The following is a 327731-nucleotide window of genomic DNA, read 5'->3' as shown; positions in this document are numbered from 1 at the left end:
TCGTCTGCGGCCACATCGCGGTCGACGACTTCATCGTCTGCGGCCACATCGCGGTCGACGACCTCATCGTCTCCCGTGGCTCCCGGCTGTCGTGTCACGAACCGCGACGGTACCGGCCTACCCGCCGGGGCGCTGAATCCGCCGCCCTGCTCAGCTGTCGGGCCAGGCGGTGCGGATCGACTCCCAGGCCTCCTCCAGCCCGACGGGCAACACGCGTGTCTCACCGGCGACGGACATGAAGTTGGCATCGCCCTGCCAGCGGGGCACCACATGCACATGCAGGTGGTCACTCTGTGACCCCCCGGCCACAGCTCCGAGGTTGAGTCCCACGTTGACGCCGTGACAGGCGAGCGCGGCCTTCACCGCGGCCACTCCGTCACGCACCAGCGACCACAGTTCGTGCTGCTCGTCGGGCGTCAGTTCCTCGAGATCCGCAGCAGCGCGGTTGGGCAACACCATCAGGTGGCCCGATGTGTACGGAAAGCGGTTCATCAGCACGAAGCAGGTCTCACCGCGGTACACGATCAGCGTCGCCGAGTCGGGCTCGCCCGACTGCAGGATCCGTTCGAAGAGCGAGCGACCATCGGCAGGTTCGCCGGTGGGCACCTCGGTTCGGCTGTCGTCGATTCCCCGGACGTAGTTGGACCGCCAGGTCGCCCAGAGCTGCTCGAGCGGCACCGGTCAGTTCCTCCCTGCGACGTCCACCGAGAGCCGCTGGGCGAACCCCGTGAGCGGCACGTTGCGCTCCACTTCCCCGCCGCGCGGGTTGACGCCAACGCTGCGGTGCGCCACGTCGTCGTCGCCGACCACGAGCACGTAGGGAAGCTTCTGCTCCTTGGCGCGCTTGATGCGCTTGCCGAGAGTGTCGTCCGCGCCCGTGACGTCGACACGGAAGCCGTGGCCACGCAGTTCAGCGGCCACCTCGTGCGCGTAGTCGAGGTGGGCATCGGCCACCGGGAGCACCTCCACCTGCACCGGAGCCAGCCAAGCCGGAAAGGCGCCCGCGTAGTGCTCGACCAGGACGCCGAAGAACCGCTCGACGGAGCCGAACAACGCCCGGTGGATCATGATCGGCCTGTGGCGCTGCCCGTCACTTCCGATGTACTCCAGACCGAAGCGCTGGGGCAGCTGGAAGTCGACCTGGATCGTCGACATCTGCCAGGTGCGCCCGATCGCATCGCGGGCCTGCACCGAGATCTTGGGCCCGTAGAAGGCGCCGCCGCCTTCGTCGAGCACGAGCTCCAGATCCATCGCCTCGGCCGCCGAACGAAGCGCGGCCGTGGCTTCGTCCCACTCCTCGTCGCTGCCGACCGCCTTGGCCTCCGGCTTGGTGGACAACTCCAGGTAGAAGTCGTCGAGCCCGTAGTCACGCAACAGGTCGAGCACGAACTCGAGCAGCGAGGCCAGCTCGTTGCCCATGTCCTCCTTGGTGGTGAAGATGTGGGCATCGTCCTGGGTCATGCCGCGCACGCGGGTGAGACCGTGCACCACACCCGACTTCTCGTATCGGTAGACGGAGCCGAACTCGAACATCCTCAACGGCAGCTCGCGGTATGACCGCTGGCGACTGCGGAAGATCAGGATGTGAAACGGGCAGTTCATCGGCTTGAGGTAGTACTTCGTGCCTTCACCGATGTCGTGTGGCTCCGCCGTGGACGCAGGCTCCGAGTCGTGATCGTGATCGTGGTCGTGCAGCTCCATCGGGGGGAACATCCCCTCGGCAAACCACTGAAGGTGCCCGGACGTCTCGAACAGGTTCGACTTGGAGATGTGCGGCGAATACACGAACTCGTAGCCGGCCTCCTCGTGGCGCCGCCGCGAGTAGTCCTCCATGAGGCGGCGGATGATCCCGCCCTTGGGGTGGAACACCGCGAGGCCGGATCCGACCTCGGCGGGGAAGCTGAACAGGTCGAGCTCGACGCCGAGCTTGCGGTGGTCCCGCTTGCGAGCCTCCTCGAGTCGCTCCAGGTGCTCCTCGAGGTCTGACTTGGACAACCAGGCCGTGCCGTAGATGCGCTGGAGCATCTCGTTGTCCTCGCTGCCCCTGAAGTAGGCACCCGCCACCCGCTGAAGGGCGAAGTGGCCGAGCTTGCCGGTGGTCGGCACATGGGGGCCCCGGCACATGTCCACGAAAGCCGGTGTGTTGCGGTAGAAGCTGATCATCCCGTCGGAGACGTCGGCCTCGGCCGCAGCCTCCGCGTCACCGGCCCCGCCGGCCAGGTCCATGAAGGCCCGCTTGTACGGGTGGTCGGCCATGAGTTCGCGCGCTTCGTCGAGGGGCAGTTCGAACCGCTCGAAGGGCTGGCCGGCAGAGATGATCGAGCGCATCTTGTCGGTGATGCGCTCGAGGTCGTCCTCGGAGAAGGTGGCGCCGCCGGGCAACTCGAAGTCGTAGTAGAAGCCGTCCTCGATCGGCGGACCACCGGCGAAAGTGGCGCCGGGCCACAGCTCCAGCACCGCCTGGGCCAGCACGTGGGCGGTCGAGTGCCGCAGGTGCTCGAGGGCGTCGTCGTCCTTGCGGGTGATGATCCGGACCTCGGAGCCATCTGGCAGGGGCGCGGCCAGGTCCGTGACTGTGCCGTCGTGTTCCACCACGAGCGCGTCCTTGGCGAGCCGCTTGCCGATCGAGGCGGCGAGGTCGGCCCCGGTCGCACCCTCGGGCAACGATCGCTGTGAGCCATCCGGAAGCGAAACTGTGATCTCGGACATCGTCGGAAGGCTACCGGTCGACCCCGCCGGCCCCGAACCGACAATCGCGACGCCTGCTGCGCGGGTTCAGTTCGCCGGGGCCACCCGGGCTGTCAGGCCCCTACGAGGGGCCGCGACTGCAGCACTGCGGTCGAGGACCGGCGCTCGACACCGTCGGCCTCCTCGGAGGTCGCCGCCATCGAGGCAGCCTCTTGCGGGCTGGGGTGCGCCACCGATGGGGCGAACGCCGCTGCGGGCTCCGCCACCTCGTCGCGGCGGCGACGGTGCTCGTCGAGGTCCACCACAGCGTCGAACTTGCCCGATCCCTCGAGTGCGGCTGCGGCCGGTTGCGGCTCGACCGCCGGGACGGCCACTTCGGGCACCTCTGGCTGCTCGACGACCTTCGGCTTGGTGGCGTAGGTGTCGACGTACTGCTGACCCGACAGCGCTGCGACCTCGAACATCACCTCGTCGGTGATCTGGCGCAGCGCGATGCGGTCATCGGAGCGGTGCGAGTAGCGCTCCGGGTCGATCGGCCGACCGAACCGTATGTGGGCGCGGCGGAAGGGTTTCGGCACCGGCGCATCCGGGGGCTGGATCTCCCTGGTGCCGATGATTCCCACCGGGATGATGGGACAACCGGTACGCATGGCGAGGCGGGCCACTCCGGTATGGCCCTTGTGCAGCAAGCCATCGCGCGCACGCGTGCCCTCCGGGTAGATGCCGAACAACTCGCCGGCGCCAAGAACATCGGCGGCGGTGTCGAGCGCGGCCTTGGCTGCATCACCACCACCGCGGTCGATGGGCACCATGCCCATGGCGGGGAACAGGTATCGGGTCTTCCAGCTGTCCATGTACTCGGCCTTGCCGACGTAGGTGATCCGTCGCGGCAGCACCAGCGGCACGAAGAACGAGTCGATCACCGAGATGTGGTTGGGCGCGATGATGGCACCCCCGGAGTCGGGCACGTTGTCGAGGCCCTCCACGCCGATGCGCCAGAAGTACCGGAATGGCGGCGTGAGGATGGCACGGAACACTCCCTGTGCCTTGCCTGCGCTGCGTTGCACCATTCACTCCCGCTTCTGGGCCCCGGCCGGACCCGCCGAACGGAGCGTATCGCCACCGGGGACCGGTCGTGCCGACTGTTTCGCTTGTTAACCGGGTGTTCTCACAGCCGCCTGCTACGGCGACGCGGTGGTCTTGACCGATGCCCGCCCCACCGGCGCACCGAACGGGTCTGGCGGGGCGACCGGTGAGGCCGACCAGTCGGGTCGCCGCGGGAACGCAGCTGAGCGGTCGCGGCTCGCCAGCACCTGGGAGATGCCTATGCGGCCGTCCTCGAAGCCGAGCGCCGAACCGGCCATGTACAGCCGCCAGATCCGCGCCCGGGCGAGGCCCACGTCGTCCACGCAGCGGTCCCAGTTGGCCTCGAGGTTGGCGACCCACTGGCGCAGGGTCAGCGCGTAGTGCCGGCGCAACGATTCCATGTGCTGTGCCTCGAATCCGGCCGACTGCATCGATGTGATGACCTCGCCGACCTCGACCAGCGCCGCGTCCGGGAACACGTAGCGGCTCATGAACGTGCGCCCGCCGATCGCCGAGGCGGAGCCTGGTGGCCGGGTGATGGCGTGGTTGAGGAGGCGGCCACCGGGCTCGAGCAGGCTGTGCAGCTTCAAGAAGTAGCCGGGCAGTTCGTCGGCCCCGACATGCTCGGACATGCCGATGCTGCTCACGGCATCGAATCGCTGCCCAGCCACCTCGCGGTAGTCCTGCACCCGCACCTCCACCCGGTCGGCCAGACCCTCGGCGCGGACCCTGGCGCGGGCCAACTCCGCCTGTTCGGTCGAGAGGGTCACCCCGACGGCCTCAACACCGTGATGCTTGGCCGCGTGGATCAACATCGACCCCCAGCCACATCCGACGTCCAGCAATCGCATGCCCGGGGCGAGCGCCAGCTTCGTGCTGATCAGCTCGAGCTTGGCCCACTGCGCCGCTTCCAGTGACGTGTCGTCGTCGGCGAACATGGCACACGAGTAGACCATCGCCGGGCCGAGCACCATCGAGTAGAAGTCGTTCGATACGTCGTAGTGGTGCGAGATGCTCTGTGCGTCGCGGCGAAGCGAATGCAGCCGACCCCGCTGGTGGGCCTCCTCGGGCGGTGGGCGCAGGGGACGCAACGCGGCCGGGCCTGCGACGCGAAGCGCCTTGGCCCACTGCTGGAGCGTGAGCTTCGGGCTCGGGATGCTGTGGCGCAGCTCGAGCGCCGCGTAGATGTCACCATCGATCTCGATGTCCCCGGCCACGTAGGCCCGGGCGAACCCCAGCTCACCGGGGGCTGTGAGGATGCGCGAGAGCGCGTCCGGCGAGCGCACGTCGATCGTTGCTGCGGGCTTAGGTGGGCCGATCCGCCCGCCGTCGTAGAAGCGCAGCGCGACGGGCGGATTCTTGCCGACCACCGACGCCACCACATCCGCCAACGGACTCGGGCGCATGGCGCTCGTGTCGTCTCGCGTTGCAGGCCCCACTGCATCATCCATTGTGTTTCCCCCTGGGTCCGGTCCCCCGAACGCATGCATAGAACATCGTCGCGCAACCGGGCACGCCCGGGAAGGACATTCGCACACCCGCCGTCAATCGGGCACGGCCAGATCAGTCGTGCTCAGGGACCGGATCGACCGGGCGGTCGGTGCGTACTCCCAGTAGCAGCGCTGCTTCGGATACGCCTTCACCCGCTGCCGCCGCCGCATCGATCGCGACCACTGCTGCGGGGGTGTCGAGGTCGTCGTCGAGCGCCTCGCGCACCTCTTGCAGCGCGCCCGGTCCTTCGCCCGCGGCGATCCATGCAGCCAGCCGCTCAGATGCGGCCGGCATGAGTGTGCCGCTCCACTCCCACGAGTCGCGGTAGTGGTGCGACACGCATGCGAGCCTCACCGCCCTTGGGTCCCACAGCATCGTCAGGTCGGACACGAACACGAGGTTGCCGAGCGACTTCGACATCTTCTCGCCGTCCATGCGAACCATCGCCTGGTGCATCCAGTGCCTCACGAACGGCTCGCCCGTCGCTGCCTCGGACTGTGCGAGCTCGCACTCGTGGTGGGGGAAGATCAGGTCCGAGCCGCCGCCGTGCAGGTCGATCGTCGTGGCGAGCTCGCGCATCGCCAGCGCGGAGCACTCGATGTGCCAACCGGGGCGTCCGGGCCCCCACAGCGACTCCCACGAGGGCTCACCGGGCAACGACGGCTGCCAGAGTACGAAGTCGAGTGGGTCGCGCTTGTTGGGGTCGTCGACGTTGCCGCCCCGCTCGGCTGCGTACTCCAGCATCTGTTCGCGGTCGTAGCCACTCAGCTCGCCGAACCGCGGGAACTTCGAGACCTCGAAATAGACCGCACCGCCGGCCTCGTAGGCGAACCCCCGGTCGAGCACCATGCCGATGAAGCCCCGGATGTCGGCGATCGCAGACGTGGCCCTCGGCTCCGACCATGCGGGCAGCATCTCGAGACGTTCCATGTCGGCGTCGAAGCGGGCGAGTTCGGCTGCGGCCAGGTCGAGGTAGTGAACGCCCAGCTCCCGGGCCTTCGGCAGGATCGAGTCGTCGACATCGGTGATGTTGCGCACGCACTTCGTGTCATGACCCATGTCGCGCAGGCGCCTCTGCAGCACGTCGTAGGTGAGGTAGGTGGCCGCGTGCCCCAGGTGCGTCGAGTCATAGGGCGTGATCCCGCACGTGTACATCGTCACAACGCGGTCGCGCGGCTCGAAGGGAACCACCGCGTCCAACTTCGTGTCGTACAGGCGCATCACGGGCCGCAGGCTAGCGGCGCCCGAAGTCCGATCAGGACTGCCCGCTACTGGGGCAGACCCGTGAAGCGGATCGCCACGCGCGTCTTGTACTTCACGTTGACCTGCAGCAGCACCGCGGCGAACGCCTCGATCGGTGCAGCGTTGGACAACTCGCCGGCGTCGACGCCGCGGAGGTCTGGCACCTTGGCGACGATCTCGAGGGTCGTCGCGGTGGCCTCGGGATGGTCGGAGCACACGAGGACGTCCGACTCGACCGGGTGGGCCAGGTCGCCGAGCTCCTTGGCAGGCACATGGTGGAAGGTGGCCGACACCAGCGACTTCGGCACCGCTGCCTGCACCGATGCCGCAACCGAGCCCCGCGGCGGCACCAGCGGCTGGAACTCGTGGCCCACCTTCGCGAGCGCGTTGGCCATCGAGATGACGACCTTGCCGGCGAGCTCCGCGGAGCATTCCTCGGCCGTGCTCGCAGCCGCATCCCAGGGTGTGGCGATGACGACCACGTCCCCCACCGCGGAGGCCTCGTGGTTGTCACCCGCCTCGATGTTCAGCTCCCTGTCGGGCCAAGCCTCGACCAGCCTGTCACGCACTTCCATCGCGCGGTACCTGGAGCGGGACCCCAACACCACCTCGAAACCCACAGATGCGAGACGAGCAGCCAGGCCGCTTCCCGCAGGACCAGTTGCACCCAAGACGCCGATCTTCATGCGTCCACTCTGCTACCGGTCGGTAACTTCCTGCAACACCGGCCGCGGGATCCAGGTCTCCATCCGCTCGAAGTCGCAGGCATCCGACCACCGGATGCGCTGCGGTGACTACCGCCCGTGCGCACGGGACGCAGTGCGTCCCGCTCCACCAGGCCCCGGTGTCGCAGCGCTAGGGCAGGGCGGGCACCCACACCCGCTCGGTGCGCCCCTGATCGCGGTCGAATCGCTGCCCGGACTCGAACTCCGCGTCGATCTGGCTGCGGTAGATGCGCCCCACCGAGCGCTGGGTGTCCGCCGAGATGGCCCCGGAGACCGACACAGCAGTGAGGTCCAGCCCAAGATCCGCAACCTGGGCCTCGATGCCCTCGAGATCGAGCCACGACGTGTAGGGACGCTCCTCGTAGAACGCGATGGACGAGGGGTCCGCAGCCGCCAGCCGGGCGCCGGCCGCGGCCACGATCTCATGGTCGACATGGCGGCCCACTCCCGCAGGCATCCAGAGAACGTCGGCCTCCGTGCGCCACTGCCAGAGCAACGCCTCGACGGCGCCCACGAGCGGATCCCCAGAAGCGCCGCCGCTGCGGAACTCCTCGGCGTCGAGCGTGCCCGTGCGCAGGATCGCCTCCTCCAAGGGCTCTGCACGAATCCGGTAGCCGAATCGGCGCGCCGCTACCGCCTCCTCAGCGCGACGCCAGGCCGTCACCACCCTTGCCCTGCGGCGGGTCGGATGGAGCTGCAGACACCAGTTGGTACGCCCGAACACCACCCTCACATCAACGCGTGACGCCGCGGCGAGTGAGCCGTCGAGCAAGCTCTGGCCGAGCGACAGGGGCACGTCGTCGAAGTGCGGCGACACGACCAGCACCGCCCGACCGGCGACGTCGCCAGCACCCGTGGCGCTCATGAGTCGCCTTCCCAGTAGCCGGGGTTGGACACGGCCAGCTTGTCCCGCACCATCTCGCGCACCGCGGTGAGGAGTCCGGAGGACAGCTCCTCGAAAGACGACCGCTGTATCCGTGAAACCAACTCGGCCTCGTCGCGCACTGCCAGTTCCGCCAACCGCCGGCTGTGCATGTCCGCCAACGTCGCGCTGAGCGCCATCTCCCGTCCGACGAGGGCGGCCACGTTCGAGCACACGCGCAGGTCAAAGGCGGTCGAACCGCTGGCCGCGCCGCGAAGGTCCTCGAGCTTCTCCCCGAGAGCCTCCAGCAGTTCCAGCGAATCGGGGCGGTCGTGCGGCCCGGCCAGCTGCTGGGCGTCGCCGGGTCGTGGTGGCTGGTAGTCGCTCGGGCCACAGATCAGCGCCAGCAGGTCCTCCTCGCATTCGGCCGCACGCCGGCCTATGGCCGCGAGCTCCACGGACCGGTGCAGGCCCCGCAGGTGAACCGATGCCTGCAACACGCAGATCAGGCCCCAGCGCAAGGTGGCATAGACCTCCCACCAACGCAGCTCCGCGTCCGCAACCGGTTCCCCGCCACCCTGCCGGTAGCCCTCCAGCAGGTCCTCAGCCGTGCCCACGCCGCCGGCGCGCAGGGGTGAACCGAACCGCCACGCCCGCGAGCAGAACCAGCCAAGGTCCTCGACCGGTGAGCCGATGTGGGCGAGCTCCCAGTCCAGCACCGCGGTGATTCCGCCTGGCGACACGAGCAGGTTTCCCATGCGGAAGTCGCCGTGCACAACGACGTGAGAGCGCTCGGCAGGCCGGTTCGCCTCGAGCCACGAGAGACCAACGGCGAATGCGGGGTGAGCCTCGCCGACCATCTCGGCGAGCGCGCTCATTGACTCCAGCGGATCGGCTTCGGGAAGTCCCCGGTGTGGCCCGGGGCTGATCTGGTGGATCCGGGCCAGCACCGAACCCGCCTCGCGCGCCAGGTCGGCGCGGGCATCAGCGAACTCCTCGCCGCGCAGGATCCGCCGCGCAACGGCCTCGCCCTCGAGCCAGTCGAGAACCACCCACCCGCTCCCAGCCTCGCCGCCATCACGGCGAACACGTGGCACCGGAACACCGCTGTCGGCCGCGTCGCGCAGCAATGCAACCTGCTGGTGCATCGGCAGGTTGGCTCCGACCGAGCCACTTCGCTCGGTCTGCACCGCGAAGTGCACCGAGCGGCCGTCGTGGCTCGGCTCGGCCGAGAACGTGTGACGCGACGCTCCGCCAGACAGGCGACGCACCGAGGAAAGGTCCACCTCACCGGGATCACAGCCCAGCTCGTCAGCCGCAACCTGCGCCACTCCCGCCGCCGCTGCATCACCCAGCAGGCCCGCGGCCCCCGCCGGGATCACCGGATCAGCCACGATGCCCCCCGGGGCCGGCCTGGCCGCCTCCGGCACCGTTGTCGCGGTCACTCTCGTCTCGGATGTCCCCCACGATCGCCTCCAGCAGGTCCTCCATGGTCACCAGCCCGAGTATCGGTCCGTCGTCGCCGTCGCCGTCGCCGCCGCCGCTCGACACGACCGCCACGTGGCGGCGCGCCCGGCGCATCCGGAACAGCACCTCGGAGATGGACTCGTCCGGGCCCACCCAGAGCCCGAGCCGCACCAGGCCGTCGGGCAGCAGCTCGCCCGGCAGTCCGTCGAGGTTCAGCAGGTCCTTGGCATGCAGGAATCCGTTGACACGGCTGCCGTCGGTCACGAGCACCCGGCTGTGCCCGGAATCCACCATCAGCTGCTCCGCCTCGGCGAGCGTGGCCGTGGACGGCACCGTCACCAGCTCCCGGGCCGGCGACATCACCTCGGCCACCCTGACACGAAGGAAGTCGAGCGCGCCGGACAACAGGCCGTAGTCGCCCGCATCGATCTCGCCTCCGGCGACCGAGGCGTCGAGCATCGCGGCCAGCTCCTCGGGTGTGTGCGCCTGTCCGAGTTCCTCGGCCGGCTCGACCTTCAGCATCCTGGTGCCGAGAATGCCGAGCGCGTTGAGTCCTACCACCACCGGCTTGAGCACGGCGGTGGCGGCCCTGTGGGCGGGGGCCAGCAACACGAGGGTCGACTCGGGTGCCGCAAGGGCCAGTGACTTGGGCACCATCTCCCCCGCGACCATGTGCACGAACGACACGAAGGTCAGTGCCAGGGCCACACCGATCGCGGTAGAGACCCCGTGCGGGAGTGACGTGCGACCCAACAGCTCCTCGAGCGCGCCACCGATCACCGGCTCGATCAGCCAACCGAGCATCAGCGACATGACGGTAATGCCGAGCTGGCAGGCGGCCAGCTGGAGGTTGAGTGACTGCATGCCCGCGAGTGCCGATGCTGCACCGGAGCGGCCTTCCTCGGCCCACTCCTCCACCTTCGGACGGCTGGCCGCGAGCAGGCTGAACTCGACGGCCACGAAGAACGCGTTGGCCACGATCAACAGCACCGCCACGAGCAGCAGCCACCAGTCACTCATCGCAGCGCCGCCTCGTCGGACACCGCTCCTGGCGGTGGCGAAACGACCCGCACCGTGGCCACGCGGTGACCATCCATCTCGGCCACGCTCAGCTGCCAACCGTCGTGAGCGAATCCTTCGCCGATATCGGGAATCCGCCCCAGTCGATCCAGCACGAAACCGGCGAGCGTCTCGTACTCGCCCTCGGGCACCTCGAACTCACAGGCGTCACGCACTTCGTCCGGGTGCAGACGGCCCGACAGCAGGTGGGCGCCTCGCCAAGCCTGTGCAGCCGGGATGGACGACTCCACGTCGTGCTCATCGGCGATGTCGCCGACGATCTCCTCCACGAGGTCCTCGACCGTGATGATCCCGGCCGTGCCGCCGTACTCGTCGAGTACCACCGCCAGGTGGGCGGCCGCGTCCTGCAGCTCATCGAGCAGTTCATCCAGCGGCTTGGTCTCAGGGACCATCGCCACCGGGCGCATCAGCACCGACAACGGCGCCGTTCGCCGCCGTTCGCGGGGCAGCCCCAGCACCTCCTTGATGTGCACGACCCCGAGCAGTGTGTCGAGATCACCGCCGTGCACCGGGAACCGCGAGATCCCGGTCTCCCCGGAGAGGTCCATCAGGTCCCCGACCTCGGAATCAAGGGGAAGAGCCTGCACATCCACCCTGGGGGTGAGCGCATCGGCCGCCGTCTTGTTGCCGAACCGGAAGCTCCGGTCGAGCAGCTCGGCTGTCTGCGACCGGATCGTCCCTCCCTCCCGGCTCGTGCGCACGAGACGCCGCAGCTCCTCGCGGCTGCGCACCTCGAGCAGTTCCTCGGTGGGCTCCACCCCGACCAGCCGCAGCAGGGCGTTGGCCGAGGAGTTGCACACCGCGATCACTGGTTTGAAAACCATCGCGTAGAGCCGGTATGGCGCGGCCACCTGCAGCGTCATGACCAACGGCCGTGCGACGGCGACCGACTTGGGGATCAGCTCTCCGATCACCATCTGCACGACCGTGGTGAGCAACAGGGCGATCACCACCGAGACGGCCAGCGCGCTGGCCTCCCCGACAACGCCCGCCACCAGCGGTTCGATCGCCTTGGCCACGACCGGCTGGGCGAGCAGGCCCAGGGCAAGGCTGGTGATGGTGATGCCGAGTTGGGCACCCGAAAGGTTGAACGAGAGCTTCGTGAGCAATCTCAGGGCCGTGCGCGCTGCACGCGAGCCCTCCTCGGCGCGCAGCTCCAGGCGCGTTCGGTCCACCGCCACGAAAGCGAACTCGGCCGCGACGAAGAAGGCGTTGGCAAGGATGAGGGCGAGGCCGACCAGCAGCCCGGGCAGCAAGCTCACGGAGGCATCAGGATACCGACCGGCCAGATGGCGAACCGACCGCAGGTGCGCGGTGGCGGCATGGTCAGTTCTTTCGACCTTCGAAGTATCGCGGTACGGTGCAGGACATGCCACCGGCCGGAACCCCCCGTGCACGTCGAGCCGACGCCGTTCGCGCAGCCGCCCGGCTCGCGCGTGTTGCCGGTGCGGCGCTGGCGGACGCCGACCTCACGCTCGCCCAGTACCGGGTCCTGGTCTTCCTCGAGGGAGGCGACCGGCTGGCATCCGATGTCGCGGCGCTTCTCGACGTGGTGCCCTCCACCGTCACATCGGTTGTCGATGGCCTCTGTGGGCGCGGACTCGTGGCGCGTGGCCAGGACCCGACTGACCGTCGCTGCGTCGTGCTCTCGCTCACCGCTGCCGGACGCACCCAGGTCACCGAAGGCGACCGCGTCGTGGCCGAGCGACTCGGCCGGCTGCTCGACCGGCTCCCCGACGACAAGGCCGAGGGCGCACTTGTCGGCCTGGAGAGCCTCAACACGGCCATGGAGGCCTACCTCACCGAGAAGTTTGGCGACCCGGGCGGTCAGAAGTGAGCGGACTCGGCGCCGTACCGGCAGACCCATCGATCGGCCCTGCACCGGGCGAGTCGGGCGGGCTCAAGATGGGCTGGATCCGCCGGCTGTGGCCCATCCTGCGACCGCACACCGGGGTGCTCGTGGTCTCGCTCGTCGTGGCCGTGGCCGCGCTCGTGCTGCAGGTAGCGGTGCCGGCGATTGTCGGCCGCACGGTCGACAAGGCGATCCAGACCACCGAGTCGGAGCTGGCACCGTTCCTCTGGGCGCTGGTTGTCATCGCGTTCGTGCGCGCAGCGCTGCAGGCTCTCTACCGCTACGGGCTGTACCGCATCGCCTACTCGATCGAAGCCGACCTCCGCACCACGCTCTACCGGCACTACACGCGCCTCAGCCATGCGTTCTTCGACCGGATGCAGACCGGCCAGCTCATCAGCCGTGCGCAGGCAGATGTGAGGTCGGTCCAGCTGTTCTTCGCGGTCGCACCCCTGATCGCAACCGCGATCCTGGGTTTCGTGGTCGCGATCGGGGTGATGCTCAGCATCAACGTCGGCCTCACACTCGTCGCGGTCCTGCCCCTGCCCTTCGTGTACGTCGTCGGCGTGATCATGCGAAACAAGCTGTTCCCGCTCTCCTGGATCATCCAGGGACGCCAGGCCGAGGTGGCCACGGTGACCGAGGAATCGATCGCAGGCGTACGCGTCGTGCAGTCCTTCGCCGCCGAGCAGGCACGTGTGGATGCGATGGCCACCGCTGCTCGGCGCCTGCGCTGGGCCAACGTGCAGCAGGGCCTGGTACGCGCCCGCCTCGCACCGCTGCTGGAGAACCTCCCACGCCTCGGTGCCCTGGCCATCCTCGTGTACGGCGGTTGGCTGGTGATCGAGGGGGACCTGGAAATCGGCGTGATCATCCAGTTCAACGCCTACATCGTGCTTCTGCAGATCCCGTTCCGGTTCCTCGGCTTCTTCCTGATCCTGGGCCAGCGGGCACGTGCATCCGCCGGACGCATCTACGAGGTCCTCGACGAGACCCCGGAGATCATCGAGCGCGAAGACCCCGAACCGCTCCGGCACTCCCATGGCGACATCGAATTCCGCGACGTGTACTTCGGCTACGGCAGCGGAGCCGACGTGCTGCGCGGGCTCGACCTCACGATCAACGCCGGCGAATCGGTGGCGATCGTGGGAGGCACCGGCAGCGGCAAGTCCACCGTGGCCCGGCTGCTGGCGCGCTTCTATGACCCGCGGCGCGGCCAGGTGATGCTCGACGGGCACGATGAGCGGAACCTCGCCCTCAGCGACCTGCGCCGCGCAGTGGTGGTCGCACCCGACGAACCGTTCCTGTTCTCGGTCCCAATCCGTGACAACCTCGCTTTCGGCAACCCGCATGTGGAGCAGGCCGAGATCGAGGCCGCGGCGCGGATCGCCGACGCACACGGCTTCATCAGCAACCTCGAAGAGGGATACGACTCGATCGTGGGCGAACGCGGCTACACGCTGTCGGGCGGCCAGCGTCAACGCCTGGCACTCGCGCGGGCACTGCTGGTGGACCCGGCAGTGCTGGTGCTCGATGACGCCACCAGTGCCATCGACGTGGAAGTCGAGGCCAGGATCCACGCTGCGCTCACCGCACGGCGCGAAGGTCGCACGACGATCCTCATAGCCCACAGGCTGTCGACCATCACGCTCGCGGACCGTGTCGTGTTCCTGGAAGACGGCCGCGTCTCCGCACAGGGCACACACGCCGAACTGCTGGCGACGGTGCCCGCCTATGCAGACGTGCTGGCACATGCCGACGACGAGGACGCCGACGACGTGCCCCAGCCGCTCGGAGGAGACCCGTCATGAGCATGGGACCTCCCCCGGGATCACCGCTGACCGGCCCGACCGGTTCGACACCATTCGCCGGCATCCCGCCCGAACTGGCGGAGAAGGCCCAGCGGATCCTGGACCGGGAACCGGAGCACCATCCCGAGGTCGAGGAATTCGACCGGCACCCCCCCGAGAGGGAGCGCTTCACCCTGCGGCGTTTCCTGATGCCGGCCCGCAACCAACTGCTCGTGGCATTCGTGCTCGTGGCCGCCGAGACTGCCGCCCTGCTGGCGGGCCCGCTGCTGGTGAAGGCCGGTGTCGACCATGGCATCACACCCCGCGACTTCCGCGCCCTGGCCTGGATCGGCGTCGCATACGCAGCCGTCATCGTCGCCAACGTGCTCCTCGGTTGGGCCCGCGGCTCGTGGACCGCCCGCCTCGGGGAGTCGCTGATGGAGCGACTGCGCATGCGCGTGTTCACCCACCTGCAACGCCTGTCGCTGTCCTTCTACGAGCGTGAGAAGGCCGGAGTAATCCTCACCCGCATGACCTCGGACGTGGAGAACCTCACCGCGTTGTTCCAGGAAGGACTCGTGCAAATGGTCGTGCAGGGCCTCACCATCGTGGCCATCGCAGCAATCATGCTGTTCTCACACGCACAGATGGCCCTCGTGATCCTCGGGGTCATCATGCCGATCCTGGTGGTCGCCACGATCCGATACCGCACCGTGTCGACAGCCGCCTACGACGACGTACGCGACCGCATCTCCAATGTGCTCGACGACCTGACCGAGACGCTGTCGGGCATCCGCACCGTCACCGCCCACGACCGAGCGGCACACAACATCGAGACCCACGAGGCCCTGGTCGGCGACTACCGCAAAGCAAACCTGGTGACCGCACGGATCGGAGCCCTCTTCGGTTCCGTCGGCGACACCCTGGGAGTGCTCGGCCAGGTGGTGGTGCTCGGTATGGGCGGCCTGCTCGTGCGCAACGGCAGCATGTCGGTTGGCACCTTGTTCATGTTCCTGCTGTTGCTCAACCTGCTCTTCGCACCGGTTCAGCAACTCGTCCAGCTCTACACCACGTACCAGCAGGGACAGTCCTCGGTGACGAAGCTCGCCGACCTGCTAGAGGTCCAGCCGAGCGTCGTCGAGGACTCCGACGCCGCGGAGTTGGCCCCGATCGAAGGACACATCGAGCTCGCATCCGTGGACTTCGACTACGGCGATGGCGTGGGTGAGCCCGGCCCGCCGGTGCTCACCGGCCTCGACCTCAGCGTCGATGCGGGAGAGACACTCGTGGTTGTCGGCCCGACCGGTGCCGGCAAGTCCACCGTCGCCAAGTTGGTCGCCAGGTTCTATGACCCGGTCGATGGCCGCGTGTGCATCGACGGCACCGACCTGCGCACGGTCACCATCGATTCACTGCGCAGCCAGCTCGGAGTAGTACCCCAGGAGCCCTTCCTCTTCCATGGCACGGTTCGCGACAACCTGGTCTTCGCCCGACCCGATGCCTCCGAGGAGGAGCTGGCCGAGGCATGCCGGGCCGTTGGCATCCAGGACCTGATCGAGCGGCTGCCAGAGGGCCTGGACACGCCTGTGCACGAGCGCGGAGTGTCGCTGAGCGCCGGCGAGCGCCAGCTGCTGAGCCTCACCCGTGCGTTCCTCGCCAGACCCCGGGTGCTGATCCTTGATGAGGCGACGTCGAACATCGACCCTGCCGCCGAGGCAAAGGTGGAATCGGCGCTGGATGTGCTGCTCGAAGGTCGCACGGCGGTGGTGATCGCGCACCGACTGGCGACAGCACAACGTGCAGACCGCATCGCGGTGGTGGACCGCCGAGCCGACGGGGAGGGCGCAGTGGTACTCGAGTTGGGAACCCACGCCGAACTGCTGGCGCTCGGAGGCCGCTACGCGGAGATGTTCGCCACATGGGAACGCCACCTGGAACAGACACATTGAGCACGAGCCCCGTTCTGCAGCTGCGGGGTGTGGGCTATGTGCGCGGCGGAACGCAGATCCTCGACGAGGTGGACTGGACCGTCGAGGAGACACAGAACTGGGTGGTGCTCGGACCCAACGGGTCCGGCAAGACCACCCTCGCGAGAGTCGCCACACTGTGGGAACACCCCTCCGCCGGCTCGGTACAGGTGCTCGGTGAGGAACTCGGCCACACGGACGTGCGGTCCACGCGCAAGCGCATCGGCTTCGTGAGTGCGGCCATGGCGGACTCGGTCAGACCGGCGCTGGCCGCCTCAGAGGTGGTCATGTGCGCTGCGAACGGGGCGCTCGAACCGTGGTGGCACCAATACGACGATGTCCAGCGGCGTCGTGCCCACGAGCTGCTGGCGGAGACAGGTCTGTCTGCTGTGGCCGACCGACCATTCGGCACCCTCTCATCGGGTGAACGCCAGCGTGTGCTGCTCGCCAGATCCCACATGGCCCACCCGGCGTTCGTGGTGCTCGACGAACCCAACGCCGGCCTCGACCTCACCGGCCGCGAGGAGCTGATTGACCGCCTCGATCGTCTGGCCAACGGCTCCGAACGCACGCCGACAGTGCTGGTCACCCACCATGTCGAGGAGATCCCGCCGTCGTTCAGCCACCTGATGGCACTACGCGACGGCCGGGTAGCCGCCGCCGGGCCGATCGCCGATGTGCTGGACGAAGCGCTGCTGGCCTCCGTGTTCGGGGTGGACGTGGAGCTGACCCGCCACAGCACCTCCACCGGGATCCGGTGGTCGGCGGCCAGGCGCTGACCGGCTCAGCGGGCGCTGTCGAGGCGGTCGAGCAGCCGCGGCTTGGATCGCTCGATTTCGTCACCGAGCAGCTTGTCGAGCAGCGGCACCCAGAGGCCGCCCCCGTAGTGCAGGCGCATCTCGAGACTCGCTCCAGCATTGGTGGGAGCCACGTCGGCGGTGAGCGACCAAGGGCTGTGCGAGCGACCATCGAGCTCGCGGCGCGTGAAGTGCACACGGTGCGGGGGGTTGTGCACGCGACGCACCATCCGCAGGCGCTTCGAGCGGCGCAGGGGGCCGAGCTGGCCACGCAGGTCCACCAGCCATGCGGGTCCGGGGTCGCCGGCCACCTTGTCGGTGGGCACGGCGCGGGTGACGATCTCGAGCCACTCCGGGTAGGCGCTCAGGTCCTCGAGTTCGCTGAACAGTTCCTCGGGGCGCACCCCGGTTGCCAGCTGGGCGGTGACATCCACCGGCCCATTGTGGCCGCTGTCAGCCCGCGGGTGGAGCGGATGGAGTCGTCGGGGTGGCAGCAGCAGCCGCAGGATCCGCCACGGTGCCGGCCGCGAGGCCGAGGACACCAGCGACGGGCTCGCCGGTGAGCGGGTCAATTGGCGCCGCGGCCGTCGGAGGCGGAGCCTCGACGACCTCGACCATGGGACGGCTGCCGTAAGTGGCCTTGAGCAGCGGGTACGGGTTGACCGGGTCACCACCGTTGGGGTGGACCTGGAAGTGCAGGTGCGGGGGCGTGCCCTTGGCATTTCCGGTGTCGCCCACGTATCCGACGACGTCGCCGGCGTTGACCCGGACCCCGTCGACCATCCCCTCGGCGAACGCGATCAGGTGTGCGTAGTAGTACTCGGTACCCGAGTCGCCACGGACCCAGAGGCGGTTGCCGCCGAGGCCGACCTGGCCCACCTTGAACACCTCGCCGCTCTCGGCGGCCACGAGCGGCGTACCCATCGGGGCGAATATGTCGGTGCCCTGGTGCCAGTGGGCCTGGGCAGTGCCGGTCATGCGCGGGTAGCCCCATGAGTCGATGAACTCGACCTCGCCCTGCACGGGGAACACGAAGCCCTTCACGTATACCTGTGCCCCAGCCTCATAGGCCTTGAGGGCGAGTGCCTGCGACACGGTGTCCTCGACCGTCTCGGCGAACCGGGCGCTCAGCTCGGCGTAGCGGTTCTGCGCCTCGGTGTACTCGGCGAGCAGCTTCTCCTGGCGGGCGTCGAGCCTCGCCTGCGCCTCTTCGTGGCGACGGATCAGCTCCTCATCGGAGTCGACGACGCTGCCGAGCAGCTCCCGCGCCACGCCCAGCTGCACCGGGTCGCCCGTGCGGACCATTGCCAGCTTCTCATCCGAGGAGCCGTTGACGAATGCATCAACGGTGTGTTCGCGCAGTGCCTTCTCGGCGGCCGCCGCTGCCGCGATGTTGGCCCTCGACTCCTCGTTGAGTTCTTCGAGCTCGGCAGTGAGCGAGTCCACTCGCTGGCCCAGCTCCGCGAGTGTCACCTGTATCTCGTCGAGCAGGCGCTGCTTGGAGAGCAGCTCTTCCTGCAGTTCGCGCACCTTGGCGTCGAGCACCTGGTTGCTGCCGGGATCGAACGGCCGCTGGAACAGGGGGGCTTCGAGGCCGTCACCAGGCGAAGGGTCGAACAGCAGCGGAGCACGCGGATCATCGGCCAGTTCGGGAGGAATCGTCACGACCGGGACCTGCGCAGTGGGATCACCTTCGGGGTCACCCCCGCCAGGAAGCGTGGTCGTCGGCGCCTCCGGGCCGCCGGATCCATCACCCGGAACCGTGGTGGATGTGGTCTCACCCGGACCCGCCGCGGGCGGCGGCGCGGTCGTGGCGGGCGGCAGCGTCGTGTCGCTGCTGCCCCCTTCACCTCCCTGCGGGAGGGTGGTGGAGACCGCGTCGTCCTGGGCCGCGGCCATCGGCACCGCTGCCACCGTTATCAGTACCGCTGCGCAGACTGCCGCGAACGACTTGGCTGTTGTCAACCCACACTCCCCTGCGCGGACACGGGTGGACCTGGGTCCGTCGAGCAATCCCCGCCCGGGGCAGTCGATCCCGCGTGAAGACAATATCGGCACACGCGGGTCTGACACCTAAGCGATAAATGCCACAATCCCGGGATCGGGAAGAATTGCCCTGTCCGGGCGGGCTCCTACACCTCGACACCGTCGCCGCCGGCGGAGCGGTCCACCACCCAGAGCAGCACGGCGCAGACGGCCGCCAGCAGGCAGGACAGGGCCATTGCCTGGCCCAGTCCTGCCTCACCCGGCCTCGACAGGAGGCGCTGGATCGCGACCGGCATGGTCGGGTCGGTCGTGCGAGCCACGAACACGGTCGCCCCGAACTCGCCGAGAGCAGCGATCACGGCGAGGCCTGCAGCGGCCGTGATGGCTGCCCTGGCCATGGGCAACTGCACCCGCCACCACAGCCGCCGGGGGCCTGCGCCCGCCAGACGGGCCGACTCGATCACGCTCTGCGACTGTGAACCGAAGGCCGGAGCCACCGCCCGAACGACGAGCGGGAGGGCCACGAGGGCCTGGGCGAACAGCACCAACCACACAGACCGCCGCAGGTCGAGTGGTGGGCGACCCGCCACCAACAGCAGGCCGAGGCCGACCGTGGTGGCCGAGATGGCCAGGGGGAGCAGCAGGATCCGAGACGCCGCGCCTCTCGGTCGGCGCGCCACGGCTGCGGCTGCGGGCACGCCGACCAGGACCGCGGCTGCCGCAGCCGGAAGCGCCGCCTGCAGCGAGGCAACTACGGAGTCGAGCGGGTCGACCGCCAGGTTGGTGCTGCCGGTCGCCGAGCCGAGGGAACGCCAGTGCCCCAGTCCGTAGCCCCCGGCCACGCGCAGCGACCGCTCGACGAGTGCCAGCAGCGGCGCCACGGCGAAGACGCACACCGCCCCCACGGCTGCACCGACACCGAGCCACTCCCCTGGCGTCGACGGTCGCTTTCTCGCCGAGCGACGCGAGCGGGCGGCGGTTCTGACCGTGGCCGGACCTGCCACGACGAGAGCCGCCACGACGGTGAGCGCCTGCAGGCCTGACAGCACAGCGGCTCCGGGCAGATCGAACTGCCGAGTGGCGCGGATCCACATCTCCACTTCGATCGTTGTGACCGATCCACCACCGAGCACCACGATCACGCCGAAGCTCGTGAGGCAGAACAGGAACACGATCACCCCCGCAGACCAGATCGCCGGAGCGACCACCCGAAGCGTCACCCGCGCCAGCACCCGGTGACTGCGCAGGCCGGCCAGCCTGGCGGCACCCTCGAGGTCTGGATCGACCGAGGCGACGGCGGCGCCGACGACACGCACGACAACAGCCAGGTTGAAGCACACGTGTGCGGCAAACACCGCCCACCACGTGCCTCGCAGGTCGGCGATTCCCGACGGGCCGAGCAGCGTGGAGAACGCTGCGCCGACCACCACCGACGGCAGGACGAACGGCACCATCGCGACCGAACGCACCAGGGAGCGGCCGCGGAATCGGCGTCGGGCGATCACCCATGCGACGGGAATCCCCACCAGCAAGGCCAACACGGCACTCACCGCAGCCTGGCCGACCGTGATCGCCAGAACCCGCCACGTCCGTGCCGAGGAAAGAACCCTCGTGACAGCGTCGAGCGTCAGCGACCCGTCGATGTAGACAGCGCGCCAGAGCACCGCCGCCAGCGGCGCCACCACGGCGACCAGCACCACGCCCACCGCCAGCGCATTGGCGCGCTGGCCCTTCGCCGTAGCGATCATCAGGGCCTGCTCACTCCATCGCTTCCCGCCAGCGCTCCACCCAGTCGTCGCGCGAGGTGGCCACGGCGTCCACATCGACGACCACCGGCTGCTCGGGCCGGGGCGCCCACCTGGCGAACTCCTCGGGCAGCTCCACATCGGTCACGGGGTAGACGAAGTTGGACAGCGGAAGGCCCCGTTGCCACTCCTCGGAAAGCATGAAGTCCAGTAGTTCGCGGGCCAGCTCGGGGTGCTCTGCGCCGGCGAGCACGCCCGCGTATTCGACCTGGGTCACACATGTGTCGTCCATGACCACCGAGGCCGGCTCGGTACGCTCTCCCTCGGAGAAGACCACCTCCGCGGGCGGGCTGCTGGCATAGGAGACGACCATGGGCCGGTCACCACCGCTCACCGTGTAGTCGCCGTAGTAGGCGTCGTCCCAGCTGGGCGACACCCGCACGTCGTTGGCGGCAAGCCGACCCCAGTAGTCGATCCAGCCGTCCTCGCCGTAGGTCTCGACCGTGCCCAGCAGGAAGGCCATTCCCGGCGAACTGCTGACGGGGCTCTGTACCGACAGCAACCCCGCGTACGAGGGGTCAGCCAGGTCGTCGAACGTCTCGGGCAGGTCCAGGTCGTTGTCGGCGAACCAGGAAGCATCGACGTTGACGCACACCTCGGAGGTGTCGATCGGCGTCAAGGAGTCCGCGACCACGCCAGGCGGGGCGAGCGCCACGTCCAGCGCCGATGCAGCCTCTGGGCGGTACTGCTCGAGCAACGGCTCCGAAGCTGCTTCCGCCGCTGTGGTGTTGTCGATCCCGAAGATCACGTCGCCTTCGGGGGCACCTGCGCTGAGAAGTGCTTTGGCCAGCATCGTGCCGCTGTCGCCGGTGGCCACCACCTCGACGGTTGCACCGGACTGTTCTTCGAACGCTTCCACTGCCTGCTCGGGCAGCGCGTAGGCGTCATAGGTGATCAGCCTCACGACCTCGCCGCTCGCGTCGCTCCCCTCGTCGGCATCGTCGCCCGATGAGGACTCCTCGGACGAGCACGCCGCTGCGGTGAGGAAGGCGGCGACGGCCACCGCGAGCGCGGCCCGCCTCCTTGCGGGCCCACGGGGTGGGGCACCCGGGAGGATCGAGCGGGTGGGTGTCGGGAACGGGTGGGGTTTCATTCAGCCTTCCAGTGCTGGGGTTCGGTCAGTGCGTGATCTGCGATCACAACCGTCACAGGCGTACCGGCGGTGCAAACCTCGACCGGCGGCGATTGCACGATGTTCGAGCAGCCACGGGACCGACCGGAGTCGAGAATCCCGTGCTCGAGCTCCCAACGCAGACCCTCGGTGCTCACGTCGGGCGCCGTGCCGTGCAGCGCCAGCAACGACAGGGTTGCGCCGGGATCCGCGTCGATCGTGCGGCGGTCATGCACCGGCACCACGCGGCTCACACCGAGCCAGGCGTCGATCTGCATCGCTGCGTACTGCGGGGCACCGAGCAGCGTGATCCCAGCGAGCAGGTGGTCCAGGCGCCCACCGCCGCTACCGATGACCACCAGCCGGTCAGTGGACTGCCCGCCCGCCAGGTCGAGTGCCAGCTCGAGGTCGGTCGCGTCCTTGTCACGCGGGTGCACCTCTATTCGCGCACCCTCCAGATCGGCCTGTCGGAGCTGGGCCGCCGGCACAGAGTCCATGTCTCCGATCACCACGTCCGGCGCCAGCCCGGCTTCGCGGCACGCCAGCAGGCCGCCGTCCGCGGCAATCACCAACTCGGGCCGCGTGTCGGCGCCGATGCGCGCATCCGACATGGCGCGGGCGAGGTTTCCGGGCTGTGTCGGGCCTCCGCTGAACACCACCGTGGTGGCCACAGTCTTCCTCCGCTGGCATTACCCAGATCAGGTCTGCGGGTCGGCGGCTCCAGCCGCCCTCTCAGCCCGTTGCACGAGCTCCCCGTGTGAACGCTGCGATATTAGCCCGACGAAGGGGTGGCCAACAGCAGGTCGACAGACAGGCCCCACATCGACAGGCGCCTGGTTGCGGTCACGTCATAGCCTGCCGCCACCAGGGCCGCCTGCGCATCGATGGGACGGCAGTCAACGAAGCTCGGGAAGTGCTCGTGTGACCATTCATAGAGCTCCTCCATGGCCTTCACACCGCCATGGCTCGACATGCAGGCGACGCACAGACGCCCCTCGGGGCGCAGCACCCGTGCCACTTCGGCCAGGACCACCGGCATCTGGTCATCCGGGAACAGCTCGAGCGTGAAGCTCATGAACGCTGCGTCGAAGTTGCCGTCGGGCCACGGCATGTCGGTCGCGGTGCCCCGCACCAGATGCGTGCGCGAGCCCAGACCCGCCTCGGCCATGCGCTTGCGGGCGTACTCGACCATGCCATCGGAGATGTCGATGCCACAGACACTGCCGGTCTCGCCGACCATCTCCGCGAGCGCCACCAGCGCCTGGCCGGTGCCGAAGCCGGGCTCGAGCACCACCTCACCCTCGGCCGGCCGCAGGAGCCCTTCGATCGCCTCGGCCACGAAACGCTTCTCGCTCGAGTCCGACAGCATTGCGTAGACGCGGCTCATCTTGTTGTAGCTGCCACGCGCAACCGCTTGCTGCTCGTGCTCGGAATCCTGCTGCGCCGCCGACGCCTGGCTGGTCGAATCAGGGGAGGCCATGGCGCCGACGGTAGCGGCGAGCGATCACAAACCGACGCCGGGCGGCCCACGACTTCGAGCGGGTCGGTCAGGTCTCGATGCCGTTCATGCGAGCGAGGGTGCGCAGCATCACCTCGTCGGCTCCGCCACCGATTGACCAGAGCCGTGCGTCACGGAAGAACCGCGCCGGCCACAGCTCCTCCACGTAGCCCATGCCGCCGTGGTACTGCACCACCATGTCGGCAACCTTGCGGCCCAGCCGGGCGGCGCAGAGCTTGGCCACCGTCGCCTCGCGGGTGAAGTCCTCACCCCGGTTGGCCTTGGCAACCGCGGCCCAGTTGTGGTGGCGGTTGAGGTCGACCTCGGCTGCGAGCTCGGCGAGCGTGTACTGCAGGTGCTGGTTGGCCAGCAACGGGGCTCCGAACGCCTGGCGTTGCCTGAGGTAGTCCACCGTGCGCTCCAGGGCGTACTCGGTGGCACCCACCATCTGGTACGCCGCGATCATGCGCTCGTCCTGGAACTGGTTCATCTGCTGTTGGAACCCGCGGCCGATCTCGCCGATCGTGTTCGACACCGGCACGCGGCAGTCGTCGAAGGACAACTCGGCGGTGTCCGACCCGCGCATTCCGAGCTTGTCGAGCTTGCGGCTGACGGAGAATCCCTCCGTCCCGGTCGGCACGATGATCTGGGACATGCCCGAGTAGCCGCCCTCATCGGATGTGCGGGCAAGCAGGCAGAGCCAGTCGGCCTGGGTGCCGTTGGTGATCCACATCTTGGTGCCGTTGATCACCCACTCGTCGCCGTCGCGTACCGCTCGCGTGCGGATGCCTGCCACGTCGGATCCGGCATCGGGCTCCGACACGGCGATGGAGGCCACCTGGTGCCCGGCGAGGGCCGGGCGCAGGTAGCGCTCCTTCAGCTCATCGGTGCCGAAACGATGCAACGCGGGCGTGGCCATGTCGGTCTGGACACCGATGGCCATGGCGACGCCGAGCGAAGCGCAGCGCCCGACCTCTTCGCCCATGATCATCGAGTAGGTGGTTTCGGCCCCGCCGCCGCCCCACTTCAGGTCGTAGGTGAGTCCGATGAGACCGAGGTCGCCCAGCTTCGTGAACAGCTCGCGCGCCGGGAACACACCGTCGGCTTCCCACTGGTCGGCATGCGGGTCGATCTCGCTCTGCACGAAGTCGCGCACCGTCGTGCGGAACATGTCGTGGTCGTCGGTGAAGTCAAGCACGTTGCCCCCCTTTTCTGGCAGCCCGAAGCTAGCGCCGGGCACGCTCAGTGGCGCGATGCGGCCCGTCGCCGGTCAGGTGGCGCGGGACGGGCCCGCCGCCTGTCATCGGCGGAGGTGGGCTGGCGCGGTTGCGTAGCCGTGATGTCGACATGGCCGTCGATCACGTGCAGGTGTGCGATCCGAAGGGCAGCGGCCTCGTCCTCCGGGCGGCTCGGGCGGTCGATGACCACCTGCTGGCCGAGCGCCGCTGCCACCCCGGCGATGGCCGCGAGCTTGGCCTGGCGAACGGAATCCCCGGCGAGGCCGTCGAGCATCTGACGGTCGAGCCACACCGCCTCGAACGGGTGCAGTTCGAGCACCGACAGTGCCGCGGCCTCGGCGCCGAACCGACCAACGGCTATGCGAGCTCCGGCACGGGCGATCTCGAGCAGGGCGTTGCGAACCACAGGACCCTCGTCGAGGTCGGCTTCCTGGATGACGAGCACGAGGTTCTCGAGCTGGACTCCCCGCTTGGCAGCCGCGTCGAGGAACCGGCCTGGTTGTGACATCAGCACGGCGCCCGGCATCTGCACCCAACGCCTCGGCACCGCACCCGGCAGCTGTGCGGCCGACTCGTCGCCGGCCACATGGCCGAGCAGCCAGCGGAACAGCGCCGGCGAGATGCCTCCTTCGGCGGCAACGGAGGCGGGCCGCCTGCCGGGAACCGTCGCGCCCATCAAGTCGGTGCGGCCCCATGACGCGCGGTACAGGTGACCCGTGACCGCAGATGACGACGCCTCGATGACCGGGGACACGTCGGCGTCGAGCAGGTCACGGCGCATGGCCTCGCCCAGCACGTCGATGGCGCTCTTGCGCTTGGCGACCGCCCGTTCCAGGTTCTGGTCGTAGCTGACGACGCGGGACTTGCCGCGGCGCTTGGCCACGTACAACGCCGAGTCGGCGCGCTGCAGGAGCTCGGCGTGGCCCTCGCCGACACGGTGTACTGCGAGGCCGACGCTCACACCGATGCTCAGGTTCTGGTCCTCGGCGCGGAACGGCTCGGAGAAGTACTCGACGATCCGGTCGGCGACCACCGACGCGAGGTCCTCGATGCAGTCGGGCTTGGAGCGGATCACAACGACGAACTCATCGCCGCCGAGGCGAACGAGGAGGTCCGATGACCGAACCGCACTGCTGAGCCGTGCTGCAGCGCCGCGAAGCACCTGGTCGCCCACGTGGTGACCGAGCTCGTCGTTGATCGCCTTGAATCGGTCGAGGTCGCAGTAGAGGACTGCAACGCCTGACTCGCCCGGCACCTCGATGAGCTTTGGCAGCGTGGCGGCGAGCGTCGCCCGGGTGGCGAGGCCGGTGAGCGGGTCCGCCCCTTCGCGCGGCGACTGCTCGGCGTTGCGTCGGTACACCGCCGAGTGCACCGCGTGCTCGAGACGTTCGATGCTCGCGTTGCGGAATCGGATGGCCTCCTCGGCTCCGGCCTCCAGTGCCCGGCGGGCCGAGTGATCCTCGCCTGAGTCGACGACCACGACCGGGATGTCGCGACACGTCGCGGTCACGTCGAGCAGATCGGGCAACTCCTCGGCACCGTTGCCCATGTGCACGACCACGGCCGCAACCTGGTGGTCACCGGCGCCGGGAAAACGCATGCCGGGTGTGAGCTCACTGCGGTCGACCACCTCGACGTCAAGCCTGCTGCGGCGCAGGCGTCGGCGCACGGAACTCCAGTGCTCGCCGCTGCCATCGACGAGCACCACTGGCAGACGTTTGTCCCTGGGGAACAGCCGGAGCTGCTGCATGGGGATCAGGTCGGACGTCCCCACGGGGAGTTGAGCGCTACACCAGTGAAATTCTCCGGATTCGAGAGAAGTTTGCGCGGACGCACCACAACATGTCGCTCTGCGTGACATGGCCCTGCGGCCCGCCACCCAGCGCGGGCGCGGCCTCCCTTGCCGCAGTGGGCGGGGTGGCCGAACGGGCCGGCGGGCGGAAGCCGTCGGACCCGGATCCCCGTCTGTCAACCGCCAGGGAGACCACGTGCGCCAGACCTACCGCTGTCTGCCGTCGTGGTCAGCTGGTTCTCGATCAGGGGTGCCGCTCCGTGGCGTTGGTGTCGAGCACCTGGTCGCACCACCGCGCATAGGCCTCGCTCTGGTCGGTGTACTCGACGCCGAGGTGCAGCCAGCCGTCCTCGAGGTCCGCACGCCTCACGAAGGCGCCGAAGGTGGCGTCGCCGACGAGCTGGACCCGCACCGACTGGCCCTCGGCCACCGGTTCGGTGCCGGCCACCAGCACCATCGCCCCGGTCACCGAGACATCACGCAGGTAGGCCATGCGCTGGAAATCGACTGGATCGCCGTGTGCTGACCAGCGCACCGCCATGTCGCCGGCCACATGTCGCAACCCGATGCGCTTGTTGTCCCAGCTGTTGGGTGCCATGGAGGGTTGATCGGCGCGATCGTCTTATGACTGTACAAACGCCCATTCCTGGCCCGGAACCACCGAGTCACCAAGTTGTGGGGCTCCCCACCGGATCAGCACGTTGGGACGCGGGCCGCACGGAGTGCTCAGCGCAGAGCTGCTTCTATGCATGCCGCATATGGTCCGAAGTCGTCGGGATGCACATCGTCGTCGCTCGACCCCCAGGTCGCCGCGCCGCAGTCGATCGCCGCAAGGTCGGCGACAATCCCGTCGTTGACCACGCCGATGGCGGGATGGATCCACCAGGGCTGGGTCACGAGCCGCACCGTGGTACCCGGGTAGGTGGAGGCCACGTCGGCAACCAGCCGGGCCATCTCGGTGACGACCTCGGCAGGCGTGGCGCCCCAGTGCACGAGGTCGTTGTGACCGCCGATCACGACCACGGTTTCGGGCCGGTCGACTACTGCGGCCAGCGCCCCCATGACGCGCGTGTGGATCGTGAAGCCCTGGCTGAACGTGGCCCCGCCCACTGCGATGTTGTAGACGTCGGTCATGGCTTCACCGGCGCCTTCCGCCAAGGAGTCGCCGGCCACCCAGACATCCGCCGACGGGTCCCCGGTGGTCGATTCAGGGGTGCCGACTGGCTGGGTGCAGGCCATGGCGATGGCCGAAACGGCAGCGACCACCGCGCCCACTGCGGTGCGGCCCAACGCTCGACCGAACCCTGACTCCATCTCAGTCCGACTCACATCTCTGTCCGACTCACCATTGCCCCCGACTTGATCGCCCTCATAGGGTAGGACGAAAGGCCTGTTCACACCTGTCAGCGATGGCTGCTGGGCGAATCCACCCCGTAATTCGTACAATTGGCCCGAGTGCACTGGACAGCTACGTCGGGGGGCGGTGAGCGATGACGACGACGGCAATGCCTGTGGTTGACAGCGGTCGTGCCGTCAACCTGTTCGGCGACACATACCCGGTCGTGCTTCCCTCGTTGCGCGACCCGCGCTCGCATGTGGCAGCTGTGCTGATCTCGGTGCAGGTGTTCGGCCAGACGGTCCTGCAGTTCAACCTGTCGATCGCCCAGATCCTGCTGTCCGTGCTGTTGTGCGCAGCGATCGAGATCCCGATGACGATGTGGGACCGCGGCACGCTCGCATGGCCGGCCAGCGCATTGCTCACCGGCAATGGCATCGCGCTGTTGCTGCGTACTCCCGGCACCGAGCACGGCGACTGGTGGTCACTCAACGGCTGGCCGGTGTTCGTCGCAGCGGCCTCGATCGCGGTGCTGTCCAAGTACGCGATACGGATCGGCCGCAGGCACGTCTTCAATCCGTCCAACCTCGGGCTCGTGGTCGTCTTCTTGGTGTTCGGCGCCAAATGGGCCGACCCCCAGGAACTCTGGTGGGGGCCATGGCGGCCGGGGCTGGTTGCCACCGTGCTGCTGATCCTGGCCGGGGGCATCACTCTCTCGCTGCGGGTGGGACTGCTCGACATCGTCGTGTCGTTCTGGGCCACCTTCGCTGCGGGCATCGCGGTGGTGGCGCTCGCGGGTCACGCCATGGTCGCCCGATGGAGCCTGACCCCGGTGGAAGGGCTCGACTACTGGTCGATCCTCGTCACGTCACCCGAGATCATCATCTTCGCCTTCTTCATGATCACGGATCCGCCCACCACGCCGGACTCGCGCAGGGCGCGCATCGTCTATTCGATCGGAATCGGGGCACTCGCGGCCCTGCTGTCCGCCACCCAGACGACCGAGTTCGGCACCAAGGTGTCGCTGCTCGCCGCGCTGACCGTGCTGTGCGCCCTGAGGCCGATGCTCGAGAGCCGACTGCCCGACCCCGTTGTGGGTGCAGACGGCAGGCGCACGCGATGGCCGAGACTGCTCCGCCCGGTGCCGCTCGCCGGGCTCACCGTGGCCTGGGTGGGGCTGATGGTGCTCTCCACCAACCTGGTCAGCGACACGCTGGAGCCGGGGGTCGATCAGGGCACAGTGGTGAGCTTCGACGCCGCCGGTGACCGGCCTGCGGTGGAAACGCCCGGCTCGCTGCCCACACCCGAGGTGCGCGACAACGTGGCGCGTGAAGCCAACGTCGACACGGCGGTCGCCACACGAGTGCTCGAGGACGTAGCGGCAGACCTCGCGATCCTCTCCGAGGCGCTTCGCAAGGGCGACCCCGAAATCGCCCGGACAGCTTCCTTCGGCACACACCTCACCTCGACCACGGAGCGCATCGACACCAATGCGGCGGCCGGGCGCAGCGAAGAGGTACTCCACACCTACGACTCAGCCGAGCTCGTGCTCCTGCGCGACCCGATCAGCCCGCAGTCCGTGCCGCAGCTGGGGCTGTTCCTGACCGGCACCCGCGAGGATGTCAGCTACTCGGATCCCTCCGGCGGGCAGATCGACTCGAGGTCGACCGGTGAGTTCGAGCAGGTGTTCCTGGTGACGGACGTGGATGGCCACTGGCTCATCGGTGACGAGATGGACCCGACCGACCCCATGGTCACGGCCTGAGCCGGCAGTCCGCCGTCAGGATCCGCGTCGGAGCTCGAGCAACTGGTTGACAGCAGGCCCCTCGACCACCTGCGGGTCCCGCGAGCCCGGCCAGAGGACGTCGACCGACTCCACCGTGACGCCCGGCCCGAGCCCGAAGTGGAGGTCATACGGGTCAGAGCCCTCATATGAGCTTCCGGCACGGACCTCGGCGGGTCTGGCCACGTCGGAATCGCTCGTGCGCACGAGCACCCGCGCTCCCACGGCGAACGGGTTGGGGCCGACGTCGCGCAACCGGACCGTCAGCCAATTGCCACCCGGGGGCGTGTCGTTGCGGTAGAGGATCGGTGGCTCGCTCGTGTTGGCCACGATGATGTCGAGGTCGCCGTCGGCGTCCATGTCGAAGGGAACGAGTGCCTTGCCGCTGGCAGTGTCACCGAAACCGACCTGTGCGCCCACCTCGGGCAATGGAGTCTCTTCCCGGCCCAGCCAGAGCAGGCTCGGGTCGGACACGAAGCGGGCGAACACCGGGTCGGACTCGCCACCTGACCCGGTGTTGGGGTCGTAGCCGTTGACCATCGCGATGTCCCGGAAGCCGTCGTTGTTGAAGTCCTGGGCCGCCGCACCCCACCCCCGGTAGCCGTCACGCAATCCGTATTGCGCCGTTGCGTCGCGAAACCCACCCCGGCCGTCGCCGAGGAACAGGCGGTTGCCGGTGCAGCCGATGGTGGATCCGTCGAACGGGCAAACGCCGTCGGCGGTCGGGTAGGCGATCGATGTCACGAACCAGTCGAGGTTGCCATCGCCGTCGATGTCCTCCACCACAGATCCCGTGCCGTTCTCGTCGGTGCCCACCCCCGACTCTGCGGTGACGTCCATGAATCCCCGTCCCGCGTCATTGCGGTAGATGCGCGACGTGCACAGGTCGCCGGTGATCAACAGGTCCTCCCAGCCGTCGCCATCGATGTCCGAGAAGAGCGGTGTGAACCCCACGATCTCCTCCATGTCGACGCCGGACTCGGCCGTGACGTCGGCGAAGGTCCCGTCGCCCTGGTTGCGGTACATAGCGGACCGGGTGACCAGTTCCGGGCCTGCCAGATCGCCGGCCCCGCCGGCGGCGCGTAAGGCTGCGGTGCGTTCACACATCCCCTCTGTGCCGACGGCGGCCTCCGCTGCCTGGCTGCCATCGAGGGGATCCACGAACCACTGGAGCACCGTGAGGTCGAGGTCGCCGTCGTGGTCCCAATCAGCAAAGGAGGCTCCGAACGACTGCGGCCGGGCGGCTTCGTCGGGAATCAGTTCGAGGCCACTGCCCGCCGTGGCGTCGGTGAAGGTGCCGTCGCCGTTGTTGAGCTTCAGGGCCCGGCCCCCCGTGGGATTGCCCGTGAGCAGCAGGTCGAGGTCGGAGTCGCCGTCGACATCGGCGAGCAGCGGCGTTCCCGAGCCGACAGGCGGCACGGGCTCCGCCACACCGGCAGCCGCTGCCTCGTCGGTGAACGTGCCCGAACCGTCGTTGCGGTACAGGAGGTTGGGCAGCCCGACCCTGGTCAGAACGAGGTCGATGTCGCCATCGCCGTCGTAGTCGCCGGCCGCAGCAGCACCGTTCATCACCTCGCCGCTCGTGAGCGGCCGGTCCGCGTGCGGCGCCGACAGCCCGGCCGCGGCAGTGACGTCACTGAATGACAGGCCGGCGAGGCTTGTGCCGCCCAACGGGACCGGTGCGGCCGTCGCCGGCGCAGGGAACGTCGTCGGGGCGCTGTCTTGGGGCGCCGTGGACCGGCCCTCGACGTCGTCGCCGGCCACGTCATCGTCACCTGCGCCGCTCGTGCCGACCACGTACATGGCAGCGGTGATGATCACCGCGGCTGAGCCGGCGAACGCCCGAATCCCCCAAGACTGCGCCAAATCAGGTGACCTCCCGCTGCCCGGAGGATACCGCTACGTCCCGCGCTGACGGGAATGCGCACTGTGCAAGAGTGAAGCCGCGCAGACTGGCTTGTGCACAGCAGACAGCGACCTGGAGGACGAGATGGGACAGACGGACATGGCGGACACGGGTGGCCAACTCGAGGCAAAGGTCGTCCTGGTGACCGGCGCCGCGAGCGGGATCGGCGCAGCGTGCGCAGATCGTGTCGAGGCGACGGGCGGCACAGCGGTTCGCACCGACATAGCCGAGGGAAGCGGAACTGCCGAGGTGCGCCACCTCGACGTGACCGACGAGGACGCGACCCGGGCGATGGTGGCCGGGATCGTCGCTGAGCACGGGCGCATCGATGGACTGGTCACGGCTGCGGGCATCGCGGGCGGCGGGCCGGTGCACGCGCTCGGCGACGACGAGTGGCAGAACGTGATCGACATCAACCTGACGGGCACCTACCTGGGTGTGAGACACGCAGTAGCAGCGATGCTGGATCAGGAGCCGATCGACGGCGAGCGCGGGTCGATCGTGACCATCGCGAGTGTCGAGGGGATCGAGGGCACTGCCGGCGGCAGCGCCTACAACGCGTCCAAGGGCGGCGTGATCCTGCTCACCAAGAACGTGGCCATCGACTACGGGTCGGTGGGCATTCGGGCCAACGCCTTGTGCCCGGGCTTCATCGAAACCCCTCTGCTCGATTCGGTGTGGGCACTTGAGGGCCTCGAGGAGCCGGCCGAGTTGATCCGCGCCGAGCACAAGCTCGGAAGGTTCGGGCGACCCGACGAGATAGCAAGCGCCGTGGGCTTCCTGCTCTCCGGGGATGCTTCGTTCGTCACCGGAACCAGCCTCGTGGTCGATGGCGGCTATTCGGCGGGCCGTGATCACGCGATCACGAAGATGTTCGGTCTGCCGGGCCCGCAGTGACCGCGCAGGCCGCCGCGTCTCCGGCGCTGGATGGGCTCGAGCTCACCGTCGTCGTCGACAACGAATCCGACACGCTGTCGAGCGTCGACCCCGGGTTGGACCAGGTGCCCTAGATGCTGTCGCTGCTCGGCAGGCTCCCGCAGTCGCGCGAGCACGAAGGGCAACCGGGTTTCTGCGTGTTCGACCAGTTGTGCGTTGCGTGCCATGGCTTCTCGGTGCTCGTGCGCGGTCGCCTCGGCACCCAGGCACACACAGTCCTGCTCGACGTGGGCCCCCTATGCAGATGTGTGGCCCGACAACTCCGAACGGATCGGAATCGACCTCGCTGCGATCGAGCTCGTCTTCCTCTCGCACTGGCATGCCGACCATTCCGGCGGGTTCCCCGAGGTGGTGGCAGCTATCGCCGCTGCACGCTCGAAGGCAGGCCTGGCGCCGCCAGTTGTGGATCTGCACCCGGATCGCCCGGACCAACGCGGAGTGCGCACTCCCGGCGGGGCGATGGTGCTGCTGCCACCGGAGCCCACGCTCGAGGCGATCGAGAGTGCCGGCGGTGAAGTGGTCCTCAACGCCGATGCGCACCTGGTCGCAGACCTGTTCGCTGGTAGCGGCCTCATAGAGCGCACCACGCAGTACGAGACCGGCCTCGATGGACACATCACCTTTCAGGGCGACGACTGCCACGACGACCCGATGATCCTCGATGAGCGCTTCCTGGCAGCCCAGGTGAAGGGGCGTGGCGTGTCGGTGCTCTCCGCGTGCTCCCATGCCGGGGTGGTCAACGCATGCCTCGGCGCACGTGCCCTCTTCGGCGGAGAGCGCATCGACACGGTGCTCGGCGGCTACCACCTCGCGGGTGGGGCCATGGAGGACCGCATCGAGCCCACGGTGCGCGATCTCGTGGAGGTGGTGGGCCCGCGCCTCGTGGCGCCGGGCCACTGCACCGGTTGGCGGGCGAAAGCTGCGCTGGCCGACACCTTTGCGCCGGGCAGCCACGGCCCGAGCGTGGTGGGGACCCGCTACACGCTCGCCGCTCGCGAATGAGCCACGTTGCGGGCTCAGGCTCACGTACCCGCAGGCTGCAACGACTCCCCGACGCCTGGCGCGCCGTCAGTCGGCGCTGACGACTCAGCTCGATTCGGGCCGGTGCTGTTCGACCCACTCCACGGCATCGTTGCGCGCGGCGCGCAGCGTGGCTCCCAGGAACTGGTCGGAGGGGTACAGGTTGTCGGTGCCGATGGTGACGAGCGCACCGGTGGCCTCGAGCTGGTCGACCACGCGTTCGCTCGCCGAGACAATGACCAGCTTGCTCCCGGTGGCACGCAGGTCGCTGGCGTAGCGGCCGAGCACTCCGGTGAACGTGGAGCCGAGGTCGTCGAATCCCCTGAGTCGGATGATCACGACGGATCCGGCGGTTTCGGGACCGATGGCCGGCAAGAGGGACTCGAACACCGGCGCTGACGCGAAGAACAGGCTGCCGTAGGGCTGAAGCACGACGACTTCGCCCTCGGGCACCTCGGCGGGTGGATCGACCTCCCGCAGGCGCCCCTTGGCATCCAGTTCCCAGCTCTTCACCACGACCGCATTGGACCGGCTGATGATGGTGAGGATCATCGAGATGCCGACGCCGACCAGCACTGCGTACTGCAGCGCGATCAACATCGTCAGCACGAAGGTGACCAGCAGCACTACCGCCGGGAATGCGCCCGTGTGCACCACGGCCATGATCCGGTCGACCTTGACCGTCCGGAAGCCGACGATGATCAGCAGCCCGGCCAGCGCCGGCATCGCGATCTGTTCCACCAGTCCGCCCAGGGTCAGCACGAGCAGCGCCATGACCGCTCCGGCCACGATGAGAGCCATCCGGCTACGGGCACCCGCCTCCTTGACAAGCGTGGTTGCAGACATCGATCCCCCGACCGGCATGCCCTGCAGGATTCCGGAAGCCACGTTGCCGACCCCTTGACCGACGAAGTCCCGCGACGCATCGGGGAAGGAGCCGTCGGGGTTCGGGAACGAACTCGAGATCCCTGCGCCCTGCACAAGCCCGACGAATGCCAACGAGACCGCCGGCACCAGCAGTTGGGGCAGCAGCGAGATGTCCGGGGCCTTCGGGAGCGGCAGGGCGTTCGGCACTTCCGCGATGTCGCCGAGCTGTGCGACATCGAGGTCGCCCAGCGACACCGACGCCGAAGTCACCACCACCGCCACGACCATGCCCAGCGAGCCGAGGGGTGACTTCTCGAGCAGGACGATCAGTGCGATGGTCGCAGCTCCGACGGCGAGGGTCGGCCAGTGGATGCGACCCGGGTGAATCAGGAGGTCGAACGTGCGAAGGATGCGATTGGCCCCCTCGGCTTCATAGCCGGTGAAATCATCCAGTTGGCCGAGGATGATGTTCACCCCCACCGCGCTCAGGAAACCCACCATCACCGCGTTGGACACGAATCGCACCAGTGACCCGAGCTTGAGCAAGCCGGCGGCGAGCATCACCACACCTGTCAGCACCGAAAGGGTGAACACCGCCCGAGCGGGGTCGTCCGCCGAGGCGATGGCCCCGACATCGGCAACGATGATCGACATCGCGCCGGTGGCCTGTACGGCCATGAACGCACTGCTGGTGGCCAGCGCCGCGAAGGCAGTGCCCACTATGTAGCCGTGCAGCCCGTACACGGGGTTGACCCCCGCAAGGAGGCCCTGGGCGAGTCCGTCGGGCACGCTTTCCACGCCGAGCACGAGGCCGGCCAGGCCATCACGCCTCCAGGGCCGTCGACGAAGCGACGACCATGAGGGACGTCGTTGCGGGGACCGGGTGGACATCAACGCATGGTTTCAGACCACGGCCCTCTCGAGGCCGAATTCACTGCCAAGGCTTCGGTCAACCACCGAGACGGTCAACCGCGACCGATCGGGCAGCCTTGTAGTCGGGCTTGCCGGCCGGCGAGCGCACCAGTTCGTCGACCAGCACGATCTCGCGCGGCGCCTTGTAGCCCGCCACCTTTGTGCGGGCTGCCGCAATCACTTCCTCGGCATCAGGTGTGGCGCCCTCGCGCGGCTGCACCACGCCCACCACCACCTCACCCCACTTGTCGTCGGGCACCCCGACGACGATCGCATCGAATACAGCGTCATGGGTCTTGAGCGCCGCCTCGACCTCCTCGGGAAACACCTTTTCGCCACCGGTGTTGATGCACACCGACCCCCGGCCGAACATGGTGATCGACCCGTCGGCCTCGATGGTGGCCTCGTCGCCCTGGAGAACCCAGCGGCGCCCGTCCACCTCCACGAATGTCTTCGCGGTCTTCACCTCGTCGCCGTAGTAACCGAGGGGGATGTGCCCGGATCGGGCGACATGGCCACGGTTCCCCGAGCCGGGCTCGACAGGTTGCAGGTTCTCGTCGAGCACCGTGTGGTCCTCGGACATGTGAAAACGCGGCAACCCCTCCTCATCGCCGCTGTCGGCAGTGAGCCCCACACCCTGGCTGCCGGTCTCGGATGATCCGTATGCGTCGACCAGCATCGCGTTGGGGAGCAGCTCGCGGTAGCGGGCCTTGACAGCGTCGGACCAGATCGCGCCCCCGGAGGCGACCGTGAACAGCGAGGAGACATCCGGACGCGGGTCCATGGCCTCGAAAGCCTCGATGAGCGGTCGGCCCATGGCATCGCCGACGATGCCCAGGCTGAACACCGATTCCGTCTCGACCAAGCGCCACATCGCCTCGGCCTCGAATCGCCGCTGGGTGTTGAGCACGAGGCGTTGGCCCATGAACAGCCCGATCAGGGTCGACCACTGGGCGGCCCCGTGCATGAGCGGGGGCAGCACGAGCATCGATAGTGAGTCGCCGGGCACGTACTCGGCTGCCAGTTCCTCAGGAGTCGAGACCGGGTCACCACCGGGCCTGCCACCGGAGAGTGCGGCGAAGAAGATGTCCTCGTGGCGCCACACGACACCCTTGGGCATGCCGGTCGTGCCACCTGTGTAGAGGATGTAGTGGTCATCGGCGGACCGGGGAGCGAAGTCCCGCTCAGGTGATGCGGCATCGACCTCTGTGTCGTAGTCCAGCGCCCCAAGGCCCTCACACGACTCACCGGAGTCGTCGTCGACCACCAACACTGTCCCGATGCCGTCGAGGGCATCGCCAAGCGCACTGAGCACTGGGCAGAACTCCCGGTCGGCGATGAGCGCCGCCAGGTCAGAGTCGCCGAACAGGTAGGCCAGCTCGTCAGCGACGTAGCGGTAGTTGACGTTGATGGGAACGGCGCGCAGCTTGAACGCGGCGAGGAAGGCCTCGACGTGCTGGCGGCTGTTGTACATGTACAGCCCGACGTGGTCGCCCGGCCCGATCCCTCGCTGGGCCAGCACATGAGCCAACCGGTTCGCCCCCTCGTCGAGCTGGCGGTAAGTCAGCCGTTCTTCGCCGGCAACGAGTGCCTCGCTGTCGGGAATGGCATCGACCACCGACTCGAACAGGTCTGCCAGGTTGAACTCGGTCATTTCAGCCATCCTCGGGTTGCTCGTCGGACCCGCCGGCGACAAGGTCGCGGAAAGCCCCCTTGCGCCGCCAGTTATCAGTCATCGAGTCAACCAGTTCCGGGGGAGCCAGTGCGAGCGGCACCACCAAGTCCCCGTCGACTGGCCAATCGGGCAGCAGCGACCAGACTGCCTCATTCGGACGCGACCGGACGGCACGGCCGCCGGGTCGTTGATCAGGTGCCCGGAGATTCGGCCGGGGACGCGAGCACCTGAACGAGCGGTCCGCGCGAACAGCCACCGCCGATCCGATCTAGGTTGCCGGTACAGCGCACGAACGCGAGGTGACCTTCATGAGCGCCGCACACTGGACATCAGCCGACATACCCGACCAGGAGGGCCGCGTCGCCGTGGTGACCGGCGCGAACACCGGCCTCGGACTCGAGACCGCGCGCGAGCTGGCAGCACACGGAGCGACCGTGGTGCTCGCGGTGCGCAACCTCGACAAGGGAAAGTTGGCTGCTGACGACATCGGCTCGGGTGCACCCAGTGCCACCGTCGAACTGCTCCAGCTCGATCTCGCGTCGCTGGATTCCGTTCGGTCAGCCACTGAGGAGCTGGGTGAGCGTCACTCGCGAATCGACCTGCTCATCAACAACGCAGGGGTCATGTACACGCCGCGCCAGGCAACCGCCGAGGGCTTCGAGATGCAGTTCGGCACCAACCACCTAGGCCACTTCGCCTGGACCGGGTTGCTCATCGACCGACTGATCGGAGTGAAGGGTTCGCGGGTTGTCACCGTGAGCAGCGTGGGGCACCGGATCCTGTCGAAGATCGACTTCGACGACCTGAACGCGGCGCGGCGCTACAACCGCGTGTCGGCATACGGCCGATCCAAGCTGTCGAACCTGTTGTTCACCTATGAACTACAACGCCGCCTCGCGGCCGCAGATGCGGACACGGTGGCGCTGGCCGCGCACCCGGGTGGTTCTGCCACTGAGCTCGGACGCCACATGCCGGGCGGCAAACTGCTGGAGCCACTCACGAACGCCGTCGCCCAGAGCGCGGCCATGGGAGCCCTGCCCACCCTGCGGGCAGCCACCGATCCGGATGCAGGCGGTGGCCAGTACTACGGCCCGAACGGCCCGTTCGAATCACGCGGCTATCCGGTGATCGTGCAGTCCAGCAGCGCCTCACACGACGTGGGCATCCAGCAGCGCCTGTGGTCCGCCTCCGAGGAACTCACTGGAGTGCAGTTTCCGGTCTAGGCCACGGGCGTGCTGTGCGGCAGATCGAGGCCGGGGGATCTCCGAGGGCCGCCACCGCGACCGTTCGTTCACCTACCGGCCGCGGGCGATGTCGCCCAGCGATGTAGCCGCCAGGTCGGCGAGCAGATGCTCGCGCGCCCTGGCCCAGGCATCGTGCAACGCGCACGGTCGGTCGGCACCACACCTGCGATCCGCCAGAACGCAGCGGGTCGCGTCCGTCTCCCCCTCCACCGCCTCAACGATGTCCAGCACCGACAGGTCCGAGACGCCGACCACCGCGGTGTAGCCACCCCTCGGGCCGGGTTCGGAGCGCACCCATCCCCGGTCCACCAGCGGTGTGAGCGCCTGGGCCAGGAATCCCGCCGATGCGTCCAATGCCTCGGCGAGGTCCGCTGCCTTCATCCGCTTCCCACCATCGGCAAGCAGGAGCAGGGCACGGGTGGCAAGGTCGGTGCGGCGCGTGACTTCGAGTCTCATGGGCAAGGACTCAGGGTTCGACTGGTTCTGTGGGCTGGTTGGCAAAGCGCTCGATCGGCTCTGCGTTCTGGCTGATGCCACAGGAGTACCCGAACGCGTCGTGGGCTTCGAGGTCGGTCAGCTCGAATTTGTCGCGATAGCCGATCTCGCTGGAGGTGAGCTCGATGTCGCCCACCTTCCCGTCGTAGGGGTCGGGGTCGACGCGCCCGAGGCGATCCTCGACGGTGACCGGGGTGGACCCAGCGGTGGACGATCCCACGGTCTCGGCGGGCCCTTCTCCGCCACACGCACCCATGACCGCCACCGATGCGATGACCACAACCATCGACACCGATCGACACCTCATAATCCCCTAGTCTACCACTATTGGATTCTGACCCAGCGGTCGCGTACCTGGCCACCGGCCCACAACGACCCCGCCCGCAAGGGGCATCGGCAGGACACGGGACCGCCCACTACCGTCGTAGCGCCGGCCGGACCGGCAATGACCCAACCATCCGAGACCTCCACACTCCGGGGCCGTTCCCTTGTTCGAGTCGTCTTCCGCACTGACCTCTGATGCCGAGCTCGAAGCCGTTGTGGGAGCGCGTCCCGGCGCAATCATGCTCAAGTCGATCCGATTCCTCGACGAGCACTGCGCCCAGTTCCTTGCGTGCTCCCCATTCGCGGTGATCGGCACGACGACCGGCGACGGTGCGCTCCAGACGATCCCGGTCGGTGGTGAGCCCGGGCTGGCAATTCCCCGATCCGACACGCTGCTGGAGCTCGAAGACGTGTCGGGCGAGGGCCTGATCGACGGTGCTCCGGCAGGCCTCATTGCGCTGGTACCCGGCTACGGCGAGACGCTGCGGATCAACGGCCGGCTCCGGGTCAGCGACGGCATCCTCGCCCTCGAAGTGCAAGAAGCCCTTCTGCATTGCGCAAAGGCGATCATGCGATCCGGATTGTGGACAGCACCGCAGACCCCGCAGCCGGCCCACGACGAGGCGATGCCGGCATTCGCGGAGTTCGTCGCCGGCGCCCCGTTCGCCTTGCTCGTCTCGACCGATGCCGATGGCCACATGGACGTGAGCCCCAGGGGTGACCCCCCGGGGCTGATCCGCACACTCGACGACTCAACGATCGCCATCGCGGACCGACCCGGGAATCGTCGAACCGACACCCTCCACAACCTGATGGGCGACCCGCGCATTGCTCTGCTCACGATGACGCCGGCAAGCCGCTACGTCGCCGAGATCCGCGGAACAGCCCGGGTGGGCACCGACAACGCCCTGCTCCAGTCGATGCGCCTTCGCAACCGGACTCCGAAGGCCGCTGTCGTGATCGACATCGAACACGCGGAGCTTCGAGACGCGCCGGCCCTGACCAATGCTCATCTCTGGGACCCCAGTCGGCACGTCGCTGACGGCACGCTCCCCAGCGCAGCCGCCATCTGGGCCGACCACGTTCGGCGCAACACTGACTCGACGACCAGAGCCAAGGTGGCGCGACGGCTCGTGAACAAGACGGCGCTCGCAGCCGGCCTCGCCTACGACTACCGAGCCAACCTCTGAACACCCGACCGCGCGGGCGTTCAGCGACCAACCAACGAGCGAACTCGGGCAGTGCGGCATCTGTGCGAGGCTTTCGCATGAGCACGGGTCGGGTTCTTGCGGCACTGGCAACCGTGCTGCTCGTAGTGCTCTACGCGTCCGGCTCCGGATGGTTGGTGAGTACAGGGGACTCGTGGTACCGGAGCCTCGAAGCCCCGCCGTGGCAGCCGCCCGACGCAGTGTTCGGCCTGATCTGGCCCTACAACTTCGTGGTGCTGATCGCGGCCGGCCTGGCGGTCGCGGCACATGGCACGCCCAATATCCGCGTCCTGTGGGTCGCCTGCCTCGCGGCGAGCATCACCGCCGCGCTGGCGTGGGCGTGGCTGTTCTACGAGAAGCACGAACTGCCCGCGGCAGCGATCGCGCTCAGTGTTGCCGCCGTCGCAACTGCACCGATCGTGTTCGCCGCGTTCCGGACCCGCACGTGGGCGGGCATCGTCCTCGTGCCGTACCAGGTGTGGGTTGCCCTGGCGGCATCCCTCTCGTTCGGGTACGCCCGCCTCAACTGATCGCTCCGCGATGGTCCGGCCGGACTAGTTTCCCGGGCTAACCGGGGGCATCCGGGATGGAGGGGCTGATCCCGGCCATCGCACAAACGGTGTCCCACAGCCGGGCACGCCGCTCTACAGTGTCGGCTTCCCTGGTCGACCGCAGCCGGTGGGTGCGTCGCACCCTACGGTCGAGCCAGAACAGGCCGCTCGAGTCGAGTGCAGCACTGTCGGCTGCGAGCCATACCAGTGTGTCCGCCCCCTCTTGCGGTGTGCGCAACAGGGGGCCCATGACCTTGCCGAAGGTGGGCAGCGCCGCGTCCACCCCGGGCGTGTCGGCCCAGCCCGGGTGCAGCGCGTGGAAGTGGATGCCCTGGTCTCCGAACTTCTCGGCCCAGAGCTCGTTGAGAGTGACCTGGGCCCGTTTGGCCAGCGAGTACTGCTTCGCGCCGCTGTACTCGCCGGGGCGCATCTGCAGGCCCTCGACGGTGAGACTGCTCGCGTACATCCCACCCGACGACATCGTCAGCACGCGGGATGGAGCCGATGCTGCCAGTTGACCGAGCAGCAGCCCTGTGAGCAGGAAGGGTCCGACGACCTGGGAGGCCACCGTGGCCTCGGTTCCATCGGGAGCCTCCTGTCGTTCGCCTGACAGGGCACCGGCGTTGTGGATCAGCACGTCGAGGCGGTCGTGATCCCCTACGAACCGCTCGGCAAGTGCCCGGACCTGCATGAGGTCACCCATGTCGGCGGGAATCTGGGTGATGCGGTCGTTGCCCGTGTCATGGCCGAGTTGCGCGACCGCGGCCGCATTGCGCTCCTCGCTGCGGCCGACCACCACAAGGTCGGCCCCACACCGCGCCAGCTGTGTTGCCGCAGCGAGGCCGAGACCCGAGGTCGCACCCGTCAACAGGACGACCCGGCCGGTCAGGTCGTAGTCGTCGAGGTCCTTCCAGCTTCCGAGGCCTCGGCGGGCAGCGAAGCCGATCCGCGTGAAGCTCGGCACGATCGGTGCCTCGAGCACGGCGTCGAGCACGTCGATTGGTGTCACGGGTCTGCGATGCCTGTGCGGTGGCCGATCGGTGCCGAGGCGGCGTTGGCATCCACAACCAGTTTGTCGGCTCTGTCCTCGCTCACCCGGCGAAGGCTACGACGCGCATGCCTGCGCCGCGGTTCATCATCCGACTGGTGTCGTCTCGACAACGGCTGTCGGCGTAACAGGACTCGAACCTGTGACCTCTGCTGTGCGAAGGCGATTGGCCGGGCGGCCGGAACCAGCCGAAACCGCCATTCGCCCAGGGATGCCAACGATCGGAGCCACGAGGAGTGATGGTCGTTTTTGGCCGTCCTCTACCCTCTGACGGGACAGAGACTGGACGGGCCGGCCGGCACGACTGAGCGTCAGGGCCGGGGCACAGCGGTGGATTCCATCAGGAACGCAGCTCAGTTGTCGCCGTCACCGCAGTCGTCGTTGCTGGGCTTCTGGGGCCAGACGCAGAGGTCGGCGAAGGTCTGCCCACCGGGACCACCGGCGGACAACACGAGGTAGCGGTCACCGTTGGTCGCGGTCAGACCCGCACCCCCTCCGTACTCGGAGCCTCCGCCACCGCTGCCGCTGACCGACCAGCCGGCGCCCGACAGCTGCGACTCGTAGCCCGACACGAAGTCAGTCGCGGATTGCGAGGCGGTGTAGTACACGTGCTCGCCTCCTTCGGAGATCGAGTCGCTGCTCTCCTGGGTGGCCCCGGTGGGGGCCGGAACGCCGTCCATCAGGCCCGAGCCGCCCGAGGCAGCCGTCGTGCTCGGCGCTGCCGTCGTCGACGGAGCGTCGGTGGTCGTCGAGTCCGTGGTCGTGGTGGTGTCATCCGAGGAGCTGCCGTCTCCCGATGCGCTGTCGTCGCCTGATGATCCGCACCCTGCAGCGAGAAGCGCCAGGATTGCTGCAACGGCTGCAACCCCCAGGCGAAGGGAGGCGCCTCCGCCGTGCAACGGGGCACGGGTTCGGGAAGCTCGAATCGGTGCGAACAGATGCTTGTCCATGGCCCTAGCCGTCGGCACGTCGATGCGAGAATTGAGGGCTCTGGTCGACCCCACCCACCCCCGGCACCGTACTTGGGCACCGGCCTCCGACACGCAGCAGCCTGCGGCCGAGAGCTCAGCGGCCGGGCGCATCCGCACGCTCGCCGGTGCTTTCGCCGCGCCCCTGCGGAAACTGGCATCTGCAGTAGTGGGCGTAACAGGACTCGAACCTGTGACCTCTGCCGTGTGAAGGCAGCGCTCTAGCCATCTGAGCCATACGCCCGTGAGGGGTCGACTCTAACAGCCGTGCCATCACGCTTCGAAGCCACGGGATCCACGCGCAGGCTGGCTCACCCCCCGAGAGGGATCGGGATGCAGAAGAACTCTGTGCCGACCTGCACGTAGCGGGTGGTGAGGGGGCAGTCGAGTGCCGCCTCCACGCGAGCGACCACTTCGCCGTCGTTGGGAAGCGCGCAGTCGACCAGGTAGCCGCTGCTCTGTTCCTCGAGCACGACGCACGCGCCCAGCGGCTCGGGAATCACGTCGGTCGTGTCGCCACCGCCGCCTGAGATGAATGCCGTGGCCACGAACAGCCCCACGAGCACCACGATGCCGGCGATCACAGGGCCCCTGCGCAGCAGGAAGAGGGTGCCCGGGCTGACCGCCTGCCCGTGCTCCTCGGCGGTGCGGGCGCCCCGCTCCGGTGCAAACGTCTGCTTCGGCGTGCCGCCGGGCTGCTTCCAGTACGCGCCGCGGCCGGGCGCCGACGTGCCAGGACGGGCCCCGGTTCCCCTTGGCCGGGTTCCTCCGGCCCGGGGGCTGGCCGGGCGCTGCTGGGCCGCCGAAGCGGAGCGGCTCGCGCCGGACGGGTTCGGCTTCTTGCGGGTGAAGTCGTAATTGGCCCGCCGCACGGGGTCGCGCAGCGTGTGCCATGCCTCGTTGATCTCGCGCATGCGCCGTTCTGCGAGCTTCTGCTCCGCCTGGGTCGCCTCCACATGGCGGTCCGGGTGCAGTGCCCTCACGAGCGTGCGGTGGGCGCGGCGGATCTCATCGGTGTCGGCACCTGGTGCCACACCGAGCACGCGGTAGAGATCTAGGTCGTCAGCCACTGCTGCCAAGGGTAGGTGCCCGTCGCCCCCCGGACCCCGGCGGGAACGAGTCTGACAGGCGGACACCCTCGGGTCTACGCTGGCTCCGTGGCATTGTTTCGATCCACGAAAGATTCGTCTAACGAACTTTCTGGCACCGTGAACGCGGGGGCTCCTCCGCCCGCCGGGCGCGCGCCGGGCTCGATGGCCGCTGCCCTGTCACACAAGCCCTTCCGTCGGGTGTTCGCCGGCACGATGTCGTCCAACATCGGCACGTGGATGCAGAACGTCATCCTCATCGCCCTCGCATATGACCTGACCGGCGGCGCGACCTTCATCGGCATCATCACCTTCGCCCAGCTCGGCCCGATGCTCTTCCTCTCCCCCATCGGAGGCGCCATCGCCGACCGGGTCAACCGCCGGGTGCTGATGGTGGGCATTGCGAGCGTGCAGGCAGTGCTCTCCCTGCTCCTGGCGCTGGTGGCCACCCAGCCTGACCCCAACAGGGCCGTACTGGTCGGCATCGTGTTCGGCATCGGCATCGCATCGTCGATCAACGCACCGGCCGCCAACGCCATCCTTCCGACCCTCGTAGGGCGAGAGGACCTCCGCGGGGCGGTGGCGCTCAGCTCGGCCTCGATGAACGCCAGTCGCGTGGTCGGCCCGATCCTCGGCGGCGCCGTGGCAGCCCTTGGCGGCGCATCGACTGTGTTCGTGGTCAACGCCGCCACATACGGCTTCGTGATCCTCGCCCTCATGACCGCCCATGCAGACTTCTCGCCCAAGGGCGCACCGGGCGAGTCCCCGCTCAAACAACTCGCCGGCGGCTTTCGCGAGGCACGCCGCGACAAGGTCATCGGCAGGGTGCTCATCACCATTGCCGTCTACTCGGTGTTCTGTCTCGTGTTCATCTACCAGATGCCCAAGATCGCAGCCGAACAGTTCGACCTCGAGGGTTGGCGGTACACGATTATGTTCTCCACCTTCGGGCTCGGCGCCTTCACGGGAGCGCTGTCGATGGGCTCATGGCTGTCCCGCTACGAACGGCCCCGCATCGTGCGGGTGGGCCTGGGCGTGTTCGCCCTGGCGCTGGCCGCCTTCACGATGTCAGCCACACCGCTGACCGGATTCCCCTCGGTGTTCCTGGCCGGAGCCAGCTACTTCGTGATCGTCACAGCGCTCATCACGATCCTGCAACTGCGCGTGCACGACGACGTGCGCGGCAGGGTCATGGGCCTGTGGATGATGGCCTGGGCGGGACTGGTCCCGGTCGGCGGGCTGATCGGCGGAGTCGTGATCGACTCGGTCGGCATGACGGCCGTGTTGCTCGCCGGGGCGGCAATGGCAGTCGTGCTGGCCGCCGTGGTCGACCTGCGCGAGCCCGACGCCCAGGCCACAGAGGTCGTCGGCGTCGCGCCGAGCACCTGAATCGAGCGAAGCACGACTCAGGGGAGACGCCGCATGAGCCGATGCGTCGCGCACCGGATGGACCCACGGCCCTTCGTGTGGTTACCGAACGGGACCCTGCGCACACCGATCAGCGTCGTTCCAGCTCAGCGACCGGGTGGGTCATTGTCGCCTCGTGGCGGCAATGGTGCGAGACCTGGAACCACCATCGCGAGCGCACCGCGCAGGGTGCCTCGCACGATGTCCAGGAAGTCAAAGGAGTCCCGCCAGAGCACGATCTTGCCGTCGACCACGTCAAAGCGGCCCCACACCCAGAACTGGGCGCGCAGCGGACCGGCGACCAGCACGTCGGTGCGCTCGGTCAGCACGGTCTTGCCGTCGGCTGAGATCGAGTGCATGTACACCTCGAAGTCCGAGGACGGTCGGTCGAGCAGGGCGAACACCTTGTCCATCTGCTCGCGGCCGCGCACTGCCGGCAGCCCCACGTTCACATAGAGGATGTCGTCATCGACCAGCGCCCTCGCCGTGTCGACGTCGTGGTCCGCCAGGGCGGCAAGGAACGCCTCGACGACCGCCTGAGGCTCGTTCGGCAGAGTCGACCGGTCAGCAGCGGTCGGTTGCAGTCCTATTGGCATCGCCGGATCATACGTTCCGGTCAGTGGACCCGGGAACCGCCCGCAACCGCCCGCGGATCTCAGTCGCCGTCAGGGGTCTCGAACAGGTCCCGGCGGGGATCGTCCACGAAGACCGGCGGGCGGCCCGAGTCGAAAGCGCGGATTGCCTCCGGGAGGTTGTCGGTGAAGCCGGCCATCAACTGGCTGCGATCCTCGAGGTCGATGGCGGCACGAAGACTGTTGACCTCGAGTTCGGAGCGCAGTGTCTGTTTAGTCAACTCGAGGCCGAAGTGCGAGTACTTCGCCATCGGCTCCGCCATCGAGCGGGCTTCGTCGAGCAACTCGTCGTCGGGCACGACCCGCGACACCAGACCCATCGCCATTGCCTCGGCGGCATCCACCTCCCGGCCCGTCAGCAGCAGGTCGTTGGCGTTGGCTCCTCCGATCAGGCGCGGCAGCAGCCAGCCGGCACCCATCTCCACCGAGGAGAGGCCATTCACGATCCCCGTGGCGTTGAATTCGGCGGACTCCGACGCGATCCGCAGGTCACAACCCAGCGCCAGGCACATGCCGCCGCCGAAGGCGACCCCATTCACCGCGGCGATCAAAGGCTGGGGGATCTCGCGCATCCTCAACACGAGGCCGGAGTACATGCGCATCGACCGCGTCGAGATCCTGTGCACGCTCAGGCCATCCACATTGGGGATCACCCCGTAGTCCTTGAGGTCGAGTCCGGAGGAGAAGGCCCTGCCCTCGCCGGTGAGGATTACCACGCGGCACTCGTTGTCGCGACCCACCTCTGCGAGCACCTCGTCGAGCTCCACCGCCAGGTCGATGGACATCGCATTCAGGCGGTCGGGCCTGTTGAGACGCACCACCCGGATTGCCGATCCCGGCTCGTCGACTTCGACCATTGCCATGAGTCCCCCTCGTGTCCGACTTTGGCACAACGGGCCCGTGTCGCTGGAGGGGCCCGCCGCGCCGTACCGTAGCTGCATGCCCGATGACAGCCCGCAGCCGAGCCACCCGGGCGCGGGCGCCTTCCTGTTGCGCGTCAGCGGAGCGGACCGGCCGGGCATCACCGCAGATCTGATGACCCTGCTCGAACTCGCGGGCTCGACGGTGCAGGACGTGGAGCAGGTGCTCGTACGAGGTCACCTCACCTTGGCGGTGGCGATTGACGCCCCCGCCGAAGGCCCCGACCGGATCCGGGACCTGCTCGAACACCTGGGATCGGAGCGCGACCTCACGGTGAGCCTCGAACCGGTGCCGCCCCCGACCGGCCATGCCGCCTCACTGGACGCGGTCACAGTGCTCGGTCACGAACTGGAGACCGAGCTGTCACCCAGCGAACTGGGTGCGATCGCGGGAGCGGTGGTCGCCGCGGGCGCCAACATCGAGCGCATCGTGCGCCTCGCCCGCTACCCGGTGTACGCATACGAATTCCTGGTGCGTGACGCCGACCGCACGGAGCTGCAGCGAGTGCTTGCACAGGCATCGGCCACGCACGGCCTCGACGTGGCGGTGCAGCCGGCAGGACTCGAACGGCGCGCCAAGCGACTCGTGGTGCTCGATGTCGACTCCACCCTCATCCAGGACGAGGTCATCGAACTGATCGCCGAAGAAGCCGGCTGCCACCAACAGGTGAGGGCCGTGACCGAGGAGGCCATGGCCGGCAACCTCGACTTCGAAGGGGCACTGCGCGAACGGGTCCGGCTCCTCGCCGGGCTGGAGGTCGAGGCACTCGAGCGCGCACGCAAGCGGATGCGACTCACGCCCGGGGCACGCACCTTCATTCGCACGCTCAAACGGCTGGGCTACACGGTCGGGATCGTGTCGGGCGGCTTCACGCACTTCACCGACCACCTCAAGGCCGATCTCGACCTCGACCATGCCGTTGCCAACGAGCTGGGTATCTCGAGCGGCAAGCTGACCGGCGAAGTAGAGGGCAAGGTCGTCGACCGGGCCCACAAGGCCGAGATGCTCGCCGAGTTCGCCAGGCGCGAGGGGATCCCGCTGTCACAGACCGTTGCTGTGGGCGACGGCGCCAACGACCTCGACATGCTTGCGACGGCCGGCCTCGGGGTGGCCTTCAACGCCAAGCCGGTCGTGCAGCAGGCAGCAGACACCACGGTCAACGTGCCGTTCCTCGACGCGGTGCTGTTCGTGCTCGGAATCAACCGCTCCGAGGTCGAAGACCTGCCCGGTAGCTGAAGCCCGCTGTCAGGCCGGGATGTCGACCGGCCCGACGAGCGAGCGCGCCGACGGGCCGCCGAATACGTCGGCTGACACCCGGCGGACATCATCGACGGTCACCGCTTCGATGCGTTCGAGGTGCTCTTGCACGGGCAGGACCTCGCCACGCATCACCTCACCCACGCCGAGGCGCGTCATGCGCGCCACAGGGCTCTCGAGGCCCATCAGCATCGAACCGCGCATGGCACCCTTGGCGCGCGCCAGGGCTTCCCTGTCGATGCCATGCTCCGCCAGGTCGGTGGTGATGCCCTCGATCACCTCGAGCAGCCTCGGAGCCTGTTCGGCCAACGTGGCGCAGTGCACGGTGAGCGCCCCGGCGTCGACATGCTGGGCGACTTCGGAGCCGATCGAGTACGTGAGCCCGCGACTCTCGCGCGCTTCCTGGAACAGCAGGCTGGAAGGGCCACCACCGAACACGTGGTTGAGCAGGGAAAGCGCGTAGCGGTCGTCACTTTGCACCGAAGGAGCGCGCCAGCCGATGCCAAGGTGTGCCAGTTCGGTCGGCCGCTCGTGGAATGCCCGGCTGACCACTTCACACTCGGGAGCCTGTCGCTCGGGCCTGGTGCCCGCCTTCTTGGCAGAGAACCGCGACGCAACCTCCTCGACCAGCAGGTCGTGGTCGATCGGGCCGGCGGCCGCAATGACCAGGTTGGCCGGCAAGTACCACGACTCGAAGAAGCCCCTGATGTCGTCACTCGAGATGCCCCTGATCGACTCGCCGGTTCCCAGGGTCTCCCGTCCGAGGGGGTGGCCGGGGAACAGCGACTCGAACAGGGTCACCGATGCGAGGTCGTCAGGGTCTTGCTGGGCCGCTGCCAGCTCGTCGAGGATCACGTGGCGCTCTGCATCGACTTCGCGGCTGGCGAGCAGCGGTTTGTCAAGCACATCGAGGAGGAGATCCACCGCTACGTGCGCGTCGTGCACCGGCACATTGGTGTAGAACGCCGTGTGCTCGCTCGCGGTGAAGGCATTCATCTCAGCGCCGATCGCGTCGATCGCCACAGCTATCGAGCGGGCGTCACGATCCGCCGTGCCCTTGAACAGCAGGTGTTCGAGGAAGTGCGACGCTCCGGACAGCTGCTCGGATTCGTCACGCGAGCCGACAGACACCCACGCGGCGACCGACAACATCGCCCTGTCGGGCTGTTCGTCGGTCACCACGCGCAGCCCGTTGTCGAGCAACGTGCGTCGGACGCGGTCGGTCGGTGCGCTCATAGCTCACCGACCAACCGGTCCGCGCAGGTCATCGTCGTCCGCGACCCCTGCCACCACGGCCACCACCGCGCCCGCCGGAGCGGGCGGATGACGGACCGAGGTCACCGTGCTTCTCGGCGAGCGTCTCGTCGTAGTTGGACGAGAAGCTTGCCTCGCGGCGGCGACCACCGGAGCCGTTGCCGCCACCGTTGGCGCCCTGTGAGGAGCTGCCACGGCCGGAGTCGTCGTTGCTGGAATCAGAGCCCTCGGCGTCACCGTCGGACTGGGCGGCGGCGCCGCCCTCAGTCGCTTTTGGGTCTGCGTCCGATGTGGGGGTCAGCGAGATCTTGCCGTTGGGGTCGATGTCGTCGACCTTCACCTCGATCTCATCGCCGAGAGCGAGCACATCCTCGACCTTGTTGATCCGCTTGCCGCCTCCGAGCTTGGAGATGTGCACCAGGCCGTCACGGCCCGGGAGGATGTTGACGAAGGCACCGAACTTGGTGATGTTGACCACCCGTCCGGCATAGGTCTCGCCCACGTCGGCCGTCGGCGGATCGAGGATCAGCTTGATCTGGCGCTCGGCCTCGTTGACCGCACCCATGTCGACCGCAGCGATGGCCACGACGCCGACCAGACCATCGTCGTCGACGCTGATGTCGGCGCCGGTTTCGCCCTGGATCGAGTTGATGACCTTGCCCTTCGGGCCGATGACCTCACCGATCTTGTCGGCGGGGATCTCGAAGCTGATGATCTTCGGGGCGGTCTCGGCGAGTTCCTCACGGGGACCCTCGAGCGCACCGGCCATCACGTCCAGGATCTGCAGGCGTGCGTCCTTGGCCTGGTTGAGCGCCGCTGCGAGAACATCGGCGGGGATGCCGTCGATCTTGGTGTCGAGCTGCAGTGCCGTGACGAAGTCACGCGTGCCGGCGACCTTGAAGTCCATGTCGCCGAAGGCATCCTCGGCGCCGAGGATGTCGGTGAGCGTCGTGTACTTGCCATCGGCGTAGACGAGGCCCATCGCGATGCCTGCCACCGGAGCCTTGATCGGCACACCGGCGTCCATCAGCGAGAGGCTGGAGGAGCAGACCGACGCCATCGAGGTGGAGCCGTTGGAGCTCAATACCTCGGAGACGAGGCGGACCGTGTAGGGGAACTCCTCGAGGGAGGGAACCACGGGGAACACCGCACGCTCGGCGAGCGCACCGTGGCCGATCTCGCGGCGCTTGGGGCCGCGCATGAAGCCCGGCTCGCCGGTGGAGAAGGGCGGGAAGTTGTAGTGATGCAGGTAACGCTTCTTGGTCTGCGGATCGATGCCGTCGACCATCTGGTCCATCTTCTGCATGCCGAGCGTGCAGAAGTTGAGCACCTGGGTCTCACCACGCTGGAACAGGCCGGTGCCGTGTGCGGTGGGGATGACGCCGACCTCGGCGGACAGGGCCCTGATGTCGGCCGGGCCACGGCCATCGATGCGCACGCCATCGTTGACGATGCGGCTGCGCACAGTCGCCTTCGTGAGGGACCGAACAGCTGCCTTGACCTGCTTGGTCGTGGCCTCCTCGTCACGCTCGTCGGTGACCAGGCCGCTCACCACCGAATCGACGACTTCGGCCTTGAGTGTGTCCTCGGCCTCGGAGCGCTCCGCCTTGTCGGCGATCGACTGCACGTCGACCATCTTCGAGCCCGCTGCCGACTCGACCGCGGCGAACACATCGTCGTCGTAGTCGGTCGAAACGCTGTAGGGAATGGCCTCGATCTGGCCGTACTCGGCCTCATAGGCGGACACGAGGTCCTTCTGGAGGGCGATCGCAGCCTTGATGTACTGCTTGCTCTCCTCGAGCGACGTGGCCAGGGCCTCTTCGTCGACCTTGGGAGCGCCCTCTTCGAAGTAGCTCCAAGACTTCTCGGTGCCACCGGCTTCGACCATCATCACGGCGACATCGCCGTTGTCGAGCTCGCGACCTGCGACGACGATCTCGAAGGTCGCAGCCTCGCTCTCCTGGTAGGTCGGGTGTGCCAGCCACTCACCATCGGTTGTGTACGCGAGGCGAACGGCACCGATCGGCCCGTCGAACGCAATGCCCGAGAGCATGAGCGCTGCAGATGCACCGTTGATCGAGGCGACGTCGTAGGGGTTCTCCTGGTCGGCGCCCATGACGGTGCCCACCACGTGGACCTCGTTGCGGAAGCCCTCGGGGAACGAGGGGCGAAGCGGACGGTCGATGAGGCGGCAGGTGAGGATCGCTGCCTCACCGGCGCGAGCCTCACGTCGGAAGAACGAGCCGGGGATCTTGCCCGCGGCGTACATGCGCTCCTCGATGTCGACGGTGAGCGGGAAGAAGTCGGCACCCGGACGAGGGGCACGCGCCGCTGTCGCGGTCACGAGCACCCGGGTCTCGCCGAGCCCGACCATCACGGATCCGTCGGCGAGACCGGCGTACTTGCCCGCCTCGAGGGTTAGCTTCTTGAATTCGTCGCCGGCTATGTCAGCCTCGACGCGGATGGGTTCGGCCATGATTGGCCCTCCTTGGGTCCCCTTTGGACCCTTCATGCGGCGGGCCAGTTGCCAGTGGTCGACCCCCGGGGAAAGCGCCTTTGCTCCCGTGCGACCCACTCCTGTGGAACCAGGGTGGCTACGGGCGGGGGCGGCCCGGACGTCGGCAACCGGTAACTGACCGGCTAGCCGCGGTTTTCGTTCTACTTAGAGTAGTCGATGACGCGCGGATACGCGAACGAACCGGCGCACCCCTCTCAGGGAACTGCCGGTTCGGTGTCGCTGCGGTGCTGGGCGGCCGTCGGTCCGAGCCCGTCAGCGGCGCAGGCCGAGCTCGGCGATGAGTTCGCGGTAGCGCTCCACGTCGTTGTCGCGCAGATAGTCGAGGAAACGGCGGCGCTTGCCCACGAGCATCAGCAGACCGCGGCGGCTGTGATGGTCCTTCTTGTGGGCCTTGAGGTGCTCGGTGAGGTGCTCGATGCGATCGGTGAGCAGTGCGATCTGGACCTCGGTGGATCCCGTGTCGGCGTCGCTCTTGCCGTACTTCGAGATCGTCGACTGCTTGTCGGCCAGGTTTGTGGCCTTGCGGTTGGTCATTGGTTCTCCTGGGTGTAGGACCCGGCCCCAATGGGCGTCGAAACGCACCATCGGAGCTGCCCGGCCGTTTGTCGGGCGTACCAATTGTACTCCCGCACACCTCTGCGGACCAGATCTGGATCCCTCAGGAATCACCCGGTTGTTCGAAGGTCCACGAATACCGTGGCTTGCGGTGCCGACCCACGACCTTGCGGGTCGGATCCTCCGCCACGAGGTCGAAAACCCTCGCGTCGCTCGCGTAGCAGACCTTCTCCACGTCCGCGAGGTCGGGCTTGCGCTTGCGGAGCCCGGCCGCGCGTAGCCCCTTGCGAATGCCGTCGCCGAGCGGGCCAGCCAGCAGTTCCGCCATGATCGCCGGCAATGACTCCGGATCACGCAGCAGCCACGAATGGCCGCCGCGGTTGACCGTGACCAGTGTGCCGTCGGTGCGCTCGACGGTGTCGCGAGCGGTGCGGTGCGGCACGGCCAGATCCATGGAGCCATGGATCGCCACGACCGGAACGCCGTGGCGGGCCAGTTCGTCGAGGGCGTAGCGGCTGGAACGGGTGCGCAGGATCGAGCGGATCGGCCCGAGCAGGCGCCACGGGCGCGTCGCGTGACCGACCAGCGTCGGCGCGACCAGGCGCATCAGCTTCACCGCCTGACCGGGATTCGAGAAGGTGGGAGCGATGGTCACCGAGTCGGCCAGCAGGACAAGGCCGATCGCGGCCAGCAACGGTGGGTTGACACGGAACAGATAGACCATGCGGTCCCAGGTGTCGCCCACGATTGCATCGATGAAGATCACGCCCAGGGTGCGGTCGGGCCATCGCGCACCCAGCCGGGCAACGAGCTGGCCGCCCATGGAGTGTCCCGCCAGCACGAAGCGCTCGATGCCGAGCTCGTCGATGGCACGGCCCAGCAGCTCGGCATAGTCGTTGATGTTGTGACCAGACAACGGAAGGCCCTGTGTGGCGCCATGGCCGGCTGTGTCGATCGCCACCACCCGGAAGCCCATCGCCACCAGGCGCGAGAGCGACTGGGCGTAGAGGAAGCCCTCGGCTGAGAACCCGTGCACCACCACCAGTGGCACGCCCTCGCCGGCAACGGTGACCCCCACGGTGTGGCCGTCGGACAGCAGGATCTCGTGGCGTGCGAGATGGGGCACCTCGACGGCACCTTCGGCAAGCGGCTGGTCGAGGACTGGTCCCTCGATCGGCTCAAGTACCTGAGACATCTGGCCCTTTCCGCCCCTGGACTCACACCGACTCGCCCTGAACGGTGTCAACACAAGTTACCGGCCCGAAGGGTGCATACGGAACCACTCCGCACGAAGCTACGGACAATTACCCACGGCCGCCCGCCCCCAGGGGTTCCTGCACACGCAGGGGCAGTCCCTCCCCCGCCCGTCCGCCGCCTGCTCCCCGCTGATGCGCTCCCAGCCCGGGTCAGCCCAACAGGCGCTCCGCTTCTCGGCAGTCCCGCTCCAGTTGCGCGGCCAGCGCGTCGACCGAGTCGAACTTCTCATCGGAGCGGATCCGGTTGCTGAACCGCACTGCGACCCGCTCACCGTAGAGGTCGCCCTCGAAGCCGAGTACGTGCACCTCGAGCAGCGTTGCGGCAGATTCGTCGTAGAACGTGGGGCGATGGCCCAGGTAGATCGCCGACGGAAGCACCTCGCCGCCGTCCTCGAGCACCAGGTGGCCCGCATATATGCCATCCGCGGGCATGAGCATTTCCTCGCCGATCGCCACGTTGGCGGTCGGAAAGCCGATTGTGCGGCCGCGCTTGTCGCCCTGCACCACCGGGCCGCGCATCTCGTGTGGCCGGCCCAGCATGCGCTCTGCGTCGTCCAGGCGGCCGTCATGCAGCGCCCGGCGGATCGCGGTGGAGCTCACCTGTGCATCGTCGCGGGCTGCCTCGCCGTCAGGTCCCACCAGGTGCATGCCGGAAACCTCGAAGCCCAGATCGGCGCCCATCTCGGTGAGAAGTGCCACGTTGCCGCCGCGGCGGTGTCCGAAGTGGAAGTCCTCCCCCACCACCACTTCTGCAGCGTTGAGACACCCCACGAGCACCTCGTTGACGAACTCCTCGGCCGTTTCCTTCGCCCGCTCCTCATCGAAGGTCAACACGACGACGATGTCGAGTCCGGTCTGCTCGAGCAGCTCGAGGCGCTGATCAAGGTCCGTCAGCAGCCGCGGAGCCGAATCCGGGCGGATGACCTGGGCCGGGTGGCGGTCAAAGGTGACCAAGGCACTACGGCGACCCGCCTCGGCCGCGCGGCGGCAGACATCGGAGATCACCGCACGGTGGCCCAGGTGCACGCCGTCGTACGCGCCGATGGTCACCACCGAACCCTGCTCGGGGCGTGGGCACTGAGACGAGTCCCTGACGATCTCCACGGCCAGAACGGTACTGCCCGCGGTCAGGTAGCCAGCACTACGGCGGGCTTCGCCGTGTCGCCGCGGTGCGACTCGTACACGGCCAACAGCTCACCGTCCGCGGTACTGACGGCCCAGGGGCCGCCGCCCGACCCGCGCAAACCAAGGTCCACGCGGGCAAGGACCCGGCCGTTGCGCACCAGCGCTGCAGTGGCTTCGTCCACCTCGACGGACTCCATGACCCTGGACACCTGGGAGGTCGGCGCCAGCGGTGCGGACTCCATCGGGGCGGCCTCGTCGATCCCCCACGGGCCCACAGCCGTGCGGCGCAGCCCCGACAGGTGAGCACCTCCGCCGAGCAGGTGCCCCAGGTCTGCGGCGAGCACCCGCACATAGGTGCCCGAGGAACAATCCACGCTCGCATCCCAAACCATCGGGTCGCCGGTCGAGCGCACATCGAATCGGGCCACCGTCACGGGCCGGGGCTCCCGCTCGACCTCCTTGCCCTCGCGCGCGAGCTGGTGGAGGCGCTTTCCACCGACCTTGATCGCAGAGACCATCGGCGGCACCTGCAGGATGTCGCCGGTCAGCTCGCCAGCAGCCGTGGCCACGGCGTCCACGGTCGGCGCAGCCATGTCGTGCGCGACGGTCACCTCGCCGTCTGCATCGAGCGAGTCGGTCTCGACGCCGAGGGTGATCCGCGCCTCATAGGTCTTGGGCAGGCCACTCAGGAACCGCAAGAGCTTGGTGCCCCGGCCGACTCCCAACACGAGCACGCCAGTGGCCGACGGGTCGAGGGTGCCCGAGTGGCCGACCTTCCGGGTGCCGAAGATGCCCCGGCACTTGGCGACCACATCGTGGCTGGTCCAGCCCGCCGGCTTGTCGATGACTGCGAGGCCCGACGGCCCCGCGCCGGCGGTCACTCCGCGCCGCCCCCCGGCTCGGGCGAGTCGGTCTCGTCTGAAGCGGGAGCCTGCGCCGCGATGTCGTTGAGGATTCCCTCGATCCGCATCGCCTCACTGAGCACTTCGTCGGGACTGAAGCGGATCTGCGGTGTGCGCCGCGCCCGAACCTGGCGGTTGACGACCTGTTGGATCGGCCAGCGCACCTCGTCGAGTGCCTCGACCACCTCGTCGAGGCGGTCGTCCTCCTCAGCCGCCATGGCCGAGTAGAAGACCTCGGCGGTGTCGAGGGAACCATCGACCTTCACCGCGGTGACCGTGACCAGCTCGAGTCGCTCGTCGCCGATGCGCTCGAGTTCGGAGGCAACGATCTCGCGCACCAGCTCACCGATGCGGTCGGTGCGCTGGTAGGGCCTGGGGTTACCTCGGCGTGCCATGGGGCCGCTCAGTCGCGGGGGATTTCTTCGAGGTCGTAGGTCTCGATGATGTCGCCCTGTTTGAGATCCTGGAAGTCCGAAAGGCCGATGCCGCATTCGAATCCTGCGGCCACCTCTCGAACGTCGTCCTTGAACCTGCGAAGCGAGGAGATCTCGCCCTTCCAGATGATCGTGCCCTCGCGCAGGAACCGCACCTTGGAACCGCGTGTGATCTGGCCGTTGGTGACCATGCAGCCGGCAACGGCACCGATCTTGGGCACACGGAAGATCTCGCGCACCTCGGCCTCGCCGGTGACCTGCTCTTTGAATTCGGGCTCGAGCATGCCGAGCATCGCCGACTCGATGTCCTCGAGCAGCTTGTAGATGATCTCGTAGGTGCGGATCTCAACGTCTTCGAGGTCAGCCAGCTCACGGGCCTGGCGGCTCGGGCGCACGTTGAAGCCGAGCACCGTGGCGCTGGACGTGGCGGCCAGCTGGATGTCGGACTCGGTGATGCCACCGACACCGCGGAGCACGAAGCCGACCTTCACCTCTGGCCGCTCGAGCTTGCGGAGCGACTCCGTCAGCGCCTCGAGGGAACCCTGTGCATCAGCCTTGACCACCAGGTTGAGCATCGCCTGCTCCCCGGCCTGGATCTGGGCGAAGATGTCCTCGAGCTTGGCGCCGGAGCTCATCACCGACGCGTCGCGGGCACGACCCGCCTCACGCTTCCAGCGATCGCGGGTCTCGGCCACCGAACGGGCCTTGCGCTCATCGGGGGCCACCACGAAGGCATCGCCGGCCTCGGCGACGTCGGACAGACCGAGGACCTCGACAGGAGTTGCGGGGCCCACGGACTTCACCTGTTTGCCATGGTCGTCCACCAGGGCCCTGATGCGACCCCACGCCGGGCCGGCCACCATCGGATCGCCCACGTTGAGGGTGCCGCGTTGCACCAGCACCGTGGCAACCGGGCCGCGGCCGACGTCGAGGTGCGCCTCGAGCACCACGCCCGATGCCCGGCCTTCCGGCGTGGCACGGAGGTCTTCGACCTCGGCAACGAGAAGGAGGTTGTCGAGCAGGTCGTCGACCCCGAGGCCCTCCAGGGCGGACACCTCGACCATGATCGTCTCGCCACCCCAGGCCTCGGGCACGAGGTCCTTCTCGGAGAGCTGCTGCATCACGCGGTTCGGGTCAGCGCCTTCGCGGTCGATCTTGTTGATCGCCACCACGATCGGCACCTCGGCAGCCTTCGCGTGGGCGATGGCCTCCTCGGTCTGGGGCATCACACCGTCGTCGGCCGCCACCACGAGGATCACGATGTCGGTCGCGTCTGCGCCGCGGGCGCGCATGGCCGTGAAGGCAGCGTGGCCCGGGGTATCGATGAAGGTCAGCCTCTTGCCGTTCTTCTCCACCTGGTAGGCGCCGATGTGCTGGGTGATGCCACCGGCCTCACCGGCCACGACGTTGGCGTCTCGGATGTAGTCGAGAAGCTTGGTCTTGCCGTGGTCGACGTGGCCCATGACCGTGATCACAGGCGGGCGGTCGGGAAGATCGGAGTCATCGTCGGACTCCTCGTCCGGCACCTCGAGAACCTTGCGGAGCTCGACTTCCTGTTCCTCACCGGGGTCCACGAGGGAGATCTCGGCGCCCACATCTGCGGCGAACAGCTCGATCATGTCGTCGGTGAGCGACTGGGTCGCGGTGACCATCTCACCCTGCTGCATGAGGAACCGCACGACATCGGCCGCGGTGCGATTCAGCTTGGGTCCGAGATCCTGGGGCGAGGAGGCACGCTCGACCACCGTGGTGCCCTCGGGCACCGGCGCCTCTGCGGGCGTGTACGTGGGCACGTCCATCGGCTGGAGCTCTTCGCGGTTGCGACGTCGCCTGCCTTTGCGCCGCGGCGGGCGTGGGCCGCCACCGGGGCGACCACGGCCAGGGGGGAACCCACCCGGACGGCCGCCGGGAGGACCACCTGGGCCAGCACCGGGACCTCCGCCGGGACCACCAGCGGGACCACGCCCGGGCGGCCCACCACCGCCGGGTCGGCCACCAGTGCGGGGCGGTGCTGCCTTGCGACCACCCAGACCGGGCGGAGGCGGGATCGGCTTGCCGGACGCGGAGCGCGGAGGGCTGGGCGGCGGCGGGATCGGTTTGCCGGAATCAGAGGTGGGTGGCGGCGCGGCCTCGTCGGGCGCCTGCTTGGCAGCCGGGTCCGCCGTGGTGGCGGAAGGCTCGGCAGCTGGCTCCACAGGGTCGACCTTTGCCGCCGGCGCAGCGGGCGCTTCCGCTGGTTTCGCGGCCGGCTTGGGCACGGGTGCCGCGGCCGGAGCGGGGGCTGCAGCCACCGGGGGCTCGATCGGGGGCCGTGGCTTGCCCGTGGCGGGCTTGGAGGAAACGACCTTGTGTGAAGCCGGGGCAACCTCTGCTGGCGGCTCGTCCGCCGCAACGGGCTCCACGACATCGGGCCCTGGCGCCGCAGCCGGGGCCGGGGGTTCGGGGGCCGGGGCCTGCTCAACCGGTGCCTCAGGAGCAGGATCGGGCTCGACCGGAGCCTCGGTTGCATCGCCGGCATCCTCGGCGGGCTCGTCCGGCGCGGGCTTCTTTGCCGCCGCCTTCTTCTTGGCAGGCGCCTTCTTCTTGGCGGGTGCCTTCTTCTTCGCCGCTGCCTTCTTCTTTGCGGGAGCCTTCTTCTTGGGCTCCTCGGGCTGCTCATCGCGCGTGCGGCCCTCCCGGATGGCCTTGCGGCGCACCTGGTCGGCATAGGCCTCGTCGAGCGAGGAGGAGTGGCTCTTGACCGCATACCCCATCTCGAGGCAGAGGTCGAGGCACTCCTTGTTGGTCATGCCGAGCTCTTTGGCGAGCTCGTACACGCGCATCTTTCCCTTGGCCAAGGTCTTCTTCCCGTTGATTCGTTGGGGGGTATGCCTGGGACGCGCGTCGCGCGGCCCTTGAGCGGCAGCCCTCTATCCTCGCATGTATCGCCACGGGTTACGAACCGTGTTGGCCGTGGGCGCAACGCACCGGGGCCCTGAAACGCGGATCTGTTGTGTCAGCCGGCCGATTCGTCCTCTGAGTCGGCTGCGGTCTCGGAGTCGCCTTCGGCCTCCGCCTCGACCTCGGCGGCCACGGCCTCGCCCGCTTCCACCTCGGCTGCCACCTCGGCCTCGTCGGCCGCCTCGTCGGCCGCCACCGCTTCCTCGCCGTCGGCCACGGCATCTGCGGTGTCGGAGTCCAGAGCTTCGGCTGTCTCGTCGTCCGTGGCTTGAGCATCAGCGGAGGCCTGCGAGGCTTCCCACTGCTCGTATGTGAGCGGGGCGCTGCCATCAGCCGGCTGCCACATCTGCTCGCCGGTGTCGGGGTGGGTGACCCACTCGCCATCGGCCCACGAGTCGCCGCTGTAGGCCTCTTCGTAGGCTTCCTGTTCGGCGATGTCGGTCTCGGAACGGATGTCGATGCGCAGCCCGGCAAGGCGGCTGGCGAGGCGAGCGTTCTGGCCCTCCTTGCCGATGGCGAGGGAAAGCTGCTGGTCGGGCACGATCACGTCGGCCTGAGCGGTTTCCTCGTCGATGCGCACTTCCTTGACCCTGGCGGGCTGGAGGGCTTTCATCACGAAGTCGTCGCGGTCCTCCGAGAAGGGCACGATGTCTATCTTCTCGCCTCGCAGCTCGTTGACCACCTGGCGCACCCGGGCGCCACGGGCACCCACGCAGGCGCCGACCGGGTCGATGTTGGCGTCGTTGGACCACACGGCGATCTTGGTGCGCTGGCCGGGCTCGCGGGCGCAGGCACGCATCTCGACGACACCGTCGGCGATCTCGGGCACCTCGAGCTCGAACAGGCGCTTCACCAGGCCCGGGTGGGTGCGCGACACGACGATCTGGGGGCCCTTGATGGTCTTGCGGACCTCAACGATGTAGGCCTTCACCCTCTCGCCGGGCTCGGGGCGCTCGAAGTTGACCTGCTCGGACTGCGGCAGGAGTGCCTCCACCCGGCCGAGGTCGAGCAGCGTGTAGCGAGCATCGCTCTGCTGGATGATGCCGGTCACGATGTCGCCCTCGCGGCCTGCGTACTCCTCGTACTTGAGCTCGCGCTCGGCCTCGCGGATGCGCTGGGTCATCACCTGGCGCACCGTCTGCGCTGCGATGCGGCCGAAGTCGTCAGGGGTGACGTCCAGTTCCGGCCCCTCGGGCTCGCCATCTTCATCGAGCTCCTGGGCGAACACCCGCATCTCACCGGTCTCGGTGTCGATGTTGACCCACGAGAACTCGTAGGCCTCGGGCTGCTTCTTGTAGGCAGCCTCGAGTGCCTCCGCGAGTGCTGCGAACAGCGTGTCCACGGAGATGCCGCGGTCAGCGGCAAGGGCGGTCAGGGCCTCCATCATCTCGGGATTCATTGGGTTTCCTCACTGGATTCTGTTGTTGATTCAGTTGTTGATTCAGTTGTGGTCACCCCGGCCTTGGCGGGGCGTGCTGCCTTGTTGGACCTGGCAGGCTTCTTCGGCTTGCCGGACCGGGCCGACTTGCCGGAGGACTTGTTGGACTTGCCCCGCGTGTCGGGTCCACCCGGACCCCACTCGAACACGGTGCGTGCGCTCGAGATGTCGTCGATCGAGACTTCCCGCTCCTCACCGCCTGACACGATCCTCACCGTGTTGCCATCGATGCCAGCCAGCTCGCCATCTGCACGACGTTCACCGTCGACGCCCGGCATCAGCTTCACCTTGACCCGCTCGCCGACCGCGGCTGCAAAGTGCTCCGGCCGACGCAGCGGCCGCTCGAGTCCGGGGCTCGACACCTCGAGGGTGTACGAGCCGGCGACCGGCTCGGCATCATCGAGCGCAGCGGAGATCTCGCGGGTGGCCTGGGTGAGTGTGTCGAGGTCGACGCCACCGTCGGCGTCGAGCAGGATGCGCAGTGTGCCGCCGGGCTGGTCGATGTCGTAGACGGTCAGGCCCAGGCGGCTAGCCACGGGGCCGACCACGCTGGAGACACGGTCGGTGGTTGCGCTCAACTGTGCCTCCTTCGTCGTGGTGGGCGGGTGCTCTTCGGTACCTGTGCGGATCCAAGCAAAAGGCGTGGGCAACGCCCACGCCCCCCGGAACCCGGAATTCGCCAGTATAGGACCGAAGGTGGCCTGCGGTCAGGCCGCAAGCGACGACAATCCGGGAGCCGGGTGCCGCGGGCTGCCGTACCGCCTCAGTAGGCCCGGGCCACGAGCGCGGTCACTCCGCTCGCGTCCTGGGACTCGGGCACCTCGCCGTCGGGCCCCTGCAGGCACCTGACCGTGATGGCCTGGCGGGCCAGCTCCTCCTCGCCGGCCTCTCCCAGGTCTGCCCAGGGGATTCGCGCGAAACCCGTTTCGGCCACCTCGAGCGCCTCGGCGACCGTGGACACCGGGTGCGTGTTGTCGTCGCGGAAGCTGGTGGCCTCCGCGAGCATGGCCGACTGCATCTCCTGGAGCAGGTCCGGAATCGTGCCGGCCACACCGGTCAGGCCATGGGTGACCTTCTCGGTGCCATCGCGGCGGGCGACCACCACATTGCCCTCCGCGAGGTCGCGGGGACCCAACTCGATGCGCAGCGGCACCCCCTTGAGTTCCCATTCCGTGGCTCGGCGACCAAACGCGGTGTCGGTCCGCGCGTCGAGGGATGCCCGCACACCGGTTGCCTGGAGTTCGCCCACCAGGGTTTCGGCCGCCCGGGAGACCGAGTGGTCGTCGTCGTCACGCACCACCAGCACCACTGCCTGGCGCGCCGCAAGCCTGGGCGGCACCCGCAGGCCGGCATCGTCGCCATGACCCATGATCAACCCGCCGATCATCCGCGTGGTCGTGCCCCACGAGGTGGTCCAGCACGTTTGCTGGTTGCCCTCGGAGTCGAGGTACTCCATGGAGAACGCCTTGGCGAAGTTCTGGCCCAGCTCGTGGCTGGTTCCCATCTGCAGCGCCTTGCCGTCGCGCATCATCGCCTCCAGGGCCAGCGTGTTGGTGGCACCGGCGAATCGTTCGGCCGCGGTCTTGCAGCCCACGAACACGGGCATGGCCAGCACCTCGACCATGAAGTCGCGGTACACGTCCTCGAGGATGCGGCGGGCATACGCGCCGGCCTCGGCCTCGGTTGCGTGCGCGGTGTGGCCCTCCTGCCACAGGAACTCCGAGGTGCGCAGGAACACCCTCGGGCGCAGCTCCCAGCGCACCACGTTGGCCCACTGGTTCAGCAGCAACGGCAGGTCGCGGTAGGACTGCACCCACTTGGCCATGTACTCGCCGATCACCGTCTCCGAGGTCGGCCGCACCACGGCGGGCTCCTCGAGGTCCTTGCCCCCTGCGTGGGTGACCACGGCCAGCTCGGGGCTGAAGCCTTCGACGTGCTCCGCCTCGCGCTGCAGGTAGCTCTCGGGGATGAGCAAGGGGAAGTACGCGTTCTCGGCGCCGGCGGCCTTGATGCGGTCGTCCATCTCGGAGACCATCCGCTCCCAGATCGCATAGGCGTAGGGCCGGATCACCATGGTTCCTCGAACCGGCCCGTTCTCGGCCAGTTCCGCCTTGGTCAGCAGGTCCTGGTACCACCGGGGGAAGTCCTCGGACTGGGGTGTGAGGATGGGGGCCTTTGCCATGGCCGCCGATCGTAGCGGTGCCCCCAGTTGCCCCGTTATTGCATTGCAGCCGCGGCGCGGTCCTGCGTGGATCGCGGGCCGCGTAGGTTGGGGGCATGGGTGCACCCAGGAAGCTGATGACCGCAGGCGCGATGGCCGCAGCGATGGCAACCGCCGGAGCCCTCGCCGTGAAGGCCCGGGGCAACAGCATCGCGGCCACGACCGACGACCGCCTCGATCCGTTGCTGAGCCCGCCCGAGGGCATCGAGCACCACCGGATCCCCACCTTCGACGGCGGCACGGTGCATGTCGCCGAACGAGGCAGCGGACCAGCGGTCGTGCTGCTGCACGGCGTCACGCTGCAGTGGGACGTCTGGTCGCCGCTGCTGGCGTTGCTCGGCGATGACCACCGCGTGCTCGCCTGGGACATGCGCGGCCACGGTGAGTCCCAGGCCGGGGATGAGGGCGTGTCCCTGCAGGCGGTCGGCACAGACCTCGTGACCGCGCTCTCCCACCTCGATGTCGACAGCGCCGTCGTCGTGGGCCATTCGATGGGCGGCATGGCCCTCGGCCGCACCTACGTGGACCACCGTGCCGCAGCCCAGCGGCGGATCGCGCACGGCATGTTCCTGGCCACCAGTGCAGCACCGATGCATCCGGTCGCACACGACCCGGACACGATCCGCCACGAAGCAGCCGTGCTCGTGGCCACCGGCGGAATGGGCAACCGGTTCCGCTACGGGTGGCCGGAGGGCAACCTGAGCCGGGTGATCCTGCGCAGGGCCTTCGGCGTTGACGCGACTGCAGCCGCCGTGGAACAGCTCCGCCAGATGATGGCCGACATGGCGCCCGACTCACTGACCGATGCATCGCATGCCATCGTCAAGCACGACATCCGCGACACCGTCGGTGCTAGCGGCATCGAGTCCTCGGTGGTCACCGGCACACTTGACCGCCTCACCCCACCCCGCCACGGCCGGATGCTGGCCGACAGCCTCGGAGCGCAAACCGAGCTGCACATCCTCGAGGGGATCGGCCATCAGGTCATGCAGGAAGACCCGTGGACGCTCGCGGACCTGATCCGCGAGCGCGCGGTCACTCCGAGCGGCGTCGGTTGATCAACTCCACACGCTGACTCGCGGCGTTGGCGTCATCGCCCTGCTCGTCGAGCAACGCCGCCCGGTCGCGTTCCGCTTCCCGGGCGGCCTTCTCGGTGTCAACGCGGGCCAGCGCAGCGTCGGTGCCATGCTCGGCTATGAACTCGGCCCACTCCACGAGAGTGTCGACCATTTCGGCCTCGGGCACCACGGCGACGTTCTGCCCCTTCACGAACAAGTGGCCGCGGGCGCGTCCGGCAGCGATACCGATGTCGGCATCGCGCGCCTCACCCGGCCCGTTGACCACACAGCCCATCACTGCCACCTGCAAGGGCAGCTCACGGTCAGCCAGCGCCGCGCGAGCCGATTCGGCCACTTCGATCACGTCGACTTCCGCCCGACCACACGACGGACATGCGATGAGGTCGACGTTGCTTCGCTCGCGCAAGCCGTAGGACTCGAGCAGCACCCTTCCGGCTCGGGCCTCCTCGACGGGATCGGCGGTCAGCGAGTAGCGGATCGTGTCGCCGATTCCCTCGGCAAGCAGTGAGGCGATTCCGGCGGTGGCCTTGATGTAGCCCTCGGGCAGCGGCCCGGCCTCGGTCACGCCGAGGTGCAGGGGCACGTCGGTGGCGTCCGCCAGCTGGCGGTAGGCCTCGATCATCAGCGGCACATTGGACGCCTTCACCGAGATCTTCACGAGGTCGAAGTCGACCTCTTCGAACATGGCCAGTTCGCCGAGGGCCGACTCGACCATCGCCTCCGGGGTGACCTTGTTGCCGTGGCGCTCGTACAGCGCCGGGTCGAGCGACCCGCCGTTGACGCCGATGCGGATCGGCACGTTGCGGTCGCGCGCCTCGCTCGCCACAGCCTTGATGTGCTCCGGCTTACGGATGTTGCCCGGGTTGAGGCGAAGGCCGTGTACGCCGGCATCCATCGCGGCCAGCGCCATCCGGTACTGGTGGTGAATGTCCGCGATCACCGGAATCGGGCTGCGCGGCACGATGTGGGCCAGGCCTTCGGCTGCCTCGATCTCGTTGCAGGTGCACCGCACGATGTCGCAACCCGCGGCGGCGAGCGCATAGATCTGCTGGAGCGTGCCGTCGACATCCGCCGTGCGGGTCGTGGTCATCGACTGCACCGTGACCGGTGCTCCCCCACCGACGGGTACGTCACCAACGGTTATCTGGCGCGTCTTGCGGCGCTCGAAGGTGATCGCTCCGGCTTCCATGACCGCAGACTACCGCCACCGCGTGCCGGCACCCCGACGGCGGCCGCCGGTCGCGTAGCTCAGAGCGACACGCCGCGGGTGACGTCGAGGTACACCGCGAGCAGACCCACGACTGCCAGGAGCATGACCACCGTGTAGGCGACCGGGATCATTCGGGTCACGTCCGCTATGTAGCGCTTCCTGGTGCGCTTGCGGAGCTCCTGGGCCTTCTCGTACACCGCGATCGCCACGTGGCCGCCGTCGAATGGCAACAGGGGCACGAGGTTGAACACGCCGATGAATATGTTGAGCCCGATCAGGAACCCGATCAGGTTCGACACGTTCTCTCCCGTGAGATCGGCTCCATAGGCGACCGCCCCGATGATCGACGTGGGCCGCCCGGCGTCGGTCGAGATCGCAACCTCCTCGGACGGAGTGGGTTCCGCGGTGACGTCCTTGTCGGTACCCGTGACCGTGTTGGAGAAGAAGCCCAGCAACTCGGGCGGATTGAACACGGTGGCGATCCCCACGACACTCGCGCCCACTCCGCGGCCGAACTCCACGAACGAACTCCCGACCGCACCCGTCACCGAGTCGGTGACCAGGAGTGGATCGCCGCTGACCCCGAGGAACGTGGCGGGCTCCGTGTGGCCGAGTTGGCTGCCCAGGTCGACCGTGGCGGTGGAAGTGCCGGCGCCCCCGCCGTCAGTCACCGTGAACTCGATCTCGCCGCCCTCGATGCTGCTGACGGCCGCAAGGAGATCGTCGACTCCACCGACTGACTCGCCGTTGACAGCCACGATCACCTGTCCGGTTTCGAGTCCCGCCCGCTCCGCCCGCCCGTTGGGCATCAGCGGACCCACGGTGAGCCCATCAGGCCCCTCCAGCACGTCGATGTCGCTGCCGACGGTGCCGATCACCTTGGCGCGCTGGATCAGCTCGACGTTGATCGTCTGCTCGACGCCATCGCGCTCGACGACCACCGGGACCGAGCCCGATGCGCCGGTGATCTGGTCCCGGAAGTCGCCGAAGGACGCGACCGGCTCACCTGCGAAGCTGATGATCCGATCCCCCTCGACGAGCCCTGCTGCCTGTGCGGCGCCGCCGTCGGTGAGCTCACCGACCAGCCAGCGGCTGTCGTCGGCACGGCCGATGAACGCGAACTGGACCACAAGCAACACCAGCGCGAGGGCGAAGTGCATGGCGGAGCCGGCCACTGCAACCGCCATGCGGTTGCGAAACGGTGCCTGGCGGTAGGTCTTCGCCTCGTCGGCGGGATCGACGTCCTCCAGGTTGTTCATTCCGATGATCTTGACGTAGGCCCCTGCCGGGATGGCCTTCAGGCCGAACTCGGTTTCGCCTCGACGAAACGACCACAGCCGCGTGCCGAAGCCGAGGAAGAACTCTGTGACCTTCATGCCCGACCAGCGAGCAGCCAGGTAGTGACCGAGTTCGTGCAGGAAGATCATCAGCACGACGGCACCGACCACCAGGAGCATCGGCAGCCCGCCGGTGAAGGCCAACCAGAGCACCAGTCCGAGCACGGCGCCGACGCGGGCCCACGAAGACTGCTGGGGCAGACCGGCCTCGGCGAACCCCATGGCAGCGAGCACCGGCACCAGCACGAGCACCGTGAACTGCCAACCGATTGCTCCTGTCACGACGCCGGCCAACACGAGTGCTGCGAACAGGGCGATCCCGCCCACCCGCGCGAGTCGGTTCTCGAACAGGCCGCGGCCGGTGTCCTCAGCGCCGGGAGCGCCGCCACCGTCGGCAACGGGAGTCGACGCGTCGTCGGGCCGGCGATCGGGACCTCCGCCGGCTGACCTCGTGTCCTGGTCGGTCATGCCTTCACTCCTGCCTCGAGCAGCTCCCTGGCCACCCTACGGCCGCCGGCATCGGCCTCCATCACGTCCTGCAGAGTGGCCGCGGCTACGCCCGGCCAGTGGTCCATCACCGAGGCAAGCACCGATGCGATGTCGATCCAGGCGATCCGACCCTCGAGGAACCCCTCCACCACCTCTTCGTTGGCGGCGGAGAGCCACGCCGGGGCGGTCCCTCCTTCGCGACCGGCGCGGTAGGCGAGGGAGAGGCACCCGAACGAGTTGCGGTCGGGTGGCTCGAAGTCGAGCGAGAACGCCTCGCCGAAGTCGATCTCACCGAATGGCGTGCCAGTGCGATCGGGGTACGCCAGCGCGTAGGCAATGGGCAGCCGCATGTCGGGCAGGGACAACTGGGCGATCGTGGCGCCGTCGGAAAAGGTGGCCATCGAGTGCACTATCGACTGCGGGTGCACGACCACATCGATGTCGTCGTAGCCGACCCCGAACAGCTCGTGGGCTTCGATCACCTCCAGGCCCTTGTTCATCAGGGTCGAGGAGTCGACCGTGATCTTCGGGCCCATCGACCATGTGGGGTGAGCCAACGCCTCCTGCACGGTGACCTGCTCGAGATCGGAACGGCTGCGACCGAGGAACGGCCCTCCCGAGGCCGTGAGCACGACCTTGTGGAGCCGGCGCGTCCCTTCACCTGCACGCAGACACATGTGCACCGCTGCGTGTTCGCTGTCCACCGGGATCAATTCCGCTCCCGGGGTCTCGCGCAGAGGCTGCACGATCGGACCCGCGGCGATCAGCGACTCCTTGTTGGCAAGCGCCAGACGCTTGCCAGCACGCAGCACTTCGAGGGTCACCGAAAGACCCGCGAAGCCGACGACGCCGTTCACGGCCACGTCGGCCACGACTGCGGCCTCGGCCATGGCGTCTGGCCCGACCAGCAGCTCCGTGCCGGCAGGGAGCTCGGAGCGCAACTCCGAAGCGCCTGACTCATCCGCGATCGCCACGACCTTCGGGCGCAGCTTGCGCGCCTGCGCCGCAAGTGGGCCGACGGAGGATCCGGCACCGATGGCGACGATCTCGAAGCGGTCCTCTTCGGCCGCCACGACATCAACCGCCTGGGTGCCGATCGACCCGGTTGATCCCAGCAGGGCGACAGTGGTCATCGGGCTACAACTGTACCGGTGGCCCCGTCGTGGCCCCCTGCGGGCTGTGGATCGACCCAGCCACGCCCGAACCGTCGGTGGAGCCGGCTCGTCGTTGGATCGTGGCGCTCAGGCGGTCCAGATGCCGAGCGGAATCGTGACGAGGTATGCCACCGGCAACACGAACAGCATCGAGTCGAACCGGTCGAGCACCCCACCGTGGCCCGGCAGCACGGATCCCATGTCCTTGATGCCGAGGTCGCGCTTCACGAACGACTCGCTGAGGTCTCCGACCGGCGCGGCGATGGCACAGAGCAGGGCGAACACCACGGTCTCGAAGAAGCTGTCACCTATCGGCGAAATGAAGCTCACGATGATCGTGGTGGCGACCACGGACACGACGAGCCCGCCCCCGAAGCCCTCCTGGGTCTTGTTGGGACTGGCCTCCGACAGCGGCGTACGGCCGAACTGGCGACCGATGAAGTAGCCGCCGATGTCGTATGACACCGCGGCGATCACCGCCGCGATCAGCACACCGATGCCCGGGTTGGTGTCGAGGCCGTTGCGGTCGGCCACCACGTCACCCAGGCCGAGGAACAGCCCCGCGAAGGAGCCGAGCATGCCTATCCACATCACGCCGAGCAACGTGATCGCCAGGTTGGGTACGGACCCCTCTCCGGGGGACACCAGCAGGTACCAGATGAGGCCCGACAGGACCGTGATCGCGAGCACCACCGGATACGCGGACAGCCCGAACAGTGCCGGGCCGATCATGAGCCCACCCAGGGCCACCAGGCCGACGAGGGTCGCGGGGTTGTAACCCACCTCGCGCACGGCGCTGAAGTACTCGAAGCCGGCCAGCCCGACGACCGCTGTCGCCAGCAACATGGTGGGGACCGTGCCGAGCGTGAAGCAGATGAGACCCAGGGCGACCAGGCCTACGCCGACAGCGATGGCGACGGGCAGGTTGCGGTCACCCGAGCCGCCACCGGAGCCACGTCCGGGCGGTGGCCCACCGGCGCCCGGGCCCGACTGGCGCCGGGGCCGCTCGCGCCTGCGGGACTCGGTGTCGACCGGCTCGTCACGCGGGCCGAATGCCGCGAGCGGATCGCGATCGGCCTCGCTGTCGAAGAACTCGTCCGCAGCGGCCGGTTCGAGGCCGCCACCCTGGCCACCGAGGGCACCCAGCCGTGGCGAGTCCTCGACGAGATCGTCGAATCCGCCACCGCCGTGGTCGGACTCGTCCATCCAGCGCGGTTGGCCGGCGGAGTCGGCTTCGTCGACGTTCTCCTCGGTTACCACCTTCGGGACCTGCCCCGTGGCGGGCTCGGTCCAGTGCGGAAGCACGAACGAGTCATCGCTCTCATCGGGTTCATACGCCGAGTCGTCCTCGAACAGCGGCTCACCGGGTGCAACGCGGGCATGACCTGCGCCCTCGGCGGGTGGCTCCGTGGAGCCGTCGGCCGGCACGATCGGCACCTCGCCGAAACGGTCACCGGGCCCGGTTGGCGGGTTCTCGGTGGACGAGATGGTGATCTTCGGTAGATCGCCGTGGTCCTCCGGGGAGTCGGGACGGTCGCCATAGCGCTTGGAGCGGTCGCCGCGACGAACCACGTCGTGGCGCCCGGTCGCCTCGGCTGCCTCCTGCGCGCCGAGGATTCGCACGCCCTCGGTTGGCTCGCGTGGAGTCGCCGCCGGCTCCTCCTCGCCGGACTGGTCGTCGTCTCGTGTCTCGTCGTCGGTCATCGGATCCTCCGCGGTGGCGAGCTCTCGCTCACGCCTCCATCAGCTCCGCTGTCTTGTGGTCGAGGGCTTCATCGATCGCTTGCTCGTACTTCTTGGTCATCTTGTCCAAGGATTCCTCGTACCGGCGGAGGTCGTCCTCGGAGAGGTCGCCGTCCTTCTCCATCGATTCGAGGTCCTTGCGCGCATCGCGCCGGCTGCCCCGAAGGGCGTTGCGGCTCTCTTCGGCACGCCCCTTGGCCAGGCGAACGAAGTCCCGGCGGCGCTCCTCGGTGAGCTGGGGGAACGTGAGGCGGATGGCCGCACCGTCGTTGGAAGGATTGAGCCCGAGGTTGGCGTCGATGATCGCCCGCTCGATTCCGTTGATCGACCCCTTGTCGAATGGGCTTATCATCAACATGCGCGCATCGGGCACCGAGAACGAGGCCAGTTGCTGCATGGGCACGGTGCTGCCGTAGTACTCGACGGGCAGCTTCTCGACCAGCCCCGGGTTGGCGCGGCCCGTGCGAATCCCGGCGAACTCCTCACGCGCGTGATCGACCGCGCTGGACATCCGCTCGCCCGCGTCTTCGATGATGGCCTCAGCCAGCTCGTCACTCATTCGGACCAGCTTCGCACACAAGCACACCGAACAGTGTGAAGCGTCCGATCAGGAAACCACGGTACCGACGTGCTCCCCGCCGAGCAGGCGTGCGACGTTGCGGCCCAGCAGGTCGAACACACAGATCGGAAGGTCGTTGTCCATGCAGAGCGAGGTGGCCGTGGAGTCCATGACCTTGAGCTCTCGCTTGAGCACCTCCATGAACGACACCTCGGCGAGCATCTCTGCGTCCGGGTCGGTGCGGGGGTCGGCCGTGTACACCCCATCGGTGCCGTTCTTGCCCATCAGGATGGCCTCGGCATCGATCTCGACGGCACGCAGAGCGGCGGTGGTGTCCGTGGTGAAGAACGGGTTGCCCGTGCCGGCGGCGAAGATGACCACACGGCCCTTTTCGAGGTGGCGGATGGCGCGACGACGGATGTAGGGCTCGGCCACCTGGGACATGTGGATGGCGGTCTGAACCCGGGTGGGCTGGCCCAGGCGTTCGAGGGTCTCCTGCAGCGCCAGCGCGTTGATCACGGTGCCGAGCATTCCCATGTAGTCGGCCTGGGCGCGGTCCATGCCCGCTCCCTGGCCACTCATCCCACGCCAGATGTTGCCGCCGCCGACGACCACGGCGATGTCGACGTCGAAGATGGCCTTGGCGTCCACGAGCTCGGCCGCGAGGTCGTTGATGACGTCGCCGTCGATACCGAAGCCGGTATCACCGGCGAAGGCTTCGCCCGACAGCTTGATGAGGACCCTCGACCAACGTGGCTCCAACCGCTCTGGTGTGCTGGAACCGGAAACGTTGCCCACGGGTGCCCTCCTGCAGGGTTCGGGTTGGGTGTGATCGGTTGCCCGTGGTTGCCGGCCGGAGCCGGTCGACAACCACGAACGGGTCAGGCTCCGATGTACGCCTGTGCGAACCTGACGATCTTCGCGTCGCCGAGCTTGTCCTGCACGGTCTCCTTGTCGCCGAACAGGCCTTGTTCGGGCAGCACGCGCTCGCCGTACCAGGAGTTGAGGCGTCCCTCGACGATCTTGGGGATCGCCTGCTCGGGCTTGCCCTCCTTGATGGTGAGCGCCTCGAAGCCTTCGCGAGCCTTCTCGACCAGCGCAGCGTCGATCTCGTCGCGGGTGAGGGCATCGGGCTTCGCAAAGGCGCAGTGCAGGGCGATCTCATGGGCGGCCTCGTCGTCGGCACCCTCGATCTCGATGACTACGCCGTTGGCCCCACGACCGTCCTGTACGTGAACGTAGGCGTCCACTCCGTTGCCATCGGCCGCTTCGAAGTAGGCCACCTCGCCCAGCGCGATGTTCTCCTTCTTGGCGATCTTGAGGTCATCGACCGCCTTGACGTTGGCCTCCGAAGTGGCCGCATCGGGGCCTTCGGCCAGCACCGCGTCGGCAAGCTGCTGGACGAGGCTCGAGAAGTCCTCGGCCTTGGCCGAGAAGTCGGTTTCGGACTTCAGCTCCACGAGAGCGACCTTGTTTCCGTCGCGGGCGACTGCGACCGCACCCTGGCTGTTCTCGCGGTCCTCGAGGGTTGCGACCTTCGAAAGGCCCTTTTCACGCAGGATCTGCGCAGCCTTGTCCATGTCGCCGTCGGCCTCGGTGAGGGCCTTCTTGGCATCCATCATGCCGGCGCCCGTGGCATCGCGGAGCGCCTTGACGTCCTTGGCTGTGAACTCGGGCATCAGGCGTCTCCTCCGGTGCCCTCGGCCTCAGCAGGGGCTTCGGAGGGCGTCTCGGAGGGCTTCGCCTCCTCGGCTGGCGACGCCTCGGGCGCGGGCTCCGCCTTGTTTGCTGCAACGCGGGCTTCGCGCTGCGCAGCAGCGGCAGCGGCTTCGGTACGGGCCTTTGCCTGGGCCTTGGCGTGCTCGGCTTCCTCGTCCGCGCTGCGCTCCTTCGGAGCGGCCGCTTCGGGGTGCTTCTTCGAGCGCATGATCTTGCCCTCGATGACGGCGTCGGCGACCACACGGCACATGAGGTCACCCGACCGGATGGCATCGTCGTTGCCCGGGATGACGTAGTCGATCACGTCGGGGTCACAGTTGGTGTCCACAACCGCCACCACCGAGATGCCGAGCTTGTTGGCCTCGGTGACCGCGATGTCTTCCTTCTTGGTGTCGAGGATGAACACGGCGTCAGGAAGGCGCTCGAGGTTGCGGATGCCGTTGAGGTTGCGCTCGAGCTTGATGAGCTCGCGGTTGAGAAGCAGCGCTTCCTTCTTGGGCATCACGTCGAACTCGCCCGAGTCGCGCATGCGCTGCAGGTTCTTCATCTTGGCGACGCGCGTGGAGATCGTCTCGAAGTTCGTGAGCATGCCGCCCAGCCAGCGCTGGTTGATGTAGGGCATGCCGCACTTCTCGGCGTAGCCCTGGATCGGATCCTGGGCCTGCTTCTTGGTGCCGATGAAGAGGATCGTGCCGCCGTCGGCGACCAGATCACGGACGTAGGTGTAGGACTGCTCGATCCCCGCGAGGGTCTTGTTGAGGTCGATCAGGTAGATGCCGCCCCGGTCCCCATGGATGAATCGCTTCATCTTGGGGTTCCAGCGGCGGGTCTGGTGCCCGAAATGGACTCCCGCCTCCAGCAGCTGCTTCATGGTGACTACTGCGGTCACGATGTCTCCTTCCCTTCGGTTCTTCGAAACCCGTCCTGCTACGCCGGCAAGCCGGCGACCGAAAGGTGCGAACGGGCGGATGATTGTGTGTGCGACCCGGTACCGAGCCGACGGATGAGTGTAGCCGCGGCCAGCACCCGGTCCCCAAGGCGGGCCGCGTGCGTGGCCGAGGAGATGCCGGGCCGTTCAGGGCATACCGACGAGCACGGCGTGATGCGCCAGGCCGTAGACGATCGCCGGGTCGATGTAGTCACCGTCGAACCGGAATCCGAGGTGAAGGTGTGCCATTGCGGTGCCGATCGGTGAGCCCCTCCGCACCGCCACACCCCGGCGCACGGCGACCGCCGACAGCCCCGTGACACTGCTGAGAATGCCGTCGGCGTGGCGGATCGTGACCACTCCCCGACCTCCCACCCAGCCGGCCCAGGCAACCGTGCCTGCACCCACGGCCACCACCTCCTGGCCGCCCGGGTTCCCGAACTCCCATCCCCGGTTTCCCGGTCCCCATGGCGACGCGGGCGGCCGGAACGGATCCACCACGACTGCCTGCAGCGGCAGCACGTATGGCTCGCCGTCGCCGGGTTGTGCACCGCCGAACTCCGTGCTCGACGACACTCCCACCAGCGGCGACAGCCCAGGGCTCCCGGCCGCACCGCTGGATACCGCCAACAGCACGGCCACAGCCAGGACGGCACTCTAGCTCGATCTGCGCACTGCCTCTCCCCTCGAACGCCAGTTGGGACGAATGCCGGGGGAAGCAGTTCATTGGCCGGAACCGCTCAGGTTCCGGCGGCGCTCACTCCGAGGGAATCCGCTCGGCGGCCTGCAGTCGGGAGCGCAGGTGCAGCACTGCCTTGGTATGGATCTGGCAGACCCGGGACTCAGTCACCCCGAGCACCATGCCAACTTCCTGCAGCGTCATCGACTCGTAGTAGTAGAGCGTGAGCACGAGCTTCTCGCGTTCGGGCAACGCATTGATCGCCTGGCCAAGGAGCTGGCGGGTCTCGGCCACTTCGAACGCACCCATCGGGCCGTGGGCGGACTTGTCGGCGATCGTGTCACCGAGGGTGATTGCCTCACCCTTGTCGCCCGACACAGTGAGCACCTCGTCGAGTGCCGCCAGGCCGACCTGGCTGATCTGGTTGAGCGCCGTGTGCAGCTGCTCGTCGGTCCATTCGAGTTCCTCGGCGAGTTCGGCGTCGGTGGCCGGACGGTGGTGCAGGGACTCGAGCTTGGCGATCGCCTTTTCGATCTGGCGCAGTTTGGAGCGAACCGACCTGGGCACCCAGTCGATGGAGCGCAGCTCGTCGAGAATCGCTCCCTTGATGCGCGAGATCGCATACGTCTCGAACTTGTAGCCGCGTTCGGGCTCGAACTTGTCGATCGCGTCGATCAGTCCGAACATGCCGTAGCTCACGAGGTCGGACTGCTCGACGTTGGGCGGGAGGCCCACGGCGACTCGGCCGCCCACGTACTTGACCAGCGGCGAGTAGTGCACGATCAGCGTTTCGCGGATGCGTTCGGTGGGCTCTTCCTTGTAGCGATCCCACAGGTCCTGGAGTTCGGGGTTGCGGTCACGGATCACCGACGGCGAAGCGGCACCGGCATCCAACGGATTGCCTGCGCCCCTATCTGAGTCGTGGTCTGCGCGTTTCGTCATCTGAATCAATTCGCCCTCGGGTGTGCGTCTTCATACACGCTCTGAAGCCGCTGGAGGCTCACGTGCGTATATATCTGGGTGGTGGCCACGTCGGTGTGGCCAAGGAGTTCCTGTACTTCTCTCAGGTCGGCACCACCGTCCAGTAAATGAGTGGCGAAGGTGTGACGGAGGGCATGCGGGTGCGTCGGCACCGGCGACCGGCGATCGAGGATGCGGCGGACGTCGCGTGGCGCAAGCCGCTTGCCGCGGGTGTTGGTGAACATGGCGGCTTCCGCCGGCTCCGCCCCCGTGTGCTCGAGGTGGCGTGCGCGTCCGGCACGCAGCCAGGCCGCGGAGAGGTCGGCCGCCGGGTCCGACAGTGGGACCATTCGCTGCTTGGAGCCCTTGCCCCACACCGAGAGGCGATTCTGCACGAGGTCGACGTCCGAGACGTCGAGACCGCATAGCTCCGACACCCGCAGGCCCGAGCCATAGAGGATCTCCAGAACCAGGTCGTCGCGAAGGGTTCGCTCGGCGGGCTCGGAATCTGCAGACTCGTCCGCAGGCGGCGTCTCGTCGAGGATCTGGTTGAGCTCGTCGGCCTTCAGCACCCGTGGCAGCCGGGAGCCGCCGCTCGGTGAGCGCAGCGCGGCCGACGGGTCGGACTCGATCATCCCCCGGCGGTGGGCCCAGCCGAAGTAGCGCCGGAGGCACGCAGCGATGCGGCTGATCGTGCGGGGTGCCCGCTTCATCGTGGTGAGCCATGCCAGATAGCGGCGCAGTACCGCCAGGTCGACCTGTACGGGCGAATCGAGGCCACCACGGGCCGCCCAGTCGGCGAAGTGCTCCACCTCGCGGCGGTAGACCGCGACCGTGGAGTCGGCAAGAGACAGCGAGGACACGAACCCCTCTGTCTGCCACACGTCTTCGTCCACAACTGCTCGCTGTTCTCGGGCGGCACCAGTCCCACCAGTCCGGCCGCAATTTGCGAGCCATCACTCTACCAACTACTTCACGTGCTTTCCCTACCACGTAGTGCGAGATTTCCGCGCAGAGGCTGCGATCCTGTGGTGGTCCCCAAGAGAGCGTGAAGAATTTCATGTTCGTTCGAGCCATCCCGATCGCGACCGGATGCGGCCGCGTGCCTCGAGTCCCGCCAATACGCCTGCAATCCGGCCCATCGACGTCCCCGTTCGGAGTACCAGCGAGTCGACGGTGAGCGGATCCCCGGCCAACTCCTCGAGCACCTGCCGCTCGAGGCCGGACAACCCAGGCCGTGCAACGCCCCCGTCGGAATCCGGGCTCCCGCAGCCGGCCTGGTTCATGGCCAGCAGGCCCAGCACATCGTCGGCGCCCGTGCACACTTCGGCGCCGTCGCGCAGCAGGTCGTGACAGCCCTCGCTGGAGCGACGTCCGACAGCACCCGGGACGGCCATCACGGCGCGATCACGAGCCAACGCCTCGGCAACGGTGGACATCGAACCGCCACGCCTGGCGGATTCCACCACGATGACCACTCGGGCGAACGCCGCGATCAGGCGGTTTCGTACCGGATAACGCCAGGGCGCTGAGCCGACTCCCGGTGGCACCTCGCTCAGGATCAGGCCGCGGGCGGCCACTTCCGCGGCGAGCGACCTGTTGCGCGTGGGGCACGGCCGGTCGTGGCCTGCTCCGATCACGGCCAACGCCGCACCCGGCCCCTCGAGCGCACCGCGGTGCGCGGCGCCATCGATGCCGAGCGCAAGCCCCGAGACCACAATCACTCCGGCTGCGGAGAGCTCCCGGCCCAGGGCGCCGGCCACACGCAGCCCGTAGGACGATGCTCGACGGGTGCCCACGATCGCCACTGCCTAATCGAACTCTTTCAAACCCTCGCGCCGCTGTCACCCGCCTGTGGGATTATCGAGCGTTGATGTGCACGACTCCGCCGGTTACCGGGTGGTCGACAGCGCGCTCTCAGTCGCGGTTATGGGCGGGTGCGGAGGCGCGCAGTCACCGATCAGAAGTGCCGATCTCGCTCGGTAGCGGGAGCGAGTTCTGTTCGTCGATATGCGCGCTTTGAACACCGGCTCCGACCCCAACCCGATCATCTCAGAGCGAACGCTTCAGCGGTTCGGCGCCTTTGGCGCGCGAACGTTGAGCTACGCGATCACTCAGGTTGGCTGACCTCGATACCAGCGGGTTCGGTCGCTTTGCCACTTCGAATGGCGTGGGTGTGAACCCACTCTGCGATTGTGTCGAGTACGGGTCTGAGCGTGGCCGACAGCTCTGTTGCCTCGTACTCCACTCTTGGGGGTATCTCGTTGTATTGGGTTCGCTTGACCAGCCCGTCCCGCTCGAGTTCTCGGAGCTGGCGGGTCAGCGTGGTCGGCGTGATGGGATGGAGCCGTTCCACGAGTTCGTTGAAGCGGGCCTTGCCGTCAGTGGACAGGGTGCAGAGTATTCCGAGTTTCCATCGCCCGCCGATCACGCCGGTGAAGCCGGCCATGTGGCAGACGGTCGGGTCTGTTGTGTCATCGGTCACGGTTCACCACTTCCTTCCCTTAGTACCGTTGTAGATACCAGTATCGTATCGATACTGTTTCCTCCCCGCCAACGAATTTCACGAGGAGACATGATGAAGGCAGCAGTTCTAAGCGAGTACGGCAACGACCCCGAGGTCGCCGAGGTCGATCGGCCCGATCTTCCCGACGACAGCGTGATGGTCGAAGTTTATGCCGCTGCGATCAACCCGATCGACTGGATCGTGATGGCTGGATACGTGCAAGAGATGCTGCCCTACGAGCTTCCCTGGATCGTCGGCTACGACGTGTCCGGCGTAGTCGTCGAGGTCGGGGCCGACGCCCGTGGCTTCTCCGTCGGCGACGAGGTGTTTGCCCGCGCCGACAGCATGCAGGCTGGGACGATGGCTGAGTATGCGGCGTTGAAGGCGAGCGCTCTCGCGATCAAACCCAACAACATCTCCCACGCGGAAGCGGCGGGCATCCCGCTCGCAGGCCTCACCGCGTGGCAAGCGCTGTTCGACAAGGGCGGGCTCACGTCCGGTCAACGCGTGTTGATCCACGCCGGCTCCGGCGGCGTCGGCACCTTGGCAATCCAAATCGCGAAGTACGCAGGAGCGTGGGTCGAGACGACCGCCAGCGCGAAGAACAAGGAGCTCGTCGTGAACCTCGGCGCAGATCAGTTCGTCGACTACTCGAACGAGCGGTTCGAAGACGTCGCCGAGAAGTACGACCTCGTGTTCGACATGCTCGGCGACGACACCCTGAAGCGGTCATTCGACGCCGTGAAGCCGGGCGGCACCATCGTCTCCATCAAGGGCGACGCACCCGACGGACTCGCAGCCGAACGCGACATCACATTTCACTCGTTCTTCATGCAACCCAACGGCGAACAGCTCGCCGAGATGGCCGCACTGATCACCGACGGCAAGATCCGTCCCGTGCTCGACCGCACCTTCCCCCTCGACGACGTCGCCGCCGCCTACGACTACGCCCGCACCGGCGGCCCGAACGGCAAAGTCGCCGTCGCCGTTCGCTGACCGTCGCGCTCCACTCCAACCCTTCCGAACGAGGACCCAGAATGTTCAAGAATCCCCTTTCACCCCAGCCCACAGATGACGGAGCTTTCGCCCCGTCGAAGTTTGCGCTCCGGATGGCAACCACTGACGTCACGGACTACGCGAAGGTCGACTACGCAAATGGCTACACCGGCGACCTGAAGATCCTCATGATCTGCACCGAAGAGCGCAACATGACCATGGCGAACGGAAAGAAGTTCTCCACCGGCAATCACCCTGTCGAGATGCTGGTCCCAATGATGCACCTCACCGACGCAGGCTTCGATATCGACATCGTCACACCGACGGGAGCGCCGGTGAAGATCGAGATGTGGGCAATGCCAGAAAAGGACGATGCCGTGAAGGCGTTCTACGCGTCCTTCAAGGAGAAGTTCGACAACCCGGGGTCGGTCGCTGACTTCGCCTCGGAGCACCTCAACGACACCTCTCCCTACGTCGCCGTGTTCCTGCCCGGTGGCCACGGAGCAATGCTGGGCCTACCCGAGAACGAAGATGTCGGCAAGATCATCCGGTGGTGTCACGACCGAGATCTGCGCATGCTGGCCATCTGCCACGGACCAGCAGCGCTGCTCGCAGCGAACCTCCCAGACTCAGCCGACCCGTCGGTGTCGACGACCACCGGAGGAGCATTCGTCTACAGCGGGTACAAGATCGCGGCGTTCCCTGACAAGGTCGACAGGCAAACCCCACGAATCGGCTACATGCCCGGGCACATGCCCTGGCACTTCGGCGAGAAGCTGAAGAACATCGGTGTCGAGATCGTCAACAACAAAGCTGACGACACCTGCCACACCGACCGGAAACTCGTATCCGGCGCAAGCCCGAAGGCAGCCAACGACTTCGGCCAAATGGCGGCCCGAGCCCTGCTCGACCACCTGAGCTGACACAACGAAGTCGCTGCCCTTCAGCCTTCAGCAACGTGGAGCAACCGAGTTCGGTCAGTGTCGACGAGCGGACGAAGCGACCCGTCGAGCCCGAGTTCGCCGATGAATGCGAGGCCCTCCACACTTCTCGACCTCGCCATCGCGGTGGCGCTACTGGTGGCCGAGCAGGTTGTGCCTGCGCGGAACCTGCGCCGACCTTGCGCAAAGTGGTCGGTGCGAGATTGACGGTCATCCGGCGAGATGGCCAGACCTGCTCGGAGCTCAGCAGGTGGTGTTGGCCGCACGGCTGACAGGCAACACCCGCCGGGCTCCAACATGGGCGAGCCGGGGTCGATGGCCGATAATGGACCGGTGGGATTCAATCCGCACCGCAAGCAGCGCCGCTCCCCTGCCGATGTCGTGTTCGTCGTGGCCGCACTGGCGGTGGCCGTCGGCCTGCTGATCTGGGCCGTGCTGGGCTGAGCGCCATGCCGCGAAACCTCGACTACACCGCCACCACCGAGTGTGATGTGCGACGCATCCAGCCCTACGAGGCCACCAAGCAGTACGTGTGCCCCGGATGCAACCGTGACATCCCCGCAGGCATGGGCCATTTCGTGGCAGTACCGCTCGACGCGCCCGACCTGCGTCGGCACTGGCATCGCGGCTGCTGGGACCGCCGCTCCACACGCGCCCCGCGCGACTGACCCACGCGAGCCTGCCGGTCAGAACGCAGCAGTGATCACCTCCACCTTCGAGCCGATCACTGCCGCTATGTCGAACCGGACCCCGACGCGACCAGCGGCTGGCCGTGGTTCCCCCGAACGCAGGAACTCCATGCCAGCAGCACGCAGTCTCGAGCGGCGCCTGGCGTCGACGGCCTCGAACGGCGATCCGTAGCGGCCCGACGATCTGGTCTTCACCTCGCAGAACACGACCTCGCGCCCCTCGAGCAGCACCAGGTCGATCTCGCCCTGTTTGCAGCGCCAGTTGCGCGCCAGCACCTGCGCACCCCTGCTCACGTACCACCGCGCGACCAGGTCCTCGCCGTGGCGCCCCAACCTGAGGTGGTCGTGACGACGCGACGCTGCATTGCCGTCTCCACGTGGCATGCCTCTCCCGACAATGCGCCCGCAGGCGCGTCTCATCCATGGACGGGGGAAGCCAATCAGGCCAAGTGGCGCCCGGAGTCCGGGGCCAGGAGGAAGGTCAGTCGCGCTTCTCGCGGATGCGAGCCGACTTACCGACGCGGTCGCGCAGGTAGTAGAGCTTCGCCCGCCTCACATCGCCGCGGCTGTGCACCTCGATGCGCTCGATGATCGGCGAATGCAGGGGGAACGTGCGCTCCACACCGACGCCGTTGGAGAGCTTGCGAACGGTGAAGCTCTCGTGCAGGCCGCTGCCGCGGCGACCGATCACGACACCCTGGAACATCTGGGTGCGCTCCTTGTTGCCCTCGACAACCTTCACGTGGACCTTCAGGGTGTCGCCTGGGCTGAAGTCGGGCACGTCGTCGCGCATGCTCGCCTGGTCGATCACATCTGTGGACTTCATCTTCGCTCCTAGAGGGCCCGCATCAGTGCGGCGCCGGGACAGACAATGGTAGCCACGCGGCCTACGCGGGAGGAAAGCCGGACGCGTCGATTCCGAACTCCGCCATCAGCTCCCGCTCCTCGCTGCTCAGGCCACCGCGGTCCTCGAGCAGGTCGGGGCGCCTCGAAACCGTGCGTTCCAGCGCCTTGGCTCGCCGCCAGCGCTCAACTCGGCCATGGTCGCCGCTGCGAAGGACTTCGGGCACCTCCCAACCGCGGAAGTCAGCCGGTCGCGTGTACTGCGGATACTCGAGCAGCCCGTGGGAGAAGGACTCGTCTGCGGCGGAGTCGTCGTTGCCCATCACCTCTGGCAACAGGCGGCCCACGGCCTCCAGAATCACCATCGCTGCCACCTCCCCACCATTGAGGACGTAGTCCCCCACCGAGACCTCGCCGTCCACCAGGTGTTCGTGGACCCGTTCGTCGATTCCTTCATAGCGGCCACAGAGCAGGCTGAAGCCGTCCAGGCCGGCGAGCTCGCGGGCCATGGCCTGGTCGAATCGCCGGCCGCCCGGACCCAGCAACAACAAGGGTCGTGGTGGGTCCACGGCCTCGACGGTGTCGAAGACCGGGTCCGGCTTCATGACCATGCCTGCACCCCCGCCGAAAGGTGAGTCGTCGACCGTGCGGTGTGCGTCGGTGGCGGCATCGCGCAGGTCGTGGGCACGCACATCCAGCAGGCCGCGCTCGCGCGCCTTGCCGAGCAGGCTGTGGGACACGAACTGCTTCACCATTTCCGGGAAGATCGTGAGTACGTCGACGCGCATGCTGGCGGCCGCAGAGATCGAAGAGGCCGTCGGGCGTGTCGACCCGCACCAGTCCGTCGGTCGGGCCCTGCACCACGAAGGTCACGGGTATGAGGGTTCCGTCGGCCAGCTCGAGCAGGTCAGCGGCTGGGTTGGCGACGATCGAGACGACCTCACCGCGCTCCTCGCCCTGCGCGTCCACCACCGTCGAACCGATCAGTTCATGCACCCACAAGGCCGAGTCGTCGTCGATCGGCTCGGCCCACAGCGCCACACCGCGCAGGGCATCAGCGTCCTCGCGCCGCTCGCACCCCTCGAAACGGAACAGCCACTTCTGCTGGTGGCGACGCGATTCGACCACGGTCAGCTCGGACACATCGGTGATGAAGCTCACACCCGGCTCGGTGCGTTCGGGACGGTCGGAGGTGATCTCGACGATCACCTCACCGCGCAGCCCGTGGGCCCGCGCAACACGACCGATCTGCAGCAGACCCTCTCGTGGGGGCTTCGGATCCGACGCCATCGGCGCCTCCGTGGGTGTTTGTGCGTGACCGGGTGGTCAGTCGACGAATTCGATGTCGACCTCGACACCGTCGCGGACAGCGGCGGCTCGGGTGACTGTGCGGATCGCGTGGGCCATGCGGCCGCGCTTGCCGATCACGCGACCCATGTCGCCGTCGGCGACGGTGACGTTGAGTTGCAGCCGCGATCCGGCGTCGTCGATGTCGACGCTCACTCCGTCGGGGTTCTCGACCAGGGACCGCGTGATGTGCTCGAGCACGGCGACGGCGTGCTCGGCACCACCGTTGGCATCTTCGCTCACTGCGTCTTCGCTCACTTGGAGGCCTTCGAGGCCTCGAACTCTTCCCAGGCGCCGGAGATCTTGAGCAGCTTCGCCACCCGCTCGCTCGGCAGGGCGCCCTTCTGGAGCCAGGCAACTGCCTTCTCGTTGTCGACCGTGATCGCCGAGGGCTCCCGGCGCGGATCGTAGGTGCCGACGATCTCGAGGTAACGACCGTCGCGCGGCGAACGCGAGTCGGCCGCCACGATGCGGTAGGTCGGCTGCTTCTTCTTGCCCACTCGTGTGAGGCGGAGACGGACTGCCACTGTGTGCTCTTTCGGCTTCTTCGGCTTGGGGAACCGCCACTTGGCGGACCAGAGGTCATGGTCGCTCGGAGGGCGACCACCCATGATGGTATGCGCGCGGCAGGCGCGGCAATTCCCGGCTACTGGCCGAGGCCGCCCGGACCGAGCCCGGGTCCACCCTTCAGGGCGTCGGGGAGCTGGGCCTCCATCTCCTCGCGGCTGGGCAGCTGGAACGACGACTTGTTGACCTTCTTGCCGCCCTTGGGAGTCACGCGCCCGCCCTTTCGCCCCTTCTTGCCCTTCTTGGGCTTCTTGCGCTTCGGGGTCTTGCCCATCTGCTGCATCATCTGGCGCATCTGGCGGAACTGGGCGACGAGCTGGGAGACGTCGGACTGCGACGAGCCCGAGCCCTTGGCGATACGGGCGCGCCTGCTGCCATCGATGATGTCGGGCTCGACGCGCTCGGCCTTGGTCATCGAATGGATGATCCCCTCGATGCGCGCGACATGGGAGTCCTCGATCTCGACATCCCGGACCTCCTTTGGCACCCCGGGCATCATGCCCATCAGGCCCTGCAGCGGTCCCATCTTCTTGAGCGACTGCATCTGGTCGAGGAAGTCGTCGAGGGTGAAGGTGCCCTCGAGCATCCGCGCCGCCGCCTCCTCGGCCTCCTCGGCCTCAAATGCGGTCTCGGCCTTCTCGATGAGCGTGGCCAGGTCGCCCTCACCCAGGATTCGCCCCGCCAGGCGGTCCGGGTGGAACAGGTCAAAATCATCGATCTTCTCGCCCGTGGAGGCGAACGCGATCGGGCGGCCCACCACCTCCTTGACCGAGAGGGCGGCGCCGCCGCGGGCATCGCCGTCCAGCTTGGTGAGGACCACGCCATCGAGGGCAAGCGTCTCGTTGAACGACTCGGCGACCCCCACCGCGTCCTGGCCCGTCATGGCGTCGACCACGAGGAACGTGTAGTCCGGCTCCAGCTCGGTGGAGATCTGGCGAACCTGCTCCATCATCTCGGAGTCAATGGCGAGCCGGCCGGCGGTGTCACAGATCAGCACGTCGCGCCCGAGGCGGCGCGCCTCTTGCTTGGCGCCCCGCGCCACTGCAACCGGGTCACCCTGGCCGGAGGCGACAACTTCGTCCTCTGCGGAGTACACGGGCACGTCGATCTGCTCGGCGAGGGTGCGTAGCTGCTGCACCGCGGCCGGTCGCTGGAGGTCGGTGCCGACGAGGATCGGGTTGCGGCCCTGGGCGCGGAACCACTTCGCGAGCTTGGCCGAGTTGGTGGTCTTGCCCGAGCCCTGCAGGCCGGCCATGAGCACGACCGTGGGCGGCTTCGATGCGTAGGTGATCCGAAGCGTCTCGCCGCCGAGGGTCTCGGTGAGCTCCTCGAGCACGATCTTCTTGACCTGCAGGGCGGGGTTGAGCGCCTGGGACAGACCCTCGCCGACCGCGCGCTCGCGGATGCGGCCCTGCATCGACTTGACCACAGCGAGGTTGACGTCGGCCTCGAGCAGGGCGAGACGGATCTCGCGCAGGACTTCGTCGACGTCGGCTTCGGTGAGGTGGCCCTTGCCGCGCAGGCGGGTGAAGATTCCGTCGAAACGGTCGCTGAGTGACTCGAACATGGTCTGACCAAGTTACCGGCCAGGCCCAGTCCCCCGGTAGCCGGCCCCCGACGCTCGCGGATTCCCACCGCGCGACGGCGGCGGGGCGGCTCCGGGGTGCGTAGCGTGGGGGTCGTGCTGGTACTGGACGTGTTCTCGGATGTGATCTGCCCGTGGTGTTACCTCGGCCACCGGCGCCTCGACGAGGCCATCGGCCGACTCGGCGACGATGCCGGCGCCATCGAGCTGCGGTGGCGCGCGTTTCAGCTCGACCCCAACGCGACCGCCGAGCCCGGTGACCTCGAGAAGGCAATCGAGCGCAAGTACGGCCCAGGTGCGTTCGAGGCCATGGGCCGCCGCCTCGATCACCTCGGCGCCGAGTGTGGCATCGACTACCGCTTCGACAAGGCGCTACGCGTTGGCACCTTCGATGCGCACCGACTCATCCAGTGGGCGCAGGCCACGCACAGACCCCGGACCGACGCCCTCGCGGATGCCCTCTTCGAGGCCTACTTCGCCCACGGCGCCAATGTGGCCGACCACGCCACACTCGTCGACCTGGCGGAGGCGGCAGGGCTGGCCCGTGAAGGCGCCTCGGAACTGCTGGCATCACGGCGGTTCGCGGACGAAGTGATGAACGACCGCGTCGAGGCCATCGAGGCCGGCATCACCGGCGTTCCGGCAGTCGCCTACAACGGCGCCACGATCATCCCCGGTGCGCAGGACGTGGACACGATGGAGTTGATCATCCGCCGCCTGCACTCCAAGGTCGCTGGATGATTCCGTCCACCTGTGTTCGACGCTGAATGGAACGGGCCGGACTAGGGCAGGAGTGTGACCGGGGCACCCGGGGAGAGGGAGCCGGTTTGGACGACCCCGGCGTAGGCACGGGACCAGCCGGGGTGCTTGTCGTGGTCGATACGGTCGAATCGCCTGTCTGCGAACGAGGGCGCGATGTTCTTGCACGGCGGTGCCCACGACGTGATCTCGAGCACCACGGGAGCGGTGTTCGCATCGTCGCCGACATCTCCGAACGCCAGCCGCAACCCCGGGCGCAGCGTTGCCCACTCGAGGCCCGAGATGGTCAGGTTCTCCCCTGTCGAGCCGGGCTCGATCGGGTGGCCCTCTCGCTGCAGCGACTCGATCACCTCGTGCGAGTAGAGGCTGACCGCCTGGAACGGGCGCCCGTGGTGTGCACGCTCTGTCTGCGTGTCACCGGCCAGCCCCCGCACTCCCACCTCGGCCGAGCTGACCGTTGCCTTCGGCGCCCCACCGCCCGATGTATGGATCTGTTCGAGTCGTCCGACCGCTCCGTGCTCCACTCCCGGGGCGCCCTCAGCGGCGACCGCCCGGCCAACGACCGAGAGGAGGCGGTCGCATTCCTCGGTGGCGATCGTGAGCGGGTGGTGTTCGCCGAGCACGTCGACCAGCCGGGCACGGTCGCCATGCTCGAGCGCGAGCAGGCCGAGCTGGGCCTGCACTCCATCGCTCAGCGGGGCAAGGTGGTCACCTTCGCCACCAGCGGACCGCAGCACGTCGGCGATCGCATCGAGCGCCACCAGCGAGCCGCCGGGCAGCTCATCGAGGCCTTCGGTGATCCACCGCCAGCGATGCGGCAGACCGCGCACGGTGCCGGCTGCGTCCTGGAAGTCGTACTGCGCGACGTCGATGGGGAGCTTGAGGCGGGCCAGGTCGGCTGCCGACTGCGCCACCTCAGCTCCGGTCCTGGCCGTTCATGTCCGCGGGCGGCCGGGCGTCGACGAGTAACGCCTGGATGATCTCCCCCGCTGCGACCGGGTCGTCGACCGGCCGGGCGCTGGGCCCTCGGTGCCAGCCCTCGGCGATGCCGAGCACCTGACCCGAGGCCTCGATGACCCGCCCGTTGACCGCGGAGGAGTGCACCGACGCGAGCCAGGTGACAACAGGGGCGATCCAACGGGGGCTGACCGCGTCACGCTGCTCGTCGGGGATCTGACCCATGCCGAGGTCTTCTGTCATGCGGGTCAGCGCTGCGGGTGCAACCGCGTTCACCGTCACCCCGTAGCGCTCCAGTTCGAGGCTGGCAATGAAGCTGAACGCAGCGATCCCCGCCTTCGCCGCCCCGTAGTTGGTCTGACCCGCGTTGCCGTAGATGCCCGAGACCGACGATGTGTTGATCAGCCGTGCATTGAGCTCCTCGCCCGCCTTGGACCGATCGCGCCAGTAGGCCGCGGCGTGGTGTGCCGGAGCGAAGGTGCCCTTCAGGTGCACGTTGATGACCGAGTCGAACTCCTCTTCGGTCATGTTGGCCAGCATCCGGTCGCGCAGGATGCCCGCGTTGTTGATGACCACGTCGAGGCGGCCGAAGGAGTCGACGGCCTGCTGCACCATCCTCTTCGCTCCCTCGAAGTCGGCCACGTTGTCGGTGTTGGCCACCGCTTCGCCGCCCGCCTCGAGGATCTCCGCCACCACCTCGGCCGCGGGTCCGGAATCGGTGCCCGAGCCATCACGGCTCCCCCCGAGGTCGTTGACGAGCACCTTCGCCCCCTCGGCAGCCAGCATCAGTGCGTATTCGCGGCCGATGCCGCGACCCGCACCCGTGACCAGGCACACCCTGTCGTCGCACAATCCCACCGTTCAGTCCCCCTCCGGCGCTTCTGCCGGCTCGTCGTCGGATGTGATCAACGCGTCGACGAACTCGTCCGCGTCGAAGTCGACCAGGTCGCCCGCCGTCTCGCCAAGGCCCACCAGCTTCACCGGCAGGCCGAGCTCGGAGCGGATGGCGAACACGATCCCGCCCTTGGCCGAGCCGTCCAGCTTCGTGAGCACCACACCGGTCACGTCGGTGGCCTCGGCGAACTGCCTCGCCTGGTTGAGCCCGTTCTGACCGGTTGTGGCGTCGAGCACCAGGAGCACCTCGGTCACATTGCCGGCACCCTTGTCGGCGACCCGGCGCACCTTGGAGAGCTCATCCATGAGGTTCGTCTTGGTGTGCAGTCGCCCGGCGGTGTCGGCCAACACCACGTCGGCGTCCCTGGAGGCAGCGGACTCGACGGCGTCGAAGATCACAGACGACGGGTCACCGCCCTCGGCGCCGCGCACCAACTCAGCGCCGCAGCGCGTGGCCCACGTCTGGAGCTGTTCGGCGGCGGCTGCACGGAACGTGTCGCCCGCCGCCATCACCACGGTGTCGCCGCCGTCGGTGAGGCGGCGACCGACCTTGCCGATCGTGGTCGTCTTGCCGACCCCGTTGACTCCCACGAAGAGCCAGATCGTCGGGGCCGAGTCGGACCGGGCGAGGTCCACAGGCCCCGCGAGTGTGGTCTTCATCGTGGCCTTGAGCGTGTCGACCAGCTCAGCGGTGGTGGTGAGCTTCTGCTCGCGGACGGTCTCGCGGACCTCGTCGAGCAGCTCCTGGGTCGGCCCGATACCCACATCCGCGAGGATCAGTGCCTCCTCCAGTTCCTCGTAGGCCGCGTCGTTGATCTCGGTGCGCGAAAGCACCGATCCCACGTAGCCGGTGAACGCGGAGCGCGCCCGGCCGAGACGATCGCGGAACGAGGGGCGAACGAGCTCCTCGAGTTCCGCCTCGGCGACCTCGGGCTCAGCGACCTCCGGCTCTGCGAGCTCAGGCTCCGCCTCGACGACGTCCGTGGCCTGTTCGTCGGGCGGTGCCTCGAGCATGTCGGTGTCACCGCCGAGCTTCGGGCGGCCTGACGGCACCTCCGGCGGCAGCGAGCGGCGGCGGCTGACCTCGACGAATGCAAGGCCGCCCACGATCACGAGCACGATGAGGACGATGATCACGAGTTCCATTGCGGCGAATCCTAGGCCCGCCCAACGACTGTGCTCCCATGGCGCCGCGGCGGCCGCCGTCCCGGGCACACTGAGTACCGCATCAGTCACCACCCACACCGGGGCGCGGCGACGCCCCGTTGGCCCCTACCGTCAAGTGGGGGACGAAACGTCCCCCTCACCCCAGGCCCCCAGGGCCGTCCAGACCGCCAACCCACGGAGGCACTGCAGCGTGCAACCCGGCTCCACACCCCCAGACAGCGGCGCAGCGCCCGAAGGCATTCCAGAGGCCTCCGCACCCGATGCAGCAGCTGCAGCGGCCCGCATCGAGGCGCTGCTGTTCGAGATGCGCAAGGTGATCGTCGGCCAGGACCGAGCACTCGAGCGCATCCTGGTGGCGCTTGTGTCCTCCGGGCACGTGCTGCTCGAGAGCGTCCCCGGGCTCGCCAAGACGCTGGTGGTCGAGACGCTCGCCGACGCGGTCGGCGGGTCGTTCTCCCGCATCCAGTTCACCCCCGACCTGCTGCCCGCGGATGTTGTCGGCACGCGCATCTACCGCGCAAGCAGTGAGCAGTTCGACGTCGAGCTCGGGCCCGTGTTCGCCAACTTCCTGCTCGCCGATGAGATCAACCGCGCACCAGCGAAGGTGCAATCGGCCCTGCTCGAGGTCATGGCCGAGAAGCAGGTCACGATCGGCGGGCAGCGCCACATGGTCCCCGACCCCTTCCTCGTGCTCGCCACGCAGAACCCGATCGAGTCCGAGGGCGTCTACCCACTGCCTGAAGCCCAGCGCGACCGCTTCTTGATGAAGGTGGTGATCGACTACCCGGCTCCGGGTGAGGAGATCGAGATCGTGCAGCGCATGGGCACCAACCCGCCCGAGGCCGGCGAGGTCGTGTCGATCGCCGAGGTCCGCGAGCTGCAGCGCGCGGCTGACGCAGTGTTCGTCGAGCGCAGCGTGATGGAGTACGCCGTCAACCTCGTTCTGTGCACCCGCACGCCGGAGAACTTCGGGCTGCCGGAGCTGCGCACCTATATCGAACTGGGCGCCAGCCCGCGTGCATCCATCGGCCTCATCCGAGCGGGCCGGGCTCTCGCCATGATGCGGGGTCGCACATACCTCACACCCCAGGACGTGTTCGACGTGGCCCCGGAGATCCTCCGCCACCGCCTGTTGCTCTCCTATGAGGCACTCGCGGTAGACATCGATGTGGAGAACGTGCTGGCGCGGGTCCTCGGCACCGTGCCCGCGCCGGCGCTCAACACGTCCCCGGGCACTGATCCCGCGGCCCCGGCGGGAAGCGGAGATGCCTGGCACGGCTCGGGAACCGATTCCCAGCCCTGGGTGGTGCGACCGTAGTGAGCGGCCTCACCGGCACCCTCGGCCTCGTCGGGGAGCGTCCAGCAGAGGAGATCATCCGGCGCCTCACACTCGATGTGTCGCGGCGCCTCGACGGCATGCTGCACGGCGACTTCATGGGTCTGGTCCCGGGCCGCGGCAGCGAGCCGGGCGAAACCCGCGAATACGCCCCGGGCGACGATGTGCGGCGTATCGACTGGAACGTCACCGCCCGCACACAGCACCCGCATGTGCGTGAGACGATCGCGGATCGCGAGCTCGAGGCGTGGATGCTGGTCGACCGGTCGTCGCGGATGGACTTCGGCACGGCTTCATGCGAGAAGCGGGACCTGGCCCTGGCAGCAGCCGCGGGCATGGGCCTGCTGGTGACGGGCGGCGGCAACCGCGTAGGTGGCGTGCTGCTGCGCGGAGGGTCCACCGAGACGGTCCCCCCGCGTGGCGGACGGAAGCACCTCCTCGGCCTGCTCGAGCGAACGATGCAGACACCCCGCTCCGACGGCACCGGCCCGGCGGACCTCGAGGTCGGGCTTCGACGTGTGGGGGCGATGTCCCCACGCCGCGGCCTGGTGGTGGTGATCTCGGACTTCGCTACCGACCCGCAGCGCTGGTCCACGGCGCTCGGCACGGTGTCGCTGCGCCACTCGGTGCTCTGCATCGAAGTACTCGACCCCCGAGACCTGGAACTGCCGAAGGTGGGGCTGATCGAGTTCATCGATCCCGCGACCGGCGAGGTACGCGAGGTCAACACCGACAGCGAGCGTGTGCGCAACGACTACGCAGCGGCCGCCGCCCAGCAGCGCGGCGAGCTCCGGCAGGCCATCCGCTCGAGTGGGTCTGACCACCTGTTGCTGCGCACGGACTCCGACTGGGTGATGGATCTGGCCCGCCATGTGTCGCGCCGGCGCCACCGCGCCGAGGTGATGGCACAGAGGGCTCCGCGATGAGCGACAACTTCCTCGCCCCGGGCCGGCTGTGGCTACTCCTCGGAGTCGTGGCCCTGGCGGCCGTGTACGTGTTCCTGCAGTTCCGCAAGTCCCGCTACGCGGTGCGTATCTCCTCGATGGAACTGCTCGACAAGGTTGCGCCGGCACGGCCCGGTTGGCGGCGCCACGTCGTGGCCGGGGTTTTCCTTGCGGGGATCGCAGGGCTCGTGGTGTCGTTCGCCCAGCCGGTTGCGGTCGCGAAGGTGCCCAGGGAGCGATCCACGATCGTGGTGGCGATAGACACTTCGCTGTCGATGATGGCTACCGACGTCGCACCAAGTCGCCTCGAAGCAGCCCAGGAGGCCGCCAAGGAATTCGTCGAGGGCCTGCCCAGCGAGCTCAACGTTGCCCTCATCGGCTTCGCCGGCACGGCGCAGCTGCTGGTGCCGCCGACCCAGGACCGCGTGATGGTCACGACGGCTATCGACGGCCTCGAGCTCGAGGAGGCAACGGCGATCGGTGATGCGGTGCGCCTTTCGGTGGACGTCATCGACGACCAGGCCCAGCGGACCGAAGAGGGCACCCCGGATGCAACGGTCGTGATGATCTCCGACGGCGAGACGACCGTGGGGCTTCCGACCGCCGACGCCATCCCCCTCGCACAGGAGTCGGGCGTGGCGATCAACACCATCGCCTACGGCACCCCCGACGGCGTGATCACCGTCGACGAGGACGGCGACGGGATCGGACAGACTGCAAACGTGCCGGTCAACACCGAGGAGCTCCAGATGCTCGCCGAGCAGACCGGGGGCGTCGCACGTACCGCCGGCAGCGCCGGCGACCTCGAGCAGGTCTACTCCGACTTCAGCTCAAGCATCGGCTTCGATGAGGAGCCGACCGACATCGCGTACCGGTTCGCCGGATTCTCGCTCGCGATCCTCACGGTGGGTGCGGTTCTGTCACTCTGGTGGCTCCAGAGACTCCCCTGACAAGACACACGCCTTCCGGCACCGGGTAACCGATTCCAGATGACCTCGCTCCCCTGCTCCCCGAACAAGATCCTGGCGATTGCCACGGTGGCGGCATCCGCACTGCTGGCCGCATGCGGCGGTGGGAGCCAGATGAGCCGCCAGGACTTCGTCGACAACCTGGAATCGCAGGGCGAAGGCCTGATCAACGAGGCGATCGCCTCGTGCATGTACGACGGCCTCGACGACGACCCCGAAGCCGCCGACGCAGTCGGCGACTGGAACGAGGGTGACTCGGTGCCACCAGAACTGCTCGACCTGGCGGTGGCCTGCCTGGGGGACCCGCCCGATACGCCTGGCAGCTGAGAGGGAGCTTCCTCTCAGGAGCGGCGGAGGTCGCGTTCGCCACCTTCGGGCGTCCACCAACGGATTCGCATCTCCTCGCCTTCGATGGTGACCAGCGACAGGGAGCACACCCTCAGTTCTGACATGTCGCCGTCCATCGAGGCGTCCTCGCCGAAGATCTGCCGAATCAACCGCTGCGACACCTCGGGTTCGAGGGCCTGTGCGATCGCCTCGACCCTTGCATCACCTGCGCCCTCGCCCATTTCCTCGTCGAGCGGCGCCGAATGCACTGCACAGCGGGGGTCGCGCAGGAGGTCGGCACCGCGGCGCGATGAGTCCATGGACCCCATCCAGAACATGCCGTCGTTGAACATCACGTTGGTGCCGGTGACCCTCGGTCGCCCGTCCGCGTGCAGAGTGGCCACCACGTGGTGCGGGTGGGCCTCGAATCGGTCCTGCACCGCCTGGGCCAGTTCGGGGGCCGAATCGACAACCTCTGACCACCTGGCGCTCGGGCGTTGCTTGTCGCTCACCTGACGTCCACCACTTCGGACGCCCGTTCGGCCACGACCTTTGACGAGCCGCCCTGCTCCATCGACACGCCGTACAGCACATCGGCGGCTTCCATCGTGCGCTTCTGGTGGCTCACGATCACGAGCTGTGCCGAGGAACGGAACTCGGTGACCAGGTCGAGGAACCGGTGCAGGTTGACGTCGTCGAGCGCGGCCTCGACCTCGTCCATGACGTAGAACGGAGACGGCCGCGAGCGGAACACCGCGAAGAGGTACGCGAGCGCAGTCAGGGAACGCTCGCCACCCGAGAGCAGCGACAGCTTCTTGACGTTCTTGCCCGACGGACGGGCCTCGATCTCGATGCCCGTGTCGAGCAGGTTGTTGGGATCGGTGAGGCGCAACTTGCCGGCACCGCCGGGAAAGAGCGTCTCGAACAAGTGGGTGAAGTTCTCGCTCACGTCGGCGAAGGCGGCGGCGAACACGTTGACGATCTCCTCGTCAACCGCCTTGATGACCTTGCCGAGCTCCCGGCGCGTCTGGCGCACGTCGTGCAGCTGTCCATCGAGGAACGTGTGGCGCTCGGAGAGCTCCTCGAACTCCTGGAGTGCCAGCGGGTTGATCGGCCCCATCGCCTTCAGTTCGCGCTGCAGATCGCGGGCCCGACCCGCCGGGGTCACGCCCTCTTCGAGCAGCGGGCACTCCGCTGCCAGCGCGGCGTCGGGCTCGGCGTCGAGCTCATTGCGGATCATCTCGGTGGCCGCCTCGAGGCGGGTGCGCACCTCGGCATCGCCGATCTCCGCCTTCTGTAGCTTCGCAGTGGTCTCGGCCAGTTGGGCTTCCGCATCGGTGCGCTCCGAGCGCAGCGATTCGAGACGCTCGGTAGCGGCCCGCGCTGCTTCGGACTGGCGGCGGCGTTCCTCCCTGCGGGCCTCGAGGTCAGACTCGATTGCCCGCATCCGCACCGTGACGAACTCGCCCAGCCGTTCGGTGGCAGCGGCGCGGGCTTCGAGCAGGACCCGCTTCGCGGCTGCCTCCTCGGCGTCGGAGGCGAGACCCTCGAGGCGCTCATCGAGGTGTTCGAGGCGGTCCGCCACATAGCGGCTGCGCTCGGAGAGGGCCGCTGAGCGTACGTCGCTGTCGGTGCGCTGCGAGCGCACTTGCGCGGTGCGCTGCTCGAGCTTCTCGCGCGTCTCAGCCATCTCGGCGGCGGCACGCGACAGCTCCGCCTCCTCGGCTTCGAGCCTGGGCAATTCCGCCTCGAGTGTTGTGATGCGCTCCACCTCACCGGCGAGCCGCGCTGCGATCTGCTCCACGAGGTCGTCGAGATCAGAGACCTCCTGGGCCACCTCGGAGGCGTCCAGCGCCAGGCGGTCAGCTGCCTCGGAGCTGCGCGACATGGCGGACTCGTTGGTGTCGCGGGCGCGCTCGGCCTCCGCCAGCACCGCTCTTGCCGACGCGAGGGACTCTGTGGCCAGGCCAGCGGCCTCGGCAGCCATCGCCATGTCGCCGTGGGACTGCTCCGCTGCCTGTTGGGCCTCTTCGAGGGCAGCGCCGGTGGCCCCGGAGCCCGCCGCGCCGAGGCGCCATCCACCCGAGCCGAAGCGGTGCCCGTCGGTGGTGACCACCACGGCGTCAGGCCACTGGGCCGCCAGTTGGGCGGCGTCCTGCCATCCGCCGTGTACTGCTGCGGCGCCGTTGAGCAGCCGGTCGAGCAGGTTGGACACATCCGCGGAGCGCTCGACCCCGGGTGCGCAACGCACGTGGTCGCGCACCGGTTCGCCACCCGGAGGTGTGTGCTTCGAGCCGGCAGCCATGCCGAGGGCCAGCACTGCGCCGCTGTGGTCGCCGGATGCCAGCGACGACAGGGCCCGGCGGGCGGATTCCAGATCGGCGACCACCACCGCTGCGAGCGCCTCACCCGCAGCTGCCTCGAATGCCTCTTCCCAGCCGGCGTCGACCTCGACGAGGTCCCGCAGTGTTCCGAGCACGCCGTCGAGTCCACTCAGACGCTGGGCGCCGGCACCCTGGCGGGCATCGTCGAGGGCGAGGGCGAGTGCCTCCACCCGGGCGGTCCACGCGGAGTGGGCTGCCTCGGTGTCGCGGGCGGCGGTGGTGGCCTGTTCCTCGGCTGCTTCCGCAGACAGCAGACCATCGGAGGCCCGGCGCGCTGACTCGATCAGGCGGGGCGCGGCCTCGCGTGCCTGCTTGGTCGCCCCCAGCGCTGCATCTCGCTCGTCGGTGAGGCGGTCCAGACGCTCAGCCAGGGCCGCACGGCGGCGCGTGAGCTGATCACGGTCGGTGCCGCTGCGCTCCCTGGCGGTACGCAGCGCAGCGAGCTCGCTCCGCATGGCTGCCGCCTCGCCGGTGGGCGCATCCACACCATCGCCCCACTGCTCCTCGAACAACTCCCACTGCTGTGCGAGGCCCGACTCGGCTGCCGTCAGGTCGGTCTCGCCCGCAGTGAGCTCCGCAGCCTCGGAGTTGATCTGCTCCGATTCGCTGCGCAGTTGGGCACGCTCGGCTTCCAGCGAAGCCACGACGGCTTCGTCGACGGCCGCGTCGAGTTCGCGCTGGATGCTGCGGCGCCGTTCGGCCAGCAGTGCGACCTGGCCGCGACCGCGCTCGCGCACCGTCTCGAGGCGCACAAGCGTGTCGCCGAGGTCCGTTGCGCCGAGCGCTGACAGCTCTGCTTCCGCGGTGGCGACGCGGGCATCCAGGTCTGCCAGCCGCGCCTTGAGGCTCTCGCCCATTGACGCGAGCTCTTTCTGGGAGGCAGCCGAGTTGGCGAGTTGCGCCTTGAGACGGGCCAGTTCGCGCCCGGCCAGATGGAGCCGCAGTGCCGAGAGTTCCGCCACGAGGTCGCCGTGGCGACGTGCCGCGTCGGCCTGGCGTTCGAGCGGGCGCAGCTGGCGCCTGACCTCCCGCAACAGGTCCTGGATCCGGGTGAGGTTGGCCTCGGTGGAGGCGAGTCTGCGCTCGGCGCGCTCCTTGCGGCGTCGGAACTTGAGCACGCCGGCGGCCTCTTCGATGATGAGACGCCGATCCTCGGGACGTGCGTTGAGCACTCCATCGATGTTGCCCTGGGACACGATCACATGCTGCTGGCGGCCCACGCCGGAGTCGCTCAGGAGTTCCTGGATGTCGAGCAGCCGGCATGGCGTGCCGTTGATCGAGTACTCGCTGTCGCCGCTGCGGAACAACAGGCGGGTGATCGTGACCTCGGTGAACTCGATCGGCAGGAGCCCCGCTGAGTTGTCGATCGTCAGGGATACCTCGGCACGACCGAGAGCGGGGCGCTTCTCGGTTCCGGCGAAGATCACGTCGTCCATCTTCTGGCTACGAACGGCCGAGGGTGCCTGTGCCCCGAGCACCCAGCCGATCGCATCCACGACGTTGGACTTGCCGGACCCGTTGGGACCCACCACGACGGTGACCCCCGGCTCGAGTTCGAGACTTGCTGCGTCAGCGAAGGACTTGAAGCCCTTGATGCTCAGGTTTTTCAGGAACAACTTGTTCTCCCCCCAGCCAGCAGATGATCAGACCTGGGTCTGCTCGCAGAAGTAAGTGGTGATGTTTCCGTAACGCGCCTTGACGATCGGGCCCCGCGCACGCGGGCTCATCTCCCCAGCCCTGCGGTACACGGCGAGGTGGTCCTGGTAGCCCCCGGGCTCGCCCTTGACGTCGGTCCAGCCGTCCTCGCCGATGGTGGTGCCGCCGTACTTCACGGCGTCGTGCATCGTCTCGACCACCGCTCGGTACAGACGGCGGATCTCCGAGGTGGCCAGGCTGTCGGGTGTTCGGTCGTAGCGAAGCCCGGCGTGGAACAGGATCTCGTCGGAGTAGACGGGGCCGATCCCGACCAGGAAGCTGTCGTCCATCAGGATGCCCTTGAGTTTGCCGCTGCGGCGAAGCAGCGATTCGCCGAACACCGTCCACGAGATGGGCTCATCGACGGGATCGAGGCCGAGGTCCGCCAGTTCGGGGTGTGCCTCGGCGATCTCCTCGACCGCGAGCCACTCGACCTGGGCCTTCTTCTTCGGATCGAGCAGGCGGAGCTGCCCGCCCTGGGTGAAGCTGACGATCAGCGCAGTGCCCTTCTCGACATCGTCCTTCTCCTTGTTGCGGCGCAGGCTGGAGTCGGGGCCGAGCGTGATGAGCAGCTCGTGGGTCTTGGCATAGCCCAGCCCGATCATCATCCCGTGGCGCACCACCCCGCTGCCCTTGAGGCCTTCGATCTCGCCCGGGAGCGTCTTTCGGGTGATACCTGAGAGCACCCCGGCGACGGGTACCTCGATCTTCTTGACCTTGCGGTCGCCGACCTCACGATCGAGCTCGCGCCTCAGAAGTTCGATCTCGGGTAGCTCAGCCATCTTGGGGGTCTCCAGTGTTCGTGGCAGTTGTGCTGCCGGACTCGGTCGCGCCGGCAGCTCCATCGGTCTCGAGGCGGTCGTACGCCTCCGCAGCGGCGGCCTGTTCGGCTTCCTTCTTCGTTCGACCCTCACCGGTTCCCAGTTCGTCACCGTGGACGGTGACCGAAGCGGTGAAGACCTTGGCATGCTCCGGGCCTGACCCGCTCAACTCGTAGTTGGGCAGCTCGCCGAAGCGCTGTGCCGAGAGCTCCTGAAGGCGTGACTTGTGGTCGGTCATGAACGCACCTTCAGCGACTTCCAGCAGGCGGTCCTCGTAGAGGTCGACGATGAGTTGCCGCGACGCGCCGAAACCACCGTCGAGGAACACCGCGCCGAACACCGCTTCCAGGGCGTCAGCGAGGATGGACGGCTTGTCGCGGCCGCCGGTGCTCTCTTCGCCCTTGCCGAGCTTGATGGCCTCTCCGAGGCCGACCTCGCGTGCGATCTCGGCGAGCATCACCGTGTTGACCAATTCGGCGCGGCGACGAGCGAGCACGCCTTCGGGCTCGTCGTCGTAGGCGCCGTAGAGGTTGTCGGTGATGGCGACACCGAGGACCGAGTCGCCGAGGAACTCGAGCCGCTCATTGGATGGAACCCCGCCGTTCTCGGCACACCACGACCGGTGGCGCAGCGCCAGTTCGAGCAGCGAGGGGTCGTCGAAGTCGTACCCGAGCGAGTCGGGCGGAGTGGCAGCTGTGGGGGGTGTTGTCTCAGAGCCGTGCGAGGACGTAGTCGACGGCATCTCGGACTGTTTTCAGGTCCTCGAGGTCATCATCCTCGATCCGAAACCCAGCGCTTCGTTCCCCCAGTTCCTCTTCGAGCGCTTCCACGAGCTCGATCAGCGCCAGTGAGTCGGCGTGCAGGTCTTCTGCGAAGGAGTCACCCTCCTTGACCGACGCGGGGTCGATCTCGAGGATGTCGGCCAGTCGGTCCTGGACCAGGGCCAGGATCTCCTGGCGGTCCACCGGACCCTGTTGCACATGCGTTTCGGCAGGCACTTCGGGATGTGCTCCTGTTCGGTGGCCGGGCCCGAGCGGCACGGCTCTGTGGTTGGACGCGGCCGGCAATCGGCCCTGGTCTCTTGGGCGACCACCCTAGTTGGCTACGCACCCCCGACGGAGTGACCAACTCGGACGGCAGAACGACACGTGATGTGCCGAAACTCCCCGGAGAGTAGTGACGGTCGGAAGGTCAGTCGACTTCGATGGCCTGCCGGCCGCCGTACCACCCGCAGTTGTCGCACACTACGTGAGGGCGCTTCACGACGTTGCACCGCGGGCACGTGCTTCGGGCGGACGACTCGAGGCGCCAGTTGGACGCCCGACGGCTCCGGGTCTTCGACTTCGATGTCTTCTTCTTGGGTACGGCCATGATCGTCCTCGATCGAACTGCTGGCCCCGGCGCGACAGCACAACGGGGCGTATTGCGGGAACCAGCGATTGTAGCGTCAGTCGGCCGAAGGGTCGAAGCGGAGCTCGGACAGCTTCGACCACCGAGGGTCACCGCCCGACTCCGCGGAGCCTTCCCCGCCACTCTCGCCGCCGCCCCGACCGGCATCACCGGAGTCCGCCCGGGCCGGGTCCTCATCGCCCACGGCCACCGGAAACGCCCCGGGAGCAGGGCCGTCGCAGTCCGCCTTGCACAGCGGCGCCAGCGGAAGCCCCAGGAGCACCGCATCGCGCACCACGTCGGTCAGGTCGACCCAGCCCTGGTCTATCGGGTGCACGTCGTCGTGCTCGTCGTCGTCGCCGGCCACCCAGCGCTGTGGGTCATCGACGAACAGCTCGCTGAACTCGGTGCGGCCTTCACCGCCCGCCTCCCCCAGGCAGCGCCGGCACGAGCCCGTCCACGAGAAGTCGACCGAGCCGACGACCCGCACACCACCCGCGACCGTCTCGAGTTCCACCGACACCACCGCTGGGTCACCGGTGGGCTGGGCGTCGCCTATGCGCTGCACCTGCACAGGCACGGAACGCACCTCGGAGCTCTGGCCCGCCGGGTCCCGGCGCAGCTCCAGTACCCGGAAACGCAGATCGTCGGGGCCGCTGCCGCCAGCGCCTCCCCCGCCTGGGGCAACCACTAGCGCTCCTGGTCGTAGAGCTCAGAATCCTCGCCGGGAAGCGGAAGCTCGTCTTGTTCACCCTGCTCGAACCCGCGCAGTTCCGACTCCTCGATCGTGGGAGCGGCGAGGCGCTCACGGCCGACCACGACCGACTGCTGCACCTTGGCCAGCACGTTCTCGAAGCTGGCGAGGCGCTGGTCACAGAAGTCCTCGGCTTCGCGGCGCATCCGCCGGGCGTTGGCCTCCGCTTCCTCGTTGATGTGGCGAGCACGCGCTTCGGCGGCCTTGACCACCTCGGTGCGCTGCACCATCTGGGCCACCTGCGCCTTGGCCTCGCCTATCAGATCCTCGGCCTCGCGCTTGGTGCGCGCCATGTACTCCTCGCGCTCCTTGAGCAGCCAGCGCGCTGAGCGCAGTTCTTCGGGCAGCCGCTCGAGCGAGTCGTCGAGCAGGTCCAGCAGCTCGTCGCGGTTGACCCGCACCGACGCGGACATCGGGATGCCGGGCGCGGCCTCGATCAACTCGATTGCCTTGCGCAGGTAGTCCTCGACCTCGGGCGCCGTGTAGCCCTGGCGCTGCTGGCGCGGAGCCTGCCGCGCCTCGCGCTCGCGGGGTTCGTCGTCGTGGGATGCGTTCATCGCCTACCAGTGTGCGCCCTCGCGCGCTCAAACGTGTGGTTTTTGGTCCTCAGCCGCCTGAGGCATACCGCTCCTTGAGCCTGCTGGCCACGCAGTCGGGCACCATGCCGTCGACCGCACCACCGAATCGCGCCACCTCGCGGATGAGCTTCGAGGCGAGAAACGAGTTGCCCGAGGCAGAGGGAATGAACAGAGTGTCGACACCGGAGATGTTGCGGTTCATCTGGGCCATCTGCAGCTCGGACTCGAAGTCGGACACGGCCCTCAAGCCCTTGACGATGAAGTCGGCGCCCTCGTCGCGAGCGAGGTCGACCACGAGCGAGGAGAACATCGTGACCGTGACGTTGTCGAGGTGCCCGAGCGACTCCTCGATCAGGTCCTCGCGCTCATCGAGTGAGAACAGCGGCTCACCCTTCTGCGGGTTGCGCATCGCGGCCACCACGACCCGGTCGAACAGGCGGGAGGCGGTCTCGACAATCTCGACGTGCCCGTTGTGTATCGGGTCGAACGAGCCTGGGTACAGCGCAACGGTCACGGGATGTCATTCCCCTTCTGAACTGTGGTCCGAGCCCCCGGATCGACCCGGGCGCTCCACGATGGTCACCACCGTAGTGCCATAGGTGCGTCGCCTCACCACCGACCAATCACCGTCGATCTGCAGCTCCCGGCCTGACTCGAGCACCGCCATCGGGGCCGGTAGTGCATCGAGCAGCTCGGCCCAACCATCGAAGTCGTACGGCGGGTCCGCAAGCACGATGTCATAGGCCGCGCTGCGCGCCGCAGGCGAGCGCAGGTGGTCGAACACATCGCGTCGCAGCACGGTTGCCCGGCCCCCGAACCGGGTGGTCGCCAGGTTCTCGTTGACCGCTTCGACAGCAGCGCGGGACGCGTCTGTGAACGTGCAGCGCTCGGCACCGCGCGACAGCGCCTCGATGCCGAGCGCCCCGCTACCCGCGAAGGCATCGAGTACGCGGGCGCCCTCGATCGCCCCGAGCGACCCGAGCGCATTGAACGTGGCTTCGCGGACCCTGTCGGTGGTGGGTCGCACCTCCCTGCCCGGCGGTGCGACAAGACGAAGGCCCCGCGCTGTGCCGGCGACCACACGCATCAGCCGACCAACGCGGCGGGCGGCAGCGTCGGAAGCGATGAAACAGGCGCGAAGGCGATGGTGATCGCGGAGTCGGCCCCGATGATCGGCACATCCTCGGGGTCGGTCACCACGAGGCGCACGTCAGTACCGCTGTCGACCGCGGCGGGCGTGTAGTACCAGAGCTGCACCTCGCCCGGCTCGGCTCCGTCGCGGCCGAGTACGCAAGGATCGCCGGTGGAGAACGTGCTACCTGCGACAGCCACGGATTCACCGTCGACATCCACCGCCTGGGGAGCCCAGCGCTCGTCCATCGAAACCGAACCGGTTCCGAGCTCGACCCCGACCAGCGACATGACGTCGCCGATGGTCACGGCGTGGCCGACCTCGTCACCGTCGCCGGGGGCCACGGTCAGCAGGCCCGACGAGTCGACGGCCAGCCCACCTGTCGCAGCGACCGCGGGGATCTCCAGGAACCGGCCGCAGATGTTGACGCCGATCCACACCGGCCAGGTGTCACCGACCGCAACGCCATCGCCGAGCGCCGCGATGTCCTCGGCCAGCACGGTCTCCGGGGCGAGGGCGCTGACCTCACCGGAGTGGTCGTGGGTGACGTCGTCGGTGGGCCGTGGGCGGTTCGATTCGAAGCCGCTCTCGTCGTCACCGCCCGAACACGCCGCGCAGAGAAGCGCCACGACCACAAGGGCTGCCCGAATGCAGAGGCGGAGTTTCGCAGGCACATCCGGACAGTACCGGGTGCGCCGTGGCTCCCCAGCGTCGCGTGTGACAGGCTCCAACTGCGATGAGCAGCGCCAAGAGCAACGAGCCGCCCACAACGAACCGGCCCGCCCCGGGCACCTGGAACACCCCGGTCGAGCTCGGCCCGCTGACCCTGCGAAACCGGGTCATCAAGGCCGCGACCTTCGAGGGCCGCTGCGAGAAGAACCAGGTCTCCGACGAGCTGATCGAGTTCCACCGCGAGGTCTCCGCCGGTGGAGTGGCCATGACCACTCTCGCGTTCTGTGCCGTGTCACGCGATGCCCGCGGTGCACCCGGCGAGCTGGTGCTGTCCTCACAGAGCGCGCCCGGCCTCTCCCGCCTGGCCGACGCCGTGCACGCCGAGGGTGCGCTCGTGGCCGCACAGGTGGGCCACGCCGGCGCGGTCGCTGCAGGAATCGGCGTGAAGGCCGCTTCCCCGTCGCCGGTGTTCTCACCTCTTGCGATGCAACGCACCCGCGGGCTGGAAGAGACAGAGATCCGGTCGATCATCGGTGACTTCGCCGCCGGGTCCCGGTTGCTGGCCGAAGCCGGTTTCGATGCCATCGAGCTGCACTTCGGCCACGGATACCTGCCATCGGAGTTCCTGAGCCCGAAGCTCAACAAGCGCAACGACGGCTGGGGTGGCTCGATCGAGAACCGCGCCAGGTTCTGCCGCGAGATAGCAGGGGCTGTTCGGTCTGCTGTGGGCGACGAGGTGGCGGTCACCGCGAAGCTCAACATGGACGACGGCGTGCGCGGCGGCCTCTGGCTGGACGAATCGGTGAAGGTCGGCCGCCTCCTCGAGGACGACGGACACCTCGACGCGCTGGAGCTCACCTGCGGCAGTTCGCTTCAGAACCCCATGTACCTCTTCCGTGGCGAGGTGCCGCTGGACGAGATGTCGATCGCGGTGCCCAAGATGGTGCGCCCGGGCTTCAGGATCGCCGGCGGCCTCTTCCTCAAGGAGTACCCCTTCGAGGAGGCCTACATGCTGCCGATGGCGAGGCAGTTCCGCGAGGCTCTGTCCATGCCGTTGATCCTCCTCGGTGGCATCAACCGCGCCGACACCATCGACCGGGCGGTTGAGGACGGCTTCGAGATGGTCGCCATCGGCCGCGCTCTGCTGCGCGACCCACAGCTGCTGAGGAAGTTCGAGGCGGGCGAGGCCGAAGAAGGCCTGTGCGTGCACTGCAACAAGTGCATGCCCAGTATCTACACCGGCACCCGCTGTGTGCTCGTCTGAGCGGAGCCGGCCCCTCAGCCCTTGGTGAGGAACTCCTCGTCCTCGTCCGCGAGCAGAACGTCGATCTCCTCGGCCAGCAGCGGGTGGGCATCGAGGCCGGTGCCGTCGCCCACCAGGTCGAACGCCACTGCGCGCGCCTGTTCGACCAGCGGCCGGTCGCGGCGCAACGAGGCCAGCTTCAGGTCGCTGCGGCCTTTCTGTGAGGTGTCCATCACGGTGCCTTCGCCCCGTAGTTCGAGGTCGACCTCCGCGAGTTCGAACCCGTCGGTCGTGCGCACCATGGCCGCGAGGCGTTGCTCGCCGTCGGGAGTCAGCTCGTGGTGGGCGATCAGCACGCAGTGGCTCGGATGGCTGCCCCGCCCGACCCGGCCCCGCAACTGGTGCAGCTGTGCGATGCCGAAGTGGTCGGCATCCAGCACCACCATCACAGTGGCCTCGGGGATGTCCACCCCCACCTCCACCACAGTCGTGGCAACCAGCACGTCAAGTCCGCCGTTGCGGAAGGCCTCCATTACCGGGTGCTTCTCGTCGGACTTCATGCGCCCGTGCAACAGGCCGACGGAGAGGTCAGCCAGCTCGCCGGTCGACAGTTCCTCATAGACCGTCTCGGCGGAGGCGGCCTGCACCTTCTCCGATTCGTCTATCAGCGGACAGACCACGAACGTGCGGTGTCCGGCGGCCGCTTGCTTGCGGACCAGATCCCAAGCCGAGTCGACCTCCTCGGTGCTGTGCGCGACACGGGTGAGGATGGGCTGGCGGCCGGGTGGCAGTTCGTCGAGCACGGTCACGTCCAGGTCGCCGTAGACAGTCATGGCCGCCGTGCGCGGGATCGGGGTGGCCGTCATCACCAACACGTCGGCGACGGTGCCGTCGGGATTCGGGGTGCGGAGCGCGGCTCGCTGCTCGACTCCGAAGCGGTGCTGCTCATCGATCACCGCCACGCCGAGCGAGGAGAACTCGATGGTGCCCTGGATGAGGGCGTGGGTACCGATCACGATGTCCACTGACCCATCCGCCAGCCCCGCTTCGGTACGGCGCCTCTCGGCTGCAGGTGTGCGGTTGGTGAGCAGCGCCACCACGAGAGGCCGGCTGCCGAAGAGGTTGTCGTCGGAGTCGAGGTCCACGCCTTCGAGCATCTTGCGCACACCCTCGGCGTGCTGCTCGGCCAGCACCTCGGTAGGGGCCATGAGCGCACCCTGGTGGCCGCCCTGTACCGCGGTGAGCATTGCAGCGAGCGCCACCACCGTCTTGCCCGCACCCACATCGCCCTGAAGCAGCCGGTGCATCGGCACCGGGCGCGCCATGTCGGCGCCGATCTCGTCGATCGCCTTCTGCTGGGCCTTCGTGAGGGGATAGGGCAGCCCCTCGACGAACCGGCCGACCAGCGGTTCCGCGCCGACTCCGACGTCATGGCGAATGCCGGTGGAAGTGGCCTCCATCTGACGCTTGGTGCGCACGAGCGACAGCTGGATGCGAAGCAGCTCATCGAATGCGAGGCGGTGGCGCGCTGCAGCCTGCTCGGCCATCGACTCGGGATCGTGGATGGCCCGCAGTGCTGCGGCGCGGTCGATCAGGTCGAGTCGGTCGAGCAGCTCCCCGGGCACCGGGTCGGCCAGACCGCGTGCATGGCACCGGTCGAGCACCTGGGTGACCCACGCACCGAGTTCCCAGCTGTTGAGGCCGGCCTTGCCGGACTGTGGGTAGATCGGCACGAGCCGCCCGGTGCGGTCACCCACCAGGTCGACCACCGGGTTGGTCATCTGGCGCTTGCCGCGGAACACCTCGACCTTGCCGAACAGCGCCACCTCACCCGTGACCGCCTCGGGGGCGAGCTGGCGGGCCCGCCACGGCTGGTTGAAGAACGTGCAGCGCAAGGAGGCCGAACCGTCGTGCACGTCAACCGTGACCATCGTCTTGCCCCGGCGGGTGCGGCGCGAGTCGGTGCGGCGCACCTCGCCGATGACGAGTGCCTCCTCGCCCTCCACAAGGTCGGCCACCCGGGCCTCTCGCGTGCGGTCCACGTAGCGGCGCGGATAGTGGAAGAGCAGGTCGGCCAGGCTGCGGATCTCCATCTGTGCGAGGCCATCGAGCTTCTTCGGCCCTACACGCGCGAGACGGTCGACTCCCATGGCCGACAGTTCGGCCAACGTGATGGGACCCGCGTTGTCCCCCGGTGCGCTCACCCGGCGGAGCCGACGAGTGAGTCGGCCAGGCCGTCGCCGCCGCCTGCGGCTTCGACAAGCGCGATGCGCAGCTCGCGGGGGCGGCCGACCTCGACGAGTGCCTCGACCACGGCACCCGGAACAGCGCTTCGCACAGCGACCGTCCACGAGTCGCCACCGACGTCCCAGGTGCGGATCTCGGCCATGCCCACCATCAACTCCTCGAGACTGGCCGCTACCTCGACGTCGGCGCCGTCGGGGATGAGCCGGCAGCTCACGTCGTAGAGCAGCAACGAGTCCCGGGCGGTCTGCTCCCCGGACGGCCCGGGGCGACTCGGCAGGGGCTCGCCCGTGACGATGCTGGCCAGCGTGTCGAGCACCAGCAACATGCCCGCAGCCGCCGGGTCGACGCTGCCGCGCGCCGCCAGGCGGGGGTCGTTCTGTGGGCCCCGCTCAAGCTCCTCTATGCCGGCACCGGCGGCGGAGAGGATGACCTCACCGAGCTCGGAGCCTCGGTCGAGGTCTGACAGAGCTGCATCCGCAGCCACGGCCACCACGGCAGTGAAGCCGCCCGGATGGCGACCGTCGTCCGAAGGGGTGAGGAGCTCCGCTCCCGCCTCGAGGCCCAGGGCAAACCGCTGCGAGTCGAGCTGGTCGGCGTTGCACAGCACGTCGCGCATGCCCTCCAGCAGCGTTGCCAAGCGTCGCCCCGACGGGCCAGTGGCTGCAGAGCGGGCGCCATTGACCATCGCAGCGGACACCGAGGCGAAGTCGCGGCCGCTTTCCGCCTCGGCAACCGCTGCCGACAGCGTCGCGGCCATGTCGGAGCCGACTCCCGACGCCGTACGCGCAGGAGTGCCGAGCGCATCGAGCGCAGCAGCATGGTCTTCGAGCACGCGGGCGGCCGTGGTGACTGCCTCCAACCATTCGCTCGGACCGAGCGTGTCGACCGGAACCGTCATGTCACCATCGTACCGAGGCCCCGGACATGAGGGGTTCGAAGCCGGGTCGTCGACGAGCGTCCGCTGGCCACTTGGGCGGCCGCCGCGGCCGGGGCTAACATGGACAGTCGGCCCGGAGCGCTCTGAGGTGTTCCGCACAGGGCCCGTTTCGAAACCCACCCCGCTGCCAGAGGCACGGGACCTGACCGAGGAAAGCAGCCATGGCTTCGGTGTGCGAGATCTGCGACAAGAAACCATCGTTCGGCATGAACGTCAGCCACTCCCACAGGCGCACCAAGCGTCGCTGGAACCCCAACATCCAGCGCATCCGTGTGCAGGTCGGTTCCACCACCAGGCGCATGAACGTGTGCACGAGGTGCATCAAGGCGGGCAAGGTCACCAAGCCGGCCCGCCGTGCTGCGCAGGCATGACCTTGCGGCCACAAGTGGCCGCACCTTCCACGACGGGCCGACGCGGCCCGTCGTTCCGCGTCCGGGCCAACCCGTCGTTACCCTCCAGTAGAGGCGATGCGGCGACGCTCGACCGCCCAACCCGTGACATCCGTCGCTCGCCGCTTTGTGGCGAAACGGTAGGCTCGCTAGCCTCACGACCAGATTGTTACTCCGTTCACAAGCGGCATTCTGCCCTCCGCGATTCCGACCGGAATCGCCGACCGGGGGCATGATCCAGCAGCCGGGTACGGAGATGACCGACTCCCAGGAGAGATCAGGTGCAAGGCGTCATCAAGTCCTACGACCCGGCCACCGGCGACGGAAGCCTGCTGTCGGACAAAGACCTGAGCGAGTACCTGCTCGCCGAGGACGCCTTGGAGGGATCGGTGTTCCGAATGCTCCGTCAGGGCCAGCGTGTCCGCTTCGAGCTCGACGGCTCAGGTCATGCAACGCAGCTGAGCCTGGGCTCCGAGGTCGACATGGGCACCCCCGACTTCGCGGGTCATGCGGACCCACTCACAGAGGGCGGATGACCCACCGCGGGCAAGACGTCGAGACCAGATTTCGTCAAATGACAACAGTTCCGGGCCATGCCAGCAGGCAACCAGAGGCATCCAGGAATACGGCACCCAGGGAATGAGGGAACCATGGCAGCAACTACCAGCAACCAGAAGCTGAAGGACTGGGTCGAGCACTGGGAAGGCGTGTTCGAACCGGACGACGTCTACTGGTGCGACGGCAGCGCCGAGGAATACGACCGTCTCTGCCAGGGGCTCGTCGACAGCGGCACCTTCGAGCGCCTCAGTGAAGCCAAGCGGCCCAACAGCTACCTCGCCCTCTCGGATCCCACAGACGTCGCCCGCGTGGAGGACCGTACCTTCATCGCCTGTGAGAACGCGATCGATGCAGGCCCCACCAACAATTGGCGCCCGCCGGCCGAGCTCAAGGCCGAGATGCTCGACCTGTACCGGGGCTCGATGCGTGGCCGCACCATGTACGTCGTTCCCTTCTCGATGGGTCCGCTCGGCTCCCCCATCGCCCACATCGGCGTGCAGCTCACCGACTCCCCCTACGTGGCCGTGTCCATGCGCATCATGACCCGCATGGGCCAGGGTGCCCTCGATGCTCTCGGCGACGGCGACTGGGTGCCCTGCCTGCACTCCGTCGGCTACCACCTGGTGGATTCCGAGGGCAACGAGCGAGACGACGTGCCGTGGCCCTGCAACGACAACAAGTTCATCTCGCACTTCCCCGAGACCCGCGAGATCTGGTCCTACGGCTCCGGCTACGGCGGCAACGCCCTGCTCGGCAAGAAGTGCTTCGCCCTTCGCATCGCCTCCACCATGGCCCGCGACGAGGGCTGGATGGCCGAGCACATGCTGATCCTCGGCCTCACGCCCCCCGAGGGCGAGACGAAGTACGTGGCGGCCGCGTTCCCCTCCGCCTGTGGCAAGACCAACATGGCGATGCTCATCCCCACGCTGCCGGGCTGGAAGGTCGAGACCGTGGGCGACGACATCGCCTGGATGAAGTTCGGTGACGACGGCCGCCTGCGCGCCATCAACCCAGAGGCAGGCTTCTTCGGAGTCGCCCCGGGTACCTCCGACTTCTCCAACTACAACGCCATGGCGTCCCTCAACGCCAACTCGATCTTCACCAACGTCGCCAAGACCGACGACGGCGACATCTGGTGGGAGGAGATGACCGACGAGGCTCCCGCCCACCTCACGGATTGGAAGGGCAACGACTGGACTCCCGACTCCGAGACCCCGGCCTCGCACCCGAATGCCCGCTTCACCGCACCGGCTTCGCAGTGCCCGTCGATCTCGGACAAGTGGGAGGACCCGGCAGGCGTGCCGATCTCGGCGATCCTGTTCGGCGGCCGCCGCGCCTCCAACGTGCCGCTGGTCACCGAGGCCCGCGACTGGACCCACGGCACCTTCCTGGGCTCGATCATGAGCTCCGAGAAGACCGCAGCCGCCGCCGGCGCGATCGGCCAGGTCCGCTTCGACCCCTTCGCCATGTTGCCGTTCATGGGCTACAACGTCGGCGACTACATCGGCAACTACCTGGAGATCGGCGCCAAGACCGATGAGGACAAGCTGCCCAAGGTCTACTGGGTCAACTGGTTCCGCAAGGACGAGGGCGGCAAGTTCATCTGGCCCGGCTTCGGCGAGAACAGCCGTGTGCTCAAGTGGATCATCGAGCGCGTCAACGGCACCGCCGACGCGCAGGAGACCCCGATCGGACTCGTCCCCACGCCCGACTCACTCGACCTCGACGGGCTCGACCTCTCCGACGCCGACCTCGAGACCCTGCTCACCGTCGACAACAACGCGTGGAAGGAAGAGTTGGAGCTCATCGAGGACCACTACGACTTCATCGGCGAGCGCCTGCCCGCGGCCATGAAGGCACAGCTGGAAGACCTGCGCACCCGCCTGTCCGAGTAGCAGCAGCCCGCCCGGCGCAGCGACCGGGCTGTGGCTCACAACCAGTGGGCGGCCATCCCGTTAGCTTTGGTTGGTGATGCGACAAGCCGCGTCCGCCGACCAGCCGATCGTCTTCAACTCCTCCCCCGCGCCCACCGTCGGCGTCGAGGTGGAGATGTGGTTGGTCGACCCGGACACGCGCGACCTCGTGCAGGGCGCCGACGGACTCCTGGAGGCCATCGGCAAGGGCCGCCCGGAAGGGCACCCGAAGGCCAAGCACGAGCTGTTCCGGTCCACTGTCGAGGTGATCACCGGCATCTGTGGAACCGTCGCCGACGCAGGCGATGACCTTCACGGCACCATCTCGGAACTCGGCGCCATCGCATCCACGCACGGACTCGACCTCATGTCGAGCGGCACGCATCCGTTCGCCCGCTGGCAGGACCAGGTCGTCTCGCCCGGCGACCGCTACGAGGCGTTCCTCGGGCGGCTTGGCTGGCCGGTTCAGCGCCTCGCCATAGCGGGCATCCACGTCCACGTCGGCGTGTCATCGGGCGAAGCGGCGGTGGCCATCAGCCAGGCACTGTGCGAACAGCTTCCGCTGCTGCTGGCACTGTCGGCCTCCAGCCCTTACTGGGAGGGCGCGGACACATCGCTGGCCAGCACGCGCACCAAGGTCTTCGAAGCGTTGCCCAACTCCGGGCTTCCTCCACACCTCGAGTCGTGGGCCGACTTCGAGGCGTTCATGCACGGCCTCCTGCGCGCCGGGGTGATCACATCGATTCGAGAGGTCTGGTGGGACATCCGGCCACACCCGGAGTTCGGCACGGTGGAGCTGCGCATGTGCGATGCAGTCCCCACGTTGCGCGAGACCCTGGCGGTCGCCGCCATCGCCCAGTGTCTCGTGGTACAGATGGAACGACGCCTGGCCACAGGAGAGCCGCTGCGTGCGCCGCGGGACTGGGTCAGCGCCGAGAACAAGTGGCTGGCGTGCCGTCACGGGCTCGGGGCCCAACTCCTGGTCGGCGACGACGGCGAACGACGCCCTGCGGTCGCCTTGATCGAGGAGGTCATCGGCGAACTGGCACCGCTAGCAGACGAGCTCGGCTGCGGACCCGAACTGGCCAGCGCGCTCGACGTCACCGCCAGCGGCACGTCGGCCGACCGGCAGCGGGCGGTCGTGGCATCGGGCGGATCGACGCGCGATGTGGTTGCACAGCTGGTGGACGAGTTCCGTGGACCCGGCGGCTTCCTGTGAGTTCCGCGACCGAGAAGGCCATAGACGACTGGGTCCTCGAACACCACGATGACCTCGTCGCGTTCCGCCGGCTGCTCCACGCCCACCCCGAACCCAGCGGGGCCGAGTACGAGACCACCGAAGTGATCGTCGACAGGCTGTCAGCCGCCGGGCTGGAACCCACGGTGCTCGACAGCGGCACGGGTGTCGTATGCGATGTGGGCGACCCGACCTGCGGTCCCGCGGTGGTGCTGCGTGCCGACATAGACGGCCTGGCGATGCCCGACGAGAAGGACGTGGCGTACCGTTCACGCAACGACGGAGTGGCCCACTCCTGTGGTCACGACGTGCACACGGCGATGGTCCTGGGCGCGGGCCTCGCGCTCACACCGGCCCTACACGCCTCCGGCCAGAGCTTGCGCCTCGTGTTCGAGCCGTCAGAGGAACAGGTCCCCGGCGGAGCCGTGGAAGTGGTCGGCAGCGGATGGCTCGAAGGTGTGCGCTCGGTCTACGGACTTCACTGTGACCCGAAGCTCGACGTGGGCACCGTCGGCACCCGCCGCGGGGCCATCACGTCCGCTGCCGACCAGATCGACATCACCCTCACGGGACCGGGCGGCCACACCGCGAGGCCCGAACTCACCATCGACATGGTTTCGCTGGCATCCCGGGTCGCCGTGGAGCTGCCGCTGCTGGTACACGAGCGTGCCGCCGGCGACGTGCTGTTGGTGTTCGGCGCCATCCACTCGGGCGACGCTGCCAATGTGATTCCGGCCGGCGCGCACCTGGCCGGCTCGCTGCGCACACCCGACCGTGACGTCTGGGCCTCGGCGCAGTCCCTGCTGGCCGACTCGGTCGCCGCCCTCGTGGAACCCACGGGTGCCGAGTGGTCCGTCGACCACCGCCGTGGAGTACCGCCCGTTGTCAACCACGACCGCGAAACGGCGCTGTTCGAGTCTGCGGTTCGCCGTTGCCTTGGCGCGGATGCTGTCCTTGAGACGCCCCGCAGCGCCGGCGGTGACAGCTACGCGTGGTACCTCGAGGCCACCGGGGGCACCTATGCGCGGCTTGGCACGCATCCGGGTGGCAATTCCGAGCGCATGGACCTGCACCGCGGTGACTTCGACGTCGACGAGTCGGCGATCGGAATCGGCGTACGTGTGATGGCCGCAGCCGTCTGCGCCGAACTCGGCCTGCCCTGAGGGGCCGTCGGGTGGCCAACGGGCAGGTCAGCCGAGGATCATGGCGCGGATACCGAGCCCCATCATGAACAGGCTGCCGAAGCCGTACAGCAGGTACTGCCAGGCACGGATCGAGAACCGGTAGCTGTAGAGGATCGCAATCGCCACGATCATGAGGAACCCGTAGAAGACGTGGAACTCGGGTGCCGGGATGTCCTCGCCGGCCAGCAGCCACACGCCCAGGACCACCTGCAGGCCCACCGCCACCTCGGCGGCACCAACGAACCACCAGATCGCCTTCACCCGCAAGGGCGCCAGCCAATGCGCAGCGAGGCACCAGATGCCTGCCAGGGCATTGGCGAGCACGACCGCCCACGCCCAGGTTGTGTGCAGTTCGAGCACGGCAGGCGAGCCTACCGGCGCGCCGTCGGGACAACAGTCATCGCAGTGCCATGCTGTGGCGGTGCGCAGTGCCCGTCTCATGGTCCACCGGTGCCTCATCGACGGCTCCGAGCTCAGGGTTCGCCACGGCACGGTCGTGGTGGCCAGCCGCGGCGATCACAACGACCTCGACTGGGAAGCCGTGATCGATGCGGCCGACGACCCGGCGGTGGAACTGGGTCGCAACGAACTGCAGCTCACCGTGATCGTCGGAGTGGACGATGCAGGCAGCGTCGAGCTCGCCGAGCTGAGTGGCGAGGCCCAGGTGGTCCGCTATGTCCAGAGCACGGTCGTGTGGCGCGGAGACGGCGCCCTCACGGGGTTCGACAGGGGTCGACTGTCCTGAGCCGGCGGTGCCCGCTGCTACCAGACCGAGGCCCGCATCTCCTCGCCTTGCCCCCTGGACTTGCCCGACTCGATGAACCACTCGGTGCCGAACGCCACCGAGAACATCTCGTCGTCGAGTTGCAGGAACCAGGACTCGGGTGAGATCTGGCTCGCATGCGCGGCCATCGCCTTGCGCTTGAGCCCGGTCTCCGCGGTCACGTCCAGACCGTGGGTGAGCTCAGCCTCGGGCTTGCCGAAATTGTCGTCGGGCTCGGGCACGTCCGCCCCGTCGGCAGCCTCCTCTGCAAGGGCGATGGCCTGCTCGGCCATGGCCCTGCGGATCTGGTCGCGGTTCATGGTGGCCTGCAGCACTCGAGGCACATCCGCCAGTTCTGCGGCACGGGTACCCACGCGGTGCACCTGGATGTGGTCCGGGTGTCCGTAGCCGCCGTTGTCGTCGTAGACGGTCAGCACGTCGGCCTCTTCCTCAGCCAGGATGGCCGCCAGCCGGTTGGCGGCCTGTTCCAGGTCGGCCTGCCAGAAGCTGTACGGGAAGTCGTTGGAGGGCTCGCCCATCATTCCGCTGTCGACGTAGCCGAGAAACTCCACCCGGTCGACGCCGAGCACCTCGGCTGCCGCGAACGTCTCGGGGATCCGCCGTTCCCAGAGGGCCTCCCCTTCGCCGAGTACTCCCGGTTGCGGCTCACCGCGCTCACCGCGGGTGGCGACGACCAGCACCACGCGGCCACCGGCCGCCTTGGTCTGGGCCATCAGGCCACCGGTGGCTATGGCCTCGTCGTCGGGATGGGCATGGAAGCAGACCAGTGTTGGCACGGGGGCCAAGCTATCGAACTGGCGAGCCTCCGCGACGCGGCCGGGCGGTCAGACGGTGACGAACTGCTTGAGCTCGGAGCCGCGCCGGTCGGCACGTGGAACCACCTCGATTGCGACCGGAAGCGCTTCCTTGATCGGCTCCACGTGGGAGATCAGCCCCACCATAGTGCCGCGGTCACGCAGGCCATCCAGGACTTCGATGACCGTGTCGACGGAATCGGCATCCAGGGTGCCGAATCCCTCATCGACGAAGAGGGCGTCGACGCTGCGGCCCGACCGTCCCGCAGTCAGCACGTCGGCGAGCCCGAGGGCCATCGCGAGCGACGCCTTGAAGGTCTCACCACCCGACAGCGAACGGGTGGGCCTGGAACGTCCGGTGTCCGCGTCTATCACGACGATATCGAGGCCGGATCGGGCGGCTCCGCTCACGTGCGATGAGTCGACATCGAGCTCGTAGCGGCCGGCGGTCATTGCGCGAAGGTGCGTGTTGGCGGCGCCGACCACCTCGCGGAGATAGGACGCCAGCACCCATGCCTCGAGGGTGACGCGCTTCAGTGTGCGGCGGCCGCTGACCACGCCCACGACGTCTTCGAGCATGTTGAGGCGGTCCTGCTCCGCTGCCGTCGAACCGAGGTGCTCCATTGCCGTGTCGAGTTGTGACTCCGCTGTATCGAGCTCGGCCCGGGTGGCCGCGAAGGCGGCCGTGGCACCAGACGCGGCAGCGCGGGTGGCCTCGGCTGCCTCCCGCAACGCCTCGAGGTCCGGAGCCTCGGAGGGCAGGTCGATCCCCTCGAGTTCCTCCAGCCCCGCCGCGACCACGGCCTCGGCCTCGCGCCTGGCGGTGATGGCCTTCTCGGCCTCGGCGAGTGCATCGTCGTCGAGCACGGCCGGGACGACCGCCGCCTCGTCGAGGAACGAAGATGAGGCAACCGCTGCCTCGACCTGCTCGGCGGCCAAGTCGACTTGCTCGCCGGTCGCTCGTGCCTTGATCGCCGACTCGCCGAGTCGCTGGGTGGCGCCGACGAGTTCCCGCAGTGTCGCCAGGAGGGGTTCGGGCGCCCTGCCGGCTGCCACCGAGGCCGCGCGGGCTTCGGCGCCGGTCGCCTCCCTGTCGATGCGAACGAGGTTCGAATCGATCACCTCCATGCTGGTCTGCATGCTGGCGCGGCGCAGGGTGGCGGCGGTGATGGTGGACTCGACCTGCACGACGTCGTGTTCCAGTGCCGCGATGTTGTCAGTGGCCTGCTGGGCCTCGGCAACCCGCGCCGCGGCCTCTGATGCGACGTGGTCCAGGTCAGAGATGCTGCGCTCGGCCGCACCTCCGAGCGCTCCTGTTGCCCGGTCGACCTCGGCCTTGATCTCCGCGATCTCCGCGTCGAGGCTGTCGAGGTCGCCACGGAGCTCATCGAGCACGGCGGTGCGGTCATCGATCAACTGCTGCAGCCGGTCACGCTCACCGGCGGCCTCCAGTGCACGTCTGTGGGACGTGCGGGCGGAACCGAGACGTTGTTCGAGCACGGCGGCGTTCGCGTCCGCGACTGCCGGGTTGGCGGCGAGCAGGCGGGCCACCGCCGCCTCGGCGGCCGTGGTGGCGTCGCGGGCGGCCACCGCACCTGCGCGCGCTGACTCCAGTGTGTCGAGGTCGACGCGGTCGGCAATGCGTCCGCCGGCGGCCGGCGCGGGGTGTTCGCGGGAACCACACACGCTGCACGGCTGGCCCGGTTCCAGCTCCTCCGCCAGCCGTGGCGCGGTGGAATCGACGTAGTGGTCGAAGGCCTGCTGTGCAGTCGATTCCGCATCGGACAATCGACGACGGCGGTCTGCAAGGTCGTCCTGCAGGCCCGACAGGTCCTCGAGGGCCTTGGTCATCGCCTCGATCTCCGCGACCTGCCGGGTTGCTGCCTCGAGCCCGTCTGCCAGCTGGGCCTGCGCTTCGAGAGCCGTGGACTTCTCCGCCAGGTCAGCGGCCGCAGCGTCGATGCCCGCGGCCAGGCGCGCGCGGGCCTCGCTTCGCATGTCACGAAGGGCACCGAGTTCGCTGAAGCTCCGGCGAGCCTGCGCGAGCGATTCTGCTGTGGCGGCCGACTCGGCCAGAGCCGGGAGCTGCGTCGCGAGGCCTCGAGCGGCCTCGAGGGCGCGTCGGGCGTCAACCAGTTCGTCGTTCGCGTTGGAGAGGCTGTTGTCCAACAGAGCGGCCGAGTTGGCCAACTCCTGGCGCTCGCTGCGCAGATCCTCGGCCTTCGCACGCAGCTCCCGCGCCTGGGTGCGGTCCGCGACAGCCCGCTCGCAATCGAGCAAGAGCTCGGACGCAGCGGAGCGCGTGAGGCGAGCCGCTGTGGCATCGTCGACACCCTCGCAGGGATACGGGAGCAGGCCATCGAGACGATCGAGGAGTTGCGCCATGTGCGACATCTCCCGCGCACTGGTGGCCCGAGAGGCTTCGTGCACCTCTGCGATGGAGTCGCGGCGGTCCATCGCCTCGACCAACGGCGCAGCCTCGCGGTGCCGAGCGACCGAGCCAACCCTGTGCTCGTGCTGGTCGCCCGTCGCCTCGAGCTCGGCGCGTTGGCCGCGCAGCTCGTCGCGGCGAGCGAGCCGGCGGGAGGCCACTTCGGCTTCGCCGAGTGTGCGGTCGGCCTCCACCGACACGGACCTGGCACGCTCGGCGGCTTCGGCCTGGCTCGCGAGCACCCCGCCGCGCAGCTGGCTGACCTGCTCGCGAAGCTCCTTGTCGCCGGGAGCCTCCGGTTCGAGGGAAACGTCGTGGTCGTCGACGCCGCGTTCGCGCAGGTCGATTACTTCGGCGCCCTGGTCCGCCGCGTCCGAAACCTCGCTGCCATCGTTTGCCGCAGTGCCTTCGGCAACCGCACCGGACGAGCCAGGCCGGCAGGCGGAGTCTGTGAGGCTCGCCACCTGCGCTTCATCGAGGCCGAGCCGGGCCCGCAGGTCGCGAAGCTGGCTCGCAGCGCTGGCTCGCAGCGCATCCGCCTTGCCGGCTGAGTGGCGGGTGCGGTCGCGCAGTGAATCGCGCTCGGCAGACAGGCGCTCGAGCACGCTGCGGAACACCTCGGTTCCGAACAGCGAACGCAGCAACTTCTCGCGGTCAGACGTGCTGGCGTTGAGCACGTCGGAGAAGTCGCCCTGGGGCAGCAGGACAACACGCTGGAACTGCTCTGCTGTGAGACCGAGCACCCGCTCCATGTGTTCGCGGATCTCGTTGACCTTGGACTCCACCGGCTCCCACGAGCCACCGCGCATCTGTTCGAGGCGGGCACTCGAGCTGACCTTGGCCATGCCGGCCCCGCGACGCGACTCGCGGTGCTGCTCAGGCTTGCGCGTGACCCGCCACTGCTCCCCGCCGGCAACGAATTCCAGGGTGACTTCGCACTCGGCAGCAGCGGCAGCATGGTCGCTGCGGATTCCGCGGTGCTTGGAGCGATGGCCGGGCAGCACCCCGTAGAGCGCATAGGTCATGGCATCGAGGATGGACGTCTTGCCCGCTCCCGTGGGGCCGCGGATCAGGAACGGGCGGTCTGCCGGAAGCTCGGTGAAGTCGACCACCACGGTGTCGGCAAAAGGTCCGAAGGCAGTTGCCTCCAGCCGGCTTGGCCTCATGCGGCTGCGAACTCACCGGTATCGGTGCCGTGCAGGGCGCCGTGCAACATGGCGCGCACCTCTTCGCCAGGCCGCTCGCCGCGCACGTCGCGCCAGAAGTCGTCGACCAGCTCACCGGGGGTGCGCACTGCGACCTCGCTGACGCTCAGGCCCTGGATGCCGTCGCGTCGCCCGCCGACCCACTCGACCTCGGCAAGCCACGGGAAGCTCGACCTCAGCAGCCTTGCGGCGTCGACCGGCCGCAGCTCGTCAGTGAGTTCTGCCCGCACGAAGTTGCGTGCATCGCCGGCGGACTCGGCCAGGTCTTCCAGGGTGCCGCGCACAGTGACGACGCTGCGCCCCACGGGCACCTCGACGGAGGTGACCCCCACAAGGCCAGCCTCATCGAGCTCGGCAATGCACACACTCTTCGGGCCGGTTTCCGAAAACGAGTAGGGCAGCGGCGACCCGCTGTAGCGGATGCGCTCCTCACCGGCCACGCTCTGGGGCTGGTGCAGATGGCCGAGGGCCACGTAGTCGAACCCCGAGAAGACCTCTGCGGAGACCATCGCCGCCTCGCCCACCGCGAGCTCACGCTCGGAGTCGCTGCGGGCGGCACCGGTGACGAACGCATGAGACAGGACCATGCTGGGAATGCCATCGGGCATGGCGGACCGGGCACCGTGCATGGCGAGTGCCAACACACCCTCGTGGCTGAGCGCCGACGCCTCCCGGAGCGGCTCCGCCACCTCGGAGGGGGCCATGTGGGGATCCAGGAAGGGCGTGGTGACGAGGGCGAGCGGATGGCCGCCCAAGTCGAGCTCCGTGACCGAGCCGGCGCGTGCGTATCCGCCGCGCAGGTACACCCCGGCGCCGTTGAGCAGGTCATCGAGGGCGGCGAGGCGGCCCGCGCTGTCGTGGTTGCCCGCAATCGCGGCCACCGTGGCGCCTGCGGAACGAAGGCGGCTGAAGACGTCGCACAGCAGCGTCCAGGCGTCGCCGGGCGGGATCGAGCGGTCGAACAGGTCACCCGACACGGCCACGAGGTCGATCTTCTCGCCGGCCACGAAGCCCACGAGCCAGTCACAGAAGGCTGCCTGGTCCTCAAGGAGGCGGTGATCCCCCAGTGAGCGCCCGAGGTGCCAGTCGGAAGTGTGCAGTACTCGCATGCCCCCAAAGCTACGAAGGGGGTGTGACAACGCTGCGGATTTGGCAGGATTCGGCCCATGACAGGACACATCGAACCGACCGAAGCCCAACTCGAACGCCTCATGGCATCAGGGATCGAAGGCCCGGTCACGATGCTCAACCTGCTGCGCTACCGCGACGTCGCCGACTACTCCGAGCACGCAGGCCTTGCTCCCACCGAGCCGGTCAGCGGCCGCGAGGCCTACGGGCTGTACTCCGCGGGCGTGCTGCCGATACTCGCAGGCCTCGGAGCGGCACCGGTGTTCTTCGGCGCCTGCAACCCGACGGTGATAGGCCCCGACGACGAGCAGTGGGATGACATGGCGCTGATCCGATACCCGGACCTGGCCACGTTCGCCGGCATGGTCGCCTCCGCTGAGTACCAGGCCATCATGGGCCACCGCACCGCGGCGCTCGCCGACAGCCGGCTCGTGCCGACCGACGCCGTGGCAGTACCCGACGGGTCGGCCTGAAACCTGCTCAGGAAGCAACGCCGCGGGCCTCCGCGGCTTCGTCGCGGGCGTCGTCGGCTGCCGCCATGACCGTGAATCGTCCGGTGGCGCGCAGCACGGCCGTGGTGACCACCAGCAACAGTCCGGCCGCCACGGTCGTCGCCCGCAGGCCCACCACGTCGGCCACGAGCCCCCACACGAGCAGCCCGAGAGGCAGAGCGCCCGTGAGGCACATCAGGTAGATCGCGATGACCTTGCCGCGCAGGTGGTCGTGCACGACCAGCTGGATGGTGGTGTTGATCGTGGATGCGATGCCCAGGTAAGCGCCACCGAACACCATCAGAGCGACCACTGCGACCCAGTACCCCGGCGACAACCCGACCGCCGCCACGGCCAGACCATAGAGGCCCATGAATCCGGCCAGCAGCCGCGCCCGCGGCATCTTGGGGGCGACCTTGAGCAGGGCCGGGGCGAACAACAGCGAACCGATTCCACCTGCGCCGAACAGCAGGCCTAGCTGCCAGCCCTCGACCACGAATTCCTCCTCGCCATACACGGGCAGGAAATTGAACAGCGGCGAACCCAGGCCGGCCACCGCGATGATCGCCATGCAGCACGCCAGGATCGCCGGTGTGGCGAGTATGTGCCTGGCCGCTTCGGCCATGCCGCCGAGCGCGGAGCCCCGTAACCCGGCATGGCCCCCGGGGCGCTTGCCACCGGCCGAGCGGATCACGACCAGCACCGCGATCACCGCGAGGAACGACACCGCGTTGAACAGGAACGCCGCCTGCACCCCGAACACAGCGATCACCACTCCGGCGAGGAACGGTCCCACCGCGCGCGCGGCGTTGAACTGCGTGCTGTTCAGTGTGACCGCCCCCAACAACAGGTCCCTCGGCACCAACTCCACCACGAACGCCTGCCAGACCGGAGTTGCCAGGCCTCCGAGGAGCCCGAACACGAACGCCAGCGCCGTGATCGACCAGAGCTCCGCCCGACCCGATGCCTGCAGGGCCCACAACGCCAACGCCGCGCCCATCATGGCCACCTGGGTCACCAGCAGCAGACGTCGGCGGGCGAACCGGTCAGCAAGGGTGCCTCCCACCGCTCCCATGACCATGAACGGCAGATACTGGAACAGCCCGGTGACACCCACCGCGCCCGTGGTGCCCGAGATCTCGTAAACGGCGTAGGGGATCGCGGCCCCCTGCATCCAGGTCCCCGTGTTCGACACTAGGGCGGCGAACCAGAACCGCCGGAAGTCGACCACGCCGAACGCCGAGGAGGGCTCCTCGATGGGTGTTGCCATGGCTGGGTCACACTACCCGGCGCCTTGAGTGCCCCCTCAGTACGGGCAATTCATCCCATCGCCACGGGGTCCCGCAACCCGCACAATCGGTAGATAGCGGCGGCGGGAAGTGGCCGCGGGTCGGGCACCTCCGGGTGGGGTTGCCCGGCCCTGCGGTCCAACTCCGCCGTCGCCCCGCAACTGGCGGACGGTCCGGCTGTGACCGCCCACCAACGAGAGTCGAGGCATGGATGGAACCACCGGTCGATCCCCACGAGCGCCACGAGGCAACGTCACACCCTGAGGATGTGGCGGAACTGGGTGGAGTCTCTGGCGTCGGGGGGATCGAGCGGGTGGGATCGCAGACCAGGGCCTGCTGGGAGCGGTTCCACGACGACCTCGACACCACGGTCGACGGGGCCGGAGACGGCACCGTCATCGAGCTGCACGAAGTCGGCTCGGACTGGCGCATGGGCATCTCGGTCGGCTGGCCGGGAGTGGATGGCCCCGGCACTTTCGCCTACCACCTCCAACTGGGCTCCGACCTCGATGGCGAGCTCGGGCCCTGGGCGCTCACCCGATACTGCCGCAGCGTCGGTTTCGAGGCCACGAAGGTGGCCGGCGAGGTGGCGACACTCGGCCTGGAATCGGATCCGAGCGGAGTCTCCAACCCCTCGATGATCGCCAGCGGGCCGGTCGGGCACCTAGAGGTCGCCGACATGGCCGTGGAGGCAGTGCGCAACGCCTTCGGGGTGGACGACCCCTCGAGGCTGCAGGTAACGGTTCGCACCGGGTCGCCGCCACGGCAGCCCACCGCCGCGGAGGCCAACTCGTCCGGCTGTGGCGAGCGACCGGACTGGGCGAAGTCCATCGGTTTCGACTCCGAGCCCGATGTGTCACCAGATGGCCACGAAGTGGTCGGCTGGGTCGACAACGTGCTCGTGGAGGTGACCCGCGACGCCGACTCACTGCCCGGACTCGAGTTGACCGTCGCAAGGGCGCGACTCACCGACCCGAACTGCGTGCCGCTCACCGTGCCCTCGGGCAACGCGGCTTCGTTCATGACCTGGCTGCGCGATTCCGGCGGCAACGGAATCACCGTGGAGACCGTGACATCCACCGGTCGCCTGACCCACGCGTGGGCCACGCGAATGCTCTGCAGTGACACCGCACCGGCACCCGCGCTGGGACGCATCAAGGCCCTGGACGGCGCAGGCCAGGCGGACCCGGCCAGCGAGGCGGTCGACGCCGTTCTCGGATTCGTGCGTGAGGCCCGCAGGAACCATCCCGACGCAATGCGGCCGACCCGGGTGATTCTCCGGATGGACATCTGACAGCCGTCCGGCTCGCCGGTCCCCCCGACCGCCGATCGTCAAGTCGCCGGTTGTCCCGGACTCACTCGACCAGTGAGCTGCGCGCCGCAGCGGCACCGAAGCCCGCCACCACCGAGTGGGTGAGCGTGCTGATCAGCTCCGCCCGGCTGGGCATGCCGCGCTGCGCCCATGACTCGATGGAGAAGAGCAGGAACCCGAACGCGCCGTCCACCAGCACGGCCCTTGCGCCGGGGTCGATGTGGGGGTTGGCGATCTCTGCCAGCGCACCGCCACGTTCGCGGATCACGTCGACGAGGGCGTTGTCGAAGAACCCGCGGTCTCCCGATCGGATGGTGCGCACGAGGAAGCCGTAGATGGCGGGCTCGTGTTCGACCAGGTCGACCAGCGAGGTCACGATGACTCCTACCGCAGCCGGGAAGTCGAGCTCGTCTGCATCCGGGCCGCCTACGGCGTCGGCTGCCTCGTTGGTCACGTTGTCGGCAAGGGCCACTGCGATGGCGTCGGCCAGTCCGAGGCGGTCCCCGAAATGGCCGTAGAGGACCGGCTTGGAGACTCCTGCGGTGGCCGCTATGTCGTCGATGGACACGTCGGAGCCGTGGGCCCGGATTGCCTCCATCGCCGATTGCAGCAGCCTGGCGCGCTGCTCGGCGCGCTGAGCGTCGGTGAGGCGGGGCCGACCCCTCTTGGCTCCCTTTGCCATGCCAACGACCGTAGTCTGCGCGCCCCGTGGACCAGGATGTGCAGCGACCAGCGAGGCCTGCGTGCGCTGGTGGACGAACCATGCTTGCATTTATCTACGTCTCGTAGAAGAATACCCGACATGATCAAGGAGAGCCGCAAGGCCGCAGCTGCACCCACACCACCGAGGTCCGTTCCCACCAGAAGAATCGATTTCGGCTTCGGCGACGTGGACCTGCCCCGGCACTTCATGAACGACGACCTCGTCTCGAGCCACCTAGTCGCCGTGCTCAGCTGCCTGTTCCCGGAGGGCGAGGACTTCTTCGTGCAGTCGGTACGCAACTACCGCGACCAGATAACCGACCCCGAACTCCGCGAGCAGGTCAAGGGCTTCATAGGCCAGGAGGCCATTCACGGCCGCGAGCATCGGCAATTCAACGACACCCTCGCCGAGCTCGGGTACCCGGTCTGGTATCTCGACGGCCGCGTGCGCATAGGCCTCGGGCTCCTGGCGAGGATCGCACCGAAGGCACACCAGCTCGCCCTCACCGCCGCACTCGAGCACTACACGGCCACCCTTGCCGAGATCCTGCTCACCACCGACTTCCTCGAAGAGGAATGCGACATCGCCGAGGTGCGCCAACTGTTCTACTGGCACGCCCTGGAGGAGGCCGAGCACAAGTCGGTCGCGTACGACGTATACATGTCGGCCTGTGGCAACGAGCGCATCCGGGTCAACGTGATGCGCGTGACACAGGTGATGTTCAACTTCGCAGTACTCACCGGGCTCGTGGCCTCGCTGCTTGGCGACCCCGCAACCCGCCGGCGGGGCCGGCTGCGCAAGAGCCTGGCGAAGGTGAGCAAGAACCCGATCCTGAGCAAGGAGATGCGCAGGCGGATCAGCAGCTACAAGCGGCACGGGTTCCACCCCGACGACCGCGACACCTCGGAGTTGCTCGAGTGTTGGACCGAGAGGCTGTTCGGCGAGAAGGGCCAGCTAAGCGACAGACTGAAGGGCCCCTCGGCCGCGTGACCCCCTGGTGACTCCTGGCGTGCTCGTCCGCTGAGCGCCACCTGTCCCCTTCCGCGCCCGGCCGGCGCCGAGGTTCCGGAACATTTGCGCGAAAACGTCGCCGGAATCCTCAATCCAGCTCGAAAAGAGCCGAAACGAGGAATCAGAGAGTTCCCCCAACCCAGACGTGCCCGCCTTCCCCCCGGCGGGCACGTCCGCGTCCGGGGGAGCAACAGAGCCGCTGCTAGCCGGCGACCGCGCCAGACTCCCGCAGCTTCGCGAGGTCATCGGCGCCCAGGTCGAGCCATTCGCCCAGGACTTCGTCCGTGTGCTGGCCCGGGTGTGCCGGGGGACGCTGGATCTCGCCGGGGGTACGGCTGAACCTGGGAGCCGGAGCCGGCTGGGTTATGCCGGCATTCTCCACGAACGTTCCGCGTTCCACGTTGTGGGGATGTGCCGCCGCCTCGTGCATGGTGAGCACGGGAGCGAAGCACACATCGGTGCCCTCCATGATTGCGCACCACTCGTCGCGGGTCTTGGAGGCGAAGATCTCGGCGAGCTCGTCTTTCAGACCGGCCCAGTTGGCGCGGTCCATCTGCGCCGGAAGCTCCTTGCCCTTCGCTGCGAGGTGGGCCTCGAGGTCGGTGAGTCGCAGCAGTTCGGCGTAGAACTGTGGCTCGATCGAACCAATCGACACGAACCTCGCGTCAGAGGTCTCATAGGTGTCATAGAAGTGGGTTCCGGTGTCGAGCATGTTGGTACCGCGCTCCTCGCCCCAGATACCCATTGCGTTGAACGCCCAGATCATGGTCATCAGCACGGCCGACCCGTCGACCATCGCCGTGTCCACGACCTGTCCCTCACCTGACCGGGCGGACTCGAGCAGGGCGCACACCACGCCGAAGGCCTGCAGCAGGCCACCGCCGCCGAAGTCGCCCACCAGGTTGATAGGCGGCGTGGGCTTCTCGCCCTCGCGGCCGAGGTGGCCGAGCACGCCCCCCAGCGCGATGTAGTTGATGTCGTGGCCGGCGGTGTGCGCGTAGGGGCCCTCCTGACCCCACCCGGTCATGCGCCCGTAGACGAGCTTCGGGTTGCGCTGCAGGCAGGCGTCGGGGCCGAAGCCCAAGCGCTCGGTGACTCCGGGGCGGAAGCCTTCGATGAGTGCGTCGGCCCGCTCAACCATGTCGAGCAGGACTGCGAGGCCCTCTGGCGACTTGAGGTCGAGCGCAATGCTGCGACGTCCGCGGTTGAGCACATCGGCCGGCGGTGACGCCGGATCGGCGCCCGTCGCCTGCGATGCGCGGTCGACACGGATCACATCCGCGCCCATGTCCGCCAGCATCATGGCCGTGAACGGCCCCGGACCGATTCCGGCGACCTCGATTACCTTGATTCCCTGCAACGGACCCATGTCATTCCCCTTCGTCGGGCTCGGTGTTCGTTTCCTGCCCCCAGCGCGGTCAAGCCCGATGGACTCGAAGCGAGCGGCTCGTGGCTGCGATCGGTCCCCGGTCAGGCCCGGGAGGTCACCGACCTGATCGCCTCGATTGCGTGTGACCAGTAGGCCGGCGGAAGGTCGTGGCCCATGCCGTCCATGAGACGGAACTCCGAGCCCGGCACCAGCTCGGCGGTGCGCTCGCCCCCGGAGACGTTGACCAGCGGATCGCAGTCGCCGTGCAGCACCATCGTGGGCACCTCCAGCTTCGTCAGGCCCTCGGCGCGGTGCCCCGAAGCCAGGATCGACAGCATCTGTCGAGCCGTGCCATCGGGGTCATACGCACGGTCCACCTGTTCGGCCGACTTCTGCCTCGTGCGGTCCTCGTCCCACTCCGTTGGTGTGCCGATCAGCTTCTGGAGCCTCACACCCGACTCGATTCGCTCCTCACGGGTCTCCGACGGGGCCATGATCGACGCGAGTCCGGCAAGGCATTCGGGTTCGGGCAGGCCGTACTCGACCTCCCCGGTGGTGGACATCACCGAGGTGAGCGATCTCACCCGCTCGGGGTGCTCGATCGCCATCGTCTGCACGATCATCCCGCCCATGGACGAACCCGCGATGTGAGCGCTCTCGATGCCAAGGCCCGAGAGCAGGGCCATGCCGTCGGCGGCCATGTCGCTGAGCGTGTAGGGAGCATCGACCTCGCCGCCTGCGACGGCGGATGCAAAGGCCTCCATGACGTCGCCGACTTCGTGATCGACATGAGTGGACAGCCCCACATCACGGTTGTCGTAGCGGATCACGTTCAGGCCGAGCTCGGCTATGCCTTTGCAGTACTCGGGCTCGTACCCGATCGCCTGTGCCCCCAGTCCGCTGACCAGCAGCATCGCCGGGTCGTCGGGGTCCCCGAACTGCTCGAACCAGATGTCGATTCCGTTGGCCTGCATCATCGGCATCCGGGCAGTGTTGACGGCCTTGACCGCCCGGTCAAGCGAACCTCCCCTGTGGCTAGAGCCTCACGCCGTTGCGCCAGGTGGCCAACACCTCGTGGTCGTCGGCCAACACGGTCACGTGTGCGGGGTCTCCCGGCCTCACGGCCCACTGTCCGAGGCCGAGCGCCTGTGCCTGTGGCGCCGACATCGCGTGCACCGCATCCGCGAAGTCCACCCCGGCCCGCTCGAGCTCGCGGAGCATCCTCGTCGGTGTCGCGACCGACCCGGCCAGGGTGCCATCGGCCAGCCTGGCGGCGCCCTCGGCGACCTCGACATGGAAGCCCCCGCCGTTCCAGTGTTCGAGGTCGGTACCGGCTGGCGCGATTGCATCGGTGGTCACCGCCACGCGGCGCGGGGCGACGGCGAACGTGAGAGCAACCACCTCCGGCGCCACGTGTACGCCGTCGGCGACGAGGCCCACGGTCACACCGGGGGTGTCGAGCGCCCAGCCGGCGGGACCAGGGTCGCGGGGCGCGAACCGGCGGTGCCCGTTCCAGCAGTGTGTGATGGCCGTTGCCCCGCACCGTTGTGCGAACCGGGCTGCGGCTGCGTCCGCATCGCTGTGACCGATGCTGACCGTCACGCCGCGCTCGACCAGCGCGGCGATCACATCGGCTGACCCGTCCAGCTCGGGCGCAAGAGTCACCATCGCGACGGGGCCCGCATCCAGCAGCGACCGCATGAGGCCCGGGTCCGCAGCGACGAAGGTCGAGGGATCGTGCGCTCCGGCAAACGCCCTGGACAGGAACGGCCCCTCGAGGTGGGCGGCCGTGAGCCCACACGTCGGGTCCGCGGCCAGAATGCCCCCCAGCTCGGCGAGGGACCGGCGGTACCCGGCCAGATCGGTGGACAGGAACGTGGGTGCTGCGAACACGATCCCTGCGCGCGCCAGAGCGGATGCCGCCTCGCCCATGGCGCCTGCGTCGGCACCGGTGAAATGGACACCGCCGAAGCCATTGACCTGCCAGTCCACGAATCCGGGGACCGCCACTCCACGCGCGCCGTCTCCTGGCGGGTGACCGACCTGCTCGACCACGCCGTCGGCGATCGAAACGTCACCGGGGACCATCGCGCCGTCCACGAGTGCCGCGGCCACACCGAGGCGCTGTGATCTGCTCAACCTCCCTCTCCCGTCGCCGTGCCACCCGCCGGCACATCCACCGGCGCACCACCGGCCGCGGCCGAGCGGTACATGGCATCGACCACCTGATGCGCCCTCAGGGCATCCGCCGCGTCGGGCCGCAAGCGGGCGGGTTTCCGCCCCTCCAGGTGTTGGCCAACCGCGTGCAGAAATGCCGTTTCGGTCGACTCGGTCGGGACATCGCGGTGATCCAGCCAGTCGACGATTTCGTCGCCCTCGAGGTGCAGCGTCTCATCGTCGGACTGCATCAGCACGGGACCGAACACGTCGCCTTCGAGGGTCACCAGGCGGTTCGCGCAGAACACTTCGATGCGGCGCAGGCTCGAACGGGCGTCGATGTCGTGCCAGACCGAAGCGAGCGAGAAGGTGGCGCCGCTCTGGTAGCGCCCCATGGCTGTGACGTTGTCCTCGATCCCGTCGATCCCGTGGAAATGACCGACATGCGCACCGACCGCGTCGATCGGCCCGACCAGGAACTCGAGCAGGTCGGCGTCGTGGATCGAGTGCTCGAGCAGTGCCCCCGACCCTGCGAGAGTCGCGTCGACGCGCCACCTCGACTCGTAGAGCCCGTCCACCGGCAGGTACTGGTCATCGCGGAACACCACGTTCATCACCGCACCTGCGGCCGGATCGCGCACCAACTCCTGCACTGCGAGCATCGCGGGGCTGCTTCGCAGGACGAGTCCAACGGCATGAGCCGGAGTCGATTCCAGCGCCAAGGCAACCGCCTCAGCATCTGCCAGCGAAGTGCCGAGAGGCTTCTCGCAGAACACAGGCAGCCCGCGATCGGCCGCGGCAACGACCAGCTCGCGGTGTGCGGCGGTCCAGGTGCAGACGAACACGGCATCGCTGGCATCGAGCACCTCTTCGACCGAACCGCAGACCTCCGGGGAACCAAGCGCGGGCATCTGCGAGGCGACCTCGCGTGCGAACCGGGCCGCCCGTTCACCATCGGGGTCGTGGCAGGCGACCGCCGAGCAGTCATGCCCTGCCACGGCCAACTGCATCGCGTGGTATCGGGCGATGAACCCACAACCCAGGAATCCCAGGGCGGTTGGACGCTCGGTCATGGCCACAAGCTACAGAGCACCCGCCTTCGTTGTGCCTGGCGCCGATCGCGGCTGCGCCCTTCTGCCAGACTCCATCCATGGCCGTCGCATTCGGAGTTCACACGGGGCCCGCCAGCACATCGGTCGCCGAACTCGAGTCCCTGTGGGCCCGCATCGAGGAACTGCCCTTCGAGTGGATTTCGATCTGGGACCACTTCCATGCGGCCGACGGTCGCAGCACCAGCTGCTTCGAAGCGGTGGCGGTACACATGGCCCTGGCCATGCGAACCACGCGCGTGCGCTGCGGCTCACTCGTGTACTGCGCCGCCTTCCGGCACCCCTCGATCCTGGCCAACGCCGTGGCGGCCATCGACCAGTTCTCCGGCGGCAGGTGCGAGGTCGGGCTCGGCGCAGGATGGGACGAGCCGGAGTTCGCCGCCAACGGGATCCAATTTCGCAGCGCGGGCGAGCGGCTCGACCACCTCGACGAGTACGCCCGGGTGCTCAAGCTGCTGCTCGGCGGACGACCGGTCGATTTCGGGGGCCGCTGGTTCCACCTGGACTCAGCGATCTGTGACCCTCCCCCGGTGCAGTCGCCGTTGCCCCTGTGGATCGGTGGCGGCGGCGAGAAGCGCACACTGCGGATCGTCGCGGCGCACGCCGACGGCTGGAACGTGCCGTTCATTTCCCCCGAGCAGTACGCCCACAAGAACGAGGTGCTCGACACACACTGCGCGGACCTGGGGCGCGACCCGTCGTCGGTGCGGCGCTCGGTCAACGTGGGCGTGGCACCTGACCGCGAGTCGCTGGAGCGACAGTTCGGCGAAATCGCCGACTTCGTGTCGCCCGGTGTGCTCATGGGCTCCACTGCGGAGATGGTCGAGGGCATCGGCAGGTTCGTCGACGCAGGCGCCCAGCAGATCAACGTGGCGTTGCGCGCCCCCTATGAGGTCGCGGCGCTCGAGTCGATAGCCGAGGCCATCGAGCAGGTCGGCTGAGGCAATGGGCGACGATGCTTCCGGGCGCCGCATGATCGACCAACGGACCGACCCCCTGAGTGGTGCCGAGGCCGTGATCGTGCCTTCGCGGCAGAGTCGGCCCAACCTGCCGTCGCAGGGATGCCCGTTCTGTCCGGGTGGCCTGGAGGCCCCCGAGGGCCACTACGACGTGAAGTGGTTTGCCAACCGCTGGCCGGCGATGCCCGACGAGCGCTGTGAGATGGTGCTCTACACCCCTGAGCACGACCTCGCGTTCTGGCAGATGGGCCATGACGGCGCCCGCAAGGTGGTCGACCTCTGGGCCGAGCGCACGGCGGTGCTCGGAGCGCGTGACGACGTTGACTACGTACTGGTCTTCGAGAACCGCGGGCGCGAGGTTGGCGCCACGATCGACCATCCCCACGGACAGATCTACGCCTACCCCGCGGTGCCCCCACAACCGCTCGGCGAGCTGGTCGAGGGAGTGCTCGAAGTACCCCCCGGCGACCACGAGCGCTCCGTCGCCTGCCATGGCGACTGGGTGGCGTGGGTGCCCGAGGCCGCCATGTGGCCGTTCGAGCTGCTGCTCGCCACGTCGGGGGGCCACGGCGCCCTGCCCGATGACGGCATGGACCGCGACGGCCTGGCCGGGCTGCTGATCGACGTGCTGTCGCGCCTCGACCAGCTCGTCGACGGCGAGATGCCCTACATGATGTGGATCCACCAGCGACCCACGACCGATGAGCCGTTCGCCGAGCAGCCGGCGCACATCCACATCGCGCCGCACCTGCGTGCACCGGGTACCCCCCGGTTCATGGCAGCGGCCGAGCTCGGCGGCAGGGTCTACTTCAACCCGGTCGACCCGATCGACGCGGCCGCCCGGTTGCGATCACAGCCGGGCCCACCACAACCGCCGGACCCCGGCCCGACCGGTTCCATTGGTGCTGGATCACCTGAGCCGTGATCCAGCACCAACAAAGCCAGGCCGCCGACGGTTCAGGCGATGGACCGGCGCGTGTTCGTGCCCGGGCGTCGGGGCGCGTCAACCTGATCGGCGACCACACCGACTACATGGGCGGCCTCGTACTGCCCATGGCCATCGACCTGGCGACCACCGTCGAGGCCACCGTCGGGGGTGACAGGCTGATCCTCGATTCCACAGCGGAGGACGACCGGGCCGACATCGCCCTGCCCGTCACAGAAGTTGCCACCCCGAGCGGATGGGGCCGCTACCCCGCCGCCGTGGCAGCCGAGCTGGGAGCAACCGTGGGGCTGACGGGCACCGTGGACTCCACGGTGCCCTATGGCGCCGGCTTGTCCTCCAGCGCAGCGCTGGAGGTGGCAACGGCGCTCGCGTTGATGGCCGCCGAGACGCTCCGATCCGGACTGCCTTCACCCTTTTCCGACCCGGTCGAGCTGGCACTGCTCTGCCAGCGCGCCGAGCACCGCGCCGTCGGCCTTCCGAGCGGAATCATGGACCAGCTCTCGATCTGTGCGGGTCGAGCCGGCTTCGCGACGCTCATCGACTGCGCCACCCTCGAGCTGAACCACGTTGCGGTGCCCGAGGAAGCCTCCATCTGGGTGCTGCACTCGGGTCAGAGCCGTCAGTTGGAGACGAGCGGCTACGCGCAACGCCGCGCCGATGCCGAAGCGGCGACCGCCGTCGTCGGCCCACTCCCCGTGGCCGACATCCAGTCCATCGAACGCCTCGATGACCCGGTGGGGAAGCGCCGGGCGCGCCACGTTCGAACAGAGTGCGACCGGGTGCGGCGCTTCGCTGATGCGTTGGCTGCGGGCGACCTCGCACGCGCCGGCGTCGAGATGATCGCCAGCCATGAGTCACTTCGGGACGACTACGAGGTGTCCACCGCGCAGCTCGACGCCCTCGTCGGACAACTCGTGGCGACCCCCGGAGTGCACGGGGCCCGCTTGACGGGTGCCGGGTTCGGAGGATGCGTGGTCGCCCTCGCGGACCGCGACGTGCGCCTGGAGGGCTGGAGCGTCAGACCCAGCGACGGAACCGAGGTCACCGTTGTCGGTGAGGCGGGAACGCATCCTGGCTGAGAACCGCCCGCCGGGCGTCGCTCAGGCCTGCTCGCCGCCCAGCAGCCGGGCCTTCTGGGCCTCGAACTCCGAATCGGTCAGGTGGCCTTGCTCGTGCAGCGACACGAGCTTGGACAGCTCGTCCGCAGTCGAGGCCGGGGCTGTGGTGTTGATCCGGTCGAACTTGCGATTCTCGTTGTCCTCCATCTCCTGGTAGAGGACGTTCTGCACGTACACGGGATCGCGGACGTCCTCGAAGGTCTGGCGGCCCATCTCGCCGGCGGACTCGATTACAAGGCTGCCGGCCGAGACGAGTCGGTCGAGGAAGCCCTGTTCGAAGAAGATCGTGTTGATGCGTTCCAGGGGGATCTCGATACCCCGCTTGGCGATGATACCCGAGCGGTAGATGCAGCGGTCGGTGGTGACTACGAAGTTGGTCGAGTACCAGGCGATCCAACGCTGGGCGAAGTAGCCGAGGCTGGCGAGGATCAACAGGCCGCCCGCGATCTTCAGTACGGTGCTGAGTGCGTCGTTGTCGACGTTGCGCGTCAGCAGGAAGATGCCCAACACGGTTGACACGACGACCGCCAGGACGGCCTTGGCCAGCATGATGAAGTGCGGGTGCAGGTCGAGGACGATCTTCTCGTCGCGGTGCAGATGGCTCTCGTTGATTCCCACCTGCGCAGCGTATCCGGGTGCCTGTGCAACCCGCTGTCAACAGAGAGCCGCCGCGGCCGGCCTACGCCCAGCCGAGCTCGTCGAGGGCGTCGTCGTCGATGCCGAAATGGTGTGCAACCTCGTGCACGACCGTGATCCGCACCTGCTCCACCACCTCGGCCTCGTCGGCGGAGATCTGCGAGATCGGATCGCGGTAGAGCGTGATCGTGTCGGGCAGCTCCATCATTCCGTAGTCGTCCCGCTCGGTCAGGGGCACCCCCTCGTACAACCCGAGCAGGTCCTCGGTCGGGTGATGCTCGTCGATGACCACGGCCACGTTGTCGATCCGGGCAGCCAGAGAGTCCGGCAGTTCATCCAGCGCCGAGATCACGAGTTGCTCGAAACGGTCCATCGGCACGTGCTGCACCGGGCCCACGATAGGGCCGGCCATGGCGGACTCGGTCAGGCCGGCCCGCCACCGGGACGTGTCGCACCGCACTGGTAGCTTGCTGATCGTGAGCAGTACCGACAACTGGCGCGCATCCGACGACGTGCCCGATGCACTGGATGAGCGTGAAGCGCAGCAGACCGCCTCGCTGCTGAAGAGTCTCAACGAGGCTCAACGCAGCGCGGTCACCAGCGATGCCACGACCCTGCGGATCCTCGCGGGAGCAGGGTCGGGCAAGACCCGGGTGCTCACCCACCGCATAGCGCACCGCGCCATCACCGGCGATGCCGACCCGGCACGGGTGCTCGCTGTCACCTTCACCCGCAAGGCCGCCTCCGAGCTGCGCGATCGGCTCGCCCGGCTGGGCCTGCGCGAGGGCGTGCAGGCCGGCACGTTCCACGCCGTGGCATGGGCGCAGCTGCGCCAGCGTTGGGAGGAGCGCGGCGTGCGACCGCCCGACCTGCTCGACCGCAAGGTCGGATTCGTGGCCAGGCTCTGCCCCGGGCGCGACCGCACGCTCCCCCTCGACATGGTGTCGGAGATCGAATGGGCCTCCGCCAGGCTCGTCGACCCGGAGGCCTACCCCACGGCTGCGGCGCGCGCCCACCGGCGCCCTCCGATCGACCTCGACGCGGTCGCCGGGATCTACCAGAGCTACGTCGACGCCAAGAAGAAGAAGCGCATGGTCGACTTCGACGACCTGCTCCGTCTGGCAGCGCGCGACCTCGAGGCCGATCCGGTTCATGCCGCGGCGCGGCGGTGGCGCTTCCGGCACATCTACGTCGATGAGTTCCAGGACGTTAACCCGCTGCAGCACCGCTTGCTCGACTCATGGCTCGGCCCGGAATCATCTCTTTGCGTCGTGGGCGACCCAAACCAGGCGATCTACGCGTGGAACGGTGCCGATGCGTCCTACCTGGTCGACTTCGAGCGGTTCCATCCGGGGTCCGAGACCGTCGCCCTGGCAGACAACTACCGCTCCACTCCGGAGATCCTCGCCGCCGCCAACGGTGTGCTGGCCGCCGGCCCATCGCGGTTGATGCGGCTCCGCCCGAACCGGGCAGAGGGCCCGCGTCCCACGATCCGGTCGTGGGACGACGAGACCGCCGAGGCGCGCGGAATCGTCCGCGCCTGCCGCGACAAGCACCGGCCGGGTGATCCTTGGCGCCACCAGGCCGTTCTGGTCCGCACCAACGCGCAGGCTGCGGTGCTCGCCGAGACGTTCGGCGCCGCCGGGATTCCCCACCGGGTACGTGGCGCCGGCGCCTTGCTCGACCAGCCCGAGGTCAAAGAAGCGATGAACACGCTGCGCTCCGCGCCTTCGGTCGACGACTTCGTGGCCGACCTCGAGCGGACCGTGGCCACCGGCGCGGATGACGACGGCACCAACCTCACCGAGGAACGACTGGCCAACCTGGCCGAGCTGGTACGCCTCGGCCGGGAGTTCCTCGCCCTCGAGCCAACCGGCACACCGGCCGGGTTCACCGCCTGGTTGCGCAGCACCTTGCGCGACACCGACATCTCGTCCGACGCGGTCGAGATAGTCACCTTCCACGCGGCCAAGGGGCTCGAATGGCCGATCGTGCACATTGCCGGGCTCGAGAAGGGTTACGTGCCGATCCACCATGCCGAAGACGACCCGGAGAGCGTCGAAGAGGAGCGCCGGCTGCTCTACGTGGCACTCACACGGGCGCGCGACGAGCTGCTGTGCAACCACGCGGCACGCCGGGCGTTCGGCAGCCGCTCACTGCGGCGCTCGCCCTCGCCCTGGCTCGACGACATGCGGCGCGGGCTCGGCGAAGCTCCCCGGAGGGAACCGGGCCGACCGTCGCGCCGCAACAAGGCCACCAAGGCGGCCCTTCGCGAGCGCGCCGTTCCGCGCGACGAGGACAGGCCACTGTTCGAGTCCCTGCGCGCCTGGCGCAAGTCTCAGGCCAGCGCCGCCGGGGTGCCTGCGTTCGTCGTATTCAACGATGAGACCCTTCGTGCCGTGGCGGCCAAACGGCCCTCCAGCAACGCGGAGTTGCTCGATCTGCCGGGCATAGGGGCGGTCAAGGTCGAGCGGTTCGGCCCCGACCTGTTGCGCCTCGTCGCGGAGTCGCAGACCGCGGGGGCCGGCTGACCTCGCCCGCCGGCTCAGCCGTCGCGGGCTTGCAGCATCTCTTCGAACGTGCCGGGCCTGAACGCGAGAAACAGCGCCATTGCCTCCGCACACAGCCGGTCGCCGGCGTGCAGTGTGGCCCGCGCCCAGATCTTGCGCCCTTCGGTACCGTCCAGCCAACCGCGCAGTCTGAGGTCCTCACCCAGTGGGGTGGGGCTGCGGTAGTCGATCTCGAGGTGGGCCGTCATGCCCTGGATGCCCGACAACGACTGGGTGGCACCCAGCAACTCGTCGAAGATCGCTGCCACGTAGCCGCCGTGCACACAACCTGGCGGCCCTTCGTAGGCCGGGCCGAAGTTGACCGACGCGCGCAGCATGGTCGAGTCGGCCGGATCGTGGTCCATGATCATGGGCGGAGACAGCGGGTTGGACAGCCCGATGAGCGGACTGTGGTCAAAGAAGCCGAACCGCTCGGGGTCGTCTTCGTCGCGCATCTGCGCCATGGCCCGCATCGCGGCACCTGCGTTGGCAGCCTCGCTGAAGCCCTCGTAGGTATGCCCGACCGGCAATTGCGAAAGCGACTCGGCGATCGCCTCCAGCTGGGTGGCCGCGTCGGCGAGTTCGTCAGGCTCGGCCGTGGTGGAGACGAGTCTGGTCGTGATCGCGCGCATGGCGGCGGCCAGCCGGCGCAACTCGACGCGTTCGGGGGTCGCTGCCAGCCCGGCGATTCCGTCGACGCGGACGCTGCGGGGGTTCTCTTCGTGGTCTTGCATGGCGCTCACCTCAGGTCTCGAACAGGCCCATCACCGGTGCGTGATCCGATGGCTTCTGGCCCTTTCGGGCATTGCGGTCGATCAGGTCGGCCCGGCTCGTGGATGCGAGGGCCTCACTGCAGAGCAGGTAGTCGATGCGCATTCCGCGCTTCTTGTGGAAGTCGCCGTTGCGGTAGTCCCAATAGCTGAAGATGCCGGGCTCCGCGAACCGGTCCCGGAGTGTGTCCACCAGTCCCCACTGCTTCACATTCGCCAACGCATCACGCTCTGGCGCACTCACGTGGGTGTGGCCCTCGAAGGCATCAATGCTCCACACGTCGTCGTCGGCCGGGGCGATGTTCCAGTCGCCGAGCACCACGAGACGCTCGTCGGGCGAATGGTGGCGGTCGAGGTGGTCGCGCAGTCGGCCCAACCAGTCGAGCTTGTAGCGGTAGTGGTCGTGATCGAGCTCTCGACCGTTGGGCACGTACACCGAGCACACACGAACGCCCCCGCACGTCGCCCAGAGCGCCCGCGCATCGGGATCCGGTTCGCGGTCATCATCAAAGCCCGCGACCACATCCTCGATGCCCACCTTCGACAGCACTGCCACGCCGTTCCACCGTCCCTCGCCGTTGTGCACCGACTCGTAGCCCAGAGCCGCGAAGTCGATCGCGGGGAACTTGTCATCGGCCAGCTTGGTCTCCTGCAGGCACAGCACATCGGGTTCGACCGCCTCCAGCCATTCGGTAACCCGCGGCATCCGTGCGTTGAGCGAGTTGACGTTCCAGGTGGCAATCAGCACCGCGCGGACAATAGCGGCAGTCGCAGCTGGTGATTCCCGCATCACCGGCCGGTGCCCCCCAGGTGTCCGCGCCGGTAGGATCGAGGCGTGACAGACACCGCCGGCACCAGTTCCCCCACGGCATCCGGGCAGTCCGGCCAGACGGCCGCCGGCCAGCTCGGCCCCAACGCCTGGCTCGTGGAGGAGATGTTCGAGCAGTACTCGGCCGACCCCAACTCGGTGAGCGAGGCCTGGCGCGAATTCTTCGCCGGCTACCACCCGCCGGGGCGGCCTCGCGCCGAAGTTCCCTCCACCAACGGTGGAGCGACCACGGCGCCGACCGCCCAGCCTGCACCCGAACCCGAGGCCGAGGAAGCGCCCCCCGAGCCGCCGGGCGAACAGATCCGCGGCGTCGGGGCGCGCATCGTCGCCAACATGCAGGCGAGCCTCGAGGTGCCCACTGCGACCAGCTACCGCGAGGTGCCCGCCAAGCTGCTCGAGATCAACCGGCGGGTCATCAACGGCTACCTGGGCCGCACACGCGGCGGCAAGGTGAGCTTCACCCACCTGATCGGCTACGCGTTGGTCAAGGCGATCGCCCACAACGTGCCGGCTCTCAACAACTCCTTCACCGAGGGCCCGGATGGTGAACCGCGGATCATTCGCAACGAACACGTCGGCCTCGGCCTTGCCATCGACATGGAGAAGTCAGATGGCTCCCGGTCGCTCATCGTGCCGTGCATCAAGGCAGCCGACACGATGGACTTCGCCGAGTTCGCCGCCGCCTACGACGAGATGATCCGCAAGGCCAAGACCAACAAGCTGTCGGTCGACGACTTCGCGGGCGTCACGATCACGCTCACCAATCCCGGCACGATTGGCACCGAGCGCTCGGTGCCACGCCTGATGCCGGGCCAAGGTGCGATCGTGGGCGTGGGCAGCCTCACCTTCCCGACTGGCTTCGCCGGCTCCGACCCCGAGACGCTCGCCGACCTGGGCGTGTCGAAGGTCATCACGATCTCCTCGACCTATGACCACCGCATCATCCAGGGTGCCGAGTCGGGAATGCTGCTCAAGAAGGTCGACGAACTCCTCCTCGGGGACGACGGCTTCTACGACGGCATCTTCAGCGACCTCGGCGTGCCCTACGAGGCAGTGCAGTGGCGCCAGGACGTCCACTCCGCAGACAGCGAGGACACCCAGGTCGCCAAGCAGATGCAGGTGTCCACGCTCATCAACATGTACCGGGTGCGCGGGCACCTCATCGCCGACCTCGATCCGCTTGCCGCCGAGCCCCCGGAGATGCACTCCGAGCTCGACCCGGCCACCTACGGACTGACCATCTGGGACCTCGACCGGCGGTTCCTCACCGGCGGCGAGCAGGGCATCTACGCCCGTGTTGGCGGCACGGACCGCATGGCCCTCGGCGACATCCTGCACGTGCTGCGAGACGCGTACTGCCGCACCGTGGGCATCGAGTACATGCACATACAGGACCCCGAGGAGAAACGGTGGATCCAGGAGCACGTCGAGGGAACATCGGTCAAGCTCGGAAACGAGGAGCAGCGCCACATCCTGTCGAAGCTCAACGGCACTGAGGCGCTCGAGAAGTTCCTCGGAACGAAGTACCTGGGCCAGAAGCGCTTCGGCCTCGAGGGCGCGGAGTCGCTCGTGCCGTTGCTCGACGCCCTGCTCGAGAGTGCCGCCGACTCGGGGCTCGACAGTGCAATCGTCGGCATGCCCCACCGCGGGCGACTCAACGTCCTGGTCAACGTGATCGGCAAGGCATACCGCGCACTGTTCAAGGAGTTCGAGGACTACGTCGACCCCGACTCGATCCAGGGTTCGGGTGACGTGAAGTACCACCTGGGCCAGGAAGGCACGTTCCGCTCACGCGAGGGCAACGAGTTGCCCATCAAGCTCGCCGCCAACCCATCGCACCTCGAAGCCGTGAACCCCGTCGTCGAGGGCATGGCCCGCGCCCGCATGGACCAGATCCCCATCGACGACAACCGTGCCTACCCGGTACTGCCATTGCTGATGCACGGCGACGCCGCCTTCGCGGGCCAGGGCGTGGTTGCGGAGACCCTCGCCATGAGCCAGATCAAGGGCTACCGCGTCGGCGGCACCGTCCATGTGATCGTCAACAACCAGCTCGGTTTCACCACTCCCCCTGAGTCGGCACGGTCCTCGGAGTACTGCACCGACATCGCCAAGTCGGTGCAGGCCCCGATCTTCCATGTCAACGGCAACGACCCCGAGGCGTGCGTACGGGTCGCACGGCTGGCCTTCGAGTACCGCCAGCGGTTCCACAAGGACGTCGTGATCGACATGGTCTGCTACCGCAAGCAGGGCCACAACGAGGGCGACGATCCGAGCTACACCCAGCCGAAGATGTACCGCACGATCGAGGACCTGCGCAGCGTGCGAAAGCTCTACGTGGAGAACCTCGTTCGGCGGGGCGACATCACCCTCGACGAGGCAGAGTCCGCGCTCGCCGACTTCCAGAACCAGCTGCAGACCGCACTGGACCAGACCCGCAGCGACGCTCCCGACCAGGGCATCGTGGCCGCACCGCACCCGCCCAGCCGCGGCGTGCTTCCCCACGTCGAAACCGGCGTGAGCCCGGAACTGCTCACCACCGTGCACGAGGCGCTCGACCGTCTGCCGGACGAGTTCACGCTGCACCCGAAGCTGGCCAGGCAGTTCGAGAACCGCACGGCCATGGTCGAAAGCGGCCAGATCGATTGGGCGCTGGCCGAGGGCCTGGCGATGGGCACGCTTCTCTCCGAAGGCACGTCCGTGCGCGTGGCCGGCCAGGATTCGCGGCGGGGCACGTTCTCACACCGCCACTCGACGTTGTTCGACTACGTCAGCGGCGCCGAGCACGTACCCCTCGGTCGGCTCGCCGATGAGCACGGGGCCAAGCTCTGGATCTACGACTCGCTGCTGTCCGAGTACGCGGCACTCGGCTTCGAGTACGGCTACACACTGGTCAACGACGAGGCGCTGGTGGTGTGGGAGGCACAGTTCGGCGACTTCGCCAACGGCGCACAGATCACGATCGACCAGTTCGTCGTGGCCGCCGAGGACAAGTGGGACCAGACATCCGGGCTCGTGATGCTGCTCCCCCACGGCTACGAAGGACAGGGGCCCGAGCACTCCTCGGCGCGCCTCGAGCGCTTTCTCACGCTGTGCGCCGAAGACAACATCCAGGTCTGCCAGCCGACCACCCCGGCGCAGTTCTTCCATCTGATTCGCCGCCAGGTGCGCCGCTCCGTACGCAAGCCACTGATCGTTGCCACGCCCAAGTCGGGCCTGCGCGACAAGCGCTGGCGCTCCCCGGTTGAGCGATTCACGAGCGGATCGTTCGAAGAGGTCCTCTCCGACGGCTCGATCTCGAACCCCGAGATGGTCACCCGTGCGGTGCTCGGCTCGGGCAAGGTCGTGGTGGAAGCGGCCACGATGCGCGATGAGCTCAAGGTGCCGGTTCCGGTCATCCGTGTCGAGCAGCTCTACCCGTGGCCGAGCGATGCGCTCGCGGCCGAGGTGGGTCGCTACCCCAACCTGCGCGAGATCGTGTGGCTCCAGGAGGAGCCGGAGAACATGGGCCCGTGGAACTCGATCAAGGGCCACCTCTACGAGGAACTCGCCCATGGCCGCTCCATACACCGCGTGAGCCGCTCGGAGGAGGGCTCACCGGCGACGGGCAGCCACGCCATCCACGTGCAGGAGCAGCAGCAGCTTCTGCGCGCAGCCTTCGGCCCACTGGGCTGAGCCGGCGCGCTGGTCAGCGCAGGGGGATGCCGACCACGGATTCGAGCTCGTCGAGGGCCAGGGCTGGGTCGACGACCTTGATGGTGGTCATGCCCATCTCGCGTGCAGGCTTCAGGTTGATGCCGAGGTCATCGAGAAAGACGGCTTCCTCGGCGGCAATGTCGAGCTCTTCGAGGGCCAGTTCGTAGAAGCGCCGCTCGGGCTTGCGGCAGCCGACCCTCGATGACTCCACCACGGCGTCGAACAGGTCGACGAGCGGAGCGAAGCTGCCACCCGCCGACCAGTCGGGCGAACCGGTGATGAAGTTGTTGGTGAGCAGCCCGATGGCGAATCTGTCACGCAGCCTGCGGATCGCCTCGACCATCTCGGGCCGTAGCTCCCCCCTGAGGCATTCGAGCACCTCCGCTCCCGACACCACGTGGCCGAGCTCGGCGGCCTCACGTTCGAACTCCGTGACGAACTCATCGAGGTCGACCTCGGAGCGTTCGAGCCGCGCCCACGCGTTGGCATCGGGGTTGGTTGCGTTGATCGATCGGATCGTGTCGTCGGGCAATCCGGCTCGCTTCTCATAGGACGCGAACGCGTCGAAGGGGCTCGTGAGGATCACTCCACCGAAGTCGAACAGCACCGCGCGGATCATCCGCGCATCCTAGGTGGCACCAATGTCCGCGAAAGTGTGCGCGTTTGCTGCTTCACTTGATCACGTCATGGCCGAATCGCATCTGGTGATCGACGGGTCAAATATCGCGACCGAGGGCCGCAGCGATCCGTCGCTCGCGCAGTTGGACGACGCGGTGAAGGCCTTCCTCGGAGAACACCCCTTCGACAACGTCGTAGTCGTGGTCGACGCGACGTTCCCCAACAGGATCGACCAGTCCGAGCGACCCGAGTTCGAAGCGGCGATCGAGGCCGGTGAGATCATCACACCGCCCGCGGGAACAGTCGGGCGGGGCGATGCCTTCGTGCTGATGATCGCGGAGCGCAGCGGCGCCACGGTGTTGTCCAATGACTCCTTCCAGGAGTTCCATGGCGAGCATCCGTGGTTGTTCGAAGGCGGGCGCCTGCAGGGCGGAAAGCCGGTGCCCGGTGTGGGCTGGGTCTTCGTGGACCGCAACCCGGTCAAGGGTGCCAAGAGCCGTCGGTCCACCGCCGAAGCCAAGCGCAAGGCCAAGGCCCCGGCGAAGAAGGCGGGCTCGGCCAAGACTGCGAAGAAGAAGGCCCCGAAGTCGGCCGGGAAGTCGGCCACCAAGCCCAAGGCCAAGACACCCGCGAAGAAGGCCAATGCCCCGGCCAGGCGTTCGGCCGGCGAGCCGAAGAACCAACGCAAGCGCAGGCGGCGCGGCGGCGGCTCCCTCGATCCGATCAACGATCCGAAGGAATTCCTCGCGTTCATCACCGACCACCAACCAGGCGCGCAGGTCGTCGCCGAGGTGGTCGAGTTCACATCGCACGGCGCGTACGCCAACGTCGATGACGTTCGTTGCTACGTGCCACTCAAGTCGATGGGTGACCCTCCCCCGCGAAGCGCGCGCGACGTGCTCGCGCTCGGAGAGGTTCGCCCCTTCATCGTGCAGGAGTACGACCCGCCTCGCCGAGGCATCGTTCTTGCACTATCGGGAGCCAGTGACGCTGATTCCCGATACCGTGATGGTCCTCCGTCCACTGGGGATGACGGTGACCAGGAACCGGGAACCAAAACAACCATGAAGCCCGCCGAGGAGGCATCAGTGGCAGCAAAGAAGAAAGCACCCGCCAAGCGCAAGGCGCCCGCAAAGAAGAAGGCACCTGCGCGCAAGAAGAAGGCGCCCGCAACGAAGAAGGCGCCCGCGAAGAAGCAGGCGCCCGCGCGCAAGAAGAAGGCGCCAGCAAAGAAGAAGGCACCCGCGCGCAAGAAGAAGGCGCCCGCAAAGAAGAAGAAGGCACCCGCGCGCAAGAAGAAGGCGCCCGCCAAGAAGAAGGCACCCGCGCGCAAGAAGAAGGCGCCCGCCAAGAAGAAGGCGCCCGCCAAGAAGAAGGCAGCGAAGCGCCGCTGAGCAGCCAACTGGTCACACAGGAGGTCGGTCGCACCCTCGGGGCGACCGACCTCCTGCGCGTCCGGGCCCGCTGCCAGGCGACCCCGTGGCCGCGTGGGTGCTGTGGCGGACCCTGTGTTCCCCGGTGGGCGAAGGCCTCATATGATCGGGCGCCATGGCAGCGCAGTTCATCTTCACGATGCGCAAGGTTTCGAAGTTCATCCCTCCCGACCGGGAGGTCCTGAAGGACATCACCCTTGCGTTCTACCCGGGAGCAAAGATCGGGGTGATCGGCCCCAACGGCTCGGGCAAGTCGAGTCTGCTGAGGGTCATGGCCGGAATCGACGATGCCTATGACGGCGAGGCGAAGCTGACAGACGGGTTCACCGTGGGCCTGCTCGAGCAGGAGCCGCAGCTGGACGAGTCCAAGGACGTGCTCGGCAACGTGATGGACGGCGTTGCAGGCGTAGCCGGGCTCCTCACGGAGTACGACGACCTCATGGCCAAGTGGTCGGACCCCGACGCCGACTACGAGAAGCTGGGTGCCCGCCAGGCCGAACTCGAAGCGGAGATCGAGTCGGCCGGCGGCTGGGACCTCAAGCGCACCATCGACATCGCGATGGACGCGTTGCGCCTCCCACCCGCCGACGCTGACACGACGTCGCTGTCGGGTGGCGAGCGGCGCCGAGTCGCGCTGTGCCGACTGTTGTTGTCCAAGCCCGACCTGCTGTTGCTGGATGAGCCCACCAACCACCTCGACGCCGAGTCGGTGGCGTGGCTGGAGCGGTTCCTGTCCGAGTACCACGGCACCGTTGTCGCGATCACACATGATCGCTACTTCCTCGACAACGTGGCGCAGTGGATCCTGGAGCTCGACCACGGCAAGGGAATCCCCTTTGAGGGGAACTACTCCGGCTGGTTGGAGCAGAAGCGCGACCGGCTCGAGCAGGCCGAGAAGCAAAGCGATGCCCGCCGCCGGACCCTCGAGCGCGAACTCGACTGGGTCCGGATGGCGCCCAAGGCCCGCCACGCCAAGTCCAAGGCTCGTCTTGCCGCCTACGAATCGCTGCAGGCCGAGGCCGAGGCCGGCCGCGACGAAGGCCGCGAGCTGCAGATCTCGATTCCGCCGGGACCACGGCTGGGCGACCAGGTGATCGAGGCCGACCACCTGAGCAAGGGCTTCGGTGACCGCCTGCTCATAGACGAGCTCACCTTCAGCCTTCCCCGTGCGGGCATCGTCGGCGTGATCGGGCCCAACGGCGCCGGCAAGACGACCCTGTTCCGCATGATCGTGGCCGCCTTCTCCGGCGATTCCGACGACTCCACCGACACCGACGGAGGCAATCTCGCCGTGGGCAGCACGGTGGACCTGGCCCACGTGGACCAATCGAGGGACTCGCTCGATGACGCCCGCACCGTGTACGAGGAGATCACCGACGGCGACGAGGTCCTCGACATCGGTGGCCGCGAGGTCAACGGTCGCGCCTACTGCGCCAGCTTCAACTTCAAGGGCAGCGACCAGCAGAAGAAGGTGGGTGACCTGTCGGGTGGCGAGCGCAATCGCGTGCACCTCGCAAAGCTGCTGCGCTCTGGTGGCAACGTGCTGCTGCTCGACGAGCCGACCAACGACCTCGATGTCGACACATTGCGAGCCCTCGAAGGCGCACTCGAGTCGTTTCCCGGGTGTGCCGTGGTGATATCGCATGACCGCTGGTTCCTCGACCGGATCGCCACCCACATGCTCGCTTTCGAGGGCGATTCACAGGTTCGCTGGTTCGAGGGCAACTTCAGCGAGTACGAGGAGTTCCGCCGGCGTGAGCTCGGCGCCGAGGCGGAACAGCCACACCGCATCAAGTACAAGCCGCTCACCCGCGGCTAGGAACCGCGTAGCGGCCCCGGGAGTATTCCCGCCTGACTCGGCGGCCATGAGCGCGTGCTCAGACTGGGATGTTGCCCTATGTACCCGGGCGCGGCCGTCGGGGGAGAATTCTCAGGCACGCCCCCTAGATGCCGATGGTGAAACTATGGCAACCAGCACCAAGAAGAAGACCCCTGCCAAGACGAAGAAGTTCAAGAGCCGCGCGGTGCTGCGAGATGTGGAACCCGGCAGCACGGTTGAGTGCGCCCACTGTGGTGAGCGCGTGAAGTTCCAGGCCAAGATGCGCCACAAGCAGGTCATCTGCAATGTGTACGTGGGTGGCCGCTGGGACCGTGTCGAGCACTTCCATTCGGAGTGCTACGACCTCGCGGACAAGCCGTTCGGCGAGGTCGACACCACACCTCCCGTGAAGCTCCGCCAGCAGGCCGCAGCCACTGCCGCCGCCAAGGCTTCCTGACCCGACCGACTCAGTCGCCTTCGAGGGCGGTGAGCACCAGTTCAGCTTGTTCGCCCGGCGCACCGTCGTCGGGGGTGAGCACCAGCTCCGCTGATTCAGGCGGTTCGTAGGGATCGTCGATGCCCGTCATTCCTGTGATCTCCCCCGAGCGGGCCCGGGCATAGAGGCCCTTCGGGTCGCGCTGCTCGCACAACTCGAGCGGAGTGTCGACGAACACCTCCACGAAGCGCACCCCGACTCTCGTCGCGGTGGCGCGTGCGGCCGCGCGTGCTGACCTGTAGGGCGAGATGAGCGGCACGACCGCCACGAGCCCCGCATCCGCAAAGAGTGCTGCGACCTCCGCCACGCGCCGGATGTTCTCGTTGCGGTCATCCTCACTGAATCCGAGGTCGCCGTTGAGACCGTGTCGGACGTTGTCGCCATCGAGCAGGTAGGCAGCGCGCCCACGGGCGATCAGACGTGCCTCGACCTCGACAGCCACGGTCGACTTGCCCGAACCCGAGAGCCCGGTGAGCCAGAGCACCGCACCCGGCCCACCGGTCAGTGCGGCTCGGTCCGCTGAGTCAACACTGCCTGCGTGCCACACCACGTCCGGGGAAGTCCCCGCGGCGTCACCCCTGGCGGACTGGGTCACTGCGGCTCGCCGAGGATCATCCCGGCACCGACGGTTGCGTTGGTGGCTTCGTCGATGAGGATGAACGACCCGGTCTCGCGGTTGCGTCGGTACTCGTCGAAGAACAACGGCTGTGTGGTGCGCAGGGTGACCCTGCCGATCTCGTTGAGCTCCAGCCCCGGGGCGCTGTCGTCACGGTGCAGGGTGTTGACATCGAGCCGGTACTGCATGTCCTTCACCATTGCGCGCACGGAGCGGCTGGTGTGCTTCAGCCCGAGCTTGGCGCCCGGATTGAGCTTGGTGGAGTCCGACAGCCAGCAGACCATCGCCGCGATGTCCTGGGACGCGACGGGCTGGTTGTGCGGCCGGCAGATCATGTCGCCGCGGCTGATGTCGATGTCGTCTTCGAGCAGCACTGACACCGACATGGGAGAGAACGCCTCCTCGAGCGGGCCGTCCATGGTGTCGATACGCGCGATCTTCGATGTGAACCCCGACGGGAGCACCACTACGTCGTCGCCGGGCTTCAGAACGCCACCGGCGATGGTGCCCGCATAGCCGCGGTAGTCGTGGAACTCGTCGGTGTGGGGCCGCAACACGTACTGCACCGGCAGTCGGGCATCGATGAGGTTGCGGTCGGACGCGATGTGCACCGACTCGAGATGGTGCAGCAGAGAGGTGCCCTCGTACCAGGGAGTGTTCACCGAGCGGTTCACCACGTTGTCGCCGCGCAGGGCCGAGAGTGGGATGTAGGTGAGGTCCGCGATGTCGAGCTTCGAGGCAAAGTGGCGGAACTCCTCGCAGATCTCGCTGAAGCGCTCCTCGCTGTAGTCGACGAGGTCCATCTTGTTGACCGCCAGCACCAGGTGCGGGATGCGCAACAGCGAGGCGATGAAGGCGTGCCTGCGGGACTGCTCGATCACACCCTTGCGGGCATCCACCAGCACGATCGCGAGGTCGGCGGTGGACGCACCGGTGACCATGTTGCGGGTGTACTGAATGTGGCCCGGGGTGTCGGCGATGATGAACTTGCGTTTCGGCGTGGCGAAGTAACGGTAGGCAACGTCGATGGTGATGCCTTGCTCGCGCTCCGCGCGCAGGCCGTCGGTGAGCAGGGCCAGGTTGGTCTCTCCGAGCCCCATGCGCTCGCTGACATCCTCGACCGCGTCGAGTTGGTCCTCGAATATCGACTTCGAGTCGTAGAGCAACCGACCGATGAGCGTCGACTTGCCGTCGTCGACCGATCCCGCAGTCGCGAATCGCAACAGCTCCATCAGAAGTACCCCTCGCGCTTGCGGTCTTCCATGGCCGCCTCAGAGGCCCGGTCGTCCGCCCTCGTGGCACCGCGCTCGGTGATGCGGGTGGCGGAGACCTCCTCGATCACGGCGGCCACGTCGGCAGCCGGGGACTCGACGGCTCCCGTGCAGCTCGCGTCGCCCACTGTGCGGAACCGCACCGTGCGACTCTCGACGGACTCGTTGTCGGCGACCGTGACGTACTGCGTGACCGCCAACCACATGCCGTCGCGCTGGAACACGTCACGCTCGTGGGCGAAGTAGATCGACGGGACCTCGATGTTCTCGTTCTCGATGTACTGCCAGATGTCGAGTTCGGTCCAGTTGCTCAGCGGGAACACCCGGATGTGCTCGCCGCGGTTGTGGCGGCCGTTGTAGAGGCTCCATAACTCGGGGCGCTGGTTCTTGGGGTCCCACTGCCCGAACTCGTCGCGGAAGGAGTAGAAGCGCTCCTTGGCTCTTGCTCGCTCCTCGTCGCGTCGCGCCCCTCCGAATGCAGCATCGAAACCGTTCTCTTCGATCGCGTCCAGCAGCGTCGTGGTCTGGAGCTGGTTGCGGCTGGCCCTGGGCCCGGTCTCCTCGACCACGCGGCCCCTGTCGATGGACTCCTGCACGGAGGCCACCACGAGGCGGGCGCCGGTCTCCTCGACGCGCCGGTCGCGGTATTCGTAGACCTCGTCGAAATTGTGGCCGGTGTCGATGTGCATCAGGGGAAAGGGCATCCTGGCCGGCCAGAAGGCCTTCATCGCCAGGTGCATCATCACGATCGAGTCCTTGCCGCCGCTGAACAGCATGACGGGACGCTCGAACTCGGCCGCCACCTCCCGGATGACGTGCATCGATTCAGCCTCGAGGGTCTCGAGGTGTGATAGCTCGTAGTTCATCGGTGCCCATGCTCCATCGGAGCCCCTCTTGGTGGGAAGTCCGCTCGACTCCGCTTGCCGCCCGAACAGGCGAATTGGACAGGGTAGCTAGCCAATTCCTGATCGAGCCAGTCGGGATTTGCTGCGTCTCGGTCGCGGTCGGTTCAGCGTATGGTCAACAGGTGCACTACCCCACCGACGACAACGAGCTCGCGGCCACCCTCGCCACCCGGGCCGGCGAGCTGTTGGTGAACGTACGCGAGGAACTGGTGGCCCAGGGGGCAGACGGCGGGACCATCAAGGACGAGGGTGACCGCCGCAGCCATGTGTGGCTCACCGAGCAGCTCGCAGCGGCGCGACCCGACGACGCAGTGCTCTCCGAAGAGTCCACCGAGGACGAGGAGCGCAGTTCCGGGCGACTCGGCGCGAAGCGCGTGTGGATCATCGACCCGGTGGACGGAACCCGCGAGTACGGCGAGGGCCGCTCGGACTGGGCCGTGCACGTGGCACTCGCGATCGACGGGGATCCGACCATCGGAGCGGTGGCCCTCCCGGGGCTCGGCCTCACCCTCGGCACCGGGGACCCGGTCAGCGTGCCCGACGCGCCGGATCCGCTCCGGGTCGTGGTCAGCCGCACGCGCCCTCCCGCCGAAGCACTGGCCATCGCAGAAGCCCTCGGCGCCGAACTGGTCGAGATGGGATCCGCCGGTGCCAAGACAATGTCGGTGCTGCGCGGGGAATCCGACATCTACCCGCATTCCGGCGGACAGTACGAGTGGGACTCGGCAGCGCCGGTGGCGGTTGCACGCGCAGCCGGCCTGCACTGCTCGCGCCTCGACGGCAGCCCGCTTCGCTACAACCAGGCCGACACGCGACTGCCCGACCTGCTCGTGTGCCGACCCGAGCATGCCCAGGCCGTGATCGACGCAGCTGCGGAACCAGGATGAGCACAGCACATGGCTGACAGCCCCGACCTCGAACACTTCGCGTTCACCGAGCAGGGACCCTGGGTCGTGCAGCGAGAGAACCTGCGCTGGCTGTCGGGAATCGACGTACTGCGTGCCACGACGCGACGCCAGGTACCCCTGTTGACCGGACGGCGCAGGCTGCCTGACCTCGGGCGACTCGCCGTGGTGTCGGCACGCCTCGGCACAGCGCTGGCCTCATGGGCCGCCCTCGACCGACGTGGCGACCCCGGGCGATCGCGCGCCGGGCTCTCCAGGCGGCTGCGGGTCGCCGCCGAGCACCTCGGCCCCACCTACATCAAGCTGGCCCAGATCATCTCCAGCGGCGAAGGCCTGTTCCCTTCGGAGCTCGTGGAGGAGTTCCGCAAATGCCGTGACCAGGTACGGGCGGAGGACTTCGACACGGTGCGCAGGGTCGTCGAGGCTGACCTCGGCCAGCCGCTCGAAGCGGTGTTCTCCGAGTTCGACACCCTCCCGCTCGCCTCCGCCTCGATCGCCCAGGTGCACGCTGCACAGCTGCACACTGGCGAGGACGTGGTGGTGAAGGTGCAGAGGCCCACCATCCGCACACAGGTGCACCGCGACCTGAAGGTGATGTCGTGGCTGGCGCCATTCCTTGTGGGCCGCATCCCCATCTCCGCCCTGGCCAACCCACCCGCACTCGTGGAGCTGTTCGCCGAGACGATCAGCGAGGAGCTCGACTTCCGGCTGGAGGCGGAGAACATGCTCGACGTGGCTGCCACGTTCGCGGCGTTGGGGCAGCGCGGCTACATCGTCGCCCGCCCGCACCCCGAGCTCGTGACACGCAGGGTGCTCGTGATGGAGCGGCTGCACGGGTTCGCCTTCGAGGATCTGGAGTCGATGAAGTCCGCGGGGGTCGACACCCACGAGGTGATCCGCATCGGAGTGATGGGCTTCACCGAGGGCTGCATGGTGCACGGCATCTTCCACGGCGACCTGCACGCGGGGAACCTGTTCGTCACTCCGGACAGCCGCATCGCCCTCATGGACTTCGGCATCACGGCGCGCATGACGCCCCTCGAGCGCAACGCGTTCATGCGCCTGATGCTCACCGGTGCGATGGGAGACATTCCGGGGCAGATCGCGGCGTTCCGCGACCTCGGTGCGCTACCGGCCGATACCGACATCGACGACGTGATGCGCGAGCTCGGCCTCGACAAGGCCCCGGTGGATCCCACGTCGCTGAGCCAGGAGGAGCTGCTGGCGGAGATCCAGCGGATCATCAAGGCACTGCTGGCCATGGGCGCCAGGCTGCCGAAGATCCTGATGCTCTACGTGAAGAACCTCGTGTTCCTCGACGGAGCGATCTCGTTGCTCGCGCCCGACCTCGACCTGGTCGCCGAGATGGCGCGGCTGTCGACCTACATGGCGACCACGCACGGCGAGAAGCTCGCATCGGAGATGGGGGTCGAGGTGACCGCGTTCGAGGCCGATCCGGCCGCGATCCGAGCAGGCTTCGGGATCGTGGATGAAGAGTCGGACGACCCGGTCACGTACCGTGATCTACAGGCAAGGCGCGAACTCATACGCAAGCGTCTCGGCCACCGGGGCTGAGCCAGCCGGCTCACCACACCGCCCCTCCCCCGACCCCCCCTCTTCTGCCGTGCCCGAACAGCTTCACGATTCCACAGAACCAACGCGCCCGGCGCCCGCGATCGGCTCCGGCAGCACCGTTGTCGACGGCATCCGAAACGTGGCGATCATCGCCCACGTGGACCATGGCAAGACCACGCTCGTGGACGCCATGCTCGACCAGTCGGGCGCGATGGGTCGTCGCACCGACACCGACCGGGTGATGGACAGCCTCGACCTGGAGCGGGAAAAGGGCATCACGATCCTCGCGAAGAACACCGCGGTGCGCTGGGACCGCGCCGGCGGCGAGCAGGTGAAGGTCAACATCGTCGACACGCCCGGGCACGCCGACTTCGGCGGCGAGGTGGAGCGGGCACTGACCATGGTCGACGGCGTGCTCCTCCTGGTCGACGCATCGGAGGGTCCGCTGCCCCAGACACGCTTCGTGCTGCGAAAGAGCCTCGAGCTGGGCCTGCCCGTGGTGCTGGTGGTCAACAAGGTCGACCGGCCCGACGCACGGATCGCAGAGGTTGTCTCGGAGGTGGAGGAGCTGTTCCTCGACCTCGACGCCGACATCGACCAGATCGACTTCCCGATCGTCTACGCCTGCGCACGCGACGGACGCGCATCGCTCGAGGAACCGAGGTCCCTCGAAGACCTCGACGACGACCTCTCGCCGCTGTTGGAGGTGCTCGTGGAGCACCTCCCGGCACCTCGCCACGATCCCGACCACCCCACGCAGGCATGGGTCACGAACCTCGACGCGAACGACTTCGTCGGCCGACTCGCCCTCTGCAGGGTCCTGCATGGCGAAGTGCGCTCCGGCGCCCAGGTCATGTGGTGCCGCTCCGATGGTCGCCAGCAACCCGCCAAGGTGGCGGTGCTGTACGTCACGGAGAACCACGAGCGTGTGGAGGCCGAGAGTGCGGGCCCGGGCGAAATCATCGCCGTGGCCGGCCTCGACGAGGTCGGCATCGGCGACACGCTGGCCGACATGGCCGACCCACGCCCTATGCCCGTGCTGTCGGTCGACGAGCCCAGCCTCGCAATGACCATCGGCGTCAACACCTCGCCGTTGGCCGGCCAGGACGGCAAGTTGCTCACGGCACGGCTGATCAAGGGACGACTCGACAACGAGCTCGTGGGCAACGTGAGCCTGCGTGTGTTGCCCACCGAGCGACCCGATGCCTGGGAGGTGCACGCCCGCGGCGAGTTGCAGCTCGCCGTGCTCGTGGAGACGATGCGCCGCGAAGGCTTCGAGCTGACCGTCGGCAAGCCGCAGGTGGTGACCCGCGAGATCGACGGCAAGCTGCACGAGCCGGTGGAAGCGGTTTCGATCGACGTGCCCGAGGAGTACCTGGGCGCCGTGAGTCAGCTGCTGGCGACCAGGCGCGGCCAGCTGACCAACATGGTCAACCACGGCACCGGCTGGGTACGGGTGGACCAGCGGGTGCCTGCCCGGGGCCTGCTCGGTTTCCGCACCGACTTCCTGACCGAGACCCGGGGCACGGGCATGCTGCACTCGGTGTTCGACGGTTGGGCGCCGTGGTTCGGAGAGATCCGCTCACGCGACCGCGGCTCGGTGGTGGCCGACCGTGCGGGCAAGGTGACTCCCTACTCCGTGGTGGCCGTGCAGGAGCGCGCAACGCTGTTCGTCGGGCCGACCGAGGACGTGTACGAGGGCATGGTCGTGGGCGAGAACTCCCGCTCGGAGGACATGGACGTCAACATCACCCGCGAGAAGCAGCTCACCAACATGCGTGCCGCGGGTTCCGACAACACCCAGAAGCTGACCCCTGCAACACGGTTCTCCCTGGAGCGGGCGCTCGAATTCCTGGCCTCCGACGAGTGCGTGGAGGTCACGCCCGAGTCGATCCGCCTGCGCAAGGTGGAACTGGATGCGGGGGCCCGGGCCCGGGCGCTGAAGGCGCTGAAAGCGGCCCGGGACTGAGTGCCGAAAGCGGCCCGATACTGAGCGCTGAAGGCGACCCGAGACAGACCACTGGGGCGGTTCCCGCTCGGCACGGGGAATGAATCCCGATAAACCCGAGTTGATAGGTCAGGAATAGCAACATAGGTTGGTTCCCATGGCCGCAGGCTCACTGTTCGACTTCCCGAGTCCCGTCAACGAGAAAGCTGCCCGCGTGGTGGCCGCCGGCGCCACGATCATGGCGCTGGCAGTCGGCGTGCTCGGATGGGGCTGGGTGCTGATCCCGCTCACCTACGGTTTCATCGCCCGCGTCCTCACCGGCCCCACGCTCAGCCCATTGGGGCGCTTCGCCACGCGGGTGGCCGCACCGCAGCTGGGTGAGCCGAAGCACACTCCAGGGCCACCGAAGCGCTTCGCCCAGGGCATTGGCGTCGTGTTCAGCGTGTCGGCCTCGGTTCTCTGGCTCACCGGCTTCCCCGGTGCCGCACGTGTCGTGGTTCTGGCACTTGCAGGTGCCGCCTTCCTCGAAGCCGCGTTCGGTTTCTGCCTCGGCTGCCGGATCTTCGCGCTTCTGATGAAGGCCGGTCTCGTGCCCGACCACGTGTGCGAGGAGTGCAACGACCTCTCGTTGCGCATACCCGCCCTGGCCACCGCCAGGGTCGGCGCCAAGGTCGACTGAGGACCCGGGCGGCGGCGCTGGCCGCGCTCAGCCGGGCGGGCCGTCCAGCACCTCGAGGCGCACGCGTCGGTAGCCCTTGCCCTTCGATTGCACCTTGGCCACCTTGAGCCCGCCCACCTGCGAGGTGTCACCCACATGGGTGCCGCCGTCCGCCTGGCGGTCGAGGCCCTCGATGTCGACCACGCGGATCTCGGCGACCGACTCGGGGACCAGGTTGACCTTGGTCCGGATCAGGCTGTCGTCCGCAAGGGCCTCCCCCCTCGGCAGGAACGACACGCTGATCGGGCGGCACGCCGCGACCTCGTCGTTGAGTGCTGCCTCCAGGTCCTCGCGGAAGCCGTCGGGCGGCTCCGGGAACTCGAAGTCGAGTCGCCCGGCGAGCGGCTCCATGTTGCCGCCGGTCACGACCACACCGTGGTCGCGCCACATCACCCCACACAGGATGTGCATGGCGGTGTGCGTGCGCATGAGGCAGTGCCGACGGTGCGTGTCGAGCACGACCTCGACCTCGTCCCCCACCGCCGGTGCCCGTTCCCCCTCTGCGAGCGTGTGCCAGATCAGATCGTGATCCGCGGGATCATGCACCACGTCGATGACCCGCCGACCCGAAATCGTGCCTTCATCGTGCGGCTGGCCGCCGCCGGTCGCATACATCACGGTTCGGTCCAGCGCGACGCGCGGGCGACCCTCACCATCCACCTCGACGGCGGCCACCTCAGCCGTGCAGGAGGTCGCCTCGGCATCGTGCAGGTACAGCTGATCGGTCATCGCCCGATTCTGGCCTACTGTCATCGGCGATGCGTCTCGTGATCGCCCGATGCACCGTCGACTACGACGGCCGCCTGGCAGCCCACCTGCCCGAAGCTGTGCGCCTGATCATGGTCAAGGCCGATGGCTGCGTCGCCATCCACGCGGACGGTGGCGCGTACAAGCCGCTCAACTGGATGAATGCGCCCAACACCCTGGTTGACGACGGCGACAGCTGGATCGTGACCAACCCGGCGTCGGAGTCGCTCACCATCACATTGCACGAGGTCCTCTCCGACACGAGCCACGACGTGGGCATCGATCCCGGACTCGTGAAGGACGGTGTGGAAGCCCACCTCCAGGAGCTCCTGGCCGCCGACCCCACCGCGCTCGGCGATGAACTCGAACTGGTGAAGCGTGAATACCCGACCGACATCGGCCCGGTTGACCTGATGTGCCGCGACTCCGAGGGTTCGGCGGTCGCGGTCGAGGTCAAGCGACGCGGCGAGATCGATGGCGTGGAGCAGTTGACGCGCTACCTCGAACGCCTGGAGCGCGACCCCATGCTCCGCGGCATCAAGGGCGTGTTCGCCGCCCAGGTCGTCAAGCCACAGGCCCGGGTGCTGGCGGAATCACGAGGCATCCGGTGGGTGGAAGTCGACTACGACGCGCTTCGCGGCATAGAACGCCCCCAGATGAAGCTCTTCTGACGGGGCTCAGGCCTCCCGGGCAGACAACCAGGCGCCCACCGGGTCCATGATCCGGCCCAGCCCCTTCTCGGCGACGGTCCGCTCCGGCAGGTTGGCCAGTGCGCTCTGGAGCCGCGCCGCGGCACCCGGCACGCCGAGAATCGACTCGAGCGGGTCGATGTGGACCTCTATGCCAAAAACCACCGCCCGGCTGCGGGGCAGGCGCACGAACGTCTGCCTCTCGACGCGTAGCCAGCCCCGCTCGCCGGCATCGGCTCCCGTGACCGGTGGCTCGGGCGGATCTCCTGCAGTGGGCTGGAACAGATCCGGATGGTCGACCAGGTTCCAGTTGAGCCTCCAGGCCGGTCGTCCGACGCCGAGCCGATCCATGAACCGGTCCACCGGGCCGGCCAGCCGGGAGCCATACGCCGAAACAGGGTCATGCACCGCTGCCACCGACTTGCCCAGCTTGTCCGCCAGCACCCAGCGGGTCGGGAAGCAGACCGACGCCGCGGCGAGCACGAGCGCTCCCGACCCGTCGGGCAGCAACAGGCACCAGTCGGTCTCGCACAGCAGGCCGGCCTGCTCGATCGGGTGTGACCCGTCACCGAAATCGACCACGTGAGCCTCCACCACCTCGACACGGCGGACCGGTACCGTTGCGATTTCCCGGAAGAGGTCGGGTGAGTGGCCGAGGAGGTGTTCCGTGAGCAGGTCCCGCAGTTCCGCCGAAGCATCCTCCACGGTCCCATCCGGGTCATGGATCACCTGCGTCACTTGGTCACGGCGCGTGGCGATGAGTTCACGCTTGCGGAGAACACGCTCAGCGAGCATGTGGCTCGGTTCGACCCATCGTCCAGAATCGAGGGGGCGCACTCCCATGCGCGCGACGAACGGTCCCTCGACAAACGGAAGATACTGAGGCGTGGACACCACCGATCACGAGGATACGGAGTCGCCCGGCGACCCCGGGAAAGCCTCACCGGTGAGCGCGCCCGAAGACCCGACAGAGCAGACCACGTCCACCACGCCACCGTCCGACGCCACTGCGCAGATGGCGAGCGTGGTTGGCAGCCCCAACACCGATTCGGTTGCCACGGGCGCAGCTGAGGTCAACCGCCAACGCAGTCCCCACGGCAAGGGCAAGCTCCTGTGGATCGCAGCGATTCCGGTGGTGCTGTTCCTCGCATTCCTGGCCGCGTGGGGAGTCGACACCGCGATGACGGGCGACGACGTGGCGCGCAACACCGAACTGGCCGGCAAGCCCGTCGGCGGGATGGACCGCGCCGAGTTGTCCGGTGCCGTCGACGAGCTCGCCAATGAGCTTCCCGAGACCGAGGTGGTCATCGAGACCGGCGACCTCACGCTCACGACCACCGCGGGCGAGCTCGGCCTGGGCATCGACGAGGTGGCCACCACCGAGGCCGCGCTGGCCACCGCCACAGCAGTGCCGATGTGGAAGCGCCCTTTCGAGTGGGCCGGCTCGTTCTTCACCCCTCGCGCCGCGGATGTTGCCGTGTCGGTCGACGACGCGCAGATGGGTGACGCCCTGGCGGAGCTCGAGGGCGAGGACCGGCTTGCCCCGGTCGAGCCCACCCTGGTGATCAACGAGGGCGCAGCCGAACTGTCACCCGCCGTGGATGGCATCGAGCTCACCGTCGCTGACGTTGCCGGAGCCGTGCCGACGTCTCTTGGCAACGTGACCGAGCGGATCACGATCAACACCGAGCGCACCGTCGTACCAACCCAGATGCAGGACTCGGCGGTACAGCCGCTGGTAGACCAGGCCAACGCCATGCGCGAGCGGGCGATCACCGTCACCTCGGGCGAGCAGGTGTTCGAGCTCGAGGGCCAGTCCCTGGTCGACGGTGTCGCGGTGGACATGTCGGGCGACGACCCTGTGCTCACGATCTCCGAGGAGGTCATCGGCCAGCAGATCGCTGCCAACAAGGGCATCCTCGCCAACGCCACCGGTGTCAGGTTCACCCTCGGTGGATCCGGTCTGGTCCCCCAGCCGGGCCGCGACGTGGAGGTCTGCTGCGGTGACGGCGCCACCCGCGCCATCGTTGACGCCCTTCTCGCCGGGCAGACCGAGGTGACCGTACCCACCCGCACCATGACCGCGGCCGAGGGCGTCGAGTGGGCCTCCACGCTCGGCGTGAACCAGGTGGTCGGCGAGTTCACCACGAACCATCCGTGCTGCCAGGGACGGGTTGGCAACATCCACAACATCGCGGAGCAACTGCGCGGCATCCTCATCGCCCCCGGCGAGACCTTCTCGGTCAACGACACGACCGGGCGGCGCAACAGGGACAAGGGGTATGTGGCCGCCCCCGCGATCGTCGACGGCGAGTACGTGCAGGACGTCGGCGGCGGGGTCAGCCAGTTCGCAACGACACTGTTCAACGCCGCTTTCTTCGCGGGGCTGCCCATGCCGGAGTACAAGATGCACTCGGAGTACATCTCGCGGTACCCATACGCCCGCGAGGCGACGCTGTTCTACCCGAGCGTCGACCTCGCGATCACCAACAACACCCCTCACGGAGTCGTGATCTGGCCCACGTACACCGATACGTCGATCACGGTGCAGCTGTGGTCCACCCCTTACGCACGGGGTGAGGAAACCGCGAAGAGCAAGTCAGGCGGATGCGGCACGGTGACCACCACCCGCACGATCACCTTCCCCGACGGCGCGCAGGACCAGGACAAGTTCCGCGCCAACTACCGCTGCACCTGAGCGGAGCCGCGGTCGGGCCGGTTCGCGGGGCGAAACCGCGCCGCACCCCGTAGTTTGGTGGGTCCGGCGACGACGCGAAGGAACCCCAGATGACCGACGAAGCTGGCACACAGGACGCCTCGGAATCACAGCCCACCGCGGACGAGAGCATCGAGCAGGTCGAGATGCACTACGAGTCGCGCATGAGCGACGCCGACGCGCTCATGTGGAACATCGAGAAGGACCCGATGCTCCGCTCGACCATCACCTCGATGGTGATCATCAAGGGCGAAGTGGATCGCGACGTGCTGCGCAGCGCGATCGACCGCCTGAGCCGCGCCGTTCCCCGGCTCCGCCAGCGCGTCCGCGGCAACCCCTATTCGATCGCCCCACCCCGCTGGGAGGTCGATCCCAACTTCGACCTCGACTACCACCTGCGGTTCGTGAAGGCGCCGGGCAAGGGCACGGTCGAGGACATCCTCCGCCTCGCAGAGCCGATCGCCATGCAGGGCTTCGACCGGGCACGCCCGATCTGGGAGTGCACCTACGTGACCGGCGGGGACGGCGACACGAGCGCCCTGCTGATGAAGATCCACCACTCGGTCACCGATGGGGTGGGCGGCGTGCAGCTGATGCTGGAGCTGTTCGACCTCGAGCGCGACCCCAGCGCCCGCACACAGCCCGACGCACCCGAGGTCAGAGTCCTCAACCAGTCCGAGCGGTTCCTCGACGCCGCCACGCACCAGGCGCGCGTGTCGGGCGCGATGGCGGCGAAGTTCGCCCGGGGTGCCGCCGACAAGGCCCTCGGGGCGGTCGCGGATCCGCGCGGCGCTGCGGAGTCGGCGACGGAACTGACCGAGTCGGTCGGACGGTTGCTCGCTCCGGCCAACCATCCGATGGGCCCGCTCCTGCAGGGCCGGTCGCTCTCGTGCCACTTCGACATCCTGCGTCTGCCGCTCGGCCCGATGAAGGCGGCCGGGCACAGCTGCGGCGGCAAGCTCAACGACGCGTTCGTGGCCGGCATCCTGCTCGGGATGCGCAGGTACCACCACGAACTCGGTTCCGACCTCGACGCGCTGCGCATGGCGATGCCCATCAGCATTCGAGGCGAGGACACCGAGAACACAGCGGGCAACTCGTTCGTCCCCGCCCGCTTCCAGATACCAGCAGATAGCGACGACCCCCTGGCAACTCTCGAGGAGACCCATCGACGGCTCGCGGAGGTGGTCCACGAACCCGCGTACGCGCTGGTCGATCCGCTCTCCAACATCCTCAACCGGTTGCCGGCGACGGTTACCACCCAGTTCTTCGGCTCGATGATGCGAGGGCTCGACTTCCAGGCGTCGAATGTGCCCGGCTCCCCCCTCCCGCTATACCTGCGTGGCCACGAGGTCGAGTCGGTCGTGCCCTTCGGGCCGATGGCCGGGGCCGGCGCCAATGTCACGCTGCTCAGCTACCAGCACGACCTCAACATCGGAATCAACGTCGACCCGGCAGCCATAACCGACCCCGAGCTGTTCAGCCGCTGCCTCGCCGCCGGCTACGACGACGTGATGGCTGTGGGCGACGACTGAGCCAGCGCGAGTGTGACCGCCCGCATGGGGCGTCCTAGCCTCGCGTCGTGCGCATCCACGACGCCGCGATCGTCGGCGCCGGCCCGGCAGGGGCCGCAGCAGCCATAACCCTCGCCCGCTCAGGCCTCGATGTCGTCCTCATCGACAAGGCCGAGTTCCCACGCGACAAGATCTGCGGCGACGGGCTCACGTCGCTGGCCCTTGGACTGCTCGAGGACCTGGGTGTCGACCCCACCACGATGTCCGACTGGATGTGGGCCTCGGACTGCCAGGTGCGGTCCCCCAGCGGGCACTCGGAGTTGTTCGCGTTGCCGCGTGACCAGGGCCACTTCGCGGCTGTGGTGCCGCGCGCACAGCTGGACGCCGAACTGGTCGATGTGGCCCGCAAGGCCGGAGCCGAGGTGATCGAGGGACACGCCGTGACCGGCGCCGTCGAGCGGTCCGACGGCGTTGAGCTCACCATCGGCAAGGACACACCAGTGGCCGCGTCATGGGTGATCGCGGCCGACGGCATGTGGTCGCCGATGCGCAAGCACCTCGGCGTCGCCCAGCCGGGCTACCTGGGTGAGTGGCATGCGTTCCGCCAGTACGCGTCCGGGGTCGGCGGCCGGGGAGCAGAGGAGCTGTTCGTGTCGTTCGAGGCCGACCTGCTGCCGGGCTACTTCTGGTCCTTCCCGCTGCCTGGCGAGCGGGCCAACGTGGGATTCGGCATCCAGCGCGGCGGCAAGGTGCAAGTGCAGGAGATGAAGCGGCTCTGGGCCGACCTCCTGGAGCGGCCCCACGTGCGCGAGGTGCTGGGCGAAGGCTTCGAGATGGAGGGAACGCACCGGGCCTGGCCAATTCCGGCACGAATCGACGCTGCCGTGCCCGCCACGCGCCGCACCATGTTCGTGGGCGACGCGGTCGGCGCATGCGACGTGATGACCGGCGAGGGAATCGGCCAGGCACTGTTGAGCGGCGTCCGCGCCGCCGAGTCGGTGATCGACTGTGGCCAAGGCGGAAGCGCCGCGGCCGACTACGCAGCGACGATCCGCAGCGAGCTTGTCGCCGATCACCGGATGTCTGCGCTGCTGGTGCGTGCGCTCCGCCACCGCAAGGGTGCCCGAGCGGCAGTAAGGGTGGCCGGCGCCACGGCGTGGACGCGACGCAACTTCGCCCGCTGGCTGTTCGAGGACTACCCACGCGCAATCCTGGCGACCCCGCGCCGCTGGGGATCGCACAGCTTCACCGGGCCGGGCGCGTACAGGGACACCGCCGGCCGAAGCTGACCAGCCTCGAGACCGGCCCCTTCCGGCCGGGTCTCCCGGCTGTATTCTCCCCGGATGCAGACTGCACTGACCGAGATGCTGGGTGTCGAACACCCCGTGATGCTCGCCGGCATGGGCGGGGTTTCGTACCACGCCGTGACCGCCGCCGTTTCCGAAGCAGGGGGGTTCGGCTGCCTCGGGGCATCGACAATGTCCTACGACGTCATGGTCCGCGAGATCGAGGCCGTACGCGAACTGACGGACAAGCCCTTCGGCGTGGACCTGCTGACTGCGGCGCCACAGGACATGCCGGCCAACGTGCAGGCCATCGTCGATGGCGGCGCCTCGGTGTTCGTGGCCGGGCTCGGCGTGCCAAGGGAGGTCGTCGACCAGTGCCACGAGCAGAACGTGCTGGTGGTGAACATGTGCGGCAAGGTGCACCACGCCGTCGACGCGGTGGAGGCAGGTTGCGACATCGTGGTGGCCCAGGGCACCGAGGCCGGCGGCCATACGGGGCGGATCGCCACGATGCCGCTCGTTCCCCTGGTGGTGGATGCGGTTGGCACAGAGGTGCCCGTCGTCGCCGCCGGAGGGATCTTCGACGGCCGGGGGCTCGCCGCATCGCTGATGCTCGGAGCTGCCGGCGTCTGGATGGGCACCCGGTTCATCGCCACGCCGGAAGCACGGACCGTCAACGGCTTCAAGGAGCGCATCGTCGAGGCCGACGAGACCGCCACGATCGTGACCAGGGCGTACACGGGCAAGACCTGCCGCGTGCTCACCACCGGTTACGCAGACGACTTCGAGCGGTCCGGCGCAAAGCCGGAGCCGTTCCCCGCCCAGTTCATCAAGGCGATGAACGAGGGCGTCAACCACCTTGGCGGCGATGCCGACACGGTGGGGGTGGACCCGGAGAGGGAGTTCATGCCGGCAGGCCAGGCCGTCGGTGCGATCGACTCGCTCACTCCCGCAGGAGACGTTGTGGAGTCGGTGGTGGCCGAGGCCGAGGAGGCCTTGGCCGCCATTCGCTGAGCGCCACCCTGAACCGGGTTCAGCCCCGGGTGCGCCCAAGGCGTGATGCGCCGCTGGTCCAGCCCGGGCCCCGCTCGGGCAGAACCCTGTGGCCCCTTGGGCAATAACTCCCGTGGGGGCCCGGGCTCTGGTGTGTTCACGACCCGTTCTGCTACCGTAGCAAGAGCTGTGAGAGGGCCAATTGGCCACCAACCTGGGGGCGTGATGGCGGGAAACCGTTCAACCCATCGAAACCGACTCGTACGCAGGGCGCTCACGGCGCTCGCCGTGGTTCCGATTGCACTCGTGGCTCTGTCCGCGCCCTCAGGGGCGGGAAGCCCGACCACCACCACTGCGCCGACCACCACGATTCCCGAAGACTCCAACTTCACCCTGGCCGGGCTGGACCGCAAGGGTCAGCCCCTCACCACCGGGGCGATCATCGACGGCTCGTTCGCCTTCTGCAAGAACGCCAACGGTCTCGGGTCCGAGCTCTACTTCGAGGGCACCGGCACCAACAACATCTCCATCAAGCACGCTTCTGTGAGCCCGATGGTCATCCCGCTGCACTTCGGCGTGATCAGCATCACCGACTCGATGAACACCAATCCGATCCAGGATGACTTCGTCACCCTCGGTGTGGTCGAGGGATCCCCGGCGCCGTTCGGGACCGTCGGACCTTCCAGCGCCACCTACGGCGGCATCGCAGTTGCCCCGAGCGGCGGCGGCATGGTCTCGCTGAGCCACGACGACCTCAACTCGGACTGCTCGGTCAGCCGTGCGATGCCGATTCTCGAGCCCATCGTCGAAGGTGGTTCCACAACCACCACCGCACCCCCCACCACCACGACGACGGCTCCGACAACGACCACCACGGCGCCCACAACCACCACGACGGCACCGACCACCACCACCACGACCACGACTCCGACAACGACCACCACGGCCCCGTAGCGGCAACAGGAAACGCATCAGCGAACGGGCCCCCGTCGAGGCGGGGGCCCGTTCGCGTGCGGACGTCCTGGCGCAGTGCGTCGCTGTGAGGTTGGCTGTGCGGCCAGCGCGTCGGCCGGCCAGCCGCTCAGCCCATCAGTTCCTTGACCGTGGACACCATCTTCTGTGCCGATGGCAGGTCACGGGAGATCACCTCGACGTTGAGCACCGTCACGCCCGCTTCGCGGTACTGGGCGATGCGGTCTGCCAGATAGGCCTCGTCGCCACACAGCGACGTCTCCTCGAGGAATGACTGCGGCACAGCCTGTGCCGCCTCCTTCTTCTTGCCGTCCAGGTAGAGGTCCTGGATCTCCTTGGCCTCGGCACCGTAGCCGTAGCGCTGGAACAACTGGTTGTAGAAGTTCTTCTCGCGGGCGCCCATGCCGCCCACGTAGAGGGCGATCATGCCGGCGGAGAACTGCCGGATCGGGGCGACCTCCTCTTCGGCGCCGACCGCGAGCAGGCCACCGGCGATCACGTCCATCTCGCCGAGGTCGCCGGACCGCTTGGCGAGTCCGATCTCGAGGTCGTCGCCCCAGACGTCATGCGCCTTGCCGGGGTGGTACAGGATCGGCAGCCAGCCATCGGCCAGTTCCGCGGTCATCTGCACGTTCTTCGGCCCGAGCGATGCCACATGGATCGGGATCCGAGGCCTGACCGGGTGGGTGATGATCTTCAGCGGCTTGCCGAGGCCCGTTCCCTGATCCGAAGGCAACGGCATCGTGTAGTACTTGCCGTCGAAGTCGAGGGGCTCTTCTCGGGCCCACACCCGACGGCAGATGTCGATGACCTCGCGAGTGTGGCCGATGGGGGCCTTGTACGGAATGCCGTGGAAGCCCTCGATGACCTGCGGACCCGATGCCCCGAGCCCGAGGATCGCCCGGCCACCGGAGATGTCATCCAGGCCTGCGGCAGTCATCGCCATGAGGGTGGGGGTGCGGGTGTAGACGGGCAGGATGCCGGACGCGATCTGGATCGTCTCGGTTTCCGCCGCCAGATAGCCCATCAAGGTGGGAGCGTCGTAGCCGTAGGCCTCGGCCACATAGACGATGTCCATGCCCGCGGCTTCGAGGGCCTTGACCTTCTCGACTGACTCGGCGAACCCTCCGGCATAGCCGACCTGCATGCTGAGCTTCACGTGGTGCCCCCTGGGTCTGTGGCCGGCCGAGCCGGCGGCGCGACCCCATCAGCCGGGTTCGCGGATCTGGTGCGATGGCAGTGCTTCTGCGCCCTCAGGCGCTCGGTTCATACTCCTTGAGCCGGCAGAGCTGGGCGGCCTCGAGCCAGGGCACTTCGACTCCGTTGTCGAAGTGCACCCGGTAACGGATCCAGCTGAGCCCGGTGCGGAGCATGACCTTGCCGCTGGTGCCTGCGGGCACGCCCGGCAGATCCTCGGTGACCACGACCTTCTCGTGGGCCGTGAACGATGCGTCGGATGCAGAAGCCATTGCGCACAAACCTACCCGAGGGGGTCCGACGGTAGGAACTCGGAGCCACGGCCGCACCCGCGGTGTCCTGAGGGTGTGCCCAAGGCCCCAGGGGCACGGTGTCGGCCGTTCAGGAGGCTGTTGCGGATGCCGCCCGCCGGCTCTCCGCCCAGGTCTTGTTGGCCTCCACGTCGACATCGTGCGGCAACCCGAGCACACGCTCCGACACGATGTTGCGCTGCACATCACCGGTGCCCCCGCCGACCGTCAGTGCCTGGCTGAACAGCCAGCCGAAGTGCCAGATCCCCGGATCTGCTCCCAGTGGCCGGCCGTCCGTCAGAAGCCCGGATGCGCCGGCCAGGTCCTTGGCGGTCTCCATTATCCGCATGCCGTGCTCGTCGGCCAGGATCTTGCGGATCGAGGCCTCCGGCCCGGGCTGCTCTCCCTTTATGGCGGATGTGACCGTGCGCAGCCGGATCAGACGCAGGATCTCCGACTCGATGTGCAACCCGGCGAGCCGTTGGCGCATAACCGGATCGAGGACTCCGCCTTGTTGGCGCACCAGCTCGAGCAGGTCCGATGCAGCTGGGCCGTTGCCCCAGAGAGCTCCCCCACCGCTGAGCGACACCCGTTCGTTGGCCAAGGTCACCTTCGCGAGCCGCCAGCCGTCGTTGACCTCGCCGACCACATTCTCATGAGGGATCCGAACATCGGTGAAGAACACCTCATTGAACGTGTGTCCGCCCGTCATCTCCACGATCGGGCGGATCTCGATGCCCTCGGCGTCCATCGGGCACACGAAGTAGGTGATGCCCCTGTGTTTCGCCACGTCGCGGTCGGTGCGGGCGATCAGGATGCCGTAGCGGGCGAAGTGGCCGAGTGACGTCCAGATCTTCTGGCCGTTGACGACCCACTCGTCGCCGTCGCGCACCGCGCTGGTGGACAGTCCCGCCAGGTCACTGCCGGCGCCCGGCTCCGAGAACAACTGGCACCAGACGTCCTGCGCGCTCAGGATCCGCGGGATGTACTGCTCCTGTTGCTGTGGTGTGCCCGCCTCGAGCAGCGTGGGGCCCGCCCAGCCGATGCCGATGATGTTCGACGGACGCTTCACGCCCGCCGCCTTGAGCTCCTCGTCGATGATGATCTGTGTTATCGGGTCTGCGTCGAGGCCATAGGGCTCGGGCCAGTGGGGTGCCACGTAGCCGGCCGCAGCCACCTGTGCGTCGGAGGGGTCAGGATGCTCGGCCAGCCACTCGCGCACCGCCACTCGCCTCGGGTCGCCATCGGGTGGTAGTTCGAAATCCATCGGCGCAACCTACTGCGCGCCGGGATTGCCGCGACCCGTGCAGTGCTGTGACGTACCCGACACCGATCACGGCCACCTCCACGGCGGGGTTTGCCTATGCTCGCCGGACCGTAGGACCCAGGGGGACCGATGCCGGGATGGAACTTCGCTGAGTTGTGGGAGGAGATCGCCTCGCGCTTCGGCGATTCCGATGCGCTGGTGCAGGGTGAGCGCCACATCACCTGGTCAGAGATGGATGCACGGGCCAACGGCCTCGCGTCGTGGCTGCTCGACCGCGGAGTCCAGCATCAGGACAAGGTCGCGCTCTACCTCTACAACTGCCCCGAATACGTCGAAGCATCGTTCGCCTGTTACAAGGCCGGCCTCGTGCCGGTCAACACCAACTACCGCTACCTGGACGACGAGTTGGCCTACCTATGGGACAACGCGGACGCAGTGGCGGTCGTGTTCCACTCGGCATTCACCGAACGCGTCGAGGCGGTCCGTTCCCGGGTGCCCGGCGTGCGCGACTGGTTGTGGGTCGATGACGGGTACGGCGACTGCCCCGACTGGGCCACCCCCTACGAGGGGGCGACCACGCCCACGGCCGAGCGCGCCGAAGCACCGTGGGGGCGTTCGGGTGACGACATCCTCATGATCTACACGGGCGGCACGACCGGCATGCCGAAGGGCGTGATGTGGCGCCAGGACGACCTGATCCGCGCCACTTGCGCCACCGGCAACGCCCTGCTCGCGGAGGACCCCGACTCGGTCGGTGGCGTGACAGCGGCGATCGACACACTCACCGGGCCAGGGGTTCCCGGCCTGCCCGCATGCCCGCTGATGCACGGCACCGGCTGGTTCACCGCCAACATCTACCTGACCCAGGCAGGCTCGGTGGTGTGCCTGCAGGACCGCCATCTCGATGCGGTCGAATTGCTGGACACGGTCGAACGCGAGGGCGTGGGGGGCCTCACGATCGTCGGTGATGCCTTCGCCAAGCCGATCATCCGGGCACTCGACGCCAGCCCCGGCCGTTGGGACCTGTCCAGCCTCGTACTGATCACCTCGTCGGGAGTGATGTGGAGCGAAGGGGCGAAGAAGGGCCTGCTGGAACACCACCCGACAATGCTGCTGATCGACTCGTTCTCGTCATCGGAGGCGCTCGGCATGGGCCAATCCATCTCCGCGGCCGGCGCCGAGGAGAAGACCGCACACTTCGCCCTCGGTTCCAACGCTGCGGTGTTCGACGAAGACGGCAACCCGGTCGAAGCGGGTTCCGGCGTCAAGGGGAGGGTGGCGGTACCCGGCCATGTCCCGATCGGCTACTACAAGGACCCCGATAAGTCCGCCGCCACCTTCATCGAACACGACGGTGTGCGCTACTCGATGCCCGGCGACTACGCCACCGTCGAGGCCGACGGCTCCATCACGTTGCTCGGGCGCGGCTCGGTGTGCATCAACACCGGCGGCGAGAAGGTGTTCCCCGAGGAGGTCGAGGAGGCCCTGAAGGTCCACGAGTCGGTTGCCGACGCCGTGGTGGTGGGCGTGCCCGACGAGAAGTTCGGCGAGGCGATCACAGCCGTGGTGGAGCCGGCTGACGGCGACATCGATCCCGGCGCCCTGATCAGCCACGTCAAGGACCACCTCGCCCACTACAAGGCGCCCAAGACGGTTCTCACGATCGACACGATCGGACGCGCCCCCAACGCCAAGGTCGACTACAAGCGCATGAAGGCCTATGCCCTCGACTCCCTCGGCATCGACGCCGACTGAGCCGCCACCGGCACCGGTTGGCCCCGGCAAGGGCGGCAGCCGTAGCGTGGCGGGTCAACGACCGGTCGACGGGGGCCGGCACAACTCCCCCATGGAGGAGAACTGATGTCTGATCTCGGATTCGAGGGCCAGGTGGCAATCGTGACCGGCGCAGGTGGCGGCCTCGGCAAGTCCCACGCGCTGGAGCTGGCACGCCGCGGAGCACGGGTGGTCGTGAACGACCTGGGCGGCGCAGTCGACGGCTCCGGCGGGAGCGACTCGGCGGCCCAGAAGGTCGTGGACGAGATCGAGGCTGCTGGCGGCGAGGCCGTGGCAGACCACAACTCGGTGGCCACACCGGAGGGCGGCAAAGCCGTCGTGCAGACCGCACTCGACGCCTACGACACGATCGACATCGTGATCAACAACGCAGGCATCCTGCGCGACAAGACCTTCCACAACATGACCCCGGAACTGCTCGAGCCGGTAATCGCCGTGCATCTGCTCGGAGCTTTCTACGTCACCCAGCCGGCCTGGGGAATCATGCGCGACAAGGGCTACGGCCGCGTCGTCAACACCAGCTCCAACTCCGGCCTACTCGGCAACTTTGGCCAGGCCAACTACGGCGCTGCCAAGCTCGGTCTCGTGGGCTTCACCCGCGTGCTCGCCAACGAGGGCAAGGCCAAGGGCATCAGGGTCAACGCCATCGCTCCGGTCGCCAAGACCCGCATGACCGAGGACCTGCTGGGCCCGCTCGGCGACAAGCTCGAGCCCTCCGAGGTCACGCCGACCGTCGTGTACCTCGCCCACGAGGACTGCCCGGTCAACGGCGAGGTCTACTCCGTGGCCGGCGGCGTCGTCGCCCGGTACTTCATCGGACTCACCCCTGGTTGGTACTCCGAGGGCCACAGTGTCGAGGACGTGCGCGACAACTTCGAACAGATTCGCGACGAGACCGGCTACATCGTGCCCGAGGATCCCTCGGGCGAGCTCAAGAAGCTTCTCGAGACCCTGAGCTGACCCAGAGCCGCGCCTCTGTCTGACCGGCTCCACCTTTCGGGGTGGAGCCGGTGCCGTTCTCGGCGCGAGGTCCGCTGCGACTGAGCCCGCAGCCGCTCAACCCTGCGGGTTGTCCCCGGAGGACGCGTCCACCGTTTCCCCGTCGTCGGGACGGATATCGACCACTTCATCGGCTTTCGAGGACTGGCCTACCTCGGGATCGGACGTGCCATCGCCGGCGTCGTCGCTGAAGTCCTGCGGCTCGGCCTTCCTAAGGTCGGCCTGGGCGGCCAGCACCGCCGTCTTGGAGAGCTTGTCGCCGGTGAAGCGGAGTTTCGACTTCATCACCCTCATCTCGACCTTGTTGTACACGAGAACGCTGATGAGGATCGTGGCCGCGGCCATGAACGGCAGTCGCAGCAACTGCATACTCAGCGGCGCGTCCTCACCTCCGGTGAGGCCCATGATCACCAGGAACGGCAGGGCGTGCCAGATGTAGATCGTGTAGGAGCGCTGGCCCATCCACTGCATCCAGTTCATCGACCACGCCTTGGACACCCACCAGTGGCGGTAGCGGGCCAGACAGAACAGACACAGCGCGAATCCGAGTGCACCCAGGGTGTGCCCGAAGCGGAACCAGTAGGTGGTCGCGAGCATGTCGGGACGGTTGAACTCCTCCGGACCGGCAGGCAGGTACTCGAAGTACGGGCCACCCAGCTTCTGGACCGCACCACTCGACGTGTTGAGCATAAGGATCCAGAGCGCCAGGCCGAATGTGCCCATCCACATGAGCCATCGCGCATGCCGGTCGGTGGTTCGCTCCGGGACGTAGGCGTTGATGATCGCCACGAGCACACCGAGCATGAGTGAGTCCGGCCGCTGCAGGAAGAACATCCGCACACCGGCGATCATGTTCTCGTCATCCTGGAAGAACCCGGTGTAGGCGAACCAGCGGGCGATGGCGATGCCGACGAACACAACCCCGAGCACGACGCCGAGCTGCTTCATCCAGTCCTTCTTGACGCAGACGAGCACTGTGCCTGCGATGCCGAGGTAGAACCACTCCTCCATGCCGAGGGTCCACAGGTGCCACATCGTGCGGTCGTTCTGGGCCGTGGGGTCGATCACATAGAGCCCGTTGGGGAAGAACAGGTGGTAGACGTAGCCGACCGCCGCGGCGCCGTCGGCGAGGATGTCGGTCAGACCTGGGATCTCGTCGGGGATCGGCGCCCCCACTGCGCGGGCGACCGAGATGCCGATGCCGATCACCAGCCAGACGGCGACGAACAGCCATACGGATGGGAACAGGCGCAGGCCGCGGCGCCAGTAGAACGCCCGCAGGCCGATGGTGCCGGTGCTGCGATGCTCCTGTATCAACAGCGTGGTGATCAGGAAGCCGGAGAGCACGAAGAAGCCGTCGATGACGGTCACCCACGATTCCACGTAGGCGAACAGTGCGTGGCCGACTATCAGCATGGTGACGCCGATGCCACGGATGCCGTCCATCGACGTCACGAGCCCGAGCTTCGGGGCCTGTGATACGAACGGTGCCTTGGCTGTGCTCATCGCGTTGCGCCCTCGTCACTGGCCGACAGTTCGGCATCGTCCTGGGCCACCCCGACGTGGTCTCCGTGGCCCGGCGTGCCCCCTGAGTCATTCGCCTTGCCGGAGTCGCCGGTGTCGGCGCCAGGCGTGTCGCCGTTTCGATTGGCCTCAGGGCTCAGCGGCGGATCGTTGTCCTCGACCGGCTTGCCGGTCACGTCCACCATCTTGCCCGTGTGCAGGTCGACGACCTCCTTTTCAGAGGAGTAGCGGAGCTTCACCTTCATCATCTTCTGCTCGACGCCGTAGTAGATCGGAATCCCCATCAGGATGCCGAGTGGCACGAGCACCAGCACCCTGGTCTTCTCGCCGAGCACGGAGTCCAGGCCGAGCACCTCGAGCAGCAGCCAGAAGAACAGCGTGTGCCAGACGTACAAGGTGTAGGACTGGCGGCCGAGCCACCGCAGTGGCTGCCAGGAGAGCCAGCGGTTGGCCCACCAGTCCTTCATCCGGGCCATGGCGAGCAACGGGATGGCGAACGACACGGCACATACCGTGTGGCCGTACTGGATCCAGTACAGTCCGCCGTCCATCTGGAGCTCACCGTTGACGATGTCGGGCTGCATCGGCGTGTACGGGAACGGCAGGCCGGCCTGGCCGAACAGGTCATTGAGGAAGCCCGACGCCATCAGCATCGTGAAGAAGAAGACCGCGAAGCTGACGGCCGCGAGCTTGGGGAGCCAGCGCTTCCAGCGCGGTGTCAGCTCCGGTAGGTACGCGTTGAGCACCGCCAGAGCGACACCCCACATGAGGGCGTCGGGTCTGCTCAGCCACAGCAGCGAGAGCCCACGGGGAAGCACGCCGTCGTTGGTGGGGCCGCCCGGCCAGGGGCCGGTAATGCCCATCCACCGCTGCACGCCAATGAAGACCGCACCGGCGACCATCAGCACTGCCAGCTGCTTCATCCAGTTCTTGCGGATGGCGACCAGAACCGTGACGCCGATGAGGAGGTAGAACTGCTCCTCCACCGCCAGCGACCAGTACTGACTGATCGAGAGCTGCTCTGCTTTCTCGGGGTCGACGGCCGCGAGGCCCACGGGGAACACCAGCTCGTATACATAGAAGAACGCCGCCAGGGCCTCTTCCCACAGTGTCGAGAGCCGGTCACGGTCGAACAACAGCGCCGCGGCGAACCACGCGGCGATGCACAGGTAGGCGGTGGGCAGCAGCCTCACACCGCGGCGGGCGTAGAACTTGCGGAAGTTGATTCCGTAGGTGTCGCGGTGCTCCTGCATGAGCAGCGACACGATCAGGAAGGCCGACATCACGAAGAACATGTCAACGATGCCCGCAGCCGAGGGATACAGGTTGCTGTACGCGTGCTGTGACAGCACCATCAGGATGCCGATGCCGCGAACCCCGTCGAAACCGCCTATGAAGCCGAGCTTCGGCGCTTGGGACACGAACGGTCCCGGCGCCTTCGCCCCCACACTCGCCATGGACTCGAGATTACGAGGGTGCAGGAGGTCACACAACAAGAACGACGTTCATTCGGGTGGGTATATACACCCGACCGACGAGGCCGGCATCCGTTCGGCTCAGGCAGTCCGTTGCCGACCTCGGCGACCGCTCACCACCAGTGACCGGTGTTCGATCCGCCAGCCCGACCCATCGCGCACCAGGCGGTCCTCGTAGGTGCCGGTGAGTGTGTAGACAGGCGGTTCCTGGCCGGGCTCCCGGTAGTGGTGGGCCAGAATCGGCGTGCTTGCCGTGGCCGTGTCGCCATCGAGGCGGACCTCCGTGTCGCCGACGATGTGCTCCCAGCTGGCGAATCGGCCGAGGGCCTCCCCCATCCGGGCCCTGAGCTCCTCGAAGCTGCTCTGGCCGTTGCCACCCAGCTCAGCGGTCGCATCCGGTGTGAACACCGCCTGCAGCCCGTCGAAGTCCCCCGCGTCGACGCAGCGGGCGTACTCGACCACGAGAGCACGGATCGCCTGCTCGTCCGGTTCGGGCCCTGCCATGCCAGGCGACCTCAGGCGGTGATGAAGTCGGCGCGGATGTTGCCGGCCTCGTCGTACATCGGCTCGGAGAGGTCACAGCGGTACTTGCGCACCTCTCCCCCGCTGCGGGGGTGCATGTGGAACACCTCTCGCATGTCGTGGTAGTTGGCGTGCTCGAAGTGGGCCGCGAGCGACTCGGTGTCGGCCCACAGTTCGAACACGCGGATCCGCCCGTCATGGGTAGGGTCCGCCGAGAATGCGTAGGCGATGCAACCGGGCTCTTCGTTGCGAGTGGCCTGCTGAAGCGCCTTGCCCGCCTCGAGGACGGAACCGCGCGCCGCGGAGTCGGCGTAGTCGAGATGGCCGGCGACGATGATCATGAACTCGCCACGCTAGTGCTCGTCGCCAGGTGCGCCTCGGAGCACACCGGAGCTACCGGCGTGGAAGCGGTGCACCTCCGTTCCGCTGGCGGTCTGGCCACCGTCGATCACGAGGCATTGGCCGGTCACTTGGCCCGCATCGTCACTGGCCAGGTACGCCACTCCTGCCGCCACGTCATCGGCCAACGCAGCGACCCCGAGCAGGGAGCGCTCGGCGAGCCTCGCCGCCACGGCTTCGTCGGCCTCGGTGACTCCTCGCAGGTTGGTCGTCATCGGCGTGACAGTGGACCCCGGTGCCACTGCGTTGACCCTGATGCCGTGGGGGCCCAGTTCGTTGGCAACAGAGCGCGTGAGGCCGAGCACCCCGTGCTTTGCGGCCGTGTAGAGGTGGGGGCCGAGGCCACCGACCACAGCGGCTGTGCTGGCGGTGGAGATGATCACGCCGGAACCCTGCGGCTGCATGGCGGCCGCTGCGTGCTTGGTGCCGAGGAACACCCCCTTGAGCAGCACCGACACCGTCTCGTCGTAGGACTCCACGGAGGTCTGGGCGATCGGGCCGACCGCACCAACGATGCCGGCGTTGTTGACCATGACGTCGATTCTCCCGAACTCCGAGACTGCAACGCCGACCGCGGCCGCCACGTCGTGCTCGCTGGTCACGTCGGTGCGCTGGAACCGGACCGAGTCGCCGTGGCGGTCGAGCAACGCTGCGGCGGCCTCCTGGTCGAGGTCCGCGACCACCACCGAGGCACCCTCTGCGACGAAGCGATCGACGATCGCTTCGCCGATGCCGCTGGCACCTCCTGTGACCACGGCAATCCTGCCATCGAGTCGTCCCATCTCTGCGCTCCTGGTCGCGTTGGGGGACAATGATCGCAGATGCCGCCCACCACGAGGCCGAGTGACCCGTTCGACGACCCTGGTCTGGTCCTGTCGCACTTCACGCTCGGCCGTCACCACGACATCGACCGCCGCCTCGACGCGGCCGCCGCAGCGGGCTGCTCCGGCATCGGACTGTGGTTCGGCCAGCACGAACTCATGGAGGCTGACGGGACGGCAGACGCGCTTGAGGCGATGCTCGAGTCACGCGGACTCTGCGTGGCCGAGATCGACACACTCAGGCTGCCGGCCGACGGTCGGACCCCGCCGAGCGCAGATGAGGTTGCGGCGGAGCACGCGGCGTTCCGGCTGGCCGACCGGCATGGCTGCCGCAGCCTGCACGTGATCGGCCCCGCCGTTGGTGGAGTCGCAGAGGTTGCCGACTCGTTCGGAGCCTTGTGTGACCGCGCCAAGGATCACGGGCTCATGGTCGGCCTCGAGTTCATGCCGACGACAGCGGTCGAGTCCGCTGCCGACGCCCTAGCCGTGGTGGAAGCGGCCGACCGCGACAACGGTGGGATCTGCATCGATGCGTGGCACCATTTCCGCGGCGCCGACGACATCGACATGATCCGGGCGCTGCCCGGCGAACGGATCGTGGACGTACAGGTGAGCGATGGGCCGGCCAAGCCCACTGTTGCCGACTACGGCGAGGACACCCGCTCCAACCGGCTGCCACCGGGTGATGGCGGGTTCGACCTGGCCGGGTTCGTGGCCGCGATCCGCTCAACCGGAACCAGCGCCCCGTGGGCCATCGAGGTGTGCACCGACACGGACTGGGAGGGATCGGACGCACCGGACGCCACCGCTTTCGTGCAGCGCTGCGCGCACGGACTGCGGCAACTGCTCGTGGCCGAGGAGGGCTGAGCCGACCTCAGAGCTGGCTGCGCGACATCCCGGCGGGTGAGTCCTTCAGCATCAGCTCGCTGTCGAAGCTGATCCGCTTGGTGGGAACCACTTCGATCACCACGCGGCCGGGCGAGTCAAGATGATCCACGAACGCTGCTTGTTGGGTCTCGGAGTCGGGCCGCACCCGCGCTGCCAGCGCCGGGTAGAACCAGTCCTTGGTGACCTGGTCCTCGTGCACGGTGGCGGTGCCCTTGTGGGTGAGGCTCTGTGTGACCCCGATGTCGGTCCCGCGGCTCGAGATGGCGATCGCCACCCGGGGATCGCGCTCGATCGCGGGCACCCTTGCCCGCTGGCGGGTAGCGGTGAGCCAGAACGACCCCTCGTGCAGCAGGTAGTTCATGATCACCCCCACCGGCTCGCCGGCGGAGTTGGTCCACATGAAGGTGCACTCGGTCTGCTTGTCGTAGAGGACCTGCTCGCGCTCTTCGGTGAGCCCGAACTGTGAGACGTCCTCGAAGTCGTCGGCCATGGCACGAAGCTACTGGCGGGGTGCGCAGCTACGCTCGCCATCATGAGCCACGATCGAATCCCCGGCGGCGTCGATCCCCGCGATGTACTCGCGATCGACGCCCTGCTCGACGAGGACGAGATACTCGGCCGCGACACGGTCCGGCGCTTCGTGGCCGACAAGGTGCTGCCCGATGTGGGCGAATGGTTCGACGAGGGCCGGTTCCCCCTGGAGATGGCCAAGGAGTTCGGCGCCCTCGGCGTGCTCGGCATGCACCTCGAGGGCTACGGGTGCGCTGGGGTGTCGGCCACCCAGTACGGGCTGGCCTGCCTGGAGCTCGAGGCGGGCGACTCGGGTGCGCGCAGTTTCGTGTCGGTGCAGGGTTCTCTCGCCATGTTCCCCATCTGGGCGTTCGGCTCCGAGGAACAGAAGCAGCAGTGGCTGCCGGGCATGGCGGCCGGCGAGCTGATCGGCTGCTTCGGACTCACCGAGCCCGACTCGGGGTCCGACCCGAGCTCGATGCGCACCACCGCGATCCAGGATCCCTCGGGCGACTGGATCCTCGATGGCGCCAAGATGTGGATCACCAATGGGTCGATCGCGGACGTGGCGGTCGTGTGGGCCCGCACCGATCCGGACGGGCCCGATGGCGGCAAGGTCCGCGGCTTCGTGGTTCCGACAGACACGCCCGGCTTCTCGGCCCCGGAGATCCACCGCAAGGTGAGCCTGCGCGCATCGGTCACCTCGGAGTTGGTCATGGACTCGGTGCGTCTCCCCGCTGAGGCAGTCCTGCCCGAAGTGGTCGGCATGCGCGGGCCGCTCAGCTGCCTCAACGAGGCCCGCTTCGGCATCTCCTTCGGCGCAGCCGGCGCGGCCAGGGCCTGCTACGAAGCCGCCCTCGACTATGCGGGCGAGCGGATCCAGTTCGACCAGCCGATCGCCGGCTTCCAGCTCACCCAGCGCAAGCTCGTGGAGATGATGGTGATGGTGCAGCGCGGCACGCTCGTCGCCCTTCACGTGGGCCGCATGAAGGATGCGGGGACCCTGGCCAGCCCCCAGATCAGCTTCGCCAAGATGGACAACGTGCGCATGGCGCTCGAAGTCGCCCGCGAGGCCCGCTCCGTGCTTGGCGCCAACGGCATCACCACCGAGTACCCGGTGATCCGCCACATGAACAACCTCGAGTCGGTCTACACCTACGAGGGCACCAACGAGGTGCACACGCTGATCCTCGGCCAGGCGATCACCGGGCTTTCTGCCTTCTCCTGACCGGCGCCCGATGCCCACCCGGCCCGCGTAGGGTCGGCCAATGGCCTCCCTCGTGCCCGACACCATGCGTGCAGCCCTGCTCACCGGCTACGGCGGGCCCGAGGTTCTCCAGGTCCGCCCAGATGTGCCCGCTCCGGTTCCCGGCTCCGATGACGTGCTCATCAGGGTGGCGGCCTGCGGGATCAACAACACCGACATCAACACCCGGGTGGGCTGGTACTCCACCTCCGTCACCGACGGAACCTCCGGCGACCGCTTCGATGAGTCGAATCCCGACAACGCCACCTGGGGCAGGGGTGGAATCGACTTCCCCCGCATCCAGGGCGCTGACGTCTGCGGGGAGGTCGTCGCCGCAGGGTCGCAAGCGGGCGCATCACTCGTCGGTCGGCGCGTGCTGGTCGACCCCTGGGTCCGCGACCCCGAGGATCCGGCCGACCGGTCGCTCGCCCGCTACCTGGGCAGCGAGATCGATGGCGGGTTCGCCGAGTACTGCGTGGTGCCGGCACGCAACGTTCACCCGGTGAACTCGCCGCTCACCGATACCGAACTCGCCACGTTCGCGTGTTCGTGGTCGACCGCCGAGCACATGCTTCAGCGCATCGATCTGGCCAGAGGCCAGCGGATCGTGGTCACGGGAGCGTCGGGCGGAGTCGGTTCCGCCCTCGTACAGCTGGCAGCGATCCGCGGTGCCGAGGTCGTCGCCGTGGCCTCGGCGTCGAAGGCGGAGCAGGTCTCTGCCTTGGGAGCCGGCGCGGTGGTTCCGAGAGGCGACGACACCGTCGCGCGGGCCGTGGACGCCACAGCGGGACGGATCGATGCCGTGGCCGACGTGGTGGGCGGCGACGACGTGGGTCGGTGGCTCGGGGCGATCCACCCGGGCGGCAGGTTCGTGACCTCCGGCGCGATAGCTGGACCGGTCGTCGAAGTCGACCTGCGCACCCTCTACCTGCGCGACATCGAGATGATCGGCGCAACCGTCGTGCCCGAGGGTGTGTTCGCAGACCTGCTCGCCCACATCGAGGCCGGCGACGTGCGTCCCGTGCTCGGGGGCACCTGGCCGCTCGAGCAGATCCACGCCGCCCAGGATGCGTTCGGCACCAAGCAACACGTGGGCAGCCTCGCCATCACGCTCTGAAACAGACGAATCGGCCCTGGCGTGGCCTCAGGCGATGCCGCCGGGAATCGTCTTCACCTCGATGATTCCCCGGGTGGAGGAAACCAGCAGCGCCACGAACCCGCCGCCCCGCGTGAGGTCCTCGCCGTTTCCGCCGCCGAAGTAGGGCGCCACGTACTCGTTGAGTTCCCGGCCACCGACGTTGTGGGTGTAGTGGCCAGACGAGTGGTTGTGGCCCGCAAGCAGGGCCACCTCGTCGAAGCGGTCCATCAGGCCGAGCAGGCGGTCCTTCTGCTGCGAAACGGTCGCGCCGCTCACTCCGTAATCGTTCCACCAGCCGCTGCCCGTTGTGAGGGGGTAGTGCTGCACGAACAGCATCGGGCGCGAGGGATCCGGGTCGAGGGCATCCTCCAGCGCCTGGATCTGGGACTCCGCGCTCACATAGCGCTGGCAACCTGCCCCGCCCAGCAGCGGGTTGCAGCTCGCCGGCCAACCTTCCGGGTAGAAGTAGCTCGGGTGGTACAGGTACGTGTTGAACGACGCGATGCCCACACCCCTGTAGGCAGACAGGTACGTGTCGGGCCCGTGGGCGCTGGTCGGCCCGAACTGCTGGTACGTGAACTGTGGAGTCGTGGCCGCAGAGCGTCGCTGTGTCTCTGCCACGAGCGCCCGGGTGTTCTCGTTGGAGAGATGCCCCGCCAGCGAGTACCCCGGTCCGTCTCCCCAGCTGTCGGGGTCCCAGTCATGATTGCCGAATCCGGCGATGAACGGAACCCCGGCGTTGTAGAGCGGTTGCCAGATCGGGAGGTCGTTGGCGATCGACGTGCCCCGATCCTCGGAGATGTCCCCGCCGAGGATCACCAGCTCCGGATCGATCCGGTGGATGCCCCCATCGGCGTCGAAGTACCGCTCGGTTGTCGTCTTGTACGACAGCAGGTTCTGCACATAGGCCGAGAGCTCGGCGTTGGTGTTGCCACGCATCCGAGGTTCGGAGTCGCCGATGAACACGATCGTGAACGGCTCGCCGTTGTCGGGCAGTGTCACCGGAGGGCCGCCCGAGCCCGGTGACGATGGCACCGCACAGGCAGCAGCCACGATCGTCGACACACCTATGACCGCGAGAAGCCGCCGCAACATGAGTCCCCCTCCGGGGGGTCAGCCCCGGTCGACGAGATCGTACTCGGCGACCGCATACGGGTGCAGCGGGTCGAACTCGGTCAGCGTCGAGGCGGCCTCCACACGACCCACCGGCCGCCTCTGGGTTCCCGCCGAGCCGGTGGCCGAGTCACCGATCGAGGACCGGGCGGCCTGCACGTGGACCATCAAGTCCGCGACTACGCCCGGGTTCGAGTCGAACACGTTGTCAGCCTCGGCGATGTCTGCCTCGAGGTCGTACAGCTCATCGACGGGGCGGCCGGCCCGGCTCACGAACAGCTTCCAGCGCCCCGAACGCACGGCCTCGAGTGCGTCCTGGTTGTAGAAGAGGAAGCACTCATGGGGTGACCGCTCACCCAGTTCGAGCATTGCTGCAGCGTCGCGCCCGTCTATCACCCTGTCCGCTGGTAGCTCAGCCCCACACCAGTGGACCAGTGTCGGGTACAGGTCCATCTGCGACGCCACTGCGGCCGTCGTTGTTCCCGCCGGCACCACACCTGGATACCGCACGATGCAAGGCACCCGTTGCCCGCCCTCGAACGTCGTGGCCTTGTGCCCACGCAGCGGTTCATTCGATCCGCCCTCGCCCTGGGCGCGCGAGCCATTGTCGGAGGTGAAGACCACGATCGTGTCCTCGGCCAGCCCGAGGGTGTCGAGCTCGCGCAGGATCACCTCGGTCGCCCAGTCGATGGACTCGACGGCCGCGCCGTACCGGCCGTTGCCTGATTGTCGGGCGAAGCGCTCCTGCACGTAGATCGGCAAGTGCACGTACATGTGGGCCAGGTAGAGAAAGAACGGCTGGTCGGCGTTGCGTCGCATGAAACGAACACACTCGGCCAGGTAACGCTCGGTGAGGCCGGCCTGATCGGGCTGTGCCTCGAGCACCTCGTCGTCGTCGAGGAGTGGCAACGGTGGCATCTCGTCCAAGGGAAGCTGCAGTCCGAGCGATGCCAGGAACTCCCCATAGGGCGGCAGGTCGTCGAACCAGCGCTGGCGGCCCATGTCGTTGGAGTACGGGATGCCGAAGTACTCGTCGAACCCGTGCTCGGTGGGTAGGAACTCGGGTTGGTCGCCGCAGTGCCACTTGCCGACCAACGAGGTTGCGTAACCGGCGTCGCGCAGCAGTCCAGCGATGGTGACCTCATCGGGGTTGAGTCCCATCGGGTGGCCCGGGAACAACACGGGTGCTCCGTCGAAGTCCCCCATTCCGACGCGCGGCGGGTAGCAGCCGGTGAGCAGGGCCGCCCGCGATGGCGAGCACAGCGGCGAAGCCGCATAGAAGTCGGTGAGCCGCACCCCCTCATCGGCCAACCGATCGAGCGTCGGTGTCCGGTTCAGCTCCGAGCCGTAGCACCCCAGGTCGCCGTAGCCGAGGTCGTCGCAGTTGATGAGCACCACGTTGGGCGGCCGGCGGGGCGCCCCGCTGCTCGTGCTTTCCCCAGTGTCCATCCGCAGACCCTACCGCCGGTCTGCGTCGCCTCTACCGGGTGCGGTGAGGCCGCGCTCTCACCTGTCGGCAGCCGCGTCCGCTGCGTGCCGATGCGAACCCGCTCCCGACTCGCCATCGCGTCGCTCACAGCAGCGCTTGTCGCCATGTCATGCAGCAGCGACAGCGCCGGCCCGCCATCGGCCGGGAGGCGCTCACCACGGCCGGTGACGCCTACCGGTCCGGGTTTGCAGTGGCGATGTTGATAACGGTCGGACTCGTCGGCTCGGTGCTCGTGGCCCGCCACGAGGACGCCCCGGCCAGTTGACCGGGCCCCGTCAAGGGCGGCTGATTCGGGTCGAAGCCGGGCCGAGGCATGCGGATCGCAACTAGAATTGGGCTCACGGCAACTACGGGAGGGACTGTGAGGGCTCGTCGTGGCGCTCACGAAATGCGGGCAGTGCTGCCACTGCTGGCGCCCCTGGTCACGGTCGCGCTCGTGGCAGCTGCGTGCACGGGCTCCGACGAGGCCGACAGCGCAGCCGGAGCCGAGGTACAGGGGGCCACGACGATGCCGGCCCGCGAATCGGGGGCCTGCGACGACACCGACCCTTCCATGTGCCTGCTGCCATGGCCCAACGATGCCTACACGCGAGCCGATGAGACCACGGCCACGGGCCTGCGACTGGACCTGCCACCAGAGGCCCTGCCGACCAACGCGCAGGGAAAGGCCATCGACCCCACAGAATGGAACCGCAACGACGGCTTCTCCCCGGCGTCCATCCCACAGGTGGTGGTTGCGGGGCTGGATCCCGTGCTGTCAGGGCTGCCCGCCCAGACGGACATCGGCGCGTCACTCGAGGCCGGCTCCAACCTCGTCGTGCTGGACCTGGACACCGGCGACCGGGTGCCTGCCTGGGCAGAGGTCGACCCACACGTCACCGACCCCCGGCGCACGCTTCTACGGATCGTGCCGGCCACGGCGCTCGTCGATGGCCATCGCCATGCCATCGGCCTGTTCGACCTGCGCGACACCAATGGCACCCCGATCCCGCCGAGCCGGCACTTCGCGGAACTCAAGGAAACGTCCGACGGCGACCGGGAGCAGTGGCTGAGGGCCCTCATCGATGAGGGCCCCGATGCGGACCTCGTATCAGCGTGGTCGTTCACGGTCGCATCCACCGAGTCGCTCACCGGGCGCCTTTCACACATGTGGGCCGAGACCGCGGCTGAGCTGGGCGTGGATGTCCAAGCAGGCGTGGGCGCGGGTGGCGCACCCCCGTTCACCATCGAGTCGACCTACGACAACGGACCGGTGCGACTGGTGCAGGGCAGCTTCGAGATGCCGCAGTACCTGACAGCCGACGGCGGACCGGGCTCCACCCTCAACAACGACGCCGACCCCGACGGGATCCCCACCGCCACAGGCACCATGCAGGCTCCGTTCACATGCGTGGTTCCGATCGGACCCGGGCCACCGAAACCGTTCGTGGTCTACGGCCACGGCCTGCTCGGCAGCCGCGCCGAGGTGACCGACATCGGCGTGGTCGGCGCCGCCGCAGGTGTCGGATTCTGCGCGCTCGACTTCATCGGAATGAGCGCAGCCGACATCCCGACCGTGCTCGAGGAGCTGGCCGACCTGTCACTGTTCCGCACCCAGCCCGACCGGCTCCAGCAAGGGCACCTCGGCTTCCTGCTGCTGGCCCGCCTGCTCGCCAGCGGAGACGGCTTCGCCACCCACGCGGCGTTCCAGGACGAACTCGGGGAATCGGTGGTCCTGCCCGCAGGGATCTCGTACCTCGGAGCGAGCCAGGGAGGCATCCTCGGCGGCCCGATCACGGCACTCAGCCCCGACATGGACCGGGCCGTGTTCGCAGTGGGGGGCATGGGCTACAACCTGCTGCTGCGCCGCTCGATCGACTTCGACCGGTTCCTGCCGGCGCTGGCGGCCAGCTATCCCGACGAGCTCGAGGCCGCGTTCGCCATAGAGCTGATGCAGAACCTCTGGGATCGGGGAGAAAACGCGGGATGGGCACAACACATCACCGCGGAGCCGCTCCCCGGCTCGGGGGGTGCAACCACGGCCCTGGTGCTGGAGGCCTTCGGCGACCACCAGGTGGCCAACGCGTCCACAGAAAAGCTCGCGCGGACGCTCAGCGCCAGCCGGCTGGCCCCGACGCTCGCCCAGGGCCGATCCACCGACACCGACCCCCTGTGGGGCATCGACCCGGTCCCGGAGACACCGTGGAGCGGTTCGGCGCTGGTCATGTGGGACTTCGGCACGCCCCCTCCTCCGGCCTCCAACACGCCACCGCGCGAGGGCGACGACCCACACGGCAAGCTCAGCGGCGTCCCCGAGGCGCTGGCAATGGTGGTGGCGTTCACACAGCCAAACGGACTGCTGATCGATCCGTGCGGCGGCGCGCCCTGCTCATCGCCGGGCTGACCGGGGAGCACCCACAGCAGGATTCAGCGCAGCCGGTCGACCAGCGAGTGGGACACGCCCGCCGTGCACGCCAACTCGTAAGCCGCGAACTTCGTCTCATCGCGTCAGCTCAGAACGGCGAAAGCACGTCGAGCAGCAGGCGCTGGGTGGCTGCCTGCAGGCCGGGTGATTCGGATTCCCGGGGGCCTGCCACGTTGAGCACCCCACCTGCGAGGTCGGTCAGCAGAGCGCGCACACGGTCTGCGGCGGCGGGCGACTGTGGGTCGACCACGGCCACGGGTCGGCCGAGTTCCCGGGCGAGCGCCCGTGTCAGCCCGGTTCCCGGCGAGGGGGTCAGGTCCGCGGCCACGGCGAGTATCAGGGTCGCGTCGCTGTCACGTACGTTGAGCTCGGTTCGCTGCGCCGGATCTGCAGTCGGTGCCTCGGTGAGCTCCGGAAACTCCACGCGCACGCCAGGGGGATCCGGCAGGTCTTCGGCCCAGCCACCGGCCGGGCACCAACCTCCGAGTGGGATGCCTAGTGACCGGGCGACGAGAAGGGCGCCGCGGTCAGCGCCGCTCTGGCCGCCGCTGACAATTCGCGCCGGGGCCTCGGGCCCGCAGAGCGCTCTTCGCCGTTCACCTGGGGCCATCAGGTCCGCAAGCTAGCCCAACGCCCCCGACGGGTGCCCGGGCCGGGTTGTCACACCCCCCTGCGATGTTGATGGCGACCCATAACCACGCCCGGAGACCAGATGGACACCCCCGCTTCCCTTCTCGCACTCATAGCCGCGATCGCCTTGCTCGTCGTCCTGCCCATGGCCGTCGCACTCGTGCTCACGAGGCGCCGCCAGGCCGGGTTGAGGCGCGAGCTGATGGAGTCGCGGGTCGAGGCTCGATCCGAAGAGCAGACACTGGATGCGTTCAGGGCCCTTGCCGGAGAGGCACTTGCCGAACAGTCCACGAAGCTGCTCGAGCTGGCCAACGACAAGTACGAGGGCCTCGAGCGTTCCGCCGAGGCACGCTGGACCGCACAGAGCCAGACCGTGCTCGGCCGTCTCGAGGCCTACTCCAGGCACCTCGACGCCCTCGAGAAGGAGCGCCGCGACGACTCGGGCCACCTGCGTGGCGCCGTCGACGCCCTGCGCGAGCACACCACTGCGGTGCAGGCCGAAGCCGGCAACCTCGCTTCGGCATTGCGCGACAACTCGCGTCGCGGACTGTGGGGAGAGGTGCAGTTGCAGCGTGCACTCGAAGCCGCGGGGATGCTCGCGCATGCCGATTTCGCAACACAGAGCACGGTGCAGGGCGACTCGGGCACCCTGCGGCCCGACGTGGTCGTGCACCTGCCGAATGATCGCTCCGTGGTCATCGATTCCAAGGCTCCGCTCGACGCCTTCCTGCGCTCTTCGGAGGCCACCACCGACGAGCAACGCCAGCAACAGCTGGCGGAGCATGGCAAGGCGGTCTCGCGCCACGTGAGCGCCCTGTCGAAGCGCAACTACGACGAGTACGTGCCGGGCTCGGTCGACTTCGTGGTCTTGTTCATCCCCGGTGACGCCTACCTGTCCGCCGCCATCGAGGGCGCGCCCGAGCTGTTCGAGGCCGCGTGGTCCGAGCGGGTCCTCCTCGTCACGCCCACCAGTCTCATCGGCCTGCTGCGCGGCATCGCCCTCGGCTGGCGCGAGCGGCAGATCACCGAACGCGCCGAGCAGGTGGCGAAGCTGGGCCGCGAGCTGCATGAGCGTGTGGCGGTGTTCGCCTCGCACTTCACGAGCGTGGGCGACCACCTCGAGCGTTCTGTCGGCGCCTACAACACAGCGCTCGCATCGATGGAGAGTCGCCTGCTCGTCACTGCCCGTCGCTTCGAGTCGTTCGGGGCCGAGTCCAACAAGGCCCTGCCCGCCCCCGAGCAGATCGAGTCCCTGGCACACGTCCCGTCGGCCGAGGAGCTCCGCGGACCACACCAGGTGGCCTGACGCGCCCGGCCCGTACCGGCCGAGGGCGGCGTGACCTTTGTCGATCCTTGCGCGGGTTTCTCAAGTGCGCGGACTGCGAGCCGATATCAAGGACGTGCTCAGATCCACTCCGTCCGCGCCGGAGGTGCACGCCAGGGTCATGACCCTGCCGGAGGACTTCCTGGTGCGAAGAACCGAACAGCTGTGGGCCGTTGTGGGACCCACCGGGCTATTTCTCGTCGGCAAGGCCGAGGGCCACCCCGCACTGGCTGCGGAGCAGACCGCCATGGCAGCGCACCATCTGCGCAACCGCCTGGCCGAGGTGATCGACATCGTTCCATTCGTCGACCCGGTGGTGGTCTCGAGCGAGCCAGAAAGCGGGCAGGCCTGCGCTATGGTCGAACTCGACCTGCTCGAGTCATTCCTGTGCAACGGCCCCCAAGTCATCCCCGAAGGTGAGTTGCAGCTCCTGCGCCACCACCTGCCTGTGGTCATGACCTCCATCGAGCTCGACGGCGGCCTCGAGTAACCATCGACGAGGGTGGCCGCGCCGGCCCGTCGCGCCTAACGGATACTTGGCCCCACATGGCAGGCTCGGAGGCGTGCCCTCCACCATGCCCCCAGCACCGCCGATGCCGACAGCGTCGACCGTCGCGTCGACCGACACGGTTCAGGTGGCCGCCTACGACCTCGGTGGTGACGGCCGGGACGTGCTCGCCGTACACGCGAACGGCTTCTGTGCTGGCGTGTTCGCCCCGCTGGCACGCGAACTGCGTCCGTGGCGCTGCGTCGCGTTCGATGCCCGCGGCCACGGGCGGTCCACCGTGCCCGACCGGGACATGGCCTGGGAGGGCCACGCCGACGACGTGCTCGCCGTACTCGACGAATACGCGCTCGACGCACCGATCGGAGTGGGTCACTCGATGGGCGGAGCCGCCCTCCTGCTCGCCGAGCAGGCCCGACCCGGCAGCTTTGCCGCACTGTGGCTGTTCGAACCGATCGTCTTCCCGCCCCACGAGGCGGAACCGACCGAGAATCCACTCGCCGCCGGCGCACTCAGGCGGCGCCCCACCTTCGACAGCGCCGGCGCAGCGTTTGCAAACTACGCATCCAAGCCTCCGCTGTCCGAGCTGAGCGACGAATGCCTCTCTGCATACGTCACCCACGGGTTCGCTCCGACCGGTGACGGCGACTCGGTCACGCTGCGCTGTCGTCCCGAGACCGAGGCCGACGTGTACCGGATGGGCATCCGTCACTCGGCGTGGGCGCACCTCGGCGAGGTCAACTGCGAGGTGCTGATCGCGCGCGGCGCGGAGATCGAGCCGGGCCCGGCATCGATTGCACCCCAGGTTGCGGAACGTCTCCCCCACGGCCGCCTCGAGGAACACCCCGAGCTCGGCCATTTCGGCCCGCTCGCGCAGCCGGCGGGCGTGGCAGAGAGCATCCGGCGGTTCGCAGCGTCCATCTGAGCCCCAACCCGCCAACAAGGCCGCAGTCGCCTCCCGGTGTCGCAGGGTGGACCTACCATGCAAGACATGGCCCTTCCGCTGCCGAGCTCGTTGTCACCCTCCAAGGTCGCGTCGTTCAAGGACTGCGCCCTGGCCTTCCGGTTCTCTGCGATCGACAAGCTCCCGGAGGCACCGTCGGAGCCCGCGATCAAGGGCACCACGGTGCACCGCGCGCTTGAGCTGCTCCTGGCCGGCGAGCCCGCAACCCGCACACCCGAGAGGGGTGCCGAATGCCTGGCCGAGGCCCTCGAGGAGATCCGCTACGAGCAGGAGTGGGCCGAGCTGGGCCTCGATGAGGCCGCGTCGGTGAGGTTCGCAGCGGATGCCGAGGTGATGCTCGGGCGCTACTTCGGCATCGAGGATCCCCGAAGGGTGCAACCCGTCGGCCTCGAGTTGATGCTCGAAGCCGAGATCGGCGGCGTCACGGTCCGCGGCATCATCGACCGCCTGGAGCGCGATGCCGATGGTGCGCTGGTGGTGACCGACTACAAGACCGGGCGCACACCCATGCCGTCGCAGGAGCAGTCCAGGCTGGGCGGAGTGCACTTCTATGCCTTCCTGTGCAAGGCCCATTTCGGCGAGATCCCCTCCCGGATCCAGCTCATGTACCTGGGCAGTGAGCCACAGATCATCTCGGCCACACCCACCGAGCAGTCGGTGAGGGGTCTCGAGCGCAAGGTGGGAGCCATCTGGGCCGCCGTCGAGCGCGCCTGTCAGCACGACGACTTCCGGCCCAAGACCTCCGCCCTGTGCAATTGGTGCTCGTTCCAGCAGTACTGCCCAGCCTTCGGCGGAGACCCCGACGAAGCCCGCGCAGTGGCCCTGGCCGCCGCCGGAGCCGATTCGGTTCCGGTCACCCTCGAGGGCCGGGTCGACGGGTGAGCTCCGGGTTCGACCAGCCGGCCCCCACACCGGTGCCCGGGGTGGTGAGGCGCTTTGACCGCACCACCGAGCGGTGGGCTGCGCAGCTACGCCGCAACCACGCCGCCGACCGGCTCGCCTATGCCCTGTCGGAGGTCGGCAACCACTCCATCATCTGGCACTCGATCAACGCTGTGGATGCTGTGTTCGGCCCTGCGATCTCGGGTGACCCGTCACGCCGCCGCAAGGCATTGCGCCGCAGCATCATCCAGGGAGTCGAACAGGCCGTGGTCAACGGGCCCACAAAGATGCTGTTTCGCCGCGAACGGCCCGAGCCGCTGGATGACCACCCCCACGACCTCCGCTCGCCGCGCACCTCCAGCTTCCCGAGTGGCCACGCCAGCGCCGGAGCATGTGCTGCCACGCTGCTCAGCCGCGATCTGGGCCACCACGCCGCCTGGTTCTCTCTGGCGGGTCTGATCGGCTGGAGTCGCGTGCACGTCGGAGTGCACCACCCAAGCGACGTCATCGGTGGAGCGCTGATCGGAGTGGGGCTCGCGAGCGCCATCGATTCGCTCTGGCGCCAACCCGCTGGCTGACAACAAACCGGCCGGTAGCCTGCGCTGATGGCTGACGCACACGGTTCCGATGTGGAACGCATGAGCGACTTCGAAGCGCTCATGTGGCAGCTCGAGAAGAGCCCTGCGCTGTCGAACACGTTCGCCAACGTGACCATCCTCGACCTACCCCCGCTGCGAGAGACGCTGGTCGCCAAGATGAGTGCCGCCATCGCGAAGGTGCCGAAGCTGCACCAGAGGCCGGTTGCCCCCGCCGGCAGGCTGGCCAATCCCGAGTGGGTCGACGATCCCGAGTTCGATATCGACCACCACATTCGTTGGGCCAACCTCGGCGGCGATGCCTCTGACCGCGAGCTCTACGACTTCGTGACCACCCTCGCCACCCAGCCGTTCGACCGGGAGCGTCCCCTGTGGGACTTCACGCTCGTGGAGGGTTTGTCATCGAACCGGGCCGCGATGGTGCAGCGGATGCACCACACGATCACCGACGGCGAAGGTGGTATCCGGCTGTCCGCCGCATTCATCGACCTCGAACGGTCCCCCGAAGGCGACACTCTCGCCGGTGAGCCCGATACCGGGCAGCCCACGCAGGACACGCACAGCAGCGCCCACGGGGAGGAGGCCGACGCACTGGCCGGCACCGCCGTGCTCGACACGGCACGTGCTCTTGCCGACTCCGTGCGAACGCGCGGCGGCCAGGTGATCGATGCGATCGGCTCGGCGGCATCGATGGTGCTGCGCCCCGGAGATGCGGCGGAGCTGGCCCGCTCCGCCGGGCGGCAGGTCCAAGTGATATCGAAGTGCTCGCCGATCTGGACCGAACGGTCGCTGTCTCGCTGGTACGGCACGACCACGCTGGAGTTGGCCGAGGTGAAGCAGGCCGCACATCTGCTCGGTGGGAGCGTCAACGACTTCTTCGTCACCGGTGCGACTGCGGCAGCCGGCGAGTACCACCGACGCGCTGGGCACCCGGTGAAGGAGTTGCGTCTGTCGATGCCGGTGTCGATCCGAAGCGACGTCCCGAAGGAGGACCGCTCGGACCCGATGGCTGGAGGCAACGCCTTCTCCCCGACCCAGACCCTGGTGCCCACCGGGGAGCTCGACGCGGCCGAGCGATTCTCCCAGCTGCACGACCGGCTGCTCGCAACCCGGTCCGAGCGGGTGGTCGGGGCCCTCGATGGCGCCGCTGCCGTGGTGAACCTGCTGCCGACCGCCGCGTTGCTGGCCACCGGTGAGCGCGCCACAGCGGGCATCGACTTCGTCTGCTCCAACGTGCGCGCGGCACCGTTCGATCTCTACATCGCGGGTGCGCTCATGGAGGCCAACTACCCGGTCGGTCCGCTGGCAGGCACCGCGTTCAATCTCACCACCATGTCGTACCGCGGCTACCTGTTCATCGGGCTGCACGTCGACTCGGGGGCGATCACGGAGCCCCAGGTCTTGCTCGACGGGATCGAGGCTGCCTACCAGGACCTGTTCGAGGCTGCGCGCAGGCGCGCCTGACATTGCACGAACGCGACCGGGGTCAGTTGATCACGTGGGCCGATGGGCCCCGGGGTCAGTTCGGGGAGACCTCGGGGTCGAGGCGAGCCAGCATCGAACGGACGTCGAGCAGCAGATCCGCCACTTCGGATGTCGACACGAGCTGACGCTCGGAGATGTCTCCGAGGCCGCGGTCGATGATCTGCATCGCCTCGCGGATTGATTCGTCGATCTCGATGTCGATTTCCCGAACTTCGGTCATCTGGTCTCCCTGGCTTCACCGAGCCGGTGGTTCCCGAGGGGCCGGGACCGGTCGATGACTAGATCGTACCCCGCGGCAGCGACATCTCCCTGTCGGTAATTGCCCCATGAGCCGAAACGCCACACTGCGTGACAGCCCATTCACCCACACTGCTGCAGACACCACGCACCGTGACCTCGGTAGCGCCGGAGCCGACACCCCGCACGCGCGGAGGCTCTAGGTTGCACCCCCATGAGCAATTCCCCCACCGGCGTCACGTTCGCCAGCTTCGGAGGCCTCGGCCTCGACACCGGCCGGGCCATCGCCCGCCTGGCCGCCGACACGGGCTACCGCTCGTACTGGACCGCGGAGACCGTCGCGCAGGAGGCGTTCGCCACGCTCTCCGCCATCGGCACCGAGAACCCCGGGCTCGAGCTCGGCACCGGCGTGTTGGCGATCCAGCTACGCACACCCATGCTGGCGGCAATGGGAGCCGCGACGCTGCAGTCGATCGTGGGAGACCGCGACGTTCTGCTGGGTGTCGGCATCTCCTCGCCCGTGGTGGTCGGCAAGTGGCACGGGCGCACCTACGGCGACACGCCGCTGTCACAGATGCGCGAGTACCTGGAGTTGACCCGGCAGTGCCTCAGCGGCGAGGCGGTCAGCCACGACGGCGAGCACTACTCCGCCAACCGCTTCCGCCTGGGGGTTCGGCTCGCGGAGCAGCGACCCAAGCTCGTGCTCGGTGCGCTCAACGAGAGGATGCTGCGCATGGCCGGCGAGCTCTGCGACGGTGTCCTTCTCAACTACCTCCCGGCGTCCGCGGTGCCCTGGTGCGTCGAGCAGGTGCGCGCCGGGGAGCATGCCGCCGGCAGACCGCGGGGTAGCTGCACGGTGTACGCCTACGTGCACGTGGGCGTCTGTGATCCGGGCCCGGCGCTGGAACCGGCACGAAAGGACCTCTTCTCCTACGCGGTCGTGCCCGCCTACGCGCGGGCGTTCGAACGCGCCGGCTACGGCGAGGAGGTCGAAGAGGTGCTCGCTGCGCACGGCCGGCGCGACCGCGAAGCCGCGCTAGCCGCCATATCCGAGCGCATGGTCGCCGAGATCGACATCTGCGGCGACGCAGCCCATGTGGCGGCCGCGGTGCAGGCCTACCGCGACGCCGGGGTGGACCACCCGGTGCTCATGCCACTGCCATGGGGCCCCGACCGCGCGGCTGTCATCGAAGCAACGGTGGACGCCTGCCGACCGGACCGGATCGTGCCATGACGAACGAGGACCGCAGCGCCGGACGCGGGGCAAGCCGCCCGTTCGAGCCAGAGAACTCGGTTGCCATCGTGACCGGCGCCGCCGGCGGAATCGGCTCAGCCCTCGTACGTGCGCTGGCCGGCGCCGGGGCGCGGCTAATCGTGGGCGTCGACCTCGACGGGGAGCACATGGCCGCAGTCGCTGAAGTGCTCGACGCCGAGTTCGCCAACACCACGATCGCCCCGGCGGGCCTCGACGTGTCGGATCGCGCCGCGACCACGACCCTGGTCGAGCAGGTGGAGGCAGAGCACGGCCACGTCGGGTTGTTCTGCGCCAACGCCGGCATCGGCACAGCGCAGGGACTCGATGCCGACCCCGACACCTGGCAGCGTGTCTGGGATGTCAACGTGATGGCCCACGTGCACGCAGCAGCGGTGATGGTGCCGCGCTGGACCGAGCGTGGAAGCGGACACCTTCTCGTGACCGCGTCCGCTGCCGGGCTGCTCTCCAACCTGGGAGACGCCGCCTACTCGACCACCAAGCATGCGGCAGTGGCATTCGCCGAGTGGGTTGCGATCACCCACGGGGCAAACGGGGTCGGTGTCACATGTCTCTGCCCCCAAGGCGTGCGCACGCCGATGGTGTTCGGCGGCGAGGCCGATGAGTTCGCGGTGCTGCGTTCGGGTACCGCCCCGGCCCAGGACACACACATCGACCACGACCGGGAGCTGGCCATAGCCGTGGTGCGCGCCCAGGGAGTCATCGAGCCGTCCGACGCTGCGAATGCAGCCCTGCGATCGCTGACTGAGGGCCGGTTCCTGGCCCTCCCCCACCCCGACGTGGCCGCCTATGAACAGGCCCGCGCAGCCGACCACGACCGGTGGATCACCGGCATGCAGAAACTCCAGGCGCGGCTGGACGCCCCAGGCCAGTGACCCGGGGATGAACGGGCCCGATCCGCACCGCGCCACCCTCGAGGTGTACGAGCGGCGCGGTGGCGAGTGGGTGCGGCGCCGCAGCCCGACCATGGCCGGTGCAGAACGGTTCGCGAAGCGCCTGGCGGAAGATGCCTCCCTGCCGGACGCAGCGGTGGTCGACCTCGGATGCGGGCCCGGTTGGCACCTGCCCTCGTTCCCCACGGGCACCATCGCGCTGGATGGCGCCGCGTCGATGCTGGCGCAGGTCCCGAACCACGCCCCCCACGCCGCGAGGGTGCAGGCCGACCTTCGCGCGCTGCCCTTGCGGCGCGGGTCGCTGCGGGCGGCGTGGGCGCAGAACTCCTATGTGCACCTGGGGCGCGGCTCGGTGCCGATGGCCATGTGGGACCTTCACCGGTCGATGGCCGTGGGCGCCGTGGCGAGGTTGTTGCTGTTCGGCGGCAACCAGGAGCACCACCACCTCGAGGGCGACGACTTCGAGGGCCGGGCGTTCTCCCTCTGGCCCGAGGATCTACTGGTCGATGTGATCGGTGGGGCAGGATTCGCGCTGGAGTCGATCGAGCGCACAGAGCCTGCCAACGCCGACGAGCTGCCGACCATGGCTGTCACGATCCGGCGTGAACGCACCCTCGCTGACACGGTCGGGCCCGGAATGCGTCTCCTGCTGGTGGGACTCAACCCGTCGCTGCACGCCGCCGACAGCGGCGTCGGGTTCTCCGGTCCCTCCAACCGCGGCTGGCCCGCATTGCTCGAGTCCGGCCTCGCAACCGTGGACCGCGATCCCGTCGCACTACTGCGCGACCACCGCATCGGCATGACGGATCTCGTCAAGCGCTCAACGGCGCGGGCATCCGAGCTGGACGACTCCGAGTACGGCGACGGCCTCGGCCGCCTGGAGCGCCTGTGCCGCTGGTTGCAGCCAGGGGCAGTGTGCATGGTGGGCCTGTCCGGATGGCGCGCCGCAGTGGACCGCAAGGCCTCCGCCGGAGCACAGGAGAAGACCATCGGCGGGCGACCGGTGTGGGTCATGGGAAACCCCAGTGGCCTCAACGCGCACGTCACGACACAGGATCTGGCTGAGTCGCTGCTCGAGGCGGCTGCCCTCGGTGATCAGGCACGCTGAAGCGGCCCTCCATGTGCCGTGGCGCACGGCGGCGAACGGTGCCAGCATGGGTTGCAACAACACGCCGGGGGCGTGTGCTGCGGGGTGATCCGCAGCCGATCAGAGGGGGACGCACATGGCGCCAAGCGGGATCGAGATCCGACTCGGGCCGGAGGATGAGTACATGCATCCCGGCCCCGAGGACACCTTCAACGAGTCCATGTACTTCAATACCTGCGACCCCGAGGCGGGGGTGGGGGCCTTCGTGCGCATCGGGAACCGACCCAACGAGGGTCACGCAGAGGTGACCACCTGCGTCTACCTGCCCGACGGGCGGGTTGCGTTCATGTTCGCGAGGCCCGACATCGCGGACAACGAGCAATTCGATGCGGGCGGGGCGAGCTTCGAGGTCGTCGAGCCATTCGAGGAGCTGCGCGTCACCTACAGCGGCAAGGTCGTGATCCTCAACGAGCCTCTCGAGATGGCCGACCCCCGCAAGGCCTTCACCAACAATCCCTACGAGCCGTGCACGGTCGAGCTCACCTTCAGGGGGGCATCTGACCCCTGGGGCGGGGAGCCTGTCGGCGTGAAGGAGCGCCCGGGCGAGGAGTTCGCCAAGGGCCACTACGAACAGCTCACGACATCGACGGGCTCGATCAGCGTGGGAGACGACGAGTACGCAATCGCCGGGCGGGGCCTGCGCGACCACTCGTGGGGGCCGCGGACCTGGCAGGCGCCGTGGTACTACCGCTGGCTCACCGTCAACATGGGCGACGGCACCGGCATGATGATCTCGCGGGTGGCACGCCAGGACGCCGATGGCTCCCGCACGGGGTTCGTGTGGGACGGCGACAAGCTCCGCACGGTGAGCGGGGTGCGGCTCACCACGATCTGGGAGGGACCCGATCGGTACCACGAACGCGTCAACGCCACGTTCAACATCGAATGCGGCGAGGGCCGGGTCGTGGAACGCCAGCTCACCGGGGAGGTCCTGAACCTGATCCCGCTGCGCAACCGCCGCGACGGTCGGATCACCCGGATCTCGGAGGGTCTGACGAAGTGGACCCTGTCCGCGCCATTGGGCAGCGCGGATCACGACGGCCCCGGCGAGCACCCGGGGCTGACCGGTTACGGCTGGTCGGAGTACCTCGACCAGATCATCGACGGCTCCCCGGTCGGAATCCGCGAGTAGCCCCGCAAGCGTCGGCCGCGCCTGCGCCAGCCCCACGACGCGGATGCCGCTCGGTAGGGTGCGGCCATGTCCTCACCCAGAGACCTGATCCGCGCCGGCTACCAGATCCCCCTGTTCACCTACCCGGACACCGGGCCCGACGCGCTCTTCGAGCAGGTCACGGCCCAGGCTGTCGCTGCGGAGGAGGCGGGCTTCGATTCAGTGTGGGTGATGGACCATTTCTGGCAGCTGCCGATGATGGGGCCACCCGAGCTCGAGATGCTCGAGGCCTACACGACTCTCGGGGCACTGGCGATGGTGACCGAGCGCGTGCGCCTCGGCACCCTCGTCACGGGTGTCACCTACCGCAACCCCGCGATGCTGGCGAAGATCCTGACGACGCTGGACGTGGCGTCCAGGGGGCGGGCGATCTGCGGTATAGGAGCCGCCTGGTTCGAGCCCGAGCACGACGGGCTCGGCTTCGACTTCCCTCCCCTCAGGGTCCGCTTCGAGATGCTCGCCGAGGCGCTCGAGATCCTGCGTGCCATGTTCCGCGATGAACGCCCGACGATCTCGGGCACCCACTACAGCGTGCAGGACGCCATCAACTCCCCCGCTCCCGTGCAGCCGGGCGGGCCGCCGATCATGGTCGGCGGGTCCGGGGAGAAGAAGACGCTGCCCATGGGTGCACGCCTCGCTGATGCGATCAACCTGTCCGCCGGGCAGTCCGAGCTCGGCCGCAAGATGGACGTGATCAACGCCAGCCTCGAAGAAGCCGGCCGCGACCGCGACGACTTCAACGTGAGTTGGCTCGCCACGCTCGTACTCGGCGACTCGGTGGATGCCGCCGAGCAGAAGCTGCGCGAGATGATCGCATCCCGCGGGATGGACCCCGCCGTGCTGGACGACGAGTCGATGCGTCCGATGCTGCTCGACCGGATCATCGTGGGAGACGGCGAGGCCGCTCTCGGGCGCATGCGCGAAGCACTGGATGCGGGAATCGACGGACTGATCGTCAACCTGCCGGCCGAGGGCGGTTCGACCGACGCCGTACGCGACGCCGCCGCAGTGCTCACCGAGCTGCATTCCTGAGTGCTCGCAGGGCCACCGGGTCACCCCCTTGACCGATACCCCCCGGGGTGTCCATAATGTACGGACATTTCGAGGCGCCCCCGCCCCGAACCAGAAGACGAGGAGTCCAACATGTGCAGCCCAGCCACCTGCAAATCCTGCGGCAAGGCCACATACAAGGGATGCGGGATGCACGTCGAGCAGGTGCTCGGCGGTGTCCCCACCGACCAGCGATGCGACTGCGCCTCCACGGGCGCCGGGTCCGGACGCGGGTTCTTCCGCCGCAGCCGCTGAGGTGCCCACGGCCGACTGAACGCCGTAAAGTCCTGCGGAAGCCACCGGAGGAACACACATGACCACCACCGAGGACCGCTGGACCGCAGGACCGGTCGACTGGTCGGCAGCCGGATCGCCCTACCTCAAAGGCCAGTTCGAACCCGTAGGTGACGAGCGCGACGACCACGACCTGGAGGTCATCGGCGAACTGCCCGACGGACTCTCAGGCGTCTACATGCGCAATGGGGGCAACCCCTTCTACGCCCCCACCGGCGGGTTCCACGTGTTCGATGGTGACGGCATGATCCACGGCGTCTACCTCGACGGGGAGGGAGGCGCCTCCTATGCCAACCGCTGGGTCCGCTCACGGGGGCTCGACTACGAGCGCAACAAGGGCGAGGCGGTCTACGGGGGCCTCGGCGGATTCAAGGTCCCGGACCCCGAAGCCATGCAAGCGGGCGGACTGTTCAAGAACACCGCCAACACCAACATCGTCCGCCACGCGGACCGCTACCTGGCCCTGATGGAAGGCGCACACCCCACCGAGGTGACCCGTGACCTTGCCACCGTGGGCGAGTACGACTTCGACGGACGCCTGAGCGGCGCAATGACTGCGCACCCCCGCCATGACGCAGACACCGGCGAGATGCTGTTCTTCGGGTACTCGCCCTTCCCGCCCTACCTGCGCTTCAGCGTCGTGTCCGCGACCGGCGAGCTGACCCACGCCACAGACGTGCCGATCGACCGTGGCGTGATGATGCACGACTTCGTGACCACGAAGGACTACGCCGTCTTCTTCGACCTGCCGGCCATCTTCGACGGCAAGGCGATGATGGCCGGCAACTCGGCAATCACATGGAAACCCGAGCAGGGCGCCCGTATCGGCGTACTGCCCCGCACCGCCGGCGGCGACGAGATCACCTGGATCGACATCGACCCGTTCTACGTCTTCCACTTCATGAATGCCTGGGAAGACGGCGATGGCCGCATCGTCGTCGACGGATGCCGGGCGAGCGCCATGCCCACCGCGTTCGGCGACGAACCGCAGCCGGATGCCGAAGTGCGGCCCTACCTGTGGCGCTGGGAGATCGACCCGGCAGCAGGCACGGTCACCGACCGGCAGATGGATGACCGCACAGGCGACTTCCCGCGCATCAACGACGCATTCAACGGCAAGAAGCACCGGTTCGGCCACCAGGCCCACACGGGCACATGGACCCAGGGGCTCGGTGTGTGGTTCGACGGCGTCATCCAGTTCGACATGCAAACCGGCAACTCGACCGAGCACATCTACGGTGACGGCCTCGTGTGCGGCGAGGTCGCCTTCGCAGCGGATCCGTCCGGCAGCGCCGAGAACGACGGTTGGCTCCTCAACTTCGTGTCCGACCTCGCGACGGGCACCAGCGAGTTCGTCGTGCTCGACGCCCGTGACATCACCGACGGCCCGGTCGCTCGCGTGAAACTCCCCCGCCGCGTGCCGTTCGGCTTCCACGGCAACTGGATGCCTGCCGCCTGATCACAGCGAGGACTGGGTCGCTGCGCTAGAACGACCCGCAATGCGCCTCTGGGAGATCATCGACAACGCAGCCGCCGCAAGACCTGGTGAGGTCGCCCTCGTCGATGGCGACAGGCGGCTGCGCTTCGTGGACCTGGCCGACCAGGTCCACGAGCTCGCCGCAGCACTCGCCCCGCTGACGTCGAAGGGCGACCGCATCGCGATCGTGGCCGACAACTGCACCGCCTACGTGGCCGCCCTCTACGCAGTTCCGCTCGCGGGCGGCGTACTCGTGCACGGCAACACTCGTCACACGTCCGGGGAGCTCACGGCGATGTTCCGGCGCTGCGGGGCCCGCGTGCTGCTCGCCACGGCGGAGCAGCTCTCCCGCTTCGATGCAGATGGGCCCAACATGCTGGTCGAGGCGGGTGTGGTCCATGTGGTCTGCATCGACGACAGCGCCGGTCCACTTTCTCCGGCCGCCGAATCCATCGACGGCCTCGCTGCGGCATCCACAGCCGTTCCAGCCGGAGACGCCACGGAGTCGGACATGGCCTGGCTGCTGTACACCTCGGGTACCACCGGGCGACCCAAGGGCGCCATGCTCACCCACCGCAGTGTCATCGCCGCGGCGCTCAACACGACCATGGCCCGCCCCGTGGCCGAGGACGAGGTCTACCTGTTCCCATTTCCGCTGTTCCACGTGGCGGCCTACAACGTGATCCACCACCACCTCCGCCAACGCCCCGTCGTACTGCTGCCACGCTTCGAACCCTCAGCGGCATTGTCGATCATCGAGGCGGAGTCCGTCACGAGCGTGTCGCTCGCACCCACGATGCTCGCCATGCTGCTCGACCATCCCGACCGCCACCGGCACGACCTCTCGTCGTTGCGAACCGTCTCCTACGGCGCAGCTGCCATGCCCCTCGACGTGATGCGTCGATCGCTTGCCGAGCTACCCCACGTGGGCCTGGCACAGGGCTACGGCATGACCGAGCTGTCCGGCAACGCCGCGTTCCTCTCACCGGAGGACCACCGGCGTGCGGCCGACGACGACCCCGAGCTGCTCACAGCAGCCGGCCGACCGGCACCGATGACAGCGCTGCGCATCGTTGACGAGTCCGGAGCGGAAGTCGAGCCCGGTGCGCCTGGGGAGATCCTCGTGAGCGGCGACCAGGTCTGCGCCGGCTACTACGACGACCCGGAGGCCACCGCCGCTGCCATCGTCGACGGCTGGTTGCACACCGGGGATGTCGGCCGCATCGACCGGCGTGGCTACCTGCACGTTGTCGACCGCCTGAAGGACATCATCATCACCGGCGGCGAGAACGTGTCGTCGCGTGAGGTCGAGGACGCCGTCGGCACCCATCCCGGAGTGCAGGCGGTGGCCGTCGTGGGCACACCCGATGACAAGTGGGGTGAGCTGGTCGTGGCTGTGGTCGTGCCAACCCGAGCTGACTCGGTGCCAACTGTCGAGGAGCTACGGGACGCGTGTCGCCACCTGGCCGGATTCAAGCATCCGCGTGCGGTGCTCAGCACCGACGAGCTCCCCACGAACGCCTCGGGCAAGGTCGACAAGGTTGCTGTCCGCAAGGATGCAGCCCGCTTCGTTGGTGCTCAATCACCCCAGGGGTGATTGAGCACCAACGAAATGGCCCTGGTCAGCGCGGGGCGAGGTCGCGGATCGCCTGACGCTGGTCGACGCCTGGGAAGGGCAGCACCGCGAGGGCGGGAGTGGTCACACCCGACTCGACGTAGCTCCCGATGTGCTCACGGCACTCCTCGGGTGTGCCATGCACGATGAGCTCGTCGACCAGCGACTCCGGAATGGCCTCGAGAGCGGCCGAACGGTCACCCTCGCTCCACAGCCGGGTCATCTCCGCGAGCTCCTCCCCCCGACCGAGCCATTCGTGAAAGGCGTTGTAGACCGGCACCGTGAGGTAGGCGGCGATCGCGAACCGTCCGGCGGCAATGACCGTGTCACGGTCCGCGATCGGGGCGACGAATATGCGCGCCGTGATCTCGGGAGCCGGCCGGCCCGCCTCAGCAGCTGCCTCGGCCACGATCGGCGCCACAGTGCGGACGTCCTGCGCCGAGAGCCAGTTGATGATGGCGCCGTCACCCTCGCGGCCGGCGAGGCGCAGCATGCCCGAGCGAAGGGCCGCGATCAGGATCGCCGGCTGCTCGGCAGGCTTGATTCCGAGCCGGAATCCCTTGATCTCCCTGCCTGCGAACTCGCCACTGACCTTGCCGCCCTCCAGGGACTCCCGGATGAAGCGCACCATGTCGCGCACCTGGCGGTACGGCTCCTCGAAAGGGATGCCGTTCCAGCGCTCGATGATCACGTTCGACGACGAGCCGATGCCGAACGCCACCCGGCCCGGAGCGGCATCGGCCAGCGAAGCCACCGACTGGGCGAGACAGGCGGGGCCACGGGTGAACGCGGGCACGATCGCGCTGCCGAGGCGCAGCTCAGGGGCCCACGCGGCAGCCAGCGCCAAGGGCGTGAAGCCATCTGCGCCATTGGCCTCGGCGGACCAGATGTCGGTGTAGCCGAGGTCGACCAGTTCCCGGTACCACTCCTTGTGCTCGGACAGGGGCACGTTGTCGAAGGGGACGGTCATTCCGTAGCGCTGGCTCATGGCGCCACACGGTAGGCGCGCCACCGCGGGCCACGCGCGCCGGCGGTTACCTCACATCTTCTGGCTGCGTATCAACGCCGACTGCGACGCCGTGGCCAGCAACGTGCCATCGGTCGCCCAGAGGTAGACGGTGCCGTGACCGAAGCCGTTCGCCACGCCCTCGACACGGATGTCCACCAGCACCCACTCGGTGGGTACCAACTGCACGATCCGGATCGTGTTGTCGAGGCTGTTGGACGGCCACCACGTGCCCTGTGACTGCGAGATGCCGAAGGGCACGTAGTCGCCCAGGATCGCAAGCGCCGCGGCGGTCATCTCGATCTCGGCACCGCCCTGGCCGGGGAGGCGCACCCACAGGGCGCTGTGGCCGTCGGTGACGGCGTTGCCCTCGAGGTCGTCCCACTGCTGTCCCTTGGCCAGCCTGATGTCGAGCCGGGTCATGATCGACCGCTCGTCTTCCTCGTGTCCGGGCCTCTCAGGGCAATCGAGCGGGTCGCAGAGCCCGGGCAACGCCAGATACTGACCGGTCGCAGGGTGGTCCTTCGATCCGAGGGCACCGTTGACGGTGAGGATCTCGCGCTCGCCCACCTTCGCCACCGCACGCGCCTGCGTGGTCGCATGGCCGGAGGCTGCGACCGTCACGTCGATGTCGACCACGTCGTCGACCATCGCGAAGCTCAAGTACTGCGCGGTCGCCCACACCAGAGGCCGGCCCGTAGTCTGCTCCATCGCCGCGACCGCGGCTCCCAGGCCGCAACCGCCGAAGAGGAACTTGCCCCGGGTCGCAATGCCATCGGTCACCGGCAGGATCCAGCGGTTGGGGTTGTGTGTCGGCTCCAGGCCGAGCCACTCCCTTGCGTACATGGCGCTCACGCTACCGGCGCCGCATCCCGGACCCCTTCCGCAGCTCGCATGGCATCCGGCACAGCTAGTGTCCGGGCCGCGCTGCAGTGCCGAGCGCACCGCACACCGAGGGGACCGACATGACCGATTCACCATGGCAGGGCGACGCATGTTCGCTGGTGGAGGCCTTCCGTTCCGGCGAGCGCTCGCCATCGGAGGAGCTCGAGGCCACGTTGGCCGCCATCGAGGCGAGCTCTCTCAACTGCGTGTCGTTCCTCGACCCCGAACGGGCGAGAGCTGCGGCCCGCGCGGCCGATTCGTCCCTTCCCTTCGGTGGGGTGCCCCTCGGCATAAAGGAGCTCTCCAGCGTCGCGGGCTGGCCGGAGACCGGGGCCTCACTCGCGTTCCGCGACCGCATTGCCACCCACACCGACACGGCGCTCGGGAGGGCTGAACGGGCTGGCGGGGCCGTTCCGTTCGCCATGATGACCGCATCCGAGTTCGGCGGACTCAACGTGAGTACGACCAAGCTCAACGGCACGACCCACAACCCGTGGCAGCACGGCCGCACGGCAGGCGGCTCCTCGGGCGGAAGCGCCGCAGCCGTGGCCGGCGGGCTGTGCACGCTCGCGACAGGCGGTGACGGCGGCGGCTCGATCCGCATACCCGCAGGCTTCTGTGGCCTTCCCGGAATGAAGGGCACCGCAGGACGCATACCGCGGGGGCCACACACCGCGATCCATCCGATGACGGTTGTGACGGGCGTGATGGCGCGCTCGATCCGTGACATCGCCCGCTACTACGACGTGACCGCCGGATACGACGGCCGCGACCCCTACTCACTACCCAGCCATGGCCGCTGGGAGGCGGACCTCGGCACCCTCGGCGACGATCTGCGCGGCAAGAAGGTTGCGATCGTGACCGACCTCGGCTCGGCCACCGTGCTGGCCGAGGTGGCCGATTCGGTGCAGGCAGCGGCCGAAGAGCTCGCCGCGGATGCCGGACTCGTGGTCACCGACATCGACTTCACCGCACCGAGCCTCGGCTACGAGTGGGCGATGGGCAACCTGGCCTCGATGCGGGCGGAACTCGACGGCGTTTGGCCGGGCTGCGAGCATGAGCTCACCAAGGAGATGGCTTTCGCCATGCGCCTGGGCGAGGGCAACTACGACCTCGACATGGCCGCGGCGGGCGAAATGGCACGTACGGCTGCCAACGAGACGCTTGCGGCCGCGTTCGACGAGGTGGACTTCATCATCTCGGCCACCAACCCGGACGTGGCGTTCCCGGCAGAGATCGGCGCCAACACCCGCGTCGGAGACCAGAAGGTGGGCCTCGAGAACAACGGCGCACTCACCATCCCCTACAACATCTACGGCAATCCGTCGCTTTCGATCCCCGTGATGACGGTCAACGACCTGCCTGTGGGCATGCAGGTGGCCACCCGCCACCACGACGATGCCCTGCTGCTGGAACTCGGCTCCATCGTGGAATCACAGCGCCCCTGGCCACTCACGGCCCCCTTGGCGCCCTGCTGACCGGCGCCCTGTCGCCCTGCTGACCGGCGCCCTGTCGCCCTGCTGACCGGCGCCCTGTCGCCCTGCTGACCGGCGCCCGGAGGCGATGTCACACCCCCCATCCACAATGGTCTCCATGAAGAACCAGCTGCTCCTGATCGCCGAGGACGCACCCCGCAGCCGTGCAGATGCCGCCCGCCGGGCGCTGCGCTCCTCCGCAGGCGCTGATGGCACCAAGTCCAGCCCCACGCCGACCTCCCGGCGCCGCGTCGAGCGCAGCCACGAGCGCGCTGAGGTGGCCCGTGCCGCCCTTCGCGAGGCGAGTGAGCGAGCCACCAGGCGAGAGGCCGCCCGACGCCACGCCCGGGAGCAGGCCCTGCTGGCCGCGGCCAACCAGCCACGGCTGCCGGTCGGAGACGCGCTGCCCCCGCGGCCCCGCCGTGCGGCGTGAGCGCGATCGTCGTGCGCACCTAGGATGCCGCCCATGCCTGACGTAGTGATCATCGACGCTGTCCGCTCCCCCATCGGCCGCCGCAAGGGTGGGCTGGCCGGAGTGCATCCGGCCGACCTTCTCTCGGAGGTGCTATCGGCACTGGTCGAGCGCACGGGAATCGACCCACACGAGGTCGGCCAGGTGGTCGGTGGATGTGTGAGCCAGGTAGGCGAGCAGTCGTTCAACACCACCCGCACGGCCTGGCTGTCCGCCGGCCTGCCACTCGAGGTCGCCGCCACCACTGTCGACACGCAGTGCGGCTCCTCACAGCAGGCGACCAACCTCGCCACATCTCTGGTGAGCTCCGGCACCGTCGATGTGACCGTCGCGTGCGGCGTCGAGGCGATGTCGCGCGTTCCGATCGGCTCCAACTCCTCCAAGAAGCTGGGCCTCGGCGTACCCATACCCAAGCCTTACTTCGCCCGCTACGAGTTCACTTCGCAGTTCGAGGGTGCCGAGCGCATCGCCGACAAGTGGGAGATCACCCGCGACGACACCGACGCCTTCGGGCTGGCCTCCCAGGAGCGCGCCGCTCGGGCATGGAAGGAAGACCGGTTCGCCGGCCAGGTCATCGCGATCGAGGCGCCGGTCCTCGACGACGAGGGCAACCCCACCGGTGAGACACGGACCGTGTCGCGAGACGAGGGCCTGCGCGAGACCGACCTCGCGACGCTCGGCAAGCTGAAGCCGGTCGCCCGCGAAGACGGCGTTCACACCGCCGGGTCGGCATCACAGATCTCCGACGGCGCCGCGGCCACGCTCATCATGACCGCCGACAAGGCGACCGAGCTGGGCCTCACCCCGATGGCCCGCATCGTCGACACCTGCCTCGTGGGCGTCGACCCGGTGCTTATGCTCACCGGTCCGATCGATGCCACCGAGCACCTGCTGGAGCGCAACGCGCTGTCGATCAACGACATCGACCTGTTCGAGATCAACGAGGCCTTTGCCTCCGTCGTGCTGGCCTGGGCCAAGGAGCTCGGCGCCGACCTCGACAAGACCAACCCGAATGGCGGTGCGATCGCCCTCGGCCATCCCCTCGGCGGCACCGGGGCGTTCCTGCTCACCAAGGCGGTCCACGAGCTCGAGCGAATCGGTGGCAGGCGGGCCCTGATCTCCATGTGCTGTGGTGGCGGTCTCGGCACCGGCACCCTCATCGAGCGAATCTGAGCCGTGCGCCCCGCTCCCTGCCCTCCAGGGCCCAAGAGGGGGCGGGCGCCTACGGCCTCTTGCGCGTTCCTGCTCGCGCTCGCAGTCGTCGTTGCCGCGTGTGGATCCAACGAGCCGGCCACGGCCGACGGGCTGCCCGGTGAGCCCAACGCCACGGTGGTCCGGGTGGTGGACGGAGACACGATCGTGGTCGACACTGCGGGGGTCGAGGAACGGGTACGCCTGATCGGGATCGACACACCCGAGACGGTCAAGCCCGACAGCCCGGTCGAGTGCTTCGGCAAGGCGGCCTCGGCACATGCAGAGCAGCTACTGCCGCAAGGCACTCCGGTGGTGCTCGAGCGAGACGTGGAGGCGAGGGACCGCTACGACCGCCTGCTCGCCTACGTCTACAGGGCATCCGACGGGGTCTTCGTGAACCTGGCGATGGTGCAGGGCGGCTTCGCCCAGCCTGCCACCTACCCACCCAACGTGGCGCACACCGAAGCATTCGTCGCGGCCGGCCGCGAGGCCCGGGAACAGGACCGCGGCCTCTGGGGCGAATGCGGCGGCGACGACCTCTACGGGTAGACGACGGCGACGCGACCGGCTTCTCAGCCTGCGCGCTGGAGCTCTCGAAGCTCCCGCCATCCGATCAACACGATGCCCGAGCGCTCCACGGTGGCTCGCATCTCAGAGTCGTTGGTCAACAGGTGGTGGTCGTCCACCCGGTCGGCCCAGTCGGGAGCAAGGGACCGCAGCTCGGGATTGTCGGTGGCCGGGTGCAGGTAGACCTCGGTGACGCCCGGGCGCAGGTCGCGCACCGCGCGCTCCACCGACCGACGGCTACCCACGCCCGGCACCACTACCAGGTGGTCCGGGGCCACGATTCCCTCTTCGGCAGCGAGCTCGCGGAACTGGAAGCCGACCGCCTCCTGGGTCGAGGCACCGCCGAGACGAACCGGAAGCCCGAAGTCGACCGCGAGGTCCAGGTAGACGTCGAAGAATTCGGGCCGCAGCTGCAGGGTGCCCATGTGGGAGTCGAGGTGGGTCACATCGAAGCCCCACAGAATCGCCCGCTCCACCTGTGCGCGCAGCTCGCGGCGCACCTCGTCGAGGTCAGCGTGGTCCCACACGTCCTGCACCGTGGCCGGGAACCCTGCCGCGCCACCCACCAGCGAGGGGCCATGGGTCACCGGACCCCACCGGTAGAGCTCGAACTCCGCGTTGAGCGTGAGATGCACACCGACGTCTTCACCGCGGTAGCGCGCCGCTGCCTCGCGCGCCCATGGACAGGGCACCATCAGCGATGCCGATGTGGCGAACCCGTCCCGCATCGACTGGTACACGCCCTCGTTGGCGGCGTGGCACATCCCCAGGTCGTCACAGTTGACGATGAGGACCCTGGCGTCCGCGGCGTGGCCGAGCCTCTCGGCGAGCGATGTCACGGCAACGGAAACTACCGGCCCGCCACGCCGGCGAACAGGTCGTCTTCGGGCAGGGTCGAGTCGACCCTCGAGCGGGCGAGGATGTAGTCGTCGAACGGGTGCACGTCACGGGCCACATCAGTGGGCAACCCGAACCAGAAGGCGCTCGTGGGGTCGACTTGCGTGGCGTGGGCCAAGAGGGCCTTCTCTCGCACGTCGTAGAAGTCGCGGATCGGCACCTCGGTCGTGACACGGTCGTCTGTACCGGTGTCCTTCATGCGCTCCTGCCAGAACTCACCGAAGGGCGACTCGATGCCGAGCTCCTCGAACTTCTCGTGCAACGCGACCATCCGGCGCCGCGACCAGACCGTGTAATAGAGCTTCAGCGGCTCCCATGGCTCTCCTGCCTCCGGATACCAGTCGGGATCCCCTGCCCGCTCGAACGCGGGAACCGAGATGTCGTGCACCCGGAGGTGATCGGGGTGTGCGTAGTGCTTCTGGTCATCGCCATAGGTCACGATCACCTGGGGACGGTCCCGGCGGATGATCGCCACGAGCCTCCCGATGGCTTCATCGAGATCCGCGTTCCAGAAGTTGTCGGGGCGCGCGTTGTCCTCCGAGTCGGGCATTCCGGAGTCGTGGTAGCCGAGCAGGTCGACCCTGTCGTAGCCGATGATTCCGGCCGCTTCGTCGAGTTCCTCCATGCGCACCTCGGCCAGCCGCTCGTTGACCTCTGGGCGGTCCATGGCGGGGTTGAGCACGTCGCCGGCCTCACCACCCGTGCAACACACGAGCGTGGCCGGAATCCCCTGGGAGGCATAGAGGGCAACGGTGGAGGCACCCTTGGACGACTCGTCGTCGGGATGGGCGTGCACGGTGAGGAGTCGCAGGGGGGCAGCCATGGGGGTCCAAGGTACCGCTGCACCGGCGCATGTGTGACCCGGCGGCAGCTCCGGGCCCGGGCCGGCGCGCAACGGTTCCCGGGGGGCAGTACCGTGAAACGCATGGGACCGAACGAGGTTGCGGTCATCTTCCTGGTCGTCGGGCTGGGCCTGTGCGCGGCCGAGATCGCAGCGCCAGGCCTCGTACTTCTGCCCTTCGGGGTGGGCGCCCTGATCGCCTCGCTCACCGGGTTCCTCGGGGCACCCGGCCTCGTGCAGGCGATCATCTTCCTGGGCGCATCCGGCGCGGCCTTTGCCGCCATGCGACCGCTGGCCCGCAGGCTCAACGAGTCCGATGTCGACGAGGGCATCGGGGCGCGCCGACTGGTCGGATCGCGGGCAGTGGTACTCGAGCAGATTCCTGCCAACGACTCGGGGATGGTGCGCATCGACCGCGAGCAGTGGCGAGCGGAGTCCGTCGACGACACCCCCCTGCCCGCCGGCATCACCGTGACGGTCACCGAGGTGCGCGGTACCCGGGTGATAGTCGCCCCCGAAACAACGCCCGGCATCGAGCCTCCAGCCGGCCCGCCCACCGCCGGCACCTAGCCGGCGGACCCGTGACACCGGTGACACATCGGGCCTGGCTGACGGTACACATGCAGAGGAGAGGAACCCCCCTGATGAACGGAGCAACCACATGAGCGTCGCAGCAATCGTGATCGTCGCAATCCTCGTGCTGTTCCTGCTGATAGTCGTCGGCTCGAGCGTGCGGATCATCCGCCCGTACCAGCGCGGCCTCGTCGAGCAGTTGGGCAAGTACAAGGAGACCCACGACCCGGGCCTGCATCTGATCATCCCCTTCGTACAGAACATGCGGCTGGTCGACATGCGCGAGCAGGTCGTGGACGTACCACCACAGGAGGTGATCACCTCGGACAACGTGGTGGTCGCCGTCGATGCAGTGGTCTACTACGAGCCCACCGACCCCCAGCGACTGCTCTACAACGTGGCCAACTTCATGGTGGCGGTGACGAAGCTGGCCCAGACCAACCTGCGAAACGTGATCGGCGACCTGTCACTGGACGAGGCGCTCACGAGCCGCGACAAGCTCAACCTCGAACTCCGCCAGATCCTCGACGACGCCACCGACAAGTGGGGCGTGAAGGTCGTGCGTGTCGAGATCCAGCGCATCGACCCGCCACCCGACGTCATGTCTGCGATGCACGAGCAGATGAAGGCGGAGCGAAACCGCCGTGCACAGGTCACCACCGCCGATGGCTTCCGCGAGGCGTCGATCATGAAGGCCGAGGGCGAGAAGCAGGCCGCGATCCTCACTGCCGAGGCGGTCCAGAAGTCCCAGGTCCTGGAAGCCGAGGGCCAGGCCGAGGCCGTGCGGGCGCTGGCCGACGCCGAGCGCTACCGGGCCGAGACCACCGCCTCAGGTGAGGCCGCGGCCATCCGGAACGTCTACGGGGCGATCCACGACGGTGACCCGACGAACGACCTCATCGCGATCAAGTACCTCGAAGCGCTCACATCGGTTGCCGATGGCCAGGCCACCAAGATCTACCTTCCGATGGACACCGGCGGCATGAACGGTGCGCTGGCCGGAATCGCGGAACTGTTCAGCGGCGCGGGCGATCCGCCCCAGGGCAGTCGGCGCGGCACCCAGCGGTCCGAGATCGACCAGCTGCTCACTCCCCCGGACCCACCCGACATCCATGTCGAGGTTTCCGATGACCCCGAGGCCGACATCGAGGCCACCAAGGCGGCCATCGAGAGTCTCGGCGGAACCGGCGGCGGGGCTGAGCCCGGGTGGTATCCCGACCCCCAACGACCGTCGAAGATGCGCTGGTGGGATGGATCTGACTGGTCCGACCCGAGCGGCTCCTGAACCGTCACGCCAGAAGCCCACGCCCGAATCGCCGACCATCGCCAGCAACATGGTGAGAATGGTCGGTGGTTCCGTGCTCCGGGCTCAGCGGGAGGCTTCGAGGGGGACTAGCTGCACGACGCCGGTCGGGTCGTCGTCCCTCTCCTCCATCCACCAACCACACACCTCGGCCAGCAGGTTGCGACCCTCGGCGGGCCCGGAGGCGATGAGCTCGTCTCCTGGGTGCAACGTCACGTAGCCACGCGGGCGGTACAGGTAGCGGTTGTCGCGCCGGATGGCGAGCACGTGGAATCCGGGCTCGATGTCGAGCTGCAGGTCCACGAGACGCCGCCCGTCGGCAGCTGAACCCGTACTCACCGGCACTCGCATCGCCACCACGTCGGCCTCACCGAGGGCCACGTTGACGATCGGATGGAGTTCGTAGTCGTCCGCGATCAGCCAGACCATGTGATTGGCCTGGTCTCCCAACTCCTCGGCAGCCGACGCCAGCTGGAGCAGGCCCCGCAGCGGCGACAGGTCGGTGTCCGACTTGGCGGCACGAAGCACCCACAGCTGCAGGTGGTCCTTCATCTCGTCGAGGCGCTCCGCTAGGTGGCGAACCTCGGCGGCCAGGCCGACGTCCTGTAGCGCGAGTGCCGAGTAGGCCAGGCCCACCGCAGCCTCGGAAATGTTCTTCATCTCCACGAGCACGTCGACCGCCCGGTCGAGGTCGCTGAGCACGCCCACCGGAGGCGTTGGCGGCTCCCACGTGGGCGCGGCAGCCAGCTCGTGCAGGCGCGAGATGCCGGCGGGTGAGCCGCGCAGGAACAGCACATCGCCCGGAAACAGGATCAGGTCGCCGTCGATCTCCTCGATCATCCATGAGCGCTCGCGGCGGATGGCCACCACTCGCATGCCGCACTGGACTGGGATCTCGAGGTCCTTGAGCGGGCGGTGGGCCATGTGTGACCCCTCACGAACCCAGACGCGGTGCGAGATCTCCTCCGCGTTGGATAGGTCGGCGATCAGCTCATTGGGGATGCCCAGCCGATGGGTCACCAACCGCGTGATGTCGACCGCCGCATTGGCGATGCCTTCGATGGCCGAGATCACCTGGAGCACCGAGGCCATTCCCTCGGCCTCGGCCGGACGGCGCACCGCCATGATGCAGACCTCGCGCATGTCCTGCACGAGGTCGTTCATGCGTTCCTCGAGCTGGCCGACCTCGGTCGCCATGCCCGGATCGTTGAAGAACACCGCCGCATAGGCGAGGTCGATCATCAACTCCGAGGAGTCCTTGGCCTCCGACAACATCTCGCGGAGGCTTCGGGGCCGTTCATCCATGTGAGGATCCCATATGTGGCGTTCATGATACGCAGCACAGGCGGTGCGACGGGTCGAGTCACCCGAACAGGTAGATTCGTAGTCCTGACCCGGCCCCCGTCGGGCTGATGCCCGACCGTGATGTCGGGCCACGAGGTGGACATGTCACGCAATCCAATTCTCACCGACGAGGCCTTCGATCCGTCTCACTACGGCGGCACAACCACGGCCACGCGCCCCTCTCCCGCACAGGAGTGGGAGCAGGCACAAGCCGGCGGTTCCGCGCAGAACGCGGCTGCGACGCAAGCCGCCGACGACGCAGCGATGTACTCCCAGGCACCACCCGCGAGTGTCACGACGGGACGCACAATGACCATGGGCGGCACCGCGTGGGCCACCCTGCTGTTGCTCCTGCTCGCCGGCGCCACCGGTGTCTACGGCTGGACCACGGTCACCGCCACCCAGGTCGGAGTCGACCCCCAGACAGGGGAACCCGTGGTGCAGGCCACGCTGAACCAACCGATCCTGCTGATCGTGGCCATGCTGGTCGGACTCGCCTTCGTGATCCTCAGCAGGTTCAAGCCCAACCTGAGCGCGATCGGCGGCATCGGCTATGCGCTGTCGATGGGATACGTGCTCGGAGCGATCTCCCACCTCTACGACGCCGAGTGGAACGGCATCGTCATCCAGGCGATCCTCGGCACCGGCAGCGTGTTCCTGGTGATGCTCGTGCTCTACGGACTGCGGGTGCTGCGGGCCACCCCGAAGATGGTCAAGATGGTCACAGGCGCGGTATTCGGCATCCTGATCATGTACCTGATCGCATTCGTCGCGTCGCTGTTCGGCGCCGACATGGCCTTCGTGTACGGCCCGTTGGGCACCGGCAACAGTGGAGGCGGGCTCGGTATCCTGCTCAGCCTCTTCATCGTCGGGGTCGGAGCGTTCATGCTGATCCTCGACTTCGACTTCGTCGAGAAGGGCTCCAAGGCCGGCCTGCCCGGCTACATGGACTGGTACGGGGCCATCGGGCTCATGGTCACGCTCGTGTGGATCTACCTCGAGATGCTGCGCCTCCTCGCACGCTTGAGGAGCTGAGCCGGAGGACAGGGCGGAGACGGCCCACGGGCCGACCCCGGCCGAGGCGTGCGGACCGGCACGCACCCGTGTGGTGGACTGCAGGGCGATGAACGACGCTTCGGCCGTGCCGGCCCTGCCCTCACCACTGCCGACGGCCGCACCGGACGGCTTCCATGTGATGGCCAAGCCGACCGGGGCCATCTGCAACCTCGACTGCACCTACTGCTTCTTCCTCTCCAAGGAGTTGCTGTACCCCGGCGACCGCTTCCGCATGGCCGAGGAGCTACTGGACACCTACGTGCGCCAGACCCTCGAGAGCCAGCGCGGCCCCCAGGTCGTGCTGGCCTTCCAGGGCGGCGAGCCGACCCTCATGGGAGTCGGCTTCTACGAGCGCACTGTCGAGCTGGTGCGCAAGTACGCACGCCCGGGCCAGCAGGTGCAACTGACACTGCAGACCAACGGCGTGTTGATCGACGACCGCTGGGCCGAGTTCCTGGCAGCCAACGACGTCCTCGTCGGTCTCTCCATCGACGGCCCTGAGGAAATGCACGACCTCCACCGGGTCGACAAGGCAGGCCGTGGCACCTTCGACCGCGTGATTGCAGCGCTCGAGCTACTGCGCGCCCACGACGTCGACGTCAACGTCATGTGCACGGTCAACGCGGCCAACGCAGACCACCCGCTCGAGGTGTACAGGTTCTTCCGCGACGAGCTCCACATGGACTTCATGCAGTTCATCCCGGTCGTGGAGCGCACCAACGAGCAGACCCTCTCGATCGCCAACGCCGGCTGGGGAGAGTCCAACCGCGACCGCCCGCTCTACGTCAACAGCGGCTCGCTGGTCACAGACCGGTCCGTCGGCCCCGAGCAGTGGGGCAGCTTCCTGTCGGAGATCTTCGACGAGTGGGTGCGAAACGATGTGGGCGACGTCTTCGTGGGCCACTTCGACGCCGCCCTCGCAGCCTGGGTCGGGGTCGAGCCGGGCATGTGCGTGTTGCGCGAGACATGCGGTACGGCGGTGGCGCTGGAGCACAACGGCGACCTCTACTCCTGTGACCACTTCGTGGAACCCGACTATCTCGTCGGCAACATCGCACAGACCCACATGGTGGAGCTGATGGCCTCTCCCCAGCAGGTCGCATTCGGCAACGCCAAGCGCGACACGTTGCCCCGGTACTGCCTCGACTGCGAAGTGCGCTTCGCCTGCAACGGCGAGTGCCCGAGAAACCGGTTCTCCACCACGCCCGACGGCGAGGCTGGGCTCAACTACCTGTGTGCCGGCTACAAGCACTTCTTCGGCCACATCCGCGACGACATGTCGACCATGGCAGACCTGCTGCGCAACGGTGGGGCAGCTCCCGACATCATGAAGCACAAGGCCGACGAGGAAGCCGCCTTGTATGCCGGAGTCGGGCGCAACGACCCCTGCCCCTGTGGCAGCGGCAACAAGTTCAAGCGCTGCCACGGCGCCTGAGGCCTCGGCTCAGTTCCCGTTAACCGACCAGTGCCAAGGCTCCGACGGCAGGTTGTACAACCCGTACGAAGCGGCATTGGCGGCCAGCCACTGGTAGCCCGGGTCAGAGCGTGACGTGATCAGCCTGCCCGACGACTTGAAGTCGATGGCCAGACCCCGCTCGTGCATCGAACGACCGGGCTGTGCGGTGGGCGGAGTGCACAGCGATGCGCGCTTTTCGTAGATGTCGTACTGCGTCGGGCCGCAGTGGGCCTGGCGCAGGCGGATCTGTTCGGCGGGGTCGCGGAACCCTCCACCGGAGAGGCTGATGCCGTCAGCGGCAGCCGCGCTCACCAGAGCCGACACGCTGCCCGCGATGCTCTTGTTGACCCAGATACCACCGGCCCTGGTGACATCCTGCCAGGTGACGATGCCGGACGGAGGAGGAGGTGGTGGGCCGGTGGGCTTCGGCGCAGTGGTCGTCGGGGACCTGGGCCTGGACGGCGCCGTGGTACCGGGAGAGGAAGATCCGCCTCCTGCTGAGCCGGCCTTCGGCTGCGTCTGCTTCGCCCCGGCGACCAGCGTGCGGGACTCCTCGGCCAGCGCCTCTTCCTGTTCGGCCAACTCGGCCGCCGCTCTCCGGTCGATCGCCTCGAGGGCTGCCACCTCGGCCAGCGCATCGTCGAGGCGCGACTCGACCTGTGCGGCGAGTTCCTCCTGGCGGGAGACCGCCGCCTGCAGTTCGTCGAGCTTGGCCTTCTCCGCAGCCGCCTTCTCACCAGCCGCGGCCAGCGCGTCGTTGGCCTGCGAAGCCCTGCGGGCTGCAGTGCGCTCTGCCACCTGCAGTTCGCCGACCACTCGGTGCTTGTCGTCAGCACTGATCACGAGCAGTTCGTGTGCCCACGACATTGCATCAGCATCGCTGATCGAAAGCACTGCCTGGGACTCGAACGCCGGGGGGTTCATGAACGCTTCGTTTGCGTACTCCTTCACCCGTTCCTCTGCCACCACGACATCCGCGGCAGCCTGCGCTGCGCGCTCGGCGGCCTGATCAGCCTCGATCCGGGCCTTGCCGGCCGCGAGGTGGTTCAGCGACCACTCGTCGAACTGCTGGTTACGGGCGGCACCCGCCTCTGCGAGCTGTGCGCGGACCGCGGCCCGGTCAACCTTCAGGGACGCCACGGATGCCTCCGCGGACGCGCGCCGACCGGGAACGGTGGTCGTGGTGGTGCCGGAAGCGGACGGTGCCTCATCTGCGGAGTCACCTTCGACCGCCCCAGCGCCGGGCGCCATTGCAGAGATCACGCACGCCACGAGGGCACATGAGAGGACCAGGCGACCGGTCGGGCGCGGATGCAAACGGTTCGACATGCACTTCGCCCATCGGCACTCAGCCTCCGAAGATGAAGTGCGCGCACCGTTCGCTCTGAGAGAAACCCGCGGTTGCGCGGAGGCTCAACCGCCGAGGATTCCGCCCATGATGCCGCCGCCACTGCTCTGCTGTTGCTGCTGTTGGTGGCCGCCCTCCATCACGCTCTCCGATGGCTGCACCAGTACGCAGCCCTGTCCACCGAAGGCCATCTGGACCAGCTCACCGGTGCCGCCACGCAGCATCGACTTGAGTCCTCCGGTGTCCACCCGGATGTCCATGGACACACCGGAGGTCCACAGCACGACCGCCTGTGCATCGGCGAAGGTCTGGGCGCCCGCCACGTCCAGCGCAACGGGGTCACCTTTCGTCGTCACCGCCACATACCCGATGCCGCGCAGCTCCACGTTGAACATGCCGCCGGCCATCATCGAAGCCTTGCCGGCGTTGACCCGCTTGATGTCCCACTCGATCGAAGCCGAGAAGGCCAACACATTGGAGCCGTTGACCGAAACCATGTCGTTGTCGAGGTAGAAGATCTGGATCTCGGAGGCGAAGTCCGCGAGGAACAGCTCGCCGGTTCCCTCGCAGTGCATCATCTGCACCCCCTCACCGGTGAGCTTCGACTTCATCATCTTGTTGAGGCCACCGGAGCCCTGGTTCTGGAATCGCACGTCACCCTGGTAGGCGACCATCGAGCCGAGCCGCGCATTGACCGGGCCGAAGCCCATGTGGACCTTCAGCATCTTCTTGTTCTGGTGCGTGAACGGATCCTGGCCCGTCGTCTCGGTGTACTCCTGGAACAGATTTCCGATGATCGGCACTGCGCCTCCCGGGTCCGGTCGTCGCCAAGTCGTCGCGCCCGGCACCCGGCTCACCGTACCGGAATCGATATGTGGCAGGCTGCGGTCATGGAGAGCTTCTCGCCGAAGGCCGCCTGGATGCGCGCCATTGTCTTTTCTGCTGCGTGTTGGATCATCGCCACGGTGGCCGGCACCACGTCACGGGTGTTCACCGAACCGATCATCCAGCCCGACCAGGTCGACAACTGGCGCTGGTGGCTGTTCTTCGGCGTCGCCGTCGCAACGATCGCAATCGCCTACCTGGTCATCTGGCGCGCCGGCACGCTGGTCTTCGACCGGAAGCGCTACTGGGGACCACAGATCCTGTTCGGGTTGATCTGGGGGTCCGGCACCGGAATGTGGCTCGCAACGCTGTACGTGCTGGCCGACAGGACCGGCTGGCCCCGCTGGGGCGTGTGGCTGCTCGCGTTCACCCTGATCTCGTTGTTCCAGGCGTTCTGGATGGACCTGTACTGGGACGTGTACGTGTCACCCGAGCACGACACGCCGGCCTCTATCCGCCGCAAGATCCCCACCACGCACATCCCCAACATCCTGGTGACGCTCACCTTCCTCGTCGCCTACGACAACGTGGCCATCTTCGCGATCTTCCAGGGCAGCGCGTTGCTGATAGCGGTGATCGCCATGCGGATGCCACCGTGGTTCGAGACCATGCCCGTGCTGCCCGCCAACACCGAACCCGGCTTGTTCGGCCTTCCGCGCTGCAAGGGCTGGGAAGGCCCGGTAGACGACTACGCACTGGGCAAGGCACCCGCGCCGAGCGCCGGGTCCGCCGCCGGCTAGGCGAGGCCCGCGAGGCTGGGAGCATGGAGGCCGACTCGGTACTGGTCATCGGAGCGGTCGTGGTCCTCTACGCCGCAGTTGCCCGACGGCTGGACACCACTCCGATCAGCGGGCCGATGGTGTTCGTCGGGCTCGGGTTGCTGCTGGGAAGCAGTGGACTCGGCTGGCTGGAAGCAGACCTTTCCAACGACGCGATCACCGGTCTGGTGGAGGCGACGCTGGCGGTCGTGTTGTTCTCCGATGCCTCGCGGGTGGACCTCCGCAACCTGCGTTCCCACTGGAGCATTCCGGGAAGACTCCTGCTGGTCGGGCTCCCGCTCGCCATCGCACTCGGAACGCTGGGCGCCATGGGCGTGTTCGGCTCGCTGCCCTGGGAAGGCGCCCTGCTCATCGGCATCATGCTCTCGCCCACCGACGCCGCGCTCGGCCAGGCCGTCGTGACCGACCGCAGCGTCCCCGTGTATGTGCGCCAGAGCCTCAATGTCGAGAGCGGGCTCAACGACGGGCTCACATTCCCGGTTTTCGAGGCTGCAGTCGCCATGGCACTGGTGGGCGTCTCGGTGACGGCGGAGGCTGCCGCGCGGGTGCTCTTGGAGGAGGTCGTGTTCGGAGCGGTGGCCGGACTGGGCGTCGGACTGCTGGCCGGTCCCCTGCTCTCCGTCGCCCGTCGTAGTGGCTGGACAGGGCGCCACTGGCACGGTCTGGCCACCCTCGGCATCACCGCTGCCGCCTATGGCCTGGCTGTCACGATCGACGGCAACGGGTTCATCGCCGCATTCGCGGCCGGACTTGCGTACCGCCCGTCGGTCGACCTGCCCGTGGCCGACGACGTCTCCCATGACGTGGCCGAACTCCTGACGATGCTCGCGTTCGTGGTGTTCGGCGCCATCGTGCTCGGCCCCAACCTCGCGGCGTTCGACTGGCAGATGCTCCTGTACGCCGTCCTCAGCCTCACGGTCATCCGAGGCGCCGCCGTCGCGATCTCGCTCGTCGCCAGCCGCACCAAGTGGCAGACGAAGGCCTTCATCGCATGGTTCGGTCCGCGCGGAATCGCCAGTGTTCTGTATTCGTTCCTGCTGCTCGAGGAGGCCGACAGGATCGCCTACGCCGGCAAGGTCGTGGACGTGGTCATGCTCACGGTGGCGCTCAGCGTCGTCGCCCACGGGGTGACCGCCTCCAGCCTCGCGGAACTGTACGGACGCTGGTTCGCGGACATGGAGGAGGATCACGACGACATGGTCGAGGCCAAGGAGGCGCACGAGCACGGCCTCGGACGTTGCGCCGACGCGGCCGGTCGGGCGGATTCCGACACGGCCACGGCCCCACAGCCCATGGGCGAGTCAGACGAGGGCCGATGACAGTCTCGGCCCGCACGGCGTTGCTCATCTGGGACTTCGATGGCACGATCGCCGACACCCGGTCCGCCATCCTCGCGTGCGCCACCGGAGCCCTCGGACAACACGACGTGCCGATGCCCGCGGAGCAGGAGATCGCGGCCGGCATCGGACTGCCGCTGGCCGAGATGTTCGGGCGACTCGTGGGCGACGCCGATCCCGAGTTGATCGCCTCGTTGATGGCCGCGCACAGGGCCGACTTCGACGCCACCGCGACGCAACTGTCGACCGCCTTCGCCGGTATCGAGGATGCGCTCGACGAGGTATCGGCCATGGGCGTGCCACAGGCCATCGCGACCAGCCGACGCCATCACAGCCTTGATCCCCTGCTCGAGCACCTCGGCCTCGGCCACCACTTCGCGGTCCGCCTCACCGACGACGACGTCGAGGTGTCCAAGCCCGCGCCCGACATGGTGTTGGCGATCTGTGAGGCACATGGGATGCACCCATCGGAGTCGTTGGTTATCGGAGACACGTCGTTCGACATGGAAATGGGTCGCCGCGCAGGCTCGGCGACGTGCGCCGTCACCTGGGGAAACCACACACGCGAACAGGTCGAGGTGGCAGGTCCCGACCACATCGCAGACGACGTCTCGGAACTGGCTGTGGTCATTCGGCAACGACTCGGGGGCCCGGGTGCGCGAAGTGAACCGGTCGATGGGTCCTAGACCCGTACGACTCCGGCCCCGACGCGATCGAGGCGACCACGGTCGACCTCACGCCACAGCAGTTGTTGGAGCCCGCCTGCGGCGACTTGGACCGCGCCGCCACGCACCGGAGCAACCACGCCAGCTGTTCCTCGTAGCGGGAGTGGGAATGACAGCAGCGCGCGGCGCCATGGCGGGTGTCGCCGTGGAAGGCACTGATGTGCCGGTCGGGCCACCGATGGCGGTCGTGTCTCCTGAATGACCGGCCACCTGGTGTGGCCGGTCACCTGAAATCGCGGGAGGGCACCGCCGCGGCCACGGGCAGCGGATCGAACCGGTCTGCGACCACATTGACCACACCGTCGACGGTGCGTTCCAGCTTGCCGCGCACCAACAGGGCCGAGGCACCCTGTGCGACCTGGCGGTAGCGCTGCCAGAACCCGACCGAGCACACCACGTTGATCAGGCCCGTCTCGTCCTCGAGGTTCACGAATGTGACACCGCCTGCTGTAGCCGGGCGTTGGCGGTGGGTGACCACACCGGCGACCGTAACCCTCTCGCCGTCGCCATGGTCCCTGAGCTCGTCGGCCGGCACCACCCCCCTGGCAGTCAGGTCCTCGCGCAGGAACCTGGTGGGATGGCCGTCGGGAGCCACCCCGGTGGCCCACAGGTCCGCCACGGCCTCCTGTTGCTCGTCCATGCCGGGCAGCCGGGGAGCGTCCATGCCCTCGACGATCCCCGGTAGCCGACCCGACCGCGACCTCGAGGCCGCCCCGGCCGACCAGAGTGCCTCGCGGCGCTCGAGTGGTTTGCCCCCGGCTCCCTCGAAGCAGCCGAACGCCCCGGCGGTGGCCAGGGCTTCGAGGCGTCCTCGGTCGAGGCCGATGCGCCGTGCGAGGTCGTCGGGGCCCGAGTAGGGCCGCCCGGCCACGATTTCCTTCGCGAGGTCGTCACCGATCCCGCGCACCGAGGACAACCCGAGGCGCACCGCAGGTCCACCCCACCCCCAGGTCTGTGGTCGCGAGTCATCCCGTTGGGTGTTCTGTTCGAGTGAGATCACCCCCTGGGTGATCTCACTCGAACAGAACACGCCGGAGCGGCCGGATTCGAGGGTGGCCTCCCAGCCCGAGGCGTGCAGGTCGGGAGTGAGCACTTCCACCCCGTGCCGCCTCGCGTCCTGGGTGAGCGACTGTGGTGAATAAAAGCCCATCGGCTGGGCGTTCAGCAGCGCCGCGCAGAAGGCCGCCGGGTAGTGGTACTTGAACCACGACGACGAGTACACGAGGTAGGCGAAGCTCACCGAGTGCGATTCAGGGAACCCGTAGTTCGCAAAGGCGGCGAGCTTGTCCCAGATCTGCCCCGCCACATCGCCGGTGATCCCGTTGGCGGCAAGTCCGGAATCGAAACGGTCGCGCAGCTCGGCCATCCGCCGCACCGAGCGCTTCGAGGCCATCGCCTGACGCAACTGGTCGGCCTCGGCTGCGCTGAAGCCGGCCACGTCGATCGCCATCTGCATCAGCTGTTCCTGGAACAGCGGCACGCCGAGTGTCTTCTCGAGGGAGTTCTTCAACAACGGGTGGAGGTAGGTGACCGGTTCCTCACCCTTGCGGCGCCGTATGTAGGGATGCACCGAGCCACCCTGGATCGGCCCGGGCCTGATCAGGGCCACCTCGACCACGAGGTCATAGAAGCACCGGGGCCGCAGCCTCGGCAGGGTGGCCATCTGGGCACGCGACTCGATCTGGAACACACCCACGGTGTCGGCACGACACAACATCTCGTAGACCTCGTCCTGCTGGGGCAGCATCGCCAGGTCGACCTCGACCCCGTGGTGCTCGCCCACCAGGTGGATGGCGTAGTGGAGCGCCGAGAGCATCCCGAGGCCGAGCAGGTCGAACTTCACCAGCCCGGCTGCGGCACAGTCATCCTTGTCCCACTGGAGTACCGAGCGGTTCTCCATGCGACCCCATTCGGTGGGACACACCTCCACGACCGGGCGGTCACAGATCACCATTCCGCCCGAGTGGATGCCGAGGTGGCGGGGTAGGTCCTCGAACTCAGCCGCCAACTCGAGCACAGATGGAGGAATGGGGATCTGCGCTTCCTTGCCGACGGGCACCCGGGTGCTTCGCCCCGCGCCCACCTCCTGCGCGACCTCGGGCCCCTGCCCCACAACAGCCGTTGTCCCTGTCTGGTCAGAGATGCTGCCCCAACGGCCGATCGACTTCGAGAAGGCGTCCTGCTGGCCTGCAGCAAAGCCCAGCGCCTTCGCAGCGTCACGCACCGCCGAGCGGGCCCGGTAGGTGATCACGTTGGCAACCTGGGCCGCGTGGCTGCGGCCATGACGCTCGTAGACGTACTGGATGACCTCCTCGCGGCGGTCGGATTCGATGTCGATGTCTATGTCGGGTGGACCGTCGCGCTCGGGCGACATGAACCGCTCGAACAGCAGGCCCAGTCCCACCGCATCGGCGTTGGTGATCCCGAGCGCGTAACAGACCGCCGAGTTGGCAGCCGATCCGCGCCCCTGGCAGAGGATGTCGTTGCGGCGGCAGAACTCCACCAGGTCCCACACCACCAGGAAGTAGCCGGGAAAGCCCATGGCACATATCAGGTCGAGCTCGTGGTCGATCTGGGCCCACGCTCCATGCACCCGTTCGGAGCGGCGCGGACCGTAGCGCCGCGTCGCTCCCTGCTCGGTCAACTGGCGCAGGTAGTCGCCCTCGCTCATGGCGGTGCCGCCGTTGCCGGGCGGGCACGGAAACGGCGGCAGCGACGGCGCCACCAACGAGAGGTCGAACGCGCACTGCGCGGCAAGGTCAGCCGCGGCCGAGACAACACCGGGGTAGCGGGCGAACCGCCGGTGCTGCTCGGCGCCACTGCGCAGGTGGGCCACACCACCACCCGGCAGCCAGCCATCGATCTCCTCGAGGCTGCGCCGCGCCCTCACCGCAGCCATCGCAGTCGCGAGCCGACGGTCCCCCGGTGTGGCGTAGTGCACGTTGTTGGTGGCCACCGGTTGGAGGCCGGTCTGCATGGCCAGGCGTGACAGGGCATCGTTGCGCGCCGAGTCGAGGGGATCACCGTGGTCCCACAGCTCCACGAAAGTGTTCTCGGCGCCGAAGGCGGCCACCAGTGCCCGCAACTCGCGGTCGGCCGCAGCGGGGCCACGATCGGCGAGGGCAGCGGGCACCATGCCCTTGCGGCACCCGGTGAGCACCGCCCAATGCCCCCTGGCCCGACCGGAGGCCGCCTCGGCCACATCGGCGAAACTCAGCCGGGGGCGGCCCTTCTCCCCCGCCATCTGCGCCTTGGACAGCAGCGCTGCCAGGTTGGCGTATCCCGCGGGATCGCGGGCAAGGATCACGAGGTGGCGGCCGTCGGGGTCGGCCGGGCCCGGGCGGGGCTCGTCTGCACCGATGGTGACCTCGGCGCCGAACACACTGGGCAGCCCCAGTTCTCGGGCTGCCTCTGCGAAGCGCACCGCGCCGTAGAAGCCATGGTGGTCGGTGAGGGCGAGCGCCTCGAGTCCGAGGTGGGCTGCCTGCTCGGCAAGCGCCTCGGGCATCGAAGCACCGTCGAGGAACGAAAAGGCCGAATGGCAGTGCAGCTCGCCATAGCGGTGCTCTGCGGAGGTCTTCCTGGCAACCGGCCTGCGCACCTGCCTCTCCACCGGCGGTGGCTCGTAGGGCTCCCTGTGCCTCGTCCACGCGGGACTGTCACCGCCATCGCCCGGGTGGGCGCTGCGGGTGCGGCGATCGGACAACCGCCGCTCCATCTCGCCCCAGGGAACCCCCGGATTGTTGAACCCCATTTCCGGAGCATACCGAACACCTGTTCGATCACAAGTTTGGCCGCTCCCAGCCCACGCGAAGTTACGATCACGCTGTGACACTCACCTGCAACCGCCCCCTGACCGCCGGCCGGCTGCTCGGCGCCACGGCAACGCTGCTGCTGGCCGCACTGGTCGGCGGGTGCGGCGACAGCGACCCGTCGAAGAGCGAAGGCACCCCTGACGAGCCCGACCTCGCGGCCGGCGAGCAGACCTACATGGACTTCTGCGGCTCCTGTCACGGCCGCGACTTCGAGGGCAGCAGCCAGGGGCCCTCACAGCTCGATGAGCACTTTGCCCCCGGTGAGACAACCGACGCGGAATTCCGCCAGGCAATCGAAAATGGCGCGCCCCGGGAGTACTACGACTTCACGCCCATGCCGGCCATCGGCAGCCTCGACGACCAGGAGGTCACCAACGTGATCGCCTACATCCGCAGTGTCCAACAGGAGCGGGGCTTCAACCCCCAACCCTGAGCATGCAACGTGAATTGCGGTGGGGCGCGGTGGTTGTACCCTGCCGCCCATGACTGCCGAAGATGCCGACCTGACCGCCGCGGATGTGCGCTGGCACCTCGATGACCTGCTCACGGGGGGCAGCGTCGAGGAAATGCTGGACCAGGCCGACGAGGTGGTCGACGAGCTCGCCGGCGCCCGCGGCACCGTTGCGGAGCTGGACAGCGCGGCCCTGGCCGCCCTCATGCACCGCTCTGCCGAACTGGAGGACCTCCTCGGGCGCATCGGCAACTACGTCATGCTGCGGTTCTCCGAGCAGACCGACGACCCCGAGCGTGGCGCCGCGATGATGGCCGCCCAGGAGCGGTCCACTTCCATGGCCACCAAGCTCGTCTTCTTCGAGCTCGAATGGGCAGCGCTGCCCGACGAGCATGTCGAGGAACTGCTCGCCGACCCGGCACTCGACTTCTGTGCGCACCACCTGCGCAACATGCGCCGCTACCGCACCCACCTGTTGTCGGAACCGGAAGAGAAGGTGCTCACCGAGAAGTCCGTGAGCGGTTCCAGCGCCTGGGTGCGGCTCTTCGACGAGCTCACCTCGGCGCTCACCGTCGAACTACCGGGTGCGCTCGCGGGCCAGCCCGACGAGGACACGGTCACCACCGGACTCGAAGCCGGGCTGTCTCTGCTGCAACACCCGGACCGTGCCACGCGCCAGGCCGCTGCCGGCGCCGTCACCGAATCACTGGCGCCGGGCCTCCGCACCAGGGCGTTCATCTACAACACGCTTCTACTCGACAAGTCCGTCGATGACCGCCTGCGCCACTACCCGAGCTGGATCTCCTCGCGGAACCTGTCCAACGAGGCCTCAGACGCGTCGGTCAATGCCCTCGTGCAGGCAGTCGTGGGTCGCTATGACATCGCCCACCGCTGGTACGAGGCCAAGGCGCAGGTGCTCGGGCTCGACCGGCTCGCCGACTACGACCGCATGGCCAGCGTGGCCGACGACGAGTCGACCATCGGCTGGAGCGAGGCCCGCGAGCTGGTGCTGGACGCCTATGCGAGCTTCTCGCCCGAGCTGGCGAGTGTCGCCAGGAGCTTCTTCGACGAGAACTGGATCGACGCACCCGCCGGAGGAGGCAAGCGGCCCGGGGCGTTCTGTGCCTACACCGTGCCCTCCCACCATCCCTACGTGCTGCTCAACTGGACCAGCCGCAACCGCGATGTGCTCACCCTCGCCCACGAGCTCGGCCACGGCCTGCACGCCTACCTGGCCCGCGAGCAGGGAGTGTTCCACCAGAGCACGCCGCTGACCCTCGCCGAGACCGCGTCGGTGTTCGGCGAGGCCGTCACCAACAACGCCCTGCTCGAACGCCTGGACGATCCGGCCCAGCGCTTCTCACTGCTCGCGTCCACCCTCGAGGACTCGATCGCCACCGTATTCCGCCAGGTGGCGATGAACCGGTTCGAGGACGCCGTGCACACCTCTCGACGCGAGGACGGCGAGCTGTCGCCTGAGCGGTTCGGCGAACTGTGGCAGCAGACCCAGAGCGCTGCACTCGGCGATTCCGTGGAGCTCACCGACGGATACCTCACATGGTGGAGCTACATCCCACACTTCATAGGCACACCCGGATACGTCTACGCCTATGCCTACGGCCAGCTCCTCGCACTGTCGGTGTATGCCCGCTACCGCGAGCGAGGCGCCGAGTTCGTGCCCGCCTACCTCGAGCTGTTGTCCGCAGGTGGCTCCATGGCCCCCGAGGAACTGGGAAGGATCGTCGACTGTGACCTCGGCGACCCCGGTTTCTGGGACGCCGGTCTGGACATCGTCGAGGGCCAGCTGAACGCTGCACTGCAGGCCGGGCGCGATGCCGACCGCATCAACTGAGTCAACCTCGTTTCAGCGCGATCGCTTGCATCTCATTCCCCGCGACCATCCCCCGGGGAATACCGGTCCCAGAATTAGGATCCGGACAGTTCCAGTGGTCCCGGCCGCCGACGGCGGACCGGATTGCGACCGTCCGCAGGGGGCGCCCAGACATGCATGCGAGGAGTGCCGACATCAACCTGTCGCCATCCTCCCTTGCGGTCCTCACCGAGGGTGTGGCGCTGATCGCACCCAACGGCGCGATCACCTCGGCGAATCCCGCACTGTGTGGCCTGCTGGACATGCCCGTCGAGCGCATAGTGGGCGCCAACGTGCTCGACCCCCCTTGGCACCTCGAGACCCGTGCCAACGAGCCGATCTCCGCCGCCGAGGGTCCGGTGGCCCATGTGTTGTCCGGAGCCGGTTCCCTCGTTGACGAGACCGTGCTGCTGCGCAGCGGCAGGCGGGCGACCTGGGTGCGCATGCGGGTCGGCCCGATCGAACCTGACAACACGGAGTCGGGAGTCATCTTTGCCCTCGGCGACCTCACGTCGGTCGTCGATGCCGAACAGAACCTCCACCGGCTCATGTTCACCGACGCCCTCACCGCCCTGGCCAGCCGCGACCAGATCATCCGCCGGGTGGCAGAGCTGCTCATCGACTGCCAGACCACCGCCTGCAGGGTGGGCGTGCTGCACGTCGACATCGATGGCTTCCGGGCCATCAACGACTCGTTCGGGCCTTCGATCGGCGACGCCGTGCTCGTGGAGGTGGCCGAGCGGCTGCGCGACCTCACCGACCGACGCGTCGAGGTCGGCCGCGTCGGGGTCGACGAGTTCCTGCTGGTCGTACGGGGTGACGACCCCGCACTCGCCTTCGACACGCGCATGCGACGCCTCGCGGAGGAAGTCCAGCGCCGCATCGCCGTGCCGTACGCCACGAACAGCCTGGAGTTGCACCTCACGGCCTCTGTGGGCGCCGCACGCGGACCCGACGATGCCGATGCGGCGGTCGAACTCCTCGCGGCGGCCGACCGTGCCCTGCAGACCAGCCGGCGGCGCGGACGCAACCAGTTCCGCTTCCACGACGTCACTGTCGACATCCGCAACCGCCAGCACCTGCACCTGGACCGCGACCTTCGGCTGGCGACCGCCCGCCACGAACTCGACGTCTACTACCAGCCGATCATCGATCTCCGCAGCGGGGAACTTGCGGGCGCCGAGGCGCTGCTGCGCTGGCACCACAACGAGCGCGGCCCGGTGTCACCCGCGGAGTTCATCCCCGCTGCCGAGGCGACGGGCGCCATCGGCGCCATCAGTGACTTCGTGCTCAACACCGTGGCCACAGACATGACCGAATGGGACCGTGACGGGATCTTCCCCACCAAGCGGCGCATCTCGGTCAACATCTCCGCCGCGGAATTCAATCGCCGCGACTTCCTCGAGCGCCTCGCCTCGGTGCTCGACAACGCACGACTCGACCCTGAGCGAATCGAGCTCGAGATCACCGAGTCGCTACTCGTCGACGACCTGCGCATGGCAGCGGACAGGCTTCGCCAGCTCGACCGGCAGGGCGTGCACGTGTCGCTCGACGACTTCGGTACCGGATACTCGTCGCTGTCGTACCTGCACCAGCTGCCGCTGCACACCCTGAAGATCGACCGCCGCTTCGTGGGCGACTTCTCCGATGACCGCTCCGGCACCATCACCCGCACCATCGTGGCGCTGGCACACAACCTGGGAGTCGTGGCGGTCGCAGAGGGTCTCGAGCACGAGCGCCAGAGACGGTTCCTCGACAGCTGCGGCTGCGACCTCGCACAGGGGTTCCTGTTCGCTCCCCCGCTGCCGAAGTCGGCGTTCGAGAGCTTCCTGCGATCCTCGGGCACAACCGCGCTCACCGGCACCGCCTGACAGCGCTAGGACTCCTGGCGCCCGGAGTTGTCCGCGCTGCCCGGTGAGCCCGTACGCACGCCATCGGCGTCAACGCCATCCGCGGCGGGCGTCCAACCGGCCGAAGGCAGCGACACGACGAACACCGCACCGCCACCCGGTGCGTCCTCCACATGGATCCGTCCGCCGTGGGCCTCGACGATCCTCTTGCTGAGCGCGAGGCCGAGTCCCGCGCCACCGCGGTCGCGGGTGCGGCCCTCCTCGAGGCGGGCGAAGCGCTCGAAGATGCGCTCGCGATCAGACGGGACCACGCCTTCGCCATTGTCGCCGACCCGCAGCGCCACCCAGGGCCCCTCCTCACGCAGGCTTATGCACACCTCTGACGAGGCATGGCGTGCGGCGTTGTCGGTGAGGTTGCGCACCACGCTCGTCAGCTCGCCCACGTTGCCCCAGACCCGGCCCGCCGACACGGCTGACACGTCTACAGACTTGCCGGTCAGCCGTCTCGCCTGGGCCAGCACGAGGTCTTCCAGGTCGACCTCAGTGCGCGGCCCGCGGCGGCCCTCCTCGAGTCGTGCCATGGCGAGCAGGTTGCCGACCAGGTGGTCGAGCCGGTCATCTTCTGCGAGCACCACTTCGGCCACCTGGGGCCAGTCCACGTCGTCCGGGTAGCGCAGCGCCGTCTCGAGCTGCGCGCGAATGGAGGCAACGGGTGAGCGGAGCTCGTGGGATGCATCCGAAACGAACTGGCGCTGGGCGGCGGATGACCGCTCGAGGCGTTCGAGCATCTCGTTCATGGTCTCGGCCAACTCCGCGATCTCGTCGCCGCTGGGCGGCACCGGCACGCGGGCATCGAGGGTGGTGGCGCTCAACTCGCGCACCCGACGGGTCATGGCGGCCACAGGTGCGAGCGTGCGACCCACACCCACCCAGGTCATGGCACCGGCCGCGAGCACCAGCAGCGGAAGGCCGAGCACAAGCGCACCGGTGAGCGCCCTCACCGAACGGTCGATGGCGTCGCGGGGGGTCACGGCGTGCAACGCCAGCGGGCCGATGTTGCTGCTCAGGTCGCGCGTCACTTCTACGTAGCCGCCCCGGATGTCCTCCGGCAGGCCGCTGCGGCCGAACAGCATGATCCGGCCGGCTTCGTCACGCACCTGGCGGGACTCGAGTTCCGCCAGGGCAGCGCCGTCGAGGAAGAAGAAGGTCGACGTCAGCACGTTGTCGAACTCGTCCTGGCCCGCGGTCAGCCTGCGCTGGAACTCCGTTTCACTGGCCAGCAGCTCCGAGGGCAACCTGCCTTCACCCAGCAACTCCGCCATCGAGTTGAGCGCGGCCTCGTTGCGCTGGCGCACGTCGTTGACCATCGTGGCCTCGACCCACCTGACCAACAGGAGCGCGCCCAGCAACAACGCCACGCCCACGACGGCCATCACGATCAGCGTCAGGCGCCAACGGACCGACTTGCCCAGGCGGCTGACCAGCGACGTCGGTTCGGCGTCGTCGGCCCCGTCGGACAGACCGGCGACATGGTCCGGAGAGGCGGCTTCAGCCACCCGTCTCCTCTCCGATTCGGTAGCCGACCCCGCGGACGGTCTCGATGTCGTTGCGCTCAAAGGGCCGGTCGATCTTGCGGCGCAGGTAGCCGACGTACACCTCCACGACATTGGGATCGCCGTCGAAGTCGTCTCCCCAGACCTTCTCGAGCAGGTCCTGCTTGTCGACGGTCTTGCCAGGCTTGCGCATGAGGGCCTCGAGCAGCTCGTACTCACGGGTCGTGAGGGCGATCTCGGTGTCGCCCCTGCGACATGTGCGTGGCAGCGGGTCGAGCACCAGGTCGCCGACCACCATCGGCTGGGCCTTGGCATCGCTCGAGCGCCGCAGCAGGGCGTTGAGCCGGGCGACCAGCACAACGAACGAGAACGGCTTGGACAGGAAGTCGTCGGCACCGGTGTCGAGTGCCTCCGCCTCGTCGTACTCGCCGGACTTGGCGGTGAGCATGAGGATCGGCGTGGTGATCCCCTCACCGCGCAGGTTGCGGCAGACCTTGTAGCCGTTCATCCCCGGCAACATGATGTCGAGCACGATCGCATCGATGTCGTCGGCACGACCCCGCTCGAGGCCCTGCATGCCGTCGTGCACGACTTCCACCCGGAAGCCCTCCTGCTGGAGGCCACGCTGGATGCCGTCCGCGAGTGCGACCTCGTCCTCCACCACCAGCACCAGTGGGTCTCTGGGCCCGGGGGCATCGGTCTGGGTCTCTTCGGAAGTGGGGTCGTCAGGCACGTTTCCTCCTGCTGTGGTGCACGCTACGTCGCGGCGGCTGTCACAGCTTCTCAGGATTGTGCCCCCGAATCAGTGATCGCGCACGCCATGAGCGACCCACCGCCGCCGCGCAGCAATGCTCCTGGGACGACCAGCGCCATGTTCCCTGCGGGCCGATGGAGACGCAGAGGCGGTGTACGGCCCCAAACGCCGGTCGCGGCGGTGCCGCTGCCCGGCGGTTCAGAGGCTGATCGACCGCTCAGCAACACCATCGAAGCGCGCGGTCCGATGGTTTGCCGGAAACTGCGCGCGTGCTTGATGCGTGCGCTGGCCGCAGGCAGGCGCTGCTAGTCGTAGGTGGCCTCGAGCCACCACCGTCCCGACTCCAGGGTGAGCAGGTGGGCGGTGGAGGGCGCCGGCTCACCCCCACCCGTGATGTCACCCGCACCACCGGGGTCGGCGACGGTCGGTAGACCCTCGACCAGGACCTGCAGTCGTGCCCGTCGGCGGTGCGCCACCGGGTCCCACCAACGTTCGTCGATACACCACGGGCCGGCCCATGCCTTCACGTCGGCACGCGGCCCACCGTCGAGAGCGCAGCTTGCAGGTGGGGCCGAGATGAGGCCACGGCCGTTGACCCCGACCAAGCGACCTTCGCCGTCGAGCACTTCGGCTGCCACGGGCGAGGGCCAGACCACTGCAGGGGAGGGCGCCGGAAGCGCACCGGGCCACGGGCGGTCGTCGCGGCCCGGTCGTGCATCGAGGTCGACCGTCTCGAGGGGTACCGGGCGATACCGCTCACCGGGGGCCCGACCGCCCTTCCATTCAGGTACCACCACGGCCTCGGGACCCAGCATCGCCTGCACCCTTGCCAGTGACTTCAGCGCCCTCTCCCCCGACTCGGAGCTCCCACCCCAGAAGCCGAGCTGCAGGCCGTCATCGGGAACCACCTGTTCGGGCACCAGCTCTATGCGGCTCACACCACCCCGACAGCGCCCCAAACCCCGCCCTGTGGAAAGCCAGCCGTCGAGCTGCCAACGCGCCCGTTGTGCCACCGCGGCCGCCGACAAAGTGCCCTCGTGGCGCCAGAGGCGTTCGATCCGGTCACCCACTTCGGTCTCTGCGACTACCAGCACGCGGCTGCAGGCCAGCCCACGGCCCGAAAGCTCCGCGTGCATGTCGTCGGCCAGCACCTTGGCCACGAATGCTGCACGGTCGACCGCCTCCGCCGGCGGGTCGACGACCGCCGACACGCGCAGGTCGGCCGGCAGGTCGGCCAGCACCACATGACCCTTCTCCATTCCGCGGGCGAAGTCGTGAGCAGTAGCTCCAACTGTGCCGAAGCGAGCGAGGACATCGGTGGGCTCGATGGCGGCGAAGCGGCCAAGGGAACCCAGGCCCAGGCGCCGCAGCACGTCGGCGAGTTCACCGAGTTGGTCGCTTGCACCCCAACCGGGGCCCCCGGCCATGATCCAGGCCACGGGCAGCCCTGAGAGGGCTTCTGCGGTGTCGCCGGGGGCCACGACACAGATGCCCCGGCGCCCGGCACGTCCGACGCTTGCCCTCTCGGCCAACACAGCTGCGGCGCGCGGACCATCGGCCACCCCAACGCCGATCGCCGGAAACAGCGAAGCCCCGGTGTCCACACAGGAGTCGAAGACTTCCGCGAGTGCACCGCGGACCACTTCGTGCACCCTTGCGGCCAGACGACGGTCACCTCCGTGGTACCGGGAGGGCCCAACCGCCGGCACAGCCACCCTGCCCGCCTCGCTCACCTCCCAGCGCGGAGCGATCGTGTCGAGTGCCCCCAGCACCGCTTCGAAGGCCCGGGCGTCGCGGGTCTCGTCGGCCTCGAATACCTCCAGGTTCGGGCAACGCGCCTGGGCCTCCCGGCGGCGAAGCCCCACCGAGACTCCTTCGTTGCGCGCTGACGCCGATACAGACACCGCACGGTTGGCATGAAACACACCAACAGGCACCCGCGCCGGGCGCCCTGTGGCCACCGCCTGCCAGTCGGCGCAGCAGACCGCAACCGTGCGGACCGCTCCAGCACCGACAGCACCTGCAACCTCACCTCGTTCGGCACCGCCCGAGGGGTCGCTCATCCCGCCTGCCCCAACGACACGACAGGCCCGTCCTCCAGACGGCGCACCACGGCCCCGTCGGTTTCAGGGCGGCCGTGTGAGTCGATCAGCACCTCCTCGATGCGGGGGCGGCTCAGCTCTCCGCGCCCCTCCACGAGAACCTCCAGGCGCCGCTTGTCGAGACGGCCCCAGCCCTGACCCAGCCCATGCCACCTGCAACGACGAACCATCATGGCGACGTCACGGGTGGGCCATTGACGTCGACGCCTCGGCGCGCCGAGGGCTGTGTGTTCGCCACAGACAGCCATGAGCACCGACTCGCGCTCTCGTGCACGGGACCTCAACTGGCGAAGCTCCGCCTGCGTTGGCACCACCTCCGGCCCGCACATCACGACATCGAAGGAATCGAGAAGCGCGGCCACGACCTTGGCCCACTGCTGCTTCGGGGTGCGCACCGCCACCAGGCGCTCCACCGGCAGGCCCACTTCCTCTGCCGCCTCCCACCCCAACTGTCCGAAGCCGACACAGGCCACCCATGAACCCGCGTTGCAGGGTCCGGATGCCAGCGCCAGGGCAAGGGTGGTGGCACCGCCTCCCCCGCCCACCACGACACAGCTGCCGCGCACCAGACCGCCTCGGGGAAGCAGGTGCTCGGTGGCCGCAGTGAGGGGCAGCAGCCGCTGCTCGGCCAGGTTGATGGGCCTCAACCGCTCGATCAGCTCACGATCGATGCCACGCCGCAGGAGGTTGTCGGTGGGTGAATCCCCAGCGGAGGGGAGGCCGTACAGGTTCGACGGGGTCGCTGGGGCGGGGCCGGGTGACATTCAGCCAGTATCGAACACTTGTTCGATACTGGCAAGGGGCTGGTCGCAGGGATGGGAAGCCTGCCGCCGTCAGTCTTCGTCGGTCTCGAAGTCCGCCGGTGTCGGCACCGGCACGCCCGGCCGGTAGTAGGTGTAGAGGTCAGCGATGATCTCCGAGATGCCATCGGCGTCGTGGCCGCGGGCCAACTCGACCGTGATCACGTTGCCGTTGATGTGCACACGGTCGATGCCGCCGCGCTCGAACAGCCGCCTGGCCACCACGTCGGGGGGTCGTTCGCCGAAGATCTCCTCGCCGGCGGCGTAGTTCTCATGGCCCGTGCCCGTGAGGGCCCGGTTGGTCTCGAAGCGCACGACACCAGCACGGGAGGCGGGCTTCTCGAGGACGGTCACGGGTTGTCCCATAGCGGACAGATCCTACCCGGCCCGCGGACAGCTACGGAATTGCCACACAGCTTCTGTTGGTGCTGGATCACGCCAGGCGTGATCCAGCACCAACAGAACCAGCTGGGCGGATTCAGCGAGGTGGGCGGATTCAGCAGGGCGACCACCGCGGGGGCACCATGGGGGTTGTGAACGACGAAGCGCCGCGCAGCAACATCCCGGTAACCGCACGCACCCCACAGGATGGCCCCCCGACCGCCGCCGGCACGGACGGGTCCGACCCCGAGCACCGCGTGACGGTGTTCGAGGCCGTTGGCGGTCAGGCGTTCTTCGACCAGTTGGTCGAACGCTTCTACGCTCTGGTGGCAGACGACGACGTGCTGCTTGCGCTCTACCCCGAACAGCAGGACCTCGGGCCAGCCCGGGAACGCCTGGCCCTGTTCCTCGGCCAGTACTGGGGAGGCCCGCAGACCTACTCCGAGCGGCGCGGTCACCCGCGCCTACGGATGCGCCACGTCCCCTTCGCCATCGGAACCGCCGAGCGCGACCACTGGCTGGCCGCGATGAGTGAGGCACTCGAGGCCACGATGCCGCAGACGCCGCTCGACGACGACCTGCAGGCCGAGCTGCACTTGCGCATGTCGGAGTACTTCGAGATGGCTGCCACCCACCTGGTCAACCAGGAGAACTGACGTACGGGCCGGGACCCGGCGCCCACCCGACCGGGTCGGACCGGCAGGGTCCGGCCGGTAGTCCGCAGACCCGGCAGCATCGGAACCGGCTCGAGGCGCGAACGGCCAAAAAATTGAAAGGTCGCCTCGCATCGGACCCCATCAGTACCGATGTGAGGCGACCCCTCGAACCAAGCCGTCCAAATGGGAGAGGAAGGGTGGATGGGAGGACGACATGCTCCACAGCAAAGCTGCACCGATCATCATGCCTCATCTCAAGGGCGATTATTAGGCGCCCGGAGAGATTTCTTCTGAGTCCGTTGCAGGTACACCGAGATGTGCCCACATCCACAAACCGGCTGAAACGACGCCCAGTGCGACGTGCACGATGATGAACGGAGCATCGTGGTCAGAGGCGAACGCGATGTCCACGATCCGTACCGCCCAGACCGCCGATGCCCAAGCGAAATTGGCGAACACCAACCGCCTCAGCCACTTGCCGGCGCCACGGTCGCGGTCCAGCCATGTCAACACTGCAGCCGCCAGGGCCAGGCCCAGGAACGACGCGCTCAGCGCCAGCACACCCCACAGCGCCGCCCCTTGCAGTTCATCGTCCGCCAGGGCATTGCGGATCCGGCCGATCCAGACGAAGCCGGTCCAGAGCACTGCGGCCACGATCGGAGTCAGCTGTCGCGTGCGCACGCCCCAGACCGTACCGACTAACTTGACCGAACAGTCAAGACACACCGCGGGACCGCAGGTACCGCCAGCCCCAGGGCACAGATTCCGGACAGGACCATGACCGACACCAGCGCCACGATCTCCATGGACGACTTCACCGCGGAGGCCACGAAGTTCCTCGACGACAACGCCGAGAAGCGCCCACCGCAAAGGGACTTCCAGTGGGGTGAGGGCTCCGACGACGTCGCCGTGTTCGATGAGAAGGACCGCGACGCCGAGGCGATCGAGGCCGAGGCGGCAAAGGAGTGGAGGCGCAAGCGCTTCGACGCAGGGCTGGGCTGGATACAGGGTCCGAAGGACTTCGGCGGCAGGGAGCTGCCTGCCGCGTACGACCGTGCCTACGCCGCGATCGAAGCGGGCTACATCACGCCCAACATGGGCGTGTTCGCGATCAGCCTCGGCATGGTGGCGCCCACGATCCTGGCCCACGCCACAGACGAGGTGAAGGACCTCTACCTGCGCGACCTCTACCGGGGTGACCAGGTGGGCTGCCAGCTGTTCTCCGAGCCGGGCTCGGGTTCGGACCTCGCCTCGATCTCCACCAAGGCCATGCGAGACGGCGACGAGTGGGTTCTCACAGGCCAGAAGGTGTGGACCTCCTCCGCACACCTCTCCGAGATCGGTGAGGTGATCTGCCGCACCGACCCCGACCTGCCCAAGCACCGCGGCATGACCGCGTTCGTGGTGAACATGAAGGACCCGGCGGTCACGATCCGCCCGCTGCGCCAGATGACCGGTGGCTCCAACTTCAACGAGGTGTTCTTCGATGAGGTGCGGGTGCACGACAGCCACCGTCTCGGCGACGTCAACGGCGGCTGGACCGTGGCGCTCACCACCCTGATGAACGAACGGGCCTCGATCGGAGCGGGCGGATCAGGCGGCGGTGCCGGACTGTTCACGCCCGGCCGCATCCACGCGATGCTCGAGCACTTCGGCCTGGCCGACGATGTCGTGGCCCGCGACGAGATCACCCGCATCTACACGTCGTTCATGGTCGCCAAGTGGAACAACCAGCGAGCCCTCGACAAGATCAAGGCCGGTGGTCTGCCCGGCCCCGAACTGTCCACCGCGAAGCTCGCGCTCACCAACAACCTCAAGGCCTACGCCGACTGGGTCTCGCGCGTGCTCGGCCCGCGCATCACCGCCGACACCGGCGAGTGGGGCACGTTCTCGTTCTCCAAGATGCTCACCGGCGTTCCGGGCATGCGTGTGGCCGGCGGCACCGACGAGGTGATGCGGAACATCGTCTCCGAGCAGGTGCTCGGGTTGCCCAAGGGCCCGGGCGTCGACAAGAACACGCCGTTCAAGGACATCATGGTCGGCACCCAGCGCTCCGACTGAACCTGCCGGCACACCGATCCGCCATGGTCTCTCCTCCGCCGCCGCCATCAGGCGGTTCGTCAGGCGGTGGGCACGGTTGCGTAGGCGCGCACGGTGAAGGTGCCGATCCCCTCGATCTTGGGCGGCACGGCTGTGAAGGTGAACCCGTCCGCCGGCAACCCGCCGAGGCCACGGAGGTGCTCGATGATCGGAATGCCGGCGCGCAAAAGCACCGTGTGCACAGGACGGCGCAGGTCGTCGGTGTTGTCGATGTTGAGCGAGTCGATGCCCACACAGGCGACGCCGGCAGCGACCAGCGCTTCCGCCGCACCCTCGGTGAGGTACGGCGCATCCACGGCATAGGCGTCGGTGGCGAAGTGCTGCGAATGGTCGGTGCGCACGAGTACTGCGTGCCCTTCCAGCCGGTCGGGTCCAACGCCTGCCAGGTCGACAGCGCGCTCTCCCCGGCCGTCGATGCACACCGCAGGCACCGCAGCGACGCGGTCGAGTGCGAGTTCGGCCACGTCGTGGCCGTCAGCGAACCGGTGGAACGGCACGTCGAGGTAGGTGCCCGTGTTCGTGCAGATCTCGACCACGCCGATGTAAAACGTCACGCCCGGTCCGTACGCCTCCTCGGCCGCCTCGCGCGACAGGTGCGTGGACACCCTCGGTTCGGGCAGGCCCGGATAGGTGACGAGCCCCTCGCTGATCGGATGGCTCAGGTCGATGTGCTGCTGTGACGCCATGGCGGCACCCTAAGGCCGACTACCAGGTCGGCCCCAGCAGGTTCAGCGCCACGGGTCCACAGTCACGCTCGTCGAACAGCTGCCCCTGCGCGGACACCGGATCCACGCGGGTGGCCAACCACGGCAGGTTGTCCATGAATGCCCACGAGTGGCGATGGATGGGCGTGGGGCCATATCCCTTGAGTGCGAGCTTGTGGCGCGGGCACGGGTAGCCCTTGTTGCGGTCGAAGTCGTAGGCGGGGTAGTCGCGGGACCGTGCCCGCATCATGCGGTCACGGCTCACCTTGGCCACGATCGAAGCCGCGGCGATCGACAGGCACTTCGCGTCGCCCTTCACGATCGTGTGGGTGTTGCCCCCGCCCACGAAGTCCCACGGACCATCGACCAGCACCTGGTCGGCAACGACACCGAGGGAATCGAGCGCCCTGCGAGCGGCCAGCCGCTGTGCTTCGGACATGCCGAGCTGGTCGCATTCATCGTGGTCGACGTGACCCACCCCGACCGCATCGCACCAGTCCTTCACGCGGTCGAAGAGCTGCTCGCGACGCGCTTCGCTCAGCTGCTTGGAGTCGCGCACCCCATAGACCCGGCGGTCCCTTGGCAGGACCACGGCCGCGATCGTGAGCGGTCCCGCCCATGCCCCCCGGCCGACTTCGTCAAGGCCCACGACCACGTCATGGCCTGCCTCCCACAACTCCCGCTCGAAGCTGAGCGTCGGCCCCCGGCGGCGACGTGGCATGGAACCGACCCTACCTGCGGGCGGTCAAGGCGACGGACCAACGGCGCCTATACGCACCGGGTGGTGCTGCGACGAAGACGCGTTGGGCCTCATTGCCCATCAAGGTCCGTCGACCGAGAACCCGACAGACGTGGCGGAGGAGATCACATGATCGACGAGACAGACCAGCACACCGCCCACGCCGCGGCTGACACCGACCGCTCGACCGGAGTGGGCACCGAGGTCGAGGTGAGAAGTGACTTCTCCGGCCGCTGGGTGCCTGGCTTCTCCGTGGCAGAGAGCAAGCCCGAGGGTCTGCGACTGCGCCGCAAGTCGGACCTGCACGTCCTCCCGGCCTGGTTCCCGACCGAACAGGTCAGGCCGCTGAGCTGACACGTCAACCCAGTCACGCGGCCATCGTCGCTGCTGGCAGACTTGGGCCATGACCGACACCTCGACCGCCGACGACCTGCTCGCGGAGGCGGTGCTGACCGACGAGGGGCGCCAGGACCCCTACCCCCTCTACGCACGCATGCGTTCCGAGTTCGGTCGATGGAGGAGCAGCTTCGGCTCAAGGGTGCTCACCCGCTACGACGACTGCCTCGAGGCCCTGCGCCACCCGAAGCTCGGTCGCCCCGAGAGCGACATGGAGTTCAACGGGACCCTGTCGGGGCGAGAGGAGCGACGCAACGACGAGGACTCCAACGTGATGTTGTTCCTCAACCCGCCGGACCACACCCGCATCCGGGGTCTGGTCGCCCGCGAATTCACCCCGCGCCGCATCGAAGCTCTGCGGCCGCGCCTCGCGCAGTTGATCGGCAACCGCGTCGAGCGCATGGCTGCGGCGGGCGGAGGTGACCTGATGGCAGAGATCGCGATGCCGTTCCCCGTCACGGTCATATCCGAACTGCTGGGGGTGCCGATGGCGGACAGCGAGCGGATCGCACCGCTGGTGCACCGCGGCACCTCCCTGATCGACGCCGCCGCCGACGACGACGCCATCGCCGCTGGAGAGGCGGCCACCAGCGAGCTCGCCGAGTACTTCGTGGACCTGGCGGCACGAAAGCGCGCCGAGCCCGACGACGCACTGTTCACTGCGTTGATCCAGGTCGAGGCCGAGGGTGAACGGCTGAGCGAGGAAGAGCTGATTGCCAACACGCTCCTGTTGTACGCGGCCGGCGTCGATACCACCTCGAACCTGATCGGCAACGGCCTGCGCCTGCTCATGGAGCACGCCGGGCAGATGGAACTGCTGCGCGCAGACCGTTCGCTCATGCCATCTGCGATCTGGGAGATGCTGCGTTACGACTCCCCGGTTCAGATGAACGTGCGCTCCGTGCTCAAGCCGGTCGAGTTGCTGGACGAGCAGCTGGTGCGCGGCGACCAGTTCGTGATCATGCAGGGTGCCGGCAACCACGACGAGTCGACCTACACCGACCCCGCCCGCTTCGACGTCACCCGCTTCTCCGGCGAGGACGGCACCGTGCCGACACCGCTGAGTTTCGGCTGGGGGGCGCACCACTGCCTGGGTGCCCACCTGGCGCGCGCCGAAGGCGAGATCATTTTCGGCGCCATGCTCGACGGGTTCGCGTCGGTGGAGCTCGACACTGCGGCGCTCGAGGCCGCCGGCAACACCACCGGGCGGCCGCACTACAGGCCGAGCTTCACCATCCGCGGCCTGGAGTCACTGCCAGTGACCGTCACCGCTGCCTGACCGCGCCACCCCACTGCTTCGCGCCACACGACTGCTCGCTGCTCGTCCAGTCACACAGCTGCCCCATCCGCGCCCACGAGTGCAGATGAAGGAACAGTCTCCTGGCGCGCCGGTGCGGCGCCGTGAACGGGCTAGTTACCTGAGGCGGAGAGGTGCTGGTAGTCCTTCGAGGACGACCAGCGGCCACCCCAGCCCCACCCGACATAGTCGGCAACCCGCACCGCGGGGGAACCGGCTACGAGCATGCCGGGACGCACAGAGGAGCGGTCGGTGAACGCAGCCCCGGCCGGAGGCTCGACGCCCCGCGACGATACCCACGGATTCTGTATCGGGTTGATGTCGATGGCCCTGCCCGTCGCGTGGTTGGACCAGCGCGTCGTGCCGGCCACATACCGGCAGTTGAAGGCAGAGGTGTTGTTGGCAGCCATCGATGCGTCGTCGTCGCCGCCGAAGTCGTCCACGAGGCGAAGCGATGCGATCGGGAAGTTCTCCTCCCACATCAGCCGGAACATCGCCACTGCCACGTCGACCGCGTCACGGTGCACCACCAGCTCGCCTGTGCGCTCGGCACCGCTGAAGTCCATGTACGACAGCTTCAGGTAGCGCAGCTCCGACAACGGCACCGGACAGCCCGGCCGCCATGAGGTCGGGGTCATGCGCGCCGCGAGCGCGGCGTCGATCGACGACACCGAGTGCGAGAACCGGTTGCGACGGCCGACCTCCTCCCAGAACTTCGTGGCGCCGGCGGCCGCCCTGCTCAGTTCTGGTTCCGCCATCGGCGGGTTGCCCTGCTGCACCCACCATTGCTGGAACTCCTCGGGAGTGCACGCCGTCAGTGCGATCGACAACACAGCCGCAACAGCGGAGAGCAGCACTACCGGTCCTTTGCGCCGTGGGGTTGCGGCGCGGCGGGCAGCGGTCGGCTGGGTCATGTGAATGATTGTCCCTCGCCAGGGGCGTCGGACGCGGTCGGCTCCTCGGCGGGCAACGGCTGCACGAGGAGCGCCTCGCCCGACCATTGCGTGGCGCTGAACGCTGGATCGACTCCGGGGGCACTGACCACCGGTGCGGTGCGGGTGGTCTCGGCGCCCGGAACCGAGGGGGTCACCTCCCACAGCAATGCCGGGCGACTGCCATGCCACCGCAGGGCGAACGAGACCTGGCCCCACGCGGTGCGCACGCCGTGGGCCTCGACTCCCTGGCCGGCCCACGCATCGGGGAACACCGCCAGGATCGCCGGCCCCTGCTGGGTGTCGGCGACAAGGGCGTCGAGCAGGGCCAGGCGGGTTTCCGCCAACTCGGCGACGTCGAACCCGCTGGTCGCGGTAGAGGGCTCCGCGTCAGCCACACCTGCCGTTCGCCGAGGCTGCACCCGCTCCGCGAGATGCTTCAGACCGGACGCGTCACCGGACCACCCGGCGTCGCGCTCGCTGCGGGCGTCACCGAATGTGCCCGTGCCCGCTCCGGTAACCGGCTGCAGGGCACCCTCGCCGGTGGCGTCCAGGTCGAGCCGTTGCGCCAGGGCGAGGGCATCGGCTGCCACCTCGGGCTGGCCGACCGCGGCCAGCCCCACCGCCACATGGCGCAACGCTGCCGCACATCGTCGAGGCCCCACCCCGCCGGCGTCGGCATGCCCGGACTTCCGCGTGCGCTTGTCGAGATGGCGCACCGCCTTGGCCACCGGACCCACGAAGTCATCAGCGAGGCCGGCTCCGTCGGGTCCGACGAGCATGGCCCCGGCGCTCCAGAGCAGGGCGGCGGTGGCGTCGCTTCCATCGGCAGGTTCCACCCGGCCCGAGAATCGCTGCGCCCGCACGAGTGCTCCCGCCACCGCGTTGGTGGCGTCGGCCGAGTCGATACCGGCCAGTGCCTCACAGATTGATCCGAGCCGTGGCCCCCAGCTCTGGCCGGCGGGCGGGGCGGCAGCCGGGTCGAGCGAGTCGGTCACCTCGGCGGGCCCCGCGATACGCAGCATCGGTGCGGACCACGACACGAAGTCGCCCCAGGCGTCGTAGGGAGCCACGATCCGGGGGTCGTGCTCGCCATGGGTGCCCCAACCGCTGGCCACGGACTCGAGCGGAGGAGCCGTCCACGGCGACGTTGGGGCTGTGCGGCCCTTGCGATCCGGTCCCGTGATCAGCAGGCGCACGGTGGCTGTGTGCGCGAGCGGGACGACGAGGGCCACTTCCAGGTCCGATCCCGTAGCCGCGGTCCACTCAGCGCCCGGGGCCACCTCGTTGTCCTCGCCGGCGGCAAGGGCCTTGGCGGCTTCACCACGAGAGCAGGCCACCGCCCTCGATGCGGGGCGGTCCAGCAGGACGGCCGGCACCCCATCGACCGAGACCACCGTGCCGCCGGGGTCGTCCAGGCTCACCTCGGCGAGGGAGCCGGGCCCATCCAGTTCCCATGCGGTGAGCACCAACGCGAGCGCCACCGGAACGGCACTGCGGTTCTCGATCTCCACCGAGATGGTGGGGCCCGAGAAGTCACCGGCGGTGGCGACCAGGCCGCCAACACGCTGCACGATGTCGCCACCCGGCACCCGAAGCGTCGTCTCCCTCACTGGTGAGGCGCCGTGGGGTCCGTGGCTGCGGTTGGCTTCCATCGACGGGTGGTGCCAACGGTCCTCGCAGCCGACCCACCAGTCGAACGACCACCGTCGTCCGGCCGGCTGCACACGCCCGGCTGGGTCGACCTCACCCAGCACCGGCGAGTCGACGGTGCCCAGTGGTGTTGTGGCCCGCCTCGGACCGTCATCGCCACCCAGCCGCACACCAAGCGGCACGGGTGGCACAGGTACGCGCCTGACCGGCACGCGAACCACCGACTCGCCGGTTTCGTCTGCAGCCGGTCCTGGCGGCGGGGGGCTCGCTTCAGCCATTCCGCGAGGCTACGCCAGCGCCCCTTGCGCGGCCCCAACGGCACAGGTCCGGTGCCGGCGCCGCAGCGTGCTAGCTGTCCCTGAAATGCAGGGTTGGATGCTCCACGCCGCCGTCCTGGCCGCGGATCAGCCCGCGGTAGGCGTCGACCGCAGTGGCCTCGCCCTGGCACACCGAGTGAACCTCGGCCGCGATCGGCATCTCGACGTTGTGCTCACGGGCGAGCTCCATCACCACCCGGGAAGTCTTGACCCCCTCGGCCACCATGTTCATCTCCTCGATGACCTCGTCGATGGTGCGGCCGCGGCCGAGCTGTTCCCCCACGAACCTGTTGCGGGACTGCTTCGACATGCATGTCGCCATCAGGTCGCCCATGCCGGCGAGGCCGGAGAACGTGGCGAACTGGCCTCCCATCGCCTCACCCAGGCGCGACATCTCCGCGAGGCCACGGGTGATGACCGCCGCCTTCGTGTTGTCACCGGCACCGAGGCCGTCGGCCATGCCCGCCGCGATCGCGATCACGTTCTTGAGCGCACCGGCCACCTCACAACCGGTGACGTCCGGGTTGACGTACACGCGGAACAGACGCTGGTGGAAGATGCTCTGCAGGTGTTGTGCCACCACGGGATCGGGAGTGGCGACCACCGCCGCCGCGGCGTCACCGGCGAGGATCTCCTTGGCCAGATTGGGCCCGGTGAGCACGGCTGCGGGATGGCCGGGCAGCACGTCGTGGATCACCTGGGTCATGCGCAGGCGGCTGCCCTGCTCGAGGCCCTTGGTGAGCGACAGCACCGGCACCCAGGCACGCACGTAGCGGGCGACTTGCTCGAGCGCCTCGCGAAACCCCTGCGACGGCACCCCCATGACGATCACGTCCGCGCCCCGCACGGCCTCTCGCAGGTCGTCGGTGGCCCACAGATCCGAGTGCAGCTGGAAGCCCGGGAGGTACCGGTTGTTGGTGTGGTGCTCGTTGATCTCCTGGGCCTGCTCGGAGCGTCGTGCCCACAGCACGGTCGGAACCGAGTGTGCCGCCAGGTGCGCGACAGTCGTTCCCCATGACCCACCACCGATGACCGCGACGCGAATGTGCATCGGCTCACCATAGGAGGCAGGCGCGCCGGCGGGCGGTCCAAAGCGCGAAGCGCAGCATCTCGGGAATCCGCCACCCCGCCGACGGGCCAGCCCCAGGGGCCCGCGGACCCGGGGCCGATGGGTGTGCAAACGGCGGCCGACCATATGATCCGGCACGTGAGCGACGCACAACATGCCCCCTCAGCCGTGCTGCTCGTGCCGGTGAAGGCGTTCGGCCGGGCCAAGGGCCGGCTCTCCTCCGCGCTCACCCCCTCACAGCGGGTCGGACTCGCCCGGGCGATGGCAGACGTGGTGATCGGTGCCGCCGGCAGCCTGGCGGTGACCGTGGTGTGCGACGACGACGAGGTTGCGGGCTGGGCCCGCCAACGTGGCGCTTCTGTGTGCTGGACACCCGGGCTCGACCTCAACGGTGCGCTCGGTGAAGCCCTCACGCAGGCGACCGAGGCCGGCACCGAGCGGGTCGTGATCGCGCATGCCGACCTGCCGTTTGCTTCCGGGCTGGCCGACCTCGCGGTGGTTGGTGAACGCGAGGTGGTGATCGCACCCGACCGTCATGGCGACGGCACCAACGTGTTGTCGATACCCACTGCGCAGCGGTTCAAGCTCGGCTACGGCCCCGGCTCGTTCGCGGTGCACTGCGCGCAGGCCAGGGATCTCGGCCTCGAGTTGGTGGAGCTGGCCGACCCCGCGCTCGGGTGGGACGTGGACGAGCCTGCCGACCTGGAGCCGCCCGCAGAACTTGGGACCTTGCCGCAACCCGCGCTGGCCGCGCCTCTCGTCGACGGAGACAACTGACCATGGTGCGCCCGGCCGCCGATTCGGGTGGCGACCAGCCGGTGGTCGGGGACCACGTTCCCGCGAGTGCCCTGGCGATCGTGGCCCACCCCGACGATGCCGAGTTCCAGTGTGGCGCCACCCTCGCGAAGTGGGCCCGCCAAGGATGTGAGGTACACCACCTGGTGCTCACGGACGGTTCGAAAGGCACCTGGGACGCCGAAGCCGACATCGAGGCCCTGGTCAGGCGCCGCCAGCAGGAGCAACGAGATGCCGCGGCTGCGCTCGGTGCGACCGGCGAGGTCGTCTTCCTCGGGCGCACCGATGGCGAACTCGTGGCTGATGTGGCCACCCGAGCCGAGGTGTCCGCCGTACTGCGCAGGCTCAGACCCGAAGCGGTGCTCGGACATGACCCGTGGCGCCGGTACCGCCTGCACCCCGACCACCGTGCTGCGGGCCAGTTGGCCGTCGACGGCATCGTGGCGGCACGCGACCCGTTCTTCCACCCCGAACAGCTCACCGGCCGCCTCGAGGTCCACCGGCCATCGTTGTTGCTGTTGTTCGAATCGGATGTCGTGGACCACCTCGAGGAAGTCGCAGCGGCCGACACCGCCGCGAAGCTGGCGGCGCTCGAAGCGCACGAGAGCCAGCTCGAGACAACCCACTTCTACCGCCTCGAGCCCGGCGAGGACCGTCATGGCGTGCTGGAGGCCTTCCGAGACCGCGAGCGCGCCCAGCTCGCCGACACGGGCGCACGCTTCGGGTGCGGCCCGGCCGAGTCCTTCCACCGCATCGTCGACCAGCTCTGACCGACAGCACCGCTGCCCACGGCGCCAGGAACGCTTCCGGGGCGGAATCAGCCGCCGGGAGCAGTGGTCGTCGTCAACGCCGGGTTGCCCGTGTCATCAAGCTGCGGTATCTGAACCGCCGGGTCGACTCCTTCGGGGGAGAACTCGGCGGGTGCGATGCGCAACAGCACCGATCGCTCCAGGTCGTCGAGGAACCCCTCCGGCGGTGGGGTGGCCGCGAGGTACTGGATGGCGATGATCACATCGCCGACCGCCATCATCGACCAGTCCTGCACCCCGTCGGGCGACTGGTAGCGACGGTCCACGTGGTCGGTGATCGGCGGGTCACGGTCGAGGTCCGACGAGTTGACCTTCACCTGATCGCCATTGACCTCGCGGAAGAAGGTCTCGCATTCCCCGAGCGTGTCGGCCACGTCGTCGACGTATTCCTCGGCGGCCTTCCACCGGTCGACCCGGAGGGCCTGGGAGATGATCCGCGCCCCGTTGGTCTCGTCCACCCAGACCGCAGCCTCCTTGGCCGACAACGGCGTGGGGGTCTCGATCACCTCGCCGCACACATCCGCGCCCAGAACACCGAATGACCCGAGCGTCTCGTCTCCCGGCTTCCAACCCGGGCCGAGGTCATCGGGGCTCACGAGCGCGTTGACCACGTCGATCGTGCCGGCGAGAGAGGACTGGTCGAGCGACACCGCGGCCGATGCTTCGTAGTCGACGTAGCGGAGCGGGTAGCCCAACGCGTAACCGATGGCCATGCCTGACACGCCGATGATCGCGGCGAGCAGGATCACCCGCGCCCCTTGAGCCCCGAGGCGTTTCGTGAACCGCACGAACACGTTGGGACGCTTGCGCGGCCGCAGGGGTTCCTGCGGTTCCTCGGGTTGTGCTGGTGGGGTGTCTGTGGTGGTCAACTCATCCGCCTGTGGCGCCTTGCTCGCCGCCGAACTGGTCCGCCCACTGCGTGAGCTGGTCATCGTCGAGCTTGGAGAACAACAGACCCGGCCCGGTGAAGGGGTCTCCGGCACCGACCGCGTCGCGGGCCGCGCCGGGAAGCGACGCGTCCAGCAACAGCTTCGCACCGCCGAGGCCCCCGAACGCGTCAAGCAACCGCCCGGACGCCTCCGGCACGAACGGAGCCGCAGCGACTGCGTCCACAAGGGCGACCTGAAGGGCATTGCGCAGCGTGCAGGCGGTGCGGTCGCGGTCGACCTTGACGGTCTTCCACGGTTCGCGCTGCTCGAGGTAGAGGTTGCCTTCGGCCCACAGAGCGCGAAGCGCCGCTGTGGCCCGGCGGAACTGCAAGGCGTCCATCGCCTCGGTGTACTCCCCCAGCCGATGCTCGACCCGCCTCCACAGCTCGGCTTCGGGTTCCTCGTCGTCGCCACCTGCGGGAACCTCGTCGCCGAAATGCCGGCTCACCTGGCTGGCGGTGCGGTTCACGAAGTTCCCGAACGTGCCCACGAGGTCCTTGTTGACCGCTTCACCGAACAGCTCCCAGGTGAAACTGGAGTCGTCGGACTCGGGGGCGTTGGCCATCAGGTACCAGCGCCAGCAGTCGGCCGGCACGAGGTCGAGGGCGTCGGACATGAACACGCCGCGGCCCTGGGAAGTGGAGAACTTGCCGCCGTAGTAGGTGAGCCAGTTGAAGGACTTGAGCCGGTCGACCAGGACCCAGTCCTCGGCCGAGCCGATGATCGTCGCCGGAAACGACAGCGTGTGGAACGGCACGTTGTCCTTGCCCATGAACTGGGTGTAGGTCACGTCTGCGGCGCCGGAGTCACGACGCCACCAGCGGTCGAATGCCGCATCCGGATCGTCGCCGCCGCGGCCGGCGTCGGCCCACTCGCGGGTGGCCGAGATGTAGCCGATCGGTGCGTCGAACCACACGTACCAGACCTTGCCGGCGGCCTCCGGGAAGTCATCGGGGTCGACAGGGATGCCCCAGGACAGGTCACGGGTGATGCCGCGGTCCTCGAGGCCCTCGTCGAGCCACTTGTAGGCGATCGAGCGGGTGAGCTGGGGCCAGCCCTCCTTGGAGTCGACCCAGGCCCGGATGCCTTCGGCCAGCTGCGACTGGGCCAGGAACACGTGTGCCGAGTCGCGGACCTCGAGTTCGGTGGATCCCGACACCGCAGAGCGCGGGTCGATCAGCTCGGTCGGCTCGAGCTGCTTGCCGCAGTTCTCGCACTGGTCGCCGCGAGCCCTTTCGTATCCACAGTTGGGGCAGGTGCCCTCGACGTAGCGGTCGGGCAGGAAACGCCCGTCGGCAAGCGAGTACACCTGCGCGGTGGTTCGGATGTCGGTGTATCCCTCGTCACGCAGCCGCCGCGCGAAGTGGGCGGTGAGCTCGTGGTTCTGCGGTGCCGAGGTGCGCCCGAACCAGTCCCACGAGAGGCCGAACCTCTCGCCGAGTTCGCGCTGGGTGTCGTGGTGGCGGGCGCAGTACTCGGCCACGTCCATGCCCTCGGAGAGGGCGCCCAGCTCGGCCGGTGTGCCGTGCTCGTCGGTGGCACAGATGGCGAGCACTTCATGACCCCCCGCCCGCAGGTACCGGGCGCTCACGTCTGCGGGCAGCATCGACCCGACGAGGTTGCCGAGGTGCTTCACGCCATTGATGTAGGGCAGTGCGCTGGTGATGAGGTGTCTTGCCATCAGGGGTTGCTGCCCGGTTCTTGCGGGCGTCGCGGCGGACAACGGACGGCCCGGGCGTTGGCTGCGATCGTACCGGCCAGCGTGACCCCTTCCCCGCACGCGTTCTTGGCACGGGTCTCAGCGCTGCGGCCGACCGCCCTGTCGACCCCGGCGCGTGGCGCCGAGGGTCGTTGCGATGGCCGCCGCCGTCCTCGCGGCAGAGTCGTCGGACTCGTAGCGGGTGCGTGGCCAGAAGAACCCTCGCAGGCCGTCGCCACGCGTGCGGGGAACCACGTGTGTGTGCAGGTGCGGCACCGACTGGGAAACGATGTTGTTCATCGCCACGAAGCTGCCGGTGCAGCCGAGCGCGGCCGGCAGCGCGGCCGAGATCCGCTGCACCTCTGCGAAGTATGCAGCTATGCGTTGGGTGGGCAGGTCCGCGAGCGTCTCGAAGTGCTCGTCGGGAACAACCAGCACATGGCCCTCGAACAGCGGCGAATGGTCGAGGAACGCCACCACGCCGTTGCCGCGGCAGACCTCGTGCGCCCGTGCCCCTCCGCTCACGATCGCGCAGAACGCGCAGTCGGCTTCGGCCATGGCCATCTCCTGGGGCTCCCAACGGTCGTGTGGGCGTTGTAGCCGGGTTGTGTCTCAGCCCCGTCCTACCATGCTCCCATGGACCTGTCCGGGTTGGTTACCCCAGCCAACTGCACCACGGCACCGCTGGTGGGATTCGACATCGAGACCGACACCGCCAGCGGTGGGCTCGACCCCGAGACGGCTGCGGTCGTGGCCACGGCTGTGTCCACCGACTCGTGCGACGAGGTGTTCACCGGCTACGAAGCCGAACTGCTTGCCAAGACCGATCACTTCCTGTCCACGATCCCGACCGGCTACCTGGTCACTTGGAACGGGTCCACCTTCGACCTGCCATTCGTGGCGAGGCGTGCGGAGCTCCTGGGCATCGACCTCGGCCTTGAGCTGAGCGACGATCCCAGCCGCGGGTCGCGTCATGAGCCCGACCGCCGCGCGGTGCGGGGGCGCTGGCACAACCTGGTGCAGCTCGACGGGTACGTGCTCTACCGCGCGGACGTGGGTCGCAGCCTGGGCCTGTCGTGCGGCCTCAAGCCGCTCGCCCGGTTGGTCGGGATGGACCCGGTCGAGCTGGACCGCGAGGCACTGCACCTCGCCTCGGCCGAGGAGGTCGACGCCTACGTGGCATCCGATGCGCGCACCGCCGCCGAACTCGTTCGCAGGCGGATGCCCGCTGCCGCCCTGGCCGCGGATCACATGCTGACCACAGTTCACCCCGCGTCCACCACAGGTACCGGAAACCCGCCACGCGCCGCGCGAGACTGAGCGCGATCGCGCTGGGTCGCGATCCAACCGACGGAGGACCAGTGAGTGGAGTCATCTTCGATGACGTGAGCAAGCACTTCGGCGAAGTGGTCGCGGTCGAGGGCATGAGCCTCGACATCACCGATGGCGAGTTCATGGTGCTCCTCGGTCCATCCGGGTGTGGCAAGTCGACCGCGCTGCGGATGATCGCGGGCCTCGAGGAGGTCACCGAGGGCATCCTGTCGATCGGCAACAGGGTGGTCAACCATGTGCCTCCCAAGGAACGCGACATCGCAATGGTGTTCCAGAGCTACGCGCTGTACCCGCACATGACCGTGGAGAAGAACATCGAGTCGCCGCTGGTGGCCAACCGCTCCAACAGGGTGGCGGCCGACAAGCGCAAACAGCTCGTGGCCGACGCGGCAGAGACGCTCGGGCTGACCGAGTACCTCGGCCGCAAGCCCGGAGAGCTCTCCGGCGGCCAGCGCCAGCGTGTTGCGTTGGCAAGGGCGATCGTGCGGCGCCCCCAGGTGTTCCTGATGGACGAGCCGCTGTCCAACCTCGACGCGAAGCTGCGTACCCAGACCCGCCTCGAGCTGGTCGAGCTCCACCGGCGCCTCGGCACCACGTTCGTCTACGTCACCCACGACCAGGTCGAGGCAATGACGATGGCGGACCGCATCGCCATCATCCATGAGGGCCGTGTGCAACAGGTGGGGCCACCGCAGGAGGTCTACGAACAGCCGGCCAACCTGTTCGTCGCCCGCTTCATCGGCAGTCCGCCGATGAACACGATCGAGGGCACCGTGTCACCCGGCGAGGCCGGAGCCACCATCTCCACCAAGGTGGGCACCGTGTCGATCTCCGACGCCCATGGAGCCACCGATGGGCAGGCTGTCGTGATTGCCGTGCGCCCCGAGCACCTCAAGCTCAGCGACGGCACCGGCCTGTCCGGCACGGTCGAGAACATCGAGCTTCTCGGCCACGAACGCCACCTGCTCGTGCGCGTGGCGGGCGAGGTGATGGTCGCCCGCCTCGACGCCGACACCCCGATCCCCGAGGTCGAGGCAACGGTGCACCTCGTGCCCGACACCGACCGGGTCCACCTGTTCGACGCCGCCACGACTCTTCGGCTGGACGCCGAGTGACCCACACGGTCGAGTCCGCCCGGCGCGGCCCCACCCGCACCACCGCGCAACGCATCAAGGACGGCCTCCTGGGCTGGGCCTTCCTGCTGCCGGCTCTGGCTGTGTTCGGCGTGTTCGCCTACTACCCGCTGTACCGCCTGTTCGACATGGCGCTGCACCGTGAGAACCGTTTCGGCAGGGGCGACCCGACATGGGTTGGCCCCAGCCAGATAACCGACACACTCACCGGCAGCGACTTCATCGAGGGAGTCACCCATTCGGGGCTCTACATGCTCTACACGGTTCCCCTGGGCATCCTGCTCGGGATGCTGCTGGCGGTGGCGGCCAACCGCAAGCTCCGCGGCATCCGCTTCTACCAGACCGTGTTCTCCTCCACGGTGGCCACCTCCGTGGCGGTCGCCTCGGTGGTGTTCTTCACGCTGGTCAACCCGGAGGTCGGCTACTTCCGCGAAGTGTCCTGGCTGAGCCTGCAGAACCCTGACACAGCGCTGTTCTCGGTGTCGTTGTCGTCGGTCTGGGGCAACCTGGGTCTCACGTTCATCATCGTGCTGGCGGCCCTGCAGGCGGTGCCCGCCGAACTGGAAGAGGCGGCGACCCTCGACGGCTATGGCGCTGTGCGGCACTTCTTTCGCATCACGGTGCCGCTCATCAGCCCGTCGCTGTTGTTCCTCGCGGTGGTGCTGGTGGTCTTCGCGCTGCAGGCCTACGCACAGGTTGAACTACTCACCAATGGCGGGCCCGGCACGTCGACCCAGACGCTGCTGTTCAAGATCGCGGATCCCACCGGCATTCGACCGACCGGAGTCAAGGCGTCGATGTCCCTGGGGCTGTTCGTGTTGACCGCGGCGGTGGCAGCGGCCCAGTACGGAATGCTCTCGAGGCGGGTGCACTATGGCGACTGAGGCGCCCGCAAGCTCCACGGAGCCACAGGTCGAGCCCGGCGACGGTCCGAGCCGACCGCGCGTCTGGCCGAAGGTCGGCTGGTACGTGGTGCTCACCGCGTTGTCGGTGGTGATCCTTTTCCCGATCTACATGCTGATCCTGCGCGCCATCTCGGCTCCGCTCGCCTACATCGCCGAAGGCCAACCGCTCACCTTCGTCAATCCCGAGTGGGACGTGTTCTCCAGGGCCTGGTCCGACGCCGGGCTGGCGAGGGCCATGGCAATCAGCGCCGTGATGACGCTGGTGATCGTGGGCGCCCAGTTCCTCACCTCGGTGCTGGCGGCCTACTCGTTCGCGTTCCTGGACTTCCCGTTCAAGCGCACCCTGTTCGCGCTGGTGATCGGCACATTGCTGTTGCCGATCGAGGTCACGCTCATCGCCAACGTGCGCACGATCCGCGAGCTCGAATGGCTCAACTCGGTGCCCGGACTCACGTTCCCGTTCCTGGCCACGGCACTCGGGATCTTCCTGATCCGCCAGGGGTTCATGGGCATTCCGCGCGACCTGCGCGACGCGGCGACCCTCGACGGGTTCGGACACCTCGGCTTCCTGTTCAGGGTCGCGGTACCCCTCGCCAAGCCGGTCATAGGATCCTTCCTCGTGATCTCGTTCCTCAGCGCCTGGAACCAGTACGTGTGGCCACGCAACGCCACCGACACCAGCAGTTGGCAGACCGCGCAGATCGCGCTGCGTACGCTCACCACGGAGCGTGTCGACCAACTCAATGTTGCGTTCGCAGGTGCAATAATTGCTGCACTACCGCTCGTAGCCCTACTCATCTTCTTCCAGCGCCAGATGGTTCGTGGCCTTACCGCCGGCGCGGTCAAGGGCTGAGCAGCCCCAGCCCAACCCATCCGTCCCACTACCCGACCGGGGTCAACCAATGAGCACCTCCCCCAGCCGCACCCTCGCGATCCGCATCGCCGCCGTCACCGCATCCCTGGTGATGGTCGGCTCCGCCTGCAGCGGCGGATCCGATGACGAGAAGTCGGGGGGTGACAACGGTGGCGACGGCAGCGAGAGCGCAGTCGATGCATCGCTGTGCCCCGTCGATGCGCTGGATGGCGCCGACGGCCCCGTCGAGGTCGTGCTGTGGCACGGCATCACCGGCCTGGCTGCACAGACCCTCGACGACCTCGCGGAGAAGTACAACGCCGAACAGGACCGCGTGACGGTTCGGGTCGAGTCCCAGGGCACCTACGAGGAGCAGCAGAAGAAGTACACCGACTCCCTGCGCGACCCGGCGAACCTGCCCGGCATCCTGCTGGCGGAAGACACCAACACACAGTTCATGATCGACTCCCAGTCGGCCATTCCCGCAGCCGCATGCATCGAGGCCGACCCCGACGCCGGGGAGGTGTACGACCAGCTCATGCCCGCGGTCAAGGAGGGCTACTCGGTGCAGGGAGTGCAGTGGCCGGCATCGTTCGGCGTGTCGACGCCGGTGATCTACTACAACAAGTCTCACTTCACCGAGGCCGGCCTCGACCCCGAGTCGCCCCCGCAGACCCTGGCCGAGATCAAGTCGGCCGCCGAGGCGATCAAGGCCGTGCGGCCCGACAGCTTCCCGTTCGTCTACCGAGCGGACGCGTGGTGGCTCGAGCACCTCTCCACCAACGCCGGTGATGCCCTCGTCAACATGGACAACGGCCGCGAGGGCCTCGCCGACACCTCCGAGCTCCTCAACGAGTCCACCGCCGAGTGGACCACGTGGATGGAGGAGATGAGCAACGAAGGCCTGCAGCAGACCAAGGCCTACTCCCAGACCATCGACGCCTACCTGGCCGTGGCCAACCAGGCGTCGTCGATGCTCATCGAGACCTCCACCGCTGCGACCACCGTCGACGCCCTGATCACCGGCACGGTCGAAGCCGACGACATCGACACCGGCGGCGATTTCTCCGGCGCCCAGATCCCGGACCTCGAGATCGGTGTCGGGCAGCTGCCGGGCTTCGAGAAGGTCGGCAGCGGCCAGGTCGGCGGCAACGCCTGGTACATCGTGGGCGTCGGCCGCTCCCCCGAGCAGGTAGCTGCCGCGTGGGACTACATGAAGTGGGTCAACCAGACCGACAACCAGGTCCTGTGGACGCTTCAGGGCTCCTACCTGCCGGTGTTCTCCGGCGCAGCCGAAAGCCCCGAGCTGCAGGCCTACTTCACCGACACCCTGCCCGGCGAGTGGCTGGCCACTGCGTTCGAGAGCTTGCAGAAGGTCAACCCGGACTTCCCGGGTCCGGTGATCGGCCCCTACAAGGAGTTCCGCAGCGAGGTCCGAAACGCGCTGGAGACCTCGCTCATCGGCGGCACTCCGATAGACGAGACCTTCGACGCGGCAAACACGCAGTTCCAGGCCGCGCTCGACACCTACAAGGCCGAGGTAGGCGGCTAGAGCAAGCCGAGCCGGCGACCCAGGTCGCTGCGGAACCGGCCCTGCGGGTCGAGCTTCGCACGGACCTCGCGCCACTCGTCGAGTCGCGGGTACATGGCGGGCATCAGCTCGGCGCTGACCCTGCTGTCCTTCGCGAGGTAAATCCGGCCGCCCGCGGCAACGACCATCTCGTCGAGCTCGTCGAGAAGTACGTCGAGTCCGGCGGTGACGGGGATGTCGAGCGCGAGGGTCCAGCCCTTGATCGGGAAGCTCAGGTGGCCATCATTTCCGGGGCCCATTCGCTTCAGCACCGCGAGGAACGAGGAGATGCCCTCACCCGAGAGCCGCTCCACGGAGCGCCGCACGACTTCGTGGGCTTCGTCGGGCACCACGAACTGCCACTGCAGGAATCCGCGCTTGCCGTAGATGCGGTTCCAGTCGCTCATCATGTCGAGTGGGTGGAAGAACTTCTCGATGCTCTGGAGGTTGCCAACACGGCTGGACGGCGCCTTGCGGAACCAGAGCTCGTTGAACGCCATGATGCTGGCCTTGTTGAGCAGGCCCGACGGCACGAGGTCCGGCGGTGACGGCAACTGCGAGGTGCTGAACTCGAGCGGGTCCGCGACCCCTGCTGCAACGACCTCGTCGCGGGTTGCGAACCGACCCCGGTCGAGCACCGAGCGGCCCATGGACGACCCGCCGGCGATCAGGTCTATCCACGCCACCGAGTAGTCGTAGTCGTCGTCACCGTCGACCATCAGGGCCATCACCGAGTCGAGGTCGGGGGCCCGGTCGGTGTCGACGCTGAGTAGGCTGGACTCGATCGGCTTCATCGCGATCGTGGCATCCAGCACGGCCCCGGTGAGGCCCATGCCGCCCGCCGTCGCCCAGAACACCTCGGGGTCGCCGCCGGGGGTGACCTCGTGGATGGTGCCGGTGCCATCGAGCAACCGCATCGACACAACGTGGTTGCACCACGATCCCGCGTGGTGGTGGTTCTTGCCGTGAATGTCGGCCGCGATCGCTCCCCCGATGGTCACCATCCTCGTGCCGGGGGTGACAGGTACGAAGAACCCCAGTGGGACCATCGTGCGCATGAGGGTGTCGAGGCTCGTGCCCGCCGTCGCGGTGACGAGCCCGGCCTCCAGGTCGATGTCGGTGATGGCGGCGCTTGCCGGGCCGTCGATCACCGTGCCGCCGGCGTTCTGGGCACAATCGCCGTAGCTACGCCCGAGGCCGCGGGCCAGCAGGCCGCGGTCGTCGCTGCGCTCGAGCGCAGCCTCGAACTCGTCGTCGCTTCGCGGTGCCACCACGTCGGCTCCGGTGGGCGCCGTGCGCCCCCACCCGTAGAGCAGGCGGTGCTCCACCGGCAGCAGGCCGCCCGTGCGGGTACCGTCGGTCGCCGCGCTCACAGGTAGACCCCCACGAAGATGCACAGGACGAGCAACACGCCCATCAGCTGCATCTGTCGGTCGTGCAGGATCACGTCCTCAGGGGCCGAGCCCTTGCCCTGGTCGACCAGGAGTGCGTAGCGCAGCACGGCTATGAGCATCGGCACTATGGACAACTGCGCCCACGGGGTCGACACCGCCGCGGCAGCTCCCTCGGATCCGGCCTCGACCGCCCACAGGCAGTAGCTGATGATCGTTCCCGCAGCAGCCACAGAACGGGCGAAGCCCAGGTACTCGATGCTGTACTCGCCGAGCGTGGGGCGAAGGATCGAAGCCTGGTCGCCCAGTTCCTCTGCCTCGGCGTGGCGTTTGGCCGCGGCGATGAACAGCGAGCCGAACAGCGAGATCACCAGGAACCAGTCCGACACGTCGACACCGGTCGCATAGGCGCCGCCGAGCAACCGGAGGATGAAGCCGGCAGACAGGACCACGAGGTCGATGACGGCGATCTTCTTGAGCCAGAACGAGTACAGGGTGGTGAGCACCGCGTAGCCGGCAACCACCCCGGCGAGCGCCCAGTTGGGCGACCCGCCGAAGCCGCGGTTGAACAACGCGATGGCCACGCCGCCCACGAACAGCACCGCCGCGACCACCGCCGCTGTCGGCACGGGCACCACTCCTGCTGCGATCGGTCGGTGTCGCTTCTTCGGATGGGCGCGGTCCGACTCGACATCGAGGATGTCGTTGACCATGTAGGTGGCCGAGGAGACCATGCAGAAGGCCACGAAGGAGAGCACCGCCAGCCGGAGCGGGTACATCCCGTCCAGCGGGTTGAGCTGGCCTGCGGCAGCCGGGGCAACGAACACCAGCACGTTCTTGGCCCACTGCTTCGGCCTGGCTTCCTTGACCAGCCCGCGCACCAACGACGTGCTCGGCGGTTCGCTGCTCGAGCCGCGCTCGCGCGTGTCCTGTTCGGTCAATCGATGCCCCTGGGTCGCCCCCGGGCGGCGCACGGGGCCGGGCGGCCTGGGAAACCCCCGGAGCAGAAATGGTACAAGCGCTCCCCGCTGCGCCGAAACCTCCCGTCGCCGGTGGCGACACCGACGGGGACCCGCTCAGGCACCGACGCGGAGCCGGATCGACGCGAGTGACCCCTCGGTTGCGTCCGTGGCGATGTGGCCGTGCGCTGCGCGGAACAACCTGTCGTTGACCGCACGGCCGAGCCCCGCAGGGTCCACGGTCGAGGTCACGGCGACATCGGGTGCATCAACGCCGCCGGGCTCGTCGAGCGCCCGCAGGGCGCCATACAGCTCCCTTGCCGCTGCGTCGCCTGTCGGCAGCCGCAGCCTCGCCACGCGCATGCCACCCGAGGCGAGCGCATCGGCCAGGTCGTCTGCGACGCGTTCACCTGCGTCGGTGAGCACCAACGGCACCCCCGGCGCGTAGTGCGACAACGAGGTGCCCGGGCTCTGAGCGGGCACCCCGGATGGGGCGACGAGCGCGCCGGGTGGTACCCCGAGCACGCCATCACCGAGCACCTCGGTGATGTCCTCGACGGTCACGCCACCGGGGCGCAGCAGGGTTGCGCCATCACCGGTGCAGCGCAGCACTGTGGACTCGACGCCGAGCGGCGTCGGCCCGGAGTCCAGTATCCAGCGAATGCGCCCGCCGAGTTCCTCCAGCACGTGGTGTGCGTCAGTGGGGCTCACCCGGCCGAACCTGTTTGCCGAGGGAGCTGCCACGGGCACCCCGGAGCGCCTGATCAGATCACGCGCGTCAGGATGCGCGGGGCACCGCAGTCCGACTGTGCCGGTGCCGGACACCTCTGGGGCCAAGCCCCCGTGGCGAGGCACCACAACGGTGAGGGGGCCGGGCCAGAAAGCCTCCACGAGGCGCCTGGCCACCCCGTCGGCGTGATCCAGGTCGCCCAGTCCGCCGGCATCGTCAGCGTCGGCCACGTGCACGATGAGCGGGTCGGCGAAGGGACGCTGCTTGGCCTCGTAGACCGCCCGCACGGCCGCCGGGGAGCGGGCATCGGCTCCCAGCCCGTAGACGGTCTCCGTGGCGAACGCCACGAGTTCCCCGACCGCCAGAGCGCGTGCGCATCTGTCGATGCCACGGTCGTCGGCTTCGACCACCTGTGTCGTGACCGATTCCTGGCCGGCCGGCGGGTTGCCCATCGAGGCGCAGGCTACCGAGGCGCGGCGCCCCAGCCCGATACCAGGACTGCTCTGATGCGGATTGGGCGGTACAGGAGAATCATCCGGTTCCGCAGGGTTTCGCCAACATGCGCGATGCAGCCCCTCCGTCACTTCGCCCCGCAACCACAACTACGCTGCATGAGCGCAGAGGCCACCTGACCGCTGGGAGGCGTTATGACCTCGACGATGCCCGAGAGAACTCGGAGCGCCGACGGACCCACCGAGCCCGAGTTCGAAGCAGCCGCAATGGAGCTCGAGGACCCGCGGTGGTGGACGCCACTCGGCCTGCTCGTTAGGAGCACCTCCACGTTCAGGAGCATCGAGAAGCGCCTCGCCCGCCAACCACTCGCCCGGCTGACCACAGTCGGGCCGCGGACCGCCCGTTGGGCGACAGAGACCATGCGGACCCGGATGACCGAGGACGATGACGGCACCCCTTACATCCGGCTGACTCCGGGCCTTGTCGCTCAGGTGGCCATGGACGAGTCGGTCATGGCGCTCGCAGTTGGCCCCAACCGCTTCCCCAGCCGCAGCGACTACCAGCGCGTCGGCGCAGAGCTGGCGCTCGCCAGGGAACGCCTCACCGCCGAGGGCTACCTCGACGACCCACGCTCCTACCACCGCGAACCGCCTCCGCTGACCCACCCGGCCAGCAGTGAGGGTTGGGCCATGGGCAGGGCCTACGAACGGATCTGGTGGCCGAGTGGCTACGAGCCCCCGACCGAGTTGCCCGGCTGGGATCGGTGGGACTCATTCGAGGCCAACCGCACCGCGTCGGCCTGGGTGCTTCGCCACAAGGACAAGCCCCGACCCTGGCTCGTGTGCATCCACGGGTTCGGCATGGGCACACCGTTCGTCGACATGATGGCGTTTCGCGCCAAGCACCTCCACGACGAGCTCGGCATCAACATCGCAGCGATCACACTGCCCGCACACGGTTCCCGGCGCCCGAGCCCGCTCAGCGGGGAGCAGTTCCTCAACTTCGACCTCATGCACGCGGTGCACGGCCTGTCGCAGTCGGTGTGGGACGTCCGGCGGCTCCTGTCATGGGTCCGCGAGCAGAACCCCACCAAGGTGGGTGTCACCGGAGTATCACTCGGGGGCTACATGACCGCGCTCACCGCTGCATTCGAGCGCGAGGTCGACCTGGTGCTGGCCGGCATTCCGGTCATCGACTTCGTCGACATGTTCAAGCACCACTCACCACACCACGTGCACATGCGCGCCATCGAGCACAACGTTCTGGACGGCACTGCCACCTCGGTTCTACAGGTCGTGTGCCCAGAGTCCATGGGCGTCGCCACCCCCAGGTCGGCCCGGGCCATCTACGCGGGCATGGGCGACCGTCTGGCACCGCCCGACCAGGCACGCCGCTTGTGGGAACACTGGGACCAGCCGGACATCTGCTGGTACCCGGGCAATCATGTCGGGTTCATGTGGGCGACCAAGGCCCAGAAGTTCGTGGACGAACAGCTGGATGCCCGCGGGTTCCTGAACGCATGACAACCCGCAAGGTCGTGGTCATAGGCGGCGATGCCGCCGGAATGACAGCTGCTTCACAGCTCCGTCGCATGAAGGACGCCGACTCCGTGGAGATCGTGGCGTTCGAGCGGGGCCCCCGCACCTCCTATGCCGCGTGCGGTCTCCCCTACTTCGTGGAAGGCATCATCTCGCCTGCGGATCGCCTGGTGGCCCGCACCCCCGAACAGTTCGGCGAACGCGGCATCGACGTGCATGTGCACCATGAGGTGACGGCCATAGACACCGCGGCTCGTACCGTGACCGTCGTCGATCTCCAAGCCGGCGTCGAACGCACCGAGGCCTGGGACGAACTGGTCATAGCCACCGGAGCCAACGGGATCGCCCCCCCGCTGCCCGGCATCGACGCCGACGGGGTGATGCAGCTACGCACCGTCGACGACGGCATCGAACTCGACCGTCGGATCGAACAGGGCGCGTCCAGCGCCGTGATCGTCGGCGCCGGCTACATCGGCCTCGAGGTCGCAGAAGCACTCAGTGCCCGCGGGCTGTCGGTCACCATTGCCGAGATGGGCGACCACCCGATGGTGGCCACACTCGACGCCGACATGGCCGCCCTGCTCGCCGATTCCATCCGCGCCAGCGGGGTCGACCTCCGGCTGGGGGCCGCTGTCGAGGCATTCGAGACCACCGACGGCAAGCTCACCGCAGCGGTTGCCGGAGGCGAGTCGATACCCGCGGACGTAGCCGTGCTCGGCATCGGCGTGCGCGCCAACTCAGCGCTCGCCGCAAGTGCGGGAATCGCCGTGGGCGAAGCAGGTGGCATCGTGGTCGACGAGTGCATGCGCACCCGCACCGACGGAGTCTGGGCCGCCGGTGACTGCGTGGAGTCGAAGCACCGCATCACGGGCGAGTCGATGGTGGTTGCGCTCGGCACCCACGCCAACAAGCAGGGTCGCGTGCTGGGCACCAACCTCGGCGGGGGAAGCGCCAGGTTCCCCGGCGTGATCGGCACGGCCATCTCGAAGTTCAACGACACGGAGATCGGCCGCACCGGCATCTCGGAGGCGGAGGCCGGGCGGATAGGCCGCAAGGTGGTTGCCGCCACGGCCAACTCGAAGACCCGCGCCGGCTACTACCCGGGGGCCGAGCCCGTGGCGGTGAAGCTCGTGGTCGACCCGGCCGACGCCACGGTCCTGGGCGGCCAGATCGTCGGGGGCCCGGGAGCGGGCAAGCGGATCGACACGATCGCCACGGCGGTCTGGTGTGGCATGTCGGTGCGGGACCTGGCCATGGCCGACCTGTCCTACGCGCCCCCGATGTCGCCGGTGTGGGACCCCGTGGTCTTCGCGGCCGGAGTGGCCGCCAAGCAGCTCAAGAACTGAGCCGGCGGATGGGTGCAGCCAGTCCGCTCCAGCTCCGCTTCGTGACGTCGGCCCCCGACCTCGAGCACCTGCCGGACTCACCCCGCGAGGTGGCGGTCGCCGGGCGTTCCAATGTGGGCAAGTCGTCACTCATCAACGCGCTGGCCAATCAGCGCCAACTCGCCGAGGTGTCCAAGACTCCCGGCCGCACCCGGCTGCTCAATGCCTTCGCCGTGCATCAAGGCCCGGAGCCGCCACCGCTCGTGGTGGACCTGCCCGGCTACGGGTACGCCAAGGTGCCCCACCACGTGAAGGACACCTGGGGCCCGATGATCGAGGACTACCTGGTGGGACGCGAACAGCTGGCGATGGTGATGGTGCTCGTGGACGGCGAGGTCGGCCCCACGAAGCTCGACCTCGGAATGCTCGACTGGGTGCGCCACGAAGCGATCCCGCACTCGGTGATCGCCACCAAGCACGACAAGGTGAAGTCGTCCAGGCGCGACAAGCGGCGCAAGGAACTGGCTGCCGACTGCAACCTCGAACCGCGCGACGTGCTGTGGGTCAGCGCCGCCAAGGGAGTCAACATCGACATCCTGCGCACCCGAATCCGCTCCTGGCTCTTCGACTGAGCACCCAAGTGCGGCACCGGGCTGTCTGGTCCGACACCGGTCGCAACATCACGCGTCGGTCAGCAGGTCCAGCTGGTGGGCCATCCCCTCACTGACCCGCGACGGCTCGGGCAGAGCCCTCGCACATGCAGTCACCATCAAGTCCATCGCGTCGATGTAGGACCACGCAGTCACATTGAGCGCTATTCCCTCGAGCACGGGACCGGCCGAGAAGAACTCCACCAGCCGGGCGCCGGCAACCCACAGCGGCTCGCGGGGCCCCGGCACATTGGACACGATCACATTGACCGGCGCGCGGTGCAGGTCTGCCACGTCCAGGCCGGAGTAGCGCTGCATCGCCCACGCATACGGTCTTGGTGGCGTGTAGCCCAGCATCGTCTCCATCAGGTCCGACCCCGTGGCATCGTGGAGGGACTTCGCACCCACCATCGAGCCGTGCACAGCCTCGAGGCGCTCCAGCGGGTCGACGATCTCGGTGTGGAGCGACACGAACAGGTTCGACACCTTGTTTCCCGACCGGCGCGGCGGCTGGCCCGGCTCGGGCGGCGGCTCCGACGACACGGGAACGCTGGCGGTCAACGACATCGTCGGCCGCTCGCCGTTGTCGGCCAGCACCTCCATCAGCGCACCACCGACGATCGTGAGCAACACGTCGTTGAGGGTCACCCCGGATCGCTTCTTCACATCCAGCATCGGAGCCAGCGCAAGGGTCGACGTCGACACTGAGCGAGCCGCGGTGATGGCCCGATTGAACGAGGTCTTCGGAGTGTCGAGGATCGGTCGCGGCGGCATCTCGCCGCCGCCGGCCTCCAGTTCCTCCATCGCACGCCTGCGCTTGCGGACCGAGTCCCGCAGCCCGAGTGCAGTGGCCGGCACGCGGAGAGCATCGAACACAAGATCCTTGGCCGCGTGGGCGAGCAGCTCTCGCGATCCGGGGTCGCGCTCGCTCCCCAGAAGCTCTTCGCCCCGTTCGTTGCCGCGGGTGGGTGTCTCCGCCGGCAGGCCTGCGTGGGGATCGGTCGACATGATCGATGCCAGCAGGGCGTTGGCTGCGATGCCATCGGCCACGCAGTGGTGCACCTTGACCAGCACCGCCATGCGGCCATCCGCGCGACCCTCGAGCAGCCAGACCTGCCACAGCGGATGCTGACGGTCCAGCGGCCAACCCGCCAGCCGCGCCACGACGAGGTCCATCTCGTGGGGTGTGCCGGGATCGGGTATCCGGGCCCGCCTGACGTGGTAGCCGAGATCCGGCTCGCCGGCCTCCACCCAGACCGGGTGGTTCAGGTCACCGGGAACCGCAACCACCTTGCGGGCGAACGCAGGCCAATGGGCCATCCGGCGCCCGACCTCGTGTCGAACGAGGTCCCAGGGCAACTGCTTGCCCTCGGGAGGGTCGAGCACCGCGAGCTTGAGCGTGTGCATGTGCTCGGTAGGCGTCTCGTTGTAGAGGAAGTTGGCATCGAGCCCGCTGAGGCGTTGCACGTGGTCCCCCGTTCGGCTCCCCGCAACCCGGCTGGTCCGCCAAATGGCGGTCGCTTCGATCGTACCGAACGACCCGGCGTACGCTCAGTGCATGACAGGCACTGAGCGACTCACGGCGGCGGACAGCTGGTTTCTCTACCTGGAGGGTCCCAACCAGCATCTGCACGTGACCGGACTGATGCTGCTCGACCCCTCGAGCTCGCCGGATGAGCTGACGTTTGAGAAGTTCCGCCACTACCTGTTGGCGCGGCTCGACCACCTCCCACCGCTGCGCCAGCGACTGGTGGAGGTGCCTCTGGGCATCGATCATCCAGCGGTCGTCGAAGACCCGGACCTCGACGTCGACGACCACCTGGTGCACCGGTCTTTCGACGGCCAGCCCGAGCATCACTTCCGCACGTTCCTCGACGAGTTCTGCTCCACCCCGCTCGACCGCAGCAAGCCGTTGTGGGAGATGGCATGGGCCGACGGGCTTGCCGACGGCGGTACGGCCCTCGTGGCGAAGCTGCACCACACGATGATCGACGGCATCACGGGGGTGGGCATCATGGCCGACCTCCTCGACCTCACCGCCGACGCCCCCGCAGAGCGCGGCGAGGCGACGAAGCCGGCACCGAGCCAGCCGCTCGGTGTTCCCACTACCACCGAGACCGTGCTGGAGGCAGCCGCCGACCGCATTTCGGACCCCATGCGCCCCCTGCGTGCCGCCCGGCGCACCGGATCGTCCATCCTGCGCACAGCGGACGCATTCGTGACGGGCCGGGGCGCCGGTGAGGAACACGCCGCGCCGTTCGGAGCACCCCGTACGCGAATCAACGCATCGCTCACACCCCGCCGTGCGGTCGCCTTCGGTTCCACACCCCTGCGGGAAGTCAAGGAGCTGAAGCGCAGCTTCGGTGTCACCGTCAACGACGTGGTGCTCGCCTCGGTGGCAACCGGGCTGCGCGGCTTTCTTCTCGAACACCATGAACTGCCCGATGAGCCGCTCGTCGCAGCGGTGCCCGTGTCGGTGCACAACGAGGGCGGCGACACCTCGACCAACCAGGTGTCGAACATGTTCGTGCACCTGCCGGTGCAGCTCGACGACCCCGTGGAGAGGCTCAAGGCCGTGCAGCGCAGCGCCTCGGGGGCCAAGTCGATCCAGGGGGCGATGGGCCCCGAGATGCTCGGCGACCTCGTCGACCTGATCCCGCCGGTGGTGCTGTCGTTCGGCATGTCGGCCTGGACCCGTGCCGGGATCGCAGACCGCACACCGCCGGCTCACACGTTGATCGTGTCCAACGTGCCGGGGCCCGACATGCCCATGTACATGGCAGGCGGTGAAGTCGTGGGCCTCTACCCTTTCGGCCCGCTGATGGAAGGCTCCGGACTCAACGTGACCGTGCTGTCACACAACGGCCGGCTCGACGTCGGGCTCATCGCCTGCCCCGACCTCGTGCCCGGTCTGGATGGGCTGCTGGCCGACATCCTCGATGCCTTCGGCGAGCTGGAAGCAGCCAGCGCCGAGCACGCCGACGCGGAATCCTGATCGACACCGAAGCCAGCTCCGACGCGGACATCGCGCCCGACCGATCCGGTCGCGAACAGCTCGGTGGGCCACGCCCCTCGTCGACTCCGTCCGAGGCGTGAGTGTGCCCGCCATTTTGCTGCTCAGCCCTGCGGGGTTGGAGCCTCGCCCTCGGTGCTGAGGCCGACTGCGTCGACCGACCATTCCCAGAGGAGGCGGCGGACCTCGGGGTCCTGAGCCACAGCCGACTCTCGCTTGGGCCGCACGTCCTGCCAGTACCAGCCGGTCACGCCCTCGACCTCCGGCGACGAGGCCAGGTACACAGGCGTCATGGACGCCTTGTCGACGTCACGCAGTACTGGACGCAGCACCGCAACGAACGCTGCGAACCAGCCGGTCAGGTCGTCGTATATGCCTGTCGGTACCAGCGCCCCGGGAGTCAGCACATTGACCGTCATCGGTGTGTCCGCCGTGCGATCGGCCAGCTCCATGGCTGTGGCGGTCAGAGCCAGCTTCGAGTGGTTGTAGGCGGCGAAGCCCGCGCTGTTGTTGACAGTCTTGCCCTTCCAGGCTGCGGTGGAGTTCATGTCGTCCCAGGTGATGCCCCTGGCCTGGCGGTGGGCGTCGGAGGACACGAAAAGGACCCGCGCACCGGAGGTGACCAGCCGATCGAGCAGGAGCTGCGTGAACAGGAACGAGCCGAGGTGATTGACTGCCATCGTGAGCTCATGACCGTCGTCGTTCTCGGCGTACCCAGGTCGGAACACCCCGGCGTTGTTGATCAGCACGTCGATCCGCGAGCACGACTCGAGCACCTCTGCGGCCATGCGGCGCACGTCGGTTGCGGAGCCGAGGTCACCGGTGACGACGAGCGTGTCGACGTCATGTGAACGCGCCAGCTCGTCGGCTGTGAGTGACGCCCCTTCACCGTCGACGTCGACCACGACGATCCGGGCTCCCCGGGCGGCGAGTCCGGCGGCCACCCGGCGGCCGATGCCATTGGCAGCGCCGGTGATCACCACGGTCTTGCCGTGCAGGTCGGCCGGATCGTCGGTCGGTGCCGCCAGCTCTGGGCCGATCGGATCCGCCGGCAGCGGCCGGCGGAACGTCGGGAACGGCATCGTCACGCAGGACCCGAGAAGAGCCAGGGTCTCGACCAGCACCCACAGCCCCACGTTGCCGTAGTGCGTCACCCAGATCGTGGTGAGGATCAGGTTGGGATTGTGGACGATCGCCACCTTGCGGGTGTTCCAGTCGATCACGTTGTGCTCGGGTGATACGTGCACGTCCCAATACAGAGCGTGCCAGAGGCCCTGGTAGAGCGACAGCACGAGGATCGTGAGCAATGCCAGCACGATCTCGCCGGCCACATCGTCGCCGAGGAGGGGGTCGACGATGCGCTTGAGGGTGATCCAGGCACTGGCGAACAGCAACCCCTGGGTCAGGCCCCACAGCAGGCCGAACACGATCGTGTCGGGGAACACGACCTTGCGACCGTGGGACTGGGTGCCGATCGGCCAGATGATCCAATAGCCGACGAAGACGACCGCCACGATCACGGCGGTGGAAGCCACCCACAGCCAGTCCGAACCCTGGCCGGCGAACACGAGCGGGTTGTCTGCGATCGTGCTGAGCGTGCCGGCCGCGGCCGCTATCGCCCACCCTGCGCAGAAGAATGCACAGCCCCGCAGCCAGGCGGCCTTGGGGTCGTAGCGCCACACGGCCTTGCCGCCGAGGTAGCGCTTCAGCAGCCATACGAGCACTCCTGCCAGTGCCGCCAGAGCGAGCGCCAGCAACCAATTTGGCGAACCAAGTTCGATCACGACACCGTCCCCCGGTCCGCCCGCCACCTGCAGGTCCCGACATTCCAGCACTCGAACGGAGTTCCCGCCAGAAACCCACCTCCTCCGAAGGCGCGGTTGTCGCATCCAGAAACACGCGCATTTGTATCTCAGGACATCTCGAATCGGTACCGATGCGGTGCAATGGAGCAAGCCTGGGCCGCGTCAGAGCTTGGCGAACTGGTGGACGCCCTGCCGGACGCGGTGATCCTCGTGGACTCCGAAGCAAACCTCACCTGGGGCAACCAGGCTGCGGCGCACCTGTTCGGGCGGACGTTGGAGAGTTCGATCGGACTCAACGCTCTCGAGTTCGTGCATCCCGACGATGTCGGCGTGGCGCTCACCTCCCTCGAGAGCGTCGTCGGCAAGAAGGTGGGCACGCCCATCGAGCTGCGGGTCAGGGCAGCCGACGGCTGGCACACCGTCGAACTGGTGGGCACCCCGGTCGGCGACAGCATCCTCATGGTTCTGCGGGATCTCACCGAACGCCGCAGGTGGGAACTGGCAGGCGACCACACCGAGCGCTTCCGGGTGATCCTGCAGAACGCCGCACCACCCACTCTGCTTCTCGATGCGAACGGCACTGTCACCTCGAGTTCGGCAGCGCTCACACGCGCGTTCGGGGTCGACCAGGAATGGCTGGAAGGTCGGCCGCTGAGCGTGCTCGCCAAGGGCGCCGACGCGCAGGCCATCGAAGACGTGCTCAGCCAGATGTCACCGGGGGACACACGCGAGGGGTTGCGCCGCCATGTGGACGTCACCCTGACGTGTGCCGATGGCTCCAGTCTCGCCACGCAGCTCGAGCTCGCGAACCTGCTCGACGACCCGACCGTCGAGGCGATTGTCGTGTCGATCCACGATGTGAGCCGACGGGCGCGGGCCGAAGAGGACGTGCGCCACACCAACTCGTTGCTCGCCGCGACGCTCGACGCCACCGCCGAAGGAGTCTTGGCCGTGAACCTGTCGGGGGCAGTGACCGGCTACAACGAGCGCTTCGTCGAGATGTGGAACATGCCCCCCGACGTCATCGACTCGCATTCGGCGCTCGCAATGCGCAACCACGTGTCCCGCCACGTGATCGACCCCGAGGCGTTCATGTCCAAGGCAGCCGCCCTCTATGACAACCCCGAACAGGAGAGCCATGACGTGATCGAGTTCCTGGACGGACGGGTGATTGAACGCGACAGCCGGCCCCAGCGCCTCGACGGCCGCACCATCGGGCGGGTCTGGAGCTTCAGGGATGTGACCGCGAAGAGGGCCCTGCAGGCCGAACTGGAGCACCAGGCGACACACGACGAGCTCACGGGCCTGGCGAACCGTGCACTGTTCAGGCGTCGGGTGGATGAGGCAGCGCAATCGATGACTCTCCCCGAGGACCGCCTCGCAGTGCTCTTCGTGGAGCTCGACTCGTTCAAGACCGTCAACGACAGCCTCGGCCACTCCGCCGGCAACGAGATGCTCGTGGAGGTGGCCAGACGGCTGCGCGACTGCGTGCGCACGCAGGACACTGTCGCCCGGCTCGGCGGTGACGAGTTCGCCGTACTCGTGCGCCGCTTCGCCGAGCGCGCGGATGCCGAGGAGGTGGCCCGACGAATCCTGTCAGCGCTCGGTGAGCCCATCACCGTCGCCGGACGGTCGATGTCTGCCGATGCCTGCATTGGCATCGCCTACGGGGCGGCGCAGGCCTCGACCGAAGACCTGATCCGAAACGCGGAGCTGGCCATGTACGTGGCCAAGCAGGAGGGCCGCAACCGCTTCATGACCTACGTGGAGGAGATGCACGACGAGGCCGTCCGTCGACTGGAGGTGGCCTCGAGGCTGCGCGGCGCTGCAGCACGTGGCGAACTGGTGGTGCACTACCAGCCAGTGGTCGAGACGCACACGGGAGCCATCCGTTCCCTCGAAGCCCTCGTGCGTTGGCACCACCCCGAACAGGGCCTGCTGTTGCCACTGCAGTTCATTCCACTCGCCGAGGAATCAGACCTGATCGACGAGATCGGTGAGCACGTTCTCGAAGTGGCGTGTGCCGAGGCCGGGCAATGGCAGGAAATGGTGGGTGAGGACTGGGCACCGTCAGTGTCGGTGAACCTCGCGCCCCGCCAGCTGCTCGATGACAGGCTGACCCACCGCATCGCGGAGATCCTGCACGCCACCAACATGAACCCGGCCCGGCTGACCCTCGAGATCACCGAGAGTGCCCTCATGCAGGACCCGGTGATGGCGGCCCGCCGGCTCGCCCAGATCCGCAACCTCGGCGTCGCCCTCGCGCTCGACGACTTCGGCACCGGTCATTCGTCGCTGTCACACCTCCAGAAGTTCCCCCTGGACACCCTCAAGGTCGACCGCCAGTTCGTGGACGAGGTCGAGACCCCCACCGGCAACTCGCTGGTCGGCGCCATCACCCAACTGGCCCACACCCTCGGCATGGGCGTGGTGGCCGAAGGCGTGGAGACCGAGGACCAGCGCTATGCCCTGGAGATGCTCGGCTGTGACCTGGCCCAGGGCTACCTCTTCGCCAGGCCGCTGAACGCCGACCAGACGAGCGAGCTGCTCCGCGGCGCCCGCGCCGCCTCCACCGGCTGACCCGCCCCCACCCACACTCCCCCGCGCCACCCGACTGCCCGTCGATCTCCGGTCATCCAGCTGCCCCATGCGCTCCACAGCACTGCGACATCATCGAGCAGTCACAGGACGCGCCCAACAAGACGTGGCGAGGACAGCGCGGAACGACCAATGCGCGACGTTGAAATGGCGAAAGCCCTGCGATTGCAGGGCTTTCGGTGCGCACCCCCAACGGGATTCGAACCCGTGCCGCCACCTTGAGAGGGTGGTGTCCTAGGCCGCTAGACGATGGGGGCTTGGTCACGCCCACCATCGCTAGACGGCGGCGATCTTGTTGCGCTCGGGGGGGAGGACTCGAACCCCCAACGACTGGACCAGAACCAGCTGTGTTGCCTATTACACCACCCCCGAAAGGTGATGCTGCCAAAGGGCGCCGGGTCACGATACCCGATCGTGCCAGAACCTAGGAAAATCGTTGCAGGCGGCGGAACCCGATCAGCTCCCCCACGGCCACCACGGCGGACTCCCTCGCCACCCGGTCCACCGTCAGGCCGGAACTGCTCGGGGAAACCTCTGCTGTCAGCCCCAGTTCCGACGCGATGCCCTGCAGGCGCCTGTTGTGAAAGCCGTCGGATACGAGCGTCACGGCGTCGGATCCCTCCCTTTCGAGCACGCGAGCGGTCGCAGCCAGCGATTCGTACGTGGATGTCCCATCGGTCACCACTGCCATGGCGTCTTCGGGCACTCCTCGGCCGAGCAGATAGGTGAACCCGGCGTAGGCCTCGGTGAACCGGTCGGCCTCCTGCTTCGAGCCGGTCAGCACGATCTCGGGCGCCACGCCCTGCTCGTACAACTCGAGTGCGTGATCGAGGCGGGTCTGCAACACCGGAGAGGGAGTTCCGTCGTACTGGGCTGCGCCCAGAACCACGATCGCGTCGGTGGTCCCACGGTTGTCCTCCCCCGCCGCGAACACGACCGTCAGCACCGTCCAGAGCAGGTACGCGGCAGCGAGCGCGCCCGACCCGAGAACGGTCCAGCGCAGCCAGTGCCGCTTTCGCACAGCCCCGGGAGCGGGCTTGTCAGCCGTCGGACTCACCGAGGCGCTCACGGGCCACCCGCAGGCGCGCCAGGACCTCGTCGCGGCCGAGCAGGGCCATCGACTCGAACAGCGGCGGACCCACGCGCCGCCCGGTCAGGGCGACGCGGATCGGCGCCTGGAACTTGCGGCGATTGGCGCCCAGCTCCTCGGCCAGGGCGAAGGTTCGCTCGTGCAGGGTCTCCGAATCGAATTCCCATTCGGCCAGGCCCTCGATCACCGCATCCAGCCACGCCGGAGCGTCTGGCACCATCGCCTTGTTCCAGTCGGCCTCCACGATCTCGGGGGCCTCGAGGAACAGGAAATCGACGTAGCCGGGCACCTCCGCGAGTGTCTCCACCCGGGTCTGCACCTCGGGTGCCATCTCGGTGAACACCTTGGAGTCGTATCGGTCGGCCCACGGTGCTTCCATGATGAACGGTCGTGAGAGCTCGGCGAACTCGTCCACCGAGTGGGCCCTCAGGTGCTCGGCGTTGACGTGAAGCAGCTTCTTCGGGTCGAACGCAGCAGGCGACGAGTTGATGTCGGCCACCGCGAACAGCGACGGAAAATGGGTGCGGGCATCGGTGCGGACCTCGACCCCGTCGGGCGGACCCCAGCCGAGCAATGCCAGATAGTTGAACATGGCGTCGGGCAGGAATCCCCGCTCGCGGTAGTCGAGCAGCGACACGTCATCGCGTCGCTTGGACAGCTTCTTGCGCTGTTCGTTGACGATCAGCGGAAGGTGAGCCTGGGTGGGCTGGCCCGGATAGCCGAGGGCGGACCGCAACAGCAGCTGCTTGGGTGTGACGTTGAGCAGGTCCTCCCCACGGATCACATGGGTGACGCCCATCTCGTGATCGTCGACGCAATTGGCCAGGAAGAAGGTGGGCGAGCCGTCGGCCCGGGCCACCACGAAATCCTCGAGGTTCTCGTTCTCGAAGCTCACCTCGCCGCGGATCAGGTCGTGCCAGGCCACGCTGCCCGAGTCGGGCACCTTGAATCGCACGGCCCTGCCGTCACCGGGACCCAGGTCGCGGTCACGGTCGGCCGGGTCCCAGGCCTTGCCACCGGTGCGGTCACGCTCGCCCTCCGGGACCGGGGTGGACCAGTAGGCGTGGCCATCCAGAACGAGCTGGTCCACGGCCTGGCGATGCGCATCGGCGAACTCGGACTGGCGCACGACCGGGCCATCCCAGTCGAGGCCCATCCACGACAACGCCACCAGGATCACGTCGATCATCTCCTGCTGCGAGCGTTCGACATCGGTGTCCTCGATCCGCAGCAGGAACTGACCACCCATCTGGCGCGCTGCCATCCAGTTGAACAGCGCCGTTCGGGCGCTGCCGAGGTGCAGGTAGCCGGTGGGTGCAGGGGCGAATCGGACTCGGATCGGATCGGACACCGCAGGAAGGCTACCCAAAGCCGGGCGGACCCAAGTGAGCCGGGGAGATGAGCGACGCCCCCGACGTGAGGGACCGTGGGTTGCGCCCGCACCGCCCTCTGATCGCCGATGGGACAAGCCCGGCCCATGCCCACCTGCTGAGGTTCTCAGGCTGGGAAGATTCACCTGCTGGGCCGGGTTCCGCTGTGGCAATAGCCTTGAGGCGACGCATTTCACGCGTCCTTCCTGGAGACAACGCCAACCATGCCCCCCGAAGACGATTCTGGAACCGATTCCGAGGATGAAAACGTCCCCCAGGACGGACCCGACCCCGAGGACAGCGACGCCGGTACGCACACGAAGGCCGGTGTCGCCGAGATGGCGGCCGCCGCAGTTGTCCGCAGACGTCGCGGTGGCAGCGATTCCGCTGACGACATCGAAGGGTCCGAGCAGCCCGAGGATCCCGCGGCCGAAGCAGCAGCCGCCGGTCTTGACCGCAACAGGGTGGTCGCCGCTGCTGCCGTCGTGGCGGTGCTCGCCCTGCTCGGGTGGTTGCTGTTCGTTCGCAGCGATGAACCGGCCAACGCGCCGACCACGACCGTCACCAGCGCCGCTCCCGCTCCGAGCACAGACCCCCAGGTCCGCCCGGCGCTGGTGAGCCAGGTGGCAACCGCCAAGCCCGATGTCTCCACGGTCGTGGTCGACCAACAGCCACCGATCGGCTGGGACACGATGGGGCCCGCGGTGATGTGGGAGGCGCCGGAGCTGCCCGCCAGCCAGGAGGAGTTCGACCGGGCTGCACTACCCCGCGAGGACTACCGGATCGAAGGTCGCTACAAGACTCCGACCGGATGGGAGTTCTCCAATCCGACGCCGTTCGACCAGCCGTTCACGATGCTGGTCACAGAGCAGCGCGGCGACTGGGCCGAGGTCTTGATGCCGGTGCGGCCCAACGGCACCCGCGGCTACATCGACACCTCACAGGTCGACCTCAGCCAACACGACTACCGCGTCGAGCTCGACCTCAGCGACCGCCAACTCGTTGCATACCAGGGCAACGACGTGATCATGGACACGCTGGTTGTCATCGGCAAGGACGCCACCCGCACACCCACGGGGCGCTTCTACGTGACCGACAAGACCGACGAGACGCCGAGCAGCTTCTACGGGTCACACATGTTGCCGCTCAATGGCTACAGCGAGCAGCTGGACCGCTTCGGTGAGGACGACGGCGTGCCGGTGATCGCCATGCACGGGACCAGCGACCCCTCACTGATCGGACAGGCCGAGTCCAACGGTTGTGTGCGCATGCCCAATGAGGTCGTGGAGCTCCTCTACGACCAGTTGCCGGTCGGCACCCAGGTCGAGATAAGGGCCTAGGCCGCAACGGAGGCGAGGATGGACGACAAGCGCCCCAAGCCCTTCGTCGGCATCGCCGCAGGAGCACTCGCGGTACTCGTGATCACCGGCGCGTGGTTCCTGTTCGACCGGAGCAGCAGCGCCCCGAGCTCCACGACCCTGGACTCACCGCGGCGGGCCACCACCGAGACGACGGCCACCTCGACCACCATGCCGGAGACACGACCGGCTGCGGTGAGCCAGGTGGCAACCGCCAAGCCGGGAGTCGACAACGTCATCGTGTGGGAGGCGCCGCCACCCGACTGGGAGGCCCTCGAGCCCGCCATCGTGTGGGAAGCCCCCGAACTGCCGGCGAGTGCGGCCGAGTTCCCCGACGCCAAGGCGCTCCCCAACCCCGACCTGCCAATCGTCGGCCGCTACAGGACACCGTTCGGATGGGAGTTCTCGAACCCGTCGTCGCCGCCGTTCAGCCAGCCGTTCTCGATGCTCGTCACCGAGCAGCGAGGCAATTGGGCCGAGGTGATGATCCCGGTGCGACCCAACGGCACCCGCGGCTACATCGACACCTCACAGGTCGACCTCAGCCAGCACGACTACCGCGTCGAGCTCGATCTCAGCGAGCGCCGGCTGGTCGCATACAAGGGCAGCGAGGCGATCGCCGAGACGCTCGTGGTGATCGGCAACGACAGCCGCCGCACGCCCACCGGCCGGTTCTACATCACCGACAAGAGCGACCGGACTCCCAGCGCCGCCTACGGCACCCGGATGTTGCCGCTCAATGTCTACAGCGAGCAGCTGGACCGGTTCAGCGACGGAGTGCCGGTGATCGCCATGCATGGCACGTCGCGACCTGATCTGATCGGCCAGGCCGCGTCCAATGGCTGTGTGCGCATGCCCAACGAGGTCGTGGAACTCCTCTATGACCAGTTGCCGGTCGGCACCCAGGTCGAGATCACGGCCTGACCCCGAACGCCCGGACCATGGAGTGCGGCCCGATCAGGCTTCGAGGTCGAGACAGTCCCTCCAGCCCTCGGCATAGGCGACCTCTATGTCATCAAGGCTCTGGGTGAGCAACTCTCCGGGAACCGAGTCGACCAAAGCCCTTCGCGCGACGTAGTGGTGCGCGTGGTGGATCTCCTCGAACATCGAGCGTCGAACAGCCACCAGGTCATCTGGTGCTGCTGCATCGAAGTAGCCCCACGGGGTCAGCGCCGCCTCGACATCTGCGAGCATCGGCCCGCGCCCGAACAGACCGGATCGCTTCATCGCAATGGCCGCCCCACCTGCCAGCACGTCGGCCTCGTGTTCCCCATCGGTGAGCTTCAGGCCGCCGCTCAGGCGGTTGGCCAGCGTGATGGCGTAACCCTGGTCGGGGCCGGGCGTGCCAAGCCGTTCTCCCTCGGGCTGGCGGCCGACGACCTCTCCGGGTCGGTCGGCCTTCCATGAACCGGGGCGCCTCGGAGGCGAACTGTAGGAGCGAAGGGTCCTCGTTCGGTCGACCGGCACGTACTCGGGGGCACCCATGGGATCAACCTATCCCGGCGAGGTCGTGGCGCAGCAGTCCATAGACCATGCCGTCGACAAGGGCCTCCCAGGAGGCCTCGATCACGTTGGGAGACACGCCGATGGTCGTCCACGCGTCCTCACCGTCGGAGTGCTCCACCAGCACCCGCACCACTGCGGCCGTGTCGGCAGCTCCTGGCCCCGACGGGCCGTCGAGCACCCGCACCCTGAAGTCGGTGAGGTGGATTCCCGACAGCGCCGGCCAGTGGTTGCCAAGGGCCTCGCGCAGCGCCTCGTCAAGCGCGTTGACGGGGCCATTGCCCTCACCCACGGCCGCGATCCTCTCATCGCCCACCCAGACCTTGATCGTGGCCTCGGTGGCGAGGTCGACCGTGTCCGACGGCGACGCGTTGCCCTCGCGGTGGTAGCTCGACACCCGGTAGGCCTCGAGGTCGAAGTATGGCTGCTCCCAACCCGTCGCGCGTCGCATGAGAAGCTCGAGTGAGGCGTCGGCCGCCTCGAACACGTACCCCTGGGACTCAAGCTCGGCCACCTGCTCCGAGAGTGCCGCCGAGGCACGGTCGTCGAGCTCGACGCCGAACTCCCTGGCCTTCATGCCCATGCCGGCGCGCCCACCCAGGTCGGACACGAGGACGCGCGTGTGGTTGCCCACCACCGCCGGGTCTATGTGCTCGTAGGATGCGCCACCCGAGCGGGCGAGGGCGCTCGTGTGCAGCCCGCCCTTGTGGGCGAACGCCGAAGTGCCCACGTACGGGTCCGCGGGATGAGGAGGAAGGTTCACGAGCTCGGCGACGTGTCGGCTGACAGCCGTGAGCCGCTCGATGCGCCCCTCCGGCAGCGTCCGCACACCGAGCTTCAGGGTGAGGTCGGGCACGACCGTCATCAGATTGGCGTTGCCCGTGCGCTCGCCGTAGCCGTTGACGGTGCCCTGTATGTGTCCGGCCCCGCCGACCACCGCCGCCACAGTGTTGGCAACAGCGCAGCCGGTGTCGTTCTGCGTGTGGATGCCGATGCGCAGTCCGTCGAAGTACGACACGACTTCGCTGGTAATGCGCTGCACCTCGTGGGGCAGGCTGCCACCGTTGGTGTCACAGAGCACGAGACACTCGGCGCCGTTCATCGCCGCCGCTTCCAGGACACGCAGCGAGAAGGCCGGGTTGGCCTTGTAGCCGTCGAAGAAGTGTTCGGCGTCGAACAGCACGCGCTTGCCCTGCCCCGCGAGGAACTCCACCGAGTCGCCCACCATCGCGACTCCCTCGTCGAGATCGGTGCGCAAGGCCTCGGTCACGTGGTACTCCGAGCTCTTGCCCACGATGCACACGGTGGATGTGCCCGCCTCGACCAACGCCTTCAGCGTGGTGTCCTCGTCGACCTTGCCGGCCACCCGCCGCGTGGAGCCGAAAGCCACCAGGGTGGCCGTGTCCAGTTCGAGCTCACCCGCGGCGGCGCGGCGAAAGAACTCGGCATCCTTGGGGTTGGCCTGCGGGTAGCCGCCCTCGATCCAGTCGACGCCGAGCCAGTCGAGCTGCTCGGCCACACGCAGCTTGTCCTCGACGGTCAGCGAGATGCCCTCGAACTGCGCGCCGTCTCGAAGCGTGGTGTCGAAGACCTCCACCGACTCGGCCATGCCCGGCACCGCGCCCACGTCGGGCAGGTCCGCCGCTCCAGCCAACTCGTCAGGAGCCATCAGACGAGCTCCACCCAGTCCTTGTAGCGGGGAAGCTCACCCCGCACGCACTTGGCGTAGTCCTCGGCGATCGCCTTGGTCATCGGGCCCGGGCACGGGATGGGTCGGTGGTCAACCGAGTTGACGGCACTCACCTCGGCCGCAGTGCCACACACGAACATCTCCTCGGCGATGTACACATCGGACCGGGCCAGGTCGGACACGATGACCTCGAACCCGTGGTCCTCCGCGATCGCCATGACCGTGTCCTGGGTCAGGCCTTCCAGCGCACCCGCCGAGATGGGTGGCGTGACGAGTCGGCCACCCCGGGCCACGAAGATGTTCTCACCGGTGCATTCCGACACTAGGCCCTGGGGGTTGAGCATGATGGCCTCGTCGTAGCCGGCCTTCAGAGCCTCGACCTTGGCGAGTGACGAGTTGACGTAGTTGCCGGTGGTCTTCGATGCCGGGGGCATCGTGTTGTGGTCGTGACGGGTCCACGAGCTGATCTTCATGCTCACACCCTTGGTGACGGCGTCGTCGCCGAGATAGGCGCCCCAGGGCCAACAGGCGATGGCCACGTCGACCTCACACGGCAACGTGTTGAGGCCCATCTCGCCGTATCCGAAGTAGGCGATCGGGCGGATGTAGCAGCTCTGCAGCCCCGAGTCGCGCACGACCTGCTTGGCGCCTTCGACCAACTCCTCCACGGTGTAGGGCAAGTCCATCATCATGATCTGCGCCGAGTCGTGAAGGCGCTGCATGTGCTCTGTGAGCCTGAAGATGCCCGGGCCGTCCGCAGTCTCGTAGGCACGAATGCCCTCGAACACGCCCGTGCCGTAGTGCAAGGTGTGCGACAGCACGTGGGTCGTCGCCTGCTCCCAGGGAACCAACTCCCCGTTCATCCAGATGTTGTTCGTCGGTTCGATCGGCATTGTCTGTTCCTTTCCCGGTGGGCATTCGGTGCTGTGCACCACGCCCACCTCCTCCGCCAGGCGGGGCCCTGCTCCGCTGCGGCCGTCTCAGTTGTGGCCACCGGCAGAGCCTGCCCGTGGCGATCCTGTTGGTCTGTCTAGCTGTTGGCGACAGCCTTCGCGATCGTGTCGCCGATTTCGCTGGTCGTGCCCGCGAAGCGCTCGGGCTGGTCACATGCAGTGGCTACCGCCGCCGCCGCCTCGGCCTCGCCGAGGTGCTCGAGCATCAGCCCCAGCGACACGATGGCGGCGGTCGGGTTGGCCTTGTTCTCACCCACGATGTCGGGGGCGGTGCCGTGCACCGGCTCGAACATGCTGGGCCCCGTGCGGGCAGGATTGAGATTGGCCGAAGCTGCGAAGCCCACCCCGCCGGCCACAGCTCCACCGAGGTCGGTGAGGATGTCGCCGAAGAGGTTGTCGGTCACGATCACGTCGTAGCGCTCGGGCCGCTCCACGAAGTGGATGCATGCCGCGTCGATGTGGTCGTAGCCGGTGGCTACGTCCGGGTAGTCGCCTGCCACCTCGTCGAAGGTGCGCTGCCACAGGTCACCGGCGAAGGTGAGCACGTTCTTCTTGTGGACCAGGTGCAGTTGGCGGCGCTCGGTACCCATGGCCCGCTCGAAGGCGAAGCGTATGCAGCGCTCCACGCCCATGCGGGTGTTGACCGACCCCTGGGTGGCGATCTCGTGCGGCGTGCCCTTTCGCAGGAAGCCGCCCTCGCCGGCATAGGTGCCCTCGGTGTTCTCCCGGATTACCTCGAAGTCGACCTTGTCGGTGAGGCGGAACGGACGCAGGTTGATGTACTGGTCCATGCCGAAGCGCATCTTCAGCAGGATCCCGCGCTCGACCAGCCCCGGGGGCGCGGCCACACCGGGAGCCGGGTCGCCCACGGCCCCGAGCAGGATCGCGTCGAGGCCACGCCACTCTTCGAGGGTGTCGTCGGGCAGCACGGTTCCGTCCTCGAGGTAGCGGTGTGCACCGAGGTCGTAGTCGGTCAGCTCCACGCCAACTCCCGTCGCGTCAAGCACCTTGAGTGCCTCCGCGACCACTTCGGGGCCGATTCCGTCGCCTCCGATGACGCCGATCTTGTGGGTCATTGCTGTTCCTGTGCTCGTGTTGTTGGGGTTCGGGCCCAAAGGCCGCCGGGACAAAAGAAAACCGCCCCGAGGGACGGTTACAAGCGCACGCCGGGATCGACGCGCGCTACCGAATGATCACTACCGCTTCGCTGCGGCGCTCCCGGTGGCCTTCGAGGCATGACATCTCGCCCATCCTAGGCCATTGCCCATCGGTGCCTGCATCCACTTTGCCGACCCGGTTGCCCAGCCGCCCCGGACTGGTTATGGTCGCACCGTCCGCGACGGCACCGTTGCGGACACGCTCCACGAAGGGGAAAGCCGGTCTGAATCCGGCACTGTCCCGCAACCGTGGGTGGCGGCTCCGGCCGCCACGAGTCGGAATGCCCGACGTGGAGTGTCGCTCAGACATCCGTCGAGGACTGCGGATCGTGAGCTCGCACCGACGGCGCCGCGCAGTGGAGCCCTCGGGACGGGATCCCGATCAGGTCCCGGACCCAAAGGCAAACATGAAACTCCGTCAACTCGCCATCGGCGGCCTCGCCGCAGTGGCAGCCGTCGCATCCGCATGCGTGGCACCCGCACCCGGTGGTGGCGGCGGCCCCACCTACACCGACGGGCCGTGCCCCGACTCCTCGGGAGTCACCGTGGTGGTCGACTTCACCGCCGACCTCAGCGACGAGCAGCTCGTGCGCTGCGCCATCGGTCCCCAGGAGAGCGGCCTCGCCGCGCTGCTGGCAATAGGGCTCGCCATCAACACCAACGCTGCCAACGCCGAGCCGGGCACCGTCTGCACGCTCGAGGGCCTGCCGGTCGAGGGCTATCCCTACTGCTGGCTGACCGACGGCTACTGGTCCTACTGGCGTGCGCCCAGCACGGCCGGCGCATGGGACTTCGCCCCGACCGGCCCGTCTGATGGCCCGCTGGTCGAGGGCACGGTCGAGGGTTGGGCATGGGCACAGGGCTTCGTGTCCGATGGCCCCCGCCTCGGCCCCGACGGCGACCCACTGCAGTAGTGCTCTGTTGGTGCTGAATCACCGTGACGGTGATTCAGCACCAACGAAGCGGGTCGGGACCTCGAAGGCGGCCTTGTGGTGCGCCCGGCGCAGCACCAGCAGAACGGACGGGCCGAGCACCAGGATCGCCACCACGTTGGTGATCGCCCGCCCCGTGTCCCAACCGAGCGTGGAGCTCGCAACGGTGAACAGGAAGAACCGGTGCAGGTTCTCGAGCACGGCGTCGCCGGCCACGAAGCTCAAGTCGGTGTCCGAACCGATCGCCCAGGGCCAGAACCAGATGTTGAGCAGGAAGCCGTAGGCATAGGCACAGAACGCCCCGTAGGCAGCCAGCATCGCAAGTTCCCAGCGCCCCTTGACCCGCCCGGGCAGCAGGCCGGCGCCCAGGCCCGCCCAACCCGCCGCAAGCATCTGGAACGGCAACCAGGGACCCACACCCCCGGTCAGCAGCGCCGACGCGAACAACGTGGTGTTGCCGAGCACGAAGCCGAAGCCGGGGCCATAGACCCTTCCGGCGAGCACCAGCATGAAGAACACGGTCTCGATGCCGGCCACGCCGGCGCCTACCGGGCGCAGGGCCGCGCCAATCGCCGAGAGCACGCCGAGCATCGCGATCGCCTTGGTGTCGATCCCGCCGTCAGCCACCTCTGCCAGCACGATGGCGATCAGCAGGGGCAGTATCACCACGAACACGAGTGGGCCATCGGTGCCGTGGGTAGGACCCGTGCCCGGGTTCACGAACAGCGGCCACAGGAACATCATCAGGCCTGCCAGCGCGGTCACACCCAGCGCCGCAGCAGACCGGGGGCGCAGGCCCAGCGCCGACCCACCCTGGCGGTGGATCGCCGTCACGACGGGACTCCGGCAGGCGGGCTGCCGACGCCGAGGGCTGAGGCAACCTGGCGGACCGTCATCCAGGGCTGCGGACCGAGCACCTTCGCCACCTGCGGGGCGAAGGCGGCGGAAGCAACCACCACTTCGGATGTGGGGCCATCGGCCACCACCTCCCCCTCGGCCATCACGACGACCCGGTCCGCCCACTCGGCCACGAACTCCACGTCGTGCGTCGCCACCATGACCGGATGGGCCCTGTCAGCGAGGCTCGAGAGGTAGGCCCCCAGCCTTGCCTTTGCGCCGTAGTCGAGCCCCCGCGTCGGCTCGTCGAGCAGCAGCACGGCGGGCCCCGCGGTGAGCTGCACGGCCAGCGCCACTGCGAGCCGTTGCCCTTCGGACAGGTCACGCGGGTTGACTGATGCGTCGACCGCCTCGACCAGTCGGGCGAGGAGCGCCAAGCAGGTGCCCGGCTCCGCTCCCGCCTCCGAGTCGGCTCGGGAGCACTCCCCCTCCACCGTGGTCAGGTAGAGCAGGTCGGCCGGACTCTGAGGCACCAGACCCACCAGTGAGCGCGCTTCGGAAGGACCGAGCGATGCCGGGTCCGAGCCGCCGACCACGACCGATCCCGCAGCACGCTGCAGCGACCCCTGCAGCGCCCATAACAGAGACGACTTGCCCGATCCGTTGCGCCCCATGAGCGCAGTGACTCCGGCTCCGAGTTCGAAGCTCGCCTGGCGCACCGCCACGGTGGAGCCGCGCCTCACGGTCACGTCCCGGGCCGACAGACCGACCGGAGCGCGGGCCGGCCGCACCCTCGGTGGCGGCCCCGCGGGATGCGCCGCAGCGAGGGAGTCGCGCAACGGCGGGGCCAGCCGCCGTGCGTCTCGCACCGACAGCGGCACCGGGTTCCAGCCGGCCAAGTTGCCGAGGCCGACCACCGGCGGCACCAGCGAGGTCTCGGTGAGCATCTCGCCCGGAGAGCCGTCCGCCACGGTGCCGTCGCGGTGCACCCGCACGATCCGGTCCGCATACTGCACTACCCGTTCGAGGCGGTGCTCGGCCATCACCACCGTCACGCCGAGGTCGTGCACCAGACGCGTGATGGCGGCGAGCACCTCCTCGGCGGCGGTGGGGTCGAGCGCAGAGGTGGGCTCGTCGAGAACCAGGATTCGCGGTTGGGGGGTGAGAACCGATCCGATGGCCACACGCTGCTGCTGGCCGCCGGACAGGTCCGCCAACGCGCGGCGCCGCAGCTCCGCGATCCCCAGCAGGTCGAGTGTCTCCTCGACCCGCTTGCGCATCACGTCGGGTGCCACGGCGAGCTGCTCCATCGCATAGGCGAGCTCGTCCTCGACCACATCGGTCACGAAGCCCGCGAGTGGGTCCTGACCCACCGCCCCGACCACGTCTGCGAGATCCCGTGGCGGGTTGTGCGACGTCGGGCGTCCCTCAACGGAGACCGTGCCGGCGAGCGTGCCGCCGGTGAAGTGCGGTACCAGGCCGTTGATGGCGCCGAGCAGCGTGGACTTGCCGGAACCGGTGTGGCCGATCACGACGCAGAGTTCGCCCTCGCCGATCTCCAGGTCGACTCCGCTCAGCGTGGGAGTGGAGCTGTCGGGATACGTGACCGACACGTTGTCGAAATGGATGACCGGCGCGCTCATGCTGGCGACTCCAACTCCACCGGCGGCGCAACGAAACCGGGTAGCAGCCCGATGGACACCGCCAGCGCGCCGGCCAGCGGCAACCCGGGCCAGGCGAGGTCGGCCACCGACGGGTTGAGGGCCAGCGGGTCAGCACCTGCCAGCCACACCATCGACGCCGCCACCGCGACCCCACAGAGCGATACGCCCCACTCCGCCAGACCCCACGGCTCCGGGCGGTAGCGGCTGCGCTGGACCTTGCGGCCACCCAGCCAGAAGCCCACGGCTGCCACGGCCAGTCCGCCGAACAGCATGGGCAGGCCAAGCAACCTCGGCACGGTCGTGTCGAGCGTGCCGTAGGTGCCGATGCACACCCCCACGAGTCCGGCCAGCACGGCCAGCCCTGCCGCCCGGGCCGAACCGCTGGCAACCGAGGCGCGGCGGCCGTGGCCACGGGAGTCCATCGACGCGGCCAGCAGCAGCGACCGATCAAGGGCGTCGGTGGCCACGGGCACCACGATGTCGCGCAGCACATGGGTGCGGCGGCCGGTATCGCCGCGCAGCCTGCGGGCACGCTGGATCCGCTGCGCCGACTCGACCAGTTGCGGTGCCACCGAGAGCGCAACGGTGACCGCCACGGCCAACTGGTGCAGCGCGCCGGGCACCGAAGCCAGCAACCGCTTCGGGTTGGCAAGCACGTTGGCTGCACCGAGGCAGATGATGAGTGTGGCCAGCCGCAGCCCGTCGCGCAGAGCGGCCATGATCGCCTCGAGGGTGACTGCCCCTCCGATGGTGATCCCGGCGGCCGCCTCGGGCAGGGGTATCTCCGGCAGGGTGAACAACAGCGTGGTGCCGGCGCCGGCGTCGAACACCACGCGGAACAGCACCCGTAGCCCCACGATGAACAGCGCCATGTACAGGTAGTAGACGAAGCCGCGCGCCCAAGGGGCAGCGGTGCGCCGGGCACTCACCACGAACGACACCACTGCGAGGATCAGGCCGAGCAGCAGCAGATTGGTGGTGCGGCTGGCGGCGGTGGCCATGCCGAGCGCCCAGATCCACCAGGCGGCGGGGTGCAGTGCCCGCGGCAGGCGTCGGGGGGCGCGGGCATCGACCTGTTTCGCTCCTGTGGGGCGGGAGTCGACGACCGTCATCAGCCGGCGGGCCCGCCACTCCCACCCGGGGCCACGCCTGTGGCGAACCTGCGTCTGTTGAGGACCACTGCACCCGCGCCGACGGCGCCGATCACCGCGATGCCGACGGCCGTGCCGACCGCAGGTGCGAGGCCTGAACCGCCGCTGTCCACCAGCTCGACCGTGGATGTCGCCTCTTCGGGGGGCGACAACGGCTCGGTTGTCGTCGTCGCCCCGCTGGTGGTGGGTGGCGCCGTGGTCGCAACGGTGCTCGATGCGCCAACCGGAGAATCGGTGGTCGGCGGTGCGGTGGGTGCCGGTGCCGGTGCAGCGGGAGCGACCGTGGTCGCCGATGCGATGCTCGCAGCGGGTGTCGGCGCCGGGGCGACCGTGGTCGTGGTGGCCGTGGTCTTGGCGGCCCTGGTCGTGGAGGGTGTCGACCATGCCGTCACGCTGCGCGGAGGCGGCGCGTCGCCGACTCCCCCGTCACGCGAGAACGACCAGCCTTCGACCGTGCCCTGGCCCGGCGTGCGTGCAGCGGCGCCCACGTCGCTGTAGGTCCAGGGCCCACCGCGATCGGCCGACCAGTACGACCAGTAGGCCGTTGCCGGGGGTGTCGCGATGCATAGTTCCTCAGCGGGGCCCGGGTAGTCGTCTATCCGGCACACGAAGCCCGACTGGGTCACGACTCCTTGCACCGCGAAGCCTGCCTCGAGGAGCGCGGCGAACCCGTCCTCCGGCGATCCGGGCGCGCACCCCACCTGTACGCCACGACCCTGATCCTGGAAGTCGACCACAACCGTGACCCCGCGGGAGTCAGGACATGGCCCATCGGGACCGGAGCGCGGTGCTGCTGCGGACCTGGCCCCGGGCGCCAGAGCGAACGCAGCCACAAGGCACGCGCCGGCTACCGCCGGCACGAGGTGGCGTGCCAGTCGCCGAGCGGGCGACGTCAGCTCCAGTGCCATGCCTCACGCCCGGGCCTGCGGGTCCTGATGCTCAGCCAGACCGCAGCGGCGCCTACGACGACCATTCCTGCGCCGCTGGCTCCCAGCACGCCGCCGTCGGCGCCGGTGGCGGCCAATGGAGTATCCGCTGCACCACCATCCGCCTGCGCGCCCGCGACGGCCGGATCCGGCCCACTGGTCGAGGCCGACGGCTGGGTGGTGGGGGCTGTCGTCGGGGCTGCTGTGGGAGGCACCGCGGATGTGCTCGACGTGGTGGAGGTGTCGGTCGTGGTCGTGGTGGTCGTGGTGGAGGTGGTGGGCGTCGGGTTCACCGGCGCCTCGTCGGCCGCGGGCACGAACAGCCCGACGTCGAGCGCGAGCAGGCCCTGGGTGGTGGCGCGGCGCCACTGGTCGCGCTGCTGGCCAGGGATGCCACCGACCAGCGCGCCGTCGAACTTCGCCGGCTCGTATGCAATCGCCCCCGATTCAGCGACGGCCGGCGTGCCTGCGTGGGTCTCGCCCACCTGTATCGACCCGACCCATGCCGCTGCACGGTCGGCCGCTTCGAGCTGACCCGCTCCCCTCAGTGCCTGGGCGGCGAGGCCCGTGCTGTTGGCATTGGACACCTCGGTGGGGGGAGCGCCACGAAAGGAGCCGTCTGGCAGCTGCTCGCCGAGCAGGCGACCGAGCACGTCCTGCAATGCCTGGCGTACCTCTGGGGTGCGCTCCACCACGAGGAGCACCTGGACCGCCAGCGCGCTCGCATCCGGATGGCTGTCTTCGTCGGAGTCGCAGCCACCGTCGTCGTAGAGGAGCGGGAAGCCCCCGCCCGGGCACTGCTGGGACAGCAGGAACGCCACGCTCGCCGCCGGCACCTCGCCATTGGCGGCGAGGGCGAGCATCGCCCACGCCTGATCGAAGCCGTTGCTGTTGTCGGGCCCGTATGGATTGCGGTCCGAGAACCGGCCTGTCTGTGGCCCCATGCCCTGCATCAGGCCGCGCAACTCCGCTTCGAGGTCCACTCCGTCGACGTCGTCAGTGGCCAGACCCGCGGAAGTGGCAACGAGCAGCACCTTGGCCAGCGCACCCGACGTACGGACCCCGGCGAACTCGCTGCCAAGGCCGTCCCATGTCGAGTAGTCGGCGAGGGCATCGGAGAGGGCTTGCGCCAGCGCAACCGTGGGCGCCTCGGTGCCACGCCCGCCGGCAATGCGCGCCAGGGCGGCGTCAGCAGTCAGACCCCAGTCGGGTTCCGACGAACCAGGTCCCGGCAGTGACCCGGAGTTGGCGGCCACCTCGGCGTCCAGCCAGGCGATGGCAGCCTCCGCAGGACCGGCCGCGGCTGCGCCGACCGCAGGGGTGGCGAATACCGACAACGCCGAAACCAGCACGAGCACCACGGCCGTGCGCAGGTGCGCTCTGCGCACACTCACGACCCGCAGGTGCACGGCATTGTCGCCACGACGGTCGGCTGGGTTCATGTCTCCTCCTGGGCGTCGAGCGCCCGGGAGTCCCGGCAGCGGACCCTCGGGCTTCGACGTCCGTAATCCACGACGGACGGTGTTCGAAGCTGCGGTCCCCCGCCCAGCGTTCCGGCTCACAGTGGACGGCCGAGGTGACCGCCGTGTCTACGGTTGCGGGACAGCGCCGGACTTCGACCGGCTTCCCTGCGCGTGGGGACTTGTTTTGCCAGCCATTCGACCATCCGGCGCCGACACAGGCAAGTGGTGCCGCGTCCGGCGGGTCAGCAGGCTCCTGAGTCCGTTGTGGCGCCTGTATCCTCACTCGCCATGGCTGAGCACGAACTCTCCCAGGCAGCGCATGACCGACTCGTCGCAGAACTCGAGGAGTTGCGCACCCACGGGCGGATCGACCTGGCGGACCGGATCGAACGGGCACGCGAACACGGCGACCTCAAGGAGAACGCCGAGTACCACGCGGCCAAGGACGAGAAGGCCAAGATGGAATCCCGCATCGCCACGATCGCCAACACGCTCGAGAACGCAGTCGTGGTGGAGCGAGCCGAGTCCCACGAGGTGATCGTGGGATCGGTGGTGTCGATCCGCTACGAGGGTGACGACGATGACGAGATCGAGAAGTATCTGGTCGGCTCGATCGAGGAGCGCCACGACGACCTCGACGTGGTATCGCCGCAGTCGCCGCTCGGCGCGGCGCTGATGGGCCACAAGGCCGGCGACACGGTAACGTTCGCGGCCCACGGCAACGATCAGACCGTGGATATCACCCAGGTCGACTGAGGCTCCGCCAGTCCGGGTCCCAGCCGGCCGCTCATAGGAGGGCCGTCATGATCAAGGGGTTCAAGGAGTTCATCACGCGGGGCAACGCCGTCGACATGGCGGTCGGTATCGTCATCGGTGCCAGCTTCGGCTTGGTCATCGACTCGCTGGTCGAAGGCCTGATCAACCCGATCGTCGGCGCAATCCTGCCAGGCAGCGTCGACAATCTCGCCTTGATGACGTTCGAGATCGGCGGTGCCGAGATCTTCTGGGGCGCCATAGTGTCCGCGCTGATCACCTTCCTGCTCACGGCCTTCGCCATCTACCTCCTGGTGGTGATGCCCATCAACAAGCTCAACGAGCGCCGCTCGAGGGGTGAGGACGACTCCGAGCCCACCAACGAGGAGAAGATGGTCGACCTGCTCGAGCAGATCGCCAACCGCGACAACTGAGCCGGGGGCTGGCGGCGGTCAGTCCGCGTGGGCGGCCACCTCCACCGTCACGGGCTGGCCCAGCATCGATTCGAGCAAGCCCTTTCGGTCAGTGGCGGTGAAGACCTCGAGTTCGAGCTCACGGTCGCCATCGGCGCGCAGCCGCAGCACCGTCGTGCCGTCTCGCTCGCCGAGAGTCACGAACTTCACACCACCGTCGTGGTTGCGGTCGAGCGCGATCGCCACCCGCAACAGCCCGGCCATGGCCCGCACCCGGCGACGGTCGTCCTCGGCGAGCGCGGCAAACAGATCGTGCTTCTCCTCCGACGGCGCGCTCTTGCGGTGGTACCGGGCGACCTGTGCGATCAATTCCTTCTCGTTGTCGGTGAACCCGCTCAGATGCTCGGAGTTCCGGATCACGTAGTAGCTGTGCTTGTGGTGCGCGCTGTGGCTGATGAACAGCCCCACGTTGCTGAGCAGCGCTGCTGCCTCCAGGAGTTCACGGTCAGCATCATCGAGGCCGAGGCGCGCCGCCAGAAGGTCGTGCAACTGCAGGGCAAGGCGTGCCACCTGAAAGGCATGTTCGGGGTCGTCGTCGCACGCGCCCAGCACATGTATGACCGACGCCCGCCGGAGGTCGGAGAGATGGTGCAGGCCCGAGCCCACCTGCCTCGCCAGCGCGTCGAGCAGCACTCCCTCTCGCAACGCGTTCCCCGAGATCGTGAGCTCGGTGATCTCGAACGCATCGCAGAGTTGCTCGAGCACGATGGCGCCGCCGAGCAAGATGTCAGCGCGGGCGGCGTCCACGCCGGGGAGCTTGCGCCGCTGCTCGGTGGTCTCCGCACCGGCGAGGTCCGCAATCACCTTGCCGAGGGCCTTGCGGCTGATCACCTCGCCGTTCATCTCTGAGGGCACGTCGCCACCCTTGCGCGCTATGGCTGTCACCGCGAGGGCTTCGGCCGTGCCCGAAGATGCCACCGCCACCTCATGGGAGAGCCCGCCGGCCTCGTGCAGCATCGGGGCCAGCCGCGCCCGGATGAACTTCCTACACCGCTGCACCGCGTTGCCTTCGACCTTGCCGCCGGGGAAGAACCGCCGCGTCATGCGCAGCGAACCGAGCTTGAGCGACCGGGCGTAGCGCACGTCGGCGCCGAGCCCGAACAACACCTCGGTGGAACCGCCGCCCACATCGATCAAGACCAGCTGGCGGTCATAGACGGGCAGCGACTGCAGCACCCCGAGCTGGATCAGCCGCGCCTCCTCGACGCCCGAGATCACGCTGACCGACACGCCCGCGTCGCGCTCGGCGCGCTGCAGGAACTCGTCGCGGTTGGCTGCCTCACGCACGGCCGAGGTGGCCACCGCTACCACTTCGGCATCGAATCCGCGGGCTATCTCCTGGCAGCGGCGCAACGCCGCCACACCCCTGTCGATGGCGTCGGGCTCGAGGTGCTTCATGTCGCCCTCGCCGGAGCCGAGGCGGACCATCTCCTTGTGACGGGTCAGGACCTCGAACCGCTCGCGGGACACGACCCTGGCCACCACCATGTGCACCGAGTTGGTGCCGATGTCGATTGCGGCCAGCGCCGTTGGCGCTTGCGGTGGTTCATGGCCGGTCGGGTCCACGACTCAACCCTAGGAGCGCAGACGGAGCACCCCGCGCGCCGACACCGACCGTGGCAGCATTGGACCGCATGCCGGAGTCCACCGAGGTGTCGAACCCAGCGCCGGGCGACTCGCGCCCCCCGGCGTGGGATGCCCACTGGGAGCGGGCGTGGAACGAGTCCGGCGCCGGCGCTGATGGCTTGGTGCCGGTTCGCGTCGTACGAATCGACAAGGGCGGCATCACGGTGGCCACCGAGCCCGGCGACGAGCAGTTGGTGGTGGCGGCCAAGGCAGTGCGGCGCGTCGTCGTGGGAGACGTGTGCGCGCTCGACGAAGAGGCGGGGCGGGTCGAGAAGATCCTGGCGCGGCAGACCGTGTTCGAGCGCCGGGCTCCGGGAGCGGCTCGAGACGACGTTGCGGTCAACGCCAAGGCACTCGCCGCCAACATGCGCGTGGTTCTGGTGCTGCAGGCACTGGACTCCGGGGTCAACACGGCCAGACTGGCGCGCGAGATGGTGCTGGCCTGGGAGAGCGGCGCCGAGCCGGTGGTCGTGCTGACCAAGGCAGACCTCGTCGACGAGACGGCCGCGGCAAGCGAACGTGCCGAGGCCCAGAGGTTCGCGCCGGGCGCTCCGGTCACGGTCGTGTCGGTCAGCTCACAAGATGGCACCACCGAACTCGACTCCTACCTGCCCCGTGGCACCGTGGCCGTGCTGCTGGGTGCATCAGGGGCCGGCAAGTCGACCCTTGCGAACGCGCTGGCGGCACAGGGCGTGCAGCTGACCGCCGAAGTGCGTGAGGGAGACCTGCGGGGGCGCCACACCACCACCGCGGGCCAGATGCTGGAACTGACCCGCAACCGCTGGCTGATCGACACCCCGGGAATCCGCGGCGTGGGGCTCTGGCACAGCGACGAAGGCCTCGAGCGCGCATTCGCCGACCTGGCCCCCTTCGCGCAGCAGTGCCGCTTCAACGACTGCACCCACACGAGCGAGCCCGGATGCGGCATCCTCGCCGCCGTCGCCGATGGGCAGGTCGCACAGGATCGCCTCGACACGTGGCACTTGCTGGTGGAGGAAGTCGAACGGCTGGAGGCAGAGGCCGAGGAACAGGAACGCGAAGTGAAGCGCGAGGACAACCAGCGCTCACGCCGCCGCGCCGCCGCTCACCGCGGCCGCCCCCGCCGCTGAACCAGGGTGCACCCGCCGCGGCCGGCCCAGCGCTCGCACCTCCGTGTGCTGGGCCACTCAGCCTGGTTTCCGAAGTGACCCCGCGTCGATACGACGCCTGACCACTCGGGAAGAGAGGCTGAGTGACTCGGCACACGCGATCGTGGTGACACGCGACCGTGGTGGCCCGCGCACTTGGCGTAGCCCGCCCCGCGACAGCGAGTCCTCAGGTGCCGGTTGGTCGGGCAGCGGATGCGGCGTCTTTGACCGCGACCGCCGCTTCGATCACTGCCGGGCCGTGATGACGGCCAGGTGAGGAGCCCATCCGGTCGATCGGCCCCGAGACCGAGATCGCGGCGACCACCGCGCCGTCGGCGTCACAGATGGGAGCGGACACGCTCGCGACTCCGGGCTCGCGCTCTCCGAGCGACTCGACCCACCCGAGCTCGCCGAGGCCCGTGCCGGTGAGGACATGCCCCGCCGAGCCGACGTCGAGCGAGAGGGCGGCCCCAACGGGCACGATCGTGCGCAAGCCGTGGGGCGACTCGAGCGCCGCCACGCACACCCGGCTGTCCCCGTCGACCACATACAGCTGCACGGATTCGCCCGTGCGGTCGCGCAGCTCCTCCATGGCCGGCCGGGCCCGCTCGGCAAGGGGGAACTGCACGGCGGCCTCGCGCCCGAGGGCGAGCAGGTGCAGCCCGAGGGCGAAGCGGCCGTCGACCGTGCGGCGCAGCAGTCCGTGTGCTTCCAGGGCGCTCGCCAGGCGGTGCGCAGTTGCGCGGGTGAGCCCGGTTGCTTCGACCAGTTCCACGAGGGTGAGCTTCCTGTCGGCGATGGCGTTGAGCACGAGCACCGACTTGTCGAGCACCCCGACGCCGCTTACAGTGGGTTCCATTGGTTGAGAACTGTATCTCATATATTGAGATTGTCAACTGCGAACGGATCGGTCGAACAGACTTGCCCGGAACCCCCGAACCCCAGATGGAGAAGCAGTGACAGAGAGTCCACGCACCCTCGTAGAGAAGGTCTGGGACCGCCACGTGGTGCGGTCAGCAGAAGGCGAACCCGACCTGCTCTACATCGACCTGCACCTCGTGCACGAGGTCACATCTCCCCAGGCGTTCGACGGGCTGCGCATGTCGGGCCGGGGCGTCCGGCGCCCCGACCTCACCGTCGCCACCGAGGACCACAACGTCCCCACCGCCGACATCGACCAGCCCATCGCCGACCCGGTCAGCCGCAAGCAGATCGAGACACTGCGGGCCAACACCAGCGAATTCGGCATCGTGAACTTCGAGATGGGCAACCCGGGCCAGGGCATCGTGCACGTGATGGCGCCGGAGCAGGGCCGCACCCTGCCCGGCATGACCGTCGTGTGCGGCGATTCCCACACAGCCACCCATGGCGCGTTCGGTGCGATCGCGTTCGGCATCGGCACCAGCGAGGTCGAGCACGTGCTCGCCACCCAGACACTTCACCAGGCCAAGCCGAAGACCCTGGCGGTCAACGTGGAGGGCGAGCTGCGCCCCGGTGTGAGCGCCAAGGACATCATCCTCGCCGTACTCGGCGAGCTCGGCACCTCGGGGGGGATGGGCTACATCGCCGAGTACCGGGGATCAGCCATCGAAGCCCTCTCGATGGAAGGCCGCATGACCGTGTGCAACATGTCGATCGAACTCGGCGCCAAGGCCGGCCTCATCGCCCCCGACGAGAAGACCTTTGAGTACCTGAAGGGCCGCCAGGAGGCACCCGCCGGCGACCTGTGGGACGAGGCAGTGGCCGACTGGAAGACCCTGCACACCGACGAGGGAGCCACGTTCGACAAGGAGATCACCCTCGACGCCGCAGCCATCGAGCCGCACATATCCTGGGGCACCAACCCGGGCCAGGTGATCCCGATCACCGGCACGGTCCCCTCCCCCGAGGACTTCGACGACGAGGTGGAGCGAACAGCTGCCGAGCGGGCACTGGAGTACATGGACCTCACCGCCGGACAGCCGATGACCGACGTGGCCGTCGACACGATCTTCATCGGCTCCTGCACCAACTCGCGCATCGAAGACCTGCGTGCGGCGGCCGACGTGATCCGCGACAGCGGTCGCAGGGTCGCGAGCGGCGTACGAACGTTCATCGTTCCCGGCAGCTTCGCCGTGAAGGACCAGGCCGTCGCCGAAGGCCTCGACAAGGTGTTCACCGACGCCGGTTTCGACTGGCGCGAACCCGGTTGCTCCATGTGCCTGGCCATGAACCCCGACAAGCTCCAACCGGGCGAGCGGTCCGCCAGCACATCGAACCGCAACTTCGAGGGCCGCCAGGGCCGCGGCGGCCGCACCCACCTCGTATCCCCGGCCGTCGCCGCGGCGAGCGCACTCGCCGGCCACTTCGCCACCCCGGAGGCACTCTGATGGAAGCCGTGGAGATCATCACCGGCACGGCGGTCCCCCTCGACCGCTCCGATGTCGACACCGACCAGATCATTCCGTCGGACTGGCTCAAGCGCGTCGAGCGGACCGGGTTCGAGGCGGGCCTGTTCGCGGAGTGGCGCGACGACCGCGACTTCGTGCTCAACAAGCAAGAGCACGCGGGCGCCAACATCCTGATCGCCGGGCCGCAGTTCGGCACCGGTTCCAGCCGTGAGCACGCGGTATGGGCGCTTCACCAGTACGGGTTCCGGGTGGTCATCTCGGCCAAGTTCGGCGACATCTTCCGCAACAACTCCACCAAGAACGGGCTCGTGCCCGTTCAGCTGTCCCCCGAGGGCGCCCGCACCCTCATGGAGGCAGTGCAGCGCGACCCCGACCTCGAGATCGTGGTCGACATCGAGACCCGCACCGTGGAGGCCCAGGCAATCGACTTCCTGGAGCCGTTCCCGCTCGATGATGCGATCCAGCACCGATTCCTCAACGGGCTGGACGACATCGCGCTCACGATGCAGTACGCCGACGCGATCGGCCACCACGAAACCCACCGTCCCGACTGGATGAAGAAGCTCGACATCGAGCACAACGCCTGACTGCCGGGTCGCTGCGGCGGCCGGCAACGCGGCGTCGGGGAAATCCGCTGAAACGGGAACCGAATCGTCACTCGGTGCGTCGGAAGACTTGAGACTGCAAATCCAGACCCGTGCAATGCCGCACGGGGCGACGGGAGGTCGTCATGTCACCCAACACCCGACCCAGCAGCGAGCGCAGCGCATTGGCTCTCGCCGTGGTAGCGGCGTTGGCGTTGCTCGCATCTGCTTGCACTGACGACGGTGACCCGCCCGTAGGCCTCGGCCAAGGCGAGGGCGCCGCGGGACTGCTGACCGACCTGAGCTGTGACCAACTGGTCGACATCACGCAGCACCAGGCTGAGTTGGCCCGCTCCAATGTCTCCGGGTTCGCGCTCGCCGGCGAGGAGATCGAGGCCCTGGCCGCCGAAGCCGACGGAGCCCTGGCCGACGAAGCACAGGAGTCGGGGGCGGCGACCACCGCTCCGGCGGGACGCGGTGGCGCCGGCGAGGTCGTGGCCGGCACCAACCTGCAGGAAGCGGCTGTCGACGAGGGAGACATCGTCAAGACCGACGGCTCCAGGATCGTGGCACTCACGCGAGGGCAGCTGAGAGTGGTCAACCTCGACGGCTCCCCTGAAGTCGACGCACAGCTGGGGATCGGCTCCAGTGGTGCCGGCGGAGCGGAGATGTTCCTGCGTGGTGACGAAGTGGTCCTGCTGCTGCCCGTCTGGCAGGGAGACCCGCTCGTGGACTCGACGGAGATGCCGAGCCCGTTTCCCAACGGCGTGCAGATCATGCGCGTCGACCTGGCCGGGGACACGCCCGAGTTGGTCGAGACGGTGACCGTCGAAGGGTCACTCGTGTCCAGCCGCATGGTCGACGGCACCGTGAGGGTCGTACTGCGCTCGGCGATGCCGTTCATGCAGGACGTGTGGGCAGCCGAGTCAACGGTTGACCTCTCCCGGCCCGAAGAGATGCAAGAGGCATTCGACGAGGTCATCGCCTCCATCGGGCCCGACGACGTCCTCCCGCGGATGGCCAGTGGTGGCACGGTTTCCAGCATCGGGACGTGCGGTGACGTGACGGCGACTCCGCTGCCGACCGAGGCGGAGACGGCAGGGCTCGCCGGCCGCGGGATCCCGGTCGCGCAGCCGGAGACCGTCACGGTACTCACGATCGATGAGGACCTGGCCGATCTGGCCCCGGCCACCGTGAGCGGGTCGGCGGACATCGTCTACGCATCTCCCGAGGCGATGTATGTCACCAGCACGGGCTGGGGCGAGTCCGGACCGACCACCTTCGTGCACCGGTTCGGCACCCCGGCTGGCGAGCCCGCCTCATACACCGGGTCCGGCCTGGTGCCCGGGATGCCGCTCAACCAGTACTCGCTGTCGGAGTCCGACGCAGACCTGCGGATCGTCACGACCACCGAAGACATGGCCGCGGCGCGAAACGACGTGACACTCGAGAATGACGTTCTCTTCGCGGAGCCACCGGTCGCCCTCGAGGAAGGCCCCCCGGTCGCCGCCCAGAGCGAGCCCGCCCCTGACGGTGGCGCGGATGCGCCGATCCCGGCGACCGAAGGCCGGCTCGCGGTGCTGAGGTCCGACGAGTCGGGCACGCTGGTCGAGATCGGCCATGTGGAGGATCTAGGCATCGGCGAACGCGTGCAATCGGTGCGGTTCATCGGCGACATGGCCTATGTGGTCACGTTCCGCCAGACGGACCCCCTCTATGCGATCGACCTGTCCGACCCCACTGCTCCCACCGCGTTGGGTGAGCTCAAGATCACCGGGTTTTCCGAGTACATGCACCCCGTCGGCGACGGACTCCTGCTCGGCATCGGCCGCGAGGCGACCGAGGAAGGTCTGGACACGGGGTTCAAGGCATCCCTTTTCGACGTTTCGGATCCCTCGAACCCAACCGAGGTGGACAAGTGGGTGGTGCAGGACGCCTACAGCCCGGTGGGCAATGATCCCCACGCGTTCACCTGGGATCCGGTGGCGGGCCAGGCGGTCTTCCCACTCGAGCGGTACGGCTTCGGCGTCGAGGAATGCCCGGCAGGTGCCGGTTGTGAAGAGGTCACGATCGCGCAACCCAGCAGCGCGGCGGTCGTGCTGGCGGTCCGCGACGATGCCCTGGAGCCGGTTGCCGAGCTGTTCCATGACACGATCGGCGCCGATCTCTCCGGCTCCAACATCATGCGCTCGATGGTGGTGGACCGCGACCTCTGGACCCTGAGCCCCGACATGCTGGGCCTGTGGAACGCAGACTCCCCGACCGCGGCCACGTTCGTCGCCTTCGACTGACGCTCGGCCGTCAGCGGCCGGTGACGTACCAGGCGATCAGCGCGGCGCGGAGGTTGTAGCCACCCTCGGTCAGGTGGATGTTGTCCTCGAGACGGATCTGGGGCGCCCGATCCGCGAACGCATTCCAGTCGTACACCCAGAGGTTGGGGTACATGAGCTTTGCCACGTTGAGGGTGAAGTTGAGCGTGACCTCCACCAATGGCTTGTCGACGTTGACCCACACCACGGGTCGGTTCTGGGCGAGGCGCATGATGCGCTGGACCTTCGGCCCGAAGTGCCGGGGGTCGATGCGGTCATTGGTGCCGAGGGCAACGACCAGGATGTCGGGCAACTGGCCCGCGGCGGCGAGCATCTCCACCACGGCCACGCCCTCGGACGTCGGTCGACCACCCCGGGCATTCACGAACGCCAGGTTGCAGCCGCGAGCCGAGAAGGCCTGCTGCCAGAAGGGGCCGGAGCCGACTGCCAGCGAGTCCCCCACCACTCCCACCGTGCAACTACGCGCCTGTGAGGCCGGCGTCGGTGACGGCGGCTGACAGGACACGCCGACGAGAGCGAGGGCGGCGACCAAGGCCACCAGCCACCTACCCATCGACCTGTGCTTGCACGCACCTACTCGCACTTGTTCGCCCCCAAGTGTCACCCTGACTCCACCCCGGCCCAGCCCTGCGCACCGCGGTCTGCAAATCCTATTGCTCAGCCACCCACGACCGCCACAGAGGTGATCCCCTCGGTCCCGCGGAGCGCCTCCGCCACCGAATCCTGCACGGTGCGGTCAGTCGCCATCACCATCAGCGCCTTGGCGCCCTCCGGCGACGAACCCACCGCCATGTCGTCGATGTTGACCCCGGCATCGCCGAGAACCGCTCCGACCGAGCCGATCATCCCGGGACGGTCGTCGTTGCGCACGATCACGAGGTGATCCGATGGCGGCACGTCGATGTCGTGGTCGTCGATCATCACGATCGACGGCTTCGAGTTGAGCCCCACAAGGGTGCCTGCAATGGCGTGGCCGCCGCCACGGATGCTCACGAGGTTGACGTAGTCGCGGGCGGTCGTGGTGGCCGTGGGGCGCACCTCGATGCCCTGTTCCTCGGCAACTGTCGGAGCGTTGACGTAGCTCACGGGCTCTCCACTGATCGCGCCGAAAAAGCCCTTCAGCACGGACAGCGTGAGAATCCGCGTGTCGTACTCCGCGATGTGGCCCTGGTACTCGAGGTCGATCGTGGTCGAGCATTCACCGCAGAGCCCCGCGAAGATGCGCCCCAGCTGCTCGGCGAGCGGCAGGTACGGGCGCACTGTCTCGGATGCTTCGGCTGCGGACACGTTGACCGCAAACGGCACGAAGTCGCCTGCGAGCGCGAGTTCCACCATGTCGGCGATCGTGTCGCCTGCCTTGTCCTGGGCCTCTTCGGTAGAGGCACCGAGGTGGGGCGTCACCACGACCTCGTCGAGGTCGAACAGCGGCGACTCGGTGGTCGGTTCGGAGTCGAACACGTCGAGTGCGGCACCGGCGATCGTGCCGGCCTCGATCGCTGCGGCCAGGTCGGCCTCGTCGACGATCCCACCTCGGGCAACGTTGACAATCCGCAGGCCCGGCTTGGCCTTGGCCAGCAACTCCGCATCGATCAATCCGGTTGTCTCAGGGGTCTTGGCAAGGTGCAGCGTGATGAAGTCGCTACGTGCCATCACGTCGTTGAGGCTCAGCAGCTGAACGTTGAGTTGGCGGGCCCGCTCCTCGCTCACGAACGGGTCGTAGGCAACGAGGTTCATTCCGAACGCCATGGCACGCTGTGCCACGAGCTTGCCGATGCGCCCGAGCCCGATGATGCCGAGCGTCTTGTCGGACAGCTCCACGCCGGTCCACTTGGACCGTTCCCAGCGCCCGTCCTTGAGCGCCGCATGGGCCTGGGCCACGTTGCGCGCCTGGGCCAGCAGCAACGCCATCGTGTGCTCAGCCGCTGACAGCGTGTTGGACTGCGGCGCATTGACCACCATCACGCCCTGTTCGGTGGCTGCGGCGACATCCACGTTGTCGAGTCCGATTCCGGCCCGGCCGACCACGATCAGGTCGGCGCCCGCGGCCAGCACCTCTGCTGTCACCTGGGTGGCGGAGCGGATGATCAGGGCGTTGGCGCCCACCACGGCGTCGACCAGCTCCTCGGGACTGAGGCCCGTGCGTACATCGACTTCGTGACCCGCATCGCGCAGGCGCTGGAGGCCGCCCTCGGCGATCACCTCTGTGACAAGTACTCGCATTGCACCATCGTGGCGCGGCGGACCCGCGGGCAGCCAGCCGGAAGCGGCACCGATTTCGCCCGGGTGCGGTCAGCCGAGTGCCAGGACCCGGGTGTAGAAGGCCAGTTCGGCCTCGAGAGCGTCGACCACCGTCGACGGATTGCGGAAGCCGTGGCCCTCACCCTCGTAGGCCCGGTACTCGTGGTCGATGCCGTTGGCCTCGAGCGCCGCAACCAGCACTTCGGCCTGTTCAGGGGGCACGACACGGTCCTCGAGCCCCTGGAGCACCAGAACGGGCACAGAAATGCGTTCGGGGTGCTGGATCGGGCTGCGGGCCTCATAACGGTCCCTGGTCTGCGGGAGCGGCCCGACCAGCCCATCGAGGTAGCGCGATTCGAACTTGTGGGTGTCGCCCGCCAGGGCCATCAGGTCGGTGACCCCATACAGGGTGGTTGCAGCCGCGAAGTGGAATCCCGACCTCGTCGCGGGGGCACAAACCGCCTCGAGCGCGGTGAAGCCGCCGGCGGAGCCACCCCGGATCACACAACGGGCGGGGTCCACACGGCCGGTGCCCGCCAAGTGCTCGGCTGCTGCGATGCAGTCCTGCACCTCGACCTCCCCCCAGCCGCCGTCCAGCAGCCTCCGGTATCCCCGACCGAAGCCCGCGGATCCCCTGTAGTTGACCTCGACGACGGCGAACCCGCGGGTGGTCCAGAACTGGATCGAGGGCGACAGCTCCGTGAACGCGTACCCGGTCGGGCCACCATGGATCCTCACCACCAATGGCGGCGCCTCTCCCGGCGGGCCCTCGTGGCCTTGGAGACGCGGTGCGTAGAAGATCCCGTGGGCGACGGCCTGCGAGCCGTCGGCGCCCGTGGGGAACGTGATCGGTTCCGGGGTGGAGATCGACTCCACGGGTGTGGGCCAGCGAGTCGTTCCGAGGTCGGCCCATCCGGCTCCGTCTGCTGGCTGTGAGCCCACGAGCACAGAGGTCGGATCGGTTGGCCGACCGGCCACGACGGCCACCGTGTCACCGGAGGCGACCAGCTGCTGCACCCATGTGGTCGAGGGCAACCCGCCCGCCGGCGCCTCAACCGGCTCGCCGGTTGCCCGACCGGCCGCGGCACCGGGAAGCCGCACGATCCTGTCCAGGCCCAGCACGGTCTCCACCAGCACCACATCGTCGCCCACGAATCCGTAGCGGCCACCGCCCGAAACCCAGCGGGGTTCGCCCACGTCGGCCTCAGTCGAGCGCACCGCGGCGGCACCGTCACCCGAGCCGGCAGGCGGCAGCCCGGGTGCTGCGGCGCTACGCAGCAACCACGCGTCCTCTCGGTCGTCGCACCACCAGAGCGTCCCCAGTGGGGACCACAGCGGAAGACACGCGGCCACCGACGATCCGCCGGCCACACGCCGGGGGCCGACGAGCGCAGCGCTCGTGTCGCCAACCTTGAGTCGCGCTGCCCACAGCTCCGCGGCGTCCCAGGGCATGTCTGGGTGGTTCCACTGCAGCCAGGCGAGGTGCTGGCCATCGGGTGAGACCACCGGCGCGCCACTGAAGTCGGCGCCGCCCACCAGGGACACCGGATCCGCAGACCCATCCGTGGGAAGCCAGGCCAGGTCGTTCAGCGCCTCGTCGAGGGGGGTCCCGTCCTCCGCGAGGTGCACCTCGCGTTCGACCACCATCCACCGACCATCCGGACCCACCACGCCGGCTGCCCAACGGGTGGACCTCTCCGCAGGCCCGGGACGGGTGAGCAACACCGGCGAGTCGTCGTCCGGCGCGAGACGGCGGATGCACTGGTCGTCGTCCTCCACCCAGAACAGGGTCGCGCCGTGGCACCACAGCGCTCCCCCGCCGTACTCGTTGACCCGGCTGCGCGCCGAGGTGACCTGCTTCACCACCTCACCGGGCGCTCTGGCATTGCTGCGGTGGACCCGCATCAATCCACCCGACATCTGTGCGGACCACACGATCGGCTCGCCGGCCGCGTCATGGCCGACGGCCAGGGAACCGAATCGCAACCCACCGGAGGTGGCCAACGAGGCAGTGAGCGGTGACGGCCACGAGCCGTAGGGGGTCACCTCCGGACCCGCCACGGTCATCCCTGCACGAGGGACTTGATGCGCGAGATTCCTTCGACCATGTCGTCGGTGTCCATGGCAAAGGAGAACCGTGCATAGCCGGGCGTGCCGAACGCCTCGCCGGGCACGAAGGCCACGTTGGCCTCCTCGAGCACGAGGTCGGCCAGCTCGAGGGTGCTCGACGCGGTGCGCCCGGCGATCTCGCGGCCGAGCAGCCCGGTGAGGTTGGGGTACGCATAGAAGGCGCCCTCGGGCTCGAGACACGACACGCCCTCGATGGACGACAACATCTCGAAGATCACCCGGCGGCGCTCATCGAACACCTCTCTCATGGCGTGCACCGCCGACAGGTCGCCCTCGAGCGCAGCGATCGCCGCGCGCTGGGCCACGTTGTTGACGTTGGAAGTCATGTGCGACTGCAAGCTGGAGGCCGCCTTTGCGATGTCACCGGGGGCGATCATCCAGCCGACGCGCCAGCCCGTCATCGCGTACGTCTTTGCGACGCCGTTGAGGATGATGCACTGGTCGGCTAGCTCGGGCACCAGCGACAGGATCGACCGGTGCTGCACCGCACCGTAGGTGAGGTGCTCGTAGATCTCGTCGGTGATCACGATGATCCCGTGCTCGAGTGCCCAGCGACCGATCGCCTCGATCTCGTCGGGCGCGTACATCGCACCACTCGGGTTCGACGGCGACACGAACATCAGCGCCTTCGAGCGGTCGGTGCGCGCGGCTTCGAGCTGCTCGACGGTCACCTTGAAGCCCTGGTCGTCGCCGGCCACCACCTCGATCGTCGTGCCACCTGCGAGACCGACGGGCTCGGGATACGTGGTCCAGTAGGGGGCGGGCAGGATCAGCTCGTCGCCGTCGTCGATCACCGTGAGGATCGATGAGTAGACGGCGTGCTTGCCGCCGTTGGTCACCACGACCTGCGACGGTTCGACCTGCACACCCGAGTCACGCCCGGTCTTGGCCACGATCGCCGCCTTCATGTCGGGCAGGCCGCCGGCTGCGCTGTAGTGGTGGTTGGCCTCATCGGAGCAGGCCTCGATGGCCGCATCCACGATATATCCGGGAGTGGCGAAGTCGGGCTCACCGGCGCCGAAGCCGATGACTGGCTCTCCTTGTGCCTTGAGCGCCTTGGCCTTGGCGTCCACAGCGAGGGTCGCCGACGGCTTGATGGCTGCTACGCGGCTCGAGATCCGGCCTTCGGGGGGAGTGCTCATGTGCCCGAAACTACCCCGCAACGGGCCGGAGGCAGAAGGCGTTTCGTCACCGGTCCGCCTTGCCGCGAGACTGTCGGGGTGACTCCCCCCGACATCACCATCCCCCACGAACTGCTCCCCGTGGACGGCCGCTTCGGTTGCGGCCCCTCCAAGGTGCGGCCCGAGGCCATGGAGATGCTGACTGGCTCTGCGGCACACTTCCTCGGCACCAGCCATCGCCAGGCACCTGTGCAGTTCAAGGTGTCCGAGGTGCGCAACGGAATCGCTGAACTGTTGTCCCTGCCCGACGGCTACGAGGTCCTGCTCGGCAACGGCGGCACCACGGCCTTCTGGGACATCGCCACGTTCGGGCTGATCGATGAACGCAGCCAGCACCTCAGCTTCGGCGAGTTCTCCTCCAAGTTCGCCAGGGCAGCCGCCGCTGCGCCCCACCTGGGCGACCCCGACGTGATCACCGCCGAGCCCGGTGACCACCCCGAGTCCGTGGCAGCAGGCGGAATCGATGCCTACTGCCTCACCCACAACGAGACCTCCACCGGTGTGTCGATGCCACTGACCCGCCCGGACGGGGCCGATGATGATGCCCTGGTGCTCGTCGACGCGACCTCGGCGGCCGGCGGCCTGCGCTTCGACCCCTCGCAGGTCGACGTCTACTACTTCGCCCCGCAGAAGTGCCTCGCTTCCGACGGTGGCCTCTGGTTGGCCGCCTGCTCACCCAGGGCCATCGAGCGCATCGAGCGCATCGCGGCATCCGACCGCTGGGTTCCTGCCTCGATGGACCTGGGCATTGCCCTCGACAACTCCCGCAAGGACCAGACCTACAACACCCCGGCACTGACAACGCTGTTCCTTGCCGCCGAGCAGATCCGCTGGATCCTGGAGAACGGCGGCCTGGAGTTCGCCGCAGGTCGCTGCGACGCCTCGGCTGGCACGATCTATGGCTGGGCCGACAGCCACGAGGTGGCAACCCCTTTCGTGACCGACCCCGCCAAGCGCTCACATGTGGTTGCAACGATCGACTTCGACGACGGCGTCGACGCCGCGGCGGTTGCAGCGGTGCTGCGCTCCAACGGACTCGTCGACACAGAGCCCTACCGCAAGCTCGGCCGCAACCAGCTGCGCGTCGCCCTTTTCCCGGCCATCGAGCCGGCCGACATCGCGGCGCTCACGCAGTGCATCGACCACGTCCTGGGTGCCCTCTGACACGCGGGCTGCCCGGTCAGGGAATGTGGATCTGCTCCACGGAGCGCACGTTGCCACCCGAGATCACGCAACGGACGCTTTGGACGCGCGGCATTGCCGGGGACTGCGATACTGCCCCGACGGCGCGGGGCGCCAGAAGGGACGGGAGCCGAGATGGCTGATGCAGCGAAGGTTCGTGACGAGTTGACGGGGCCTGGCGGGGCGTTCGAAGTGGTGACCACCGACGAGATCGACGGCAAGCCCATGAAGGTGTTCAAGGACCGTTTCCCCAACCTGCGATTCATCAGCGAGGTGTTCGGCGCCGCGCACGCCGACAAGGAGTTCGTGGTCTACGGCGAGAGGCGCCAGACATACGCGGAGTTCCTCGAAGATGTCAACGCGCTGTCGGCCTGGTTCGCCGCCAACGGGCTCACCAAGGGCGACCGAGTCGCCGTGCTCAGCCAGAACAATCCCCAGTGGTGCGCCACGTTCTGGGCCGCAGTCGACATGGGAGCAGTGCTCGTCGGCCTCAACGGATGGTGGAACACCGACGAGATCCTCTACGGGCTCCAACACAGCGGGGCGAAGGTCTTGGTGGCCGACGCGAAGCGGTTCGACCGAATCACCGCAGACCTGGATGCCGCACCCGACCTCGAACACGTGCTGCTGGTCGACGCCAACCCCGACAGCTTCGACGCGGGCGACGAGGGCCCCCGACTCCTGCGCTTCGACGACGCCGTCAGCGAAGGGGCTACCGGTTCCCCCGGATTCCCCACCACGGAGATCGCCGAGTCCGACCCGGCGGTCATCTTCTACACCTCGGGCACCACCGGGCGCCCGAAGGGGGCCATCAGCACCCACGCCAACATGGTCGCCAACCTCCAGAACACCGTGTTCAGCCTCACGCTCGCAGCGATGACCAACCCGGATGCGTCGGTGGGCGGCGGCGACCAGCCGGTATCGCTGCTCACGTCGCCACTGTTCCACGTGTCCGGCTGCCACTCGACGCTCGTGGTCGGGTTCATGGGTGGCATGAAGCTCGTGATCCCCGAGGGTCGCTTCGATCCCGACAATGTGTTCAGGCTCATCGAGGACGAGGGCGTGGGCATCTGGGCCACGGTGCCAACGATGATCTGGCGCGCCACCGAGCATCCCGCACGCGGCGACTACGACCTGAGCTCCATCGTGTCGGTCGCCTTCGGGGGCTCGCCGTCCGCCGATGAGTTGCAGCGCCGCATCCGTGACACGTTCCCCAATGTGAAGTCGACCTCCAACGCCTACGGACTCACCGAGTCCTCCTCGGTGGCCACGATCCTCAGCGCGGGCGCCGAGGTCGACAAGGTCGACTCGGTCGGGCTGCCGATGCCAGTGGTCGACCTCGCGATCGGTGATCCCACCGGCAAGCACCTGGGGCCCGGGGAGACCGGTGAGGTGCTCATCCGCGGGCCGATCATCATGGCCGGCTACTGGGACAACCCCGAGGCCACGGCGGACACGATCCGCGACGGCTGGCTGCACACCGGCGACGTGGGCCACCTCGACTCCGACGGCTACCTGTTCATCACCGACCGCGCAAAGGACATGCTGATCCGCGGCGGCGAGAACGTGTACTGCGTGGAGATCGAGAACCGGCTCGTGGAGCACCCCGAGATCGCGGATGCTGCGGTGGTGGGGGTACCGCACGCCGAGCTCGGCGAGGAAGTGAAGGCCGTGCTCGAGATGGGTGAAGGCTCCACGGCCAGCGATGACGACATCCGCGGGTGGGTCCGCGAGGCGCTGGCCGAGTTCAAGGTGCCCACCTACATCCAGCGCTGGGACGGCAAGCTTCCACGCAACGCCTCCGGCAAGCTGCTCAAGAACGTGCTGCGCGGTGAGGGCGCCGTGAGCTTCGCGGAGACCATGTGAAGACTCCGGTCGGCCCGCAGTTGGACAACCCCAACCACGCGCCGTGAGCGGGCCCGGCGACGACCCCCGTTCGGCACCGTCCGACGATGACCGGCCACCTCCCCTGCCCGATGGCGCCTACGACGTCTTCGTGGTCAACGCCGATGACCTGCCGACCGACGGCGGTACCACCACAGCGCTGGAGCTGACGATCACAAGCGGCGAGCACCGCAGCGAGACCATGGCGCTGACCGCTCCGACATGGCTGGGAGAGCCGGTGGAGCTGATCGGCATGCCGGCAACGCTCACTGTCGCCGACGGCGCCCCGTCAGTCCGTATCGACTCCTGAGTTCGGCAGCGTTGCTCCGAGCTGGGCCAGCACGCGGTCGTCGACACCGTGGACCCCCACCTCGATTGCTGCGGCCGCCGAGGCGGGCCAGTCGTCACGGTCGATCGCAAAGGTGACCTGCACAGCGGGCTCACCGCGGCGATCCGCGGTACGCAGGCCTGCCTCTCGGTAGCCCAGGACCTCACTCACGCGGCGCGAGGCGGTGTTGTCCTCGAAGGCGCACGACTCCGCGCGCTCGGCCCCGAGGTGCCCCAGTGCCAGGTGCAGCACCGCAGCGCGCATCTCTCGGCCGAGTCCCCGGCCCTGGTGTTCGCGCCCCAACCATGAGCCGGTCGCGACCGTGCGGCTCTCGACCCAACCCGATGCCGCTATGTCCTGCACACCGACCAGTGCGCCGCCGCACAGCACGGCGAACGGCAGCCGCCATCCGTGCTGTGACACTCCCGCCCAGCACGACAGCCAGAAACCCACCGCGTCCAGTTCCCGTCTCGGCGAGGGGGCATCTGTGAACGGCACTTCGAAGGGCATCCAGTCGGGGTCGTGGATGCCTCGCTCGACGAGGGCGCAAGCCTCGTCGTAGCGGTTCTCGCGCAACGGCTCGAGCACCAGCTGCGGCGTGTTCATGCGCACCCCCCAGACCGGAAACCACTCGCCGTTGCCCGGAGCGGTGTGCGGACGCGGCAGTGGTTTCGCGGTCATGGGGTTTGCAGGCGGCCCGGGTCCAGACGCTACTTCGCGGCGGCGAAGCCTCGTTCGAGGTCGCCGATGATGTCCTCGACGCTCTCGAGACCGACCGACAGGCGGATGAGGCCCGGGTCGACGCCCGTGGAGCTCTGCTCGTCAGCGGTGAGCTGGCTGTGGGTGGTGGAGGCCGGGTGGATCACAAGGCTGCGCACGTCGCCGATGTTGGCGAGGTGACTGTGCAACTCCAGCGCCTCCACGAACTTCTTGCCCGCCTCGAGGCCACCCCTGATGATGAACGCCGGCACCGAGCTGGGACCCTTGGGGCAGTACTTGTCCACGCGGTCGTTCCACTTGCTGGACGCGAGACCCGCGTACTGCACGCTCTCCACCTGGTCGTGACCCTCGAGGAACTCCGCGACGGCCTTCGCGTTGGCGACGTGGCGCTCCATGCGCAGAGACAGCGTCTCAAGCCCCTGCAGCAGCAAGAACGCGTTGAATGGCGACACGGCCGGACCGGTGTCACGTAGCAGCTGGACCCGTGCCTTGATCACATAGGAGCCGGCACCGAGGGCGGGCCAGTAGGCGAGCCCGTGGTAGCTCGGGTCGGGTTCGGTGAACATCGGGTACTTGTCGCCCTCGGAGAAGTCGAACGTGCCACCGTCGACGATCAGCCCGGCGATCGCAGTCCCGTGGCCACCGATGAACTTCGTGGCCGAATGCACCACGATGTCGGCGCCGTGCGCAAGCGGATTGCAGAGGTACGGCGTGCCGACGGTGTTGTCGACGATGAGGGGGATGCCGTTGGCGTGTGCGAGGTCGGCCACCGCCGAGATGTCGAGGATGTCGTTCTTCGGGTTGCCGATCGACTCGCCATAGAGGGCCTTGGTGTTGGGCTGGATCGCGGCGGCCCACTCATCCATGTCGTCGGGGTCCTCGACGAACGTGCACTCGATTCCCATCTTGGGCAGCGTGTAGTGGAACAGGTTGTAGGTGCCGCCGTAGAGGGCCGCTGAACTGACGATGTGGCTGCCCGACTCGGCGAGATTGAGGATCGCCATCGTCTCAGCGGCCTGACCCGAGGAGACCAGCAGCGACCCGGGAATGCCCACCGCGGTCTCGGTCGCCCCTTCGAGTGCCGAGATACGGGCCTCGACCACGCCCTGGGTGGGGTTCATGATCCGCGTGTAGATGTTGCCCATCTCCGCCAGTCCGAACAGGTCGGCTGCGTGCTGGGTGTCGCGGAACGTGTAGGCCGTCGTCTGGTAGATCGGTACGGCACGGGCGCTCGTCTCGGAGTCGGGCACCTGGCCTGCGTGGATCTGGCGGGTTTCGAAGCCCCAGTTGTCGCTCATGTCTCTCCTGTAACGGCCCTGTGGCCTGTCGGTGCTGCAACGGCCCTGCGGGCCAGTTGTCGGCCGCTGTGCGAGGCAGCGGCTCGGTAGCCGGAAGAGAATAGCGAGTGGCGAGCTCAGTTGGCTTCGCGGACTCCTTCGGTGTCGATCGCCACCACCGCGGTGCGACCCTCCGGCAGGCCTGCGGGCACCTGGTAGCCGGCCGGAACGAGTGCTGCCACGGTCGGGCCGGAACCCGACAGCCATGCGGCCCACACCGACCCGTCGTCGAGGAACGCCTCCAGCGCGGCGGCCGACTGCGCCATGGCGTCGAGGCGGGCCTGCTGGTGGAGTCGGTCCTCGCTGGCCCACCGCAGTGCTGCCAGGTCGCCCGTGGCGATCGCTGCAACCCACAGGGCGGCCCGACTCACGTTGTGTGTGGCATCGGTGAGCTCGACCACCTCGGCCAGCGCCTGTCGCGATGCGTCGGTGCCCTGGCTCTCGTCGGGCCACCAGAGTGCAACCTCCACGCCGCCCGGCACATCGAGCCGCACGTCGGTGTCGCCGGCGGAAACGCTGAGGGCACCGAGCGCACTGGCAGCAGCGTTGTCGGGATGCCCTTCGAGTTCGGCGGCCACGTTGCGCGCCGCCCGGCGGGCTCTGTCCGGCGGCACCCCCGCAAGCCTGAACGCAGCGAACGCCCCGGCGACGCGGGAAGCACCCGAGAAGCCCTGCCCGCGGCCGGGCGGAATCGTGCTGCGCCACCAGAGCGAACTGCCCGCAGCGCCGCCCGCCGCCTCGAAGGCCAGCGCAGCGGGGTGGCTCGCCTCGGCCGCCAGCATCGGGACCGGATCATCGCCCTCAAGGACCGACTGCGGAAGCTGCGGTGGGTCCTGCGGCTCGTCACCGGGATCACGGGCATCGAGCCAGAACGGGATGCCGAGCGCGATGGCCAGGCAGTCGAACCCCGGCCCGAGGTTGGCCGACGACGCAGGAGCGCTTACCAGCACCCTTTCGAGGGTACGCGCGTTGTGCTTTGTTGCCGCTGCATCACGCATGGCTTGATGCAGCACGAACAGGACGGGACTGCAGCTCAGTCGCCGCCGGAGATGTCCTCGACCTTGGTCTTGCCCGCCGAGATCCACGGCATCATGTCGCGCAAGCCGGTGCCGACCTGCTCGACCTGGTGCTGCTTGCCTGCGTCACGGAGATCTTCGAAGTTCGAGCCACCGGAGCGCACCTCGCCGATGAACTCCTCAGCGAACTGCCCGGAGCGGATCTCGTCGAGGATCCGCTTCATCTCGGCCTTGGTCTCGTCGTTGACGATCCGCGGCCCGCGGGTGAGGTCTCCGTACTCGGCGGTGGTCGAGATCGAGTAGCGCATGCCCGAGATGCCCTGCTCGTACATGAGGTCCACGATCAGCTTCAGCTCGTGCAGGCACTCGAAGTAGGCCGACTCGGGCTGGTACCCGGCCTCGACCAAGGTCTCGAAACCGGCCTGCACCAGGGCGGACAGCCCGCCACACAGCACGACCTGCTCCCCGAAGAGGTCGGTCTCGGTCTCTTCTTCGAACGTGGTCTCCAGAACGCCGGCACGCGTGCCGCCGATCGCGTCCGCGTAGCTGAGCGCCAGCGCCTTGGCGTTGCCCGTGGCGTCCTGGGACACGGCGATCAGGCAGGGCACGCCCCCACCCTCGGTGTAGGTGCGCCGCACGAGGTGACCCGGCCCCTTGGGAGCGACCATGGCCACATCGACCCCGGCGGGGGCCTTCACGTAGCCGAAGCGCACGTTGAACCCGTGGGCGAAGAACAAGGCGTCGCCATCGCTGAGGTTGGGTGCCACATCCGCCTCGTAGACCGGGCCGATCTCGGTGTCGGGCAGCAGCATCATGATGAGGTCGGCTTCGGCGGTGGCCGTAGCGACATCGGTGACCGCCAGGCCCGCCTCAGAGGCCTTGGCCGCCGACGAGGAGCCCGCGCGGAGGCCCACACGCACATCCACGCCGGACTCCTTCAGGTTCAGCGCATGGGCGTGACCCTGTGAGCCGTAGCCCAGGATCGCCACTTTGCGGCCGGCGATGATCGACGCGTCAGCGTCCTTTTCGTAGTACACGTTTGCCATGGGGCAATTCTCCCTGAGTCGGGGGTAGATGACGAAAATGGCGGGGCGGGCACCGGCGGTCTCGGTGAGGGTCAGCCGGCCGAGCGGAGGCCCGGCGCACCCGCGCTTCGCTCCAGGCGGGGCAAGGCAACACGGCCGGTGCGCTGGATGTCGACGATTCCGTACGGGCGCAGCAGCGCCTCGAGGTCATCGAGGCGGCCCGGCACGTCATCCAGGCTCACCGTGAGCTCGTCGGCACCCACGTCGATCACGTCGGCGTCGAAGAGCCCGACGAGCTCCAGGATCTCGCCGCGCGAGCCCGGGGCGGCTTTGACTGTGAGGAGCATCAACTCGCGCTCGATCGAGTCCCGCGGATCCAGCTCGGAGATCTTGATCACGTTGACCAGCTTGTTGAGCTGCTTGACGATCTGCTCCAGGGGCGCCGACTCGACATCGACCACGATCGTGATGCGGCTGAACCGGTCGTCGTCGGTAGGTGCAACCGCCAGGGAGTAGATGTTGTAGCCACGGCGGGCGAACAGGCCGGCGATCCTCGCCAGCACACCGGACCGGTTCTCGACCAGGACCGACAGGACCTGGTGGCGGGCTTCGGGGCTCACTGGGCACCTCCGTCATCGGTGCCGGTACCGGACTGGGTGGGATCGACCACGATGTTGTCGTTGGTGAGGCCGGCCGGGACCATTGGGAACACCTTCTCGGATGCGTCGGTCCGAAACTCGATGACCACCGGTCGGTCGTTGATCTGGTTTGCCTTGTCGATCGCCGGGCCGACCTCTTCGGGCGACTCGACACGCAACGCCACGCACCCCATCGCCTCGGCCCACTTCACGTAGTCCGGCAGGTCGGGTGACAGGTACACCTCGGAGTAGCGCTCCTCGTAGAACATCTCCTGCCACTGGCGCACCATGCCGAGGTACGCGTTGTTGAGGATCGCGATCTTCACCGGGATGCGTTCGGTGGCGGCCGTGACCAGCTCCTGGGCGGTCATCTGGAAGCAGCCGTCGCCGTCGATCGCCCAGACCATCCGGTCGGGGCGCCCCGCCTTCGCGCCGATGGCAGCCGGCACCGAGAAGCCCATGGTGCCGAGCCCGCCGGAATTGATCCACGTGTAGGGGTGCCTGAACTGCCAGTACTGCGAAGTCCACATCTGGTGCTGGCCGACACCCGAAGCGACGATGCAGTCCTCGGGTGCCCGCGCGCGGATCTGCTCCAGCACGTACTGAGGCTTGAGGAGCTCCCCAGGCTCCGACTGCTCGTAGGTGAGCGGGTACTTCTCCTGCCAGCCAGAGATCCGGGACCGCCATGGCTTGCGGTCGGGCCAGTCGACGCCGTCCTTGTCGAGCTGGGCGCGCAGCACCTTGGTGAGCTCGTCGATCACCAGCCGGCAGTCACCCACGATCGGCACATCGGGGCGACGCACCTTGCCCAGCTCGGCCGGGTCGATGTCGACGTGGATGACCTTGGCATCGGGGGCAAAGCCATCGAGCCGGCCGGTTATGCGGTCATCGAACCTGCTGCCGAGGGCGATCAGCAGGTCCGACTGCTGCATCGAGGTGACCGCGGTGTAGTTGCCATGCATGCCGGGCATGCCGAGGCACAGTTCGTGGTCATCAGGAAAGGCTCCGCGGGCCATCAGCGTGGTCACGACCGGGATGTCCGACAGCTCCGCCAGTTCCAGCAGCGACTCGGCAGCGCGGGCCTTGAGGATGCCGCCGCCGGCATAGATGACCGGTTTGTCGGCCTTGAGCATCAGCTCAGCTGCCTCGCGGATCTTGCGGGGATGCCCCTTGAGCGTGGGCTTGTAGCCGGGCAGGCTCGCCGCGACCTCGTCGTCGGTGGGCCAGTACCACTCGAAGTGCGCGGCCGGGTTCTTCGGATCGACGATGTCCTTGGGAATGTCGACCAGCACCGGTCCCGGGCGGCCGGTGGTGGCGATGTGGAACGCCTGGCGGATCACCATCGGGATGTCCTCGGCACGCGTGACGAGCTCGTTGTGCTTGGTGACGCTGCGGGTGATCCCGACGGTGTCGCACTCCTGGAATGCGTCGGTGCCGATGCTCGGCGTGCCGACCTGGCCTGTGATGACCACCATCGGCACCGAGTCCATGAACGCATCACAGAGCGGCGTGACGATGTTCGTGGCGGCTGGCCCAGAGGTGACCATCGCGACGCCGGGGCGGCCCGTGGAGTGGGCGTAGCCCTCGGCCATGTGCCCGGCGCCCTGTTCATGGCGCACGAGGATGTGGCGAATCGGGCTGTCGATGATCGGGTCGTACACCGGCAGGATCGCCCCGCCGGGCAGTCCGAAGATCGTGTCGACGCCCTCCATCTCGAGGGCCTTGATGAGTGCAGCGCCGCCGTTCGTGGTCATTTGTCGTGTTCCTGTGTGCTCGGGTTGGGGTGTGGCTTGCTCGGACGCCGCCCGGGCTGTGTTGCGCCGGGCCGGAAAACCGGAACGACCTCCCGAAGGAGGTCGTGGCGCAACGCGGGAAGTGGACCGGTCTGCGCCTCAGGCGCCTACTACAAGCTCGGTCGTTTCACGCACCGCACCAGTCTGCCCCAACGGCCGGCGCTCTGCCAACCACTTCGCTCACACCAGCAGTGGCGCCGCCAGCGCAGCCGAGTCTGCGACGAACTCCAGCCGAGCCATCATCGCCTCCAGTTCCGCGCGGCTGACGAACCGCGCCTCGACCACCTCGCCGTCGGCGAACTCGAAGGGTCCGTCGTGGGTGACGGTCCAGATCCGTGCCAGTTCGTCCACGTCGTCATCGGTGAAGCTCGCCTCACCCAGGTAGTCGAGGTCCCCGGGTCGCACAACGACGCCGACCTCCTCGGCCAACTCGCGCACAGCTGCGTGTTCCCAGTCCTCCCCAGCAGTCACCACGCCACCCACGCACAGGTCCCACCGGCCCGGCCAGAGATCCTTGTGATCGCTGCGTCGGTGCACCAGGACCTGCCCGACGCTGGACCGCACGATCACGAACGTGCAGCGGTGGCGCAGCCGGTTGGCCCGCATCTCCGAACGGGTCACGACGCGTTGCACCGAGCCGTCGGCTGCCAACACCTCGACCGGTTCGCCGGCAGCCAAGACCGCCGCTCCGCTGCCCGCTCAGGCCCGGGTGATGGCGCCGACGTCGGCGCCCTGTGCCAGCGCCGCGTACTTCGCCAGCACTCCTTTGGTGTATCGCGGCTCGGGGTGCTTCAGGTTCGCGAGTCGCGCCTCGAGGGTGGCGTCGTCAACAAGCAGGTCGATGGTGTGATCCGTCACGTCGATGCGGATGCGGTCGCCCTCCTCGACCAGCGCGATCGGGCCGTTGTCGACAGCTTCGGGCGACACGTGGCCGATGCAGAACCCGTGGGTGCCACCGGAGAAGCGCCCGTCGGTGATCAGCGCCGAGTCGCCACCGCGCCCCGCGCCCTTCATGGCACCGGTGATGGCGAGCATCTCGCGCATTCCCGGTCCGCCCTTGGGCCCTTCGTATCGGATCACGACCACGTCGCCGGCATTGATGCGACCGCCCAGCACAGCCTCCATCGCCGCGTCCTCGCCGTCGAACACGCGGGCCGGACCCTCGAAGTGGTCGAAGTCGATCCCGGCCACCTTCACGACGCCACCGTTGGGAGCGAGCGAGCCGCGCAGGATCGCGAGTCCGCCCACGGCGTTGATCGGCTCGTCGAAGTTGTGGACGACCTCGCCGTCCGGTGCCGGCGGCTTCACCATCTCCAGGTTCTCCGCCACGGTGCGGCCGGTAACCGTGATCTCGTCGGTGTGCAGCACCCCTTCCTCGGCGAGCATCTGCATCACCACGGGCACGCCCCCGATTCGGTCCACGTCGAGCATGTGGTACTTGCCATGGGGCTTGGTATCGGCAAGGTGCGGAACCCTCGCCGCAACCTTGTTGAAGTCCTCCAGCTGCAGGTCGACCTCGGCCTCGGCCGCTATCGCGAGCAGGTGGAGCACGGCGTTGGTGCTTCCACCGAGGGCCATCACGACCGCGATGGCGTTCTCCAGCGAGCCCTTCGTGATGATGTGGCGCGGCCGGATGCCCTCGCGGAGCAGGTTGATGACCGCGACACCTGAAGCGTGGGCATAGTCGTCGCGCCGGCGGTCGACCGCCGGAGCGGAGGCGGAACCGGGCAGCGACAGCCCGAGCGCTTCGCCAACCGAAGCCATCGTGTTGGCCGTGAACATGCCCGCACACGCACCGATGGTCGGGCATGCCTCGCGTTCGATCGCGCCCAGTTCCTCGTCGTCGATCGCACCGAGCGCGTGCGCGCCGACGGCCTCGAACACCGACACGATGTCGAGCACCTGGCCGTTGTGGTTGCCGGGCAGCTTGGAGCCCCCGTAGAGGAAGACCGTCGGCAGATTGAGTCGAGCAGCAGCCATCATCATCCCGGGCAGCGACTTGTCGCAGCCCGCGAAGGTGACCATCGCGTCCATTCGCTCGGCGTGCATAACCGTCTCCACCGAGTCGGCGATGACCTCGCGACTGACGAGGCTGGCGCGCATTCCCTCGTGGCCCATCGAGATACCGTCGGACACAGCGATCGTATTGAACTCGATCGGGAAGCCGCCGGCGGATCGCACGCCGTCCTTGGCCTTCGCTGCCAGGCGGTCGAGTGGCATGTTGCAGGGCGTCACCTCGTTCCAGCTGGAGGCCACGCCCACCTGCGGCTTGTCCCAGTCGTCGTCGGTCATGCCGATCGCACGCAGCATCGCCCGCGCTGGTGCCTTCGACGGGCCCTCGGTGACGTCGGTGGACCGCGGCTTCATCTGGGGGGTGTCGCTCATGGCCACAGCGTACGACCGCTCCCCCGCCCGAGGCGATCCCGAACCCGCCCCGCTCGCCGCCACCTCCGGGAATCGGTTGGCAGGAGCGTCAGAAGGCGTCGGGGTCGACGCGCACGCAAGCGGTCTTGGGGGTGAGGAACTCCGCGCCCGCGTCGCTCACGAGCACCACGATGCATCGCTCGGTGAACCCGGCCCACCAGCCCTTCGGCTGGAAACGCACCACGGCGCGACCAGCGCGGGCGTCGACGCTCACGAAGTCCTCCGCGTCGGCGGACTGCTGGGCAACGCTGCCGGGGACCGATCGACCCGAGTTGAATGCCAGGAAGTCCTCCTGGGTTGCGCCCGCGAACATCTCCTCGAGTTCGGTGACCCGCTCGTCCACCTGCTCGGTGGCGGAACTGTCGGCGTACATCTTGGCACCCACTGCGCCGGCGACGACCAGCACCAGCAGCAACACGATGATGATCACCGTTGAGCGTTTGCGCCTGCCGCCCCGACCCATTCCCCCACTCCACCACACCAGCACCGGCCAGGGGGGTACCCGACCACAGGCGGGTGTGTCGGTTCCTGAGCCGAGTCGCAGGTCGGCACCGCTGCAGTGGCAGAGTTGGGTGTGGTCGACAGTGCAGCCCCAGAAGGCGACCGGGCCCAGCGCCCACTCGACCGCCAGATCTGGGCCCTGGCCGGACCGGCGGTGCTCACACTCGCGTCCGAGCCGCTCTACCTGTTGGCCGACACCGCGATCGTGGGCCGCATCGGCACCGAGGCGCTCGGCGGCCTGGCCGTGGCCAGCGCCGTGCTGCTCTTCGCCACCGGCATGCTCATCTTTCTCACCTTCGGCACCGCCGCCACGGTCGCCCGCCTGCTCGGCGCCGGCCAGCCCGACGAGGCCGCGAAGCAATCGGTGCAGGGTCTGTGGCTGGGCATCGGTCTGGGCGTCGCGGTCGCGCTGCTCCTGGCGGTGCTCGCGGACTGGCTGCTCGGTCTGTTCGGTGCCACCGAGGAGGTTGTCGACTCGGCGCGCACCTACCTGCTCGTGAGCCTCTGGGGGCTGCCGGCGGTCACCCTAGCCATGGCCGGCACCGGCGCACTGAGGGGCCACCTCGACACGCGCACCCCCCTCGTGGTGGCAGTGTCCACCAACACCCTCAACGTGGTGCTCACGATGACGCTCGTTCTGGCTCTCGACCAGGGAATCGCTGGCGCGGCCTGGGGCACCGTGATCGCAAAGATCGTCGCCGCGGTCGCCTACAGCGTGATCGTGGTTCGCATGGCGAGGCGACGATCGGTCCAGCTGGCACCCGACGGCGGCCGGATCCGCTCGCTCGCGGTCGTGGGTCGCGATCTGTTCATCCGCACCGTGGCGCTGCGCGCGTCGCTCACGATCACCGTTGCGCTGGCGGCCCGCAAGGGAACGGTTGCCCTGGCGGCATTCCAGGTGGGGTTCCAGGTCTGGGCGGCCCTCGCCTACGTGCTCGATGCCCTCGAGGCAGCCGCCCAGTCACTCGTCGCCAAGGCCCTCGGTGCGCACGATGCCGTGCTGGCCCGGGTGACCTCGCGCCGGATCATCGTGTGGTCGGTCGGTTGCGGAGCCCTGCTCGGCGGGATCACCGCCGTGTTCAGCCCGGTGATCGCGGGCTGGTTCACAGACGACGAAGCGGTGCTCGACCTCCTCGTGGCCGGGCTGTGGTGGGTGGGGCTGAGCCAGCCCCTCAACGGCGTGGCCTTCGCCCTCGACGGGATCCTCGTGGGAGCTGGTGACCAGCGCTACCTGGCGGTCGCCATGGTCGGCTCGCTCGGCGTGATGGCACTGGGCGCCGCGATCATCTCCAGGCCGGCGGTCGACCTGAGGGGGCTGTGGCTGCTGCTGATCGCCTTCATGGCGTCGCGGGTCGTTCTGCTGGGAGTTCGCTACCGCACTGACCGCTGGCTGCACATGGGCAGCGGCTTGCCACCCGCCACCCCTTGAGCGGGTCGGCCCGTCAGAAGAACTCCGTGATCCACGGCGACGGCCACCAACCGAACGCCGCATCGGCGCGCTGCAGCGCCCCATCGGCCAGCTCCTCGACGCGACCCGCCTCCGACAACCGTGCAAGCGAACCACCGCCGAGTACGACCGACCCGAGCTCCGCCACTCCCAGGCGCAGGTCAGGCTCCTGCGTGCTGCGCTCGATGCGACCAGCCCCCGACGCGTCCGTGACCAACCGCCAGGTGCCCGCGGTGGTCGCACCGGATGGTTGCCGGTGGTCGACCACGTCGATGACCAGCTCGGTCTGCGTGCGGTAGGTGCGCCCTGCCAGCGCGGCGGGCACATCGAGCAGGCGCAACCACAGGCCGTCATGTTGACCCACGCTGTCCGGGGCCCATCGGTCCGCCAGCACGTCGAACAGCAACCCGTCGCCCGGGATCCAGGCGACAACGGTGCGGATCAGGTCGAGCTGGAGCACCGCCTGCCACATCGCCAACTCGGCTCCCGCGTCGAGGCCGAAGAGCTCCACCACTTCCAGCTCGTGCTCGGGGCCCGATGGTCGCCAGTCGGCACGCACGACGTAGAGCGCGTAGGCATCCAACCCGCCCGCCGGCGAGCGGTGGGCCAGGCACATCAGGTTGCCCTGCTCATGCTCGTACCCCCCGAGCCGGTGCATCCAGCGCTGCAGGTTGCGCGACACCTCACCCGGACGACGGGTGATGGCCTTGCGATGAATCGGCTCCAGCACGTCGATGCGGTCCTCGGGGTGGATCACCTCGACGCCGCCGTCGGCCACCGGGGCACCCGCACGCATCGCAGCCCGCCGGGTGTCGATACGTACCTTGAGCTCCCTCGTGGCAGCACCGAAGCCGAAACGGCCATAGATGGTCGGCTCGCTCGCATACAGCCCGGCAGCCACATGACCCGCCGCAGCGCCATCCGCGAGCATCCGGTCCATCATCGTGCTGAGCACGCCACGGCGCCGGTGCGAGGGCAGCACGCCCACATCTCCGATGCCCGACAGGCCTACCGAGGTCCCTCCCGGCAGTGTGATGTCGAACGGGTGCACCAGGCACGAACCTGCGGGAGAGCCGTCGATCTCGGCGAGGTACGAGGTGGTGGTGCGCCGCAGCTCGAGTGTCTCCTCGAAGAAGCCCTCGTCGAAGACCCGGCCGAACGAGAACAGGTCGGTCCGCGCTGCTGTGCGCAGGTCGTCGACCTCGGTGATCTCGCGAACCTCTAGCGCCATGGCCGACAAGCTACGGCCTCACAGCCGCCACCAGAGCACGAAATCGCAGCAGCGGTACTGCAGGCTCTAGACAGGTCCGCAGTTGGCGGACACCCATTCGCCCAGCTCGTCGTTGGCGGCCTGCGTCTCCGGACTGGCCAGCAGCCGCGAAGCCGTCGCCTCTGCATCGGCGGCACGGATGTCGATGTCGGACATGCCGGCCCAGACGGCCTGCAGGGTCGTCAGCGGCGGTACGGCCTCCGCCGGTGCAATCACGATCATGTGGGCGAATACCCGCTCCAGCGACGAGAACAGCTGGCTCGCAGCAGCAGGGTTGGAGGCGATGCTCGCAAGGTTGATGTCGGCGGTGGTGAGGTCGGCCATCGCCTGGCCCGTGAGCAGGGTGCAGAGGTCGGATTCCTCGTTGAGCGCCTCGATGCGACGGATCAGGTCGTTGACGTCGACATCACCGGTGAACACGTCAGACGCGCCACCGGCACCGCTGGGCGCGGTCGGCAAGGGTCCGTCGAGGCCTTCATCAACGCCGGCTATCTCCTGGGTGCCACCGCCGCCACATGCGCTGGCCAGCACCACGGTGGCCACCACAGCCGAAGCCAGCTTCAGTACCCGTGCCTTCCCCTGTGTCATCGCCCTCATGTCAGTCCTCGGAACCCGTTGCGGCAGCTGTAAGCCCCGAGCTGCCCTGCAACCATGGTAGGACGCCCCCCTGGGTCGACGCGAGTCGCCAGCGGCCAACTGGGGGAATCGCCCTGTGCGTCAGCCCCGGATGGCCCCGCCCAGCGTGAGCGACGCAGTCACGACTATCAGCACCAGCACCAGTACCCGGAAGCGCTCCTCGGGCACCCGTCGGTGCACGGCGGCACCCACTAGCCACCCGAGCGGCCAGGCAGGGAGGGCGACAGCCGCTGCCACCAGCACCGAGCGGTTGTACTGGCCGGCGATGCCGAACAGCACCAGGGCCACAACTCCGGCAACGGCGAACAGCGTCGCTGTGGTGGCCCGGAACGGCCCTTTGGTCACCTTGTGAGCCTGCAGCAGCAGGACCACGGGCGGCCCACTGATGCCGATCGAGGTATTGAGCACACCGCTCAGGAATCCGGCGCCCACATCCGCGGCACGGTTGGGCGGCGGTGGGGTCCAGCCCGAAGCGAGGGCGGCGGCAGTCAGCAGCACGACGACGGCGATGGCAACCTTGAGCGGATCCTCGGGCACGGCATCGAGCACCAGCAATCCGAGCGGCATGCCGACCATCGACCCCGCCAGCAGGCGCCCCGCCATCGGCCGGTCGGTGTCGTCGCGGTAGCGGATGGCCACCCCGGAGTTGGACAGCAACCCGACGATGGCTGACAGCACCACCGCCTCCTTGGGGCCAACCACCAGAGCCATGATCGGCACCGTCACCAGGGCGAACCCGAACCCCGACAGCGCATTGAGCGCCGCGCCGGTGAACACGGCGACAGCCACCACCACGAGCGCACCTACAGAGGGGGTCATGGGAGGTGCAGGCGGGTGCTGCCCTTCAGCCCTTGCGGTCGTTGAGCAGCTTGTTGACAGCCTTGCCGTCGGCCTGGCCCTTCGTGGCCTTCATCACCTGGCCGACGAAGAAGCCGGTCACCTTGGTGTCGCCGTCACAGAAGCGCTGCCACTCATCGGGGTTGGACTCGATCAGGCCGTCCACGATCCCCTCGAGCTCAGAGGAGTCCATCGCCTCGAACCCCTTGTCGGCGGCAATCGCCTCCGGGTCGGTTCCCCCGTCGACCATCTCGGCCAGCACCGTCTTGGCCTGCGTAGCGGTCAGGGCGCCGTCGAGTTCCATGCCGACGAGCTTCGCCAGCATCGCCGGGTCGAGCCCGATTGCCCTCTCATCGGACAGATTGTGTTGTGCGTGGGTGAGAGTGCGGACGGGATCAGCCCCAGCCTCGATCGCGGCCAGGCACAGCTCCTCCAGCCCGCGCTCCACGACCAGCGCGGTCTGTTCGAGTTCTGCACCGGTGGCCTCCGCAAGCCTGTGGCGGCGAGCCGCAGGGAGCACCGGCAGCGCGGCGGCCACCCGGTCGATCCACTCCTGGCCGGGGTCGACCTCAACCAGGTCCGGCTCCGGAAAGTACCGGTAGTCGTCGGCCTCCTCCTTGGAACGCAGCTTGTGGGTACGGCCGTCGTCCTCATTCCAGTGCCGGGTCTGCTGTTGCACCCGGTCCCCCGCCTCGATCAGGTCGACCTGGCGAGCCGCCTCGTACTCGATGGCGCGGCCGAGGCTGCGCAGGGAGTTGACATTCTTGATCTCGCAGCGCGTCCCGAGCTCCTCTTCGCCACGGCGCCGCACCGACACGTTGCAGTCGACCCGCAACGAGCCCTCTTCCATCTTGCCGTCGGACGCACCCACCGCCACGAGGATCGCCCGCAGCTCGGTCACGTACGCCTTCGCTTCCTCGGCGTTGCGGATGTCGGGCCTACCGACGATCTCGAGCAGCGGCACGCCGGCGCGGTTGTAGTCGATCGTGGAATGCCCGGCGTCGTGGATGCGACCGCCACCGCCGACGTGGGTCGACTTGCCGGTGTCCTCCTCGAGGTGGGCCCGCTCGATGCCGATCACCTTGCCCGAGGGCAGCTCGAGGGAGCCGCCGACGTCGATCGGACGGTCGAACTGGGAGATCTGGTAGTCCTTCGGCAGGTCCGGGTAGAAGTAGTTCTTCCGCGCGAAGGTGCTCGGCGACACGGTGCTGCCGAGGGCCAGACCCACCCTTATGGCCAGCTCCACCGCCTGCTCGTTGAGCACCGGCAGCGAGCCCGGCAGCCCGAGCGTGAACGGGTCGATGTTGGTGTTGGGGTCGCCGCCGAACTCGTTGGCGGCCGACGAGAACAGCTTCGTGCGTGTGGCTAGCTCGGCGTGCACCTCGAGGCCGATCACCATCTCCCACTTGTCGAGGTCGATGCTCACGACGCACCTCCCGCGCTGGCGGCTGCTTCATCGTTCGCCGCCGCCTCCAGAACCCGGGCCGCCCGGAACATGGGCACCTCGCCGAGCGCCGGTGCCAGCACCTGCACGCCCACTGGCAGGCCGTCGTCGCCGGTGCCGAACGGCACCGAGATCGCGGGATGCCCTGCCAGGTTGGAAGGGATCGTGCAGAGGTCGTTCATGTACATCGCCAGTGGATCCTCGGTCTTGTCACCAAGGGCGAACGCCGTGCTCGGCGCGGTGGGCGACAGGAGCAGGTCGAAGCTCTCGTATGCGGCGTCGAAGTCGTTGCGGGTGAGCGTGCGAACCTTCAGAGCCTTGCCGTAGAAGGCGTCGTAGTAGCCCGCTGAGAGGGCATAGGTGCCGAGCATGATGCGACGCTTCACCTCGTCGCCGAAGCCGGCGGTCCGGGTCGCCTCCATCATCTCGCCTGTGGTCGGCCCGTCCACCCGGTTGCCGTATCGCACACCGTCGTAGCGGGCGAGGTTGGAGGACGCCTCGGCAGGTGCCACGAGGTAGTAGGCCGAGAGGCCGAGGGTGACCGCCGGAACGGAGACTTCCTCGACCGTGGCGCCGGCAGCGGTCAGCGCCTCTGCAGCTGCGCGGGTCCGCGCAACGACGTCGGCCTCGATGCCCTCACCCATCATCTCGGTGATGAGGCCGACACGCATGCCGTCAACGCCGGCATCCAGCTGGCCGGAGAGGTCCGGCACTGCGTTGGGCAGCGACGTGGAGTCCCCCACGTCGTGTCCGCCGATGGCCTCGAGCAGCAACGCTGCGTCGGCGACGCTGCGGGCGAACGGGCCGATCTGGTCGAGCGAGCTGCCGAACGCGATCAGGCCGAGTCGCGACACGAGGCCATAGGTGGGCTTCATGCCCACGACCCCGCACAGCGACGCAGGCTGGCGGATCGAGCCGCCGGTGTCCGAGCCGAGTGACAGACCGGCGAAGCCGGCTGTGACCGCCGCCGCGGACCCGCCCGAGGATCCACCCGGCACCCTGTCGGTGTCGTGTGGGTTGCGGGTGGGGCCGAAAGCCGAGTTCTCCGTGGAGGAGCCCATGGCGAACTCGTCCATGTTGGTCTTGCCAACCATCAGCGCACCCTCCTCCGCCAGGCGCTGCACGACGGTGGCGTCATAGGGCGGCACCCAACCCTCGAGGATCCTCGACGAGCATGTCGTCGGCACCCCTCTGGTGCACAGGTTGTCCTTCAGAGCGACCGGCACTCCGGCCAGCACACCGGGGTCGTCTCCGGCGGCGACCGCGGCATCGACCCGCTCGGCCGCGGCCCGGGCCGCCTCCTCGGTGACGAGGTTGAAGGCATTGACCGTGTCTTCGTCTTCGGAGATGCGCTCGAGGTGTTCCTCGAGCACATCGGTCGCAGTCGTCTCGCCGGCACGCACTGCTGCGACGATGTCGACAGCAGATGCGAGTCCGCTCGGCACGCCGCTCACGACTCCTCCCCGAACGACGGCGGAACCCGGAACTGGTGGTCCTCCACCACAGGCGCCGAGGCGAGCACCTCTGCACGGTCGAGCGGTGTGGCGGGCTCGTCGGCCCGCATCACGTTGGCCAGCGGGATGGGGCGCGCCATCGGCTCGACGTCGTCCAGGTCGAACGCCTCCATGTCGGCGGCGTGGCCCAGGATGTCGGCCAGCTGGTGTGTGAAGCGGTCGAGCTCCTCGGAGCTGAGGGACAGGCGTGCGAGCTTCGCCACCTTGGCCACCTCGGCCTCGGTGATCGAGGGTCCGTCTTGGGTGTTTGGTTCGCTCATGGCGCCGGTGATCGTACCGCCGATGGTGCCGTGTGGCCTCAGCGGTAGATTCCGGGCGTGGCCCGCTTATTCGGGCTGGACGGTGTGGAAGTCCGACGCGGCGGACGCACCGTGCTGGATGGCCTCGATCTGTCTCGCTCGCCGCGACCGTGCTCGTGGGCACCCGTCTGGTGGATGCGCTCGATGAGAGACGCTACGAGGTGGAGGCTCGACTCGTGCTGGACCACTCAAGTTCGTTTCCCGAGTGATTCAGCGTCGCATCGACGCGGAGCTACTCGGGAAACAAACTCGAGTGGCGGTGCACAGCGCTGTCAGCGGCCCTCGAAGCGGGGGGTGCGCTTGTTGCGCATCGCGTCGACCGCCTCGGCGTGGTCGGCGGACTGGAATGTGGTGAGCTCCAGCGCCGTGGAGGTGTCGAACGATGCCAGCAACGCCGCGCGGAGCTGCTGGTTGACCGCCAGCTTCGTGTAGCGAACGGCCAATGGCGGTTGCGCTGCAAGGCGCTTCGCCAGCGCCAGGGACTCCTCCAGCACGTCACCCGCAGGCACCACGCGGTTGACCAGCCCGACCCGCTCGGCCGACTCGGCGTCGAGCGGGTCGCCGAGCAGCAGGTGCTCCTTGGCCTTTGCCGGGCCGACCGCGGCGGGCCAGATCACCGTGCCACCGTCACCGGCCACGAGGCCCACACTCACGTGCGGATCACCGATCCGTGCGGAGTCGGCCATCACCACCAGGTCCGACAGGAGGGCGATCGAGGCTCCGAGGCCCATGGCGTGGCCATTGAGGCCACACACGATCGGCACCTCGACGTCGAGCAGGTCCCAGATGATCTGGCGGGCGTCGAGGCGTAGCTCATCGAGCACCTCCACCGAGCGGAGCGTCTCGAACCACTCGAAGTCGCCACCCGCGCAGAATGCCCGTCCGGAACCGGTCAACACCACGGCTCGGGCCGTGCGCTCGCGGCGCAGCCGACGGAAAAGGGCGGCCAACTCGCCGTGAAGAGCCTCGTCGACCGCGTTCAGGTCGCTGCCCGCACGTTCGATGGTGACTACGAGCACGCCGGGGTCCTCCGGAGTGTCCCCTCCGAGCCGCTCGAAGCGCAGCGTCGACCAGTCGTGGTACTCGATCGGTTGTTCGTGTGCAGTCATGGCTGAGTCTCCATTGACGGTCTCATGTGCGGTCGCGCTGCCACCGGGCTGGCCGGGTCACCTCGGCTCGCGGGGAAGGCCCAGCAGGCGCTCGGCGATGATGTTGCGTTGCACCTGGGTCGTGCCGCCGCCGATGGTCAGGGCCCGAGAGAACAACGCACCCCAGGGCCACGGGTTCTGGTGTCTGGCGCCCAGGCCCGCGCCCAGAGGCTCGGGGGCGATCTCCGAAACCGCCCCCGGCCATGTGCTGTCACCGCCCGCAAGCATCGAGGCCGGACCGCCGAGATCGAACAGGAGCTCGTAGAGGCGCTGGCCGTGCTGGTCCGAGAGCAGCTTCTCGAGCGATGCCTCCGGACCGGGCCGGCCTTCGCGCTCAGCGACTGCGCGGACCTTCTCGGCGAGTCGGTCGAGGATGAAGGCGTCGGTGTAGAGCCGGGCGAACTGCTGGCGCAACCGCGGATCGGCCATCGCGTTGGGAGCGCCGTCGCTGCGCACACCCGACCGGGCCAACGCGATGGCGGCGTCGAGCACTTCTTCGCCCGTGGGGCCCATGCCCCAGAGCAGGCCACCGTGGGACAACGTGACCCGCTCATTGCCGAGGGTCAGCGTGGCCAGCCGCCATCCTTCACCCTCTCCGCCCAGCAAGGCATCTCCGGGGATCCGTGCATCGGTGAAGAACACTTCACAGAAGTGCGAGCCACCGGACATCTCCCTGATCGGGCGGACCTCGATGCCCGCAGTGTCCATCGGGCAGAGGAAGTAGGAGATGCCCTTGTGGGGCGGCGCGTCGGGGTCGGTTCGGGCCAGCAGGATGCCCCAGGCGGAGGTGTCCGCATCGGTCGTCCACACCTTCTGGCCGTTCACCACCCACTCGTCTCCGTCGCGGACAGCCGTCGTGCGAAGCGAGGCCAGGTCGGAGCCGGATTCCGGCTCGCTGAACAGCTGGCACCAGTGGTCCTCGTTGGACAGGATCCTCGGTAGAAACCGCTCCTTTTGGGCATCGCTGCCGGCCGCGAGGATCGTCGGACCCGCCCAGCCGATTCCGATCGAGTTGTCGGGCAGGCGGATGCCCGCCGCGAGCAGCTCCGCCTCGATCGCGCCGGCCTGCTCAACCGTGGCTCCGGGGCCCCAGGGCCCGGGCCACTGGGGAGCGACCCATCCGGCCTCGGCGAGCTGGGCATCTGTGGGCTCGGGGTTGGCGGCGAGCCAGGCCTGCACCTGCTCGACAATCGCCGCTGTATCGCTCATGTGCCCCACCACCGCGCGTCGCTCATCGGCCTGCCCGCCCGGGTGACCGGCTCACAGTTCCGCGAACCCTGGCTCGTCACCGAACAACACCGAACCGACCGACTCGAACAGCTGCGGGCCAACCATCACATGTTGGGTGGCGGTGAGGGCGTCACGGACGGTCCGCTCGAGCAACTGGCCGTGGCGAACCGACGTGCCGCCGCCGAGGCGGTGCATTCGGGTACACACGTCCGCTGCCACCGTGGCCGCATGGGTCGCAGCCAGCCGCAGTGACGCTCGCTGGCCGATGTCGAAGTCTGCGCCGGCTTTGGCGGCACCCCATGCAGACTCGACTTCAGAGCGGAACAGTGCCCTCGCAGCGCGCAGTTGCGCCTCACAGCGGCCTGCCTCACCGCGGATGGTGGATCGCTTGGCCAGGTTGCGGCCACCCATGGTGGGCTTCTTGCGATTCCCGAGATCGATGAATGCATCCATTGCACTACGGGCGACGCCGAGGCTGACGGCACCGATTCCGAGCGCCAGCAGGGCGAAGGGCGGCACCTTCCAGAGCGGGCCGTCGGGCCACGGGTCGTCGAAGAAGCTGACGCTGTGCGAGAAGGGAACGGCGACCGCATCCATCACGAGGTCGTTGCTGCCGGTGCCGCGCATGCCGAGCACGTCCCAGTTGTCGACGATCTGCACCTGCTGCGTAGGAGCGAAGCACATCCGCATGTGTGGAAGCCCGAGATCGTCGGTGACCGGCTCGCCTGTCGGGTCAACGAGCATCGCACCACCGAGGAGCCAGGAGCAGTTGGCCGAGCCGCTGCCCCACTCCCAGCGGCCCGTGACAGTCAGGTCTCCGTCGTCGCCCAACACGGCCTTGCCGGTGGGAGCGTATGCCCCGCCGGTGATCACAAGCGGGTCGGAGCCATAGATCAACCCGGCTTCGCTCTTGGGCAGGTAGCCCGACAGAAGTGCCGTGGTGGCGCCGATCATCACGCACCAGCCGGTTGACCCGTGGGCCCGCCCGACGGACTCGATCACCTCGAGCACGTCGGGGAGTGCCGCCTCCAGGCCGCCGATCGACTCCGGAACCGTCGACCGGAAGACCCCCGCCGAGGCCAGTTCGCCGGCCATTTCCGCGCCGAGTCGGCCGGCCCGGTCCACCTCGGGTCCTTCGGCCTCGATGCGCTCCAGCAACGGCTCCACCGCTGCCGACAGTGATCCTTGCGAAGCCGATGGACTCACTTCTGGCTCCCCTCGGGTGCCACATATGCGGGGCTGTCGAATTCGCGCCGCTGCTTCCATCGACCCCAGTGCGTGACTCCCTGAACCGGGCGCCGGCGTGCCACACCGAAGCGGCCAAGGGGCTTGCCGATCGGCACGAGGGCTGCGATCGACCATCCCTCGGGAATGCCGAAGTGCTCGCGTACATCTTCGTGGCGGATCCGGAACACCGTGGTGAGCGCTGAGCCGAGGCCGAGGCCCCGTGCCGCGAGCATCAAGTTCTGCACCGCCGGGTAGACAGACGCGTCGGCGCGGCCGATGTCCATCGGCCCCTCATCGTCGGAGATGGTCATGTCCATCTCGGGCATGCACACGAGCACGTGCACGGGCACCGACGCGAGATTGTCGGCCAGGTGCCGCGAGGCCGACAGGGTGCGGTCCCACGATGCCTGGGATTCCGGGTCGGGCCGGGGCGGCACCGTGGCCAGCAGCGCCTTCTCGTAGCGGTCGTAGCAGGCCCGGTAGCAGTCCCCCATCCAGGTCCGGTCCGCCTCGTCGGTGAGCACCAGGAACTGCCACGGCTGGATGTTGCCGCCGGAGGGGCCCTGCTGCGCAGCCCGCAGGACCGCTTCGATGTCGGCCGTTGGCACCGGCTCATCCGACAGACGGCGCATGGCCCGCGTCGTCATGATGCCGTCATAGAGATCCATTCGCCCCGATACCCCGTTTCGTTCGAGCTGAATCACCGCCAGGGTGATTCAGCTCGAACAAAACGGCTCAACGGAACCGGCTCGGCAGAGCCCCCGGGGGTCACTCGCGGTCGAGCGACAGCATATTGATCGCGTTGCCCCTCAGGATCTTGTAGGCCACCTTCTCGTCGACTTCGGCCACCAGACGGTCCACGTAGTCCCTCGAGTGGGGCCACGAAGTGTCCGTGTGCGGGTAGTCGGTCTCGAAGCAGATGTTGTCCTCACCGACGGACTCGAGGTTCTTCACCCCGTGACGGTCGGCGGTGAAGCAACCATAGATCCGGCCCCAGTAGTAAGAGGACGGGGGGTCGGGGATCCTCGCCTTGGTGTTCATCCAGGAATCGTGGTGGTCCCACACCGTGTCGGCGCGCTCCAGCGCGTACGGGATCCATCCGATCTGGGCCTCGCTGTAGGCGAGCTTCAGGCGGGGGAACTCGATGAGCTTGCCGGAGAACAGCCAGTCCGCCATCGAGGCCATTGCGTTGTTGAAGGCGATGGTGCCACCAACCGCCTCGGGCGAGTCCGGCGAGGCTGCCGGCATGGTCGACGACGATCCGACGTGCATGCACAGCGTCACGTCGTTGTCGTCGCAGGCCGCGATCATCGGATCCCAGTCACCCGAATGGATCGACGGCAGGTTCAGCCTGGTGGGCAGCTCCGAGAAGCAGAAGGCGTGCACGCCCTTGGCCGCCATGCGCCGCACTTCGGCCGCTGCCAGCTCCGGGTCCCACAGCGGCATGATGCAGAGCGGGATGTTGTAGCCCTGCGACGGCTCACACCACTCATGCACCATCCAGTCGTTGTAGGCCTGCACGCAGGCAAGGCCCAGCTCCTTGTCCTCACCCTCGTAGAAGGTCTGGCCACAGAACCTGGGAAACGTCGGGAACGGCAAGGAGCCGTCGACCCAGTTGAGTTCGAAGTCCTTGATGCGCTCGTCACGGTCCCAACAGCCAGGTCGCATCTCGTCGTAGGTGACCGGCACCATCTGCATCACGGTGCGGTCGAAGCTCTGCGGCGTGCCATCGGGAGTGGCTGACTTGGGGATCGCCACGAACGCCTTCTGGACGTAGATCAACTCGGCGTCGTAGACCCAGGCGTCACCGGGGGTGCCATCCTCCGCGACGGTGTTGCGGTACTTGGCGCCCGGGTAGTGCACGAACGGCGCCCACTTCTCACGGATCACCTTGGGGCCCCGTTCGCGCCACTTCGACGGCAGCCACTCCTGCCAAACATGGGCGGGTTCGACCACGTGGTCGTCCACGCTGATGATCTTCGGCGGATCGGCCATCGAGGCGGCGCCCGATTCGCGGGGAGACTCCGTAACTGACACGCGTGTCAGATTAGTGCGGACGCCCCCACCGGCGACGGGTGAACCGTCGCTCGAGGCCGCGCGGCGCGGCAGTGACGCGCTCAGTCGCCGCTGATCCGTGCGACGAACTCGAGGGACCGCTCGTTGATCAGTTCCTTGTCGTAGTCCTGGGTGGCCACGTGGTAGCTGCGCTCACACGTCACCCGCTCCACCGGGCCCGAGACTGCGGCCGCCAGGAAGTCGCTGTCAGTCGACGGCACCACGTGGTCCTCAGGGCTAGTGAACAGCAGCAGTGGCTGCTCCACCTCACCGAGGTGAGGGCCGATCTCGCCGGAGGCCGCGAACAGTGACAGCAACGGCGCAAGGGGCGTGTCGACGTAGGCCGACTCGGTGACGCCCGGCATCGCGATGTCCGAGCCGATACCAGGCATGACCGCCTCGCCCGCCTCGACGAGCTGCTCGACCACAGCGCTCATGTCCTCGCTCGGCGCGACCGCGGGGTTGATGCAGATGAGTCCGGCGAGCTCAGGGTGGTTGATCCCCAGCCAGCACGTGATGGATCCCCCCATCGACAGACCTGCCACGAACTGCGTTTGCGTACGCTGGGCGAGGCGCCCGAGGGCGGCCTCCGCCTCGGCCGACCAGTCAGCCCAGGTCTTGTCCATGAGATCCTCGATCGATGTGCCGTGCCCCGGCAGCCGTGGCATCTCCACCGAGTAGCCGGCGCCGGCGAAAGCCTCGGCCAGGCCGCGGACCGAACTGGGGTTGCCGGTGAAGCCGTGCAGCACCAGCACGCCGACAGGCCCGCCTTCCGCGCTCCATGGTTCTGCTCCGTCGATGACATCGGCCATCTGATTGCTCCTGTCTGGTCCACCGAGTCGATCGGTGCTTGGTCTGCAACACAGTAGATCCAGCTGTGCCGGATGCCGCTTGACCGTCCGGTCAAGACGACTAGTCTGCGCCACGAACGTGAATGGGATTCACGTGGAGACCGACCAGACGGGGGACCGACATGGCCAAGTACCAGTTCCTGAGCGACGAGTGGCTCGAGGGAGCCAAGAAGATCCGACACGAGCTGAGCGCAGATGCCGGGCCACCCCCGCATTCGATCCGGATGAACCAGGTCATCACCGAGGTTCCCTTCGGTGACGGCTCCATCGACGCCCACATGGACACCTCCGGCGGCGAGATGCAGATGGACGTAGGCCACATCGAGGATCCCGAGCTCACAGTCACCCTCGACTACGCAACCGCCAAGGCGATCCTCGTCGATGGCAACCCACAGGCGGGCATGCAGGCGTTCATGGCCGGCAAGATCAAGGTTGAGGGCGACATGACCAAGATGATGGTCCTGCAGCAGGCCCCCACCGACCCGGCGGCCGCCGAGGCAGCGGAGAAGATCGCCGCCGCCATCAAGGACATCACCGAGGACTGAGCGGGAACCGACGAGCCCCCGGGGGTGGTGCGGACTCCGGTCCGGCCACCCCCTTCCCGCGCCGGGTGACATCCGTGCCTGGCCGGCTCAGCTGGGTGGCGACGGCTTGCGGCGCCCCCCAGCCCGGTCCGCACCGATGTCCACCAGGAACATCGCAATGACGAGGCCGACAACGGCGAACGCGGCGCCCAGCAGGTACGCGTTGCGGTACGAGCCACCGAGACCCGCCGAGTCGACGGTCGCGACCTGCACCGCCTCCAGTCCGTTCATGCCGAGTGTGGTGCCGACCTGCGCCACGAGGAGCTGGGCCGCGCCGGCTATGCCGAGGTCGGTGTCGTCCACGGAGTTGGCCACCGCGGACGCAAGACGCGGTTGGGCGGCGCCGATGCCGAAGCCCGACAGTGTGAGCGCCACAACCACCACTGCGGTGCCCGGATCTGGCGACACCCAGGCGAAGGCGAACAACGACACCGCGAGCGAGGCCAGACCAGACACGACAGTGGTGCGCGCCGAGATGCGGTGCGCCAGCAGCCCGGCAATCGGGCCCGCGATCGCGAACGTGAGCGGCCGCGGGATCATCATCAGCGCTACCGCGTCGGCCCCGAGGCCGCGCACTTCCGCCATCAGCTTCGGGGTGAGTATGAACCCGCCCATGTAGCCGAACTGGATGAAGAAGCCGACGACGACCGGCACCGCAAACGCCCGCTTTCGCAGCCAGGGCAGCGGAATCAGCGGGTGTTCGACGCGCCCCTCGATCCGCAGGAACCACCAACCTGCAAGGGGGAACACCACCAGTCCACCAACCACCCACGGGTTCGACAGCCCCCACACCGACGCACGGTCGATCGCGAACAGCAAGGCGCCCAGCGAGACGATCAGTGCGACCTGGCCCCGCACGTCGAAATGCACGTTGCGATGGCGCTTGGTCTCCGGCAGCACGACCCACGCAACCAGTGCGGCCGCCAGCAGCAGTGGCGTCTGGAACCAGAAGATGGCCCGCCACCCGACCGCTTCCACGAGCGGCCCACCGATGACCAGGCCAAGGACCGGCCCACCGGCGACGACCAGTGACCAGAATCCGAGTGCCCGCGACCGGTCCTCGCGCGCGAACAACTGGTTGATGATCGCCAGTGAACTGGGCCCGGTCGCGGCCCCGATCGTGGCTCCCACCACGCGGAATGTGATGAGCGATCCACCCGACCAGGCCAGGGCGGCGCACAGCGAGAGGGCCGAGGCGCCGAACATGCCGATCAGGTAGACGCGCCGCTGGCCGTGGAGGTCACCCAGCTTCCCCGCGACCGTGCCGGTCAGCGCCACCGCAATCGTCGGCCCGGAGATCAGCCAGACGAGGGTGGATGCACTGGTGCCGAGATCATCCGCAATGGCCGGACGGCTCACCGCGAGGATCGTGATCGAGCTCGCCACACCGAGGGCGCCGAGCAGCACTGTCCACGTGACCAGCCACGGCGAGGGCCCCTTGCGGCCCGGGTCATCGGCGACTTCCCGACGCTTGCCCCAGCGCCGCAGCAGGATCGACCAGGGCATCACGGCCTCTTCGTCGACCCCGGGTGCCTCGATCGCGACCGCGATCGCGGGATCCAGGTCCTCTTGCTCGCTGGGCGTCACGTGCTGGCCTCGGACATCAGGTGATGCAGCCTAAGGCGACGTCACGCCGCGCCCTTGGTCGTGTGACCCGTGACCGCCGGGCGGGGCCGGCACCCGGCGGCAAACTCACCCCCCGACGAGACGAGTCCGTTCGGTTGGGGCGGCCGCCATCGAGCGGCGGCTGGGGAACACCACAGACAGCAGACCACCCCAACGGAACGGACACGCTGACAGGAAACCTAGGACGATCGACGAGCGAGTTAGTGGACCTCGCCGACAATCAGCGTCTGAGTCTCATCCACTTCGGCGCCGGAACCGGCCGGCCGGCACGGTTCACTGCCTCGTGAAGATGCGCACCGACGAGCCGGGTGGGCGTGCCTCACCGGCGACGGGATCGGTGGCCAGCACCGTTCCGGTGGGTGAGCCCTCGATGCCCGAGACGGTGAACCCTGCCTCTTCGAGCGCGGCGGCAGCAGAGGACCCGGTGCGACCCACCACGTTTGGCACGATGATCGGACGCGGCCCGTCGGACACGACGATCTGTACCGCGGAGTCGCGGGGCACCTGAGTGCCTTCCGCGACGCCGACACTGATCACGATTCCTTCGTCGACGGTGTCGCTGTACTCGGTGCTCACTTCGGCCACGAGCTGCACGCCCTCGATCGCGCCCACGGCCTCGGCCCGTGTGGCACCCACGATCCCTCCGGGCACGGTGCGTGGAGCGGGGCCGTCGGACACGAAGACGTCGATGGCTGTTCCCTTCGGAAGGCGCCCCTCGGCGTCGGGCGCCTCACTTCCCTCGGCGGGACCGAACAGCAGCACGATGCCCGCCGGGTTGTCCTCGTTGAAGTCACTGGAGCGGGTGCCGAGCAACAGGCCTGCCGCCTCCAGAGCGGCGACAGCATCGGCTTCCGGCACCCCTGCCAGTGCCGGAACGGCAGTGAGGGTCTGCCCCTCTGACACCGTCAACGACACCGCCTCACCCTCGGCGAGCTCCGTTCCCGGCTCGGGCTGCTGGGCAAGCACTTCGCCCGCCACCGTGCCGTCGCGGCGCTCCAGTTGGACGGATTCGACCTCCCACCCATTGCCTTCGGCCGCCTCGGTGGCAACCGCGACATCGTCGCCGACCCAGGCCGGCACAACGTGGGTCGGTATGCGGATGAAGAACCACCAGCCGGCCACCCCCGCTCCAGCCAGCAGCGCAACCAACAGTGCGACCAGCAGGACCTTGCGGAGTGCGGGGCGACGGGACCGCTTGGCAAGCCTGTCGGGCTCTTGCATCGACCCCGGGGCGCTTGCCGCATCAAGCGGCTCGACCGGGCCGAGCCGGGATGGCACCGCATCGGTCAGCCGCGCGTGCTCGTCAGCCGCAGCGATGGAGTCGGCTCGCCACTCCCCTGAGGGCTCGAGGTCGTCTGCGGCGGCCAGGGCCGCTGCAGACGAGGCGCTGAGGTCGATCAGCAGGTCGTCATCCGCGGCGCCACCGGCTGCGGCTCCCTGGCCGGAACCCCCACCGGGCGCCTCGCCGGGATCAGGGTCGGATTCGCCGTGGCCACTCGTCGGCTCTGCGTCATCGGCCCTCTCGGAGCGCTCGACGTCATCGCCGACCTCCCCGACCGCTCCCAGCACGGTCACACCGGCGGCGCCGCGACCGACACGCAGTTCCGAGGTGTCTTCATCGGACACATCCAGCGCCACGAGATCGAGCGGCTGCGCCGGGCCCACCCGTTCCACCGCCGAGTTGAGCTGCGACACGAGGTCGGCCGCAGTGCAGCGGCGCCAGGGGTCGGTCTCGGTGGCGGCCAGCAGCGGTTCGCGCAGGACCCCGAAGTCGACCGACACATCGATGCTGCTGTCGGAGCGCATGGCGACCGTTCCCGCAACGGTGTCCGCCAGCATGGGCACGACGCCGGTCACCGACTCCATGAGCACGAGTGCGAGCGAGTAGACGTCACTTCGCCCGTCGACGGCCCGACCCTGCATCTGCTCGGGCGACGCGTAGCGGGTGGTGCCCGAGACCGCCCCGATCGGTTCCGTACTCGCCGCCGCAGCGATCGCCCGCGCGATTCCGAAGTCGGCCAGGGCCACCCGACCCGTGTCGTCGAACAGCAGGTTGGCCGGCTTCACGTCGCGGTGCACGATTCCCGCTTCGTGGGCGACCGTGAGCGCCCGCGCCGCGTCGCGACCCACCGCGACCGCTTGGGCGACCGACAGTCGGCGACCCACGTCGAGCATCGACTGGAGGCTGCCGCCGCCCATGAAGGCCGTTGCGATCCAGGGCACCTCCAGGTCGTCGACCATGTGTGTGCCAGCGTCATAGAAGCGCACGATGTGGTCGTGTTCGAGCACCGAGACCGAATTGGCTTCCTCGCTGAACTGACTGATGAAGCTCTCGTCGCCGGCCAGGCTCTCGTGGAGGACCTTGACCGCCACTGCAATGTCGAGCTTGAGGTCCTTTGCCAGGTAGACGCGTGACGACGCGCCGCTTCCGATGCGCTGGGCCAGAACCCAGCGCCCTGCCAACACCGTTCCGGTGTCCACGGATGTCCCAGCCGCCGCCATGAGGCCATCGTACTTCCGCGCACGTGTGCCCCCGGGGTACCTTCCCGGTGCTTTTCCTGTGGATTGGCCCGGGTCGCGACCGGCCGCGCTGCGTGGTGAGTACCGACGACGGCCATACTTGTGCCCATGGCCACGACCGACTCCAGCGAGGGCCGCGACACCACGCCTGGGGGCCTGAATCCCAAGGCCCGTACAGCCATCGCGTCGCTCGTGATCGCCGCTGCGGTGGTCGGGCTCTTCCTGACCGTGAAAGCGGCCAACACCGGCGAAGAAGCCACCTCACTGGCTCTGCCGGACTCCGTGGACAGCCTGATCCCGGCCTCGGGCGACGAAGTGCTGGCCCAGAGCGCAGTCGGCGTTGACCTGGCCAGCGGATTCGATGCCTACCTGATCGTCAACGGCACCGAGATCCGCGACGAGGGCGACGGCCTCGCCAAGGACCTCGGCCTCGGTCGCGTGATGTTCCAACCCGGCCAGGGCAAGGCCATCGAGTCGCTCTCGCCGGAGCGCAACTGCGTGATCGCCATGGTGTGGGCACAAAAAGACGGACCCGACGCGGCAGAGCCGGTGTCGTGGTGCTTCACCGCAGCCTGAGCTGCCCGGAGCGAGCGAAGCCGGTCAACCCGAACCGAGCAGGGCTTCGACCTCCGCGATGCCGGCGGCCATGTCGCCGCGGTCCTGGCCCATCAGCACCGATGTGATGCCGACCGCACGCGCACCGTCGACGTTTCCCGGGGCATCGTCGACGAACACCACCTGCGACGCCTGCAGGCCCAGACGCCCCAGCGCGAGCTCATAGATCGCCGCGGCGGGCTTGCGCATGCCCACCTCAGAGGAGTCGACCACGTCCTCGAAGAGCTCATCGAGCGGCAACAGCGGCTTCCAGAAGTCCTCGAACTCCTTCGCGTTGTTGGTGAGCAGGGACGTGCGCAAGCCTCGCTGCTTCAGCTCCCGGCAGAACCCGACCATCTCGTCGCGAACTCCTCCGCCGGCGAGGACCATCAGGATCTCGAACGGGTCGAGGGGTGAACCGTCGGGCAGCTTGTGGCTCGCCATGATCTGCTCGCGGGCCTGTTCCATCGTGATCTCGCCGCGTTCGAGACGATGCCACGGGTGGTCCGTGTCCTGGTCGTAGGCGCCGAACACGGCGAGGGACAGCTCTTCGGCAGAAGTGCCCCGCTCCTCGGCCGCCGCCACCATGGCGGCGAACGGGGAGTCAATGAACACTCCGCCGAAGTCGAAGATCACAGCCTGCTTGTCGCCCATTGGGCCCCTCTCGAGTAGCGCGGCAACCGGTCAGACCTCGCCGGTTCGCAACAGCGTCTCGAAGCCTGCCGCGTCCACGACCGCTATGCCCAACTTCTCGGCTCTGGTGAGCTTCGAGGCACCGGGCGACTCGCCCACGACCACCGCATAGGTGGACTTCGACACACTGCCGGGCGACTTGCCTCCACGGGCCAAGATCGCTGCGGCGGCTTCGTCGCGGCTGTAGCCATCGAGGGTGCCGGTCACCACCACGCTGCGACCGGTGAGGGTCTGCTCGAGTTCCTCGGCCTGATCGGGCCGTGTGGTCTCGGTGCTCACGCCCGCCGCGACGAGGCGGTCGGCCAGCTCGGAGTTGTGCGGATCCGAGAACCAGTGGTGTACCGACTCGGCGATCACCGGGCCGACACCATCTACGGCGGCCAACTCCTCTTCGGAGGCAACGCGGATCGCGGCCAGCGACCCGAACGAGTCGACGAGCAGCTGTGCACCTGTGGGACCCAGGTGCACGATGTTGAGGCCGAACAACAGGTTCGCCAATGGGCGCTGCAACGACGCGGCGATCGACTCGCGCAGGTTGGCCACCGCCTTGTCTCCGTAGCCCCGCAGTTCACCGATCGCGTCGAAGTCGAGCGAGTAGATGTCGGCGACGTCGGACAGCAGGCCCAACTCGATGAACAGCTCGACCTGCTTCTCGCCCAGCCCTTCGATGTCCATCGCACCGCGCGACGCGAAGTGGCTGATCCGAGCGAGCCTGCGGGCCGGACAGCTGTAGTTGACGCATCGGTGGTCGGCCTCACCCTCGGCGCGTACGAGCCGTTGCCCGCACGAGGGGCAGTCGGTCGGGAACTTCCAGCGCCGCAACCCTTTCGGGCGGCGCTCCAGCACAGGGCCCACGACTTCGGGAATCACGTCACCGGCCTTGCGCACCACGACCGTGTCGCCGGGCCGCACGTCTTTCGCTGCGACCTGGTCCTCGTTGTGGAGCGTGGCCATGGCGACGGTGGACCCGCCCACGAACACCGGCTCCAGTACGGCAAAGGGCGTGGCGCGGCCGGTGCGGCCCACGGAGACGTCGATGCCGAGCAGCTTCGTGGTGCGTTCCTCTGGCGGCAGCTTGTAGGCGATTGCCCACCGCGGCGCCTTCGCTGTGGCGCCGAGCGCCGCCTGCACGTGCAGGTCGTCGACCTTCACCACCACGCCGTCGATCTCATAGGGCAGGTCGTGACGGTGCTCCACCCAGTGCGCGCAGAAGTCGTAGACCTCATCGAGCGAGGCGAAGGTTAATGTCTGCGGGTTGGTGGGCAGGCCCATCGAAGCCAGCCACTGGAGCGCGGCCGAGTGGCTCGGAGGTTGCTCGACCCCTTCGGTGGGACCCAGCTGGTAGCACCACCAGGACAGGCCACGGCCAGCCGTGACCGAGGAGTCCTTCTGGCGCAGGCTGCCGGCGCCGGCGTTGCGCGGATTGACGGGCACCGGCCTCGGTTTGCGCCCTGCCTCGACGGCCTCGGCATTGTCGGCCTCGGTGCGCGCCACGAGAGCGTCGAATGCGGCAAGGGGCATGTAGACCTCACCGCGCGCCTCGAGCACCGGCGGCGCATCACCCTCCAGCTGATGTGGAACCCCCTCGATGGCTCCGACGTTGGCGGTGACGTCTTCACCCGTGCGGCCATCACCGCGTGTGGCCGCTGCGACGTAGCGGCCATTCTCCCAGCGGATCGAAACGGCCAGGCCGTCGATCTTCAGCTCACAGGTGAAGCGGACCTCGGAGTCGAGGCCCGCCTCTTGGAGTCGCTTCGCCGTGCGGTCACCCCACGCCCGCAGCTCGTCGGAGTCCATCGCGTTGTCGAGGCTCATCATCGGAGCCGTGTGCTGCACAGGTGCGAAGGGGGTGCGGCGTGCGGACCCCGGTCGCTGGGTAGGACTGTCGGCGGTGACCAGATCGGGGTGGTCGGCTTCGATGGCCCTCAGCTCGCGGATCAGCTCGTCGTAGTCGGCATCGGGGATCGTGGGGGCGTCCTGGCCGTAGTAGGCGTTGTCATGGCGCCTGATCTCACCGCGCAGCCACTCGGAGCGGCCAGCTGGGTCTGTGGGGTCCGGGCCCGAGGTCACGAGCCAGAACCTACAGCGGGGATGTGACGCTCAGTACCCGGCGGATACAGGACGCTGCGGCGCGTTGGCCTGCATGCGGCCGGCGAGCGCATCGACCAGCTCGAGCATGCCGCCGACCTGTGCCATGCCGAAGCCACCCAGCCCATCGGCGGGGCTGACCATCGAGCGCTCCCGAAGCAGGCGCCCGTCGACTCCGGCGGCCTCGAGGTCACGCCATGTGGCCAACAGCTGGCGCCACAGGAGTTCCTCGGAGGTTCCGAGTGGCCGGTCCACCGGCACCGCGCCCCATGCGATCCAGCCACCGTTGTCGAGCAACGCCTGGATCCACCGCGACCATCCCGCAACCGATGAATCGGCCGGCATCGACACGAGCGACACGCCGGAACTGATGATCGTGCGCCAGTCGGAGCGACCCGGCACATGGATTCCGATCAGTACGGGGGTGGCGCCCGCCGCATGGTCGATCGCATCGACCACCGGGTCGAGAAGCGAGCGGACCTGACGCACCGCCAGCGGGAAGGTCGGGTGCATTGAGCCCACGAGCCGCCGCTCGTCCATGACGAGCGCGATCGGCAGGTCGGGCTCGACGGCACGGACCTCGGCCATCAGCGCCTCCGCGCGATAGACCGACGCGATCCGGGCAGCCTCCACGGCGTGGGACTGGGCCACGCCGGCGGCGCAGAGCGCGAGCGCGAGGCTCACGGGGCCGATCATCTCGACTCGCAGCGCGCATGGTGCCTCGCGGGAACGGTGCTCGGGCCAACGCTCCAGCGTCACGTGCAGGGGTGCGAAGGCGTCAGCCCTGACCGAAGCGGCATCAGCGGGGCGGATCCCGAAGGAGGCGTCGCTCACACGGAGATCGCCCAGCCCTATCGGGTGGACACCTTCGAAGGCAGTCGAGGCCTGGGCCAGCAGGGAGAACCCGGGGTCGGCAGGCACCGGAACAGTGGGCATGGGGCGGCCGGACAGCGCGATCTCGACGGCTTCGGACACTCCCGAGGCCGGCGATGCCGCCGGCACTGTGGGGAGCCCGATGTGCAGCTCAGGTGTTTTCCCCATGACTCGTTGTTAGCGGTGGGCGCGCAGAGGGCGCAAACTGGGGACGTGAATGCCCCCGGATTGATCTGGCTCGTACGTGCCCTCTGGCTCGCGCTCCCCTTCACCCTGCTCGAGGGTCTCCTGAGCGCAACCGAAGGTTCCGCCGACGCCACGCGCATCACCGTTCAGGCACTGTTCTGGCTTCTCTGGGCGGCCGGGTTCGTCGTATCACTCGTACCGCTGCCCTCGACCCTCACCGCGCTGCGGATCATCGCTCCCGTGGCACCCGCGGCCGCGTTGGGTGCGGTTGCGGTCGAGGCACCCGAGGCCGCCGGGTGGACGGGCCTGGGGATCTGCACGCTCGCAGCCGTGCTCTCCATGTCGTCGATCGTGGGCGACTGGTTCATCGACGGCGGCTCATGGGGCGAGGAGCGACGCTTCGCACTCAAGGCGCCGGTGGCGCTCCTGCTCGGTCCGGTACCACTCGCATGGGTTCTCACGACCGTTCCGGTGCTGGCGGGCATCGTGTTGTTCGCGGCTGAGGTCTACGCAGCCGCCATCCCGCTCGTGCTGATCGGAATCGTCACGGTCTGGTGGGGTTCGTTCGCGCTCTGGCGCCTGGCGCGAAGATGGCTGGTGTTCGTGCCCGCAGGAGTGACGCTGGTGGACGACATGGCACTGGCCGAACCGGTCCTGTTTCCATCGAGGGCGATCTCGAGGGTCGGCCCGGCGCACGTGGACACGTCAGCACTCGACCTCACCGTGAAGGCTCCCGGGCTCGTCGTCGAGATCGACTTCGCGGGAACGGTGGAGGTGACTCTCGCCGCTGGACGCGACGGCACGGCCCAGGCCGTGGACACCGAGGGAGTGCTGATCGTTCCGAGCCGGCCCGGCACCGCGATCGCCCACGCCGAGCAACGCGGGCTTGCGGTGGCCCGCGACTGACGTTCAGACGGCGACTCCGCCACCGACCACGACATCGCCGTCGTAGAGCACCACGCTCTGGCCGGGCGCAACGCGGCTCTGCGGCTCGACCCAGTCCAGCGTCGCAGCGCCAACTGCACCCGCTCGCACGTGCGCCGCACGGGGTTCTCCGTGCGCGGAAGTCTGTGCGGCCAGTGTCCCCGCACCGGCACCGGGCACCCAGGTCACCTGCTCCAGGTCC

The 327731-nt window shown here is 68.2% G+C and carries 289 protein-coding genes, 3 tRNA genes, 7 pseudogenes and 3 riboswitches (1 of these 302 only partly in view); of the genes and pseudogenes, 116 read left to right on the top strand and 183 right to left on the bottom strand.

Translation table 11 applies throughout. The annotated features are described in order from the left end of the window. Positions 1-150: 150 nt before the first annotated feature. The 10 genes and pseudogenes from GY812_02320 to GY812_02275 all read right to left on the bottom strand — a co-directional run bounded on the left by GY812_02320 (position 151) and on the right by GY812_02275 (position 11903). Complete coding sequence (locus tag GY812_02320; protein ID MCP4434318.1) at positions 151-678, bottom strand: HIT domain-containing protein; 528 nt, start codon at positions 676-678, stop codon at positions 151-153. Between the two features lie 3 nt (positions 679-681). Beyond that, positions 682-2709 (bottom strand): threonine--tRNA ligase, encoded by a 2028-nt coding sequence (thrS, locus tag GY812_02315; GenBank protein ID MCP4434317.1) that lies wholly within the window; start codon positions 2707-2709, stop codon positions 682-684. A 380-nt stretch (positions 2710-3089) separates the two neighbouring features. Next, positions 3090-3758 (bottom strand): annotated as a pseudogene (locus GY812_02310) (1-acyl-sn-glycerol-3-phosphate acyltransferase). A 111-nt stretch (positions 3759-3869) separates the two neighbouring features. Next, positions 3870-5180, bottom strand: coding sequence for a methyltransferase domain-containing protein (locus GY812_02305; GenBank protein ID MCP4434316.1), 1311 nt, complete (start codon positions 5178-5180; stop codon positions 3870-3872). A 157-nt stretch (positions 5181-5337) separates the two neighbouring features. Beyond that, positions 5338-6486, bottom strand: coding sequence for a cysteine--tRNA ligase (locus GY812_02300; protein ID MCP4434315.1), 1149 nt, complete (start codon positions 6484-6486; stop codon positions 5338-5340). A gap of 47 nt (positions 6487-6533) precedes the next feature. Beyond that, a complete protein-coding gene (npdG, locus tag GY812_02295) occupies positions 6534-7193 on the bottom strand; it encodes an NADPH-dependent F420 reductase (GenBank protein ID MCP4434314.1) in 660 nt (219 codons plus the stop codon). Between the two features lie 169 nt (positions 7194-7362). After that, the gene (locus GY812_02290) at positions 7363-8097 is read right to left on the bottom strand and encodes a hypothetical protein (GenBank protein MCP4434313.1); all 735 of its coding nucleotides are present in this window, start codon (positions 8095-8097) and stop codon (positions 7363-7365) included. Beyond that, complete coding sequence (locus tag GY812_02285) at positions 8094-9488, bottom strand: phosphotransferase family protein (GenBank protein MCP4434312.1); 1395 nt, start codon at positions 9486-9488, stop codon at positions 8094-8096. The genes GY812_02290 and GY812_02285 overlap by 4 nt, the downstream gene beginning before the upstream one ends. Beyond that, the gene (locus GY812_02280) at positions 9481-10581 is read right to left on the bottom strand and encodes an HlyC/CorC family transporter (GenBank protein ID MCP4434311.1); all 1101 of its coding nucleotides are present in this window, start codon (positions 10579-10581) and stop codon (positions 9481-9483) included. The genes GY812_02285 and GY812_02280 overlap by 8 nt, the downstream gene beginning before the upstream one ends. Further along, positions 10578-11903 carry an HlyC/CorC family transporter gene (locus tag GY812_02275; protein MCP4434310.1) on the bottom strand — a complete coding sequence of 442 codons (1326 nt, stop codon included), beginning with the start codon at positions 11901-11903 and terminating at the stop codon, positions 10578-10580. The genes GY812_02280 and GY812_02275 overlap by 4 nt, the downstream gene beginning before the upstream one ends. Before the next feature lie 107 nt (positions 11904-12010). Between GY812_02275 and GY812_02270 the strand changes: the two genes are divergently transcribed. From GY812_02270 to GY812_02255, 4 genes are all read left to right on the top strand, one after another. Beyond that, positions 12011-12478 carry a winged helix-turn-helix transcriptional regulator gene (locus tag GY812_02270; protein MCP4434309.1) on the top strand — a complete coding sequence of 156 codons (468 nt, stop codon included), beginning with the start codon at positions 12011-12013 and terminating at the stop codon, positions 12476-12478. 68 nt (positions 12479-12546) lie between these two features. Further along, positions 12547-14304 carry an ABC transporter ATP-binding protein gene (locus GY812_02265; GenBank protein ID MCP4434308.1) on the top strand — a complete coding sequence of 586 codons (1758 nt, stop codon included), beginning with the start codon at positions 12547-12549 and terminating at the stop codon, positions 14302-14304. A 2-nt stretch (positions 14305-14306) separates the two neighbouring features. Continuing rightward, complete coding sequence (locus GY812_02260) at positions 14307-16232, top strand: ABC transporter ATP-binding protein (protein MCP4434307.1); 1926 nt, start codon at positions 14307-14309, stop codon at positions 16230-16232. Further along, positions 16202-17029 carry an ATP-binding cassette domain-containing protein gene (locus GY812_02255; GenBank protein ID MCP4434306.1) on the top strand — a complete coding sequence of 276 codons (828 nt, stop codon included), beginning with the start codon at positions 16202-16204 and terminating at the stop codon, positions 17027-17029. Before GY812_02260 ends, GY812_02255 begins: the two co-directional genes overlap by 31 nt. Positions 17030-17034: 5 nt before the next feature. On the opposite strand, the gene GY812_02250 is transcribed toward GY812_02255, so the two are convergent. The 10 genes from GY812_02250 to GY812_02205 all read right to left on the bottom strand — a co-directional run bounded on the left by GY812_02250 (position 17035) and on the right by GY812_02205 (position 27791). Further along, entirely contained in the window at positions 17035-17481 is a 447-nt protein-coding gene (locus tag GY812_02250; GenBank protein ID MCP4434305.1) for an SRPBCC family protein, read from the bottom strand. 19 nt (positions 17482-17500) lie between these two features. Continuing rightward, positions 17501-19012, bottom strand: coding sequence for a peptidoglycan DD-metalloendopeptidase family protein (locus GY812_02245; protein MCP4434304.1), 1512 nt, complete (start codon positions 19010-19012; stop codon positions 17501-17503). A 167-nt stretch (positions 19013-19179) separates the two neighbouring features. Beyond that, positions 19180-20781, bottom strand: coding sequence for an iron ABC transporter permease (locus tag GY812_02240; protein MCP4434303.1), 1602 nt, complete (start codon positions 20779-20781; stop codon positions 19180-19182). A 10-nt stretch (positions 20782-20791) separates the two neighbouring features. Next, positions 20792-21931 carry a thiamine ABC transporter substrate-binding protein gene (locus GY812_02235; protein MCP4434302.1) on the bottom strand — a complete coding sequence of 380 codons (1140 nt, stop codon included), beginning with the start codon at positions 21929-21931 and terminating at the stop codon, positions 20792-20794. Beyond that, entirely contained in the window at positions 21928-22620 is a 693-nt protein-coding gene (locus GY812_02230) for a thiamine diphosphokinase (protein ID MCP4434301.1), read from the bottom strand. Before GY812_02230 ends, GY812_02235 begins: the two co-directional genes overlap by 4 nt. After that, positions 22605-22715: riboswitch (TPP riboswitch) on the bottom strand. Its footprint overlaps the gene before it by 16 nt. Before the next feature lie 6 nt (positions 22716-22721). Beyond that, positions 22722-23429, bottom strand: a complete 708-nt coding sequence (locus GY812_02225) for a methyltransferase domain-containing protein (protein ID MCP4434300.1) — start codon at positions 23427-23429, stop codon at positions 22722-22724. Between the two features lie 67 nt (positions 23430-23496). Beyond that, positions 23497-24645 (bottom strand): acyl-CoA dehydrogenase, encoded by a 1149-nt coding sequence (locus GY812_02220; GenBank protein MCP4434299.1) that lies wholly within the window; start codon positions 24643-24645, stop codon positions 23497-23499. Positions 24646-24689: 44 nt separating this feature from the next. Beyond that, positions 24690-26459, bottom strand: coding sequence for a diguanylate cyclase (locus GY812_02215; GenBank protein MCP4434298.1), 1770 nt, complete (start codon positions 26457-26459; stop codon positions 24690-24692). Positions 26460-26721: 262 nt separating this feature from the next. Further along, on the bottom strand, positions 26722-27075 hold the full coding sequence (locus GY812_02210; protein ID MCP4434297.1) for a PilZ domain-containing protein: 354 nt from the start codon (positions 27073-27075) through the stop codon (positions 26722-26724). Between the two features lie 128 nt (positions 27076-27203). Further along, positions 27204-27791 carry an SGNH/GDSL hydrolase family protein gene (locus GY812_02205; protein MCP4434296.1) on the bottom strand — a complete coding sequence of 196 codons (588 nt, stop codon included), beginning with the start codon at positions 27789-27791 and terminating at the stop codon, positions 27204-27206. Positions 27792-27967: 176 nt separating this feature from the next. Between GY812_02205 and GY812_02200 the strand changes: the two genes are divergently transcribed. Beyond that, a complete protein-coding gene (locus GY812_02200; protein ID MCP4434295.1) occupies positions 27968-29578 on the top strand; it encodes a hypothetical protein in 1611 nt (536 codons plus the stop codon). A gap of 15 nt (positions 29579-29593) precedes the next feature. On the opposite strand, the gene GY812_02195 is transcribed toward GY812_02200, so the two are convergent. Further along, positions 29594-31417 (bottom strand): CRTAC1 family protein, encoded by a 1824-nt coding sequence (locus tag GY812_02195; GenBank protein MCP4434294.1) that lies wholly within the window; start codon positions 31415-31417, stop codon positions 29594-29596. A gap of 184 nt (positions 31418-31601) precedes the next feature. Between GY812_02195 and GY812_02190 the strand changes: the two genes are divergently transcribed. Next, on the top strand, positions 31602-32399 hold the full coding sequence (locus GY812_02190) for an SDR family oxidoreductase (protein MCP4434293.1): 798 nt from the start codon (positions 31602-31604) through the stop codon (positions 32397-32399). A 113-nt stretch (positions 32400-32512) separates the two neighbouring features. Then, positions 32513-33440 (top strand): annotated as a pseudogene (locus tag GY812_02185) (MBL fold metallo-hydrolase). 84 nt (positions 33441-33524) lie between these two features. Here the strand turns inward: GY812_02185 and GY812_02180 are convergent. Together GY812_02180 and GY812_02175 are read right to left on the bottom strand one after the other, a co-directional pair. Beyond that, positions 33525-35216: a SulP family inorganic anion transporter gene (locus GY812_02180; GenBank protein MCP4434292.1), complete on the bottom strand. Its 1692-nt coding sequence runs from the start codon at positions 35214-35216 to the stop codon at positions 33525-33527. Between the two features lie 58 nt (positions 35217-35274). Next, a complete protein-coding gene (locus GY812_02175) occupies positions 35275-36891 on the bottom strand; it encodes an acyl-CoA synthetase (protein ID MCP4434291.1) in 1617 nt (538 codons plus the stop codon). 329 nt (positions 36892-37220) lie between these two features. Between GY812_02175 and GY812_02170 the strand changes: the two genes are divergently transcribed. Continuing rightward, on the top strand, positions 37221-38135 hold the full coding sequence (locus tag GY812_02170) for an SDR family NAD(P)-dependent oxidoreductase (GenBank protein ID MCP4434290.1): 915 nt from the start codon (positions 37221-37223) through the stop codon (positions 38133-38135). Positions 38136-38207: 72 nt separating this feature from the next. Here GY812_02170 and GY812_02165 read toward each other — a convergent pair whose 3' ends face one another. Continuing rightward, entirely contained in the window at positions 38208-38612 is a 405-nt protein-coding gene (locus tag GY812_02165) for an Rrf2 family transcriptional regulator (GenBank protein ID MCP4434289.1), read from the bottom strand. Positions 38613-38622: 10 nt separating this feature from the next. After that, a complete protein-coding gene (locus GY812_02160) occupies positions 38623-38958 on the bottom strand; it encodes a hypothetical protein (protein MCP4434288.1) in 336 nt (111 codons plus the stop codon). A gap of 256 nt (positions 38959-39214) precedes the next feature. On the opposite strand from GY812_02160, the gene GY812_02155 reads away from it, so the two are divergent. Both GY812_02155 and GY812_02150 read left to right on the top strand, forming a co-directional pair. Beyond that, positions 39215-40165: a flavoprotein gene (locus GY812_02155; protein MCP4434287.1), complete on the top strand. Its 951-nt coding sequence runs from the start codon at positions 39215-39217 to the stop codon at positions 40163-40165. 77 nt (positions 40166-40242) lie between these two features. Next, a complete protein-coding gene (locus GY812_02150; protein ID MCP4434286.1) occupies positions 40243-40713 on the top strand; it encodes a tryptophan-rich sensory protein in 471 nt (156 codons plus the stop codon). Positions 40714-40750: 37 nt separating this feature from the next. Here GY812_02150 and GY812_02145 read toward each other — a convergent pair whose 3' ends face one another. The 4 genes from GY812_02145 to GY812_02130 form a co-directional block, all read right to left on the bottom strand. Then, complete coding sequence (locus tag GY812_02145) at positions 40751-41743, bottom strand: SDR family NAD(P)-dependent oxidoreductase (GenBank protein MCP4434285.1); 993 nt, start codon at positions 41741-41743, stop codon at positions 40751-40753. 392 nt (positions 41744-42135) lie between these two features. Next, the gene (locus GY812_02140; protein ID MCP4434284.1) at positions 42136-42732 is read right to left on the bottom strand and encodes a hypothetical protein; all 597 of its coding nucleotides are present in this window, start codon (positions 42730-42732) and stop codon (positions 42136-42138) included. A 188-nt stretch (positions 42733-42920) separates the two neighbouring features. Continuing rightward, positions 42921-42994, bottom strand: a tRNA-Val gene (locus GY812_02135). Between the two features lie 67 nt (positions 42995-43061). Next, positions 43062-43820 (bottom strand): J domain-containing protein, encoded by a 759-nt coding sequence (locus tag GY812_02130; GenBank protein MCP4434283.1) that lies wholly within the window; start codon positions 43818-43820, stop codon positions 43062-43064. A gap of 138 nt (positions 43821-43958) precedes the next feature. On the opposite strand from GY812_02130, the gene GY812_02125 reads away from it, so the two are divergent. Beyond that, the gene (locus tag GY812_02125; protein ID MCP4434282.1) at positions 43959-45227 is read left to right on the top strand and encodes an MFS transporter; all 1269 of its coding nucleotides are present in this window, start codon (positions 43959-43961) and stop codon (positions 45225-45227) included. A 125-nt stretch (positions 45228-45352) separates the two neighbouring features. On the opposite strand, the gene GY812_02120 is transcribed toward GY812_02125, so the two are convergent. After that, on the bottom strand, positions 45353-45841 hold the full coding sequence (locus GY812_02120) for a limonene-1,2-epoxide hydrolase (protein ID MCP4434281.1): 489 nt from the start codon (positions 45839-45841) through the stop codon (positions 45353-45355). A 59-nt stretch (positions 45842-45900) separates the two neighbouring features. Then, a complete protein-coding gene (locus GY812_02115) occupies positions 45901-46740 on the bottom strand; it encodes an enoyl-CoA hydratase (protein MCP4434280.1) in 840 nt (279 codons plus the stop codon). A 76-nt stretch (positions 46741-46816) separates the two neighbouring features. Between GY812_02115 and serB the strand changes: the two genes are divergently transcribed. Beyond that, positions 46817-48034 (top strand): phosphoserine phosphatase SerB, encoded by a 1218-nt coding sequence (serB, locus tag GY812_02110; GenBank protein MCP4434279.1) that lies wholly within the window; start codon positions 46817-46819, stop codon positions 48032-48034. 9 nt (positions 48035-48043) lie between these two features. Here the strand turns inward: serB and GY812_02105 are convergent, their stop codons facing one another. The 11 genes and pseudogenes from GY812_02105 to GY812_02055 form a co-directional block, all read right to left on the bottom strand. Beyond that, positions 48044-49291, bottom strand: a complete 1248-nt coding sequence (locus GY812_02105; protein MCP4434278.1) for an insulinase family protein — start codon at positions 49289-49291, stop codon at positions 48044-48046. A 28-nt stretch (positions 49292-49319) separates the two neighbouring features. Next, the gene (locus tag GY812_02100; protein ID MCP4434277.1) at positions 49320-51785 is read right to left on the bottom strand and encodes a polyribonucleotide nucleotidyltransferase; all 2466 of its coding nucleotides are present in this window, start codon (positions 51783-51785) and stop codon (positions 49320-49322) included. A gap of 294 nt (positions 51786-52079) precedes the next feature. Then, positions 52080-52361, bottom strand: a complete 282-nt coding sequence (gene rpsO / locus GY812_02095) for a 30S ribosomal protein S15 (protein MCP4434276.1) — start codon at positions 52359-52361, stop codon at positions 52080-52082. A 124-nt stretch (positions 52362-52485) separates the two neighbouring features. Next, on the bottom strand, positions 52486-53577 hold the full coding sequence (locus tag GY812_02090) for an alpha/beta hydrolase (GenBank protein MCP4434275.1): 1092 nt from the start codon (positions 53575-53577) through the stop codon (positions 52486-52488). 211 nt (positions 53578-53788) lie between these two features. Beyond that, positions 53789-54742 carry a bifunctional riboflavin kinase/FAD synthetase gene (locus GY812_02085; protein MCP4434274.1) on the bottom strand — a complete coding sequence of 318 codons (954 nt, stop codon included), beginning with the start codon at positions 54740-54742 and terminating at the stop codon, positions 53789-53791. Between the two features lie 23 nt (positions 54743-54765). After that, positions 54766-55644: a tRNA pseudouridine(55) synthase TruB gene (gene truB / locus GY812_02080; protein MCP4434273.1), complete on the bottom strand. Its 879-nt coding sequence runs from the start codon at positions 55642-55644 to the stop codon at positions 54766-54768. After that, positions 55641-56060 (bottom strand): 30S ribosome-binding factor RbfA, encoded by a 420-nt coding sequence (gene rbfA, locus GY812_02075; GenBank protein ID MCP4434272.1) that lies wholly within the window; start codon positions 56058-56060, stop codon positions 55641-55643. Before rbfA ends, truB begins: the two co-directional genes overlap by 4 nt. Before the next feature lie 8 nt (positions 56061-56068). Continuing rightward, the gene (infB, locus tag GY812_02070) at positions 56069-58921 is read right to left on the bottom strand and encodes a translation initiation factor IF-2 (protein ID MCP4434271.1); all 2853 of its coding nucleotides are present in this window, start codon (positions 58919-58921) and stop codon (positions 56069-56071) included. A 383-nt stretch (positions 58922-59304) separates the two neighbouring features. Then, positions 59305-60438, bottom strand: a pseudogene (gene nusA / locus GY812_02065) (transcription termination/antitermination protein NusA). Next, complete coding sequence (locus tag GY812_02060) at positions 60435-61055, bottom strand: ribosome maturation factor RimP (GenBank protein ID MCP4434270.1); 621 nt, start codon at positions 61053-61055, stop codon at positions 60435-60437. The pseudogene nusA and the gene GY812_02060 overlap by 4 nt, the downstream one beginning before the upstream one ends. A 185-nt stretch (positions 61056-61240) precedes the next feature. Then, on the bottom strand, positions 61241-62659 hold the full coding sequence (locus GY812_02055; protein MCP4434269.1) for a proline--tRNA ligase: 1419 nt from the start codon (positions 62657-62659) through the stop codon (positions 61241-61243). A 95-nt stretch (positions 62660-62754) separates the two neighbouring features. Between GY812_02055 and GY812_02050 the strand changes: the two genes are divergently transcribed. Next, complete coding sequence (locus GY812_02050; GenBank protein MCP4434268.1) at positions 62755-63756, top strand: alpha/beta hydrolase; 1002 nt, start codon at positions 62755-62757, stop codon at positions 63754-63756. On the opposite strand, the gene ispG is transcribed toward GY812_02050, so the two are convergent. The 13 genes from ispG to GY812_01985 all read right to left on the bottom strand — a co-directional run bounded on the left by ispG (position 63734) and on the right by GY812_01985 (position 77004). After that, positions 63734-64966, bottom strand: a complete 1233-nt coding sequence (gene ispG, locus GY812_02045) for a flavodoxin-dependent (E)-4-hydroxy-3-methylbut-2-enyl-diphosphate synthase (GenBank protein MCP4434267.1) — start codon at positions 64964-64966, stop codon at positions 63734-63736. The genes GY812_02050 and ispG overlap by 23 nt on opposite strands. 59 nt (positions 64967-65025) lie before the next feature. Beyond that, positions 65026-66792, bottom strand: coding sequence for a hypothetical protein (locus GY812_02040; GenBank protein ID MCP4434266.1), 1767 nt, complete (start codon positions 66790-66792; stop codon positions 65026-65028). After that, on the bottom strand, positions 66789-67946 hold the full coding sequence (locus GY812_02035) for a 1-deoxy-D-xylulose-5-phosphate reductoisomerase (protein MCP4434265.1): 1158 nt from the start codon (positions 67944-67946) through the stop codon (positions 66789-66791). The genes GY812_02040 and GY812_02035 overlap by 4 nt, the downstream gene beginning before the upstream one ends. Positions 67947-68054: 108 nt before the next feature. Beyond that, a complete protein-coding gene (locus tag GY812_02030) occupies positions 68055-69671 on the bottom strand; it encodes a phosphatidate cytidylyltransferase (protein ID MCP4434264.1) in 1617 nt (538 codons plus the stop codon). Positions 69672-69699: 28 nt separating this feature from the next. Then, positions 69700-70269 carry a ribosome recycling factor gene (gene frr, locus GY812_02025; GenBank protein ID MCP4434263.1) on the bottom strand — a complete coding sequence of 190 codons (570 nt, stop codon included), beginning with the start codon at positions 70267-70269 and terminating at the stop codon, positions 69700-69702. A 48-nt stretch (positions 70270-70317) separates the two neighbouring features. Continuing rightward, on the bottom strand, positions 70318-71031 hold the full coding sequence (locus GY812_02020) for a UMP kinase (GenBank protein ID MCP4434262.1): 714 nt from the start codon (positions 71029-71031) through the stop codon (positions 70318-70320). A 119-nt stretch (positions 71032-71150) separates the two neighbouring features. Then, complete coding sequence (gene tsf, locus GY812_02015) at positions 71151-71948, bottom strand: translation elongation factor Ts (protein ID MCP4434261.1); 798 nt, start codon at positions 71946-71948, stop codon at positions 71151-71153. Continuing rightward, positions 71948-72877, bottom strand: a complete 930-nt coding sequence (gene rpsB / locus GY812_02010) for a 30S ribosomal protein S2 (GenBank protein MCP4434260.1) — start codon at positions 72875-72877, stop codon at positions 71948-71950. Before rpsB ends, tsf begins: the two co-directional genes overlap by 1 nt. Before the next feature lie 186 nt (positions 72878-73063). Next, positions 73064-73492 (bottom strand): M23 family metallopeptidase, encoded by a 429-nt coding sequence (locus tag GY812_02005; GenBank protein MCP4434259.1) that lies wholly within the window; start codon positions 73490-73492, stop codon positions 73064-73066. Positions 73493-73673: 181 nt separating this feature from the next. Continuing rightward, positions 73674-74537, bottom strand: a complete 864-nt coding sequence (gene whiG / locus GY812_02000) for an RNA polymerase sigma factor WhiG (protein MCP4434258.1) — start codon at positions 74535-74537, stop codon at positions 73674-73676. A gap of 5 nt (positions 74538-74542) precedes the next feature. Continuing rightward, positions 74543-75451, bottom strand: a complete 909-nt coding sequence (locus GY812_01995) for a tyrosine recombinase XerC (GenBank protein MCP4434257.1) — start codon at positions 75449-75451, stop codon at positions 74543-74545. Positions 75452-75613: 162 nt separating this feature from the next. Beyond that, positions 75614-76354, bottom strand: a complete 741-nt coding sequence (locus tag GY812_01990; protein ID MCP4434256.1) for a DNA-processing protein DprA — start codon at positions 76352-76354, stop codon at positions 75614-75616. A gap of 311 nt (positions 76355-76665) precedes the next feature. Further along, a complete protein-coding gene (locus tag GY812_01985; GenBank protein ID MCP4434255.1) occupies positions 76666-77004 on the bottom strand; it encodes a helix-turn-helix transcriptional regulator in 339 nt (112 codons plus the stop codon). 129 nt (positions 77005-77133) lie between these two features. Between GY812_01985 and GY812_01980 the strand changes: the two genes are divergently transcribed. From GY812_01980 to GY812_01970, 3 genes are all read left to right on the top strand, one after another. Beyond that, a complete protein-coding gene (locus tag GY812_01980) occupies positions 77134-78057 on the top strand; it encodes an NADP-dependent oxidoreductase (GenBank protein ID MCP4434254.1) in 924 nt (307 codons plus the stop codon). 41 nt (positions 78058-78098) lie between these two features. Then, positions 78099-78980, top strand: coding sequence for a protein deglycase HchA (gene hchA / locus GY812_01975; protein ID MCP4434253.1), 882 nt, complete (start codon positions 78099-78101; stop codon positions 78978-78980). Positions 78981-79447: 467 nt separating this feature from the next. Next, on the top strand, positions 79448-79666 hold the full coding sequence (locus GY812_01970; GenBank protein ID MCP4434252.1) for a hypothetical protein: 219 nt from the start codon (positions 79448-79450) through the stop codon (positions 79664-79666). Positions 79667-79684: 18 nt separating this feature from the next. Here GY812_01970 and GY812_01965 read toward each other — a convergent pair whose 3' ends face one another. From GY812_01965 to ffh, 7 genes and pseudogenes are all read right to left on the bottom strand, one after another. Beyond that, entirely contained in the window at positions 79685-80071 is a 387-nt protein-coding gene (locus tag GY812_01965) for a YraN family protein (GenBank protein ID MCP4434251.1), read from the bottom strand. Between the two features lie 97 nt (positions 80072-80168). Further along, complete coding sequence (rplS, locus tag GY812_01960) at positions 80169-80513, bottom strand: 50S ribosomal protein L19 (GenBank protein ID MCP4434250.1); 345 nt, start codon at positions 80511-80513, stop codon at positions 80169-80171. A gap of 61 nt (positions 80514-80574) precedes the next feature. Continuing rightward, a complete protein-coding gene (gene trmD, locus GY812_01955; protein MCP4434249.1) occupies positions 80575-81318 on the bottom strand; it encodes a tRNA (guanosine(37)-N1)-methyltransferase TrmD in 744 nt (247 codons plus the stop codon). A gap of 82 nt (positions 81319-81400) precedes the next feature. Continuing rightward, positions 81401-81820: pseudogene (rimM, locus tag GY812_01950) on the bottom strand (16S rRNA processing protein RimM). Between the two features lie 36 nt (positions 81821-81856). Continuing rightward, complete coding sequence (locus tag GY812_01945; GenBank protein MCP4434248.1) at positions 81857-82078, bottom strand: KH domain-containing protein; 222 nt, start codon at positions 82076-82078, stop codon at positions 81857-81859. Between the two features lie 53 nt (positions 82079-82131). Beyond that, positions 82132-82404 (bottom strand): 30S ribosomal protein S16, encoded by a 273-nt coding sequence (rpsP, locus tag GY812_01940; GenBank protein MCP4434247.1) that lies wholly within the window; start codon positions 82402-82404, stop codon positions 82132-82134. 119 nt (positions 82405-82523) lie between these two features. After that, positions 82524-84011, bottom strand: a complete 1488-nt coding sequence (ffh, locus tag GY812_01935) for a signal recognition particle protein (GenBank protein MCP4434246.1) — start codon at positions 84009-84011, stop codon at positions 82524-82526. Between the two features lie 114 nt (positions 84012-84125). On the opposite strand from ffh, the gene GY812_01930 reads away from it, so the two are divergent. Then, positions 84126-84770 (top strand): DsbA family oxidoreductase, encoded by a 645-nt coding sequence (locus GY812_01930; GenBank protein MCP4434245.1) that lies wholly within the window; start codon positions 84126-84128, stop codon positions 84768-84770. 41 nt (positions 84771-84811) lie between these two features. On the opposite strand, the gene GY812_01925 is transcribed toward GY812_01930, so the two are convergent. The 3 genes from GY812_01925 to ftsY all read right to left on the bottom strand — a co-directional run bounded on the left by GY812_01925 (position 84812) and on the right by ftsY (position 87785). Beyond that, the gene (locus GY812_01925) at positions 84812-85312 is read right to left on the bottom strand and encodes an MOSC domain-containing protein (protein ID MCP4434244.1); all 501 of its coding nucleotides are present in this window, start codon (positions 85310-85312) and stop codon (positions 84812-84814) included. Between the two features lie 391 nt (positions 85313-85703). After that, the gene (locus tag GY812_01920; protein ID MCP4434243.1) at positions 85704-86597 is read right to left on the bottom strand and encodes an SDR family NAD(P)-dependent oxidoreductase; all 894 of its coding nucleotides are present in this window, start codon (positions 86595-86597) and stop codon (positions 85704-85706) included. Positions 86598-86606: 9 nt separating this feature from the next. After that, positions 86607-87785: a signal recognition particle-docking protein FtsY gene (ftsY, locus tag GY812_01915; GenBank protein MCP4434242.1), complete on the bottom strand. Its 1179-nt coding sequence runs from the start codon at positions 87783-87785 to the stop codon at positions 86607-86609. Here ftsY and GY812_01910 point away from each other — a divergent pair. The 4 genes from GY812_01910 (at position 87769) to GY812_01895 (ending at position 91381) form a co-directional block, all read left to right on the top strand. Continuing rightward, positions 87769-89124: a MoxR family ATPase gene (locus GY812_01910; protein MCP4434241.1), complete on the top strand. Its 1356-nt coding sequence runs from the start codon at positions 87769-87771 to the stop codon at positions 89122-89124. The two genes, ftsY and GY812_01910, sit on opposite strands and share 17 nt — an antisense overlap. Before the next feature lie 98 nt (positions 89125-89222). Then, the gene (locus tag GY812_01905; GenBank protein MCP4434240.1) at positions 89223-90068 is read left to right on the top strand and encodes a DUF58 domain-containing protein; all 846 of its coding nucleotides are present in this window, start codon (positions 89223-89225) and stop codon (positions 90066-90068) included. Beyond that, a complete protein-coding gene (locus GY812_01900; protein ID MCP4434239.1) occupies positions 90065-91036 on the top strand; it encodes a VWA domain-containing protein in 972 nt (323 codons plus the stop codon). Before GY812_01905 ends, GY812_01900 begins: the two co-directional genes overlap by 4 nt. Before the next feature lie 39 nt (positions 91037-91075). Beyond that, on the top strand, positions 91076-91381 hold the full coding sequence (locus GY812_01895) for a hypothetical protein (GenBank protein MCP4434238.1): 306 nt from the start codon (positions 91076-91078) through the stop codon (positions 91379-91381). A gap of 14 nt (positions 91382-91395) precedes the next feature. Here GY812_01895 and GY812_01890 read toward each other — a convergent pair whose 3' ends face one another. From GY812_01890 to GY812_01840, 11 genes are all read right to left on the bottom strand, one after another. Beyond that, positions 91396-91893 (bottom strand): pyridoxamine 5'-phosphate oxidase family protein, encoded by a 498-nt coding sequence (locus GY812_01890; protein MCP4434237.1) that lies wholly within the window; start codon positions 91891-91893, stop codon positions 91396-91398. Beyond that, positions 91890-95381: a chromosome segregation protein SMC gene (smc, locus tag GY812_01885; protein ID MCP4434236.1), complete on the bottom strand. Its 3492-nt coding sequence runs from the start codon at positions 95379-95381 to the stop codon at positions 91890-91892. The genes GY812_01890 and smc overlap by 4 nt, the downstream gene beginning before the upstream one ends. A 27-nt stretch (positions 95382-95408) precedes the next feature. Next, the gene (locus GY812_01880; protein MCP4434235.1) at positions 95409-96242 is read right to left on the bottom strand and encodes a hypothetical protein; all 834 of its coding nucleotides are present in this window, start codon (positions 96240-96242) and stop codon (positions 95409-95411) included. After that, positions 96235-97023 carry a ribonuclease III gene (rnc, locus tag GY812_01875; GenBank protein ID MCP4434234.1) on the bottom strand — a complete coding sequence of 263 codons (789 nt, stop codon included), beginning with the start codon at positions 97021-97023 and terminating at the stop codon, positions 96235-96237. The genes GY812_01880 and rnc overlap by 8 nt, the downstream gene beginning before the upstream one ends. Continuing rightward, positions 96992-97279 (bottom strand): acyl carrier protein, encoded by a 288-nt coding sequence (locus GY812_01870; GenBank protein MCP4434233.1) that lies wholly within the window; start codon positions 97277-97279, stop codon positions 96992-96994. Before GY812_01870 ends, rnc begins: the two co-directional genes overlap by 32 nt. 193 nt (positions 97280-97472) lie before the next feature. Then, positions 97473-97652, bottom strand: a complete 180-nt coding sequence (rpmF, locus tag GY812_01865) for a 50S ribosomal protein L32 (GenBank protein MCP4434232.1) — start codon at positions 97650-97652, stop codon at positions 97473-97475. Between the two features lie 76 nt (positions 97653-97728). After that, the gene (locus GY812_01860; protein MCP4434231.1) at positions 97729-98361 is read right to left on the bottom strand and encodes a DUF177 domain-containing protein; all 633 of its coding nucleotides are present in this window, start codon (positions 98359-98361) and stop codon (positions 97729-97731) included. Next, positions 98361-98981 carry a hypothetical protein gene (locus GY812_01855; GenBank protein ID MCP4434230.1) on the bottom strand — a complete coding sequence of 207 codons (621 nt, stop codon included), beginning with the start codon at positions 98979-98981 and terminating at the stop codon, positions 98361-98363. Before GY812_01855 ends, GY812_01860 begins: the two co-directional genes overlap by 1 nt. Before the next feature lie 49 nt (positions 98982-99030). Beyond that, positions 99031-99516: a pantetheine-phosphate adenylyltransferase gene (gene coaD / locus GY812_01850; protein MCP4434229.1), complete on the bottom strand. Its 486-nt coding sequence runs from the start codon at positions 99514-99516 to the stop codon at positions 99031-99033. A gap of 6 nt (positions 99517-99522) precedes the next feature. After that, complete coding sequence (gene rsmD / locus GY812_01845) at positions 99523-100089, bottom strand: 16S rRNA (guanine(966)-N(2))-methyltransferase RsmD (protein ID MCP4434228.1); 567 nt, start codon at positions 100087-100089, stop codon at positions 99523-99525. Then, positions 100089-100808, bottom strand: a complete 720-nt coding sequence (locus GY812_01840) for a hypothetical protein (protein ID MCP4434227.1) — start codon at positions 100806-100808, stop codon at positions 100089-100091. The genes rsmD and GY812_01840 overlap by 1 nt, the downstream gene beginning before the upstream one ends. A 62-nt stretch (positions 100809-100870) precedes the next feature. Here GY812_01840 and GY812_01835 point away from each other — a divergent pair, with 62 nt between their 5' ends. Further along, positions 100871-102070, top strand: coding sequence for an NADH:flavin oxidoreductase (locus GY812_01835; protein MCP4434226.1), 1200 nt, complete (start codon positions 100871-100873; stop codon positions 102068-102070). 14 nt (positions 102071-102084) lie between these two features. Here the strand turns inward: GY812_01835 and recG are convergent, their stop codons facing one another. Continuing rightward, a complete protein-coding gene (gene recG, locus GY812_01830) occupies positions 102085-104199 on the bottom strand; it encodes an ATP-dependent DNA helicase RecG (protein ID MCP4434225.1) in 2115 nt (704 codons plus the stop codon). Between the two features lie 50 nt (positions 104200-104249). Beyond that, positions 104250-105194 (bottom strand): DAK2 domain-containing protein, encoded by a 945-nt coding sequence (locus tag GY812_01825; GenBank protein MCP4434224.1) that lies wholly within the window; start codon positions 105192-105194, stop codon positions 104250-104252. Positions 105195-105394: 200 nt separating this feature from the next. Between GY812_01825 and rpmB the strand changes: the two genes are divergently transcribed. The 5 genes and pseudogenes from rpmB to GY812_01800 all read left to right on the top strand — a co-directional run bounded on the left by rpmB (position 105395) and on the right by GY812_01800 (position 110493). Beyond that, complete coding sequence (gene rpmB, locus GY812_01820; GenBank protein ID MCP4434223.1) at positions 105395-105604, top strand: 50S ribosomal protein L28; 210 nt, start codon at positions 105395-105397, stop codon at positions 105602-105604. Positions 105605-105903: 299 nt separating this feature from the next. Further along, a pseudogene (locus GY812_01815) lies at positions 105904-106044 on the top strand (cold-shock protein). A gap of 228 nt (positions 106045-106272) precedes the next feature. Then, on the top strand, positions 106273-108075 hold the full coding sequence (locus GY812_01810; protein ID MCP4434222.1) for a phosphoenolpyruvate carboxykinase (GTP): 1803 nt from the start codon (positions 106273-106275) through the stop codon (positions 108073-108075). 76 nt (positions 108076-108151) lie between these two features. After that, positions 108152-109312, top strand: a complete 1161-nt coding sequence (locus GY812_01805) for a glutamate--cysteine ligase (GenBank protein ID MCP4434221.1) — start codon at positions 108152-108154, stop codon at positions 109310-109312. After that, a complete protein-coding gene (locus GY812_01800; protein MCP4434220.1) occupies positions 109309-110493 on the top strand; it encodes an amidohydrolase in 1185 nt (394 codons plus the stop codon). Before GY812_01805 ends, GY812_01800 begins: the two co-directional genes overlap by 4 nt. A gap of 27 nt (positions 110494-110520) precedes the next feature. Here the strand turns inward: GY812_01800 and GY812_01795 are convergent, their stop codons facing one another. After that, on the bottom strand, positions 110521-110874 hold the full coding sequence (locus GY812_01795) for a hypothetical protein (protein MCP4434219.1): 354 nt from the start codon (positions 110872-110874) through the stop codon (positions 110521-110523). A 61-nt stretch (positions 110875-110935) separates the two neighbouring features. Here GY812_01795 and GY812_01790 point away from each other — a divergent pair, with 61 nt between their 5' ends. Beyond that, positions 110936-111259 (top strand): hypothetical protein, encoded by a 324-nt coding sequence (locus GY812_01790; GenBank protein MCP4434218.1) that lies wholly within the window; start codon positions 110936-110938, stop codon positions 111257-111259. A gap of 17 nt (positions 111260-111276) precedes the next feature. Here GY812_01790 and GY812_01785 read toward each other — a convergent pair whose 3' ends face one another. The 3 genes from GY812_01785 to GY812_01775 are packed head-to-tail and all read right to left on the bottom strand — an operon-like array spanning position 111277 to position 116837. After that, the gene (locus GY812_01785; protein ID MCP4434217.1) at positions 111277-112074 is read right to left on the bottom strand and encodes a GlcNAc-PI de-N-acetylase; all 798 of its coding nucleotides are present in this window, start codon (positions 112072-112074) and stop codon (positions 111277-111279) included. A gap of 48 nt (positions 112075-112122) precedes the next feature. After that, a complete protein-coding gene (locus GY812_01780; GenBank protein ID MCP4434216.1) occupies positions 112123-115689 on the bottom strand; it encodes an AAA family ATPase in 3567 nt (1188 codons plus the stop codon). Next, positions 115686-116837: an exonuclease SbcCD subunit D gene (locus tag GY812_01775; protein MCP4434215.1), complete on the bottom strand. Its 1152-nt coding sequence runs from the start codon at positions 116835-116837 to the stop codon at positions 115686-115688. The genes GY812_01780 and GY812_01775 overlap by 4 nt, the downstream gene beginning before the upstream one ends. Before the next feature lie 57 nt (positions 116838-116894). Between GY812_01775 and GY812_01770 the strand changes: the two genes are divergently transcribed. Further along, positions 116895-117329, top strand: coding sequence for a DUF1330 domain-containing protein (locus tag GY812_01770; GenBank protein MCP4434214.1), 435 nt, complete (start codon positions 116895-116897; stop codon positions 117327-117329). A 7-nt stretch (positions 117330-117336) separates the two neighbouring features. Here GY812_01770 and GY812_01765 read toward each other — a convergent pair whose 3' ends face one another. Then, positions 117337-118617, bottom strand: a complete 1281-nt coding sequence (locus GY812_01765) for an MFS transporter (protein ID MCP4434213.1) — start codon at positions 118615-118617, stop codon at positions 117337-117339. A gap of 230 nt (positions 118618-118847) precedes the next feature. On the opposite strand from GY812_01765, the gene GY812_01760 reads away from it, so the two are divergent. Further along, complete coding sequence (locus GY812_01760) at positions 118848-119930, top strand: hypothetical protein (protein MCP4434212.1); 1083 nt, start codon at positions 118848-118850, stop codon at positions 119928-119930. Positions 119931-119991: 61 nt separating this feature from the next. On the opposite strand, the gene GY812_01755 is transcribed toward GY812_01760, so the two are convergent. Then, positions 119992-120630, bottom strand: coding sequence for a TetR/AcrR family transcriptional regulator (locus GY812_01755; GenBank protein ID MCP4434211.1), 639 nt, complete (start codon positions 120628-120630; stop codon positions 119992-119994). Positions 120631-120750: 120 nt separating this feature from the next. Between GY812_01755 and GY812_01750 the strand changes: the two genes are divergently transcribed. Beyond that, complete coding sequence (locus GY812_01750) at positions 120751-121641, top strand: metal-dependent hydrolase (protein ID MCP4434210.1); 891 nt, start codon at positions 120751-120753, stop codon at positions 121639-121641. A gap of 223 nt (positions 121642-121864) precedes the next feature. On the opposite strand, the gene GY812_01745 is transcribed toward GY812_01750, so the two are convergent. The 4 genes from GY812_01745 to GY812_01730 form a co-directional block, all read right to left on the bottom strand. Beyond that, positions 121865-123031 carry a CoA transferase gene (locus tag GY812_01745; GenBank protein MCP4434209.1) on the bottom strand — a complete coding sequence of 389 codons (1167 nt, stop codon included), beginning with the start codon at positions 123029-123031 and terminating at the stop codon, positions 121865-121867. Between the two features lie 101 nt (positions 123032-123132). Beyond that, positions 123133-124014: an alpha/beta hydrolase gene (locus tag GY812_01740; GenBank protein MCP4434208.1), complete on the bottom strand. Its 882-nt coding sequence runs from the start codon at positions 124012-124014 to the stop codon at positions 123133-123135. Positions 124015-124066: 52 nt separating this feature from the next. After that, positions 124067-125170, bottom strand: coding sequence for an N-acetylglucosamine-6-phosphate deacetylase (locus GY812_01735; protein ID MCP4434207.1), 1104 nt, complete (start codon positions 125168-125170; stop codon positions 124067-124069). Beyond that, on the bottom strand, positions 125167-126261 hold the full coding sequence (locus GY812_01730; protein ID MCP4434206.1) for a Gfo/Idh/MocA family oxidoreductase: 1095 nt from the start codon (positions 126259-126261) through the stop codon (positions 125167-125169). The genes GY812_01735 and GY812_01730 overlap by 4 nt, the downstream gene beginning before the upstream one ends. A 77-nt stretch (positions 126262-126338) precedes the next feature. On the opposite strand from GY812_01730, the gene GY812_01725 reads away from it, so the two are divergent. Genes GY812_01725 through GY812_01715 form a run of 3 tightly spaced genes read left to right on the top strand, consistent with a single transcriptional unit; the run spans position 126339 to position 129281 of the window. Then, on the top strand, positions 126339-127238 hold the full coding sequence (locus tag GY812_01725) for an LLM class flavin-dependent oxidoreductase (protein ID MCP4434205.1): 900 nt from the start codon (positions 126339-126341) through the stop codon (positions 127236-127238). 4 nt (positions 127239-127242) lie between these two features. Next, the gene (locus GY812_01720) at positions 127243-128181 is read left to right on the top strand and encodes a hypothetical protein (protein MCP4434204.1); all 939 of its coding nucleotides are present in this window, start codon (positions 127243-127245) and stop codon (positions 128179-128181) included. Next, positions 128178-129281, top strand: coding sequence for a galactokinase (locus GY812_01715; protein ID MCP4434203.1), 1104 nt, complete (start codon positions 128178-128180; stop codon positions 129279-129281). Before GY812_01720 ends, GY812_01715 begins: the two co-directional genes overlap by 4 nt. 21 nt (positions 129282-129302) lie before the next feature. On the opposite strand, the gene GY812_01710 is transcribed toward GY812_01715, so the two are convergent. Both GY812_01710 and GY812_01705 read right to left on the bottom strand, forming a co-directional pair. Then, positions 129303-129938 (bottom strand): PH domain-containing protein, encoded by a 636-nt coding sequence (locus GY812_01710; GenBank protein MCP4434202.1) that lies wholly within the window; start codon positions 129936-129938, stop codon positions 129303-129305. Positions 129939-129999: 61 nt separating this feature from the next. Continuing rightward, complete coding sequence (locus GY812_01705) at positions 130000-130368, bottom strand: metallopeptidase family protein (GenBank protein MCP4434201.1); 369 nt, start codon at positions 130366-130368, stop codon at positions 130000-130002. 64 nt (positions 130369-130432) lie between these two features. Here GY812_01705 and GY812_01700 point away from each other — a divergent pair, with 64 nt between their 5' ends. Further along, positions 130433-132487 (top strand): ATP-dependent DNA helicase UvrD2, encoded by a 2055-nt coding sequence (locus GY812_01700; GenBank protein ID MCP4434200.1) that lies wholly within the window; start codon positions 130433-130435, stop codon positions 132485-132487. A gap of 14 nt (positions 132488-132501) precedes the next feature. Here GY812_01700 and GY812_01695 read toward each other — a convergent pair whose 3' ends face one another. Continuing rightward, a complete protein-coding gene (locus GY812_01695) occupies positions 132502-133239 on the bottom strand; it encodes a PaaI family thioesterase (protein ID MCP4434199.1) in 738 nt (245 codons plus the stop codon). 10 nt (positions 133240-133249) lie between these two features. Beyond that, positions 133250-134023, bottom strand: coding sequence for an exodeoxyribonuclease III (xth, locus tag GY812_01690; GenBank protein ID MCP4434198.1), 774 nt, complete (start codon positions 134021-134023; stop codon positions 133250-133252). Between the two features lie 186 nt (positions 134024-134209). Between xth and GY812_01685 the strand changes: the two genes are divergently transcribed. After that, positions 134210-137779, top strand: coding sequence for a multifunctional oxoglutarate decarboxylase/oxoglutarate dehydrogenase thiamine pyrophosphate-binding subunit/dihydrolipoyllysine-residue succinyltransferase subunit (locus tag GY812_01685; GenBank protein ID MCP4434197.1), 3570 nt, complete (start codon positions 134210-134212; stop codon positions 137777-137779). A 13-nt stretch (positions 137780-137792) separates the two neighbouring features. On the opposite strand, the gene GY812_01680 is transcribed toward GY812_01685, so the two are convergent. Continuing rightward, on the bottom strand, positions 137793-138419 hold the full coding sequence (locus GY812_01680) for an HAD-IA family hydrolase (GenBank protein MCP4434196.1): 627 nt from the start codon (positions 138417-138419) through the stop codon (positions 137793-137795). A 67-nt stretch (positions 138420-138486) separates the two neighbouring features. Between GY812_01680 and GY812_01675 the strand changes: the two genes are divergently transcribed. The 3 genes from GY812_01675 (at position 138487) to GY812_01665 (ending at position 142127) form a co-directional block, all read left to right on the top strand. Beyond that, entirely contained in the window at positions 138487-139812 is a 1326-nt protein-coding gene (locus GY812_01675; protein MCP4434195.1) for a hypothetical protein, read from the top strand. Positions 139813-139966: 154 nt separating this feature from the next. Then, entirely contained in the window at positions 139967-141670 is a 1704-nt protein-coding gene (ettA, locus tag GY812_01670) for an energy-dependent translational throttle protein EttA (GenBank protein MCP4434194.1), read from the top strand. A 145-nt stretch (positions 141671-141815) separates the two neighbouring features. Then, the gene (locus tag GY812_01665; GenBank protein ID MCP4434193.1) at positions 141816-142127 is read left to right on the top strand and encodes a hypothetical protein; all 312 of its coding nucleotides are present in this window, start codon (positions 141816-141818) and stop codon (positions 142125-142127) included. Positions 142128-142137: 10 nt separating this feature from the next. Here the strand turns inward: GY812_01665 and cysC are convergent, their stop codons facing one another. From cysC to cysD, 3 genes are read right to left on the bottom strand one after another with little or no spacing between them, the layout of a single operon-like run. Beyond that, a complete protein-coding gene (cysC, locus tag GY812_01660; protein MCP4434192.1) occupies positions 142138-142761 on the bottom strand; it encodes an adenylyl-sulfate kinase in 624 nt (207 codons plus the stop codon). Beyond that, a complete protein-coding gene (gene cysN, locus GY812_01655; GenBank protein MCP4434191.1) occupies positions 142758-144014 on the bottom strand; it encodes a sulfate adenylyltransferase subunit CysN in 1257 nt (418 codons plus the stop codon). The genes cysC and cysN overlap by 4 nt, the downstream gene beginning before the upstream one ends. Continuing rightward, complete coding sequence (gene cysD / locus GY812_01650) at positions 144014-144919, bottom strand: sulfate adenylyltransferase subunit CysD (GenBank protein ID MCP4434190.1); 906 nt, start codon at positions 144917-144919, stop codon at positions 144014-144016. Before cysD ends, cysN begins: the two co-directional genes overlap by 1 nt. A gap of 8 nt (positions 144920-144927) precedes the next feature. On the opposite strand from cysD, the gene GY812_01645 reads away from it, so the two are divergent. The 4 genes from GY812_01645 to GY812_01630 all read left to right on the top strand — a co-directional run bounded on the left by GY812_01645 (position 144928) and on the right by GY812_01630 (position 150065). Continuing rightward, positions 144928-145845, top strand: a complete 918-nt coding sequence (locus tag GY812_01645) for a 3'(2'),5'-bisphosphate nucleotidase CysQ (protein MCP4434189.1) — start codon at positions 144928-144930, stop codon at positions 145843-145845. Between the two features lie 9 nt (positions 145846-145854). Further along, positions 145855-147438 carry an AarF/ABC1/UbiB kinase family protein gene (locus GY812_01640; GenBank protein ID MCP4434188.1) on the top strand — a complete coding sequence of 528 codons (1584 nt, stop codon included), beginning with the start codon at positions 145855-145857 and terminating at the stop codon, positions 147436-147438. Next, a complete protein-coding gene (gene typA / locus GY812_01635) occupies positions 147353-149407 on the top strand; it encodes a translational GTPase TypA (protein MCP4434187.1) in 2055 nt (684 codons plus the stop codon). Before GY812_01640 ends, typA begins: the two co-directional genes overlap by 86 nt. Positions 149408-149543: 136 nt before the next feature. Continuing rightward, positions 149544-150065 carry a DUF4395 domain-containing protein gene (locus tag GY812_01630; GenBank protein ID MCP4434186.1) on the top strand — a complete coding sequence of 174 codons (522 nt, stop codon included), beginning with the start codon at positions 149544-149546 and terminating at the stop codon, positions 150063-150065. 27 nt (positions 150066-150092) lie between these two features. Here the strand turns inward: GY812_01630 and GY812_01625 are convergent, their stop codons facing one another. Then, the gene (locus GY812_01625) at positions 150093-150833 is read right to left on the bottom strand and encodes an alanyl-tRNA editing protein (protein ID MCP4434185.1); all 741 of its coding nucleotides are present in this window, start codon (positions 150831-150833) and stop codon (positions 150093-150095) included. Positions 150834-150862: 29 nt separating this feature from the next. On the opposite strand from GY812_01625, the gene nucS reads away from it, so the two are divergent. After that, complete coding sequence (gene nucS, locus GY812_01620; GenBank protein MCP4434184.1) at positions 150863-151522, top strand: endonuclease NucS; 660 nt, start codon at positions 150863-150865, stop codon at positions 151520-151522. A gap of 6 nt (positions 151523-151528) precedes the next feature. Here nucS and GY812_01615 read toward each other — a convergent pair whose 3' ends face one another. Continuing rightward, positions 151529-152383, bottom strand: a complete 855-nt coding sequence (locus GY812_01615) for a DUF3445 domain-containing protein (protein MCP4434183.1) — start codon at positions 152381-152383, stop codon at positions 151529-151531. A gap of 103 nt (positions 152384-152486) precedes the next feature. Between GY812_01615 and GY812_01610 the strand changes: the two genes are divergently transcribed. From GY812_01610 to GY812_01590, 5 genes and pseudogenes are all read left to right on the top strand, one after another. Further along, the gene (locus tag GY812_01610; GenBank protein MCP4434182.1) at positions 152487-154238 is read left to right on the top strand and encodes a hypothetical protein; all 1752 of its coding nucleotides are present in this window, start codon (positions 152487-152489) and stop codon (positions 154236-154238) included. An 89-nt stretch (positions 154239-154327) separates the two neighbouring features. Beyond that, positions 154328-155791: a DUF1298 domain-containing protein gene (locus GY812_01605; protein ID MCP4434181.1), complete on the top strand. Its 1464-nt coding sequence runs from the start codon at positions 154328-154330 to the stop codon at positions 155789-155791. Between the two features lie 47 nt (positions 155792-155838). Then, the gene (locus tag GY812_01600; GenBank protein ID MCP4434180.1) at positions 155839-157059 is read left to right on the top strand and encodes an NAD(P)/FAD-dependent oxidoreductase; all 1221 of its coding nucleotides are present in this window, start codon (positions 155839-155841) and stop codon (positions 157057-157059) included. A gap of 54 nt (positions 157060-157113) precedes the next feature. Beyond that, the gene (locus GY812_01595; GenBank protein ID MCP4434179.1) at positions 157114-158070 is read left to right on the top strand and encodes a nitronate monooxygenase; all 957 of its coding nucleotides are present in this window, start codon (positions 157114-157116) and stop codon (positions 158068-158070) included. Between the two features lie 795 nt (positions 158071-158865). Continuing rightward, a pseudogene (locus GY812_01590) lies at positions 158866-159003 on the top strand (oligopeptide transporter substrate-binding protein). A 127-nt stretch (positions 159004-159130) separates the two neighbouring features. On the opposite strand, the gene GY812_01585 reads toward GY812_01590, so the two are convergent. The 3 genes from GY812_01585 to GY812_01575 form a co-directional block, all read right to left on the bottom strand. Next, the gene (locus GY812_01585) at positions 159131-160180 is read right to left on the bottom strand and encodes an LLM class F420-dependent oxidoreductase (protein MCP4434178.1); all 1050 of its coding nucleotides are present in this window, start codon (positions 160178-160180) and stop codon (positions 159131-159133) included. Positions 160181-160274: 94 nt separating this feature from the next. Continuing rightward, complete coding sequence (locus GY812_01580; protein ID MCP4434177.1) at positions 160275-160490, bottom strand: hypothetical protein; 216 nt, start codon at positions 160488-160490, stop codon at positions 160275-160277. A gap of 109 nt (positions 160491-160599) precedes the next feature. Then, positions 160600-161775, bottom strand: coding sequence for an acyl-CoA dehydrogenase (locus GY812_01575; protein MCP4434176.1), 1176 nt, complete (start codon positions 161773-161775; stop codon positions 160600-160602). A 129-nt stretch (positions 161776-161904) separates the two neighbouring features. On the opposite strand from GY812_01575, the gene GY812_01570 reads away from it, so the two are divergent. Continuing rightward, on the top strand, positions 161905-163530 hold the full coding sequence (locus GY812_01570) for an acyl-CoA synthetase (protein ID MCP4434175.1): 1626 nt from the start codon (positions 161905-161907) through the stop codon (positions 163528-163530). 105 nt (positions 163531-163635) lie between these two features. Continuing rightward, complete coding sequence (locus GY812_01565) at positions 163636-164529, top strand: SDR family oxidoreductase (protein ID MCP4434174.1); 894 nt, start codon at positions 163636-163638, stop codon at positions 164527-164529. Positions 164530-164625: 96 nt separating this feature from the next. Here the strand turns inward: GY812_01565 and GY812_01560 are convergent, their stop codons facing one another. From GY812_01560 to GY812_01540, 5 genes are all read right to left on the bottom strand, one after another. Beyond that, a complete protein-coding gene (locus GY812_01560) occupies positions 164626-166074 on the bottom strand; it encodes an acyltransferase (GenBank protein ID MCP4434173.1) in 1449 nt (482 codons plus the stop codon). Beyond that, positions 166071-167549: an acyltransferase gene (locus tag GY812_01555; protein ID MCP4434172.1), complete on the bottom strand. Its 1479-nt coding sequence runs from the start codon at positions 167547-167549 to the stop codon at positions 166071-166073. Before GY812_01555 ends, GY812_01560 begins: the two co-directional genes overlap by 4 nt. 99 nt (positions 167550-167648) lie before the next feature. Next, positions 167649-168071 carry a nuclear transport factor 2 family protein gene (locus GY812_01550; protein MCP4434171.1) on the bottom strand — a complete coding sequence of 141 codons (423 nt, stop codon included), beginning with the start codon at positions 168069-168071 and terminating at the stop codon, positions 167649-167651. A gap of 11 nt (positions 168072-168082) precedes the next feature. Beyond that, positions 168083-168430, bottom strand: a complete 348-nt coding sequence (locus tag GY812_01545; GenBank protein ID MCP4434170.1) for an antibiotic biosynthesis monooxygenase — start codon at positions 168428-168430, stop codon at positions 168083-168085. A 12-nt stretch (positions 168431-168442) separates the two neighbouring features. After that, on the bottom strand, positions 168443-169270 hold the full coding sequence (locus GY812_01540; GenBank protein ID MCP4434169.1) for a glucose 1-dehydrogenase: 828 nt from the start codon (positions 169268-169270) through the stop codon (positions 168443-168445). 39 nt (positions 169271-169309) lie between these two features. On the opposite strand from GY812_01540, the gene GY812_01535 reads away from it, so the two are divergent. Continuing rightward, a complete protein-coding gene (locus tag GY812_01535; GenBank protein MCP4434168.1) occupies positions 169310-170176 on the top strand; it encodes a sugar phosphate isomerase/epimerase in 867 nt (288 codons plus the stop codon). Positions 170177-170183: 7 nt separating this feature from the next. Here GY812_01535 and GY812_01530 read toward each other — a convergent pair whose 3' ends face one another. Further along, the gene (locus tag GY812_01530; protein MCP4434167.1) at positions 170184-170687 is read right to left on the bottom strand and encodes a hypothetical protein; all 504 of its coding nucleotides are present in this window, start codon (positions 170685-170687) and stop codon (positions 170184-170186) included. Between the two features lie 42 nt (positions 170688-170729). Between GY812_01530 and GY812_01525 the strand changes: the two genes are divergently transcribed. Together GY812_01525 and GY812_01520 are read left to right on the top strand one after the other, a co-directional pair. Then, positions 170730-171935 carry an acyl-CoA dehydrogenase gene (locus tag GY812_01525; protein MCP4434166.1) on the top strand — a complete coding sequence of 402 codons (1206 nt, stop codon included), beginning with the start codon at positions 170730-170732 and terminating at the stop codon, positions 171933-171935. Between the two features lie 40 nt (positions 171936-171975). Beyond that, positions 171976-173070, top strand: a complete 1095-nt coding sequence (locus GY812_01520) for a zinc-binding dehydrogenase (protein ID MCP4434165.1) — start codon at positions 171976-171978, stop codon at positions 173068-173070. A 27-nt stretch (positions 173071-173097) separates the two neighbouring features. On the opposite strand, the gene GY812_01515 is transcribed toward GY812_01520, so the two are convergent. Together GY812_01515 and GY812_01510 are read right to left on the bottom strand one after the other, a co-directional pair. After that, the gene (locus tag GY812_01515; GenBank protein ID MCP4434164.1) at positions 173098-174186 is read right to left on the bottom strand and encodes a hypothetical protein; all 1089 of its coding nucleotides are present in this window, start codon (positions 174184-174186) and stop codon (positions 173098-173100) included. An 18-nt stretch (positions 174187-174204) separates the two neighbouring features. Further along, on the bottom strand, positions 174205-175653 hold the full coding sequence (locus tag GY812_01510) for a sulfatase (protein MCP4434163.1): 1449 nt from the start codon (positions 175651-175653) through the stop codon (positions 174205-174207). Between the two features lie 149 nt (positions 175654-175802). On the opposite strand from GY812_01510, the gene GY812_01505 reads away from it, so the two are divergent. Together GY812_01505 and GY812_01500 are read left to right on the top strand one after the other, a co-directional pair. Then, positions 175803-175958, top strand: a complete 156-nt coding sequence (locus GY812_01505) for a hypothetical protein (protein ID MCP4434162.1) — start codon at positions 175803-175805, stop codon at positions 175956-175958. A gap of 123 nt (positions 175959-176081) precedes the next feature. Then, the gene (locus GY812_01500; GenBank protein ID MCP4434161.1) at positions 176082-178076 is read left to right on the top strand and encodes a hypothetical protein; all 1995 of its coding nucleotides are present in this window, start codon (positions 176082-176084) and stop codon (positions 178074-178076) included. Between the two features lie 109 nt (positions 178077-178185). Here the strand turns inward: GY812_01500 and GY812_01495 are convergent, their stop codons facing one another. Then, entirely contained in the window at positions 178186-178707 is a 522-nt protein-coding gene (locus GY812_01495; protein ID MCP4434160.1) for a molybdenum cofactor carrier, read from the bottom strand. 102 nt (positions 178708-178809) lie between these two features. On the opposite strand from GY812_01495, the gene GY812_01490 reads away from it, so the two are divergent. The 6 genes from GY812_01490 to GY812_01465 all read left to right on the top strand — a co-directional run bounded on the left by GY812_01490 (position 178810) and on the right by GY812_01465 (position 184462). Then, on the top strand, positions 178810-180033 hold the full coding sequence (locus tag GY812_01490; protein MCP4434159.1) for a DNA recombination protein RmuC: 1224 nt from the start codon (positions 178810-178812) through the stop codon (positions 180031-180033). A 64-nt stretch (positions 180034-180097) separates the two neighbouring features. Beyond that, positions 180098-180541, top strand: coding sequence for a hypothetical protein (locus GY812_01485; protein MCP4434158.1), 444 nt, complete (start codon positions 180098-180100; stop codon positions 180539-180541). Between the two features lie 103 nt (positions 180542-180644). Further along, the gene (locus GY812_01480; protein ID MCP4434157.1) at positions 180645-181481 is read left to right on the top strand and encodes an alpha/beta hydrolase; all 837 of its coding nucleotides are present in this window, start codon (positions 180645-180647) and stop codon (positions 181479-181481) included. Positions 181482-181547: 66 nt separating this feature from the next. Continuing rightward, positions 181548-182402, top strand: a complete 855-nt coding sequence (locus GY812_01475) for a PD-(D/E)XK nuclease family protein (protein ID MCP4434156.1) — start codon at positions 181548-181550, stop codon at positions 182400-182402. Beyond that, complete coding sequence (locus tag GY812_01470; protein ID MCP4434155.1) at positions 182399-182980, top strand: phosphatase PAP2 family protein; 582 nt, start codon at positions 182399-182401, stop codon at positions 182978-182980. Before GY812_01475 ends, GY812_01470 begins: the two co-directional genes overlap by 4 nt. A gap of 27 nt (positions 182981-183007) precedes the next feature. After that, complete coding sequence (locus GY812_01465) at positions 183008-184462, top strand: DUF1298 domain-containing protein (protein ID MCP4434154.1); 1455 nt, start codon at positions 183008-183010, stop codon at positions 184460-184462. A gap of 55 nt (positions 184463-184517) precedes the next feature. Here the strand turns inward: GY812_01465 and GY812_01460 are convergent, their stop codons facing one another. Beyond that, entirely contained in the window at positions 184518-184703 is a 186-nt protein-coding gene (locus tag GY812_01460; GenBank protein ID MCP4434153.1) for a hypothetical protein, read from the bottom strand. 231 nt (positions 184704-184934) lie between these two features. On the opposite strand from GY812_01460, the gene GY812_01455 reads away from it, so the two are divergent. The 7 genes from GY812_01455 (at position 184935) to GY812_01425 (ending at position 193622) form a co-directional block, all read left to right on the top strand. After that, positions 184935-185954 (top strand): LLM class F420-dependent oxidoreductase, encoded by a 1020-nt coding sequence (locus tag GY812_01455; protein ID MCP4434152.1) that lies wholly within the window; start codon positions 184935-184937, stop codon positions 185952-185954. Continuing rightward, positions 185951-186868, top strand: coding sequence for an SDR family oxidoreductase (locus GY812_01450; GenBank protein ID MCP4434151.1), 918 nt, complete (start codon positions 185951-185953; stop codon positions 186866-186868). Before GY812_01455 ends, GY812_01450 begins: the two co-directional genes overlap by 4 nt. 7 nt (positions 186869-186875) lie before the next feature. Further along, entirely contained in the window at positions 186876-187994 is a 1119-nt protein-coding gene (locus GY812_01445) for a hypothetical protein (protein ID MCP4434150.1), read from the top strand. A 115-nt stretch (positions 187995-188109) separates the two neighbouring features. Further along, positions 188110-189165: a hypothetical protein gene (locus GY812_01440; GenBank protein MCP4434149.1), complete on the top strand. Its 1056-nt coding sequence runs from the start codon at positions 188110-188112 to the stop codon at positions 189163-189165. Positions 189166-189249: 84 nt separating this feature from the next. After that, entirely contained in the window at positions 189250-190236 is a 987-nt protein-coding gene (locus GY812_01435) for a TIGR03560 family F420-dependent LLM class oxidoreductase (GenBank protein ID MCP4434148.1), read from the top strand. A 331-nt stretch (positions 190237-190567) separates the two neighbouring features. After that, complete coding sequence (locus GY812_01430; protein ID MCP4434147.1) at positions 190568-192007, top strand: carotenoid oxygenase family protein; 1440 nt, start codon at positions 190568-190570, stop codon at positions 192005-192007. 40 nt (positions 192008-192047) lie between these two features. Then, positions 192048-193622 carry a long-chain fatty acid--CoA ligase gene (locus tag GY812_01425; GenBank protein MCP4434146.1) on the top strand — a complete coding sequence of 525 codons (1575 nt, stop codon included), beginning with the start codon at positions 192048-192050 and terminating at the stop codon, positions 193620-193622. Between the two features lie 25 nt (positions 193623-193647). On the opposite strand, the gene GY812_01420 is transcribed toward GY812_01425, so the two are convergent. Both GY812_01420 and GY812_01415 read right to left on the bottom strand, forming a co-directional pair. Beyond that, complete coding sequence (locus tag GY812_01420; GenBank protein MCP4434145.1) at positions 193648-194628, bottom strand: LLM class F420-dependent oxidoreductase; 981 nt, start codon at positions 194626-194628, stop codon at positions 193648-193650. A gap of 51 nt (positions 194629-194679) precedes the next feature. Then, positions 194680-195492, bottom strand: a complete 813-nt coding sequence (locus GY812_01415) for an acyl-CoA thioesterase (protein ID MCP4434144.1) — start codon at positions 195490-195492, stop codon at positions 194680-194682. Positions 195493-195611: 119 nt separating this feature from the next. On the opposite strand from GY812_01415, the gene GY812_01410 reads away from it, so the two are divergent. The 4 genes from GY812_01410 (at position 195612) to GY812_01395 (ending at position 199221) form a co-directional block, all read left to right on the top strand. After that, positions 195612-197009, top strand: coding sequence for an amidase (locus tag GY812_01410; protein ID MCP4434143.1), 1398 nt, complete (start codon positions 195612-195614; stop codon positions 197007-197009). A gap of 115 nt (positions 197010-197124) precedes the next feature. Then, positions 197125-197439: a hypothetical protein gene (locus GY812_01405; protein MCP4434142.1), complete on the top strand. Its 315-nt coding sequence runs from the start codon at positions 197125-197127 to the stop codon at positions 197437-197439. 33 nt (positions 197440-197472) lie between these two features. Next, the gene (locus tag GY812_01400; GenBank protein MCP4434141.1) at positions 197473-198651 is read left to right on the top strand and encodes a steroid 3-ketoacyl-CoA thiolase; all 1179 of its coding nucleotides are present in this window, start codon (positions 197473-197475) and stop codon (positions 198649-198651) included. Positions 198652-198816: 165 nt separating this feature from the next. Further along, complete coding sequence (locus GY812_01395) at positions 198817-199221, top strand: thermonuclease family protein (protein MCP4434140.1); 405 nt, start codon at positions 198817-198819, stop codon at positions 199219-199221. 23 nt (positions 199222-199244) lie between these two features. Here the strand turns inward: GY812_01395 and GY812_01390 are convergent, their stop codons facing one another. Both GY812_01390 and mca read right to left on the bottom strand, forming a co-directional pair. Further along, the gene (locus tag GY812_01390; protein ID MCP4434139.1) at positions 199245-200078 is read right to left on the bottom strand and encodes a ChbG/HpnK family deacetylase; all 834 of its coding nucleotides are present in this window, start codon (positions 200076-200078) and stop codon (positions 199245-199247) included. An 11-nt stretch (positions 200079-200089) separates the two neighbouring features. Further along, on the bottom strand, positions 200090-200959 hold the full coding sequence (gene mca, locus GY812_01385) for a mycothiol conjugate amidase Mca (GenBank protein ID MCP4434138.1): 870 nt from the start codon (positions 200957-200959) through the stop codon (positions 200090-200092). A 102-nt stretch (positions 200960-201061) separates the two neighbouring features. Between mca and GY812_01380 the strand changes: the two genes are divergently transcribed. Together GY812_01380 and GY812_01375 are read left to right on the top strand one after the other, a co-directional pair. Then, on the top strand, positions 201062-201547 hold the full coding sequence (locus tag GY812_01380; GenBank protein MCP4434137.1) for an NfeD family protein: 486 nt from the start codon (positions 201062-201064) through the stop codon (positions 201545-201547). 91 nt (positions 201548-201638) lie between these two features. Further along, entirely contained in the window at positions 201639-202835 is a 1197-nt protein-coding gene (locus GY812_01375) for a DUF2510 domain-containing protein (GenBank protein ID MCP4434136.1), read from the top strand. Between the two features lie 84 nt (positions 202836-202919). Here GY812_01375 and GY812_01370 read toward each other — a convergent pair whose 3' ends face one another. Beyond that, positions 202920-204158, bottom strand: a complete 1239-nt coding sequence (locus tag GY812_01370) for a potassium channel protein (GenBank protein ID MCP4434135.1) — start codon at positions 204156-204158, stop codon at positions 202920-202922. Positions 204159-204299: 141 nt separating this feature from the next. Between GY812_01370 and GY812_01365 the strand changes: the two genes are divergently transcribed. Next, entirely contained in the window at positions 204300-205232 is a 933-nt protein-coding gene (locus tag GY812_01365; protein MCP4434134.1) for a Bax inhibitor-1/YccA family protein, read from the top strand. 88 nt (positions 205233-205320) lie between these two features. Continuing rightward, the gene (locus GY812_01360; GenBank protein ID MCP4434133.1) at positions 205321-206688 is read left to right on the top strand and encodes an anaerobic sulfatase maturase; all 1368 of its coding nucleotides are present in this window, start codon (positions 205321-205323) and stop codon (positions 206686-206688) included. A 9-nt stretch (positions 206689-206697) separates the two neighbouring features. On the opposite strand, the gene GY812_01355 is transcribed toward GY812_01360, so the two are convergent. Both GY812_01355 and GY812_01350 read right to left on the bottom strand, forming a co-directional pair. After that, positions 206698-207960: a hypothetical protein gene (locus GY812_01355; protein MCP4434132.1), complete on the bottom strand. Its 1263-nt coding sequence runs from the start codon at positions 207958-207960 to the stop codon at positions 206698-206700. A 162-nt stretch (positions 207961-208122) separates the two neighbouring features. Continuing rightward, positions 208123-208860 (bottom strand): AIM24 family protein, encoded by a 738-nt coding sequence (locus GY812_01350; GenBank protein MCP4434131.1) that lies wholly within the window; start codon positions 208858-208860, stop codon positions 208123-208125. An 87-nt stretch (positions 208861-208947) separates the two neighbouring features. On the opposite strand from GY812_01350, the gene GY812_01345 reads away from it, so the two are divergent. The 3 genes from GY812_01345 to GY812_01335 are packed head-to-tail and all read left to right on the top strand — an operon-like array spanning position 208948 to position 211744. Then, on the top strand, positions 208948-209682 hold the full coding sequence (locus GY812_01345; GenBank protein MCP4434130.1) for a hypothetical protein: 735 nt from the start codon (positions 208948-208950) through the stop codon (positions 209680-209682). A 23-nt stretch (positions 209683-209705) separates the two neighbouring features. Further along, entirely contained in the window at positions 209706-211040 is a 1335-nt protein-coding gene (locus GY812_01340; GenBank protein ID MCP4434129.1) for a sodium:proton antiporter, read from the top strand. Continuing rightward, entirely contained in the window at positions 211037-211744 is a 708-nt protein-coding gene (locus GY812_01335) for an HAD family hydrolase (protein MCP4434128.1), read from the top strand. Before GY812_01340 ends, GY812_01335 begins: the two co-directional genes overlap by 4 nt. Positions 211745-212006: 262 nt before the next feature. On the opposite strand, the gene GY812_01330 is transcribed toward GY812_01335, so the two are convergent. Further along, positions 212007-215537, bottom strand: a complete 3531-nt coding sequence (locus GY812_01330; GenBank protein ID MCP4434127.1) for an error-prone DNA polymerase — start codon at positions 215535-215537, stop codon at positions 212007-212009. 74 nt (positions 215538-215611) lie between these two features. Here GY812_01330 and GY812_01325 point away from each other — a divergent pair, with 74 nt between their 5' ends. The 3 genes from GY812_01325 to GY812_01315 all read left to right on the top strand — a co-directional run bounded on the left by GY812_01325 (position 215612) and on the right by GY812_01315 (position 219790). After that, positions 215612-216031 carry a cytochrome c gene (locus tag GY812_01325; protein MCP4434126.1) on the top strand — a complete coding sequence of 140 codons (420 nt, stop codon included), beginning with the start codon at positions 215612-215614 and terminating at the stop codon, positions 216029-216031. A 49-nt stretch (positions 216032-216080) separates the two neighbouring features. After that, the gene (locus GY812_01320; protein MCP4434125.1) at positions 216081-217901 is read left to right on the top strand and encodes a M3 family oligoendopeptidase; all 1821 of its coding nucleotides are present in this window, start codon (positions 216081-216083) and stop codon (positions 217899-217901) included. A gap of 152 nt (positions 217902-218053) precedes the next feature. Then, a complete protein-coding gene (locus GY812_01315) occupies positions 218054-219790 on the top strand; it encodes an EAL domain-containing protein (protein MCP4434124.1) in 1737 nt (578 codons plus the stop codon). A 5-nt stretch (positions 219791-219795) separates the two neighbouring features. On the opposite strand, the gene GY812_01310 is transcribed toward GY812_01315, so the two are convergent. From GY812_01310 to GY812_01290, 5 genes are all read right to left on the bottom strand, one after another. Further along, positions 219796-221325: a HAMP domain-containing histidine kinase gene (locus tag GY812_01310; protein MCP4434123.1), complete on the bottom strand. Its 1530-nt coding sequence runs from the start codon at positions 221323-221325 to the stop codon at positions 219796-219798. Further along, the gene (locus GY812_01305; protein MCP4434122.1) at positions 221318-221992 is read right to left on the bottom strand and encodes a response regulator transcription factor; all 675 of its coding nucleotides are present in this window, start codon (positions 221990-221992) and stop codon (positions 221318-221320) included. Before GY812_01305 ends, GY812_01310 begins: the two co-directional genes overlap by 8 nt. 389 nt (positions 221993-222381) lie before the next feature. Beyond that, positions 222382-224139, bottom strand: coding sequence for a DNA polymerase Y family protein (locus GY812_01300; protein ID MCP4434121.1), 1758 nt, complete (start codon positions 224137-224139; stop codon positions 222382-222384). Beyond that, positions 224136-224942 carry a hypothetical protein gene (locus GY812_01295; GenBank protein ID MCP4434120.1) on the bottom strand — a complete coding sequence of 269 codons (807 nt, stop codon included), beginning with the start codon at positions 224940-224942 and terminating at the stop codon, positions 224136-224138. Before GY812_01295 ends, GY812_01300 begins: the two co-directional genes overlap by 4 nt. Positions 224943-225011: 69 nt before the next feature. Next, positions 225012-225344: a hypothetical protein gene (locus GY812_01290; GenBank protein ID MCP4434119.1), complete on the bottom strand. Its 333-nt coding sequence runs from the start codon at positions 225342-225344 to the stop codon at positions 225012-225014. A gap of 158 nt (positions 225345-225502) precedes the next feature. Here GY812_01290 and GY812_01285 point away from each other — a divergent pair, with 158 nt between their 5' ends. Beyond that, the gene (locus tag GY812_01285; protein MCP4434118.1) at positions 225503-226015 is read left to right on the top strand and encodes a globin; all 513 of its coding nucleotides are present in this window, start codon (positions 225503-225505) and stop codon (positions 226013-226015) included. Between the two features lie 267 nt (positions 226016-226282). Here GY812_01285 and GY812_01280 read toward each other — a convergent pair whose 3' ends face one another. Further along, complete coding sequence (locus GY812_01280) at positions 226283-226696, bottom strand: hypothetical protein (GenBank protein ID MCP4434117.1); 414 nt, start codon at positions 226694-226696, stop codon at positions 226283-226285. A gap of 96 nt (positions 226697-226792) precedes the next feature. Between GY812_01280 and GY812_01275 the strand changes: the two genes are divergently transcribed. After that, the gene (locus GY812_01275; protein ID MCP4434116.1) at positions 226793-228076 is read left to right on the top strand and encodes an acyl-CoA dehydrogenase; all 1284 of its coding nucleotides are present in this window, start codon (positions 226793-226795) and stop codon (positions 228074-228076) included. Positions 228077-228135: 59 nt separating this feature from the next. Here the strand turns inward: GY812_01275 and GY812_01270 are convergent, their stop codons facing one another. Continuing rightward, complete coding sequence (locus tag GY812_01270) at positions 228136-228801, bottom strand: cyclase family protein (GenBank protein ID MCP4434115.1); 666 nt, start codon at positions 228799-228801, stop codon at positions 228136-228138. A gap of 19 nt (positions 228802-228820) precedes the next feature. Further along, on the bottom strand, positions 228821-229540 hold the full coding sequence (locus GY812_01265) for a ribonuclease HII (protein ID MCP4434114.1): 720 nt from the start codon (positions 229538-229540) through the stop codon (positions 228821-228823). A 147-nt stretch (positions 229541-229687) separates the two neighbouring features. On the opposite strand from GY812_01265, the gene GY812_01260 reads away from it, so the two are divergent. Further along, a complete protein-coding gene (locus tag GY812_01260) occupies positions 229688-229912 on the top strand; it encodes a hypothetical protein (GenBank protein MCP4434113.1) in 225 nt (74 codons plus the stop codon). Positions 229913-229961: 49 nt separating this feature from the next. Continuing rightward, entirely contained in the window at positions 229962-231233 is a 1272-nt protein-coding gene (locus tag GY812_01255; GenBank protein ID MCP4434112.1) for a cytochrome P450, read from the top strand. 131 nt (positions 231234-231364) lie between these two features. Here GY812_01255 and GY812_01250 read toward each other — a convergent pair whose 3' ends face one another. From GY812_01250 to GY812_01240, 3 genes are all read right to left on the bottom strand, one after another. Continuing rightward, positions 231365-232009, bottom strand: a complete 645-nt coding sequence (locus GY812_01250) for a M15 family metallopeptidase (protein ID MCP4434111.1) — start codon at positions 232007-232009, stop codon at positions 231365-231367. Between the two features lie 152 nt (positions 232010-232161). Next, complete coding sequence (locus GY812_01245; GenBank protein MCP4434110.1) at positions 232162-234114, bottom strand: hypothetical protein; 1953 nt, start codon at positions 234112-234114, stop codon at positions 232162-232164. A 70-nt stretch (positions 234115-234184) separates the two neighbouring features. Then, positions 234185-235204, bottom strand: a complete 1020-nt coding sequence (locus GY812_01240) for an NAD(P)H-dependent glycerol-3-phosphate dehydrogenase (protein ID MCP4434109.1) — start codon at positions 235202-235204, stop codon at positions 234185-234187. 156 nt (positions 235205-235360) lie between these two features. Here GY812_01240 and cofC point away from each other — a divergent pair, with 156 nt between their 5' ends. Both cofC and GY812_01230 read left to right on the top strand, forming a co-directional pair. Further along, positions 235361-235999, top strand: coding sequence for a 2-phospho-L-lactate guanylyltransferase (gene cofC, locus GY812_01235; GenBank protein ID MCP4434108.1), 639 nt, complete (start codon positions 235361-235363; stop codon positions 235997-235999). A 2-nt stretch (positions 236000-236001) separates the two neighbouring features. Beyond that, complete coding sequence (locus GY812_01230; GenBank protein ID MCP4434107.1) at positions 236002-236787, top strand: PIG-L family deacetylase; 786 nt, start codon at positions 236002-236004, stop codon at positions 236785-236787. A 47-nt stretch (positions 236788-236834) separates the two neighbouring features. Here the strand turns inward: GY812_01230 and GY812_01225 are convergent, their stop codons facing one another. The 3 genes from GY812_01225 to GY812_01215 form a co-directional block, all read right to left on the bottom strand. Further along, on the bottom strand, positions 236835-237695 hold the full coding sequence (locus GY812_01225) for a hypothetical protein (protein ID MCP4434106.1): 861 nt from the start codon (positions 237693-237695) through the stop codon (positions 236835-236837). A 1-nt stretch (position 237696) separates the two neighbouring features. Beyond that, entirely contained in the window at positions 237697-239436 is a 1740-nt protein-coding gene (locus tag GY812_01220; GenBank protein MCP4434105.1) for a methionine--tRNA ligase, read from the bottom strand. Positions 239437-239553: 117 nt separating this feature from the next. Beyond that, positions 239554-240012, bottom strand: coding sequence for an HIT family protein (locus GY812_01215; protein MCP4434104.1), 459 nt, complete (start codon positions 240010-240012; stop codon positions 239554-239556). A 78-nt stretch (positions 240013-240090) separates the two neighbouring features. Here GY812_01215 and GY812_01210 point away from each other — a divergent pair, with 78 nt between their 5' ends. Genes GY812_01210 through GY812_01190 form a run of 5 tightly spaced genes read left to right on the top strand, consistent with a single transcriptional unit; the run spans position 240091 to position 245229 of the window. After that, the gene (locus GY812_01210; protein ID MCP4434103.1) at positions 240091-240774 is read left to right on the top strand and encodes a hypothetical protein; all 684 of its coding nucleotides are present in this window, start codon (positions 240091-240093) and stop codon (positions 240772-240774) included. A gap of 41 nt (positions 240775-240815) precedes the next feature. Then, positions 240816-241901, top strand: coding sequence for an ABC transporter ATP-binding protein (locus GY812_01205; protein MCP4434102.1), 1086 nt, complete (start codon positions 240816-240818; stop codon positions 241899-241901). Next, on the top strand, positions 241898-242803 hold the full coding sequence (locus GY812_01200; protein MCP4434101.1) for a sugar ABC transporter permease: 906 nt from the start codon (positions 241898-241900) through the stop codon (positions 242801-242803). Before GY812_01205 ends, GY812_01200 begins: the two co-directional genes overlap by 4 nt. Further along, complete coding sequence (locus GY812_01195; GenBank protein ID MCP4434100.1) at positions 242793-243677, top strand: carbohydrate ABC transporter permease; 885 nt, start codon at positions 242793-242795, stop codon at positions 243675-243677. Before GY812_01200 ends, GY812_01195 begins: the two co-directional genes overlap by 11 nt. Positions 243678-243726: 49 nt before the next feature. Continuing rightward, complete coding sequence (locus GY812_01190) at positions 243727-245229, top strand: extracellular solute-binding protein (GenBank protein ID MCP4434099.1); 1503 nt, start codon at positions 243727-243729, stop codon at positions 245227-245229. On the opposite strand, the gene GY812_01185 is transcribed toward GY812_01190, so the two are convergent. From GY812_01185 to GY812_01175, 3 genes are all read right to left on the bottom strand, one after another. After that, the gene (locus GY812_01185; GenBank protein MCP4434098.1) at positions 245226-246518 is read right to left on the bottom strand and encodes an FAD-binding oxidoreductase; all 1293 of its coding nucleotides are present in this window, start codon (positions 246516-246518) and stop codon (positions 245226-245228) included. The two genes, GY812_01190 and GY812_01185, sit on opposite strands and share 4 nt — an antisense overlap. Before the next feature lie 98 nt (positions 246519-246616). Then, positions 246617-247579 carry a decaprenyl-phosphate phosphoribosyltransferase gene (locus tag GY812_01180; protein ID MCP4434097.1) on the bottom strand — a complete coding sequence of 321 codons (963 nt, stop codon included), beginning with the start codon at positions 247577-247579 and terminating at the stop codon, positions 246617-246619. A gap of 135 nt (positions 247580-247714) precedes the next feature. After that, a complete protein-coding gene (locus tag GY812_01175; protein MCP4434096.1) occupies positions 247715-248779 on the bottom strand; it encodes a threonylcarbamoyl-AMP synthase in 1065 nt (354 codons plus the stop codon). A 207-nt stretch (positions 248780-248986) separates the two neighbouring features. Between GY812_01175 and GY812_01170 the strand changes: the two genes are divergently transcribed. From GY812_01170 to ysxC, 3 genes are read left to right on the top strand one after another with little or no spacing between them, the layout of a single operon-like run. Beyond that, positions 248987-250303, top strand: a complete 1317-nt coding sequence (locus GY812_01170; GenBank protein MCP4434095.1) for an alpha/beta hydrolase family protein — start codon at positions 248987-248989, stop codon at positions 250301-250303. Further along, the gene (locus tag GY812_01165; GenBank protein MCP4434094.1) at positions 250300-251664 is read left to right on the top strand and encodes an FAD-dependent oxidoreductase; all 1365 of its coding nucleotides are present in this window, start codon (positions 250300-250302) and stop codon (positions 251662-251664) included. The genes GY812_01170 and GY812_01165 overlap by 4 nt, the downstream gene beginning before the upstream one ends. Positions 251665-251672: 8 nt before the next feature. Continuing rightward, a complete protein-coding gene (ysxC, locus tag GY812_01160) occupies positions 251673-252275 on the top strand; it encodes a ribosome biogenesis GTP-binding protein YsxC (GenBank protein ID MCP4434093.1) in 603 nt (200 codons plus the stop codon). A gap of 48 nt (positions 252276-252323) precedes the next feature. On the opposite strand, the gene GY812_01155 is transcribed toward ysxC, so the two are convergent. Then, positions 252324-253760 carry a wax ester/triacylglycerol synthase family O-acyltransferase gene (locus GY812_01155; protein ID MCP4434092.1) on the bottom strand — a complete coding sequence of 479 codons (1437 nt, stop codon included), beginning with the start codon at positions 253758-253760 and terminating at the stop codon, positions 252324-252326. A gap of 91 nt (positions 253761-253851) precedes the next feature. On the opposite strand from GY812_01155, the gene GY812_01150 reads away from it, so the two are divergent. After that, on the top strand, positions 253852-255288 hold the full coding sequence (locus tag GY812_01150; GenBank protein ID MCP4434091.1) for a wax ester/triacylglycerol synthase family O-acyltransferase: 1437 nt from the start codon (positions 253852-253854) through the stop codon (positions 255286-255288). A 122-nt stretch (positions 255289-255410) separates the two neighbouring features. Here GY812_01150 and GY812_01145 read toward each other — a convergent pair whose 3' ends face one another. Next, positions 255411-257090, bottom strand: coding sequence for an SDR family NAD(P)-dependent oxidoreductase (locus GY812_01145; protein ID MCP4434090.1), 1680 nt, complete (start codon positions 257088-257090; stop codon positions 255411-255413). A 162-nt stretch (positions 257091-257252) separates the two neighbouring features. Between GY812_01145 and GY812_01140 the strand changes: the two genes are divergently transcribed. Continuing rightward, positions 257253-259691: an EAL domain-containing protein gene (locus tag GY812_01140; protein MCP4434089.1), complete on the top strand. Its 2439-nt coding sequence runs from the start codon at positions 257253-257255 to the stop codon at positions 259689-259691. A gap of 202 nt (positions 259692-259893) precedes the next feature. Here GY812_01140 and GY812_01135 read toward each other — a convergent pair. The 4 genes from GY812_01135 to GY812_01120 form a co-directional block, all read right to left on the bottom strand. Next, positions 259894-259966 (bottom strand) — tRNA-Glu (locus tag GY812_01135). A gap of 43 nt (positions 259967-260009) precedes the next feature. Continuing rightward, positions 260010-260081: transfer RNA gene (locus GY812_01130), tRNA-Gln, on the bottom strand. A 52-nt stretch (positions 260082-260133) separates the two neighbouring features. Continuing rightward, positions 260134-260766, bottom strand: a complete 633-nt coding sequence (locus GY812_01125; GenBank protein MCP4434088.1) for a YdcF family protein — start codon at positions 260764-260766, stop codon at positions 260134-260136. After that, positions 260750-262138, bottom strand: a complete 1389-nt coding sequence (locus GY812_01120) for a glutamate--tRNA ligase (GenBank protein ID MCP4434087.1) — start codon at positions 262136-262138, stop codon at positions 260750-260752. The genes GY812_01125 and GY812_01120 overlap by 17 nt, the downstream gene beginning before the upstream one ends. A gap of 255 nt (positions 262139-262393) precedes the next feature. Here GY812_01120 and GY812_01115 point away from each other — a divergent pair, with 255 nt between their 5' ends. Together GY812_01115 and GY812_01110 are read left to right on the top strand one after the other, a co-directional pair. Beyond that, complete coding sequence (locus GY812_01115; protein ID MCP4434086.1) at positions 262394-263509, top strand: L,D-transpeptidase; 1116 nt, start codon at positions 262394-262396, stop codon at positions 263507-263509. Positions 263510-263527: 18 nt separating this feature from the next. After that, positions 263528-264451, top strand: a complete 924-nt coding sequence (locus GY812_01110) for a L,D-transpeptidase (GenBank protein MCP4434085.1) — start codon at positions 263528-263530, stop codon at positions 264449-264451. A 33-nt stretch (positions 264452-264484) separates the two neighbouring features. Here GY812_01110 and GY812_01105 read toward each other — a convergent pair whose 3' ends face one another. The 4 genes from GY812_01105 to GY812_01090 all read right to left on the bottom strand — a co-directional run bounded on the left by GY812_01105 (position 264485) and on the right by GY812_01090 (position 268749). After that, positions 264485-265012, bottom strand: a complete 528-nt coding sequence (locus tag GY812_01105; GenBank protein MCP4434084.1) for a hypothetical protein — start codon at positions 265010-265012, stop codon at positions 264485-264487. 4 nt (positions 265013-265016) lie between these two features. Next, positions 265017-266639, bottom strand: a complete 1623-nt coding sequence (locus GY812_01100) for a citramalate synthase (protein MCP4434083.1) — start codon at positions 266637-266639, stop codon at positions 265017-265019. 59 nt (positions 266640-266698) lie between these two features. Beyond that, positions 266699-267613 (bottom strand): branched-chain amino acid transaminase, encoded by a 915-nt coding sequence (locus GY812_01095; GenBank protein ID MCP4434082.1) that lies wholly within the window; start codon positions 267611-267613, stop codon positions 266699-266701. A gap of 137 nt (positions 267614-267750) precedes the next feature. Next, positions 267751-268749: a 3-isopropylmalate dehydrogenase gene (locus GY812_01090; GenBank protein ID MCP4434081.1), complete on the bottom strand. Its 999-nt coding sequence runs from the start codon at positions 268747-268749 to the stop codon at positions 267751-267753. A gap of 253 nt (positions 268750-269002) precedes the next feature. Next, positions 269003-269138: riboswitch (cobalamin riboswitch) on the top strand. A 99-nt stretch (positions 269139-269237) separates the two neighbouring features. Here GY812_01090 and GY812_01085 point away from each other — a divergent pair. After that, positions 269238-269744 carry a hypothetical protein gene (locus GY812_01085; GenBank protein ID MCP4434080.1) on the top strand — a complete coding sequence of 169 codons (507 nt, stop codon included), beginning with the start codon at positions 269238-269240 and terminating at the stop codon, positions 269742-269744. Between the two features lie 18 nt (positions 269745-269762). On the opposite strand, the gene GY812_01080 is transcribed toward GY812_01085, so the two are convergent. The 3 genes from GY812_01080 to GY812_01070 all read right to left on the bottom strand — a co-directional run bounded on the left by GY812_01080 (position 269763) and on the right by GY812_01070 (position 273375). Next, positions 269763-270506: an ECF transporter S component gene (locus GY812_01080; protein MCP4434079.1), complete on the bottom strand. Its 744-nt coding sequence runs from the start codon at positions 270504-270506 to the stop codon at positions 269763-269765. 86 nt (positions 270507-270592) lie between these two features. Next, on the bottom strand, positions 270593-272242 hold the full coding sequence (locus GY812_01075; protein MCP4434078.1) for an ATP-binding cassette domain-containing protein: 1650 nt from the start codon (positions 272240-272242) through the stop codon (positions 270593-270595). After that, complete coding sequence (locus GY812_01070; GenBank protein MCP4434077.1) at positions 272239-273375, bottom strand: energy-coupling factor transporter transmembrane protein EcfT; 1137 nt, start codon at positions 273373-273375, stop codon at positions 272239-272241. The genes GY812_01075 and GY812_01070 overlap by 4 nt, the downstream gene beginning before the upstream one ends. 57 nt (positions 273376-273432) lie before the next feature. Here GY812_01070 and GY812_01065 point away from each other — a divergent pair, with 57 nt between their 5' ends. Then, complete coding sequence (locus GY812_01065) at positions 273433-273912, top strand: hypothetical protein (GenBank protein ID MCP4434076.1); 480 nt, start codon at positions 273433-273435, stop codon at positions 273910-273912. A gap of 394 nt (positions 273913-274306) precedes the next feature. On the opposite strand, the gene GY812_01060 is transcribed toward GY812_01065, so the two are convergent. Continuing rightward, positions 274307-275782, bottom strand: a complete 1476-nt coding sequence (locus GY812_01060) for a terpene cyclase/mutase family protein (protein ID MCP4434075.1) — start codon at positions 275780-275782, stop codon at positions 274307-274309. A 106-nt stretch (positions 275783-275888) separates the two neighbouring features. Continuing rightward, a riboswitch (cobalamin riboswitch) is annotated at positions 275889-275968 on the bottom strand. Positions 275969-276091: 123 nt separating this feature from the next. Here GY812_01060 and GY812_01055 point away from each other — a divergent pair. Continuing rightward, on the top strand, positions 276092-276559 hold the full coding sequence (locus tag GY812_01055) for a transcription elongation factor GreA (protein MCP4434074.1): 468 nt from the start codon (positions 276092-276094) through the stop codon (positions 276557-276559). A 47-nt stretch (positions 276560-276606) separates the two neighbouring features. Continuing rightward, a complete protein-coding gene (gene mscL, locus GY812_01050; protein MCP4434073.1) occupies positions 276607-276990 on the top strand; it encodes a large conductance mechanosensitive channel protein MscL in 384 nt (127 codons plus the stop codon). 18 nt (positions 276991-277008) lie between these two features. Here the strand turns inward: mscL and GY812_01045 are convergent, their stop codons facing one another. After that, positions 277009-278595 (bottom strand): Ppx/GppA family phosphatase, encoded by a 1587-nt coding sequence (locus tag GY812_01045; protein MCP4434072.1) that lies wholly within the window; start codon positions 278593-278595, stop codon positions 277009-277011. Between the two features lie 68 nt (positions 278596-278663). On the opposite strand from GY812_01045, the gene rsgA reads away from it, so the two are divergent. After that, positions 278664-279764, top strand: a complete 1101-nt coding sequence (gene rsgA, locus GY812_01040; GenBank protein ID MCP4434071.1) for a ribosome small subunit-dependent GTPase A — start codon at positions 278664-278666, stop codon at positions 279762-279764. A gap of 205 nt (positions 279765-279969) precedes the next feature. Here rsgA and GY812_01035 read toward each other — a convergent pair whose 3' ends face one another. Beyond that, the gene (locus GY812_01035; protein MCP4434070.1) at positions 279970-280641 is read right to left on the bottom strand and encodes an IclR family transcriptional regulator; all 672 of its coding nucleotides are present in this window, start codon (positions 280639-280641) and stop codon (positions 279970-279972) included. A 97-nt stretch (positions 280642-280738) separates the two neighbouring features. Here GY812_01035 and leuC point away from each other — a divergent pair, with 97 nt between their 5' ends. The 3 genes from leuC to GY812_01020 all read left to right on the top strand — a co-directional run bounded on the left by leuC (position 280739) and on the right by GY812_01020 (position 285047). Next, a complete protein-coding gene (leuC, locus tag GY812_01030) occupies positions 280739-282151 on the top strand; it encodes a 3-isopropylmalate dehydratase large subunit (protein MCP4434069.1) in 1413 nt (470 codons plus the stop codon). Continuing rightward, positions 282151-282759: a 3-isopropylmalate dehydratase small subunit gene (gene leuD / locus GY812_01025; protein ID MCP4434068.1), complete on the top strand. Its 609-nt coding sequence runs from the start codon at positions 282151-282153 to the stop codon at positions 282757-282759. The genes leuC and leuD overlap by 1 nt, the downstream gene beginning before the upstream one ends. 143 nt (positions 282760-282902) lie before the next feature. Further along, a complete protein-coding gene (locus GY812_01020) occupies positions 282903-285047 on the top strand; it encodes a hypothetical protein (GenBank protein ID MCP4434067.1) in 2145 nt (714 codons plus the stop codon). 10 nt (positions 285048-285057) lie between these two features. Here GY812_01020 and GY812_01015 read toward each other — a convergent pair whose 3' ends face one another. The 4 genes from GY812_01015 to GY812_01000 all read right to left on the bottom strand — a co-directional run bounded on the left by GY812_01015 (position 285058) and on the right by GY812_01000 (position 290596). Beyond that, complete coding sequence (locus GY812_01015) at positions 285058-285639, bottom strand: hypothetical protein (GenBank protein MCP4434066.1); 582 nt, start codon at positions 285637-285639, stop codon at positions 285058-285060. A 104-nt stretch (positions 285640-285743) separates the two neighbouring features. Further along, entirely contained in the window at positions 285744-287306 is a 1563-nt protein-coding gene (locus GY812_01010) for a phosphoglycerate dehydrogenase (GenBank protein MCP4434065.1), read from the bottom strand. Between the two features lie 69 nt (positions 287307-287375). Continuing rightward, on the bottom strand, positions 287376-289391 hold the full coding sequence (locus tag GY812_01005; GenBank protein ID MCP4434064.1) for a S9 family peptidase: 2016 nt from the start codon (positions 289389-289391) through the stop codon (positions 287376-287378). Beyond that, complete coding sequence (locus GY812_01000) at positions 289388-290596, bottom strand: pyridoxal phosphate-dependent aminotransferase (GenBank protein ID MCP4434063.1); 1209 nt, start codon at positions 290594-290596, stop codon at positions 289388-289390. Before GY812_01000 ends, GY812_01005 begins: the two co-directional genes overlap by 4 nt. A 78-nt stretch (positions 290597-290674) precedes the next feature. Here GY812_01000 and GY812_00995 point away from each other — a divergent pair, with 78 nt between their 5' ends. The 3 genes from GY812_00995 to GY812_00985 all read left to right on the top strand — a co-directional run bounded on the left by GY812_00995 (position 290675) and on the right by GY812_00985 (position 294011). Beyond that, the gene (locus GY812_00995; GenBank protein MCP4434062.1) at positions 290675-291799 is read left to right on the top strand and encodes a phosphoserine transaminase; all 1125 of its coding nucleotides are present in this window, start codon (positions 290675-290677) and stop codon (positions 291797-291799) included. Between the two features lie 153 nt (positions 291800-291952). Further along, positions 291953-293683, top strand: a complete 1731-nt coding sequence (locus tag GY812_00990) for an acyl--CoA ligase (GenBank protein ID MCP4434061.1) — start codon at positions 291953-291955, stop codon at positions 293681-293683. A 43-nt stretch (positions 293684-293726) separates the two neighbouring features. Beyond that, the gene (locus GY812_00985) at positions 293727-294011 is read left to right on the top strand and encodes a hypothetical protein (protein MCP4434060.1); all 285 of its coding nucleotides are present in this window, start codon (positions 293727-293729) and stop codon (positions 294009-294011) included. Here the strand turns inward: GY812_00985 and GY812_00980 are convergent. The 9 genes and pseudogenes from GY812_00980 to GY812_00940 form a co-directional block, all read right to left on the bottom strand. Continuing rightward, on the bottom strand, positions 293991-294635 hold the full coding sequence (locus GY812_00980; protein MCP4434059.1) for a GNAT family N-acetyltransferase: 645 nt from the start codon (positions 294633-294635) through the stop codon (positions 293991-293993). The genes GY812_00985 and GY812_00980 overlap by 21 nt on opposite strands. A gap of 104 nt (positions 294636-294739) precedes the next feature. After that, positions 294740-296047: a bifunctional o-acetylhomoserine/o-acetylserine sulfhydrylase gene (locus GY812_00975; GenBank protein ID MCP4434058.1), complete on the bottom strand. Its 1308-nt coding sequence runs from the start codon at positions 296045-296047 to the stop codon at positions 294740-294742. A 116-nt stretch (positions 296048-296163) separates the two neighbouring features. Further along, positions 296164-297036: a homoserine kinase gene (locus GY812_00970; GenBank protein ID MCP4434057.1), complete on the bottom strand. Its 873-nt coding sequence runs from the start codon at positions 297034-297036 to the stop codon at positions 296164-296166. Positions 297037-297119: 83 nt separating this feature from the next. Continuing rightward, entirely contained in the window at positions 297120-298148 is a 1029-nt protein-coding gene (gene ilvC, locus GY812_00965) for a ketol-acid reductoisomerase (GenBank protein MCP4434056.1), read from the bottom strand. 71 nt (positions 298149-298219) lie between these two features. Beyond that, complete coding sequence (gene ilvN / locus GY812_00960; GenBank protein ID MCP4434055.1) at positions 298220-298747, bottom strand: acetolactate synthase small subunit; 528 nt, start codon at positions 298745-298747, stop codon at positions 298220-298222. Continuing rightward, a pseudogene (locus GY812_00955) lies at positions 298744-300522 on the bottom strand (acetolactate synthase large subunit). The gene ilvN and the pseudogene GY812_00955 overlap by 4 nt, the downstream one beginning before the upstream one ends. 216 nt (positions 300523-300738) lie before the next feature. Further along, on the bottom strand, positions 300739-301236 hold the full coding sequence (locus tag GY812_00950; protein MCP4434054.1) for an NUDIX domain-containing protein: 498 nt from the start codon (positions 301234-301236) through the stop codon (positions 300739-300741). Positions 301237-301257: 21 nt separating this feature from the next. Further along, positions 301258-302943 carry a dihydroxy-acid dehydratase gene (gene ilvD / locus GY812_00945; protein MCP4434053.1) on the bottom strand — a complete coding sequence of 562 codons (1686 nt, stop codon included), beginning with the start codon at positions 302941-302943 and terminating at the stop codon, positions 301258-301260. A gap of 88 nt (positions 302944-303031) precedes the next feature. Beyond that, entirely contained in the window at positions 303032-303412 is a 381-nt protein-coding gene (locus GY812_00940; GenBank protein MCP4434052.1) for a hypothetical protein, read from the bottom strand. 144 nt (positions 303413-303556) lie between these two features. Here GY812_00940 and GY812_00935 point away from each other — a divergent pair, with 144 nt between their 5' ends. Next, entirely contained in the window at positions 303557-304912 is a 1356-nt protein-coding gene (locus GY812_00935) for an MATE family efflux transporter (protein MCP4434051.1), read from the top strand. Between the two features lie 13 nt (positions 304913-304925). Here GY812_00935 and GY812_00930 read toward each other — a convergent pair whose 3' ends face one another. The 12 genes from GY812_00930 to GY812_00875 all read right to left on the bottom strand — a co-directional run bounded on the left by GY812_00930 (position 304926) and on the right by GY812_00875 (position 317402). After that, positions 304926-306161, bottom strand: a complete 1236-nt coding sequence (locus tag GY812_00930; GenBank protein ID MCP4434050.1) for a GNAT family N-acetyltransferase — start codon at positions 306159-306161, stop codon at positions 304926-304928. A 66-nt stretch (positions 306162-306227) separates the two neighbouring features. Beyond that, the gene (locus GY812_00925; GenBank protein MCP4434049.1) at positions 306228-306788 is read right to left on the bottom strand and encodes a hypothetical protein; all 561 of its coding nucleotides are present in this window, start codon (positions 306786-306788) and stop codon (positions 306228-306230) included. A 129-nt stretch (positions 306789-306917) separates the two neighbouring features. Further along, positions 306918-307655, bottom strand: a complete 738-nt coding sequence (locus tag GY812_00920; GenBank protein MCP4434048.1) for a sulfite exporter TauE/SafE family protein — start codon at positions 307653-307655, stop codon at positions 306918-306920. A gap of 25 nt (positions 307656-307680) precedes the next feature. Then, a complete protein-coding gene (gatB, locus tag GY812_00915; protein ID MCP4434047.1) occupies positions 307681-309072 on the bottom strand; it encodes an Asp-tRNA(Asn)/Glu-tRNA(Gln) amidotransferase subunit GatB in 1392 nt (463 codons plus the stop codon). A gap of 23 nt (positions 309073-309095) precedes the next feature. Beyond that, on the bottom strand, positions 309096-310562 hold the full coding sequence (gatA, locus tag GY812_00910; GenBank protein MCP4434046.1) for an Asp-tRNA(Asn)/Glu-tRNA(Gln) amidotransferase subunit GatA: 1467 nt from the start codon (positions 310560-310562) through the stop codon (positions 309096-309098). Positions 310563-310567: 5 nt separating this feature from the next. Beyond that, a complete protein-coding gene (gene gatC / locus GY812_00905; protein MCP4434045.1) occupies positions 310568-310891 on the bottom strand; it encodes an Asp-tRNA(Asn)/Glu-tRNA(Gln) amidotransferase subunit GatC in 324 nt (107 codons plus the stop codon). A 311-nt stretch (positions 310892-311202) separates the two neighbouring features. Next, positions 311203-312039 carry an enoyl-CoA hydratase/isomerase family protein gene (locus GY812_00900; protein MCP4434044.1) on the bottom strand — a complete coding sequence of 279 codons (837 nt, stop codon included), beginning with the start codon at positions 312037-312039 and terminating at the stop codon, positions 311203-311205. Between the two features lie 57 nt (positions 312040-312096). After that, on the bottom strand, positions 312097-313287 hold the full coding sequence (locus GY812_00895) for an acyl-CoA dehydrogenase (GenBank protein ID MCP4434043.1): 1191 nt from the start codon (positions 313285-313287) through the stop codon (positions 312097-312099). A 51-nt stretch (positions 313288-313338) separates the two neighbouring features. Beyond that, the gene (locus GY812_00890; GenBank protein ID MCP4434042.1) at positions 313339-314514 is read right to left on the bottom strand and encodes a hydrolase; all 1176 of its coding nucleotides are present in this window, start codon (positions 314512-314514) and stop codon (positions 313339-313341) included. After that, complete coding sequence (locus tag GY812_00885) at positions 314511-315203, bottom strand: nitroreductase family protein (GenBank protein MCP4434041.1); 693 nt, start codon at positions 315201-315203, stop codon at positions 314511-314513. Before GY812_00885 ends, GY812_00890 begins: the two co-directional genes overlap by 4 nt. A 100-nt stretch (positions 315204-315303) precedes the next feature. Beyond that, positions 315304-316530 (bottom strand): amidohydrolase, encoded by a 1227-nt coding sequence (locus tag GY812_00880; protein ID MCP4434040.1) that lies wholly within the window; start codon positions 316528-316530, stop codon positions 315304-315306. 122 nt (positions 316531-316652) lie between these two features. Beyond that, on the bottom strand, positions 316653-317402 hold the full coding sequence (locus tag GY812_00875; GenBank protein MCP4434039.1) for an alpha/beta fold hydrolase: 750 nt from the start codon (positions 317400-317402) through the stop codon (positions 316653-316655). A gap of 161 nt (positions 317403-317563) precedes the next feature. On the opposite strand from GY812_00875, the gene GY812_00870 reads away from it, so the two are divergent. Then, positions 317564-317986, top strand: coding sequence for an SCP2 sterol-binding domain-containing protein (locus GY812_00870; protein ID MCP4434038.1), 423 nt, complete (start codon positions 317564-317566; stop codon positions 317984-317986). Positions 317987-318073: 87 nt separating this feature from the next. On the opposite strand, the gene GY812_00865 is transcribed toward GY812_00870, so the two are convergent. After that, entirely contained in the window at positions 318074-319612 is a 1539-nt protein-coding gene (locus GY812_00865; GenBank protein MCP4434037.1) for an MFS transporter, read from the bottom strand. A 312-nt stretch (positions 319613-319924) separates the two neighbouring features. Next, on the bottom strand, positions 319925-322153 hold the full coding sequence (locus GY812_00860) for a PASTA domain-containing protein (protein MCP4434036.1): 2229 nt from the start codon (positions 322151-322153) through the stop codon (positions 319925-319927). Positions 322154-322279: 126 nt separating this feature from the next. Here GY812_00860 and GY812_00855 point away from each other — a divergent pair, with 126 nt between their 5' ends. Beyond that, entirely contained in the window at positions 322280-322747 is a 468-nt protein-coding gene (locus GY812_00855; protein ID MCP4434035.1) for a hypothetical protein, read from the top strand. Between the two features lie 24 nt (positions 322748-322771). Here GY812_00855 and GY812_00850 read toward each other — a convergent pair whose 3' ends face one another. The 3 genes from GY812_00850 to GY812_00840 are packed head-to-tail and all read right to left on the bottom strand — an operon-like array spanning position 322772 to position 326587. Beyond that, entirely contained in the window at positions 322772-323419 is a 648-nt protein-coding gene (locus tag GY812_00850) for an HAD family phosphatase (GenBank protein MCP4434034.1), read from the bottom strand. Positions 323420-323449: 30 nt separating this feature from the next. Beyond that, positions 323450-325528: an NAD-dependent DNA ligase LigA gene (gene ligA, locus GY812_00845; GenBank protein MCP4434033.1), complete on the bottom strand. Its 2079-nt coding sequence runs from the start codon at positions 325526-325528 to the stop codon at positions 323450-323452. A gap of 30 nt (positions 325529-325558) precedes the next feature. Further along, positions 325559-326587, bottom strand: coding sequence for a hypothetical protein (locus tag GY812_00840; GenBank protein MCP4434032.1), 1029 nt, complete (start codon positions 326585-326587; stop codon positions 325559-325561). A gap of 45 nt (positions 326588-326632) precedes the next feature. On the opposite strand from GY812_00840, the gene GY812_00835 reads away from it, so the two are divergent. Further along, entirely contained in the window at positions 326633-327511 is an 879-nt protein-coding gene (locus GY812_00835) for a hypothetical protein (protein ID MCP4434031.1), read from the top strand. Between the two features lie 3 nt (positions 327512-327514). On the opposite strand, the gene mnmA is transcribed toward GY812_00835, so the two are convergent. Then, positions 327515-327731, bottom strand: the 3' portion of a protein-coding gene (gene mnmA, locus GY812_00830) for a tRNA 2-thiouridine(34) synthase MnmA (protein MCP4434030.1). Its footprint extends 824 nt past the window's final position; only the last 217 of its 1041 coding nucleotides appear in the window; the start codon falls outside the window, past its right edge — the gene reads right to left on this strand; the stop codon is at positions 327515-327517.

Source organism: Actinomycetes bacterium, assembly GCA_024222295.1.
Classification (GTDB): domain Bacteria; phylum Actinomycetota; class Acidimicrobiia; order Acidimicrobiales; family Microtrichaceae; genus JAAEPF01.
This window is presented reverse-complemented; position numbering and strand designations above follow the sequence as displayed.

What these genes read in the sequence shown, in the direction of transcription:
- thrS (MCP4434317.1), bottom strand. Translation starts at nt 2,709, where the DNA reads ATGTCCGAGATCACAGTTTCGCTTCCGGATGGCTCACAGCGATCGTTG.
- GY812_02305 (MCP4434316.1), bottom strand. Translation starts at nt 5,180, where the DNA reads ATGCGCCCGAGTCCGTTGGCGGATGTGGTGGCGTCGGTGGTCGGCAAG.
- GY812_02300 (MCP4434315.1), bottom strand. Translation starts at nt 6,486, where the DNA reads ATGCGCCTGTACGACACGAAGTTGGACGCGGTGGTTCCCTTCGAGCCG.
- npdG (MCP4434314.1), bottom strand. Translation starts at nt 7,193, where the DNA reads ATGAAGATCGGCGTCTTGGGTGCAACTGGTCCTGCGGGAAGCGGCCTG.
- GY812_02290 (MCP4434313.1), bottom strand. Translation starts at nt 8,097, where the DNA reads ATGAGCGCCACGGGTGCTGGCGACGTCGCCGGTCGGGCGGTGCTGGTC.
- GY812_02280 (MCP4434311.1), bottom strand. Translation starts at nt 10,581, where the DNA reads ATGAGTGACTGGTGGCTGCTGCTCGTGGCGGTGCTGTTGATCGTGGCC.
- GY812_02270 (MCP4434309.1), top strand. Translation starts at nt 12,011, where the DNA reads ATGCCACCGGCCGGAACCCCCCGTGCACGTCGAGCCGACGCCGTTCGC.
- GY812_02265 (MCP4434308.1), top strand. Translation starts at nt 12,547, where the DNA reads ATGGGCTGGATCCGCCGGCTGTGGCCCATCCTGCGACCGCACACCGGG.
- GY812_02260 (MCP4434307.1), top strand. Translation starts at nt 14,307, where the DNA reads ATGGGACCTCCCCCGGGATCACCGCTGACCGGCCCGACCGGTTCGACA.
- GY812_02255 (MCP4434306.1), top strand. Translation starts at nt 16,202, where the DNA reads ATGGGAACGCCACCTGGAACAGACACATTGAGCACGAGCCCCGTTCTG.
- GY812_02240 (MCP4434303.1), bottom strand. Translation starts at nt 20,781, where the DNA reads ATGATCGCTACGGCGAAGGGCCAGCGCGCCAATGCGCTGGCGGTGGGC.
- GY812_02235 (MCP4434302.1), bottom strand. Translation starts at nt 21,931, where the DNA reads ATGAAACCCCACCCGTTCCCGACACCCACCCGCTCGATCCTCCCGGGT.
- GY812_02225 (MCP4434300.1), bottom strand. Translation starts at nt 23,429, where the DNA reads ATGGCCTCCCCTGATTCGACCAGCCAGGCGTCGGCGGCGCAGCAGGAT.
- GY812_02210 (MCP4434297.1), bottom strand. Translation starts at nt 27,075, where the DNA reads ATGGCACCCAACAGCTGGGACAACAAGCGCATCGGGTTGCGACATGTG.
- GY812_02205 (MCP4434296.1), bottom strand. Translation starts at nt 27,791, where the DNA reads ATGGAGTCAGGGTTCGGTCGAGCGTTGGGCCGCACCGCAGTGGGCGCG.
- GY812_02200 (MCP4434295.1), top strand. Translation starts at nt 27,968, where the DNA reads ATGACGACGACGGCAATGCCTGTGGTTGACAGCGGTCGTGCCGTCAAC.
- GY812_02190 (MCP4434293.1), top strand. Translation starts at nt 31,602, where the DNA reads ATGGCGGACACGGGTGGCCAACTCGAGGCAAAGGTCGTCCTGGTGACC.
- GY812_02180 (MCP4434292.1), bottom strand. Translation starts at nt 35,216, where the DNA reads ATGTCCACCCGGTCCCCGCAACGACGTCCCTCATGGTCGTCGCTTCGT.
- GY812_02175 (MCP4434291.1), bottom strand. Translation starts at nt 36,891, where the DNA reads ATGACCGAGTTCAACCTGGCAGACCTGTTCGAGTCGGTGGTCGATGCC.
- GY812_02170 (MCP4434290.1), top strand. Translation starts at nt 37,221, where the DNA reads ATGAGCGCCGCACACTGGACATCAGCCGACATACCCGACCAGGAGGGC.
- GY812_02165 (MCP4434289.1), bottom strand. Translation starts at nt 38,612, where the DNA reads ATGAGACTCGAAGTCACGCGCCGCACCGACCTTGCCACCCGTGCCCTG.
- GY812_02160 (MCP4434288.1), bottom strand. Translation starts at nt 38,958, where the DNA reads ATGAGGTGTCGATCGGTGTCGATGGTTGTGGTCATCGCATCGGTGGCG.
- GY812_02155 (MCP4434287.1), top strand. Translation starts at nt 39,215, where the DNA reads ATGCTCAAGTCGATCCGATTCCTCGACGAGCACTGCGCCCAGTTCCTT.
- GY812_02150 (MCP4434286.1), top strand. Translation starts at nt 40,243, where the DNA reads ATGAGCACGGGTCGGGTTCTTGCGGCACTGGCAACCGTGCTGCTCGTA.
- GY812_02140 (MCP4434284.1), bottom strand. Translation starts at nt 42,732, where the DNA reads ATGGACAAGCATCTGTTCGCACCGATTCGAGCTTCCCGAACCCGTGCC.
- GY812_02120 (MCP4434281.1), bottom strand. Translation starts at nt 45,841, where the DNA reads ATGCCAATAGGACTGCAACCGACCGCTGCTGACCGGTCGACTCTGCCG.
- GY812_02115 (MCP4434280.1), bottom strand. Translation starts at nt 46,740, where the DNA reads ATGGCAATGGTCGAAGTCGACGAGCCGGGATCGGCAATCCGGGTGGTG.
- serB (MCP4434279.1), top strand. Translation starts at nt 46,817, where the DNA reads ATGCCCGATGACAGCCCGCAGCCGAGCCACCCGGGCGCGGGCGCCTTC.
- GY812_02105 (MCP4434278.1), bottom strand. Translation starts at nt 49,291, where the DNA reads ATGAGCGCACCGACCGACCGCGTCCGACGCACGTTGCTCGACAACGGG.
- GY812_02100 (MCP4434277.1), bottom strand. Translation starts at nt 51,785, where the DNA reads ATGGCCGAACCCATCCGCGTCGAGGCTGACATAGCCGGCGACGAATTC.
- rpsO (MCP4434276.1), bottom strand. Translation starts at nt 52,361, where the DNA reads ATGACCAACCGCAAGGCCACAAACCTGGCCGACAAGCAGTCGACGATC.
- GY812_02090 (MCP4434275.1), bottom strand. Translation starts at nt 53,577, where the DNA reads ATGTCTCAGGTACTTGAGCCGATCGAGGGACCAGTCCTCGACCAGCCG.
- rbfA (MCP4434272.1), bottom strand. Translation starts at nt 56,060, where the DNA reads ATGGCACGCCGAGGTAACCCCAGGCCCTACCAGCGCACCGACCGCATC.
- infB (MCP4434271.1), bottom strand. Translation starts at nt 58,921, where the DNA reads ATGCGCGTGTACGAGCTCGCCAAAGAGCTCGGCATGACCAACAAGGAG.
- GY812_02055 (MCP4434269.1), bottom strand. Translation starts at nt 62,659, where the DNA reads ATGGCAAAGGCCCCCATCCTCACACCCCAGTCCGAGGACTTCCCCCGG.
- GY812_02050 (MCP4434268.1), top strand. Translation starts at nt 62,755, where the DNA reads ATGGGTGCACCCAGGAAGCTGATGACCGCAGGCGCGATGGCCGCAGCG.
- ispG (MCP4434267.1), bottom strand. Translation starts at nt 64,966, where the DNA reads ATGGAAGCCGGAGCGATCACCTTCGAGCGCCGCAAGACGCGCCAGATA.
- GY812_02040 (MCP4434266.1), bottom strand. Translation starts at nt 66,792, where the DNA reads ATGACCGACCAGGACACGAGGTCAGCCGGCGGAGGTCCCGATCGCCGG.
- GY812_02035 (MCP4434265.1), bottom strand. Translation starts at nt 67,946, where the DNA reads ATGACCACTGTCGCCCTGCTGGGATCAACCGGGTCGATCGGCACCCAG.
- GY812_02030 (MCP4434264.1), bottom strand. Translation starts at nt 69,671, where the DNA reads ATGACCGACGACGAGACACGAGACGACGACCAGTCCGGCGAGGAGGAG.
- frr (MCP4434263.1), bottom strand. Translation starts at nt 70,269, where the DNA reads ATGAGTGACGAGCTGGCTGAGGCCATCATCGAAGACGCGGGCGAGCGG.
- tsf (MCP4434261.1), bottom strand. Translation starts at nt 71,948, where the DNA reads ATGCCCGAGTTCACAGCCAAGGACGTCAAGGCGCTCCGCGATGCCACG.
- whiG (MCP4434258.1), bottom strand. Translation starts at nt 74,537, where the DNA reads ATGACGAAACGCGCAGACCACGACTCAGATAGGGGCGCAGGCAATCCG.
- GY812_01985 (MCP4434255.1), bottom strand. Translation starts at nt 77,004, where the DNA reads ATGGCCGGCTTCACCGGCGTGATCGGCGGGCGATGGAAACTCGGAATA.
- GY812_01980 (MCP4434254.1), top strand. Translation starts at nt 77,134, where the DNA reads ATGAAGGCAGCAGTTCTAAGCGAGTACGGCAACGACCCCGAGGTCGCC.
- hchA (MCP4434253.1), top strand. Translation starts at nt 78,099, where the DNA reads ATGTTCAAGAATCCCCTTTCACCCCAGCCCACAGATGACGGAGCTTTC.
- GY812_01970 (MCP4434252.1), top strand. Translation starts at nt 79,448, where the DNA reads ATGCCGCGAAACCTCGACTACACCGCCACCACCGAGTGTGATGTGCGA.
- GY812_01965 (MCP4434251.1), bottom strand. Translation starts at nt 80,071, where the DNA reads ATGCCACGTGGAGACGGCAATGCAGCGTCGCGTCGTCACGACCACCTC.
- rplS (MCP4434250.1), bottom strand. Translation starts at nt 80,513, where the DNA reads ATGAAGTCCACAGATGTGATCGACCAGGCGAGCATGCGCGACGACGTG.
- trmD (MCP4434249.1), bottom strand. Translation starts at nt 81,318, where the DNA reads ATGCGCGTCGACGTACTCACGATCTTCCCGGAAATGGTGAAGCAGTTC.
- ffh (MCP4434246.1), bottom strand. Translation starts at nt 84,011, where the DNA reads ATGTTCGAGTCACTCAGCGACCGTTTCGACGGAATCTTCACCCGCCTG.
- GY812_01910 (MCP4434241.1), top strand. Translation starts at nt 87,769, where the DNA reads ATGATCACGAGTTCCATTGCGGCGAATCCTAGGCCCGCCCAACGACTG.
- ftsY (MCP4434242.1), bottom strand. Translation starts at nt 87,785, where the DNA reads ATGGAACTCGTGATCATCGTCCTCATCGTGCTCGTGATCGTGGGCGGC.
- GY812_01905 (MCP4434240.1), top strand. Translation starts at nt 89,223, where the DNA reads ATGCTGCACGGCGACTTCATGGGTCTGGTCCCGGGCCGCGGCAGCGAG.
- GY812_01900 (MCP4434239.1), top strand. Translation starts at nt 90,065, where the DNA reads ATGAGCGACAACTTCCTCGCCCCGGGCCGGCTGTGGCTACTCCTCGGA.
- GY812_01895 (MCP4434238.1), top strand. Translation starts at nt 91,076, where the DNA reads ATGACCTCGCTCCCCTGCTCCCCGAACAAGATCCTGGCGATTGCCACG.
- GY812_01880 (MCP4434235.1), bottom strand. Translation starts at nt 96,242, where the DNA reads ATGGCTGAGCTACCCGAGATCGAACTTCTGAGGCGCGAGCTCGATCGT.
- rnc (MCP4434234.1), bottom strand. Translation starts at nt 97,023, where the DNA reads ATGCCGTCGACTACGTCCTCGCACGGCTCTGAGACAACACCCCCCACA.
- rpmF (MCP4434232.1), bottom strand. Translation starts at nt 97,652, where the DNA reads ATGGCCGTACCCAAGAAGAAGACATCGAAGTCGAAGACCCGGAGCCGT.
- GY812_01855 (MCP4434230.1), bottom strand. Translation starts at nt 98,981, where the DNA reads ATGAACGCATCCCACGACGACGAACCCCGCGAGCGCGAGGCGCGGCAG.
- rsmD (MCP4434228.1), bottom strand. Translation starts at nt 100,089, where the DNA reads ATGCGTGTGGTCGCCGGCACAGCGCGGGGCCTTCGTCTTGTCGCACCG.
- GY812_01835 (MCP4434226.1), top strand. Translation starts at nt 100,871, where the DNA reads ATGAGCAGCGCCAAGAGCAACGAGCCGCCCACAACGAACCGGCCCGCC.
- recG (MCP4434225.1), bottom strand. Translation starts at nt 104,199, where the DNA reads ATGGGAGTCGACCGTCTCGCGCGTGTAGGGCCGAAGAAGCTCGATGGC.
- GY812_01825 (MCP4434224.1), bottom strand. Translation starts at nt 105,194, where the DNA reads ATGACGGTTCCGGTCGACACGCTCGGTCCGAGCGAATGGTTGGAGGCA.
- rpmB (MCP4434223.1), top strand. Translation starts at nt 105,395, where the DNA reads ATGGCTTCGGTGTGCGAGATCTGCGACAAGAAACCATCGTTCGGCATG.
- GY812_01810 (MCP4434222.1), top strand. Translation starts at nt 106,273, where the DNA reads ATGGCAGCAACTACCAGCAACCAGAAGCTGAAGGACTGGGTCGAGCAC.
- GY812_01805 (MCP4434221.1), top strand. Translation starts at nt 108,152, where the DNA reads ATGCGACAAGCCGCGTCCGCCGACCAGCCGATCGTCTTCAACTCCTCC.
- GY812_01780 (MCP4434216.1), bottom strand. Translation starts at nt 115,689, where the DNA reads ATGAGGCCAAGCCGGCTGGAGGCAACTGCCTTCGGACCTTTTGCCGAC.
- GY812_01775 (MCP4434215.1), bottom strand. Translation starts at nt 116,837, where the DNA reads ATGCGAGTACTGCACACTTCCGACTGGCACCTCGGGCGCTCACTGGGG.
- GY812_01770 (MCP4434214.1), top strand. Translation starts at nt 116,895, where the DNA reads ATGACAGGACACATCGAACCGACCGAAGCCCAACTCGAACGCCTCATG.
- GY812_01765 (MCP4434213.1), bottom strand. Translation starts at nt 118,617, where the DNA reads ATGGCAACACCCATCGAGGAGCCCTCCTCGGCGTTCGGCGTGGTCGAC.
- GY812_01760 (MCP4434212.1), top strand. Translation starts at nt 118,848, where the DNA reads ATGGAACCACCGGTCGATCCCCACGAGCGCCACGAGGCAACGTCACAC.
- GY812_01755 (MCP4434211.1), bottom strand. Translation starts at nt 120,630, where the DNA reads ATGGCAAAGGGAGCCAAGAGGGGTCGGCCCCGCCTCACCGACGCTCAG.
- GY812_01750 (MCP4434210.1), top strand. Translation starts at nt 120,751, where the DNA reads ATGATCAAGGAGAGCCGCAAGGCCGCAGCTGCACCCACACCACCGAGG.
- GY812_01745 (MCP4434209.1), bottom strand. Translation starts at nt 123,031, where the DNA reads ATGGGTCCGTTGCAGGGAATCAAGGTAATCGAGGTCGCCGGAATCGGT.
- GY812_01740 (MCP4434208.1), bottom strand. Translation starts at nt 124,014, where the DNA reads ATGCCGATGATGCAGGCCAACGGAATCGACATCTGGTTCGAGCAGTTC.
- GY812_01730 (MCP4434206.1), bottom strand. Translation starts at nt 126,261, where the DNA reads ATGACCGAGCGTCCAACCGCCCTGGGATTCCTGGGTTGTGGGTTCATC.
- GY812_01725 (MCP4434205.1), top strand. Translation starts at nt 126,339, where the DNA reads ATGGCCGTCGCATTCGGAGTTCACACGGGGCCCGCCAGCACATCGGTC.
- GY812_01720 (MCP4434204.1), top strand. Translation starts at nt 127,243, where the DNA reads ATGGGCGACGATGCTTCCGGGCGCCGCATGATCGACCAACGGACCGAC.
- GY812_01705 (MCP4434201.1), bottom strand. Translation starts at nt 130,368, where the DNA reads ATGGCCGGCCCTATCGTGGGCCCGGTGCAGCACGTGCCGATGGACCGT.
- GY812_01695 (MCP4434199.1), bottom strand. Translation starts at nt 133,239, where the DNA reads ATGCAAGACCACGAAGAGAACCCCCGCAGCGTCCGCGTCGACGGAATC.
- GY812_01685 (MCP4434197.1), top strand. Translation starts at nt 134,210, where the DNA reads ATGTTCGAGCAGTACTCGGCCGACCCCAACTCGGTGAGCGAGGCCTGG.
- GY812_01680 (MCP4434196.1), bottom strand. Translation starts at nt 138,419, where the DNA reads ATGATCCGCGCGGTGCTGTTCGACTTCGGTGGAGTGATCCTCACGAGC.
- GY812_01675 (MCP4434195.1), top strand. Translation starts at nt 138,487, where the DNA reads ATGGCCGAATCGCATCTGGTGATCGACGGGTCAAATATCGCGACCGAG.
- ettA (MCP4434194.1), top strand. Translation starts at nt 139,967, where the DNA reads ATGGCAGCGCAGTTCATCTTCACGATGCGCAAGGTTTCGAAGTTCATC.
- GY812_01665 (MCP4434193.1), top strand. Translation starts at nt 141,816, where the DNA reads ATGGCAACCAGCACCAAGAAGAAGACCCCTGCCAAGACGAAGAAGTTC.
- cysN (MCP4434191.1), bottom strand. Translation starts at nt 144,014, where the DNA reads ATGGAGCTGTTGCGATTCGCGACTGCGGGATCGGTCGACGACGGCAAG.
- cysD (MCP4434190.1), bottom strand. Translation starts at nt 144,919, where the DNA reads ATGAACTACGAGCTATCACACCTCGAGACCCTCGAGGCTGAATCGATG.
- GY812_01645 (MCP4434189.1), top strand. Translation starts at nt 144,928, where the DNA reads ATGCTCCATCGGAGCCCCTCTTGGTGGGAAGTCCGCTCGACTCCGCTT.
- GY812_01640 (MCP4434188.1), top strand. Translation starts at nt 145,855, where the DNA reads ATGGCTGACAGCCCCGACCTCGAACACTTCGCGTTCACCGAGCAGGGA.
- typA (MCP4434187.1), top strand. Translation starts at nt 147,353, where the DNA reads ATGAAGAGTCGGACGACCCGGTCACGTACCGTGATCTACAGGCAAGGC.
- GY812_01630 (MCP4434186.1), top strand. Translation starts at nt 149,544, where the DNA reads ATGGCCGCAGGCTCACTGTTCGACTTCCCGAGTCCCGTCAACGAGAAA.
- GY812_01625 (MCP4434185.1), bottom strand. Translation starts at nt 150,833, where the DNA reads ATGACCGATCAGCTGTACCTGCACGATGCCGAGGCGACCTCCTGCACG.
- nucS (MCP4434184.1), top strand. Translation starts at nt 150,863, where the DNA reads ATGCGTCTCGTGATCGCCCGATGCACCGTCGACTACGACGGCCGCCTG.
- GY812_01615 (MCP4434183.1), bottom strand. Translation starts at nt 152,383, where the DNA reads ATGGGAGTGCGCCCCCTCGATTCTGGACGATGGGTCGAACCGAGCCAC.
- GY812_01605 (MCP4434181.1), top strand. Translation starts at nt 154,328, where the DNA reads ATGACCGACGAAGCTGGCACACAGGACGCCTCGGAATCACAGCCCACC.
- GY812_01595 (MCP4434179.1), top strand. Translation starts at nt 157,114, where the DNA reads ATGCAGACTGCACTGACCGAGATGCTGGGTGTCGAACACCCCGTGATG.
- GY812_01580 (MCP4434177.1), bottom strand. Translation starts at nt 160,490, where the DNA reads ATGGCTTCTGCATCCGACGCATCGTTCACGGCCCACGAGAAGGTCGTG.
- GY812_01575 (MCP4434176.1), bottom strand. Translation starts at nt 161,775, where the DNA reads ATGGATTTCGAACTACCACCCGATGGCGACCCGAGGCGAGTGGCGGTG.
- GY812_01570 (MCP4434175.1), top strand. Translation starts at nt 161,905, where the DNA reads ATGCCGGGATGGAACTTCGCTGAGTTGTGGGAGGAGATCGCCTCGCGC.
- GY812_01565 (MCP4434174.1), top strand. Translation starts at nt 163,636, where the DNA reads ATGTCTGATCTCGGATTCGAGGGCCAGGTGGCAATCGTGACCGGCGCA.
- GY812_01560 (MCP4434173.1), bottom strand. Translation starts at nt 166,074, where the DNA reads ATGAGCACAGCCAAGGCACCGTTCGTATCACAGGCCCCGAAGCTCGGG.
- GY812_01555 (MCP4434172.1), bottom strand. Translation starts at nt 167,549, where the DNA reads ATGGCGAGTGTGGGGGCGAAGGCGCCGGGACCGTTCGTGTCCCAAGCG.
- GY812_01550 (MCP4434171.1), bottom strand. Translation starts at nt 168,071, where the DNA reads ATGGCAGGGCCCGAACCGGACGAGCAGGCGATCCGTGCTCTCGTGGTC.
- GY812_01545 (MCP4434170.1), bottom strand. Translation starts at nt 168,430, where the DNA reads ATGATCATCGTCGCCGGCCATCTCGACTACGCCGACTCCGCGGCGCGC.
- GY812_01540 (MCP4434169.1), bottom strand. Translation starts at nt 169,270, where the DNA reads ATGGGACGACTCGATGGCAGGATTGCCGTGGTCACAGGAGGTGCCAGC.
- GY812_01535 (MCP4434168.1), top strand. Translation starts at nt 169,310, where the DNA reads ATGCCGCCCACCACGAGGCCGAGTGACCCGTTCGACGACCCTGGTCTG.
- GY812_01530 (MCP4434167.1), bottom strand. Translation starts at nt 170,687, where the DNA reads ATGGCCGACGACTTCGAGGACGTCTCACAGTTCGGGCTCACCGAAGAG.
- GY812_01525 (MCP4434166.1), top strand. Translation starts at nt 170,730, where the DNA reads ATGAGCCACGATCGAATCCCCGGCGGCGTCGATCCCCGCGATGTACTC.
- GY812_01520 (MCP4434165.1), top strand. Translation starts at nt 171,976, where the DNA reads ATGGCCTCCCTCGTGCCCGACACCATGCGTGCAGCCCTGCTCACCGGC.
- GY812_01515 (MCP4434164.1), bottom strand. Translation starts at nt 174,186, where the DNA reads ATGTTGCGGCGGCTTCTCGCGGTCATAGGTGTGTCGACGATCGTGGCT.
- GY812_01510 (MCP4434163.1), bottom strand. Translation starts at nt 175,653, where the DNA reads ATGGACACTGGGGAAAGCACGAGCAGCGGGGCGCCCCGCCGGCCGCCC.
- GY812_01505 (MCP4434162.1), top strand. Translation starts at nt 175,803, where the DNA reads ATGCAGCAGCGACAGCGCCGGCCCGCCATCGGCCGGGAGGCGCTCACC.
- GY812_01500 (MCP4434161.1), top strand. Translation starts at nt 176,082, where the DNA reads ATGCGGGCAGTGCTGCCACTGCTGGCGCCCCTGGTCACGGTCGCGCTC.
- GY812_01495 (MCP4434160.1), bottom strand. Translation starts at nt 178,707, where the DNA reads ATGGCCCCAGGTGAACGGCGAAGAGCGCTCTGCGGGCCCGAGGCCCCG.
- GY812_01490 (MCP4434159.1), top strand. Translation starts at nt 178,810, where the DNA reads ATGGACACCCCCGCTTCCCTTCTCGCACTCATAGCCGCGATCGCCTTG.
- GY812_01480 (MCP4434157.1), top strand. Translation starts at nt 180,645, where the DNA reads ATGCCGACAGCGTCGACCGTCGCGTCGACCGACACGGTTCAGGTGGCC.
- GY812_01475 (MCP4434156.1), top strand. Translation starts at nt 181,548, where the DNA reads ATGGCCCTTCCGCTGCCGAGCTCGTTGTCACCCTCCAAGGTCGCGTCG.
- GY812_01465 (MCP4434154.1), top strand. Translation starts at nt 183,008, where the DNA reads ATGGCTGACGCACACGGTTCCGATGTGGAACGCATGAGCGACTTCGAA.
- GY812_01460 (MCP4434153.1), bottom strand. Translation starts at nt 184,703, where the DNA reads ATGACCGAAGTTCGGGAAATCGACATCGAGATCGACGAATCAATCCGC.
- GY812_01455 (MCP4434152.1), top strand. Translation starts at nt 184,935, where the DNA reads ATGAGCAATTCCCCCACCGGCGTCACGTTCGCCAGCTTCGGAGGCCTC.
- GY812_01450 (MCP4434151.1), top strand. Translation starts at nt 185,951, where the DNA reads ATGACGAACGAGGACCGCAGCGCCGGACGCGGGGCAAGCCGCCCGTTC.
- GY812_01445 (MCP4434150.1), top strand. Translation starts at nt 186,876, where the DNA reads ATGAACGGGCCCGATCCGCACCGCGCCACCCTCGAGGTGTACGAGCGG.
- GY812_01440 (MCP4434149.1), top strand. Translation starts at nt 188,110, where the DNA reads ATGGCGCCAAGCGGGATCGAGATCCGACTCGGGCCGGAGGATGAGTAC.
- GY812_01430 (MCP4434147.1), top strand. Translation starts at nt 190,568, where the DNA reads ATGACCACCACCGAGGACCGCTGGACCGCAGGACCGGTCGACTGGTCG.
- GY812_01425 (MCP4434146.1), top strand. Translation starts at nt 192,048, where the DNA reads ATGCGCCTCTGGGAGATCATCGACAACGCAGCCGCCGCAAGACCTGGT.
- GY812_01420 (MCP4434145.1), bottom strand. Translation starts at nt 194,628, where the DNA reads ATGAGCCAGCGCTACGGAATGACCGTCCCCTTCGACAACGTGCCCCTG.
- GY812_01415 (MCP4434144.1), bottom strand. Translation starts at nt 195,492, where the DNA reads ATGTACGCAAGGGAGTGGCTCGGCCTGGAGCCGACACACAACCCCAAC.
- GY812_01410 (MCP4434143.1), top strand. Translation starts at nt 195,612, where the DNA reads ATGACCGATTCACCATGGCAGGGCGACGCATGTTCGCTGGTGGAGGCC.
- GY812_01405 (MCP4434142.1), top strand. Translation starts at nt 197,125, where the DNA reads ATGAAGAACCAGCTGCTCCTGATCGCCGAGGACGCACCCCGCAGCCGT.
- GY812_01400 (MCP4434141.1), top strand. Translation starts at nt 197,473, where the DNA reads ATGCCTGACGTAGTGATCATCGACGCTGTCCGCTCCCCCATCGGCCGC.
- mca (MCP4434138.1), bottom strand. Translation starts at nt 200,959, where the DNA reads ATGGCTGCCCCCCTGCGACTCCTCACCGTGCACGCCCATCCCGACGAC.
- GY812_01380 (MCP4434137.1), top strand. Translation starts at nt 201,062, where the DNA reads ATGGGACCGAACGAGGTTGCGGTCATCTTCCTGGTCGTCGGGCTGGGC.
- GY812_01375 (MCP4434136.1), top strand. Translation starts at nt 201,639, where the DNA reads ATGAGCGTCGCAGCAATCGTGATCGTCGCAATCCTCGTGCTGTTCCTG.
- GY812_01370 (MCP4434135.1), bottom strand. Translation starts at nt 204,158, where the DNA reads ATGGATGAACGGCCCCGAAGCCTCCGCGAGATGTTGTCGGAGGCCAAG.
- GY812_01365 (MCP4434134.1), top strand. Translation starts at nt 204,300, where the DNA reads ATGTCACGCAATCCAATTCTCACCGACGAGGCCTTCGATCCGTCTCAC.
- GY812_01360 (MCP4434133.1), top strand. Translation starts at nt 205,321, where the DNA reads ATGAACGACGCTTCGGCCGTGCCGGCCCTGCCCTCACCACTGCCGACG.
- GY812_01355 (MCP4434132.1), bottom strand. Translation starts at nt 207,960, where the DNA reads ATGGCGCCCGGCGCTGGGGCGGTCGAAGGTGACTCCGCAGATGAGGCA.
- GY812_01345 (MCP4434130.1), top strand. Translation starts at nt 208,948, where the DNA reads ATGGAGAGCTTCTCGCCGAAGGCCGCCTGGATGCGCGCCATTGTCTTT.
- GY812_01340 (MCP4434129.1), top strand. Translation starts at nt 209,706, where the DNA reads ATGGAGGCCGACTCGGTACTGGTCATCGGAGCGGTCGTGGTCCTCTAC.
- GY812_01335 (MCP4434128.1), top strand. Translation starts at nt 211,037, where the DNA reads ATGACAGTCTCGGCCCGCACGGCGTTGCTCATCTGGGACTTCGATGGC.
- GY812_01330 (MCP4434127.1), bottom strand. Translation starts at nt 215,537, where the DNA reads ATGGGGTTCAACAATCCGGGGGTTCCCTGGGGCGAGATGGAGCGGCGG.
- GY812_01320 (MCP4434125.1), top strand. Translation starts at nt 216,081, where the DNA reads ATGACTGCCGAAGATGCCGACCTGACCGCCGCGGATGTGCGCTGGCAC.
- GY812_01315 (MCP4434124.1), top strand. Translation starts at nt 218,054, where the DNA reads ATGCATGCGAGGAGTGCCGACATCAACCTGTCGCCATCCTCCCTTGCG.
- GY812_01300 (MCP4434121.1), bottom strand. Translation starts at nt 224,139, where the DNA reads ATGAGCGACCCCTCGGGCGGTGCCGAACGAGGTGAGGTTGCAGGTGCT.
- GY812_01295 (MCP4434120.1), bottom strand. Translation starts at nt 224,942, where the DNA reads ATGTCACCCGGCCCCGCCCCAGCGACCCCGTCGAACCTGTACGGCCTC.
- GY812_01290 (MCP4434119.1), bottom strand. Translation starts at nt 225,344, where the DNA reads ATGGGACAACCCGTGACCGTCCTCGAGAAGCCCGCCTCCCGTGCTGGT.
- GY812_01285 (MCP4434118.1), top strand. Translation starts at nt 225,503, where the DNA reads ATGGGGGTTGTGAACGACGAAGCGCCGCGCAGCAACATCCCGGTAACC.
- GY812_01275 (MCP4434116.1), top strand. Translation starts at nt 226,793, where the DNA reads ATGACCGACACCAGCGCCACGATCTCCATGGACGACTTCACCGCGGAG.
- GY812_01270 (MCP4434115.1), bottom strand. Translation starts at nt 228,801, where the DNA reads ATGGCGTCACAGCAGCACATCGACCTGAGCCATCCGATCAGCGAGGGG.
- GY812_01265 (MCP4434114.1), bottom strand. Translation starts at nt 229,540, where the DNA reads ATGCCACGTCGCCGCCGGGGGCCGACGCTCAGCTTCGAGCGGGAGTTG.
- GY812_01260 (MCP4434113.1), top strand. Translation starts at nt 229,688, where the DNA reads ATGATCGACGAGACAGACCAGCACACCGCCCACGCCGCGGCTGACACC.
- GY812_01255 (MCP4434112.1), top strand. Translation starts at nt 229,962, where the DNA reads ATGACCGACACCTCGACCGCCGACGACCTGCTCGCGGAGGCGGTGCTG.
- GY812_01250 (MCP4434111.1), bottom strand. Translation starts at nt 232,009, where the DNA reads ATGGCGGAACCAGAACTGAGCAGGGCGGCCGCCGGCGCCACGAAGTTC.
- GY812_01245 (MCP4434110.1), bottom strand. Translation starts at nt 234,114, where the DNA reads ATGGCTGAAGCGAGCCCCCCGCCGCCAGGACCGGCTGCAGACGAAACC.
- GY812_01240 (MCP4434109.1), bottom strand. Translation starts at nt 235,204, where the DNA reads ATGCACATTCGCGTCGCGGTCATCGGTGGTGGGTCATGGGGAACGACT.
- GY812_01230 (MCP4434107.1), top strand. Translation starts at nt 236,002, where the DNA reads ATGGTGCGCCCGGCCGCCGATTCGGGTGGCGACCAGCCGGTGGTCGGG.
- GY812_01220 (MCP4434105.1), bottom strand. Translation starts at nt 239,436, where the DNA reads ATGGCAAGACACCTCATCACCAGCGCACTGCCCTACATCAATGGCGTG.
- GY812_01215 (MCP4434104.1), bottom strand. Translation starts at nt 240,012, where the DNA reads ATGGCCGAAGCCGACTGCGCGTTCTGCGCGATCGTGAGCGGAGGGGCA.
- GY812_01210 (MCP4434103.1), top strand. Translation starts at nt 240,091, where the DNA reads ATGGACCTGTCCGGGTTGGTTACCCCAGCCAACTGCACCACGGCACCG.
- GY812_01195 (MCP4434100.1), top strand. Translation starts at nt 242,793, where the DNA reads ATGGCGACTGAGGCGCCCGCAAGCTCCACGGAGCCACAGGTCGAGCCC.
- GY812_01190 (MCP4434099.1), top strand. Translation starts at nt 243,727, where the DNA reads ATGAGCACCTCCCCCAGCCGCACCCTCGCGATCCGCATCGCCGCCGTC.
- GY812_01175 (MCP4434096.1), bottom strand. Translation starts at nt 248,779, where the DNA reads ATGGGCAACCCGCCGGCCGGCCAGGAATCGGTCACGACACAGGTGGTC.
- GY812_01170 (MCP4434095.1), top strand. Translation starts at nt 248,987, where the DNA reads ATGCCCGAGAGAACTCGGAGCGCCGACGGACCCACCGAGCCCGAGTTC.
- GY812_01165 (MCP4434094.1), top strand. Translation starts at nt 250,300, where the DNA reads ATGACAACCCGCAAGGTCGTGGTCATAGGCGGCGATGCCGCCGGAATG.
- ysxC (MCP4434093.1), top strand. Translation starts at nt 251,673, where the DNA reads ATGGGTGCAGCCAGTCCGCTCCAGCTCCGCTTCGTGACGTCGGCCCCC.
- GY812_01150 (MCP4434091.1), top strand. Translation starts at nt 253,852, where the DNA reads ATGACAGGCACTGAGCGACTCACGGCGGCGGACAGCTGGTTTCTCTAC.
- GY812_01140 (MCP4434089.1), top strand. Translation starts at nt 257,253, where the DNA reads ATGGAGCAAGCCTGGGCCGCGTCAGAGCTTGGCGAACTGGTGGACGCC.
- GY812_01115 (MCP4434086.1), top strand. Translation starts at nt 262,394, where the DNA reads ATGCCCCCCGAAGACGATTCTGGAACCGATTCCGAGGATGAAAACGTC.
- GY812_01110 (MCP4434085.1), top strand. Translation starts at nt 263,528, where the DNA reads ATGGACGACAAGCGCCCCAAGCCCTTCGTCGGCATCGCCGCAGGAGCA.
- GY812_01105 (MCP4434084.1), bottom strand. Translation starts at nt 265,012, where the DNA reads ATGGGTGCCCCCGAGTACGTGCCGGTCGACCGAACGAGGACCCTTCGC.
- GY812_01100 (MCP4434083.1), bottom strand. Translation starts at nt 266,639, where the DNA reads ATGGCCGAGTCGGTGGAGGTCTTCGACACCACGCTTCGAGACGGCGCG.
- GY812_01095 (MCP4434082.1), bottom strand. Translation starts at nt 267,613, where the DNA reads ATGCCGATCGAACCGACGAACAACATCTGGATGAACGGGGAGTTGGTT.
- GY812_01090 (MCP4434081.1), bottom strand. Translation starts at nt 268,749, where the DNA reads ATGACCCACAAGATCGGCGTCATCGGAGGCGACGGAATCGGCCCCGAA.
- GY812_01085 (MCP4434080.1), top strand. Translation starts at nt 269,238, where the DNA reads ATGAAACTCCGTCAACTCGCCATCGGCGGCCTCGCCGCAGTGGCAGCC.
- GY812_01080 (MCP4434079.1), bottom strand. Translation starts at nt 270,506, where the DNA reads ATGATGTTCCTGTGGCCGCTGTTCGTGAACCCGGGCACGGGTCCTACC.
- GY812_01075 (MCP4434078.1), bottom strand. Translation starts at nt 272,242, where the DNA reads ATGAGCGCGCCGGTCATCCATTTCGACAACGTGTCGGTCACGTATCCC.
- GY812_01070 (MCP4434077.1), bottom strand. Translation starts at nt 273,375, where the DNA reads ATGACGGTCGTCGACTCCCGCCCCACAGGAGCGAAACAGGTCGATGCC.
- GY812_01060 (MCP4434075.1), bottom strand. Translation starts at nt 275,782, where the DNA reads ATGAACCCAGCCGACCGTCGTGGCGACAATGCCGTGCACCTGCGGGTC.
- GY812_01055 (MCP4434074.1), top strand. Translation starts at nt 276,092, where the DNA reads ATGGCTGAGCACGAACTCTCCCAGGCAGCGCATGACCGACTCGTCGCA.
- mscL (MCP4434073.1), top strand. Translation starts at nt 276,607, where the DNA reads ATGATCAAGGGGTTCAAGGAGTTCATCACGCGGGGCAACGCCGTCGAC.
- rsgA (MCP4434071.1), top strand. Translation starts at nt 278,664, where the DNA reads ATGCCGGAGTCCACCGAGGTGTCGAACCCAGCGCCGGGCGACTCGCGC.
- GY812_01035 (MCP4434070.1), bottom strand. Translation starts at nt 280,641, where the DNA reads ATGGAACCCACTGTAAGCGGCGTCGGGGTGCTCGACAAGTCGGTGCTC.
- leuD (MCP4434068.1), top strand. Translation starts at nt 282,151, where the DNA reads ATGGAAGCCGTGGAGATCATCACCGGCACGGCGGTCCCCCTCGACCGC.
- GY812_01020 (MCP4434067.1), top strand. Translation starts at nt 282,903, where the DNA reads ATGTCACCCAACACCCGACCCAGCAGCGAGCGCAGCGCATTGGCTCTC.
- GY812_01015 (MCP4434066.1), bottom strand. Translation starts at nt 285,639, where the DNA reads ATGGGTAGGTGGCTGGTGGCCTTGGTCGCCGCCCTCGCTCTCGTCGGC.
- GY812_01010 (MCP4434065.1), bottom strand. Translation starts at nt 287,306, where the DNA reads ATGCGAGTACTTGTCACAGAGGTGATCGCCGAGGGCGGCCTCCAGCGC.
- GY812_01005 (MCP4434064.1), bottom strand. Translation starts at nt 289,391, where the DNA reads ATGACCGTGGCGGGTCCGGAGGTGACCCCCTACGGCTCGTGGCCGTCA.
- GY812_01000 (MCP4434063.1), bottom strand. Translation starts at nt 290,596, where the DNA reads ATGAGCACTCCCCCCGAAGGCCGGATCTCGAGCCGCGTAGCAGCCATC.
- GY812_00990 (MCP4434061.1), top strand. Translation starts at nt 291,953, where the DNA reads ATGGCTGATGCAGCGAAGGTTCGTGACGAGTTGACGGGGCCTGGCGGG.
- GY812_00980 (MCP4434059.1), bottom strand. Translation starts at nt 294,635, where the DNA reads ATGAACACGCCGCAGCTGGTGCTCGAGCCGTTGCGCGAGAACCGCTAC.
- GY812_00975 (MCP4434058.1), bottom strand. Translation starts at nt 296,047, where the DNA reads ATGAGCGACAACTGGGGCTTCGAAACCCGCCAGATCCACGCAGGCCAG.
- ilvC (MCP4434056.1), bottom strand. Translation starts at nt 298,148, where the DNA reads ATGGCAAACGTGTACTACGAAAAGGACGCTGACGCGTCGATCATCGCC.
- ilvD (MCP4434053.1), bottom strand. Translation starts at nt 302,943, where the DNA reads ATGAGCGACACCCCCCAGATGAAGCCGCGGTCCACCGACGTCACCGAG.
- GY812_00930 (MCP4434050.1), bottom strand. Translation starts at nt 306,161, where the DNA reads ATGGCGCTAGAGGTTCGCGAGATCACCGAGGTCGACGACCTGCGCACA.
- GY812_00925 (MCP4434049.1), bottom strand. Translation starts at nt 306,788, where the DNA reads ATGACACAGGGGAAGGCACGGGTACTGAAGCTGGCTTCGGCTGTGGTG.
- GY812_00920 (MCP4434048.1), bottom strand. Translation starts at nt 307,655, where the DNA reads ATGACCCCCTCTGTAGGTGCGCTCGTGGTGGTGGCTGTCGCCGTGTTC.
- gatB (MCP4434047.1), bottom strand. Translation starts at nt 309,072, where the DNA reads ATGGTGATCGGCCTCGAGGTGCACGCCGAGCTAGCCACACGCACGAAG.
- gatC (MCP4434045.1), bottom strand. Translation starts at nt 310,891, where the DNA reads ATGAGCGAACCAAACACCCAAGACGGACCCTCGATCACCGAGGCCGAG.
- GY812_00900 (MCP4434044.1), bottom strand. Translation starts at nt 312,039, where the DNA reads ATGACTGCACACGAACAACCGATCGAGTACCACGACTGGTCGACGCTG.
- GY812_00895 (MCP4434043.1), bottom strand. Translation starts at nt 313,287, where the DNA reads ATGAGCGATACAGCGGCGATTGTCGAGCAGGTGCAGGCCTGGCTCGCC.
- GY812_00885 (MCP4434041.1), bottom strand. Translation starts at nt 315,203, where the DNA reads ATGGATCTCTATGACGGCATCATGACGACGCGGGCCATGCGCCGTCTG.
- GY812_00880 (MCP4434040.1), bottom strand. Translation starts at nt 316,530, where the DNA reads ATGGCCGATCCGCCGAAGATCATCAGCGTGGACGACCACGTGGTCGAA.
- GY812_00875 (MCP4434039.1), bottom strand. Translation starts at nt 317,402, where the DNA reads ATGGCCGATGTCATCGACGGAGCAGAACCATGGAGCGCGGAAGGCGGG.
- GY812_00870 (MCP4434038.1), top strand. Translation starts at nt 317,564, where the DNA reads ATGGCCAAGTACCAGTTCCTGAGCGACGAGTGGCTCGAGGGAGCCAAG.
- GY812_00860 (MCP4434036.1), bottom strand. Translation starts at nt 322,153, where the DNA reads ATGGCGGCGGCTGGGACATCCGTGGACACCGGAACGGTGTTGGCAGGG.
- GY812_00855 (MCP4434035.1), top strand. Translation starts at nt 322,280, where the DNA reads ATGGCCACGACCGACTCCAGCGAGGGCCGCGACACCACGCCTGGGGGC.
- GY812_00850 (MCP4434034.1), bottom strand. Translation starts at nt 323,419, where the DNA reads ATGGGCGACAAGCAGGCTGTGATCTTCGACTTCGGCGGAGTGTTCATT.
- GY812_00840 (MCP4434032.1), bottom strand. Translation starts at nt 326,587, where the DNA reads ATGGGGAAAACACCTGAGCTGCACATCGGGCTCCCCACAGTGCCGGCG.